Below are 461373 nucleotides of genomic sequence, written 5' to 3'. Positions count from 1 at the left end.
CGCTGCGCGTCGCCGTGATGGGGTGCGTCGTCAACGGCCCCGGCGAGGCGCGCGAGGCGGACCTGGGCGTGGCGTCCGGCAACGGCAAGGGACAGATCTTCGTGAAGGGCGAGGTCATCAAGACCGTTCCCGAGTCGGAGATCGTCGCGACCCTCATCGCCGAGGCGAACCGCCTGGCCGCCGAGCTCGGTCCCGACGCGCCCGTCGGCACGGCCCAGGTCGTCACGGCGTAGCCTCGCGGCATTCCCTAGCGCGGAGCGTGCAGAATAGGTAGAGCCGACCAAAGGTAGCCTTACCTAATTCGCGATCGCTGTCGGCGCGTCGCGGCGAGGAGTGCGATGACGACCGACGGCTTGCGGGTGCTGTGGTACCTGAACGGCACCGACGGCGAGGTGCCGTGGCAGCCCGAGCACCGGTTCCCGCCGTCGCTCGCCCACCTGCGCGGCGTGGCGGCGACGCTCGACCGGCTCGGCTACTACGGCGTGCTCAGCACCGCGCGCGAGACGATCGCGCTCGTCGGCGACACCGAGCGCCTGCGGTTCCTCATCCCGGAGTACCCGGGGGTGAAGCCGCCGGCGCTGCTCGCCGAGGAGGCGCAGGTCTTCGACCACTACTCGGGCGGCCGGCTCATCTACAACCAGGTCAACGGCGCCGACCCCGTGCTCGCGCGGTACGGCAGCTTCGCGCCCAAGAGCGAGCGGTACGCGATCTCCGCCGAGTACTGGAAGCTCGTGCGCGAGCTGTACCTCGACGCCGCCGACGCCGTCGACGGCGAGCACTTCCGGCTCGGCCCGCAGTACAAGCCGCCGATCTCGGGCCCGCGCCAGCGCGGCGGCGTGCCGATCTGGGGCACGGGCGCCTCGCCCGAGGGCATCGCGCACGCGATCGAGGTGCTCGACGTGTACCTGAGCTTCCTCGCGACGCCGGCGATCCTGTCGCGCACGTTCGGGGCGATGCGCGAGGCGGCTGCGGCCGCCGGACGCACGATCCCCGTGGGCGTGCTCGCGAGCGTCGTCGTGCGCGACACCGACGACGAGGCGTGGGCGCACTTCGAGTGGCAGCTCTCGCGCACCGATCCCGCGCGCATGGCGCAGCTGGCCGACCGCAACCTGCGCTCGTTCGGCTTCGGCCCGCTCGCCGACCTGGCGAGCGGCGACCCGCAGGTGCAGGCGCGCATCGACGCGCTGCGCGCGGGCCGCCTGCCTGGCCGCGCCGAGCTGGAGTTCGCCCCGGGCATGGCGGCGGGCCTGACCACGTGGACGTCGGGCGAGCCGCCGTTCGACATCGCGGGCAAGGGCTCGGGCAACTACCTCGTCGGCAGCCCCGAGACCGTCGCGTCGCTCATCGCGTCGCTGTCGGACGAGCTCGACATCGACACGTGGATCCTCTCGGGCTGGCCGCTCGCCCACGAGGCGGAGCGGTTCGCGCGCGACGTCATGCCGCTCCTGCCCGTGCGCCCGTACGAGCCGCCGCGGCTGCGGGCCTGAGCCGCCGTCACACCGCGAAGGCGAGCTCGCCGCGGTCGATGCCGGCGCTCGTGAGCGTGAGCTCGACCTCGTCGCCGGGCTCCGCTCCCGGGGGCAGGGGAGCGGATGCCGTGACCGCCGGCTCCGCGATCTGGATGCGGCCGCGCTCCGCCCCGCGCCGCTCGATGACCGTCGCGGCGATGCGCGTGCCGACGAGCGGCGCGAGCAGGGCCGCCTCGACGCGGTCGATCGTGCCCGCCGACAGCCGTGCGGCGCGCTGCTCGGAGGCGCGCATGAGGTCGGGCAGCTCGGCGAGGCTCTCGCGGGCCCACGCCGGGGCCTCGCGTCCAGCGCTGAGCTCCAGGCAGATTGCGAGCGCCCAGCGGTCGACGAGGCGACGCAGGGGCGCCGTCGCGTGCGCGTACGGCGCGCCGATCGCCGCCTGCACCGTCTGCTCGGGCGTCTCGCCGTCGAACGTGACGTAGCCCGCGCCGCGGAACAGGCTCGCCGCGGCCTGCAGCACGGGCAGGCTGCCCGGGTCGTCGCGGGGAAGGGTGCGCAGGTAGTCGCCGTAGCGGCCCGTCGTCCAGGGGCGGCCGAGCGCGCGGGTCTGATGGCGGAAGGTCTGGAACGCGTCGTCGCTCGGCTGCGGCATCGTGCGCAGCACGCCCACGCGCGCGTCGAGCATCAGCCCGGCCGCGGCCATGCCCGTCATGAGCGACAGCTGCGCGTTCCACTCCTCGACCGCGAGCGGATGCCGGCGTTCGATGCGGTAGTGGCCGTTCTCGTCGCGCACGACCTCCTCGTCGGGCAGGTTGAGGCTCGCGCCGCCGCGCGCGGCCTCGCGCTGCAGCCGCAGGAGGCCGATCTCGGGCAGCAGGGCGACGGGGTCGTCGTCGCCCACGGCACCGGCGTCGAGTGCGTGCTGCGTCGAGACGTAGTCGAGCTGCGCGCGGGAGCGGATGAGCGCGCGGCGCAGGCGCACGTCGGCGACCGCGCCGTCGCGGTCGAGCGCGAACGTCCACACGAGGGCGCTGCGGTCGTCGCCCGGCAGCAGCGACGCGCGGTCCTCGCTCAGCACCGGCGGATGCAGGGGCACCCGGCCGTCGGCCGCGTAGAGCGTCTGCCCGCGCTCCCGCGCCGCCCGGTCGACGGCGCCGCCCGGGCGCACGAACCCGGGCACGTCGGCGATCGCGTAGTGCACCGTGTAGCCGCGGGCGTGCCGCGCGAGGTGGAACGCCTGGTCGAGGTCGCGCGAGCCCGCGGGGTCGAGCGTGACGAACGCGACGTCGCGCAGGTCGGCGTCGGCGGGCGGCCGGGTCGCGTCCTCGGCCTCGGCGAGCGCCTCGGCCGGGAACGCGACGGGTGCGTCGAGGCTGTCGCGCAACGCGGCGAGCGACGCCGTGAGGGCGTTCTGCGCCGCCGTCGCGGCCAGGTGTGTGCGGCGCTGGGGCATGTGCCCCAGCCTGGCACAGTCGCGCCTACTCCCAGAGGCGGTGGTACGCGTTGATCGCGGGCTGGCCGCCGAGGTGCGCGTACAGCACGGTCGCGTCGCGGGGGATGTCGCCCGACCGCACGAGGTCGATGAGGCCCGCGAGCGACTTGCCCTCGTAGACGGGGTCGGTGATCATCGCCTCCAGCTGCGCGCCGAGCGCCATGGCCTCCATCGTCGACGCCACGGGGATGCCGTAGAGGTCGCCCGCCCACCCCTCCAGCACCTGGATCTCGTCGTCGCGCACGTCGCGGCCGAGCTCGATCAGCGCGGCCGTGCTCCGCGCGATGCGCGCGACCTGGTCGCGGGTCTTGTCGAGCGTCGCCGATGCGTCGATGCCGAGCACGCGGCGCCGGACCCCGGTCAGCTCCTCCAGCGCGGCGAACCCGGCGATCATCCCCGCGTGCGTCGAGCCGGTCACGGTGCACACGACGATCGTGTCGAAGAAGACGCCCAGCTGCCGCTCCTGCTCGGCGACCTCGAACGCCCAGTTCGCGAAGCCGAGGCCGCCCAGGCGGTGCTCCGAGGCGCCCGCCGGGATGGGGTACGGCGTGCCACCGGCATCCTCGACCTCCTGCAGGGCCTGCTTCCACGAGTCGCGGATGCCGATGTCGAAGCCCGCGTCGTCGAGCCGCGAGTCGGCGCCCATCATGCGCGAGAGCAGGATGTTGCCGACGCGGTCGTTCGTCGGGTCGTCCCAGGGCACCCACTTCTCCTGCACGAGACGCGCCTTGAGCCCGAGGTGCGCGGCGACGGCGGCCACCTGCCGGGTGTGGTTCGACTGGTATCCGCCGATCGAGACGAGCGTGTCGGCGCCCGAGGCGAGGATGTCGGGAACGATGTACTCCAGCTTGCGCACCTTGTTGCCGCCGAAGGCGAGGCCGCTCGACACGTCCTCGCGCTTGGCCCAGACCTGCGCGCCGCCCAGGTGCTGGGTGAGCCGCGCGAGGTGCTGCAGCGGGCTCGGCCCGAACGTGAGCGGGTGGCGGGGAAAGTCCTGGAGCTTCATGGGGGAACGCTACTGCCCGGACGCGGGATGCGCACGGGCGGCCGCGGAATAAGCACGGGATACGGCGGGCGGGCGCGGCGGCGGGTGCGTCACGCTCGGGGAGACGTCGAATCCGACGCGGTCCCATCGCCACAGGAGAACCACCCATGGAGCTGACCCCCGAGTCGAAGGCCATCGTCGCCGCCACCGCCGGCGTCGTCGCCGCGCACGCCGAGCAGATCACGCGCGTGTTCTACCCCGACATGTTCGCCGCGCACCCCGAGCTGCTGAACGTGTTCAACGCCGCCAACCAGGCGATCGGCGAGCAGCCCAAGGCGCTCGCCGCGTCGGTCGTCGCCTTCGCGGTGTCGCTCATCGATCCCGACGCCCCCGACTTCGGGCCCGTCATGCGGCGCATCGCGCACAAGCACGTGTCGCTCGGCATCCGGGCGCGCGAGTACACGATCGTCGGCCGTCACCTCATGAAGGCCGTCGGCACGGTGCTCGGCGACGCGGTCACCCCCGAGGTCGCGGCCGCGTGGGACGAGGTGTACTGGCTGTTCGGCACGACGCTCATCGCCGAGGAGGCGCGGCTCTACGCGCTGGGCGGCACCGACCCCGAGGCGCCGTGGCGTCCCTACCGCGTCGTCGAGCGCTTCGAGGAGTCGGACGAGGTGTTCTCGCTGCTGCTCGCCCCCGTCTCGGGGGAGGTGCCCGCGCACCGCACGGGGCAGTACGTCGCGATCGCCGTCGACCTGCCGGACGGACGCCGGCAGCCGCGGCAGTACACGATCTCGTCGGGCCCGCGCGGCGACTCGCTGCGGGTGACGATCAAGCGCGTGCGCGGCGTCGACGGCGCCCCCGACGGCCAGGTGTCGGGCTGGCTGCACGAGAACGCGACGCCCGGCACGATCCTCGACCTGTCGCAGCCGGCCGGCGACGTCGTGCTCGACGACTCCGACGCGCCGCTCGTGCTCGTCTCGGCGGGCATCGGCATCACGCCGGTCGCCGCGATCATGGAGGACCTGTCGCGCCGCCAGCCCGACCGCACGGTGCGGCTCTTCCACGCCGACAAGTCGCACGGTCACCACGCGCTGTACGCGGGCCTGCGCCGCCAGGTGCTCGCGATGGGCGACGCCCGCGCGCAGAACTGGTACGAGGAGGCCGCCGAGACGGCGCCGACGCTGCATCCCGCCCGGAGCGGCTTCATGGACCTGTCCGACGTAGAGGTGCCGTCGGAGGCGACGGTGTTCATGTGCGGCCCGCTGCCGTTCATGCAGATCGCCCGCCGCACGCTCATCGACCGCGGCATCCCCGGCGACAGCATCCACTACGAGGTCTTCGGCCCCGACCTCTGGGCCCAGAACCCCGTCTGACCGTCGATGGCGGCGAGAGCCCCGCGGCGCTCGCACGAGCCCTCCCCCGCCGCCACCCACGCCGCCTCCGCCGCCGAGATGGTGGGTTTCTCGCCGAGAAACCCACCATCTCGGCGTGGGCGTGCGGTGCGAGGCGGGAACCGATCGGGGGATGCCGGACACTACAGGGTGTGAGCGAAGACCGGGAGCTGTGGGCGCGCGTGCGCGGGGGAGACGAGGCGGCGCTCGCCGAGGTGTTCGACCTGCACGCGCCGCGCGTCTTCCGGCACGCGTGCCGGCTGCTCACGTCGCGCGAGGATGCGAAGGACGCCGTCGCCATCGCCTTCTTCGAGCTGTGGCGCAAGCGAGCGACGGTGCGGCTCGTCGACGGATCGCCGCTGCCCTGGCTGCTCAACACGGTCGCGAACGCGGCCCGCAACCTGGAGCGCTCGGCGCGCCGCTACCGCGCCCTGCTCGCGCGCGTGCCCGCGACGGAGCACCACGACGCCCCGGCCGCCCCCGACGAGAGCGGCGCGCTCGCCGCCCTGCGCCGCCTGCCGGAGCGCGAGCAGAACGTGCTCGTGCTCTCGGTGCTCGAGGGCTACCCGGAGCGGGCGGTGGCGACGACGCTCGGCATCCCGGTCGGCACGGTGAAGTCGCGGCTCGCGCGGGCGAAGAAGAGGCTGCGCGACGATCTGGGCGATGGAGGGAACGCGGTGGAGGGGGCATGACCATGCACGACGACAGGCTCTCGGAACGCGAGCACGCCGAGCTGCGCGATCTCGTGCTCGCCGGGGCGCAGCGCACCACGGCGGCCCGCCCGCGGCGGGGCGCGATCGCGGCATCCGTCGCCCTCGTGCTCGTGGGCGGCCTCGTCGGCGGGGGCGTCGTCGCGATGACGCACCTCGCCGAGCGTCCCGTCGACCGCTCGGCGGGCCGGACGAGCGCGCTGCCGTTCGGCGGCGACTGCGCGCACGCGGTGACCGACGCGGAGCTCGTCGCGATCGACGACCGCATCCCGCTCGTGCTCGATGAGCCCCGCGCCGGCGCGGCCGACGTGCTCGGCGGCATCGAGTGCCGCTGGTCGTGGGAGGGGGAGATGTCGATTCCGCCGGGTTCCGACGTGGCACGGACGACCGTGTGGATCGATGCGTACCCGGAGGAGGTCTGGCCGGAGGACGAGCACCGGGTCGACGGGCCGCAGCTCTGCGTCGAGTTCCAGATGTATCCGAGCCTCACGTCGTGCGCGACGACGGGCACCATCGGCGGCATGCGGCTCGTGGTCGGCATCTCTGGCGACCCCCGTCACACGAGCCAGGATGCCGCCGATGCGCTCTACGCCCGCGTCGCCGAACGCCTGGCCGCGTCGCCCGGCGAGGGGCGGCTCGTGCCGGGCGCGGACTGGTGGGTGCTGCCGGAGTGCACGGGGCTGGTGGAGGGTGTCATCGCGGACCATGCGGGCGGCGACGAGCAGCCGGCACTGGCGCCGGTCGCGCTCGCCCTGCCCGACGGGATGACGAACGATCTGCAGCACGCCGCGGGGGCCGCGCGCACGTGCGGGATGGAGTTCACGGCATCCGAACGCGGCGTCGGCACACCCCACGGCATCACGATCGACATCATCCCCGGCGGTGCGATCGCGTTCGAATCGGCGCGTGAGCGCCCCGGCGCGTGGCCCGTCGAGGTGTCCGGCGCCGCGGCCGCGGTGCTGGTCGACGTTCCGTCCTCCCACGGCGGCGGGGCGCCGCAGACACCTGTGCTGATGGCCACCGACGGCGTCAACATGCTCGTGCTCACGCCGACTGCATCGCTCGGTGACCCGGTGCTGCTCGCCGCGCTCGCCGCATCCGTCCTCGGCTTGCTGTGACCGGAGGCATCCGTCGACGCGTGCCCCGCGCCGACGACACGCCGACCTCGCCCGCAGGCGCACGTTCGGGCGTCCGCGAAAGAGCAGGCGCCTGCGGGCGGGGCACGGGGAGCGGTCGGGTGCAGGGGCGCCGGCCGGATGCGTGGGGTGAGAGCATTCTCATCCGATGATCGGGCTGCGGTCGGCGCGCGGGCAGGTATTGTCGGTCGGGCTGATTGATATGCTTCTTGACCTGGGTTTTTTATGCTTCCGATCTTGAGGTGCGGGCCTGGTTCTCATGGTGATGGGTGCGTGGCATGACGGGGTGTCGCGCGAGAGAATGCCATATGTGAGTGGCATTCCTCCACGCTTCCGGGTAGCGTCCCGGGCAGGTGCACGGGGGGTGCGCCGGCCGGGGGGATTGTGATGCGACGACGTTCGACGCGGGTGCGGGGATTCGGCGGAAGACTCGCCGCGGTGTGGGCGGCGGTGCTGGTCGCGGCGCTTGTCGCCGGGGGAATGGGGCCGGTGCCGGCGGCGTCGGCGGCACCGGGTCCGGCCGGTCAGTCCGCGGCGTCTGCCGCGATGCCTGTGCCCGGTCTCGTGCCGGGCGTGGTCGCGGGTGCGGGGACGCTGCCCGCCGATCGCGGTGCTGCGTGGCCGGTGGGGGATGGCGCGGCGCCGGCGGGGCGGCACGTCGCGTGGATCGACGGGCTCGGGGCGGTGCTGCGTGCTGTGCTGGACTGCGTCAGGACGCTCCTCGGGATGGGCGGGCACGCCGGTGGCGGTGGCGGCGGTTCGGGGGGACCGACTCCTCCGGCCGTTCCCGGGGACGGCGAACCCGACTTCTCGAAGGACCGCGACGGAGACGGGCTGCCGGATGTCGTCGAGGAGCGCTTCGGGTCGCATCCGTCCCTGACCGACACCGACCGTGACGGACTGACGGATGCCGAGGAGCTGCGGGCCGGCACCGATCCGACGAGGCGCGATACCGATGGCAACGGCATCCTCGACCCCGACGACGATCCCGACCGCGACGGGGTGCCGACCCGTCAGGAGCTGATCGACGGGACGCAGGCCTTCAACGCCGACACGGACGGCGACGGGCTGAGCGACGGCGACGAGAGATCGCTCGGGACCGATCCGCTGCGCGCCGACACCGATGGCGACGGGGTGCCCGACGGCGACGAGGTGCGGGTGGGCAGCGACCCGTTGGTCGCCGATGCCGACGGGCTGTTGACGGTCGAGGTTGTGCGCGAGGGCGTGCCGGCGTCGCTCCTCGCACACGGGCCGCCCGCGGCTCTGGCCGCGACGACGGTGGAGGTCGCGCCCGCTGCGGCGTTCGGCGACATTCCGGGTCTGGTCGGCACGCCCGTCGTCGTGGATGCCGGGGAGGGGCTCACGAGCGCGACCCTCACCCTCACGTTCGACGCGGCATCCGTCCCGGCCGGGGCAGACCTCGCCGTGCTGCACTTCGACGAAGAGGAAGGCCGCTACGACCGTCCCGCCGACCAGGCGATCGATGTGGCGGCGGGTATTGCGACCGTCACGACCACGGAGTTCTCACCGTTCATCGTCGTCGACCTGAACCAGTTCGACGCGATCTGGAGAGACGAGATCGTCGTGCCTCGCGATGCCGACGGCACAGCGACGCAGCTGATCGATGCCGTGCTCAGCATCGACGGCTCGGGGTCGATGGACTGGAACGATCCAGACGACCTCCGCTTCGATGCTGCCGCGTCGTTCGTCGATGCTCTCCTGCCTGATGATCGGGCCGCTGTCGTCGGGTTTGACAGTGGGTGGAAAGTGGCGCAGTCGTTGACGACCGATCACGCGGCCGTCAAGGCCGCGATCTCGTCCACGTACACCGATGGCGGGACCTCGATCTCGGCGGCGGTGCAGGGACCGCTCGAAGAGCTGGACGCGAACGGTGACCCTGCGCATGCGCGCATCGTGGTGCTGCTCACCGACGGCGATGGCTCCTACGACCCGTCGCTGACGGCGCGTGCGGCCGACAGCGACACGACGATCTACACGGTCGGACTGGGCAGCAGCGTCAACGAGCGGCTGCTGGAGGAGATCGCCACACAGACCGGCGGCAAGTACTTCTTCGTCGCGAACGCTGACGGGCTGAAGGACGCCTACGAGCGGATCGGCGGCGACCTCGGCACGCCCGATACCGACGGCGACGGCATCTCCGACGAAGCCGAAATCAACGGATGGCGCACCCAGCGCGGCAACGTCTACGTGACCGACCCCCACAACCCCGACACCGACGGCGACGGGCTCACCGACGGCGAGGAGGCCGGCGCGCTGATCTCCACAGCCACGGGGTATGTGGGCGTCTCCAATCCCCTGGTGGTCGATACCGACGGTGACGGACTTGATGATCTGACCGAGGTGGTCGAGGGCACCTCGCCGCTCGACTCCGACACCGATGGCGACGGACTCGACGACTTCGACGAGCTCGAGTTCGGCTCCGACCCGGCCGCGCGGAATCCGGACGGCGACTCCCGCAACGACGCCGAGGAACGGGACGAGGACTCCGACCCTTACGTGTACGACCTGACCGGCGAGGAGGCCGCCGCCGCGTTCACGGGTGGACTCGTGTTCGGTGACTGGGAATGGGGAGCCGAGCACATCGGGCAGCTCAACCTCACCCAGCGCGAGTCGTTTCCCTACCTGCTCGGCGCTATCACGAGCGGTCTCGCCGTCTACGGCGACGTCCGCGACGTCATCTCGAACCTCTTCACCGGCGATGTCATCGCCGCGGTCGCGAGCCTGATCGGCATCATCCCCGCCGTCGGCGACGCCGGCCGCATCACCGCGAAGACCGTCCAGTTCGCATCGAAGAGTCCGCAGGCCGCGCAGGCCGCGCTGGCCGTCGCGATCACCCTCGCCAAGAACCCCGACGAGCAGGTCGCCGCGATCCGCCGCGTGATCGCGACCGACCCCGCCGTCTTCCGACTGCCGCAGGATGTCGCGGTACGAGGGAGCACACCACGCGATCCGCTGGAACTGGACCGTCCCATCAGCCGATCCGCCGCACAAAACGCTGCCAAAGACCAGATCATTGAGGAACTACGCGCGGCGCGGTACACGGAAATTCGAGTCGACCAAAGGCAAGTCAATGGGGAAAAGGAGATCGTGGGAATAAACCGTCCTGATATTCAGGCGACAGCACTTAATGGCAAGAGGGTGTATATCGAGCTGGATACGAACACGTCAACGCGCGGGCCGGGCCATGCGAGGCGGCTGCTTGCGAACGATCCCGACGCGGACGTCTACCTCTTGCAAGAACCATATATCCTCACGCTGATACAATAGGAAGAACTATGGATACGTTGGCGGGTTCTATTCCGGGTATGCCTCCACAGTTCGGCAGGCGGATCGGATTCATCAAGGCGCCTCTGACCGAGGTCGCGGAGCGTGTGGTGGCGTGGCACGAGGCACTCGGTCTTGGGCCGATGCGGGTTGATGTCGAAGGTGGGCTCGTCGAGAGCGCCACGATGCTGCTGCCGCTCGGGTCCGCCCCGGTGATACGGGATCTCCTGGTCGGCACTCGTGGCGGTGAGTGGACGGCGTGTTTCGATGCCAATCCGTCCGGGGGGGACCCGGGTGGTGTGTTGTCGGTGGTTGGGGACCGGCATGGTGCGGCGACGCTCAGGGTCAGTGCGCTTCCGTTCCAGGGTGATCCGGGTGCGATCGAGGACTGGCCGGGTGGCTACCTTCTGTCGTATTCCTGGCCGGGCCGGGAAGGGCCTCCCCGGAGTATTGCGGTGATCGAGGGGGAGTACAGCTCGTCCCGGTATCACTACGAGGCCTGGGGGCCGGTGCAGTCGTGGGAAGAGCCCGAGCACTACACGGCCCGCCGGAAGCGCGACCGCCTGACGCCCGCGCTGATCGAGAAGTACTGCCGGGCGCTGGGTATCGACGTGTTCGATCTCGACTTCTATTGCGGGCCGTCGGTGTTCATCGAGCGCACACGGTTCTCCTCGGATTGGAAGACGCGGAGACTGCAACTGTGAAGGTCAGCTCCTCCGCGAGGAGGCGGCAGGCGGCATCCTCTGCTCGGCAAGGTGAAGGCGGGGGAACGTTTGTCGGCCGCATTCCGGGTATGCCATCTGAGTTTGGTGCGAGGTTTGGATTCTTCCGGGCGCGAATCGCGGATGTGGCGGAGCATCTCTTCAGCTGGCGGGGGGACCTGAGTCTCCATCTGGGGAGGGAGGTGGCGTTCGATCTGTCGAGGACGGATGTGCCCGGAGGGCTGGTTGATGCGGCTCCCGGTTTGCTTCCGCTCGGGCCGCCGCCGACGTGTCGTGACCTCCTCGTCGCGACGCGCAGCGGTGAGTGGACCGCCTATTTCAACGCTGCGATATTGGGCGGGTATCCTGATGGCCCTGTGAGGGTTATCGGCGAGAGGATGGGTGTTGCTGCCCTGACGGTGAGTGCAGTGCCGTTCGGGGATCCGGGGGCGGCGACGCTCGGTGGCTATTCGTTCTCGTATAGTCCCGACGGGTCGCGAACGAGCTCTCGTAGCGTTACGCTCGTCGTGGGCGATGGCTCACCGGGTCGTTATACTTTTGAGCAGTATGGTCCGGTGCAGTCGTGGGAGGAGCCCGACCGATACGAGTCCCGCCTCAAGCGGGATCGTCTGACTCCGGAGATGCTGGAACGGTACTGCAAGAGGTTGAATATCGACGTCTTCGACCTCGATTTCTATTCGGGGCCATCTATCCTGATCGACCGCGTGATCCTCGATTCGCCGCGGAAATGAGCACGCTCACGAGTCGTATTCCGGGTATGCCGCCTGTTTTTGGTGGGCAGGTCGGATTCATCAAGGCGCCTCTGACCGAGGTCGCGGAGCGCGTGGTGGCGTGGCACGAGGGGCTCGGGCTTGGGCCGATGCGGGTTGATGTTGACGGTGGACTCGTCGAGAGCGCCACGATGCTGCTGCCGCTCGGGTCCGCCCCGGTGATACGCAGTCTTCTGGTGGGCACACGGGGTGGCGAGTGGACGGCGTGCTTCGATGCCAATCCGTCCGGGGGAGACCCGGGTGGTGTGTTGTCGGTGGTCGGGGACCGGCACGGTGCGGCGACGCTCATGGTCACCGCCGTTCCCTTCCAGGGCGACTCGGGTGCGATCGGGCGCAGGCCGGGTGGCTACCTTCTGTCGTATTCCTGGCCGGGCCGGGAAGGGCCTCCCCGGAGTATTGCGGTGATCGAGGGGGAGTACAGCTCGTCCCGGTATCACTACGAGGCCTGGGGGCCGGTGCAGTCGTGGGAGGAGCCCGAGCACTACACGGCCCGCCGGAAGCGCGACCGTCTGACGCCGGCGCTGATCGAGAAGTACTGTCGTGCGCTGGGTATCGACGTGTTCGATCTCGACTTCTATTGCGGGCCGTCGGTGTTCATCGAGCGCACACGGTTCTCCTCGGACGGGAAGACGCGGAGACTGCAGCTCTGAGCAGCGGGAATGCACCCGCTGGTGACGTCGTCACCGCGAATGGTGGGCGCTCGTCGTCGCCATGGCGTCGCGGTAGCGGCATCCAGCGCCCACGATCTTGGAACGAAGCCCCCAACCTCGGCGCGAAGCCCCCCGCACGCTCGGCGGGGAGCGCACGAGGCCGCGGCATCCTGCGCGGCTAAGCTTGACACTCGTGGTCACCCGTCTCTCGCACTATTTCCTGCGCACGCTGCGCGAAGACCCCGCCGACGCCGAGGTCGCCTCGCACAAGCTGCTCGTCCGCGCCGGCTACATCCGGCGCCAGGCGCCGGGCATCTTCGCGTGGCTGCCGATCGGCCTGCGGGTCAAGGCGCGCATCGAGCAGATCATCCGCGACGAGATGACCGCCGCGGGCGCCTACGAGGTGCACTTCCCCGCGCTGCTGCCGCGCGAGCCCTACGAGGCGACCGGCCGCTGGGAGGAGTACGGCGACGGCATCTTCCGCCTCAAGGACCGCAAGGACGCCGACTACCTGCTCGCGCCGACGCACGAGGAGGTCTTCACGCTGCTCGTGAAGGACCTGTACTCGTCGTACAAGGACCTGCCGCTGACGATCTACCAGATCCAGGACAAGTACCGCGACGAGGCGCGGCCCCGCGCGGGCCTGCTGCGCGGCCGCGAGTTCACGATGAAGGACGCGTACTCGTTCGACCACACCGACGCGGGCCTGGACTCCAGCTATCAGGCGCAGCGCGACGCCTACGAGCGCATCTTCCAGCGCCTGGGGCTCGAGTACGTCATCGTGCAGGCGGATGCCGGCGCGATGGGCGGCTCGCGCAGCGAGGAGTTCCTGCACCCGACGCCCATCGGCGAGGACACGTTCGTGCGCTCGGCGGGCGGCTACACCGCCAACGTCGAGGCGTTCACGACCGTCGCGCCCGAGGCGCGTCCGTTCGACGGCCTGCCCGCGCCCGTGATCTTCGACTCGCCCGACACCCCGACGATCGAGACGCTCGTCGCGCACAGCAACGCCGTGCTGGACGGGGAGTACGCCGCCGCGGACACCCTCAAGAACGTCGTGCTCGCGCTCACGCACCTCGATGGCACGCGCGAGCTCGTGATCGTCGGCATCCCCGGCGACCGCGACGTCGACGACAAGCGCGCCGAGGTCGCCTTCGCGCCCGCGGCGGTGGAGGCCGCGACGCCCGAGGACTTCGAGCGGCACCCCCTGCTCGTCAAGGGCTACATCGGCCCCTGGTCGGAGCAGGGCGCGATCCTCGGCGAGGAGTCGGCGACCGGCATCCGCTACCTGCTCGACCCGCGGGTCGTCGACGGCACGTCGTGGATCACCGGCGCGAACATCGACCAGAAGCACGTGCACTCGCTCGTCGCGGGGCGCGACTTCGCGGCCGACGGCTTCGTCGAGGTCGCGAACGTGCGCGAGGGCGACCCCGCTCCCGACGGCTCGGGCCCCGTGACGCTCGCGCGCGGCACCGAGATCGGCCACGTGTTCCAGCTCGGCCGCAAGTACGCCGAGGCGCTGGGCCTGAAGGTGCTCGACGAGAACGGCAAGCTCGTGACCGTCACGATGGGCTCCTACGGCATCGGCGTCACGCGCATCCTCGCCCTCATCGCCGAGCTGAACCACGACGACAAGGGCCTGCTGTGGCCCGCGTCGGTCGCGCCGTTCGACGTGCACGTCGTCGCGACGGGCAAGGATGCCGTGGCCTTCGACCTCGCGGCATCCGTCGCCGCCGGTCTCGAGGCCGCGGGCCTCGACGTGCTCTACGACGACCGCGCCAAGGTGTCGCCCGGCGTGAAGTTCGCGGATGCCGAGATCATCGGCATCCCGCGGATCCTCATCGTCGGCCGCGGCGCCGCCGACGGCCAGGTCGAGCTGTGGGACCGCCGCTCGGGCGACCGCGAGGTCGTGCCGGTCGACGACGCGCTCGCGCGCCTGACCGCGCGCTGAGCATGGGACCCGTTCGTTCCCGAGGAGATCTCGCGTTCCCGAGGACGGATGCCGCGGCATCCGTCCTCGGGAACGACGGCGCCCTCGGGAACGAACAGGCGTGACCACCGACGCTGCCCCAGACCCGACCCGCCCGGCCTGAACCAGCCCGCTGGTGGCATGTGTCCTTCGGGGTCCTCAGGCGATCACGCTGGTCTCGTTCGTCCTCTGGCCGACGGGATACGTGTCGAGCGAGGCGAACACCGCCGTGCTCATCACGTTGATCGTGTTCGGTGCCTTCATGACGTTCAACATCGGCGGCAACGACGTGGCCGACTCGCTCGGCATCAGTGTCGGCGCCGGCACGCTCACGATGAAGCAGGCCCTCGTGATCGCCGCCATCATCGACATGCTGAAGACGGGCGAGATCGGCGAGAGCGCCAGCGCGCCGCCCGCGGCCATGGTCGCGCTCGTCGTCGGCATGCGGCCCATCGCACTGGCCTGGATCATCACGCTCCCCGTCGCCGCGATCATCGGCGCCGTCGGCTACGTGGTGCTCAGCGCGGTGTTCTGACGCGGCGCCGAGGGCCTGCGGCATGCGTCATCCGTCCGTCGGGCGAATAGGGTGGATGCCGTCCGCAGGCCCTCAGCGTCAAGGAGCAGCGATGCCGTTCAGCACCGTCGGCGTTTCCACCCACCACTCCCGCGTCGAGAGCTGGGAGTGCGACTTCAACGGGCACTGGAACACCCGTTTCTACGTGCGCGCGTTCCAGTGCGCCTCCGAGCTCGTCGCCGCCGGCGAGGGCGTGCCGCAGCGTCAGTGGCATCTGCGCTTCCACGGCGAGCTGCGATCCGGGGCGGCGGTCGAGGTCCGCTCGGCACGTGTCGCCGGAGGCGAGCACGACGGCGAGATCGTGCATCTGCTGCTCACCGAGGGACGGCTGTCGGCGACGGCGCTCGAGCGAGGGAGCGACGGCCGCGGCGTACGCCTTCCGAGCGCGGATGCCGATGTCGTCGCGCCGGCGTTCCCGCGCAGCCTCGTCGCGCCGCCGCCGCTGCCGTGGACGCGCGCCGCCGCCGACCTGGTCGCCCACGTCGGCACCGTACGCCCCGCGCACACCGACCACACGGGCGCCCTGCTCTTCGAAGAGGTCATTCGTGCGATCGCCCACGCCGTGCATCACCAGGTCGTGTCGTGGGGCTACACAGTGGAGTTCTCGGAGCGCACAGGTGTCGGACGCATGCTCGCCGAGATGCGGCTCACCTGGCTGGGGCCGTGCCGTGCCGGCGACGCGCTCCGGGTCGCCTCGCGGCTCACCGATGTCGCCGAGAAGTCGTTTCAGACCGCGCACTGCGTGCAACGTGCCGATGGCACGCCCGTCGTGCTCGCGGAGCAGCGTGTGCTCGCGGTCGACCTGCATGCGCGACGGGCGACGAGCGTGCCCGGCTTCGTGCAGATGCCGTAGTCGGCGGCGGCCGGCACCGGCGCGGAGGTCAGGGGCGTTCGTACACGTCGGGGACGCCGTCGCCGTCGGCGTCCACGGCGTCGGCCTCCGCGATCCTCCGGTACCGCCGGTTGCGGGCCACGAGGATGAACGACGCGAGCACGGCGGCGAGCACCGACGCCGCGAGGATCGCCACCTTCGCGTGGTCGTGATGCGCGTCGGCGGCGTCGAAGCTGAGCTCGGTGACCAGCAGCGACACGGTGAACCCGATGCCCGCGAGCAGTCCGACCCCGGCGATGTCGATCCACTTCAGCTCCGGGTCGAGGTCGACGCCGCGGGCCCTCGTCGTGAGCCAGGTCGTGAGCAGGATGCCGATCGGCTTGCCGAGGACGAGCGCCGCGATGATGCCGATCGTCACGGGGTCGGAGAAGGCTGAGCGCAGGCCCTCGATGCCGCCGAGCGCGACGCCGGCCGAGAAGAAGGCGAAGATCGGCACGGCGACGCCCGTGGAGATGGGGCGGAAGCGGTGCTCGAACTCGATCGCCAGCCCGGGTGTGCCGTCGGGGATCTGCCGGCCTCGCCGGTGCTTGACGGGGATCGTGAACGCGAGGAGCACGCCCGCGATGGTGGCGTGGATGCCGGATGCGTGGACGAACGCCCACGCGACGATGCCGATCGGCAGCAGGATGAGCCACGCGGCGGCGGGCTTGAGGCGGAAGAACTGCCGGTAGCGCTGGGCGATCCCGCCGTAGACCGCGATCGTCAGGAGCCCGAGGAGGAGAGGGAGGACCTGGATCTCCGCGGTGTAGAAGATCGCGATGATGCCGATGGCGATGAGGTCGTCGACGACGGCGAGCGTGAGCAGGAAGATCCGCAGCGGGCTCGGCAGGTGCGAGCCGATGAGCGCCAGCACGGCGACGGCGAAGGCGATGTCGGTCGCCGTCGGGATCGCCCAGCCGCGCAGCAGCGCAGGGTCCTGCCAGACGATCGCGACGTAGATGAGAGCGGGCACGGCGACACCGCCCGCGGCGGCGAGCACGGGGATGACCGCCGTGCTGAACCGGCGGAGGTCGCCGGCGACGAACTCGCGCTTGAGCTCGAGTCCCACGAGGAAGAAGAAGATCGCGAGCAGGCCGTCGGCCGCCCACGTGCCCAGCGACAGGTTCAGATGCCAGGGCTCGTAGCCGATGCGGAAGTCGCGGAGCGTGAAGTATGCGTCGGCCCAGGGCGAGTTCGCCCAGACGATGCCGATGACGGCCGCGACCACGAGCATCGCGCCGCCGACCGACTCCTTGCGGAGCAGCTCGCCGATGCGCAGCGTCTCGGCGTAGCTGCCGCGCCGGGGAAAGCGGGGCCGCTCGGAAGGGGTGCGGGCAGGGTCGGGCGCTGTCATTGCATTCTCCAGGGGTCGACGAAGTCCGATGCCGACCAGACTTCCCGGCGCGCCTCGTCCACTCTACAAGGCGTCGGGGGACGAACGGCCGACCGCTGCGATCCGGTCAGCCGTGCTGTCCGTGCAGGTGGTCGCGGTGCTTCTCGGCCTGACGGCGCTTCGTCGACAGATCGATCGGACCGGTGACGGTCAGCTCGTCCTCCCACACCTCGATGCCCTTCACGTCGGGCAGTCGATCGCGGGTGAAGACGGGGTCCCGCCCCTCGCGGCGCTGCTGCGTGTAGTCCTTCAGGAGCCGGAAAGCGATCCCCGACAGGAGCGCGATGGCGATGAGGTTGATGAGGGCCATGAAGCCCATCGCCCCGTCGGCGAAGTTCCACACGACGTCGGCCGAGACGAGCGCGCCGAGGAACACGGCGACGATCGCGACGATGCGATAGCCGAGCAGCACGCCGTGCTTCGGCGTGATGAACTCGATGTTCGACTCGCCGTAGTAGTAGTTGCCGAGGATCGAGCTGAAGGCGAGCAGGAAGATGATGACGCTCAGCAGGATGTTCGCCCAGTCGCCGAGCGCGCCGACGACCGCGCCCTGGGTCAGGCTGATGCCGCGCTGCGCGTTCGCGAGGTCGGGCACCGAGACGAGCACGATGAACGCCGTGATCGAGCACACGAGGAACGTGTCGAAGTAGACGCCGAGCGTCTGCACGAGCCCCTGCTTCACCGGGTGGGTCACGGCCGCGCTGGCTCCCGCGTTCGGGGCCGAGCCGAGGCCGGCCTCGTTCGAGAACATGCCGCGCTTGACGCCGGTCAGGATCAGGTAGCCGAGCGTCGCCCCGACGACCTCGTTCGGTCCGAAGGCCTGGGTGAAGATCGCGGCGAACACGGCGGGCAGGCGGTCGATGTGGATGACGACGATCACGAGCCCGAGCAGCAGGTAGGTCAGCGCCATCAGCGGAACGAGCGTCTGGGTGACCGACGCGATGCGGCGCACGCCGCCGAAGACGACGAGCGCCATGAGCACGGCGAGGGCGACGCCGATGAGCCAGGGCAGCCAGCTCATCGCGTCGTCTCCGAAGCTGCCCGCGATCGTCGCCTGGATCGTGTTGGCCTGCAGCGAGCTGAACGCGATGGGGAAGCAGACGATGAGCACGATCGCGAACAGGATGCCCATCCAGCGCGCGCCGAGACCGCGCTGCATGTAGTACGCGGGGCCGCCTCGGAACCCGTCGGCATCCCTGGTCTTGTACAGCTGGGCGAGCGACGACTCGATGAACGAGGAGGCGCCGCCGATGAACGCCATGAGCCACATCCAGAACACCGCGCCGGGACCGCCGATCGCGATCGCGGTGCCGACGCCGGCGATGTTCCCCACGCCGACGCGCGACGCCGCCGAGATCGTGAAGGCCTGGAAGGCGGAGACCGACTGCGGCTCGCCCGACTCCGTGCGCGGTGTCTTGTCGGTGAGGGTGCGGAACATCTCGGGGATGAGCCGGAACTGCACGACCCCCGAGCGGATCGTGAAGTACAGGCCCAGCGCCACCACGACGGGCAGTACGGCCCATGTCCACAGGTTGTCGCCCCATGTCGCGATCCAGTCGCTGATAGCTTCCATCGGCCCAGTATGCTCGGCGGCACCCGCGCGCCGCCAGAGGGTGTTCCCCGGTTGTTCACGGCTGCGTGGCAGGGTGGAGGCATGGTCGCCAGTGCTGCTTCGATCCCCTCCGACGTCACCGACGAGATCCGGTCGCTCATCGCCGAGGCCGGCATCGGGGCGAACGCCGACCTCGTCGCCCGCATCCTCGCGACGGGCGTGGGGCTCGGCCTCGACGACACGCAGCGTCTCGACCTGAAGATCACCTCGGCGGCGCTCACCGAGATGCGCGCGGCGTTCCGGCTGTTCGCGCCGTACCGCGGCATCCCCAAGGTGACGGTGTTCGGCTCGGCGCGCACGAGGCCCGACGACGAGCTGTACCGCGCCGCGGCCGCCGTCGCGGCCGCGCTCGCCGATCGCGGCTGGATGGTCGTCACGGGCGCGGGGCCGGGCATCATGCAGGCGGCGGCCGAGGGCGCCGGCCCGGAGCGCTCGCTCGGCGTCTCGATCCGGCTGCCGTTCGAGGAGAAGCCGAACGCCGTCGTCGCCGGAGCCGATCGCGTCGTGGCGATGAAGTACTTCTTCACCCGCAAGCTCATGCTCGTGAAGGAGTCGCACGGCTTCGTGTGCGTGCCCGGCGGGTTCGGCACGCTCGACGAGATGTTCGAGCTGCTCACGCTGCAGCAGACGGGCAAGGCCGAGCCCGTGCCGATCGTGCTGCTCGACGCCCCCGGCGGCACGTTCTGGACGGCTCTGAAGCGCTTCGTCGACGAGCAGCTCGTGACCTCCGGCGTCGTCTCGCCGCACGACTTCGACCGCGTGCTCGTCACCGACTCCGTGACCGCCGCGGCCGACCACATCGCCGCCTTCTGGAGCAACTACCACTCGCTGCGCTGGGTGGGCGACCGGCTCGTGCTGCGGGTGCGCAACGATCCGACCGACGCGGAGATCGAAGGGCTGAACGTCGAGTTCGCCGGTCTCCTCGCCGGTGACAGGATCGAGCGCTCCGGCCCGCTGCGCGCCGAGACCGAGGACGACGATCACCTCGATCTTCCGCGACTCGTGCTGCGGCTGGATCAGCGCCGGGTCGGCGACCTGTACCGGCTCGTCCGTGCGATCAACGGCCTCGCATCGGTGCCGGGCGCCGCGAGAGCAGGCTGAATCGCGCACGCCTCGGCTCTCGGACAGGGGATGGTCGAGTGCTCGCGGCGAATCCGCGGGCGTATCGAAACCGTTCCCACGGTCTGTTAGACGGGTTTCGATACGCCGCCTGCGGCGGCTACTCAACCAGCGGGAGTGTGGGTCGGGCGTGTGGGTGCGTCCCGTCCCGCTGGTCGAGTGCTCGCGGCGGAGCCGCGAGTGTATCGAGACCCTTCTCACGGTGCGTTACACGGGTTTCGATACGCCGCCTGCGGCGGCTACTCAACCAGCGGGGGTGGGTGCGGGGTGAGGTAGGCGGGCCGGGGCGTCCCGTCCCGCTGGTCGAGTGCTCGCGGCGGAGCCGCGAGTGTATCGAGACCCCTCCCGCGGACCGTTACACGGGTTTCGATACGCCGCCTGCGGCGGCTACTCAACCAGCGGGGGTGGGCGCGGGGTGAGGTAGGCGGGCCGGGGCGTCCCGTCCCGCTGGTCGAGTGCTCGCGGCGGAGCCGCGAGTGTATCGAGACCCCTCCCGCGGACCGTCACGTGGGTTTCGATACGCCGCCTGCGGCGGCTACTCAACCAGCGGGGTGAGGTGTGCGGGGCGGGGGGAGGGAGGTCGGGGCGCCGGTTGCCGGGGGTGTCGGCGACGTCGTCAGCGTGAGTGTCCGAGCGGAGCGCGTCCAGCTCGCCGCGACGGACGTCATCTCGCGGAACGGAACCCCATCCTTAGGCATCATCAATGATGATGTTATTGTGAAGCGCGGCGAGCCGTGTATGTCCGTGCCGTGCCGCGCCGCGGGAGGCGACGCGCCGATACTGAAGGGTTGTCGAACACATGACCAGCATCTCTGCCGATCTCTCTTCCGATGCCGCTGTCTTCTCTCGGTCGCCGACGGCGGAGGAGCGTCGGCGCGCTCGGGCGATCATGCAGTCCGCCACCGTCATCGACACCTGCGGCGCCGTGCGGCCGACCGGTCCCGGAGGCGCGCTCGACGACTCGATCGCCGAGCTGAAGGCCTCGGGGGTGAACGCTGTGGGCATGACGCTCGCCGCCGAGGAGGACGGCCTGCAGGCCGCGATGAACATGATCCTCAAATGGAACGGGCTCATCCGCGAGTATTCGAGGGATCTGGTGCACGTGCAGACCGCAGACGAGATCCGTCAGGCCAAGGAGGACGGGCGCATCGCGATCTACTACCTGCTGCAGAACGGGCGGCCCTTCGAGGACGACCCGGGCAACGTCGAGCTCTTCCGGCAGATGGGGGTGACCTCGAGCCAGATCACATACAACAAGAAGAACTTCCTCGGCGATGGCTGCCTCGAGCCCAGGGACGGCGGACTGAGCCTGCTCGGGCGTGAGGTCATCGCGGAGATGAATCGCGTCGGCATGCTCGTGGATCTCTCTCACGCGAGTCGACTGACCCAGCAGGACGCAGCGCTCGCGTCGACGGCACCGGTGTACCTCTCGCACTGCAACGTCAACGCGTTGTGTCCGATCCCCCGCAACGTCACCGACGAGACGTTGCGGGTCGTCGGCGAGCGGGGCGGCCTGTGCGGCGTGTATCCGTTGGACCTCACGCCGGACGGCGAGGCGACCGTGGCCGACGTCGGCGCGCATCTCGCGTACCTCATCGACATGCTCGGGCCTGAGCGGGTCACTGTCGCGAGCGACTTCCCGAAAGGGCGCCCGCTCATCTACGAGCAGGCCTATCTCGACGAGGCGGGCTACCTGCACATCCAGCACGACGGGACCCACAAGGTTCGACGCATGAAGTGGGACAAGCCCGGCTGCGTGCCGCATTTCCCTTGGTACAAGTACGCGGAGGGGATCGGAAGCTACCGCGAGCTCGTCAACGTGGCGTGTGAGCTGATCGTGCGGGGAGTGCCCGACGATGTCGTCGCCGGTGTGCTGGGTGAGAACTTCTTGAGGTTCTACGGCGAGCAGGTCGGTTGATCTGCTGAGTACGGCGGAGGGGGGCACGCGCTTGCGCGTGCCCCCCTCCGCCGTACTCAGCGAGGCCGTCCGGACAGTGGTGTCCCGGGTCCGGGGGTGACGCTCGGCCGCTCGTTTCTGGCGTGTAAAAGCTTGATTTCGCCTATAGCATCATCGTCGATGATGAGGTTAGAGTCGACGCATCAGAACGATCCTCGATCTCAACCGCCTTCGTCGGCGGCAAGCCGTTCGGCGAGGGCAGCATGCAGAGCAGCTGGAAACGAAAGTGAGACAAGACCCGTGGTTGAACTCGTCACGTCCGTGAAGGACTACTACCTCTCGCGTGTCCCGACTCCTGAGGAGGAGGAGCGCGCGCGCTTTCTGCAGGAGGACGCGATCATCCTCGACACCTGCGGTTCGGTCCGCCCGAACAACGCGGCGATCATCGACGAGTCGATCCGCGTGCTGAAGGACAACCACGTCAACGCCATCGCGCTGACCCTCGTCGCCGAGGAGGACGACACCCGCGGCGCCATGAACATGATCCTGAAGTGGAACAAGCTCATCAACCGCTACTCTCACGACCTCGTGAAGGTGCAGAGCGCCGACGAGATCCGCCAGGCGAAGGAGGACGGTCGCATCGGCATCTGGTACCAGTTCCAGAACGGGCGGCCCTTCGACGACGACGAGGGCAACGTCGAGCTCTTCCGCGACATGGGCGTGACGCAGAGCCAGCTCACCTACAACACCCGCACCCTCCTGGGGGACGGGGGCGCCGAGCCCGAGAACGGCGGCCTGAGCAACCTCGGCCGGCGGGTGATCGAGGAGATGAACCGGGTGGGCATCCTCATCGATCTCGCGCACTCGGGCGAGCGCACCCGCTTGCAGACGATCGACCACTCCACGAAGCCGGTGCTGATGTCGCACTGTGCGACCTACGGCGTGCACGGCTCGAAGGGCAACATCACCGACGAGATGATGGCGCGCGCCCGGGAGAAGGGCGGGGTCATCTGCATCCCGCCGCTGAGCCTGAGCGCCTCCGCGCATCCCACCGTGTCCGACATGGGGGAGCACATCGAATACGCGCTCGAGAAGATGGGGCCGACCGGCGTCGGGTTCGCGACCGACTTCCCCAAGGGCAGGCCGCTCATCTACGAGGCCGCTCATCTCGACGAGGACGGGTACCTCCACATCCAGCACGACGGGACCACGAAGGCCCGCGTCTCGAAGTGGGAGGGGCCCGGCCACCTCATGCAGTACCCCTGGTACCAGTACGCGGAAGGTATCACCTCATACACCGAGTTCCCCAACCTCGTTCGCGAGCTCGTCGTGCGCGGGCTGGACGACGACACGATCCGCGCGGTGCTCGGTGGGAACGTCCTGTCACTCTACGAGAAGGTTGTGGGTTAACCATGATGCGGTCCATGTTCAGAAAGAAGGCCCTGCTCGCCGTCTCGGCGCTCGGCCTCGCGGCGCTCCTCACCTCGTGTGCGGGCCCGAGCGGTGTCAGCGGAGCCACCGATGCTCCCGGCGCCGAGTCATCGGGGGCGTCGACGGCGCCGGGCGTGCTCACGGTCGATCAGATCGTCATGATGCCCAACGTCGACCCGTACGCGCTCACCTCGACCGATCAGTGGCAGAACGTGTACGCGATGTACGACCCCATCACGCTCACGAACGACCAGGGCGAGCTCGAGAACGTGCTCGCCGAGGAGTGGACCAACGAGGACCCCCTCAATTGGGTCCTCACCTTGCGGGACGGCATGCAGTGGACCGACGACTCGCCCATCCTCGCCGAGGACGTGCAGTTCAGCATCGATCGCATGAAGGATCCCGAGACGAAGTCGATCTGGGGTCCGGCATACACGTACATCGAGTCGACCACCGTGATCGACGAGCACTCGATCCGCATCACGACCACGACGCCGGTCGCCGAGCTTCCCCGCGACTTCGGGCGCATGGTGCTCATGCCCAAGAAGGCCTTCGAGTCGCTGGGTCTCGACGCCTTCCTGAAGGCGCCCGTGACCTCCGGCCCCTTCATGTTCGAGAGCATGGTGCCCGGTTCGACCCTCACGCTCGTGAAGAACCCGAACTACCATCGCGGCGAGGTGAAGCTCGACAAGCTGATCTTCCGCGAGGTGCCGAACGCGTCGACCCGCGTCGCCGACGTGCTCTCGGGCGAGGCGGACATCGCGATGTCGGTCGCCCCCTCGGACATCGGCCGGATCGACGCCAGCGGCGATGCCTCCATCATCTCCTCGGAGTCGATCGAGCGCATCAAGCTCGAGTTCATGATGGCGTCCGATCCTCGCCTGCAGGATCAGAGGGTCCGTGAGGCGGTCATCCGCTCGATCGACCCGGCGGCGCTGAACGACGCGCTGTTCGACGGCCTCGCGGGGCTCCCCACCGGCTGGATGAACGAGTTCACCGAGGGCTTCTGCCCGGTGGACGTGCCCGCCTACGATCCGGAGAAGGCCAAGGAGCTGCTCGCAGAGGCCGGCTACCCGGACGGCTTCGACATCGATCTGAACGGATCGTCGCCGAGCTACTCGATCGCGGACCAGGTCGAGCCTGCGATCGCCGACATGATGGCGGAATCCGGATTCAACGTGAATCTGATTCGCAACGAGAAGGCCACCGACGCCAATCTCTACGCCAACGGCGGGCTGATGGGCATGCGCTTCTGGGGCATCGCCAACACCTCCGGCGGAGCCGGTCAGATGCTCCGCAACAGCGACATCAACCGTGCCAGCAAGGAGATGGTCGATCCCGGGCTGCAGACGCTGATCGAGGCGCAGCAGGCCGAGTTCGACGTCGACAAGCGCAACGCCATCGTGTGTCAGATCAACGAGCACGTGGTCGGGAACAGTCTCGAGATGTCGGTGCTGAGCCTTCCCAACATCGCAGCGGTCGGCAACGACGTCTCCGGCTTCAGCCCGAGCCCGTACCTGCTGCAGCGCTACGACCAGGTCGAGAAGCACTGACCCGGGTCAGAGAAGAAATCACACAAGAAAGGAGGGTGGCCGGCGATGATGAAGTACGTTCTGCGTCGTCTGAGCTATGGACTGCTGACCCTGTTCCTCATCGCGCTGGTCACCTTCCTGCTCATCTTCTCGGCGGGGGACCCGGCGCTGATGCTCCTGCCGCCGGGCGAGAACTCCCCGGAGATGGTCGCCCAGGTCCGGGAGACCTTCGGCCTCGACCAACCGCTGTACGTCCAGTTCGGCAAGTTCCTCGTCGCCGCGGTGCAGGGTGACTTCGGCTACTCGGTCCGATACGGCACGCCCGCCCTCGCCCTCGTGCTCTCGAGGCTCCCGGCGACGTTCATCCTTGCGGCCGGCGCGCTGACGGTCGCCTGCATCGTGGCCATACCGCTCGGCATGATCGCGGCGAGGCGCCACAACACCGGGATCGATCGGGCCCTCGCCGTCGTCTCGGGCGTCGGCCTCGCGATTCCGACCTTCTGGCTCGGCACGATGCTCATCTTCGTCTTCTCGACCAAGCTGAACTGGCTGCCGTCCTCCGGCTTCCAGAGCTGGTGGGCGGTGATCCTGCCGATCCTCACCCTCGCGGCCCTTCCCACGGCGGTCATCTTCCGCTTCACACGCTCCGCCATGATCGAGACCGGCAGCAAGGACTACCTGATCATGGCGACCGCCAAGGGCATCTCCGCCCGTCGCGTGCTGTGGGCGCATCAGTTCAAGAACTGCCTCGTCACGATCATCACCGCGATCGCGCTCCAGTTCGGGGTGCTCATCGGCGGCGCGGTCGTCGCCGAGTCGGTGTTCGCGTGGCCCGGGCTGGGCCAGCTCGCCGTCACCTCGGTGCTGGCGCGCGACATCCCGGTCGTGATGGCCACCGTCATGATCGGCGTCGCGCTCTACCTCCTCATGAATATGTTCGTAGACGTGCTCTACGCCATCGTGGATCCGGCGGTGCGCTTTGACAACTGAGATCGTCGCCATCGGGCTCGGAAAGCGTGCGGGCCGCGTTCGCCGGAGCAGGGCGGGCTTCAACTATGAGCTGCTCTTCGGCGTGACCATCATCCTGCTCGTCGTCGCGGCCGCGTTGCTCGGTCCGCTGCTCTCACAGGACCCGCTCAAGAACGACCTCGTCGGACGCCTGCAGGCGCCTGGCGCCCCGGGCCATCTGCTCGGCACCGATGAGCTGGGGCGCGATGTGCTGGCCCGGCTCGTGCTCGCGGCGCGAGTGACCCTCTCGGTCGCGATACCGGCGGCGCTCCTCGCCGCGGTCCTCGGCGTGGTGCTCGGCCTGCTCGCCGGCTTCAGGGGCGGCGTCACCGACCAGGTCGTCATGCGCCTCGTCGACGCGCAGCTCGCCTACCCGCTGATCCTGCTCGCGATCGTGGTGATCGCGGTGTTCGGCAGTTCCTGGGCCATCCTGCTGGTGGTCTTCACCGCCGCCACCTGGGCCTCGTTCGCGAGGATCGTCAGGGCGAACGCCACACAGGCGAGGCAGGCGGAGTATGTGCTCTCGGCGAGGGTGACCGGTGCCGGACAGAGTCGCATCATGTTCCGGCACATCCTGCCGAACCTGATCGGCAATGTCGTGACCCAGTTCAACATCGCGATCTCCGAGATCATCCTGCTCGAGTCGGGGCTCAGCTATCTGGGCCTCGGCGTCCAGCCTCCGACGCCCACCTGGGGGAACATGGTGCTCGGCGGTCAGTCGTACATCGACACCGCCTGGTGGATCATCGTGCTGCCCGGGCTCTGCATCGTGATGACCGTGCTGGGCTTCCAGTGGCTCGGCCAGGGCATCGTCCGCGAGAAGAGGAAGAGATGAGCATGGCGGCGGAGACGCGACGCGGGTCCGAGGACGTGGTGCTCGCGGTCAACGGGCTGTCCGTGAGATATCACGTCGGCGGGACGAGCGCGACGATCCTCGAGGGGATCGATCTCGAGCTGGGCCCCCGGGAGATGATCGGGGTGGTCGGCGAATCGGGCAGCGGCAAGAGCACGCTCGCGAAGGCGCTTCTGCGGCTGCAGCCACGGAACGAGGTCGACGTCAGCGGAGAGGTGACGCTCAACGGCCAGGACGTCTTGTCGGCGTCGCCGCGGCAGTTGCGCAGGATCCGAGGCGGCAGCGTGGGCATGGTGCTGCAGGACGCCATGGTGAGCCTGAACCCCTCGCTCACGATCGGCTTCCAGCTGGTGGAGGGGATTCGCGCGCATCGCGACGTGTCGCGGGCCGAGGCGCGCAAGATCGCGATCGAGCTGCTCGAGCTCGTGGCGCTGCCGGATCCCGCGAAGCATCTGAGACAGTATCCGAGGCAGCTCTCGGGCGGCATGCGCCAGCGCGTCGCCATCGCGATCGGCATCTGCGCCGAGCCCTCGGTGCTCATCGCGGACGAGCCGACGAGCGCGCTCGACGTGACGGTTCAGCGCCAGATCATGGTGCTGCTCCGCTCCCTGCAGCAGCGCCTCGGCATGTCGGTGATCTTCATCACGCACGACCTGGATCTCGCCAGCGAGTTCTGCGACCGCATCATGGTCCTCTATTCGGGAAGGGTGGTCGAGACCGGGACCGCCGAGGAGATCTTCACCAACCCGCAGATGCCCTACACGGCAGGCCTCCTCGCATGCACCCCGAGGATGGACGCCCCGAAAAGCGACGACGCTCATCTTCCCTCGCTGCGGGGGAGCATCCACGACAGCTGGGCCGCGAGCACGAGCTGCCGGTTCGCTCCGAGATGCGACTTCGCGCGCGACGTGTGCTGGGCGGGCGAGCCGGATCTGACGCCGCGGCATGGGCCGGCCCATGCCGCGCGTTGCGCGGGCACCGAGGAAGGGGGGTGGATCGATGGCTCGGTCCAGTGGGCACAGGCCCATGCTTGAGGTGAAGGACGTCTCTCTCGCCTACTCGACGGGGAAGCTCTTCACCCGCAGGAAGGAGAGGGTCCTCGCCGTCGACAACGTCAGCCTGCACGTGATGCCCGGCGAGGCGTTGGGAATAGTGGGCGAGTCGGGCAGCGGCAAGAGCTCGCTAGCGAAGATCGTCATGGGCCTTGAGACGCCCAGCGCCGGGTCCGTGGACTTCCTGGGAACCGATCTGCTGAAGGTGAAGGGAGCCGAGCGGCGGCGGCTCGGGGCACGGCTCCAGATGGTGTTCCAGGATCCGTACTCGAGCCTGAACCCGAAGATGACGCTGAAGCAGCTCGTCACCGAGCCGCTCGTCGTGCACGGGCTCGCGCGAAGAGACGAGCTCGAGCAGCGATGCAGAGATCTTCTCGAGAAGGTGAGCCTCGACCCCGAATGGGGCGACCGCTACCCCGGGGCGCTCTCCGGCGGCCAGCGGCAGCGCGTGGCGATCGCCCGCGCACTGGCCTCCTCGCCCGATCTCATCGTCTGCGACGAACCGGTGTCCGCCCTTGACGCCTCCATCCGCGCGCAGGTGCTCAACGTGCTCGTCGACATGCAGCGCGACCACGGTGTCGGAACACTGTTCATCGCGCACGACCTGGCGATCGTGCGGCACGTGTGCGATCGGGTCGCGGTGATGCATCGCGGCCGGGTGGTGGAGGTGCTGGACGCCGCGGACATCCCGGAGCGCGTGCAGCACCCCTACACGAAGGCACTGCTGGAGGCGAACCCGTCGCCGCTTCGGAAGAAGGACACGGAGGACGCAGGCCCCTAGATGCTCCTCAGTAGTGTGAGACGCAGCAGGCAAGAACGTGTTGTCGACACATGGAGGTTGCGACGATGACGACCGATCCCGGGCAGGACGAACCGGATTTCGAGGTGGAGATAGTCCCCGATGAGACGCTCAGATATTACCTCTCGATGCTCTCCGAGCGTGAGGCGATGGAGCTCGCGGCGCTCGACGCGCTCGCGAGGGAGCAACGTCCCGTGGGCTCGGCAAGGCTCGCCAAGACCTGGGCGTCCTACGGAATCGTTCGCGGGCAGGCCACGGCCGGAAGGTTCCTCGACCACCTGGAGACGCAGGGCTACTCGAGGGGGGCCGGCGTGAAGGTCGGGAGGATCATCACGCGCGCAGGCCTCGATCGCAGGAACGCGCAGATCCGTTTCCTCAATCGGAGGCGGCTGAGCCGCGAGATCATCCGTGCCGCGGACGCGTCCGTGGTCACCGAGCTCATCGATCTGCTGCATGCCCGGCGCGGGCTCGAGACCGAAGCGGCGAGACTCGCCGTCGAACGTGCCGGCGACGAGGAGATCCAAGGCCTCCTGGACGCCGCCCACGAGCACCTCCGCCATGTCGAGGACGGCGGCCCGGTCGCCGAGGGAACCTCTCATGGCTTCCATCTCTCGATCGTGGAGCTCTCGCACAACGAGGTGATCCTCTCCACGCTCCGACTGCTCATCGAGGGCGTCGATCCGAAGCTGCAGGCCACGCTCCAAGTGGCCACGGAGCGGATGAAGGCGACGGTCACCCAGGCGCGAGAACACCTGGAGATCCTCCACGCGATGCTCGATCGCGACGCCGAGCGTGCCGCCGCGCTGGTGCATCACCATTTCACCGAGCTCATCGCGCTCAGCGCCTCCCTCACCTCCGACGAGACGGCCGACCCGCCCGCCGCGCCGCCGAGGGCCTCGAACGAAAGAATCTGAGATCGCACATGCCCAGCAACGAGATCCGCATCGGAACGGCTCCGAACCTCGCCTACGCCCCCCAGTACGTCGCCGCGTCGCGCGGATACTTCCGGGATGCCGGCCTGGACGTGAGCATCGTCGACGCCCCGCCCGGCTCCGGCGAGGTCGTCGGGGACGTGATCGACGGGAAGATCACCCTCGTGCTCGGCAGTGTGCTCTTCGCCCACCGCATGGCGATGCTCACCGGGGGCAATGCTCGCATCGTCGCGGCGGCGAACACCAACAGCCGTCATGTTCTCATGGCGCGCAGGGGAGAGTTCGACACCGGGCTGAGCTGGGCCGCGCTCGGCGGCAGAGTCGTGAACATCGCACCGACCTTCGTGCCCACCTCGTGGTTCGCCTTCCGGGAGGGACTCCGGCGTCACGGGCTGACACTGGAGGACGTCCCCACGCTGGTCGGCTTTCAGGCCCAGCACGTCGTCGAGGAGTTCCTCCAGGGAGCGGGCGATCTGCTCTTCATCGGCGGCGAGGAGGGCCAGCACCCGCACCTGCACAGGGTCGCCACGATGGCGGAGGGCTTCGGGCCGACCCCGTGGAGCGTGTACTGCTCGTCATCCGAGTGGGCAGAGGCTCATGGGGCCGAACTGCAGGCCTTCCGCGCGGCGCTCACCCGCGGCATGGACTTCGTGTTCGAGCGCGATCTCGACGAGGTCGTCGCGCAGCTGAGACCTGACTTCCCCCATCTCGACGATCAGAGGATCGGGGACACGGTCGTCGGATACCGCGAGATCCCCTTCTGGGCACGCGACGCCGAGGTCGATCTGACCGCCCTCCGCGAGTGGCAGGACGCTCTCATCCGCTGGGGCATGCTCGCCGGCGGCACCGACCTCGTGAGCCTTGCGACGGGACACGGGGCAGCCGGGAGTCAGCGGTCGGATCCGTCTGGTGAGGAGAGGAAGAGATGAGGAAGCTCAGCGCAGTGGTACCGGCGATCATCGGCGGCGAGCGAGTGCTCACCGGAGCCGCGTTCGACGTGATCGATCCCTCGAGCGGCACGGTCGTGGGCCAGGTGGCGCTCTGCGGTCCGCCCGAGGTCGACCGTGCGGTCGCGGCGGCTCGAACCGCCTTCCGCACCACCTGGAGGCATGTCAGCGCCGCCGGCCGAGCACGCCACCTCCGGGCGATCGCGGCGATCTTCCAGCAGCACGCCGATGAGCTCGCTGAGCTCGAGACGCTCGACACCGGCAAGCCGCTCTCCCAGTCGCGGATCGACGTGGGGTTCGCGATCCGGTACTTCGAGTACTACGCGAACATGGTCGAGGCCGTCTTCGGCGACGTCATCCCGGTGGGCACCGACCGCCTCACGCTCGCGATCCGCGAGCCCCACGGCGTGACCGGGCACATCGTGCCCTGGAACTATCCGCTCGGCCTCAGCACCCGCACGATCGCCCCGTCGATCGCGGCGGGGAACTGCTGCGTGCTCAAACCCGCCGAGGACGCCTCGCTCACGCCCTCTCGCATCAGTGAGCTGGCGCTGGAGGCGGGCCTGCCCGCCGGCGTGCTCAACTGCGTCACCGGGCCGGGCGGTGTGACCGGACAGGCGCTCGTCGAGCACCATGACGTCGACTACATCTCGTTCACCGGTTCGGTGCCGGTGGGTCATCGCATCGCGGCGGCGGCGGCGCACACCCTGACCCCGGTCGCGCTGGAGCTCGGCGGCAAGTCGCCGAACATCGTGTTCGCCGACGCCGACCTCGACGAGGCCGCTCCGGTCCTCGCCCGATCGATCATCCAGAACGCCGGGCAGACGTGTTCGGCGGGGTCGAGACTGCTCGTGGCGGACGAGGTGCACGACGAGCTGCAAGGCCGCCTGGTCGAGATCTTCCGGGCGACGCGCATCGGGCCGGGCGAGGAGGATCCGGATCTCGGGCCGGTGATCTCGGCGAAGCAGCTGGGCAGCGTCACGGACATGATCGAGCGGGGCAAGCAGGAGGCCACCCTGCTCACCGGCGGCGGCCGCGCGGCAGAGCCCCGGCTGGCCGGCGGCTACTTCGTGGAGCCCACCCTCTTCGGCGACGTCGCGCCGGAGGCATCCATCTTCCAGCAGGAGATCTTCGGCCCCGTGCTCACCCTCACCCGCTTCCGCGACATCGACGAGGCGATCGAGCTGGCGAACGGCACCGAGTACGGCCTCGTGTCCGGCGTGTGGACGGGCAGCATCTCCACGGCCCATCGCATGATCCAGGAGCTGGACAGCGGACAGGTCATGGTGAACACCTTCTCGAACGGGGTCGAGCTCCCGTTCTCGGGACGGCGCAAGTCGGGCTACGGAGTGGAGAAGGGGTACGACGGGCTCCTCGCCTTCACGAAGGTGAAGGGCGCCGTGATCGCCTGGTCCCGGTCATGAGCGCCGACGAGTTCGACCTCGTGATCCGCAAGGGCAGAATCGTGCTGCCCGATCGCGTGATCGCCGGCGACGTCGGCGTCACCGGGGGACGCATCGCCGCGATCGGACCGGAGCTCGCCGGCAACGGACGAGCCGAGGTCGACGCGAGCGGGCTCGTCGTGATGGCGGGCATGATCGACACGCACGTGCACCTCCGAGACCCCGGACACCCGCAGCGGGAGAACTTCGCGACGGGCACGGCCGCGGCCGCGAAGGGCGGCATCACCACCGTGCTGGAGATGCCGTCCGGCATACCGGCGGTGGCCGACGCCGAGAGCTGGCGCCACAAGCTCGCGCTCGTCGCGCCGAAGGCGCACGTCGACTTCGGGCTCTACGGAGGCGCCGGGGCGAGCAATCTGGATCGGATCGCCGAGCAGGCGGCCGTGGGGGCGATCGCCTTCAAGTCCTTCATGATCCCGCCGGGCCCGCTCTCCGACCCGGGGATCGAGTCGCGGAGCCTGGCCGACGACGTGAGCTTCCTGCGTGCGATGCGGGAGATCCGCGCCGCCGAACGGGTGGCCGTCGTGCACGCCGAGAACGGCGGGCTGTGCGCCCACTTCGCCGCCGAGCAGCGGGCGAGAGGCCGGAACGACCTTCAGGCGCATGCCGACTCGCGCCCCCCGATCACGGAGGTGGAGGCCGTGTCGCGGGCCATCGTGCTCGGCGCCGAGGCCGCTGTGCGGCTCTCCTTCGCGCACGTGAGCACCCGGGGCGCCGTGGAGCAGATCCGGCGCGCGAAGGCGAGCGGCCTCACCGTCACGGCAGAGGCCTGTCCGCACCACCTGCTGCTGGGCACGTCGGAGCGACCGGCTCTCGGGCCTTTCGGCAAGATCAACCCTCCGCTGCGCGATCGGGAGCATCGGGAAGCGCTCTGGGCGGGCCTGCTCGACGGCACGATCGATTTCATCGGCACCGACCACGCCCCCTATACGGCGGCCGACAAGGAGCCCGGCTGGGCGAGCATCTGGGATGCTCCCGCGGGCGGGCACGGCCTGGAGACGGCGCTCGCCGTGCTTCTCACGCAGGTCGCAGGAGGCCGGCTCACTCTGCCCCAGCTCACGCGGATCGTCTCGCTCAACGCGGCGAAGGTCTTCGGGCTGCACCCCAGGAAGGGCGAGCTGCGTCCCGGTGCGGATGCCGACCTCATCCTGGTCGACACCGAGCGAGCCGCCGAGTTCTCGGCCGAGTCCTCGGTGTCGGTGAGCCGGGACGGCGCCCGGCTCTGGGAGGGCTATCCCACCATCGGCGCGGTCCTGGCCACCTATGTGCGCGGTGAGCTCGTGATGAGGGACGGCGACATCGTGGGTCCGCGGGGCTTCGGCCGCCTGGTGACCGCTGAGCGGTCGGCGAGACCGGCGTGAGAGTCGGCATCGTCGGTGCCGGGAGCATCGGCCTCTCGACGGCGGCCGACCTCCTCGGACGCGGGCACACGATCACCGGGCTGGTGGACCGGGACCCGGATCGGGTGGCTTCGCTCGAGCGTTCGGGCGTCATCCGGCTCGACGGGCGGCTCGGCTCGGGAGAGATCGGTCTTCCGCCGATGGGCGACGATCCCGGGATGCTGGAGGGCTCGGCCCTCGTGATCGTGGCCACGACCGCGGACCGGCATGCGGAGGCGGCGGCGTCGCTCGCCTCCGCCATCGGCGACGGGGCGCCGGTGCTGCTGACGACCGGCTTCGTCGCGGGAGCCCGCTGCTTCGCCGCAGCGATGCGCGCGCGTGATGCGTCGCTGCATCCTCGTGTGCTCGAGCTCAACACCAGCCCGTACCTCTCCTACGCCGACGCGCGGGGGAGGACGCATGTCGCGATACGGAAGACCTGGTTCCAGCTCTCCGCGGCCGATCGCGGCGCCCTGGAAGGCACCGCTCCGCTTGTCGAGGAGCTCTATCCGCAGGCGGAGCGCACATGTCATGGCGTGGCGGCATCCCTGAACAACCCGAACCCCGTGGCCAACGCATCGTCGTTCCTGCTCAACGCCGGCTTCGCACTGCGGGAGATCGCGGGAGAGGTCGAAGGCAGAGGCGCGTTCAGCCTTGCGGACTTCGGCTCGGCCGCGCTGGACCGACTGCGGGACGGCCTCGACGAGGAGCGGATCGCGGTGATGCGCGCGCTCGGATCTGCCGGCGAGGCGATCACCCGCGCCGAGTTCCCCCGCCGCGCCTACGGCGAAGGCTCGCGGCATCCGCGGGTGCCCCGTGTCGGGCCGACCTTCCAGCCCCGTTTCTTCCGCGAAGACATACCGTGCGGGCTCGCGCCGGTCGAGGCCCTCGGCGAGAGCCGAGGCGTCGCGACGCCGGTGACGAGCGCGTTCATCACGCTCGCAGAGGCCGTCACGGGCGAGCCGTTGCGCAGCACCGGAGAGGCGAGGGCCCGTGCGGCCGAGGCGCTCGCGGCGCTCGACGAGGAGGAGCGATGATCGGCTCGGACAGCCCGCTGCGCGGGCAGGGCGTGCTCGTGACCGGTGCGGCCAGCGGCATCGGCCACGGCCTCGCCCGGCACTTCTCGGCCCTGGGCTGCCGGGTCCTCATGGTCGACCTCGACGGAGAGCGGCTCGAGGAGCGGGCGGCCGGGATCGAGGGAGCGATCCCGGTCCTCGCCGACGCGAGAAGCGAGGCCGACATGGAACGGGCGTTCGGCGCGTCGCCCGTGCCGGTGAGCATCGCCATCGCCAACGCGGGCGTCTCGCGGCCCCGCACGCTCGCCGTCGACCTGCCCGTCGACGAGTGGGACCGCATCGTCGACCACAATCTGAAGAGCGCGTTCGTGACGATGCGTGCGGCTGTGCGGCATCAGCAGCGCCACCGGATCGGTGGCCGCATCATCGCGACCGCCTCCGTCGCGAGCGTCGTCGCGGAGCCGGGCTACGCCGCCTATGCCGCTGCCAAGTGGGGCGTCGTCGGCCTGGTGAAGTCGATCGCGATGGAGGTGGCGGCGCAGGGAATACGGGTGAACGCGATCTGCCCCGGAGACGTCAGCACTCGCTTCCTGGACGAGACCGCGCCCCCCGGAGCCGGCAGCGGCCCGATCGGACGACCGGCGAGCATCCGGGAGCTCCTGCCCTGGTACGAGCTCCTCGCCGGTCCGGGAGGCGAGTACCTCGTCGGGGAGGCGATCGTGATCGACGGCGGGCTCTCGCTCACAGCGCTTTCGTAGGCGGCGGGTCGGTTCGCAGGCGGCGGGTCAGAGGGACGTGGCGGCGACGGATGCGGCGATGAGGCCGAGCACCGCGGCGACGCGGCGACCGGCGCGTTCGGCGTCCGTCCCGCCCTGCGTCCGTGCAGACCGGTCGGGTACCCTAGACGGATGCCGCGGGCTGTTCGCCGCGCGGTGAGAGCTGAATAGGGAGGCACCTGTGGATATCGATCTGGGACTGCTGCGGACGGTCGAACGCGAGAAGGAGATCCCCTTCGAAGAGCTCGTCGCGATCATCGAGCAGGCCATCCTCACCGCGTACGCGCGGCACACCTCTCCGACCGGGGCGCTGCCCGAGGGCGCGCGCGCCGAGCTCGACCGCAAGAGCGGCCACGTCGCGATCTTCGTGCCGCTGCGCGACGACGAGGGCGCGATCATCGGCGAGGAGGAGTCGACGCCCGAGGACTTCGGCCGCATCGCCGCGTTCGCGGCGAAGCAGGTCATCAGCCAGCGTCTGCGCGACATCGCCGACGAGGCGGTGCTCGGCGAGTTCCGCGGCAAGGAGGGCGACATCGTCGCCGGCGTCGTCCAGCAGGGCCCGAACCCCCGCATGGTGCACGTCGACCTCGGCACCGTCGAGGCGATCCTTCCTCCCGAGGAGCAGGTGCCGGGCGAGGAGTACGCGCACGGCTCGCGCATCCGCGTCTACGTGACGTCGGTCGCCAAGGGCACGAAGGGTCCGGCGATCACGGTGTCGCGCACGCATCCCGGCCTCGTGCGCAAGCTGTTCGCGCTGGAGGTCCCCGAGATCGCCTCCGGGCTCGTCGAGATCGTGTCGCTCGCGCGCGAGGCGGGCCATCGCACCAAGATCGCCGTGAAGACCGACGATCCCTCGATCAACGCGAAGGGCGCCTGCATCGGCGAGCTCGGCCGCCGTGTGCGCGCCGTGACGGAGGAGCTCGGCGGCGAGAAGATCGACATCGTCGACTTCGACCCCGAGCTGGCCAAGTTCGTCGCCAACGCCCTGTCGCCCGCGAAGGTGACCTCGAGCTTCGTCCTCGACGCGAACAGCAAGGCCGTGCGCGCGCTCGTGCCCGACTACCAGCTGTCGCTCGCGATCGGCAAGGAAGGCCAGAACGCGCGCCTCGCCGCGAAGCTCACGGGGGCGAAGATCGACATCCAGCCCGACAGCATCCTCGAGTCGTGACCGATCGCGGCCGCGCCGGCCGCGCCGTCCCCCGGGAGGGCCTGCGCATGCGCGGCGGCGATGACGGGCCGGCATGCCGCCGTTTCCGTGCGGCGAGAACAGAGCGCGACCCGAGGGGGTAGAATGGATCCGGTTCGAACGTGCGTGGGGTGCCGCGCGCGTGCCTCCCGGTCCTCGCTTCTGAGGGTCGTGGTCAGAGACGGCGTGCTCATCCCCGATGAGAAGGCGGTTCTGCCCGGGCGGGGCGCGTGGGTGCACGACACGCCCGAATGCATCGACAACGCCCTCAGGCGCCGTGCGTTCGTCCGAGCCTTGCGTGTGTCGGGCCCGCTCGATACGCAGACCATCCAACACATCCACCAGCGAAACGGCTGAACGGCTATGGACACAAAGTGAACGGCTCGAAATGAGACCCGTCCGCGACTAACGGTCTGCCCTGTGTGGGGGAGACCTCAGACAGGAGAATTGTGGCAAAACCACGCGTACACGAGATCGCTTCGGAGCTCGGCGTCGACAGCAAGGTCGCGCTCGCGAAGCTGAAGGAGCTCGGCGAGTTCGTCAAGAGCCCCTCATCGACCATCGAGCCCCCGGTGGCGCGCAAGCTGCGCGCCGCGCTGGCGGCCGACGGCGCCGGAGCGTCCGGCGGGGCGCCCGCCGCGTCGGCGGCCCGGCCCGGTCCCGCGCGCCCGGGCGGCGCGACCCCGGGTCCGCGCCCCGGCCCCAAGCCGGCCGCTCCCGCGCCCGCTCCGAAGGCTCCCGCCGCGCCCAAGGCGCCGGCCGCCCCCGCCGCCGCGGCTCCTGCCGCTCCGGCTCCGGCCGCCCCCGCGGCTCCCTCGGCGGCACCCGCCCCGGCCGCTCCCGCGGCGCCGTCGGCGTCCCCGAAGCCCGGCGCGCCCAAGCCCGGCGCCCCGACCCCCGGCAACGCCCGCCCCGGCGGCCCGCGTCCCGGCAACAACCCGTTCGCGTCGCAGCAGGGCATGGGCCAGCGGCCCGCGGGCCCGCGCCCGGGCAACAACCCGTTCGCGTCGCAGCAGGGCATGGGCCAGCGGCCCAACCCCGGCAACATCCCGCGCCCGCAGGCCCCGCGTCCCGGCTCGCCGCGTCCCGGCGCGCCCCGTCCCGGCGGTGCCGGCCGTCCCGGTCAGCCGGGTCGTCCCGGCGCGCCGTTCCAGCAGCGTCCCGGCGGCCCCGGTCGTCCCGGCGGCGCCGGTGGCGGCGGCGGGTTCCAGCGTCCCGGCGGGGCGCCCGGCACGGGCGGCGGCGGCTTCGCCGGTCGTCCCGGCGGTGGCGGCGGCCGCGGTCGTGGCCCCGGCGGCGGCACCGCGGGCGCCTTCGGCAAGGGCGGCGGCAAGAGCCGTCAGCGCAAGTCGCGCCGGACGAAGCGTCAAGAGTTCGAGATGCGGGATGCGCCGGTCGTCGGCGGCGTCAACGTCCAGAAGGGCAACGGCGAGGTCATCCGCCTGCGTCGCGGCGCGTCGATCGCCGACTTCGCCGACAAGCTCGAGGCGCTCAACGGCTACACCGTGCAGCCCGGCACGCTCGTGACCATCCTGTTCAACCTGGGCGAGATGGCCACCGCGACCGAGTCGCTCGACGAGGCCACCTTCGAGGTGCTCGGCGCCGAGCTCGGCTACAAGATCGACATGGTCTCGCCCGAGGACGAGGACAAGGAGCTCCTCGAGGGCTTCGGCCTCGACCTCGACAAGGAGGCGGAGGACGAGAACGAGGACGACCTCGAGATCCGTCCCCCGGTCGTCACCGTCATGGGTCACGTCGACCACGGCAAGACGCGCCTGCTCGACGCGATCCGTCAGACCAACGTGGTCGCGGGCGAAGCGGGCGGCATCACGCAGCACATCGGTGCGTACCAGGTGTGGACGGAGCACGACGGCATCGAGCGTGCCATCACCTTCATCGACACCCCGGGTCACGAGGCGTTCACCGCCATGCGTGCCCGTGGTGCGCAGGTGACCGACATCGCGATCCTCGTGGTCGCGGCCGACGACGGCATCATGCCGCAGACGGTGGAGGCCCTCAACCACGCCCAGGCGGCGAACGTGCCGATCGTGGTCGCGGTGAACAAGGTCGACAAGCCTGAGGCCAACCCGGCCAAGGTGCGCCAGCAGCTCACCGAGTACGGCCTCGTGGCCGAGGAGTACGGCGGCGACGTCATGTTCGTCGACGTCTCCGCGCGTCAGGGCACCGGCATCCAGGATCTGCTCGACGCCGTGCTGCTCACGGCCGACGCCGGTCTCGACCTCACGGCCAACCCGAACAAGGCGGCCCGTGGTGTCGCGATCGAGGCGAAGCTCGACAAGGGCCGCGGCTCGGTCGCCACGGTGCTCATCCAGTCGGGAACGCTGCGCGTCGGCGACGCGATCGTCGCCGGCACGGCCTACGGCCGCGTGCGCGCGATGGTCGACGAGAACGGCGACGCGGTCGAGGAGGCCGCCCCGTCGCGTCCCGTGCAGGTGCAGGGCCTCAACTCGGTCCCGCGCGCCGGCGACATGTTCATCGTGACCGACGAGGACCGCACGGCCCGCCAGATCGCGGAGAAGCGCGAGGCCGCCGAGCGCAACGCCCAGCTGGCGAAGGCCCGCAAGCGCATCTCGCTCGAGGACTTCACCCGCGCTCTCGAAGAGGGCAAGGTCGAGTCGCTCAACCTCATCATCAAGGGCGACGTCTCGGGTGCCGTGGAGGCGCTGGAGGAGTCGCTGCTCAAGATCGAGGTCGACGACTCGGTGCAGCTGCGCATCATCCACCGCGGCGTCGGCGCGATCACCGAGAGCGACGTCAACCTGGCCACGATCGACAACGCGATCGTGATCGGCTTCAACGTGCGCCCCGACACGAAGGCGCGCGAGCGCGCCGCGCGCGAGGGCGTCGACATCCGGTTCTACTCGGTCATCTACAACGCGATCGACGATGTCGAGCAGTCGCTGCAGGGCATGCTCAAGCCGGAGTACGAAGAGGTCCAGTCGGGTGTCGCCGAGATCCGCGAGGTGTTCCGCTCCTCGAAGTTCGGCAACATCGCCGGTGTCATCGTGCGCTCGGGCACGATCACGCGCAACGCCAAGGCGCGCGTGATCCGCGACGGCGTCGTGATCGCCGACGGCCTGGCCATCGAGTCGCTGCGCCGCTTCAAGGACGACGTCACCGAGGTGCGCACCGACTTCGAGTGCGGTATCGGTCTGGGCAAGTACAACGACATCCAGATCGGCGACGAGATCGAGACGACCGAGATGGTGGAGAAGCCGCGCGGCTGATCCGTCGGCTCCGGTTCAGGATGCCTTTCCCTCAGCAGAGCGGGGACCCCCGAGACCCCGATGCTTCGGGAAAGGCATCCTGAACCTCCGCAGCACATACATCCCGACGGGAGAATGAGGGAGAACATGGCTGGTGAACGACAGGCACGCCTGGCCGACCGCATCCGCGTGCTCATCGCGGAGCGTCTCGAGAAGGGGCTACGCGACCCGCGGCTCGGTTTCGTGACGATCACCGATGTGCGCGTCACGGGCGACCTGCAGCACGCCTCGGTGTTCTACACCGTGCTCGGCAGCGACGAGGAGCGGGCATCGACGGCGCAGGCGCTGAAGGCCGCGACCGGCATGCTGCGCAGCGAGGTCGGCAAGGGACTCGGCGTGCGGCTCACGCCGTCGCTCGAGTTCATCCCCGACGGCATCCCCGAGAACGCCGGGCACATCGAGGAGCTGCTGCGCGAGGCGCGCGAGCGCGACCAGGCCGTCGCCGGGCTCGCGGCCGCGGCGCAGCACGCCGGCGACCCCGACCCCTACGTCAAGCCGCGCGACGACGAGGACTGATCCCGCGCCGTCACGGCCGCAGGAGAAATCACGGGGACAGGACGTTTCCACACGGATCTTCCTGTCCCCGTGATATCTCCTGTCCTCGTGATTTCTCCTGCCCGGAGCACGTGGATGCCGGGGAGCCTCCGTCTAGGGTCGGGGTATGGCATCCTCGCACGCACCGATCGTGACCCTGACGATGAACCCGGCGCTCGACGTGAGCACGTCGACGCCGTCGGTGATCCCCGAGCGCAAGCTGCGGTGCGGCGCGACGCGCCTCGACCCGGGCGGCGGCGGGGTCAACGTGAGCCGCGCGATCCGCAACCTCGGCGGCCGCTCGCTCGCGATCTATCCGCTCGGCGGCCCGACCGGCCAGGCCTATCGGCAGCTGCTGGAGGCCGAGGCGGTCGTGGGTCGCGTCGTCACCATCGCGGGCTCGACCCGCGAGAGCTTCACGGTCGATGAGACCGGCTCGGGCGAGCAGTTCCGGTTCGTGCTGCAGGGGCCCACGCTGCGTGAGCCCGAGTGGCGCGCCTGTCTGTCGGCGGTCGGCGACCTGCTGCCCGACGACGGCTACCTCGTGCTCAGCGGCAGCCTGCCCCTCGGCGTGCCCGACGACTTCTACGGGCGGCTCGCGGTCGTGTGCCGCGAGAACGGCGTGCGCTGCGTCGTCGACACCTCGGGGCCCGCGCTCGCCGCGGCGCTGGATGCCGGGGTGCACCTCATCAAGCCGAGCCTGCGCGAGCTGGCCGACCTCGTCGGCGCCGACGCCCTCGACGCCGCGGATCGCGTCGCGGCGGCGCGCACGATCGTCGAACGCGGCCAGGCCGAGGTGGTCGCGCTGACCCTCGGCGGCGACGGGGCGACCCTCGTGACCGCCGACGAGGTGGTCGACCTGCCGACGCCGCACGTCGACGTGAAGAGCGCGGTCGGCGCGGGCGACTCGTTCCTCGCCGCGCTCGTGCTGCGCCGCGCCCAGGGCGCCGACTGGCGCTCCGCCTTCCGCACGGCGGTCGCCGCGGGCAGCGCCACCGCGATGCTGCCCGCCACCGAGCTGTGCCACGCCGACGACGTCGCCCGCCTGGAGGCGCAACTGCCGGCGGAATGACGCACGACGGCGGACGACGACCGAGGAGGGTGGTAGGAAATCATCCCACCCACTGAAGTGGCGGGGATTTGTTGCACCGTGTTTGAATATTCTCGCGCTGCAGTGGAGCAGTCGGCTGAGGTACGACAAAGGGCACATAGGATCCAGTTTGAGTATGACGCAGCACGGCGGGAAGGCGCCTCACCTCGTGGAGCTGGGCAGCTTTCTCCGCTCGCGTCGGGGTTCGCTCACGCTGGAGATCGCCCGCGTGACTCCACGCATGCAGCAGCGAAGGGTCTCCGGCCTGCGTCGCGAAGAAGTGGCGCGCCTGGCCAACATCAGCGTCGACTATTACATTCGCATCGAGCAGGGCAGACTGCTGCCGACGGCTTCCGTCATCGAGGACATCGGTTCTGCGCTCTCGCTCGAACCCGACGAGGTCGCGTACCTGAAGAGCCTGGCCAACTACGCGAGGAATCCGTCTCCGCCGACGCCGGAGCCGTCGTGTGCGGACGAGGCCGAATATCCGAACGCGTATCTGCGCAATGTGCTGGACCAGCTCACGAACACGCCGGCGCTGATCCTCGGCCCGCGCACCGACATCCTCGCGTGGAATGCGATGGCGAGCGCGCTCTGGCTCGACCTCGACCGGCTCCTCCCGCGTGAACGCAACTACATCCGTCTCGCCTTTCTCGGCCCGGGCAGAAGGCTCTTCACCGACGAGGACTGGGAGGAGACGGCGCGGTCGTGCGTTGCCTACCTGCGCCGCACGGCCGCGGTGAATCCCGGCGACCCTCTGCTCGCGGCGCTGGTCGACGAGCTCATGGATGCCGACGAGCGCTTCGCGCAGCTCTGGGACTCCCGCGTCGTCGACCGGCAGGACTCGGGCAGGAAGACCGTGCTCCATCCCAAGGTCGGCCGCATGGAGCTCGAATGGAACTTCTTCCGCTACACCGGCGCGCCCGAGCAGCGACTGCTGCTGTACAGCGCGGTGCGGGGGTCGGAATCGGCGTGGCGGCTGTCGCAGCTGCTCGATTGAGGGCGAGGGCGAGGGCGAGGGCGTTCGCCGCGCCGCGTATCGCAGCCGCCGGTGCTGCGCCGTGGAGAGCAGTGAGCCCGGGGCTCCCGGTCAAGCGGATCGCTCGACCGGGGAGCCCCGGGAACCCGGGGCCTACAGGCCCGTGGCGACGCAGCGGGTGCGGATCGAGCCGATTCCGGCGTAATCGAGGGTGATCTGGCCGCCCTGGCCCGCGATGGCGACGCCGTCGGCGCCCACCACGGTCGCCGTCATGACGCCCACGGGGCTGCCGTCGGTGACCCCCCAGGTGACTCCCGGGCGCACGAGGCCGAAGCGGTAGCTGCTGCCGCTGGGGATGCTGAGGGTGAGGGTGTTGGTGCGGGTCGCCGTCTTGCGGTTGCCTCCGGCGTCGGTGATCACGGCGTCGCTCCAGCCGGTCTGGCCCGTGAGCGAGCCGCCGGCGAACGCGTCGCTGCCCCACACCCCGGACTGCGACGAGAGCCGGTTCACGGCGTCGCGGGCGTTCTGCTCGGCGGTCCTCTCCAGGGGCCAGATGCCGCTCGGACCGGCTGTCGCAGACGAGACGAGCGTGACCTGCACGTCGGTGGTCGCACCGGAGGTGTTGCCGATGTTCCAGCCGTCGACGACGGCGCCGACGGGGATCCAGCCGGCGTTGATGAACACGAGGTCACAGCCGGTCTCGGCGAAGAAGTGCGCGGGATCGGGGCCGGTGCCGGTGGTCGCGGCGGCGAGCGGCGTCGTCACGGCGACGGCGATCACGGGCAGCGACCAGGCGGCTCCCTTCACGATGGTGCGTCGTTCGAGGCCGCTCGAGGCGGCTTTTCTGATGTCGAGGTCGGTCATGGATCTCCTTGGCTTGATGGGTGACGGAAATGCACGCATTTCCCCGTCCTCATGGTTCGACAATGCGGACGGAGTGAAAAGGGAAAGGTCTTCTCCTGGGCAGCCCGGGGCTGGGAGCGAGTCATACCGGGCACGAACGAGCCTGGGAAGGAATCTGCCTATGAAGGAGGCGGTCTACGAGAAAGCGCGCCCCCTTTCCGGAGTTGCGCACCCCGTCGAAAGTCCCGTAGAGGTAGGAGATGCGGACAGCGGGCGTGCGCGACGACCGAGACGCCCCGCGGCCCGCATCGCGCGCCGCGACGGCGCATTCGACGGACGGAGCAATGGATGGCGACCATGGGGGCAACCGTGCTGAGCGTCGCATTCTCGCTCATGCTGGTCGCGAGCGGGCTGGGGAAGCTCCGGTCGCCGCGGCTGGGGGCCGCGGCGTTCGACGCGCTGCGGCTGCCGGTTCGGGCGCCGGCGCTCGCGGCCGCGGTGCTCATCGTCGTCGAGCTGCTGATGGCGCTCGGTCTGCTGCTCGCCGGCGGCATCGTGCTCGCCGCGGTCGCCGCATCCGTCCTCGCGCTGATGCTCGCGTTCCTCGCGGTCGTCTGGCGGGCGTACGCGAAGGGCTCGACCGACGTCTGCGGCTGCTTCGGCGAGGAATCGGGTGGGAGGGTCGGTCGCCGGCTCCTGGTGCGCGACGTGCTGCTGACGGCGGTCGCCGCGGCGCTGCTCGCGCTGACCTGGCAGGAGCCGCGGCCGAGCGCGGTGCTGGTGCTCATCGGGGCGCGGGGACCCGAGAGCGCGATCGGGGTCTGGGCGAGCCTGCTGGTGATCGCCGTCGTCATCGCCGTCAGCGCCCCGCATGCGCCCTCGGGCACGTCGCCGGCGGCATCCTCGCGGCCGGGCTCGCCGGGCGCACCGGGCTCGCCGATCCTCGGGGCTCCGGCGGGATCCGGCCCGATCTCGGTGATCGATCCCGACACGCTGCGCGTGATCGACCTCCGGGTGCGCGCCCGGTCGAAGGCCCAGCTGGTGCTCTTCGTGATCCCGGGGTGCGGGGCCTGCCGTGTCGCGATCGAGCGGCTCGACGCGGCGCGCGCCGGGCTCGAGCCGGTCGTCGACGTGGTGCTCGTGCCGGGCACCCGGCCGGGGCACTCGGTGCGGGAGGCTCTGGCCGACGAGTGCGCGGGCTTCACGCGGCTCGTCGATCTCGGCAGCTTCGCGGCCGACCGCGCGGGGGTGACCGACGAGCGGCCGGCGGCCGTCCTGATCGCGACCGACGGGCAGGTCGTCGATCCGGTCGCGGTGGGCACCGAGGAGATCGACGGCCTCGTGGAGGTGCTCGTCGCGATCGCCGAGGCGGCCGCCGGCGACCGGGATGACGCGGAGGGCGTCCTTCCCGTCGTCGGGGGCCACGAAGCTCGGAGCATGTGACGAGGTCCGGGGCATCTGGCTCGGATCGTCCGCGCTTCGCGCGATTCTCCGAGGCTCGTGAGGTCGTGCGCTCTACTCCCGCGGCAGCCGCAGCATCCCGTCGACGGCCTCGACGAGGCCGTCGACGACGAGCGAGTCGATCGCGCGGTCGCGCTGCAGCGGGTCGGGCCAGTCGGGCACGACCCGCTCCGCGGGCACGGCGTGCGTCGCGGCGTCGCGCAGCACCTTCAGCACGGCGCCGCGGGCCTGCCGGTCGCTGCCCTCGTAGCGGGCCTGCTTGCGCCGCGCGTCGCCCGTGTCGGGGTAGCCGGCCGCGCGCCAGGCGCACACGTGCGCGAGCGGGCACGCCTCGCAGCGCGGGGCGCGTGCCGTGCACACGATCGCGCCGAGCTCCATCGCCGCGGCGTTCACGACCGCCGCACCGGCGGCATCCTCCGGCAGGATCGCGGTCATCGCCGCGAGGTCGCGCTTCGACGGGGGACCGGGCTGCGCCTTCCCGTCGATCGCACGGGCCAGCACGCGGCGCGTGTTCGTGTCGACCACGGGATGCCGGTCGCCGTACGCGAACACCGCCACCGCCCGCGCGGTGTAGTCGCCGATGCCGGTGAGCGCGAGCAGCGCGTCGACGTCGCGGGGCACGACGCCGCCGTGCCGGTCGCGGATCTGCACGGCCGCGCGGTGCAGCCACAGCGCGCGGCGCGGGTAGCCCAGGTTCGCCCACTGTCGCACGGCGTCGGCGGGCGCCGCCCCGGCGAGCGCCGCGGGCGTGGGCCAGCGGCCCAGCCACGCCTCGAGGTGCGGGATCACGCGGTTCACGGGCGTCTGCTGCAGCATGAACTCGCTCACCAGCACGCCCCATGCGCCGTACCCCGGCGCGCGCCACGGCAGGTCGCGCGCATTGTCGCGATACCAGGCGACGAGCGGGGCGGCGAGGTCGGGCACCGCAACAGCCTATGGCGCCCCGCTCCGTCCCGCCCTTCCCTCCCTCGCGAGGGTGCTACTAGTTCTCGCGAGGGTGCTACTAGTTCTCGCGAGGGTGCTTATTGTTCTCGCGAGAGGAAGTGGCACCGTCGCCGGGACAAGTGGCACCCTCGCGGGAGGAAGTGGCACCGTCGCGAGAGGAAGTGGCACCCTCGCGAGGACAAGTGGCACCGTCGCGGGTGCGGGGCGGGCGCGGCATCCCGTGCCGCATAGGGTGGAGAGATGAGCTCCAGCGCCGGCATCGCGCCCAACGGCATCGTGCTCGTCGACAAGCCCGGCGGCGTGACGAGCCACGACATCGTCGCGCGCGCCCGTCGCGCGCTCGCGACCCGCAAGATCGGGCACGCCGGCACCCTCGACCCCATGGCGACGGGGCTGCTGGTGCTCGGCGTCGGGCCCGCGACGCGCCTGCTCACCTATCTCGTGGGCCTCGACAAGACGTACGAGGCGACGATCCGGCTGGGCGTCGCGACCGACTCCGACGACGCCGACGGCGCCGAGACGGCGAGGACGGATGCCGCGCTCGTGACCGACGCGCAGATCGCCGCGGGCGTCGCGGCGCTCACGGGGGAGATCGACCAGGTGCCGAGCACCGTCTCCGCGATCAAGGTAGGCGGCCGCCGCGCCTACGACCTCGCCCGCGCGGGGGAGCAGGTCGCGCTCGCGGCGCGCCGGGTGACGGTCTCGCGGTTCGAGGTCACCGGCATCCGTCGCGAGGGGCCGGCGATCGACGTCGACGTCGTCGTCGACTGCTCGAGCGGCACGTACATCCGCGCGCTCGCGCGCGACCTCGGCGCCGGCCTCGGCGTCGGCGGCCATCTCACCGCGCTGCGCCGCACGCGCATCGGCCCGTTCCCGGTCGGCGACGCGCTCGCGGCGCTCGAGCCGCCCGTGCCGCTGCGGACGCCCGCCGAGGTCGCGACCGCCGTGCTCGGCGCGTTCGAGGTGACGGCCGACGAGGCGCGCGACCTGCGGCACGGCAAGCGGCTCGTCGGCGCCGCCGCGCGCCTGACCGGGCCCACGCCCGCGGCGATCGACCCCGAGGGACGGCTCATCGGCATCGTCGAGCGCCGCGGCGCCGACGTGAAGAGCACCATGAACATGGCGGAGGAGCCGTCGTGATCCCGTGGCTCATGATCGTGCAGGTCGCCGTCGCGTGCGCCGCGGGCCTGCTCTGCCTCGTGCTCGGCCTGGCCGGCCGCCGGCCGAGCGACCTCAGCGCGGGCAGCATGGCGGCGCTGCTGCTCGTGCTGCTCGCCCAGGTGGTCGTCGCGATCGTCGCGCCCTTCACCGGCAACACGCCCACGGGCAGTGCGCTGGAGTTCTGGGTCTACCTGGTCTCCGCCGTGCTGATCCCGCCGGCCGCCGTCGCGTGGGCGCTCGTCGACCGCACGCGGTGGAGCACCGTCGTGATGGGCGTCGCGGGCTTCGCCGTCGCGATCATGGTGTGGCGCATGTGGGTGATCTGGACGATCCAGCTAGCCTGAGCGACATGAGCCAGAGCCCGACGACCCCCGTGAGCCCGCCGACGACGGATGCCGGGAGAGCCCGCACGATCGCCGTGCTGCGCCGCGTGATCGTGACGGTCATCGTCGTGTCGTTCGCGCTCGCGGCGCTGGGCGGCATCGCGGTGCTGCTGGGCGCCGAGCTGGGCTCGGCCGCGGGCCAGGTGCTCGCCACGACGGCCGTCGTCGGCGCCTTCAGCGTCGCCGTGCTGTGCTGCGCCGCGCTGATCGGCCGGCGCGTGCAGCTCGTCGGCGTGATCGGCGTGCTCGTGTCGGTGCTCGCCGCCGTGCTCGTGATCGTGCTGATCTGGGGCGAGCCGCGCAGCGACGGCTTCTTCCAGTGGATGCTCACGCTCATCTCCGCCAGCTCCGCGTTCGCGCTGGGATCGCTGCTGCTCCTGCTCGCCGACCGCCGCCGGCCCGCCGTGCGGCTGGGCCTCATCGTGACGCTGGCGCTCTTCGTGCTCGTGCTCGCCCTCGTCGTGAACCTCATCTGGAACGCCCCCGACATCGACGGCGACCTCTACCCGCGCCTGCTCGGCATCGTGTCGATCCTCGCGGCGCTGGGCGGTGTCGTGGTGCCCGTCATGTCGCTGCTCATGCCCGACGCCCGCCCCGCGGGCGAGGCGCGCGTCACGCCCGGGCTCGCCGCGCGCCTCGAGGCGGAGGCCGCGCGCCGCGGCGTGACCGTCGAGCAGCTCGTCGCACCGCTCCTCTCCGGATCCGCGGACCCCGGCATCCCCGCCGCCGGCCCGGAGGGCGCCGGTCCCGTCGCGCCGCCGGCCCCGGGGACGGACGGCCGTGTCTAGCCGCCTATCATGGACGAGTCATGGAATCGTCTGCGTCGCGCACGAGCGGTCTCGGCCGGGTGCTGGTCGCGGTCTATGCCGTGATGGCGCTCGCGGCCACCGGCCGCTCGCTCGTGCAGATCATCGAGGACTTCGAGGCGGCGCCCCTGGCCTACACGCTGTCGGCGCTCGCGGCGGCCGTGTACATCCTCGCCACGGTCGCGCTCGTGCGCTCTGAGAGCCCCGTCTGGTACGTCGTCGCCTGGATCGCCGTGAGCTTCGAGCTCGTCGGCGTGCTCGTCGTGGGCGTGCTGAGCCTCACGCATCCCGAGCTGTTCTCGAACGACGCGACGGTGTGGTCGGGCTTCGGCTACGGCTACTTCTGGGTCCCGCTCGTGCTGCCGTTCTTCGGCCTCTGGTGGCTCGTCGCGTCGCGTCGCGAGGAGGCGCCCGTCGCGGAACAACCGAAGGAGAGGTCGGCGTGGTGATCGTCTTCCGCAGCCCCGACGAGGTGCCGCCGGGGTTCGGCCCGAGCGTCGTCGCGATCGGCAAGTTCGACGGCGTGCACTTCGGGCACGTCGCCGTGATCGGCCGGGCGCGCGCCGTCGCCGCGTCGTCGGGCGTGCAGGTCGTCGCGGTCACCTTCGACCGCAACCCGCTCGCGCTGCTGCGTCCCGAGGACTGCCCCGCGCCCCTCGCGAGCCTCGAGCAGAAGATCCGGCTGCTCGGCGAGGCGGGCGTCGACGCCGTGCTCGTGCTGCGCTTCGACGAGGCGCTCGCGGCCCTCAGCCCCCGCGATTTCGTCACGCACGTGCTCGCCGGATCGCTCGACGCGGTGCACGTCGTCGTCGGCGACGACTTCCGCTTCGGCAACCGCGGCGCCGGCACCCCCGACACGCTCCGGGAGCTCGGCGCCGAGTTCGGGTTCGACGTCGAGGTGGTCGGCGACGTGGAGGGCACGGGCCGCCGCGTCTCGTCGACGTGGGTGCGCGAGCTGCTCTCGGCCGGCGACGTCGAGGGCGCGGCGCGGCTGCTGGGCCGCCCGCACGTCGTCGAGGGCACGATCGTGCACGGGCTCAAGCGCGGCCGCGAGCTGGGCTTCCCCACCGCCAACCTGTCGCCCGACGCGGCGGGGTTCGTCCCCGCCGACGGCGTGTACGCCGGATGGCTCGTCGACGCGGGGCCGGGCACCACGGCATCCGCCCGCGCCGTCACCACCTACCCGGCGGCGATCTCGGTCGGCACCAACCCGACGTTCGACGACGTCGAGGCGCGGCAGGTGGAGGCGTACGTGCTCGACGAGACCGGGCTCGACCTCTACGGGCACCGCGTGCAGGTGCTGTTCTCGCATCGCATCCGCGGAATGACCGCGTTCGACGGCATCGACGCGCTCGTCGCGCAGATGACGGATGACGTCGCACGCGTGCGAAACGCCCTCGACGGCTGACGAGTTCTCCGTCGGCGCGGTAGAATGGCCAGACGGTCGATGTGACGCCGCAGCTCGCAGAAGCGAGTACCCGCAGCCGCAGACCCGTTTCCACACGAATCCCGCCGCACGGGAAGCGATCCGCCGATGTCCGTCTCGGCGCCTTCAGCACCGGCGGTGCATACGCTCAGGAGGAGCATGCCGATCACGGCATCCACATCCGCTCGACGCCGCAAGACCTCGGCGGCGCGCCGCGACGACGACGCGCCGCTCATCCCGATCCTCGCCCGCAAGGTGCGTGAGGTCGAGGCCAAGGCGCAGCGCGGCAAGCTCGGGCCCACGAACCGCGTCAAGTTCCAGGTCATCGCGTTCCTCGTGCGCGAGGAGCGCGCCCGCGTGAAGGGCGACGAGTCGGTCTCGGCCGCCGCGCGCGCCGAGCTGCTCAAGCGCCTCGACGGCGTCGCGACGATCCTCGCGAAGACCGCGGCCCGCGACACGTCGCTCATCCAGCTGCTTGAGGTCGACCAGGCCACCTCGCCCGTCGCCAAGCGCATGCGTCGCGACTGGCTGCTGGAGTCGGGCGCCGAGCTGCCCGAGGACGAGCTCATCATCACCGACACGCCGCCCGTGCAGGCGCCCGTCGTGCCGCCGGCCCTCGCCGAGCGGCAGGTGACGCCGCCGCAGATCGAGGCGCGCCGCGAGGCGAACCCGTTCCTCGCCCCCGACCTCACGCTGCGGGTCCCCCTGCCGACCCTGCGGCACCGCCTCGACGGCTGGGAGCTCATGGGCCCCCTCTACAAGGCCTTCGAGACGGGCGCCGGGGGCGGCTCCGCGTCGATGGAGCTGCCGCCCGTGCCCGAGTTCGACCGCTTCTCGCCCCGGGGGCGCGAGGTCATGGCGCACCAGATGCGCTTCCTCGAGGCGGTGCGCGCGGGTCACCGCTCGTTCCTGCTCGCCGACGAGCCCGGCCTCGGCAAGACCGCGCAGTCGGTGCTCGCGGCATCCGTCGCGGGCGCGTACCCGCTGCTGGCGGTCGTGCCCAACGTCGTCAAGATGAACTGGGCGCGCGAGGTGGAGCGGTGGACGCCGCAGCGCCGCGCGACCGTCATCCACGGCGACGGCACGGCCGTCGACGCGTTCGCCGACGTCTTCATCGTCAACTACGAGGTGCTCGACCGGCACCTCTCCTGGCTCGGCTCGCTGGGCCTGGCCGGCATGGTCGTCGACGAGGCGCACTTCATCAAGAACCTCACGTCGCAGCGCTCGCAGAACGTGCTCGCGCTCGCCGCGCGCATCCGCGAGCAGCGCCGCGACCCGCTCCTGCTCGCGCTCACCGGCACGCCGCTCATCAACGACGTCGAGGACTTCGACGCGATCTGGCGCTTCCTCGGCTGGACGAACGGCGAGCGCCCCGGCCCCGAGCTCATGGACAAGCTCGACGCCATCGGGCTCACCCCCGCCGACAAGGCCTTCTACCCCGAGGCGCGCGACGCGGTCATCTCGATGGGCATCGTGCGCCGCAAGAAGAAGGACGTCGCGAAGGACCTGCCCGACAAGCTCATCGCCGACCTGCCCGTCGAGCTCGACGACGAGTTCGGCCGCTCGATCCGCCAGGCCGAGCGCGAGCTGGGCGAGCGGCTCGCCGCGAAGTACCGCCGCATCATCGAGGCGCGCGGCGACCGGGTCGTGTACGGCGAGGCCGACGCCGACATCGTGCGGCTCGTCGCCCAGGGCGAGCTGGAGGAGGCCAAGGCGGCCGGCACGGGCACCGACAACGTCTTCACGATGGTGCGCCGCATCGGCCAGGCCAAGGCGCAGCTGGCCGCCGACTACGCGGTGCAGCTGCAGCGCTCGGTCGGCAAGGTCGTCTTCTTCGCGAAGCATATCGACGTGATGGATGCCGCCGAGGCGCACTTCGCGGCCGCGGGGCTGCGCACGGTGTCCATCCGCGGCGACCAGACCACCCCCGCCCGCCAGCAGGCGATCGACGCGTTCAACGGCGACCCCGGCGTCGCGATCGCGGTGTGCTCGCTCACGGCGGCCGGCGTGGGCCTCAACCTGCAGGCCGCGTCGAACGTCGTGCTCGCCGAGCTGTCGTGGACGGCGGCGGAGCAGACCCAGGCGATCGACCGCGTGCACCGCATCGGCCAGGACGAGCCGGTGACGGCGTGGCGCATCATCGCGGCGCACACGATCGACACCAAGATCGCCGAGCTCATCGACTCCAAGCAGTCGCTCGCGCAGCGCGCGCTCGACGGCATCGCGGTCGACGCGTCGTCGAGCGAGTCGGTGCAGATGTCGGCGCTCATGCACCTGCTGCGCGTCGCTCTCGGCGCCGCCTGAGACGCCCGCGGCCCTCGCCGCGGAGGCCCCCGTTCCCGCACTGGAACGGGGGCCTCCGCGGCGCTAGTGTCGATGCGTGGCGCAGGCACGGCCGCATCCATCGATGAGCCCAGAAGGAACATCCCCATGAAGATCGGCATTCTCACCAGCGGTGGCGACTGTCCCGGCCTGAACGCCGTGATCCGCGGCGCGGTGCTCAAGGGAACCACCACGTACGACATCGAGTTCGTCGGCATCCGCGACGGCTGGCGCGGCGTCGTCGACGGCGACTTCTTCCCGCTCTCGCGGCACGAGGTGAAGGGCCTGGCCAAGACCGGCGGCACGATCCTCGGCACGAGCCGCACCAACCCCTACGAGGGGCCCCGCGGCGGCGCCGAGAACATCTCCAAGACGCTGTTCGGCCACCGCATCGACGGCATCATCGCGATCGGCGGCGAGGGCACGCTCGCGGCCGCCGACCGGCTGCACAAGGACGGCATCCCCGTGCTCGGCGTGCCGAAGACGATCGACAACGACCTGCGCGCCACCGACTACTCGTTCGGCTTCGACACGGCCGTCAACATCGCGACCGACGCGATGGACCGGCTGCGCACGACGGGCGACTCGCACCAGCGCTGCATGGTCGCCGAGGTCATGGGCCGGCACGTCGGCTGGATCGCGCTGCACTCGGGCATCGCGGCGGGTGCCCACGTGATCTGCATCCCCGAGAAGCCGATGTCGATCGAGGAGGTCTGCCAGCAAGTGTCGAAGGCCCACGACCGCGGCCGTGCGCCCCTCGTCGTCGTCTCGGAGGGCTTCACCCTCACGGGCCAGGCCGAGGCGTACAGCGACAAGGGCCTCGACGCCTTCAACCGCCCGCGGCTCGGCGGCATCGGCGAGGTGCTCGCGCCCGAGATCGAGCGCATCACGGGCATCGAGACCCGCGCGACCGTGCTCGGCCACATCCAGCGCGGCGGCTCGCCCTCGGCCTTCGACCGCGTGCTCGCCACGCGCCTCGGCCTGCACGCCGCCGACGCGGTGCACGACGGCGCGTGGGGCCAGATGGTCTCGCTCAAGGGCACCGACATCGTGCGCGTGCCCTTCGCCGACGCCCTCGGCGAGCTCAACACCGTCCCCCTCTACCGCTACGACGAGGCCGCCGCGCTGTTCGGCTGAGGGCGGCGCTCTGCGCGGCCGGGCGATCTGCGCCGGTACAGGAGAAATCACCGGTGCAGGACGATTCCACTGGAATCCTCCTGCACCGGTGATTTCTCCTGTGTTCGTGAGGTGGATGCGCGGCGCCGAACGCCGCCGAACCGGATGCCGGATGCCGGCGACGCGGCGTCGGCGGACGGCGTCCGCCGTGCTCAGTCCTCGGCGAGGCCGAGCACGTCGAGGAGCCAGGCGAGGTCGAAGGCGCGCTGGCGCCAGGCGTTGTAGCGGCCGCTCACGCCGCCGTGCCCGGCGACCATCTCGCACTTGAGCAGCGCGTCGGCGCCCACCTCGCGCAGACGTGCGACCCACTTCGCGGGCTCGACGTACAGCACGCGCGTGTCGTTCAGCGAGGTCGTCGCGAGCACTCGCGGGTACCGCACGCCCTCGCGCACGTTCTCGTACGGCGTGTACGACTTCATGTACTCGTACACCTCGGCGTCGTGCAGTGGGTCGCCCCACTCGTCCCACTCGATGACCGTGAGCGGCAGCGACGGGTCGAGGATCGTCGTGAGCGCATCGACGAAGGGCACGTCGGCGAGCACGCCGGCGAACAGCTCGGGCGCGAGGTTCGCGACGGCGCCCATGAGCAGGCCGCCCGCCGAGCCGCCCTCGGCGACCAGGGCCGAGGGCGTCGTGTATCCGGCATCCACCAGGTGGCGTGCGCACGCGACGAAGTCGGTGAACGTGTTGCGCTTGCGGTCGAGCTTGCCGTCCTCGTACCACTGCCGTCCCAGCTCGCCGCCGCCGCGGATGTGCGCGACGGCGAACACGACGCCGCGGTCGAGCATCGACAGCCGCGCGACCGAGAAGCCGGGCTCGATCGAGTGCTCGTACGAGCCGTAGCCGTACAGGTGCAGCGGCCGGGGCCCGGTGCCCGGCTCGCCGAACGAGCGCTTCCACACCAGCGAGACCGGCACGCGGGTGCCGTCGTCGGCGACCGCCCACACCCGCTCCTGGCCGTAGTCGGCGGGGTCGTATCCGCCGAGCACCGCCTGGCGCTTGCGCAGCAGCAGCTCGCCCGTCTCGACGACGTGGTCGTAGACGGTGCCGGGCGTGACGAACGAGTTGTAGCCCAGGCGGATCATGCGCGGCGCCCACTCCGGGTTGCCGCCCCCGCCCACGGCGTAGAGCGGCTCGTCGAACTCGAGCTCGCGCAGGCCGCCGCTCGCGTAGTCGAGCACGGCCATGCGCGCGAGCCCCTCGCGGCGGTAGGCGACGACGCCGAAGTCGCGGAACGTCGACGCGTCGAGCAGCCGGCGACCCGGCTCGTGCGCCATCACGACCGTGCGCTCGCCCGACGGGTCGGATGCCGGCACCCGCACGAGCTCGAAGTCGAGCGCCCCGTCGTTGTGCACGATGTAGAGCACGTCCTCGCCATCGACCACGGCGTGCGCCGCCGAGTACTCGACGCCCTCGCGGCGCGGCCACACGACGCGCGGCTCGGCGCGCAGGTCGGATGCCGGCACGAGGAACTCCTCGGTCGTGATCGATGAGGACGACTCGATGACGAGGTAGCGGTCACTGCGGGTGAACCCCGCGCCCACCCAGAACCGCTCGTCGGGCTCGTGGAACAGCTGCGCGTCGGCCGACGCGTCGGTGCCGACCTCGTGCAGCCAGACGGTGTCGGGGCGCCACGCGTCGTCGACCGTCGTGTAGACCACGAACCGGCCGTCGGGGGAGAAGCTCGCGCCGCCCGAGGTGTTCTCGATGACGTCGGGCAGCTCCGCACCCGTCCCGAGGTCGCGGATGCGCAGCGTGTAGCGCTCGTCGCCGGCCAGGTCGACGCCGTAGAGCAGCCGCGACCCGTCGGTCGACACGTCGAACGTGCCGAGCGAGAAGAACTCGCTGCCGCCCGACTCGACGTTGCCGTCGAAGATGATCTGCTCGCCCTCGACCTCCGTGCCGGGCGTCAGCTCGGGCGGCGTCCAGTCGTCGTCATCGGCGAGCGGGGCACGGCACTGGATGCCGTACTGCTTGCCCTCGATCGTGCGCCCGTAGTACCACCAGGCGCCGCGCCGGGTCGGCACCGACAGGTCGGTCTCGAGGGTGCGCGCCTTGATCTCGCCGAAGATGCGGTCGCGCAGCGTCGCCAGGTGTGCCGTGCGCGCGTCGGTGTAGGCGTTCTCGGCCTCGAGGTGCGCGATGACCTCGGGATCGTCCTTCGCGCGCAGCCACTCGTAGCGATCGACGACCTCGTCTCCGTGGTGCGTGCGAACGTGCGTGCGAACAGGGACGACAGGAGGCTCGGCCGGAGAGGTCACCGAACAACGGTAACCGAGGGATCACCGGATTCCGCGTTCCGTCGGGGCCCCCGCATGTGCGAAGATCTGAATGCCCGGTTGCCGGGACATGAACACACGGTGAACTGTTCGTTCGCGCCGCCGATCCTCATCGGCATCCATCTTGTTCACATCCCGACCGAAAGCGAACCGTGGAAGCGGCTGTTCTCATCGTGGTGCTGGTGATCGCACTGGCCCTCTTCTTCGACTTCACCAACGGGTTTCACGACACCGCGAACGCGATGGCCACGCCGATCGCGACGGGAGCGCTCAAGCCCAAGGTCGCCGTCGCGCTCGCGGCCGTGCTGAACCTCGTGGGCGCGTTCCTGTCGACCGAGGTCTCCAAGACGATCTCGCACGGCATCATCCGCGAGGACGGCATCGATCCGCTGTCGTTCCTGCCGATCATCTTCGCGGGTCTCATCGGCGCGATCACGTGGAACATGCTCACGTGGCTGCTCGGCCTGCCGTCGAGCTCCTCGCACGCGCTGTTCGGCGGTCTCATCGGCGCCACGCTGGTGGGCGCGAGCGTCACCGCGATCGACTTCGGCGTCGTGCTCAGCAAGGTCGTGCTGCCGGCCCTGCTCGCGCCGCTCACGGCGGGCATCATCGCCTTTCTCGTCACGCGCCTCGCCTACGGGCTCACCCGCCGCTACGACAACAAGCCCGACGGGCGCGACGGCTTCCGCTGGGGGCAGATCTTCACGTCGTCGCTCGTCGCGCTCGCGCACGGAACCAACGACGCGCAGAAGACGATGGGCGTCATCACCCTCGCCCTCATCATGATCGGCTGGCAGGATGCCGCGCACGCCGACCCCCAGGCCTGGGTGATCTTCGCGTGCGCGTTCACGATCGCGCTCGGCACCTACATGGGCGGCTGGCGCATCATCCGCACCCTCGGCAAGGGCCTCACCGACGTCAAGCCGGCGCAGGGCTTCTCGGCCGAGGCGTCCACGGCATCCACGATCCTCGCCTCGAGCGCGCTCGGCTTCGCGCTGTCGACCACGCAGGTCGCCTCGGGCTCGGTCATCGGCTCCGGCCTCGGCCGGCGCGGGTCGAAGGTGCGCTGGGGGACCGTCGGGCGCATCATGATCGGCTGGCTGCTCACGCTGCCCGCGTCCGGCGCCGTCGGCGCGGCCGCGGCGCTGCTCGTCGTGTGGCTCGGCACCTGGGGCGTGGTGGTGGACGCCGTCATCGCGGTCGCGATCATCATCGGGCTGTTCCTGCGGTCGCGGCGCAGCGAGGTGCACGCCGGCAACGCGATGAGCGAGGTCGCCGACTCGGGCCGCGCCGTCAAGGTCAAGCGCAATCCGCCGCCCACCCGCCGTCAGCGCGCGCTGCTGCGCGAGCAGGAGGCGCAGGAGGCCGCCGAGCGCCGCGCGGCCGAGCGCACCGAGAAGGGGGCGAACCGGTGAGCGTCACGATCGACTGGCTCGCCTTCGCCGAGGTGTTCGTCGCGGCCCTGCTCGCCGCGCTGCTCGTCGTCGGCTTCTACGCGATCGGCCTGCGCCTGCTGGTGCGCGCGGGCCGCGTGCCGGTGGTCGTGCCCGCGGCGTTCACCGACGCGATCACGGTCATCAGCCCGAAGGAGGCCAAGCGCGCCGCCAAGGCCGCCGAGAAGGCGGCCCGGAAGAGCCCGCTCACCGAGGGGCAGAAGCGCCTCGCGTTCGCGGGCGCCGTCGCCTCGTTCGGCATGAGCGGCGTCGCCGTGCTCGCGGGCCTCGTGCTCATCGTCATCGGGCTCTGAACCGCGGCGGGGCCGCCCCGCGGCGGTTCCGCCTCTCGGCCGTTACGCCCTCCGTCGCCTCGCTCCCCGGCTCGTTCCGCCGACGAGCGGTTCACAACTCAGGAGATCCGCGCGCCTGAGGCTGCGCAGGCGGGCGGGGCGGCCGTTCTTCCTGAATCGTGCACACCGTCCTTCGCCATATGGGCGATCCGTGCGCCGTCCGCGGAGTCCCTAAGCTGTGGCTATGCTGCCGCAGTTCGGTATCCATCCGCCCGCGCGCCGGGTCATCGTGCACGTCAGCGACACGCATCTGCTCGCGGGCGATGCGCGCCTCGGCGGGCGCTACGACGTCGCCGCGGGCCTGGCCGCGACGCTCGCCGCGGTGGAGCGCACGGGCGTGCGCCCCGACGCCCTCGTGTTCACGGGCGACCTCACCGACCTCGGCGAGCCCGAGGCCTACGCCGCGCTGCGCGCCGCCGTGGACCCCGTCGCCGAGCGCCTCGGCACCCCCGTCGTGTGGGTCGCCGGCAACCACGACGAGCGGCCCGCCCTGCGCCGCGACCTGCTCGGCCTCGACGCGACCGAGGAGCCCGTCACCTCGGTGCACGACCTCGGCGGCCTGCGGTTCGTCGCGCTCGACTCGAGCGTGCCGGGCTGGCATCACGGCGAGATCGACGCCGGCCAGCTCGACTGGCTGCGGGAGGTGCTCGCCGAGCCCGCCCCGCTCGGCACGCTGCTCGCGCTGCACCATCCGCCGCTGCCGTGCCACATCCCGTTCTTCGACATCCTCGAGCTGCGCGGCCAGCCCGCGCTCGCCGACGTGATCCGGGGCAGCGACGTGCGCGGCATCCTCGCGGGCCACCTGCACTACTCCACGAGCGGCACGTTCGCGGGGGTGCCCGTGAGCGTCGCGGCCGCGACCTGCTACACGATGAACCTGCAGCGCCCCGCCGACGAGGTGGGCGGGATGGATGCCGGACAGTCCTTCCACCTGGTGCACGTCTACGACGACGTCGTCACGCACGCCGTGGTGCCGGTCGTCGAGGCCGAGACCGCGACGACCTTCACGCCCGAGTGGACCCGGCGGATGGCGGCGCTCACGCCCGAGCAGCGGCTGGAGGCGTTCTCGCGCAAGCGCTGACGCGCCCCTGGCGCGTCGGCGACGCGCGCGGCCGGTCTCGATGCGCCCGGGGGTGTCGTGGGAGACTGATCGCAGATCATCGCCGCCGCCGCGGCCGGACCCTCACGGGAGAACTCATGAGCGACCCCCAGAACGCGAACCCCACGCCGCCGCCCTACGAGGGCGCGACGCCGCCGCCCCCGGCCTACGGCTCGGCGCCGCAGTACCCCGTCGCGCCGCCGGCCGCCGACCCGTACGGGCAGGGCGCCTATCCCGCGGGCCCCGCGAACCCCGGCAAGACGCTCGGCATCGTGGCGTTCATCCTGTCGTTCTTCCTCCAGCTGATCGCCGTCATCCTCGGCATCGTCGCGCTCGTGCAGAGCCGGAAGGCCGGTCAGAAGAACGGCTTCGCCGTCGCGGCGATCATCATCAGCATCGTCCTCATGGTGATCGGCATCATCATCGGCATCGTCGTGCTCACGCAGTTCATGGGCCTGGCGAATCAGATCGTCACCAACTGCGGTCCCGGCGGCTCGGGATTCGTCGAGATGTGGGGCCAGCAGGTCCCCTGCGACGAGTACGACTCGGGCTACTGAGCGCCCGACGCGCACGGCAGAATCGACGATGCCGGCCCCTCGGGGCCGGCATCGTCGATTCCGCCGGGCTCAGTCGATGATGCGGCAGTGCGTCGTGAGCTCGCCGATGCCGTCGATGCCGACGGTCACGGTCGAGCGGTCGCGCAGGAAGATCTGCGGGTCGCGGGAGTATCCCGCGCCACCGGGGCTTCCGGTCGAGATGAGCGTGCCCGGCAGCAGTGTCGCCGACTGCGACAGGTGCGAGACGAGCGTCGCGACGGAGCGGATCATCTGCCCCGTCGTGGCGTCCTGCACCGTCTGCCCGTCGACGACCGCCCAGATGTGCAGGTCCTGCGGGTCGGGGATCTCGTCGGCGGTCACGACGAACGGGCCCGTCGGGGTGAAGCCGTCGAACGACTTGCAGCGCGACCACTGCGCCTCCGCGAACTGGATGTCGCGCGCCGTGATGTCGTTGACGACCGTGTAGCCCCACACGTGGTCGAGGGCGTCCTCGGGGGAGACGTCGCGCGCGGGCGCGCCGATGATCACGCCGAGCTCGGCCTCGTAGTCCACCGCGTCGCTGAGCGCACGCGGCCACCGCGTCGTCGCCTCGTGCGCCGCGAGCGAGTTCGGCCACAGCACGAACACGGTCGGTGCCTTGTCGGCCTTCAGGCCCAGCTCGCTCGAGTGCGCCGCGTAGTTGAGGCCGATCGCGAGGACGATCGGGGGAGCGGCGACGGCGGGCGCGAAGACGCACTCCGCGAGCGCGACGCGCACGGACGCCGTGCCCACGGCATCCCGCACGGCGGCGAGCGCCGCGTCGCCGCCCTCGACGAGCTGCTGCAGCGAGGTGGGCGCGTCTCGGAAGAGCGGGCCGACCGCGATGGCGTCCTCGCCGTCGACGACGACCAGCTGCGGTCGATCGTGGCCGGGCAGCGTCACGTGGGCAAAGCGCATTCCTCCAGGCTAGTAGGCCCGCCGCAGACTATATTGAACACGTTCCTCGGCGTCGCGGAACGCCGCGCTCTAGGCTGGACCCCTATGGAATACGCCTCCCCCCTCGCCCAGCCGGCACCGGCCGCGACGGCGCCCATCACGACCGCGCCCGTGGCTCCGCCTCCCGGCGTCGCGGCCGCGCCCGCCGCCCCGCGCCGCGGCCGCTCGGCCCCCATCTGGCTGTTCGCCGTGCTGATCGTCGTCGCCGTGCTGCTCATCGGCTACTTCCTCACCTTCCTCGGGCCGATCGCGTCGGGCGTCGGCATGGTGCTCGCCCTCCTTCCGCTGGCGGGCGTGCTCGTGGCCGTGCACATCGTCGACCGCTGGGAGCCCGAGCCGATGGGCCTCGTCGTCTTCGCCGTCGCCTGGGGAGCGATCGCGGCCGTCGCGCTGTCGCTGCTGGTCGACCTCGCGCTGATGATCGTGCTGCCCCCGAGCGGCGCGTTCGCGCGCGAGGCGTTCTCGACGGTCGTGCAGGCGCCGGTCGTCGAGGAGATCGCCAAGGGGCTCGGCGTGCTGCTCATCCTCGTCTTCGCGCGCCGCTCGTTCGACGGCCCCGTCGACGGCGTCGTCTACGGGGCGCTCGTGGGCGCCGGGTTCGCGTTCACCGAGAACATCCTCTACTTCGGCTCGACGCTCATCGAGGGCGGGGTCGTCGGCGCGACGGCGACGTTCTTCGTGCGCGGGCTGCTCTCTCCGTTCGCGCACGTCATGTTCACGGCCGTGACGGGGTACATGGTCGGCCGCGCCGTGCGGTCGGGGGCGACGCCGGGCCAGGCGATCGGCCCGTGGTTCGTGGGCCTCGCGGGCGCGATCGTGCTGCACGCGCTGTGGAACGGCTCGGCGATGTTCGGCGACTTCTTCGCCCTGTACATCACGCTGCAGATGCCGCTGTTCGCCCTGTTCATCTTCGGCATCATCCTGCTGCGCCGTGAGGAGGCGCGGCTCACGCGGCACCGGCTGGGCGAGTACGCGCAGGCGGGCTGGTTCACGACCGCCGAGGTGAACCTGCTCGCGACGCCCGCCGGCCGCCGCCGCGCGATCGCCTGGGCACGCACCCTGCCCGGCGACCGCTCGGGCCGTATGAAGCTGTTCATCCGCGAGGCGACGGCGCTCGCCGCGACGCGCCAGCGCGCCGCCACGGGCCGCGACCCTCGCGCGCTCCTCGAGGAGCGCGAGCACCTCACCCGCACCGTCGCCGCCCGCGCGGCCCTCTTCGCCCCGTCCTGACCCCGCCGAGTCAACCTCCGCCCGCCCAGTCAATACGCCGCTTGCGGCGATCGGGGGTTGATCCGGCGCGGGGGTATTGACTCGGCGGGGGATGCCGGGAAGAATGTGGACAGACCAGTTCAGCGCCCGGGAGACTCGCAGGCATCGCCGCAGCACCGGGCGCTGAACCATTTCCCCGGCGTTTTCCCGGCGCCGGCGCGCATGCTTGGATGGACGGTATGAGCGACAACCGCACCAAGCCCGAGATCGACGCCCCCACGGGGCCCGCACCCACCGAGCTCGTCATCCGCGACATCGTCGAAGGCACCGGCGCCGAGGCCGCGCCCGGCGACACCGTCACGGTCCACTACGTCGGCGTCGAGCACGACTCCGGCGAGGAGTTCGACTCGTCGTGGGGTCGCGGCGAGACCATCCAGTTCCCGCTGCGCGGCCTCATCCAGGGCTGGCAGGACGGCATCCCGGGCATGAAGGAGGGCGGTCGCCGCGAGCTCGTCATCCCTCCGCACCTCGCCTACGGCCCGGCCGGCGGCCACTTCCTCGGCGGCAAGACCCTCATCTTCGTGATCGACCTCGTCAAGGTCGGCTGACAGCCGCACACCCCTTCCGGGGGCGGGTGCCTGACGGCATCCGCCCCTTTTTCGGGCGCGACCTTTATATTCACAGGAATAGATTGCGGCGGGCGTCGTTGTCCTCAACGGACCCCGACACGAAAGGCAGATCCATGACCGAGACCCTCACCATCCCCGGCTACCGACCCGGCACCTGGGTGCTCGACCCCGCGCACAGCGAGGTCGGCTTCAGCGTGCGCCACATGATGATCTCGAAGGTGCGCGGCGTCTTCGCCGTCAAGAGCGCGACGATCGAGGCGCCCGAGAACCCGCTCGAGGCGAAGGTCACGGCATCCGTCGACGTCGCCTCGGTCGACACGAAGGATGCCGGACGCGACGAGCACCTGCGCTCCGCCGACTTCTTCGACGCCGAGAACCACCCCACGCTCGACTTCGCGTCGACGGGCGTGCGTCACGAGGGCGGCGACTTCCTCGTCGACGGCGACCTGACGATCCGCGGCATCACCAAGCCGGTGACGTTCACCGTGGAGTTCGGCGGCTTCGGCACCGACCCGTGGGGCAACCTCAAGGCGGGCGCGACCGCGACGGCCGTGGTCAACCGCGAGGACTTCGGCCTCACCTGGAACGCCGCGCTGGAGGCCGGCGGCGTGCTCGTCGGCAAGGACGTCACGATCACGCTCGACCTGCAGGGCGCGCTGCAGGCCTGAGACGCACCGACCCGGGCCGCCGGTCTAGGGCTCGGGGTGCTCGGCGTCGTACGCGCGGAAGCGCGGGTTCAGGCGCACGAGCACCCCGACCAGGCCCACGATGACGAACCCGCCGAGCAGCGGCGGGAACCACAGCGTCGTCACGGTCGCGAGCGCGCCCGCGTAGAGCGCCCCGACGCGCGGGCCGCCCGCGACGACGACCATGAAGACGCCCTGCAGGCGCCCGCGCATCGTGTCGGGCACCGCCGCCTGCATCATGGTCGAGCGGTAGATGGCGCTCACGTTGTCGGCCGCGCCGGTCGCGGCGAGGAACACCGCGGCCACCGCGATGAGCACCAGGTCGGGATGATGCTCGTCGACGACCTCGGGCGAGAACCAGCCGAGCTGCGCGGCCACGAGCACCAGGCCGAACAGCGCGGTCGCGACGCCGAACGCCTGGATCGCGCGCTCGATGCCGACGCCATGCCGCCGCACGCGGCCGATCGGCCCCGAAAACAGGCTCGACAGGAACGCGCCGGCCGCGATGGATGCCGTCAGCACGCCCACCGTGATCGCGCCGCCGCCGAGCAGCACGGCGCCGATCGCGGGGAAGAGGGCGATCGGGTGCCCGAAGGTCATCGCGATGATGTCGAGCACGTACTGCATGCGGATGTTCGGCGCGCGGCGCAGGAAGGCGATGCCGTCGCGCAGCGACTCGAGCCCGGGCCGCACGATCTCGCCCTCGGGACGGATGGTCGGCAGCGTCCACAGGCCGAGGAAGAGCGAGAGCATGAGCACCACGTCGATCGTGTACGTCCACGCGTAGCCCGTGTAGGCGACGAGCACGCCCGCGAGCGCCGGGCCCGCCATCACCATGATGCCCACCGTGATGCCCTGCAGCGCCGCCGCGGCGGGCAGCAGGTCGCGGGGGATGAGGCGCGGCGTGATCGCCGACTTCGTCGCGCCCACGATCGAGTTCGCCGCCGAGTTCACGACGCTCAACGCGTAGAGCCACCACACCGTCTCGCCGCCCGTCCAGGCCAGGACCGCGAGCAGCAGCGTCGACGCGAACGTGATGGATGCCGCGATGAGCGCGACCACGCGGCGGTCGAACGCGTCGGCGAGCATGCCGCCGTACAGGCCGGCGATGATCATCGGCACGAGACCGGCGACGGCGATCATCGAGACGGCGAACGTGTCGCCGGTGAGGTCGAAGACGTGCAGCATGACGGCGACGAGCGTGAGCTGGCCGCCGAGGCCCGCGAGCGTCGAGCCGATCCACAGCCGCGTGAACGCGGGGCTCACGCGGAACGGGCGCAGGTCGATCAGGTGGTCGCGGCGCAGGCGCAGGCGAGGGGCGCGACGCTCGCGCGGGGACTCGCTCACTCGGCGACCTCGATGCGCTTGTGCCGCGAGGCGTGGCCGCGCAGGATGGCGACGTCGCGCGGCGCGACGCCGAAGTGCGCGGCGAGCGCCTTCACGACGCCGTCGTTGGCGGCGCCGTCGACGGCGCGCTCACGGACGTGGACGACGAGCCCGTCGGCATCCTCTTCCACGAGCGGACCCTTGCGGCTGCCTGGCTTGACGCGAACGGAGAACTGCACCCGTCGAGGCTATCGGCTGGTAGGCTGTACAGGTTGCCGTTGGATCGGCCGCGGACAAAGAGAGCTCGCACATCGGGTGACGGGCACCGCGCAACAAGCAGAGAGGGGATCACCTATGGCACTGGAGTCTGAGGTCAAGAAGGCGATCATCGAAGAGTACGCGACGCACCCCGGTGACACCGGATCCCCCGAGGTGCAGGTTGCGATGCTGACGCAGCGCATCAAGGACCTGACCGAGCACCTCAAGGAGCACAAGCACGACCACCACTCGCGTCGTGGGCTGTTCCTGCTCGTCGGTCAGCGCCGCCGTCTGCTCGGCTACCTCCAGGACATCGACATCGAGCGCTACCGCTCGCTGATCGAGCGTCTCGGACTGCGCCGCTAAGCGCGACCAGCGTTCAATCGCTCAAAACATTCTTGAGAGGGCCGCCCACGGTGTGGGCGGCCCTCTGCTGTTGTCGCGACTGGTGTGGGCAGCGGTCCGCGATATGGGTTTCGATACGCCGGCTTCGCCGGCTACTCAACCAGCGGGGGCGTCAACCAGCGGGGGCGGCGCCGGCTGCTCAACCAGCGGGGCGTCAACCAGCGGGGGTGGGGCCGACATCGGCGCTGTGTCCCGCTGGTGGGGCGGCTGTCGCGGAGCGGCAGCGTATCGAGACCCTCCCGGATGCCGGGGGCTATACGCGGGCGGCGAGGAGGTCGGCGTGCCAGCGCTCGGCGACGTCGGGGTGGGCGCGCAGGCGCGACTTGAGGGCGTTCTCGCCGTAGAGGCCGTGGATCGGGTTCGACGGGTCCTGCGTGACGCCGCGGGCCTGGGCGGCCAGCTCGGCGGGCAGCTCGATGAGCGGCAGCCGGGCGTCGAGCGCCGGGTTGAAGAAGAAGGGCACAGAGATGCGCTCGTCGGGGAACCGCGGCGAGATCACGCGGTGGTTCGTCGCGATGAGGTATCCGCCGGTCGCGTACTCGAGCATCTCGCCGATGTTGACGACGAACGCGCCGGGCACCGGGGGAGCGTCGACCCACGCGCCGTCGCGCTCGACCTGCAGGCCGCCCTTGCCGGGCTCGACCCAGAGCAGCGTGAGCACGCCCGAGTCCTTGTGCGCGCCCACGCCCTGGGAGGGCTCCTCCTTGCCGGGGTAGCGCACGATCTTCAGGAGAGTTGAAGGTTCGCCGAAGTGGTCGTCGAAGTACGACTCGGGCGCGCCGAGCGACAGCGCCCACGCGCGCAGCAGCGTGCGCGCGACGCCCTTCAGATGGTCCTGCCACTCCTCGACGACCGCGCGCAGCCCGGGCTGCGCCGCGGGCCACAGGTTCGGCCCGATGAGGCGCGCGAAGTCGGGCGCGCCGGGGTCGGTCACCGCCTCGCGCTCGGGGCCGATGTCGATCTGCTCGCGCCAGTCGACCTTGCCCTGCGTGCGCTCGCCGCCGACGCGCGTGTAGCCGCGGAAATGCGGGCTCGTCACGTTCTCGATCGACAGCTTCTCCTCCTCGGGCAGCGCGAAGAACGTGTGCGCGGCCTCGAGCAGCCGTCCCTCGAGCTCCGGCGTCACGCCCGTGCCGGTGAGGTAGAAGAACCCCACGTCGTGCGTCGCGGCCCGCAGCTCGTCGCGGAATCTCGCCGCGGCGTCCTCGCCCTGGTCGAGAAGGGACAGATCGAGAACGGGCAGGTTCAGTTCGGGCATGACCCGAGGATAGAGACGGCGTCCCGCGGGCCGCACGAGTGTTGCTCTTCGTTACCCTGACCGCATGCGCCTCACCGTCTCGCTCCGCCTGATCCTGCCGTCGCTGTGGCTGGGCCTCGTCATCGCCCTCTCGTTCATCGAGGCGCCGCTGAAGTTCCAGGCGCCCGGCATCACCGTCCCGCTCGGCCTCGGCATCGGTCGCCTCATGTTCTTCGCCCTCGCGATCGGCGGATGGGTGCTGCTGATCGCCCTCACGATCACGGCGCTGCGCCCGCCGCGCCCGGCGCGCGCCGACGTCGTCGTGCTCGCCGGGCTCTGGGTCGTGCTCGCCGTGCAGACGTTCGTCATCCGCCCGCCGCTCAACGCCCGCAGCGACATCGTGATCGCGGGCGGCGACCCGGGCGACTCGCCCCTGCACTACCTGTACATCGCGTCGGACGTGCTGATCGTCGCGCTGCTGGTCGTCTGGCTCGTGCGGGCCGTGCGCGCACTGCCCGTCCGCTAGCACGGATCGCGCGCCCTCGGCGCGCTGCGGCGAACGGGGCGTCACGCGGAGTCATCAAAATCGGGCAGGTCGATGAAGTCGGGTAGTTTGCTCGACATTGCACGCACACGAGTCGATGCAATCAACGACCCACAGCAGAGGTGACACAGCATGCGCACACGTACGATCGCCGCGGTGCTGCTCGCGGGAGCACTGGCCCTGACGGCCTGCTCCTCGGGCAGCGCACCGAGCGGCACCCCCGGCAGCACCGGCGAGACCACGACGGCGACCGAGAAGCCCGCCGAGACGATCAACATCGTCGGCTTCGCCGTTCCCGAGGCGGCGAACAAGGCCATCGCCGCCGCGTTCGCCGAGACCGAGGCCGGCGCGAACGTGACGTTCAAGACGTCGTACGGCGCATCCGGCGACCAGAGCCGCGCGGTCGTCGCGGGCCTCAAGGCCGACTACGTGCACCTCTCGGTCGCGACCGACGTCGACCGGCTCGTGGATGCCGGCCTCGTCGACGCCGCGTGGGACGACGGGCCGAACAAGGGCATCGTGTCGACGTCGATCGTCGTGCTCGGCGTGCGCGAGGGCAACCCGCTGAACATCCAGGGCTGGGACGACATCGTGAAGCCCGGCGTCGAGATCGTCACGCCGAACCCCGCGTCCTCCGGCGCCGCGCGCTGGAACGCGCTCGCGGCCTGGGGCCACGTCACCGAGAACGGCGGCACGGAGGAGGAGGCGACGCAGTTCCTCGACGCGCTCTTCGCCAACGTCGTCTCGCTGACCAACAGCGGACGCGACGCCACGCAGGCCTTCCTCGGCGGCACGGGCGACGTGCTGCTGGCCTACGAGAACGAGGCCATCCTCGCCGCGCAGAACGGCCAGGGCTTCGAGTACGTCATCCCCGAGACGAGCCTGCTCATCGAGAACCCCGGCGCCATCCTCGAGGAGGCCACCCCGGCCGCCTCCGACTGGCTCGACTTCGTGCTCAGCCCCGACGGGCAGAAGCAGTTCGCGCTCAAGGGCTTCCGCCCCGTCAACACCGAGGAGCCCGGCGCCGTCGACCTCGACGCGTACGGCCTGAAGGCGGAGGACATCGAGGGCGCGGCCGACGGCTCCGACCCCTTCCCCGCCGTGACGCACCTGCTGACGCTCGAGGCGAACTTCGGCGGACCCGGCTGGGGCGCCATCAAGGACAAGTTCTTCGGCGACGGCAAGGACGGCAACCCGCTCGGCATCGTCACCGACGCGATCGCCAAGTCGGGCAAGGCGACCCAGTGAGGTCTGCGAGCCCCGTGGAGCCGGCGAGTGAGTGACACCCTCGTCGGACAGGAGCGGCCGGGAGTCTCCCGGCCGCTCCTGTCCGGAAGCACCTTGACGCGCGTCTCGGGCCTCGGCCTCGGGGTCACGATGCTCTGGTTCAGCCTGCTCGTGCTCATCCCGCTCGCCGCGATCATCGTGACGGCGGTCGAGGGCGGCTGGGCGAACTTCTGGCTCGCGATCACGAACGAGCAGACGGCGCACGCGATCCGGCTGACGGTGACCGCGGCGCTCGTCGTCACGCTCATCAACGTCGTCATCGGCACCGCCATCGCGTGGGTGCTCGTGCGCGACCGCTTCTTCGGCAAGGGCGTGCTCGAGATCATCATCGACATCCCCTTCGCGCTGCCGACGATCGTCGCGGGGCTCGTGCTGCTCTCGCTGTACGGCAAGGACAGCCCCCTCGGCATCCACATCGCGAACACGCAGTGGTCGGTGTTCCTCGCCTTCCTGTTCGTCACGCTGCCGTTCGTCGTCCGCGCCGTGCAGCCCGTGCTCGAAGAGCTCGACATCGAGGTGGAGGAGGCCGCCGCCTCGCTCGGCGCGAGCCGGTTCACGACGTTCCGGCGCGTGATCCTGCCCGCCCTCGCCCCCGCGATCGCCGCGGGCGCGGCGCTCTCGTTCGCGCGCGCCGTCGGCGAGTACGGCTCGCTCGTGCTGCTGTCGGGCAACCTGCCCTTCACCTCGGAGGTCGCCTCGGTGCGCATCCTCGGTGCCATCGAGAACGACAACCCCGGCGCCGCCGCCTCGATCGCGACGCTCCTGCTCGTCGTGTCGCTGCTCGTGATCGTGACGCTCGACATCATCCAGAGAAGGGTGGCGCGTCGTGGCTGACCCCTCTCGGCGCTTCGCGCGCACCGCGCGCCGCGGACCCGCCGCCTACGTGCTGCGCGTCGTCGTGGCGGCCTATCTGCTGCTGCTCGTGGCATGGCCCGTGTCGCTCGTCGTGACGCACACCTTCGCGAACGGCACCGAGGCGCTGACGACCCTGCTCTCCGACCCCGACGTCGTGCATGCGCTGCAGCTCACCGCGATCGCGGCGGTCGTCGCGACGGCGATCAACGCCGTGTTCGGCGTCGTCGTCGCCCTCCTGCTCGTGCGCACGGAGTTCCCCGGCAAGCGGGCGCTGAGCGCGCTGCTCGATCTGCCGCTCGCGGTGTCGCCGATCGTCGTCGGCCTCGCGCTGGTGCTCGTCTACGGCGGCCGCACCGGCTGGTTCGGCCCGTGGCTGGAGAGCGTGGGGGTGCAGGTGATCTTCTCGACGCCCGGCATCATCCTCGCGACCGCGTTCGTCTCGCTGCCCCTCGTCATCCGCGAGGTCGTGCCGGTGCTCACCGAGATCGGCACCGAGCAGGAGCAGGCCGCCGCATCGCTCGGCGCGAGCGGATGGCAGGTGTTCTGGCGCATCACGCTGCCGAGCATCCGATGGGCCATCGTCTACGGCGTCGTGCTCACCCTCGCCCGATCCCTCGGCGAGTTCGGCGCGGTCAAGGTCGTCTCGGGCAACGTGCTCGGCGAGACCCGCACCGCGACGCTCGCGGTCGAGGAGATGTACCTCAACTTCAATCAGCAGGGCGCCTACGCCATCGCCTTCCTCCTGGCGAGCGTCTCGGTCGTCTGCATCATCGTCGTCTCCCTGCTGCGCTCGCGCGCAGAGAAAGGCACCTCATGAGCATCGACGTGACCGGCGTCGGCAAGCGCTTCGGCGATTTCGTCGCGCTGGAGAACATCGACCTCTCGATCCCCACGGGACAGCTCACGGCGCTGCTCGGCCCCTCGGGCGGCGGCAAGACGACGCTCCTGCGCATCATCGCGGGGCTCGAGTCGGCCGACACGGGCCGCGTCGTGATCGAGGGCACCGACACGACCAGCCTGCCCGTGCAGAAGCGCAACGTCGGGTTCGTGTTCCAGCACTACGCGGCGTTCACCCACCTGACCGTCGCCGACAACGTCGCGTTCGGGCTGGAGATCCGCAAGCGCCCCAAGCGCGAGATCCAGGCGAAGGTCGCCGAGCTGCTCGACCTCGTGCACCTGTCGCAGTTCGCGCACCGGCTGCCGTCGCAGCTGTCGGGCGGCCAGCGCCAGCGCATGGCGCTCGCGCGCGCCCTCGCGATCGAGCCCTCCGTGCTGCTGCTCGACGAGCCGTTCGGCGCGCTCGACGCCAAGGTGCGCAAGGAGCTGCGCGACTGGCTGCGGCGCCTGCACGACGAGATGCACGTGACCACCGTGTTCGTCACGCACGATCAGGAGGAGGCGCTGGAGGTCGCCGACACGATCGTCGTCATCAACCACGGGCGCATCGAGCAGGTCGGCAGCCCCGACGACGTCTACGACCACCCGGCGAACGAGTTCGTGATGTCGTTCCTCGGCGACGTGACGACCCTGGGCGGCGAGCTCGTGCGCCCGCACGACATCGCGATCTCGACGACCCCCGTCTCGCCGGATGCCGTGGAGGGTCGCCTCTCGCGCGTGCAGCGCGTCGGCTTCCAGACCCGCGCGACGGTGCTCACCGACCTGGGCGAGGCGGTGGTCGTCGAGCTGACGCGGCACCAGGCGCTGCGGCTGGGGCTGGAGGAGGGGCGCACCGTCTGGCTCACGGTGTGACCGGCGGCGGGCCGTCGCCGGCCGGCCCGGGCCCGCGGCTCACTGCCCGTCGCCAGGGGGCCGCGGACGGGCGGCCGCGCCGCCCGAGGTCCACGCCTCGTCGCGCGCCGTGCGCGCCGTGACCTCCTCGGGCAGGCCGTGCGCGGCGAGGTGGGCGATCGAGACGTTCTCGAGCACCTCGCGCAGCGCGTCACGGGCCGCGACCCACACGTGCTGCAGGGCGTCGGCGCGCTCGTTGTACGTCACGGCCTCCGGGCGCACGCCGTAGACCGACACGAGCGGCCCGTCGACGGCGCGGATGACGTCGGCGACGCTGATCGCCGTGGCATCCTTCGCGAGGCGCCAGCCGCCCGCCGTGCCCCGCTGCGACAGCACGATGTCGGCCTTGCGCAGGTCGGCGAGGATCGCCTGCAGGAAGGTCGTGGGGATCTCCTGCGCGCGGCCCAGCTCGTCGGCGCTCACGGGCCGATCGTCGTCGCGGGCCGCGATCTCCACCAGTGCGCGCAGCGCGTAGTCGGACTTCGCGGACACTCTCACACACCCATGTTCCCAGAAGGTCCCGATAAACACGGCCCGCGCGTGATTCGCACGCGCCGCGGAGAGGAGTATTCTCAGAGCCGATAAGGCTCGCCTAACCTATGCGGGCCTCCGTATCGCTCGGAGAATCGTCCCCACGTGCTTGCAAGCTTTCTCATCGGTCTGCGCGAAGGCCTCGAGGCCGCGCTCGTCGTCGGCATCCTCGTCGCCTACCTCACGAGGATCGGCCGGCGCGACGTGCTGCCCCGGCTCTGGCTCGGCATCGCCCTCGCCGCGGCGCTCGCGCTGAGCATCGGCGCGTTCTTCACGTTCGGCGCGTACGCGCTCACCTTCGAGGCGCAGGAGATCATCGGCGGGCTGCTCTCGCTCGCCGCCGTCGCGATGGTGACGTGGATGGTGTTCTGGATGCAGAAGACCGCGCGCGACCTCAAGCGCACGCTGGAGGGCGGGCTCGACCGCGCCCTCGCCACGGGCGGGCTGTGGGGCATCGTCGTGATCGGCTTCGTCTCCGTCGCCCGCGAGGGCGTGGAGACCACGCTGCTGCTCTGGTCGATGGTGCAGTCGTTCGGCGACGGGTCGGGCGCCCTCGCGGGGGCGCTGCTCGGCATCGGCGTGGCGATCGTGCTGGGCTGGCTGCTGCACCGCGGCATGGTGCGCATCGACCTGCGCCGCTTCTTCCTGTGGACCGGCGCCGTGCTCATCGTGGTCGCCGCGGGCGTGCTCGCCTACGCGATCCACGACCTGCAGGAGGCGGGCGTGCTCCCCGGGCCCTTCGGCGCCGGCGCGCCCCTCGACCCGGCCACCGGCGCCGTCGCCATCGGCTGGGCGGGCTTGCCGTTCGGCTGGGCCTTCGACCTGTCGCACGTCGTGCAGCCCGGCGGCGTGCTGCACACCGTGCTGCAGGCGACCATCGGCTTCATGCCCGAGATGACCTGGCTGCAGGTCATCGCGTGGGCCCTCTACCTCGCGATCGTCGGCACGGCCTACCTCCGTCGTCAGCGCCGTCCCGTCGCGCGTCACACCGAGACCCCCGCGTCTCCCGTCCCCACACAGCAAGGATCAGCATGAACGCACTCCGCACGATCGGCGGCGTCTCCGCCGTCGCCCTCACCGCTCTCGCCCTCACCGGCTGCGTCGCCCGCGGCGACGCGAGCGACAGCCTCACGGTCGACTCGTCGGCATCCGATTGCACCGTCTCGGCGGCCCAGGCCACCAGCGGCACGCTCACCTTCGAGGTGAGCAACTCGGGCACCGACGTCACCGAGTTCTACCTGCTCGCCGACGACGGGCTGCGCATCGTCGGCGAGGTCGAGAACATCGCCCCCGGCGCGAGCCGCACGCTCACGGTCGTCGCCCAGCCCGGCGACTACTTCACGCTGTGCAAGCCCGGCATGATCGGCGCGGGCGTCGGCCGGGCCGCCTTCTCGGTCTCGGGCGACGCGGTCGCGCTCACGGGCGAGGACGCCGAGCAGAAGCAGCAGGCCGTCGACCTCTACGCCGCGTTCGTGAAGGACCAGGTCGGCCAGCTGCTGCCCGCGGTCGAGGAGTTCGTCGCCGCCTACCAGGCCGGCGACGACGACACCGCGCGCGAGCTGTTCCCGCAGGTGCGCGCCTTCTACGAGCGCATCGAGCCCATCGCCGAGGCGCTCGGCGACCTCGACCCGAAGATCGACTACCGCGAGGTCGACGCCGTCGCCGAGGGGCTCGACTGGACCGGCTTCCACCGCATCGAGAAGGACCTGTGGGAGCCCGCGAAGGATGCCGTCAACTCCGACGGCGCGCCCGCGTGGCAGGACTGGGCGCCCTCGACGCCCGAGCAGCGCGCCGACTTCGGCGACCTGCTGCTCGCCGACGTGCAGGAGCTCTACGACTACGTGCACTCCGACGACTTCCTCGACGCGCTGAACGAGCAGGGCGTCGCGGGCCTGTCGAACGGCGCGATCGCGCTGCTCGACGAGGTCGCCACCGGCAAGATCACCGGTGAGGAGGACTGGTGGTCGGGCACCGACCTGTGGGACTTCGCCGCCAACGTCGAGGGCTCGAAGATGGCGTTCTCCCTCGTCGAGGACTTCGTGCGCGCCAAGGGCGACGACGGCGCGGCGCTCGCCGACGACATCGTCGCCGGCTACGCGGCGCTCGAGGAGGCGCTGGCGCAGCACGGCTCGCTGGCCGACGGCTTCGTGAACTACGCGGAGCTGACCGACGCCGACAAGCGCGAGCTGTCCGACCTCATCAACGCGCTCGCCGAGCCGCTGTCGCAGCTCACCTCGACCGTCCTGTCCTGACGGGCGCACCGAGATGACCGACGACACGCCCGTCACCACCCGGCTCGCCGATCCCGCGCGCGTCGACCCCGGAACGCCCGCCGGCCTCAGCCGGCGCGGCCTCCTCGGGCTCGCCGCGGGGATCGGCGCGGCGGGCCTGGCCCTCGGGGCGGGGGCCGGGTCGGTGGCGGGCGTGGCCGTCGGGCGAGCGCGGGCGGACACGGCATCCGCCGTGCATCCGTACTTCGGCGCGCACCAGGCGGGCGTCACGACCGAGGTGCAGGACCACCTGCACTTCGCGTCGTTCGACATGATGCCCCGCACGAGCCGCGACGACCTCGTCGAGCTGCTGCAGGACTGGACCTACGCCGCCTCGCGCATCACGCAGGGCCTCGACGTGAGCGCGTCGGGCGCCGTCGGGGGATCGCCCGAGGCACCGCCCGACGACACGGGCGAGGCGCAGGGGCTGCACGCGAGCGCGCTGACCGTCACGATCGGGTTCGGCCCGACGCTCTTCCGCTCGGCCGAGGGGGAGGACCGCTACGGCATCGCCGGCCGGCAGCCGCCGCTGCTGCAGAAGCTCCCGCCGTTCCTCGGCGAAGACCTCGACCCGGGCCACACGGGCGGCGACCTCTGCATCCAGGCGTGCGCCGACGATCCGCAGGTCGCCGTGCACGCCATCCGCAACCTCAGCCGCATCGCGTTCGGGCGGGCGCGGCTGCGCTGGTCGCAGCTCGGCTTCGGCCGCACGTCGCGCACGACCGACGACCAGGCGACGCCGCGCAACCTGTTCGGCTACAAGGACGGCACGGCGAACATCCTCGCCAGCGACCGGGCCGCGCTCGACGCGCACGTCTGGGTCGCGCCGGACGACGAGCCCGCGTGGCTCGCGGGCGGCACCTACCTCGTCGCGCGCAAGATCGCGATGCTCGTCGAGACGTGGGACCGCGTGCGCCTCGCCGAGCAGGACACCATCATCGGCCGGGACAAGGCCGAGGGGGCGCCGCTCTCGGGCGGCACGGAGTTCACCGACCCCGACTTCGCGGCGGCGGGCGCCGGGGGCGCGCCGCTGATCGACCCCGCGAGCCACGTGCGGCTCGCGCATCCCGACTTCAACGACGGCGTGCGCATCCTGCGCCGCGGCTACAACTACGTCGACGGCAACAACGCGCTCGGCCGGCTCGACGCGGGGCTGTTCTTCCTCGCCTTCCAGCGCTCGCCCGAGCAGTTCATCCGGGTGCAGAAGGCGCTGTCGACCGACCTCATGAACGAGTACATCCGGCACGTCGGCTCCGGCATCTGGGCGATCCCGCCGGGCGTGCAGCCCGGCTCCTTCGTCGGCGACACCCTCTTCGCCTGACTCGCGTCTCACGCCCCGCTGGTCGAGTGGCCCGCGCAGCGGTCCGTGGGAGGGATCTCGATACGCTCGCGGCTTCGCCGCGAGCACTCGATCAGCGGGGGTGTGCAGCGGGGTTTCTCCTCGGCCGGGGGTGTGGGGGGCGGGTGTGTCCCTCCCCGCTGGTTGAGTAGCCCGCGGAGCGGGCGTATCGAAACCCGTGTAGCGGTCCGTGGGTTGGATCTCGATACGCTCGCGGCTTCGCCGCGAGCACTCGATCAGCGGGAGTGTGCAGCGAGGGCGTGCGGCGGGGCGGGGCTACGGGCAGCCGCAGGAGGCGCGGCGCACGAGGGCCGGGGCGAAGACCTCGTGGCGGATGCCGGGGCGCCCGGCATCCGGGTCCGCGGGGGCGAGGATGGCGTCGACGGCGGCGCGGGCCATGTCGGCGATCGGCGCGGCGACGGTGGACAGCGGGGGCCAGCTGTAGGCGGCGTCCTCCGAGCCGTCGAAGGAGACGAGGGCGACATCGTCGGGCACGCGCACGCCGGCCTCGTGCAGCGCGCGCAGCAGACCGATCGCCTGCCGGTCGGAGCTGACGAACAGGGCGGACGGCAGTCCGGTCGCGAGCAGCCGCCGGCCGGCGTCGTAGCCGCCGCGCATCGTGAAGATGTCGCGCTCCAGCGGGCCCTCGGCGAGTCCGCGGCGGGCGAGCTCCTGGCGCCACCCGGTCTCGCGCGGGTCGAGCACGTGGCCGGTGTTGCTGCCGATCACCAGGCCGATGCGCTCGTGCCCGTGCTCGGCGAGATGCTCGACGGCGAGCCGGGCGCCCTCCCACAGGTCGATGCGCACGGATGCCACGCCCGCGACCTCGACGGAGTGATTGAGCAGCACGGTGGGGATGTCGGCGTCGACGAGCGGCCGCACGTCGGGCTCGACGATCGTGCTGCACAGGAAGACGCCGTCCACGCCGCGGTCGACGAAGCGCTCGACGTGCCGGCGCTCCGTCTCCAGCAGGCCGTCGGCGTTCGCGGTCAGCAGCGTGTAGCCGCGCTCGGCCGCGACCGTCTCGACGGCGTGCGCGAGCATCGCGAAGTAGGGGTTGCGCGCGTCGGGGACGACCATTCCCAGCATCTCGTTCGATCCCAGGCGCAGGGCGCGGGCCGCGGAGTTGGGGCGGTAGCCGAGCAGCGCGATCGCCTCGCGCACGCGCCGCTCGGTCTCGGGGGAGACGTTCTTCGTGCCGTTGACGACGTAGCTCACGACGGCCGTGCTCACGCCCGCGAGCCGCGCGACGTCGCTGCGCTTCGCGGCCGGTTTCGCGGGAGGCTTCGCTGCGCCGTGAGGGGTGGCCACGGCAGTCATCCTAGGCGAGCCGCTCATCTGCGCGGCGCGAGGGGCGGCGCATCGCCGAGATCGCCCGCGGCCGCCACGGCACCGGGATCAGGCCCGTCGCCGAGATCGGGGATCGGCAGGCGCTCGCCGCCGCGCAGCGCGGACTGGTGGGCGACGATGCCCGGCAGCGTGTAGCGCGCCGCCGTCCACGCGTCCACGGGCGGGCGCGTGCCGGTCGCCACCGCGCGCGCGAAGTCGTCGACGAGGAAGTGGTGGCTGCCCTCGTGCCCGTTCGGCAGCGACCACAGCTCGGCGGGCAGGCGGCGCGCGTCGTGCACGGGGGCGAGCCCCGAGACGAACGCGTCGCGCAGCGCGGGGTCGATGCCCGCCAGCGACGGGTCGTCGAGGCTCATGCTGGGCCGCGTCTCGAGCAGCTCCGAGACGTCGGTCCACCCCGTCTTGTCCTGCCAGACGGCCGTCTGGACGAGCTGCTCGAAGCTGCCTTCGGTGCCGAAGAACCGGAACCGGCTCTCGCGCAGGTGCGACGGGTAGCCGACCCGGCGGAACTCGTTGATCCTCATCGACCCGCCGCCGGACAGCTCGAACAGCGCCGTCGCGTTCGAGAAGTCGTTGTCGAACATGCTCACGTCGCGGTCGAACACGCCGTCGCCGCGGTCGTCGCGCACGCCGATGCAGCTCACGCTCACGGCGTGCCCGCCGATCGCGCCGAGCACGCCGCCGACCGAGTGCGTCGGGTAGAGCATGGGCGGGTAGCTGGCTGTGCGCCGCCACTCGGGCCCGCCGCTGTACTCGTAGGCGGCGTAGAAGCCGAGATCCATGTCGTGCACGTAGTCGCCCTCGGCGTAGAAGACGCGGCCGAAGGCCCCCTCGGCGGCGCGTCGGCGCGCGTAGACCGTCGCGGGGTTGTAGTGGCTCGTCTCGCCCATCATGTACGTGAGCCCGGTCTCGCGCACGGCGTCGACGATCGCGGCGATCTCGTCGGCCGAGATCGCCATCGGCACGGCCGAATAGACGTGCTTGCCCGCGCGCAGCGCCTGCACCACGAGCGGGCCGTGCGTCCACCGCTGGGTGAAGACGGCGACGGCATCCACGTCGCTCGCGAGCATCTCCTCGAACGAGGGGCACGTGCCGGCGAGTCCCTCCTGCTCGGCGAGGGCGGTGGCCCGCTCGGGGAGCAGATCGGTGACCCGCACCGACGACACGAGCGGATGCGCGCGGAAGAGCCTCGCGAAGTGGCCGGAGAACTGGCCGGCGCCCACGACGCCGAGGGAGAACGGTGCGGGTGATGTCACGACAGCCATTCTGTCACTCGTGAGTTACACGTGTCGATAGCGAGAATCTGGGATGAAAACTTAGAAGCATCTCCTCTTGCCGAAGGATGGTTACTCGTGTAACTATTCTCGCATGCGACTCGATGCCGAAGACATCCGCACCGCCGGCGCCCCCTCGACGGCGCCTTCCGTGCTGCACGTGCGACGGGGCGGCACCAGCGTGGTCGTCGACGTGCCCGCGGGGCGTGCGCCGTCGATCCTGCACTGGGGGCCCGATCTCGGCGACGCGGATGCCGAGGCGCTCCGCTCGCTCGCGATCGCGGCGCTGCCGCAGCGGGTGTCGGGCGGGCTCGACGAGACGGCGCGCCTCTCGCTCGCCGCGACGCCCGCCGACGGCTGGCTCGGCACCCCGACGATCGAGGGCGGCCGCGACGGCCGGGCGCTGAGCCTGCGCTTCGACCCCGTCGGCATCGAGACGACGCCGGCGTCGATCGTCGTCGACCTCGCCGATCGGCAGGCCGGACTCGCCCTGCGCGCCGAGCTCGCCGTCGGCGCGAGCGGACTCGTGCGCCAGCGGCTCACGCTCACCAACACGGTCTCCGCGCCCTTCACCGTGACGGCCCTGCAGCCCTCGCTCCCCGTGCCGTGGGAGGCCACCGAGATCCTCGACACGACGGGGCGGCACCTGCGCGAGCGCTCCCCGCAGCGACGCGAGCTGACCTTCGGCACGCACCTCCGCGAGAGCCGGCGCGGCCGGCCCGGCGCCGACTCGACCCTGCTGCTCGCCGCGGGCCGGCCCGGGTTCGGGTTCGAGAGCGGCCTCGTGCACGGCGTCCACGTCGCCTGGAGCGGCAATCAGCGCCTGCTCGCCGAGCGCACGACGACGGGCGAGTCCTTCCTCGCCGGCGGCGAGCTGCTGGCCTTCGGCGAGATCGTGCTCGGGCCGGGCGAGACGTACGCGTCGCCGTGGCTGCTCGGCTCGTGGGGCGACGGGCTCGACGAGCTCGCAGGGCGCTTCCACGCGGAGTGGCGGGCGCGCCCGCAGCATCCCCGTCGTCCGCGCCCCATCACGCTCAACACCTGGGAGGCGGTCTACTTCGACCACTCCCTGCCCAAGCTGCTCGCCCTCGCCGAGGCGGCGAGCGACATCGGCGTTGAGCGCTTCGTGCTCGACGACGGCTGGTTCCTCGGCCGCCGCGACGACACCGCGGGCCTCGGCGACTGGGAGGTCGACCGCGACCTGTGGCCCGAGGGCCTGCATCCGCTCGCCGATCGCGTCACGGCGCTCGGCATGGAGTTCGGCCTGTGGGTCGAGCCCGAGATGATCAACCCCGACAGCGAGCTCGCGCGCGCCCACCCCGAATGGATCCTGCGCGGCCGCGACGAGCTGCCGCCGTCGGCGCGGCAGCAGCAGGTGCTCGACCTCTCCCGCGACGACGCGTACGCCCACATCGCCCGGCAGCTGCACGCCCTGCTCGACGAGTATCCGATCGCGTACCTGAAGTGGGACCACAATCGCGACCTGGTGGATGCCGGTTCCGGCGCCGGCGGCTCCTCGCGGGTGCACGCGCACACGGCCGCCGTCTACCGGCTCATCGACGAGCTCACGCGCACGCACCCCGGCCTCGAGATCGAGAGCTGCGCATCGGGCGGCGCGCGCGTCGACCTCGGCATCCTCGATCGCACCGACCGCATCTGGGCCAGCGACAGCCTCGACCCGAACGAGCGGCTCGGCAACCAGCGCTACACCGCGCTCGTCGTGCCGCCCGAGATGATCGGCATGCACCTCACGACGCCCCGCGTGCACTCCTCGGGCCGCACCGTGTCGCTCGCGCTCAGCGGCGCCGTCGCCCTGTTCGGGCACTTCGGCATCGAGTGGGACGTCACGACGCTGACCTCCGACGAGCGCGCCGACATCGCCGCGTGGGTGGCGCTCGCCCGCCGCGTGCGCCCGCTCGTCGCGACGGGGCGGCTCGTGAACGTCGACGTCGCCGATCCGGGACTCGACGTGCGCGGCGTCGTCGCCGTCGACCGGGAGCACGCGTTCTTCACCGTGACGCAGACGCAGACGCTCGCGGCCTCGCCGAGCGGCCGCATCCGCCTGGTCGGCCTCGATCCCGACGTGCGGTACCGCGTGCGCATCGTCACCCCCGGCGGCATCGTGCAGCACCCGGCGCAGTCGGCGCTGCGCTGGGCGCACCACGACACCGTGCTCACGGGCCGGCAGCTCGCCGTCGCCGGCATCCGGCCCCCCGTCCAGGACCCGCAGCAGGCCGTCGTCATCGAGCTCACGGCATAGCGCCCGCCGGAACGGGGCCCGGACGGCGGGCTCCGGGGCGGGCATCCCACGACCACCACAGCGCAAGGAGGCGCACGAATGAGAACAGGTCATCGACGAAGGGTCCGCGTGGCGGGGACCGTCGCCATCGCCGTGGCCCTCGCGCTGGGCGGGTGCGCGAGCAGCCCCGGCACGAGCGTCACGACGCTCAACTTCTTCCAGTTCAAGGGCGAGGCGCGCGAGGACTTCGACGCCATCATCGCCGACTTCGAGGCCGAGAACCCCGACATCAAGGTCGTGCAGAACCAGGTTCCCGACGCCGACACCGTCATCCGCACGCTCCTCGTCAAGGACAAGGCGCCGGACGTCATCACGCTCAACGGCAACGGCAACTTCGGGCGGCTCGCGCAGGCCGGGGTGTTCTACGACTTCTCCGACGAGCCGGTGCTGCAGACCATCAACCCGGCCGTGCAGCAGATCCTCGCCGATCTCGGCAACCGCGAGGGCGAGGTGAACAGCCTCGGCTACTTCAACAACGCCAACGGCATCATCTACAACGTCGACATCTTCGAGGAGCAGGGCATCGAGGTGCCCGAGACCTGGGACGAGCTGATCGCCGTGTGCGAGCAGCTGCAGGCGGCCGGCATCCAGCCCTTCTACGCCACGCTCGCCGACTCGTGGACCGCCGTTCCCGCCTTCAACGGCCTCGGCGCCTACCCGTCGCAGGGCGGCTTCTTCGACGAGATGCGCGCCGCGGGGGAGAACGTCGGGCCGAGCTCGCCGGTGTCGTTCGAGAAGGACTTCCTGGAGGCGCTGGAGCGGCAGCAGCAGCTCTTCTCCTACGCGCAGGAGGGCTACCGCGGACGCACCTACGACGACGGCAACGCCGCGTTCGCGCGCGGCGAGGCCGCGATGATGATGCAGGGCATCTGGGCCGTCAACGGCATCAAGCAGGTCGATCCCGACATCCGCGCCGCGATCTTCCCCTACCCGACCGATCGCGAGGAGGACCGGCTCATCGTGTCGGGCGTCGACGCGGTCATCACGATGGGGCGCGACACCCCGCACCGCGAAGAGGCGATCCGGTTCATCGAGTACCTGTTCCGGCCCGACGTCATCGAGCGCATCTCCGCATCGCAGAACATGATCCCGTCGGTCATCGACGCCGAGCTCAGCGACGACCTGTCGATCCAGTCGGTCAAGCCGTTCTTCGACGACGGCCGCATCACCGGCTTCCTCGACCACCAGATCCCGCCGGGCATCCCGCTCGCCGAGTACGTGCAGGAGGCCGTCTTCACCGGCAACGCGGGCGCCACGCTCGCCACCCTCGACAGCGAGTGGCGCAAGGTCGCCGCCCGCACGATCCCCGTGACGGGAGACGGACGATGAGCACCCTCACCGAAGCCGTGCGGTCCACCGCCGGCGGCCCGCGGACGCGCGCGAAGCGCGTGCGCACGACCTCCTCGCGGGCGCTCCCCGCGTTCTACTGGATGATCTGGCCGTGCGTCATCGCCTTCGCGGCGTTCCACACCCTGCCGATGCTCGTGGGCGTGTTCTTCAGCTTCACGAACTACGCGGGCTACGGCGACTGGAACATGGTCGGCGTCTCCAACTACGTCAACCTGTTCAAGGACGACCGCGTCTGGAGCGCCTACGGCTTCTCGTTCCTGTTCGCGATCGTCGCGACGGTGCTGACCAACGCGTTCTCGCTCGCGATCGCGCTGGGCCTCAACGCGAAGATCAAGGCGCGCAACTTCTTCCGCGGCGTCTACTTCGTGCCGTACGTCGTCGCGATCCTCGTCATCGGCTACGTCTTCCAGTTCATCTTCACGAGCTCGCTGCCGCGCCTGCTCCCCGGCATCCCGCTGTTCGCCGACAACATCCTCTCCAACCCCGACTGGGCGTGGCTGGCGATCGTGACCCTCGCGGTCTGGCAGGCGTGCGCGTTCTCGATCATCATCTACCTCTCGGGGCTGCAGACGATCCCCGCCGAGGTGTACGAGGCGGCATCCATCGACGGGGCGTCGCCGTGGCGACAGTTCCGGTCCATCACCTTCCCGCTCATCGGGGCGTTCTTCACGATCAACGTCGTGCTGAGCCTCAAGGGCTTCCTACAGGTGTTCGATCCCATCGTGGCGCTGACGAACGGCGGCCCGGGCACCTCGACCGAGTCGATCACGATGCTGATCTTCAAGGGCGGGTACGCGGGCGGCGAGTTCGCGTACCAGACGGCCAACGCGGTGATCTTCTTCATCGTCATCACGGTCGTCTCCCTCCTGCAGTTCAAGGTCCTCCAGAGCAGAGAGGCGGACGCCTGATGGCCACCGCAGCGATCACCACAGCCCCCGCCCCGGGCGCCCGCCGCGCCCGGAAGGCCTCGCTCGACGGCGACACCCGTCGCACCAACTGGTGGGCGACGGCGCTCATCGCGGTCTGCGCGCTCACCGTGCTGGTGCCGATGTACCTCGCGGTCGTCGTCGCCCTCAAGTCGCCCGACCAGCTCGTCGGCGCGTCGGGCTTCGAGATCCCGAACCCCATCCGCTGGGAGAACTTCCCCGAGGCGTGGGAGCGCACCCGCTTCGCGCAGGCGCTGCTGAACACGGCGCTGATCACCGTCGGGTCGGTGGTCTTCACCCTGCTCACGAGCTCGGTCGCCGCGTACGCGCTGGCGCGCAACATGCACCGGCCGTTCTTCAAGGGCGTGTTCTACTACCTGCTCGCGGCGCTGTTCATCCCGTTCCCCATCATCATGCTGCCGCTCGTGAAGCAGACGGCCATGCTGGGGCTCGACAACCAGGGCGGCGCGATCATCCTGTACACGATCTACGGGCTGTCGCTCAACGTGTTCATCTACTCCGCCTACATCCGCTCGATCCCGATCGAGCTCGAGGAGGCGGCGCGCATGGACGGCTCGTCGACGTGGGGCGTGTTCTGGCGGATCATCTTCCCGCTGCTCACCCCGATGAACGCGACGGTCGGCATCCTCACGTGCGTGTGGGCGTGGAACGACTTCATCCTGCCGCTCGTGCTGCTCACCGATCCCGGCTCGCGCACGCTGCCGCTCGCGCAGTACGTGCTGCAGGGCCAGTACAACACCGACTACACGGTCGCGTTCGCGTCGTACCTCATGGCGATGGCGCCGCTGCTGATCGTGTACGTGTTCTCGCAGCGCTGGGTCATCTCCGGCGTGATGCGCGGCTCGATCAAGTAGCCGGTCCGCGCCGACCGAAAGCGGATGCCGGGGCCTCGGGCGGCCCCGGCATCCGCTTCGGCGTCCGTCGCACGCCCCTCGGAATCGTGGGCGCCTGTTGTCGGATGCCGGGGTGCGAGGCGGCGACGAGCGCCCACCATCTGCTGCTCGCGGCCCGGGTGCTGCCTGGCTACGGTGGACGGGTGAGCGACACATCGACCTGGCCGGGGATGCAGTTCGGCGTCTTCACCGTCAGCGACATCACCGAGGACCCCACCACGGGGCGCACGCCCAGCGAGGCCGAGCGCATCCGCGCGGTGCTCACCATCGCCCAGCACGCGGAGGACGTCGGGCTCGACGTCTTCGCGCTCGGGGAGCACCACAACCCGCCGTTCTTCTCGTCGTCGCCGACGACGACGCTCGCGTACATCGCGGGGCGGACCGAGCGCATCGTGCTGTCGACCGCCACGACGCTCATCACGACGAACGACCCCGTCAAGATCGCGGAAGACTACGCGATGCTGCAGCACGTGGCCGGCGGTCGCGTGGATCTCATGCTCGGCCGCGGCAACACGGCCGAGGTGTACCCGTGGTTCGGCAAGGATCTGCGCACGGGCCTTCCGCTCGCGCTGGAGAACTAGGCGCTGCTGCACCGCCTGTGGCGGGAGGAGGACGTGTACTGGCAGGGCCGGTTCCGCACGCCGCTGCAGGGCTTCACGTCGACGCCGCGTCCGCTCGACGGCATCCCGCCGTTCGTGTGGCACGGGTCGATCCGCTCGCCGGAGGTCGCGGAGCAGGCCGCCGCCTACGGCGACGGGTTCTTCGCCAACAACATCTTCTGGCCCGCCCAGCACTTCCAGCGGCTCATCGGCTTGTACCGCGAGCGCTGGCAGCACCACGGGCACGGCGCTCCCGAGACCGCGATCGTCGGGCTCGGCGGGCAGGCGTTCATGGCGCGCAACTCGCAGGATGCCGTGCGCGCGTTCCGCCCCTATTTCGACAAGGCGCCCGTGTACGGCAACGGTCCCGCGCTGGAGGACTTCTGCGAGCTCACGCCGCTCACGGTCGGCTCGCCGCAGCAGGTCATCGACCGCTACGCCGGCATGCGTGACCTGTTCGGCGACTACCAGCGGCAGCTGTTCCTCATCGACCACGCCGGCCTGCCGCTGAAGACCGTGCTGGAGCAGCTCGACCTCCTCGGCGGCGAGGTCGTGCCCGCGCTGCGCCACGAGCTCGCCGCCGACCGCCCGGCAGCCGTCCCCGACGCCCCGACCCACGCCGCCCGCGTCGACGCCGCGCGTGCCGGCATGCCGCCGCGCTAGTTCGTCCGTCCGTCCGTTCGTCCGTCCACTCGTCCGTCGGTCCGTCCGCGAGGGTGCCACTTGTCTCGCCGAGGGTGCCACCTATCTCGCCGAGGGTGCCACTTGTCTTGCCGAGGGTGCCACCTATCTTGCCGAGGGTGCCTTCGTCGCGGGCGTGAAAGCACTCTCGCGCGAACAAACGGCACCCTCGCGGGGACAAGTGGCACCCTCGCGGGGACAACTGGCACCGTCGCGAGAATACCTGGCACCCTCGCGGGCTGGGGGTCAGGCGCTGGCGCGCGGGACGAGGCGGGCGGGGATGACGGTGCGGGTGGGGGCGGCGCCGTCGAGGGCGCCGATCAGGGCGGTCACCGCGGCGTCGCCGAGGGCGTCGAAGTCCTGCCGCACGGTCGTCAGGGGAGGGCGGTAGTCGGCGGCATCCGCGACGTCGTCGAAGCCGGCGACCGCGACGTCCTCGGGAACGCGGCGGCCGGCGTCGGCGAGGGCGCGGACGAGGCCGAGTGCCATCTGGTCGTTCGCCGCGAACACGGCCGTGACGTCGTCGCGGGTCGCGAGGCGCGTGCCGGCGGCGTGTCCGGATGCCGCGGTCCAGTCGCCGCGCTCGAGCGGGGGCGCCGGCGCGCCGGCCTGCGACAGCGCATCGCGCCATCCCCGCTCGCGCTCCGCCGCGGCGAACGACGACGCGGGACCCGCGACGTGCCACGCCGTGTGGTGACCGCGCGACAGCAGGTGGCGCGTCGCCGCCGCGGCGCCGCCCGCGTGGTCGGACTGCACGGTGGGGAACGGCACGCTGCCGGGGCAGTCGACCGCGACGAGCGCGAACGCGCCGTCCGGTGCCGCGCCCGCCGCGAGGGCGGTCGCCTCGTTCACCACGACCGCGCCGTCCGCGCCCTGCGCGCGCAGCCGCGCGAAGGCGTCGGCGACGCCCGCGCGGTCGGTCACCGACACGACCATGAGCGCGTAGCCCCGGGCGGCGGCCGCCGTCGAGACGGCCTCGAGCATGCGCGAGTTGCCGACCGTCGCGAGGGTCGCGACGACGACGCCGATCGTGTGCGACCGGCCGGTGCGCAGGGCACGCGCGGCGCGGTGCGGCAGATAGCCCAGCTCGGACATGGCGTGCTCGACGCGTTCGCGCGTGGCGGGGTCGACGCGAGGGCTGTCGTTGACGACCCGGCTCACCGTCTGCGCCGAGACGCCCGCGACGCGGGCGACGTCGGCCATCGATACGCGCCGCTGCATGTGTGTCTCCGGTCGTGAGGGCTGCTCCCGCGAGTGCGGGCTGAAACTGCATGTTGACGATAACACACGACATCCACTAGCGTGTTAACGTGAACATCACCGAGATTCCCGGAACCTCGCTCGACGCCGGCGTCGTCAGGCGCTCGACCCGCCTGGCCGACGGGCGCGAGCTGATCTACTACGACGACCCCGGCACCGCGCTCGGGCCGGAGCGCGCCGTCGACGCGCGCGCCCTCGACCCCCGTCCCGTGACCGCGACGATGCGGCAGGACGTGCTCACGGGCGACTGGATCTCGGTCGCCGCGGCACGGCAGAACCGCGCGTTCCTGCCGCCCGCCGAGCTCGACCCGCTCGCGCCGCAGACCCCCGGCAACCCCTCGGAGATCCCGTCGCGCTACGACGTCGCGGTCTTCGAGAACAGGTCGCCGTCGTTCGGTCCCGCGCTCGCCGAGGCGACCGGCGACGCGCCCGCGGCATCCGACCCTCCGCGCGGCCTCGACGACCTCGCGGCGCTCGGCCTCGGCCGCGCGCGCTCCAGCGTGGGCCGCTGCGAGGTCGTGTGCTTCTCGCCCGCGCACGAGGGCTCGTTCGGCACGCAGTCGGTGACCCGCGCCCGCACCGTCATCGAGGCGTGGGCCGACCGCACGGCGGCGCTGTCGGCGCTCCCCGGGGTGCAGCAGGTCTTCCCGTTCGAGAACCGCGGCGAGGCGATCGGCGTCACGCTGCACCACCCGCACGGGCAGATCTACGCCTACCCCTACGTCACTCCGCGCACGTCGCTGCTGCTGGCATCCCTCGATCGCACGGCGCCCGACCTCTTCCAGCGCATCCTGGAGTTCGAGCAGGCCGGCCCCCGCGTCGTGCTGCGCGGCGAGCACTGGACCGCGTTCGTGCCGTTCGCGGCGCGCTGGCCGCTCGAGGTCCACCTCATGCCGCACCGGCACGTGCCCGACCTCGCCGCCCTCTCGGGGCCCGAGCGCGACGAGCTCGCGACGCTCTACCTGCGGCTGCTGCGCGGCGTGGATGCCGTCTACGACACGCCCACGCCGTACATCGCGGCGTGGCACCAGGCACCGGTGCACGTCGGCCGCGACACCGTGCGCCTGCACCTGCAGCTCACCAGCCCCCGCCGTGCCGCCGACAAGCTCAAGTTCCTCGCGGGGTCCGAGGCCGCGATGGGCGCGTGGATCGGCGACGTCCCGCCCGAGACCAGCGCCGAGCGCCTGCGCGCCGCGGTCGAGGGGGTGGCCCTGTGAGCGCCGCGCACGGTGCGGCCGCACAGGGTGGTGCGGCGCACGGCGCGGCCGCGCTCTTCCGCGAGCTGACCGGTGCCGAGCCTGCGGGGCTGTGGTCGGCGCCGGGGCGCGTCAACCTCATCGGCGAGCACACCGACTACAACGACGGCTTCGTGCTGCCGTTCGCCATCCAGCATCGCACCCACGTCGCGCTCGGACACCGCGCCGACCGGCGGCTGCGGGTCGTGTCGACCTTCGCGCCGGATGCCGTCGAGATCGCGTTCGACGACCTCGGCGCGCTCTTCCCCGAGCGCCGCGACGACGTCGAGGAGTGGGCGCGCTATCCGCTCGGGGTCGCGTGGGCGCTGCTCCGCGCGACGGGCGCCGCACCGTTCGCCGGCGTCGACCTCGTCTTCGACGCCGACGTGCCCGTCGGTGCCGGCCTGTCGTCGTCGGCGGCGATCGAGGGCGCGACGGCGAGCGCGCTGAACGACGTGTGGGGCCTCGACCTCGACGGCGTCGCGCTCGCGCGGGCCGGCCGCCGGGCCGAGAACGACGCGGTGGGCGCGCCGACCGGGATCATGGACCAGATGGCGTGCATGCTCGGCCGCGAGGACGCCGCGATCTTCCTCGACTGCCGCACGCTGGAGGCGCAGGTCGTCGACCTCGGCTTCGCCGAGGCGGGTCTGGAGCTGCTCGTCATGGACACCCGCGTGAAGCACGCGCACTCCACGGGCGGCTACGGCGGGCGCCGCGTGGCGTGCGAGCGGGGCGCGGCGCTCACGGGCGTGTCGGCGCTGCGCGATCTCGGCGTCGCCGACCTCGACCGCGCACGCGGGCTGATGGACGACGTGACCTTCCGCCGCGTGCGGCACGTCGTGACCGAGAACCAGCGCGTGCTCGACACCGTGCGGATGCTGCACGACGAGGGTCCGCGCGCGATCGGCGGCCTGCTGCGCGCGTCGCACGCCTCGATGCGCGACGACTTCGAGATCTCGGTGCCCGAGCTCGACCTCGCCGTCGCGACGGCGGACCGCGCGGGCGCGATCGGCGCGCGCATGACGGGAGGCGGCTTCGGCGGCGCCGCGATCGCGCTCGTCGACCGCGAGCTCGTGCCGGCGGTGACGGCCGAGGTCGAGCGCGCCTTCGCCGCGGCCGGCCACGTCGCCCCGCTGTGCTTCACGGTGCGGCCGTCCCGGGGCGCGGCTCGGGACTGACGGGGCGCGGGGCCGCGGCCAGGGATGGATGAGGCGCGGGTCCGGCGGGGCGCCGAGGGCAGCAGCGCGGGCCTCGCGGGGCGCGGGGGCCGCGGCTCGGGACGGCGGCATCCGCGGGCCCGGACGCTAGGCGCGCGCCTCGCGCACGAGGGCGGCGAAGACGGCGAACGGCGCGGCCGCGAGCGCGGGCGGCGTGTCCTTCGCCTCGGGGTGCCACTGCACCGCGAGGACCGGCGCGGTCGGATGCTCGACGGCCTCGATCACGCCGTCGGCGGCGGTCGCCGTGACGACGAGCCCGTCGCCGACACGGCGCACGGCCTGATGGTGGCCGGATGCCACCTCGATGGCGGACGCGCCCGCGTGCGCGACGAGCCGCGAGCCCGCCGCGAGATCGACCGGATGCCACGCCCACCGCAGCCCGTCGTCGTCGGCCTTGAGCGGCGTGTGCCGCACGTCGGTGTGGGGGAGGTGCTCGACGAGCGACCCGCCGCACGCGACGTTGAGCACCTGCAGCCCGCGGCACACGCCGAGCACGGGGATGCCGCGGCGCATCGCCTCGTCGACGATCGCGAGGTCGAGCGCGTCCTGTGCCGGATTGACGTCGTAGCACGGCGCCGACGTGTCGCCGCCGTAGCGGGCGGGGTCGACGTCGCCGCCGCCCGGCAGCACGAGCCCGTCGAAGCCGTCGAGCGAGGGGTCGTGCACGACGACGACCTCGAGTCCCTGGGCGCGCACGAGCGCGGCGACGTCGTGGAAGATGGCGTTCGCGAGGCCCACGCGGGCGTCGGCGCCGTCGGCGGCGGAGAGGCGGGCGGGCATGGCGATGCGCGGTGCGGTCACCCCACCATTCTGCGCCGGTTCCGCTCCACGGCCGCTCCCGCCGCCCCGGCCCGCCTCGACCGCCGGCCTCCGGCCTCGGCATCCCGGCCCCGGGCCTTCGCCGATCGCGGCATGGAGCCCGCGCCGCCCGGCGGCGCACGCTCGGCGGCGCTAGGCTCGGCGGCGCTAGGCCCAGCGGCGCACGCGGCGCGCGAGCACCGCGTCGATCCCGATCCCGATGCCGACGGCGAGGACGACCGACACGGCGACGGCGACGGCGGGGCCGCCGGGAACCACCGCCGCGACGATCGCGCCGATGAGCGCCTGGTACGCGGCCCATCCGAGCGCGGCGACGCTCGCGATCGCGAGGAACCGCGGGGCCGGCACGCGCGTCGCGCCGGCCGTCAGGTTCACGGCGAGCCGGGCGAACGGGATGAACCGCGCCGTGAACAGCACGAGCGCGGCGCGCTGCTGCAGGCGGGCGCGCGCCCATGCGAACGCCGCGCGCACGCGGGGATGCCGCATCCATCGCCAGCGCTCCAGCCCGATGCGACGCCCGACGAGGTAGCACGCGAGGTCCCCTGTGGCCGCCGCGACCGCGGCGACGGCGATGACCGCCGCGAGCGCCGGCTCGCCGTGCGCGACGGCGAGCGCGCCGAACGCCGTGACCGCCGCCTCGCCCGGAATGACGACGAGCAGCGCGTCGCCGAGCACGAGCGCGAACAGCAGCGGCAGCGCCCAGGGGCTCTGCGAGACGGCGGCCAGCAGTTCGTCGATCACGCGGTCATCGTCCCCGGCGCCGGTGAACGGAGACCGAACGGGGCATGGTCGGTGACGGGACGTTGAGCATCGGGTGAACACTCGCGCGCGGGGCAGGGTTTCGGCGGTCGGGTCCCGGCCGTGGCTGCACCCTGGAGACGTGAGAGTCGCACTCCTCGCCGAATCGTTCCTGCCGCACATGAACGGTGTGACGGGCTCGGTCCTCCACGTCCTCCGGCAGCTGTCGGCGCAGGGCCACGAGACGCTCGTGATCGCACCGCGCGCCGGGGAGATCACCGCCGACCTGCACGGCGCCCGCGCCGAGCTGCTGCGCTCGGTGCCGCTGCCCTCCTACCCGGAGGTGCGGGTCGTCTTCGCGCGCGCCGCGCGGCTCACGGCGATCCTGCGCGACTTCGCCCCCGACGTCGTGCACCTCGCGTCGCCGTTCGTGCTGGGCTGGCAGGGGCTCGCGGCCGCCGACGCGCTGCACGTGCCCGCCGTCGCCGTCTATCAGACCGACGTCGTCGCCTACGCCGAGAAGTACGGGATGCCGCAGGCGTCCGCCCTCGTCGGCCGTCACATCGGGAGGCTGCACCGCCGCGCCACCCTCACGCTCGCGCCCTCGTCGGCGTCGGTGCGCCAGCTCGAGGGCCTGGGCGTCGACCGGCTGCGCACGTGGGGGCGCGGAGTGGATGCCGAGCGCTTCTCGCCTCAGCGGCGCAGCGACGCCTGGCGGGCACGCGTCGCGCCGGGGCGCACGATCATCGGCTACGTGGGTCGCCTCGCGCCGGAGAAGCAGGTCGACGATCTCGCGGCGCTGGCCGACATCCCCGGTTCGACGCTCGTGATCGTCGGCGACGGCCCGGCCCGGCCGCTCCTGGAGCGCGCGCTGCCGAACGCCGTGTTCACGGGGCACCTCGGCGGCGGCGACCTCGCGGAGGCGCTCGCGAGCTTCGACGTGTTCGTGCACCCGGGGGAGAGCGAGACGTTCGGGCAGACGATCCAGGAGGCCCTCGCGAGCGGTGTGCCCGTCGTCGCCACGGGCACCGGGGGACCGGTGGACCTCGTGCGGTCGAGCATCGACGGCTGGCTCTACCGGCCCGGCGACCTGCGCGATCTGCGGGCGCGCGTCTCCGATCTCGCGGGCGACGACGGCAAGCGCCGCGCGTTCGCGCTCGCGGCCCGCGAGAGCGTGCGCGAGCGCACCTGGGATGCGCTGTGCCGGCGCCTGGTCGAGCACTACGAGGAGGCGCGCACGCTGCGCCCCATCGACGATGCGCTGCTGCGCCGCGGTGCGACGCGACCCGAGATCCTCGCGCGGCCCGCGATCCCGCCGCGACGGTGGTCGCGCTTCGTCGCCCTCGGCGACTCGCTCACCGAGGGGCTGTGCGACTCGTCGCGCATGCGCGCGGGGGAGTACCGCGGCTGGGCCGACCGGCTCGCCCAGCTCCTCGCGCACGAGCGGCCGGACGGCGGGGCGTTCCGCTACGCGAACCTCGCGGTGCGCAGCCGGCGGGTGCGCGACCTCGTGACGGAGCAGCTTCCGCGCGCCCTCGAGCTGCGGCCCGACCTGGTCTCGGTGCTGATCGGCTCGAACGACCTCGTGGGCCCGTGGGTGTCTCCGCAGCGTCTCGCGGGCGAGCTGGAGCGGGCCGTGCGGGCGCTGCGCGACAGCGGCGCCGACGTGCTGCTCGTCACGCCGTTCCTGCCGCACCGCCGCGCCGCGCTGCCGGTCGCGCGCCGTTTCGCGGCGTTCGCGTCGGAGCTGCGCCGCATCGCGTCCGAGACGGGGGCGATCCTGCTCGACCTCGAGGCGCAGCCCGCGATCGGCGACCTCGACCTGTGGGCGGACGACAAGGTGCACCTGCGCTCGCGCGGTCACCGCTTCCTCGCGTACCGCGCGGCGGAGGCGCTGGGCGTGCCCCACGCCGAGGCCCTCGGCGGACTGGATGCCGCCCTGCACGCCGACGACGATCCCGTGTTCGAGGGGACCTGGCTCGTGCGCGACGTGCTCCCGTGGGTGTGGCGCCGTCTGCGCGGCCGCACCGCGGGCGACGGCATGGTCGCCAAGCACGACGACTACGTGCTCGTCGGCGGCCGCGGCGACGTGCGCGCCGAGGCGTCGCGCTGACGTGCCCCCGCATCGCCGCTGAGGGAGGCTGAGGTCCGCCAGGCGGTGCGTCGGCGAGCGTCCGAGAGCACTATTGAGATCTTTGCCGCCCAGATGTGTTCCCGATCTGCATCGTCTATGAGATCCTTCTCATTTGTGTAATGTATGTGGCATTTATGTACTACCTTGAATGGCGGCACGAAGAGCGTGCTGAAAGAACAGAGGTCTGAGGGGGGTCTCAGCAATGATGAATTCATTCACGGCACGAACGCCGAGGGCAACGTCGATGGCTGTCACCGGTCTGCTATGCGTGGCCGCGTTCGCCGTGGTTCCGACGGACGCATGGGCGAGCGAGCACACGGCTCCGTCTGCGGCCGGCGTCGCTGACGCACTCGCTGCCGTCGATGAGATCGACGGGTCACTGCTGCTGACGCCGACCGACGATGCCGGAGTAGGAAGCGTCGAGGTCGGTCAGGGAACCGTCGCCGTGCCGACATCGCCGGACGACGACATCACGATGAGCGCACGCGGGCAGGACGTGCTGTCGGTTCGGCTTCCGATGGCGGATGATGCCGCGAACGCCGTGGTGATGGAAGACGGCACCGTGATCTACCCCGGCGAGGAGTTCTCGGGCTCGGTCATCGTCAGCGACATCGGAGTGCAGATGCTCACGACGATCGCGGGGCCGGAATCACCCGTTGCGTACTCCTACGAGTTGTCGCTCGAGCCGGGGCAGACACTCAGGATCGTCGAGGATGGAGCCGTGGTCGTCAACGGCGACGGCTCGATCGTCGCCGCTGTTGCGCAGCCCTGGGCACGAGATGCCGATGGTGAGGAGGTCGCCACCCACTATGAAGTGGACGGATCCACGCTGATCCAGATCGTTGATCACGCATCCGCTGAGGGCGTGGCGTATCCTGTCGTGGCCGACCCGATCTGGTTGGCGCCGTGGGTGGTCCGCTGCCTCGTCGGTATCGGCATCAACGGCCCGACGATCACGCGCATCGCGAGTTCTGGAAGTCCGGGAGCCGTGCTGGCCGCATTCGGATACGGTGCCTTTCGGTGCCTTATTGGGAGGTAGGTTGTTCGGCCGGAAATCGCTCGATGCGCTCAATGCGCAACGGCAGCAGATCGATGCGAGAATCGAAGCCCATCCGCTTTCCGCAGAGGAAGTGAGACAGGCGCACGCCATCATTGAAGCAAGAGGAGACAAGGACAACGCGGCAATCGAGTGCGAGCTTTCCGCGAACGGCCTGCCAAGCCTTGAAGAGCTGGGGAGAATTCAGGTCGAGAGTACGGCGAGCTGGTGGCGCCTTCATCGTGAACGGGCGAAGATCGCGAAGAGAATCGAGAAGCTGACAAGTCGTTGACGGCGTCGCTGCACGCTTCCGCGGTCCAGTGGTTGCTGGACCGCGGAAGCGTGCAGCGAGTCTCTCCGATCCGTCCGCCATCACCTCCGGGCCGCCGTGATGAGTGACCTGAGCAGGTCGTCGGGCCGGTGGAGGAGCTCCCGGCTCGCGGGATCGGTCACCAAGCGATCGACGAGACGTTGCGTCACCACGACGCCGCGCTCCCAGTACCCGCCGGCGTGGTGCCGGCTCAGCGGCAGCCGTGCGCTCGAGCCCTCCGACGTGATGCTCACCGTCCCATCGTCCGGGCCGATGTCAGGGCTCTCCATGATGAGTGCGACGGCGATCGCCGTGATCAGCCCCGCCACGACGCCGGAGAAGCGGAATCTGCTCGTCGGGACTTCGATCAGGATGACGTCCAGCTCGTCCCAGGCATATTGACCCACGACAGTCGTGTGTTCTCGGTAGACGAGCGTCTCCGTCGTCAGCAGAAGATGCCGGCGCCCCGGGTCGCCGATGACGAGGCCGTCGTCGGCGCGGTGCAGGACGCCGAGGCGGCGACCCGTCATGCCCTCGGGAGCCCGCGCCGAGAGCGCGTAGGCGCGCTGCGGGCGACGTCACCGTGGAGGGGGCGTGTGATCGGCAGGCGCTCGGCGGAACGTGTGAGCCCGACATCGAGGTGCAGCGCCATGGCAGCATCCTCACACAGCGCGAGCAGACCGCGAAAAGCGGCCACCCGTGCACGCGTCGGCAGGGCGGGTCGTCAGGAGCGACCCGGGGGCGCCGGACGCGGCGAGAAGACGATGACGGCGGCGACCAGCGCGAGGGCGGCGTAGAGGATCGAGGCGGGGGCGAGGCCCGCCGTGCGGGCGAGCTGGCCGGCGACGAAGCTGGGCACGATGGCGCCGCCGTAGGCGATCAGGTTGACGGCGGCGACCATTCCGGCGCGCTCCTCGAGCGACGTGCTGTCCAGCAGCAGCCGCATGGAGCCGGTGAAGGCCGCGCCCTGCGAGAGGCCCGCGAGGATGCCGCAGGCGATCACGAGCGGCGTGCTGCCGGAGAAGAGCCCGACCACGATTCCGCAGGCGGCCGCGGCGAACAGCACGATGCCGAGACGCTGCGATCGGCGCGGCGGAAGCAGCCCCGACAGCGGCGCCGCGATGCCGTAGGCGCCCTGGTGGGAGAGGAACACGACGGCGGCGACGAGCACGCTGCTCGTGCCGAGGCTGTGCACTGCGATCGTCGGGCTGAACGCCTGATAGAAGCCGCCCAGCGCCCAGGTCGCGATGCCGACGGCGAGCGCCCCCGGCAGGAGGCCGCGCGCCGAGCGCGGCAGCGCGACCACCGGTCTCAGCGCACCGAGCCACCCCGGCCTCCGGGGAACGGACTCCCGGGCGAGGGCGAGCAGCACGAGCGCGCAGGTCAGCAGGACGATCGCCCCGACGAACGGGACGACCTCGGGCGCGAGGCCGAACTCCGCGGCGAAGCCGGCGGCGAGCGCGCCGGTCGAGTTGCCGAGCGCCGGTGCGCCCGTCGCGGTCGCCGCCGCGAGCCAGCGCGGGTACGGCGGTGCGGAGTCGATCGCGAACGTGGCGACGGCCGAGGTCGCGATGCCGCACGCGATGCCGTGCAGGGCGCGCGCGGCGAGCAGCACGCCGAGGCTGTCGACGTTGATCATCACGACGCAGCTCAGCAGGGCGACCGCGGCGCCGAGCATGCTGACCGGCTTGCGTCCGAGATAGTCGGAGACGCGGCCGAAGCACACCAGCGTGATCATGATCGTGATGAAGTACGCGATGGTGGCCAGGGCGAGGTCGCTGGTCTCGAGCGAGAGCCGTTCGCGATAGCGCTCGAGCAGCGGAGCGGGCAGGCTGGCGGCCACGAAGACGCTCACCGACGTGAACGCGGCGGCGATGTACGTCAGGTGCATGCGGGGCGGCTCTGCCATCATGAAGGGGGTTCTCCGCCACGCCCGCGGGGTGCGGTCTCGCGCCGATGCGCTGGATCGGGCTCTGGCGCCGACGATATCTGATACTTGATTCGAGGTGCAACTGCCGGGGGTCGGCCCCGGCTGGCGCCCGCTCTCGCGACGGCTTCACAGGCGCCGCTGGTAGGATCGGTGAGGTTGCCGTCTGGCATCCGCTCACCTCAATACTGAGCTCACGGAGCTGACCGGCAGGAAGCTGGTCCCCTGTGGTGGGTTCCCATCCGTCGCCGGATGGTGATCTTCGACTGGTGGCCAGCGCAGGCGGTCTTCACGCACGCGTCATGGCGACGCGTGCGTACGCCCATATCTGCCGTTCTGCTTCTTCGTACGATCTCGTGCGCGAGACGCGCGTGCGAGTCTAAACAAAGAAGGAGAGACCTCTTGGAAGGTCCTGAAATCACCGCCGCCGAAGCCGTCCTCGACAACGGACGCTTCGGCACCCGCACCGTCCGGTTCGAGACCGGACGCCTCGCCCAGCAGGCGCAGGGCGCCGTGGCCGCCTACCTCGACGAGGAGACGATGCTCCTCTCGGCCACCAGCGCCTCGAAGAACCCTCGCGAGGGCTTCGACTTCTTCCCGCTGACCGTCGACGTCGAGGAGCGCTCCTACGCTGCCGGCAAGATCCCCGGCTCGTTCTTCCGCCGCGAGGGCCGCCCCTCGACCGAGGCGATCCTCGTGTGCCGCCTCATCGACCGCCCGCTGCGCCCGTCGTTCGTCGACGGCCTGCGCAACGAGGTGCAGATCGTCATCACCGTGCTGTCGATCGCCCCGGGCGAGTTCTACGACGCGCTCGCGATCAACGCGGCATCCGCGTCGACGCAGATCTCGGGTCTGCCGTTCTCGGGCCCCATCGCCGGTGTGCGCCTCGCGCTCATCCCCGGCCAGGGCGAGCACGCCGACCAGTGGGTCGCGTTCCCGAACACCACGGTGCTCGAGGATGCCGTGTTCGACCTCGTCGTCGCCGGCCGCGTGCTCGACGACGGCGACGTCGCGATCATGATGGTCGAGGCCGAGGCCACCGAGCACAGCTGGAACCTCATCAAGGGCGGCGCCACGAAGCCGAGCGAAGAGGTCGTCGCGCAGGGCCTCGAGGCCGCGAAGCCCTTCATCAAGCAGCTCGTCGCGGCGCAGAACGTGCTCGCGAACGCGGCGGCCAAGGAGATCCAGCCCTACCCCGTCTTCCTGCCCTACACCCAGGAGACCTACGACTTCGTCGCCGGCCGCGCCTACGACGAGCTCGTCGGCGTCTACCGGATCGCCGACAAGATCGAGCGCCAGAACGCCGACGACGCCGTCAAGGACCGCGTCAAGGGCGAGCTGGCGGCCGCCGTCGAGGCGGGCGAGCTGCCCGAGTCGGCGCTCGGCGAGTTCTCGGCCGCCTACAAGTCGGTCACGAAGCTCATCGTGCGCGGCCGCATCCTCACCGAGGGCGTGCGCATCGACGGTCGCGGCCTGGCCGACATCCGCGCGCTCGACGCCGAGGTGCAGGTCATCCCGCGCGTGCACGGCTCCGCGATCTTCCAGCGCGGCGAGACGCAGATCCTGGGCGTCACGACGCTGAACATGCTCAAGATGGAGCAGCAGATCGACTCGCTGTCGCCCGTGACGAGCAAGCGCTACCTGCACCACTACAACTTCCCGCCCTACTCGACGGGTGAGACGGGTCGCGTGGGCAGCCCCAAGCGCCGCGAGATCGGCCACGGCTTCCTCGCCGAGCGCGCTCTCGTGCCCGTGCTGCCGGGCCGTGAGGAGTTCCCCTACGCGATCCGCCAGGTGTCCGAGGCGCTCGGCTCGAACGGATCGACCTCGATGGGCTCGGTGTGCGCCTCGACGCTGTCGCTGCTCAACGCGGGCGTGCCGCTGCGCGCCCCCGTCGCGGGCATCGCGATGGGCCTCGTCTCCGACCAGGTCGACGGCCAGACCCGCTATGCGGCGCTCACCGACATCCTCGGCGCCGAGGACGCCCTCGGCGACATGGACTTCAAGGTCGCCGGCACGAGCGAGTTCGTCACCGCCATCCAGCTCGACACGAAGCTCGACGGCATCCCCTCGTCGGTGCTGTCGGCGGCGCTCACGCAGGCGCGCGACGCGCGTCTGCGCATCCTCGAGGTGCTGAACGCGGCGATCGACACGCCCGACGAGATGGCGCCGACCGCGCCGCGCGTGATCAGCGTGCAGATCCCGGTCGACAAGATCGGCGAGCTGATCGGCCCCAAGGGCAAGACGATCAACGCGATCCAGGATGCCACGGGCGCCGACATCTCGATCGAGGAGGACGGCACCGTCTACATCGGCGCGACCGACGGCCCCTCGGCCGAGGCGGCCCGCGCACAGGTCAACGCGATCGCCAACCCGACCAACCCCGAGGTCGGCGAGCAGTTCCTCGGCACGGTCGTGAAGATCGCCACGTTCGGCGCGTTCATCTCGCTGCTGCCGGGCAAGGACGGCCTGCTGCACGTCAGCGAGGTGCGCAAGCTCGCCGGCGGCAAGCGCGTCGAGAACGTCGACGACGTGCTCTCGGTCGGTCAGAAGATCCTCGTCAAGATCACCAAGATCGACGACCGCGGCAAGCTGTCGCTCGAGCCCGTGCTCGACGACGCGCCCGCCGAGGACGCTGCCGAAGAGGCCGTCGTCGTCGAGGTCTGATCCTCGCGCAGCCCGATGCCCGTCCCCTCACCGGGGGCGGGCATCGGCGTTCTCCGCCCGCGGCGACCCGCTCGCGCCCGTCGCCCAGATCACCTGTTCCGGGAACAGAATGCATCCGCCGCGAGCGTGCGCGGTTCAAGGCTCTCGGTGCTGCGAAGCGTGTCTCGCAGCGGCTCGGCGTCGTGGTAGGTTGAGAATCAACAGCGCCCATTTGCATGCAATGCAAAGGAATGGCGTATCGCTATCAGTTCCGGGGGGAAGCTGAAGATGAGATCACGACAGTTTGGTCTAGGAATACTTGCGCTCGCTCTCGTGTTCGGAGCCTCGGCGACCTCTGCTGGTGCCGTGTCGATTTCTGAGCAAGATCGTAGTGTTCCCGCTGCGGTTGCAGCGATATATTCATACAAGGCGGAATAAGCGGCGACACGGCATTAGTCTCTTTCTACAGCAATGTCGTGCCGTATCAGATCGTCGTCGACCCGCTGACCGGTATCAGCCCGGGGCCGGGTGCGCAAGGTCGTATCACCGGACTGATGCCGACGTCTGCCCAGACCAAGGGCACGCTTGTTGGAAAAATGGGGAAGCGTACGGGAAAGACCGAAGGAAAGATCACAGGGACGTACAGCTGGTACGGAGTGACGGGGATCGTTGCGGACTTTTTCGCTGACAAGGGTGACTCCGGCGGTCCGGTCTGGCGATGGGACGGCAATGGGCTCCGTGCTGTTGGCGTCCAAGTCGGGGTGCTTCATCACCAGCTCACGCAGAAATATATCGGAGCAGTATATATCCCTATTGAGACGCTCCTCGCGCAGTGGGGAAATGCCTCATTGCCCGTCTTCTCGTCGCCGACGGCACGGATGGTGCGCGACGACGCCCGAATCGGTCCTACGTCAGAGCAAATGATCCTGATCCCGTCGGGGCCGCCATCCGATGTCCCGGACGGGCTCGAGGATGTCTGTGCTGATATTCCGTGTGAGTTTGTCGAGGGATAGTTGAGGAAGCCATCAAGATGGGGAGTCTCATGGGTAAGCGAGCAGTGGCCATTGTGTGGCTGGTGGCGCTCCTTCTGGTGAGCGGGGGCTCTGCTGTTGCGATCGCTGCAGGTGAGGAGGTCGTGCCGCGGGCCGATCGCCCCTCTCCGCAGATGACTCTTGTTCCTGCGGATCCGTCCCATCACATATCACCTGATCTCACGGATGTCTGTGCAGACATCCCGTGTGTGATGATCGAGACGAGATAGTGTGAAGCATCCCTGCGGAGTCTGTCGATCTCTCAGGGAATCAGCGAACAGGCGCAGGGCCTCGGGCGGAGCCTGATGGGCGGAACATCTGATCTGCGCGGAGGCTGCCGTGCAAGGGCCCTCCATGTCGCGCGGAGCGTCCGCGCCGCGCGGGAGCGTCCGTGGCCGCGGTCCGGCGGGCGGCCGAGCTGCGACCTCGCGGCCTCGGCGTTCGCGCGGGGACGCCGACCCCGCGCGCCAGGTATATCAAAGCGTTATAGAAAGTTCCCTCGCCGCGGGGTGGCCGCCACGCCGCGCGATGGCGCCTGTTCTACCCTGGGGTGAAGACGGCGCCTGCGTCGTGGCCTCGCGGTCGCGGCCGAACAAGGGGGATGCACACATGATCGGGGCGGATGCGATCACGCCGCAGCCGCCCGTGCCCGGCACGAGGCCCCTCGCCTCGCACGCGCCCCGCACGATCGCGCTCGCCTCCGGTCCTGTTCCGCTTCCGGACGCGCCCCCGCGCCGCCCGCTCGGCGAGACGGGCCTGCAGGTGTTCCCGCTCGCGATCGGCGCGGGCGAGTTCGGGTGGCACGTCGCCCCGCTCGCCGCCTCCGCGATCCTCGACGTGTACCGCGCGCACGGCGGCAACTTCGTGCACATGTCCGACGGCGACGCCTCGGGCCGCAGCGAGCACATCGTGGGCCAGTGGATGCGGTCGCGCGGCGTGCGCGACGAGACCGTCGTCGCGGTGCGCATCGGCGCCGACAACGAGCACCCCGGACTCGGGCCCGTGAACCTCGTGCGCTCGGTCGAGGCGTCGCTCAGCCGGCTGCAGACCGACCGCATCGACCTGCTCTACCTGAACGCCACGACCGACGGCGCGACGCCGCTCGAAGACACCCTGGCCACGGCCGAGTGGCTCGTCGAGTCCGGCAAGGTGCGCGCCGTCGGCTCGTTCTGCCACACCGCCGCGCAGCTCGTCGAGGCGCGCATCCTCTCCTCCGCCGGGTATCCGCGGCTCGCGGTGCTCGACGTGCCGTTCAACGTGCTGCACCGCACCGAGCTCGACGGCGACCGCCGGCTCGTGGCGACCGCGCAGTCGATCGCGATCACGCCGTCGCGGGCCCTCGCGCACGGCTTCCTCGCGGGCGTCCACCGCGGCCGGGCTCCGATCGGGCGCTCGGTGCGCGGCACGCAGCTCGCGGCATCCATGAACCGTCGCGGGCACCGCGCGCTGCGCGTGCTCGACCGCGTCGCACGCGAGCTGTCGATCCCCACCGCCGCCGCGGCGATCGCCTGGCTGCTCGCCGAGCAGCTCGTCGCGGCGCCCATCGTGAACGCCCGCGAGGCCGCCCACGTCGAAGAGCTCGTGCAGGGCGCGGGCGCGCACCTCACGCTGCAGCATCGCGCCGACATCACACGCGCCGGTCAGTGACGGAGCTGACATAGGCTGGAGACCGAGCGCATCGGCGACGAGCGAAACGGGTGATGGCATGACGCACTATCTCTATCTGGTGCGCCACGGCGAGCATCTCGACGCGGAGCACGGACTCGAGGACGGGCCGCTGTCTCCACGAGGCCGGCGGCAGGCGGAGCTCATCGCCGACCGTCTCTCGGGCGTGCCCCTCGATGCCGTGTGGCACTCGCCGCTGGAGCGCGCGAGCGAGACCGGGCGCGCGCTGGCGCAGCGCCTGCCCTCGCTGCGGCCCGAGCCGCATCCGCTGCTGTTCGACTGCATCCCCACGGGGAAGACCCCCGACATGCCGTCGGTGTACGAGCCGTTCTTCGGCGGCATCACCGACGCCGAGATCGAGGCCGGGGCGGCGCAGATGGCCGACGCCGCGACGGAGTTCCTGGCGATCAAGCGCGGCACGCACGAGCTGCTCATCACGCACAACTTCGTGATCGCCTGGCTCGTGCGCGAGGTGCTGGAGGCGCCCGCCTGGCGCTGGCTGACGATCAGTCAGGCGCACTGCGGGCTCACGGTGCTCGCGCAGCGCCCCGGCCGGCCGTGGACGGTCGTGATGCACAACGACCTCTCGCACCTGCCGGTCGAGCTGCGCACGGGCCTGCCCGAGCCCCTGCCGGTGTAGCGGACGCCCCACGGCTGCGGCTCGCCGGGCCGCCGGGGTCGGAGGCTGGTCCTAGGCTGGAGTCATGACACGTGTGGCTCTCGTGGGGGGAAACGGCAAGCTCGGCAGCATCATCCGCGAGGTGATCGACGAGACCGACGACTTCGCGGTCGTGCGGGTGCTCGGATCGGGCAGCGACCTCTCCGAGATCGACGGCGTCGACCTGGTCGTCGACGCGTCGGTCCCCGCCGTCTCGGTCGAGGTCGTGCGGACCGCGACCGAGCGCAGCATCAACGTGCTCGTGGGCACGTCGGGCTGGTCGAACGAGCGCATCGCCGCCGTGCGCCCGCTCGTGGATGCCGCGGGCACGGGCGCCGTCTTCATCCCCAACTTCTCGGTGGGATCCGTCGTCGGCTCGGCGCTCGCCGCGGCCGCTGCGACCCTCTTCGACTCGATCGAGATCATCGAGGCGCACCGCGACACGAAGATCGACTCGCCCAGCGGCACGGCCGTGCGCACGGCCGAGCTGATCGCCGCGGCGCGGGGGAACGCGGTCGACGCGCCGCACGTCGACCAGCGTGCCCGCGGTCAGCAGGTCGCCAGCGTGCCGATCCACTCGCTGCGCCGCCCCGGCGTGATCGCGCGCCAGGAGGTCGTGCTGTCCGGCCCGGGGGAGTCGCTGGCGATCGTGCACGACACGGTGGAGCCCGCGCGCGCGTACGCCCCCGGCATCCGCATCGCGCTGCGCGCCGCACGCGACGCCCGCGGCGTCGTGGTCGGTCTCGACCGGCTCATCGACCTCGGCATCCGCACCCCGGACGCGGCCCCCGACGCCCAGCCGGTCGACGAGGGCGCCGCGTCGGGCCAGGTGGCCCGGTCGACCGGCGCGGCGTCGCCCGCATGAGCGCGCGCATCGGCGTCGCCGTCATGGCGGCGGTGCTCGCGCTGTACATCGTCCTCGTCGCACAGCGCGGCTGGATGCTCGTGACCTCGGGAGAGCCCATCGGCATCGCGATGGGAACGGTGCTGTTCCTGCTGCCCGTGCTCGCCGCGTGGGGGCTGTGGCGTGAGATCTCGTTCGGCCGTCGCGCCGCGGCGCTGGGCCGCCGGCTGGAGGCGGAGGACGCCCTGCCGGCCGAGGAGCTCGACGTGCGCCCGAGCGGCCGCCCCGACCGCGCGCAGGCCGACGCGCTCTTCCCGGCGTACCGTGCGGAGGTCGAGAGGAACCCCGGCGACTGGCGGGCGTGGTACCGCGTGGGGCTCGCCTACGACGGCGCGGGCGACCGCAAGCGTGCGCGTGCCGCGATCCGCAAGGCGATCGCGCTGGAGTCCGGCCGGGCGTGAGGCGGGCTCCCGCCGTCGTGTGACGGCGCCGCCGTCATCCTGTGTGACATGTTCATCCGCGCCACGTAGGGTGGCATGCGGTCTGCGCCGATCAGCGCGGGCCGTACACGAAAAGGACGAGACATACATAAATGGATGCGCTGAAGACACCACTCACACAGGGAATGAACCGCCGCACCGTGCTCAAGGCGTCGGCATGGTCGGTGCCGGTCGTGGCCGTCGCGACCATGGCCCCGGCGGCGGCCGCGACGAACGGCTTCGATCTGCGCCTGCTCGGCTTCGCCGGCGAGACGCTCGCGAAGTTCAACGACGACAAGACGCGCTACGTGGAGCAGTCGTACACGACGGGCACCGCTCTCGCGACCGTCGGCACGGCCGCCGCGCCCGCCGGCACGGTCGTCACCGTGTCGTTCGACAACCGCCTCATCGGTGCCGTGACGCTCCACGTCGAGGACGTCGAGGTGAACGCCGCGACGACGTCGCCGTCGGGCACGACCACGACCCAGACGTTCGTGCTGACGCAGGCCGTCCCGGTCGCGGTCGACGAGCTCAGCGGACTCCGCGTGCGCTTCGGGCCGCAGTTCGTCGACGACTGGGACGCCCTTCCCTTCTACGAGGACATCGCGCCCTACACGGTGTCGGTCAGCCCCGCGAGCGGCGCCGACCCCGACACGAGCAACAACGGCTGGTCGGCGGCCGCGGTCTACGGCGACGCCTTCGACGGGGCCGTCTCGGCCACGTGGGGCGAGACGGTCATCGACGTCGAGGGCAACCCGACCGTCGCCCGCCACCCCGAGACGGCGACGCTCGTCTCCCGCGGTCCCGGGGCGATCCCCGCCGGCGCCCGGCTCTACTTCGGGCTCCCCGAGGACGGCGTCACGGCGTTCTCCGTGTCATCGGTCACCGTGGACGGCGACGCCGTCACCGACCTCTTCGGAGCGCTGCAGCCCGAGCTCTACGGCGGCTACCACGTCGAGACCACGCGGGAGGTCGCGGCCGGCTCGACCGTCGTGCTGACGCTGTCGACGACGTTCGCGGCCTCGGCGACCACGTATCCGGGCACGCCCTCGGTCTCGCTCACCACCGGCCCGGGCGAGACGGACACGACGAACAACAACGTCAGCCCGGCGTGACCGCCGCGCCGTGCCCGCCCGGTCAGTCCCCGGCGGGCACGGCGGCGGCCACGGCCTCCTCGACGGTCGCGTGGCGGAACGCGAAGCCGGTATCGAGCAGCACGCGCGGCAGAACGTGCATGTCGCTCAGCAGCAGGCTGTCGGCCATGTCGGCGCCGAGCGCGAGCCGCAGCGCCCAGGCCGGCGCGGGCACGACGAAGGGGCGGTTCATGCGCATCGCGAGCGCGAAGCCGAGGTCGTTGGCGGTCGCCCGCACGGGTCCGGTGAGGTTCACGGGCCCCGCGACGTCGGCATCCATCACGTGACGGATCGCGCGCACCTCGTCGTCGAGCGAGATCCACGGCCACGCCTGCGTGCCGCGGCCGATGCGGCCGCCGAGGCCGAGGCGGGTGAGCGTCAGCAGGGGCTTCAGCACCCCGTCGGCGTGCACGACCGGCGCCGTGCGCAGCAGCGCGACGCGCGCCTTCGGCCCCGCGTGCGCAGCCGCGGCCTCCCACTCGCCGCAGACGTCGGAGAGGAACGACTCGCCGCGCGGCGCCGCCTCGTCCTGGGGGATGCCGGGGGCCGACGCGTAGAAGCCGACCGCCGACCCGGAGACGAAGGCGGGGGCGTCGTCGCCCAGTGCGCGCACGGCGGCGGCGACAGCCTGGGTCGGCTGCACGCGGGACCAGAGGATCTCGTGGCGGTAGCGCTTGGTCCACGGCACCCGGCCGAGCGTCGCGCCGTTCAGGCACACGACGGCGCGTGCCCCCTCGAGCACGGCGGGGTCGAGCCGGGTCGTCGTCGGATCCCACGAGACCTCGTCGGGCGCCGTCGCGGCGCGCCGCACGAGGCGGGTCACCGCGACGCCGTCGGCGGCGAGCGACCGGACCAGCTCCGACCCGATCAGGCCGGACGCGCCCGCGACGACGACGCGCCCGGCGTCAGGCAAGTGTCGCCTCGAGGGTGATCTCGACGCCCGCGAGCGCGGCCGACACGGGGCATCCCGCCTTCGCCTCCGCGGCGAGGCGCGCGAAGTCGTCGGCCGAGATTCCGGGCACGACGGCGTGCACGTTGAGGTGCGAGCCCGTGATGCCGGTGCCGGGGATGAAGGTGACCGACGCCGAGGTCTCGATGCTCGTCGGCGGGGTGCCGTTCTGCGTGAGCGCGTGCGACAGCGCCATGCTGAAGCACGACGAGTGCGCCGCCGCGATGAGCTCCTCGGGGGTCGTCACCGACGTCGAGCCCTCGCTGCGCGCCTTCCAGTTCACGTCGAACGGGCCGAGCCGTGAGCTCTGCAGCGACACGGCGCCCGTCCCCTCGGCGAGATCGCCCTTCCAGATCGTGCGTGCTTCGCTCGTGACGCTCATGATGCTCTCCTCGCAGCGGGGGTCGTGCATCGAGCCTAGACGCGCGCGGCGACGGAGGGAACGGGGCCGTGCGCGTGCGTCCGCCGTCAGCTCGCGGGGCGCACGCGCTGCAGCAGCAGGTAGATCTGGCAGCCGAGGCAGAAGCCGAAGGCCGCGTTGAGGAACGCGGCCACGAACGCCGCGGCCACGGCGATCACGAGGGCGTACGGCACACCCGCGAGGTGCAGCACGAGGCCGATCGCGACGACGACGAGGCCGACGCCCTGGGCGAACCGCGGCGGGCGCGGGTCCTCGAGCTCGGCGGGCGGTGCGAGCCGCGGGCGGACGAGCGACCGGAACAGCAGGTTCCACGGGTGCGTGCGCGGCGACAGGATGCCCCACAGGAAGAGCAGCGCGACGATGGCCGCCAGGAGGAACGCGGGGTCGGTCAGCCGCTGCGCCACGGTCGTCCCGGGCACGAAGACCTCGCCCGCGATCGGCTGGGAGGCGAACCACCCGAACGAGGCCGTCTCGCGCGGCAGCAGGGCCACCACGAGAGTGACGAGCAGGAGCAACGACGTGAGCGCGGCGCCGAAGCGGGGGCCGCGGGGGTCGATGCCGGCGGGGGAGGTCATGGCGCTTCCTTTCGCGATGACGTCACGGGGCTCGTGGTGACGTCAGAGGGCGGCGACCGCCGCCGCGAGCTCGTCGGGCCGGGGCGGTCCGCCGAAGCGGGCACGGACGCGGCGGTCGGGACCGACGACGAAGGTCGTCGGCGTCTGCAGCACGCGATAGCGCGCTGCGAGGTCGGGTCGGTCGGTCAGGTCGATCTCGACGTGCGCGACCCCGTCGGAGGCATCGGCCACGGCCGTCAGCTGGCGTCGCACCTGGGGACACCGCGCGCACTGCACGCTGCTGAACTGCACGAGCGTGCCGCGCGCACCCGCGCCGCCCGGCAGGTCTGCCGAGTCGAGGAGCAGCTCGCCGGCATCCCTCGCCCGGCCCGTGCGTGCGCGCAGCACGAGCCCGAGCGCCGTCGTCAGGACGACGAGGCCGAGGGCGACCGCGAGGGCCAGCGGCAAGGACATGACAGGAGGATAAGCAGTGCGGCGGTGTCCCGGGGCCGATGTGTCGAAGAGAGTCGAAGAGAGTCGAAGGCCGAGGGTCGATGGACCCGCGGCGGGAGCCCGCTATGACGGCGGCAGGTCGCGCGTCATCGCCACGGCGTGCGTGCGGCTGTCGGCGCCGAGCTTGGCGAGCACGTTCGAGACGTGCGTCTTGACGGTCGGCACGGAGAGGAACAGCAGCGCCGCGATCTGTGCGTTCGACAGTCCCTCGCCCATCGCCCGGAGCACCTCCCGTTCGCGGTCCGTGAGGTCGTTCAGCCCGGCCGGGGGCGCGGACGCCGCGGACCCGGGGTGTCGCACGGCGCGCAGTGCACGGCGGGTCACCCGCGGGTCGAGCACGCCCTCGCCCGCGGCCACCCGGCGCACCGCGTCGGCGAGCCCGGCGGCATCCACCGTCTTGAGCAGGAAGCCGACGGCGCCCGCACGCAGGGCGCCGAGCACGAGCTCGTCCTCGTCGAAGCTGGTGAGCGCGATGACCTCTGCGCCGCCGGACTCGACGATGCGGCGTGTCGCCTCGACGCCGTCGGTCCCCGGCATGCGCAGGTCCATGAGCACGACGTCGGGGCGCAGGTCGCCGGCCGCCGCGATCGCCGCGGCGCCGTCGGCGGACTCGCCGACGACCTCGATGCCGTGCGATTCCAGCATCAGCCGCAGACCCTCGCGGATCATCGCGTGGTCGTCGGCGAGCAGCACGCGCACGCGCGTCACAGGGCTGCCCTCGTCATAGGGCTGCCCTCGTCATGAGGCTGCCCTGGTCATGAGGCCGCCCTGGGCACGACGGCGTTCACGAGCCAGCCGTCCTCGGCGGCGCCGGCTTCGAGCGAGCCGCCGAGGGCGGCGACGCGCTCGTGCAGCAGGTGCAGGCCCCATCCGCTGCCGGACAGGCCCGCCTGTCGACGCCCGCCCGTCGACAGGATGCGCACGCCGATGCCGCCGGGCTCCTCGGAGAGCCCGACACGCACGGCGGAGCCCGGTGCGTGACGCGACGCGTTGGCCAGCGCCTCCTGCACGATGCGTCGCACGGCCTGGTCGGCGGCGCCGGCGGCGGGAGCCGTCAGCCGGTCGTCGAGCACGACGTCGAGTCCCCAGGCGCGGGCCTGCGCGGCGAGCGCCGGCACATCGGGACGCGCGGGAGCCGCCGTGTCGTGGTCGGAGCGCAGCACGGCGACCATCTCGCGCAGCGTCTCGTGAGCGTGCAGGCTCGTGTCGCGGATCGCGCGCAGCGCGTGCCGCTCGGGCGAGTCGGCCCCCGGCGCCGCGAGGGTCGCCTCGCTGCGGATCGCGACCGCCGCGACATGCCCCGCGACCACGTCGTGCAGTTCGCGCGCCATCTGCTCGCGTTCCTCGCGCACCGCCTCCGCGCGGTTCTGCTCCGCGAGCCGTGCGGCGTTCTCCGCCGCGGCGCGATGCAGCTCGGCGAGCTCCTGCGACTGATCCATCAGCATGCGCGACTGCGCGACCGAGGTGCCGAACCAGTACGCCATGCCGAGGATGCCCCCGGTCTGCACCGCCACCATGATCATCGCGCGCGGATCGCCCGTGCGGGCCAGCGCGAACAGGGTGAGCGCGGCGACCGCGAGCACCAGGGCGCCCAGCAGACGTCGTCGTGCGGTCGGCGAGACGGTGACCGCCGCGGCGTAGAGCGCGTCCACGAGCACGAAGAGGGGGATCAGGCCGCCCACGGTGAGCAGGTCGGCGATCGTGAGGACCGTCGCCGCGCCGAGTGCCGCGCCGGGCGCGCGATGCTTCCACAGCGCGAGGGACGCGGCGGGCAGCGCCGTCACGAGGGTCCACCAGGGCGACACGGGCGGCAGCAGCTGCGCGAACCCGAACAGCCCGGTCAGTCCGGCGCGCGCGGCGATCACCGCCAGCACCGAGAACGCGAGTGCGTCGATGACCGGACGCGGCAGGCCGAGCCAGCGTCTCGCCGCAGTCTCGGCGGGCAGGGCGAGCAGTGCGGTCATGGCATCCATGCAAGCAGAAGCGTCGCACGCCCGACTCCGACCAAAGGATGAGACACGGACGGGCCCTTCTCCCGATGCGCGCGCGGAGCGGGCGCGCGAGCGTGGAGGGCATGGACCTCCTCACCGGCATCCCCCTTCCGCTCGCCCTCGTCGTGCTCGCCCTCGGCGACGGGCTCAGCGTCGGCACCTTTCTCATCCCGCTGTTCCTGCTGCTCGCTCCCGGGCGTGTGCGCGTACGACGCATCGGGCTGTACCTGGCGACGATCTGCCTGTTCTACCTCGGCGTCGGCGTGCTGCTCATGCTCGGCATCGTGAACCTCATCGGCGCGGCGGTGGCGTTCGTCGAATCGACGGCGGGGCGCCTCACGATCCTCGTCGCGGGTCTCGCGATGCTGGTCGGCGGCATCGCGGTCGGCATGCGCGAGTCGAGGCGGCGAAAGGAGGCGAGGGCCCGCGGAGAGACGGCCGTGCGCACCGGGGGACGCGTGCTGCGCTGGCGTGACCGGGCGCTCGACGACGAGGCATCGGCATGGTCCGTCGTGGGCGTCGCGCTCGCCGCGGGCGTCGTCGAGCTCGCCGGCATGCTGCCCTACCTGATCGGCATGGGCCTCATCGCCGGCGAACCGGTCGCGCTCGGCGCCAAGTACGCTCTGCTCGCGGGGTACGTGGTCGTCATGATCGTGCCCGCCCTGGCGGCGCTCGCCGTGCGGCTGCTGCTCGCCCGCGCGGCGGAGCCTGCGCTGCACCGCGTGGCCGGATGGATGCAGGGGGCGGGCGGCGCGAGCTCGGCGTGGCTGATCGCGATCGTCGGCGCGCTGCTCGCACGCGGCGCGGCGAGCGGCCTCGGCCTGCTCCCGATGGCGTGAGCCGGCGCGGGCCGCGGACGCGCCGCGCGGGCTATCGTGGTCGCATGACCGTGCCGACGCCCTATGAAGACCTGCTGCGCGACGTGCTGGCGAACGGCACGCACAAGGACGACCGCACGGGCACGGGGACGACGAGCGTGTTCGGCCGCCAGATCCGCTTCGATCTGTCGCAGGGCTTCCCGCTCGTCACTACCAAGCGCGTGCACATGAAGTCGATCGTGTACGAGCTGCTGTGGTTCCTGCGCGGCGACGGCAACGTGCGCTGGCTGCAGGAGCACGGCGTGACGATCTGGGACGAATGGGCGGACGCCGACGGCGACCTCGGCCCGGTCTACGGCGTGCAGTGGCGGTCGTGGCCGACGCCCTCGGGCGAGCAGATCGACCAGATCGCCGACGTCGTCGACCAGATCCGCCGCAATCCCGACTCGCGGCGGCTGCTCGTGTCGGCGTGGAACCCCGCCGACATCCCGCGCATGGCGCTCGCGCCGTGCCACGCGCTGTTCCAGTTCTACGTCGCCGACGGGCGGCTGTCGTGCCAGCTCTACCAGCGCAGCGCCGACATGTTCCTCGGCGTGCCGTTCAACATCGCCTCCTACGCGCTGCTCACCCTCATGATCGCGCAGCAGACCGGCCTCGAGCCGGGCGACTTCGTGTGGACCGGCGGAGACTGCCACGTCTACGACAACCACCTCGAGCAGGTGCGCGAACAGCTCTCCCGCGACCCATATCCGTATCCGACGCTGCGGTTCGCGCGCACGCCCGAGAGCATCTTCGACTACGCCTACGACGACATCGTTGTCGAGGGCTACCAGCATCACCCCGCGATCCGGGCCGCCGTCGCGGTATGACGCGCGTCGGCCTCATCTGGGCGCAGGCCCGTGGCGGCGTCATCGGCGCCGGCGGCGGCATGCCGTGGCACGTGCCCGAGGACCTCGCGCACTTCCGCGAGACGACGATGGGCGCGCCGGTCGTGATGGGCCGTCGCACGTGGGAGTCGTTCCCCCCGCGGTTCCGGCCGCTGCCCGGGCGTCGCAACATCGTCGTGACGCGCAGCGAGGAATGGGCGGATGCCGGCGCCGAGCGCGCCGGTTCGCTCGACGAGGCGCTCGCCCTCGCCGAGGGCGCGGAGACGGCGTGGGTCATCGGCGGCGGGCAGCTCTACCGCGCGGCGATCGGCCGCGCCGACGTGCTGGAGGTCACCGAGCTCGACCTCGAGGTCGACGGCGACACGACCGCGCCCGCCGTCGACGGCTGGCCCGCGCCGCGGATCGGCGCGTGGCAGACCTCGCGCACCGGCATCCGGTACCGCTTCGCGACGTACGCGCGCGCTGTCGAACCGTATCGTGCGAACCGATAGCCTTGAGGTCATGACGCATTCCGGCAATCCCTTCGGCCAGGTTCTCGTCGCTCTCGTCACACCCATGACCGCCGATGGCGAGGTCGACTGGCCCGCCACCGAGTCGCACATCGACGCGGTCATCGCGGCCGGCGCCGACGGCATCGTCGTGACGGGGACGACGGGCGAGACCAGCACGCTCACCGACCCGGAGAAGATCCGCCTCGTCGAGGTCGGCAAGAGCGTCGCCGACGGACGCGCCAAGATCATCACGGGCGGCGGCTCGAACGAGACCGCGCACGCCATCCAGCTCTACAAGGCGAGCGAGCGCGCCGGCGCCGACGGCATCATGGTCGTCACGCCGTACTACAACAAGCCCACGCAGGCCGGCATCCTCACGCACTTCCGCCTCGTCGCCGACGCGACCGACCTGCCGGTGATCCTGTACGACATCCCCGGGCGCACGGGCGTGCCCATCACCTACGAGACGATCCTGCGTCTCGCGAAGCACCCCAACATCCTCGCCGTGAAGGACGCCAAGGGCGACTTCAGCGAGGTCAGCCGCGTGCTCAACCAGACCGACCTGCTGTACTTCTCGGGCGACGACGCGAACGCGCTGCCGCACATGTCGATCGGCGCGTCGGGTCTCATCGGCGTGACCGCGAACATCGCCGCGGCGCCCTATCGCGTGATCGTGGATGCCGTGAACCGCGGCGATCTCGCCGCCGCGACCGCCGCGCACAAGAAGCTCGAGCCGCTCGTGCGGGCGGTCATGACCCATGTGCCGGGCACCGTCGCGGCCAAGTACATCCTGCACGGCCTGGGGCGCATCTCCAGCCCGCGCGTGCGTCTGCCGCTCGTCGGCCCGGAGGAATGGGAGGCTGCGATGATCGAGGACGAGCTGTCGCTCGTGAAGGACATCGAGGGCGTCGACCTGTCGCGCTTCCGTCCCGATCGCAACGCCGCCGCGGGCGGCGCGCTGCCCAAGGTCCCGGGGACGACGCGTTGATGACCGAGGTGATCGAGCCCCCCGCCCTCCAGCCCGGCACGCTGCGGGTCACGCCGCTCGGCGGCCTCGGCGAGGTCGGCCGCAACATGACGGTCTTCGAGTTCGACGGCAAGCTGCTCATCGTCGACTGCGGCGTGCTGTTCCCCGAAGAGCACCAGCCGGGCGTCGACCTGATCCTGCCCGACTTCGAGCCCATCAAGGGACGGCTCGACGACATCGTCGGCGTCGTGCTCACCCACGGGCACGAAGACCACATCGGCGCCGTCCCGTACCTGCTGCGCGCGAAGGGCGACATCCCGCTGATCGGCTCGCAGCTCACGCTCGCGCTCGTCGAGGCGAAGCTCAAGGAGCACCGCATCCGCCCGTTCTCGCTCACGGTCGCCGAGGGCCAGCGCGAGCAGGTCGGCCCGTTCGACCTGGAGTTCATCGCGGTCAACCACTCCATCCCCGACGCGCTCGCCGTCGCGATCCGCACCCCGGCGGGCCTCGCGCTCGCCACGGGCGACTTCAAGATGGACCAGCTGCCGCTCGACGGCCGCATCACCGACCTGCGCGCGTTCGCGCGGCTCGGCGAGGAGGGCGTCGACCTGTTCCTCGTCGACTCCACGAACGCCGACGTGCCCGGGTTCACGCCGCTGGAGCGCGCGATCGGCCCCGTGCTCGACCAGGTGATCGGCAAGGCGCCGCGTCGCGTGATCGTCGCGAGCTTCTCGAGCCACGTGCACCGCGTGCAGCAGGTGATCGACGCGGCCGTCGAGCACGGCCGCCGCGTCGCCTTCCTCGGCCGCAGCATGGTGCGCAACATGACGATCGCGCAGGACCTCGGCTACCTCAAGGTGCCCGACGGCGTGCTGATCGACTACAAGAAGGCGAAGGACCTTCCCGACGACCGTATCGTCTACATGTCGACGGGCTCGCAGGGCGAGCCGATGGCGGTGCTCAGCCGCATGGCCAACCTCGACCACGCGATCGAGCCCGGTCCGGGCGACACCGTGATCCTGGCGTCCAGCCTCATCCCCGGCAACGAGAACGCGGTGTACCGCGTCATCGACGGCCTCACGAAGCTCGGCGCGAACGTCGTGCACAAGGCGAACGCCAAGGTGCACGTGTCGGGCCACGCCGCCGCGGGGGAGCTGCTGTACTGCTACAACATCCTGCGGCCCCGCAACGTGCTGCCGGTGCACGGCGAGTACCGCCACCTCATCGCGAACGCGAAGCTCGCGCAGGACACCGGCATCGCGCCCGAGCGCACGATCGTCGGCGAGAACGGCACGGTCGTCGACCTCAGGGACGGCGTCGCGCGCGTCGTCGGCCAGCTCGACCTCGGCTTCGTCTACGTCGACGGGTCGAGCGTGGGCGAGATCACGGATGCCGATCTCAAGGACCGCCGCATCCTCGGCGAGGAGGGCTTCATCTCGGTGATCGTCGTGGTCGACGCCGCGACCGGCCGCATCATCACGGGCCCCGAGATCCATGCCCGCGGCTTCGCCGAGGACGACGCCGTGTTCGACGCCGTCAAGCCCAGGATCGCCGCCGCGCTCACCGAGGCCGCGCAGAACGGCGTGCGCGACAACCACGCGCTCTCGCAGGTCGTGCGCCGCACGATCGGGCGCTGGGTGAACCAGTCGCTGCGCCGCCGTCCCATGATCGTGCCGCTCGTCATCGAGGCGTAACACGCCGCGTCTACACTCTGGACATGTCGATGTCGTTCTCGCTGCGACCGGCGGCCCAGGCCGACGGGACGTTCCTCGCCGACATGGTCGTCGAGGCGGCGAACTGGCGGCAGGGCGGGGCCAAGCCGCGTCATGAGGTGATCGCGGGCTCCGACTACCGTCGCTACGTCGCGGGCTGGAAGCGCCCCGGCGACGGCGGCTTCGTCGCCGTCGACCACGGGAGCGTGCCGATCGGCGCGGCCTGGTACCGCGTGCTCGCGCGCGACGAGGCCGGGTTCGGGTTCGTCGGCGTCGGTGTGCCCGAGCTCATCATCGGCGTGCGGCCGATCTGGCGCGCCCACGGCGTGGGCCGGGCGCTGCTGCAGGCGCTGTGCCGCGACGCCCGCGAGCACGGTCACGGCCGCATCAGCCTCTCGGTCGAGCGCGACAACTTCGCCCGCACGCTGTACCGCAGCGAGGGGTTCGCGATCGTGCGGCGCGACATCGGGCGCGACACCATGGTCAAGGTCCTGCGCTGAATCGTCTCCGCCGGGGCTCGGGGCTCGGGCTCGGTTTCCGGGCTGGGGTTCCGGGCTGGGGTTGCGGGCTCCGGCTTCGGGTTCCGGCGGCTTCCGGCCGCTTCCGGGCGCTTCCGGCCACAGGAGATATCACCGGCACAGGACGATTCCCGCGCGAACGTCCTGTGCCGGTGATATCTCCTGTTCTGGGGAAGGCGGATGCTGGGGAGGGCGGATGCCGGAGAAGGTGGATGCCGGGGAGCGCGGATGCCGGGGAGCGCGGATGCCGGGGAGCGCGGATGCCGGGGAGCGCGGATGCCGGGGAGCGCGGATGCCGGGGAGACGGTCGCAGCCGCGCGGCGGCGGGGCGGCGTGGGGAGTGGAACCGCGTCGTTCCGGGCAAATGTCGGGGGCGGGACGTACCGTGGAGTAATGGCCAGGAGCACGAGTCCGACCGCGAGCCCTCGCGCATCCGCGAAGGGGCAGCCGTCCGCGCGCGCGAAGAAGCCCGAGCCGGCGCCCAAACGCTACGTGGACGACGTCGACAGGGACCCGATCATCGTGCGCATGTGGCTCGGCGTCGCGCATGCCGTGGGCGGCATGTTCCGCGCCTTCGGCGCTGAGACGCTGGAGAAGTACCAGCGTCGCGACGGATTCCCGCTGCTGATCGTGCTCATGGCGGCCGTCGGCGCCGTCATCGAGTGGTTCCTCATCGGCACCGAGATCGGGACGCTCGTCAGCGCCTACTCGGTGGGCGCGCTCGTCGGCCGCACCGCGTTCATCCTGCCCGTGCTGCTGCTCATGCTCGCGGGCTGGCTGTTCCGGCATCCGCCCTCTGTGCACGACAACGGGCGCATCGGCGTCGGCTTCGGCCTGTTCGTGCTCTCGATCGCGGGCTTCTGCCACGTCTTCGGCGGGCGCCCCCACCCCAAGGACGGCATGCTCGGGCTCAGCGAGGCGGGCGGAGTCGCGGGCTGGGCGCTCGGCGAGCCGCTGTCGTTCCTCACCGAGATCGGCGCCGCGATCGTGCTCGGCCTGCTCGCGCTGCTGAGCGTGCTGATCCTCACCAAGACCCCGCCGCACCGCATCGGCACGCGCCTCGGCGACCTGTACGCGTGGCTGTTCGGAGCCGAGCGCGGGGAGCTCGCCGAGCGCGCCGAGAAGCGGGGCAAGCGCGCCGACGGCGCCGAGCCCGCGGGCGACGACCCCGACGCCACCGAGAACCTGCCGTGGTGGCGGCGCAACAAGACCGGCCGTGAGGAGGACCCTTCGACGGGCTCCGGAGAGCACGGCGACGGCGCCCTCGGCACGCACGACATGACGGCGCTGCTCGACTCGTCGCCCGACGGCAGCTTCGAGAAGGCCGTCGCGATGCCCGCCCCGGTGCCGCGGCCCGCCCCTGCGCCCGCGATGGCCGACGAGACCGAGGTCATCGACCGATCGATCGTCGAGGACGCCAGGCGCGCCGCGCGCGGCGCGGACGTCGGTCTGCGCGAGGACACCGACGAGATCCCCGACGACGGCATGCTGCCCGGGCTCTCGGGGCTCGGCAGCGACCTCGACGGGCAGCCGCCCGCCGCCCCCTACCACCTGCCGTCGGTGACGCACCTCGGCGCGGGCGCGCCGCACAAGGAGCGGTCCGAGGCCAACGACCAGATGGTGCAGGCCATCCGCGGCGTCTTCGAGCAGTTCGGCATCGACGCCCGCGTCACCGGGTTCTCCCGCGGACCGACCGTGACCCAGTACGAGATCGAGCTCGGGCCCGGCGTCAAGGTCGAGCGCATCACGGCGCTCACCAACAACATCGCATACGCCGTGGCCTCCAACGAGGTGCGCATCCTCGCCCCCATCCCGGGCAAGAGCGCGATCGGCGTCGAGATCCCGAACACCGATCGCGAGATCGTGACGCTCGGCGACGTGCTGCGCTCCGACACGGCGCAGCGCTCGACGCACCCCATGACGATCGGCGTCGGCAAGGACGTCGGCGGCGGGTTCGTCGTGGCCAACCTCGCCAAGATGCCGCACCTGCTCGTGGCCGGCTCCACCGGCTCGGGCAAGTCGAGCTTCGTGAACTCGATGATCACGAGCCTGCTCATGCGCGCCAAGCCGAGCGAGGTGCGCATGGTGCTCGTCGACCCCAAGCGGGTCGAGCTCACGTCGTACGCGGGCGTCCCGCACCTCATCACGCCCATCATCACGAACCCGAAGAAAGCGGCGGAGGCGCTGCAGTGGGTCGTGAAGGAGATGGACATGCGCTACGACGACCTCGCGTCGTTCGGCTTCCGTCACATCGACGACTTCAACCGCGCCGTCGTCTCGGGGCAGCTGCAGCTCCCGCCCGGCAGCGAGCGCGTGCTCAAGCCCTACCCGTACCTGCTCGTGGTCGTCGACGAGCTCGCCGACCTCATGATGGTCGCCCCGCGCGACGTCGAGGACTCGATCGTGCGCATCACCCAGCTCGCGCGCGCGAGCGGCATCCACCTCGTGCTCGCGACGCAGCGTCCGTCGGTCGACGTCGTGACGGGGCTCATCAAGGCCAACGTGCCGTCGCGTCTCGCCTTCGCGGTCACGAGCGTCACCGACTCGCGCGTCATCCTCGACCAGCCGGGGGCCGACCGGCTCATCGGCCAGGGCGACGGGCTGTTCCTGCCGATGGGGGCGTCCAAGCCCATCCGCGTGCAGGGCGCGTGGGTCACCGAGTCCGAGATCGAGAAGGTCGTCGCGCACGTCAAGGCGCAGGCGCAGCCGGAGTACCGCTCCGACGTGCAGGCCGTCGTGGAGAAGAAGGAGGTCGATGCCGACATCGGCGACGACCTCGAGCTGCTGCTCGCGGCCGCCGAGCAGATCATCACGACGCAGTTCGGCTCGACCTCGATGCTGCAGCGCAAGCTGCGCGTCGGCTTCGCGAAGGCCGGCCGGCTCATGGACCTGCTGGAGTCGCGCGAGATCGTCGGGCCGTCGGAGGGATCGAAGGCGCGCGACGTGCTCGTGACCCCCGACGACCTCCCGGCGGTGCTGGCCCGCCTGCGCGGCGACGAGCCGCCGGCCGCGGCCGCTGCCGACCCCTACGGACCCGACGCGGTCACCGAACAGTTCGAGGGCTACGAGGTGGTCGACGGAGACGAGGGCTCCGAAGACGCCTGGGGCCTCACCGGACGCGACTAGGCTCGCATCGTGGCCATCCCGCGGCAGCTCCCCAACGCGATCACGATCGTGCGCATCCTCTGCGCCCCGGTGTTCCTCTGGATGCTGCTCGCGGACGCCGGCGCCGACGGCGCCCTGCGCTGGTGGGCGGCCGTGCTGTTCATCGTCGCGATCGCGACCGACGGCATCGACGGCCACCTGGCGCGCAGGCACGACATCGTCACCGACCTCGGCAAGCTGCTCGATCCGATCGCCGACAAGGCGCTCACCGGATGCGCGTTCGTCGGCCTGTCGATCCTCGGCGAGCTGCCCTGGTGGATCACGATCGTCGTCCTCGTGCGCGAGGTCGGCATCACCGTCTACCGCCTCGCCGTTGCGAGCGACCACGTTCTCGCAGCCGCGTGGATGGGCAAGCTCAAGACCGTCGCGCAGGCCGTCGCGCTCTCGCTCGCCCTGCTGCCGCTGTGGACGCTCGTGGGGGAGTGGATCCACGTCGTGAACGCCGTCGCCATGACGATCGCGGTCGCGCTCACCGTCGCGAGCGGCATCGACTTCGTGGTCAGCGAGGTGCGCGGGGCGCGCAAGGCGCGGACGGGCCGATGACGCCCTTCGAGCCGCTGCCCGACCTGCCCGACGACCTCGAGAGCACGCTCATCTCCGACGCGTCGCGCGCCCGCCCCGACCGCCTGATCGAGCGGCTCGCGCAGCTGGGGTGGACGCTCGGCGTCGCCGAGTCGCTCACCGGCGGACTGGTCATCGCGGGGCTCGTCGCGGTGCCCGGCGCGTCCGCCGTCGTGCGCGGCGGCATCGTCGCCTACGCGACCGACCTGAAGTCGAGCCTGCTGGGCGTGGATGCCACGCTGCTCGCGGCCCACGGTCCCGTGCACCCGCGCGTGGCCAGCCAGATGGCTGAGGGCGTGCGGCGCGCGGTGGGCGCCGGCGGCGTTCCCGCCGACGTCGGCATCGCCACAACAGGCATCGCCGGGCCGCTCTCGCCCGACGGTCAGCCGGTGGGCACGGTGCACCTGGCGGTCGCCACCCCGCTGGGCAATCGCGTCGAGTCGCTGCTGCTGACGGGCGATCGCGAGACGATCCGCGCCGACGCGACCGCGCGGGCGCTGCGGCTGGCCCTTGACGCGTTGTGAGGGAGACGCGCTGTGAGGGATGTGACACGGATGGGAATAGCGATCGTGACAGGTACGTTACGAACTGTCGATTCCCATCCTTTCCACAGTCCCTGTGGCTAGGGTGAAGAACAGATGATGTACCGTTGTCCACCGGACAATCAGAGCGTGAGAGGGGGCCGAGTGATGATCCTGCTGCGTCAAGAGGTCGGCGACGTGCTTCGTGATCTGCGCCTGCAGAAGGGCCGGACCCTCCGTCAGGTCGCTGGACGTGCGAGCGTCGCGCTGGGATACCTGAGCGAGGTCGAGCGCGGCCAGAAGGAGGCGTCCAGCGAGATCCTGGCCGCTGTGGCCGAGGCGCTCGACGTTCCCATCTCGTCCATCATGCGCGAGGTGAGCGACAGGCTGTCGGTGCTGGAGGGGCTGCACACCATCCCCGACGTCGTCCCCGACGACCTGGCGGGCCTCGACGCCGACATGCCCGAGCTCTCGCTGCACTGACACGTGCGGCTGAGTGAGTTCGCGCGCGCCGTCGAGACCGAGTTCGGCGCGCGCGGTGCCGTTCTCGTGAGCGATCTGGCACTGAGCGAGATCGGCAACCGCACGGCGGCCGAGGCATTGGATGCCGGCGTGCCCGCCCGAGAGGTGTGGCTCGCACTGTGCGTCGAGACCGATGTGCCGCCGTCGCGCCGCCACGGCGCCGGCCTGCGCGAGCCTCGTCGCTGATCTCCGCCGGCCTTCTCTCGCCCCCTTCCGGCGTGTTGCTTCGTAGAAGTGTTCGAGAGGCGTAGCCTTCTACACACGCGGTGTTCTCGAGAAGTTGTCCACGGATCCGGGTGATCTCCGAAGCGATGTCGGAGGTCGTCCGTAACGTGATCAGCGTCGAACACGACACCGCACGCCTTGTCGCCTTCTCCCCGGAATCCCCTGCGGGACGCCGGAGAGACCGCGACAGCCTATAGGCGGCAGAGATCCCCGGGCTCATCCCGGCGAAGTGCAGAAGGAGCACGCCATGCCATCACCCGCAGACCGCGAGAAGGCCCTCGACTCGGCTCTCGCGCAGATCGACAAGCAGTTCGGCAAGGGCTCGGTCATGCGACTGGGCAGCGACGAGCGCGCTCCCGTCGAGGTCATCCCCACGGGCTCCATCGCCCTCGACGTCGCGCTCGGCATCGGCGGGCTTCCCCGCGGTCGCATCGTGGAGATCTACGGCCCGGAGTCGTCGGGAAAGACGACGCTGACGCTGCACGCGATCGCCAACGTGCAGCGCGCGGGCGGCATCGCCGCGTTCATCGACGCGGAGCACGCGCTCGATCCCGACTACGCCCAGAAGCTCGGCGTCGACATCGACCAGCTGCTCGTCTCGCAGCCCGACACCGGCGAGCAGGCGCTCGAGATCGCCGACATGCTCATCCGCTCGGGCGCGATCGACCTCGTCGTCATCGACTCCGTCGCAGCCCTCGTCCCCGAGGCCGAGATCAAGGGCGAGATGGGCGACTCGCACGTGGGCCTGCAGGCGCGGCTCATGTCGCAGGCGCTGCGCAAGCTCACGGGTGGTCTCAACTCCACCAAGACCACGGCGATCTTCATCAACCAGCTGCGCGAGAAGATCGGCGTCTTCTTCGGCTCGCCCGAGACCACCGCGGGCGGAAAGGCACTGAAGTTCTACGCCTCGGTGCGCCTCGACATCCGTCGCATCGAGACGCTGAAGGACGGCACGGAGGCCGTGGGCAACCGCACGCGCGTCAAGGTCGTCAAGAACAAGATGGCGCCGCCGTTCAAGCAGGCCGAGTTCGACATCCTGTACGGCATCGGCATCTCGCGCGAAGGCTCGCTGATCGACTTCGGCGTCGAGCACGAGATCGTCAAGAAGTCGGGCTCGTGGTACACCTACGACGGCGAGCAGCTCGGCCAGGGCAAGGAGAACGCGCGCAGCTTCCTGATCACCAATGACGACGTCGCCGCCGACATCGAGCAGAGGATCAAGCATAAGCTCGGCATCGGCGTGCCGAAGCTCGTCGAGGCGCCCGTCTCCGACGAGATCGCCGCCCGCGTCTCCGCCTAGCGCCTCGTGGACACCGGCACGGACGGGGGTCGCGCTGAGCGCGTGGCCCCCGTCATCCCCCTCTTCGGAGCCTCTCGCCCGCCACAGGACGCGCGCGAGGCCGACGCGCGGACGCGCGAAGCCGACGCCGAGGCGGGCGACGCGAGTCCGCGCGACGAGCCCGCCTGGCACGCCAGCTGGATCGATGACGTGGCACCCGCCGACGTTCCCGAAGACCGCGCCGAGCTCGTCGACGAGGCGGAGCAGCTGCTGTTGAAGAAGCTGCGCACGCGATCGCTGTCGGTCCGCGAGGCCCGCGCGGCACTGACCCAGGCGGGGCTCGACGCGGCCGAGGCGGATGCGCTCGTCGAGCGCTTCCTCGGCAACGGCTACCTCGACGACGCCGCGCTCGCCGAGCAGCTCATGCACAAGGCCGTCGCGCGCAAGGCGCAGGGCGGCCAGGCCATCGCCCAGTCGCTCGCCCAGCGCGGCATCCCGCGCGACGTGATCGACGCGGCGCTCGCCGAGCTGCCCGACGACGAGTCGGATCGTGCGCTGGAGTTCGCGCGCACCAAGGCGCGCGGCATGACCGGCCTCGACCGCGACGTCGCCCTCCGCCGCCTCGCGGGACAGCTCGCGCGCCGCGGCTTCGGCTCGTCCGCCCTCTCCGCCGCCCGCCAGGCCCTCGACGAGCAGGTCCCCGCCCGTCGGCCGGTGCGCTTCGAATGACAGCCGCCATCAACGCCTCCCTCGCAGGGCGGGAGCGTCAAGTGCGACAGGTGACACCTGACTTCAGCCGGATGGCGGATGCCGCGGCGTCGACCGGGTTGCACGTGGCGAGCCCGGCATAGGAGCGTTCCTCCTCGCCGCGCGGGACTCTCGGCCTCCCCGCCGCACACGGCGTGCGGGACGGGGCGGCGCTTGCCGAGCTGCCGACGGCGAGAAGGTCCGGCGCCCGCGTCGTGGTGGGCGCTCGGCGATCTCCCAGAAACCTTGTCTTGCAAGACTTGCATAACAAGACAACACTGGAGACGTGGACGAGGCGAGCGAGCGCATGGCGACGAACATCCGCAAGGGTGTTCTCGAGTTCTGCGTGCTCGCGCTGCTCTCGGGCCGCGACATGTACGGGCTCGAGCTGGCCGAGACGCTCGTCGAACGCGGCCTCACGGCGAGCGAGGGCAGCCTCTACCCCCTGCTCGCACGGATGCGGGAGAGCGGCGCCGTCGAGACGCGCTGGGAGCCCGGTGACGGCACCCGCGCCCGCCGCTACTACGCGATCACGTCCGCCGGGCGCGCGCAGCTCGCCACGTTCCGCGCGGTGTGGCAGACCCTGTCTCCGCGCGTGGCCGAGCTGCTCGACGACGCGCACCGCGACGATCCGGCAACGTCCCCGGCATCGAAGGAGCACCGATGATGAGCGACACCGCGACCCCCGACGTCGAGCGCTATCTGCATACGCTCGAGCGGGCGCTGTCAGACCTTCCCGCCCGCACGCGCGGCGCGATCGTCGACGACGTCCGCGCGCACATCTCCGACGCCCTCGACGCGGGCCGCACGAGCGCCGATGTGCTGACGGCCCTGGGCGCGCCCGACGAGGTGGCCCGAGCGGCGCGGGCCGAGCTGCAGCCCGTCGTCGCCCCCGGCGGGTCGCATCCGACCGCACCCGAGCGCGCACTGCGCCTTCTCATGATCGCCGCCCTCGTCGTCGCCGTCGCGACCGCGGTGTACGTGAGCTTTCTGCTGCCCGCGTTCGTCACGGTGACGGACACGTCGCCGAGTGTCGGCACGGTCTTCGGGTCGTACGGAGCGGGCGCCGCCCTGCTCACCCTGGTCCCTGCCGTCGCCACGGCGCTCGTGCTGTGGGCGCCGCGCCGTCTGCGCCGCCCGTTCCTGGTCGTGCTCGCGATCGTCATGACGGTCGTGTCGCTGATCTCGGGCTTCACCATCGGCGGCTTCTTCCTTCCGCACACCCTGCTGCTGTGGGCGGCGGTGATCGTGCCGCCGGTGCTCGAGCGCGGGCTCACGGCGCGAGGGTCGCTCGCCTGGCGCATCGCGGGGGCCGTCGTTCTCGCGTCGCCGGCTCTGCTGGCCGTGAGCGCGCTCGCATCGGGTGCCGTCGTCTTCACTCCGGGCGCTCTGATCGCACCCCTCGTCGCGATCGCGTGCGCCGTGCTGCTGTTCTGGAAGCGGCGGTGGGCGTCGCTCGCGGTCGCCGCCGTCGGCGCGTCGCTGATGCTCGTGGCGGCCGTCGACGGGCGCCTGCTCGTGCTGCTCTTCTGGCTCGTCGGTGGCGTCTATCCCACGGTGGGCCTCACCGCGTTCGTCGCACACCACCTGAAGCGGGTGGGATCGTGACGCGCTTCCGCGGGATCGCCATGCTCGGGCTGGCCGGCGCCCTCGCGCTCGCGGCGTGCGCCTCGTCCCCGACGACCACTTACACGGATGCCGCGGGCGCCGAGGTCACGGTCGACTGGAAGAGCTATCCGGCCCACGCCGGCATGCCCGCTGAGACGGCGCTCCTCATGCCGGCGGCCGGTCAGGTCGAGGAGCGCGAGAGCCAGCTGATCGCCGAGATCGGCACGACGCTGGCCGACGAGCTCGGCCTGCCGGCGCCTGAGCCGCGCGGCGACGGCGGCTGGTACCCGCAGTCCGGCAACGGCTACGGCGGATCGAGCATGCTGACGACCTACAACGGGCCCGAGTGGACCATCGACGCGGCGATCGACCCCGACGACTGGCCGCGCGTGCTCGGCGCGGTCGAGCGGGTGCTGCGCCCGCACGGGCTCGCGCCGCGCGACGGCATCGCGTTCGAGACGTCCTGGCAGCACGGCAGGGACTTCGGTCGTGACCTCGAGTGGATGTACGTCTCGGTGGGCGACGCACGCCTCGATGAGGAGGCCCTGGCCGAGGCGGAGCGCCACGGCTGGCTCGTCTCGGGCGTCACGCTCTCCTACGGCGTCACCACGATCGACGAGGCCGACGTCCCCGCGTTCGAGCGCGCGGCCGCGCCGTTCGCGGGTCTCGACCTGCCCCGCGACACGCACTCCGACTGAGCGCTGGTGTGGTGGTTCAACCGCGGCATTGTGCGGGTCCGCCACGCGTGGACTCGCACTTTGCCGCGGTCGAGATCTCGGGGTACGGATGTTGCGTCGCGCGGCGAGAGGCCGTTCGCGGCGAGGGCTACTCCGCGAGCAGGGTGAATACGTCCTCGACGAGGCCGAACAGCTCCGACTGCGTGGTGAGCGGGATCGCCGTGTCGTCGGACGACAGCACGACCAGGGTCAGCACCGCGCCGTCGGCGCGCACGGCCCGCCACGATCCCGTGAGCACGCCGATGTTCGAGCCGCCCTTGAAGGCGATCTCGGGCCAGGCGGCCGCGTCGATGCGCACGCCGGGGTTCATCGTGAGCGCGCCCGTGACGGCGGCATCCGCCTCGCCGCGGGCGTGCAGTGCCTCGTGCGCCGCCGCGATGTCGTCGGCGTTCGCGAACCACTCGAGGTCGTGCTGCCAGCGCACGGTGTCGTCGACGTCCTCGATGCCGACCTCGAACGGCCGGCCGTCGAGCTCGGCGAGCAGCGCGCGGCGGGCCGCCTCGTCGCCCGACTCCCAGCGGGCGATGAGATCGTCGTGGCCGCCCCACTGCAGCGCGAACAGCTCCCGAGTGGTCAGGAACGGGCGCAGCAGGGCCGGGTCGTGATGTCCCATGCCGGCGACCGCCGCCTCGACCGCCTCGCGCCCGACGAGGCCGATGAGCAGATCGGTCGCGGTGTTGTCGCTGATCGAGATCATCTTCTCGGCGGCCTCGCGCACGGTCACCTCGGTGCCGGCCGGGGCGTCCTGCAGCTCGCCCGACGGCAGGCTGCGCACGTCGTCGGTCACCGTGACGGTGTCGTCCCAGCTCACCGTGCCGGCCGCGACGGCGTCGGCCACCGCGCCCAGCACGTACAGCTTGAAGATCGAGCCGAGCGGCGATGCGGCATCCGGCTCGGTGGAGAGCACCGTCTCGTCGTCGAGGGTCACGAGCACCCGCGTGTCGCCCGGCAGCGCCGCCCAGCGCTCGCCGACCTCGTCGATCGAGGTCGCGGCCTCCCGCGGGGGCATCGCGGGGCCGAGGAGGAGACCCGTGATGAGGTTCTCGCCGTCGACGACGACCGACAGGTCGAACGGGGCGCCCAGCGAGCCCTCCACCCTCGTGACGGCCTCCCGCTCCGTGCCCTCGTAGGCCGTCGCGACGAGCGGTCGCGCGGGCCGGATCTGCGTGTTGATGAGCTCGGCGACCTCCTCGGCGCTCACCTGCGACGTGAAGTCCTCGTGCAGGCGCGACGCCCAGTCGGCCGGGTCGGTGTCGTCCTCGGCGTTCATCTCGCCGAGGATCCACTGCGTCGCCTCGCCGACCGGGGTCGCCGGGATCTCGACCGGAGCGGCGGGCTCGGTCGCCGACGGGCTCGTCGCCGGGGGATCGTTGCGCGCGTCGGAGCATCCGGCGAGCAGCAGGGCGAGCGCGGCGACCGCCGCGACCAGGGTTCGTCTCATCGTGCGGTCACATCGCTTTCGTGTCGTTTCCCCCGAGGCTACGGGGCGGCGTCTGCGCCCGCCTCCGTCGCGCGACGGATCTTGCGCGTCCTGCCCGCGTCCATCCGCGGATCGTAGAATGAGAGATCATGTCTGCACCCTCTGCGACCCCGACGCTCATCGCGCCCTCGCCCGCCGCCCTCGGCACCGACGGGCTCGCCCGCACCTACGAGGTGCGCACGTTCGGCTGCCAGATGAACGTGCATGACTCCGAGCGCCTCTCCGGGTCGTTGGAGAGCGCCGGGTACGTGCGCGCCGACGCGGGCGCCGAGGCCGACGTCATCGTCATCAACACGTGCGCCGTGCGCGACAACGCCGCCGGCAAGCTCTACGGCACGCTCGGCCACCTCAAGTCTCGCAAGGACCGGCATCCCGGCATGCAGATCGCCGTCGGCGGATGCCTGGCCCAGATGGACAAGGACGCCGTGCAGCAGAAGGCGCCGTGGGTCGACGTCGTCTTCGGCACGCACAACATGGGCTCCCTCCCGTCGCTGCTCGAGCGCGCCCGTCACAACGGCGAGGCCGAGCTGGAGATCCTGGAGTCGCTCGAGATCTTCCCCTCGACCCTGCCGACCAAGCGCGACAGCGTGCACAGCGGCTGGGTCTCGATCTCGGTCGGCTGCAACAACACGTGCACCTTCTGCATCGTGCCGTCGCTGCGCGGCAAGGAGAAGGACCGCCGCCCCGGCGACATCCTGAACGAGATCCGGCTGCTCGTCGACGACGGGGCGATCGAGGTCACCCTGCTCGGGCAGAACGTCAACTCGTACGGCGTCGAGTTCGGCGACCGCCAGGCCTTCGGCAAGCTGCTGCGCGCGGCGGGCGAGATCCCCGGGCTGGAGCGCATCCGCTTCACGTCCCCGCACCCGGCCGCCTTCACCGACGACGTCATCGACGCGATGGCCGAGACGCCCGCCGTCATGCCGCAGCTGCACATGCCGCTGCAGTCGGGCAGCGACCGCATCCTCCGCACGATGCGACGTTCGTACCGCAGCGAGCGCTTCCTCGGCATCCTCGATCGCGTGCGGGAGAAGATCCCGCAGGCCGCGATCTCGACCGACATCATCGTCGGGTTCCCCGGCGAGACCGACGCCGACTTCGAGGACACGATGCGCGTCGTCGAGCAGGCGCGGTTCGCGTCGGCGTTCACGTTCCAGTACTCGATCCGCGAGGGCACGCCGGCGGCCACGATGGACGATCAGATCCCGAAGGCCGTCGTGCAGGAGCGCTACGAGCGGCTGGTCGCCCTGCAGGAGCGCATCTCGCTCGAGGAGAACCGGCGTCAGGTCGGCCGGTCGGTCGAGGTGCTGGTCTCCACCGGCGAGGGCAAGAAGGATGCCGCGACGCACCGGCTCACCGGCCGCGCCGAGGACAACCGGCTCGTGCACTTCGAGGTGCCCGCCGGCTCGGCGACCCCGCGGCCCGGCGACGTCGTGTCGGTCGTCGTGACGCACGCCGCGCCGTTCCACCTGCTGGCCGACGCGCCCGACGGCGCGCCGCTGCGCATCCGCCGCACCCGCGCGGGCGACGCGTGGGACCGTTCGCAGGCCGAGTCGTGCGGCGTGCCGGCGCCGGCCGACGACGGCGCCCCGCGCCCCGTCTCGCTGGGCCTGCCGACCCTCCGTGCCGGTCGCTGACCCGCGGGCGTCTTCCGCGATGGCTGCTGTCGCCTGCCCGGGCGCCGGAGGACGCCGCCGCCCGAGCAGGAATGCGACGCCGTCATGAGCGCCCTGGCGAGTGAGACGGGCCGCCTGTGGGCGGTCGTCGGCGCGACGGGCACCGGCAAGACCGCGCTGTCGCTGCGTCTCGCGGAGGAGCTGGCCGCCGCCGGGCGGCCCGCCGAGATCGTGAACGCCGACGCGATGCAGCTGTACCGCGGCATGGACATCGGCACCGCGAAGCTGCGCGAGAGCGAGCGTCGCGGCATCCCGCACCATCTCTTCGACGTGCTCGACGTCACCGACGAGGCCGCCGTCGCCTGGTATCAGCGGGCGGCGCGGCAGGCGATCACGGACATCCACGGGCGGGGGAGGGATGCCGTCCTCGTCGGCGGCTCGGGACTCTACGTGTCGAGCGTCGTGTTCGACTTCCGGTTCCCGCCGCACGACGACGCGCTGCGCGCCCGGCTGGAGGCCGAGCTCGCCGAGCACGGACCCGGCGCCCTGTTCGCGCGGCTGCGCGAGATCGACCCGGCGACGGCCGAACGCGTCGACCCGCGCAACGGACGCCGCATCGTGCGGGCGCTCGAGGTGCTCGCCCAGGGCGAGCAGACGCACGGCGCGGCGCTGCCCGACGCGCCGGTGCTCTGGCACGAGCCGACCCGCCTCATCGGGGTGCACGTGGACCGTGCCGAGCTGGTCGAGAGGCTCGATCGCCGTGTCGAGCACATGTGGGTGAGCGGGATGCTCGACGAGGTCGCGGCGCTGCGCGACCGGGGCCTGGAGCGCGGGGTCACGGCGAGCCGCGCGATCGGCTACGCACAGGCGCTCGCGCAGCTGCGCGGCGAGCTGGGCGCGGCGGATGCCGTCGCCCAGACGCAGGCGCTCACCCGTCGCTACGCGCGCCGTCAGGTGTCGTGGTTCAGGCGCTACCCGGGGCTGGAACCGGTCGAGCCGGATGCCGACGCGGCGCGGCTGATCGGCGCGGCATGACGACGCCCGGCCGGTGACCCTGGCGACCGCGGCAGGTCTGGCTCGTCGTGTCCGCCGCACAGGGCCAGGGCACAGGCAGGCCCGTGCGCGGCCCCGTAGAATCGGGGGATGCCGCAGACGATCGCATTCACCAAGGGCCACGGCACGGGCAACGACTTCGTGATCGTCTCCGACCCCGACGGCGAGCTCGATCTGAGCGCCGACCAGGTCGCCGCGCTCTGCGATCGCCGGTTCGGCATCGGCGGCGACGGCTTTCTGCGCGTCGTGCGCGCCGCGGCGATCAACGCGGGCCGCAACACCCCCGACGCGGAATGGTTCATGGACTACCGCAACGGCGACGGATCGGTCGCCGAGATGTGCGGCAACGGCATCCGCGTGTTCGCCCGCTACCTCGCCCAGGCGGGGCTCGCCGACTTCGACGGCGCGGGGGTCGCGATCGGCACGCGCTCGGGCACGAAGCACGTGACCCGCACCGAGGACGGCTTCGAGGTCGATCTGGGCGTGTGGCGCACCACGACCGACGAGGTGCTCGTGCGGGCGCGCGGCCTGTCGGTCGCCCGCCCCGGCCAGCCGATCGACGTGGGCAACCCGCACATCGTCGTCGCGCTCGCCGACGAGGCCGAGCTCGAGTCGCTCGACCTGTCGTACCAGCCGCTGCTGAACCCCGAGCCGCCGCACGGCGCGAACGTCGAGTTCGTCGTGCCGGCCGACCCGCTCGTGCACCACGGGGTCGGCGCGATCCGCATGCGCGTGTTCGAGCGCGGCGTCGGCGAGACGCTGTCGTGCGGCACGGGCGTGACGGCCGCCGCGCTGGCCGTGCGCAACTGGGCCGGCGAGGCCGCGCCCGACCGCTGGCGGGTCGACGTGCCCGGCGGCACGCTGGGCGTGCGCATCGAGCGCCGCGACGACGGCGAGCACGCCCTGCTGTCGGGGCCGGCATTGCTCGTGTTCTCGGGCGAGATCGTCCTGGCCTGAGCCGTCCGGCGCGCCCCGTTCGTCAGTGACGCCGGGCGCGCGACGTCGCCGCGCCCAGCAGGCCGACGACGACGGCCAGCACCGAGGCCCCGACGCCGACCCAGAACGCGCCCGGTGCGCCGGTGTGCTGCGCGACCGGTCCCGCGATCGCCGTGCCCGCCGCGACGCCCAGCACGATGCCGCTGCCGACGAACGTCATGAGGCCGCCGGCGCCGCCCGACTCGGCGAGCGATCCGGCGACGCTGAAGATGGTGAGCAGCACGGGACCCTGGAACGTGCCCGCCAGCAGCGCGGCCAGGACGATGCCGACGACGTCCGACGCGTTCAGCATGAGCACCGAGCCGACCGTCATGCCCACGGCCGAGAGGCACCAGCGCTGCCACGGACCGATCCGCTCGGGCACGCGCACCATCGCCATCGTGGCCGCCGCCGACCCGACCGCCATGACGGCGTACAGCAGGGCGCCCGCGTCGGGGATGCCGATGTCGCCCGCGAAGGCGGTGAGCGCCGTCTGGCTCGCGCCGAAGAACAGGCCCATCGACAGCATGCCCGTGAAGCAGAACCCGATCAGCGCGGCGCGCCCCGGCGCACGCAGCGCGGGACGGCCCGCCGTCGACGCGCGCCGTCCGCGGGGGACGAGGCGGTGCGTGGGATGCACGGCGAAGGCCGTCGCGAACACCGCGATGAGCGCCCCGCTCAGCAGCAGCGCCGCGTGCGGCGAGAACGCCGTGGCGGTGAGGCCCACGAGCGCGGGGCCGACGATGAACGCGACCTCGTCCGCGACGCCCTCGAAGGCGAAGGCCGCGGGAAGGTCGTCGGCGCCGGCCATCGCGAGCCAGCGGGCGCGCGACAGCGGGCCGACCTGCGGAAGCGTGAACCCCGCGGCGGCGGCGAGCGCGATCGCCGTCGTGTCGGCGGCCGTGCCGACGACGACGCCGAAGACGATCATGGATGCCACGTGCAGGGCCGCGGCTGTCAGCAGCACCGTGCGCTGCCCGTGGCGGTCGGCGAGCCAGCCGGAGAGCGGGGCGCCGACCGCCTCGCCGATCGCGGCGGCCGCGGCGGCGAGGCCGCCGATCGCGAGCGAGCCGGTCGCCGACGTGGCGAGCGTGAGGATCGCGAGCGGCACCATCGCGAGCGGCTGGCGGCCGAGCACGCTCGTGACGAGGTAGCTCACCCCGGCGATCCGCGGCAGGGCCCGGTAGCCGGTGGACGCGGTGCGGACGGTCGAGGTGTTCATGGGCGCTCCAATACCGGCACGTCCCCCGCCGCGACGTGCCCCTGGCCCAGAAGTCACCAGAAGGCTATCAGCAGCGCGGCGGGCGCCGGTCAGGGCAGCCGGATGGTGTCGGTGCGCGGCGTGCCGTGACGCCGCACCCGCAGCACGCGGAAGCCGCGCGACGTCGCGGCGCGCGTCACCGAGTATCCGCTGTCGAAGGTCGCCGCGAGCCACCGCTGCAACGAGTCCGATCCGAGGTTGCGGGCGACGACGAGCCAGGCGTCGCTGCGCTCGTCGAGGCGCGCGACCCATTTCTCGAGCATGTCGTGCAGCTCGTTCTTGCCGACCCGGATCGGCGGGTTCGACCAGATCGTGCGAAAGGAGACGTCGTCGGGAACATTCCCGGGGAGCACGGCGTTGACATTGTCGAGCCCGAGATCCGCCGCGTTGCGTCGCACGAGGTCGAGGGCCCGCTCGTTGACGTCGACGGCCCACACGGTCGCGTGCGGCGAGGCCAGGGCGAGCGAGAGCGCGATCGGGCCCCATCCGCATCCGAGGTCGAGCAGGTGGCCCCCGGGAGGGGGAGCGGGGGTGTTGCCGAGCAGCACGGCCGTGCCGGCGTCGACGTGATCGGGACTGAACACGCCGCCCGCCGTCGTCACCTCGACCTCGCGGCCGGCCAGGACCGCGCGGATGCGTCGAAGCTTCTCGGGGCCGGCCGGGGACGCGCTGAAATAGTGCTCGCTCCCCACGACTGCGAGAGTACCCGATGCGCACACCTCAGCGGGAGGGTTAGACTGCAAGGCTCACGACGAAAGGAATCCATGACGGATACGACACCCGACACCGCCACCGACACGACCGAGATCGATCCGGTCGACCGCGTGCTCTCTCGCGCGGAGACACGGGCGGGCATGCGGGTCTTCGGCGCCGCGCAGGCGCTGCAGGACGAGTCGACGGTCGCCTACGACGACACCGACGGAGACCAGTGGGATCGTGAGGAGCGCGCGGCGCTGCGTCGCGTGCCGGGACTGTCGACCGAGCTCGACGACGTCACCGAGGTCGAGTACCGGCAGCTGCGGCTGGAGAACGTCGTGCTGGCGGGCGTGTATCCGCAGGGTTCGCAGGAGGACGCCGAGAACTCGCTGCGCGAGCTCGCGGCGCTCGCCGAGACCGCGGGCGCGGTCGTGCTCGACGGCGTGCTGCAGCGCCGGCCGCACCCCGACCCGGCCACCTACATCGGCCGGGGGAAGGCGCAGGAGCTCGCCGACATGGTCGCGGCCCTGGGCGCCGACACGGTCATCGCCGACACCGAGCTGGCGCCGAGCCAGCGACGCGCGCTGGAGGACGTCGTCAAGGTCAAGGTCATCGACCGCACGACCGTCATCCTCGACATCTTCAGCCAGCACGCGAAGAGCCGCGAGGGCAAGGCCCAGGTCGAGCTGGCGCAGCTGGAGTACCTGCTGCCGCGTCTGCGCGGCTGGGGCGACTCGATGAGCCGCCAGGCCGGCGGCCAGGTCGGCGCGGGCGGCGCGGGCATGGGCTCGCGCGGTCCGGGTGAGACGAAGATCGAGCTCGACCGCCGGCGCATCCGCACGCGCATGGCCCAGCTGCGCCGGCAGCTGCGCGACTTCGCGCCCGCGCGCGAGGCCAAGCGCGCCGAGCGCAAGCGCAACACGATCCCCGCCGTCGCGATCGCCGGCTACACCAACGCCGGCAAGTCGAGCCTGCTGAACCGGCTGACCCGTGCGGGCGTGCTCGTCGAGAACGCCCTGTTCGCGACGCTCGACACCTCGGTGCGCCGCACCGAGACGTCGGACGGCCGCGTGTACACGCTCACCGACACGGTCGGCTTCGTGCGCAACCTGCCGCACCAGCTCGTCGAGGCGTTCCGCTCGACGCTCGAGGAGGTCGGCGAGGCCGACGTGATCGTGCACGTGGTCGACGGGTCGCATCCCGACCCCGCCGCGCAGCTCGCGACGGTGCGCGACGTGATCGGCGACGTGGGGGCGCGCGACGTGCCCGAGATCGTCGTGTTCAACAAGGCCGACCTGCTCGACGACGACGCGCGGCTCGTGCTGCGCGGCCTCGCGCCGCACGCGCTGTTCGTGTCGTCGCGCACGGGCGAGGGCGTGGACGAGCTGCGCGAGACGATCGAGCGCACGCTGCCCCTGCCCGCCGTCGAGGTCCGCGCGGTCGTGCCCTACGACCGCGGCGAGCTCGTCTCGGCGGTGCACGAGCACGGCATCATCCTGTCGCAGGAGCACGGCGCCGACGGCACGGCGCTGCACGCGCACGTGCCCGCGGTGCTCGCGGGCCGGCTGGCCCCGTTCGTCGTGGGCTGAGGCGGTCGTCGCGCGTCGTGCGTGACCGGCGGAGACGACCGCGGCGCGGGCCGCGTCACATTCGTTCACAGTCGGTCACGCGCGCACACGAAGTACGCATCGGGGCCCGCGGCTGATTACCGTCCAGAGCATGCCTCTCTCGACCGCCGCCGCCTCCGCCGACCACCCGGCCCGCCGCTTCGCCTCCACCCTGTCGCCCGACGACTTCAAGGCCGTCTTCCGGGGGCACCCGGGCGGCGTCGCGGTGATCACGGCCGACGCGGGCGACGGCCCGGTCGCGCTGACCGCCACCTCGGTGTCGTCGGTGAGCGCGGAGCCGCCGCTGCTGATCTTCTCGATCTCGAGCCTGTCGTCGGCCGCCGGCGTGCTGGCCCGCGCCGAGACGGTCGTCGTGCACCTGCTCGACGCGAACGACATCGACGTCGCGCAGCTGGGCGCGACGAGCGGCATCGACCGGTTCGCCGACGCCGAGCGCTGGTCGCGGCTCGTCACCGGCGAGCCCGTGTACCACGGCGTGCGCGCGTGGGTGCGGTGCGCCGTCGTCGAGCGGATGGCGGCGGGATCGTCGACCGTCATCGCCGCGCACGCCCTGCAGGCGCAGCTGGAGCGCGACGTCGTGCCGGGGGACCACGGCGACGCGCTCGTTTACCACAACCGCACGTGGCACCGCCTGGGCGAGCACTCGCGCCTCGGCTGAGGCGGTCGGGCGCGTCCCGCCCGGTGCGCCGTGCAGGACCGAATCCGGATCCCGGGCGTGTCGCGCGCGGCTCGGCCCGTCGGGCGCAGAACGTCCTGCACGGCGCACCGTGCGGTGCACCGGCTCTCAGCCGGCGAGGGCAGAGGCGATCATCCGTCGGGGCAGTCGCACGGTGACGGTCGTGCCGGCCGTGTCGCCGGCCTGCGACACGATGTCGATCGTGCCGCCGCTGTCGGTGATCGCCTGGCGCACGAGGCGCAGGCCGAAGTGCCCGTCGGGCGCCGGGGCGGCGGGGTCGAACCCCCGGCCGTCGTCGGCGACGCTGCAGACGACCTCGTCGCCGTCGCCGTCCACGGCGATCGTCACGGATGCCGGTGCCGCGTGCTCGACGGCGTTTCGCACGAGCTCGCGCGCGACGCGGTAGATGAGCGTCTCGACCTCGGCATCCGCCGACGTGGACGAGCCGATCTGCACGTCGATGCGGGTGCGCGAGGTCTCCAGATCGGCGGCCAGGTCGTACAGCGCGACGACGAGCGACCCCTCGAACTGCGGCGGCGCGAGCCGGGAGAGCAGCGAGCGCAGCTCGGCGAGGTCGGCGTCGAGCAGCCCGCTCACCTGCGTCAGCAGGGCGGCCCGGTCGGCGTCGGGAGCGTGGGCGGTGCTGCCGATGCGCTCGAGCAGGAGGCCTGCGCTCGCCAGATCCTGGATGACGCCGTCGTGCAGCAGCGCCGCGAGCCGCTGCCGCTCGTGGTCCGACGCCGCGAGCGCGGTGTGCAGCAGGGCGCGGCGCTCGGCGTCGCGCTCGTCGAGCCGGCGGGCGAGCCGCAGGGCGAGGGGGAGTGTCGCGGCGCCGAGCAGGATCGGGCCGATGATGACGGGCGGAAGCGTGACGGCGAGCATGTCGCGCAGCATGTCCGGCTGCACCGAGGGCATGTAGAGCTCGAGCCGCATGGTCGAGCCCGCGGCATCCGTGAACCCGATGAACGCCTCGACGAGGCCGCCGTGCGCGATCTCGAAGCGGTGCTCCCAGTCGTCGGGCACGTCGAGCACGACGACCTCGCCCGCGTCGAGCCGCGCCGCGAGCTCCGCGTCGAACGGACGCCGTTCCCCCTCCACGCGGGCCTCGTCGGAGAACAGCACGACGGCCTCGTCGCCCTCGACCTTCCAGATCTTCACGCGCTCGATGACGTCGGCGTCGAAGAAGGCCTGCAGCTCGCCGAGCGCCTGCGTCCGCATCTCGGGGCCCGGGCTGCTGACGTCGATCGCGGCGAGCGGCGCCGCCACGGCGTGCGCCACCGTGTCGGCGACGCGCGCGGCGCTCTCCCGCGCGGCGTCGACGGCCAGCGCGGCCGAGAGCGCCGACGACACCGCGGCCACGCCGATCGCCACGAGCAACGTCGACAGCGCGTGGATGGCGAGGGCACGGCGCACCGACAGGCGTCGTGCCGCGCGGATCACCGGGGCTCCAGGAGCACGATCCCCGCGCGCGCCGCCAGGACAACGGCCTCGAGCTGCGTCTTGGCGCCGAGCCCCGCGAGCAGGCCCTTGACGTGGTCGCGCACCGTGTGCAGGGACAGGCCGAGCAGCGTGGCGATCGCCTGCGCGTCCTGGCCGTCGGCGAGCAGCGAGAGCACCTCGCGCTCGCGCGGCGTGAGCGTCTCGCCGGCCGACGGCGCGACGGGAGCGACGCCGCGGGCTCTGACCGCCTTCAGCACGTCGGCGAGGCGGCCGTTCTTCGGCAGCACGGCGTGGGCCCCGGCGGCGGAGGCGCGTCGCGCCACGTCGGAGCGCGGATGCGCGGTCAGCACGACGAGCCGTGCGTCCGGGGCCGCCTCCCGCAGCACCGCGACGACCTCGGCGCCCGTGCCGTCGGGGAGCGACAGGTCGACGATCGCGGCCTCGTAGGGCACGGCCGCGGCGATGCGGGTCGCCTCACGCAGGCTGTGCGCGACGCCCGCGCAGTGCAGGTCGTCCTGCGCGTCGATGCCCATCTTCATCAGATCGACGAACGTGCGATGGTCGTCGACGATCAGGACAGGGGTGGACACCCCCCAATTTTAGGGAGAAGCGGCTCATCACGCCAAGCCTAGGCTTGCCTAAGCCGGCCGGCATCCCTATTCACAGCAACATGAAGGACTGAATCCCGATCATGCGAAAACTGCGTCCCCGCGTCGCTCTGTTCTCTGCTCTGGCCGCGTCGGCACTCGTTCTGACCGCCTGCGGCTCGGGCGGTTCCGGCACTCCCGAGACGGCCCCCGCCACCGACACGACGACCGAGACGGAGGTCTCGGGCGAGCGCTCGCTGATCGTCTACTCCGGGCGTTCCGAGAGCCTCGTCGGCCCCATCATCGAGCAGTTCGAGGAGGCGTCGGGCATCACCGTCAAGGTGCGCTACGCGAACAGCATCGAGATGGCCGCGCAGCTGCTGGAGGAGGGCGAGCGCACGCCCGCGCAGGTGTTCCTCTCGCAGGAGGCCGGCGCGCTCGGCGCGCTGCGCGACGCCGACCTCCTCGTCGCACTGCCCGACGACGTCACGGGCGCCGTCGACGCGCACTACAACTCGTCGGACGACTCGTGGGTCGCCCTCACGGGCCGTGCGCGCGTCGTCATCTACGACTCCGAGAAGCTGAGCGCCGACCAGGCCCCGGCCGACGTGCACGAGCTCACGAAGCCCGAGTGGAGCGGCCGCGTCGGATTCGCCCCCACCAACGCCTCGTTCCAGTCGTTCGTGACGGCCATGCGCGTCATCGAGGGCGAGGAGGCGGCCGAGGAGTGGCTGCGCGGGCTCATCGCCAACAACGCGCAGACCTTCCCGGGCAACAACCCGATCCTCGAGGCCGTCAACACGGGCGCCCTCGACGTCGGCCTGCTCAACCACTACTACTGGGTCGGCGCGGCCGCCGAGGCCGGCGGACCCGACGCGATGCGCGCGCAGCTGCAGTTCGGCGCGCCCGGCACGGTCAGCGCCCTCGTCAACGTGACCGGCGCCGGCATCCTGACCGGCTCCGAGGACTCGGAGGAGGCGCTGGAGTTCGTGCGCTTCCTGCTGTCGGAGCAGGCGCAGACCTACTTCGTCGAGGAGACCGGCGAGTACTCGCTGCTGCCCGGCGCGCCGTCGCCCGCGAACGTGCCGACGCTCGACGAGCTGGATGGACCCGAGATCGACTACTCGAAGCTCGCGGACCTGGAGGGCACCGTCGAGCTGCTGCAGAAGGTCGGACTCATCTAGCCGATGCAGCGCTCGCACACGAGGAGGCCGCCGAGAGGGCGGCCTCCTCTGCTCCTGTGGGTGGCCGGCGCGATCGGCGCGCTGTCGGCCGCCCTGCCCGTCGCGTACCTCGTGGTGCGCCTCGTCGAGTCCGACCGCGACGACGTCTGGGGCGCGCTGCTGCGCACGCGCACCCTGTCGCTCGCGCTCACCTCGCTCGGGCTCTCGATCACCGTCGCCGTGCTGTGCCTGCTGATCGGCGTGCCGCTGGCGTGGGCGCTCGCGCGCGTGCGGCTGCCCCTGCCCGCGGTCTGGCCCGTGCTCGCGGCCCTGCCGCTCGCGATCCCCTCCTACGTCTCGGCCTTCGCGTGGGTGTCGACCTGGCCCGGCACGAACGGCTTCTGGCCGCTCGCGGCCGTGATGACCCTCGCGTGCGTGCCGTACGTGACGCTGCCCGTCGTGGCGGCGCTGCGCTTCGCCGACCAGCGCGGGTTCGACGTCGCTCGCACGCTCGGGCGGGGCCCGCTCGCCGCGTTCCGCGCCGCGACCCTGCCGCAGATCGCCCCGGCGGCGCTCGCGGGGGCCCTGCTCGCCGCGCTCTACACGCTGTCGGACTTCGGCTCGCCGTCGCTGCTGCGCGTGCAGACGCTCACCTGGGGCGTGCACGCGGCCTACGAGGGCGGGCTCAACCGCACCCTTGCGGCGGCGACGGCCGCCGTGCTGGTCGTCCTCGCGCTGCTGCTGGTCGTCGCCGAGCGCGCGGTGCGGCGGCGTGCGCGGCGCGGCGCGGTGCGGGAGAGCCGGGGCGCCCCCGCGGCCCTCACGCGGTCGCGCGCCGCGCGCTGGACCGCCGTCGCCGGCATGCTCGCCGTCGCGGCCGCCGGCCTCGGCATCCCCGCCTTCGCGCTCACGCGGCGCGCGCTCGAGTCGCGCGCCGCCGACGTCGACTGGCAGCGTCTGGGGGAGAGCGCGGCGACGACGCTCGCGCTGAGCCTGGGCGGCGCGCTCCTCGCCGTCGCCCTCGGCCTGCCGATCGCGCTGCTCGCCGCACGCTCGCGTTCGCGGGCCGCGGCCGTGCTCGAGTCGGTCGCGTACCTGGCCAACGGCGTGCCCGGCATCGTCGTCGGCCTCTCGCTCGTCTTCTTCACGCTCGCCGTCGTGCCGGGCCTCTACCAGTCGGCGCTCGCCCTGTGCTTCGCCTACGCGGTGATCTTCCTGCCGAAGGCCGTCGGATCGGCGCGGTCGGCGATCGAGCAGGTGCCGCCGTCGCTCGAGGACGTCTCGCGCAGCCTGGGGCGCGGCCCCGCCCGCACGTGGGCGACGGTCACGGCGCGGCTCTCGGCGCCCGGCATCGCGGTGGGCGGCCTGCTCGTCGCGGTCACCGCGATGAAGGAGCTCCCCGCCACCCTCATGCTGCTGCCGATCGGAGCGAACACGCTCGCGACCGAGCTGTGGCGGCACACGTCGATCACGGCCTACGGCGCCGCCGCCCCCTACGCGATCGCGCTCGTGCTGATCGCGAGCATCCCTGCCTACCTCCTGTCCCGAGCGGAGAACGATGGAACTCGACATTGAGCACCTGACCGCCTGGCACGCGTCGGCGTCGCAGCTCGCGCCCGTGCTGCACGACGTGGGATTCCACGTCGCCTCGGGCGAGCTCGCGGCCGTGCTCGGACCCAGCGGCAGCGGAAAGACGACGCTCCTGCGCGCGATCGCGGGCCTGCACCGCACGATGCAGGGAACCGTCGCGCTGGGCGGCCAGCGGGTCGACCCGCTGCCGCCCGAGCGGCGAAGGATCGGCCTCGTCCCGCAGGACAGCGCCCTCTTCCCGCACCTCACGGTCGTCGAGAACATCTCCTTCGGTCTCTCGCGCGCGGCGCGGCGCGGCGGACGGGCCGACGACATGCTCGACCTGCTGGGGCTGACGCCGCTCGCGGATCGCCTGCCGCACCAGCTGTCGGGCGGTCAGGCGCAGCGTGTCGCCGTCGCGCGGGCCCTCGCCCCCGCACCGCGGCTCGTGCTGCTCGACGAGCCGTTCTCCGCGCTCGACGCCGCGCTGCGCGCCGAGGTGCGCGCGGGCGTGCGCGCGGCGCTCGCCGAGACCGGCACGACCGCGCTGCTCGTGACCCACGATCAGAGCGAGGCGCTGTCGCTCGCGACGATGCTGATCGTGCTGGCCGACGGGCGCGTGCGGCAGGCGGGGCCGCCGAGGTCGATCTACGCGCGGCCCGCCGATGCCTGGACGGGCGGCTTCCTCGGCGACGCGAACCTGTTCGACGCGGTCTCCCGCGGGGGCTCGGCGCGCACGCCCCTGGGCTCGCTGCGGCACGACGGCCCGGCCGACGCCGAGGTCACGGTGCTCGTGCGTCCGGAGCAGGTGCGGCTCGGAACGGATGCCGGTGTCGCCGCCACGGTGCGCACCGTGCACTACTTCGGGCACGACAGCACCCTCGAGGCGGAGATCGACGGCGGCGGGACCGTGCTCGTGCGCGTGCCGGCGAGCGAGCTGCCCGCGATCGGCGAGCGCACGCTGCTGCGCGTCGACGACAGCGTGCGTGGATTCCCCCGGACGGCCGCATCATGAGCCTCCCCGCCGAGGCCGCGGCGGCGGCCGATGCGACGGGCGGCGGAGCGACCGCGGCCTTCAAGGTCTACGCGCGGCTCATCATGGAGTGCGAGGAAGAGGGCATCGTGCCGCTGCGCGCCCGCATCGCCGACAGCCTGGGGCTCTCGCTGCCCTCGGTGACCGGCACGGCGAAGCGCATGCGCGAGGCGGGGCTCATCGACTTCGGCGCCCAGCGCGGCGTCGAGCTGCGCCCGGCGGGGCGGCGGCTCGCGATCGAGATGCTGCGCAAGCACCGGGTGGCGGAGTGCTTCCTGGCCCAGACCCTCGGGCTCGACTGGGCCGTCGCGCACGCCGAGGCGGACAAGTGGGATCGGGCGATGAGCGACGCGGCCGAGCTGCGCCTGCGCGCCCTGCTCGGAGACCCCGCGGTCTCACCGTACGGCAATCCCATTCCCCGCGTCGGGGAGACGGAATGGCCCCTGCCCGCCATGCGCGAGGCGACGAGCCTGCTGCACGCCGCGCTCGCCGGGTCCCTCACGAGGCACTGCCGCGTGCTCTGGCTGTCGGAGCAGCTGCAGGGCAACGCGCACGTCCTGACGCAGCTGCGACGACAGGGCCTGCTGCCCGGATCGACGCTGTCGTTCGAGCTGCACGGCTCCTCGGTGCTCATCGACGAGCCGCAGCGTCAGCGCACGATCGAGCTGCCGCACGGCGTGGCCGCGGGCCTGTTCGTCGACGTGATCCACTGAGCGTCGGCCCGGTTCATCGTGAATCCGCCGGTGTCGTCCGTGATCGCCGGTCTCGCCGAGGCCGAGTGCCGGATGCGATTCTTCTTCTCACGTTCACTTCCTCGAATCGGTGTGCGAGATCTGGTTCCGCTCGTCCCGACGGGTCTTGTCGACGATGAGGTTCATCCGGGCGCCTCGGAAGTCGGCGTCGGCGGTGAGGACCACGGTGAACGGCTTTCCGTCGACCTGCACGACGAATCTCGCGAAGCACGAGCGGTCCGTCGCTTCGCCGCGGCAATGGTCAGGTGCGGAGTCGGAGCGTTCGGGATCGAGGTCGGACATCGCCGAGACGAAGGACTCCTGAACGCTCTGCGCGGGAATGGTCCACGTGCGGTGAACGCTCGGGTCGGGAACGCCGCCCATGTTGATCCAGAGGTCTGGCTGGAGCCTGTCGAGCTCGAGCACCCAGCCGGGTCCCGGCCTCACGCGATCGGCGACGGCCACGACGCCGCCGTCGCCCCCGGGCAAGGTCGAGCCCGCGACGAAGAGCACGATCAGCGACAGCGGCACGCCGATCGCCGCGCCCGTCGCCCAGACGACGGGCCTCCGTGTCCTTCTGTGCGTCATCGCGTCCGCTCCGTGCGTTCGCCGACGTCGCCCCAGACGAGGAGGGCCCGGACGCTCTCCCCTCGATCCGTGGCACCTCCTCGCCCGTCGTGCGGGTCAGGCGGCGACATCGATCACGCCCGACCCGGTCTGTGCGCCGTGGCGAACGTCGGCCCGGGTACCGCGGCCGCGGTCTCGAGGACCGCGGCCGCGGCGGTGGCGCCCTCGGCGATGGCTCTGGGTCGCGGCGTGCGATGCACCCTAGGAGTGGTGCATCGCACGCGCGGCCCCGTTGCGAGGGGCGCCGTCGCGCGCTCCAAGGGCACGCGCGATATGAGCGGAACCAGGCACGCCGACGTCATCGGTCGGGGCCGACGACGTCCCGTGGCATCCACGGGAGTGCTGGTGTCCGCAGGTACACCGGCTTGGGGACCGGTGAGCGACGCAGCTGACGCGAGGCGTGCTGTGAGGTCCTCAGCGCGCTGCGAGATCGCGGAACGTCCTACGAACCGCTAGGCGATGACCGGGTCGAGCGCCACCTCTTCGGTGCTGCCTTGTCGACGTCGACCGCTGTGCCCTGTCTGCGACGTGGTGTCCACGATTGCTCCCCCCTGGCAGGCGACCAGTGTGCGTCACCTGCATATGGCCATATTAGCGAGGCTTTCGAGGGAATGTCAAAACCGGGCCTCCGATGGCGATGAGACTCCTCTCACCCGTTCGGGGCCGGCGCCGTCCCGGGTCAGCTCAGCGCGATCGGTGGGACGCCGGGCGTCTCGAAGCCGAACACCTGGCCGAGGAAGGCGAGCTCCGACTCGAGCGCGTGGACGATCGTCTCGGCACGGCGGAAGCCGTGGCCCTCGCCCGCATAGAGCACGTAGGCGTGCGGGACGCCGCGGGCCGCGAGCGCGTCACGGATCGCCTCGGCCTGCGAGGGCGGCACGACGGCATCCTCGTCTCCCTGCAGCAGGAGCAGGGGCGCGCGGAAGCGCTCGGGCCGGCTCAGCGGCGAGCGCTCGACGTACACGGGCTCCGCCTCGGGGAGCGGGCCGATGAGCCCGTCGAGGTAGCGCGCCTCGAAGTCGTGCGTGTCGGCCGCGAGGGCACGCGCGTCGCCGACGCCGTAGCGCGAGATCCCGGCGCCGAACACGTCGGTGCCGGCGAGCGCCGCGAGCACCGTCCAGCCGCCTGCCGAGCCGCCCTCGATCGCGATGCGCGCCGCGTCGGCGCGGCCCTCGGCGACGAGACCGCGCACGGCCGCCGCGACGTCGTCGACGTCGACGACGCCCCACTGGCCGCGCAGGCGCTCGCGGTAGGCGCGCCCGTAGCCGGTGGAGCCGCCGTAGTTGACGTCGAGCACGCCGATGCCGCGGCTCGTGAAGAACGCGGTCTTGCTGTCGGCGACGCCGCCGACGTGCGCCGTCGGCCCGCCGTGCACGAACACGACGTAGGGCGGCAGCTCGCCCTCGGGCCCGGCGGCCTCGGGGCTCGTCGGCGCGAAGTCGAACGCGTGCACGTCGCCGTGCGGGCCGGCGTAGGTCACGGCCCGGCCGATCGGCATCCAGCCGGCATCGGTGCCGCTCGCCGCGCCGACGATCTGCGCCGACGATCCGTCGGCGTCGACGAGCCAGATCCCGCCGCCGGCCGGTCCCGCGCCCGAGACCAGCACGCGCGCCCCGTCGGTCGCCTCGACGAGCACGCGCGCGCTGACCGGCACCGCCACGGGGGTGACGGCGCCGTCGGGCGCGATGCGCACGACCTCGTCGGACCCGTGCGTGCGGGCCGCGACGACGCCGCCGTCGCCGAGAGCGGCGAACCACCGCGCCCCGAGCACCCACAGCGGCCCGCCCGTGTCGGCGTCGGCCGGGGCGACGGGCTCGGCCGCGGAGCCGTCGCGCCGGCGCCACAGGTTCCAGCGGCCGGTCGGGTCGTCGCAGAACAGCAGCTCGTCGTCGGCGACCCACGTCGGCTGCAGCGCCGACGTGGTGCCCGACGACACGGCCTCCCACGCGTCGACCGCACCGTCGACGATGCGGCCGACGCGCAGCTCGGTGCGATCCCACGGCATGTCGGGGTGGTCCCACGCGACCCAGGCGAGGCGGTCGCCGCGCGGCGAGAGCGCGGGCTGGGCGACGAAGTCGGAGCCGGATGCCAGCACCGTCACGCCACCCGCCTCCGAGATCGCGACGATCGCGCGCTCCGGCACGGGAGCGTCGCCGTGCCGCTCGCGCACCGCGAGCAGCGTGCCGGCCTGATACACGAGCCCGCCGTGGCGATCGCGCTCGTCGGGCGGGGTGAGGGCGACCGGCTCGCCTCCCGGCGCGAGCATCCAGACGCGCTGATCGCTTCTCTCCACGAAGAACAGGCGGCCGTCGGGGCTCGCCGCCCACGATCCGCCGCCGTACTCGTGCACGCTCGAGCGGGCGTTCCACGGCGCGGGCAGCACGACCTCGTCGGTGCCCTCGGCCGTGCGCCGCAGCACGGCCGTGCGGCCGCCCTCGGCGGGGATCGACTGCCCCCACCACACCTCCGCGCCCACGAAGGCGGCGCCCTCCAGACGCGGCGACGCGGCGCTCGCCCATTCCGCCGTCAGCGGCGAGGGCCAGGAACCGTAGGGGAGCGTTGCGACCATGCCCCCACGCTACGCGAGGGTGCCGGTTATCCCCGCGAGGGTGCCAGTTGTCCCCACGAGGGTGCCAGTTGTCCCCACGAGGGTGCTTTCGAGCGGCACCCCAAAGCACCCTCGTGAGAACAATGGGCACCCTCGCGAGAACAATGAGCACCCTCGTGAGAACAAGTGGCACCCTCGCGGGAGAGCGAAGCGGCGGGCGAAACATCGCGTCACACTGGTGCCGGTCCGCTCGCGCGATGTTCTACAGTGGTCGCATCGACGCCCGCACTGCGGGCAGCCCGGCATCCACCGGGCAGGAGCGACAGCCGAGCCCGGCACCCGCCCGCGATGACGCCCGACGGGTGCCATCGCCTGCGGCTGCCCTGTGGCCGCGTCAGCACCTGACCGGAGTTCATCATGTCGTCCATCGCACATCGCACCGTGCCGGTGTCGTTCGAGATCTACCCGCCGCGCACGCCCGAGGGCCTGCCCGCGCTGCACGAGACCATCCGGCGGCTCGCGGCGGTCGGCCCCGACTTCATCTCCGTCACCTTCGGCGCGGGCGGGTCGACCCGCGACCGCTCGCTCGAGGTGCTCACGCACATCCTGCGCACGACGTCGGTGCCGCCGCTCGCGCACCTGACGTGCGTCGGCAGCACCTACGTCGACGCCGCCGCGATCATCCGCGAGTTCCTCGACGCCGGCATCACCCGCTTCCTCGCGCTGCGCGGCGACCCGCCCGCGGGCGTGCGCGAGGAGGACGTGTTCCTCGGCGACCTGGAGAGCGCCGCGCAGCTCGCGCAGCTGATCGGCCGCGTGCAGGCCGAGCGCGCCCCCTACACCGAGGCGCCGGTGCCGGGCGCCCCTGACGCCGTCCGCCTCGCCGCGCGCGAGCGCGTGCAGGTCGCGGTCGCGGCGTTCCCGAACGGGCACCCCCGTGCCGTCTCCGAGCACGACGACATCGACGCGCTCCTCGCCAAGCAGGCCGCGGGCGCGACCCTCGCGATCACGCAGCTGTTCTTCCACGCCGACGACTACCTCGGATTCGTCGAGCGCGCCCGCGCCGCCGGCGTCACGATGCCGATCCTCCCGGGCATCATGCCCATCGTCTCGCCCACGCGCCTGCGCCGCGTGCTCGAGCTCACGGGCGAGCCCGTGCCGGCCGGCCTCGCGCGCGCGCTCGACGCCGAGCCGACCGCCGACGGCCAGCGCGAGGTCGGCCTCGCACACGCGTCGGCGCTCGTGCGGGCCGTGCGCGACGGCGGGGCGCCCGGCATCCACCTCTACGCCTTCAACAACCACAGAAACGTCCTCGCCGTGCTGCGCGAGGCAGGAATCGTCGCCACCGACGCCCGCGAGAACACCGACACCCGTGAAAAGGAGATCATCCGATGACCGCCACCTTCCCGTCCGGCACCATCCTCGGCTACCCGCGCATCGGCCGCCGCCGCGAGCTCAAGCGCGCCGTCGAGGCGCACTGGGCCGGCAAGACCGACGCGCAGGAGCTCGAGCGCACGGCCGCAGACCTGCGTCGCGTCACGCGCGAGCGCCTCGCGGAGCTGGGCCTCGGCCGCGGCGACTCGTCGATCCCCGAGTCGTTCTCCTTCTACGACCAGGTGCTCGACGCCGCCGTCACGGTGGGCGCCCTGCCCGAGCGCTTCGCCGGCCTGCGCGCCGCCGACGGCTCCATCCCGCTGTCGGCGTACTTCACCGCCGCGCGCGGCGAGGGCGAGCGCGCGCCGCTCGAGATGACCAAGTGGTTCGACACGAACTACCACTACCTCGTGCCCGAGATCGGCCCCGAGACCGTGTTCTCGCTGTCGAGCGACCGCTTCGCCGCACAGGTCGCCGAGGCGAAGGCCGACGGCTTCACGGTGCGCCCCGTCGTCGTCGGACCCGTGACGCTGCTCGCCCTCGCGAAGGCGTCGGACGCCGCGCCCGAGGGCTTCGCGCCGCTCTCGCGCCTCGACGACCTGCTGCCCGTCTACGTCGAGCTGCTCGCCGCGCTGCGCGCCGCGGGCGCCGAATGGGTGCAGCTCGACGAGCACGCGCTCGTCAGCGAGAGCCTCGGCCTGTCGGCCGACGAGCTGGCGGATGCCGCACAGCGCGCCTACGCCGTGCTCGGCGCCGCGCAGGACCGTCCCGCGATCCTCGTGGCCGCCGGCTACGCGCAGCTCTCGCCGCAGGCGTGGCGGACGCTCGCCGCGGCGCCCGTCGAGGCCGTCGCGATCGACCTGCACCGCGGCGGCGTGCCCGCGGCCGTCGACGGGCTGTCGTCGAAGACGGTCGTCGGCGGCGTGGTCGACGGCCGCAACATCTGGCGCGGCGACCCCGCGGGCGGCTTCGACCGCCTGCAGGCGCTGGGCGCGCTCGGCGCGGCGGCCGTCTCGGCGGGCACCTCGACCTCGCTGCAGCACGTTCCGCACGACGTCGCCGACGAGAGCGCCCTCGACGCGCGCCTCGTCTCGTGGCTCGCGTTCGCCGACCAGAAGGTGGGCCAGGTCGTCACGCTCGCCCGCGGCCTCAGCGAGGGCCGCGACGCGATCGCCGCCGAGCTGCAGGCCGCGACCGACGCGCTCGCCGACCGGCAGGCCGCCCCCGGCGTGCGCGACGGCGCCGTGCGCGCACGCGCCGCGGCGCTCACCCCCGCCGACATCGAGCGCGGCGACGACGCCGAGCGCGCCGCGGCGCAGGAGAGCCTGGGCCTGCCGGCGCTGCCGACGACGACGATCGGCTCGTTCCCGCAGACGGGCGACATCCGTCGTGCCCGTGCGCGCCACGGCAAGGGCGAGATCACGGATGCCGAGTACGAGGGCTTCCTGCGCGACGAGATCAAGCGCGTCATCGACCTGCAGCTCGACCTCGGCATCGACGTGCTCGTGCACGGCGAGGCCGAGCGCAACGACATGGTGCAGTACTTCGCCGAGCTGCTCGACGGCTTCGCGGTCACCGAGAACGGCTGGGTGCAGTCGTACGGCTCGCGCGCCACGCGCCCGTCGATCCTGTGGGGCGACGTCTCGCGCCCGGCGCCGATGACGGTCGCGTGGTCGCAGTACGCGCAGTCGCTCACCGACAAGCCCGTCAAGGGTATGCTCACGGGGCCCGTGACGATCCTCGCGTGGTCGTTCGTGCGCGACGACCAGCCGCTCGGCGAGACCGCCGACCAGGTGGCGCTCGCCCTGCGCGACGAGATCGGCGACCTGGAGCAGGCCGGCATCCGCATCATCCAGGTCGACGAGCCGGCGCTGCGCGAGCTGCTGCCGCTCAAGCAGGCCGACCAGCCCGCCTACCTCGACTGGTCGGTGCGCTCGTTCCGCCTCGCGACGGCCGGCGCCGCGCCCGCGACGCAGGTGCACACCCACCTGTGCTACTCGGAGTTCGGCGTCGTGCTCGACGCGATCGCGGCGCTCGACGCCGACGTCACCTCGATCGAGGCGGCCCGCAGCCGCGGCGAGGTCATCGCCGAGATCGCCGAGTCGGGCTTCGCGCACGGCGTCGGCCCGGGCGTGTACGACATCCACTCGCCGCGCGTGCCGTCGGTCGACGAGGTCGCCGAGCTGCTGCAGCGCGCCGCCGACGCCCTGCCGCTGCGCCAGGTATGGGTCAACCCCGACTGCGGACTGAAGACGCGCGGCTACGACGAGACGGTCGCGTCGCTGCGCAACCTCGTCGCGGCGACGCAGCGCGTGCGCGAGAGCGTCGGCGCGTAGTCGCGGGGCGCGCACGGAAGACCGCGAAGGCGGATGCCGAGGGGCTGATCCCTCGGCATCCGCCTTCTGCGCTCCCCGGCTTCTGCGCCGCATCGGCCGGGCAGGACCGGCCGGGCCGGATCAGACGGCGCGCAGCACCGCCACGACCTTGCCGAGCACCGTCGCCTCGTCGCCGAGGATGGGCTCGAACGCCGAGTTGCGCGGCAGCAGCCATGTGTGGCCGTCGCGCTGCCGGAACGTCTTGACCGTCGCCTCGCCGTCGAGCATCGCGGCGACGATGTCGCCGTTCTCGGCGGAGGACTGGCTGCGCACCACGACCCAGTCGCCGTCGCAGATGGCGGCGTCGATCATCGACTCGCCGCTCACCTTGAGCATGAACAGGTCGCCCTTCCCGACCAGGCGGCGGGGGAGCGGGAAGACCTCCTCGACCTGCTGATCGGCGGTGATCGGCACGCCCGCGGCGATGCGGCCGACGAGGGGCACGAGCGCGGCGTCGCCGACGGAGGGGCCGTCGTCGGCGGGGTTGTCGCTGATGCCGGGCAGGTCGATGAGCACCTCCATGGCGCGCGTCTTGCCCGGATCGCGGCGCAGATAGCCGCTGAGCTCGAGCTGGCCGAGCTGGTGCGTCACGCTCGACAGCGACTTGAGACCGACGGCGTCGCCGATCTCGCGCATGCTCGGCGGGTAGCCGTGCTGGGCGATCGAGCGCTGAATGACCTCCAGGATCGCGATCTGCTTCTCGCTCAGGCTCTTGCGCCGGCGGGTCTGCGGCTTCTCGCTCATTCGTGCTCCTCGTGTGTCCTGCGCGGTGTGTGGTGCGTGTCGTGCATGTCGTGGCGGGCGTCTCGTCCCACTCGTCTTCTGACGATCGTCTTCGAATGTCGGAGGTCGGTGATGGGGTGTCCCTGTCGAAACGGTATCCGCTTCGAGGGGCGGAAGGCGAGAGGCCCGCGCGTGTCGCCTTCGATCCGTCTCCGATGCGAACCCGCTTGACAGACCCGGAACATCGTAGATACATTCGGAAAAGACGTTCGCATCCGATTCTCCCGGCCGAGAACCGGATGCGAACGTCTCAACCTCAGAGGAGCACCATCATGAGCACGATCGACATCGCCGGTCCTCGTCCCGTCGTCGTCCGCACGCGCCTGCGCCTCACGACCCGCGGCCGCCGCGTCCTCGTCGCGCTCGCCTCGGCGCCCGTCGTCGTCGCGGTGAGCATCGCGATGCTCTCCGGGGGCGGCGCGGTGGCGTCGTCCGAGCGCCCGGCGGATCCCGCCTCGTTCGAGACGGTCACGGTGCAGCCCGGCGACACGCTGTGGTCGCTCGCGGGAGAGATCGCCCCCGACGCCGACCCGCGCGACGTGATCGACGCGATCATGAGGCTCAACGCGCTGAGCTCGGCGCGGCTCGACGTCGGTCAGTCGATCGCGCTGCCGCTGGAGTACACGCCGGGTCGCTGACGAGCGCTCTAGCATGGATCGCGTGAGTGCCCGCTTAGAAGACCTCCCCATTCGCGACGACCTGCGTGGTCTGACCCCCTACGGCGCCCCGCAGGCACCGCTCCCGGTGGCCCTCAACGTCAACGAGAACACGCACCCCGTGCCGGCCGCGGTCGCCGACGACATCCTCGACGCCGTGGGCCAGGCCCTCGCCGAGATCAACCGCTACCCCGACCGCGAGTTCACGGCACTGCGCGAGGGCTTCGCCGACTATCTGGGACACGGGCTGACGCGCGAGCAGATCTGGGCGGCGAACGGCTCGAACGAGGTGCTGCAGCACCTGCTGCAGGCGTTCGCGGGGCCGGGGCGCACCGCTCTCGGCTTCGGGCCCACGTACTCGATGTATCCGCTGCTCGCGCGCGCCACGGGGGCCGGGTTCGTCGCGGGCACGCGCGCGTCCGACTACTCGCTCTCGGCCGACGACGCGGCCGCCCAGGTCGAGCGCGCCGCGCCCGACGTCGTGTTCCTCTGCTCCCCGAACAACCCGACCGGCACGCCGCTGCGCCTCGACGTCATCGAGGCCGTCTACGAGGCCGCGCGCGGGATCGTGATCGTCGACGAGGCCTACCAGGAGTTCGCACCGCGCGACGAGCGGTCGGCGCTCACCCTGCTGCCCGGGCGCGAGCGCCTCGTCGTCTCGCGCACCATGAGCAAGGCCTTCGCGTTCGCGGGCGCCCGCGTCGGCTACCTCGCGGCCGACCCCGCGCTCATCGACGCACTGCGCCTCGTGCGCCTGCCGTACCACCTGAGCGCCCTCACGCAGGCGGCGGCGACGGCGGCGCTGCGGCACGCACCCACGATGCTCGCGATGGTCGACGACATCGTCGAGCAGCGCGACCGCATCTCGGCGACCGTCTCGGCGCTCGGCTACACGCCGTACGAGAGCTGGACGAACTTCGTGCTGTTCTCCGGCCTCGACGACCCGAAGGCGGCCTGGCAGGCGCTCTACGACCGCGGCATCCTCGTGCGCGACGTCGGCATCGCGCACAGCCTCCGCGTCACGGCCGGCACGGAGGAGGAGACGAGCGCCTTCCTCGACGCGCTCGCGTCGCTGTAGCGGACCCCTCGCGTCGCCGCGGGCCGCGATCGGCCGTCGGGCCGCCCCGGTAGACTCGGCTCATGAGTACTGCCGCCCCGCGCACGGCGACGCTGCGTCGCTCGACGAGCGAGTCGACGGTCGAGATCGAGCTGAACCTGGACGGCACCGGCCGCAGCAGCATCGAGACGACCGTGCCGTTCTACGACCACCTGCTCACGGCCTTCGCGAAGCACTCGCTCACCGACCTCACGGTGCGCGCATCCGGCGACACCCACATCGACGTGCACCACACGGTCGAGGACACGGCGATCGTTCTCGGCCAGGCGATCCGCCAGGCCCTCGGCGACAAGTCGGGCATCTCGCGCTACGGCGACGCGCTCGTTCCGCTCGACGAGGCGCTCGCGCAGGCCGTCGTCGACATCAGCGGACGGCCGTACCTCGTGCACACGGGCGAGCCGGCCGGGTTCGAGCTCCACCTCATCGGCGGGCACTTCACGGGCTCGATGGTGCGTCACACGTTCGAGGCGCTGGCCTTCAACGCGGGCCTCACCATGCACGTCACGCTCGTGGGCGGCCGCGACCCGCACCACATCGCCGAGGCCGAGTACAAGGCCGTCGCCCGCGCCTTCCGCCAGGCGAAGGCCCTCGACCCGCTCGTGCACGGCATCCCGTCGACGAAGGGCGCCCTGTGAGCGACGCTCCGCTCGTCGCCGTGCTCGACTACGGCTCGGGCAACGTGCACTCCGCGGTCAAGGCGCTCGCCGAGGCGGGCGCCGACGCGCGCCTGACCTCCGACCGCGGCCTGCTGCAGGACGCCGCGGGGCTCGTCGTGCCCGGCGTCGGCGCCTTCCAGGCCGTCATGGACCAGCTGCGCGCCTCGCGCGGGCACGAGATCATCGAGCGCCGGCTCGCCGGCGGCATGCCCGTGCTCGGCATCTGCGTCGGCATGCAGGTGCTGTTCGAGCACGGCGTCGAGCGGGGCAACGACACCGAGGGCCTCGGCCAGTGGCCCGGGGTGGTGACCGAGCTCGACGCCCCGGTGCTCCCGCACATCGGCTGGAACACGGTGCGCGCGGGCGAGGACAGCGTGCTGTTCCGCGGCATCGAGGACGAGCGGTTCTACTTCGTGCACTCGTACGGCGCGCAGTCGTGGACGCTCGACGTCATGCATCCGTTCACGCCGCCCGTGCTGACGTGGTGCGACTACGGCGCGCCGTTCCTCGCCGCCGTCGAGAACGGTCCGCTCTCGGCGACGCAGTTCCACCCCGAGAAGTCTGGTGCGGCCGGCATCCGCCTGCTCTCCAACTGGATTTCGTCCCTGCCCACGGGCCGATAGGCTCTCTGGGGCGCGAAACGCGCGAACCACCGACCCGGCTGGAGCCATGAACGACTTCGCTTCGATTCCCGAACTGACCCTCCTCCCCGCCGTCGACGTCGCCGACGGCAAGGCCGTGCGGCTGACGCAGGGCGAGGCGGGCACCGAGACCAGCTACGGCGACCCGGTCGACGCAGCGCTCGCCTGGGCGCGCGACGGCGCGCAGTGGATCCACCTCGTCGACCTCGACGCCGCCTTCGGCCGCGGCAGCAACGCCGCCGTGCTGCGCAAGGCGATCAAGCAGCTCAAGGGCGTGCAGGTGGAGCTCTCGGGCGGCATCCGCGACGACGCGACGCTCGAGGCGGCGCTGGAGAGCGGGGCGGCGCGCATCAACCTCGGCACGGCCGCGCTGGAGAACCCGGAGTGGGCCGCCGACGTGATCGGCCGCTACGGCGACGCGATCGCGGTCGGGCTCGACGTGCGCGGCACGACGCTCGCCGCGCGGGGCTGGACGCGCGAGGGCGGCGACCTGTGGGAGGTGCTCGAGCGCCTCGAGGACGCCGGATGCAGCCGCTACGTCGTGACCGACGTCACGAAGGACGGCATGCTCAACGGCCCGAACATCGACCTGCTGCGCGAGATCACGACCCGCACCCCGAAGCCGGTGATCGCATCGGGCGGCATCTCGAGCCTCGACGACATCGCCGCGCTGCGCGAGCTCGTCCCCCTCGGCGTCGAAGGCGCGATCGTCGGCAAGGCGCTGTACGCCGGCGCCTTCACGCTCCCCGAGGCGCTGGACGTCGCCGGACACTGATGTCGTCGCACGCCGAGCACTCGCACGCCGAGCACGCCTGCGCCCCCGGCGGGTCCGCCGACTCGGCCGGCGTGCCGTGGGAGGGTCGCGCGTTCGAGCAGAACCCGTGGGCCGGCGACGACGGGTCCGCCGACCCGGCGCTGCTCGCCGCGCTCACCGCGTTCCACGCGGGGGAGGGCGACGCCGCGGCCGTCGTCGACGCGTACCGCTCGGCGCGGCTGCTGATCCCGCTCGTCGCCGAGAAGGGCGACGAGGGCGTGGGGCCGACGGGCCTGCGCGTCGACAAGACGCAGGAGCTGTCCATCGTGACGGTCGCCTCTCCCGACGGCCGGCGCGTGCTGCCGGTGTTCACCTCGGTCGACGCGATGACGCGCTGGGACGCCCAGGCGCGCCCCGTGCCCGCCGACGGCGTGCGCACGGCCCTCGCGGCCGTGCAGGACGACACGGAGCTGATCGTCGTCGACCCGGCATCCGACACCGAGTTCGTGCTGCGGCGCCCCGCCGTCTGGGCGATCGGCCGCGGCGAGCTCTGGGAGGCGCCGCACGCCTCGCCCGAGGTCTACGCGGGCCTGCACGAGAGCATCGGCGGCGAGCTCGCCGTGCTCGACCTGACGCTCGAGCCGGGCGACCCCCGCGCCCGGCTGCGCGGCCCCGAGCTGATCGTGCGGCTGCACCTCATCGACGGCCTCGACAGCCACGAGCTGGATGCCGTGCTGAAGCGCCTCGCCGCGCGCTGGGCCGCCGACGACCGCGTCGCGGTGCTCGTCGACTCCCTGACGGTCAAGCTCGTCCGCGCCTCCGCCGCCTGAACGCCACGACGGCCGCGGCTCCCTGCCCGGGCGCCGTCGGCTCTCACCGCTCCGACAGGAGAATGGCGCCGTCGCGGGTCTCGGCCGCGGCGACGAGGCAGCGGACGAAGGCGCGCGTCGCGGGGCTGCCGGCGCGCTCGCGACGCACCGCCGCGTGGATGCGGCGCACGGCCCACGGCTCCGGGATCCCGCGGACCGCGATCGCCGGATCGTCGGCGCGGTCCACGAGCTGGCGCGACACGATCGTGATGCCGAGGCCGGCGCGGACCATGCCGAGGGCGACCTCGCCCGTGCGCACGACCTGCCGGGGCCCGACGGTCGCGCCGCGGCGCCGCGCCAGCTCGTCGACGGCGAGGTCGGTCGTGCGGGTCAGCACCAGGTCGTGCGCGATCAGGTCGTCGAAGCGCACGGCCGACCGTGCGGCCAGGGGATGGGCCGTGGGCAGCACGGCCACGAGGGGCTCGCGCCGCAGGTCTTCCAGGGTGAGGTCGTCGGCGTCCAGGTCGCCGATCGTCGCGAACACGCCGACGTCGACGGCGCCGGCGACGATCCGCTGACGCACCTCGGAGTTGTCCAGCTCCTGCAGCGTCAGCCGCACCGACGGCCACCGCGCGACGAACGCGCTGATCGCGGGGGCGAGCAGGTCGACGATCGCCGAATGCGCCGAGGCGACGATCAGCTCGCCCTCCATGCGCGCCGCCAGCTGCGCGAACGAGGCGTGCAGCGAGTCGAGCCCGCTCAGCACCTCCCGGGCGTAGGCCTCGAGCAGCTCGCCCGCCTCGGTCGGATGCACGCCCTCGCGCGTGCGCACGAGCAGCGGCGTCCCGACGAGCTCCTCGAGCATCTGCAGCCGTCTCGTCGCCGTCGACGCGGCGATGTGCTCGCGACGCGCGGCGCCGGTCACCTGGCCCTCCTCGACGGCGGAGAGGAACAGTCGCAGCGAGAACAGGTCGAGCTGCCGGACGATGTTGGTGAGGCTCACGGCGTTCGCCACGCTGTCATCGACCGTACCCGCTTCCGTCCCGCCCCCGCGACGTCGCGGGCTGCCCCGAGCCTAGTCCCGCATCGCCCCGCATCCCGCGCGAGGATTCGACGGCGTCGAACCCGCCCCCGCTCTTTCTCAATTGACCGCCCTCTCCGCCCGCGGCTACCGTCGGCATGACCGCGCCGGACGACCACGGAGGAGAAGCGACATGCACGACGACCGGGCCATCGGGCCGCTCGCAGGGGTGCGCGTGCTCGACCTCACCTCGAACGTGATGGGTCCTTACGCGTCGCTGCTGCTCGCGGACATGGGCGCCGACGTCTGGAAGGTCGAGCCTGCGACGGGGGACACGATGCGTGCGGTCGGGCCGAGCCGCCACCCGGGCATGGCGTCCACGTTCCTGCATCTGAACCGCAACAAGCGCTCGATCGTGGCAGACCTCAAGCATCCCGCGGCGAAGAAGGCCCTCGAGCGCATGATCGAGGATGCCGACGTGCTGCTCTACAGCATGCGACCGCAGGCGATGACCGGGCTCGGCCTCGGCTACGCCGCCGTGCGCGCCCTCAACCCGTCGATCGTCTACTGCGGTGCGGTGGGATTCGGGCAGGCGGGCCCGTACGCGGAGCGTCCCGCCTACGACGACCTCATCCAGGCGGCCGTGGGCGTGCCGGCGCTGCAGAGCCGCAGGAGCGGACCGCCCGAGAACGTCGCTCTCGTCGTCGCCGACCGCACCGTCGGCATCGCGACGGCGATGTCGGTCGTGGCCGCGCTCTACCGCCGTGCGATCACAGGGTCGGGCCAGGAGGTGCAGGTGCCGATGCTGGAGACGTTCGCCCAGTTCGTCCTGGGCGATCACCTGTGGGGCCACACCTTCGATCCGCCGCTCGGCGACTGGGGGTACGCGCGGACGATGAACGCGAAGCGCCGCCCCTATCGCACGTCGGACGGCCGGCACATCGCCGTCAACCTGTACCTCGACAAGCACTGGCGCGCCTTCTTCGCGGCATCCGGACGTCCGGAGCTCGCCGACGACCCGCGGTTCGCCGACGTGCACGCCCGTGCCGAGCACCTCGACCTGCTGCTGGACGATCTGGCCGCGACGTTCGAGACGCGCACGGCCGACGAGTGGATGCGCCTGCTCACCGAGGCCGACCTGCCCGTGGCGCTCATGAACACCCCCGCGACGGTCGTCGACGACCCGCACCTGCGGGCGACCGGCTTCCTGCGCATCGACGAGCACCCGTCCGAGGGTCGCGTCGTCTCGGTCGGCATCCCGCAGTCGTGGAGCGAGACGCCCGCCGAGATCCGTCGTCCCGCGCCGCGGCTCGGCGAGAACACCGTCGAGCTGCTGGCCGAGGCGGGCTTCGACACCGACGAGATCGATGCGCTGCTCGCCTCCGAGGCATTCTGGGACGAGACGAACGCACAGGACGAAGAGGACAGGGAGAGGGTCGATGACTGATCTGCGGGGAAAGGTCGCCGTCGTCACCGGCGGCGCGGGCGGCATCGGACGCGGGGTCGCGGTGCGGCTCGCCGAACGCGGGGCGACGGTCGTGGTCGGCGGGCGCAGCGCCGAGCGCGCGCAGGGCGTGCTCGACGAGATCGCCGCCCTCGGCGCCACGGGCGCGTTCATCGCGGGCGACGTGCGCTCCCTCCACGACATGCGCGCCCTGGCGGCGGGGACCGCGGACCGCTTCGGCGGCATCGACATCGTCGTCGCGAACGCGGGCGGCAACGACGACGAGGCGCGCGATCCGCGCGTGCGCGGGCCGTTCGGCGAGATCGACCTGGAACGCGCGACCGCGTTCGTCGGCCAGGCGATCGCCGCCAAGCTCTTCGTCGTGCAGGCGGCCCTGCCCCACCTGCGCGCGGGCGACGGCGGCTCGGTCGTGTTCGTGACGTCGGAGGGCGGGCGCGTGCCGACGCCGGGCCAGACGGCCATCGCGACCTTCTCCGGCGGCCTCATCCAGGTCGGCAAGCTGCTGTCGAAGGAGCTCGCCCGCGATCGGGTGCGCGTGAACACGGTGTGCGTGACGGTGGTCGCCGGCACCCCGTCGTGGGAGGCCGCGTTCGAGAAGGAGGACGCCGTGTCGCTGGCCCACCGGCGCCAGTACGAGAAGATCCTCGAGCGCGCCCCGCTGGGCGTCGCGACGCCGCCCGACATCGCGGCGGTCGTCGCGTTCCTGGCATCCGACGACGCCGCGTTCCTGACCGGCGCGGTGCTCAGCCCGACCGGCGGGCTGACGCTGCACTGACGGCGGAGGGCGCCTACGCCAGCCGCCCGCCGCGGGCGCCGAGGGTGAGCGACGCGCGGCCCCGGCGGGCCATGCGCCGGTCGAGGGCGCGCGCGCCGAACGAGATCGCCATGTTCACGAGGATGTACACGACGGTCACGACGATGTACGTCTGCACGAGGTCGCCCGTGTTGGCGATGAGCACGCGGCCGCTCTGCAGCAGCTCGGGGTAGGAGACGACGTACCCGAAGGCGGTGTCCTTCACGACGATCGTGAGCTGGGCGACGAGGGCGGGCACGACGATGCGCAGGGCCTGCGGAAAGACGACGAGCCGGAAGGCCTGGCCGCTCGAGAGCCCGATCGCGGCACCGGCCTCGCTCTGTCCCCGGGGCACGGCGAGCACGCCCGCGCGGAACACCTCGGCGATCGTCGCGGCGGCGCACAGCGTGACCGGGATGACGAGCTTGTAGAACGTGTCGAGGTTGATGCCGTAAATCGGCAGCGCGAACATGAACACGTAGATGAGCAGCAGCACGGGGATCGCGCGCAGCAGCTCGATCACGGCGGTGCTCGGCCAGCGCAGCAGGCGGGACGACGACAGCCGGCCCAGCGCGAGCAGCAGGCCCAGCGGCAGCGCCGCGAGGCCCGCGACGGCCGCGGCGGTGAGCGTGTTCAGCAGCGCCTGCCCGAGATAGCGCAGGGTCGCCGGCTGCACGAACGTGAGCCACTTCGACGGGGCGAGGGCGCCCGACGCGTAGAAGCGGTAGTACGCGAGGGCGAGCAGGGCGACGATCACGGCGACGCTGATCCAGGTGAGGATCCGGATGCGGCGGGCGGCCTTGGGGCCGGCGACGTCGAAGATGGCGTGACCGATCATCGCAGCACCCGCATCCGCTTCTCGATGGCCGCGCCGATGCCGGCGGCGCCGAGCGACATCGTGGCGTAGATGACGGCCGCGACGGCGAACGTCAGCAGGCCCAGCGCCTCCTTGGTGTTGATGAGCGAGGAGGTGTAGGTCAGGTCGCGGATGCCGACGACGGCCGCGAGCGACGACGAGAGCAGGATGCCGATGAACAGTGTCGTGAGCGGCCCGATCACGGTGCGCACGGCCTGGGGGATGAGCACGTGGGCGACGATGCCGCCGAAGCCGAGGCCGATCGACCGTGCCGCCTCGACCTGGTCGGGGCCGACGGCGTTGATGCCGGTGCGCAGCGTCTCGCACGCGAAGGCGGTGCCGACGGCGGTCGTGGCGAGGATGACGCCGGGCAGGAACCCGGGGTTGATGCCGATCTCGGGGAGGCCGTAGACGACCAGCACGACGAGGGCGACGAGGGGGACGTTGCGGAAGATCTCCACGAAGACCGTCGCGGCGATGCGCAGGGGCGCGATCGGGCTGATGCGGAACGTGGCCAGCATCGCGCCGAACACGAGCGCGCCGGCGAACGCGACGGCCGTGATCTGCACGGTGATCCACAGGCCCGACAGCAGGTCGGGCAGATACGTCGTCAGCAGGACGTCCACGGGGCCTCCTCTCCCGGTGCTCGTCTCAGACTGGCACAGACGGGCGAGGCCCGGTCATCCCGCGAGGAGATGGCCGGGCCTCGCCGGTCACGCCGATCGAGGGATCAGAGTCCCGTCTCGCCGGGGGTCGGCGGCGTCGGCACGGTGTCGAGGCCCGTGCGGTCGCCGATCGTGAGCTGCCACAGCTTCGCCCACGTGCCGTCCTCGATGATCTTGTCGAGGAACTCGTTGATGAAGTCCACCGCGTCGCTGTCCTTGTTGACGCCGATGCCGTACAGGTCCTTCGGGCCGAAGGGCTCGCCGACGATCTTGACGGTGCTGTCCTTCACGACCGCGTTCAGCAGCAGCGACTGGTCGATGACGTACGCGTCGGCGTTGCCCTGCTGCACGGCCGCGAGCGCCTGCGCGTGGTCGGGCAGCGCGACGATCTCGGCGCCGGGCGCCTCGGTCTCCAGCAGCGTCTGGCCGGTCGAGTTGGCCTGCGTCGCGACCTTCTTGCCGTCGAGGTCGGCGAGGCTCGTGATGTCGGTGTTGTCGGCCTTCACGAGGATGCCGGCCTGCGAGCCGTAGTAGGGGCCCGCGAACGCGATGACCTCCGCGCGCTTGGGCGTGATCGAGTAGGTCGCGATGACCGCGTCGACCGTGTTCGACTGCAGCAGCGTCTCGCGCGTGTCGACCGTGACCTGCTGAAGGTCCACCTTGGTCTCGGTCTCGCCGAGGATGTAGTGGCTCAGCAGCTGCGAGATGCCGGCGTCGAAGCCCTTCGCGACGCCCGTGGTGGGGTCGAGCAGCGAGAACAGCTCGCTCGTCTCGGTGCCGCCCAGCTTGAGCACGCCGGCCTCGCGCACCGCGCTCGCCCAGGCGTTGGCCTCGATCGTGGCGTCGTCGGCGACGGGACCGCCCGCGACGATCTCCTCCTGCGTGAGCGTGACGTTCGTGTCGTCGCCGGTCTCGGCGGGAGTGGTGCCCTCGGGCGCAGAGGCCTCGGGGGAGCAGGCCGCAAGGGCCAGAGCGGCGGTCGCGGCGAGCGCCACGGCGCCCGTCAGGCGGCGGCGGCGTGTGATGGTACGCATGTCTTTCGCTTTCGTCGAATCGTTTCTCGATGAATCGTCGTTCGCGGGGCGGACCCCTGCAGAGCGGACCTGTCGAGTATCGCCCGCGCGGCGCGCGGACGGGCCGGGATGACGTCGAGAACGGCCGATCCGGCGCGATCTGTGACCGGATCGATATCGGCCGCGTGACATGCCGTCACATTCCGCGGCGCGGCGTCAGGTGACGGGACCGGTCCACTTCTCGCCCGGTCCCTTGCCGATCGGGTCGGGCACGACGGACGCCTCGCGGAACGCCAGCTGCACCGAGCGCAGCCCGTCGCGCAGCGAGCGCGCGTGCATGTCGCTGATCTCCGGGGCGCCGGCCGTGATGAGGCCCGCGAGGGCGTTGATGAGCTTGCGCGCCTCGTCGAGGTCGGTCTGCGCGGCGGGGTCGTCGGCGAGCCCGACCTTGACCGCGGCGGCGCTCAGCAGGTGCACGGCCGTCGTCGTGATGACCTCGACGGCGGGCACGTCGGCGATGTCGCGCGTCGCCGCCTGGGCGGCGCGCTCCTGCTCCTCCCAGCGCGCGTGGCGCTCGGCGTCCGGCTCGATGCGCCGGTCGTCGGGGGCGTTCTGAGGGGCGTCGTCGGCTGGAATCGTGCTCACGGTTCGCTCTCTGCTAGAATTGTCGGGCACCGGAGCGTTCTGCTCCGGATCGAAAGAGGATCACATCCCACCCGCGCTTGCCGCTCCAGGCTACCGGGTCACGCACTCCGCCCCGCTCCGCGGGGCAGCCCCTCGGGCCGGTCGGGTGCAACACGAGTGCCGACGCGTGCGTCGTGCGGGGTGGATGTCGTGACTCTTCCGCCCGGGATGCCCCCCGCATCCCGGTGGCCACCACCGCTACGCAAGAGGAGTTCCGCACATCAGCGATCCCCGCACCAATGAGCGCATCCGCGTCCCCGAGGTTCGCCTCGTCGGGCCGAACGGAGAGCAGGTCGGCGTCGTCCGCATCGAGGTCGCCCAGCGCCTGGCTCAGGAGGCCGATCTCGACCTGGTCGAGGTGGCCCCCAACTCGAAGCCTCCCGTCGTCAAGATCATGGACTACGGGAAGTTCAAGTACGAGGCCGCTCAGAAGGCCAAGGAAGCACGCCGCAATCAGGCCAACACGATCCTCAAAGAGGTGCGTTTCCGCCTGAAGATCGAGGCTCACGACTACCAGACCAAGCTCAAGCGCGCCGAGGGCTTCCTCAAGGCGGGCGACAAGGTCAAGGCGATGATCCTGTTCCGCGGTCGCGAGCAGTCGCGTCCCGAGCAGGGCGTGCGTCTGCTGCGCAAGTTCGCAGAGGACGTCGCCGAGTTCGGCACCGTGGAGTCCAACCCCACGATCGACGGCCGCAACATGACCATGGTGATCGCTCCGCACAAGAACAAGTCCGAGGCGAAGGCCGAGCAGAACGCCGTGCGAGCGGCGAACAAGCAGGCCGCACGCGAGTCGCGCTCGGGCGTCGAATCGGCCGAGCCGGCCGATGCCGCCGAGCCCTCGGCGTAGCCCCCCGAACTCCCCGCTGCTGCGGGAAGCACAACGAAGGAAGAGATATGCCCAAGCAGAAGACCCACTCGGGCGCCAAGAAGCGCTTCAAGGTGACCGGCAGCGGCAAGCTCATGAAGCAGCAGGCCAACATGCGCCACAACTTCGAGGGCAAGCCCAGCCGCCGTACCCGTCGCCTGTCGCAGGAGCAGGTTCTCGCTCCCGGCGACGCGAAGGTCGCCAAGAAGCTCCTCGGCCGCTGAGCGGCCCGCGCACGAATCAGGAAGTAAGAAGAAATGGCTAGAGTCAAGCGGGCCGTCAACGCCCACAAGAAGCGTCGCGTCATCCTCGAGCGCGCCTCGGGTTACCGTGGCCAGCGTTCGCGCCTGTACCGCAAGGCGAAGGAGCAGGTCACCCACTCGCTCGTCTACGCGTACCGCGACCGTCGCAAGCGCAAGGGCGACTTCCGTCGCCTGTGGATCCAGCGCATCAACGCTGCGAGCCGTCAGAACGGCCTCACGTACAACCGCTTCATCCAGGGCCTCGGCCTCGCGGGCGTGCAGGTCGACCGTCGCATGCTCGCGGAGCTCGCCGTGAACGAGCCGAAGACGTTCGCGACGCTCGTCGAGACCGCGAAGAAGGCCCTGCCAGCCGACGTCAACGCCGCCAAGGCCTCCTGACGCCGCACACCCCGGCATCCGCCCCAGGGGCGCCCCTCCACCCGGAGCGGCGCCCCTTCGCCGTCCCCGCCCCGTGTTTCCCCGACCCTCCCGCCCCTCGATCCCGGGCTTCCACTTCCCGCGAAAGTGCATCCGGCGGACGAGCATGCGATCCATGCCCGCACTCTCGTCCGCCAGTTGCACTCTCGTCCGGCAATTGGATTCTCGTCCGCGGATGCATTCTCGGTCGGCGGTGGCGTTCTGGGGCGAGGGAGGGGGCGTGGGGGTGGGGATGGGGGGAGGGGGCGGGAATAGACTGGGGGCGTGCTCGAGAACCCGCGTTCCCCCCGCGTGCGTGCCGTCGCCAAGCTGACCAAGCGGAGTGCCCGCAGTGAGACCGGGCTGTTCCTGCTCGAGGGGCCGCAGGCCGCTCGGGAGGCGCTCGCGTACCGCCCCGAGTCGATCGTCGAGCTCTACGCCACGCCGACCGCGCTGGAGAAGCACGGCGACATCCGTGCGGCGGCGGGCGACGCCGGCATCCAGCCCGTCTACGCGTCGGAGGCCGTGCTCGACGCGATGGCCGACACCGTGACGCCGCAGGGCATCGTGGCCGTCGCGCGCCAGACGCCGACCGCCGTGAAGGACGTCTTCGCCGCCGGGCCGACCCTCATCGCGATCTGCGAGGAGGTGCGCGATCCCGGCAACCTCGGCACCATCATCCGAGCGGCGGATGCCGCGGGCGCCGACGCCGTCGTGCTCACGGGCCGCACGGTCGACCTGTACAACCCCAAGGTCGTGCGCGCCACGACGGGCTCGATCTTCCACCTGCCGGTCGCCGTCGGCGCCGAGCTCTCCGACGTCATCGCCCGTGCGCACGCGGCGGGGCTGCGCGTCGTCGCCGCCGACGTCGGGGGAGACGACTTCCTCGCCTCGCGGCGCACGCTGCGGGAGCCGACGGCATGGCTGTTCGGCAACGAGGCGCGCGGCCTCGACGAGGCCGCGCTCGCCCAGGTGGACCTCTCGCTGCGGCTGCCGATCTTCGGCCGCGCCGAGTCGCTCAACCTCGCGACGGCGGCGAGCGTGTGCCTGTATGAGACTGCGTTCGCCCAGCGCGAGACGGCGTCTACGGCCGTCTGAGCGTGTGTGACGTCCTGTTACAAGTCGGTAAAGACCGCACAGGGTCTTGCCAGGTCGGGGGGCCCTCGGCCTAGGCTGACGGGATGACGACCCCTGAACCGGTGGCGGCGCCCCAGACGTCGAACATCAGCGTGAAGCGCGGTGACCCGCTCGTGGTCATCACGAACGTGCAGAAGCACTACGGCGACTTCCATGCCCTCAAGGACATCGACCTGACCGTCCACCGCGGCGAGGTCGTCGTCGTGATCGGCCCGTCGGGCTCGGGCAAGTCGACGCTGTGCCGCACGATCAACCGGCTCGAGACCATCACGAGCGGCACGATCACGATCGACGGCAAGAAGCTGCCCGAGGAGGGCAAGGCCCTCGCGGCGCTGCGCGCCGACGTCGGCATGGTGTTCCAGTCGTTCAACCTGTTCTCGCACCTGACGATCCTCGACAACGTCACGCTCGGCCCCATCAAGGTCAAGAAGATGAAGAAGGCGGATGCCGAGAAGCTCGCCAAGGAGCTGCTCGACCGCGTCGGCGTCGGGCACCAGGCCGCGAAGCTGCCGGCGCAGCTGTCGGGCGGCCAGCAGCAGCGCGTCGCGATCGCGCGGGCCCTCGCGATGAAGCCGAAGGTCATGCTCTTCGACGAGCCGACGAGCGCGCTCGACCCCGAGATGATCAACGAGGTGCTCGACGTCATGGTCGGTCTCGCCCAGGAGGGCATGACGATGATCGTCGTCACGCACGAGATGGGCTTCGCGCGCAAGGCCGCCGACCGGGTCGTGTTCATGGCCGACGGGCAGATCGTCGAGCAGGCGAGTCCCGACGAGTTCTTCACGAACCCGCGGAGCGACCGCGCCAAGGACTTCCTGTCGAAGCTCATCACGCACTGACACCAGCGTCCGCGCCCTGCACCGGCGCGGTCACCACAACGGATCACGAATCCAGGAGGAATCACATGCGCAAGACACGCATCGCCGGCGCCTTCGCCGGCCTCGCGATCACCGCTCTCGCCCTCACGGCGTGCAACAGCGGCTCGCCCACCGACCCCGGCACCGGAGACGGCGACGGCGACTCGACCGCCTCCGAGGCGCCCAGCACCGCGCTCTGGGAGGTCGCCGACGGCTTCACCCTCGAGGGCAGCCCCACCTTCGAGCGCATGAGCGAGCGCGGCGGCGTGATCGTGGGCGTCAAGAACGACCAGCCGGGCCTCGGCTACCAGGACGCGGCCACGAACGAGCGCACGGGCTTCGACATCGACATCGCGCGCTGGATCGCCGCCTCGCTGGGCTTCTCGGAGGAGCAGATCGAGTACAAGACGATCCCGTCGGCCAACCGCGAGCAGGAGATCGTCAACCAGAACATCGACTACTACGTCGGCACCTACTCGATCACCGACAAGCGCAAGGAGCAGATCGACTTCGCCGGCCCGTACTTCATCACGGGCCAGGGCCTGCTCGTGGCCGCGGACAACACCGACATCAACGGTCCCGACGACCTCGCGGGCAAGATCGTCTGCTCGGTCACCGGCTCGACGCCGCTGCAGCGCATCCGCGACGAGTACAGCCCCGGCGACACCGTCGAGTACGACACGTACTCGCAGTGCATCGACGCGGTGCTCGCGGGCTCGGTCGACGCGATCACGACCGACGAGGCGATCCTCGCCGGCTACGTGGCCCAGCGTCCCGACGAGCTGAAGATCGCGGGCGAGCCGTTCAGCGAGGAGCGCTACGGCGTGGGACTGGAGAAGGGCGACACCGCTCTGAAGGACCACATCAACGCGCTGTTCACCGACGGCGGCGACATCTGGTCGGCCCTGTTCGACCAGCACCTCGCTCCCGCGAACATCGCGGGCACGCAGCCCGCGGTCGACTGACCGACACGCGCTGGGGCGGCCGCGCCGCGAGCCGCCCCAGCGCACCGACCGTACTGACCGCATCGAGAGGACACCGCGCGTGGACGTCATCACGAACAACCTCGACCTCTGGGGCGAGTTCCTGCTCGGCACGCTCATCCTCTTCTTCGCGGGCGGACTGCTCGCGCTCGTGCTCGGCACGATCGTCGGCGCGATGCGGGTCTCGCCCGTGCCCGTCGCGCGGGCCGTGGGCACGATCTACGTCAACACGATCCGCAACACGCCGCTGACGCTCGTCTTCTTCGCGTTCGCGTTCGCGCTGCCGCCCATCCTCGGGCTGCGGCTGACGGCGCAGGTGTCGCTGACGCTCGCGGTCTGCGCCCTCGGCATCTACACGGCGACCTATGTCGCCGAGACCATCCGGTCGGGCATCAACACGGTGCCGGTGGGCCAGGCCGAGGCCGCCCGCGCGATCGGCCTCACGTTCGGCCAGGTCATGTCGCTCGTCGTCATGCCCCAGGCGTTCCGCTCCGTCATCCCGCCCATGATGAGCGTGTTCATCGCGCTCCTGAAGAACACGACCGTCGCGGCGGGCTTCTCGGTCGTCAACCTCGGCTCTATCCGCAGCTATCTCAGCGAGCGCGGCGAGAACCAGTTCGTCGTGATCCTGTGGGTCATGGTGATCTTCGTCGCCCTCGTGCTGCTCCTGTCCTGGCTCCAGCGATCGCTGGAGAACCGATGGAAGGTGGCGCGATGACCTCCGTCCTCTACGATGTGCCCGGACCCCGCGCCATCGCCCGCAACCGCGTCCTCGGCGTCGTCACGGTCGTCGCGGTGCTCGCCGTGCTCGCGTTCCTCGTCTGGCGGCTCATCGACACCGGCCAGTTCTCCGCCGCGAAGTGGCAGGCGTTCACCTACACGAACGTCTGGATCGAGATCGGACTCGCGACGCTGCGCACGCTCGCCGCGTTCGCCCTCGCCGCGATCGGAGCCCTCGTGCTCGGCTTCGTGCTCGCGATCGGGCGCCTGTCGGACCACGCGTGGATCCGCGTGCCGGTCGGGGCGATCGTCGAGGTCCTCCGCGCCGTGCCCGTGCTGATCTTCATGTTCCTGCTCTACTACGGCCTGCCCGTGATGGGCGTGAAGATGGAGCCCTACTGGGCCGTGGTCATCGCCCTGGTCGCCTACAACGGGTCCGTGCTCGCAGAGGTCATCCGCGCCGGCGTCGAGTCGCTGCCGCGGGGCCAGTACGAGGCGGGCTACGCGATCGGCCTGCGCAAGACGGGCGTCATGCGGCTGGTGCTGCTGCCGCAGGCCGTGCGGGCGATGATGCCCGTCATCATCGCCCAGCTCGTCGTCACGCTGAAGGACACGGCGCTCGGCTTCATCATCACCTATCCCGAGCTGCTGTTCTACGCGCGCTACCTCGGCTCGCAGTCGACGTACGGCTCGCCGATCGTCCCGATGACGATCGTCGTCGGCGCGATCTACATCTCGCTCTGCCTCATCCTCTCGTTCGTGGCCAACCTCGTCGAGAAGCGCCTGCGCCGATCGGCGAAGACGCCGCGCGTCGTCGGCATGCACCACCCGGTCACCGACGCGACGGACACCGAGCTCATCGCCGCGCAGGCCGATACGGCGCCGGGAGCCGACGGCAAGTAGGCGGGCACGGGCGCGTCGGCGCCCGCCGGTAGACTCGTCTCTCGTGTCTGACGAACCAGAGATCACCCCGGAAGCAGTGGATGCCGCTGTCGCGGCCGCGCTCGCGGCCATCGCCGGCGCGGCCACGACGGCCGAGCTGAAGGCGGCCCGCTCCGCGCACGCCGGCGAGGGCTCCGCCCTCGCGCAGCTCAACGCGCAGCTGCGGCACGTGCCGAACGAGCGCAAGGCGGAGTTCGGCAAGCTCGTGGGTCAGGCGCGCGGCCGCGTGACGCAGGCGCTCGCGGCGCGCGAGGCGGAGCTGGCCGAGGCCGAGACCGCGGCGCGGCTGGAGGCCGAGCGCGTCGACGTCACGGCGCTGCCGCAGCGCGCGCGCGTCGGCGCGCGGCATCCGCTCACCCTGCTGCAGGACCACGTCGGCGACATCTTCGTGGGCATGGGCTGGGAGGTCGCGGAGGGGCCGGAGCTCGAGCACGAGTGGTACAACTTCGACGCCCTCAACCTCGACGCCGATCACCCGGCGCGGCAGATGCAGGACACCTTCTACGTCGACCCGGTCGCGCGGCACCTGCTGCTGCGCACGCAGACGAGCCCGGTGCAGATGCGCACGATGCTCACGCGCGAGCTGCCGATCTACGTCGTCTCGCCCGGCCGCGTCTTCCGCACCGACGAGTTCGACGCGACGCACCTGCCGGTGTTCAGCCAGTTCGAGGGGCTCGTCGTCGACAGGGGCATCACGATGGCGCACCTGCGCGGCACGCTCGACCACGTCGCGCGCCAGCTGTTCGGCGCCGAGGCGAAGACGCGCATGCGCGCCAACTACTTCCCGTTCACCGAGCCGTCGGCCGAGTTCGACCTGTGGCATCCCACGTTCAAGGGCGGCGCCCGCTGGATCGAATGGGGCGGCTGCGGCATGATCAACCCCAACGTGCTGCGCGCGGCGGGGATCGACCCCGACGAGCACTCGGGCTTCGCGTTCGGGATGGGCTTCGAGCGGACCCTCATGTTCCGCTCCGACGTGAAGGACATGCGTGACATGGCCGAGGGCGATGTCCGCTTCAGCGAGCAGTACGGAATGGTGATCTGATGCGCGTCCCGCTCTCCTGGCTGCGCGAGTACGTCGACGTGGCGCCGGATGCCACGCCCGAGGACGTGCTCGCCTCTCTCGTCTCGGTGGGCTTCGAGGAGGAGGACGTGCACTCGTTCGGCCTCACCGGGCCGATCGTCGTCGGCCGCGTCGTCGAGTTCGTCGAGGAGCCGCAGTCCAACGGCAAGACCATCCGCTGGTGCCAGGTCGACGTCGGCTCCGAGCAGGGCGGCGTGCGCGGCATCGTCTGCGGCGCACGCAACTTCTTCGAGGGCGACAAGGTCGTGGTGACGCTGCCGGGCGCCGTGCTGCCGGGACCGTTCCCGATCGCGGCGCGCAAGACCTATGGGCACGTCTCCGACGGCATGATCGCGTCGGCCAAGGAGCTGGGCCTCGGCGACGAGCACAGCGGCATCCTGCGCCTCGCCGAGCTCGGCCTCGACCCCGAGGCGGGCACCGACGCCATCGCGCTGCTCGGCCTCGACGACGTCGCCGTCGAGATCAACGTGACGCCCGACCGCGGCTACGCGCTGTCGTTGCGCGGCGTCGCGCGCGAGTACGCGCACGCGACGGGCGCGGCGTTCCGCGACCCGGGCGACCGCGCGTTCGACGACCTCGGCCAGCCCGCCGGCGGGTTCGAGGTCGCCGTCGTCGACGACGCCCCCATCCGCGGCAACGTCGGCGCGACGGAGTTCGTCGCGCGCATCGTGCGAGGGGTCGACCCGGGCCGGCCCACGCCGCCGTGGATGGTCGCGCGGCTCACCCTCGCCGGCATCCGGTCGCTCGGCATCCTCATCGACATCACCAACTACGTCATGCTCGAGCTCGGCCAGCCCACGCACGGCTACGACCTCGACCTGCTGCAGGGCGGCATCACGGTGCGCCGCGCACGCGAGGGGGAGCGCCTCACGACGCTCGACGGCAAGGATCGGGCGCTCTCGACGGAGGACCTGCTCATCACCGACGAGTCCGGTCCCATCGGCCTCGCCGGCGTCATGGGCGGCGGCACGACCGAGATGAGCGACGCGACGCGCAACGTGCTCATCGAGGGCGCGCACTTCGACCCCGTCACGATCGCGCGCTCGGCGCGGCGTCACCGGCTGCCCAGCGAGGCGTCGAAGCGGTTCGAGCGCGGCGTCGACCCGCTCATGCCGTTCGTCGCGGCCCGCCGCGTGGCCGATCTCATGGTCGAGCTGGCGGGCGGCACCCTCGACACCGAGATCGGCGGCGCGCTGTTCGGCGAGGTGTTCGTCGGCGAGATCACCCTGCCGCACGGCTTCGTCGGCGGCCTGATCGGCGTCGACTACACGGATGCCGAGATCGTCGGCGCGCTGGAGACCATCGGCTGCGAGGTCGACGAGGCCGACGGCGGCTGGACCGTCGTCCCGCCCACGTGGCGCTCCGACCTGACCGACAAGTGGACGCTCGCCGAGGAGGTCGCCCGCATCACGGGCTACGACCGCATCCCCTCGCAGCTGCCGGTACCCCCGTCAGGCAGCGGCTTCACGCCCGCGCAGCAGGGCCGTCGCCGCGTCGCGAACGCGCTCGCCGCGGCGGGTCTCGTCGAGACGCTCTCGTTCGGCTTCACGACCGAGGCGCAGAACGACTTGCACGGATCGCCGTCGGGGGAGCGCCTGCCGCAGGTCCTGCTCGCCAACCCGCTCGACGGGCAGTCGCCGTTCCTGCGCCGCACGCTCGTGCCGGGACTGCTGCAGGTCGCGCACCGCAACCTGTCGCGCGGCCTCACCGACCTCGCGCTGTTCGAGATCGGCACGGTGTACCTGCCGGAGCCGGGCGTGACCTACGGCACCGACGACGTGCCCGCGCCGGCCGTGCGCCCCGACGCCGCGACCCTCGCACGGCTCGACGCCGCGATCCCGCCGCAGCCCCGCTTCGTCGCGGTGCTGCTCACGGGCAACCGCGTCGCGAAGCAGCCGGGCCAGGCCGCCGAGCCGTTCGACCTCGCCGACGGCCTCGACGCCGTGCGCACGATCGCCGCCGCGGCGGGCGTGCCGCTCGACGTCGCGCAGACCCGGCGCGCGGCGCTGCACCCCGGCCGCGCCGGCGTGCTGACGGTCGGCGACGTCGAGGTCGGCTACGCCGGAGAGCTGCTCCCCGCCGTCGCCGAGGAGGCCGACCTGCCCGGGCGCGTCGTCGTCGCGGAGCTCGATCTCGACCTGCTGCTGTCGCTCGCGGGCGAGCGGGTCGTCGCGGCATCCCTGTCGGGGTACCCCGCCGCGACGCAGGACGTCTCGCTCGTCGTCCCGGTCGCCGTGCCCGCCGCCGCGGTGCGCGCGGCGGTCGTCGACGGCGCAGGCGAGCTGCTCGAGTCGCTGCGCCTCGTCGACGACTACCGCGGGACGGGCGTGCCGGACGACGCGAAGAGCCTCACGTTCGCGCTGCGCTTCCGGGCGCCCGACCGCACGCTCACGGCGGCCGAGGCCACCGAGGCGAAGCTCGCGGGCGTCGCGGTCGCGGCCGAGCGCTTCGGCGCGACGCTGCGGGAGTAGCGCGGGCGTGACGAGGCGCTCCGCGGGGTCGGGCAGACTGGAGCGGTGATCACCGACGCGGCGCGCGAGTTCCTGTCCGAGTACCACCTGGCGACCCTGGCGACGCTCGGTCGCGACGGCCGCATCCACGCGGTGCCCGTCGGCATCACCTACGACGACGGGATCGTGCGCGTGATCGGCTCGCGCGGCTCGCAGAAGTTCGTCAACGCGCAGCGGTCGGGCCGCGCGAGCGTGAACACGGTCGACGGCGGCCGCTGGATCAGCTTCGAGGGCGTCGCGGAGGTCGTCGAGGATGCCGGCGAGGTGGCGCGCGCGGTCGAGCTGTACGCGGCGCGCTACCGGCAGCCGCGGCCGAATCCCGAGCGGGTCGTGCTGCGGATCCGGGTCGAGCGCGTGCTCGGATCTCCGCAGTTCCGCCCCTGACCGCCCCCGTCGCGGTAGCGTGACCGGGTATGGGAGAGATGCTGACGCTGCAGGCCTCCGGCGACCCGTTCGACGTCTACGTCGCCCGTCCGGAGGGCGAGCCGATCGGCGGTCTCGTCCTCGTCCATGAGATCTGGGGGCTCGTCGATCACATCCGCGACGTCGCCGACAGATTCGCGCGCGTCGGCTGGACCGTCGCGGCGCCCGACGTCCTCAGCCGAGGCGGCATGTCTCCGCAGACGGGGGCCGAGCTGTTCGCGCTGCGGAACAGCGACGACCCCGAGCGGCAGGCGGCGGCGCAGCCGCGCCTCCGCGAGCTGCTGACCGAGGCGTCCTCTCCCGCCTATGCGGCCTGGGCCGTGTCGGCGCTGCGCGCGACGGTCGACTGGCTGGAGGAGCAGCCGTCGGCCGTCGGCAGGATCGCCGCGACGGGGTTCTGCTTCGGCGGCACCTACACGTTCCTGCTCGCGGCGTCCGACGAGCGCATCCGCGCCGCGGCGCCGTTCTACGGCAGCGCGCCGCCGGCCGAGCGGATGCCCGGCATCCGCTGCCCCGTGCTCGCGCTCTACGGCCGGCACGACCCGGCGCTGATCGACGCCCTGCCGGCCGTCGAGGACGCGATGGCGGCGGCCGGGGTCGACTTCCGCCCCGTCGTCTACCCGGAGTTGGCGCACGCCTTCTTCAACGACGCCGGCGCCCGGTACAACCCCGCTGACGCCCACGATGCGTGGCAGCGCGTCACGGGCTTCCTCCGCGCCCACGTCTGAGCGCCCGCTCAGCGGAAGCGGCGGCCCTGATCGCGACGGTACAGCCAGACCGCGAGGGCGCCGAGCACGATCGTCCACGCGACGATCCCGAGCGCGGCCCACAGCGGCACGCCCGTGCCGGTCGCGGCGCCGACCACGATCTCGCGGGCCTGGCGCACGGGCAGGACCTTCGACGCGGCATCGAGCCAGTCGGGGAACATGATCGGCGGCAGGAAGAGCCCGCCGCCGAAGGCGAGCAGGAACATCGCGACCTGCGTGATCGCGATCGCCGCCTTCGGTCCCGCCGTCGTGCCGATGATCACGCCGATGAGCAGCGACGGCACGGCCGTCACGATCACGAGGCCGATGCCGGCGAGCACGTTCGCCCATCCCGGCCGCGCCTCGGTGAACAGACCGCCGACGACGAGCAGCGGGATCATCGCGACGACCGCGATCGCGAGCGTCGCCAGCACGAGTCCCGCGATGCGGGCGCCCGGCGCGCCCGGCAGCGTGCGCAGGTACGGCGCCCACGGCTTGGAGCGCTGATCGGCGAGGTCGAGGCCGATGGAGAAGAGCCCCGCCGACATGAAGGCGAACACGACCATCGAGGCGATCGCGCCGGTCGCGAACTCCGAGTTCGAGGTCACCATGCGCTGCGGCAGCACGAACAGGCAGAACGCCAGCGTGGGGAACACGACGGTGCCGATGACGGCGATCGGCACGCGCGCCGTCTCGAGCAGCGCGTACTTGGTGTGGACGAGCGTCAGGCCGAGCGAGGACATCACGCGGCTCCCTTCGTGAGGGTGAGGAAGGCTTCTTCGAGGGTCGCGCCCCGCACGGCGAGGTCGGCGAACGGCAGGCGCTGCGCGACGAGGGCGCGCACGAACGCGTCGGAGTCGGCGAGCACGACGGTGAGCGCGTCGCCGTCGGCCGTCACGGACGCGGCGGGGTCGATCGCCGTCACCTGCTCGGCCGTGACGCCGCGCAGGGTCACGCGGCGCCGCGCGACGCTCGACACGATCGACCCGAGGGTGTCGTCGGCGCGCACCGTGCCGCCGTCGATCACGACGACGCGCTGCGCGAGCTGCTCGATCTCCTCGAGGTGGTGGCTCGTGACGACGACGGCGCAGCCGGCGGCGTGGCGGGCGCGCACGGCATCCCACAGCGCTCGCCGCGCGTCGACGTCGAGACCCGTCGTGGGCTCGTCGAGCAGCACGAGCCGCGGATCGCCGACGAAGGCGAGCGCGACGGCGACCCGCCGCTGCTGACCGCCCGAGAGCGCGCCGCACTGCTTGCCGAGCAGGGCGCCGAGGTCGAACTCCTCGACGATGCGCGCCGCCGGGGCCGGGGAGGGATAGTGCGCGCCGACGTAGTCGACGACCTCGCGCACCTTCAGCGCCTCGGGCAGCGCCGTCGCCTGCGGTGTCGATCCCAGGCGCACGCGCGACGCGGCGTCGCGCGGGTCCCCGCCGAAGAGCTGCACCGTGCCCGAGGTCGGCGCCCGCAGCCCCTCGACGAGGGAGAGGAACGTCGTCTTCCCGGCGCCGTTCGGGCCGAGCAGGCCGACGCACTCGCCGGCATGGATGTCGAGGGTCACGTCGCTGAGCGCGACGGTGTCGCCGAAGCGCTTGGTCAGCGCGCGGGCGTGCACGAGGGCGGTCATGGCTTTCCTCCGAGAAGGTCGAGGAGCTGGGTGCGGTACGCGCGGAACGCGGACCGGCCCACGGGGGTCAGGGTGATGTAGGTCACGGGCCGGCGTCCCGCGAAGGTCTTCACGAGCGTCACGTAGCCGGCCGCCTCGAGCTTGGCGAGGTGCGTCGTGAGGTTGCCGGCCGTCATGCCGAGCTGCTTCTGCAGCACGGGGAACGTGATCTCGTCGCCGTCGGCGAGCGTCTCGTGCAGCGCCGTCATGAGCCGCAGCCGGGCCGGCGCGTGGATGGCGGGGTCGAGCTCGCTCATCGCGCGCTCTCATAGGGCAGCACGCCGCGGGCCAGCAGCACGGCGGAGATCAGCATGGCGCCCCCGCCCACGGTCGCGTAGATCAGGTAGTGCGTCGGCGCGCCGACGAAGCTCGCGGTCACCGCCGTCGCGATCATGACGCAGCCGAGGGCGAACTGCGCGGGGGAGCGCCACAGGGCCCCGCCCGCGAGGTAGAGCGCGCCCGTCAGCAGGGCGAACATGGCGGGGGCGAGGATGCCGATCGTCGTCGGCGGGAGGCCCGCGCGCTGGACGGCGCCGATGATGAACGCGGCGCCCGACATCGAGATGGTCCACGACCAGCCGTACATCGCGCCCGCGAGCTTCGACGGCCCGCGCACGCCGATGCCGCTGCGCACGCCCGCGACGATCGACACGACGATCGCGACGGCCATCGCGACGCCGAAGACGATCCACGCGAGCTGCTGCGGCACGCGCGGCCACGGGCTGCCCCCGGTCGTCTCGGCGCTCCACAGGAAGCCGAAGCCCACGGCCCAGGCCAGGGCCCACACGACGAGCATGACGGCGTAGGTGCGCTGCGACCAGCGCTGCGTGCGCCGTTCCTGGTCGCGCAGCAGCCGCAGCATGGCGGCCGGGTCGTCCGGGGTCTCCTCGTGGTCGGATGCGGTTCTCATGCAAATAAGTTTGCAACGCAAAGTTGTTTGAGTCAATAGCCGTCGTCGTCGAGGCCCGTGGTGGCGACGTCCCGCTATCGAGCGCCCCAGTTCCATGCGGGCACGTCCATGAAGCCCTGCCCGGCGACCTCGGTGCCCGCGTCGCCGCGCCGCAGCTCGACGCGCGCGGGATCGGGGAGCGCCTCCACGAGCGCGGTGGCGTGCGACACGACGAGCACCTGCGTGCGCTCGGACGCCGCGACGATCAGTCCCGCGAGCGGTGCGAGCAGGCTCGCGTGCAGGCTCGCCTCGGGTTCGTTCAGCACCAGCAGCGGCGCCGGCCGGGCGGGCAGCAGGGCGGCGCACAGCAGCAGGTAGCGCAGCGTGCCGTCGGAGAGCTCCGCGGTCTCGAGCGGGCGGAGCAGCCCCGGCTGGCGCAGCGTCAGGCGGAACAGGCCGTCCGCGGCGCGCACCTCGACGCGGCAGCCGGGGAACGCGCGGTCGACCGCGCGGTCCAGCGCCGCGCCGTGCCCGGCGTCGGCGATCGTCGCCCAGGTCGCGGCGAGGTCGGCGCCGTCGTGCGCGAGCGTCGGCGAGCGCGTGCCGACCTGCGCACGCCGCGCCGCGGCATCCCGGTCGACGCGGAAGTGGTCGTAGAACCGCCAGCCGCCCATCACGCGCCGCAGCGCGAGCAGCTCGGGCGCCGTGTCGCCGTCGGCGAGATCGGTCACGATGCTCTCGTACGGGGCCAGCTGCTGCTCGAGCGTGATCCACGCCCGGTCTCGCACGCGGGTGATCTGCCGCTTGCGGTCGATGAGCAGCGTCGCGGGCTTCGCCACCGGCCCCGTGAACACCTGCTCGCGCTTGATCTCGGGATCGCGTGCGAAGGGGCTCGCCTGGTCGGCCTGCGGAATGCCGAGGTCGATGAGGTAGCCGAGCTCCTCCGACGCGTAGCCGAGCTGCACGGCGACGGGCCTCTTGCGCACCGTGCCCTGCGTGCCTCCCTGCTCGGGGCCCGCCCACAGCACCGACGGCAGCCCGCCCTCCCGCGCCAGGGCGCCGACGATCTCCCCGCGCGCCGCGGACGCGAGCAGCCGCAGCGCCCGGTAGAGGTTCGACTTGCCCGACCCATTGGGCCCCGTGACGACCGTGAGCGCCCCGAGCGGCACGACGACGTCGCGCAGCGAGCGGTACCCCGAGACGGCGAGCGTGGTGAGCATGCGCCCATCCTCGCACCGGGCCCCGACATGCCCGGCCACCCGTGCTCCGACCGCGGCGAAGCGCGGGTGCGAGCACGTGGCATCCGCACTTCGCCGCGGTCGAACGAGTTGGTGGGGGTGAGGTTCTGGGGCGATCGCCGAGATGGTGCGGAGGCGGGCGCGGGGATGCAGCCTGCCGGCGCTCGCCGCGCGATTTGCGCCGTACGCCGCCGAGCCGATATCGTCGCGGCATGCTCTCGGCCCACACCACGACCGCTGTCGCGGTGCTGCGTGTGCGTCGACGTCTGGGCGGCCGCCGACTCTAGGCGACCCCGCGCACTCCCCGTCGCTCACGGGTCGAGTCGTGGGCGTCGCCGTCGCAAGCCCACGTCCACCAGACAATAAGGTTGAACCCATGACCTATTCGGTCGCCGTCTCCGGCGCTTCCGGCTATGCGGGCGGCGAGATCCTGCGCCTGCTCGCCGCACATCCCGACATCGAGATCCGCACCGTCACGGCGCATTCCAACGCGGGGCAGCCCCTCTCCCTGCACCAGCCCCACCTGCGCTCGCTCGCGCACCTCACCCTGCAGGACACGACGCCCGAGGCGCTCGCGGGCCATGACGTCGTCTTCCTCGCGCTGCCGCACGGGCAGTCGGGGCAGTACACCGACGCGCTCGGCGACGTGCCGCTCGTCATCGACGCCGGCGCCGATCACCGCCTCACCTCGAAGGACGCGTGGGACGCCTTCTACGGCGGCCACTTCCACGAGCCGTGGGCCTACGGCGTGCCCGAGCTGCTCGTGCAGGGGCGCAAGCAGCGCGAGAGCCTCGTCGGCGCGACGCGCATCGCGGCGCCGGGCTGCAACGCCTCGACCGTGAGCCTCAGCCTCGCGCCGGGCGTCGCCGCCGGCGTGATCGACCCGGGCGACATCGTGACGGTGCTCGCGGTGGGCCCCTCGGGCGCGGGCAAGAGCCTCAAGACCAGCTTCCTGGCGAGCGAGATCCTCGGCAGCGCGAACCCGTACGCCGTCGGCGGCACGCACCGGCACATCCCCGAGATCCAGCAGGCCCTGGCCGGGGCGGGGCCCGATGCACCGGCGCTGCGCGCCGGCACTGGACCAGCGGCTCAGGAGATCCGCGTCTCGTTCACGCCCGTGCTCGTGCCGATGGCCCGCGGCATCCTCGCCACGTCGACCGCGCCGATCACGCCGGGCACGACCGACGCGCAGATCCGGGATGCCTGGGAGCAGGCGTACGGCGACGAGACCTTCGTGCAGCTGCTCCCCGCGGGGCAGTTCCCCCGCACGGCCGACGTCGTCGGCGCGAACACCGCCCTGATGGGGCTCGCGATCGACAGGGCCGCGAACCGCGTCGTCGTCGTCACCGCGGTCGACAACCTCGCCAAGGGCACGGCCGGTGCCGCCGTGCAGTCCATGAACCTCGCGCTCGGCCTCCCCGAGGACCGTGCCCTCACCGTGAACGGAGTCGCGCCGTGAGCGTCACCGCAGCCCAGGGCTTCGAGGCGGCCGGCGTCGCCGTGGCCCTCAAGTCCACCGGCAAGCCCGATGTCGCTGTCGTCGTCAACCGCGGCCCGCTCAAGGTCGGCGCGGCCGTGTTCACGAGCAACCGGGCGAAGGCGAATCCCATCCTGTGGTCGCAGCAGGCCGTCGCCGACGGCATCGTCGAGGCGGTCGTGCTCAACTCGGGCGGCGCCAACTGCTTCACCGGCCCGTTCGGCTTCCAGACGACGCACCAGACCGCCGAGAAGGCCGCCGAGCTGCTCGGCGTGAGCGCCGGCGACGTGCTGGTGTGCTCGACGGGACTCATCGGCACGGGCGACGAGGTGTTCCGGGCCAAGGTGCTCGACGGCACCGCGCAGGCCATCGCCGCGCTGAGCGCCGACGGCGGCGCCGCGGCGAGCGAGGCCATCATGACGACCGACACGGTGCCCAAGCGCGCCGTCGTCACGCGCGACGGCTGGACCGTGGGCGGCATGGCGAAGGGCGCGGGCATGCTCGCGCCGGGACTGGCCACGATGCTCGTGGTCATCACGACCGACGCGGTGCTCACGTCGGAGGAGGCCGACGCGCAGCTGCGCGCCGCGACGCGCCGCACGTTCGACCGGCTCGACTCCGACGGCTGCATGTCGACCAACGACCAGGTCACGCTCCTGGTGAGCGGCGCGAGCGGCATCCGCCCCGACGCCGAGGCCTTCGCCGCGGCGCTCGCCGAGGTGAGCCAGAGCCTCGCCGTGCAGCTGCAGGCCGACGCCGAGGGCGCCAGCCACGACATCGCGATCCGCGTCGTGAACGCGGCGAGCGAGGAGGACGCCGTGACCGTGGGCCGCTCGGTCGCCCGCAACAACCTCTTCAAGGCGGCGATCTTCGGCAACGACCCCAACTGGGGCCGGGTGCTCGCCGCGATCGGCACGACCGACGCCGCCTTCGACCCGTACGACGTCGACGTCTCGTTCAACGGCGTGCGCGTGTGCACGGCCGGCGGCCCCGACCGCCCGCGCGAGGAGGTCGACCTCACGCCGCGCGCGACCGACATCCTCATCGACCTGCGCGTCGGCGACGCCGCCGCGACCATCCTCACCAACGACCTGACGCACGACTACGTGCACGAGAACAGCGCGTACTCCTCATGAACGAGATGGCCTCATGACCGATCTGCAGCAGACCACTCCCGAACAGGCGGCGGCGAAGGCCGCGGTGCTCATCGAGTCGCTCCCGTGGCTCAAGCGCTACCGCGACCAGATCGTCGTCGTCAAGTACGGCGGCAACGCGATGGTGTCCGAGGAGCTGCAGGACGCGTTCGCCGCCGACATCGCCTACCTGCGCTACGTGGGCGTCAAGCCCGTCGTCGTGCACGGCGGCGGGCCGCAGATCTCCAGGATGCTCGACCGCCTCGACATCGACAGCGAGTTCAAGGGCGGCTACCGGGTGACCTCGACCGAGGCGATCGACGTCGTGCGCATGGTGCTCACGGGACAGATCAACCCGCAGCTGGTCGCCAAGATCAACACCCACGGCAGCTTCGCGACGGGCCTGTCGGGGGAGGACGCCGGGCTGTTCCGCGGTCGCCGCCGCGGCGTCGTCATCGACGGCACCGAGCACGATCTCGGCCACGTGGGCGACGTCGTCGAGGTCGACCCGCAGCCGGTGCTCGACCAGCTCGCCGCCGACCGCGTGCCCGTCGTGTCGTCGATCGCCCCCGACGAGGCGCAGCCCGGTCACTCGCTCAACGTCAACGCGGATGCCGCGGCGGCGGCCCTCGCGGTCGCGCTCGGCGCGACGAAGCTCGTCGTGCTCACCGATGTGCCCGGCCTCTACGCCGACTGGCCGAACCGCGACTCGCTCGTGTCGCACCTCACGGCCCCCGAGCTGCGCGACATGCTGCCCCGCCTCGAGTCGGGCATGATCCCCAAGATGCAGGCGTGCCTCGACGCCGTCGACGGGGGCGTGCCGACGGCGGCGATCATCGACGGGCGCCAGCCGCACTCGGTGCTCGTCGAGCTCTTCACAGAACACGGAATCGGAACGGAAGTGGTGGCGAAGTGACGGACGACTCGACCTGGCAGGATGCCGCGGCGCACGACCTGGTGCGCAACGCGGGCGACCGCGCGGCCCTGTTCGTGCGCGGAGAAGGCGCGCACCTGTGGGACGACCGGGGCACGCGCTACCTCGACTTCCTCGCGGGCATCGCGGTCGTCGCGCTCGGGCACTCGCATCCCGTGTACGTCGAGGCGGTCGCCACGCAGGCCGCGACGCTCACGCACGTCTCGAACTACTACGCGACGCCGCCGCAGCTGCGCCTCGCGGCGCTGCTCAAGCGGCTCGCGGGCACGGGCGACGAGGGACGCGTGTACTTCGGCAACTCGGGCGCCGAGGCCAACGAGGCGGCGTTCAAGCTCGCCCGGCTGCACGGCGGCGCGGACCGGCCGCGCATCCTCTCGCTGCACAACTCGTTCCACGGTCGCACGATGGGCACGCTCGCGATCACCGGCAAGCCCGCGATGCGCGCGCCGTTCGAGCCCATGACGCCGGGCGTCGAGTTCATCGACTCGACGGTCGAGGCGCTCGAGGCGGCCGTCGACGACCGGGTCGCGGCGCTGTTCGTCGAGCCCATCAAGGGCGAGGCGGGCGTGCTCGAGCTGCCCGAGGGCTACCTCGCCGCGGCGCGCGAGATCACACGCCGGCACGGCGCGCTGCTGATCGTCGACGAGATCCAGACCGGCGCGGGGCGCACCGGTGCCTGGTTCGCCTTCCAGCACGAGGGCATCGTGCCCGACGCCATCACGGTCGCCAAAGGCATCGGCAACGGCTTCCCGATCGGCGCGCTCATCACCTTCGGCGCGGCGAGCGAGCTGTTCTACCCCGGCACGCACGGGTCGACCTTCGGCGGCAACGCGCTCGCGACCGCCGTCGCCGCCGCCGTGCTCACCGAGATCGAGCGGGCCGGGCTCGTGGATGCCGCGGTCCAGCGCGGCGCACAGGTGCGCACCCTGATCGAGTCGATCGACTCGGGGCTGATCGAGAGCACGCGGGGCCGGGGCCTCCTGATCGGCGTGGCGCTGCGGCAGCCCGTCGCCGCGCAGGTCGTCGCGGCGGCGCTCGCCGAAGGCCTCGTCATCAACGCCGCGAACGACAGCACGATCCGGCTCGCGCCGCCGCTCACGATCGGCGACGTCGAGATCGACGAGTTCCGCGAGCTGTTCACGCGCGCCCTGCGCGCCGTCGAACAGACGCTCACGACCACGGAGGTGCCCGCATGACCCGCCACCTGCTGCGCGACGACGACCTGAGCCCCGCCGAGCAGGCCGAGATCCTCGACCTCGCGCTCGAGCTCAAGGCCGATCGCTGGAAGGAGAAGCCCCTCGCGGGCCCGCAGACGGTCGCCGTCATCTTCGACAAGTCGTCCACGCGCACGCGCGTGTCGTTCGCGGTCGGCATCGCCGACCTCGGCGGCTCCCCGCTCATCATCTCGACGGCGAGCAGCCAGCTCGGCGGCAAGGAGACCCCCTCCGACACCGCGCGCGTGCTCGAGCGCCAGGTCGCCGCGATCGTGTGGCGCACCTACGCGCAGGCCGGGCTCGAGGAGATGGCGCGGGGCACCACCGTGCCGGTCGTCAACGCGCTGAGCGACGACTTCCACCCGTGCCAGCTGCTCGCCGACCTGCTCACGATCCGCGAGCACAAGGGCGACCCGAAGGGGCTGACGCTCTCGTTCTTCGGCGACGGGCGGTCGAACATGGGGCACTCGTACGTGCTGGCCGGCGTCACGGCGGGCATGCACGTGCGCGTCGCGTCGCCGCCCGAGTACGCGCCGCGCGAGGACGTCGTCGCCGACGCCCAGCGCATCGCCGCCCGGACCGGCGGGTCGGTGGCGCTCGTGACCGACCCGGCCGAGGCGGCCGCCGGCGCCGACGTCGTCGTCACCGACACGTGGGTGTCGATGGGCAAGGAGGAGGAGAAGACGCTCCGCATCCGCGACCTCGGCGGCTACAAGGTGACGCGGCAGACCATGTCGCTCGCGCACCCCGAGGCGATCTTCATCCACTGCCTGCCCGCCGACCGCGGGTACGAGGTGGATGCCGACGTCATCGACGGTCCGCAGAGCGTCGTGTGGGACGAGGCCGAGAACCGGCTGCACGCCCAGAAGGCGCTGCTCGTGTGGCTGCTGCGTCAGCAGTGAGCTGATGACCGGCCGCGGGCTCCGGGAGCGCGGCGCCGCGCGGTGGCTCGCCGGGCGGTGGGAGCGGCTGAACGGGCCCGCCCGGCTGGGCGGCGTCGACCTCGCCCGCGGCCTCGCGGTGATCGGCATGCTCGCGGCTCACCTGCTCGCCGACGCCGAGGCGTCGCCCCTGCAGCTCGTGCCGGGGGAGTCGTTCGCCGACGGGCGGTCGTCGATCCTGTTCGCGACGCTCGCGGGCGTGTCGATCGGCCTCGTCACGGGCGGTGCGGCACCGTTCGGCCGGGACGCCCTGGGCCGTGCCCGCCGCCGGCTGTCCGCGCGCGCCGTGCTGCTGATGGCGATCGGGCTGCTGCTCATCGCGACGGGCGTGCCCGTGTACGTCATCCTGCCCGCCTACGCGATCCTGTTCCTCCTCGCGCTGCCCTTCGCGGGAATCGGCGCCCGCGGGCTGTTCGCCGTCGCGGCGGCGATCGGCCTCGTGATGCCTTTCGTCCAGCCGCTGCTCGACGGCCTTCCCGTGTGGGACGAGCCGTACGGCCCCGATCTCGCGCTGGTGCTGGGGTGGCACTACCCGTTCCCGGTGTGGCTCGCCTTCGTGCTCGCCGGCATGGGGGTCGCCCGGATCGACCTGCGCCGCGCGTCCACGGCCTGGCGGCTCGTGGCCGTCGGCGGTGCGCTCGCGCTCGCCGGATACGGCCTGCACCGGCTGAGCGGCGCGGGCGACGGAACGGACGACGGCGTCGTCGTCTGGACGGCCCGCGCGCACTCCAGTGGGCTGCTCGAGGTGATCGGCTCGGGCGGCTTCGCGCTCGCGGCGATCGGCGCATGCGTGCTCGCGTGCCGCGGTCCGGTCGCCCTCGTCGTGCTGCCGCTGCGGGCCGTCGGCGCGATGCCGCTCACGGCGTACGTCGCGCAGCTCGTCGTGTGGGCGCTGTGGTCGCAGGAGGCGCTGGGCACGACGGGCGATCTCGCCGGCTTCCGCGCGCTCGATCCGTTCTGGCCGATCACCCTCGGCATCCTGCTCGGCTGCACGGCGTGGGCGCTGCTCGTCGGCCGCGGGCCGCTCGAGGCGCTGACGGCGTCGGTCGCCCGCATCGCCGCCCCGCCCCACCCCTGACGCCGGCGCGGACCTCCTCGAGCCGGGTTCCCCTGGCATCCCTCGTCCGCGGTTTCGTCCGGCCCATGGTGTCACGATGCGGTCCGAGAGCGACATCCCGGGCCCGATGAAATGTCCGCGTTGTGTTCGTCCGGCTCGGCGAAACCTGTCATGGATGCCATCCTGCTCGGATGAGCGCGTCGCGGACGCGCTGCACGGCGGGGGCGCCTGACTCTCGCAGGTGTCGTGCGGTCAGCCGGATCGTCTCCCAGCCCGCGGCGGTGCACGCGGCGTGCTTCTCGATATCGCGGTCCCATTGCGCGCGGTCGGTGCGGTGATGGTCGCCCTCGTACTCTATGAGCAGGCGCCACGCCGGATAGGCGAGCTCGGTGAATCCGATGGCCTGCCCATCGCCGTCGAAGACGTCGAAGTCGAGGTCGGGCTCGGGCAATCCGGCCCGCGCGCAGGCCAGGCGCACACGGGTCTCGCCCACCGACGCGCTCCCCACACGGATCTGCGGCAAAGCCGCGCGCAACCGCCCGATCCCTTCCCTCCGGCCCGCGTCGAGGCACCGAGCGAGCTGCGTCAGCGAGGCGAGAGCATCGCTGGGCGCCCCGCGCTGCATCCCCTTCTTGCGCGGAATGCGCACGATCGCGTCGCCCGCTTCGATGAGCTCGTCCACGCTCAGAAGCGGCGCGAGCAGCGCCCAGGTCGTGGCGGGGCTCGTCACCCTCAGGCCCGCGTGCGGGACGATGCCGGTGAGCGCGGGCAGCAGCGCATGACCACGGACGCCCGCAGACTTCGGTGCGCGCCGGGGCGTCGGAACCGAGACGTCGATACCGCGAGGCGTCTCGCCGTGCAGCACTGTCCGAAGCAGCCGGATCGGGAGCGGCAGGTTCCACAGCACCGCAGCCGTGACATGGCTGAAGAACCCGTCGCTCGGAGCGATCGTCGCGAAGGCGCGGGCATGCCGCTCGATCTCGGTGCGCAGGGCGCGCGCCTGGGCGGCGATGTCGCCGTCGTCATCCGGCGGAGGAGACGTCGATCGCATGCGCACGCCCCGAAACGGCGCCGGCAACGAGGGATGCCGGAGCCTTCGGCGCGAGACACCGGCATCCCGTGCCGTTCGTGACGAGAACACATCGTCGAGATCGTCGGGCAGAGGCGCGGGCGGACGTGGCATGGGCACAGTGTGCGGGAACGCCTCATCCCGCGGACGGCGCGGGAGCCGATATGTGGACAACCGCGGCAAACGCCTCGCTGGGGACGAAGCGTCGCGGCGCCCCCCGCGCGGTCATCCGGCCCGAAGCGCCGCAATCGAGGGCGATGGCGGCATGACCGGCCGGATGAGTGCGCCGGTCGGATCTCATCCGGCCGCAGGCGTCGCGACCGTGGGCCATGGCGGCATGGATGATTTCGGGGCGGATGCCGCGGGTAGGCTGAGCGGGTGAGTGAGAGCAATGGCCAGGGCACGATGCACGGCACCAGCGAGGGTGGGCACGGCACCAACGAGGGCGCACTCTGGGGCGCGCGATTCGCCACGGGCCCCTCGCCCGAGCTACAGGAGCTGAGCCGCTCGACGCACTTCGACTGGGCGCTCGCGCTCTACGACATCGCCGGCTCGCACGCGCACGCGAAGGCGCTCGCCGCGGCCGGGTATCTCACCGGCGACGAGGAGACGCGCATGCACGCGGGCCTCGACGCGCTCGCCGCCGCGGTGCAGGACGGCACCCTCGTCGCGCAGCCCGGCGACGAGGACGTGCACGGCGCCCTCGAGGCCGCCCTCATCGCCGAGGTCGGGCTCGAGCTGGGCGGCAAGCTGCGCGCCGGCCGCAGCCGCAACGACCAGATCGCGACGCTCGTGCGCCTGTACCTCCTCGACCACGCGCGCGTGGTCGCCCGCGGCGTCCTGGGCGTCGTCGACGCCATCGTGGCGCAGGCGGGGGCGCATCCGGATGCCATCATGCCCGGCCGCACGCATCTGCAGCACGCGCAGCCGATCCTGCTCGCGCATCACCTGCAGGCGCACGCCTGGCCGCTCGTGCGCGACCTGGAGCGGCTGCGCGACTGGTCGGCGCGCGCCCGCGTCTCGCCGTACGGCGGGGGAGCGCTCGCGGGTGCGACCCTCGGCCTCGACCCGCAGCTCATCGCCGACGAGCTCGGGCTCGCGTCGCCCGCCGAGAACTCGCTCGACGGCACCTCGTCGCGCGACGTCGTCGCCGAGTTCGCGTTCGTCGCCGCGATGATCGGCATCGACCTGTCGCGCTTCGCCGAGGACATCATCATCTGGAACACGCGCGAGTTCGGGTTCGTGACGCTCGACGACGGGTACTCGACCGGATCGAGCATCATGCCGCAGAAGAAGAACCCCGACATCGCCGAGCTCGCGCGCGGCAAGGCCGGACGCCTCATCGGCAACCTGTCGGGACTCCTGGCCACGCTCAAGGCGCTGCCCCTCGCCTACAACCGCGACCTGCAGGAGGACAAGGAGCCGGTGTTCGACTCCGCGGCGACCCTCGCGGTCGTGCTGCCGGCGTTCGCGGGCATGGTCGCGACGATGCGCTTCGACACCGCGCGCATGGCGTCCCTCGCCCCCGAGGGCTTCTCGCTGGCGACCGACGTCGCCGAGTGGCTGGTCAAGAAGGGCGTGCCGTTCCGCGACGCGCACGAGATCTCCGGGTCGCTCGTGCGCGCGTGCGAGGAGCGCGGCATCGGGCTCGAGGACGCCGACGACGCGCTGCTGCAGCAGGTCTCGGCCCACCTCGTGCCGGCCGTGCGCGAGGTGCTGTCGATCGAGGGCTCGGTCGCGAGCCGCACCGGCGCGGGCGGAACCGCCCCGGTGCGCGTCGCCGAGCAGCGCGAGGCGCTCGTCGCCCGCGCTCAGGCGGCCGCGCACGCCCTCGGCCTGTAGGCGCGGCTGCGGTCGGCGCGGTCGGGGGGACGGCTCAGTCGATGTGCCGGAGGAGCGCGGTCGTGTCGGTCACGCGCTCGGCCTCGCGGTCGGCGAGCGCCCGGAGCGCGGGGCGCGCGACCTCGTCGGCGCCGTCGGCGAGCCGGTCGAGCAGGGCGTGGGCGACGTGCGCGTCCTGCAGCTCGCCGAGGGCGTCCTGCAGGGCCCGGCCGCGTTCGACGGCCACGTCGCCGTCGGCGTCCAGCACGGGCAGCGCGAGCTCGACCGCGTAGCGGTGCCGCTTGCCGGCCTTGCGCGCGTCGTGCAGCAGCTCGGCGGCGCCCGGGTCGCCCGCGCGGCTCGCCGCGAGGGCGCGGTCGAGGCGCTTCCGCAGGGTGTGGCCGACCGCGTCGACGGCGCTGCGCGCCTCGCGGGCGGGCAGGCCGGCATCCTTTCGCACGGGCGGGTCGTCGCGCCAGCGCTCCAGCCGGTCGCGCAGCCGCGCGTGCTCTGCGGATGCCAGCTCGTGGCGCGTGTCCTGCCACGCCGTGCGCAGCCGGTCGTCGATCTCGTCGCGGATGACGCGTCGGGCGGCGTCGGCCGACGCCGGAGAGCCGCCGAGCTCGGCGAGATCGGCGAGGAGGCGGGCGTCGAGCACCTCCAGGTCGCGCAGCGCGCCCAGCACGAGGCCCCATCGGCGCACCGCGGCCTCCAGCCTCGCCGCGGGCTTGCGGCGGTGGACGCCCGCGAAGGTGCGCAGCGTCGCGCGGAGCCGGCGGATCGCGACCCGTGTGGGGTGCACCGCGTCGAGGTCGCCGCGCCGCAGCCGCTCGTCGGCATCCAGGATCGTCGCGATCTGCCGGTCGGCGTACGCGGCGACGAGCGCGCCGAGCGTCTCGGATTCACCCATGACCACGACCATAGGGCCTCTGCCGGCATCCGTTAGCCTGGAACGCGTGTCTGAAACCGTCGTGAACGCCCCCGATCCCGTGCGTGCGCTGGCGCCCGCCAACGACCCGACGTTCGACAACGTCTGGGACGAGATCGTGTGGCGCGGCCTGGTGCACGTGTCGACCGATCAGGACGCGCTGCGCGCCCTGCTGGCGGGGGAGCCGATCACGTACTACTGCGGGTTCGACCCGACGGCGCCCAGCCTGCACCTCGGCAATCTCGTGCAGCTGCTCACGATGCGCCGGCTGCAGCTCGCGGGGCACCGGCCGCTCGGGCTCGTCGGCGGGTCGACGGGACTGATCGGGGATCCGCGCCCGACGGCCGAGCGCACGCTCAACACCCCGGAGACGGTCGCCGAATGGGTCGGCCGGCTGCGGACCCAGGTCGAGCGCTTCCTCGGCTTCGAGGGCGACAGCGCGGCCCGCATCGTCAACAACCTCGACTGGACCGCGCCGCTCTCGGCGATCGACTTCCTGCGCGACATCGGCAAGCACTACCGTGTCGGCACGATGCTCAAGAAGGACGCCGTCGCGGCGCGCCTGAACTCCGACGCGGGCATCAGCTACACCGAGTTCAGCTACCAGATCCTGCAGGGCATGGACTACCTGGAGCTCTACCGGCAGTACGGATGCGTGCTGCAGACCGGCGGCAGCGACCAGTGGGGCAACCTGACGAGCGGCACGGACCTGATCCATCGCGTCGAGGGCGTGTCGGTGCACGCCATCGGCACGCCGCTGATCACCAACAGCGACGGGACCAAGTTCGGCAAGAGCGAGGGCAACGCCGTCTGGCTCGACGCCGAGATGTGCAGCCCGTACCGCATGTACCAGTTCTGGCTCAACACCGACGACGCCGACGTGGTCGACCGGCTCAAGGTGTTCACGTTCCTCACGCGCGCCGAGATCGAGGAGTACGCGCGCCTCGTCGCCGACGAGCCCTTCCGCCGAGCGGCGCAGCGCCGCCTGGCGCTCGAGGTGACCACGACCGTGCACGGTCTTGCGGCGACGCAGGCCGTGATCGCGGCCTCCGAGGCGCTCTTCGGCAGGGGCGATCTGGCGACGCTGGATGCCGCGACGCTGCGCAGCGCCCTCGAGGAGCTGCCGAACGCCGCGGTCGCCGGCGGCACGCCGGTCGCGCAGGCGCTCGTCGACACGGGACTGTGCACGAGCCTCTCCGAGGCCCGCCGCGCGATCGCGCAGGGCGGGGTCTCGCTCGACGGCGAGAAGGTGGCCGACGAGAACGCCCTGGTCACGGGCGGGCTGCCGGGCGGCGTCTCGGTACTGCGCCGGGGCAAGAAGACCCTCGCCGGACTGTTCGTGGGGTGACGTGCGGCGCGGGGAGGACGGCGCGACACGCCCGGGATGCAGGCCTGATTTGTCGAGTGCCCCGGATCCGCGTAATGTTCTTGTTGTTCGCCCCAAAGGGTTGAGCGAGAGCCGGAAGGCCTCACTCCCCTCAAGCAGCGAGCCGAACCCCTTCCTGTGTTCTCTTGCAGAACAGGCCCGCGTGGTCTAGGATGGGAAACCTGCCACGGAGACCGCGGTCACCGGCTGACGCAAGGATCTGAAGATCCGAGCGTGCCGGTTCGACAGACGGATCGCGGCAGAACGAATCTGATTGCCCTGTGGGCGAGGTCGAGAGGCCGAGCAGCAGGAGTGTCCGATCTTTGAGAACTCAACAGCGTGCACTTGTCAAATGCCAAATTTTACCTCGTCCGGTCTTTTTGATCGGGTTGAGATTCCTTTGGATCAAAGTCCAATCCTTTCGGGGGTTGGCGTATGGATATGTCAGTGATGGCATCCTTTTTGGTCAGTTCGAACTCGCTGGCATGGCTTTTTTCCGGTCATGTTTGGCTTTTTTCTTTTACGGAGAGTTTGATCCTGGCTCAGGATGAACGCTGGCGGCGTGCTTAACACATGCAAGTCGAACGGTGAAGCTGGAGCTTGCTCTGGTGGATCAGTGGCGAACGGGTGAGTAACACGTGAGCAATCTGCCCCTGACTCTGGGATAAGCGCTGGAAACGGTGTCTAATACTGGATATGAGCTATGACCGCATGGTTGTGGTTGGAAAGATTTTTCGGTTGGGGATGGGCTCGCGGCCTATCAGCTTGTTGGTGAGGTAATGGCTCACCAAGGCGTCGACGGGTAGCCGGCCTGAGAGGGTGACCGGCCACACTGGGACTGAGACACGGCCCAGACTCCTACGGGAGGCAGCAGTGGGGAATATTGCACAATGGGCGGAAGCCTGATGCAGCAACGCCGCGTGAGGGATGACGGCCTTCGGGTTGTAAACCTCTTTTAGCAGGGAAGAAGCGTGAGTGACGGTACCTGCAGAAAAAGCACCGGCTAACTACGTGCCAGCAGCCGCGGTAATACGTAGGGTGCAAGCGTTATCCGGAATTATTGGGCGTAAAGAGCTCGTAGGCGGTTTGTCGCGTCTGCTGTGAAATCCCGAGGCTCAACCTCGGGCCTGCAGTGGGTACGGGCAGACTAGAGTGCGGTAGGGGAGATTGGAATTCCTGGTGTAGCGGTGGAATGCGCAGATATCAGGAGGAACACCGATGGCGAAGGCAGATCTCTGGGCCGTAACTGACGCTGAGGAGCGAAAGGGTGGGGAGCAAACAGGCTTAGATACCCTGGTAGTCCACCCCGTAAACGTTGGGAACTAGTTGTGGGGTCCATTCCACGGATTCCGTGACGCAGCTAACGCATTAAGTTCCCCGCCTGGGGAGTACGGCCGCAAGGCTAAAACTCAAAGGAATTGACGGGGACCCGCACAAGCGGCGGAGCATGCGGATTAATTCGATGCAACGCGAAGAACCTTACCAAGGCTTGACATATAGAGGAAACGGCTAGAGATAGTCGCCCCGCAAGGTCTCTATACAGGTGGTGCATGGTTGTCGTCAGCTCGTGTCGTGAGATGTTGGGTTAAGTCCCGCAACGAGCGCAACCCTCGTTCTATGTTGCCAGCACGTTATGGTGGGAACTCATGGGATACTGCCGGGGTCAACTCGGAGGAAGGTGGGGATGACGTCAAATCATCATGCCCCTTATGTCTTGGGCTTCACGCATGCTACAATGGCCGGTACAAAGGGCTGCAATACCGTGAGGTGGAGCGAATCCCAAAAAGCCGGTCCCAGTTCGGATTGAGGTCTGCAACTCGACCTCATGAAGTCGGAGTCGCTAGTAATCGCAGATCAGCAACGCTGCGGTGAATACGTTCCCGGGTCTTGTACACACCGCCCGTCAAGTCATGAAAGTCGGTAACACCTGAAGCCGGTGGCCTAACCCTTGTGGAGGGAGCCGTCGAAGGTGGGATCGGTAATTAGGACTAAGTCGTAACAAGGTAGCCGTACCGGAAGGTGCGGCTGGATCACCTCCTTTCTAAGGAGCATCTGAGCCTCTTCGGGGGTTCCAGAACTCAGTACCATGCCGAATGTGTGTGGCTGGGGCTCATGGGTGGAACATTTGACATGCCATTGCTGATGCGTGGTGCTGCTAGTACGTCTTCTCTTCGGGGGGGGATTGGAAGGTGGTGTCGCGGGTTGGTGGTGGCTGCACGCTGTTGGGTCCTGAGGGACCGGGCGCTTGCCTTCCTTTGTGGGGGGTGGGGGTTCGTTGCTTCTGGGCCTTCTTCTGTTGCCGGCTGGTTTGCTGGTGGGGGAGGGGGTACCGCCCGTACTTTGAGAACTACACAGTGGACGCGAGCATCTTTGAATGCCTGGATTTTTTCCGGGTGTTCTTTTGATGATCTTAAAGATCATTAGTCAATTTTGTTTTGAGATTGACGATTCGAACTCATGTTTCAAGTCTTTAAGAGCAAACGGTGGATGCCTTGGCATCTGGAGCCGAAGAAGGACGTAGCAATCTGCGATAAGCCTCGGGGAGTGGATAAGCACACTGTGATCCGAGGGTGTCCGAATGGGGAAACCCCGCTGGGCGGCGTGCCGACCTAGTGACTCTCGTCTGAATATATAGGGCGGGTAGAGGGAACGTGGGGAAGTGAAACATCTCAGTACCCACAGGAAGAGAAAACAACCGTGATTCCGTGAGTAGTGGCGAGCGAAAGCGGATGAGGCTAAACCGAGTGCGTGTGATATCCGGCAGGAGTTGCGTGTTCGGGGTTGTGGGACTTTCCATACAGTTCTGCCGAGCTGTGAGCGTTACAAGAAGGTATAGACGAACCGCATTGAAAGGCGGGTCAGAGAGGGTGTGAACCCCGTAGTCGAAATGCTTCTCTTGGCGTGGTGAAGTATCCCAAGTAGCACGGGGCCCGAGAAATCCCGTGTGAATCTGTCAGGACCACCTGATAAGCCTAAATACTCCCAGATGACCGATAGCGGACAAGTACCGTGAGGGAAAGGTGAAAAGTACCCCGGGAGGGGAGTGAAATAGTACCTGAAACCGTTTGCTTACAAACCGTTGGAGCACCCTTGGTAGGTGTGACAGCGTGCCTTTTGAAGAATGAGCCTGCGAGTTAGCGATACGTGGCGAGGTTAACCCGTGTGGGGTAGCCGTAGCGAAAGCGAGTCTGAATAGGGCGAGTGAGTCGCGTGTCCTAGACCCGAAGCGAAGTGATCTATCCATGGCCAGGCTGAAGCGACGGTAAGACGTCGTGGAGGGCCGAACCCACTTAGGTTGAAAACTGAGGGGATGAGCTGTGGATAGGGGTGAAAGGCCAATCAAACTTCGTGATAGCTGGTTCTCTCCGAAATGCATTTAGGTGCAGCGTTGCGTGTTTCTTGCCGGAGGTAGAGCTACTGGATGGCCGATGGGCCCTACCAGGTTACTGACGTCAGCCAAACTCCGAATGCCGGTAAGTGAGAGCGCAGCAGTGAGACTGTGGGGGATAAGCTTCATAGTCGAGAGGGAAACAACCCAGACCACCAACTAAGGTCCCTAAGCGCGTGCTAAGTGGGAAAGGATGTGGAGTTGCTGTGACAACCAGGAGGTTGGCTTAGAAGCAGCCACCCTTGAAAGAGTGCGTAATAGCTCACTGGTCAAGTGATTCCGCGCCGACAATGTAGCGGGGCTCAAGCACGTCACCGAAGTTGTGGCATTGACATTTTTGGTAGGCCTTCGTGGTCCAGCCGTGTTGATGGGTAGGAGAGCGTCGTGTGGCCGGTGAAGCGGCGGGGTGACCCAGCCGTGGAGGCTACACGAGTGAGAATGCAGGCATGAGTAGCGAAAGACGTGTGAGAAACACGTCCTCCGAAAGACCAAGGGTTCCAGGGTCAAGCTAATCTTCCCTGGGTAAGTCGGGACCTAAGGCGAGGCCGACAGGCGTAGTCGATGGACAACGGGTTGATATTCCCGTACCGGCGAAGAACCGCCCAAGCTAATCCAGTGGTGCTAAACGCCCGAGCCTGAGCATCGTACCCTTCGGGGTGCACCGTTCAGGGGAGCGCGTGACCCCATGCTGGTGCGGTTAGCGTGTTAACAGGTGTGACGCAGGAAGGTAGCCCATCCCGGGCGATGGTTGTTCCCGGGGCAAGTGCGTAGGCCGGGTCATAGGCAAATCCGTGACCCTTACAGGCTGAGACACGATGCGGATGAAAAGTGGGTGATCCTCTGCTGCCAAGAAAAGCATCGACGCGAGGTTCTAGCCGCCCGTACCCCAAACCGACTCAGGTGGTCAGGTAGAGAATACCGAGGAGATCGAGAGAATCGTGGTTAAGGAACTCGGCAAAATGCCCCCGTAACTTCGGGAGAAGGGGGGCCATCCGCTTATACCAGCTTGCCTGGAAAAGGGTGTGGTGGCCGCAGAGACTAGTGGGTAGCGACTGTTTACTAAAAACACAGGTCCGTGCGAAGACGCAAGTCGATGTATACGGACTGACGCCTGCCCGGTGCTGGAAGGTTAAGAGGACCGGTTAGCCGTAAGGCGAAGCTGAGAATTTAAGCCCCAGTAAACGGCGGTGGTAACTATAACCATCCTAAGGTAGCGAAATTCCTTGTCGGGTAAGTTCCGACCTGCACGAATGGCGTAACGACTTCCCAACTGTCTCAACCGCGAACTCGGCGAAATTGCATTACGAGTAAAGATGCTCGTTACGCGCAGCAGGACGGAAAGACCCCGTGACCTTTACTACAGCTTGGTATTGGTGTTCGGTGTGGCTTGTGTAGGATAGGTGGGAGACTGTGAAGCATTCACGCTAGTGGGTGTGGAGTCGTTGTTGAAATACCACTCTGGTCACTCTGGATATCTAACTTCGGACCGTGATCCGGTTCAGGGACAGTGCCTGGTGGGTAGTTTAACTGGGGCGGTTGCCTCCCAAAGAGTAACGGAGGCGCCCAAAGGTTCCCTCAACCTGGTTGGCAATCAGGTGGCGAGTGTAAGTGCACAAGGGAGCTTGACTGTGAGACTGACAGGTCGAGCAGGGACGAAAGTCGGGACTAGTGATCCGGCAGTGGCTTGTGGAAGCGCTGTCGCTCAACGGATAAAAGGTACCTCGGGGATAACAGGCTGATCTTGCCCAAGAGTCCATATCGACGGCATGGTTTGGCACCTCGATGTCGGCTCGTCGCATCCTGGGGCTGGAGTAGGTCCCAAGGGTTGGGCTGTTCGCCCATTAAAGCGGTACGCGAGCTGGGTTTAGAACGTCGTGAGACAGTTCGGTCCCTATCCGCTGCGCGCGTAGGAAGTTTGAGAGGATCTGACCCTAGTACGAGAGGACCGGGTTGGACGAACCTCTGGTGTGCCAGTTGTTCCGCCAGGAGCACCGCTGGTTAGCTACGTTCGGGATGGATAACCGCTGAAAGCATCTAAGCGGGAAGCCGGCCTCAAGATGAGACTTCCATCCCCGTTTGGGGGAGAGGCTCCCAGCTAGACTACTGGGTTGATAGGCCGGGTGTGGAAGCACGGTAACGTGTGCAGCTGACCGGTACTAATAAGCCGATGACTTGATAACATTTTTTCGAATCTGTGATGGTTCGCGTCCACTGAGTGGTTCTCGATGTACGGTCGAGAACCCGCCCGCACCCTTCCTTGGGGTGTGTGCTTGGTTTTTGTGACACATCTATAGTGTTTCGGCGGCCATAGCGAGAGGGAAACGCCCGGTCCCATTCCGAACCCGGAAGCTAAGCCTCTCAGCGCCGATGGTACTGCAGGGGGGACCCTGTGGGAGAGTAGGACACCGCCGGACTTCTTTTACACGAAATGGCCACCCACTGACGGGTGGCCATTTCGCATTTCAGGGGTTCTTGCTGGATCGAAGGGATGCCGTGATGGCTGATCAAGACCGCCCGCGTGACGACCATAGTCCGCGCGAGAACAGATCCCCGCGGGGCGACAGAGATCGCCCGCGCGACGGCGCACGCGGCTCCCGCGACGGAGAGCGTCGCCCATACGAGAAGCGTGACGGTGAGCGCCGTCCCTATGAGAAGCGTGACGGCGAGCGCCGCCCGTACGAGAAGCGTGACGGCGACGCTCGGCGCCCGTCGCGTCCGCCGCAGGGGTCGGAGCGTCGCGGACCCGCGGCCCCCGAGATCCCCGAGGACGTCACGCCGCGCGACCTGGCCCCGCCGGCGCGCAACGAGCTGAAGACGCTCAGCAAGGAGAACGCCGACGAGGTCGCACGTCACCTCGCCATGGCCGCACGGCTCATCGCCGACGACCCGGCGCTCGCGCACGAGCACGCCCTCGCGGCATCGCGACGCGCCGGCCGCATCGCGGTCGTGCGCGAGACCGTGGCGATCACGGCCTACGCGATCGGCGACTTCGCGCTCGCTCTGCGCGAGCTGCGGACCTACCGCCGCATCTCCGGGCGCGACGACCAGATCGCCCTGATGGTCGACAGCGAGCGCGGAGTCGGACGCCCCGACCGCGCGCTCGAGGTCGGTCGTGCCGTCGATCGCGCGACCCTGCCCACCGAGGTGCGCGTGCACCTCGCCATCGCGATGTCGGGCGCCCGGCTCGACCTCGGCGAGAGCGAACGCGCGCTGCTCGAGCTCGACATCCCCGAGCTCGACCCCGATCGCGCCTACCCCTGGAGCCCCGCGCTGTTCTCTGCGCGTGCCGCCGTCCTCGAGGACCTCGGCCGCGACGCCGAGGCGGAGGAGTGGTACGCGCGCGCGGACATCGCCGCACGCGCCCTCGACGCCGTGGACGCCGATCGGGAGCTCATCGAGATCGACGAGATCGAGGAAGAGGACGTCGCGGACGAGACCGCGGAGGCGGGCGACGGCGAAGGAGCCGAGTGATGGCGCTGTTCCGACGCAGCCGGCCCGCACCGCTCGACGGGGTGGACGCCGTGCTCGCCGACCTCGACGGCGTCGTGTACGCGGGCGACGGCGCGCTGCCGTACGCGATCGAGAGCCTGCTGCGCGCGGGCGAGACCCGCCGGCTCGGCTACATCACGAACAACGCGTCGCGTCGCGACGCCGTGGTCGCCGAGCACCTGCGCGCGCTCGGACTGGCCGACACGGCCCCGAGCGACGTCATCACGAGCCCGCAGGCGGCGATGCGACTGCTGCGCGATCGGGTCCCCGCGGGCGCGACGCTGCTGATCGTCGGCGGCGACGGCCTCGTCTTCGAGGCGGAGAAGGCCGGCTACCGGATCACCCGCTCGGCCGAGGACGCGCCCGCCGCCGTCGTGCAGGGCTTCGCCCCCGAGGTCGGCTGGGCGCAGCTCGCCGAGGCCGCCTATGCCCTCGCCCTGCCCGAGGACGAGGGCGGCATCCCGTGGATCGCGACCAACACCGACTGGACGATCCCGCAGTCGCGCGGCGTCGCTCCGGGCAACGGCACGCTCGTGTCCGCCGTGCACACCGCCGTCGGGCGGCTCGCCACGGTCGCGGGCAAGCCCGAGCGGCCGATCTTCGACGAGGCCGTCGCCCGGTTCGGCGCGCGCACGCCGCTGTTCATCGGCGACCGGCTCGACACCGACATCGCGGGGGCCCAGGCCGCCGGCATCCCTTCGGCGCTCGTGCTCACCGGGATCGACCGGCCCAAGCACGTGCTCGCGGCCCCCTCGCACTCGCGCCCCGCCTTCATCCTCGGCGACCTGCGCGAGCTGCACGAGCCCTACCCCGAGACGGTCGTCGACGGCGACGTGACGAAGGTCGGCGGCGCGGCCGTGCGCATCGACGGGCCCGACGTCCACATCCTGAAGGAGGGCGACCGCCCGATCGACCTGGTGCGCGCGGGCGCCGCGGCGATCTGGGCGACCGGACGCCAGATCTTCGGGTTCCGCGTGCCGGAGCGCCTCTACGCCGATCCGTTCCATAGACGCTGAGCCCGCCGCGACGCGTATCGTGGAGGACATGTCAACCCGCGATGAGAGACACGAGGACCTGCTGTCTGCTCTCGAGGTGATCGAGCAGCAGCCGCTCGACGAGCGTGCGCCCGCCTACGCCGCGCTGCACGACGAGCTCTCCCGGCGGCTGGCGGAGAGCCCGCGCGACGCGACCTCATGACCGCGCGCCTCGACGTCGCGCTCGCCGCGCAGGGCCTCGCGCGATCGCGCACGCACGCCCGGCAGCTGATCGCCGACGGCCTCGTGACGGTCGACGGGCGCGGCATCGTCAAGCCGTCGACGCCCGTCGCCGTCGACGCCGTGCTCGCCGTGGCCTCCGCCGACCACTACGTGAGCCGTGCCGCGCACAAGCTCGTCGCCGCCCTCGACGCGTTCGGGATCCCCGTGACCGGACGGCTCGCGCTCGACCTGGGCGCGTCGACGGGCGGCTTCACCCAGGTGCTCCGCGAGCGCGGCGCCGAGCCCGTGATCGCCCTCGACGTGGGGCACGGGCAGCTCGCCCCGCAGATCGCCGCGGACACGGGCGTGATCGTCGTCGAGGGCAGCAACGTGCGCGACCTCACGCCCGCGAGCCTCGCGGCGCAGTCCGGCATCCCGCGGCGCCCCTCGATCGTGACCGCCGACCTGTCGTTCATCTCGGTGACGTTCGCCTTCGCGCCCGTCGTCGACGTCGCGGCCGACGACGCCGACGTCGTGGTGCTCATCAAGCCGCAGTTCGAGGTCGGCCGCACGGGCGTGCGCGAGGGCGTCGTGACCGATCCCGGCCTGCGGGCGGATGCCGTGGCCTCGGCGCTGTGGTCGGCGTGGGACGCCGGGCTCGGCGTGCACGGGTTCCTCGCCTCGCCGATCGTCGGCACCCACGGCAACGCCGAGTTCCTCGCGCACCTGCGCCGGCGGATCGGCGACAGCGGCAATCCGTCAGAATGGGGAGACACCGTGAACCGACTGGCGGGAGAACGATGACCGGCGCCGCACGCAACATCCTGGTCGTCGCGCACGCGCACCGCACCGAGACGGTCGACGCGGCGCGCCGCGTGATCGCGGTGCTGCACGAGGCGGGCGCCACGCCCGTCGTGCCCACCGACGACCCGGCGCTCCTGGAGGCCCTCGGCGAGGTCCCCGCCGTCGCGCTGGGCGAGACGATCGCCCCCGCCGACATCGAGCTGACGATCGTGCTCGGCGGCGACGGCACCATCCTGCGGGCCGCGGAGCTCGTGCGCGGCGCAGCCGTGCCCATCCTCGGCATCAACATGGGCCACGTGGGCTTTCTCGCCGAGATCGAGGCCGACGTGCTCGACGACGCGATCCGCCGCGTGATCGCCCGCGACTACGAGGTCGAGGAGCGGATGACCCTGCGCGTGCGGGTGAAGGACGACGCGGGCGAGGTGCTCTACGAGACCTGGGCGCTCAACGAGGCCACGGTCGAGAAGGCGGAGCGCGAGCGCATGCTCGAGGTGATCGTCGCGATCGACGGGCGACCGCTGTCGACCTTCGGCTGCGACGGCATGGTCGTCGCGACGCCGACCGGTTCGACCGCCTACGGGTTCTCGGCGGGCGGACCCGTCATCTGGCCGACGGTCGAGGCGATCGAGGTCGTGCCGCTCTCGGCGCACGCGCTGTTCGCGCGGCCGCTCGTGGTCGCGCCCGAGGCCCCCGTCGTCGTCGAGGTGCTGGGACGCACCGGCGGGCGGGCGATCCTCTGGTGCGACGGGCGCCGATCGCACGACGTGCCGCCGGGCGGACGCGTCGTCGTGCGGCGCTCCGCGGAGCCCGTGCGCCTCGCGCGGCTGCACCCGTCGCCGTTCAGCGAGCGCCTCGTGCGCAAGTTCCGGCTGCCGGTCGCCGGCTGGCGCGGCCCGGTCGCGGAGGACGCCGAGTGATCGAGGAGATCCGGCTGCGTGACCTCGGCGTCATCGCGCAGGCCACGCTGCCGATCGGCCCCGGCTTCACCGCCGTCACGGGCGAGACCGGCGCGGGCAAGACCATGGTCGTCACGGGGCTCGGGCTGCTGCTCGGGCAGCGCGCCGACTCGGGCGCCGTGCGCGCGGGCGCGGCGCAGGCCGCCGTCGAGGGCGTGTGGATCGTGCCGGATGCCGGTGCCGTCGCCGAGCGCGTCGGCGACGCGGGCGGCGACCTCGAGCCCCTCGGCGACGGCCGGGCGGAGCTGTACCTCGGACGCACGCTGTCGGCCGAGGGACGCAGCCGGGCGACCGTCGGCGGACGCACCGCTCCCGTCGGCGTGCTCTCCGACCTCGCCGACGACCTCGTCGTCGTGCACGGCCAGTCGGAGCAGCTGCGCCTGCGCTCGCAGGCCGCGCAGCGCGACGCGCTCGACCGGTTCGGCGGCACCGAACTGCTGGACGCGGCCGAGCGGTACCGCGCGGCGTTCGCGCGCGCTCGGCGCATCGCCGAGGAGCTGGAGACGCTGACCGCCGAACGCGAGAGCCGGCGCAGCGAGGCCGACGACCTGCGCGCCGCGCTCGCCGACATCGAGCGCGTGGACCCGCAGCCGGGGGAGGACGTCGAGCTCGCCCGGCGCGCCGAGAGGCTCGCGGGCGTCGAGGAGCTGCGCCTCGCGGCGGCGACCGCGCACGCGGCGCTGTCGAGCGACGACGACCAGCCCGACGCGCAGGCCCTGCTCGGCCATGCGCGCCGGGCCCTGGAACGCGCGGCGGGCAGCGACGCCGCTCTCGCCGCGCACGCCCGCGCGCTCGAGGACCTCGGCTACCGCGTGTCGGACCTGGCCGCGGAGCTGAGCGGCTACCTCGCCGACCTCGACGAGCTGGGACCGCACGAGCTCGCGGCCGTCGAGGAGCGCCGCGCGGCGCTGAACGGCCTCGTCCGCGCGCACGGGTCGCTGGACGCGGCCCTGCAGCTGCGCGACAGCGGCGCGCAGCGCCTCGCCGACCTCGACGACGACGCCGACCGCGTCGACCGGCTCACCGCGGAGCGCCGCGCGGCCGACGAGGAGCTGGACGCGCACGCCGCCGCGCTCACCGCGGCGCGGCGCGGCGCGGCCGCACGCCTCGGCGAGGCGGTGACCGTCGAGCTGCGCGAGCTGGCGCTGCCCGATGCGCGGGTCGAGGTCACGGTCGAGCCGGGCGCCGAGAGCGCGCACGGGCGCGACGAGATCACGATCCTGCTCGCGCCGCACCCCGGCGCGGCGCCCCGCCCGGTCGCGCGCGGCGCCTCCGGGGGAGAGCTGAGCCGCGTCATGCTCGCGATCGAGGTCGTGCTGGCGGGCGCCGACCCCGTGCCGACCTTCGTCTTCGACGAGGTGGACGCCGGCATCGGGGGAGCGGCGGCGATCGAGGTCGGCCGCCGGCTCAAGCGCCTCGCCTCCGCCAGCCAGGTCATCGCCGTGACGCACCTCGCCCAGGTCGCCGCGTTCGCGAACAACCACCTGAACGTCGTGAAGTCGAGCGACGGCTCCGTGACGGCGTCCAGCGTGCAGCGCCTCGAGGGCCCCCAGCGCGAGGCCGAGATGGCGCGGCTGCTGTCGGGCATGCCCGACAGCGACGTCGCGCTCGAGCACGCGCGCGAGCTGCTCGCCCTGGGTGCAGGAGGCTGAGAGCGGATGCCTGCGAGGCCGCGCGCCCTCAGCGTGCCCGGGGCGGGGCGATCGAGTCGCGCACGACGACCGGCATGCCGACGCGGTGCGGGCCGAGCGGCCGGTCGCCGAGCAGCATCTCGACGCCGTGGCGCGCCATCTCCTCGTAGGGGAGCCGTGCCGTCGTCAGGCCCGGGCGCATGTACCCGGTGAGCACCTCGTCGTCGAACGAGGCGACGGAGACGTCGTCGGGGATGCGCAGGCCGAGGCTCGCGAGCGCCTGATAGACGCCGAACGCCACGCTGTCGTTGCTCGCGAGGATCGCCGTGACGTCGGGATGCGCGGTCATCGTGCGCACCGTGGTCTCGTAGCCGAGCGTCGGGAACCACTCGTCGATGCGCGTGATGATCGGCCGCACGCCGGCGGCCGCGAACGCGTCGCCCATGCCCGCGAAGCGCGCCTCGATCGTGACCGAGATCGCGGGGTCGGAGACGTCGGCCGTCAGGGCGCCGACGACGGCGATGCGCCGGTGCCCGGCATCGGTGAGGAGCCGCGCCATCGCGTGCCCGGCCTCGCGCTCGTCGGGCAGCACGCTGGCGTGGCCCGCGCCGGACTCGCCGTTGACGATGACGATGGGGAGGTTCGCGGGCGCGGGCGGCAGCTCGACGCGGCGTGCGCGCATGAGGCCGACGATCATCCCGTCGACGCGCCGGTCGAGCATGAGCTGGAAGGACGACGCCAGCCGGTCGTGGTCGCCGTTCGCCTCCGCGATGAGCACGGAGTGGTCGCGTGCCGCGCCCGCCTCGAGCGCGCCGCTGATCATGCCGGAGGCGAAGCGCGTGATCGTCACCTCGTCGGACACGAAGCCGAGCGTGCGCGTGCGGCCCCAGCGCAGGCTCTGCGCCGCGGGGTTGGGCCGGTAGCCGAGCTCCTCGGCCGCCGCGCGCACCCGCTCGGCCGCCTCGGGCGAGAGCCGCGAGCCGGGACGGTCGTTGAGGATGAGGCTCACCGCGGACTTGGACATGCCCGACAGCGCCGCGACGTCGGCGAGCGTCGGCCGTCGGCCCGACGAAGGGGACATGTCGACCTCCCTCGACTCGCCCTGAACCTCCGATGCTAGCCAGCCCGCCCGCATCCCGCGAAAGTCCTTGACAGCGTTCTCCCAGGATTGCTACCGTGTCGGGAGCTAAATGCTTTTAGCACCCTCGTCTCAACACAGACGACAACCTGCGACAACGGTGTGGACAGGAGACAACGTGGCAGAGCTATCTCGCCGGGCGATGCTCGGACTGATCGGGCTGGGGGTCGTGGGCACGGCGATATCGTGGCCGCGGCTCACGGGTGGAGACATCCCCGGCCGCGGCGACGACGCGCTGACCGTCGCCCTCTTCGGCACGGCGCAGGACGCCGCCGCACGCCAGGAGCTCGTCGCGGGCTTCCAGCGTCTGCACCCCGGCATCCCCGTGCGCATCGTCGCGATCCAGGGACAGGACTGGAGCAGCTACTTCGCCAAGATCCTCACGATGGTCGCGGCGGGCACGCCGCCGGACGTCGTCACGGTCGCGACCGAGGGCACGCAGCTGTTCGCCTCGCGCATGGCGTACCCCATCGACGAGTACGTGCAGCGCGACGCCGCCGAGATGCAGGACTACTTCGACGACGTGCACCCCTCGCTCGTCGAGGCGTTCCTGTACAAGGGCAATCTGTTCCAGCTGCCCGACAACTTCAACGCCGCGAACGTCTACTACAACACCTCGGCGCTGGAGCGCGCCGGCCTCGAGCGCCCGAGCGACAACTGGACGCTCGACGACTTCTTCGACGTCGCGCGCAAGATGAAGAGCTCGGCCTCGGGCAACTTCCTGCCGTACTTCTGGAACAACCGCCTCTGGGGCGGCGTCGTGCCCTGGCTGTACGTCAACGACACGAGCTTCCTCACCGAGGAGAAGGCGTCGGGCGGCGACTGGCTGTGGAAGCAGTTCTACCCGAACGAGACCCCGCGCGGCGGCGGCTACCTGTGGGAGAACGCCGACGCGCTCAACGACCGCACGATCGAGAGCTTCTCGGCGCTGCAGCAGATGGTCGGCGAAGGGCTCGCGGCCAATCCCGCACAGGGCGGCGGCAACGAGCTGGTCGCCCTGTTCGCCCGCGGATCGGTGGGCATGACGCCCGCCGGCGGGTTCTGGGTGCAGGGCCTGAAGGACGCCGGCTTCGCGAACGAGGACTACGACGTGACGTTCTTCCCCAAGATGCGCAGCCAGCGGCACCAGTTCGGCGCCGGCGGCTACGCCATCATGCAGACGTCGCAGCGCAAGGACGAGGCGTGGGAGTGGCTCAAGTACTGCGTGTCGGTCGAGGGCATGAGCATCGCGCACCAGAAGCCCGACTCGTCGCTGCCCCGCCGCACGCTCAACGACCAGCTCTACGGCGCCGGCGTCGGCCCCAAGAACTGGCAGGTGTTCTACGACACGCTCGACAAGTTCCCCACGACCGGGCCCATGCCCGCCCCGCCCCAGCAGGCGGCCGTCGAGTCGGCGCTCATCAAGAACGTCGTCTCGACCATCACGAACGGACCCGACGGGGTCAGGCGCGGCCTGGAGACCATGCAGCGCGATCTCGAGCTCGCACTGAGGGGGCGCTGATGTCCACCACCACCGTTGCTCCCACGACGCGAGCACTGAAGAACCCGAACGGCGCCGGCGACGTCGGCGGCAACAAGGGCAACCGGCTGCTCATCTGGGTCTTCCTCGCGCCCACCGTGATCGGCCTCGGCCTGTTCGCGTTCCTGCCGATCATCGGCTCGGTCGTGCTGGCCTTCTTCCGCTGGGACATCATCACGGCCCCCGAGTTCGCCGGCGTCGACAACTTCGTCGAGCTCGCGACCAACCCGACCGTGCGGGTCTCGTTCCTCAACACGATCGGCTTCGTCGTCGTCGCGGTGATCGTGCAGCTCGTCGTCGCGCTGGGTCTCGCGATCCTCGTGCAGTCGAAGATGCCGAACTGGCTGCGCACGTTCTTCCGGTCGGCGCTGTTCTTCCCGCTCATCCTGTCGGCCGCGTCGGTCTCCCTCGTGATGGCCTACCTGTTCAACCAGGAGTTCGGCCTCGTCAACGAGTTCCTCGCCTTCATCGGCGTCGGCAAGGTCGGCTGGCTGACGACGGGCTTCGGCGCGAAGATCGTCGTGCTGCTCGTGTACGTGTGGCAGAACTTCGGCTTCACGTTCCTGCTGTTCATCGGCGGCATCGCGGCCATCCCCAAGGAGGTGTACGAGGCCTCGTCGCTCGACGGCGCGACCGGCTGGACGCAGTTCCGCCAGATCACGCTGCCGCTCGTGAGCCCGACGATGCTCGTGGCATCCGTCATGGCGATCATCAGCGCCCTGCAGATCTTCGACCAGCCCTACGTGCTCACGCGCGGCGGTCCCGGCGACGAGACCCGCACGGCGGTCATGGTGATCTACGAATCCGCGTTCCAGCAGCTCGACTTCGGCGGCGCATCCGCCATCGGCGTCGTGCTGACCCTTCTGATCATGCTGGTCACGGGTCTCCAGTTCCAGCTCAGCAAGCGTTTCGTCTTCTACGGGTGAGGTCGGCCGATGTCCATCGAAGCAGTTGAAACCCGCTCGCCGCTGCGCGGGCTCGCCAGCGTCGGCAAGTACGCCGTCCTCGCCGTCGCCACCTTCCTCACGCTCGGTCCCGTCGTCTGGACGCTCATCACGGCGCTGACGCCGTCGGACGTCGAGACGCACACGACGACGTTCGGCCTCGCGGCCTTCGCCGACGTGTTCGACAAGATCCCCGTGTGGCTGTACACGTGGAACAGCGCGCTCGTGACGCTGCTCGTCGCGATCGGGCAGATGCTGAGCGCGGCCATGGCCGGCTACGTCTTCGCACGGTTCGAGTTCCGCAGCAAGAAGCTGCTGTTCGCGCTCATCCTCGCCACGATGATGGTGCCGATGCAGGTCACGATCGTGCCCGTGTTCATGCTCATCCGCGGCATGGGACTGGCCGACACGCTGCTCGCGCTCATCATCCCGGCGCTGCCCACGGCGTTCGGCACGTTCCTCATGCGGCAGTACTTCATGGGCCTGCCCACGGAGTTCGCCGAGGCCGCGCAGATCGACGGCGCGGGCCCGTGGAAGGTGTTCTTCAGCATCTACCTGCCGCTGGCCACGCCGGGCCTCGCGATCGTCGGCATCCTCGCGTTCAACTACCATTGGAACGAGTTCTTCCGGCCGCTGATCATGACCATCAGCGATCAGAACTTCACTCTTCCACTGGGTCTCGTGACGCTCCAGGGCAACCTGGGAACGGGGAGTGTCTCCACGGTGCTCGCGGGCGTCGTGATCTCGATGATCCCCGCCCTGCTGGTGTTCATCTTCGGGCAGAAGCCTCTGCGCGAGGGCCTGACCGCCGGCGCCGGCAAGTGATCGCCACCGGCACGGAGACCCCGGGCACGTGGACGTAGAGCGGGCATACGCAGCGGAAAGGACGGCATGCACTTCGCCTCGCGGCGCAACTGGCTGAACGACCCCAACGGGCTCGTCTTCCACCGGGGGCGCTACCACCTCTTCTTCCAGTACAACCCCTACGGGATCGACCACGGGCACATGAGCTGGGGCCACGCCTCCAGCACCGACCTCGTGAACTGGCAGGAGCACCCGGTCGCCCTCCTCGAGAACGACCGCGCGCAGATCTACTCGGGCTCGGCGGTCATCGACGAGACCGGCAGCGCGGGGTTCGGCACCGGCCCGGACCCCGCGCTCGTGGCGATCTACACGGCGCACGATCACGCGGTGCGGCACGAGGCGCAGGCGATCGCGTACAGCCTCGACGACGGCGAGACCTGGGCGGAGTACGAGGGCAACCCCGTCGTCGACCGGTCGTCCGCCGACTTCCGCGACCCGAAGGTCATCCGCTACGCCGGTGCCGCGGGCGAACACTGGGTCATGGTGGCGGTCGAGGCGATGGACCGCGAGGTCGTCCTCTACCGCTCCGACGACCTGCGGTCGTGGGAGTACCTGTCGTCGTACGGGCCGCGCGGCGCGGTCGGCGGGGTGTGGGAGTGCCCCGACCTGTTCCCGCTCGCGGTCGACGGCGATCCCGCCGACACGCGCTGGGTGCTCGTCATCAGCCTGAGCCCCGGCGGCGTCGCGGGCGGCTCGGGCACGCAGTACGTGGTCGGCCGGTTCGACGGCGTGACCTTCGTCCCCGACGAGCCGGCCCCCGAGGAGCTCGAGGCCGGCCCCCACGACCGCGACGAGCTCGAGCGCTTCGACTGGCTCGACTACGGGCGCGACTGCTACGCCGGCGTGACCTTCGCCGGCCTGCCCGACGAGGAGCGCACCCTCATCGCGTGGATGAGCAACTGGGACTACGCCAAGAACATGCCCTATGACGAGGAGGCGCCGCAGCGCGGCCGCATGACGCTCGCGCGCCGGCTCTCGCTCGTGACGCGCGACGGGCGGCCGCAGCTGGCGCAGGAGGCGATCGGCCCGCGCGTCGCGCCGGTCGCGACGGTGTCGGCGCTCCGGTTCGGAGAGCAGGCCGCGGCGCTCGACGTCGAGATCCCCGAGGCGTGCCGCATCGACGTGCGCGCGCGGCTCGACGGCGCGCACGGGCTCGCGCTGACCCTCGGGTCGGATGCCGGGAACGCGGTCACGCTGTTCTACGACGCGCACGACAGCCGCGTGCGGCTCGACCGGCGCACGGCGGTGCCCGAGCACTGGCCCGCCGACTTCCGCAGCGTCGAGTCGATGCCGGTGCGCGGGGGAGACCTCGTCGAGTGGACGCTGTGGGTCGACCGTGGGTCGCTCGAGCTGTTCGCCGACGGCGGGACCCGCGCGTTCACCAACCTGACGGGCGTGCAGGCCGGCCCGCACGCGTGGGTGCACGCGCTCGGCGGCGCGGCGCACCTCGAGGAGTTCATCGTGTCAGCCCCGCTCTCGGAGCCGGGCTGATAGCATGAAAGCCCGTGACGGACACTTCTCGCGCGGGCCACTCCAACGACACCACCAAGCACATCTTCGTGACTGGTGGTGTCGTCTCGTCTCTCGGCAAGGGCCTCACCGCCGCGAGCCTCGGCAACCTGCTCACGGCGCGGGGGCTCCGCGTCGTGATGCAGAAGCTCGACCCGTACCTCAACGTCGACCCGGGGACGATGAACCCGTTCCAGCACGGCGAGGTCTTCATCACCGACGACGGCGCCGAGACCGACCTCGACATCGGGCACTACGAGCGCTTCCTCGACATCGAGCTGTCGGCAGCGGCGAACGTCACGACCGGCCAGGTGTACTCGCAGGTCATCGCGCGCGAGCGCCGCGGCGAGTACCTCGGCGACACCGTGCAGGTCATCCCGCACATCACCGACGAGATCAAGCGCCGCATGCGACTGCAGGCCGACGAGACGCCGAGGCCCGACGTCATCATCACCGAGATCGGCGGCACCGTCGGCGACATCGAGTCGCAGCCGTTCATCGAGTCGGCGCGCCAGATCCGCCACGAGCTGGGCCGCGGCAACGTGTTCTTCGTGCACGTCTCGCTCGTGCCGTTCATGGGCGCGTCGGGCGAGCAGAAGACCAAGCCGACGCAGCACTCCGTCGCCGCGCTGCGCTCGATCGGCATCCAGCCCGACGCGCTCGTGCTGCGCAGCGACCGGCCCGTCACCGACGCGAACAAGCGCAAGATCGCGCTGATGTGCGACGTCGACGAGGATGCCGTGGTCAACGCCATCGACGTCCCCTCGATCTACGACATTCCCAGCATGCTCAACGAGCAGGGACTCGACGCGTACATCGTGCAGGCACTCGGCCTGACCTCGGCGTCCGAGGTGGACTGGACGCGGTGGAACCGCGTGCTGCAGGCCGTGCACAACCCCAAGCACGAGGTGACGATCGGCCTCGTCGGCAAGTACATCGACCTGCCCGACGCCTACCTCTCGGTCACCGAGGCGCTCAAGGCCGGCGGGTTCGCGCAGGAGACCAAGGTGCAGGTCACGTGGATCCCCTCCGACACGTGCGAGACGCCCGAGGGCGCCGAGAAGGCCCTCGCGGGCCTCGACGGCATCATCGTGCCGGGCGGCTTCGGCATCCGCGGCATCGAGGGCAAGCTCGGCGCGCTGCGCTTCGCGCGCGAGCAGGGCATCCCCGCGCTCGGCATCTGCCTGGGACTGCAGTGCATGGTCATCGAGTACGCGCGCAACGTCGCGGGCATCGAGGGCGCGTCGTCGAGCGAGTTCGACCCCGAGACGCCGCACCCCGTCATCGCGACGATGGCCGAGCAGGTCGACATCATCGACCACGGCGACCTGGGCGGCACGATGCGGCTCGGGCTGTACGAGGCCGAGCTCGCCGAGGGGTCGCTCGCCGCCGAGCTGTACGGCTCGACGCGCGCGTCGGAGCGGCACCGTCACCGCTACGAGGTCAACAACGCCTACCGCGACCGCATCGCCGCGGCCGGCCTGCGCTTCTCGGGGCTGTCGCCCGCGCACGGCCTGGTCGAGTACGTCGAGCTGCCGCGCGACGTGCACCCGTTCTACATCGCGACGCAGGCGCACCCCGAGCTGCGCTCGCGACCGACCGAGGCCAACCCGCTGTTCCGCGGGCTCATCGCGGCGGCGCTCGACCGCCACCGCGCCAGCGAGCTGTTCGACGTGGACAATGACTGAGATCCGCGATGAGAGCGTCGACGTCGAGATCGTCGACTCCGCGCTCGTCTACGAGGGCCGCGTGTGGGACGTGCGCAGCGACACGTTCCGCTACGGCGACGACGAGATCGTGCGCCAGTACGTCGACCACCCCGGCGCGGCCGCCGTCGTCGCGATCGACGACCGGCAGCGCGTCGCGGTGATCCAGCAGTACCGGCATCCGATCCGCATGCGCGACTGGGAGATCCCCGCCGGGCTGCTCGACGTCGAGGGGGAGCCGCCCCTGGAGACGGCGCGGCGCGAGCTCGCCGAGGAGATCGACCTCGTCGCGGGCACGATCGAGCCGCTCCTCAGCATCTTCACGACGCCCGGCGGCAACGACGAGGTCGTGCACATCTTCCTCGCCCGCGACCTGTCGCCCGCGCCCGAGACGCATGCGCGCGAGCACGAGGAGGCCGACATCCGCCTCGAATGGCTGCCGCTGGCCGTCGTCGTCGACGCCGTGCTCGCCGGCCGCATGCGCAACGGCATCCTCGTGGCGGGCGTGCTCGCCGCGGCGGAGCGGCTGCGGCGCTGACGTGCGGCTCGATCGCGCCGTGGACGGCTATCTGCGGCACATCTCGATCGAGCGGGGCCTGTCGGAGCACACGGTCGCGGCGTACCGGCGCGACCTCGCCGGCTACGTCGAGTGGCTCGCCGAGCGCGGGATCGACGACACCGATGACGTGACGGCGGAGCGGGTGGCCGAGTTCGTCGCGACGCGGGCGGCCGCGCAGCCGCCGCCCGCCGCGACGTCGCTCGCCCGGCTGCAGTCGTCGGTGCGCGGCCTGCACCGCTTCCTCGTGCGCGAGGAGGCGGCGACCGACGACCCGACCGCACGCCTGCGCCCCCCGAAGACGCCGCAGCGGCTGCCGAAGGCGCTCACGATCGACCAGGTGACGTCGCTGCTGGACGCCGCGGGCCCCGAGCCCGGCGCCGTCGCCGAGACCGACGTCGTCGGCCTGCGCGATCGCGCCCTGCTCGAGCTGCTCTACGCGACCGGCGCGCGCGTGTCGGAGGTCGTGCAGCTCGACGTCGACGACCTCGCGCACGGCGACGTGCTGCGCGTGCGCGGCAAGGGCTCGAAGGAGCGCATCGTGCCCGTCGGGTCGTTCGCGCGCGCCGCCGTCGACGCCTATCTCGCGCGCGCCCGGCCCGAGCTCTCGCGGCGCGGCCGAGCGACGCCGCGGCTCTTCCTCGGCGCGCGCGGCGCGCCGCTGTCGCGGCAGAGCGCGTGGCTCGTGATCCGCGCGGCCGCCGAGCGCGCGGGGCTGACCGCGCACGTGTCGCCGCACACCCTGCGGCACTCGTTCGCGACGCACCTGCTGCAGGGCGGCGCCGACGTGCGCGTCGTGCAGGAGCTGCTGGGGCACGCCTCGGTCGCCACGACGCAGATCTACACGCACGTCACCGCCGACGCGCTACGCGACGTCTACCTCACCGCCCACCCGCGCGCCCGCTGAGGGGCAACCCCGGCGGACGGTCAGGGAGAACCCGGGGATCGGCGATGTCATCCTTTTGGGGGACGCGGGTCAGGAAAGGGCAGCCTTAGGGTGGAAGGACACAGCCCCGAGGAGTCTCTCATGCGCCGCCCCGTCCCCCTCATCGCCGTCGCAGCCGCGTCGCTGCTCGTCCTCACCGCCTGTTCCGGCGACAGCAAGGCCCCCTCGACCGACGACTGGCAGAACTCTCCGCTCAACCAGTACCTCTCGTCGGCGTGGGGCGGCGACCTCTCCGAGGAGGAGCAGCAGCGCAAGTTCACCGAGGAGCAGAACAAGATCCAGGAGCTCGTCGCCGCCTGCATGACCGAGGAGGGCTTCGAGTACACGCCGTTCGACCAGAGCGCGTCCATCTCGTTCGGCAGCAGCGAGGAGTGGAACCCCGAGTCGAAGGAGTGGGTGGCGCAGTGGGGGTACGGCGCCGTCAACTGGCCCGGCAAGACCGAGATGAACGAGCCCGTCGACGAGAGCGAGATGCCCGTCGACCCCAACCAGGAGTACGTGGAGTCGCTCTCGGAGTCGGAGCAGACGGCCTACTGGGAGGCGCTGCACGGCAAGGGCCCCACCGAGGACGAGCTGAACGAGGACGGCTCGTACGAGTGGAACTGGGAGACCGCCGGCTGCTACGGCGCCGCGCAGCACGAGGTCTACGGCGAGCAGAACGTGTGGGAGGACGAGCAGTTCGCCGACCTCAACGAGGCCATGAGCCAGATGTGGAGCGACATCGAGAACGATCCGCGCATCGTCGAGCTCGATGCGGAGTGGGCCGCGTGCATGGCCGATGCCGGCCACAGCGGGTTCACGAAGCAGTTCGACGCGCAGCAGTCCATCTACGACGAGATGAACAAGTTCTGGGAGGAGGGCGGCCCGCAGTGGGACGACTCCCTCACCGAGGAGGAGAACGCGAAGATCTTCGAGGACTTCAACAAGGAGATCGAGAAGCAGATGGAGCCGCTCGCCGAGAAGGAGGTCGAGCTCGCCCTCGCCGACCTGGAGTGCCGCGAGAAGACCGACTACCGCGGCGAGCAGATGAAGATCCAGTTCGCCATCGAGGAGCAGTTCATCGCCGACCACAAGACGGAGCTCGAGGCGTTCAAGGCTGCCGCGGAGCAGCGCGGCTGACGTGCGCAGGAAGGGCGAGGACGCGGTCGAGCCGGAGGCCACGAGCACCGGGAGCGCGGGCGAGGACACGTCGTGGGACGAGCTCGTCGACGCCGGGGAGGACGCCGGCGACGACGAGGGCGCCGCGGATGCCGGCGACCTGTCCCGCGTCTCCGGGTGGCGCCGCATCTTCCGCGGCAACCGCACGCTGTGGATCGTCGCCCTCGTCGCGATCGTGGCGCTCGTCGCCGGCCTGCTCATCGGGACGTTCGTCATCTCCGGCGCCGACCGGAACCAGGACGTGCCCGATGCCGGCCTCGTGACGGTGCCCGTCGAGTACGGCGAGCTCACCAACGACGTCACGATCCGCGCCGACGTCGGCTACGCCGACGCGGTCGACGTCACGCTCGACACGTCGTCGGTGGGCGGCGCGGCGATCGTCACGGGGCAGGTGCCCGAGATCGGGGCCGAGCTGGGCGCCCTGTCCGTCGCGCTGGAGGTCACGGGACGCCCCGTCATCGTGCTGCCCGGAGAGCTGCCCGCCTACCGCACGCTGCGGTTCGGCGTCTCGGGACCCGACGTCGCGCAGCTCAAGCAGGCGCTGCTCGCCGTCGGCATCGACCCCGGCGACGCCGCCTCCGACGTCTTCGACCAGTCCACCGCCGACGCCATCGGGCGGCTCTACGCCTCGGTCGGCTATCCGGCGCCGCCGTCGCCCGAGGGCGCGGAGGACGCGTATCGCGCGGCGCAGGACGGCGTGCGATCCGCGGAGGACGGCCTCGCCTCGGCCCGCCAGCAGCTGGACCGGGCGGGATCGGGGCCCGACCCCGTGCAGGTGCTGGAGGCCGACAACCGCATCGCGAGCCTGCAGCGCCAGATCGCCCGCGCGCGTGCGGAGGCGCCCGACACGGTCCCCGACCTCGAGGGCGACCTCGCGGTCGCGCAGCTGCAGCGCGAGCAGCTCTTCGCCGGCGTCGACACGAGCGCCGAGCAGGCGATGGTCGACTCCGCGCACCAGCAGGTGACGGCCGCCTACGAGAACCTCGAGCGCGCCCGGCAGGAGGTGCAGCCCTACCTGCCGTCGAGCGAGGTGCTCTACCTCACCGAGCTGCCGCGGCGCGTCGACGACGTGCGGGTGACGCGCGGGAGCACGCTGTCGGGCGCGGCGATGACCGTGTCGGGTGCCGCCGTGCGCCTCACCGGCGGGGCCGCCGAGGCCGACGCGCGGCTGCTCGCGGTCGGCACCGAGGGCGTGTTCGAGCTCGCCGACGGCACGGAGCACATCGCGACGATCACCGAGGTGACGCCCGGCAAGGACTCGTCGGCCCGCTGGCAGATCCTCATGGAGCCGCAGCCGCTCGCCCCCGAGCAGATCGGACAGCTGCAGGGCTCGAACGTGCGCGTGCGCATCTCGGTGGGCGCCACCGAGGGCGACGTGCTGTCCGTGCCGCTCGCGGCGCTGTCGGCCGGGCCCGGCGGCGAGTCTCGCGTCGAGGTCGTCGAGGGCGATCCCCGCGACGGAGCCGCGGCGAAGACGCGCCTCGTCGTCGTGGAGCCCGGTCTCGCGGCGCGCGGCGTCGTCGAGGTCACGCCGGTCGACGGCGAGCTGGCGGAAGGCGATCTCGTGGTGGTCGGGCGGTGACGGCGTCCCTGGTCGAGCTGCGCGACCTGACCCGCTCCTTTCCGGGGCCCCCGGAGGTGCAGGCGCTCAAGGCCGCGAACCTCACGATCGCGGCGGGCGACTACCTGTGCATCGTCGGCCCGAGCGGATCGGGCAAGTCGACGCTGCTCAACATCCTCGGGCTGCTCGACCGGCCGAGCGTGGGGGAGTACCGGCTCGACGGCGAGCTCACGTCGGAGCTCTCCGAGGACGAGCGGGCGGCCGTGCGCGCGCGGTTCATCGGCTTCGTCTTCCAGTCGTTCCACCTGATGGCGCGGCGCACCGTGCTCGACAACGTGCTCATGCCCATGCTCTACAGCGGCGTGCCGCGTCGGGAGCGCGAGCCCCGGGCCCGCGACGCGCTGCAGCGCGTGGGGCTCGGGCACCGCATCGACTTCCTCCCGGGCTCGCTGTCAGGCGGCGAGCGGCAGCGCGTCGCGGTCGCGCGCGCCGTCGTGTCGGGCCCGCAGCTGCTGCTCGCCGACGAGCCCACCGGCAACCTCGACCAGCGCACGTCGGGCGAGGTGATGGACCTCTTCGAGGAGCTCAACGCCGACGGGCTCACGCTCGCGATCATCACGCACGACACCGCGGTCGCGCAGCGCGCGCACCGCCGCATCCAGATCAACGACGGCCGCCTGAGCGAGCTGACATGAGGTGGTGGCCCCCGCGCCGTCGCACGAAGACTGCCGATGACGCGCAGCAGCCGGAGACGGGCGCCGCCGCGCTCGTGAAGCCCGTGCCGCGCGCCGACCGGTTCACGTTCCAGGACCTCGTCGCGGAGGCCACGGCCGACATCGGCTCGCGTCCCTCGCGGCTCGTCATGACGACGCTCGGCACCGTGCTCGGCATCGGCTCCCTCGTCGCCACGATCGGCTTCGCGCAGACGGCGGCGGGGCAGATCGCGAGCCAGTTCAACGCCGCCGCCGCGACGCAGGTCGTCGTGACGCCGCAGGAGGCGCAGGGCCGCGGGGGGCAGAGCGCCGCCGTGGGCCGGCTGCCGTGGGACGCGCCCGAGCGCATGATGCGTCTCGCCGGCGTCGAGGACGCCACGCTCATGGCCGACGTGCCGCTCGGCGGCGAGTCGATCACCGCCGTGCCCGTCAACGACCCGTCGCAGCCTGCGCAGGCCTCGCCCGCGCTCGTCGCCGCGTCGGCGGGCCTGCTCGACACGGTCACCGCCGAGGTGCAGACGGGGCGCTTCTTCGACGAGGGGCACGACGAGCGCGGCGACCGCGTGGCCGTGCTCGGCGCGCGCGCCGCCGAACGGCTCGGCATCAACCGCGTCGACAGCCAGCCGTCGATCTTCATCGCCGGCATCGCCTACGCCGTCATCGGCATCGTCGACGGGTTCGAGAACCGCGCAGACCTGCGGGACGCCGTGATCATCCCCGTCGGCGCGGGGCGGCTCGACTTCGGGCTGGGCGCCCCCGCCGAGCTGCGGGCGCGCATCGTCGTGGGCGCGGGGCCGCAGGTCGCCGACCAGGCCCTGCTCGCCCTGGCCCCCGGCGAGCCCGACTCGCTCAGGGCGCGCGCGCCCGCGGCATCCAGCGATCTGAGCCAGAACGTGCAGGCCGACGTCAACGTCGTCTTCCTCGTGCTCGGCGGCATCGCCCTGCTCGCGGGCGGGCTCGGCATCGCCAACGTCACGCTGCTGTCGGTCATGGAGCGCATCGGCGAGATCGGGCTGCGGCGCGCGCTCGGCGCGACCCGACGTCAGATCGCCGCCCAGTTCATGGTCGAGTCGATCGTCATCGGCCTGCTCGGCGGGCTCATCGGCGCCTCGCTCGGCGTGCTCGCCGTGATCGTCGTCGCCGCCGTGCAGCAGTGGACGCCCGTGCTCAATCCCGTGATCGCGATCGGCGGCGCGCTGCTCGGAGCCGTCGTGGGCTGGGCCGCGGGCTGGTACCCGGCGCGGCGCGCGGCACGGATCGAGCCCGTCACGGCCCTGCGTGGCGGAACCTGATCGCCGGACGCGCTGACTAGAATCGATCCAGCACGAGGAGGCGATCTGTGGCGCAGTCAGCGGCAAAGTCCAAGGCAGAGCCGGCCCGCACGGAGGACGGCACGCCGATCGGACCCACCGGGCGCCCGTATCAGGGCTTCGCGGTTCCGCCGAGGCTCGAGAGCACGGGCCCGGCGCGCATCATCGCGCTGTGCAACCAGAAGGGCGGGGTGGGCAAGACCACCACGACCATCAACCTCGCCGCGGCGCTCGCCGGATACGGCCGCCGCGTGCTCGCCGTCGACTTCGACCCGCAGGGGGCGCTGTCGGCCGGGCTCGGCATCTCGACGCACGACCTGCCCACGGTCTACGACCTGCTGCTCGACACGAAGCGCGACCCGCACGAGGTCATCGTGTCCTCACCGGTGCCCGGTCTCGACATCCTGCCGGCGAACATCGACCTGTCGGCCGCCGAGGTGCACCTCGTCAACGAGGTCGCGCGCGAGACGATCCTCGCCCGGGTGCTGCGCAAGGTGTCGAACGAGTACGACGTCATCTTCATCGACTGCCAGCCGTCGCTCGGCCTGCTCACCGTCAACGCGCTCACCGCGAGCCACGGCGTGCTGATCCCGCTGGAGTGCGAGTTCTTCGCGCTGCGCGGCGTCGCCCTGCTGATCGAGACGATCGACAAGGTGCGCGACCGGCTCAACCCCGTGATCGAGCTCGACGGCGTGCTCGCGACGATGTACGACCCGCGCACGCTGCACTCCCGCGAGGTGCTCGAGCGCGTCGTTGAGGCGTTCGGCGACGACGTGCTGGAGACCGTGATCGGCCGCACCGTGAAGTTCCCGGACGCGTCGGTCGCCGGCGTGCCGATCACCCAGTTCGCGCCGGAGCACCCGGCCGCCCAGGCCTACCTGCGACTGGCGCGGGAGCTCGTGGCTCGTGGTGCCGTCGCCTGACGAGATCGATGCCGCCGCGGGCGAGACCGACGGCTTCCGCGTCTCGCTCGGCGTGTTCGACGGGCCGTTCGACCTGCTCCTGAGCCTGCTCGCGAAGCATGAGCTGGACATCACCGAGATCTCGCTCAGCCGTGTGACCGACGAGTTCATCGCCTACCTGCGCGGGCTGGAGGCGCACGAGGAGCTAGAGCAGGCCTCGGAGTTCCTCGTCGTCGCGGCGACGCTGCTCGACATGAAGATCGCGGGGCTGCTGCCGCAGGGCGAGCTCGTCGACTCGGAGGCCGTCGCGCTGCTGGAGGCGCGCGACCTGCTCTTCGCGCGGCTGCTGCAGTACCGCGCGTTCAAGGAGGTCTCCGCGTGGTTCGCCCGGTGCCTCGAGCGCGAGCAGCACCGCCACGCGCGCGCCGCGCCCCTCGAGGAGAAGTACCGGCGGGCCGTGCCGGAGCTGATCTGGACCCTGTCGCCCGACGACTTCGCCGCGATCGCGATGCTCGCCTTCGCGTCCAAGGAGGTTCCGCACGTCGGGCTCGACCACCTGCACGCGCCGCTCGTGTCGATCCGCGAGCAGGCGGCGGTCGTCGTGACGCTGCTGCGCGGCGCGGGAGCGCTCACCTTCCGCGACCTGGTCGCCGGCGCGGCGCAGCCGGGCGTCGTCGTGGCCCGCTTCCTGGCGGTGCTCGAGCTGTACCGCCTCGCGGCCTGCTCGTTCGAGCAGCTCGAGCCCTTGGGCGAACTCACCGTACGCTGGACAGCCGAGCGCTGGTCCGAAGAGAACCTCGCGACCCTGGGAGCAGACTATGACCGATGAAGCGCCGCTCGACGCGGCATCCGTCGCCCGTCGGCTCGAGGCGATCCTGCTGATCGCCGACGAGCCGCACAGCCTCGTCGCCCTCGCGGCCGCCGTCGCCGCGCCCGTGCCGATCGTGCGCGCGGCGATCGCCGACCTCGTCGCCGACTACGACGGAGAGCACGGCGGGCCGCGCCGCGGCTTCGAGCTGCGCGAGGTGGGCGGCGGCTGGCGGCTCTACGTGCGCGAGGACCACGACGACCTGGTCTCGGGCTTCGTCAACGCGCAGGCGCCGTCGCGGCTGTCGCAGGCCGCGCTGGAGACGCTCGCCGTCATCGCCTACAAGCAGCCCGTCACCCGCAGCCAGGTCGCGCAGATCCGTGCCGTGAACGTGGACTCCGTCGTGCGCACGCTGCTCGCGCGCGGCCTCGTCACCGAGCTGTTCTCCGACCCGGAGACCGGCGCGATCAACTACGGCACGACCGACGCGCTGCTCGTGCACCTCGGCATCAACTCCCTCGACGAGCTGCCGCACATCTCGCCGCTGCTCGACGACGGATCGGCCGGATTCGACTCGGAGCTGGTGCGATGAGCGAGGAGACCGAGGGCGTGCGCCTGCAGAAGGCGCTCGCGAACGCGGGCGTGGCCTCCCGCCGCGTGTGCGAGCAGTACATCGTCGAGGGCCGCGTGCGGGTCAACGGCGCCGTCGTGACCGAGCTGGGCACGCGCATCGACCCGGACGCCGACCGCGTCGACGTCGACGGCACGGCGGTGCAGCTCGATGCGACGAAGCGCTACGTCATGCTCAACAAGCCGACCGGCGTCGTCTCGTCGATGCGCGACGAGCGGGGCCGTCCCGACCTCCGCCGGTTCACGCGGGAATGGCCCGAGCGGCTCTACAACGTGGGCCGGCTGGATGCCGAGACGAGCGGCCTGCTCGTGCTCACCAACGACGGCGAGCTCGCCCACGTGCTCGCGCACCCCTCGTTCGGGGTCACGAAGGTGTACATCGCGAAGGTCGAGGGGCGCGTGACGCCCGCGACGATCTCGCGCCTGACCAAGGGCATCGACCTCGACGACGGGCCGATCGCGGCCGACAAGGCGCGGCTGCTCGACGTCTCGGGCTCGTCGAGCCTCGTCGAGCTGACGCTGCACTCCGGCCGCAACCGCATCGTGCGGCGCATGTTGGCCGCCGTCGGGCATCCGGTCGACGAGCTCGTGCGCCGCCAGTTCGGGCCGCTGCACCTGGGAACGCTCGCGGCCGGACGGGCGAGGGAGTTGACTACAGTGGAACGCGGCGCGCTGCTGACCCTCGCGCGCCGTGACGCGTCGGCATCCGACGCCCCCTCCCCACCCGAACCGGAGCCGAAGTGACCGACGTGACCCGCGCCCGTGCCGCCCGTACGAGCGGCACCGTGCGCATCGTCGGCGCGGGCCTGCTCGGGTCGAGCATCGGCCACGCGCTGCGCGCCCTCGGCGTCGACGTCGTGCTCGCCGACTCCTCGCCCGCGCAGCTGCGGCTCGCGATCGACTACGGTGCGGGCCGTGCGGCGTCGGACGACGACCGGCCGTCGCTCGTGGTCGTGGCCGTGCCGCCGGACGTGATCGCCGACGTCGTGGAGCGCGAGCTCCGCGCGTACCCGGATGCCGTCGTCACCGACGTCGCGAGCGTGAAGCTCGACCCGTTCCGCGAGCTGCGGTCGCGCGGCGTCGACCTCACCCGCTACATCGGCTCGCACCCCATGGCGGGGCGCGAGCGCGGGGGGGCGATCGCGGCGCGCGCCGACCTGTTCATCGGACGTCCGTGGGTCGTGTGCCGTGACGAGGAGACGCCCGCCGCCGACCTCGCCCTCGTCGAAGGGCTCGCGCTCGACCTGGGCGCCGTGCTGATCGAGATGACCCCCGAGGAGCACGACCGGTCGGTCGCGCTGGTGTCGCACGTGCCGCAGCTCGTCGCGTCGCTGCTCGCCGGCCGGTTCGTCGCCGCACCCGGCGACGCCCTGCGCCTCGCGGGGCAGGGCGTGCGCGACACGACCCGCATCGCCGCGTCGTCGCCCGAGCTGTGGGTGCAGATCCTCGGCGCCAACGCCGAGCCCGTCGTCGAGGTGCTCGATGCGCTCGCCGACGACCTGCGCGACGTCGCGGAGGCCCTGCGCGCGCCGGACGCGCCCGGTGCGCGCCGCGCCGTCGCCGACACGATCCGCCGCGGCAACGACGGCGTCGAGCGACTGCCGGGCAAGCACGGGCAGAACCGCCGGTTCGAGCAGATCGTCGTCATGGTCGACGACACGCCGGGGCAGCTCGGCCGCCTGTTCGGCGAGCTCGGCGCGCTGCAGGTCAACGTCGAGGACTTCCGCCTGGAGCACTCGCCCGGGGCGCAGTTCGGTCTCGCCGAGATCAGCGTGGTCCCCGGCGTCGTCCATCACACCGTCGAGGGCCTCGAGGCCCGCGGCTGGAAGATTGCGAGCACCACGAATGACTGATCCGATCGTCGTCGCGATCGACGGGCCCGCGGGCAGCGGCAAGTCGAGCGTGTCGAAGCAGGCCGCCCGCCGGCTCGGCTACGGCTACCTCGACACGGGGGCCGCCTACCGCGCCCTCGCCTGGCATGCGCTCCAGCACAGCGCCGACACCTCCGACGCCGTCGCGGTCGTCGAGGTGCTGGGCGACTTCGACTATGCGATCTCGCTCGACCCCGACGACTTCTGGGTGCGGGTGGGGGCCGCCGACGTGACCGATGCGATCCGCGAGCCGCGCGTGTCCGACGCCGTGAGCGGCGTCGCGCGCGTCCCGATCGTGCGCGAGACCGTCAACCGCCTGTTCCGCGATCTCATCGCCGGATCGGGACGGCCGGGCGTCGTCGTGGAGGGACGCGACATCACGACGGTCGTCGCCCCCGACGCCCCCGTGCGCATCCTGCTCACGGCCTCGCCGGAGGTGCGGGCCGCGCGGCGCAGCGCGGAGCTCGCGAACGAGGACGCCGCGGCCGTCGCCGACGCGCTGCACCGGCGCGACGCGTCCGATGCGCAGGTCGTCGACTTCCTCACCGCCGCGGAGGGCGTCGTCGTCGTCGACTCGACGGCGTTGGATTTCGAAGCCACCGTGGACGCCGTCATCGGCGTCGTCGACGCGGCGTTGGCTGTGCAGGAGACAGGAGAGCGCTGATGGCCGGCGAAGAGGAGTACGAGGGCGGTCCCGACCACCTCGAGGAGAAGCTGGCGGGCCTCGACGAGGAGCTCGCCGAGCAGCGCGCGGCCGCGCTGCGCGCGACGCTCGACGAGTACGAGCTCGACGACGACGATGCCGATCTGCTCGGCGGGGTGGACGAGGGGCTCGACGGCATCACGGTCGGCCCCGCGCTGCCCGTCGTCGCGATCGTCGGCCGGCCGAACGTCGGCAAGTCGGCGCTCGTGAACCGCATCCTGGGCCGCCGCGAGGCGGTCGTCGAGGACACGCCGGGCGTGACGCGCGACCGCGTGACGTATCGCGCCGAGTGGATGGATCGTCCGTTCACCGTCGTCGACACGGGCGGGTGGGAGCCCGACGCGAAGGGCATCGACCGTTCGGTCGCGGCGCAGGCCGAGATCGCGATCGACCTGTCGGACGTCGTGCTGTTCGTCGTCGACGCGATGGTCGGCGCGACGTCGACCGACGAGGCGGTCGTGCGCCTGCTGCGCAAGACCGACAAGCCGGTGTTCCTGGTCGCGAACAAGGTCGACGACGCGCGGCACGAGCCGGAGGCCGCCGCGCTGTGGAACCTGGGGCTCGGCGAGCCGCACCCCGTGTCGGCCATCCACGGCCGCGGGGTCGCCGATCTGCTCGACGAGATCATCAAGGTGCTGCCCGCGGAGTCGGCCGTCGCGAAGAACGAGATCGGCGGGCCGCGCCGCGTCGCGATCCTCGGCCGGCCCAACGTCGGCAAGTCGTCGCTGCTGAACAAGGCGGCGGGCGAGGAGCGCGTCGTCGTCAACGAGCTGGCCGGCACGACCCGCGACCCGGTCGACGAGCTCGTCGAGCTGGGCGGCAGGATGTGGCGACTGGTCGACACCGCCGGCATCCGTCGTCGCGTGCACCTGCAGCAGGGCGCCGACTTCTACGCGTCGCTGCGCACGTCGGCGGCGCTGGAGAAGGCGGAGGTCGCGGTCGTGCTGCTCGACGTGTCGCAGCCGATCAGCGAGCAGGACGTGCGCATCATCGACCTCGTGCTCGAGTCGGGTCGCGCGCTGGTGCTCGCGTTCAACAAGTGGGACCGCCTGAACGACGACGACATGGAGAACATCGATCGTCGTCGCTACCTGGAGCGTGAGATCGAGCAGGATCTCGCGCACGTCGCGTGGGCGCCGCGCGTGAACCTGTCGGCGCGCACGGGCCGTCATCTCGACAAGCTCGTGCCCGCGCTGGAGACCGCGCTCGCATCGTGGGACCAGCGCATCCCCACCGGCAAGTTCAACGCCTTCCTCGCCGAGCTCGTCGCCGAGCACCCGCACCCCGTGCGCGGCGGCAAGCAGCCGCGCATCCTGTTCGGCACGCAGGCGTCGACGCGGCCGCCGACGTTCGTGCTGTTCACGACGGGCTTCCTCGACCCGGGCTACCGCCGGTTCATCCAGCGCCGCCTGCGGGAGCTGTTCGGCTTCGAGGGCACGCCGATCGTGACCAACATGCGAGTGCGCGAGCGCCGCCAGCGCTCATGACGGCGTACTTCGAGCGTCTCGATGCGACGCGCTTCCGCGCGACGCAGGCCGTGCAGGGGGCGTGGAACACGAGCGAGCAGCACATCGCTCCGGCGTTCGGGCTGATCGCGCACGTCATCGAAGGCGATCACGTGACGCGGCACACGGCGCCGATGCAGCTGTCCCGCATCTCGTATGACATCCTCGGCGTGCTGCCGATCGACGAGGTCGCGGTCGAGGTGCGCGTGCTGCGGCCCGGGCGCACGATCGAGCTCGTCGAGGCCGTGCTCAGCCACGACGGCCGTCCCGCCGTGATCGCGCGGGCGTGGTGGATGCAGCGGGGCGACACCGCCGCGCTGGCCGGCTCGTCGCTGCCGGCGATGCCGCCGCTCGACGCGGTCGAGCCCTGGCTGATCGGCACGGAGTGGCGGGGCGAGTTCGTCACCACGATGGAGATCCGGCGGGAGCTCATCGAGCCGGGGCGTGCGCGCTGCTGGGTGCGGCCGCGCAACGTGCTGCTCGAGGGCGAGGCCGTGAGCCCCACGGCGCGCCTGCTGGGCATGGCCGACCTCGCCAACGGCCTGTCGCTGCGGGCGCTGCCGACGGTCGCGGCGTATCCGAACGTCGACCTGACGGCGCACCTGCTGCGCGTGCCGGTCGGCGAGTGGATCGGGTACGACACGACGGCCAGCTTCTCGGCCACGGGAACCGGCATCACGCACACGGTGCTGCACGACGAGCAGGGACCGATCGCGACGTCCGTGCAGTCGCTGACGGTGCGTCCGTTCGCCTGACGGGGCCCGTTCGGGCCGGAAGGGTGACGCGCCGTTTCCGCCGTGCGGCCGAGGGAGTCGACGGTGTGCAAGGCTGGAACGGTGACGATCGAACAGCCCGCGCCCGGTGAACCGCGTCGGCCGCACGGGCCGCGGGACCCGGGCGACGCGTGGGTCGTCGCCGACGACGGCACGCGCTACTGGGGGCGCTTCGGCGCCGCGGGACTGCTCGCGCTCGACCCGCAGCGCGGCGTGCTGCTGCAGCACCGCGTGGCGTGGAGTCATTTCGGCGACACGTGGGCTCTGCCGGGCGGTGCGCGGCACCTGGGCGAGTCGGCCCGCGACGGGGCGCTGCGCGAGTCGGCGGAGGAGGCCGGCGTGCCCGTGGACGCCGTCGTCCCGCGGCTCATCAGCGTCTTCGACGCCGAGGTGTGGACGTACTCGACCGTGGTCGCGGATGTCGTGCGGGCGTTCGAGCCGGTGATCTCCGACCCCGAGAGCCGTGCCCTGGAGTGGGTGCCGGTGGATGCCGTGGACGGCTACCCGCTGCATCCCGGCTTCGCGGCGTCGTGGCGCGCGCTGCGCGCGGTGCTGGCGGTGCGGCCGGCGATCGTCGTGGACGCCGCGAACGTCGTGGGCTCCGTGCCCGACGGGTGGTGGCGCGACCGTGCCGGCGCCGCGGGACGGCTGCTCGCATCGCTCGCGGCGTTCGCCGAGCAGGGGACCGATGCGCGTGTGCTCGGCCTGCCCGCGACGACCTGGTTCCCGCGGATCCACGTCGTCGTCGAGGGCGAGGCGCGCGGCGTCGACGACGTGTCGGGCATCGACGTGGTGCGAGCGCCGGGCCACGGCGACGACGCGATCGTCGCGACCGCGCAGGCGCTTGCCGCCGAGGGCAGTGCCGTCACGGTCGTGACGAGCGATCGGGGGCTCTCGGAGCGCGCCGAGCACGCGGGCTCGACGGTGCGATCGGTGTCGTGGCTGCGCGACCAGCTGACGTGAGGCGGCGGCGCGGCGTGGCCGCCATCGTCGTCGCGGTGCTGGTCGGGGTGGGCCTGTTCGTGCACTTCGCGCTGCCGGACACGCACGCGAGCGACGTCGCCGCCGACGCCCTGTACGCCGCGGCGGTGTACGCGGCGCTCGTCGTGCTGGTGCCGCGCTGGCCGCGCATGGTCGTCGCGGCGATCGCCGCGGGCTGGTGCGTCGCCGTCGAGCTGTTCCAGCTGACGGGGATCCCCGAGCAATGGGGCGTCGTGTTCACGCCCGCGATGCTCGTCTTCGGCACCGTCTTCGAGCCTCGCGATCTCGTCGTCTACATCGTGACGATCGCCGTCGCCGTGCTCGCCGACGTGCTCGTCTCTCGCCGCCGTCCGCCGCGGGTGGAGGCTGCGCGCTGAGCGTCGGGCCGGCGGTTCAGGTGGCGAGTGCATATCGGTGTCTGCCGGCGAGGCGCGGGGTCCGGGCCGGGTCGATCCAGGCGGGAGGGATCATCCAGACCTTCGCCTTCGTGCCGGGTCCGTCGATGCGGATGTCCCACCCGTCGTCGTGGAGCCGATGGTGGCATCCGGCGCAGAGCAGGACGCCGTTGCTCAGATCGGTGCGTCCGCCATGCGACCACCAGGTCAGGTGGTGGACGTGGCACCGTCCGGGCGGGGCGCCGCATCCCACGCATCCGCCGTCCCTCTCGGTGATCGCGTGCTTCTGCGCTCGCGTGAACAGCCGCGTGGCGCGGCCGAGATCGAGGATCTCGGACTCTCCGCCGAGCACGGCGGGGATGATCTGCAGGTCCGCGGCCAGGCGCCGCACGGCCCCGGCGTCGATCGGCTGGTCGGTGCCGTCGATGGTGGCGGCGCCGGTGCCGGTCTGGAGCTGTTCGAGCGTCATCCGCACCACGACCGAGACGGTCGGCCGGGTCGGGGTCTGCTCGCATCCGAGCGCGTGATCGCACAGCTCGATGAGCGCGTCGGCGCGCAGCTGCCGCATGGACCGCTGATCGGCCTCGGCCTCCGCGGCGTTCCCGGTCGCGCGGTCGTCGCACGTGCCGCCGGCAGGTTCCCCGGCCGCCGCGTCAGCGGCGCGTTCCCGGTTGCGGTTGCTGTTCAGCGTCGCGGTCACGATGCCCTCCACCGCCGCCCGCACGGGAGCGCCCGAGACGACGTCGCTGGTGAAGACGAGCCTGAGGACTCCATCGCGTTCCGTCACCGACAGGGACCGATCGGCGCGAGCGGCATCGAGTCGCGGCTCCAGGCCGTCAGGGTCGAGGAGCGCCTCCGCGTGTGCGAGGAGCTTGCCCAGCTCGTCCGGCCGGAGCTCTGCCGCGGCGATCGCGAGGTGCTGCTCCATCTGCCGCAGTGCGTCGGCGCCCGCTCTGGGGGCGACGCGGTCGAGCATCGTCACGATCGCCGCCGCCGCGGTCACTCCGAGCAGGCCCGCCCGCACGGCGTCGGCGAGGTGCGGATGCCTCTCCGGCAGCGCCTCACCGCTCAGTGCCGTGCGCGGCGCCGTCGCCTCGCCGACCTGAGTGAACCTGCGTGCCTCGCCGACCGCGATGCCCCAGGCGGTGCCGATCAGCTGCTCCGCGCTGCGGAACCCTTGACGCCGCGCCAGCGACTCCTTGCCCAGCACGGGACGCGACTGACGGGCGATCTCGCCCGCGACGGGGACGAGCGCGGCATCCACGTGACGTCGCAACGCTCCGAAGGCCGCGTTCACCGCGACCAGCTCGCCGGGTGTCAAAGCCTCCACCGGACGGCCTCCGCCCGCAGCCCGGAGCACGTCGAGTGCTTCGGCGATTCCTGCGAGCGCATCGGGGTTCATGTCTCTCAGTGTGGCAGATATGTTCGAGTAATGCAACCCGAACGTGAGATTAAATCGTACAAAAGTACGATTACGAAGGAAGGCGAGTCTGGACGAGGCGACGCCCACCGCGTGCCCCGACGTTCCGTGGGACGTGGCCGGGTGGTCTCGTCTATGCGTCCGTCGCCGGTCGGGTCGGCTGGACGACACGTCACGGCGCCGTGTGGATGCTGTCACTCTCTCCCGCGGAGCCGGTCGATCTCGCGCCGCTCGCGCTTGGTGGGACGTCCGGCGCCGCGGTCGCGGACGGCCACGAGCGCCGTCGGCTCGCGCGGTGGAGTGCGGTCCTCCGCGGCGACCGCGGCCAGCGGCGCGCCGATGCGCTTGGAGATCAGCTGCCGCACGACGAGGATGCGGTCGAAGCCCGCGATGCGCACGCGCAGTTCGTCGCCGATGCGGAGCGCCTGCGCGGCCTTGGTGCGCTCGCCGTTGACCCGCACGTGTCCCGCGCGGCACGCGGTGGTCGCGGCGGAGCGCGTCTTGTAGACGCGCACGGCCCACAGCCAGGAGTCGACGCGCACGGAGGGGTTCACGGCATCCATTCTCGTCGCCGCATCACGCGCACCGCGCCGAACACGAGCAGGCCTTGGCCGATCGTGTAGGTGACCATGACCCAGACGCCTGCGAGCGGCGCCGACATCTCGGGCGGCAGGAACAGCCGCATGGCGAGGATCGTGTCGGAGGCGAGGAAGAACGCGCCGCCGACCGCGGTGACCGCGCCGCCGCGGGTGGAGAGGGCGGCGGTGCCGCCGAGCACGAGACCGTAGACGGCGACCGCGACGCCGAGCGCGCCGAGATGGGGCCAGAGGAAGAGCAGGGTGACGACCCACCAGGCGGCGTAGACGATCGTCCATGGCGGTATGCGGTGTACGCGGATGTGGCGGGCGAACAGCCACATGTAGAGCAGGTGCGCGATGCCGAAGCACGCGAGCATCATGGGCAGCTCGTCGTCGAAGAACGGGAAGAAGAACGACGCTCCATCGCCGAGCCACGAGAAGAACAGGGCCCCGACGAGGAGGCAGGTCGGCACGACGCGTCGGGTGCCGCGCAGCGCCCACATCGCGGCGAAGGCGAGCGCGGGCATGAGCAGGAGCTTCGTGGGATACACGAGCGGCTCCGCGCCCACGGCCATGGCGCCCACGTGCACCGCCGAGACGGCCGCGTAGAGCCAGAACGGCCAGGCGTCGACGCGGTCTGTTCTCGTCATCCGAGCCTCAGTGCGACGACGGGGCGCGCCGGCTTGTCGCGTGCGACCTCCTCGAAGCCCGCGTCGAGGAACGTCGAGAGCGCACCGTGGAACAGGCTGTTGCTCGACACCTTGGTGGCGGTCGCGTCGAGCGGATAGCCCTCGACGACGTGCGCACCGCTCGCGCGGGCGTGCGCGACCGCGGCGTCGAGCAGTCGCCGCCCGAGGCCCTGCCCGCGATGCTCGCGTCGCACGACGAAGCAGGTGATGGCCCATACGCCGGGGTCGTCGAAGGGGGAGGGGGAGCACTGATATGCCCGCGTGCGCGCGATGCGCGGCTGCTCGGTGCGGGGCGCGACCTTCACCCAGCCCGCCGCCTCGCCGTCGACGTAGGCGACGAGGCCCGACGGGTGCGCACCGTCGGCGGTCTGCTCGCGCAGCAGCTCGCGCTTCTCGTCGCGCGACGTGCCCCGGAACCGCGTGCTCGTGACCATCCACCACTGGCACCAGCACGAGGCACCGTCGCCGCCGCCCGTCATCGCGTGCTCGACGTCTTCGAAGCGCTCGACGGATGCCGGAAGGATCTCGATCTGTGACATGGCGCGACTGTACGCCGACCCTCCGACATCGGCAACGACACGCGTTCGTCCGCCGGTTCGCGACGCGCGCGCAGACCGGGTAAGATGATCGAGTTGCCCGCGTGCGGGCGGCGAGAACGGGATGTGGCGCAGCTTGGTAGCGCACTTGACTGGGGGTCAAGTGGGTTAGTGGGCTGTTTCGGTCTGAAAAGTGAACAACGGGATGTGGCGCAGCTTGGTAGCGCACCTGACTGGGGGTCAGGGGGTCGCAGGTTCAAATCCTGTCATCCCGACAGAAAAGCCCTGGTGAGATGGTAAATCTCACCAGGGCTTCGTCGTCTCGCTGGAGGGGTTTATGTAGACCTCTGCTCGCTCCGTGACGGTCGTCCAGCGGCCGGCCCGAGAACGCCGTCTACGACGAGCCGGGACCAAACCGGGACCAGAGGGCATGATCCCGTCCCCTTCTTCAGCTGATCGAGGGCGCACGGGAGTCCCGCACCGGATGTTGAACACCCGTGGAACCTTGGCTGCTGAGGAAGGCGTTGGCCTGTGCGGCGGCGTCCGCCAGGTGCCGGGTGTCGGGGTGCAGATACCCTCGCGTGGTTTCCAAAGACTTGTGCCCGAGGATCCCCTGCAGCACATGCAGAGGGATGCCCGCATCGGCGAGCCAGGTTGCTCCGGTGTGCCGCAGGCCGTGCCGAGTGAGGTTCGGCAAACCGAGTTCCGTGACCACCGCATCCCACTTCGTGGCGTCGCGAACGGTAGCGGTCGTGAGGACGCCTCCGCGCGGCCCGGTGAGGAGTCGCTCATCCGGCGCGCGACCAGCGGTAAGACGTCGGAGGACAGGCTCGAGGGGCTGCAGGATCGGGACGTGTCGAATCTCGCGCCCTTTGGTCTGCTTCGTGACCAGCCCACCGGAGCCGGGGAAAGTCTGGCGCCGGATCGTCACGATCCGCTGATCCCAGTCCACGTCGCCGACCTGTAGCCCTGCAACTTCGGATCCTCGGGAAGCAAGGAGAGCGCAGAGCATGACGAAGTCTGAGTAGCTTTGGTGAACCTTGCCGCAGGCATTCGCCAAGGTAGTGAGCGTCGCAAGATCTTTGAGGGCATGTACTCGCGGTGACGTGTCGTTCTCGACGACGGTGAGGGCGGTCTTGCCTAGGTGCGTGGGTCAGATCCTTCCGTTAACGCGCCGGGGTGAATCCGGTGGATAGCGCGGGGTGCTGGGAGAATCGATTCATGACGGTGACTGCCAGCCTGGAGGGTCTGTTCGAGGTCGAGCCGGGTGAGGCGCGGGCGCCGGGCTCGGCTGCACCGGCGGGTGCGGGCAAGACGTTCCGTGGGTATGACCAGGGGCAGTGTTTCCTGCTCCCGCCGAGTCTGGATGACTGGCTGGACGAGGATGATGAGGCCCGGTTCATCTCCGAGGTCGTCGAAGAGCTCTTGGATCTGACGCCGGTCTACGCGTCGTACGCGTCCGCCTCGGGTGCGCCTCCGTATGACCCGCGGATGATGTTGAAGCTGCTGCTGTTCGCGTACGCGACGGGCGTGACCTCGTCTCGTGAGTTGGAGCGGCGCTGCAAGCGCGATATCGCCTTCCGGTGGCTGTCGGGCAACCAGGCGCCCGACTACCGGTCGCTGGCCCGGTTTCGTCGGCGTCACCTGGATGCCCTGCCGGGGTTGTTCCTGCAGGTGCTGCGGGTCTGCGCGGAGGCGGGGCTGGTGCGGTTGGGGCGTGTCGCGCTGGATGGCACGAAGCTGGCCGCGAACGCGTCGCGGCATAAGGCGATGAGCTACGACCGGATCGTGCCGAAGATCGATCAGCTCCAAGCCGAGGTCGCTGCGCTGCTCGCCGAGGCGGAGGCGGTCGATGAGGCCGAGGATCAGCAGTTCGGCCAGGACCGGCGCGGGGACGAGGTCGCCCCGGAGCTGGCCCGCCGTGAGGGGCGCCTGGCAAAACTACGTGCCGCGAAGGACGCGATCGAGGCCGACGCCGCCGAGAAGGCGGCAGCCGTAGCGCGGAAGAAGGCCGACGCCGCCGGTCAGCCCCCTGAACAGGCCGACGCGGCCGTCGCGACTGCAGTGGACACGGCGGCGCCGAAGCCGAAAGCGCAACGCAATTTCACCGATCCTGAGGCGCGGATGATGAAGACGGTCCGCGGCTTCGATTACGCGTTCAACGCGCAGGCCGTTGTCGATGAGGGCCACCAGATCGTGCTGAGCGCCGAGGTCACCCAGCAGGCCACCGATATCCAGCAGTTCGTCCCGATGGCCGAGCAGACCCTACGGAACCTCGACGCGGCAGGAATCGAGCGTTCCCCAGAGGTCGTCCTCGCTGACGCGGGCTACTGCTCGGAAGCCAACCTCGAAGCCGCCGACGATCTGGACGCACAGGTGTTGATCGCGACGGGACGGCAACGTCACGGCGAGAGCTTCCCTACCGCCGGCGCCCCGGACCCGGCCCCAGAGGACGCGAGCCGGCGGGAGCGGATGGCGCACGCGCTGCGCACCGAGCAGGGCCGCACCGACTACGCGCGCCGCAAAGCCATCGTTGAACCCGCGTTCGGGCAGATGAAGACCCGGCAAAACGCCGGACAGCTCCGGCTACGCGGACTCGCCGGCGCCCAAGGCGAATGGCTACTCCACACGATCTGCCACAACCTCCGCAAGCTCCGCGTCGCTACAGCCGCCGGGCTGGCGCCCGCATAGGCCTCCCCAGGGGTCCCGGGGCGTCACAGCACGCACCGACAGTCGCCACGAGCCCCTCGCCGTGCGATCCCGCACGCTCTCACACCGCAACGGCCCGCCCGTTCCCGTTCGCGACCGTCAGCGCGCGATGCCAGAGTCAACGCCGCGCGCCACGCCACCCGATTCTGACCCGCGCACCTAGGCTGCGACGCGAACGCTGGCGGGCGGGGTTGCTCTGGATGACATCGTCGCGGACTGCTTCATCGAGCACGCGCACGAGCGGTGCGATTGTGTTCTTGATCGTCGACGCGGAGCAGCGCGTTTCCCAGTCATCGATCGTGCGATCGATCATGCCTGCCGTAATCTGCGAGATCGGGAGATGGCCCAGGGACGGCAGGACGCGCAAGCGAAGGCCGACTTTGTATCCGTCCACGGTGGAGGTGGGATCCAAGCCCCGCATCCAACGGTCGCCGATAAAGGTGACGTACTCCGACAGCGAGATACGCCGGTCGATTCCGGTCTCTGCCGAGGCCTGCAAGCCTCGGAAGAACTCCTCGGCCGCTTCTTCGTCCGGAACGACGAGTGCACGAACCATCCGCTTCTTCGTCTCGGGGTCTGTCCATCTCGCCCGAGCGCGGATGCCTGATCGTCGGTACTCCAGGTCGGTGGCGACCTTCACCCCGATCGGTGGAATGGGCGGCAGGCCGTTATCAGGGCCGCTCATGGCTCAGCGACTCCAACCAGGCTTCGACTGCGTCGAGCCGATACCGGGTGATGCCTCCCAACTTGAGGAACGGCGGCCCCTTCTCATCTGCCCGCCACCGCGACAGCGTTGACTCCGATACCTTGAGGAGCACGGCCACCTCGTGACTATCGAGGAGCGGCGAGGTCAGGGCTGGCTCGTCGCTCATGGCTGCTCCCGCCACTCGAGGTTCGTGATCTCTCGGATCGTGGCGTTCTGCTCCGCCCGACGTGCAAGTACTTGCTCTTCCACGAACGCGAGGAAGTCCTCGGTGCGGTTCGTGACCGTGCGCTCGGTCGTGTCGGGAGCCTCCCAGTCTTCGGCTTCACCGCCGGGCCACTCGGTGATGCGGGTGGCGCGGTCGCGGTCGAGGCGGGTGCCGGAGATCGTGACCCAGTCGCGGAGGCGCTCGCGCGCGATCGCGAAGTCGTGGTGCCAGGCGAGGGCCTGGTTGCCTTTGGCCTGCGGGTCGAAGCAGAACAGCCAGTGCTGCCTGAGCGCCGACAGCTCCCACAGGAGTTCGGGGTGCCGGTGCCACATCGGCGGCACGACCTGGGCGGGCAGCCCGTAGGTGTGGCGGAGCCAGTCGACCCAGGCGTTCAGCTCGAGGAGCTCATGCTCGACATCGCCGGGCGGCAGCGTGCGCCAGTTGATCGGCCTGGGGACAGCGCCGAGAGTCTTCGCGATGTCGTTCGCGTACGCCTGCCTCGCGACCTCTCGGGCTGTCGCCGCGACATCCGGCGGCAGCCCCTCGTCGGCACCATCAGCCGGGGCGTCGCCCCCAGCAGGCGGGGCGTCGCCCCCGGCAGGCGGGGTGGGGTCGGTATTCATCAGAGGTACTCCAAACGCGTGAACGAGAAAGAAGGGCAGCGCGTGGCGCTGCAATGAGGGGCGGGTGCGGCAGCCGGCCGAGTCGCGGGGCGGGCTGCCGCACCCGGGTCAGCGGGCGACCGCTTCCCGCTGCACGGCCGGGGTCGTGGCGGCCTGGGGCGTGTCGGGGTCGAGCTGCGCTTCGCGTTCGGCGAGCGCCTGCTGCATCTCCCGGGCGGGGGTGTCGTGCTGCGGGCTGTCGCGGTCGGGGCGGCGACGATCGACGGTGTAGTTCGTGGTGTTGTTGTCGTGCCCGATCCGGGACGCGACGTACTGCTCGCGCTCCTGGCCCTCACTGTTGGTGTACTCGCGCTTCTCGGCCACGGCGATGAAGTTGTCGCCCTTGCGGAACTTCTCGTACGCGCGTTCGGCGGACTTGCGGTACATCACCAGATCACCGAAGTCGGGCTCGAGCTCGGTGAACGAGCCGTCCTCCTCGCGTCGGGACTGCGGCTCACCGATCCGGGCATAGAACCGCGCATCGCCTTTGCTCGTGAACGTCAGCTCCGGGTCGGAAGCGATGAACCCCCACAGCGGCTTCTTCTGCCGCTGCTGCTCCTCGGCTTGATCCTGCGGTTCGTCGGCCATCAGCTTCACTCCTTGCCTCGCGCCCCGCAGCCGTGGTGCGGGGTCACCAGGCAGGTACGACCCCCACCAGAGACTTACGCCTCCTCGTCACCGTCAGCACCGTCCGTGGCCTCCGGGCTGGGGGTGGAACCGTGCTGGAGGGTCTGCTCGATCTCGGCGCGGTCGGTGCGGAGCTGTTTCGCACCGGGGCGGGCCGTCCAGGGGCGCAGCCGGGTGATGATCGGGCGTGCGGTGCGGAGCATCACGACCCCGGTGCCGAACGGCAGGGTTCGCAGGATGTCGGGCGGGAGGATCGGCACCCTGCGGATGGATCGCTGGTTGGAGTGCGCGCCGTAGGCGTCGGTCGTGATCGCGTCGGTGGTCTCGTCCCGTTCCCCGATCAACGTGGAGAGGTCTTGCAGGTCGCGGGAGTTGGAGGCGCCGCCGAGGATGATCTTCACGATCGCCGCATCCCAGATCGCCGACGCCTGGTTCTCACCCCACTTCTCCCGCGCCTGCGCGAGCGACTGCAGCACCGGCACCGGAGTGATCCCGGTACCCCCGCCTTCGGCCATCAGCGTCGGCAGCGACGGCAAGGGGCTCAAGTTTCCGATCTCGTCCAGCATGAGCAGCAGGGGCGGGTCGAGGCGCGCCCCGGGTGAGCGGGCCGCGATCTTCCTCGCAGTCTCGACGAGGTCTTCGATGAACGCGGCCACGAGCGCCGCCGACGCCCCCGCCCCCGCCCCGGTCGCAAGCAAGTAGAGGGTGCCGTTGCCGGTGAGGAACTCTTCGGGGTCGAACTCCTCCCCACCCGCCGGGGTGACCGCGTCCAGTACGCGCGGGTCGGCGAGCGCGGCGAACGCGAGGGACACGCCCTGCCAAATCGAGTCGCGGGTGCGGGGGTCGGCTTGCACCATCGCGTCCAGCGAGTCGGCCCACCCGTCGGCCGCTGCGGGGTGGGAGGAGAGGATCCTGACCGCGTCGGCGGCGAGCGTGGGGTTCAGCGCCCACTGGTACAGGGTGCGCGCGTCCCGGCCGTCGAGGGCGGCGGCGTGGAGGAGGCACTGGATCGCGGCGGTCGTTTTCCCTTCCCAGAAGCCCGCGTCCTGCACGCCGCCGAACCCGGTCGCTGTGGCGAGGCCTTTCGCGCGGATCATCGCCGTGAGCGGATCCTGACAGCCGCGCACCGGCGACCACCGCATCCCCGCCGGAAGCCCCGGCGCGAGCTGTTGCGGATCGAACACCGCGACCTTCCCTTTCCGGGCACGGGCCTGCATCGTCGCGGTGAGATTGTCCGGCCGCGTCGACGTCGTGATCACCGCGCCCGGGGCGTCGAGGATCGCGTTCACGGCAACGAAGAACCCTTTACCCGCACGCGGCGGCCCGATGAGGAGGATCGAGTCCTCCACGGTCGCCCACACCTGCCCGCCCTTGCCGTGCCCGAGGAAATACCCGACCTGCTCCGGCGTCACCGTCCCGTTCAGTGACGGGCGCAGCGTCGACGCCTTCCGCAGCAGCGCTTTCCGGGAGGCGACCTTCACGACCTCGGCCGCGGTCGCCGTTCCCGCGAGCCGGTGCGGATCTACCGTCGACCTTGCGCGGAGGATCGCCCGCACCACGAGCAGGATCGCCCCGGCCAGGGTGAGGAGGAAGGCGGCGACGACCGCCCAGTACAGGATCGGGTTCAGCCCGTCCGCGCCGAGCGCCGCACCCGGGTCGAGCGGGGTGGCGAGCACGCCGAGTCCGGAGGTGAACCCGCCCGACGGCTCGGGGAGGCCGGTGAGGAACGCGGCCACGGTGCCTGCGAGGCGGAGCAGCCCGGTGAACGCGGCGGCAGCGACGAGGGCGCCGAGTGCGAGATTGATGAAGACGTCGTTGGCAGGCCTCGCCTGCACCGGCCCAGACATACGGCACCTGCCTCCCGACCCCAGGGGTTGAACGGTGGGTGGGGTCAGGAGGCAGGTGCGGCGGCAGACAGCGGGGTCTGGTCGAAGCGGGTTGCTGGGTTAGTCGATGCGTTGCACGGAGGCGGTGCCGGAGATCCGGCCGAACAGCAGCACCTCCCCGGCAGGCTTCGGCGCCTCGCCCCGATCCAGGAGCGCCCGCACACCTCCGGTGTGGTCGGCGGAGGCGTGCCGCAGGATCACCGCGACCGCGACATCCTCCCCGGCGATGAACCCGTCCGCAGTGAACTCCACCAAGCTCGACAGTGGCATCCCCTGCGACGGACTCTCGGGTGGGGCGAACGGGGAAGGCGGTGCGGGCGGGGTGAGGACATCGGCCTGGATGCTGCCATCGAGCTCTCGCACCTCCACCCGCGTCGGGGACGCGAGCCTGGCGACGAGCTCGGTGACGGTCTGCGCGATCGCGTCCCGGCGGATCGGGGTCGCGGCGAGCTTGTCGCCGTTGACCGTCACGATCAGCGTGTCCGCGCTCACCGCCTCGAGCAGAATCTGCGGCAACACCGCAGGCACCACCACTGTCCGTGGCGTGTCGGCTGGGGTGGTCGGCTGGGGCTGCGTACGGCGGCGACGTGGAAGGCTCATGCCATGAAGGTGCGACCCGCGCCCGGCCGTCCCGGCTCTGGCCGCTCGGTCACTTCGACGATGAGGGTCGCTTCGCGTTCGGCGAGCTCGGAGATCGCGCCGGCCCAGCCTTCCGCGATCACGATCAGGCGCTCGTAGCCGGCCGACGCGATCTCGCCCTCGGCGAACGTCACCCACGGATACCGGCCGCGAGGCTCGGCAAGGCAGGCTTCGGACTCCCACGTCCAGGAGGTGGGGACGCGCTCATCATCAGACCAGTCGGTGCCGGTGTACTGCTCGGTGATCGCCAGCCGGGGCGAGGAGCCGGCCATCGGGGTGAACACGTAGTGCCCGGCCCCGAACGTGACCGGATCCGCATCCGCCAAGAACACGTGCTTCCCGAACCTGCGGCCAATCTCCCGCAGCCCGTCATCGAGAGCCATCATGTTCCGCACCAGCTCCTCCCGAGAGAGACTCATGACGCCCCTCCCGCCTCGCTGGGATTGGCGTGTTTCCGCGGATTTTTGGCTGTCTCTATAGCCGCATCTTCTTGACCGAGGTTCATGTCTCTCAGGTGCGCTCCGCCCGCCCGCTGTAACGGACTTACCGCTTGTCGAGAATCCTGACGGGCTGTGGACGGGCACCCCGACCACGATCCGGCTGGACGATCTCGACGTCATCTGCCATGTCCTCGGTTGCGAGCCGACTGATCTTCTCGTGCCCGAGCCCGAGAAGGTCCGAGCCCGCAAGCCCGGCGCCCGTCGGCGGGTAGAAGCGAGTGGGAGCACGAATATGGTCGCGCCCCGGTTCGGCCCGAAGAACGATCGGCCGGCGCCACCGCTATGAGTCCGGCACGCGGCCCGAACGGACCCTTGAGTCCGCCGCTGCCCTGGACTGCGTGCGGGGTGAAGCCGGCCGCGTGGCTCACGCCCCGAATCGACTTCTGCTACGACTGCATCCCCGGCGGCCCGTTCGCACCGCCGGCGTGCAGCAAGTGCGGATCGGCCGAGTATTACAGCCAAGGGCTCTGCGCCCACTGTCACCCCGGCAGCCCCGGCTTCATCGGCTCCTGCCGCGACTGCCTCGCCTGGGGCGTCTACCGGCAACGCAACTGGCGGTGCTGGAAGTGCCGCTGGTGGTTCACGCACTACCCGCAGGGCGAGTGTGTCTCCTGCCACCGCGAGGTCACCATCGGTGAGCAGGGCTACTGCCGCCTCTGCCTGGAAACCGCCCGCTACCACCAGACGCCCGGCGAACCGCTCGACCTCGACGCGGCCCGCAAGTACGGCCAGCAGCTCTTCCTCGCCTCGATGAACGACTCCCGCCGGCCCGCAGAACTCCGCCTGCCGATGGCGATGAGCATCCGCGAAGCGCTCAAAGTCATCAACACGCCGCCGCCGGTTCCCGCCAGCTACCAGCCGGTGCTGTTTCCTATCGACCCCGACCCCGAACGCCTCCGTCAGCGCTCCAATGAGATCAGGCTGCGCGACATCACCAGCCGCACCGACCACTTCCTCTACGCCCGCGCCCGCGAGTACGCATGGAGCAAGCGACAGACCAACCAGGTCAGGCGCACCCTGAAGGTCCTGCAGTTGGTGTTCCCCGGCGCGAATCTGCGCTTTCGCGCCTCTGACATCCTCGCGATGCGCAGCTACGACGGCGGAAGCAACATGCGCTCCACCATCGAAGTCCTCGAAGACGCGGGGCTGCTCATCGACGATCGGGGGCCCTCGTTCACCACGCTCTTCGAACGCAAGACTCACGCCCTTCCTGAGCCGATGCGATCCCAGCTCGAGCTCTGGCGCGACATCATGGTCGACGGTTCCAAGACCCCGCCGCGCCGTCAGCCCCGCGACACGATGACCGTCAAAGGCCAGATGTACGGCATCCTCCCCGCGATCACTCGCTGGGTCGACGACGGGCGCACCAGCCTCGCAGGGATCAGCACCGAAGACATCCTCGCCGCCCTCCCTGACGACCCCTCGCGCCGTCACATCATGATGCTCGGTTTCCGCAGTCTGTTCACGATCCTGCGCGGCCGCAAGCAGGTCTTCACCGACCCGACGAATGCGATCCCGCTGCGCGGCCCGCGGCGCAACACACCGCTGCCGATGGAGCCCACGGCGATCCGGGACGCCCTGGTCGACCCCGACCCCGCAGTGGCGTTGGCCGTCTCTCTCGTCGCCTTCCACGCCCTGACCACGCAGCAGGTCCAGCACATCCAACTCACCGACATCATCGACGGACGTCTGCGAATGCCCGACGTCCGCTTCATCCCGCTCGCGAAACCTGTCCGCGTCCGCCTGAGCGCGTGGCTCGGCCACCGTGCCCAGCGCTGGCCGGAAACGAAGAACCCCTACCTGCTCGTCACCGTCCAGACCGCGCCCCGTCTCTCGCCGCCCGGCCGGAACTTCCCCTGGAAGAAGGCCGGAGTGACAGCCCAGGCCCTGCGCACCGACCGGATTCTCTATGAAGTCGAGCAGGCCGGCGGCGACGTCAGGCGCATCTGCGACCTCTTCGGCATCGGCATCGAGACCGCGCTGCGCTACTCCCACACCGCCACGGGACCGCAGAACATCACGGCCGACAGTGCGTAGCCGCCTCGGAAGATGAACCTTCGGCAAACACCACCCAGATGCGCCTCGCCGACTTGCCGCGTGCTTCGAGAAGCGTCAATATAGATACATGTCGAATCAAGAGGTCGAGTTGGTCATCGTCGGGTCCGGTCCCGCCGGGTACACCGCGGCGGTCTACGCTGCTCGTGCGGGGCTTGCCCCGGTCGTGATCGCCGGCTCGGTGACCGCGGGCGGGGCGTTGATGACGACGACCGAGGTGGAGAACTTCCCCGGCTTCGTCGATGGTGTGCAGGGTCCGGAGTTGATGGAGTCGATGCGGGCGCAGGCTGAACGGTTCGGCGCTCGGATCGTCTACGACGACGCGACCCGCCTCGACCTCGAGGGCGACGTGAAGATCATCGAGACCGGTGCCGGGGCCACGTATCGGGCGCGGGCGGTGGTCCTGGCGATGGGCTCCGCGTACCGCAAGCTCGACCTCCCCGAGGAGGACCGCTTGTCCGGGCACGGAGTGTCCTGGTGCGCGACGTGCGACGGGTTCTTCTTCCGCGACCAGGAGATCGCCGTGGTCGGCGGCGGAGACTCCGCGATGGAGGAGGCCCTGTTTCTCACCCGGTTCGCGTCGAAAGTGACCGTCGTGCACCGCCGGGACGAGTTCCGGGCGTCGAAGATCATGGCGCAGCGCGTGCTGGACGACCCGAAGATCGAGGTCGCCTGGAACAGCGAGGTCGCCGCGATCCTCGGCGACGAGCAGGTCACCGGGCTCACGCTGCGCGATAGCGTCACTGGGACCGAGCGGAGACTCGACGCGACGGGGGTGTTCGTCGCGGTCGGGCACGACCCGCGCTCCGAGCTCGTGACCGGCCAGGTCGACACCGACGCGGACGGGTACGTGCGGGTCGCGCACCCGTCGACGCGGACGAACCTGGCCGGGGTGTTCGCGGCCGGGGATCTCGTCGATCACACGTACCGGCAGGCGATCACCGCCGCGGGCACCGGCTGCGCGGCCGCGCAGGACGCCCAGCACTACCTGTCGAACCTTGCTCCCGCCACCGTTTCCGCACCTGTTCTGGAGGTTTCCGCATGAGCACCGTCACCCCCGTCACCGACGCCACGTTCCGGGCTGAAGTGCTCGAGTCCGAGCTGCCCGTCGTGGTCGACATCTGGGCGGCCTGGTGCGGGCCGTGTAAGGCGGTCGCCCCGATCCTGGACCAGCTCGCCGGTGAGTACGCGGGCCGGGTGAAGATCGTGAAGGTCGATGCCGATCAGAACCCCGAGACCGTGACCGCGGCCGGCGTGACCTCGATCCCGACCCTCGGGTTCTACCGGAACGGGGAACGGGCGGACGTGTTGATCGGCGCGCAGCCGAAGCCCGTCTACGCGACGAAGATCGAGGAGCTGCTCGCATGACCGACACCGTGACCCGCACCGCACCGAAACGGCTCTCCACACTCGACAAGTGGCTGCCGCTGTGGATCGGCCTCGCCATGGTCGCCGGTCTCCTCCTCGGCCGGTTCGTGCCTGTGCTCTCCGACGTGCTGTCCGCGATGGAGGTCGGTGGGATCTCGGTCCCGATCGGGCTGGGCCTGCTGGTGATGATGTATCCGGTGCTCGCGAAGGTCCGCTACGACAAGGTCGCCGCCGTCACCGGCGACAAGAAGCTCCTGGTCTCTTCGCTCGTGATGAACTGGCTCGTGGGGCCGGCGGTGATGTTCGCCCTGGCCTGGATCTTCCTGCCGGATCTGCCCGAGTACCGCACCGGGCTGATCATCGTCGGGCTCGCCCGCTGCATCGCGATGGTCGTGATCTGGAACGATCTGGCCTGCGGTGACCGGGAAGCGACCGCGGTGCTGGTGGCGATCAACTCGGTGTTCCAGGTCGTCGCGTTCTCCCTGCTGGGCTGGTTCTATCTCACCGTCCTGCCGGGCTGGCTGGGGTTGGACACGCAAGGGCTGGAGATCTCGGTCTGGCAGATCGCGCTGAATGTGATCGTCTTCCTCGGCGTCCCCCTCGCCGCGGGGTTCGCGTCGCGGTGGATCGGCGAGAAGCGGAAGGGGCGCGACTGGTACGAGGAGACGTTCCTTCCGAGGGTCGGGCCGTGGGCGCTGTACGGGCTGCTGTTCACGATCGTGCTGCTGTTCGCCCTCCAGGGCGAACAGGTCACCTCCCGGCCGATGGACGTCGCCCGGATCGCACTTCCCTTGCTGGTGTACTTCGGGCTGATGTGGTTCGCGGGGCTGCTGCTCGGCAAGAGGATCGGCCTGAGCTACGCGCGATCGACGACGCTCGCGTTCACCGCGGCCGGGAACAACTTCGAACTGGCCATCGCGGTCGCCATCGGCACCTTCGGCGCGGCCTCCGGGCAGGCCTTGGCGGGGGTCGTCGGCCCGCTCATCGAGGTGCCCGTGTTGGTGGGGCTGGTCTACGTCTCGCTCTGGGCGGCGAAAGCCTGGTTCCGCACCGACCCCTACACCACCGAATCCATGATCGAATCGAGGACGTCATGACCGACGCTGCTGTCCTTCCCGACGCCGAGGCGTGCGCGCCCTCCGCGATGCACGCGATCGGCGCCGACGCAGCTGCGACTGTGGCCGGGGCGCTCAAGGCGCTGGCGGATCCGCTGCGGCTGCGGATGCTGTCCGCGATCGCGACCGACCCGCGCGGCGAGTCCTGCGTGTGCGATCTCGCGGAGCTCGCCGACGTGTCCCAGCCGACCGTCTCCCACCATCTGAAGGTGTTGAAGGAGACCGGGATGCTGCGGTCCGAGCGGCGCAGTACGTGGGTCTGGTACCGGATCGCGCCGGGCAAGCAGCGCGCCGTCGCGGCCCTCCTCGACGCGTTCGCACCAGCGGCAGTCGCCGACGAGCCGGAGGACGCTCAGGCGCGAGTTGAAGCGTTGCGGCAGATGGACGCCCGCGTGACCCGGCTCGCCGAGGAACTGGCCGACGAGCTGACCGGGCTGCATCGTGATGTCGTGATCGCGATCGTGCGCGAGTCCTACGCGGGCCTGGTGCGGTCGGCGAAGCTGACGCAGCACATGATCCCGCTGACCGAGCGCTTCGCCCGCCAGCGCCTCGCCGACCTCACCCGGGATCGGTCTTCGGGGGTGCCGCAGGTGCTGTTCGTGTGCGTGCAGAACGCGGGCCGTTCCCAGCTCGCCGCCGCCATCGTCAACCAGCTCGCCGACGGCCGAGTGATCGCCCGTTCCGCAGGCTCGACCCCGGCGTCGGACCTGCACCCGCACGTGCGCTCCCTGCTCGTCGAGATCGAAGGCGAGCAGGAGGCTCGGGATGCGTTCCCGAAGCCGCTGACCGACGACGCCGTCCGCGCCGCGGACGTTGTGGTGACGATGGGCTGCGGCGACGTGTGCCCGATCATCCCGGGTGTCCGCTACGAGGATTGGGCCGTCGGCGACCCCGCCCTCGCCTCCCCGCAAGGGGTCGACGCGATCCGACACGACATCGAGTCCCGCGTCCGCGCCCTCCTCGCGACCCTCACCGACTGAAAGAAGCCAAAGATCATGACCGTTCAGCAGCCCTCTGTCCTGTTCGTCTGCGTCCACAACGCCGGCCGCTCCCAGATGGCCGCCGGCTATCTCCGCCACCTCGCCGCAGGCCGCATCGAGGTCCGCTCGGCCGGGTCCATGCCCGCCGAGCAGATCAACCCCGTGGCCGTCGAAGCCATGCGCGAGGAAGGGATTGACATCACCGCCGAGCAGCCGAAGGTGCTCACCACCGAGGCGGTGCAGGCCTCCGACGTGGTGATCACGATGGGCTGAGGCGACGCCTGCCCGTTCTTCCCGGGCAAGCGGTACGAGGACTGGAAGCTCGACGACCCCGCCGGACAGGGCATCGAGGCGGTGCGCCCGATCCGCGACGAGATCAAAGGTCGCGTCGAAACGCTGCTGGCGGAACTGCTCGTCTGAGGGACTGCGAGGGACTGCGAGCACGGGAGGGGCAGCGGCCAATGGCCCTGCCTCTCCGCTGTGTTTCCGGGTTTCCTGGTCCCTGCGGCGAACACCGATGTGCCGTGAGGCGTGCGCCATCGATCGCGCTACAGCCCGTTCTTGCTCTACCGGGACGCGCCTCGCAGCGCTGCTTCGATCTGCTCCTGCGTAGGCGCTCCGGCGAACCCGTTCCTCGTCGCATAGACGCGGCACGCGAGCGAGCGGACCGGTGCTGTCGGGAACAGGTCGACGCCGTCGACGAGGATCGTGGGCGAGCCTCCGAACCGGGTGCTTACCGCCTCGGCCTCGGTCCGGATCGTGACCAGCTCGACAGGCACGGCCCTGAATCCAAGAGCGTCCAGTGCTGCGCGCGCGTTGGCTTCGGCCACGTCCGTGTTCGGGCAACCGACAATGTGCAGCAGCTCGACCTTCATGCGGCATCCTCGAATCGCGCGTCGTTCGACGCCCGGTCCGGGCCTGGCGGGAGAAGGTTCAGGCAGACCAGGCCGACACCGGCGACGACGAAGACATCGGCGACGTTCCCGACGAACAGGTCGCCGTAGGCGAGGAAGTCCGTGACCTGCCCCCGTCCGAAGGAGGGCGGGTTCAGGAGCCGGTCGACGAGGTTGCCGACCGCGCCGCCGAGGACCAGGCCCAACGCGGCACCCCACCGCGCGCCACGCAGCCGCACAGCGAACACAACTACCGCGATGGCGGCGAGGAGGCCGACGAGGGTGAAGATCCAGGTGGACCCGGAGCCGAGCGAGAACGCGGCTCCGGGGTTGTAGACCAGGGACAGGCCGAACAGGTCGCCGACCAGCGGAACCCGCTCGCCAGAAGTCAACTGCGCCACAGCGAGGGCCTTCGACCCCTGATCGAGGGCCACGGCGAGCACGGCGACCGCGAGGGCGACGCCGAGTGCCCTCCGACCTTTCGGGGAGGGCGGACTCGTCCCCTCGGCGACGACGGTGCCCTGCGCGGTCACGCGATCGACTTCCTGGTGCGCGCGGCGCGCAGCCCGTTGAGGATCACGATCACCTCGGCGATCTCGTGCACGAGCACCACGGCCGCGAGGCCTAGGACGCCGAACAGGGCCAGCGGCAGCAGGACGGTGATGATCAGCAGCGACAGAATGATGTTCTGGTTGATGATGTGCCGTCCCCGGCGGGCGTGGTCGAACGCGCGCGGGAGCAGGCGCAGGTCGTGGCCGGTGAAGCCGACGTCGGCGGACTCGATCGCGGCGTCGGAGCCGGTCGCGCCCATCGCGATGCCGATGTCCGCCGCGGCGAGGGCGGGGGCGTCGTTGATGCCGTCGCCGATCATCGCGACCGACCCCTGCTTCTCGCCGAGCTTGGCGATCGCTGAGGCCTTGTCCTCGGGACGCAGCTCGGCGCGGACGTCCTCGATCCCGGCCTGCATTGCCAGAGCCCGGGCGGTGCGGGCGTTGTCGCCGGTGAGCATGGTCATCCCGACGCCCTGGGCGGCGAGGGTGCGGACCACCTCGGGGACCTCGGGTCGCAGCTCGTCGCGGACGCCGATCGCCGCGACCGGGACGTCGTCGCGGTGCACGATCACGACGGTCATGCCCTGCTCCTCCAGGCCCGCGACCTGGTCCTTGAGCGTCCCGGCGTCCAGCCATCGGGGGCTGCCGACGGTGACCCGGGCCCCGTCGAGGGTGCCCTCGATGCCGTGCCCGGCCTGCTCGGTCACGTCCAGGGCGGCGGGGGCTCCGGGCGAGGCGGCGGTGATCGCGGCGGCCAGCGGGTGGGTGCTGTGCTGCTCCAGGGATGCCGCCCAGGCCAGGGCTTGCGCCTCGGTCACGCTGTCCGTGGTGAGGACGGCGGTGACGGCGGGCTCGTTGCGGGTGAGGGTGCCGGTCTTGTCGACGGCGACGTGGCGGATCACGCCGAACCGTTCGAACACGGCACCGGATTTGATGATCACGCCGAACTTGCTCGCCGAGCCGATCGCGGCGACGACGGTCAGCGGGACGGAGATCGCCAGCGCGCACGGCGACGCGGCGACGAGCACCACGAGGGCGCGGGTGATCCACAGCTCCGGGTCGCCCAGCAGCGAGCCGATGATCGCGACGAGAGCGGCGAGGATCAGCACGCCGGGCACGAGCGGCCGGGCGATGCGGTCGGCCAGGCGGGCACGGTCCCCCTTCTCGGCCTGCGCCTGCTCGACCAGCTCCACGATCGTGGTCAGCGAGTTGTCGGTGCCCGCCGCGGTCGTCTCGACCTCCAGGGCACCGGCGGTGTTGATCGCCCCGGCCGACACCGCGTCGCCGGGCTCGACCTCCACCGGGATCGACTCCCCGGTGATCGCCGAGGTGTCCAGGCTCGACCGGCCCGTGCGGACGATCCCGTCGGTCGCGATCCGCTCACCGGGACGCACGAGCATCAGCTGACCAACGGCCAGATCCTTCGCGGCGACCTCCACGGACGCGCCATCCCGCCGGATGGTCGCGGTCTCCGGGACCAGCTTGAGCAGCGCCCGCAGCCCGCCGCGGGCGCGGTCCATGGCCTTGTCCTCCAGCGCTTCGGCGATCGAGTACAAGAACGCCAGCGCCGCGGCCTCCTCGACGTAGCCGAGGATGACCGCGCCCACTGCGCTGATCGTCATCAGCAGCCCGATGCCGAGCTTGCCCTTGAACAGCTTGCGGATCGCGCCGGGCGTGAACGTCGACGCGCCCAGCAGCAGGCCGATCCAGAACGCCACCAGCGCCGGGACCTCCGCACCCGTCCATTCCAGGACCAGGCCCGTGCCGAAGGCGACGCCGGAGAGCACCGGGACCATGATCCCGCGGTCACGCCACCACGGACGCTCCCGCTCTTCCTCGGCCTCCTCGCCGACCCGGGTCTCCGGCTCGTCGCAGCCGCACGCCGCGCTCACGCGCCCGCTCCCGTCCCGCAGCAACCCGGCACCGTGCACTCGTCGTCCACGCACGGCGCGTGCTCGTCCACCGCCAGCGTCACGTCCACCAGCGCCGTGAGCGCCGCCGCGAGGTGCGGGTCGGCGATCTCGTAGCGCGTCTGCCGCCCCTCCGGCTCGGCGACCACGATCCCGCAGTCGCGCAGGCAGGTCAGGTGGTTCGACACGTTCGAGCGCGTCAGCTCCAGCTCGCGCGAGAGCACGGCCGGGTAGCTCGGCCCGTCCAGCAGGGTCATCAGGATCCGGGAGCGCGTCGGGTCCGCCATGGCCCGGCCGAGCCGGTTCATGACGTCGAGGCGCGAAGCAATAGTCAGCATGCACTGAACTATACAGCAATCACTGAACCATTGTCGATGATGGTGAACCTCGCACCCGCGACCCAGCAGCGGCACTCCCGCACCCGGAACCCTCACGACACCCGCACCGGAGGGCGCGGTACAGTCGCAGAGGAAGCAGTTCCTCGAACATCCACCCGCACCCACACTAATACAACGGCACGGGCGGAAGTTCCCGCCAAAACCGTCAATATTCACCGGAACATCTAGGTTTTTGTCTCTATTCCCGCGTCTTCGTGAGTTGCTTCCATGTGATTCAGGTGCGTCCTGCCCGCTGTATCAACGAAGCCACGCCGGATCAAGATTCCTGACAAACCATCACGATTCCTGACGATTCGGGCGTATTCTTGATGCATGGTCAGGATTGCTGAAGTAGCGGGCTGATGAGCCTCGCTGTCGTTCGGAGTATCGGGACCGCTCGCGGGTGGCGGTCCGAGGAAGATGCTGCGGACTTTGAGCAGGAGATCATGGTCAAGCCCCGGGACGTGGTGTAGCGGACGGTGATCCTTCTGTTGTTGATTTCGGTTAGGCGCTGAGCTCGAGGACGGTGTCGGTGTTCACCTCCTCTCCGGTGTCGGCGACGAGGGTGAGGCGGGACTTGGCAAGGATCTCGAGGCCGAGGTAGCGGCGGCCCTCGACCCATTCGTCAGTCTGCTCGGCGAGGACCGCGCCGACGAGGCGGATGATCGCGTCGCGATTGGGGAAGATGCCCACGGAATCGGTGCGGCGGCGGATCTCCCGGTTGAGGCGCTCGTTCGGATTGTTCGACCAAATCTGCTGCCAGAGCCCGTCGGGGAACCCGGTGAACGCGAGGATGTCCGCCCTCGCGGCGTCGAGGTGCTCGAACGCGTCGGGGAGTTTCCCGTCGACGTAGTCCAGCAGCCGGTCGAACTGGGCGTGCACGGCGTCCTTGTCGGGCTGGTCGTAGACGGAGTGCAGCATCGCTTTCACCGCCGGCCACATGGCCTTCGGTGTCACGCTCATCAGGTTCGCCGCGTAGTGGGTTCTGCATCTCTGCCAGACAGCTCCGGGCAGGTTCGCCGAGATCGCTTCCACCAGCCCGGCGTGCGCGTCGGAGGTGACCAGGCGGACCCCGCCGAGGCCGCGGGCGACGAGGTCGGCGAAGAACGAGTTCCAGGCCGCCCCGGTCTCGCTGGTCGCCACGCGCAGGCCGAGGACTTCGCGATGCCCGTCCCCATTCACGCCGGTCGCGATGAGCACGACCGCGTTGATCACGCGGCCGCCTTCGCGGACCTTCATGGTGAGCGCGTCGGCGGCGACGAACGTGAACGGGCCTGCATCATCGAGCGGGCGGTGACGGAACTGGTCGACGTGCTCGTCGAGGTCCGCCGCCATCCGCGAGACCTGCGACTTCGACAGCGAGTGGATCCCGAGAGTCTTCACGAGCTTGTCCATCCGTCGGGTGGAGACGCCGGCGAGGTAGCAGTCCGCGACCACGGTGATCAGCGCCGTCTCGGCCCGCTTACGGCGCTCCAGCAACCACTCCGGGAAGTAGGTTCCGGTGCGCAGCTTCGGGATCTGAACGTCGATCGTGCCGACACGAGTGTCCAGGTCGCGGTGCCGGTAGCCGTTGCGTTGGGCGGTGCGGTCGGGGCTGGGCTTGCCCCATTCGGCGCCGACAACAGCGTCCGCGTCGGCGGACAGCAGCGCGTTGATCATCGTCTGCAGCAACTGCCGCATCAGATCGGGAGATCCGTCGGCAAGGGCTTCACCGAGCAGGCGGGCAGGGTCGACAATATGAGGTGCGGTCATCGTGATGATGCCTTTCGAGTGGGATGTGAGAGTTTCCTCGAAGGATCACACGGTGACCGCGCCCACGTCCAAGACAGGACCGGCAGCCACCGCGCGCTACACCACGTTAAGGGGCACTACTGAGATCATCGACCAGTACGCGCTCGCGATGGCCGCAGCTGGGCTCAGCGACGCTTACATCTCGCACTCACGAACAGCGATCTTCGAGCTCCGTTCGCACGTGAATATCCCGCTGTGGCAGGTCAAGCCCGCCGACGCGGACGCGTTTCTTGCCGGGCTTCGCCGAGCGGGTCTTGCGGCTTCGACGCGTGCGGGCAAAGCGGGCGTGATCGCCCAGTTCTTCGACTTTGCGATCAGTCGGTATCAGGCCGACATCAACGCGCTTACCGGGTGGGTGATCGAGCAGCCCATCGATGAGTACAACCGGCAATCGGGTTCGTCGCTCGGCAAAGTCCGCGTCCCGCCCTCGGACGCGGAGGTCGACCGACTCTTCGGCGGCTGGGCGGCTTCGTTGCAGGATGAGCGGCGATTTCTCCCGGCGGCGCGGAACTACTTCGCGGCGTCGTTGTGGCGGCGAGTCGGGCTGCGGATCACGGAGAGCACGAAACTCGATCTTCGCGACTGGCGGCCCGATCTCGGCACGCTCGGGAAACTGCATGTCCGATTTGGGAAAGGCTCGCGCGGGCGCGGCTCGAAGCAGCGCCTGGTTCCCGCGATCAACGGTGCCGACAAGCTCATGGATTGGTGGCTCGGCGACGTGCGGCACAGGTTCGGCCCGGATTGGGATGACCCGGATGCGCCGCTGATCCCGTCGGAACGGTTCGATCATGAGCTCGGCCGCACGGGGAGGGCCAGCGACGATGTGCTCCGGCGCGGGCTGGTGCGTGCGACCGAGCGGTTTCTGCCTGCGTGGTCGGGTGATCTGACTCCGCACGTGCTGCGGCACTATTGCGCGTCGTCGCTGTATCTGGCGGGTATGGACTTGAAAGCCCTCCAAGAACTGCTCGGGCATCAGTGGCTGTCGACGACGACGCAGTACATCCACGTCTCGAGCCAGCACATCGAGGATGCGTGGGCGCACGCGAACAAGAGCGTTGAGGAACGATTCGAAGGGATGGCGTGACTGATGAAGTGGAACCTGAGAGTCCAGGCCGCTGAGCGCGGCATCTGGAAGTCTGCGGAGTTGCGGCGCATGCTCGCCGCCGCTGGGTTGGAGATGAGCCAGGGCAAGATGTCGGGGCTGTGGACGGGCACTCCGACGACGATCCGCCTCGATGATCTCGACGTGATCTGCCACGTCCTGGACTGCCAGCCGACAGACCTCCTCGTGCCCGAACCGGAAAAGGTCAGCGCGCGCACGCGACGGCTCGAGCAGCACAGCGAGGCCAACGGTTCGACACCGCGAGTGACGCCACGGTTGGGCGCGAAGGATGACCGGCCCGCCCCGCCGCTATGAGTCCGGCACGCGGTCCGAACGGGCCGCTGAGCCCGCCGCTGCCCTGCACGGGGTGCGGCGTGAAACCGGCCGCGTGGCTCCAGCCTCGCGTCGACTACTGCTACGACTGCATCCCCGGCGGCCCCTTCGCTCCGCCGCTATGCCGCAGATGCGGATCGAGCGAGTACTACAGCCAAGGATTGTGCGCGCATTGCCATCCGGGAAGTCCCGGCCTCATAGGGTCCTGTCGTGATTGCCTGGCCTGGGGCGTCTACCGGAATCGCAACTGGCGGTGCCCGAAGTGCCGCTGGTGGTTCAAGCACTACCCGCAAGGCGAATGCGTCTCGTGCCATCGCGACGTCACCATCGGTGAGCAGGGCTACTGCCGCCTCTGCCTGGAGACCGCCCGGATGCTGCAAGTACTCGGCGAACCGCTCGACCTCGACGCACCGCGAAAGTTCGGGGCGCAACTGTTCTTCGCCGTGATGAACGATCCCCGCAGGCCTGCCGAGAAGCACCGGCCGATGGCGATGAGCCTGCGCGAAGCGATCCGGCTCGTCGCCGCGCCGCCGCCGGTCGCCGAGAGCACCCAGCCGGTGCTGTTCGATCTGGATCCCGACCCGGAACGGGTGCGGCAGCGCTCGAACGAGATCCGGCGGCGCGACATCACCTCCCGCACCGATCACTTCCTGTACGCCCGCGCCGCCGAGTATGCGTGGAGCAAACGGCAGACGAACCAGGTGCGGCGCACGTTGAAGATTCTCCAGCTCGTGTTCCCCGGCGCGAATCTGCACTTCCGTGCTTCCGACATTCTCGCGATGCGCCGCTACGACGATGACGGCAACATCCGCTCCACGATCGAAGTCCTGGGCGACGCCGACCTCCTCATCGACGACCGAGTGCCGACGTTCGAGCAGCTCTTCGACCGTAAGACCAGGCATCTGCCCGAGCCGATGCGCTCCCAGCTCGAACTCTGGCGCGACATCATGGCCGACGGATCGAAGACCACGCCGCGCCGTCAACCCCGCGACACGATGACCGTGAAAGGGCAGATGTACGGCATCCTCCCCGCGATCACCCGCTGGGTCGAGGAAGGCCGCACCAGCCTGACCGGGATCAGCACTGAAGACATCCTCGACGCGCTCCCGGATGATCCGAGCCGCCAGCACACGATGATGCTCGGCTTCCGCACCCTGTTCACGATCCTGCGCGGCCGCAAGATCGTCTTCGCCGACCCGACGAAACCGATTCCGCTGCGCGGCCCCAAACGCACGATCCCGCTCCCGATGGAGAAGTCCGCGATCCGTGACGCGCTCACCAGCCCTGACCCCGCAATCGCTCTGGCCGTCGCCCTCGTCGCTTTCCACGCCCTCACCACACAACAGGTGCAGCACGTCCAGCTCACCGATATCATCGACGGCAGACTCCGCATGCCCGACGGCCGTACGATCCCGCTCGCCGAACCCGTGCGGGTGCGCCTGGCCGCCTGGCTCGACCATCGCGCCACGCGTTGGCCCGAGACGAAGAACCCGTACCTGCTCGTCACGATCCAGACCGCGCCGCGCCTGTCGCCACCGGGCCGGAACTTCCCCTGGAAGAAGGCCGGAGTCACCGCTCAGGCGCTGCGCACTGACCGCATCCTCTACGAGGTCGAACAGACCGGCGGCGATGTGCGACGCATCTGCGACCTGTTCGGCATCGGCATCGACACCGCCCTCCGCTATGCGCATCCCGCCCGAGTCGACCGTCCTGTAGATGACGGCGGCGACTCCGCCGGGTGAACACTCGGCGAACAACCTCCCGAACGCACCTACCCGACTTGCCGCTTGGTTCGATGAATGTCAATATAGAGACATGTCGATGCAACAGGTGGTGATCGTCGGGTCTGGTCCGGCGGGGTATACGGCCGCGGTCTACGCGGCCAGGGCGGGACTTTCTCCCGTCGTGGTCGCTGGCTCGGTGACCGCCGGCGGTTCGCTCATGACGACCACCGAGGTCGAGAACTTCCCGGGCTTCACCGACGGGGTGCAGGGCCCGGACCTGATGGACGCGATGCGTGCGCAGGCCGAGCGCTTCGGGGCGCGTATCGTCTACGACGACGCGACCCGGCTCGACCTCGCAGGCGAGGTCAAGACGATCGAGACCGGCTCGGGCGAAACGTTCGAGGCGCGTAGCGTGATCCTCACCACCGGTTCCGCTTACCGCAAGCTCGGCCTCGCCGAGGAAGCTCGGCTCTCCGGTCACGGCCTGTCATGGTGCGCGACCTGCGACGGCTTCTTCTTCCGCGAGAAGGAGATCGCCGTCGTCGGCGGCGGGGACTCCGCGATGGAAGAGGCACTGTTCCTCACGCGCTTCGCGTCGAAGGTCACGATCGTGCACCGGCGTGATGACTTCCGGGCGTCGAAGATCATGGCCGAGCGGGTGCGCGCCGATCCGAAGATCGAGGTCGCCTGGAACAGTGAAGTCGCCGAGCTCGTCGGTGAGAACGCCGTCGAAGCGCTCCGCCTGCGCGACACCGTCACCGGTGACGAGCGTGCCCTTCCGATCTCTGGCGTGTTCGTTGCGATCGGGCACGACCCGCGCTCGGAGCTGCTGACCGGGCAGGTCGATCTCGACGACGACGGCTACGTGCTCGTCGACCATCCGTCGACCGCGACGAACCTGCCTGGCGTGTTCGCCGCGGGTGATCTCGTCGACCGCCGTTACCGGCAGGCGATCACGGCATCGGGCACGGGCTGTGCCGCGGCCCTTGACGCGCAGCATTTCCTCGCCGGCCTGCCTGCCGACGAGACCGAGACCGAACTTCTGGAGGTGTCCGCATGAGCGCGACCATCACCGTCACCGATGCCACGTTCGAGGCCGAGGTGCTGCAGTCCGACATCCCCGTCGTGGTCGACATCTGGGCGACCTGGTGCGGGCCGTGCAAGGCGATCGCACCGATCCTCGACGATCTCGCCGGCGAGTACGACGGCCGCGTGAAGATCGTGAAGCTCGACGCGGATGCCAACCCGCAGACCGCGATGGCTGCTGATGTCACGTCGATCCCGACTCTCGGGTTCTACCGGGGCGGTGAGCGCGTCGACGTGCTCATCGGCGCACACCCGAAGCCGATCATCGCGGGCAAGATTGACGAGCTGATCGTATGAGCACCGCAACCCAGACCCGCGCGATGCCGGCGAAGCTGTCCACCCTTGACCGGTGGCTGCCGCTGTGGATCGGGCTCGCCATGGTCGCGGGCCTCCTCCTCGGCCGCTTCATCCCCGCACTGTCCGACCTGCTCGCGCATATGGAGGTCGGTGGTATCTCGGTGCCGATCGGTCTCGGACTGCTGGTGATGATGTATCCGGTGCTGGCGAAGGTCCGCTACGACAAGGTCGCCGCTGTCACGGGAGACAAAAAGCTCCTCGTCTCATCGCTGATCCTGAACTGGATCGCAGGGCCTGCCGTGATGTTCGCCCTCGCGTGGCTCTTCCTGCCCGATCTGCCCGAGTACCGCACCGGTCTCATCATCGTGGGGCTCGCGCGTTGCATCGCGATGGTGGTGATCTGGAACGACCTCGCTTGCGGCGACCGTGAAGCGACCGCGGTGCTGGTGTTCATCAACTCCGTGTTCCAGGTCGTCGCGTTCTCGCTGCTCGGCTGGTTCTACCTCACCGTGCTGCCGGGCTGGCTCGGCCTCGACTCCCAAGGCCTGGATGTCTCGATCGGGCAGATCGCGATCAACGTGCTCGTATTCCTTGGCGTCCCGCTCGCGGCTGGGTTCCTCACTCGCTTCTTCGGTGAGAAGGCGAAGGGCCGCGACTGGTACGAGGCGAAGTTCATCCCCTTTATCGGCCCGTTCGCGCTCTACGGCCTCCTGTTCACGATCGTGCTGCTATTCGCGCTGCAGGGTGAGGCGATCACGTCGCAGCCGTGGGACGTCGCCCGGATCGCGCTGCCGCTGTTGGCGTACTTCGCGATCATGTGGTTCGCAGGCCTCCTGCTCGGGAAGGGCATCGGCCTCAACTACGCCCGCTCGACGACCCTCGCGTTCACGGCGGCAGGCAACAACTTCGAGCTCGCCATCGCCGTCGCGATCGGCACCTTCGGCGCGACCAGCGGCCAGGCCCTCGCAGGCGTCGTCGGCCCGCTCATCGAGGTGCCCGTGCTCGTGGGTCTGGTCTATGTCTCGCTCTGGGCCGCCCGCACGTGGTTCCACACCGACCCGTATGCGGTTCCCGCCGTCACCAAATCGAGGGCATCATGACCACCACCGAGCTCTGCACACCGACCCCGACGCACGTCATCGGCGAAGACGCCGCCGATGCTGTCGCTTCAACGCTCAAGGCGCTGGCCGATCCGTTCCGGCTGCGGATGCTGTCGGCGATCGCGACGGACCCGCGCGGCGAGGCCTGCGTGTGCGACCTCGCCGAGCTCGCCGACGTCTCCCAGCCCACCGTCTCGCATCACTTGAAGAAGCTCAAGGACACCGGGCTGCTGGCCTCCGAGCGGCGCGGCACCTGGGTGTACTACAGCATCCTGCCGGCGCGGAAGCAGGCCGTGACCGCGCTGCTGGACGCGTTCGCGCCCGCCGCGATCGCCGACGCGCAGGCCGAGCAGGAAGACCGCGCGACGGCACTGGCCGCCCTCGACGCGAAGGTCGAGCACCTCGCCGCCGAGCTCGCCGACGAGATGACGCACCTGAACCGCAACCTCGTCGTCACGATCGTGCGCGAGTCGTTCGCGGGTCTCGTCCGCTCGGCGAAGCTCACCCAGCATATGATCCCGCTCACCGAACGTTTCGCCCGTCAGCGTCTCGCCGACCTCACACGGGATCGCGAAACGGGGATGCCGCAGGTGCTGTTCGTGTGCGTCGCAAACGCGGGCCGTTCTCAGCTCGCCGCCGCCCTCGTCAATCAGCTCTCCGGCGGTGCGGTTGTTGCCCGGTCGGCCGGGTCGACGCCAGCGGCCGAGGTGCACCCGCACGTGCGCTCGATCCTCGCCGACATCGAAGGCGAGCAGGACGCCGCGGCCGCGTTCCCGAAGCCGCTCACCGACGACGCCGTCCGCGCCGCGGACGTCGTGGTCACGATGGGCTGCGGGGACGTGTGCCCGATCATCCCCGGCGTCCGCTACGAAGATTGGGCTGTCGGTGACCCCGCCCTCGCCTCCGAAGACGGCGTTGCGGCGATCGCCGCTGACATCGAGGCCCGCGTCCGTGGCCTGCTCGCCGAGCTGTGCGTTCCCGTCGACGGTGACGGCGCATGACAAGCGAGACGCGACGTGCGCCGGTGCGCGGGTCGGCGTGGGAAGTGTTCCGGGTGTTCCTGCGCCTCGGGGTGACCTCGTTCGGCGGGCCGATCGCGCACCTGGGCTACTTCCGCACCGAGATCGTGGAACGCCGACGCTGGATGGACGACCGCGCCTACGCCGACCTGGTCGCGCTGTGCCAGTTCCTTCCCGGCCCGGCCTCGAGCCAGGTCGGGTTCGGCATCGGCCTGCACCGCGCCGGATACCGGGGCGCGCTGGCCGCATTCATCGCCTTCACGCTCCCGTCCGCGGCCCTCATGCTCGCCTTCGCCTCCGGCGCCGCCCTGTTCACCGGCACCATCGGGGAAGGCATCCTCGCCGGGCTGAAGATCGTGGCGGTCGCGATCGTCGCGCAGGCCGTCCTCGGCATGGCGAAGACACTCACCCCGGACCGGCAGCGCGCCGCGATCGCAGCCGTCGCAGCCCTCGCCGCGCTGCTGCTGGCCGGATCGCTCGGCCAAATCATGGCGATCGTCCTCGGCGGGATCGCCGGATACTTCGTCTGCCGCGCACCCGCCGCGAACACGGCGACAGCGGTGCGGTTCCCGGTGACCCGGGCCGCGGGGATCGCCGCGCTCACCCTGTTCGTCGCAATCCTGGCCGGGATGCCGATCCTCGCCGCCGTCACCGGCAACGACAGCGTCGCCCTGTTCGATGCGTTCGCGCGGGCCGGAGCGCTCGTATTCGGCGGCGGGCACGTCGTGCTCCCGCTCCTGCAATCCGGCGTCGTCGATCCCGGCTGGGTCACGAACGCGGACTTCCTCGCCGGATACGGTGCAGCCCAGGCCGTGCCTGGCCCGCTGTTCACCCTCGCCGCTTTCCTCGGCGGCGCCGCTGACGTCGGCCCGGGCGGGGCGGCGGGGGCGGGCATCGCGCTGGCCGGGATCTTCCTGCCCGGCTTCCTCCTCCTCATCGGCGTGCTGCCGTTCTGGAACCGCCTGCAGCACCACGAGCGGGTTCAGGCCATCATGCGGGGCGCGAACGCGGCCGTCGTCGGCATCCTCGCCGCCGCCCTCTACACACCCGTGTTCACCACCGCGATCCTCACCCCGCCCGCCTTCGCACTCGCGCTGGTCTGCTTCGTGCTGCTCGTCGCGTGGAAGCTCCCGCCCTGGATCGTCGTGATCATCGGAGCCGCAGGCGGCATCCTCGCCACCACCCTCACCTGACCGACCCGATCGGAAACGAGAACCCTCATGTCTACTCCCACCGTCCTGTTCGTCTGCGTCCACAACGCCGGCCGTTCCCAGATGGCCGCAGGCTACCTCCGCCACCTCGCGGGCGACCGCATCGAGGTCCGTTCGGCAGGCTCGATCCCCGCGGACCAAATCAATCCCGTCGCCGTCGAGGCGATGCTCGAAGAGGGTATCGACATCCGCGGCGAGGCCCCGAAGATCCTCACCACCGACGCCGTGCAAGACTCCGATGTCGTCATCACGATGGGCTGCGGCGACGCCTGCCCGTTCTTCCCCGGCAAGCGCTACGAGGATTGGAAGCTCGATGACCCCGCGGGCCAGGGCATCGACGCTGTCCGTCCGATCCGCGACGACATCAAACGCCGCATCCAGGAACTCATCGCCTCCCTCGAGCCCGCGAGCACCGAGGCGGCCAGCGCATGAGCGCGTCGGTGCTGTTCGTCTGCAAGAAGAACGGCGGCAAATCGCAGATGGCCGCCGCGCTCATGCGGCAGCACGCCGGCGACGCCATCACCGTCTATTCGGCCGGTACTGCGCCGGGCGATACGCTTAGTGCCCTCGCCGAGGAAGCGATCGTCGAGGTCGGTGCGTCGATGGAGGGCGAGTATCCGAAGCCCATCGATCCCGAGATCCTCCGCAGCGTGGATCGGGTCATCGTGCTCGGCGACGAGGCGAAGGTCGCCCCGGTCGACGGCATGGCCGGAACGATCGAGACCTGGACCTTCGAAGACCAGGCTGCATCCGACGTCGGCGGCGGCGACCGCACGCGGGCGATCCGGGATCAGATCGCCGAACGCGTCCTGCGCCTCGCCAGCGAGCTCAGCGCCGCGATGTCGTAACTCTGAACGGGAGGGCAGGAGTAGTCGCTGGCCCTCCCGTCCAGCGCGGCGGACGGCCGATGAGCCTTGCATGAGCCGAGCACGCAGTCGGGTCAGTGTGAGGGCAGGTTCCCGCTCAATCGTGCGTGGAAGGTTCCGCTCGCCTCGTTCAAGCCGATGATCTCGACCTCGATGTCGTGTTCGCGGTACTTCTGCTCGATTCCATCGAGCGCTGCGACGGTCGAGGCGTCCCACACGTGCGACTTCGACATGTCGATCACGACACGCTTCGGGTCGTCGGCGTACTCGAACTGGGTGGTCAGGTCGTTCGAGGACGCGAAGAACAGCTCGCCATCGACCTCATAGTGCGCCGTGTCTTCGTTAGCGCTGAAGGTGCGGGTGACGGTGGTGAAGTGGGCGACGCGGCGCACGAACAGGATCGCGGCGACGAACACGCCGATGATGACCCCGACGGAGAGGTTGTGGGTGATGAGCACCGGGATGACGGTGACGAGCATCACGATCGTCTCGCTCTTGGGCATCCGCTTCAGCGTGGAGGGTGCGATGGAGTGCCAGTCGAAGGTGAGGAACGCGACCATGAACATGATCGCCACCAGTGCCCCGATGGGGATCAGGTTCATTATCGGGCCGAGGAACCACACCAGGATCAGGAGGAACACGCCGGCGGCGAACGTGGAGACGCGGGTGCGGGCGCCGGAGGCGCGCACGTTGATCATGGTCTGCCCGATCATCGCGCAGCCACCCATGCCACCGAAGAGGCCAGAGAGGATGTTCGCGCCGCCTTGCCCCATCGCCTCGCGGGTCTTGTTCGAGTGCGTGTCGGTGATGTCGTCCACGAGCTTCGCGGTCATCAGTGACTCCATGAGCCCCACCGCGGCCATGCCGAGGGCATACGGGGCAATGATTTGCAGTGTCTCGAAGGTGAGCGGTACATCGGGGAAGAACGGCATCGGCGGGCCGCCGGGCAGTTCGCCGAGACCGCCGACGGTCTTCACATCGAGGTTCAGCAGCCACACCGCGAGGGTCATCACGATCACGACCACCAGAGGCGCGGGCACAGCCTTCGTGAGCTTCGGGAAGAGCCATAGGATCAGGATGCTGACGATGATCATCGGGTACATCAGCCAGGACGCGCCGGTGAAATGCTCCAATTGGGCGACAGCGATGAGGATCGCGAGGGCGTTGACGAACCCGACCATCACGCTGCGCGGGATGAACCGCATGAGCTTGCCGACACCGAGCAGGCCGAGAACGATCTGGAAGATGCCGCCGAGGATCACGGTCGCGATGAGGTAGTCGAGGCCGTACTCGTCGGCGACCGGCCGGATGACGAGCGCGATCGCTGCGGTCGCCGCGGTAATCATCGCGGGCCGCCCACCGAGGAACGCGATCGAGATTGCCATCACGATCGAGGAGAACAAGCCCACCTCGGCCGGCACGCCTGCGGCGATCGCGAACGCGATGGCCTCCGGGATGAGCGCGAGGCCGACCACCATACCCGCGAGGACTTCCTTCGTCAACAGCTTCGGCGAACGGAACACATCCATCACGGTCGGCCGAGGCCAGTAGCGTTCCTTGTCGCGTGCGGGCGCGCTCATTCTGCCTCCCAGAGAGGTGCGGGAAAATAGGGTGACGGCGGTCGAGGTCGGAGCCCGCCAACCCCAACTCTACCGTTACGTGAGGGTTGGGTGCCAAATCGAGGCAGAGGAGTACCCGATGGCAGGAACGATCCATATCGGCGAGGTCGCTGAGCGCACCAGCCTGTCGCTGCGCACCCTCCGCCACTACGACGAGATCGGGCTCGTCTCCCCGAGCGACCGCACCAGTGGCGGGTTCCGCCTCTACACCGACGCCGACGTCGAGCGGCTCCTCCTGATCCGCCGGATGAAGCCGCTCGGGTTCTCCCTCGACCAGATGGGCGAAGTCCTCGCCGCTGCTGACGCACTGGCGGATGATCCGTCAGACAGCGCCGCGCGCGCAGCGCTGGATACGTTCGTGACCGACGCAGAGGAGCGTCGCGAGAAACTCGCGAAACAACTGGACGCCGCCGACGAACTCATCGCGCGCCTCCGCGACGTATAAGCCTGCGGCAGATGCACGCCCGGCCCAAGTGTTCACCGGTGGGGTTGCATGTTCGCGGAACATGCAACCCCACACCTCAGAAACCATGGCCTGAACCCGCTTCTTCCGGCGATTTAGTCTTCAGGAATCGTGAACTTGCGGGTTTTTATCTCTACTGCTACGGGTTCGTTGTCGTGTCTCACGTCGGATAGGTGCGCTCCGCTGCCCCGTTGTTGGGTTCGTCGGATGCCGCATGTCGAGTGACGATGCTTCGGGATTCCTGAAGGAATCAGTGTAATCTCGAACCATGATCGGGATTTCCGAAGTGGCACGCTCATGGCGCTGACGCCGTTGCGGGCTGTGTCGGGAGCGCCGGGCGCAGCGTTGAGGTCTCCGCAGGCGTTGGAGGACTTCGAGCAGGAGTTGGTTGACCAGTACGCGTTGGCGATGGCTGCGGCGGGTATCTCGGATGGGTTCATCACGAGTTCGCGGGCGACGGTGTTCGAGTTCGCGCGCTCGTTGTCGGGGCCGATCTGGACGGCGGGGTACGCGGACGGAGACCGGTTCCTCGCGGAGCAGCGCCGTTTGGGCCGGGCGCAGACGACGAGGGCGGGTAAGGCGGGCGTGATTGCCCAGTTCTACGAGTTCCTCGTCACCCGCTACCTCGGCGACATTCGCACTGCGACGGGCGCGATCGTGGAGCAGCCGATCGATGAGTGGAACCGGCCCTCGGGGGTGTCGCTGGGCAAGGTGCGGGTGCCGCCGTCCGATGTTGAGGTGACCGGGTTCTTCGAGCGGTGGCGGGCATCGGTCGCGGACGCGCGGAAGTATTTGCCAGCGGCGCGGGACTACTTCGCCGCGTCGCTGTGGCGCAGGCTTGGGCTGCGTATCAGCGAGTCGGTCATGCTGGACATCCGTGATTGGCGGCCCGACCTCGGGCTGACCGGGAAGTTGCACGTTCGGTTCGGGAAGGGCTCACGCGGTCGCGGCTACAAGCCGCGTCTGATCCCGGCGATCAATGGCGCGGACGCGCTGATTGATTGGTGGCTGGCGGAGGTGCGTCCCCAGTTCGGCGAGGATTGGAAGGACCCGGATGCGCCGCTGCTGCCGAGCGAGCGGATCGATCGGGAGCGGGAGCGGCCACTGCGGGTCGGACCGAACGCGTTGCGTAGGGCGCTGGCCGAGCAGACGACCTTGTGGTTGCCGTCTTGGGAGGGGCGGATGACCCCGCACGTCCTGCGGCACTACTGCGCCTCGTCGCTCTATGGCGCGGGGATGGACTTGAAGGCGTTGCAGGAGCTTCTCGGTCACAACTGGCTCTCGACCACGAGCGGGTACATCCACGTCCGCAGCGAGCACATCGAGAACGCCTGGCAGCAGGCGAACGCCCGCACTGAACGACGTCTGGGAGGAGAGGGCTGAGATGCTCTGGAACCTGCGATTGAAGGCCGCCGAGCGCGGCATCTGGAAGTCCGCCGAACTGCGGCGGATGCTCGCCGACGCCGGGCTGGAGTTGAGCCTGGGCAAGATGTCGGCTCTGTGGACGGGCACACCGACCACGGTCCGGCTGGATGACCTCGACGTGATCTGCCATGTCCTGGCCTGCCAGCCCAGCGACCTGCTCGTTCCCGAGCCGGACAAGGTCGCCGCCCGCAAACCCGCGCGGGAGAAGATCGCCGGCGCGTCCGACGTGGCACCCATCGTGCGGCCAAGGCCCGGCAACCCACGTTCGATGCCGCCGCTGTGAGCACGACGCCGGGGGCGAACTCGCGGTTCCGGCCCCCGCGAACGTGTTTCTCGTGCGGGGTGAACAAGGCGGCGTGGACCTGGCCGCGCGTGGAGTACTGCTACGACTGCATGCCCGGCGGTCCGTTCCCTGCGCCGCCGTGCGAGAGGTGCGGCTCGAGCGCGTACTTCAGCCAGGGCCTTTGCGACCGCTGCCATCCCGGTGGCCCCGACCACCTCGGCGCTTGCCGGGGCTGTCTGGCCTGGGGCGTGTATCGGCAGCGGAGCTGGCTGTGCTCCTCGTGCATCTGGTGGCGGACCCACTACCCGCGGGGTGTCTGCGCCTACTGTCACCGCGAGAGCCGGATCGCCGACCAGGGCGCCTGCCGGCTCTGCGTCGAGCAGGCCCGGATGCTGCAAGAGCCTGGCCGAGCCCTCGACCTCGCCGGGGCGAACAAGCACGGCCAGCAACTGTTCTTCGCCAACATGGCCTTCCAACGCCGCCGCACACCGCGAGCCGCGCTCACCCCAGACGCACGCCCCAAGGGATGGAAGACACCCGGCGGCTGGAACAGGCCAGGCCCCGCCCCGACCACGCTGATCGTCTCCGAGTGGGTCCAGCCCACACTCATCGACGTCGACCCTGATCCGGAGCTGGTGCTCCAGCGGACACTGATCGAGAACAGCGAGCTGACCCGGTACTGCGCCGGCATCGTCCGAGAGCACGCCGAACGATTCGGCTGGTCCAAACGGCAACGCAACGACGTCGTCCGCTCCCTGCGACTGCTGCAGACCCTCCGTGACAGCCCAACCGCGAAGATCCGAGCCTCCGATGCCCTGCAACTCCCGCGATGGGGCGGCAGCATCGTCTCCACCATCGACGTGCTCGACGCCGCCGGCCTGCTCGTCGAGGACCGGCCCCGACCGATCGAGTCCTACTTCACCAGCAAGACCACCGGCCTACCGGCCGTGATGCGCGAGCAGCTCGACGTCTGGTTCCAGATCATGCGGCACGGCTCCACCACCCCGCCACGGCGCTATCCGCGCCACGATCAGACCATCCGCACCCAGCTCCTCGGGATCGCACCCATCCTGCACACCTGGGCCGGCGCCGGGATCACCTCCCTGGCACAGATCAACACGCGAATGGTCAACGACGCCCTACCCGACGACCTCACCCAGCGGCACTGGGCCGACCGCGGACTGCGCTCGGTCTTCCTCATCCTCAAGGCCCGCAAGCTCGTCTTCGCCGACCCGATGCGGCAACTGCCGATCGTGAACACCCGCGCCACGATCCCGCTCCCGCTGGACCCCGCCGCCGTCCGGACCGCGTTGAACCATCCCGACCCGGCCACCGCGCTCGGCATCGCCCTCGTCGCATTCCACGCGCTCACCAACGCGCAGACCCGCGCTATCCAGCTCACCGACATTATTGACGGGCGCCTCACGCTTCCCGACGGGCGCGTGATCCCGTTGGCTGGCCCCGTCCGAGTCCGCCTGAGTGCCTGGCTCGACCAGCGCACGGCCAGATGGCCGCGCACCATCAACCCGCACCTGTTCGTCACGCAGCACACCGCAGGTCGCATGAACGCGCCTGGCCACACCTTCCCATGGAAGAAGGCCGGCCTGAACCCGCAGTCGCTGCGCACCGACCGCATCCTCGCCGAGATCCACGCCACCGGCGGCGACGTCCGACGCCTCTGCGACCTGTTCGGCATCGGAATCGAGAGCGCGTCCCGCTACGCCGCGACCCTTGGCCACCCCACGTTCCGCGAGGAGTTACCCGACCCGCGTCCCCGCCTCGACTAGCGGTTCCGCTGTCGGCGCCCTATCTCGTGGCCGTCCTCGTGCGTGCGGCCCGGAGCCCGTTGAGGATGACGATGACCTCGGCGATCTCGTGCACGAGGACGACGGCGGCGAGCCCGAGAACGCCGACCAGGGCCAGCGGCAGCAGCACGATGATGATCAGCAGCGACAGGATGATGTTCTGGTTGATGATGCGTCGTCCCCGGCGGGCGTGGTCGAACGCGCGTGGGATGAGGCGCAGGTCGTGGCCGGTGAAGGCGATGTCGGCGGACTCGATCGCCGCGTCCGAGCCCGTCGCGCCCATCGCGATGCCGATGTCCGCCGCGGCGAGGGCCGGGGCGTCGTTGATGCCATCCCCGATCATCGCCGCGGGGGCCGTGCGGGACAGTTCGCCGATCGCGGCGGCCTTGTCCTCCGGCCGGAGCTCGGCGCGCACGTCGCTGATACCGGCTTGCAAGGCGAGGGCAGCGGCGGTGCGGGCGTTGTCGCCGGTGAGCATCGTCACTCCGATGCCCTCACCGGTCAGGGTGCGGATCACCTCGGGCACCTCGGGCCGCAGCTCGTCGCGCACCCCGATCGCGCCGACCGGCTGCTCGTGTCGATGCACGATCACCACGGTCATGCCCTGTTCCTCCAGCTCGGCGACCCGATCCGCGAGGACCCCGGCGGACAGCCATCGGGGACTACCCACGGTCACGCTCACGCCGTCGATGACACCGGCGATGCCGTGTCCGGCCTGCTCGCTCACCTCAGCCGCGGCAGGGGCCTCGGGCGCCTTCGCGGTGATCGCGGCGGCGAGCGGGTGACTGCTGTGCTGCTCCAATCCGGCGGCCCAGCCGAGCACTTCGCTCTCGGTGGCGTCCTCAGCGGTGAGGACGGCGGTGACAGTGGGCTGGTTGCGGGTGAGGGTGCCGGTCTTGTCGAGAGCGACGTGACGGATGCCGCCGAAGCGCTCGAAGATCGCGCCGGACTTGATGATCACCCCGAACTTGCTGGCCGAACCGATCGCCGCGACCACGGTGATCGGCACCGAGATCGCCAACGCGCACGGCGACGCGGCCACCAGCACCACCAGCGCGCGGGTGATCCACAGCTCCGGGTCGCCGAACAGCGACCCGATCAGCGCGACCAGGACGGCGAGGATCAGCACCCCGGGCACCAGCGGGCGGGCGATCCGGTCGGCCAGTCGGGCACGGTCGCCCTTCTCGGCCTGCGCCTGCTCGACCAGCTCCACGATCGTGGTCAGCGAGTTGTCCGTCCCGGCCGCAGTCGCCTCGACCTCCAGCGCCCCGGCGGTGTTGATCGCCCCGGCGGACACCGCATCTCCTGGGGCGACCTCGACTGGGATCGATTCGCCGGTGATCGCGGAGGTGTCCAGGCTGGAGCGCCCTGAGACCACGACCCCATCGGTCGCGATCCGCTCACCGGGACGGACCAGCAGCACCTGCCCGACCGTGAGGTCCTTCGCCGCGACCTCGACCGAGGCCCCATCGCGGCGAACAGTCGCCGTGTCGGGGACGAGCTTCAGCAGCGCCCGCAACCCACCGCGGGCGCGGTCCATCGCCTTGTCCTCCAACGCCTCGGCGATCGAGTAGAGGAACGCCAGCGCTGCGGCCTCCTCGACATAGCCGAGGATCACCGCCCCGATCGCGCTGATCGTCATCAACAGGCTGATCCCGAGTTTGCCATTGGCCAGCTTCCGGATCGCGCCGGGTGTGAACGCCGACGCGCCCGCCAGCAGGCCGATCCAGAACAGCACCAGCGCGGGAATCTCCGCCCCGGACCACTCGCAGATCAGCCCCGCGAGGAACGCGATCCCGGAGAACAGCGGCAGCAGGATCTCGCGATCCTTCCACCACGGCCCATCATGACCGTCGTCATCCTCGATCTCGATCTCGTCGACCTGCGACCTCGTCACCGCGCTCACGCGCCTGCTCCCGGCTCGCAGCAGCCCGCGACCGAGCAGGCCGGGTCGATGCACGGCGCGTTCTCATCGACCGCCAACGTCACATCAACCAGCGCGTTCAGCGCAGCGGCAAGATGCGGGTCCGCGATCTCATACCGCGTCTGGCGGCCTTCCGGCTCGGCTACCACGATCCCGCAATCCCGCAGACACGTCAGATGGTTCGACACGTTCGAGCGCGTCAGCTCCAGACTCTGCGACAGCACCGCCGGATAGCTCGGCCCCTCCAGCAGCGTCATCAGAATCCGCGACCGCGTCGGATCGGCCATCGCCCGACCCAACCGGTTCATCACATCGAGACGGGAAGTAATAGTCAGCATGCACTGACTATACAGCGGACGCTGAACGAATTGAAGCGGGCTCCGGCGCCACCTCACAGGGAACCGCTGCACGCGCGGCCGCCGTGAACCCCGGCGTCCTGCGAGGAGTCACCAGTTCCGCGAACCCGAACCCTCGACTAGCCTGAAACCAGCCGTGAGCACTCAGGTTCCCGAGATTTCCGAACGAGAAGCCCGGAACTCGTTACTTTCCTAGAGCATCCGGGCGCGGGTGTCGAAGAGTGCCAGCTCGTCGGGGTGGAGCTGGTGTTGCACTACATAGCTGGATTCCTTGATCCGCCACAGCCCCTGCCCGGTGCCCAGCGACGGGAGCAGCTTCTGCTCGGTGCCGGTGAGGCCCAGCGTTTTCGCGGTCACCCCGATCTGGTCGGACTCCTGCCGGTAGATGATCCTGGACTCCGCATTCGCCAGCAGCGAGTTCGCCAGCGACCGCATCGCCGACCCCTGATCGCCGACATTGTCGAGATCGGTGAGCTTGTGGAAGATCAGCAGGTTCGCGATCCCGTAGTGCCTCGCGAGCCGCCAGTGCGCATCCATCCGCTTCAGCAACGCCGGGTGCGACATCAGCCGCCACGCTTCGTCATACACCGTCCACCGCTGCCCGCCGTTCGGATCCAGCAGCGCGGATTCCATCCACGCACTGGAGCAGGTCATCAGCACCGAGATCAGTGTCGAGTTCTCTACCACCCGCGAGAGATCCAGGGTGATCATCGGCAGCGTCGGATCGAACGTCTGTCGACGGCGCTTGAGAACTGATCGATAGCGGCGCTCGAAAAGTGGACACTCAACGATTGGAGAGTGATCACTTTGGAAGACTGGGCGCTGATCAGGAGGCTGGCTTCGGACGGGGTTCCGAAAGCGCAGATCGCGGCGCGGTTGGGGATCTCGCGGACGACCGTGATCAAGGCGGTGAACTCCGACGGGCCGCCGAAGTATGAGCGGTCGCCGCGGCCGACGTCGTTCACGCCGTTCGAGGTGCGGGTGCGGGCGTTGCTCGCCGAGCATCCGCGGATGCCGGCGACGGTGCTCGCGGAGCGGGTTGGTTGGGAGGGCTCGATCCGCTGGTTCCGGGACAATGTCGTGAGACTGCGACCTGAGCATCACCCGGTCGACCCGGCGGATCGGCTCTCGTGGGCGGCGGGCGATGCGGCTCAATGTGATCTCTGGTTCCCGCCGCGGAAGATCCCGCTCGAGGACGGCACGACGGCGCTGTTGCCGGTGTTGGTGATCGTCGCGGCGCATTCGCGGTTCGTGACTGCGCGGATGATCCCGACCAGGAAGACGGAGGATCTGCTGCTCGGGCACTGGGATCTCATCCAACGGCTCGGCGCGGTCCCGCGGCGGCTGATCTGGGACAACGAGTCCGGCATCGGGCAGCGCGGCCGCCTCGCGCAAGGTGTTGCGGCGTTCGCGGGGACCCTCGCGACGAAGGTCGTGCAGCTGAGGCCCTACGACCCGGAATCGAAAGGGATCGTGGAGCGCCGCAACGGCTGGCTCGAGACCTCGTTCATGCCCGGCCGCACGTTCACTTCCCCGGCGGACTTCAACGCCCAGCTGGAGGGCTGGCTGGAGAGAGCGAACGCGAGGGTGGTGCGGACGATCAAGGCACGCCCGGTCGATCTGATCGGCCACGACCGTTCACGGATGCTCCCGTTGCCGCCGATCCCGCTGCAACTGGGCTGGCGAGAACGAGTCCGCCTCGGGCGGGACTACTACGTCCGCCTCGACGCGAGCGACTACTCCGTCGATCCCGCCGCGATAGGCCGGTTTGTCGACGTAATCGCCGATCTCGACCGTGTTCGGGTGCGCCTGGAGGACAGGCTGGTCGCTGACCACGCGCGGGTCTGGGCGCGCGGCTCCACGATCACCGATCCCGCACATCTGGAGGCCGCGAAACGGCTGCGGCAACAGTTCCAGACCCCACGTCCTGATCCCGTTGATGACCTGGCGCGTGATCTCGCGGACTACGACCGGGCGTTCGGGATCGAAGGAGTCGCCTGATGGCTACCTCGAAGACCAGCGAGTCGGTGAAGCAGATCACCTACCTCGCCGGCGCACTCAAGGCACCCCGGATCACGGAGGCCGCAGCCCGGATGGCGGACCAAGCACGCGACGCCGGGTGGTCGTTCGAGGACTACCTCGCCGCCGTCCTCGAACGCGAAGTGAGCGCTCGCAACGCTTCCGGCGCGGAGCTGCGGATCAAAGCGGCCGGGTTCCCGAGCCGGAAGACGCTCGAGGACTTCGACTGGGACGCGCAACCAGCCACTCGGCAGCAGATCGCGGCGCTCGCTTCGGGAGGGTTCCTCCTCGAAGCGCAGAACGTGGTCCTGCTCGGCCCTCCCGGAACCGGGAAGACCCACCTCGCGACCGCGCTCGGAATCGTCGCCGCCCGCCACGGGCACCGAGTGCTGTTCGCGACCGCGACCGACTGGGTCACCCGCCTCACCGACGCCCACCGGCAAGGCAACCTCCCGAAAGAGCTCGCCCGGCTGCGGCGTTACGGGCTGATCATCGTCGACGAAGTCGGCTACCTCCCGTTCGAACAAGACGCAGCGAACCTGTTCTTCCAACTCGTCTCCAGCCGCTACGAGCACGCGTCACTGATCCTGACCTCGAACCTGCCGTTCTCCAGCTGGGGAGGGGTCTTCGGCGACCAGGCCGTTGCCGCCGCGATGATCGACCGCATCGTTCACCACGCCGACGTCCTCACCCTCAAAGGCGCCAGCTACCGACTCCGCGGCCGCGGCATCGACAGCCTCCCCAGCATCCGCACCACCACCGACGAAACACCTAGCTAGACTGCCCGCAACCGTTCACTTTTCGAGCGCCGAAAGCGTCCAGAGTTCGAGCGCCGCCGACAACGTCACCGTCGACGGCCCATCGAACAGGCCGGCCAGATCCCCGGAGACGAGGCGCCGGAGTGCGTGCCCGACCATCCGCCCGTCCTCCGCCAGCCGGTCATCCCCTCCCGGGTCAGGGGTGAGGATGTGGTCGACGACCATCGGGAGGATCGGCACCGACGCGTGAGACACGACCGCCTGCAACGCGATATCGATCACCGTGTGCTCCAACGGCGACAGCGACCGTTCGAGCACGGTCTCGGCGAGCGCCCCGATCAGATCCCGCCTGCGGGAGGCGACCATCGCCGCCCACTCGCTATCGGTCACCCCGCCCGGCCGGTACCCCTCATCCAAGGGGTTGAGCCGGTTGCGGAGGCCGTGACCGAGGACGATCGCTTTCCCACCGACGGCTTCGGCGACCGCGGTGTGTTCGCCTTTCGGATCACCCGGGACGTAGACGCGCCGCCCGAACGGGATCGACCTCGTGTAGAGCGATTTCGCGAGCGATGATTTGCCGCTGCCGACGATTCCCGCCAGCACTAGGTTCGGGGCGGTGATGATGCCCCGCTGGTAGAGCACCCACGGGTCGTACACGAACGAGCCGCCCGAGTACATGTCCTGCCCGATGAACACGCCGCGCGAGCCGAGCCCGCCCTCCGCGAGAAACGGGTACGCGCCCCGCAGCGCCGCTGACGTGTCCTGATGCGCAGGCACCCGGAACCCGCGATACGACCGCAACGCCGCAGCCCCCGCCTCACCGCCCTTGGGGAGGTAGTTCGTCGAGCGGGCCTCGGCCCGCTCCGCCGCGAGCTTCTCTTTCACGGCCCGGCGCTGCTCGGCGTGGTCGCGGGCGACGACCTGCCGGGCCGCGCGTTCACGAGCCTTGCGCTGTCTACGCCCGGCACCGTCTTCGACGAGCACGGTGGAGTACAGCTTCTTCGAACCGGGAGGCTTCGGAGTCATGAGCGCCTGCTTTCGTCAAAGGTCATCGACGAACAGGTACGGAACCACCGGGATGCCGTCCACCGCGCTGGGAGAATAGGGTCGTGGCTTCTCTCGACTTCTACAGCGATCGCAACGGTTCAGCTCCGCCGCGAGATCAGGACGAGCTTCCCGACGCGACCCGGCGGGGGCTGCTCAACCTCGTACAGAGCAAGATCGATGCGGACTGGTTCGCGCAGCGCTTCCCGGAGCAGTGTCTGGACGGGAACGGTGTCTGCGGCACCAACGTCGAGGCGCTCACGGTCGATCTGCAGGCCCTGATCCCCGAGCTTGGCTACCCGTTGCTCACCAGCAATGGCTCAGCGGACGAGGCCATTTTCGATCTGCTTGAGTATGCGGCTCAGCGGCTCAGTCTTCCCGAGCAGGACGGTTGGCATTCGTTCTATCGGCATTACGAGCTGAAGTTCGATCAGAAGAGAGGGCGTCGCAGCTTCCGGGAGGAAGTCAACCAGATGCTCTCGCGCGGCCGAGCGACCTTCGAGATGGACGACGCGCTGCAGATCCAGCGCTTTGGCACCCCGGAGGTGCGCGGAGTGCTCGCCGACCTGAACCCGAATACCCGCGACGCGGCACTCGACAAGCTCATCGTCGATTCGCGTGCCCTGTTCATGTCCTACCGGGAAGGCGACCGCAAGCTCGGCCTTGAGAAGCTCTGGGACGCTTTCGAGCGCCTCAAGACGATCGAATTTCCCGGTAACAAGAAGGCCAGCGCCCAGCAGCTCCTGGCGCACATCAACGATGAGCCGTTCCGCGAGCTCCTCGAAGCCGAAATGCGCGCCCTGACTAACATCGGCAACGGCTTCAACCTCCGCCATCACGAGACGGATAAGCATCAGGTACCGACAGAGGCCTACGACTATCTGTACTCGCGCATGGGCGGCCTGATGATCACGCTGCTCCGTGAGAGCGGCCGCCTCGCCTGATCAGATCCCGCGGCACAGCGGCAGTGCGGCGGCAACGAACGCTTGGGCTTGTTGGCCGACGAGGCGGCGGGTTTCGCAGGAGGCTTGGATTGCGGCTTGCTCGATCGCGGAGACGGCGGCTTCGAGCTCGTCGGCGGTGGTCGCGGACACGGCGATGAGGCCGGTGTATCTGAGTACGCCGTGCCCGCTGGTGAGGTCGGATTCCTGCTGGAGCACGTCCTGGTATTCGGCGGTCTGTTGGGCGTCTTCGATCTGCCCGACTTTCTGCCGTTGGGCGGCGTCGCTGATGTACTCGGTCTTCTTCTTCCGGATGTCGCGGGCGGCCTGGTCGGAGCGCACCGGGTCGCACAGCAGCGTGAACGCGCGCCGGATCCCGCTGGACAGCAGCACCGGGGCGAGGAATCCCGGGTAGACGAGGGAGCGCGGCCACTCGCTGATCCACAACACCACGTGGTGGGCGCTGTCGGAGCGGAGCCGATCCCAGGTCTCCTCGACCGCGACCGGGCCGGCGGCGGCGAGTTCCTGCCCGATATCGCCTGCCCGTTCCAGGGTCGCGGCGATCGCGGGATCGTAAGCGCTGCGGAGCATGATGGCGAGCTGGCCGGTGGTGTACCAGTCGGAGGGGTGGAGGTCGGCGGTGCGCAGCGCGGTGGTGAGGGTGGCCATCTCCTGCCGCAGCACGGCGGCGGCACCTCGGAGGCCGCCGCCCGCGGTGCGGATCGGGCGGGCGGCAGCGCGCATGTCGAGGGCGAGGGAGATGGTGGAGATGTGGCGTTCCCCGGCCGGGCCTGCCCGGTCGATGAGCTCCCGGTAGGTGCGGGCCACCCAGGAGTCGTCGTCGTGGCCCTGCTCCGCCCACCACTGGGCGAGCCCGGTGCCGGAATCGGGGACGGTGCGCTCGAGCACCTGCAGGCGGGCGATCCGCGTCGATCGGGACGCGGTGGAGAGCACGCGCCCCCAGGCGTGGACGCGGCGTTCCTGCTCGCCCGGGTCGAGCAGCACGAACGAGGGATGCGTCACCTCCAGCAGCACGGTGAGGGTCTGCCCGTGCGGGTCGTGCACCATCACCGCGTTTGTTTCCGGATCCTCGTATTGGCGTAGCGCGGCGGCGTCGCCGGGGAGCGCGAGCGTCCCCGCGGGGCGCGGCTTCACGATGCGCTTGCGGTACCGGGTCTGCCCGAGCACCTGTCGCAGCAGCCAGTGCAGGGTGATCGGCACCCACTCGACGAGCTTCCGACCCCCGACCGGGATCGCGGCCAGGCCCAGCGCGGTGCCCCAGATCGGGGCCGTGTAGAGCGCGGCGGGGCCGCCCGCGTAGAGGGACGCGACGAACACGGCGACCGCGACACTCACGGCGATCACTTGCGGGAGGGACAGGCCGAGGATGATGCCGCGCTTGGTGAGGCGGGAGAACTTCACCGGGGACAGCTCGAACTCGGATGCGGAAGCGGGTGCGGCCATGACGGGCTCCTGAACAACGGGATACATTGCGGACGCCAGTCAGGTACGCCCCCGACAAGAGCCGAGGGCGGTGGTGCGCAGGGCTCCTGCACGCCACCGCCCGCATCGACGGACACCTTCACCTCCCTTCCAGTTCGGAACTCCCGGTCTATGGCTTCGGCCCGGCCGGTGGCGGTTTCGGCGCGTCCGGGGGTTTCGGCGGGTCGTTCTTCGGCGGCGCCGCAGGCTTCGGCGCACTCGGCCGAGGCGGGGCCGACGCATTCGGGGGTGGGGGCGGGTTCTGTCCCTCGGCGGCGGATCCGGCGTGATTGTCGGCGGCGCGGCCGATCGCGTCGCCGAGTTTCGGGCCGGCCTCGGCCGCGCCCTTGGCGATCTTCGCCGCCGCGACTGCGGCGATCCCGAGCGGCCCCGCCGCAGCGCCCGCACCCGCGCCACCGGCCGCTGCACCACCGGCTGCACCACCGGCTGCGCCGCCGCTCCCGGCTGCCGCGCCACCGCCTCCGGCAGCCCCGGCACCACCAGTGGGCGGCGGTGGGGGTTTCGGCGGCCCACCCCCAGCACCGCCCGGAGGAGGCGGGTTCCCGCCACCGCTGGAGCCGCCTGTGTCGCCCTTGCCTTCGAGAACGCGCGGCGGGGTCTTCCCGTCGGGCTTGCCGGGCATGGGAATGGGCCGGTTCATCGCCTGCTTCGATTCCTGTTCGGCGCTCATCGCGTGGTACATGTCAAAGCCGACGAAGCTGATGAACTTGTACACCATGTACGGGGCGAACGCGGCGATAAACATCAGCACGATGCCCGCGATCGGATCCGCAATCGAACTGAGGTCGAGGTCGATCGGGGCGTTGACCTGATTGATCGCGACGAGGAACACGATCACGATCACGAGCTTCGAGAAGATCAACGCGAGCACGAACGACGCCCACTTCCCGAACCACCCCTTCGTCACATCCCACGACGAGCCCGACAGCGCGATCGGCGCCATCACGACCGCGACCAGGATCAAGGCTTTCCTGATGAGGAGACTGAACCAGACGATCGCCGCCGCACAGATCGCCAGGAAGCTGAGGAAGATCGTGATGATCGCCCCAGCCCCGGGCGCGGTGAGGTTGATCGCGGTGAGGCCTGCGACCAGGACGCCGATCTTCCCGCCCATCTCCTCCAGGGTGGTGCCGGTGGCGTGGATGATGCCGATGCACAGCTGGTCGACGACTTCGAGCAGGGTCGCGGTGATCGTGATGACGAGGAACGATCCGAGCACGCTTTTGGCGAGCCCGAGCGCGGCACGAGAGAGCGCGCCGGGGTCGCGGCGGATGAGGCCGGTGATCAGTTGCAGGCAGAAGAAGATCAGCATGAGGAAGATCGCGATCCCGAAGATCACGTTGTACACGCCGATGTAGTCGCCGCCGGTGATATCGACCAGAGTGGTCGCATCGAACAGCGCCCACACGCCCTGGAAGATCCAGGACGCGGCCTGCCCGATCGCTTGCGCGAGCCAGTCGAACGGGGCCGAAATCAGGGTCGCGGCGGTATCGCCGACGGTGTCGCAGACGTTCGAGATGATGGGGACATCGCAGATACTCACAACACCCCTCCCTCCAATAGGTCGAGGCGGTGGTCAGGAAACGGTCTGGCCCATGTTCCAGAAAAAGTTGATGAGCGTCACCGACGCGCCGGTGATGATCGCCGCACCGCACGAGATCAGCACCCCGACCTTGCCCCTGGACGACAAGTGCGGGTTCGAGCTGTTGGAGCCGAAGCCCCAGATCACGGCGGAGACGATCAGGGCGAGGACGGAGAGGATCAGGCCGATCGTCATCACCGCGCCGACGACGGTGCGCAGCGCGCTGATGCCGGGCAGGCCCGAGTCGTTCGGGTTGATGTCGATGTTCGCGGGCATGACCGCGGAAAGGGTGGTGAGAGTGTCGAGGACGGCAAGCATGACGGGCTCCTTCGCGGGCGAACGCCCCACCCCGGGACTGGGATGGGGTCACCTGGACAGGTGCGACCCCGGAGACGCGCGTTCAAAGGCCGTCGCCGAGGCGCAGCAGGAAGTTCATCCACGTCACCGCGGCCCCGGCGAACACCGCGGCGCCGAGCGCGACGAACACCCCGACTTTCCCTTTCTGCGCGGCCTGCGCGTTCCCCGTCGAGGACGACACCGCCCACACGATGCCGGAGATGATGAGCATCAGCACTGCGACGATCAGCACGAACGTGAGCAGCGCCCCGACGATCGACACCAGCGTGGATCTGCCGCCGACACCGCTGAGATCGGGGTAGACATTCTCCGCCCACACGACAACGAAACCGGGGACACGGGCGAAGGGGTTCATGCGGGGCTCCTGACAATGGCGGCGGCTCGGGCACCGATCAGGTGCGGTAGCCGGCCCCGCGGTCCGCATCCACCTTGTTCCGCTCAGGCCGCGCAGCCCGGGCCACCCCCAGTCGTCAGCGCATCGGCGCCCTCGACCTCGTGGCCGGCGAGCCACGGCTCGGCGTCGACGGCGGGCTGGGCGCCGCCGCCGGGGTGGACTTGGAAGTGCAGGTGGGGGCCGGTGGAGTGGCCGCTGCTGCCGACATCACCGATGTGCTGGCCCGCCGTGACTCGGTCGCCCGCGGCGACGTGGATGCCGTGTGCCCACATGTGGATGTACTTCGTGGCGACCTTCTCACCGCCGATGGTGTGCTCGATGGTGATCTGCCCGGAGAACCCGCCGAGCATGCCCGCATACGTGACCACGCCGTCGGCGAGTGCGACGATCGGGGTGCCGTCCGGGGTGGCCCAGTCGGTGCCGGAGTGGAAACTCGCAACTCCGGTGATCGGATCGACGCGCGGCCCGAACTGCGACGTGCGCGTATAGCTGCCCGTCGGCAGCGGGAACACCAGCCGCGTCGTCTCCGGAATCGTCTCATCCCCCGGCACCCCGCCCCCGCCTCCACCACTTGGGCGGGTGAGGGCGTCGAGGATGGTGCGCGCGACCGGCTCATAGTTCTGATACCGGTCGGGGTAGGCGGAGACTTCGACGGCCTGTGCGGCTTCGCCTTTGTCCATCTGCTGCCAGCCGGGGATATCGAGCAGCCCGCGCGGGGACGGGTAGTTCGGGCCGTCGGGGCCGCCGTAGAACGCGCGCGCCTGATACTTCGGATCCATGAGCTCGGCGACCGTGCCCCACCCGGACTGGGGGCGCATCTGGAACAAGCCGAGACTGTCATGATCCGACCCGTTCCCGTCGTTCGGGAAGTCCCCGGACTCGGGGTAGGTGCCGGTGTTCGCGAGCTGCCGGAGCGTGGACTCGGTGAGCGCGGCCATCAGCGCGATCAGGATCCCGTCCCGCCCGACCCCGGGGGTGTTCGCGCCGGTGGTGATGATGGTGCCCGCGTGGGTGAGCTGCTGCTTGTTCAGCGTGAAGGTCGTGCCGTCTTTCGTGGTCACCTCCAGCTCGTCCGGGATGGGGCCGAGGGTGAGGCCGGAGGCGAGGCAGTGGGCCTGGTGGAGGACGGCCGGGTTCATGAGCACCCCGACGCTGAGTAGCCCCAGCATCGGCGCGAGCAGCATCCCGAGGACAGCGAAGACGAGCACCTTCCGCATCACAACCACCGGCTCGTCAGCGGAGGGGGTTGTCGAGCTGGGACAGGCGCAGCAGCTGGCACCGGTCGAACACCGGCTCGCAGGCGACGAACACGGTGAACGCGACCGGATGCGCACTCGAGACGGCATCGCCGTACCAGACGCCCTGCCGATGCCGCACCCCGTCAACGGTGTAGGCGATCGTGCCGTCGGCGATCTCATCGCCTGCGGCGGCGACCGCTTCGTGCCACTGCTCGGGGACGAACACGTCCTCGATTTCGAGGTGCTGGCGGGTGCGGTACTCGGCCAGATCCCGCCATGTCTGCGCCGACGGGAAGTAGCCGTCGAGGTCGGCGATGAGGCCCGGGGTTTCGGTGCCGGTGGGGTCGGCGTCCTCGATCAGCACCGCCCGGTGATCTGCCGGGGTGAGGAGCGTGAACGTGTCCCACGCGAACAACGCCTCCGCGACCGCCCGCACGTACTTCTCCGGGTCGTCCGTGCGCGGCAGCGACGGCAGCTCCCGTGCCCCGGGCTCCTCGCCCGGCGTGCCGGGCGTCTCCGAGGCGCCCGGGTTCGACGGGTCGCCAGGGTCTTGCGGGGTGGGGCCGGTGATGAGGCCGTAGATGCCGATGCCGGTCAGGAGCAGCAGGATCAGGCCGGTGGCGATGAGGGTGATGATCAGGCGGCGACGGCTGCGCTGGCGCTGATCGGCGTGAGGTGACGACATAGGAACGGCCTTCCGATGAGGGGACAACGGTCAGCCGATAGGTGCGCCACCCACCAGAGACGCCCCGCCGCGCCGTCAGCGGGTGACCGACCGCGGGGCAGCCGGCCCGTCGCCGCTGGGCGGAGGCTCGGGGTCGAGGGCGGCTTCGCGCTCGCGGAGCGCCTCCGCCATCCCCGGGTCACGGTCAGGTGCCGGAGTAACCGGTTCTGGGTGCCAGGCGATGCGCCCGTTCTCGGTCTGGGCGCGCATGACGAGGGAGACGACTTGGTTGAGGGAGGCGCCTGCGAGCCGCAACCACCCGCTCGCCTTCTCCGCGTGCTCCTGCCCGGCCTGGCGGTTTCCGTCGTCGGTCGCCGCGTGGGCGCTGTGGCTGTGGTGCCAGGAGGCGAGCTGGTTCAGGGACTGCTGCACGCTCGTGAGCGCATAGTGCAGCGCGCCGAGCGTCTCGTAGGTGTCGGGCGGGCGGGTGATGTGCCGGGTCGCATGCGCCAGGCCGCGAGCGGCTTCGCCGAGCTCGTCCGCGTCCTGCTTCGGATCCTCAAACGTGGGCATCAGCCACCTCCACGTCGTTCCGGGTTTCTCGGGAGGTACGCGCGATATCGAGGAAGTGGCCGGCCTGGACGATGCTGGTCTCCACCAGCTCCCACTGCTCGCTGTCGGCGTAGGCGCCGAAGTCTTCGGGGCTGTAGCGTTCCCACCAGCCGTGCTCGCGGCGCAGCAGATCGACGAGCTTGCGGATCTGATGCTTCTGGCGCAGCAGCGGATCCGCATCCGACCACCCCTCCCGCACCGCCGCCGCAGCGTCTTTCCGCAGCGGGGTGAGACGGCCGATCGCGCGGGTCGCTTCTTTCAGCGCGTCTTTCGGATGCTCCTGCGCCCGCACGAGCTGGAGTTCAGCGGCTGCCGCCTCTCGGATGGCGTCGGGCTCATCGGGGTGCCCGGCCCACTGCTCCAGCAGCGTGACAGCCTGGAGGAGTTTCACGCGCAGGTAGCGGCCGTTCACTTTCCCATCCGTGTTGAGCTCGAGCAGCGCCTCGGCGGCGGCCTGCCGCACCTGCGGGTGCTCAGTGTCGGAGGCGGCGATCTGTTTGAGCTCGACGACCTGATCGAGCATCCCGTGCGAGTCCCGCCCGGTGACCGCTTTCGCCGCCCGCACCCGCGTCTTCGCCCCTTCACCGCGCACCGTCTGCGGTGGTGTCGAATCGACACCACCGCCATCCTCAGTAGGGGCCGCTGCCTCACTGTTGTCGGGGTGGGCGCCGAATTGGGTGGCTTCCTGCTTGCGGGCGTTCTCCTCGGCGTAGAGCTGTTTGAGTTCGCTGTAGAGCTCGGCCTGCTCGATCGGTTTCAGCGCTTTGCGGAGGGTCTCCTCGTCGCGGATCGCGAGCACGTGGGAGAGCTTGTCGGACACGCCGTGCACGATCCAGATCGGGGTGACCCGGTAGCCGAGGCGTTGCTGCGCGGCCAGCACCCGCCTGCCGGAGATCAGCGCGTACTGCTCGGTGACCGTGGGCGGGTGGATCACCCCGAACCGTTCGATCGACGCGCACAGCTCGTCCAGATCCTCCTCGACGTCGCGGCGGAAGCTGTAGCCGACACTGATCTCGTCGATCGCGTGCTCCAGGACGAGATGCCCGCGACTCACGACCCACCCCGGCTCTCCTGCATCCCGGACGCGGTGCGGGAGGCGGTGACGAGTGACTCGTCGCGCAGCAGATCGGCGACGTCGTCGCCGAGGAGGACGCGAGCGAACAGGCCGTACTGGCCGCTGCGGCGGCGTTTCCCGGTCTGGGAGCCGACGACCAGGCGCACGAGCGCCGCCCACGCTTCCGGGGTGTAGCCGAGGCGGACGGCGATGTGGAGTTCTTTGGACACGATCTCTACCGCGGAGCTGCGGGAGGAGAGCCCGGTGACGCGGTGCGCGATGTAGTCCACGGCCTGCTCGACCGGGCGGGCCGGCCAGTCGGTGAGCACGAGGAACACGCACGTCGCCCGGATCACCCGATCGACGGAATGATCCTCCCCGCCGCTGTGCTGCACGAGGCTCGGGGCGTGCGGGTGGACGTCGTAGAAGAACTCCTCGTAGTGCCCGGCACGCATCGGCTCCTCCGCGGGCCGCTTCGACGGGCGGCGGGCCTTGTCCTGGCTGGTCATGTTCCGGTCGGCGTGCACCTCGGCGGCGATGCCGAGCGCCACCGCCCGGGTGATCACCGCCCACGGATCATCCGCGGCGAGGGTCGTGGGGGTGCGCATCGCGAGGAACGCCTCATACGCGGCGTCGGCCGGGTCGCGATGCCAGGCTTTCGCGATCGGCGTGTACTTCTGGGTGGCGTAGAGCATGAGCTCGGCCGCGACCGGGCTCGTCGCCCACGCGTTGTGCTCGTTGAGCTCCGCCAGCAGCATGCGCAGCCCTTCACCGGTCGTGAAATCCGGGACACGCTCCGGCTGCTGGGCGGACTGGGGGTCTGGGTGGGGGTGCATAGCGACTCCTGAAAGAAACGAAGATCCGTCGACGAAAGACAGGTACGACCCCCAGCCGGTCGACGGAACACTCCGCACCCCGAACAGCAGCAGGGGCGTCGTACGGAAGGCCGCACGGAACCCTCAGCCCGCCCCGCGCGGGGACGGCCCGTGGGTGCCGTGCCCGGCGTCGTGCCGGACGGCTGCTGGTCGGAGTGGTTGTGGGGGTCTACGGGTGTTCCGGCACTCGGGTGGTGCCGGAAGACGAATGGGTCATCGGCTCACCCCCGTCCGCCCGGCCACGGGGGCAAGCTCCCGGCCCGGACTGGTCACCGCGGGTTCAAGCTCGTCCTGCCTGCGGGCGAGGCGCTCCTGCAACTGGGCGCGGCCTTCCCGGATGCCCTCCAGGGCGGCCTCGTGCAGCATCGCGTTCCACTTCGCACCCCGATCGACGACCGCGCCACCGGCCCTGGCGGCGAGATCCGTCGGGCGCACCCACTGCACCCCGCCACCGGCAGCCTCCGTTCGTGCATCCGGGTCGGCGAGGGTGGGATCTTTGTGCGTCGCCAACCGCGACACCGCCTCACCCTCGGTGCCCTCGGCAGCCTCTGCTGCGCGGCGTGCGGTGGCGGCCTCGTGGCGGCGGGCGGCGTCCTGCCGGAACGCTTCGGCGGTGCGGGTGGGGTCGGGAATCGTGGGGTCAGTCATGATCGGCTCCGTCCTGTCGCAACTCAGGTGCGTTCAGCCACCGGCCCACCGTCGTCGGATGCACCTGCTCCCGCGCCGCGATCTGCCGCAACGGCACACCCTTCCGGTGCAACTCCAGCGCCCGCGCCCGCGCCGCCTCCCGCCCCGACCGCGACCTACGCGCCACCACCGGTGCCGCATCCATCCGATCCGTTGAAACAGGTGCCAGCGGCGGATCGGGCGCTGCCACCGAGCTCGCCGCCGCATCCTCGGCACCAGAATCGTCGTCGGCTTCGGTGCCGGTGGCGGCGTCGTGAGCGTCGGCGGAGCGAGGGAGGTCGTAGACGCGCGGCGGATCGGCTGGGTCGGCCGGGGTGGTGGGTGCTGGGCGTGGGGTGGCGTTGCGGGTGAGCTCGACGGTGAGATGCGTCATCGCGAGCAGCACCAGCGGCGGGATCGACGCGACTACCGCCGCGATCAGCGCAGGCACCCGCGCATCCGCGGCGATCACCGCGTGGGTGACATTCGCCGCGACCGAGACTGCCGCCCCCGCCGTCAGCAGCAGCCAGGCGAAGCGGCGTGCGGTGCGGGCGGAGTTGCGCAGCGCGACGACGCTGATCGTGGCCTCCAGGATCACGCCGTCGACGATCAGCGGCCACACCCACGCCTGCCCGGCGGGGATCCCGGAAAGGATCGCGAGATCCTGCAGCGTCGTGAACGACAACCAGAACGCGCCCAGCGCGAGCAGGATCGTGCCCGCCACCGCGACCCCGATCACCAGCCGCGACACGCCAGCTTCAGGCGCAGCACCCCGGCGCTCAGTGGCGTCATACGTGGCCGGGGCGTCCATGACCGTTATCTCCTGAGCCCAGACGACGCAGACGCGGCGCCCGGGCTCGATGTGGGCGGGGTGGGGGTGAGCTGGGTGGTGCGGTGCGCGGAGCGGATCGTCGCTGTGATCTCCCGCGCATCCAACGCTGCGGCGATCCCGGCGGGCTCGAGCACCGCCTGCGTCTCTGCGAGGCTCAGGCCGGCCTCGGTGAGACGGCAGGCCGCCCAGAACAGGCCCGCGTTCCGGTTGCCTTCCGGCAGCCGCGACACCCACTCCGCCAGTCGCCCCGCATCCACCACTCCGCCCGGCGCCGCCGATGGCGTCCGGGGTTCCGGGGTCGGGGTGAGGAGGTCGCGGATCGCGTCCGCGTCGACCGGGCGCGGGTGACGGCCGCGCGCGATCACCTCGTAGCGGCGGAGGCCGTGCTCGGTGAGCACCGTGGAGGGCGGGGCGATGATGTAGCCGCCGCGCCCCCGGAAATCCAGATGCGCCTGCCCGCGTGACCACGACCGCAGCTCGCGCCCCTGGCCGCTCGGGTAGTACAGGTGCAGCCCGCCCGACGGGGAGCGCACCGCCTGCGCCCACCCGTCGACGAGGCCGGCCTGCCGCAGCGAGCGCAGCTCCGGGAACCCGGTGCCCAGCGCGTGCACATCGATATCGAGGACATCGACACCGGTTCCGGTGGCGATCCCGATGTTCGCCTCCGGGGTGCGCCGCCACCACCGCTCCACCTGCCGCAGGTCGGTGGTCGCGTCGTGGAAGCCGTGCTCGGTCAGTGGGCGCTTTTCTCCCGGCGCGCACGGGAACACCGGCAGCCCGGCCACCGCATACACTGCTGCGGCGCCGTGCAGCGTGGCGGGGGTGTACGCCGGGAGTGGCGAGGCGATAGGGTCGAGACGAGACACCGGCACACCCCTCCTCCTTGTAGCGTCGCGGCTTGCACGAGGTCTTCCAGAAGGTGCGGCAGTGATCCTGCCGGGGCTTGGGGAGAGTCCGCTCGCAAGCATTCTCTGAGAGCTCCACCATTACCCCGCCCCGGTACCTGGGTCGAGCGATCCCGGGCAGGATGCGCGGAATCGTCAAGAACCTGCGCCGTATCGTCAAACCCGCCAGGCCACCGCTCCCGCACAGCAGGCCGTTCGTGTGCTAGAGATCGCGGCCCGGCCCCCGGCTCGGAGGCGCAGCGCCGGGGTCGTTGTCGGAGGGCGGGTCGAGGTGGGTTTCGCGTTCGGCGAGGAGCTCGCTCAGCAGCACCCCGTGCTCGAGCCGCGTGGGTGATGACGCGTAGTTCTCGAACTCGCCGGGCAGCGCCCCGACGCGGCCCGTGGCCTGGATCGCGTCGTTGATCCGTGCGAGCACCGCGGCGGGGTCGTGGGTTTCGGTGTCGTGTTCGAGGATGCGGGCGATCTCGTTCATCGCCGCGCTGTCGTGCTCGGCCGGGGGAAACGCCGCGGAGGCGGTGACGCCGTCGCCGATCGGGACGCGGCCGACGACGAGCCGGAACTCGCCGTCCCCGTCGCGGCCGGTCGCGTCATACACGCCGGGCGGGAGCCATTCGTGCGCTTCCGACGCCTGCCCCACATACATCACGCCGCGTTCGGGGTCGTCCGGGTCGATGACCCGCACGTCCGGGTCGGTGGTGTAGAGCATCGATTCCAGGCGCTGTCGCCACGTGCGCTCCATCAACGGGGCGCCCGGGCCGGACTTCTCACGCTCCACGAGCGCGCGGAGCGTGTGGATCGCGATGAGATCCGACGGCACCCATTCGCGGTAGAACTTCTCCGGCAGGTACATCGTGCGCGGCCCGCCCTCGGCCAGCAGCCCGTCCAGGGCGTAGTCGCGGCGTCGCGCGACCGCGGTGAAATCCGCCCGCCACTGCGCGTGATCCGAGCGGTAGCGCATGTCCTCGTACTCGCCCTCGTAAGCGGGCGAGACGGTCACGAGGTAGTCGTCCCGTTGCGGTTCGTCCGGGAGGGGTTCGCGTTCGAGGAGATCGATGAGCCCGTCACGCACCCGCTCGGTCTCTTTCAGCCGGGTGAGGATGCGGGGCAGCCGGGACGCGCTGACGGCGAGCGAGAGACACTCATCCCGCCACACGGCATGGGCCTCTTCGAGCCCGTCCACGTCCTCGCCCCCGTTCGGGAGGAGATAGTCCTCCTGGCGGGGTTCGGGCGGGAACATCTCAGCCACCATCTCCGGCAGCCCCGTCCCCTCGAACGGCTCCCACCCCTTCGACGGCACGAACACCCAGTCCCGAGCCGGCCGCTGCTGCTCGCGGCCTGGGGCCGGGATCCAGGAGACGATGTGGGAGACGTCGTCGCCGAACCGTTCGCCGAACACGCGGTCGCCGTCGGTGCGGAGCTGGTCGGGCGGGCCGGCGAGGTCTTCGATCAGCACTTCGCTCACGAGGTACCGGGCCTCGTCCTGGTCGCGGGCGCGGACGTCGAACTCGATCGTCACCCGGTGTAAACCCAGCGGCTCCGGTGCCGGGTCGGGCGGGTTCGGGGTCGTCGCATCAGACATGAGGAGTCCTCCAATCGCGGTCAGCAAGGGGTTCAGGCGTCCGGGGTGAGGAAGCGGCGGGTACTTCCGGCGTAGGTGCGACCGGCTTGTGTTGTCGAGCGGATGCGGGGAACGTGCGCGGTACTGCCGAGAATCTGCGCCGCATCGTCATCTCCCCAGCTCCCGCCCCGCAGCAGGCGGCGACGCGGATGGCTCGGCGGGCTCGCCGGTGAGGGCCTGTTCCCGGGCGCGTAGCGCGTCCTCGAGATGCCGGGTTACGGCCGTATGGTTCGTGCCGTCGACGCCACCGGAGACGGGTACCCGGTGAAAGGAGTACGCCGGGTACGGGGTCGACTCGCGCAGCGCCTCCAACCAGTCATCGGCGTCCTCTGGCCACACCCAATCCTCAGGTGGCGGGAGCGTCTGCACGAACTCGGCGGCACCGGCGTAGAGATCGGCGTTGGTGAGCATGTCGTGGATGGTCAGCGCGACGCTGCGCGCCAACGTCACCGGGTTCCGATCAGCGATCACCGTCGGGTCGACCTCCGGATCGTCTGACCAGACGATCACCCCGAGCGACAGAAACGAGGCAGCGCCTGGGCGAGGCATCGGCTCGGTGGGTTCGGGACTCGTCATGATTCCTCCGCTCCTGCTGGCGCCGCCTCGGTGCGGCGGCTCTCTGTCTGCCAGGTACGGCACCGCCCGGCTCCTACTGGTCGAGGCGGGAGCGGATCAGTGGCAGGTAGTCGGCGTTCTTCTCCACCGCGATCACCTGGAACCCGGCAGCGGTGGCGGCCTCGATCGTGGTGCCCGAGCCCGCGAACGGCTCCAGCACGACCCCACCCACCGGGGTGATCAGCGTCACGAGCCACCGCATCAGCCCGAGCGGCTTCACCGTCGTATGCGACACCCCGAACGCGCGCGGCCGATCCGTAGCGGAGGGTTTCGGCTCGAACCGGAAGATCGGGAACTTCCGCGACAACGACTCGCCCTGCCAGCTCCCGGTCAGCACATCGAGCGCGTCCGCCTGCCCAGCATCCAGGGCGACGTTCGTCGGCCACCGGCCTTGTGCGAACCGGGCGCCGTCGATATTGATCCCACCGACCCCGTGCTCGAGAACGTTCACGACGAGGCTGCCCGCCGGGGGTTTGCGGGCGATGATGATCGGCTCGAATGCCGGACGCAGCGCCGTGCCCCACCCCTCCCAGCGTGCCGCGTCGTCGGTGACCGGGGTGCCTTTCGCGAGCACGCTGCGAGTCGCCCCGAGCACGCCGTCGTGGTCGCTGCGCTGCACGACACGGTCAGTGCGCTGCGCACCGTGGTGCTTGTCGATCGCGTGCGCGAGATCCATGCTCTTGGGCATCCCGGTCGTGTGCAGCCACGCGATCTGATCGCGGATCTCGAAGCCTGCATTCTCCAGCCCGCGCACCATGCGATGCCACGTGCGTGCACCCCCGAACGCTGCAACATGCGCGCCCGGCTTCAGCGCCTGCAACGCACCAGCCGCCCACGCTGTGCACCACGCCTCGAACACCTCCGGCGCACCCATCCTTGCAGTGTCGATGTGCGGCAGCGATTCCCGGAATCCCGCCGCGTCGTCCCACGCCTGCCCGTTGAAGCTCAACCCATACGGCGGATCCGATACCAGCGCGTCCACGCTCCCCGCGGGGAGGAGTTGGAGGAGCTCGACCGCGTCGCCGTGATACACCGTCGCCCGCGGCGCGGAAAGAACCGGGGGCGGAAGCGCGGCGCTGGGGTGCGGGCCGGCCGGGGTGGGGTCTGACATGACGGAAGCTCCCTGCTGTCTCGGGCCTGTCCGCCGCGGTGTGCGACGAACAGGAACACCCAGCAGGTACGAGCCGACCCGACCGCCCCCAACCCCCGTAGCCGCGCCCACGACCATCCCAAGAACCCCTGCACCGCCACGCGCCGCCGCCACCCCGAGCGAACTGCGCGCCCCTGAAATCCCGAGCTCCGATCTCCCACACACGATCGGCAATCAGCGAGAGAGCTCGAATGCGAGACCAGGGCTTTGCGATGGAACGCTGGAGGGAGTCACTGTGGTGACGCCGTACCTCAGTGAGAACGGCTGGTCGCACGTGTTGGCATAGGCACTCGGAGCGATACCAAATCGCTGCTTGAACGAGCGTGACGCGGTCGCCAGGTCCCGCCACCCCACGGCTTCCGCAGCATCACCAATTGACATGCGCGTAGTCGCAAGAAGTTCGGCCATGCGCTCGGAGCGAAGTTGTCTAAGGAAGGCCGCAGGAGACATCCCTAACTGAGCGCGGAACAACCTCGTCAACTGGGACGGCGATAACGCGACCGCTTGCGCGAGTTCTTTGACGCTCCACCGTCGCCGTAGATGGGTTCGGAGTAGCGCAACGGCCGCGGCTACCTCCCGGTCCGGCGCCTTGATGCTGCCCGAGACCGTACCCCGCGCCTGACCACTCAGTCTCCCTACCGCATCAAACACGTCCGACGCGATCGACAGCATGGTGAAATCGGTGACCTCGCCGTCTGGGAACTGGGACAGGCTCACCAGGCGCGGGGCTAGATCGCGCATCGCGGCGGATCCAAGGTGCAGCGTGTGAAGCGCAGGTTCACTCTTCAACGCGCGATGCAAGCAATGCACGAGCGGATGCCGTAGAGGCAGCCAGCGCAGCCTGAGTCCCGTTGAGTGGTGGACTTTCCGGTCTTGAGCGTCGTGTCATTGACGTGGGGGGCCACCGTGCGATGGTCAGTGAGAACGACCAAGTTACTCACGACAGGAGATCGCACGATGGCCCTCAATCAGTCTGCCCTGCTCGAGCTGCTCGCCGAGCTGAAACTCACCGACACCACCGACCGGATCCGTCAGATGACCGAACGGCTCTACCAAGAACTCATCGACGCTGAAGCCGCGTCGGTGATCGGTGCCGGACCCTACGAGCGCACCGTCGAGCGCACCGCTACCCGCAACGGGGCGAGGCTGCGCACCCTGTCGACCACTGCGGGAGATCTGGAGTTACGAATCCCGAAGCTACGGGCCGGCAGTTTCTTCCCGTCGCTGTTGGAGAGGCGCCGTCGGGTTGATCAGGCGCTGTTCGCCGTCGTGATGGAGGCCTACCTGCACGGCGTGTCCACCCGCAAAGTCGACGACCTGGTCAAAGCGCTCGGCGCCGACACCGGCATCTCGAAGTCCGAGGTGTCGCGCATCTGCGAAGGCCTTGACGCGACGGTTGCGGCATTCCGCGACCGCTCCCTGTCCCAGATCGCCTACCCCTACGTCTTCCTGGACGCCACCTACTGCAAGGTTCGCATCGACGGTCGGGTGGTGTCCCAAGCGGTTGTCGTCGCGATCGGGATAACCGCTGACGGGCACCGTCAGGTGCTCGGCTTCGACGTGGGCGACAGCGAAACCGAGGAGTTCTGGAAAGCATTCTTACGGTCCCTGAAAGCCCGAGGCCTTGGCGGGGTGAAGCTGGTGATCTCCGACGCACACGCTGGCTTGAAAGCAGCCGCCGCAGTGGTGTTGCAGGGAGCCAGTTGGCAGCGGTGTCGCGTGCACTTCATGCGCAACGTGCTCACCGCCTTACCCAAGGGTCGGCAGGAGATGGTCGCCTCGATCATCCGCACGATCTTCGCCCAACCCGACGCTGAGCACATTGATGCACAGTTCGATGAGGTTGCACGCATGATCGACCGCGTTCACCCCAAGGCGGCTGAGATGCTCCACGATGCCCGAGCCGACGTGCTGGCGTTCAAGCACTTCCCAGCCCGGCATTGGCGGCAGATCTGGTCGACGAACCCGCTGGAACGGCTGAACCGGGAGATCAAACGTCGCACCGACGTCGTCGGAGTGTTCCCGAACGCTGCCAGCCTGCTGCGCCTGACCGGCGCCGTTCTGATCGAGCAGCACGACGAATGGGAAGCCGGCGACCGCCGCTACTTCTCCGAAGCGTCTATGGCCGAACTCGCCGCCACCAACTCGGTCGAGGACGCGGTGATGCTGCCCGAGATCACGGCCGCCTAAACTGCAACCAGCTGATCATCGAGTGGAAACGAAAGACCACCACTCAGCGGGACGTGGCCCCAGCGCATCTGGTCAGCCAGATAATCCGGGTGGAAGTAGAAGGTCACGGTGCGGGCATGCCCTACCGGAAACCCGCTGCATTCCAAACCTGGAGGGATGGTGAGGATGGTGCCCGCTTCCAGAGCAACTTCCCCTGTGGACGATGCGACCCGGGCCCACCCAGAGAGAGTGAAGACCACCTTCACATTGGGTAGCGCCACAGGTCCCGAGGGAGCGTGCGCGGTCTGATCATTGATTCTTAGGGGCACTGCGCACGTTTCTGCCTTGCCAGGGATGGACCGGTGTCCTGCGTGTTCGAGAGGTGTAACTGCGTCTTTCATAGTGCTGCTGGCGCCCTCGCGACAGCCAGCGCTCAGCTTCGCGACGGGCCTGTTGAGTTGGTCACCTCCCTTGAGGAATACCGGGCGGGGGTATAGTGTTTGAAGACAGTACAGGTACCCCGTTGGGGTATCATTTACAGGAAGGATAGCTGATGGCTGAGAACGAGTACCAGGTGACGGGCATGACCTGCGGGCACTGCGAGATGTCGATCCGCGAGGAAGTCAGCGAGATCCCCGGTGTCGACAGCATCGAAGTCAGCGCGCAAACGGGCAGGCTCGTCGTGACCGGTGAGGGCAAGATCGACGATGCGCAGGTGCTTGCCGCGGTCGAGGAAGCCGGCTACTCGGCGGTGCGAGTCTGATGAACTCCGCTGCGCGACTCGCGCTCTACGGAGCGGGGCTGGTGGTGGCATTCGGCGGCGCGTTTGCGGCTGCCGCGGCCGTTGTCCCCGACAGTTTTGTTGCGTCCTGGGCGGAAGGAAGCGGTATGAACGCACATGGTGAAGAACACGGCGGCAGCGACGTTACGGCTGCCGGGCATGTGCCGAACGGACTCTCGATCGATGCGGCCGGCTTCGTGCTGTCGCCGGTCGAGGCTCCTGGCGCGGTTGATGCCGAGGGCGAGCTGAGCTTCCGGGTTCAGACGGTCTTGGGGGAGCCTGTGATCGAGTTCGCTGAGGCGCACGAGAAGGATCTCCACCTGATCGTGGTCCGCACGGACGGCTCCAAGTTCCGGCATGTCCACCCTTCGCTGGACAGGGCGACCGGGACGTGGTCGTTGCCGTGGAAGTGGGATGCGGCGGGCGCCTACCGAGTGTACGCCGACTTCACTCCCGCGACCGAGGGTGCGGAGAGCATCACTCTGACGCGCACTGTGGATGTCGCAGGCGATTTCACGCCCGTCACCGCGGAATTGCGGCGCGCGGTAGAGGTCGATGGCTTCTCCGTCAGCCTCGAAGGGAACCTCGTCGCCGGATCGTCGAGCGACCTGACAATCTCGGTCAACCGTGACGGCGAGCCCGTTACGGCGCTTGAGCCGTATCTCGGAGCGTTCGGTCACCTGGTCGCACTGCGCGAAGGGGATCTCGCCTACCTGCACGTCCATGCCGAAGGCGACGAGCCTCGCGCGGGCGGTACGGCCGGCCCCGAGATCGGGTTCGTGGCCGAAGCGCCCACGGCCGGCCGCTACCTGCTGTACTTCGACTTCCAGGTCGACGGGAAGGTGCACACGGCCGAGTTCGTCATCGACGCCGCCCACGGCGATACCCACGGTAGCGGTAGCGAGTCGCACTCGGATGAACCGGGCGGACACTGAGCCACCTGGTGGCGCGTCACGGCATGCACAGAGTTGAGAGAAGGAAGAGGATGAGCACATCAGCGCCCCCCGCGAATGGGCCGGCCATCGAGCTGGAGATCGGCGGGATGACCTGCGCCTCCTGCGCAAATCGGATCGAGAAGAAGCTCAACAAGCTCGACGGCGTCGAGGCCACGGTCAACTACGCCACCGAGAAGGCCAAGGTCACGATCCCCGACGGATACGATCCGGCGCTGCTGATCGCCGAGGTCGAGAAGACCGGCTACACGGCAGCCCTGCCCAAGCCCAAGAACACCAAGGTGAGCGCGTCGGAGACCGAAGCGGGCGATGAGGAAGACAGTGAGCTCACCTCGCTGCGGCACCGGCTGATCGGTTCAATCGTACTCACGGTACCCGTGATCGCGATGGCGATGATCCCCGCACTGCAGTTCACCTACTGGCAGTGGGCGTCGCTGGCCCTGGCTGCACCGGTCATCATCTGGGCAGCCTGGCCTTTCCACAAGGCCGCGTGGACGAACCTCAAGCACGGCACCGCGACGATGGACACGCTCATCTCAATGGGCACGTCGGTCGCACTGTTGTGGTCGCTCTACGCGCTCTTCTTCGGCACCGCGGGCACCCCCGGCATGACGCACCCCTTTGAGCTGACGATTGCGCCGTCGGACGGCGCGGCGAACATCTACCTCGAAGTCGGCGCAGGTGTGACGATGTTCATCCTCGCGGGCCGTTACTTCGAGAAGCGCTCCAAGCGCCAGGCCGGAGCCGCGCTGCGCGCACTGCTCGAGCTCGGTGCGAAGGAAGTATCCGTGCTGCGTAACGGTGCTGAGGTGAAGATCCCCACATCCGAGCTGCAGGTCGATGACGAATTCATCGTGCGCCCGGGTGAGAAGATCGCCACCGATGGAGTTGTCGTCTCTGGCACGTCGGCGGTGGACGCCTCCATGCTCACGGGCGAATCGGTGCCCGTCGAGGTCGGCGAGGGCGACGCCGTCACCGGCGCCACAGTGAACGCCGGGGGCCGCCTGGTTGTGCGTGCGACGCGTGTCGGCTCGGACACGCAGCTGGCGCAGATGGCCAAGCTCGTCGAGGATGCGCAGACCGGCAAGGCCGAGGTGCAGCGCCTGGCCGACCGCATCTCCGGCGTCTTCGTGCCGATCGTGATCGTGGTCGCGTTCGTCACCCTCGGCGCATGGCTGGGCGCAGGATTCCCCGTCGCCGCGGCGTTCACCGCCGCGGTCGCGGTGCTCGTGATCGCCTGCCCTTGCGCGCTGGGTCTCGCCACCCCCACGGCTCTGCTGGTCGGCACCGGCCGCGGGGCGCAGATGGGCATCCTCATCAAGGGCCCCGAGGTACTGGAGTCGACCCGCAAGGTCGACACGGTGGTGCTTGATAAGACAGGCACCGTCACCACCGGCAAGATGACCCTCGTCGACGTCATCACCGAGTCCGGCGTGGATCGTGCCGAACTACTGCGCTTCGCCGGTGCGTTGGAGGATGCTTCCGAGCACCCAATCGCGCAGGCGATCGCCAAGGGCGCCACGCAGGAGGTCGGTCAGCTGCCGGCCCCGGAGGACTTCGCGAACGTTGAGGGCAAGGGCGTGCAAGGCATCGTCGACGGTGCCGCTGTCGTAGTCGGCCGCGAGTCCCTGCTCGCCGATTGGTCGCAGCACCTCTCCACCGACATCGCACAGGCGAAGGCACGCGCCGAGAGGGAGGGCAAGACGGTCGTGGCGATCGGCTGGGATGGGCGCGCACGCGGCATCCTGATCGTCGCCGACACCGTCAAGCCCACCAGCGCCGAGGCGATCCGCGAGCTCAAGGAGATTGGATTGACCCCTGTGCTCCTCACCGGTGACAACGAAGCCGTGGCCCGCCAGATCGCGGCCGAGGTCGGCATCGATGAGGTCATCGCCGAGGTGCTCCCAAAGGACAAGGTCGAGGTCGTCACCCGGCTGCAGCAGGAGGGCAAGACCGTCGCGATGGTCGGCGACGGCGTCAACGACGCACCCGCGCTCGCCCAGGCCGACCTGGGGTTGGCGATGGGTACGGGCACAGACGTGGCAATCGAGGCATCCGACATCACGCTCGTACGCGGCGACTTGCGGGCCGCCGTCGACGCGATCCGGCTCTCGCGGAAGACTCTGTCAACGATCAAGACCAACCTGTTCTGGGCATTCGCCTACAACACCGCAGCGATCCCGGTTGCAGCGCTGGGCATGCTCAACCCCATGCTCGCAGGTGCGGCGATGGCGTTCTCCAGCGTCTTTGTCGTCGGCAACAGCCTCCGCCTGCGCGGGTTCAAGAGCGTCACCCAGCAGTGACGCTCTGAACCACCACCACCCACACCAGAACGAAAGGCAACGACTCACTATGACGAATGACACCCAGGCTACGTCCAGCTGCTGCAGCACCTCCGCCCCGAACCCGGCAGCGGCCGGCAACGGCCGCAACAACCTCCTCGGCGGCGCAGGCGACATGACCACCTGCCCGGTCATGGTCGGGACCCCCGTCAACAAGACAGCTGCCGAGGCAGCCGGTCTGTTCCGTGACTTCGAAGGCCAGCGCTACTACTTCTGCTGCGCCGGCTGTGGTCCCGCGTTCGACTCGGACCCCGCCAAGTACGCGGCGAACATGGCGTAAACCCACCAGCGTGCGGGGTGGCGCGGCCAGGTGAGGGCGCCACCCCGCCATCTGATCGGAGCGAAGCAAAATGACCGTCACGACCCCTGCCAGCGACATCTGTCCGACGAGCGAGCATGGCGAGAGCTCGGTGCACGGCTATATCAACGACAAGGCAAGGTACCGTAACCGTCTACGACGCCTCGAAGGACAAGTACGCGGCATCGACCGCATGGTCGACGAGGACCGCTACTGCATCGACATCCTCACCCAAATTTCAGCGATCACCAACGCTCTCGAAACCGTGGCCATCGGTCTACTGGGCGACCACCTGCGGCACTGCGTCCTCGACGCTGCCGTCGCAGGGGGAGAATCCGCCGACCAGAAGATCACCGAAGCCACCGAAGCCATCGCTCGCCTCGTGCGCTCGTAGACGCAGCACCTGTTTAGAACCGACACCCATTTCGCACACAGCCCAGGAGTTTCCGCCATGACCGCCACGCCGCACGTTCTCATCCTCGGCGCAGGAGCTGCCGGAGCCGCCGCCGCGCGCAGTCTCGCATCCCGCGACGACGTGCGGGTGACGCTAGTGGCTCAGACCGGTGAGACCCCGTACACACGGATGCTGATCAAGGGCATCGCGTTCGGCCCGACACCCCCGGAGGCCATCACACTCCCTCTGCCGGAGGTCGAGGTCGTCGCCGACACCGTGCTGGAAGTCAATACCTCAGCCAAGCAGGTGCAGCTGGCCTCTGGCACGCAGCTCGCCTACGACGCGCTCATTGTCGCAACCGGAAGCAAGCCTCGCCTCCTTACCACTGATGTCACCAGACGGGAGACCGCCAGCGATCTGCTCCGGATCAGCACGTTGCACTCTCTGGAGGACGCGCTGCACATCCGCGAGCTGCGGACAGGCCTCGGACGGCCCGCACGCGTGGCGATCTACGGCGGCGGAATCATCGCCGCTGAGACGGCAACTTCACTGCATGCCGATGGAGATGAGGTCATACTGATTGCCCGCAGCCAGATCCCGGGCACCGGAGCCTTCGGCTCCCCAGTAGCCGAACGCATTGCTGCTGACCACGCCGCAACGGTGCAGACCCGATTTGGTCGCACTATCCAGCACGTCGATGAGGCCGACTCAGGCGTCGCGATCACCCTTGATAAAGGTAACCCCGTCGTTGCCGATTTCCTCCTCGTCGCACTCGGGACGATCCCTTCCGGGCCGGCACCGTGGACGACCGGTGTTGACGTCGACGGCCATCTCCGCGCCGAACCTGCAGGCGTCTTTGCAGCCGGAGGTGTCGCGAGGCACTATGACGAAGCGCTGGGCGCGTGGCGCATCGACCACTGGGAGGATGCCGCCGCTCAGGGTGGACATGCCGCGCAGGTTGCCCTGCACCACCTCAGCATCGGAGACGATCCCGGCGCCTATACGCCGCGCAGCCCCTACATGGCGATGGTCCACGGGCGCATGATCTCGGCCGTCGGCTACATCGGCGGTGCCGACAGCCACCGTGAGGACGGCCACGAATTCGTGATCCGGCACGAGGTGGGCGGCACCGTAAGCGGAGTCACAGGTATCGACGCAGTGGCTACCGTCTACCAGTGGGGGCAGCGACTCCACGAGGTATCGGTCTGATATCTACCCGAAACTGGTATTACTCGCAGAATCAAGGAGCAGATCATGACTGACCCTCACGCGCAGCCGCAGCCGCAGCCGCAGCCGCAGCCGCAGCCGCAGCCGCAGCCGCAGCCGCAGCCGCAGCCGCAGACGCATCACGATCACTCCCGCGCTGACGCCAGTTCCCGGGTCCACTTGAGCCCTGAGCACGACGTCATGCAGATGGACTCAGTCGAGCACGCCGGCCCGCACCACAGGCATAACGGCCTAGAGCACCACCCCGGTCGTGACGCGCACACGACCGACAACCACGCCGGTGATGACGCGCATGGTGGGCATGGTGGGCATAGTGGGCATGGCGACCATGTCGGGCAGTTCCGCCGCCTGTTCTGGATCAACCTCCTGATCGCCGTCCCCGTGGTGGCGTGCTCTCCCATGTTCGCAATGCTGCTCGGCTACGAAGTGCCCGAGTGGGCAATGTGGATCGCGCCAGTGCTCGGCACTGTCATGTACGGCTGGGGTGGCTGGCCGTTCCTCACGGGGGCGTGGAGTGAACTGAGGTCCCGCAAGCCTGGGATGATGCTGCTGATCGCCCTGGCGATCACCGTAGCGTTCTTCGCATCCTGGGGAGCGACCCTGGGCCTCGTGCACCACGAGCTCGAGTTCTGGTGGGAACTCGCGCTGCTGGTCGTTATCATGCTGCTTGGCCATTGGATCGAGATGCGATCTCTCGCGCAGACCACATCCGCGCTTGATTCGCTGGCCGCGCTGCTGCCCGATGAAGCGGAGCGCGTGGACGGCGATCAGGTCTTCACCGTCGATCCAACTGACCTGCGCGTGGGCGACATCGTCATCGTCCGTCCCGGCGGGAGCGTTCCGGCGGATGGTCGCATCGTCGACGGTCGGGCGGCAATGGACGAATCCATGATCACAGGAGAATCGCGCACCGTGACGCGAGGCGTAGGTGAGGCGGTGATCGCCGGCACGGTCGCTACGGACTCCGGTGTGCGTGTGGAGATAACGGCCACCGGCGACGACACCGCTCTCGCCGGGATCAATCGTCTGGTCGCCGAGGCGCAGAACTCGTCCTCGCGCGCTCAGCGCGTCGCCGACCGCGCCGCCGCACTGCTGTTCTGGTTCGCGCTCGGCGCCGCAGTGGTAACCGCGATCGCATGGACGCTCACGGGCGACCCGGACTCCGCAGTGGTGCGCAGCATCACGGTGCTCGTGATCGCCTGCCCGCATGCGCTCGGCCTCGCGATCCCGCTCGTCGTGTCGATCGCAACCGAGCGCGCCGCGCGCGGCGGGGTGCTTATCAAGGATCGCCTGGCGCTGGAATCCATGCGCCAGGTCGACGCGGTACTCTTCGACAAGACCGGCACCCTCACCAAGGGGGAGCCCACGGTCACCGCGGTCGCGCCGGCAGGGGATCTCGACGCCGACCAGGTGCTTGCGCTTGCCGCCGCGGCCGAGGCCGATAGCGAGCATCCGCTCGCGAGAGCGATCGTCGCCTCGGCGAAAGATCGCGGCCTCACCCTCGAGTCCGCGAGCGGGTTCTCGTCGTCGCCGGCGGTCGGTGTCACTGCCACCGTCGGCGGACGCGTGGTCCGGGTCGGCGGACCGCGACTGCTCGAGGAGACCGGCCAGCCGGAAGTCGGCGATGCTGACGCATGGCGGGAAGAGGGCGCGATCATCCTGCACGTGATCCGCGACGGTCAGGTGGTCGGCGGGCTCCGACTCGCAGACGAGATCCGGCCGGAATCCCGCGACGCCGTCGACGCGCTGCACAGGCTCGGTGTCGAGGTCGTCATGATCACCGGCGATGCCGAAGCAGTGGCAGGTGAAGTCGGCCGCGAGCTTGGCATCGACCGCGTGATCGCCGGCGTGCGCCCCGAGGACAAGGCTGGCAAGGTCGCCGCTCTGCAGCACGAGGGCAAGAAGGTCGCGATGGTCGGCGACGGCGTCAACGACGCCCCTGCGCTCGCGCAGGCCGACGTCGGCATCGCGATCGGAGCTGGCACGGACGTGGCGATCGCCTCAGCCGGCGTCATCCTCGCTAGCTCCGATCCCCGCTCCGTGCTCTCCGTGATCGAGCTCTCCCGCGCTGCGTACCGCAAGATGAAGCAGAACCTCTGGTGGGCAGCCGGCTACAACCTCATCTCGGTGCCGCTAGCGGCCGGTATCCTGGCACCAGTCGGCTTCGTACTCCCGATGTCTGTCGGCGCGATCCTAATGTCGCTGTCGACCGTCGTGGTCGCGCTGAACGCGCAGTTGCTGCGCAGCATCGACCTCACACCCTCAGCCAGTACCCGTTCTGTTTTGGAACGCCAACAGTAAGGATTCCCATGACATCGGAGAATGACGTCGCCGCCGGTCATCACGGCTACATCGACGACAAGACTCAGTACTTGCAGCGCATGAAGCGCATCGAAGGGCAAGCACGCGGGATAGCGAAGATGATCGACGAGGAGAAGTACTGCATCGACATCCTCACCCAAGTGAGTGCGCTCACTCGCGCCCTCCAAGGCGTCGCCACCGGGCTGCTCGACGATCACCTCAAACACTGCGTGCTCGACGCCGCCAAGCTCAGTGACGATGCAGGCAAGGCGAAGATCCAGGAAGCCACTGACGCGATCAACCGCCTGGTGCGCTCCTGAGACGCAATCCTCCTCCTGGAGCCGTCGCTCGCAACGTTCCACCAGCCTCGACCCGATGAAGGAGAGCATCATGCCGCGATTCTCCCAACTCACCCCGGCCTCTGCTGTGGGGGCCTCCCGTGATCTCCTGGGCGAGCTCGTCGAGCGACATGGCACCGTCGGTGACATGGTGGCGACCATGGCTCACTCGCCCGCCGTGCTCGGCGGCTACCTGCAGTTGAGCAAGGCGATGCGCAGGGCGAAGCTCGACCGCAGAGTCAGCGAGCTCGTCTCGATCGCCGTGCAGACGCAACAGGGCTGCGGTATGTGCCTGCGTTCTCATATCGACGCCGCCCGCTCCCTGGGGCTTTCGGAGAACGAGATCTCCCGGGCGCAGCAAAGCACCTCGCACGATCCCTCCATCGCAGCCATGATCCAATTGGGCATACGGGTTTACCGGGAGCCCGCGTCCATCACCGACGCTCAGGTGGAGGAACTGCGCGGCTTCGGGTACAGCGACCGAGAGATCGCCGACGTCGTCGGCGTGGTGGCACTGAACGTCCTCACCGGAGCCTTCAACCTTGTCGCCGGACTCACCGCCGGCGACTGAACTCCTGGTGCCTTGGCCGAGAGGATAGGCAGCGGCCTGCAAAGCCGTTCACACGGGTTCGAATCCCGTAGGCACCTCCACTGGGCCCAAAGCCTCGGTCGGTACCTGCGCGTATCACAGTCGCTTGTCCGCACGGGGGTCGACTAATGAGGTAGTCGGCACGCATCAAGCATGCCGGATCGATAACACCGAGCGGGAACCCCACGTGGCACTTGGTTCGTGAACGGGACCGGCCGAGGGCAAAGGCAGTTGAGCAGTTGTAAAAATCGGCTCAATCCGCGACTGACAGCGATCGTTCAGGGCGCCGACCATCGCCGGCGCTCTGTTGGCGGGGGCTAGGTGGAGGCGCGAAGTCGCGCTCTCCGATGAGTGGTGGATTCGTCACGTGGCCGGATGGCGTCCGGGACTGCTGCCGTGCTCGGGTCGGTGCGTGGCCGGAGCCCCGCAATGATCAAGTGGAACGCGAACCAGAGCTCGAAGGCGAAGAGGGGTACGGCGCACGCGCCCGCGACCGCGCCGTTCAGGGGCACGAGCCCGAACAGCTGCGCCGCGTTGCTGCCCAGCACCAAGACGCCGCCCATCAGGCCCAGGACGGCGAGAGCACGGGGAACGAGGCCCGACTCCAGGAGCAACCGCCCCAGGACGATCGTGTTGACACTGATCACCAGACACTGGCCGACGAGGAACGCGGCGGTGTGCAGCGCCTCAAGCGATTCACCCGCCACCGTACCCGCGGCATCGGTCCATAGGAACGCGAGCATCGGGAGTGTTCCGGCCGCGATAACGGCAGCCTCGAGCGTGCGGAGAAACGCGAACGTGAATGCTCGCACCTCGCCGGCGGGGCGCAGCAGCGGGAGGAGCAGCAGGCCCGTGAGCAGGCAGCCGAGCGCGAGGATGAACTCGAGCGCCACCCCCAACGCCACGGACGAAGCTGCGTACGCGGCCACGGCAGTCACAGAGGTCACGTGCGTGACGAGGTAGACGATGCCTGCGCTGCGCGCGTAGACGCGATTCTGGTGCCTCATGGAAGGCCCCTCCTGGTCTACGGGGCATACCGGCAGTGGCCAGCTTAGGTATACGCTGTATATATGTCAAGCGTCAGGCCTCCTCTCGACCGCGACACCGTGCTAACTGCCGCCATCGCGCTGGCAGACGAGGTCGGCCTGGGCGGGCTGAGCATGCGGCGTCTGGGGCAAGCTCTCGGCGTGACCCCGATGGCGCTCTACAAGCACGTGGCGAATCGCGAGGAACTGATCGACGTGATGGTCGAGCGGATCGTCGCGGGGTTCGACGTCCCGATCCAGGATGACGACTGGCGGCGCGAGCTCCGAGCACGCATCCTCGCGGCGCGAGCAGCGACGGCGCGCCACGCGTGGGTGCGCACGGCGATTGAGACTCGGAGGATGGCGGGCGATGCTGTGCTCTCTCATATGGATGCGCTGATGGGCGCCATGTTTCGCGGGGGCCTCTCCGCGGACCTCGTGCACCACGCTATGCATGCGCTCAGCACGCGTATGTGGGGCTTCACTCGGGATGTCATGCCCACGCCCTCACTGCCCGCCGATGTCTCGAAGCGGGCAGCAGCCCTCGCGGCGTACGCCGAGGCGTACCCGGCCATCGTCCGCATGGCCTCCACAGGGTCACATGCGGGCGCAGACTGCGACGAGGAGGCCGAGTTCGTATTTGCGCTCGACATCCTTCTCGAAGGATTTGAACGGCTTCACCACGCAGGATGGCGCTCAGAATCCAACGCGTGACATGCAGCGGGTGGGCCGTTGACTGAGGCGGCGAGGGCAGCCGAGACTAGCCGTCGAATGCGAACCGTGGCGGACGGCTGCGAGCGCATGACCGCCGCGACCTCCCGGGCGCGACGCATCGCGTCAATCAAGTTGCCTCACTAACCTTGTTTGCCGCCCTAGCAACGTCGCTGCAAGCTGTCGCTCCGCGGCGTGTGCAGGCCGCGCCTGCATCGACGCCGCTCATGACGGAGAACTGAGCGCTGCAGACGTGCGGGGGACCGGTCGGACTCGGGTAATCCCCGGGAGTGAACCTCGCGCAGGTTCATGCAACTGAGCGCACCGGCATCGCCGTGTTGTTACCCTACCCCCCTAGGGTATATATTGAAGGCGTCATACGACCTTTTGCCCCCCAACTCGAATGGAGCCCAAATATGTCCTCGTCCCCTCCAACAAGCAGCGCCCGGTGGTGGGGCCTCTTCCTCATCGCGCTGGCCCAGTTCATGGTCATCATGGACGCCTCGATCATCGGAGTCGCCCTGCCCCGTATGCAAGTCGATCTCGGCTTCACCCCGCACGATCTCTCCTGGGTGTTCAACGCCTACGTGATCGCGCTCGGCGGACTCCTGCTCCTCGGCGGGCGCCTGTCCGATCTGTTCGGGCCGCGCAGGATGTTCGCGACCGGCTGGGTGATCCTCGCGATCGGGTCTCTCGTTGCAGGCCTCGCGGGTAACGTGCCGGTCGAGCTGCTCGGCCGGGTGCTCCAAGGGGCGGGGTCTGCGCTCATCGCGCCGGCCGCGCTCACGCTGTTGATGATGCTGTTCGGTGCAAACCCGAAGGAGCTCACGAAGGCGATGGCATTCTACGGGGCGGCCGCTCCTGCCGGCGGCACCGCCGGTGTCTTCCTCGGCGGTGTGATCACTGAGTTCGCCTCCTGGCCGTGGGTGTTCCTCATTAATGTGCCTATCGCGGTGCTCGTGCTGCTGGTCATGTGGAAGGCGCTGCCTGGCGGTAAGCTCGGCGCGCGCGGGTCGGTTGACGTAATCGGTGCGCTCACGGTAACTGTGGGCCTCGCGGCGCTGGTCTACGGAATCGTGCGCGCTGAAGTCGCCGGGTGGGCGTCGCCAGAGACGTGGATCGCGATCGGACTCGGCGTCACCCTCCTTGTGTTGTTCGTCATCATCCAGCGCGTCAAGCGCGAGCCTCTGATGCGGCTGTCGATCTTCCGTTCTCCCAACCTGGGCGCCGCAAACCTTGCGCAGGTGCTGCTCGGCGGGGCGTGGGTGCCCATGTGGTTCTTCTTGAACCTGTACCTGCAGCAGGTTCTCGGCTTCTCCGCGTTCCCCGCAGGAGCAGCTCTTCTTCCGATGACGATTTTGATCATGCTCGGCATGATCGTGCTCGCTCCTCGGATCATCGCGGCAGTCGGACCGAAGGTCCCCATCGTGCTCGGCCTCGTCATCCTCGCGGTGGGCCTCGGGTGGATGGCTTTCATTCGACCCGACGGCAATTACTGGGTCGACGCATTCGGACCCTCGCTCATCGTGGCCTTCGGGCAGGCACTTGCCTTCATCCCCTCGCTGCAAGTTGCCATCTCTGCAGCCCCGCCCGAGGAAGGCGGTCTCGCCTCGGGCATCGTGAATACCAGCTACCAGGTCGGGTCCGCGATCGGTCTCGCCGTCGTGTCTGCCGTCGCTGCAGGCTTCGGCGCGGGACAGCTCGGTGACACCGAAGCGCTCACTCAGGGGTACTCGGCGGCGTTCGTTGCGGCCGGGATCATTGCCCTCGCCGGTGCGATCCTCGTCCCGATGTTCTTCCGCACCAAGCGACCTACTCGCGCACTGCCAGTCTCGTAACGCTGCATCGCGTCACATCCAACTACTGAACGAAAGAAGAGCACCATGTCTGTACCGAGATTGCTGATCGCCTACGATGGCTCACCCAACGCGAAGTACGCCATCGAATCCGCCTCCTCTCTTTTCCCGGGCACGGAAGCCGTCGTGTTCTACGCACGGCAGCCCATGGAAGGATTCGCTGCGCACCTCCAGGGTCATCCGGCACTGGAGAAGCTCGACGCACTCGACAGGGCCGCACTCGACGCCTCCGAAAAGATCGCCGCCGAAGGGGCGGAACTGGCTCAGTCGAAGGGCCTCAAGGCCGAGTCGCTCGTATCCTCAACGGTTGCTACCGCCTCCGAAGCGATCCTCGATGCCGCCGATCGGCTGAACGTCGAGCTCATCGTGATCGGCTCTCGAGGGCTACGCGGTCTCAAGGCCACTGTGCTTGGGAGCACCTCAGCGAACGTGCTCCATCACGCCACGCTTCCGACTCTCGTAATTCCGTCGGATTCTGTGGCCCAGGCACGCTACGCACAACGGGCTGCAGCCCTTCCAAGCTGAGCTCGTCAGTGGTTGCCGGGCACGATACTCAACGGCAACCGATTCGATGCCACCGCCTCGGTCGGCCTTCCCTGTCGCTCGCGGCATGGAATGGCCGACCGAGGCATCGTTTTATGCGTGCGAAATAGCAGCATGGATGCTGTGCGATCAGGTCAGTTGCACCGCGGTGATACAGGTCGGGTCGTCTTCGTTCATCGTAGAGATGGTCGTGGTTCCCACCTGCCCTTCGTGTTCGACACTGAGAGTTGCTTTGATGTCGCGAGGCACCCAGATGCCGACGAACCCGTTGTCGTAGGTTTGCCGCACCTCGTCGAGGAACACGTCTCCGTCTTCGCCGGTGAGGGTAACCTGGACTTCGGTGTTGGCGAGTTCGCCGAGGCAGGTGGTCAGGCTGTGGAAGTAGCAGTCGTGGGTCTGTTCCCGGTAGGGGGCGACCGAGATGTACACCTCGTCTTCGGGCATCGGCAGACGTGTCTCGCGCTTCTGGTCGTCGGTGAGCACGAGCGCATCCGGCTGCACGGATGCGATCAGATCAGTGGGTCGGTCGGCGACGGGCATCGTGTCGAGCCGTTCGATGACCTGTGCGGCGTCCAGGCCGTCAAGGTCGTGGTCCGCCAGGAAGCCGGTGTCGACGGCCTGACTGTTGGTCGAGGGCGACGCGGGTTCGTGCGAGGGTGCAGTGGCGCATCCGGTGAGGACGAGGGCGGCGGCGAGCGTCGCGGCGGCGGCGACGATCAGTTTTCGCCGGTGAGGCGCGGCGGGGTGGGGCATGGTGCGATCCTTCAAGAGTGTCGGAAGGGTCGGTGCCGGGCGCTCTCGCCGCGGCACCGACCCTGACGGTCGATCAGAGGGTGGCCAGGAGGTCCTGCATCTGCTGGATCTCGGTGGTCTGCGCGTCGATGATGGTCTGCGCGAGCTCGATGGCGTCGGGGTTGCTGCCGTCATCGACCTGCGTCTGGGCCATCTCGACCGCTCCCTCGTGATGGACGATCATCTGCTCCAGGAACAGTCGCGAGGCCTCGGGTCCGTCGGCCGATTCGAGGGCGGCCATGTCGTCCTCAGTCATCATGCCGTCGCTGTGGTCCATCCCGTCCATCTGCTGCTCCTCGGGGTCGACGCCCCAGTCGTCCAGCCACCCCTGGAGCTGTTCGATCTCGGGCCCCTGGGCGGCCTTGATCGCTTCGGCCAGTTCGACCACCTCGGGGTTGACATCCTGCTTGGCGAGGACGATGTCGCTCATCTCGATGGCCTGCTCGTGGTGCACGATCATCATCGAGGCGAACATCACGTCCGCGTCGTTGGCGTCGGCTGCCTGCTCGGACGAGCCGTGGTCCATGCCCGGCATCGAGTCCTCGTCTTCGCTTCCGGCCGAGCATCCGGCCAGGACCAGCGCGGCGGTGAGGGCGAGTGCGGCGGTCGCCGCGGTGCGAAACTTCATGAGTGTTCTCCAATATCAACAGTCGCTTCAGTGGCGCGGCACCCGGGCGGGCACCGCGTGAATGAGAGAGGGGAACCGTCGGCGCTGGTGTGCGCCGGGTTCACCGCTCCATCACGTGCGACTGATACAGAGAACGTGCAGCGACGGCGCCCGAGGCAACAGCCGGTCGATGAAACGCGCCACGAGGGGCGGCCGGGGTGCGGTGTGCATCCATCCAGGCAGAAGCCGAGGCGGCACCAGGATGAGAAGGACGAGCAGTAATGCGAGCACGCATGCCATCGCCATGCCCAGATGGTCGCCACCCCCGCAGTCCGCACACGTACCACCGACATCACTGGCAGTGCCGCTGGACTCATGGGCGCCCGCCGTGGCGTGATGAGCGCCCACGGCGTCGCTGGCGGAGACCGAGATCGCCGCGGGCGCGTGGGCGGCCGCGGTGCCGTGCAGGTTCAGCGTGTGCATGGCCAGCAGGCCGAGGACAACCGCTGCCGCCAGCAGCCCTCCGAGCACGACGCGCCGGAGGCCCTGAAGGCCCTTCCTGGATCGCGTTGCCGCCGTCATCGCCATACACCGGAGTTTACCGGGCCCGGGTGTGCATCCGCCGACGGCGGGAGTGATCGGCACGGCCGAGGCCGACTGGCTCCGTATCCCGCCGAGCAGCTCCGTGCTCCGCCATGCGCAGACTGACGGGAATACCCCTAGGGGGTATATGGTTGATGGTGGAGAGTTTCCACGAAGGTCAGGAGAACCCCATGCGTTTGTTCGCGATCCGCGACTTCCGTCACTTGTTCAGCGCGCAGATCATCGCCCTGTTCGGGACGGGGTTGGCGACCGTCGCCCTCGGTCTGCTCGCTTACGAGCTCGCCGGCCCGAGCGCGGGGGCGGTGCTTGCGACGGCGCTGACGATCAAGATGGTCATGTACGTCGTGATCGCGCCTCTGGCGGCGGCCTATGCCGACCGGCTCCCGAGGCGGATGTTCCTGACCCTGCTCGACGTGGTGCGCGCAGCCGTGGTGCTCGCTCTGCCGTTCGTAAGCGAGATCTGGCAGATCTACGTTCTCATCGGGGTGCTGCAGGCGGCTTCTGCGGCATTCACGCCGACGTTCCAGGCGGTCATCCCCGACATCGTGACCGAGGAGTCCGACTACACGCGGGCGCTGTCCGCCTCCCAGGTGGCCTACACGATGGAGAGCCTGCTCAGTCCGGTGCTCGCGGCGGTCGCCCTGACGTTCATGACGTTCAACTGGCTGTTCGTCGGCACCTCGGTGGGCTTCGTGATCTCCGCCCTCCTGGTGCTCTCGACCCGCATCCCCAACGCGGCACCGAGTGGGCACGCGGGTGCGTGGAACCGGGTCACCTCAGGCGTGAAGGTCTTCTTCGCGACTCCTCGTCTGCGCGGCGTCATGGCGCTGAACGTGGTGGTCGCCGCAGCCGGATCGATCGTGGTGGTCAATACGGTCAACTACGTCCGCGATCAACTGGGCGGCACGCAGGCCGACGTCGCCTGGATGCTCGCAGCCTCCGGCGGTGGCACACTGCTGGTCGCCCTGTTCCTGCCACGCGTACTCGATCGGATCGCCGAGCGGGTCGTGATGATGACCGGCGCCGCGGTCCTGCTTGCCGGCGTGCTGGCGGCCGTCGCGATGACCGCCATCCAGGCGGCCTCCTGGATGATCACGGCACCGATCTGGGTAGTCATCGGCGGCGGAATGGCCTTGATCGTCACGCCCACCGGACGCGTCATCCGAGGTTCGGTCGCGAAGCGCGAGCTCCCGGCGGCCTTCGCGGCACAGTTCTCACTGTCTCACCTCGCCTGGCTCGTCACCTACCCGATCGCGGGATGGGTCGGCACAGCGTCCGGATTCACGCTCGCCTGGTCGATCCTCGCAGCGCTCGCCGTCGCTGGGGCCATCGCGGCGCCGATCCTGTGGCACCGCGAGAAGAAGACCGAGGCCATTGATGTTGCTAGCGACGCGGAACGGGAGACTGGTGACCACGTGCCTCGTGAGCTAGGTGAGGAGACAGAAGCCGTCGAGGGCACGCTTGCGGCCTCCCAGTGCGCCTGCGTGCGCCTGGCATGAACACAAAGATGGGGCGGGTGCATTGTTCCGTACGTCGCATGGTGAGCGCACCCCAAAACCGCGCTCAGAATCGTTCGGCAGTCGCGGTGGCGGATAGCGGGGTAGGTGCTGCACCGAGAATTGTCGTGTGGCGTGTGCGGCACGGAGACCGTTACCGAACACGATGACTTCGGTAATCTCGCGGACGAAGACGACGGCGGCACGCCCAGTATGCCGGTGATCTCAAACGGGAGCAGCGCGAGAATGATCGCGAACGAGAGGACGATGGGCAGGACTTTCAGATGATGGAGGTGCTGGACACGCCGCGTGGTTGAGCATGCGCGCACCTTCCGGATGAGGCGGCCGTTCCGCTGGCCCCGCTTCGGGAAGGAGCCGGTGATGTCCACATCAACTGAGCTTGCTGACATTGCGCGCGCGATTGCTGAACAGGCTGAGAGGCTTGATGGTGGACGGAGCGTCCTGCGTGAGCATCCCGAGCTGGTCGTCGACGTGCTGGATCCTCTCATTCGCATGCTGGACTCTGTGGCTCGGGTGGTCGATGCGGCCAGTACTGCGTTCCAGGAGCACGGCTCGACGGCTGTCACGATGGGTGGGAATCAGGCTCGTGGCTCTGCCCAGGCTCTGTGTGCCGGCGGGCTGCTCAGCCCCGCGTCAGCCCAGGTGCAGAGCCTGCGGAACACGCTGATGGACGCGGGGACTGAGTCGTCCCTGTTGGCGTGGCCCGAGCATGATCCGCTCGCCGCCGAAGAGCTCAGCAACTACCGGCGGTTCCTTGAGCAGCGTGAACGCCAGCTCGACCCGGATGCCGTGTCGCAGCCGACAGCCACCGATCCGCGATCGCACGGCCCGATCGACCGCTCCTAGCTTCCCAGCCAACCTGCTGGGCGGGTGCTCATGACATTGTCAATCAGGGTGATGACGGCCGGTGACGGGTACCGGTACCTGCTGAACTCTGTCGTGATCGGTGACGGTGACCGTGACGCTGCTTCGGCGTTGACGAGGTACTACCTCGAAGCAGGCACCCCGCCGGGTTCCTGGCTCGGGGCTGGCCTTCCCGGTCTCACCGGGAACATCACCTCGGGAACTGTGGTGAGCGAGGAGCAGCTGCGACGGCTCATGGGGTACGGGCAGGATCCCAACACGGGTGAGCAGCTGGGGCGCCCGTACCGGAAGTTCGCCACCGCCACCGAACGCGCAGAACGCCGTATCGCGCTGCTCCCTAACTCGTTGGCGCCGGGTGAGCGGGCGGTGCAGCGGGCACTGATCGAGGCGGAGGAGGCGCAGAAGCCGACGAACGCCCCGGTGGCGGGGTTCGATCTGACGTTCTCGGTGCCGAAGTCGGTCTCGACGCTGTGGGCCGTCGCCGACGGTGGCACGCAGGCACTGATCGCGCAGGCCCATCACGCGGCGATCGAGGACGTGATCGCGGTGCTCGAGCGGGATGTCGCGATGACGCGGGTCGGTGCAAAAGGGCCGCGCGGCGCGGTCGCGCAGGTCGAGGCTTGGGGTGTGATCGCGACCGCCTACGATCACTACGATTCGCGAGCGTCCGACCCGCAGCTCCACACCCACGTCGTCGTCGCGAACCGTGTCCAGGCCGTCCAGGACGGGAAGTGGCGCACCCTCGATTCCCGTGCCCTGCATGCCGCGGTGACCGGGCTCTCGGAGCACTACAACGCTGTCCTCTCCGACCACCTCACCCAGACCCTCGGCGTCGGCTGGGAGGCCCGCGACCGCGGCACGGGCCGGTCGACCGCGTGGGAGATCGCCGGAGTACCGCAGGAACTCATGGACGAGTTCTCCTCCCGCACCCGCGATATCGAGCGGGTCAAGGATCGCCTCGTCGCCGAATACGTGGACAAGCACGGCCGGCAGCCGTCGGGGAAGCTGCTGTGGCAGTTCCGGCAGCAGGCTACCCTCGAGACCCGACCCCCGAAACAGCACCACTCGCTGAGCGACCTCACCACCGGCTGGCGGGAACGCGCCACCCGCATGCTCGGTGAAGACGCCCCGACCTGGGCGACCGCACTCCTCGCTGAGGCTGCCGGGGAGCCGTTGCTACGGGCCGACGACCTCCCGCTCGACGTACTCGATCAGGTCGCCCAGGTCGTGGTGGAGCAGGTGGGCGATCGGTCGGCGACCTGGAAGCGGTGGAACCTGCACGCAGAAGCAGTACGGCAGACGATGGGGCTCCGCTTCGCCCACACCACCGACCGCGACCAGATCCTCCGCCGGATCGTCGACGCCGCCGAGCACGCCTCGCTCCGCCTCACCCCACCCGAGCTCGCCTCAAGCCCGCCCGTGTTCCGTCGCCTGGATGGGACGAGCGTGTTTCGTCCGAAGGGTGGGATCGTGTTCTCCTCGGAGCAGGTGCTCGCCGCCGAAGACCGCCTCCTCACCGCCTCCCACGCGAGGACGGCGCCAACCGTGCCGCTGGCATGGGTAGAGCACGCGGCGCGGGAGCGGAACCGGGACGGGCACACCCTGTCTTCGGATCAGGAGCAGGCGATCGCGAAGATCGGGGTCTCCGGCCGCGCCCTCGACGTGCTCGTCGGCCCCGCAGGTACGGGGAAGACGACGACGATGCGTGCGCTCCGGCGCGCATGGGAGCGCCGGTACGGGGCAGGATCGGTGATCGGCCTCGCCCCGTCGGCCGCTGCCGCGGACGTCCTCGCCGAGGACTTGGAGATCGGTACGGAGAACACCGCGAAGTGGTTGCACGAGCACCGCCACGGAACCTGGAACCTCACGGCCGGGCAGCTCGTGATCATCGACGAGGCATCGCTCGCGGGCACGTTCGCGCTCGACGCGATCACCACCCACGCCCAGAGCGTCGGGGCAAAAGCGCTGCTCGTAGGCGATTGGGCGCAACTGGCCGCGGTGGACGCGGGCGGGGCGTTCGGGATGCTCGTCCGCGACCGCGGCGACGCCCCCGAGCTGGTGGATGTGCGCCGCTTCCGCAACGACTGGGAGAAACACGCCTCCCTGCAGCTGCGGGTCGGAGATACCGACGTCATCGACACCTACATCGGGCACGGCCGGGTGGTGCCGGGTGGGTATGACGAGATCCTCGAAGCCGCCTACCAAGCCTGGCGGGCCGATCAAGAGGCCGGGAAGACGACGGTGCTGATCGCTGAAACCCTCGACACGGTCTCCGAGCTCAACACCCGCGCCCGCACCGACCGCATCCTCGCCGGCCATGTTGCGCTCGACGGGGTGCGCCTCCACGACGGCAACGAAGCCTCCCGCGGCGACCTGATCATCACCCGCCACAACGACCGCCGCCTGACCTTGGGGCGGGGGTGGGTGAAGAACGGCGACCGGTGGGAAGTCGCCCGCGCGAACGAGGACGGATCCTTGAGGGTGCGGCGGGCGAAGTCTCGGTGGCGCACCACGATCACGCTGCCCGCCGCCTACGTCGCCGAGCATGTCGAGCTCGGGTACGCCGTCACCGCGCACCGCGCCCAGGGCTCCACCGTCGACACCGCGCACGCGATCGTCCATTCTCCGGAAGTGACCCGCGAATCGCTGTACGTCGCGATGACACGGGGCCGCGAATCCAACACGGTGTATGTCGCGACCGATCAGCATCATCTCGAAGAGCACCAGCACCGTGAGGATCTGCAGCACACCGCCCGCAGCATCCTCTACGGCATCCTCCAGCACCCCGGCGCCGAGCTGTCCGCCCACGACACCATCACCGTCGAACGAGACATGTGGGGGTCGCTCGAGCAGCTCGCCGCCGAATACGACACCATCGCCCAGGCCGCCGGGCAGGCACGGTGGATCCGGCTCCTCGAAACCGGTGGCCTCACCTCAGAGACGATCGATGAGCTCGTCGAGACGGACGCGTTCGGGATCCTCACGACCGAGCTGCGCAGGCTCGAAGCCGACGGCCATCACATCGACGACCTGCTGCCGCGCATCATCCACGCCGGTGGCCTCGACGACGTGCAGGATCTCGGATCGCTGCTGCGCTACCGACTCCACCGCATCACCACCACCTACCCGCCCTCACCTCGCCGAGCGACCGGACGCATCGCCGGCCTCGTGCCCCGCGCCACCGGAATCACCGACCCCGACATGCGCCGCGCGCTCGACCAACGCGAGCGGCTCATGGAGCAGCGCCTCGACGCCCTCGTCCAGCAGCACCTCACCCAAACCCCCTCCTGGATGGCGGGGCTGGACGGGCTCACGCCGGAGACTCGGGCGGTGGTGGTGCGGGCGGTGGCCGCGTACCGGGATCGGTGGGGCACCACCGCGTCGAGCCCGCTCGGAACGATCCCGCTCGACGACGCGCAACGCATCGACTACGAACGCACCCGCGCCACCCTCACCCACGCCACCGAGACGATCGAGCCCGCGGCCCCGGGCGAGCAGCCCCGACGCGACGGCCGCACACTCGCATAGCCGACGCTTCCGGCGCCGCACTGCCGCGGGGACGTGGCTCTTCCGCCCGGCGTGGGACGAGCGTAGAGTGAGAAGTGGCAGGACAAACCACGCGCCGAGCCCATCCGCTGGATGGGCAGAGGCAGACCGCCCCACTGCGGGGCACTCACCACACAGGGCCAGCCGCACCGAAGCGCATACCGTCCGTGTGATTGTGAGGCCATCATGAACCTGATCCAGCGTCTCTGGAACGCCAGCATCCGCACCCGCAGCTTCCTGCGCCGCCGGATGCCGACGAACATCCTCCTCGACAAGATCCGCACCCGCGAAGGCCTCAAATGGGGCGTCCCCGCGATGCTCCTCGGCGGCGTCTACCTCTTCGCCGCCGCAATGTGCATCACGCTCATCGACCGCGGCTGGCACCCCGCGCTCTACCTGCTGTTCCTCCTGCTGGTCTGGAACGGGCTGAAGTTCCTCTTGATCGGCCCCGTCAGCGTGATCATGCTGATCCGCCTCCGCGCACACCAAGCCCGCGCCCGCAGACAGACCCTGCGCGCCGGGGTCACGCCCGGCCGCTGACCCCCGTCCGGTAGCGCACGACGCGCCCCGACGAGTTCAGGCAGGTCAAAGTCCGTGCCCGCGCTGCGTCGTGGGAGCAGAACGGGCCGGCGACCGGTCTGGGGCGTCGTCTGTGATCGTGGTCGACACGGAGGCGCCCGCCCGGCGGAGTAGGAGGTACACGTCGTCCATCGAGGTCACCGTTCCTGCGGCCCCGTCGCGCATCAGACGGTGGCACCCGACCGAGGCCGCTGACGTGACCGGCCCTGGCACCGCCCCGAGCGGTCGCCCCACCTCCGCGGCCTGCGCGGCATGGTGCAGCGACCCTGAGCGCGCCCCGGCCTCGACCACGACGACCGCTTCCGACAGGGCAGCGACGAGGCGGCCTTGCTGCTCGAACCGCCACTTCGTCGCGACCGCGTCAGGCGGCACTTCGCTCACCAGCGCCCCCGCTCGCACAATCTGCTCGAACAACCTGTTGTGGCCCGCCGGGTACAGGTGCTCCATGCCCGCAGGCAACACCGCGACCGTCGCCCCGCCCTGCAGCAGCGCCGCACGGTGCGCGGCGGCGGGAACACCGTAAGCGCCCGTCGATACCACTACGAACCCGTCTCGGGCGGCATCCGACGCGAGCTCTCCGGCCATATGCGCCCCGTACCCAGTTGCTGCGCGAGATCCGAGAATCCCCACGCCAGGCTGCGACAACCGGGACGAGTCCCCGAGCACCCACAGAGCGAACGGAGCCTCGTCGCCGAGCACGCTCATGCAGCCCGGCCACCCCGCATCCCCAGGCATCACGATCTCGACACCAAGCCGCTCCGAGGCATCGATCGCGGCCTGCGCATGCTCGACGCTCAACCGGGGAACGACCCAACTCCGCCACAAATCCTCACCGTACTGCGCCCCGGCCGGTGGTTCGAGGAGATGCTGAATCGTTGCGACCGCACCGATCGTGTTCACCAGCCTTGCCGTCGCCGTGTCGCCTGGCCCCGAGGTGCACGCGAGGATCACCCGCGCCAGACGCTCATCCGTGACCGCACCGATCGCATCCACTAGCACTCCCATCCCGCAACGAACACTGATACGCAGAACCGGTACGTACCCCGTCCGGCATCACGACCGGCTCCGTCAGCCTCCGCCTCCTGGCCTGGTTCACGCCTCCAGACACGACGCTCTCCGTACGTAACCGAGAAGAGCCACTGGTTACAACGGCCACCGTCAGCTGATGAACCGGGACCAAATCGGGACCAGAATCATGCAATCCATGCAACCCATGACATGAGATGACACGGTTTGAGGGGCAGAGATGCCCGGAAAATCAACGAATCGGGCCGAACGGGATACCTGGGGGTCAAGGGGTCGCAGGTTCAAATCCTGTCATCCCGACAGAAAAGCCCTGGTGAGACGGCAAATCTCACCAGGGCTTCGTCGTGTTTGGGTGTGGTTGCCCTCTGGTCCCCTGGTCGGACGAGACGCGGCAACCTTGAGCTCGGCGAGGATCGGGCGCAGGTGTTCGACGGCGCGAGTGCCGCCCCGGAACCCGTAGCTGGCGGACCCGGCAGCCTTGTCGCTCCACAGAGCCGTCGTGCGCCGCGATCACCCCCGACCAGCGTCTGGCGTGATCGTGGGCATAGAGTTCCCCATCGCCGCCGGCGAGGGTCCATCACGCATCGGTAGTCCGTGACTGGATGCGCTGCACGGTCAGGCTCCCGAGTCGTCGTTCGCCCGTCCCGGTACGGCCGACCGGGTGGCGAGCGGGAAGCGGGTCTGGGTGAGTCGTTCGGAGACCTCCCAGAGTCGTGCGGCGGTCTGGGGATCTGTCGCGTGAGCGGCCGGCTCGCCCGCCGTGGCCGGGCCGCGGACGCCGCCGAAGCGGCTCGGCCCGGCGAGACTGCCGGCGGGGACGTCGCCGACCGCGGCCAGCAGGGTGGGGAGGGCGCCGCCGTCGGGACCGTGGGCGAGCAGGGGTGTGCCGACCGCGGCCACGGTGTCGAGGAGGCGGTTGCCGCTCGTGATCCGGAATCCGGTGGACGCCCAGCCGGGGTGGGCGGAGGCGGCGATCACCGACGAGCCGGCAGCGGTCAGGCGGCGTTGCAGTTCGGCGGTGAACAGCAGGTTCGCCAGTTTGGACTGTCCGTAGGCGCCGAACGGCTTGTACGCCCGGTTCTCCCATTGCAGGTCATCGAAGTCGATATGCGCGGAGCGGTGCGCGGACGATGAGACGGTCACGACGCGGCGCGTGATCCGGTCGAGCAGCAGGTTGGTGAGCGCGAAGTGTCCGAGGTGGTTGGTCCCGAACTGGAGCTCGAAGCCGTCCGCGGTGTGGTGCAGCGAGTCGGTCATCGTGCCGGCGTTGTTGACGAGAACGTCCACCTGCTCGTCCAGAGCGGCGGCGAACTCTCGGATCGAGGCCAGCGAGGCGAGGTCCACCGGCCGGACCTCGATACGGCCCGTCATCGCTGCCGCCGCCGCTAGGCCCTTCTGCTGATCCCTGACGGCGAGGATGACCCGCGCTCCCTTGGCGGCGAGCGTGGCGGCTGCGGCGCGGCCGATGCCGCTGCCGGCGCCGGTGATGACGATGGTGCGGCCGGTCTGATCCGGCACCTGCGAAGGCGAGGCGAGTGTGTGCATACCCCTAATGTATCCAGTGGAAACAAACTAGTCAACGGATACATCATTGCTAGGATGTGGCCATGTCGCCTGCTCGCCCCTACCACCACGGCAACCTGCGTCAGGCCGTGCTGGATGCGGCGGCGGCAGTCGTTCGTGATCGAGGCGTCTCCGAGCTGTCGTTGCGCGAGGTGGCCGCCGACATCGGAGTCACTCATGCCGCACCGCGCCGGTACTTCCCGGGGCGGCAGGACCTTCTCGACGCCGTGGCCGTCGAAGGCTTCGCCCGGCTCGGCGCCCGGCTGCGGGAGGCCGTCGCAGCCTCGCAGGGCTATCAGGGGCAGGTTCGTTCGGTCGCTCGCGCCTACCTCGACTTCGCGACCTCCGAGGCGAACCTGGTCGAGCTGATGTTCGCCCACAAGCGCGGAGCGGGCGGGTCAGACGTGGGCGAGAGCGCTGCGGCAGCGTTCGAGTCGATGCTGCAGGTGTTCCGTCGTGGTCAGGAAGAGGGGGTCCTCCCGAACCGCGACCCCGAGCGGATCGGGCTGATCTTCCTCGCGACGCTCCAAGGCATCGCCGGCCTCGTCAACTGCGGCGTCGTCCCGGCCGGGCACCTCGACGACCTCATCGGTGACGTCGTCGCGCAGGTCCCGGGCGGGCCGGCATCCATGACGACGCGATAGGAACCTCGGCCCGACAGAAAAACCTCGCTGCGCGTGATCACCCGTGGCGAGAGCGGCTCGCCGGTGCTTCTCCTCAGCGGGGCGGGCAACGACAACGTCGATGCGGTGGCGGACTTCTTCGCCCAGGAGGGGGTGCCGCTCATCCCCGGAAGGGTGATCGGATGGCTGCTCATCAGCGATCCTCCGGAACAGAGCGCCGCCGACCTGTCCCGCGTGCTGGACGTGAGCCGCAGCTCCATCAGCTCCGCGACCAGGCCGCTGATGCCCAGCGGCCTCGACCTGCTCGGCGACGCGGCGCCCGCGCGGCGCACGCGACTCGAGAACGTCGCGGAGCTGTACCGATTCCTCGAGACCGAGCTCCCCGCGATGTGGGAGCGCTGGGAGCGGAGGCCGAACGCCGCCGGCGGGTCAGGCCGCTGACGAGCCCGGTGACCGGATCGTTCCGCTCTTCGGCAGGATGACGACTGGCCCGGAGGATCGGCCGGGCTCAGGATGGACGTATGACACCGACGACTGATGCGGCCCTGTTCGTGATCGACGCCCAGGAGTCCTTCCGGCAGCGGACGGACGACTGGGCGGCGACGGCCAATCCTCACGTGCTCGACAACATCGCCCGGCTGGTCGAGCACGCGCGCGCCACGGGCGACCTGATCGTGTGGGTGACCCACGCCGAGCCCGGAACGGGAGGCGTCTTCGATCCGGCCTCGGGGTTCGTCCGCGTCGTCGATGAGCTCGCGCCTCTCGACACCGACATCCGGGTGCAGAAGACATCGATCAACGCGTTCACCACGACGAACCTCCAGCAGCAGCTGGTGCTCCGCGGGATCCGTCGCATCGCGGTCTGCGGCATCCGCACGGAGCAGTGCTGCGAGACGACGGCGCGAGTGGCGAGCGATCTCGGGTTCGACGTGGAGTTCGTCACCGACGCGACGACGACGTCCGGGATCGGCGCGGGGGACGGGTTCGACGCGGTCTCCGGAGAGCAGCTGATGCGGCGTACCGAGAGCATCCTCGGAGGCCGTGGCTTCGCGACCATCGTGACCACGTCGCAGCGGGTGGGCGCCCCTGTCACGGAATGACCGTGGTCGCGTTCCTGCTCGCGCCCGGCGCGGCACGACGCGTCACCGCCTGCCGCGCAGGGCCGCCGCGACGGCGATGACGCCGAGCACGCCCAGCGCGGCGAGCCCCGCTCCCATCGCCGTGGAGCCGGCTGCACCGGGCCCGCCCACGGCGACCAGCACGCCGACGAGCGCCGACGACATGGCGTTCGCGATGAGCTCGGCCGTCCCCACTCCCGCCGCCGCCTTCGAGCCCTCCAAGGGATCGTCGGTGCTGCGCATCGCGGCAACGCTCAGATGCGGGAAGGCGAGGCCCACGCCGGCCCCCGCGAGGACGAGCCCGCCCACCCACACCCAGACGATCCCGCCCGCGTCCGCGCGCTGGGTCGCGGCGAAGACGGCGAGCCCGACGGTCATGAGCACGGGGCCCAGCAGCATGAGGCGCCGCCGGGCGCGTTCGTCGTCGACGCTTGCGCTGAAGAGCTGGACGAAGCTCCAGCCGACCGACACGGTCGCGCCGAACAGGCCGGCGAGAAGCGGGGGCATCCCCGCGAGCTCCTGCCCGAACTTCGGCAGGAAGATCTCCGCCATCGCGGCGGCGCTGAGGATGCCGAGCACGATGTAGAGCCAGGTGAGCGGATTCCCGCGCCGATAGGTGATGCGGGGGAGAACGGGGGACGACGCAGCACGGTCGATGGCGACGAATCCGGCGAGGAGCAGGGTGCCGGTCACCAGAGCGGCCGCGGTCGGCCAGCCGACGGGGACGACGGCGGCGACGCTGAACGCGGCCGCCGCGAGCACGAGCATCCCGAGCGAGGCCAGCGGGACCTTTCCGAAGTCGTCCGACTCGGCGCTGTGCCGGGGGAGACCGCGCAGCGACATGACGCCCAGCACGACGGCGACCGCGGTGAGGAGCCAGAACGCACCGCGCCAGAGGTGCAGCTGGGCGAAGACCCCGCCGATCGCGGGACCGACCAGCGTGCCGAACCCCCACATCGCCGACACGAGCCCGGTGGCGCGCGTCCACAGCCGCTCGGGGCGCGCGTCGCGGATCACGGCGTATCCCAGCCCCGCGAGCAGTCCGCCGCCGAGCCCCTGCAGCACCCGCGCTCCGAGAAGCACCTCCATCGACGGCGCGAGTGCCGCGCCGAGCGAGCCGGCCGCGAACAGCAGGAACGCGAGAAGGTACGTCCGCGCGGCGCCGCGCTTCGCGAGCGTGCGGGCGACCAGCATCGAGGTCAGCACCGAGGCCGCCATGAAGGAGGTCGTCACCCAGGCGAAGTACTGCTCCCCGCCGATGTCGGCGATCGTCGACGGCAGCAGGGCCGCGGTGACGAACGTGTTCATGGCGTAGACGGCGACGCCGCCCGCGAGCACGAGCGAGGCGGTGAGGTGCGCGCCGCTGAACAGCTCGCGCCAGCTCCCGGATGTCTCGTCGGGCTCGGCGCCGCCCGGTATCACTCCCGTGCTCGCGTTCTCATCAGTCATGTCGGCTACGCTAAAACCTCAACCAAAGTTGAGGTCAAATATGCGTGACGAGACGCCCGCGCCCACCGATCTGCTGACCGTCGGGGAGGTCTCCCGCCGCACGGGAGTGGCCGTTTCCGCGTTGCACTTCTATGAGCGTCAGGGGCTCATCGCATCGACGCGAACGACCGGAGGACAACGCCGGTACGCGCGGCACGTGATCCGGCGCGTCTCCGTCATCCAGGTCGCGAAGCGGATGGGGATCTCGCTGGCCGAGGTCGCCGAGGTCTTCGCCGACCTGCCTCAGGACCGGATGCCGGGGAAGACGGACTGGCGCCGCATCAGCGAGCGCTGGCGCGGGCGTCTCGAGGCGCGGCGCAAGGAGATCGAGCGGATGGAGCACGAGCTCGTGGAGTGCATCGGATGCGGATGCGTCTCGCTGCGCAGCTGTCGCGTGCTCAATCCCGACGACGAGCTCGGCTCGGCCGGGGCCGGTCCCCGTCTGCTGCCCGAGATCCGCGCGGAGGAGTGACCTTCGGTCCTCCTCCGTCGCCGGCGCCCGGGGAGCGGCGCCGACTCCGCACATCGGCGCCCCGAGACCGTGGGGCCTCGGGGCGCCGATGCCTCGGCCGGGCCGGTCAGTCCGACCCCGCCGATGCCGCCGAGGCCGGGGAGCCGGGGGATGCGGGGCTCGGCGGAGACGCGGGGGTCGGCGCCGAGACCGGGCTGGGCGCCGAGGCGGGCGACGGCGGCGTCACCGGGGATGGGGCGGATGCCGGCGTCGCGACGCTCGGCGCGGACGCCGGCGAGTCCGCCGTGGGCGCGGAGACCACCGTCGTGGGGGTCGGCGCGGAGACCAGGCTCACGGCCGGCGAGTCCCCGGTCGTGTCGATCCGGGCGGACGTCAGGCCCTTGCCGCTGTGATTGATCGCGCCGTCCTGGATGACGGTCCCGTCGGTCGTCCGCAGGTCCATGGCGTTGGCGGCGATGGTCGCGGTGCCCGCGAAGAGGCCCAGCCCGACGACGCCCGTCGCACCGTATGCGATCCACTTCCTGGTGTTCATGATCGTTCTCTCCTTCTCGTGTCTCCGCCCGGCTCGTCGTCCATGCTGTCGTCCCCGGATGAGCCGATTCGAAAGGGCCGATGAGAGATCTCTTAGACGCCGTCGCCCTCGCCGGCGGCGCTCGACGGGGCTCGCCCCTCGACCACGGCGCCGGCGGCGCGGAGCAGATCCTCCGCACCCGCGTGCGCGCCGCGATCGGCGGCGCCGAGCGCATGACCGAGCAGGTGCACCGCGCCCAGGGCCCGTGCGGCCGGATCGCCGCCCCACCGCTCGACGGCGGCATCCGCCAGCCGCCAGACGCGGTCACGCACGAGGTCCGGCGAGATCAGCGCGCTCGCCGTGGCGTGCGCGAGGAACGCCGCAGCGTCTTCCGCGGCGTCTCCGCGCCCGAGCGTGTCCACGTCGACGAGCCCGCGGACGCGGTGCTCCTCGTCCAGGAACAGCTGGCCGAAGTGGAGGTCGCCGTGCACGATCCGCTGCGGCCGGTCCCCGGCCGACATCAGCAGCCGGCGCGCACCGTCCGCCACGCGCTGCGCGCGCGGGGATCCGCTCAGACGCGACGCATACCAGTCGAGCCGACCCGCGACGCCGCGCGCGGCGTCGTGCACGTCCACCGCGTCGATGCGCGCACGCAGCGCGTCGACCTGCCGCAGCAGGTCGTCCGGATCCCAGGCGACGTCGGCGGCCGGGCGCCCCGCGGCATCCGCGATCAGCAGCACGCCCTCCGGCGACCAGGCCGGCACCTCCGGCACGGGAAGGCCCGCGCGCCGGCAGGCCTCGTGCGCGCGTGCGATCCGTGCGCTGCGACTCGGCCGCACGACCTTCACCCAGACCCGGCCCGCGTCGGTCGCGATGCGCAGCACCGCGCGCCGTCCCGGACGGTAGCCGACGATCTCGGGCTCGCCGGACGCCGCGAGCCCCGCCCGGGCCAGGAGCGAGGACGCGGCGTGCGCGAACGCGACGGCCGGCAGGGCCGGCAGATGCGGATCCGCGGGATGCAGCCACACCCGTGCCTCCGGCGTGGTCGATCCGTCCGAGGCCAGTCCGGTCTCGCGGACGACGGGCAGGCGGGACGTGTCCAGGTAGTACAGGAGCGGCTCGCCGTCCCGATCGTGGTCGACGACGTGGAACCCCGCGACCGTGCCCCGTCCGAGCGGCTCGCGCGAGAACGGGAGGATGCGCTCGGGCGGAACGCCCAGCGCCTCGCCCAGCACTCCGGCATCCTCCTCCGCCGGTCGTGCACCCGTTGCGCCCATGCGCACCATTCCACCAGCCGGCGGCGATCGCCGGCATGAGACCTCTCTTAGACTCCGGGCTCCCCGAGCGGCCCGCGATCATACTGAAGGAGTGGGCGAGGCGGTGCGTGAGACGGACGAGGGCCGCCCCACGACCGCGAGCGGCGTGGGGCGGAGGGCTCCGCGCATGCGCGGCTCGTTCTTCTCGGTGCGCGCACGCATCGTCGTGCTGATCACGCTGGTCACCGCGCTCGGCCTGGCCGCGGCGGGGATCTCGGTGTACATCGCCGAGCGTCACCGCATCTTCGACGAGGTCGACCACCGCCTGAGCGCGAACCTGGACTCGGCGAGCCACATCGTCGCGCAGGGCCTGCCGCCCGACGGCGCCGCCTGGCCCTCGTCCGAGGAGGCGCTGAAGGCCGTGATCCAGCGGATGAGCCCCGACGACAACACCGGCGCGATGGGCATCGCCGAGGGGCGCATCATCATGCTGCCGGGCATCGACCTGGACGTGGACCTCGGCGGAGAGCACGCGTTCGCGCGCCACGTGCAGGACGCCGTCTCCGACGGCCGCGCCCGGATCGGCACCTACGCGGAGCAGGACGCGCAGTGGCGGTACATCGCCGCGCCGATCACCATCGAGGGCTCGCCCGCACCGGCGACCGTGACCTTCGTCATGGTCTACGACCTCGCCGCGGAGCTCGCGGAGTTCGACCTGGCGTCCGGGATGTTCCTGATCTCGTCGATCGTGATCGTGCTCGTCGTGGCCGCGACCAGCACCGTGCTCGCGACCCGCCTGCTCCGTCCGCTCCGTCAGATGCGCGAGACCGCCGAACGCGTCTCGGCCCAATCGCTCAAGGAGCGTCTGCCGATCGTCGGCAACGACGACGTCGCCGGCCTCTCGGCGACGATGAACCAGATGCTCGACCGGCTCAACCACGCCCTGCGCTCGCAGCGTCAGCTGCTCAGCGACGTGGGCCACGAGCTGAAGACCCCGATCACGATCGTGCGCGGCCATCTGGAGGTGATGGACCCGGACGACGCGGAGGACGTGCGCCTGACCCGGGAGCTGACCCTCGACGAGCTGGACCGGATGGGCCGTCTCGTGCAGGATCTCGCGGATGCCGCCGCGCTGCTCGGTCCCAGCCCGGTCGTGCGCGCCGCGGTCGACCTCGACGTGCTGATGCCCCAGATCCTCCGGAAGGCCCAGGGGATCGACGGCGCCGACGTCTCGCTCGCCGCCGGCTCCGCGTCGGGCATCGCCCACCTCGACGCTCCCCGCATCACGCAGGCGGTGCTGCAACTGGTGCAGAACGCGGTCACGCACGGCGCGGGCGCGATCGAGGTCGGGGCCCGGACGGCGGGTCCGCGGCTGCAGCTCTGGGTGCGCGATCACGGCCCGGGGGTGGACGACGCGGTCAAGCAGGAGGTCTTCGACCGCTTCTTCCGCGGCCCCGGGGCCGAGTCCCGCTCGGGGAGCGGCCTCGGGCTGCACATCGTGCAGGTGATCGCCGGCGCCCACGGCGGCCTGGCGACCGTGCAGGACGCCGACGGCGGCGGCGCGCTCTTCGCGATCGACCTCCCCACCGCGATGGACGCCGCCATGGACGCCTCGGGGAATCCGCCCGACGGCGCCGCGCGCGCCGCCGAGACCGACCGGAACGAGAGGGTGGAGGCGTGACCGTGGCATCCATCCTCATCGCCGACGACGAGCCGCGGATCTCCGGGTTCATCGACAAGGGCCTGCGCGCCGCCGGGTTCGCCACCCGCGTGGCGGCCACCGGCCCCGATGCGCTGCGCCTGGCCCTGACCGACGAGTTCGATCTGATGGTGCTCGACATCAACCTGCCCGGTCTCGACGGCTTTCACGTGCTCGCCGAGCTCCGCGGGTCGGGCTCGCGCCTGCCGGTCATCATGCTCACCGCGCGCGTGGAGCTGCACGACACGATCGCCGGATTCGAGGGCGGTGCGGACGACTACCTGGGCAAGCCGTTCCGCTTCGACGAGCTGCTCGCCCGGATACGCGTGCGGATGCGCACCGAGGCCGCGCCCGCCGCCGCGCCGGAGCTCGTGCACGGCGATCTGCGCCTGGACATCCGCACCCGTCGCGCCCGGGTGGGCGACCACGACGTCGAGCTCTCCGCGCGGGAGTTCGCCCTCGCCGAGACGTTGATCCGCAACGCCGACCAGGTGCTCAGCCGCGAGCAGCTGCTCAGCCGGGTCTGGGGCTACGACTTCGATCCGGGCTCCAACGTCGTCGACGTGTACATCGGATACCTCCGCCAGAAGCTCGGCGCCGAGCGGATCGAGACGGTGCGCGGGGTCGGCTACCGACTGACGTCCTGATCCGCGTCCCGCTCGGACATCGGACCGGGCAGGAGCGAGGCGGCGACGGCGACGGCCAGGGCGAGCACCGCGATCAGGGCGTAGGCGATGCCGGCCGGATCGGCGGCGGCGGCCGTGAGGAACCCGACGATGGTGACCCCGGCCGAGGCGAAGAGCTGGACGACGATGAACAGCGCCGCCGTGCCCTGGCCGACCGAGCGCTTGGGAAGCACCCGGTAGACGCTCGCGAACGCGGGCGATGCGATCGCCCCGAAGCCGAGACCGGCGGCGCCGACCAGCAGGAGGACGGGGACGAGGCCCCAGGTCGCGTGGCCGAGCGCGACGAGCACGCTCGCCGCCGCGGTGACGATCGCTCCCGTGCGCACGAGCGTGCGAGGACCGAACGTGTCGCTCAGCCGGCCGGCCACGGTCATCGAGACCATGAGACCCGCGCCCAGCACGGCGACCGGCGCGGTGCGCCAGGCGGGATCGAGGCCGAGCGCGCGCTCCGCGAGGACGGGCAGCACCGTCAGCTGGGTGTACATGACGAGGCCGACGACGCTCATGACCCCGAGCGCCGCGGCGAACGAGGGGATCCGGAGCAGCCGGAGATCGAGGAGCGGCGAGGGGGAGCGCAGCGCGTGCACGACGTAGCCGGCCAGGAGCGCGAGACCGAGGGCGATGCCGGCGATCACGAGAGCCGCGTCGGCGCCCGCCCCCCAGCGGTTGATGCCGAGCAGGACGAGCACGAAGCCCGGCGGCAGCAGGGCGAGCCCTCGCAGGTCGATCGGAGCGCGCGCATCGCCGGCGTGCTCGCTCGCCGGCAGGAGACGCCAGGCGGCGATGCTCACGAGGCCCGCCAGCGGCACGTTGATCCAGAAGATCCACGACCACGCGCCATGGTTCATCAGGAATCCGCCGACGAGCGGTCCCAGCACGGGACCGACGTTGATGACGAGCGAGACGAAGCCCATGGTGCGTCCCATCCGCGAGGCGGGCGTGATCAGCCCGATCACCGCGATCGCGGCCGGCTCCAGCATCCCGCCGGAGAGCCCCTGGATGATGCGGAAGACGACCATGCTCGTCAGATCCGTCGCGAAGCCGCACAGCAGCGAACCGGCGGCGAACCCGACGAGCGCGAGCTGCAGGACCCGTGCGGAGCCGATCCGGGTCGTCAGCCAACCGATCAGCGGGACGGATGCCGAGGCCGCCACGAGATAGGCGGTGGTGACCCAGACGGTCCCGGAGAGCGGCGTGCCCAGGATCGGTCCCAGGGCCTCGAGCGAGGAGGTGACCGTCGTGCCGTTGAGCACCGCCATGAAGGCGGCGAGAGCCATCGCCGCGATCGCCCAGCGCGTACGTGAGTCGGGCCCGGCGGGCCGTGTGGTTACTGGCATGGCAAAGAAAGCTACTAAACCGTGTAGTTAAAAACAAGATCGAACGCGTAAGAACTGGTAATGTGTCCTCATGCTGGCACAGGCGATCGCGCGCACCGACAAGCGCCGGGCGATCCTCGATGCCGCGGGCCCGGTGTTCGGCGAGCACGGATACGAGCGTGCGAGCGTCGACGCGATCGCCGCGGCCGCCGGTGTCTCCAAGCCCACGGTGTACACGTACTTCGGCAACAAGGAGCGGCTGTTCCGCGAGACGATGTCCGACATCGCCCGCCAGGTGAACGAGGCGTCCTACGAGGCGGTCGTCGCGCTGGACACGCATCCGGAGAGGTGGCGTGACAGCCTGCGGACGCTGGCGCTCGCGCTCAGCCGCTGCGGGCGCGAGGGCTGTGCGGCATCCCTGTCCCGTCTCGTGCTGGCCGAGAGCAGGCGCGACCCGACGGTGTTCGAAGAGGTGCGCCGCGCCGGCGCCGAGCCGATCCGCGAGGCGCTCGCCGGCAGGCTCGCCATGCTCGGCAACGCCGGCCTGCTCGACGTCGACGACCCCGCGGCCGCGGCCCGGCACTTCATCGCGCTCACGCAGGCGCAGCTCCCGGAGCTCACCGTCGGGGGGACGGCCCCCGGTGACGAGCGGCTCATCGGCGAGTCGGTGGATGCCGGCTTCGAGGCCTTCCTGCGGGCGTACGCGGTCCGCTGACGGGGCGGCGGCATCCCCGTCCCTCTGCTTGGTGGACGCGGCGTCTCCGCGGGAACGAGACCGGTCGGCCCCGTCGCGCCGGTCATGCGGTAGTGTTGTTCCCGTAGGTATGTGAAGTTGTGTTTCTGCTGGAGACTCATCTCCAGGCCGGCTTCCCGGCCCGAGCATCTGCTCGGGCGGACATTCGCCTCTCTTGATTGGTTCTGTATCTCTTCTCCCTCCCTCCTCGTGACACCCCCGAACGCCGTCTGGCGTCAGGCCGCCGCCGACGTCCACGTCGCCACGGTGGCCGGCGAGTTCGCCGGCTTCATCGCCGCAGACGGCGACCGCTACGTGACGCACGACGCTCACGGGCATCCCATCGCGACCGCGGCATCGCTGGATGCCGCACGCGACGCGCTGCACGCGCCGGCGACCGCGTCCGCGAAGCGCGCGCCGCGCGGCGCCCCCCATACCCCGCGGCGGCGTCGTCGCGGATTCACGGATCACTCCCGTGGTCCTCAGCAAAGAAGGAATGACGTCATGGCCACTGGCACCGTCAAATGGTTCAACGCCGAAAAGGGCTTCGGGTTCATCGCTCCCGACGACGGCTCCGCCGACGTGTTCGCGCACTTCAGCGCGATCACCGGCAGCGGCTACCGCAGCCTCGAGGAGAACCAGAAGGTCGAGTTCGAGCCCGAGCGCGGCCAGAAGGGCATGCAGGCCGCCAACATCACGGTGATCTGACCCTCGCCTCGACGGGGCGGTCGTGTCGAGCGGTGCTCGTCGCGACCGCCCTTTCCGTTTGCCGGCCACGGCCGCCGTGGCATCGGGCCGCCGCGCTCGTCGTCAGAGGTGCTCCCCGACCCCGGCCAGGAAGGCCTTCGGATCGTCGGCCCACAGACGCGCGACCTCGACGGCGTGCTCGCCGCCCTTCGGGGGCAGCCCGGGCAGCGTGATCGAGGTGGGCCGCTCGAGGACGATCTCGATGTTCGTCTCGTGCAGGATGCCGACGACGAGCGCTCTCCGGTCGCCGCCGACGTCGACGACGTTCGGCGTCTTCGGCTCGTAGGTGTGCGTCGCGATCGCGACGGAGTGCACGTCGTCCCAGCCGATCCGAACGCTCAGGTCGAACCCGTTGCGGATCTCGATGCCCTCGGGGCCGACGGTGTGGGGGCGCATGTGGTACGAGCAGAGCGCGCCGATCATCCACATCAGTCCCCAGACGCCGATCACGAGGCAGACGATCCTGACGATCACCCACCGGTGCACGATCAGGTCGATCACGACGAGCTCGACGGCGGACAGGGCGATGAAGATCCACAGGATCGTGAGCACCGGCGCGTGGAACCGGAAGCCTCGCGCGCCGGCGGGCACGGCGGGACGGCGTGCGATCGCCCGTGCGATGCTCGTGTAGACGACCTTCTCCATGGCGGTGGCGCGCGCGACCAGCGCCCGCATCCGTGCGCCGCGCGTCGGCGCCTGCGGGGAGGCCTCGGTCGACGTCATGGCGCGGCTCCTCTCATCGCCGGGCACTCGTCGCGATCGCACGCCCCGGCTCTTTGCATTGCACATGCAATGTAAACGGCGGATGCCACCGTTGTCAATACGACTGCAATGTGAAAGGCTTCCGGCATGCCGAAGCGCGTCGATCACGAGGAGCGCCGCCGGCAGATCGCCGCCGCGCTGCTGCGCGTGGTCGCGCGCGACGGGCTCGAGGCGGTCAGCCTGCGCCACGTCGCGGCCGAGGCCGGTGTCACCGCCGGCATGGTGCAGCACTACTTCCCCTCGAAGGTCGCCATGACGGGGTTCGCGATGCGCGCGGCGAGCGCGCGGTACGAGGAGCGCATCGAGGAGCGGCTCGGGCGGCTCGGCGACGACCCCGCCCCGCGACAGGTCCTCGGAGTCTTGCTCGGCGCCCTGCTGCCCGCCGACGCGGCGGAGGAGGACGACGCCCGCGTCGCGCTCGCGTTCCAGGCCTTCGCGGCCACGCACCCCGAGGCGGCCGTCCATCTGGAGGAGGGCAACGCGCTCCTGCGCGAGCATCTGGCGGCGCTCCTTCGCGCGACCGGCTGTGCGGGCGACCCGCTCCCCGCCGCGACGGGGCTCCTGGCCGCCGCCGAGGGGCTCGGCGTGCACATGCTGAGCTCGCGCCTCCCCGCCGCGCAGGCGCGCGCGGCGCTCGAGCGCATGATCGACGCCGCGGCCGGTCCCGCCTGACCGCGGATCCCGGTGGCGCCTTCGCGCCCAGGGCGGGTGGCGCGAGGCGGGGGCACTACACTCGACAGCATGAGAATGATTCTCATGCTCGGAGGTGGGTGTGCGCGACGGTGACGAGTATGCGGCCGCGGCGTCGGCCTACGACCTCTTCGCCGCCGCGGGGCGGGAGGCGCGGCTGGCCGCGATCGACGAGCTCGTCCCTCGCCTCCGGCCCGAGGCCGGCCCCGTGCTCGACGTCGGCGCCGGCTCCGGCGTGCACGCGGCGCGGATCCTCGACCTGCTTCCCGGAGCGCGGGTGCTCGCCCTCGAGCCCAGCCGGGCGATGCGCTCCCTGGCGCTGTCGAGGATCGCGGCGCGGCCCGACTGGCATCCCCGTGTCACCGTGCGCCCCGAGGACTTCTTCTCCGCCTCTCTGCCCGCGCGGATCGGCGGGGCGCTCCTCCTCGGCGTGATCGGACACTTCGACGCGGGGGAGCGGGCCGCGGTGCTCGCCGAGCTCGCGGTGCGGCTCCCGGCCGGCGGAGCGGCGCTGCTCGATCTGCCGCGACCCGAGCGGCCGCGAAGGATCGAGCCGTCCGCGTTCACCGTCGCGACGATCGGGGAGCTGACGTACCGCGGCATCGCCGAGGCGTGGCCCGTGGACGCCGAGGTCATGCGCTGGCGCACGACCTATCTCTGCCTCGACGGCGAGCGCGTGCTCACCGAGGACACCGCGGAGTGCGACTACCGGCATCCGGCCCCCGCGGTCGTCGCCGCGGAGGCCGGAGAGGTAGGGCTGCGCCTCGCCCCGCTCGCCGACGGGACGCACTGGCTGGCAGGGCGCGCGTAGCGGAGGGGCGAGGCGCGGCGAGGGATCAGTGCTCGTCGTAGTGGTCGCCGTGTGCCGCGTGCTTGTGGCCGTCGTGGACATAGTCCACGTGGTCGCCGTGTGCGACGGCCTCGTGGCCGCACGCGGCGCCGTGCTCGTGCTCGGCCGTCGTGTGCTCGGCGGCGGTGTGCTCTGCGGTGGTCATGCTGTCTCCTTCTGTTGCCGTGAGGGGTGTTCCTCGTTCGCGACCCCGCCTGCGGCGGGCTCTCGGACGTGGGCCAGGGCGTCGGCGACGACGTGCGCGACGTGCAGGTCGTCGAGGCGGTACACGACCTCCTTGCCGGCGCGGCTCGCCGAGACGAGCCCCGCCTGGCGCAGCGTGCGCAGGTGCTGCGACACGAGCGGCTGCGACATGCCGGTCGCCTCCGTGAGTGCCCCCACCGTGCGCGGCTCGTCGCCGATCAGGCGCAGCAGCCAGAGCCGTGACTCGTTGCCGAGCACCTTGAACAGCTGCGCCGCCTCGACCAGCCCGGGCTCCGCGTCCATGTCTTCACCCCATCACATATATAAACAAATTGCAATATGACAATTCCAAGACGGGTCGGACGCACCCTCGCCGGATCAGCCCCGGCCGGGGTAGACGACCGACTTGAGGCTCGCCGGGTCGCTGTCGCTCTCGAGGGCCTCGGCGACCGCGTCGAGGCCGTACCGCCCGGTCACGAGCGTGTCGAGGTCGACGAGGCCGCGCGCGACGAGCTCGATCGCGAGCGGCCAGGTGTTCGCGTAGCGGAAGACGCCCGTGACGACGATCTCGAAGTTCTGGATGTGCGCGACCGGCAGGGGCATCGTCGGGCTGCCAAGACCGACGAGCACGGCGACGCCGGCGGGGCCGACGGCGCGGATGCCCGCGTCGACCGCCGTGGGCACGCCGCACGCGTCGACGAACGCGTCGACGGCGAGGCCCGCTCGCGCGATGTCGGTCTCGGCGGGATCGATCGCCGAGGTCGCGCCGTACGACAGGGCGCGCTCGCGGCGCTCCGCGACGAGGTCGCTGACGATGATCTCCGAGGCTCCGAACGCCCGTGCGGTCTGCGCGCAGATGATGCCGATGGGCCCCGCGCCCGCGATGAGCACGCGCGACCCGGGCGCGATGCCCGCCTTGCGCATGGTCGCGATCGCGACCGACAGCGGCTCGAGCAGGGCGCCCGCCTCGTCGGAGACGGCGTCAGGCAGGGCGTGGGCGAACTCCGCGAGGATCGTGACGAAGCCGGTGAAGGCGCCGTCGATCGGGGGAGTGGCGTAGAACTCCATCGCGGGGCACAGGTTGTACCGCCCGGCGAGGCACTGCGCGCAGCGGCGGCAGTGCCGCTGCGGCTCGATCGAGACGCGCTCGCCGATCCGGTCGGCCGCCACGCCCTCGCCGACGGCGCGGATGCGACCGCTCGCCTCGTGGCCCAGCACGAGGGGCGACTCGACGCGGAAGTCGCCGATGCCCCCGTGGCGGTAGTAGTGCACGTCGGAGCCGCACACGCCGACGGCGGCCACCTCGACGAGCACCTCTCCGGCCGCGGGCCGGGGAACAGGGCGGTCTTCGATCGCGAGGGTCCCGGCACCGTTCAGGATGCTGGTGCGCGAGGTGGCGGGGAGGGCGTCGTTCATCGTGCTGACTCGTTTCTCAGGAGGGGGCCGGGGGTCCGGACGGGCGGGTCACTCGCGGTCGAGGTCGACGAACAGCTCCAGCTGGTGCCGGAACAGGGCGGGGATGTCCACGGCCTCGGTGTTGAGCAGCCACTGCAGCTGGATGCCGTGGTAGACGGCGATCAGGAGCGTCGCCGCGTCGCGATAGGGCAGCGTGCTGCGGTACCGTCCCTCGCGGTCGTAGCGGGTGAAGATCTCGACGAGCGTCTCACGGTCGGCATCGCGTCGCTTCGCGATGTAGTCGTGCGCCGGATGGCTCGGCGCCGTCGCCTCGGCGGCGAGCCTCAGGTACATCTCGACGTGCCCGGGCTTCTTCGGCAGCTCCTCGGTGAGGTGCGCGACGCCGTGCAGGAAGTCGATGTTCCGCGGATCCTGGATGGTCCCGTAGGCCACCTGGTCGTTCTTCTCCAGCGCCGCGAGCAGGAGCGAGGCCTTGTTGGGGAAGTGGTGGAAGATGCTGGCCTCGCTGATGTCGGCCTTGGCCGCGATGTCGCGCAGTGAGCCCGCGTAGTAGCCGGCCTCGGCGAACACCTCCAGCGCGGCGTCGATGATCGACTCCCGCTTGGCCTTCGTCTTCGCGTAGGGGCCGCGTCGTCTCGTCGGTGCGGACTGCTCGGTCATCGTCACTCCCGGTTCTCCGCCATGCGGTCGGTGCGTTGCGTCGCTGCCCTTGATTATCGCGCTCGTCACGATGCTCCTCCTGATGAAAATGTATCAGGTGATCGAAGTTCGTGATACCCTCGTCGTGTCGAGCGGGCGACGAGGTCCGCCCCGACCCCTGCCAGAGGTCCCTCCGCGAGCGCCCGACGCGGATCGACAGCACTCTTTCCGTTAAGGAGAACGATGAAGTTTCGACGCACACTCGTCGCCGCGGCCGTCGCGGTGGCGCTCATCCTCACCGGCTGCTCCGGCGGTGGAGGCGACGGCGGCGGAGGCGGCTCCGCACCTGCCGCGGGCTCGGCGACCCTCACCCTCGCGCAGGAGGTCGAGCCGCAGTCGTTCGACCCTGCGTTCGCGTTCGAGGGCGACATGCCGCAGTACTACCAGCCCGTCTACGACTCGCTCATCCGGCGCCTGCCCGACGGCTCGTTCGCGCCGATGCTCGCCACGTCGTGGGAGCTCAGCGACGACAGGCTCACGCTCTCGCTCGAGCTGCGCGACGACGTGACCTTCACCGACGGCGCGGCCTTCGACGCGGAGGCCGCGAAGGCGAACCTCGAGCACTTCCGCGACGGCGGGGGCGCCCAGGCGTTCTGGCTCGCGCGCATGACGTCGGCGGAGGTCACCGGCGAGCACTCGATCGCCATCCGCCTGTCCGAGCCCGAGCCCGCGATGGAGATCTACCTCAGCGGCGCGGCCGGCTACATGGGCAGCCCTGCCGCGCTCGGCACCGACGCGATCAAGACCATGCCGGTCGGCAGCGGGCCCTACACGCTCGACGCGGCTGCGACGAGCGTCGGCGCGCAGTACACCTACGTCAAGAACGAGGACTACTGGGACCCGTCGCTGCAGCACTACGACAAGATCGTCATCAAGGTGATCGGTGACGTCACGGCACGCGTCAACGCGCTCATCAGCGGCCAGGTCGACGCCGCGCGCGTCGACCCGAAGTCGATGGCCCAGGTCGAGGGCGCCGGACTGGTGCCGCACCTGCAGGACCTCGACTACTTCGGCATCACGCTCGCCGACCGCGCCGGCAAGATGTCGCCGGACCTCGGCGACGTGCGCATCCGTCAGGCGATCAATCACGCGATCGACGCCGACACGGTTCTGGAGCAGATCTATCTGGGCGCCGGCACGCAGACGACGCAGATCTTCTCGTCGAGCTCGACGGCCTTCGACGCCGCGCTGGACGACCGGTATCCGTACGACCCCGAGAAGGCGAAGCAGCTGGTCGCGGAGAGCGGGATCGCGAACCCGACGTTCAGCCTCGCGCTGATCAGCAACGCCGATCCCGCGATGAAGGCCGTGCTCAAGGAGCAGCTCGCCGCCGTCGGCATCACGGTCGAGATCACCGAGCTCTCGCCGGCCGACGCGTGGGACATGCTCTCGGGCGAGTTCTCGTCCTTCGTCTACTCGCTCAACGCCCCGTCGACGTGGGTCGCGATCAACCAGTACCTGTCGCCGACGTCCGCGACCAACGTGTTCGGCTACGAGGACCCGAAGGTGAACGAGCTGGTCCGCGAGATCCAGTTCGGCGACGAGGCCACCGCGGCCGCCAGGGCGAAGGAGCTCAACGCCTACATCGTCGAGCAGGCCTGGTTCGCCCCGTGGTTCCGCGCCGCGATCCCGTACTACGCGAATGCCGAGGTCGACGTCGAGCTGCAGGTCGAGCAGGGCATGCCCTCGATCTGGAACTACCGGCCGGCGCAGTGATCGATGGCGGGGGCGGATCGGGCAGCCGATCCGCCCCCGCCTCCGGAGACCCGCGGAAGACCGTGCCGGAACTCCTCCGCCGGGCGTCCCCGACCAGCGTGCGCCGGTCGGGGACCGCCTGTGCGATCGGCGCTCAGACCGCGTAGCAGGTGCGGATGAAGCTGCGGTACGCGTCGAGCGTGCCGCTCTCGTGGTCTTCGCCGCGGATGACCTCGATCGTGGTCTCCAGGCCCGGCACCGGCTTCTCGCAGACCAGGTGATAGAAGCGCGCCGTCTCGATGCCCAGCAGGCGGTAGAGGCGGATCGGACCGAACATCTCGTTGTCGGCGACGGTGATGTGCAGGCGGCGCGCGCGCTCGCTCCCGCCGTTGCGCGCCGCGAACTCCTCGTAGGCCGCGAAGATCGTGCTCTCCTCGACGAGGATGCCGGGGCTGCCGGCGCCGAAGCGCGAGAACAGGGTGCTGCCGGCGGTCAGCGCGTGCAGCGCGAACAGCCCGCCGTACGAGAACCCGAACAGGCCGGCGTCCTCGCTGCGCACCTCGTAGCGTTCGGCGACGACGGGGTGCAGCTCGGTCTCGAGGAAGGCGAGGAAGTCGTCGGCGCGCGCGTCGGCCATGTAGGCGAAGAACCGCTCGAGCTTGTCGGCCGGCGCGGGCTCGCCGTCGCGTCCCAGGTGGTCGCGGAGGTAGTCGGCGAAGCCGTCGGGGAACGACTCGCCCGCGGGCACGAGATCGCGATTGCGGATGCCGATCGCCTCGTCGCCCTCGTCCATCGTGTAGCCGACGTTGACCTGCACGTAGGGCTGCACCGGCCGCACGGCCTCGTTCTTGGTGAGCGCGTCGTGCATCTTCTCGTAGCCTCCGCCGTGCCACTGCGCGTCGAGGGCGTAGACGACGGGCAGGGGGCCGGTGCCGTAGCCGGTGGAGGGGAGTGACACCGAGACGGCGAAGCGCGCGCCCACGATGTCGGACTCGATCTCGAAGTAGTCGATGCTCAGCTCCGCGACGCGCGTGGAGAAGCCGCCCTTGATCGGTTCGGTGATAGTTGCCATCTGTGCTCCTTGTCGCAGCCGAGCGGCGCGCGACGGTGCGCGAGCGGTCCGTCCGGGACTGCGTCGATGTCGTGATCCGCGAGGCGCGGAGTCGGCGGTTCCCGCCGCGTCGTCAGCCTAGCAACAAATTCAATCGAACGATCGAAATTTACGTCGAGGACTGGCGGCGAGTGGCGGGCCTTGCCTGCCCGGTGACATATATCTGATACTTATTTTGATCGGGGAGTGTCTCCCTCGCTCCAACGGAGGGGTGTGAATCGTGCTGACGAGATATGACAACGGTCAGCAGCCGTGGACGGTGCTCGCGGGGCCGGGCGCGCTCGAGGGGATGGCCGCGGAGCTTGATCGGCGCGGCATCCAGTCCGTTCTCCTCCTCACCGGACGCACGCTCGCCCGCAATGACCGGCTGATCGCGCGGGTGCGTGCGCTCCTCGCCGGGCGTCTCGCAGCCGTCTTCACGGAGTGCGAGCCGCATGTTCCCGTGTCGGTCGTGCTGCGCGTGCGGCAGCTCATGGAGGAGTGTCGCGCCGACGCCGTCGTCGCGCTGGGCGGCGGCAGCGTGATCGACACCGCGAAGTCCGCCGCGCTCGCACAGGCGGCTCAGGCCGATGAGCGCACGCTCGTGGAGATGGCGCGCACGGGGGATCTGCGACGATGCACGCCGTCTGCGATCGTCGCTCTGCCGACCGCTCTCGCCGGCAGCGAGTTCTCGAACATCGCGAGCTTCGTCACATCCGGCGATCGCATGAAACACCTGATCCGGAGTCCTTCCGTGGCGTGCGACATCGTCGTGCTCGATCCTCTGCTGGCGACGGAGACCCCCGATGCGCTGTGGGTGAGCACGGGCCTCAAGACGCTCGGTGACGCGTGTGAGCAGCTCGCCCATCCGGCTGTGCATCCGCTCGTGCGACCGATGCTGCAGGAGGGGCGGCGCATGCTCTCGGCGGGTCTCGCCGCCTGGCCCCGGCGTGACGATGAGGCCGTGCGGCACTGCCAGCTCGGTGTGTGGGCCAGCTATTTCGCTGCGTTCAGCGCCCCGGGCGGGCTGGGGGTCGGTGCTGTGCTGCGGCACTGGCTCGGCGGTCTGACGGGCGCGCCGCACGCGATGATCAGCACCGTGCTGCTCCCGCATGTCCTGCGGCGTGCGGCGCCCGCCGACACGGAACTGCTGTCGCTCGTCGAGGACGTGGGTGCGCGCGCGTGTCTTCCGTCCCGGCTGCGCGATATCGGCGTTCCCGTCGACATCGTCGATCTCCTGCCGCCCGCCGGGCTCGACGACGCGAGTCTCGCGGGCGATGCTCCGACCCGGGGCGAGCTCGTGTCGGTGCTCAGCGCGGCGTGGTGATCGTGTCGATGGCCGGACGGGTCGTCGGGGTATGAGAGGAACGAGGAAGTGCACATGACCGCAAGCCGAGTGCCTGACGAGGCCTACATCGAGAAGCTCCGAGTGCTCGACGTCCTGCACCTGTACTGCCGTGGCGTGGACCGGTGCCACGTCGAGCTCATCCGGGCGTGCTACCACCCGGACTCCTTCGACGACCACGGCTACTGGAAGGGGAACGGGCAGGATTTCGCTGCGTTCATCGCCGAACGCCTCCGTCGCGAGAACGCCGCCACGTCGCACAGGCTGAGCAACACGCTCATCGAGATCGACGGCGACCGTGCGACCGCGGAGAGCTACGTGCAGGCGACGCTCGTGCGCCCCGACCGGCGGATCGTCGACGTCGTCGGCGCCCGCTACCTCGATGTGCTCGTGCGAGGAGGCGAGCACGGCTGGCTCATCATGCGCCGTGTCGTCGCGCTCGACTGGCGCTATCAGGTGGAGGCCGGCGATGCGGGCGATGCGGTCGATTTCAGCGAGTTCGCGCTCGGCGCACGATTCCCGCTCGACCCGATCCACGCGGGGGTCTGGGGCGCCGACGACGCCGTGTGCGGGTGATGGGGCAGATCGCGATTGACGCGCCAGGGTTAATTAGGATACTTTTTTCCCGATCCCGCCTCGGCGGGCTCGGTTCGCACGGCGCAGAGGCGCGCCGGCCGAGAAGGCACGACAGTGCCAGATCCTGCGAGGAGCATTCAATGAAGAAGCCTGGGCTTGTGAGCGCCGCGGTGACGATGCTGGCCGCGTCGCTCGTGCTGGCCGGTTGCGGCGGCGGAGCGGACGCCGGCGGCGAGGGGGACGAGCCGATCCAGCTGACGTACGCCACATACTTCGGTGACAAGAGCTACACCCACCTCGCTGCGCAGTGGTGGATGGACGAAGTCACCGAGCGCACCGACGGACGCGTCACGTTCCGCGTCATGGGCGGCGGCGCGCTGCTCGGCGCCGCGGAGATGCTCGAGGGGGTGAGCACGGGGCGCGCCGACCTGGGGCAGTCGGGCGACGCGTACTTCCCCGGCGACCTGCCGCTCTCCGTCGCATCGGGCGCCGTGCCGTTCGTCACCGACAACCCCTTCGCCCACGCCGCCGCGCACCAGTGGCTCTACCAGCACGACGAGAACTTCAAAGCCGAGTACGACGCCCAGAACGTGGTCGTGCCGTTCTTCATCCCCACGACCCCCTCCGTGCTCGGAGTCAAGGGCGAGCTGGGCGGTCTCGACGATCTCAAGGGCAAGAACGTCCGCGCGTCGGGTGGCGCGATCGAGATGCTCAAGGTCGCAGGAGCGAACCCGATGGCCATGCCGGCGGGTGAGACCTATGAGAGCCTCGAGCGCGGTCTGCTCGACGGCTTCTTCGGGTTCCAGATGGACTCGGTCACCGACTTCGGCGTCTACGAGGTCACCGACAACATCTACTACGCCAGCACGGGCACGTTCGCGATCGTCGACCTCTTCTTCAACAAGGACGTCTGGGAGGGCCTGCCCGACGATGTCCGCGACATCATGACCGAGGTCGGCAACGAGGTCGTCGACGGCACGATGGAGCTGATGGAGGAGCTGGAGACCAAGACGTGCGACAAGCTCACCGACGCGGGCATGCAGCCGCAGCTGTTCCCCGAGGCCGAGGTGGACAGGTGGCGCGACCTGACGGGCACGACGCTCGCCGACGGCTGGAAGGCGGCCGCGGAGTCCGCCGGTACTGGCGTCGAGGACCTCGACGCGTGGTACGACGACTACGTCGCGCTCATCAAGCGCATGGAGACCGAGCACCCGCACACGACGGGCGCGATCACCTGCGCCGGGCGCTGACGCCCGCGTCAAGCGACACATCGACAACGATCGGATGGTTCTGACGTGAAACCCGCGACGTCGGCCGCCGAGAGTCCTGCTCTCGGCGGCCCGACGACCGGCGTCTCGTCCTTCGGCGGGATCGTCGGCGTCATCTTCAACGCCATACACTTCGTGAGCCGTGTCGCGGCTCGCGTGTCCGGCGGCATCACCGCCGCGCTCATGCTGCTGATCGTCGTCTCGGTCGTCAAACGGGCGACGACCGGCATCGCTCTGCCGCTCATGGTGCAGCTCGTCGAGATCGGTCTCGTGAGCCTCGTCGCGCTCGGCCTCGCCCACACGTGGCAGACGCGCTCTCACGTGGGCATCGACCTGTTCGTGAACATGCTGGGGCCGCGAATGCGAGCCCTGCTCAAGACGATCAGCAGCATCGTCGTGCTCGCCCTGTGCATCTACCTCATCAACTGGCTCGTGCCCGAGGTGTTCCGCTCGATCGGGCGGTCCGAGACGATCGGCATGGCCAGCGAGCGTGCGCTGTTCTGGCCCGCTCGCGCGGCGATCGCCTTCGGATTCGTGTGGCTCGCCCTCGAGGTGCTCATCTCGACCGTGACGAGCGCGCGCGAGCTCATCGACGCCCTGCGCCGCCCGCGTGGCGACTCGGCCGAGGAGGTGGCGGCTCATGGATAGCGGCACCGCGGTCCTCCTCTCGCTCATCGTCTTCTTCATCGCGCTCGCGATCCGCGTGCCGGTCGCCTTCTCGCTGCTGCTCGGCGGCGGTGTGGGGATCTTCCTCATCCAGGGCGAGCGCATCATGGGCGCGACGCTCAAGGCGGCGCCCGTCGAGGCCATCGCCTCGTACGGGCTCATCGTCGTGCCGCTGTTCATCCTGATGGGCGCCTTCGCAGCGAACGGCGCGCTCGCGAGGGACCTGTTCGTCGTCGCGAACCGCTTCATGCACCGCGTCCCGGGCGGACTGGGGCTGGCGGCGCTCGCCGCGAGCGCTGGTTTTGCGGCGATCACGGGATCGAGCACGGCGAACGTCGCGGCGATGGGAAAGATGGCCGTCGACGAGATGCGCAAGTACGGATACCCGCTCGTGCTCGCCGCCGGCATCATCGGCTCCGCCGGCACGCTCGGCGTTCTCATCCCCCCGAGCGTGATCCTCGTGCTCTACGCGCTGACGGCGGGGGAGTCGGTGGGCGGCATGCTGCTGGCCGGCGTCCTGCCCGGTCTCGTGTCGATCCTCGCCTACGGCGCCATCATCCTCTGGCAGGTGCGTCGCGTTCCCGCCGTCGTCGAGGAAGCGGCCGTGATCGGTGCCGATCTGCGCGAGCGCGTGGATGCTGCGGCTGCCGCGCGTGCGGCCGACGAGGCCTTGGCGGCCGAGGCGACCCCCGTCGCGACCAAGCCCGGGCGCGAGAAGCTCCCCTACGGGGCTGTCGTGCAGACCGGAGTGCTGTTCCTCATCGTCATGGGAGGGATCTTCGGCGGCATCTTCACCGCTACCGAGTCCGCGGCATTCGGCGCGCTCGCCGCCGGCCTCTTCATGGTCGTGTACGCGCTGCGCACGCGGTCGGGGCTGTGGAAGCTGCTGTTCTCTGCGCTGCAGGAGTCGGTGTCGATCACGAGCATGGTGTTCATGCTGCTCATCGGGTCGACGGTGTTCGCGAGCTTCCTGCTCGTCGCCGACGCGCCTGACGCCATCTTCGACTGGGTCACGCACCTGAGCCTCCCGCCGTGGCTCGTCGTCGTGTTCTTCCTGCTCGCGCTGATCCCGATGGGCATGTTCCTCGACGGCATCTCGATGCTGCTGATCTGGGTGCCGCTGTCGTATCCGGTCGTCACGGAGCTCGGATTCGACGGCATCTGGTACGGCATCCTCGTCGTCAAGATGATCGAGATCGGGCTGCTCACGCCGCCGGTCGGCATGAACGTGTTCGTCATCGCCGGTGCCGTGAGGGACCTGACCGTCGCGCAGGGCTTCCGCGGCGTGGCGCCATTCATCCTGGGCGACGTGCTGGCGGTCGCCGTGCTGTTCGCGTTTCCGCAGATCACTCTCGTCCTTCCGCAGCTCGCGGCGGGTGGGTAAGGAAGGAAGACCTCATGATCAACGACATCTCCCACGGTCCCGTGGCCCTCGTCACGGGAGCATCAGGCGGAATCGGCGGTGCGATCTGCCGCCGCCTGGTCGCCGACGGCTACCGTCTCGCCGTGACCGACATCGTCGCCGGGCCGCTGGACGCGATCGTCGAGGAGTTCGGCGCCGATCGCGCCGTCGCGTTCGTCGCCGACCTGCTCGACGAGGAGGCGGTGACCGGCCTGCCCGCTCGCGTGCACGAGGAGTTCGGACGACTCGACGTGCTGGTCAACAACGCCGGCGTGCGCAAGATCACGCCGTTCGACCAGCTGCCGAGCGCGGAGTGGCGCACGACGCTCGAGATCGATCTCGTCGCGCCTGCGCTGCTCGCCGCGAACGCCCTGCCGCTCATGCTCGCCCAGGGCGGCGGGCGCATCGTCAACATCGCGTCGTTCGCCGGTCTCTCCGCGGTGCGCGGACGCGCCGCGTACGGCGCCGCGAAGGCCGGACTGATCTCGCTCACGAAGGCGATCGCGCTCGAGTTCGGCGCCCAGGGCGTGCGCGTCAACGCGATCGCGCCGGGCATCATCGAGACGGCCATGACCAGCCACGTGTTCGCCTCGGCAGAGCTGCAGCGACATGTCGCGGAGGTCGTCCCCAACGGCCGGCCCGGCACACCCGACGACATCGCCGACGCGGTGAGCTTCCTCGCGAGCGACCGCTCCGACTACGTCAACGGCGTCGTGCTCCCGGTCGACGGCGGCTGGCTCGCCGGCCAGGGCGCCGCCCGCCTGTGAACGCAGAGAATCACGAGCCAGCGAAGGAGCTGCAGAGATGACCAGAGGAACCGCCATCGTGACGGGCGGCGCGGGCAACATCGGCCTCGCGATCGCCACCGCGCTCCGCGACGACGGATGGAGCGTGCGGATCGTCGACCGCGCACAGGCGCTCGACGGATTCACCGCGCCCGAGGGGCTGCACGCCGACGCGCTCGACGTGACCGACGCGGCGGCGTGCCGAGCGTACTTCGCCTCGCTGGAGGAGCTCTCGGTGCTCGTCAACTGCGCCGGCATCGCGCAGCTCGGCCTCGTGCGCGATCTCAGTGAAGACGACTGGGATGCCGTGCTCGACGTGAACCTGACGGCGCCCTTCCGCCTGACCCAGCTCGCGGTCGACCTGCTCGTGCGCAGCGGGCACGGCTCGATCGTGAACATCACCTCGATCGCCGGCCAGCGCGCGAGCTTCGGCCGCGTCGCCTACGGCGTCTCGAAGGCCGGGCTGCTGCAGCTGACCCGTCAGACGGCCGTCGAGTACGCCCCGCTCGGCGTGCGCTGCAACTCGGTCTCGCCCGGCCCCGTCAACAGCGAGCTTGCCCGCGCCAAGCTGACTGCCGAGGCCCTCGCCGAGTATCTCGACGACATCCCCGAGAAGCGCCTGGCGGAGCCGGAGGAGATCGCCCGCGCCGTGGTCTTCCTCGCCTCGCCCACATCGACGCACATCACCGGCCAGGACATCGCCGTCGACGGCGGGTTCCTCGCCGGCGGCGCCGGCATCAGGCAGGCACAGAGGCTGGGAGAGCGGCGATGACGAACGGCGAGGTCGCATCGGCGGCGTGGAACCCCGAGTTCTCTCCCACGATCGCGTCGGTGTTCCGCCGCGGATACGTGGAGTTCGCCGACCGCCCGGCCGTCTTCGAGCTCGACGGGTCGGTGACGACGTACGCCGAGCTGGGGCGTGCCGCGCGCCGGCTCGTCTCGGGGATCGACGCGGCCGGCATCCGCAAGGGCGATCGCGTCGTCGTGCTCACCAAGAACCGCTCCGAGTGCTTCACGATCGATCACGCCCTCGCGATCGGCGGGTTCGTCCGTGTCGCGCTGAGCTACCGCCTGCACGCCCGAGAGGTGACCGAGATCATCTCCGACTGCGGTGCGAGCCTCGTGATCATCGACGGTGAGCGCGCCCACGATCTGCTCCCCGAGCTCGCCGGCTTCGAGGGCGTGGTCGTGTGCCTCGACCGCGTCGAGGGCGTGCGGCACTTCAGCGAGCTCGTCGGCGACGTCGAGGCCGACGACGTCGACATCCGTCCGAGCGACCTCGTGTGGATGCCGTACACGTCGGGAACCAGCGGCCGCCCGAAGGGCGTGATGCACTCGCATCGCAGCCTTCTGGCGATCCTGCGCAACATCGCCGCCGAGCTGCCCGACGCGAGCGCCGACGACAGGCTCGTCCACGTCGCGCCCGTGACGCACCTGAGCGGATACGCCATGATGGTCTACTTCCTGAAGGGCGCGAGCCATCTCGCGCTCGGCGAGTTCTCGCCCGCCGAGTACCTCTCCGTCGTGGAGCGGACCGGCGCGACCGTGCTGCCCCTGGTCCCGACGATGATCAACATGCTGCTCCCCGTCGTCGACGAGCGGAAGCCCGACCTCTCGGCCGTGCGCACCGTGATCTACGGCGGGTCGGCGATCGCCCCGGATCGCCTCGCGCGGGCGATTGCCGCGTTCGGCCCCGTCTTCATCCAGTACTACGGCCTCACCGAGATGCCCTACAACGCGTCGCTGTCGATGAGCGATCACGTGTTCGACCCCGCGCTGCCCGCACCCCGCCGGCTCGCGTCGGCGGGGCACGTCAGCCCCTATGTCGACTACCGCCTCGTCGACGACGACGAGGAGCCCGTCGCCGTCGGCGACCCGGGAGAGCTCCAGGTGCGGGGCGACGCGGGCATGGTCGGCTACTGGAACCTGCCCGACGAGACCGCGAAGACGATCCTCCCCGGCGGCTGGATCTCGACGGGCGATGTCGGCCAGCTGATCGACGGCTTCCTCACGATCGTCGACCGCAAGAAGAACATGATCGTCTCGGGGGGCTTCAACGTCTATCCCACCGAGGTCGAGAACGTGATCTACACGATCGAGGCGGTGCACGAGGTCGCCGTCGTGGGCATCCCCAGCGCGCAGTGGGGCGAGACGATCCACGCGGTCGTCTCCCTCAAGCCCGGCCATGAGCTCACGCTCGAGGAGATCGACCGGGTGTGCCTCGGCGCCCTGGCGGCCTACAAGCGGCCCCGATCGGTCGAGTTCGTCGACGAGCTGCCGAAGACGGGCACCGGCAAGATCCTGCACCGCGAGATTCGCGAGCGCTATTGGCAGGGCCAGCAGCGGCGGGTCGGCGGCTGATCGTGGCCGACGGGACCCCCCTGGCCGTCGACTTCGACGCGACGATCCGCCGCGCCGTCGCCGACGCCAACGTGCCGACGCTGCTCATGGTGCTCGTGCAGCTGACCGGCGAGCTCTCGTGGCTCGCCGAGCCCTATGCGCCCACGCGCGGCAAGGGGCTGAGCGAGAACGACTCGGGAGGCCTGTCCGACGAGGTGCAGCGGGAGATCAAGGATGCCGCGGCCGAGGCGATCATCGCGTGGCGCGCCGGCCGCGCGCCGGCGATCCCCGAGCCCGACGAGGCCCTGCTCACCCGCATGCTCAGCGTCGCGATGGGGGAGCACGTGCCCGACGAGTACGGGCCGATGATCGCCGAGGACCTCGCGGCGTTCGCGGGGCTCGTCGAGCCCGAGGCCCGTCCCGCCGCGGCCCCGCCGGGGTTCTCGGCGATCGTCGTCGGCGCGGGCATCTCGGGCATGCTCGCGGCGCGCGAGCTGCGCCGGGCCGGCATCGCCGTCACGGTCTTCGAGGCGAGCGAGCGGCCGGGCGGCACGTGGTGGATCAACCGGTATCCGGGATGCGGCGTCGACGTGCCGAGCCATCTCTACTCGTTCGCCGATGCGCCCTACGACTGGCCCTACTACTACGCCACGCGGGACGAGCTGTTCGCCTACCTGGAGAAGGTCGCCGGCGACTGGGACATGAATGCCGTCACGCGCTACGGCACGCGCGTCCTCGCGGCGCGATGGAGCGACGAGACGCAGCGGTGGACGGTCGAGATCGAGCAGCACGGCGTGCGCGCGTCGGTCGAGGCGAACATCGTGATCAGCGGCGTCGGCGCGTTCGGCACGCCCAAGACGCCGTCCGTCCCGGGCATCGACAGCTTCGCCGGACCGACGACGCACACCGCCGAGTGGCCCGAGGGCTTCGACGTGCGCGGCAAGCGCGTCGGCGTCATCGGCAACGGCGCGAGCGCCATGCAGGTCGTGCCCGCGATCGCTCCCGAGGTCGCGTCGCTCACGCTGTTCCAGCGTTCGGCGCACTGGGTCGCCCCGTTCGAGAAGTTCCGCACGCCCGTGCCCGACTCGGTGCGGTTCCTGCTGGCCGAGGTGCCGCTCTACCGCAGCTGGTACCGTCAGCGGCTCTCCTGGGTGCTCAACGACACCCTCTATCCCGCGCTGCAGAAGGACCCCGGCTGGCCGCACCCCGAGCGGTCGCTCAATGCGCAGAACGACGGCCATCGCCGTTTCTTCACCCGGTACATCGAGTCGGAGCTGGAGGGGTTCCCGGAGCTCATCGAGAAGGTCACGCCGCCCTATCCGCCCTTCGGCAAGCGCATCCTGCTCGACAACGGCTGGTACCGCACGCTGCGGCGGGACAACGTCGAACTCGTGACCGATGCGATCAGCGAGGTGACCGGGGGCGGAGTCGTGCTCACGGACGGACGGCGGATCGAGCTCGACGCCCTCGTCTTCGCGACGGGCTTCGACGTCGCGCACTTCCTCGCATCGTTCGAGGTCGTCGGCCGCGGCGGCGTGACGCTGCGCGAGCAGTGGGGCGACGACGCGAGGTCGTACATCGGCACGGCCGCGCCCGGCTTCCCGAACCTCTTCACGCTCTACGGACCGAACACGCAGGCCGGGCACGGCGGCAGCCTGATCTTCTATCTCGAGAGCCAGATGCGCTACGTCCTGAGCCTCCTGGAGCAGATGTTCGCCGCCGGCGCGACCGTCGCCGAGGTGCGGGGCGACGTCACCGCCGACTACAACCGGCGGGTCGACGAGGCGCACGAGCGCATGATCTGGACCGCGAAGGGCTTCGACACCTACTACCGCAACTCCCGGGGCCGCGTCGTCGTCGCCAACCCGTGGCGCGTGATCGACTGGTGGAGGATGACCAACAGGGCGCGCGCCGGCGACTTCGTGCTGCGCGATGCCGCCGGACACGAGATGGAGGCAGGGACATGACCGAACGATTCCGCGGACGGATCGTGCTCGTCAACGCGGCGGCCGGGGTCGGCATCGGCTCGTCGGTCGTGCGCCGCTTCATGCAGGAGGGCGCCGCCGTCGCCGTCTCGGACCGCAACCCGAAGCGGCTGCGCGCCCTCGAGGACGAGCTGGTCTCGGCGCACGGCGCCGAACGCGTGCTCGCGATCGCCGGCGACGCCGGCGACGAGCAGGCCGTCACGGCGCTCGTCGACGCCGTCGCAGAGCGGTACGGCCGGCTCGACGTGCTCGTCAACAGCGTGGGGCTCAACATCCTCGCCGAGTGGCCGCACACGCCGCTCGACACCTGGCGGACCGTGCTCGACACGTCGCTCACGTCGCACTACCTGCACGCACGCGCCGCGTGGCCGCTGCTGCAGCGGTCCGACGCCGCGGCGATCGTGAACATCTCCTCGCTCGCGGCGCAGAATCCGGCCCCGTTCGGCGAGGTCGCCTATGCCGCTGCGAAGGGCGGCGTGCTGGGGCTCACCGCCGCGCTCGCCGCGGAGGGCGCGCGCGACCGCATCCGCGTGAACGCCGTCATGCCGGGGCTCATCTGGAACGAGAGGCTGACCGCGGGCGTCGCCGACGAGTACGTCGACGCCTACCGGTCGAAGCGGCTCTTCGACGCCGACGGCACGCCCGACGAGGTCGCCGACCTCATCGCCTTCCTCGCCTCGACCGACGCGCGGAACATCACGGGACAGGCCATCAAGGTCGGGGCGCAGTAGCAGGGGAGCCCGGCGCCCGCGAGGGCGCGGAGCGCCTACGCGGTGCGGTAGTAGAACCGCACGCCGCCGACCATGCGGCTGCTCACGAGGCCGCGGTCCTGCAGCAGCTCGAGGTGATACTCGGTCTCCATCACGGCGAGCGCCCGGCTGTAGGGCTCGAGGTCGCTGTGCGCGTGCTCGCGCCGTGTCCACTTCAGGTCGGAGGCGACCTTGAACGCCGTCTCGCCGTCGTCGACCTGGGCCAGCGTGGCGCGCAGCCGCTCGTCGTGGTGCGCGATCAGTGCGGCGATGCGCTCGCCGCTGCTCATGCCCACGGGGCCGTGCGCGGGCATGAGCGAGAGGTCGCCGAGCTCGGCCACCTTCGTGAGCGATGCGAGGAACGCGCGCAGGGCGAGCCGGTCGCGCACGGGCTCGAATCCCACCGAGGGGGTGATCGTGGGCAGCACGTGATCGCCCGAGAACAGCAGTCCGCGCTCCTCGTCGACGAACACGACGTGACCGCGCGTGTGGCCCGGGGTCAGCACCGCGCGCAGCCGCACGCCGCCGCGGTCGATGACGTCGCCGTCCGCGATCCAGGCCGACGGCGTCGCGTAGTGGCTGGCGTCGTCGGGCTGGGAGTCGAGCCACTCGTGCCACGCGTCGACGAGCACGTCGGCGCCGGCCTCGCGCAGCATCGCGTACTGCGCGGATCCGCCCTTCGGATCGGTGCCGAGCGCCGCGAGGTTCTCCGACTCGGGCGCCCCGAGCCGGAGCACGCAGCCGAGCTCGTCGCGCAGCACGGAGCCGAGCGTGTAGTGATCGCGATGCATGTGCGTCACGAGGATCTCGGCGATGTCGGCGACGGCGAACCCGATGTCGCCCAACGACTCCTCGAGCTGTCGGCGCCCCTCCGGCACGGCCCAGCCGCCGTCCACCATCAGGAGCCCGTCGGCCGTCTCCAGCACGTACACGTTGACGGCCGTGAGGGCGTCGAAGGGGAGCGGGAGGGCGATGCGGTGCACGCCCGGCAGCACGGTCTCGACGCCGGGCCGGGCCCACGCCATCTTCGAGGTGCGTTCGCTCGACACGGTGTCCGGCATCCTTGTCTCCTTGCTCTCGCGCGGCGGTATCAGATCGAATGCTGATACCAATTTGCCCACTCTACTCCGCGACGATCACGCGCGCCGATACTGGCTGACGAGCGGGCAGTCGAACGGGTCGCGCGCCGCGAGCCCGACGCGGTTGAGATAGTCGATCACGATCGCGTACGAGCGCCACAGGGAGGTCTCGGTGTACGGCACGTCGTTGCTCGCGCAGAACTCGCGGACGATCTCGCGGGTCTTGGCGAGGTGCAGGCGCGACATGCTGGGGAAGAGGTGGTGCTCGATCTGGTGGTTCAGGCCGCCCATGAGCCACGTCGCCCACCAGCCGCCGCGGATGTTGCGCGACGTGCGCACCTGCTTCGAGAAGAAGTCGAGCCTCGCGTCGGGGTCGATCACCGGCATGCCCTTGTGATTCGGCGCGAACGACGCCCCCATGTACACGCCGAACACGGCGTACATGACGCCGACGAACGCGATCGCCAGGCCGGGCGGGAGGAACCAGAAGAGCGGCACGAGGAGCAGCGCGAACCGGGCGGCGATCATGCCCAGCTCCGCCCATCGGCCCGTCACCCGCCGCGCCGTCACGAGATGACGGAGGCCGAGATAGGTGAGATTGAGCCCCTCGAGGGTGAGCAGCGGGAAGAACAGCCATCCCTGATGCCGGGTGATCAGCCGCCGCAGGCCGCGCGCGTCGGCCGCATCGACGTCGAGGAACGAGATCGTGTCGACCTCGATGTCGGGGTCCTTCCCGACCCTGTTGGGGTTGGCGTGGTGGCGGCTGTGCTTGGCGTCCCACCACGAGTAGCTGATGCCGACGAGCGAGGCGAGCACGCGCGCGAGCCGGTCGTTGGCGGGGCCCGAGGCCAGGATCTGGCGGTGCGCCGCCTCGTGCGCGAGAAAGGCGACCTGGGTGAAGAGGATGCCCAGCGCGCCCGCCATGAGCAGCTGCAGCCAGCTGTCGCCGAGCAGGACGACGCCCGTGACGACCCCCGCGAAGCCGAGTGCGAGCAGGGCGCCGACGAGCCCGTAGAACCACGGCGTGCGTCGCAGCAGGCCCGTCTCGCGCACCACCTGCGAGAGCTGGGTGTAGGCCCGTGCGATCGGCGGGAAGTCCTCGCGGCGCGCGTAGGTCTGGCGGACGGGGCCGAGTGCGGGAGGCGGTGTGGAAAGAGTGGCGGACATGCGTGGCGCCTTCTCGTCGGCCGATCGCCGCGGGCGATCGGTGCGGAGCCAAAGGCGGTCGCCGATCGCTGTGGATCACGCTACGCATGGCTCTATGCCTCTCGCGGCATACGAGGGTGAGATCGGTCGTGCCGGGTGGGTCGGGGGATCGCGATTCGCGTTCGCCGAAAATTCATGTACGATCGTACATGTACCATCGTTCACTTACGTGGAGGAGTCTCATGACCGCGCCCGCCGAGACCGAGACCGATCGTCGACAGCGCGGCGGCACGGCGCTCCGCGGTGTGTTCGCCGCCGTGGCGATCGTGCACGCGGTGCTCGTCTTCGCACAGCCCATCCTCGCCGGCATGAGCCTGGAGGGGCGCGACGGGGCCCTCGACCTGCACTACGCGAACGGCATGGCCATCATGACCGTCGCCGCGGTGCAGATCGTCGCGGCGCTGCTGTGGTGGAAGCCCGGCGGGGGACCCGCGCGCGCGATCGGCGTCTCCGCCGTGCTGCTCGTGCTCGAGGTCGTGCAGTTCCTCATCGGCAGCGCGGGCGGCTTCACGCTGCACCTCCCGCTCGGCATCGTGCTGCTGCTCGGGGCGGCCGCCGCCGCGTACCTGCCCTTCCGGCAGCGCGACGAGATCGCCGCGTGAGCCCGCGGGACCGGGCGCGCGGCCTCGGCCGCCGCGACCTGCTGCGCGCCACGGGCATCGCCGTCGCGTCGGCGGGCGTCGCCGCGCTCGAAGGCTGCAGCCTCCTCTCCCCGCGCACGGCGCTGCGCACCGTCGGCGAGGTGCCCTTCGCGACCCCGCTCCCGATCCCGCCGCTCGCCACGTCGACGTCGCACGAGGGCGCGCGCGTCTTCGAGCTCGTGGCACGGTCGGGCCGCTCGCGCATCGTGCCGCAGGGCGAGACCGACACGTGGGGTCTCAACGGCCCCCTGCTCGGTCCGACCCTGCGCGCGCGCCGTGGCGAGACCGTGCGCATCGACGTGCGCAACGAGCTCTCCGAGACGACGACGCTGCACTGGCACGGCATGCGGCTGCCCGCGGCGGCCGACGGAGGCCCGCACCAGCCCGTCGCACCGGGCGGCACGTGGTCGCCGACCTGGACGGTCGACCAGCCGGCCGCGACGCTCTGGTACCACCCGCACCCGCACGGCGAGACCGAACGGCACGTGTACCGGGGACTCGGCGGGATGTTCCTCATCGACGACGACGAGGAGGCGGCCCTCGACCTGCCGCGCACCTACGGCGTCGACGACATCCCGGTCATCGTGCAGGACAAGACGTTCGACGACCGGGGCGGTCTCGTGGAGACCGACCGCTCCGACATCGGCATGCTGGGCGACACCGTCCTCGTCAACGGCGCGGCCGGCCCCGTGCTCGAGGTCACGGCGCAGCGCACCCGCCTGCGCCTGCTCAACGCCTCGACCGCCCGCACCTACGCCTTCGGGCTGTCCGACGGGCGGCCCTTCGACCTGATCGCGTCCGACGGCGGACTGCTGGCAGAGCCGGCATCCCTCGCCCGCCTCCTGCTGACGCCGGGCGAGCGCGCCGAGATCGTCGTGACGATGGATGCCGGGGAGTCGGTCGCGCTGCGCTCCTTCGCCCACGACCTCGGGCTGCGGGAGCGCGACGCCGTGCTGGCGGGCGCGCACGACGAGCTCGACGTGCTGCTGCTGCGTGCCGCCGCGGCCCTGCGGCCCTCGGCGCCGGTGCCCCTCGCGCTCGCCGAGCCGCCGCGCATCGACCTCGCCGAGTCGGCCGGGACCCGCGCGTTCTCGCTCGGCAACAACCGCATCAACGGGCAGCGCATGGACATGAGCCGGATCGACGCCGAGGTCGTCGCCGGCACCGTCGAGACCTGGTTCGTCACCAACGCGCACAGCCAGCCGCACAACTTCCACATCCACGACGTGCAGTTCGTCGTCGCCGAGATCGACGGCGCGGCGCCGCCGCCCGAGCTCTCCGGATGGAAGGACACCGTGTACATCCCGCCCGGGTCGGCGGTGCGGCTGGGCATGCGGTTCGGGTCCCACACCGACCCGCACGTGCCGTACATGTTCCACTGCCACCTGCTGTGGCACGAAGACCAGGGGATGATGGGCCAGTTCCTCGTCGTCGAGGGCTGAGCGCCACAGGACCGCGTGCGTACACTGACCGGATATGACCAGAGCCAAGCGTGACCCCGAGGGCCGCCGCCGCGCCATCATCGACGCGGCGGCGGAGCTCGTCGTCGACCTCGGGCTCAACGGGGTCACGCACCGCAAGGTCGCCGAGCGGGCGGGCGTGCCGCTGGGGTCGACGACGCACTACTTCGCGTCGCTCGACGACCTGATCGTCGAAGCCCTCGAGACCCTGTACCGGCCCTTCGCCGACATGCTCGCCGTGCTCGAGCACGAGCTGCGGACGACCGACGACCGGCCGCGCGCCGTCGCACGCATGCTCTGCGAGCACCTGGGCGACCCCGCGCGCATCGGCGCCGAGACCGCGTTCTGCATCGCACACCTGCAGAACCCGCGGATGCGCTCGCTCACGCTCAACTGGTACGAGAGCCTTGTCGCGCTGCTCGGCGCGCACACCGACGCCGCCGCGGCGCGCGCGGTCGCGCTCTACGCGAACGGCGTCGTCGTGCAGACCATCTACGAGGACGCGTCGCCGGGCGAGGACGAGCTCGCCGCGGCGATCGCCCGCCTGATGGGCGACACCGCGGCGTAGACTGTCGGCGTGCATCCGTTCTTCCTGTGACAGCCGTGCCCGTCGCGCGCGCCCGGACGAGGGCGCTCCGCCGCGACGGCCACGCATCCTGACTCGACCCCGGCCGTGCCCGGCCCGACGCGAGTCGCTGTCACCCGACGCGCCGAACCCTGTGCAGGGGCCTCTGCGGCGCGTCCGTTCGAAGGACCCTCATGCACACCCCATCCCTCCCTCCCGCGCGCTCGCGCGCCCAGATCGCGCTCGCCGGCGTCAGCGTCACGCGCGGCGCCCGGCGCGTGCTGCACGGCGTCGACCTCATCGTCACCGCGACCTCCCGCATCGCCGTGGTCGGCGAGAACGGCCGCGGCAAGTCGACGCTGCTGCACGTGCTCGCGGGCCGGCTGGCCCCCGACGACGGCACCGTGACCCGCGTCGGGACGATCGACGTCGCCGAGCAGGAGCTCTCCGCGACGGATGCCGGCACGGTCGGCGACGCCGTCGCCACCGCCATCGCCGAGTCGCTCCGCGCGCTCGCCGAGCTCGACGCCGCGGGCGCCGCGCTCGCCGACGGCGGCGCCGACGCGCCCGAGCGCTATGCGACGGCGCTCGAACGCGCGGAAGCCCTCGACGCCTGGGACGCCGAGCGGCGCGTGCGCATCGCGCTCGAGGCGCTCGACGCGGAGCCCGACTGGTCGCGGCCGCTCGCGGAGCTCTCCGTCGGCCAGCGCTACCGCGTGCGCCTCGCGTGCCTCCTCGGCGGCGACGCCGACCTGCTGCTGCTCGACGAGCCGACCAACCACCTCGACCGGCGCGGGCTCGGCTTCCTCACCGAGCGATTGCGCTTCCGGCGGGGCGGCGTCGTGGTCGTCAGCCACGACCGCGCCCTGCTGACCGACGTGGCCGAGACGATCGTCGACCTCGACCCGACCCCCGACGGACGCCCCCGGGTCCACGGCGGCGGCTACGCGGGATACCTCGAGGGCCATCGCGCCGAACGCGAGCGCTGGGAGCAGGACCACGCGCAGCAGCAGACCGAGCGCGCGCGGCTGCGCGACGACCTGAGCGCCGCGCAGGGCCGCCTCGTGTCGGGGTGGCGGCCGGACAAAGGCACGGACAAGCATCAGCGCGCGACGCGGGCGCCCGGGCTCGTGCGCAGCGTGCACCGGCGGCAGGCGGCGCTCGACGCCCACGCCGTGACCATGCCGGTGCCGCCCCAGCGGCTGGTGCTTCCCGAGCTGCGCACCCGCGCGGGCGCGACGCTGCTGAGCGCCGACAACGTGACCGTCGCCGGCCGGCTCGCCGCACCGGTGTCGACGACGGTGCGCGGCGGGGCGAGGATCGCGGTGACCGGCCCCAACGGTGCGGGAAAGTCGACGCTGCTCGGCGTGCTCGCGGGAGAGATCCAGCCGACGACCGGGCGCGTGCACCGGCCGTCCGGCACCCGCGTCGCGCTGCTGCGCCAGGAGTCGACGCTGCCCGCGCAGCGACGCGCGGGCGAGCACTTCCGCGCGCAGGTCGGCCGGCTGATCGCGGCCGGGATCGTCGCGGAGGCGGACGCCGTGAGCCTGCCGGCGCTCGGGCTGCTGCGCCCGGCGGAGACCGACGCGCGGATCGGCGAGCTCTCCATGGGGCAGCGGCGCCGTCTCGACCTGGCGCTCGTCCTCGCGTCGCGACCGCACGTGCTGCTGCTCGACGAGCCGACGAACCACCTCTCCATCGCGCTCGTCGACGAGCTCACCGAGGCGCTGCGCGCCACCCCCGCGGCGGTCGTGCTCTCGACCCACGATCGCCAGCTGCTGCGCGACATCGCCGACTGGCCGCCCATCGCCCTCGGCGACGCCTGACCCCCCGCCCCTGACCCCCGCCCTCACCCCCGCTGGTTGAGTAGCCGCCGGAGGCGGCGTATCGAAACCCGTGTAACGGTCCGTTACATGGATCTCGATACACCCGCGGCTTCGCCGCGGGCACTCGATCAGCGGGGCGGGGCGCGGCAGGGGGCGGTGGGGCGGGGTGGGGGCGGTGCGGTGGGGCGGGCTACGGGGTACGGGGTACGGGGTACGGGGTGGGATCGTGTCAGCGTGTCCCGCTCCTGCGCCCGCATATCGCCGCACTCGCCCACCCATCCCCGCTGGTTGAGTAGCGCGCGGAGCGCGCGTATCGAAACCCGTGTATCGGTCCGTTACATGGATCTCGATACGCCCGCGGCTCCGCCGCGGGCACTCGATCAGCGGGGTGGGGGCGCGCGGCAGGGGCGCGAGGTAGGGCGGGACAGGCCGCGGCGTGGGGCGCGCGACGGTGGTGGACGCATCCCCGCATCCCCGCACTCTGCATCCCGCGCCCGCGTCGCTCTTGTTCGGCCCCGCCTCCCGCCTCCCGCTGGTTGAGTAGCGCGCGGAGCGCGCGTATCGAAACCGGTGTAACGGTCCGCTACGCGGATCTCGATACGCCCGCGGCTTCGCCGCGGGCACTCGATCAGCGGGGTGGGGGCGCGGCAGGGGGCGTGAGAGCGTGCAGCGCGCGCGTGTCGAAACCCGTCCCGCGGTCCGCGGTCCCGTCGACCGACGGGGTTGCCGGGGCGGGGGAACGGAGTAGCGTTCGTGTCATGGACAACGCGCGCGTCTACCGCTACGCCTTCTCGAGCATCTACCCGCTCTACGTGCAGAAGGTGGAGAAGAAGGGGCGCACGCGCGACGAGCTGGACACCGTCATCGGATGGCTGACCGGGTTCGATCGCGCCGAGATGCAGCGGCACATCGACGACGGCTCCACGCTCGAGGAGTTCTTCGCCGCGGCCGACCTCAACCCGGCATCCGAGCAGATCACGGGCGTGATCTGCGGCGTGCGGATCGAGCAGATCGAGGAGCCGCTGATGAAGAAGATCCGGTACCTGGACAAGGTGGTCGACGAGCTCGCGAAGGGCAGGGCCCTCGAGCGGATCATGCGCGCGTAGCCCGCCGCCGGGTCCCTGTGGACAACCGGCGCGGGCCGCGGACGCCCGCCGCTACGCTCCCGGGATGCTCCTGCCGCCCTTCGCCGTCCCCGTCGTCCTCGCTTATGCGGCGCTCGCCGTCGTCGGCGTCGTGCTCTCGGTGGTCGACGTGCGCACGCACCGGCTGCCGAACCGCATCGTGCTGCCGATGTATCCCGCGCTCGCCGTGCTCCTCACGCTCGCGTGCCTGCTCGGCGCCCCGTGGTCGTCGCTCGGCCGCGCGGCGGCCGGCGGCGCGCTCTCGTTCGCGTTCTTCTGGGTGCTGTGGCGGTGCGGCGGCGGCATCGGCGGGGGAGACGTGAAGCTCGCGGGCGTGCTCGGGGCGGCCGCGGCCTGGGTCGCCGCCGAGGCGCTGGCGATCGGCGTGCTGTCCGCGTTCGTGCTCGGCGGCGTGTTCAGCCTCGCGCTCCTGGCGCTCCGGCGCGCGCGTCGCGGCACGGCCGTGCCGTTCGGCCCGTTCCTCGTCGCGGGCATGTGGATCGGCATCGCGCTCGGCGCCCCGCGTTGAGCCGCGCCGGCATCCGTCGCGGTCTATCGTTGACCGATGGTCCCGCCCATCGACGTCGCACCCGGCGTGCGCGTGTTCACGAGCCGCACGATGCTCACGACGTCGACCGTGCTGCATCGCGGCGGCTCCGCGCTGCTCGTCGATCCCGCGTGGCACGCCGACGAGCTGTCCGCCATCGCCGACGACCTCGACGCGCGCGGGCTCCGCGTTGCCGGGGGCGTCGCGACGCACGCGCACCACGACCACCTGCTCTGGCATCCCCGGTTCGGCGACGCGCCCCGCTGGGCGTCGCCGCGCGCGGCGGCGGTCGCCCGCGGCACGCGCGACGAGCTGATCGCGCAGCTCGGCGACGATCTGCCGGCCGCGCTCGTCGCGCTGATGGGCCGGGTGGATGCCATGACCGCGGGCCCCCTGCGAGTCGTGCCCGGTCTCGACGTCGAGCTCGTCGCGCACGACGGCCACGCGCCCGGCCACCTGGCGCTCTGGCTGCCGGGGCAGCGGGTGCTGATCGCGGGCGACATGCTGAGCGACGTCGAGCTGCCGCTGCCGTTCGACCCCGACGACGTGCCTGCGTACCTGCACGCGCTCGACGTGCTGGCGCCCTACGCGCGCCGCGCGGAGATCGTGATCCCGGGGCACGGCCACGTCGGGGGCGACGCGCCGGCGAGGCTCGCCGCCGACCGCCGCTACCTCGACGACGTGCTGCGACGGGGCCGCTCCGGCGACCCGCGCATCGCGAACCCCGGCATGGCCGAGGAGTACGCGCGCCTGCTCGGTGTGGTCGGCCGCTCGCGCTGAGCCGCGGGGACGGTGTGCGCCGCCCCCGCGGCGTCCGGCCGGCTACAGCCGGTAGGAGCTGCGCACGAAGCTGCGGTAGGCGTCGATGAGGCCCGCCTCGTGGTCGTTGCCGGGGAGCATCTCGCTCGTCACGCGCAGGCCGGGGAGCGGCTCGGCCTTGACCAGGTTGAGGAAGCGCAGGCTGCCGATCGCCAGTCGGCGGTAGGCCTCGACGGGGCCCTCCATCTCGTGGATGTTGACCGAGATGTGCAGGTGCAGGTCGTGCGTCGGCGTCGCCTTCCCGAGGGCGTCCGCGTAGCGCGGGAAGACGACGCTGTCGTCGACGAGGATGCCGGGGCTGCCGGCGCCGATGCGGGAGAAGAACCCGTCGCCCTCGCCCAGCGCGTACAGGGCGAGCAGTCCGCCGAACGAGTAGCCGAAGAACCCGACGTCGTTCGTGTCGATGCGGAACTCCTCGGCGATGACGGGGTGCAGCTCCTTCTTGATGAACTCCAGCAGTCGGTCGCCGTGCCCGTCCGCGTAGCTGGCGAAGAACGTGTCCATCGCGCCGTCGAGCATCTCGCCCTCGGGGAGGCCGAAGTGGTCGCGCATGTACGGGTACATCGACGGGGCGATGGGCTCGCCCGGCGGCACGAGGTCGCGATTGCGGATGGAGAGCATCTGCGCGGCGTCCTCGGCGGTGTATCCGATGGCGACCTGCACGTAGGGGCGGCAGGGCACCACGGCCTCCTTCTCGAGCGTGAACGAGAAGGAGACGCCGCCGCTGAGCGGGCCCATGACGTTGCCGTCGGTCACGTACAGCACGGGAAGCGGCTCATCCGTCTGGTGGTAGGCGGCGGGAAGGCTCACCGAGATCGCGAACCTCCCTCCCACCTGCTCGGAGTCGATCTCGAAATAGGGGCCGGCGGCAAGGGGATTGAACATCCCGCCGTCGCGGAACTCGACCATGTGTCTCTCCTTTGAGCTGGTGCGGTCGCCCGTGCGAATTCCTATGAGCCGCACGGAATTGGTGTCAGAGTATCGAGTGGCATCGATCCGGGTCAAGGGGGTCTGCATCGCGCACACGCCGATGACAGGATGGGCAGCATGAAAGAGCTCATCGCGAAGGTCACGGCGTTCGCCCTGCGGCTCAAGATCGTGCGCGCCTTCCTGCGCTACAGCGAGCACCGCGGCGCCATGCTCGCCGACAGCGTCACCTACCGCACCCTGTTCAGCGTGTTCGCCGGCGTGCTGCTCGGCTTCTCGATCGCCGCGCTCTGGCTCGCCGGCAACCCCGAGGCGTGGACGGCGCTCACCGACGCCGTCGACAACGCCATCCCCGGACTGGTCGGCGAAGACGGCATCATCAAGACCGACACGATCGCCGCCCCCGCCGGCCTGTCGATCGCGGGCGTGATCTCGGCGGTCGGTCTCGTCGGCGCCGCGATCGGTGCGATCGGCTCGCTGCGCACCGCCATGCGGCTCGTCGCCGACCGCCCGTTCGACGACGTCCCGGGCTACTGGGTGATGCTGCGCAACCTCGCCCTCGCGATCGGCGTCGGCGCCGCGCTCGTCGCCTCCGCGGCCGTCACCGTCCTCGGCACCGCGGGGCTCGACCTCGTCGCGCAGGCGTTCGGCATGTCGGAGCGGCATCCGCTCATGTCGTTCGCGACGCGCGCGGTCGCGATCGTCGTGACGTTCGCGCTCGACGCGGTCGTCATCGCCGTGCTGTTCCGCGTGCTGTCGGGCGTGCGGGCGTCGGCGCGGGCGCTGTGGGCGGGCGCGCTGCTGGGCGCCCTCGGGCTCACGGTGCTGCAGCAGCTGTCGGGCCTGTTCGTGGGCGGCGCGGCCTCGAACCCGCTGCTCGCCTCCTTCGCATCGCTCATCGCCCTGCTGCTGTGGATCAACCTCTCCGTGCAGGTCATCCTCATCGCGACCGCCTACGTCGTCACGGGCGTCGAGGAGGACGCCGACCGCGTGCGGGCGCGCCACGGCGCCGAGACGTTCGCGCAGCGCCGCGTGCGCCGCGCCGAGGACGCCGTGCGCGTCGCGGCCGACGAGCTGCGCGCGGCCCGCTCGGCCGAGGAGGCCGAGCGCACGGGCGGCGCATAGCCGCCGCGACGCAAGATCGTGTTTCGACGGATGTAACACGGGACGAGTACCTTGATACGGTGACCGAAGAAACGACGCCTTCACGCTCCGCCGATCACCCGCTCGGCGCCACCCATCCGCTCGCGCTCGCGCCCGTCGCGGCGCCCGCCAGCACCGTCGACGGATTCGTCAGGGAGTTCCTCCGGAACCTCAACTTCGACCGGGGCGTCGCGCTCACGTCGTCGACGCCGAACGACCGCTACATGGCGCTCGCGTACACCGTGCGCGACTACCTCATGGCGCGGTGGCTCGAAGACCTGCGCCGCCAGCGTCACGCTCAGGCGAAGGGCGTGTGCTACCTGTCGGCGGAGTTCCTGCTCGGCCGGCAGCTCGACAACAACCTGCTCGCCACGGGCCTGACCGACATCGCCGCCGACGCGCTCGCGCAGTGCGGCGTCGACCTCGACGAGCTGCGCCAGCTGGAGGTCGAGCCGGGCCTCGGCAACGGCGGCCTCGGGCGTCTCGCGGCCTGCTTCATCGACTCGCTCGCGACGCTCGGCGTGCCGAACATCGGCTACGGCATCCGCTACGAGTACGGCATCTTCCGCCAGACCTTCGTCGACGGCCAGCAGGTGGAGCAGCCCGACGCGTGGCTCACCCTCGGCAACCCGTGGGAGTTCCCGCACCCCGAGTCGGCGCGCACCATCTCGTTCGGCGGGCACACCGAGACCTACGACGACGAGGGCGTCACGCGCACCCGCTGGGTGCCCGGCTGGACCGTGCGCGCCGTGCCTTACAACTACATGGTCCCCGGCTACCAGAACGGCCGCGTGAACACGCTGCGCCTGTGGAGCGCCCAGGCCACGAGCGCCTTCGACCTGCGCATCTTCAACTCCGGCGACTACGCGGAGGCGGTGCGCGCGCGCACCTTCGCCGAGAACATCTCGAAGGTGCTCTACCCCGAGGACTCCACGCCGCAGGGCAAGGAGCTGCGCCTGCAGCAGCAGTACTTCTTCGTGGCCGCCTCGATCAGCGACTTCCTCGACGGCGTGCTGCCAGACGACTTCGACCTCGCGAAGCTGCCCGACCGCGTGATCTTCCAGCTCAACGACACCCACCCCGTCATCGGCGTCCCCGAGCTGATGCGCGTGCTCGTCGACGAGAGGAAGATGGAGTGGGACGCCGCGTGGGAGATCACCCGGCAGTGCTTCGCCTACACGTGCCACACGCTGCTGCCCGAGGCGCTCGAGGTCTGGTCGGTCGACCTGCTCGGCCGCCTGCTGCCGCGTCACCTGGAGATCATCTACCGCATCAACGACGAGTTCCTCGCCGAGGTGCGCGAGCGGTTCGGCGACGACGAGATGCGCCTGCGCAACATGTCGATCATCGCCGAGTACCCCCAGCGCAGCGTGCGCATGGCCTATCTCGCGACCGTCGCCGGCGCCAAGGTCAACGGCGTCGCCGAGCTGCACTCGCAGCTGCTGCGCGACAAGGTGCTGCCCGACTTCAACGAGTTCTTCCCGGGCAAGTTCACCAACGTCACCAACGGCGTCACCCCGCGCCGCTTCGTGCGCCTCGCCAACCCCGACCTCTCGGCGCTCATCTCCGAGGCGCTCGGCGGCACGTGGCTCACCGACCTGGAGCGCCTGCGCGAGCTGGAGACGTTCGCGGAGGACCCGCAGTTCCGTCAGGCGTTCGCCGACGTCAAGGCCGCGAACAAGCGTCGGCTCAGCGAGCTGCTGCGCCACCGCGACGGCTTCGAGGTGAGCGACGGCCACATGCTCGACGTCATGGTCAAGCGCCTGCACGAGTACAAGCGGCAGATGCTCAAGCTGCTGCACATCGTGTCGCTGTACGAGGGCATCGTCTCGGGCCGCGTCGCCGCGTCGGAGGTCACGGCCCGCACGTTCATCTTCGGCGCGAAGGCGGCGCCCGGCTATCTCATGGCCAAGCGCATCATCCACCTCATCAACGCGGTCGGGTCGGTCGTCAACGCCGACCCGCGCGTCGAGGGCAGGCTGAAGGTGCTCTTCCCGCCGAACTACAACGTCACGCTCGCCGAGCGCGTCGTCCCCGCCGCCGACCTCTCCGAGCAGATCTCGCTCGCGGGCAAGGAGGCGTCGGGCACGGGCAACATGAAGTTCGCGCTCAACGGCGCGCTCACGATCGGCACCGACGACGGCGCGAACGTCGAGATCCGCGAGCTCGTCGGCGACGACAACTTCTTCCTGTTCGGCATGCGCGAGCCGCAGGTGCAGGAGCTGAGCGACCGCGGCTACCGTCCGAGCGAGTTCTACCAGGCCGACGAGAACCTGCGTCGAGCGATCGACCTCATCGCCTCGGGCGCGTTCTCGGGCGGCGACCGCAGCGTCTTCGAGCCGGTCGTCTCGAACCTGCTGTACGAAGACCGCTTCATGGTGCTCGCCGACTTCACCTCGTACCTCGAGGCGCAGACGAAGGTGGATGCCGCATACGCCGACCAGGAGGCCTGGACGCGCAAGGCGATCCTCAACGTCGCGCGCTGCGGGTTCTTCTCGTCCGACCGCTCGATGCGCGACTACATCGAGCGCATCTGGCACACGCCGCCGCTGCGCTGAGCGGCCGGCATCCAGCAGTTCAACCGCGGCAGAGTGCGGGTGGTCCTCAGCGGCACCCGCACTCTGCCGCGGTTGAGACTCGGGGTCAGCGTGCGTAGCGGTCGGCGAAGGCGCGCAGGATGTCACCCGTGTGGGTCACCGGCATCCTGCGCACGGCGTCGAGCGTGAGCTGCAGCTCGTCGGCCGCGAAGTAGCCGTGCGACGCGTACGCGTGGATGCGGGTCGTGATGCCCTCGACGTCGAGCTCGGGGTGGAACTGCGTCGCGTACACGTTCCGCCCCACGCGGAACATCTGCACGGGGCACGCCTCGCCCGACGCGAGCAGCGTCGCCGACGGCGGCAGCGTGCGGATGGCCTCCTTGTGGCCGACGAACGCGGCGAACGTGTCGGGCAGCGTCGCGAGCAGCGGGTCGTCGGCGCCCGCCGCGGTGCGCGTCACTTCGACGACGCTGATCGGCTCGCGGTAGGTGCCGTCGATCTCCGCGCCCTGGTGCGCGCCGAGCGTGCCGACGCCGTAGCAGGCGCCGAGGAAGGGGTAGTCGCGCGCGACGACCTCGTCGAGCAGCGTGCGGAACTCCGCCTCGACGCGGTGCTGCACGGGCGACTTCTTCCGATCGGGGTCCGACGCGTTGAACGGCCCGCCGCCCACGAAGATGCCGGAGTAGTCGTCGAGGTCGACGGGGCCCAGGGGAGCGGCCTCCATCCGCACGCGGACGAGCGTGCGCTCGTCGAGGCCCGAGTAGCGCAGGAAGAGCTCGTACTCCTCGTCGGCGGGCACGTCTTCGGCACGGGTCGCGAGGAGCAGGAACGGCTTCACCCGATCGATCCTAGGAGCTTCGGCGCGCATGCCCGCTCGTTCGCGGCGATCCGCGCGCGAGTAGACTGGAGCGAGGAGGCAACATGGCCATTGCACGACTGCTGGGGGGGCCGCTCGACGGCCAGATCGTTCCGCTCGGCGACACGTCTCTCGACCGCTACATAGCTCCGTACGGAGAGGGACAGATCGTCTACCACCGTGAGGGTGCGCTCACGCACACCGGCTCGCACGACGGTCCCACCGAGGCGACGTTCCGCTACGTCGGCTCGACGGAGGACATCGCGCCCGACGGCGACGGTCGCGAGGCGTGACGGTGGAGCCGTCGCGTTCGATCGAGATCGAGCGCACGTTCGACGTGGAGGCCGAGACGCCCCTGCCCGACCTGTGGACGCTCCCGGGCGTCGCGAGCGTGTCGCAGCCCGAGCTGCGCGAGCTCGACGCCCTGTACCTCGACGTCTACGACTACGCGCTCGGCCGCGCCGGCTACGCGCTGCGCCGCCGCACGGGCGGTCCCGACGAGGGCTGGCACCTGAAGGGGCCGCGGTCGGCCGACGGCTCGCGCGTCGAGCTGCACTGGCCGCTGGGGGAGTCGGAGGACATCCCCGAGGCCCTCGCGACCGTGGTCTCGGGCGTCGTCGCGGGTGAGCTCAGCCCCATCGCGCGCATCCGCAACACGCGCAACGCGTACCATCTGCGCGACGTCTCCGGCGGCGTGATCGCCGAGTTCGTCGACGACCGCGTGCGCGCCCGCGACGAGCGCCAGGGCGTCGACCGCGCGTGGCGCGAGTGGGAGTTCGAGCTGGGCGCCGCTGCGCCGGCCGATGCGGTCGGCCGCACCGAGCTGTTCGCCGCCGTCGAGGCCGCCGTGCGCCGCGTCGGCGGGGCGCCCGCGGCATCCCCGTCGAAGCTCGGCCGCGCGCTCGGGCTGTAGATCGCAGTAAAGAGATGTGGGGCGGATGCCACCCGGCATCCGCCCCGCTCTCTTGTGTCTCTGGGTCTCTGTTTCCGGGTCTCGATACGCCGCCTGCGGCGGCTACTCGACTCAGAAGTTGATCATGTGACCCGCGAGGCCGTGGAAGCCCTCCTGCAGGGCCTCGGAGAGCGTCGGGTGCGTGTGCACGTTGCGGGCGAGCTCGAGCGCCGTGAGGTCCCACTTCTGCGCGAGGGTCAGCTCGGGGAGCAGCTCCGACACGTCGGGGCCGATCATGTGCGCGCCGACGAGCTCGAGGTGCTCGGCGTCGGCGATGAGCTTGACGAAGCCGACCGGCTCGCCCAGGCCGTGCGCCTTGCCGTTGGCCATGAACGGGAACGTCGCGACCTTGTACTCGCGGCCCGTCTCCTTGTACTGCGCCTCGGTGTACCCGAACGAGGCCACCTGCGGGGAGCAGAACGTCGCGCGCGGCATCATCCGGTAGTCGCCCAGCTCCTGCGTCTCGGCGTCTCCGATCGTCTCGGCCGCGACGACCGCCTGCGCCTCCGCGACGTGCGCGAGCTGGAGCTTGGCGGTGACGTCGCCGATCGCGTAGATGCCGGGCACGTTGGTGCGCATGCGCTCGTCGATGTCGATGGCGCCGCGGTCGGTGAGCGCGACGCCGGTGTTCTCCAGGCCGTAGCCCGTCACGTTCGGGGCGAACCCGATCGACATGAGCACCTTGTCGGCGACGATCTCGCCCTGCGCGCCGCTCTTGTTGTCGGTGTACGTCACCGTCACGGCGTCGCCCGAGTCGACGACCGACTCCACCTTGGTCGAGACCAGCAGGTCGACCCCCAGGCTCTTGTACTGGCGCGCGATCTCCTTCGACACGTCGGCGTCCTCGTTGGGGAGCGCGCGGTCGAGGAACTCGATGATGGTGACCTTGACGCCGTAGTTGGTCAGCACGTAGGCGAACTCCATGCCGATGGCGCCGGCGCCGACGATGACGATCGAGCCGGGCAGGTCGCGCGTGAGGATCTGCTCCTCGAACGTCACGACGTTCTTGCTGAGCGTGACGCCCGGCAGCAGGCGCACGGTCGAGCCGGTCGCGATGATGACGTTGTCGAAGGTGACCTCTTCGGTGCTGCCGTCGCTCTTGGTCACCGTGATCGCCTTCGGTCCGGTGAACGACCCGCGCCCCTCGTACTCGGTGACCTTGTTCTTCTTCATCAGGTAGTGGATGCCCTTGACGCGGCCGTCGGCCACCTCGCGGCTGCGGTCGAAGGCCTTGCCGAAGTCGAGGGTGAACTCGCCCGAGATGCCGAAGAAGTCGGCCTTGTGGGTGAGAGTGTGCGCGATCTCGGCGTTCTTCAGGAGCGCCTTCGAGGGGATGCAGCCGACGTTGAGGCATACACCGCCCCAGTACTTCTCTTCGATGATCGCGGTGGACAGGCCGAGTTGTGCGGAGCGCACGGCCGCGACATAGCCGCCGGGGCCAGCGCCGAGGATGACGACGTCGTAGTGAGGCATGCCTCAAGCCTAGTGCGGAGAGACGAGGGTATTGCTTCCGCGGCGACAGGAATACGATGTCGCTCAGGCGGGGACGGGCCCCGTCGGCGAGAGGACGAGGTGTGCGATGGACGCCATGATGATGGACGCGATGACCCCCGAGATGATGTCGATGGAGGGCATGCCCGCCATGGACATGAAGATGATGCAGGCCTGCATGGACGCGTGCGCGGCGTGCGAGCAGGCGTGCACCGTGTGCGCGGGTCAGATGATGGACTGCTCGGTCGCCTGCATGAACTGCGCCGACATGTGCAACACCATGATGCGCAGCATGATGCGCATGTCGGGCATGACCCCCGCCGCGATGATGGCGATGCTCGACGCGTGCATGGCGATGTGTCAGATGTGCATGGACATGTGCATGATGCACGCCGACGACAGCCCCATGTGCAAGATGTGCGCCGACGCGTGCCGCGCGTGCATGGACGCCTGCATGGCCATGAAGCAGTCGATGATGGCCTGACGGGTCGCAGGCCCGGCCGCTCCCGCCTTCTAGCCCAGGGGAGCGGCGTTGAACAGCTCGCCGCCCACGTTCAGCACGTGGTAGCGCGGGTGATAGGCAACGGGAAGCCCCGCCTCGACGGCCTCGGCAGCGCCGGAGCCGTTCCACAGGACGATCGTCTCACCGTCGAGCGTGTGCACGTCGACGGTGCCGCGCTCGACGGAGACGGCGCCCGCGATCGCGTCGACCCACTCGGCCGGCGTGGCCGACACGAGACGCGCCTGGATGAGATGGACGGCGTGCCCGGGGGCGAACGAGGAGCAGGCGTGACCGTGGACGCACATGCACAGCGCGTCCTGACGCACCGAGGCGGGCGTGAGGCGGTTGCGCTGCGTGGACACGGTGAGGGCTCCTCTGGTTCGGGCTGGATCGTCGTCGTGCCAGGTTAGGCAGCGAGGTGCGCCGGGGCCTAGTCGGCCGACACACGACGCAATATTGCGACGATCGCGATACGGTGAACCTCCGCCCTTCGATGATCGTTCAGATCCGTTAGGGTGGGATGGAGGAGGAGATACGTGCACGAGAACGTCCGACGCGAGAGCGACATCCACCGCGATGCCGCCGACCGGCCGGCTGACGTGACCCAGACTTTCGGGCACGATTCCGACCTCTCCTTCGTCCCCTTCGGCGCCGACCTCACCGACATCGAGCGCGAGGCCATCGCCGCGCTCCCGTCGCGCGCCGCGCTGCTGCTGGTGCGCTCGGGGCCCACCGCGGGCGCACGCTATCTGCTCGACGCCGATGTCACGAGCGTCGGGCGGCACCCCGAGGCCGACATCTTCTTCGACGACGTCACCGTCTCGCGCCGTCACGCCGAGATCGTGCGCACGGGGGCCGTCTTCGAGCTCATCGACCAGCGCTCGCTCAACGGCAGCTACGTCAACGGCGAGCGCGTCGACCGCGCCGTCCTCGTCGACGGCGCCGAGCTGCGGATCGGCAAGTTCCGCCTGAACTTCTTCGCGTCTCCGGCCGACCGGGGGCAGGTGGCCGGGGCGTGAGCCCGGCGTCGGCCCCCCGCGGAAGGTCTTCGGCTGCGGGGCAACTCAGCATTGGCCAGGTGCTCGCCCGGCTGCTGCCGGACTTCCCCGGGCTCACGGCGAGCAAGCTGCGCTTCCTCGAGGTGCAGGGCATCGTCACGCCCGTGCGCACCGCGTCGGGCTACCGCAAGTTCTCGAACGACGACGTCGAGCGGCTGCGCAACGCGCTGACGATGCAGCGCGACTACGGCTTCCCGCTCGCGCGCATCCGCGAGTACCTCGACGAGGGGGAGACGGCCGGTGTGTCGGCCACGCCGGTGCCCGCGTCGATCCTGCCCCCGGCGCGCACCTATCGTCGCGGGGAGCTGCTGAAGACGGCGGGCGCGACGTCCGCGCTCCTCGACGACGCCGTGCGGGCGGGCCTGCTCGCCGCGGCGGATCGCTACGACGAGCACGCGCTCGTCGTGCTCCGCGGCCTCGTCGCCCTCGACGAGCACGGCATCGAGCCACGGCACCTGCGCGGCGTGCGCCAGGCGGCCGAACGCGACATCGCGCTCATCGAGAACGCGCTCGCCCCGCTGCTGCGGCGGAAGGACGCCGAGTCGCGGGCGCACGCGAACGAGGCCGCGCCCGAGCTCGCACGTCGCGTCGACGAGCTGCGCGCCGTCTTCACGCAGGCCGCGCTCGACCGGTTCACGTCGTGACCCGCGCGCGACACGCCGCATCGTGGGAGCGGATGTCGTTGCCCACGCCCGACGCGTCCTCTAGCGTGGAAGGACCCGAGGCACGCGCAGGAGGCGACGATGACGGTGCATGACGCACAGCGGTTCGAGAGCGAGCTGCTGTTCACCGACGGCCTCCCGCAGATGGACGACGAGGTCGGCTACCGCGGCGCCGTCGCCGCGCGTGCGGCCGGCATCACCTACCGGCAGCTCGACTACTGGGCCCGCACCGAGCTCGTCGAGCCGACGGTGCGCGGCGCCAGCGGCTCGGGCTCGCAGCGCCTCTACGGCTTCCGCGACATCCTCGTGCTCAAGCTCGTCAAGCGGCTGCTCGACACCGGCATCTCGCTGCAGCAGATCCGCACCGCCGTCGATCAGCTGCGCGCCGCGGGCATCCGCGACCTCGCGGGCACGACGCTCATGAGCGACGGCGCCTCGGTGTACCTGTGCACGTCGAACGACGAGGTCATCGACCTCGTCAGCCGCGGGCAGGGCGTGTTCGGCATCGCGGTGGGCAAGGTGCTGCGCGAGGTCGAGTCGACGCTGGTCGAGTTCGACCCGCAGGCGCCCGACCCCGTCGACGAGCTCGCCGTGCGCCGCGCGCGCCGCAGCGCCTGACGGTCACGCGAACGCTCCCGTCCGGACGGCACACCGGAGGCGCCGGCCAGCCGGTCAGGACGCCGCGCCGCCGTCGGCGACGCTGATGCGGCCCGTGCGCATGACACGGTCGAGCAGGGCGTCGAAGTTGCCCGCGAGCTCCTGCGCCGAGTCGCCCGGCCAGATGTGCAGGGGCTTGGCGGCTCCCTGCGCCTGCTGCAGCGAGGTGCGCTCGGGCAGCTGAGGGCTGAGCACGAGCGGGCCGAACATGTCGCGCAGCTCCTTGATGCGGAACTGGTGCTCGATCGACTGCGGCCGCACGCGGTTGACGACGATGCCGAGGGGCTGCAGGCGCGGCGAGAGGCCGCGGCGGATCTCCTCGATCGCGCGCAGCGCGCGGTCGGCCGCGGCGACGGAGAACAGGCCGGGCTCGGTCACGACCATGACGCGGTCGGATGCCGCCCACGCCGTGCGCGTGAGGGCGTTGAGCGACGGGGCGCAGTCGATGAGCACGAGGTCGTAGTCGGCCTCGATCGTCGCGAGGGCCTCCTCGAGCTTCCAGACGTCGCGCACGCTGGGATGCGGGCCGTCGAAGTTGATCGCCGACGGGCTGCCGATCATGACGTCGATCGTGCCCGGGTGCACCTTCGTCCAGCCGCTGGAGGTGATCGCCTGACGGACCACCTTCTCCTTGGGGTTGGCGAGGACGTCGGCGATGTTCAGCTTGCCGGCGATCTGGATGTCGAGGCCGGTCGAGACGTCGGACTGGGGGTCGAGGTCGACCACGAGCGTACGCACGCCGCGGGAGAAGGCCGCGGAGGCGAGACCGAGCGTGACGGTGGTCTTGCCGACACCGCCCTTCAAGGAGCTGACGGAGAGTACGTGCACAGTCCACCACGTTACCGTCCCTTAGGCTGTGAACACACTCATACGCGCGGTCGGCGCGGCCGAGTGGGTCCCGACCCCATGACCTCCGGTGCGTCGGACGTCCGCGACGCGGACGCACCATCCTGTAGATGAGGTGAGCATGTTCCGCAAGATCCTGGTTGCGAACCGCGGTGAGATCGCGATCCGTGCCTTCCGCGCCGCCTACGAGCTCGGCGCGCGAACGGTCGCCGTCTTCCCCTATGAGGATCGCTATTCGCTGCACCGGCTCAAGGCCGACGAGGCGTACCAGATCGGCGAGAAGGGGCACCCGGTGCGGGCCTACCTCGACGTGGACGAGATCATCCGCGTCGCGCTGGAGAGCGGCGCCGACGCCATCTACCCGGGCTACGGGTTCCTCTCCGAGAACCCCGACCTCGCCGCCCGCGCCGCCGAGAACGGCATCGTCTTCGTCGGCCCGCCCGCGCGCGTGCTGGAGATGGCGGGCAACAAGGTCACCGCGAAGGAGCACGCGATCGCCGCGGGCGTGCCGGTGCTGCGCTCGACCGAGGCGTCCGACGACGTCGACGCGCTCGTCGCACAGGCCGACGACATCGGCTTCCCGATCTTCGTGAAGGCGGTCGCCGGCGGCGGCGGCCGCGGCATGCGTCGCGTCGAGACGAAGGCGCAGCTCGCGCCCGCGCTCGCCGAGGCGATGCGCGAGGCGGGGAGCGCGTTCGGCGACGCGCGCGTCTTCCTGGAGCAGGCCGTGCAGCGCCCGCGTCACGTCGAGGTGCAGATCCTCGCCGACAAGACGGGGCACACGGTGCACCTGTTCGAGCGCGACTGCTCCGTGCAGCGCCGACACCAGAAGGTCATCGAGATCGCCCCGGCGCCGAACCTCGCCGACGACGTGCGCGCCGACCTGCACCGCTACGCGGTCGCCTTCGCCGAGTCGATCGGCTACGAGAACGCGGGAACGGTGGAGTTCCTGCTCGAGACCGCCGGCCCGCGCGCGGGCGAGGTCGTCTTCATCGAGATGAACCCGCGCATCCAGGTCGAGCACACCGTGACCGAGGAGGTCACCGACGTCGACCTCGTGCAGTCGCAGCTGCGCATCGCCGCGGGGCAGACGATCGACGAGCTCGGGCTGCAGCAGGAGAACATCCAGCTGCGCGGCGCCGCGCTGCAGTGCCGCATCACGACCGAGGACCCGGCGCAGGGCTTCCGCCCCGACACGGGCAAGATCACGACCTACCGGTCGCCGGGCGGCGCCGGCATCCGTCTCGACGGCGGCACGACCGCCGCCGGATCGCAGGTGAGCCCGCATTTCGACTCGATGCTGTCGAAGCTCACCTGCCGCGGCCGCGACTTCCCGTCGGCGGTGCGACGCTCGCGGCGCGCGCTCGCCGAGTTCCGCATCCGCGGCGTCTCCACGAACATCCCGTTCCTCAAGCGCGTGCTCGACGACCCGACGTTCGTCGCGGGCGACCTGTCCACCGCGTTCATCGACGAGCGCCCCGAGCTCGTGCGGCCGACGCTGTCGAAGGACCGTGGATCGAAGATCCTCGCGTGGCTCGCCGACGTCACCGTGAACCGGCCGAACGGCGAGAACCCGATCTCGATCGACCCGCGCCTGAAGCTGCCGGCCGTCGACCTGTCGGCGCCGGCGCCCGAGGGCACGCGCCAGCAGCTGCTGCGCCTGGGGCCGGAGGGCTTCGCGCGCGCCCTGCGCGAGCAGTCCGCGCTCGCGGTCACCGAGACGACCTTCCGCGACGCGCACCAGTCGCTGCTCGCGACGCGCGTGCGCACGAAGGACCTGGTGGGCGTGGCACCGCACGTCGCGCGTCTCACGCCGCAGCTGTGGTCGGTCGAGGCGTGGGGCGGTGCCACGTACGACGTCGCGCTGCGCTTCCTGGGCGAGGACCCGTGGGAGCGCCTCGACGCCCTGCGCACGGCCCTGCCGAACGTCGCGATCCAGATGCTGCTGCGCGGCCGCAACACGGTCGGCTACACGCCGTACCCCACCGAGGTCACCGACGCGTTCGTGAGCGAGGCCGCGCGCAGCGGCATCGACGTCTTCCGCATCTTCGACGCCCTCAACGACGTCAGCCAGATGCGCCCCGCGATCGACGCGGTGCTGCAGACCGGCACCTCGGTCGCCGAGGTCGCCGTCTGCTACACGGGCGACCTGCTCGACCCGAGCGAGAGCCTCTACACGCTCGACTACTACCTGCGGCTCGCGGAGCAGATCGTGGATGCCGGCGCGCACGTGCTCGCGATCAAGGACATGGCGGGCCTGCTCCGCCCGGGCGCCGTCGCGCGCCTGGTCACCGCGCTGCGCGAGCGGTTCGACCTGCCCGTGCACGTGCACACGCACGACACGGCCGGCGGCCAGCTCGCGACGCTGCTCGCCGCGAGCGCCGCCGGTGCGGACGCCGTCGACGCGGCCGCGGCGCCCATGTCGGGCACGACGAGCCAGCCGTCGCTGTCGGCCCTCGTGGCCGCGCTCGCGCACACCGAGCGCGACACGGGCCTCGATCTGCAGGCGGTGTCGGACCTGGAGCCCTACTGGGAGGCCGTGCGCCACCAGTACCGGCCGTTCGAGTCGGGTCTTCCCGGCCCCACCGGTCGCGTGTACCGCCACGAGATCCCGGGCGGCCAGCTGTCGAACCTGCGCCAGCAGGCGATCGCGCTGGGCCTCGCCGACGACTTCGAGCTCATCGAGGACATGTACGCGGCGGCCAACGAGATCCTGGGGCGGGTGCCCAAGGTCACGCCCTCCTCGAAGGTGGTCGGCGACCTGGCGCTCCACCTCGCCGCGGTCAAGGCCGATCCGGCGGACTTCGCCGAGAACCCGCAGAACTACGACATCCCCGACTCGGTCGTCGGCTTCATGGCGGGCGAGCTGGGCGACCTGCCCGGCGGATGGCCCGAGCCGTTCCGCAGCAAGGTGCTCGAGGGCCGCGAGGTGAAGGTCGGCGTCACGCCCGTGGGCGACGACGACCTGGCCGCGCTGCAGGGCGAGCCGGCGGCGCGCCGCGACGCGCTCAACCGCCTGCTCTTCCCGGCGCCCACGCGCACCTTCCGCGAGGCGCGCGACACCTACGGCGACCTCAGCGTGCTCGACACGGCCGACTACCTCTACGGCCTGACGCCGGGCCAGGAGCACGTCGTCGAGATCGAACGCGGCGTGCAGCTGTACGTCGGCCTCGAGGCGATCGGAACCGCCGACGAGAAGGGCATGCGCACCGTCATGGCCACCCTCAACGGCCAGCTGCGTCCGACCTTCGTGCGCGACCGGTCGATCACCGTCGAGGCGCGGCAGGCCGAGAAGGCCGACACGAGCAGGCCCGGTCAGGTCGCCGCGCCGTTCTCGGGCGTCGTGACGCTCAAGGCGGAGGTCGGAGACCGGGTGAGCGCGGGTCAGCCCGTCGCATCGATCGAGGCGATGAAGATGGAGGCGGCCATCACGTCGCCCGTCGACGGCGTCGTCGAGCGCCGCGTCATCGCGGGGACGGCGCCGGTCGAGGCCGGCGATCTTTTGCTGGTGGTGCGGCCGTCCGAGTAAGGTGGACGGCCGTGCCGCGCTCCCGCGGCGGATCTGGAGCGAGACCCCGTGACCCCTGACCGTATCGACACCCCTCGTGACGACGCCGACAACGGCGTGCTCGACGACGCGAGCAGCGCCGACCCCGCGGTCCTCGGCCTCGTGGCCGGCGCGACGGCGCGGCTCGACGTGCTGCTGCCGTCGCTGACGAACGTCGACGACCGCGGCGACGACGACGTCGTGGACGGCGAGGTCGTCATCGACGGCGAGGTCGTCGTCGACTGGCCCGACGACCCGCCCTCCGCGTGACCCGCGTCCTGCCCACCGCGACGAAAGCGATCCGATGACCGTCCGCCCCATCCGCCTCTTCGGCGACCCGGTGCTCCGCGCCGCCTGCGCGCCCATCGAGACGATCGACGACGGCATCCGCGCCCTCGTGCGCGACCTCGTCGACACGGTGGAGCTCCCCGGCCGCGCGGGCGTGGCCGCCCCGCAGATCGGCGTGGGACTGCGCGCGTTCAGCTACAACGTCGACGGCGTGATCGGGTACGTGCTCAACCCCGTGCTCGTCGAGGCGTCGGGCGAGCCGGCCCCCGTCGGCGAGGGATGCCTGTCGGTGCCGCACGTGTGGCACGAGGCGCTGCGGCATCCCTACGCGAAGGTCGTCGGCATCGACCTCGACGGCGACGAGGTCGTGCTGGAGGGCGAGGGGCTGATGGCGCAGGCGCTGCAGCACGAGACGGACCATCTCGACGGCATGCTGTTCCTCAGCCGCCTCGACCCTCAGACGCGTCGTACGGCGATGCGCGAGATCCGCGAGTCGGACTGGTTCTGAGCCCTACCCGAGCGACACGTTCGTCGTGTTGACCCCGACGTCGTAGAGGGCGTCGACGTCCGAGGCGAAGTCGCGCAGGATGTTGTCGCGCTTGATGCTCATCTTCGGCGTGAGGTGGCCCGAGGCCTCGGTCCACTCGGTCGGCAGGATCGTGAACTTGCGGATCGACTCGGCGCGCGACACGAGCTTGTTGGCCCGGTCGATCGCCGACTGCACGGCCTCGCGCACCGTGGGGTGGTTCGCGGCGTCGGTCAGCGACATGTCGGCGGGCAGGCCGTGGTTCGACAGCCAGGCGGGCAGCATCTCGGGGTCGAGCGTGACGAGCGCGCCGATGAACGGGCGCTGATCGCCCACCACGACGACCTGGCCGACGATGGGGTGCGAGCGGATCGGGTCCTCGAGCACGGCGGGCGCGACGTTCTTGCCGCCCGCGGTGACGATGATCTCCTTCTTGCGGCCCGTGATGGTGAGGAAGCCCTCGCCGTCGAAGCTGCCCAGGTCGCCGGTCTTGTACCAGCCGTCGTTGAACGACGCGGCCGTGCCCTCGGGGTTGTTCCAGTACTCGCGGAAGACGTTGATGCCGCGGATCTCGATCTCGCCGTCGTCGGCGATGCGGATGCCGACGCCCGGCAGCACGGGCCCGACCGTGCCGATCTTCGCCTTGGCGGGCGTGTTGACGGTCGCCGGCGCCGTCGTCTCGGTGAGGCCGTAGCCCTCCAGGATCGTGACGCCGAGGCTGTGGAAGAAGTGCCCGAGACGCGGGCCCAGGGGAGCGGAGCCCGAGACCGCGTACCGCACGTGGCCGCCCATCGCCGCGCGCAGCTTGCCGAAGACGAGGCGGTCGAAGAGCGCGAAGCGCAGGCGCAGGCCCAGCGGCACCTTCTTGCCCTCCTGCAGCAGCGTCGAGTGCTCGACGGCCGCGTGCGCCGCGGCGCGGAAGATCTTGCCCTTGCCCCCGGCCTCGGCCTTCTGCTCCGCCGAGTTGTAGACCTTCTCGAACACGCGGGGCACCGCGAGCAGGAAGGTGGGCTGGAACGAGCCGAGGGCGGGCAGCAGCTGGCTCGTGTCGGGCTGGTGGCCCGTCTTGACGCCCGCGTGCACGTCGAGGATCGAGATGAAGCGCGCGAAGACGTGCGCGGTCGTGATGAACAGCAGCGTCGACGCGCCCGGCGTCGACACGACCTCGTCGAGGGCCTTGGCCGAGTTGCGGGCGAGCTCGACGAAGTTCGAGTGCGTCAGCACGCAGCCCTTCGGCCGGCCCGTCGACCCGGACGTGTAGATGAGCGTCGCGATGTCGCTGCCGACGGCGAGGCTCCGGCGGCGCTCGATCTCGTCGTCGGCGATCTCGGCGCCGCGCTCGCGCAGCGCGTCGAGGTCGCCCTGCTGCATCGTCCACACGTCGCGCACGAGCGGCGTCTCGCCGCGCACCTCGGCGATCCGGGCCGCGTGCACGTCGGACTCGGCGACGATCGCGATGGCGCCGGAGTCCTGCAGGATCCAGGAGATCTGCGACGCCGAGCTGGTCTCGTAGACGGGCACCATGACGGCCCCCGCAAAGAACAGCGCGAAGTCGACGAGCGTCCACTCGTACGTCGTCCGCGCGATGAAGGCGACCTTGTCGCCGGGCTGGATGCCCGCCGCGACGAACCCCTTGGCGAGCGCGACGACCTCGCGCTGGAACGCCGCGGCCGTGATGTCGCGCCAGCCGTCGCCGTCGGGCACCGCGAACAGCGCGAGCGACGGAGTGGCCTTGACACGCTCGACGAGAAGGTCGCTGATGTTCGCTTCGGGGTCGGCGGGAACGATGGCGGGGACTTCAAACTGCGTGACGCTCATGATGGCGGCAACTCCTTCGGTACCGGTCGTCGGTGGGAACCGAGTCTATCCGCGACAGGAACCGGGTCCCGGATGCCGCGACGAGTATGTGATCTGCTTGTACGCCTGGCATAGGATTCTCGTGGCTGAGAGGGATGGACCTATCGATGTTCTACTGGTTGATGAAATTCATCGTCATCGGTCCCCTGATCAAGGCGATCTTCCGGCCCTGGATCGTGGGGCGCTCGAACGTGCCGGCGACGGGGGCGGCGATCCTCGCGAGCAACCACCTCTCGGTGAGCGACTCGATCTTCCTGCCGCTCATGATCGACCGGCCGATGTCGTTCCTCGCCAAGAGCGACTACTTCACCGGCAAGGGGATCAAGGGCTGGGCCACGCGCATGTTCATGAAGGCGACGGGCCAGATCCCCATCGACCGCGGCGGCGGCAAGGCCTCGGAGGCCTCGCTCAACACGGGCCTGCAGGTGCTCGGCCGCGGCGACCTGCTGGGCATCTATCCGGAGGGCACGCGCAGCCCCGACGGGCGTCTCTACCGCGGGCGCACGGGCCTCGCACGGATGGCGCTGGAGGCGCGCGTGCCGGTCATCCCCGTCGTCATGGTCGACACGGGCACGGTCATGCCCATCGGGCGCTCGGTCCCGCGTGTCGGACGCGTGGGGATGGTCATCGGCGAGCCGCTCGACTTCTCGCGCTTCCAGGGCATGGAGAGCGACCGCTACGTGCTGCGCTCGGTCACCGACGAGATCATGGTCGCGCTGCAGCGGCTGGGGGAGCAGGAGTACGTCGACGTGTACGCCTCGACCGTGAAGGACCGGGCCGCGGCCGCCGCGACCGGCGACTGAGCCCGTTCGGGCGCCACTAGAATGAGCGGATGCCCGTTTCTTCTCATGCCCTCGATTCGTGGCGCTCGCTTCCCATCAAGCAGCAGCCGACCTGGCCCGACGCGGCGGCCGTAGCCGCCGTCTCCGACGAGATCTCGACCCTCCCGCCGCTGGTCTTCGCCGGCGAGGTCGACATCCTCCGCGCCCGCCTCGCGCGCGCGGCCGGCGGCGGCGCCTTCCTGCTGCAGGGCGGCGACTGCGCCGAGACGTTCGACGGCGCCACGGCCGAGAAGATCCGCAACCGCATCAAGACGGTGCTGCAGATGGCGGTCGTGCTCACCTACGGGGCGTCGATGCCGGTCGTCAAGATGGGCCGCATGGCGGGCCAGTTCGCCAAGCCCCGCTCGAGCGACACCGAGACGCGCGGCGACGTCACGCTGCCCGCCTACCGCGGCGACATCGTCAACGGCTACGACTTCACCGAGGGATCGCGCCAGGCCGACCCGCAGCGGCTGCTGAAGGGCTACCACACGGCGGCCTCGACGCTGAACCTCATCCGCGCGTTCACGCAGGGCGGGTTCGCCGACCTGCGCGAGGTGCACAGCTGGAACCAGGGCTTCGCGAAGAACCCCGCCAACGCGCGCTACGAGCGTCTCGCGGGCGACATCGACAAGGCGATCCGCTTCATGGAGGCCGCCGGCGCCAACTTCGACGAGCTGCGCGGCGTGGAGTTCTACACGGGCCACGAGGGCCTGCTCATGGACTACGAGCACCCCATGACCCGCATCGACTCGCGCACCGGATCGCCGTACAACACGTCGGCGCACTTCCTGTGGATCGGCGAGCGCACGCGCGACCTCGACGGCGCGCACGTCGACTACTTCTCGAAGATCCGCAACCCCATCGGCGTCAAGCTCGGCCCCACGACGACGACCGAGACGGCGCTCGCGCTCATCGACAAGCTCGACCCCGAGCGCGAGCCGGGTCGCCTGACGTTCATCACGCGCATGGGCGCCGGCAAGATCCGCGATGCGCTGCCGCCGCTGCTGGAGGCCGTGAAGGACGCCGGTGCGACGCCCCTGTGGGTCACCGACCCCATGCACGGCAACGGCATCACGACGCCCACCGGCTACAAGACGCGGCGCTTCGACGACGTCGTCGACGAGGTGCGCGGCTTCTTCGAGGCGCACCGTGCGGTCGGCACGTTCCCCGGCGGCATCCACGTCGAGCTCACGGGCGACGACGTGACCGAGTGCCTGGGCGGCGCGGAGCACATCGACGAGGACACCCTCGCGACGCGCTACGAGTCGCTGTGCGACCCGCGCCTGAACCACAAGCAGAGCCTCGAGCTCGCCTTCCTCGTCGCCGAGGAGCTCGCCGCCCGCTGACCCTTCTCGTCCGCCCCCGCCGGTCGAGTGCCGTCGGCGGAGCCGACGGTGTGTCGAGACCCTTCCCGCGGTGCGTGAGGCGGGTTTCGATACGCCGCCTTCGGCGGCTACTCAACCAGCGGGGGTGTAGGCGGGTGCGTCTGGTCCCGCTGGTCGAGTGCCGTCGGCGGAGCCGACGGTGTATCGAGACCCTTCCCGCGGACCGTTACACGGGTTTCGATACGCCGCCTGCGGCGCCTACTCAACCAGCCGGGGGTGAGTGGAGCGCGGGTGTGGGTGTGGGTTGCGGGTGCGTCCATACCCGCTGGTCGAGTGCCGTCGGCGGAGCCGACGGTGTATCGAGACCCCTCCCACGGTCCGTTACACGGGTTTCGATACGCCGCCTCCGGCGGCTACTCAACCAGCGGGGGTGTAGGCGGGTGCGTCTGGTCCCGCTGGTCGAGTGCTCGCGGCGGAGCCGCGAGTGTATCGAGACCCTTGCCACGGATCGTTACATGGGTTTCGATACGCCGCCTGCGGCGGCTACTCAACCAGCGGGGGGGGGTAGGCGGGGTGTGTCAGCCGATGGCGCGGATGAGGATCGAGGTGCCGAGCGGCACCAGCTCGCCGGGGGCGGGGTTGGTGCTCGACACGCTGAACAGGCTCCAGACGATCTCGGGCACGGCCGTGCCCGGCTCGAAGCCGGCGTCGCGCAGGATCTGGATCGCGTCGGCGACGCTCTCGCCGAGCACGTCGGGCACGGCGAACAGCTCCGGTCCGAGCGACACGACGACCGTCACGGTGTCGCCGGGCCGGAAGAGCCCCCCGTCGGCGCGGTCGGCGACGCGGATGACGCGGCCCTTCTCGACGTCGTCGCTGTACTCCTCGGCGACCTCGGTCGACACGCCGACCTGCCCGAGGGCGTCGGCCGCCTCCTCGGCGGTCGAGCCCTCCACGGACGGGAGGGGGCCGAGGGAGGTCTCCAGCTCGGCCGTCGAGCCCTCCAGCGCGCTGCAGCCGTTGGTGCAGTTGTAGGAGTCGCCCTCGGCCGGCACGATCCAGGCGCCGATCACCGATCCGCGCTCGGTGTTGGAGAAGTACACGCTGTCCTCGCCGGGGATCGTGATGTGGATCTCCTCCAGCAGGGACACGACCCGGTCGCGCTGCGTGCCCCACAGCTCGGGGATCTGCCGGGTGGCCGGCCCGATCGAGGCGATGACGGTCACGGTCGCGTTCTTGTCGAGGCGCACGCCGATGTCGGGGTCGGTGCGGATGACGGTGCCCGGCGGCACGTCGAGGCTGTTCTCCTCGCCCGGCACCGCGACGAGCCCGCGCTCTGCGAGCTCCGCCGCCGCCTGCTCGGCCGTGAGGCCCGTGACGTCGGGGATCGCCACGAGCGACCCGGGGCCGGATCCGTACCACCAGCCCGCGCCGCCCGCGAGCAGCGCGAGCAGCAGCACGAGGGTGAACAGCCATCCGCCCTTCACGGCGCGACGCCGCATGCGCCCCCGCAGCCGCGTCGCGTGATCGGTCTCGGTCGTCACGACGGGCGCCGTGAAGGTGCCGGGCATGACCTTGGTGAGCTCGCCCGAGTCGCCGAGGTCGTCGCCCACGATGCCGCCGCCGATCGGCGTCGTGCGCACGACCTGGGGGTGCACGCCGAGCTGTGCCTCGATCTCCCGCAGCCGGTCGAGCATGACGCGGGCGTTCTCGGGGCGCTGGTCGGGCTCGCGCTCCGTGGCCCACAGCACGAGCTCGTCGAGCTGCTCGGGCACGCCGGGGTTCTTCGCGCTCGGCCGCGGCACCGAGTCGGTCGCGTGCTGGTAGGCGATCTGCATGGGCTGCTCGCCCTTGTAGGGCTGCTCGCCCGCGAGCATCTCGTAGAGCATGATGCCGAGCGCGTAGATGTCGCTGCGCGCGTCGGCGGTGCCGCGCGTGACGAGCTCGGGCGCGAGGTAGGCGATGGTGCCGAGCAGCATCTGTCCCGTGGCGGTGTTCGCGCTCGTCGCGCGGGCGAGGCCGAAGTCGCCGATCTTGATGCGGCCGTCCTCAGCGAGCAGCACGTTCTCGGGCTTGACATCGCGGTGCACGATGCCGGCGCGGTGCGCCGACGCGAGGCCGGAGAGCACGGCATCCATGATCGTGATCGTCTGCGGGACCGACAGGCGCTTCTGCTCGCGCAGCAGCTCGCGCAGCGTGATGCCGGGCAGGTACTCCATGACGAGGTACGCCATGTCGCCGTCCTGGCCCTGGTCGAAGACGTTGACGACGTGCGGGTCGGCGAGGCGGGCGGCGGCGCGCGCCTCCTGGATGAACCGGCTCTGGAAGACGGTGTCGTCGGCGAGGTGGCCGTGCATGACCTTGATCGCCACGCGCCGCTCCAGGCGCAGATCGGTCGCGACGTACACCGTTGCCATGCCGCCGCGCGCGATGCGGGCACGAACGCGATACCTGTTGTCGATCAGGCGACCGATCATGGGATCGGTCTGTTGGCTCGTGCTCACGCGAGAAGTCTACGGAGCCCCCGCTGAGAGCCGGGCAGCGGCTCACCCTTGAGCCGTGCTCGGGCGTGCGATAGTGGAGGAGTGACCGGTGAAAACTCCACCTCGACGCAATGGCTCACTCTTCCCGACCTGGTCGAGCGCCTCGGCGAGCCGCTGGGCCGCGTACGGCGGCTCATCGACGAGCACTATCTGATCGGCTCACGCCGCGGCGGCCCGTTCGCGGTGCCCGACGTCTTCCTCGTCGACGACGGCCCGCTGCCGTCGCTGCGCGGCACGATCATCGTGCTGCAGGATGCCGGGTTCACCGACGACGAGGCGATCGACTGGCTGCTCTCGCCGGAGGACTCGATCGGCGTCGCGCCCATCGAGGCGCTGCGCGCGGGACGCAAGAGCGAGGTGCGTCGCGTCGCCCGCACGCTCGCCTGACGACGGCGCCGCGAGGCGCCCGGCGCGGCTACGCCGAGCGCGTGACGGCGGCGTGCGCGAGGGCGCGCAAGGCCGCGACGGGGGCTGCGGCGAGGAGACCGCGTGACTCGGCGTCGGCGAGCGCGTGATCGGCCTCGCCGACGTAGTCGCCGATGAGCCGCTCGACGCGGTCGAGGGCACCGGACCCGACGATCGCGGCCTGCAGCGCCGCGATCCGCGCGTCGTCGAGCCGCGCGTCGCCGAGGGCGGCGTCGATCTCGGCGCGGCCGGTCTCCGGCAGCGCCTCGCGGGCGTAGGCGATCAGCAGCGTGCGCTTGCCCTCGCGCAGGTCGTCGCCCGCGGGCTTGCCGGTCACGGCCGGGTCGCCGAAGACGCCGAGCACGTCGTCGCGCAGCTGGAAGGCCATGCCGATGGGGTGCCCGAAGCCCGACAGCGCCCGCGACTGCTCGTCACGCGCCCCGGCCAGCGCGGCGCCGAGCAGCAGGGGCCGCTCGACGGAGTAGCGGGCCGACTTGAGCGATGCGACGCGCAGCGCGCGCTCGGCGTGGCGGTCGTCGGGCGCGCTGCGGTGCGCCGCCTCCTCGGCGACGTCGAGGAACTGGCCGATGGTGACCTCGCGCCGCATCCGGGCGTAGACGCGACGGGCCGCGACGTGGTGCGGCGAGGCCTCGAGCCCCGTCTCCAGCAGGTCGTCGCTCCACGCGACGAGCAGGTCGCCCAGCAGGATGCCGGCCGAGCGGCCGAAGCGCTCCGCGTGCCCCCGCCAGCCCTGGGCCCGGTGCCCGGCCTCGAAGTGCCGGTGCGACGACGGGCGTCCGCGGCGCGTGTCGGAGTTGTCGATGATGTCGTCGTGCACGAGCGCCGCGGCCTGGAAGACCTCCAGCGCCGCGGCCGCGCAGATCACGTCGTCGCCGGGCACGCGCGGCGCGTCGGCGTCGCCCGCGCCCGCCACGGCGGCCCAGCCGGTGAGGCAGAACCGGGCGCGCAGGCGCTTGCCGCCGTCGAGCGTGCGGGCGCCGGCCTCGACGAACGCGGCGGCCTCCGCGCCGAGGTCGGCGGCGTCGTCGGCCTGTTCGCGGGTGAACCTCTCCAATCGCTGGGAAACGGCGTCGATCGGTTCAACGGGAGGTGCCACGGGCCTAGCCTAGTTGTCAGCGGCGCGGCTAGAATCGACTCATCTATACCGTCCGTCAGGACTCGCATTTCGAAGGGGATCGCATGCCACTGTCAGAGCAGGAGCAGCGTCTGCTCGACGAGATGGAACGTCATCTCATGAGCAACGACGCTGACGTCGTGAGCGCCCCTCGTGAAGGGCAGGGACTGAGCTACCGCAACCTCGTGCTCGGTGCCGTTCTCGTGCTCGCCGGCGTCGCCGCGCTCATCGTCGGCGTCTCGCAGGGCCTCACGATCGTGGGCGTCGCCGCCTTCCTCGTGATGGTCGGCGGCGTCGTGCTCGCCCTCACGCCCGCCCGTGGCGGTGCGCAGCTCTCGTCGCCGCGGCGACACGGCGGCTCCGCGGGGCGCGCCGACGGCTCGTCGTTCATGGACCGCATGAACGACCGCTGGGATCGTCGCCAGCAGGGCGGCTGATGCCGCCGCCGTCTCGACGGCATCCCTCCACGAACACCGGCCCTCGGGCCGGTGTTTTTTTGTGCCCGCGCACGGGCCACGACACGCCGACACCCGCGCCCGGGAGCGGGAATGGAGGCGAAGGGGAGGGTTCATCCCAGAAATCGATAGTGAAGTGGAGGGTAGTGGAGTAAAGTGGGGTCACCGAACGGGCCGGGACGGGAGAAGGGGGTGATGCGGCGATGCTGCTGGGTACCTACACTCCGAAGCTCGATGACAAGGGCCGCGTCATCCTTCCCGCGAAGTTCCGCACCGACCTGGGCGACGGCGTCGTCATCACCCGCGGTCAGGAGCGCTGCCTGTACGTGTTCAGCACCAAGGAGTTCGAGCGCGTCTACGAGCGCATCCGCGAGGCGCCCCTGACCAACAAGCAGGCGCGCGACTTCCAGCGCATGTTCCTCGCCGGCGCCAGCGACGAGAAGCCCGACAGCCAGAGCCGCATCACCATCCCCGTCCACCTGCGCACCTACGCGAGCCTCGACCGCGAGCTCGTGGTCACGGGCGTCGGGGCGCACGCAGAGATCTGGGACGCCGAGGCGTGGAACGCCTATGCCTCCAGCAACGAGGACAGCTACGCAGACATGGAGCAGGAGGTGATCCCGGGCCTCTTCTGAGCACGGACGACCCCTGGCTGTGACTCCCAGCCGCACGCCCTGACGCACTTCCCCGGCGCCAGGTCGGAGCGGATGGGGATCAGGGCCCGGGGTCGCGGCCCCGACACCATGAGCCTGCGCGACATCCACACCCCCGTGCTGCTCGAGCGCTGCCTCGAGCTGCTGGCCCCCGCGCTCGAGCGTCCCGGCGCCGTCGTCGTCGACGCGACGGAGGGCATGGGCGGGCACTCCGAGGCGCTGCTCGAGCGCTTCCCCGGCGCCCGCCTGATCGGGCTCGACCGCGACACCGACGCGCTGCGCATCGCGGGCGAGCGCCTGAGCCGCTTCGGCGACCGCGTGACGCTCGTGCACACCATCTATGACGGCATCAAGGATGCCGTGGGGGCCGCGGGCGCCGTCTACGACGGCATCAAGGATGCCGTGAGCGCCGCCGGTGCGCCGTCGGCCGACGGCATCCTCTTCGACCTGGGCGTGTCGTCGCTGCAGCTGGACGAGGCCGGCCGCGGGTTCGCCTACGCGCAGGACGCGCCGCTCGACATGCGGATGGATCAGGGCGCGGGCATGACGGCGGCCGACGTCGTCGCGAGCTACGCCGAGGGCGACCTGCGCCGCATCTTCGAGCGCTACGGCGACGAGAGGCTCGCCGGCCGGTACGCGCGGGCGATCGTGCAGGCGCGCGCCGCCGCGCCGATCGAGAGGTCGGCGCAGCTCGTCGACGTGCTCGTCGCTGCGACACCCGCCGCCGTGCTGCGCGACCGCTCGGGCCACCCCGCGAAGCGCGTGTTCCAGGCGCTGCGCATCGAGGTGAACGACGAGCTGGGCGCCCTCGAGCGCGCACTGCCCGACGCCCTCGACCTGCTGCCCGTCGGCGGCCGCCTCGTCGTCATGTCCTACCAGTCGCTGGAGGACCGCCTCGTCAAGCGGCTGTTCGCGGCCGCCACCGCCTCGACGGCGCCCCCCGGGCTCCCCGTCGAGCTGCCCGAGCACCAGCCCCGCTTCCGGCTGCTGGTCAAGGGCGCCGAGCTCGCCTCCGAGAGCGAGCGTGCGCGCAACCCGCGCGCGACCCCCGTGCGCCTGCGCGCCATCGAACGAGTGAAGGAGGCGGCATGAGCATGCCGTTGCGGGTGGCCCGGGAGCCGCTCCGCCCCACAGTCGAGCGACCGCTGCGCCTTCTCGAACGGGCCGCGGCGGCACGCCGGCCGCGCATCGTGTACGGCATCGTCGCGGTCGCCGGGGTCGCCGCCATCGCGGCCACCCAGATGGGCATCTCGATCCTCACCACGCAGGGCTCCTACACGATCGCGGAGCTCACCCGCCAGCAGTCCGAGCTGTCGTGGCAGACCCAGATGCTGCAGGAGCAGGTCTCCGGGCTCTCGTCGCCCCAGTACCTCGCGGCGAGCGCGGCGGGGATGGGCATGGTGGTCGGCGACGCGCCGACCTACCTGCGCCTGAGCGACGCCGCCGTGACCGGCCCGGCGGCCCCCGCCGCCGCCACCTCGAGCATCAACGCGCTCTCCGGCGCGACCATCCCCAACGCGCTGCTCGCCGCCACGTCCGTCGGCGCGACATCGGCCGGCACCGTGGCCGCCGGCGACGTGGTCGCGCCGGCCGCGGCAGGACACCCGTTCGCGATCGACCTCTCCGCCGTGATCGATCGCGCGACCGCCCCGCCCGCGGCGCACACCGCTCCGCCGGCGTCCGCCGACCCCGCGACGCCCGACGCGCAGACCGGGGGAGCGACGCCGCTCACGATCGACGCCGTCGTGATCGAGGGCGGCATCCCCTCCACGCCGACCGCCTCCGAGGGCCTGCCGACCCCCGACACGCACTGAAGCCATGACGACACGAGCCACCCGCACTCCGCGCCGGCGCACCGTCGTCGCCCTCGCGATCGTGCTGATCGTGCTGGGCGCGTTCGTCGTGCGCCTCATCGACATCCAGGTCGTCAACGCGCGCGAGCACATGACCGACGCGCGCGAGATGGCCACGGGCCGCGCGATCGAGCTGCACGGCACGCGCGGCGACATCCTCGACGCGACGGGACGCGTGCTCGCGACGAGCACGATGCTCTACGACGTGCAGATCGACCCGCTGCTCGCCGCGAAGGGCATCCAGAAGCTCGATGCCGAGGGCCACGTCGTGGAGGACGCCGACGGCAACGACGTCATGGTGCCGTGGCCCGAGCTCGCGGCGCAGATCGCCGCGATCACGGGACAGAGCGCCGACGAGGTGCGCGCCGTCGTCGACGACGCGCTCGCCGCCGACCCGAGCTCGCGCTACGGCATGGTCGCGCGGTACGTGCCGACGAGCACCTATCGGGCGCTCGCCGCGCTCGAGCTGCCGTTCCTCGTCTTCCCGCCGCATCCCTCGCGCACCTACCCCGCGGGCGCCGTGGCGGGCAACCTGCTCGGCTTCGTCGGCAGCGACGGCCAGCCGCTGGAGGGGCTGGAGGAGCAGCAGAACGCGTGCCTCGCGGGCGCGGACGGCGACCTGAGCTATCAGCGCGGCGCCGACGGCGTCATCATCCCCGGCACCGAGGTCGAGACCCCCGCGGAGGACGGCGGCGCCCTGCAGCTCACGATCGACGCCGACCTGCAGTGGTACCTGCAGCAGCTCGCCGAGGAGGAGACCGCGCGGATGCGCGCCAAGTGGGGCGGCATCATGGTCGTCGAGGTCGCGACGGGCAAGATCCGGGCGCTCGCCGAGAGCGGCTCGGTCGACCCCAACGACGTCGACGCGACCGAGCCCGACAACCGGGCGTCGCGGCTGCTCCGCTACTCGTTCGAGCCGGGGTCGACCTACAAGGCGATCACCGCCGCGACCGTCATCGAGCAGGCCGGGCTCACGCCCACCTCCACCGTCTACACTCCCGACGTCATGTACTTCGACAACGGCGCGCGCATCAAGGACTCCGACCCGCATCCCGACATGAACCTGACGCTCAACGGCGCCCTCGTGATCTCGTCGAACGTCGCGATGGCGCAGTTCGGCGAGCTCGTCCCGCCCGAGGTGCGCCAGGAGTACCTCGAGCGCTTCGGCGTGGGCAGCCCCGACGGCCTGGACTGGGCCGGCGCCCCCCAGGTCGGCTTCGGCCTCGACGCCGCCGACTGGGACGCGCAGACCTACTACACGACGACGTTCGGCCAGGCGTTCACGGTCACGGTGCCGCAGGTCGCGAGCACCTATCAGATCATCGCCAACGACGGCAAGAAGATGCCGCTCTCGCTCGTCGAGTCGTGCGTGCGGCCCGACGGGACGGTCGAGGAGCCCGACCTGCCCGAGCCCGAGCAGGTCATCAAGGCCACGACGGCGCAGCAGGTCAGCGACATGCTGGAGAACGTGTACTCGGAGGCCTGGCTGGCCGACGACATCGCGATCCCCGGCTACCGCGTGGCGAGCAAGACCGGAACGGCCGAGGTCACCGACGGCAACGGCGGATACAAGCAGGGCATCTACTTCACGAGCCTCGTCGGTTACGCACCGGCCGACGATCCGCAGTACGTTGTGGTAACCGTCTTCGACGAGCCGATGACCGAGACCGGCTCGGGAGCGAACCGGTCGATGTTCAAGAAGGCGCTGACGCAGGTGCTCACGCACTACCGGATCATGCCTTCGAACTCCCCGGTGCCGCTCCTGCCGCAGACCAAGTAGACACACCACGACGGCGCGCCCGCGCGAGGAAACCCCACGATGATCCGCATGACACTGGCCGAGATCGCCCAGACGCTCGCCGGCACCCTCCGCACCGCGGGGGAGGACGCCCCCGACACGATCGTCTCGGGGACGGTCGACACCGACTCGCGCAACATCGGACCCGGCGACGTCTTCGTCGCCAAGCCGGGCGAGGTCACCGACGGTCACGAGTTCGTCGGCGCGGCCGTCGCGGCCGGCGCCGCGCTCGCGATCGTCGAGCGCCCGGTGGACGCCGACGTCAGCCAGATCGTCGTCCGCGACGCGGTCGACGCGCTCGCCGACCTGGCCCGGGAGGTGGTCGCGCGGGTGCGCGCGCACGGCGCGCTCTCGGTCGTCGGCATCACGGGCTCGAACGGCAAGACCACGACCAAGAACCTCCTGGCCCGCATCCTCTCCGACGAGGGCGAGACGGTGTGGCCGCACGCGTCGTTCAACAACGAGGTCGGCGCGCCGCTCACGATGCTGCGGCTCACGGATGCCACGCGCTACCTGGTCAGCGAGCTCGGCGCCTCGGCGCCCGGCGAGATCGCGCGGCTCGCGGCGCTGGAGACCCCCGACGTCGGCGTCGTGCTCATGGTCGGCCTCGCGCACGCGGGCGGATTCGGCGGCATCGAGGCGACCGTCAAGGCGAAGACCGAGCTCGTCGAGGCCATCCGCCCCGGCGGCGTGGCGGTGCTGAACGTCGACGACCCGCGCGTCGCGTCGATGGCGGCGGTCGCCGAGGCGCGCGGCGTGACCGTGCGGTGGTTCGGACGCGGCGCCGGCGCCGAGGTGCGCGCGGAGGACGTCGACGTGACCGCCGACGGCACGACGTGCACGATCGTCGCGGGCGACGAGCGGATCCCGCTGCGCCTGCGGGTGCTCGGCGAGCACCACGTCATGAACGCGCTCGCGGCGATGACCGCGGCGCGCGAGCTCGGCGTGCCGCTCGCCGCGTCGATCGCGCGGCTGGAGACCGTCGAGCTCGCCGAGCGCTGGCGCATGCAGCCCCTGGGCGGCGAGCGCGTGCGCATCATCAACGACGCGTACAACGCGAGCCCCGACTCGATGGCCGCCGCCCTGCGCACCCTCGCGCAGATCACCGAGCCCGGCCAGCGCAAGGTCGCGGTGCTCGGCGCGATGAGCGAGCTGGGCGACCAGGCGGGCGAGGAGCACGATCGCATCGGACTGCTCGCGGTGCGCCTGCGCATCGAGCGGATCGTCGTGGTCGGCCCCGAGGCGCGCCGCCTGTTCCTGTCCGCGATTGGCGAGGGCTCCTGGGACGGCGAGGCCGTGTTCTTCGCGACCGCCGACGAGGCCTACGACTACCTGACGGGTGAGCTGCGCGACGGCGATCGCGTGCTCGTGAAGTCGTCGAACGCGGCGGGTCTGCGGCACCTGGGCGATCGTCTGGGAGAATCGTTCTCGTGAGATCCCTGCTGGCTGCCGCGACGATCTCGCTCGCGTTCACGCTCTTTCTCACCCCGCTCTTCATCCGGGCCTTCCAGCGGCTCGGCTGGGGCCAGGTCATCCGCACGCCCGAGACCGACGGCCCGGCGCACGAGGCCAAGCGCGGAACGCCCACGATGGGCGGCGTCGTCTTCATCGCGGGATCCATCGTCGGCTATCTCGTCGGCACGTTCGCCGCGGGCGACCGGCCGACGCTGTCGGGGCTGCTCGTCATCTGGATGATGGTGGGCCTCGGCGCGATCGGCTTCATCGACGACTACATGAAGGTGCGCCGGCAGAACAGCCTCGGGCTGTCGGGGTGGCGCAAGATCGTCGGGCAGGTGCTCGTCGCCGTGCCGTTCGGCATCGTCGCCCTCAACTTCCCGAACAAGGTGGGGGAGACGCCCGCGTCGCCCTACATCTCGTTCTTCCGCGACATCCCGATGCTCTCGTTCCTGGCGCTCGGCGCCGTCGCGGGCTGGGCGCTCTACCTGCTGTGGGTCACCTTCCTGTCGGTGGCCTGGTCGAACTCGACCAACCTCACCGACGGCCTCGACGGCCTCGCGACGGGCGCCGGCATCTTCACGATCTCCGCGTACAGCCTCGTCACGTTCTGGCAGTTCCAGCAGCGGTGCACCTCGGAGGCGCTCGTCGCCGCGTACTACTCGGCGTGCTACGACACGCGCGATCCGCTCGACCTGACGATCATCGCGGCCTCCTTCGTCGGCGCGCTCGTCGGGTTCCTGTGGTGGAACGCGCCGAAGGCGCGCGTCTTCATGGGCGACGTCGGCTCGATGGCGATCGGCGGCGTCATCGTCGCCCTCGCGATCCTCTCGCGCACCGAGATCCTGTCGGTCATCATCGCGGGCGTCTTCATCATCGCCCCGGGATCGGTGATCCTGCAGCGCTACTACTTCAAGGCGACGGGCGGCAAGAGGCTGTTCCTGATGAGCCCCTTCCACCATCACCTCGAGCTGCGCGGCTGGCCCGAGATCACGATCGTCGTGCGCATGTGGATCGTCGCCGGGATGCTCGCCGTGCTCGGCGTCGCCCTGTTCTACGTGGCCTGGAACGCGGCGCTGTGAACGCCCGGCTCGACGCCCTGGACAGCTGGCACGCCGACTGGCGGGGCCTGCGCGTGGTCGTGCTCGGCCTCTCGGTGACGGGGTTCTCCGTCGCCGACACGCTCGCCGAGCTCGGCGCCGACGTGCTCGTGGCGTCCGAGGCCGCCGACGAGCAGTACGCGCGGCTGCTGCCCGTGCTCGGGGTGCGGCTGTGGACCGGCTCGCTCGACGCCGTGCCCGCCGAGGTCGTCGCACACGCGCCGGACGTCGTGATCGCCTCGCCCGGGTTCCCGCCGCACCACGCGGTCGTCGCGTGGGCGCGCGAGACGGGCGTGCCCGTGTGGGGCGACCTGGAGCTGGCGTGGCGCGTGCGCGACAAGGTGCTGCGGCAGGACGGCACGCCCGCCGAGTGGGTGCTCATCACGGGCACGAACGGAAAGACCACGACGACCCAGCTCACCGCGACGATGCTCCTCGCGGGCGGCCTGCGCGCCGCGCCGTGCGGCAACATCGGCGTGCCCGTGCTCGACGCGATCCGCGACCCCGCGGGCTTCGACGTGCTCGTCGTCGAGATCTCCAGCCACCAGCTCTGGTACCTCGGCCTGCAGGAGGGCCTCGACCGCGTGTCGCCGTGGGCGAGCGTGTGCCTCAACCTCGCCGACGACCACCTGCAGTGGCACGGGTCGTTCGCGGCCTACCGGGCGGCGAAGGCCGTCGTGTACGAGCGCACGCGCGTCGCCTGCGTCTACAACAAGGCCGACGTCGCGACCCGCGAGATGGTCGAGGGCGCCGACGTCGTGGAGGGATGCCGGGCGATCGGCTTCGACCTCGGCGTGCCCGGCCCCAGCGATCTGGGCGTCGTCGACGGCATCCTCGTCGATCGCGCGTTCCTCGAGGAGCGCCGCACGAGCGCCCTCGAGCTGACCACCGTGGCCGACCTCGCCGAGCGCGGGCTCGCCGCGCCGCACGTCGTCGCGAACATCCTCGCCGCGGCCGCCCTCGCGCGCTCGCTCGACGTGCCGCCGTCCGCGATCGCCGCGGCGCTGCGCACGTTCGAGCTCGACGCGCACCGCATCCAGGTGATCGCGCGGCACGACGGCGTCACGTGGGTGGACGACTCCAAGGCGACGAACCCGCACGCGGCGTCGTCGTCGCTCGCCGCCTTCCCGGGCGCCGTCTGGGTCGTCGGCGGGCTGCTCAAGGGCGTCGACATCACCGGGCTGGTCGCCGCGCGCGGCGCGGGCGTCAAGGCCGCGATCGTGATCGGCGCCGAGCGCGGCGAGATCACGACCGCGTTCGCGCGACACGCCCCGGCGGTTCCGGTCTTCGAGATCGACGACGCCCAGACTGAAGACGTCATGAGCGAGGTCGTCGAGCTCGCGATCGGCATCGCCCGGGACGGAGACGTCGTTCTCCTGGCCCCCGCGGCGGCGTCGTTCGATCAGTTCGCGTCGTACTCGGACCGGGGCAACCGATTCGCGGATGCCGTGCGGACACGAATCGGAAGGGGAGCAGGCCGCGATGACGACGACCGACCGCACCCCTCCCGCGACGGCGCCTGAGCCCGACCGGCCGGGATTCGTCGCCCGCATCTCGCTGGGCCGCCTGCAGGCGCCGATCGCGAACGAGTTCGTGCTGCTGCTGTCGTCGGCCCTCATCCTCACGGGCTTCGGGCTCGTCATGGTGCTCTCCGCGACGATGGCGAAGTCGACGGCCGCGGGATCCAGCCCCTTCGAGGTCGTGCTCAAGCAGGGCATCTTCGCACTCATCGGCATCCCGCTCATGCTGGTCGCGAGCCGGCTGCCCGTGACGTTCTGGAAGCGCGTGGCGTGGCCCGCGCTGATCGGGGCGACCCTCTTCCAGCTGCTCGTGTTCGTGCCGGGGCTCGGCATCGAGAACGACGGCAACCGCAACTGGATCTCGATCGGCGGGTTCCAGATGCAGCCGTCGGAGTTCCTCAAGCTCTCGCTCGCGCTGTGGATGGGGTTCGTGCTCTACCGCAAGCGCGCCCTCCTCACGTCGTGGAAGCACGTGTTCATCCCCGTCGTGCCCGTGGGCCTGCTCGTCATCGGGCTCGTCGCGGTCGGCAGCCAGGACATGGGCACGGGCATGGTGATCATGGCGATCATGCTCGGCTGTCTGTTCTTCTCGGGCGTGCGGCTGCGCATGTTCGTGCTGCCGTTGCTCATCGTGCTCGCCGGCGTGGCGGCGCTGGCGATCCTGCGGCCCGACCGCATGCGGCGCATCATGAGCTTCCTGGGCGGCGACTCCACCGACTGCTACTACCTCGCCGTCGGCGACTGCTATCAGGCGCTGCACGGCGTGTGGGGCCTCGCGAGCGGCGGCGTCTTCGGGCTGGGGCTCGGCAACTCCCGCGAGAAGTACTCGTGGCTGCCGGCCGCCGAGCACGACTACATCTTCGCGATCGTCGGCGAGGAGCTCGGGCTTATCGGCTGCGTCGTCGTGCTCGCCCTGTTCATGATCTTCGCGATCGGCGCGTTCCACATCATCCGCAAGACCGACGACCCGTTCGTGCGCATCGTCGCGGGCGGCATCGTCATCTGGATCGTGGGGCAGGCGCTCGTCAACATCGGCGTCGTGCTGCGCGTGCTCCCCGTGCTCGGCGTGCCGCTGCCGTTCATGTCGCAGGGCGGCACGTCGCTGCTGTCGGTGCTGCTCGCCACGGGTGTGCTGCTCGCGTTCGCGCGCACGCTGCCCGCCGCCGGCAAGCCCGCCGTCGCCACGCGCTGAGCAGCCCCGTCGAGACCGGGCCGGCCGCCGTGCCCGGCCTGTGTGATGCGGCAGTTTGCGCCAATGTGCGGACGCGGCTCGAGATGTGTATCTCATGTGGCCTAGCGTAAGTCTCGTCGCGCGACGTCGTGCTGCCCCGCGTGGCTCGATGCCGGGCGGCGGGCCACCGGACAAGAAAGCCTCGCATGCCCCTCTCCGACACGGCAGCGCCGGACCACGCCATCGAGGTGCGGAACCTCTCGAAAACCTTCGGCGACCGCGTCGCCGTGGAGGACCTGAGCTTCGTCGTGAGACGGGGGTCGATCGTCGGCCTGCTCGGTCCCAATGGTGCAGGCAAGTCGACGACGCTGCGCGCCCTCGTCGGCCTCCTCCGCCCGTCCGGCGGCGAGGCGCTGGTCGAGGGCGCGCCGTTCGCCGCGCTTCCGAGCCCCGCGACACGCGTGGGCGTGCACATGGACGGGTTCGGCTTCGAGGTGGGGATCACGGCGCGCCGTCACCTGGACATCGTCCGTCTCGCCGTGGGCGCGCACCGCGCGCGCGTCGACGAGGTGCTGGAGGAGGTCGAGCTCCTGGCGCACGCGCGCCGCCGGGTCAAGACGTTCTCGACCGGCATGGCCCAGCGGCTGGGGCTCGCCGCCGCGCTCGTGGGCTCGCCGCGCATCCTCGTCCTCGACGAACCGGCCAGCGGCCTCGATCCGGAGGGGATCCGGTGGCTGCGGCGCTATCTGCGCCGCTTCGCCGACGCCGGGGGGAGCGTGCTCATCTCCAGCCATCAGCTCGCGGAGATCGAGCAGATCGTCGACGAGGTCGTGATCGTCAACCGCACGGCACTGTTCACCGGACCCCTGGCCGACCTCGTCGGCGACAGCGCGCACACGCTCGAAGACCGCTACTTCGAGCTCGTCGAGGGGAGCCGGGCATGACCGCCGCGACCCGCGCGGAGGTGCTGCGGGCCTTCAGCGGCACGAGCGGACCGATGATGTGCGTGTTCGCGCTCATGGCGCCCTTCGTCGTGCTCTCCGGCGGCGACACGCTCGGCGTCCTCGGCGAGCTGGGCCCGGAGGCCGCGACGGTGCGGATGTTCCAGCCGCTCGCCTGGTCGTTCGTGCCCGCCGCGTTCGCGGGGGCGTACGCGGTGACCCGGGAGACCTACTACGCCTCGCTCGACCGCACGCTGACGGAGGTCGGCTACCCGCGGGCGTTCTGGGGGAAGGCCGCGGCGTCGGCGGTGGTCGGGATGATCCTCGCCGTCGGCCTCCCCGTGGCGTGGAGCGTGCTCACGGCGATCGTGCTGGCCGCCAACGGAGTGGTGTTCGCGTTCTCGGCATCCGTCGTCCGCATCCTCGTCGGAGCGTTCGGGGGTGCGGTGCTGGGAGCGCTGCTGGGCGTCGCCGTCGGCTGGATCGTCCGGAACTACTACGTCGCCGCCCTCGGCGTGCTGTTCGTCCCGATCGCGGTCGAGCTCGCCCTGCTGAGGACGGCGCCGGAGGTCGCGAGGCTCCTGCCCGGCCTGTCCCTGGCGGCCCTCGGCGTGCCGCACTATCGCGACGCGCTCCTGAGCACCCCCGTAGCGCTGCTGGTGTCGTCGGCGTGGGTCGCCGTGCTCCTCGTCGCGGGCTGGATGCTCGGGAGACGGCGGCTGAGGTGATCGCCCGAGCCCTGCGGGCGCGGGCCCGGGGATCCGTCGTCGACGTGGTGCTGCTCGGGTCGGTCCTCGGCGGGGTCGTGCTCTCCCTCTCCCTCGCCGCCGGCGTGCCTCCCGAGATGCACTCCGCGCCCGAAGAGCTCCGGTCATCGTTCCACGAGGGACTGGGGGCGGTCGTCGCGATGTACGCGGCGCTGGTGGCGACGATCTTCGGCGCCTTCCGCTACACCCTCGATCGTCGTCACGGGGTGGTCGCGCAACGGCTGATGGCGCTGCCACGACGCGCGGACCTGGTCGCGCGCGCCCTCTTCTCCGCCGCGGGCGGCGCCGTCGTCGCCGGAGCCGTCGCGCTGGGATGCTCCGCGGCGGTGTTCGCAGTGCTGGGGGAGGCCCGTGCCGACGTCCGCGACGTGATCGCGACCATGGTCGTCGGTGCCCTCGCCGCGCTCTGGGGCCTGGGCGCGGGGCTGATCGTCCAGCACCATCTGGCGGCCCTGCTCCTGGCGCCGCTCTCGCTCAGCGCGACCCTGCTGCTCGCGACGCTCTGGCCCGCCCTGGGCGCGTGGGCGCCGCTGGCCGCCGTGCTCGCCGCCGCGGGGTTCGATTCCGCCGCGATCGGCGTCGCCGACGACGCCCTCGCACCGATCGCCGCGGCCGGAGTGTTCGCCGTGTGGCTCGCCGCAATCCTCGCGGGCGGCGCCGCCTCGTTCCTGCGCCGCGACATCGCGGAGCCGCCGGTAGGCTCGATCCGGTGACGACGCATCTGCTCGCCGGCGGGGGAACCGCCGGTCACGTCAATCCGCTGCTCGCGGTCGCCGACGCCCTGCGCACCCGCGACACCGACGACGAGGTGCTCGTGCTCGGCACGCGCGAAGGCCTGGAGGCGCGGCTCGTGCCCGAGCGCGGGTACGAGCTGCTCGTCGTCGACAAGGTCCCGTTCCCGCGCCGGCCCAACGGCGCCGCGCTGCGCTTCCCGCTCGCGTGGCGGCGGGCGGTCGCGCAGGTGCGCGCGCACATCCGCGCGCACGACGTCGACGTCGTGACCGGGTTCGGCGGCTACGCCTCGGCTCCCGCCTACGTCGCCGCGCGGCGCGAGGGCATCCCGTTCGTCGTGCACGAGGCCAACGCGCGGCCCGGTCTCGCGAACGTGCTCGGCGCACGCCGGGCCGCGGGCGTCGGCATCGTCTTCGAGGGCACGCCGCTGAAGAACAGCCGCGTGGTCGGCATGCCGCTGCGCCGCGAGATCGTCGAGCTCGACCGCACCGCGCGCCGCGCCGAGGCGGCAGGGCTCTTCGGGCTCGACGCCGGCCGGCCCGTGCTGCTCGTCTTCGGCGGATCGCTCGGCGCCCGGCGCATCAACGAGGCCCTCGCGGGCTCGTGGTGCGACGTCGTCGCGGCGGGCTGGCAGGTGCTGCACGCGACGGGCGAGAAGAACCAGGCGCCGTCCGGCGACGCGGGCTACGTCGTGCTGCCGTACATCGATCGCATGGACCTCGCGTTCGCGCTCGCCGACGTCATCGTGTGCCGCGCCGGCTCTGCGACGGTGAGCGAGGTCAGCGCCCTCGGCATCCCCGCCGTCTACGTGCCCTACGCGGTCGGCAACGGCGAGCAGGCGCTCAACGCGCGCTCGGCCGTCGCGGCGGGCGCGGCCCGCATCATCGCGGACGCCGAGTTCACCGCCGACCGCGTGCGCTCCGAGGTCGTGCCGCTGCTCGGCGACGACGAGCAGCTCGCGCGCATGCGCGCCGCCGCGGCGTCCGTCGGCACCCGCACCGGCACCGAGAACGTCATCGCCCTCATCGACGAGGCCCTCGCCTCCCGCTGAGCCCGGCCGCGCGTCCGATGAGCCCGGCCGCGCGTCCGCTGAGCCCGGGCGCGCGTCCGAACTCCTCCGATCCGAGCGCCCCGGAGCGGGCCGTCCGCGGGATGACGCGGTTCGCCCGCGCGCGGGCCGCCGGATCGGAGGAGTTCGGACCGGAGGCCGAACCTCGTGGGCGCGCCAGCGCGCCGGAGCGGACTCCCAGCGCACGCGACCTAGACTTGTCGCGCCATGATTCGACCCGATCTCACGCTGCCGCTGCCCGATGACATCACCGCCGCCCACTTCATCGGGATCGGGGGATCGGGGATGTCCGGCCTCGCCGGCATGTTCCTCGACCGCGGCATCCGCGTGTCGGGCTCCGACCGCGCCGACAGCGCGGCGCTGCGCGCGCTCGAGGCCCGCGGCGCGACCGTGTTCGTCGGCCACGACGAGCGGAACCTGCCGGACGACGTCGACACCGTCGTGCACACGGGGGCGATCTGGCCCGAGAACCCCGAGTTCCTGCTCGCCAAGGCGCGCGGACTGCACGTGATCCACCGCTCGCAGGCGCTGCACTGGCTCATCGGCGGCCGGCGGCTCGTGAGCGTCGCGGGCGCCCACGGCAAGACGACCTCCACGGGCATGATCGTCACGGCGCTGACCGCGCTGGGCGAGGACCCCACGTTCGTCTCGGGCGGCGTCATCGCCGACCGTGGCGTGTCGAGCGGCACGGGGTCCGACGAGCTCTTCGTCATCGAGGCCGACGAGTCGGACGGCTCGTTCCTGCTCTACGACACCTCGATCGCGCTCATCACCAACGTGGATGCCGACCACCTCGACCACTGGGGGACGCACGACGCCTTCGACGCGGCGTTCGCGCGGTTCGCGAACGAGGCCCGCGAGGCCGTCGTCATCTCATCGGACGACCCCGGCGCCGTGCGCGTGACCGCCGCGATCTCGCACCCCCGGGTCGTGACGTTCGGCGAGGCCGAGCACGCCGACGTGCGCCTCACCGAGATCGTCGCCGACGGGCCCGTGTCGTTCACGCTCACCCACGCGGGCGAGTCGGCCTCCGGCCGCCTCTCGGTGCCCGGCGCCCACAACGCGATCAACGCGGCGGGCGCCGTGGCCGTGCTGCTCACGCTCGGTCACGGGCTGGAGCCGGCGCTGCGCGCCGTCGAGCGGTTCGGCGGCACCGTGCGCCGGTTCGAGCTGCACGGCGTCGAGCGCGAGGTGAGCGTCTACGACGACTATGCGCACCACCCCACCGAGGTCGCCGCGGCGCTCGCCGCCGCCCGCACCGTCGTCGGCGACGGCCGCATCATCGCGCTGCACCAGCCGCACACCTACTCGCGCACGCGCGACATGTTCCGCGAGTTCGCCGAGGTGCTCGAGTCGCACGCCGACCACACGGTCGTGCTCGACGTCTACGGCGCCCGCGAGGACCCCATCCCCGGCGTGACGGGCGAGCTCGTGAGCGGGGCGTTCGCCGACCCGGAGCGCGTGCACTTCGTCGCCGACTGGCAGCAGGCCGCCGACTACACGGCGTCGGTCGCGCGCGCGGGCGACTACGTCATCACGCTCGGCTGCGGCAATGTGTACCTGATCATCCCGCAGGTGCTGCAGGCCCTGGCGTCGACGCCGACGCCGACGCGGGAGTAGCGTCGTGCGTCGGCCCTCTCCGCTGCCGGCCTCGACGCCGATCCCCGCGCCGTCCGACGAGGCCGTGCCGCTCGAGGTCGCCCCCGTCGGGCCGCCGCGGCGCGACGAGCGGCGTCCGCGGGATGCCGTCGAGGAGCTGCCGCGGGGGACGGATGCCGCACCGCGCTCCGCCGGAGAGACGCCGGTCGTCGACCCCGACGAGCAGGTCACCGAGCCCCTCGACGTCGGCGCCGGAGGCGGCCGGCCCGAGCCGAGCCGGGCGGGATCGCAGGCGGAGCCGAACGATGCGGCGCTCGCCCCGGTGATCCCGCTGGCGCCCGATCACGACGCGGCGAAGCGCGGGAAGCCCGCGCGCGAGAAGGCGCGGGGCGAGGACGCTGCGCCGGACGACGACGAGCGTCCTCCGAGCGTCTGGGCGGCCGCGCGGGCACGGCGCCGGGCGCTGCGCGCCGAGGTGCGCCGCTTCACGGCGCGTCGTCGTCGGCGCCGCCGCATCTGGATCGCCGGGCTCGGCTCGCTCGTCGTGCTGCTGCTGGCGACCCTCGGCATCGTGCACAGCCCGCTGTTCGCCGTGGAGACGATCACGGTCGTCGGCGCCGAGCGCGTCGACGCGGCCGCGGTCGAGCAGTCGCTGGCGTCGCAGGCGGGCACGCCGCTCGCGCGCGTGGACACGGGCCAGGTCAAGGCCGCGCTCGCGACGTTCCCGATGATCGCGTCGTACGCGCTCGAGGCGCGTCCCCCGCACGAGCTCGTCGTGCGCATCGTCGAGCGGGCGCCCGTCGGATCGCTCGCGACCGAGGCGGGCCACGTGCTCGTGGACGCCGCCGGCGTCGTGCTGTCGACGACGCCGGAGCCCGTCGCGGGCTTCCCCGTGATCACGGTCGACGGCGGCACCGAGGCGCCCGCCTTCCGCGCCGTGGCCGACGTGTTCCTCGCGCTCCCGCCCGAGATCGCGGCCGGCGTGACCGAGATCGCCGCGACGACGCCCAACGACGTGTCGTTCACGCTCGGCGCGGGCGGGCCGACGGTCGTGTGGGGCAATGCCGACCGCTCGGCGGAGAAGGCCGAGGTGCTGGCCGCGATCCTCCGCGCCCGTCCCGCCGACACGGCGCAGCTGTACGACGTCTCGACGCCGGACGCGATCGTCGTGCGCTGACCGACCGCCTGCGGATGCCGGCGTGCGCGGCATCCGCAGAACCTTCTTCGCGACACGCCCGCGTCTTCGGGCGCGCACGCGTCGCCGCCCCGTACTTTCGAGGTCAGGAATTGCATACCGGGCATTTCTTTAAACCTCTACCTGAGGTTCAAGGTTGAGATCCCGCCGCTCGCGGCGGCACACAGGTTTCGGGCGCAAGCCCAGCACACAAGCGCAAGACACAAGGTTCGGGACGAAGACGGAGGCCGGCATGAGCCAGAACCAGAACTACCTCGCGGTGATCAAGGTCGTGGGCGTAGGCGGCGGCGGAGTGAACGCCGTCAATCGGATGATCGAGCTCGGCCTGCGCGGCGTGGAGTTCATCGCGGTCAACACCGACGCGCAGGCGCTGCTGATGAGCGACGCCGACGTCAAGCTCGACGTGGGCCGCGAGCTCACGCGCGGCCTGGGCGCCGGTGCCGACCCCGAGGTGGGCCGGCGCGCCGCCGAGGACCACGCCGAGGAGATCGAGGAGGCGCTCGCGGGCGCCGACATGGTCTTCGTCACGGCGGGCGAGGGCGGCGGCACCGGCACCGGCGGCGCCCCGGTCGTCGCGCGCATCGCGAAGTCGATCGGCGCGCTCACGATCGGCGTCGTCACGAAGCCGTTCTCGTTCGAGGGCCGTCGTCGCCAGCAGCAGGCCGAGCAGGGCGTGTCGAAGCTGAAGGAAGAGGTCGACACCCTCATCGTCGTGCCGAACGACCGGCTGCTGGAGATCAGCGACCGCGGCATCTCGATGATCGAGGCGTTCGCGACGGCCGACCAGGTGCTGCTCGCCGGCGTGCAGGGCATCACCGACCTCATCACGACCCCCGGACTCATCAACCTCGACTTCGCCGACGTCAAGTCGGTCATGCAGGGCGCCGGCTCGGCGCTCATGGGCATCGGGTCGGCGCGCGGCGCCGACCGCGCGATCAAGGCCGCCGAGCTGGCCGTCGAGTCGCCGCTGCTCGAGGCCTCGATCGAGGGCGCGCACGGCGTGCTGCTGTCGATCCAGGGCGGATCGAACCTCGGCATCTTCGAGATCAACGACGCCGCCCAGCTGGTGAAGGAGGCCGCGCACCCCGAGGCGAACATCATCTTCGGCACCGTCATCGACGACACGCTCGGCGACGAGGTGCGCGTCACGGTCATCGCAGCCGGCTTCGACGGCGGCGAGCCGCAGGCGCGCATCGAGCCGATCGCGGCCCAGCGCACCGAGCCGGTGATCCCCGTCGCGCCCTCGCTCGACGACATCCGTCCGGCGAGCGTCGCGCCCGCCGCGCCGGAGCCCGTGTCGGTGTCCGTCGCGGCCGAGCCCGTCGACACGTCGTTCGACGACGACCTCGACATCCCCGACTTCCTCAAGTAACGGTGCCCCTCCGCGAGCGGCTCGCCGACCTCGACGCGCGCATCGGCGACGCGGCGCGATCGGCGGGCCGTGACCCGTCGCAGATCACCCGCATCGTCGTCACGAAGTTCCACCCCGCCGCGATGATCCGCGAGCTGCACGCCCTCGGCGTGCGCGACGTCGCCGAGAGCCGGCAGCAGGAGCTCACGGCGAAGCGCGAGGAGCTTGCGGACCTGCCCGGGCTGCGCTGGCACATGGTGGGTCAGGTGCAGACGAAGAAGGCGCGTGCGGTGCGCGCGGCGTGCGACGTCGTGCACGCCGTCGACCGCGAGCGCCTCGCCGACGCGCTGCACGCCGCGGACCCGCACGGGCCGCTGCTCGACGTGCTGCTGCAGATCAACCTCACCGACGACCCGGCGCGCGGCGGCGTGCGGCCGGACGGCGTCGCGGCGCTCGCCGAGCACGTGCTCGCGGCGTGCCCGTCGCTGCGCGTGCGGGGCGTCATGGCGGTCGCGCCGCTCGGCGAGCCGCCGGCCGCGGCCTTCGCGCGCGTGGCGGAGGTCTCGCAGGCGCTGCGCCGCACCGTGCCGGATGCCGCCTGGATCTCGGCCGGGATGTCGGGCGACTTCGCCGAGGCGATCGCCGCCGGTGCGACACACCTGAGAATCGGGACGGCAATCACGGGGCCCCGCCCGGTCCGCGATTAGCCTCGGAACAGACGAGCAAACGGAGGATGCGATGTCGAACCCGCTGAAGAAGACCATGGTCTACCTGGGCCTGGCCGACGAGGAAGAAATGATCGAAGAGCCGGTGTTGTCCACCCGCAACGAGCCCGCGGAGCGTGCCGAGCGCACCGAGCGCGCGGCCGAGAAGACCGCGCCGATCACGCCGCTGCACCGCCCCGCGGTCGTGCGTCAGCCCGCCGCCGGCGCCCTCAGCGAGATCCTCACGGTGCACCCCAAGCAGTACCGCGACGCGCAGGTGATCGCCGAGAGCTTCCGCAGCGGCATCCCGGTCATCATCAACCTCTCGCAGATGAGCGACGCCGACGCGCGACGCCTCGTCGACTTCGCGAGCGGCCTCTCGATGGGCCTGTACGGCCGCATCGAGCGGGTGACGAGCAAGGTGTTCCTGCTCTCGCCCGAGAACATCGTGGTCTCCGGCGACGGCGCCATCGCGAACGCCGACGCCGAATCGGCCGCCTTCGTCCACTAGCCGTGGATGTCGTCCGGCTGATCGCGTCGATCATCAACGGCCTGCTGCTGCTGTACATCCTCGTGCTGCTGGGCCGGCTGATCCTCGAGTACATCCCGATGTTCAACCGGCAGTGGCGGCCGCGCGGTCTCGGGCTCGTCTTCGCCGAGGTCGTCTACACCGTGACCGATCCGCCGCTCAAGATGTTCCGCCGCGTCCTCCCTCCGCTGCGGCTCGGCCCGATCGCGCTCGATCTCGGCTTCCCTGCCACCATGCTCGCCTGCTTCATCCTCCAGGCGATCGTCCAGACGGTGGCGCGCGCCTAGCGCTCGCTGCCAAGTCCGGTTGATCTCCGGACTATGCTTGTCCCGTACGTCCGCCTAGGCGGAGCGGCCCGCTGAGGCCGCGTCGTGAGCCCCGAAAGAGGAAACATCATGGCTTTGACCCCTGATGACGTCGTCACCAAGCAGTTCCAGCACGTCCGGTTCAAGGAGGGTTTCGACCCGGACGAGGTCGATGACTTCCTCGACGAGATCGTTGTCGAGTGGCGCAAGACGATCGCCGAGAACGAGGAGCTGAAGGCCGAGGCCGACCGCCTGCGCGCCGAGATCGACGAGCTCAAGGCCCAGGCCGAGCAGGGCGTCGCCGCCGTGACCGGTCCCGTCTTCGAGCAGCCCGCTCCCGCGGAGGAGGAGACGCCCGTCGCGGTGTTCGCCCCCGAGCCCGCCGCCGCTCCCACGGCGGACAACCCCGCCACCACCTCGGCCGGCATCATCGAGCTCGCGCAGCGCCTGCACGACGAGTACGTCGCCGACGGCCAGGCGCAGCGCGACAAGCTCATCTCCGAGGCGCGCACGCAGGCGACCAGCATCGTCGACGAGGCCGTCGAGAAGGCGCGCGCGGAGCACGACCGCCTCGAGACCGACCGCGTCTCGCTCGAGGCGCGCATCAACGACCTGCGGCAGTTCGAGCGCGACTACCGCTCGCAGCTGCGCGCGACGCTCGAGGAGAAGCTGCGCGACCTCGACGTCGCGAACGCGTAGGCCTCGTCTTGACCGGTCGGACGACCCTTCGTCCCGCGGCGGCCGGCACTCTCATCGCGGTTCTCGCGGTGGTGGTGCTGGCCGCCGACCAGTTCACCAAGCACCTCGCCCTCACGCACCTGCCGTACCAGCAGGCGGTGCCGGTGTGGGGCGAGTTCCTGCAGTTCTACCTCACGCGCAACCCGGGCGCGGCGTTCTCGCTCGGCGAGGGCGTCACGTGGGTCTTCACGCTCGTGCTCGCGGCGGCGGCCGTGTTCATCGTCGTGCTCGCCGTGCGGGGCGTCGGCTCCCGGCTGTGGACGGTCGCGCTGGGGCTGCTGCTGGGCGGCATCCTCGGCAACCTGACCGATCGCCTGCTGCGCGAGCCGGGCTTTCTCGTCGGGCACGTCGTCGACTTCATCCACACGCCGTGGATGTGGCTGTGGTTCCCGTCGGCGATCTACAACGTGGCCGACATGTTCATCGTGACGATGATGATCGGCTGCGCCGTGCTCGTCGTCGTGGGCCTGCGGCTCGACGGCACGCGGGAGCGCTCCCGCGACGCGGGGCGCACGGAGCCCGCGGCGGACGTCGCGGGCGACGCCCCGGCCGACGCCGTGCACCGGGCCCCCGACGGCACGGCCGACGAGGCGCGCTGACATGGAGTCGCGTTCGCTGCCCGTTCCCGATGGGCTCGACGGCACGCGCGTCGACGCGGCGCTCGCGAAGATGCTCGGCTTCTCGCGCACGTTCGCGGCCGAGGTCGCCGAGGCCGGCGGGGTGCGGCTCGACGGTCGCGCGCTCGGCAAGTCGGACAAGCTGCACGCGGGGGGCTGGCTCGAGGTCGAGTGGGCCGAGAAGCGCGGACCGGAGATCGTGCCGATCGCGGTGCCCGACCTCGGCATCGTGCACGACGACGACCAGATCGTCGTGGTCGACAAGCCCGCGGGCGTCGCCGCGCACCCCTCCGTCGGCTGGGAGGGGCCCACGGTCGTCGGAGCGCTGGCCGCGGCGGGCTTCCGCATCGCGACGAGCGGCGCCGCCGAGCGCCAGGGCGTCGTGCACCGCCTCGACGTCGGCACCAGCGGCCTCATGGTCGTCGCCAAGACCGAGCGTGCGTACACGGCGCTGAAGCGCGCGTTCAAGGAGCGCGAGGTCGACAAGATCTACCACACGGTCGTGCAGGGCCATCCGGATCCGCTCGCCGGCACGATCGACGCGCCGATCGGGCGGCATCCGTCGCACTCGTGGAAGTTCGCCGTCACGCCCGACGGCAAGGACTCCGTCACGCACTACGAGACCCTCGAGGCCTTCCCCGCCGCGTCGCTGCTGGAGGTGCACCTGGAGACGGGACGCACGCATCAGATCCGCGTGCACATGGCGGCGCACCGCCATCCCTGCGCGGGGGACCCGCTCTACGGCGGCGATCCGACCCTGTCGGCACGGCTGGGCCTGACCCGCCAGTGGCTGCACGCGCACGAGCTGGCCTTCGCGCATCCCGCGACGGGGGAAGAGGTGCGCTTCACGTCGGACTATCCCGCCGATCTGCAGCACGCGCTCGATGTGCTGCGCGATCAGTGAGCGGCACGCGGCCGAGGCGGCATCCGACGTCGTAGCGACGCAGGAGAGATCGCCCGGGCACCGGATCATGGGCGCTCCGTGTCGTGACGTCCGCGCGGAAGCGACCACGAGTGACCACGATCGACGACTCCGGCGACATGGTGGGCGCGTGCGGTCGCTCCGGCCGGGCGGATGCCGCAACGGGCGCCCCGCGATCGCGGGCACGCGCGTCGGCGTGAACCGTCCGTCGGGCGGCAGGCAATATCAGGTATGACCACCGACAGCGCGATCATCCGGCGCTCGCTCGATGACCCGTCAGCCTTCGGGGCGCTGTTCGATCGGCACGCACGCGACATCGGTGTGTACGCCCGGCAGCGCGTGGGCGCCGAGGGCGCGCAGGACGTGCTGAGCGAGACGTTCCTCGTCGCGTTCCGGCGGCGTGCGTCGTTCGACCACGCGTGGGAGTCGGCGCGGCCGTGGCTGTTCGGCATCGCGACGCGGCTCGTCCGCGCGCATCGTGCCGACCAGGCGCGTCAGTGGCGTGCGATCGAGGCGGCCGCCGGCGTCGTCGACGCCGATTCCGACGGCGGGCTGGCCCGAGCCGACGAGCGGACGGATGCCGCGGTGCGCGCTCGCGCACTGGCGGGACGGATCGCGCATCTGGCGGCCCGCGACCGCGACACGCTGCTCCTGTACGCGTGGAGCGATCTCACGTACGAGGAGATCGCGGCCGCCCTGCGCGTTCCGGTGGGCACCGTGCGCTCGCGGCTCCATCGCGTGCGGCGGCTGCTGGCGGACGAACGAGAGGAGGGCGACGATGGATGACTGGAGCCGCGTGCGCGAGCTCGCACCGCGCACGACCGTCGGGGAGGGGGAGCTGCGCGCGGCGCGCAGCCGCCTCGATCGGGCGATGGCGCGCACGGCGCCCCGGCGGGCGCGGCGCGGCGTGGCGATCGCCGTCGCCGTGACGGCGGTCGCCGTCATCGTCGCGGTCGGGACGGTGATGGCGTGGCAGCGTCCGCAGCATCCGACCGTCGCCGCGACTCCGACGGAGCCCGTTTCCTACATGTGCAACGATGTGCCGGTCTCGAGCGAAGCGTTCACGTCGCCGCGCACGGTCGCCGACCTCGACGCGGACGATCGTGCGGCGATCGCGCGGGCGCAGGAGACCACGAACGACATCCCTGTCGCGCAGCTCGGCAGCCTCGACCGGTGGACCGTCGCATCGCGGACCACGGAGCAGCTTCTGCTGCTCGGCCCCGAGCCCTCCATCGATCCGACGCCATCGATGCTGCCCCCTCGTCACCAGGCACTCGTGCTCGAGTCCCAGGGCGACGGCGGCTGGCGATCCGCGGGCCTGTTCTCGTGCGCCGTCCGGCAAGACCTCGGCGATCTGGGGGCCCCGACGATCCGGCTCGATCCCGCCTACACGATCTCCGCCGACAGCACGGTGCTGCACCTGCTCGTGACCGAGATGGACTGTGCGTCGGGCCAGGACGCGACCGGCCGCATCGAGCTCGTCTCGCTCACCGAGACGCCGGCCACGGTCGACATCGTGCTCGGCGTGCGGCCCTTCCGGGAGGCCAACTGCCCGTCGAACCCCCCGACGCCGTTCTCCGTCGAGCTGTCGGCGCCGCTCGGCGATCGCGTCGTCCGCGACGCCGCGTACGCGACCCGGCCGGTGCTGGTCCCGGCATCCTGAGCCGCGTCGCCCCGCGCGAGAGCAGGAGAAATCATGGGGACAGGACGATATCCGCCGGATCGTCCTGTCCCCATGATTTCTCCTGTGCCGGTGAGGCGGAACAGGCGGCGGCGCTGCGCGGAGCGGCGTCAGCGCCCGCCGCGGAAGGCGGCGGGGTCGTCCTCGGCGATCGCGAGGGCGATCTTGCGCACGTGGGCCTGGTCGACCTCGCCCAGCTCGCCGAGCGCGAACCAGCCGACCTCGGTCAGCTCGCCGTCGGCGGGGTGCGGGTCGCCCGAGACCCAGTCGCAGCGGAACACGAGATCGAGGTAGTCGACCTGGTCGCCGTTCGCGTACGTCACGCGCGGCACCTGCGCGACGGATGCCAGCCGGGTCGCCCGCACGACGATGCCGGCCTCCTCCAGGCACTCGCGCACGGCCGCGTCGGCGGGCTCCTCGCCGGGGTCGACGATCCCCGACACCGGCTGCCACGAACCGTTGTCGGCGCGTCGGCCGAGCAGCAGCTTCTCGTCGCGGAACACGACGGCGGTGACGCCGACGAGGGGGAGCGGCGCGTTGCCGATGTGCGCGCGCAGCGCCAGGACGAACTCGGGTGTGGCCATGCCATCCACGATAGAGCCGCGTCGGGCACTGCTGGTCGACCCCACACCCCCGCTGGTCGAGTAGCAACCCCCGCTGGTTGAGTAGCGCGCGCAGCGCGCGTATCGAAACCCGTGTAGCGGTCCGTGGGATGGGTTTCGATACGCCGCCTGCGGCGGCTACTCAACCAGCGGGGGTTGCTACTCGACCAGCGGGGGTTGTTACTCAACCAGGGGGTGTCTGTTCAACCAGCGGGGGTGTGGAGGACCGAGGGCGGGGAGGGCGGGTCTCCGTGCCGGTGTCGGAGGGCCGACGTAGACTCGACGCGTGGCATCAGACTCCTTCGTTCACCTGCACGTGCACAGCGAATACTCGATGCTCGACGGCGCCGCGCGCATCGGCGCGATGGTCAAAGAGGCGGCGCGGCTCGAGATGCCCGCGATCGCCGTCACCGACCACGGCAACACGTTCGCCGCGTACGAGTTCTACAAGGCGGCGAACGACGCCGGCGTCAAGCCGATCGTCGGCATCGAGGCCTACGTCACGCCGGGCACGCACCGCTCCGACAAGGCGCGCGTGCGCTGGGGCGGCCCCGAGCAGAGCGACGACGACGTCTCGGGCGCGGGCGCCTACACGCACATGACCCTGCTGAGCGAGACCACGGAGGGCATGCACAACCTCTTCCGCCTCTCCAGCCTCGCGAGCCTCGAGGGCTACTACTTCAAGCCGCGCATGGACCGCGAGCTGCTGCAGAAGTACAGCAAGGGCCTCATCGCCACGACGGGCTGCCCGTCGGGCGAGGTGCAGACGCGCCTGCGCCTGGGACAGTACGACGCCGCCCGTGCCGCGGCCGCCGAGTTCCAGGACATCTTCGGCAAGGACAACTACTTCTGCGAGCTGATGGACCACGGCCTGTCGATCGAGCGCCGCGTCATCGACGACCTGCTGAAGCTGTCCAAGGAGCTCGGCATCCCGCTCGTGGCGACCAACGACTCGCACTACACGCACCAGCACGACGCGACGAGCCACGCCGCCCTGCTGTGCGTGCAGTCGGGCTCGACGCTCGACGACCCCAAGCGCTTCAAGTTCGACGGCGACGGCTACTACGTCAAGTCGCCCGCCGAGATGCGCCAGGTCTTCCGCGATCGCCCCGAGGCGTGCGACTCCACCCTGCTCATCGCCGAGCGGTGCAACGTGGAGTTCAACACCTCGGCCAACTACATGCCCCGCTACCCGGTCCCCGACGGCGAGACCGAGGAGAGCTGGTTCGTCAAGGAGGTCGAGCGCGGTCTGCACGAGCGCTACCCGCGCGGCATCCCCGACGACGTGCGCAGGCAGGCCGAGTACGAGACCGGCGTCATCGTGCAGATGGGGTTCCCAGGCTACTTCCTCGTCGTCGCCGACTTCATCAACTGGGCCAAGGACAACGGCATCCGCGTCGGCCCCGGTCGCGGCTCGGGCGCCGGCTCCATGGCGGCCTACGCGATGAAGATCACCGACCTCGACCCGCTGCAGCACGGCCTCATCTTCGAGCGGTTCCTCAACCCCGACCGCGTGTCGATGCCCGACTTCGACGTCGACTTCGACGACCGCCGCCGTGGCGAGGTCATCCAGTACGTCACCGACAAGTACGGCGACGACCGCGTCGCCCAGATCGTGACGTACGGCACGATCAAGGCGAAGCAGGCGCTGAAGGACGCCGGGCGCGTGCTGGGCTTTCCCTTCAGCATGGGCGAGAAGCTCACGAAGGCCATGCCGCCCGCCGTCATGGGCAAGGACGTGCCGCTCACCGAGATGTTCAACCCCGACCACGCGCGGTACAAGGAGGCCGTCGAGTTCCGCGCGCTGATCGAGTCGGACCCCGAGGCGAAGACCGTCTACGACACCGCCGTCGGCCTGGAGAACCTCAAGCGCCAGTGGGGCGTGCACGCCGCGGGCGTCATCATGTCGAGCGAACCGCTCATCGACATCATCCCGATCATGAAACGGGAGCAGGACGGGCAGATCGTCACCCAGTTCGACTATCCCGCGTGCGAGTCGCTCGGCCTGATCAAGATGGACTTCCTGGGGCTGCGCAACCTCACGATCATCAACGACGCGCTCGACAACATCGAGGCCAACCGCGGCGAGCCGCTCGTGCTCGAAGACCTCTCGCTCGACGACCAGGGCGCCTACGACTTGCTCACGCGCGGCGACTCGCTGGGCGTGTTCCAGCTCGACTCGGCGCCGCTGCGCAGCCTCATGCGGCTCATGCGGCCCGACAACTTCGAGGACATCTCGGCTCTCATCGCCCTGTACCGCCCCGGTCCCATGGGCGCCAACTCGCACATCAACTACGCGCTGCGCAAGACCGGCCAGCAAGAGGTCACCCCCATCCATCCCGAGCTGGCGGAACCGCTCGCCGACATCCTCGACACCACCTACGGCCTCATCATCTACCAGGAGCAGGTGATGGCGATCGCCCAGCGCGTCGCGGGCTTCACGCTCGGCCAGGCCGACATCATGCGCCGCGCGATGGGCAAGAAGAAGAAGTCCGAGCTCGACAAGCAGTACGAGGGCTTCGAGGGCGGCATGAAGGCAGGCGGCTTCGGCGAGGAGGCCATCAAGACGCTGTGGGACATCCTCGTCCCCTTCTCCGACTACGCCTTCAACAAGGCGCACTCCGCCGCCTACGGCCTCGTCTCGTACTGGACCGCCTACCTCAAGGCGCACTATCCCGCCGAGTACATGGCCGCGCTGCTCACGAGCGTCGGCGACGCGAAGGACAAGCTCGCCGTCTACCTCAACGAGTGCCGGCGCATGGGCATCAGAGTGCTGCCGCCCGACGTGAACGAGTCGATCACGTACTTCGCGGCCGTCGGCGAGGACATCCGCTTCGGCCTGGGCGCCGTGCGCAACGTCGGTGCGAACGTCGTCGACGCGATCGTCGCGGCGCGCGCCGACGCGCCGTTCGCATCGTTCCACGACTTCCTCTCGAAGGTCCCGGTCTCCGTCGCGAACAAGCGCACGATCGAGTCGCTCATCAAAGCGGGCGCGTTCGACTCGCTCGGCTCGACGCGGCGGGCGCTCATGGAGATCCACGAGGATGCCACGGAGCAGGCCGTGCTCGACAAGCGGCGCGAGGCGAACGGCGAGGTCGGCTTCGACTTCGACAGCCTGTGGGGCGACGACGAGCCGAACGAGGCGCAGAAGGTGCCCGAACGGCCGGAGTTCTCGAAGAAGGACAAGCTCGCGTTCGAGCGCGAGATGCTCGGGCTGTACGTCTCGGACCACCCCCTCGCGGGGCTGGAGATCCCGCTCGCGAAGCACGCCTCCATCTCCATCCACGATCTCCTCGCCTCGGAAGACCTGCAGGACGGCGATCAGGTGACCGTCGCGGGCCTCGTCACGAGCGTGCAGCACCGCGTCGCCAAGCAGAGCGGCAACCCCTACGGCATGATCACGGTCGAGGACTTCGACGGCGAGGTCACGGTCATGTTCATGGGCAAGACGTACACGGAGTTCCAGTCGCTGCTGCAGAACGACGCGATCCTCGTCGTGCGCGGGCGCATCTCCCGCCGCGACGACGGACTGAACCTGCACGGGCAGTCGGCCTTCGCCCCCGACCTGGGGACGATGGATGCCGCGGGGCCGCTCGTGCTCGTGCTGCCCGAGCACCGGGCGACCGAGTCGACCATCGGACAACTCGCCGAGACGCTCGAGCGCCATCGCGGCGACACCGAGGTGACGCTCAAGCTGCATCGGGGCGGCACGGCCAAGGTGTTCGAGGTGCCGATGCCGGTCTCCGTCACGGTCGACCTCTACGGTGAGCTGAAGGGACTGCTCGGCCCCCAGTGCCTGGGCTGAGCGAACGCGAAGGAAGACGCACATGACGCACGACAACAACGAGCTCCCCGCCGCGGCCGACCCCGCCGCGACGCCCGACCCCGCCGGGACGCTCGATTCCGCCGGAGCGCCCGACGCGACCGCGGCGTTCGAGACGGCCGGGACCCCGGACGCCGCCGGCGCGCCGGATCCGGCCGTCGAGCGCGACGCGGCCGCCCAGCCCGACCCCGCCGCCGTGTCCGACCCCGCTGCCGCGTCAGATCCCGCTGCCGCGTCAGATCCCGCTGCCGCGTCAGATCCCGCTGCCGCGTCAGATCCCGCCGCCGCGTCCGCCGCGGCTCCGGCGTCCGGCACGGCTGCCGGTCCCCCCGCCGGCGAACCCGGCGCCGTGCCCCCGCAGTACGGCGTGGGGCCGTTCTCGGTGCGCGAGGTCGTGCTGATCGGCATCTGGCTGCTGGCGTTCGTCGTCTCGTTCTTCCCCCTGTACGGGTTCGGCGCCGCGCCGTCGGTGTGGCTCGCGAGCGTCGAATGGGTGCTCGCGATCGGCGTGCCCACCGCCGCGACGGGGCTCATCGTGCTGCGCCGGCTCTCGCCGACCGGCATCCGCCGTGTCGGCTCGCTCGGCATCGATCAGTTCGCGTCGGTCGCGTTCTCGGTCGCGAGCCTCGTCTGGTTCTCGCTGCTGTGGGGCGGCATCGCCGCGGCCGTGACGTCGGGGATCTTCTTCTTCGGCTGGGTGCCGCTCGTCGAGACCCTGCTCATGCTCGGCGGCGTCGCGTTCACCGTCTTCGCGCCGCTCATCCCCGTGGCCCGGGAGGACTTCCGCCACCGCGACGAGGTCCCCGCCCATCCCGCGGCTCGCGGGGCTCGTCCCGTCACGCCGCGGCCGGCGCCCGTCGCGGCCGTCGCACCCGCCGGCGCCGTCGTCGCGACCGACGCGCTGTTCGCTCCCGGTGCGCAGGCCGCGGCATCCGAGACGTCGTCGCCGGCGCCCGCACCCCCGGCGGCCGCGCAGCCGTTCTGGGCGCTCGTGCCCGTCGAACGCGACGTCGTCGACGACGGCGGCGTGCCGCTGTTCCGCGTCGGCCCGACCGCGTGGGCGCTCGTGCTCGAAGACCGCGGCACCCACTTCGTCGTGCGCCACGACGACGGCCGCACCGGCTATCTGCACGACGTCTCGGGGGTCGTGCGCGGCTGACCACGGCCCGTCGCGCCGCACGGCCGCGGCGCTCGGCCCGGTACCCTGGAGGGATGCTCCGCACGATCGATCTGCGCGGCCGCGCGCTGTCCGTGACCGACCTCCTCGCCGCGGTGCCGCGCGCGCACGCCGCCCGCGACGAGGCCCTGCACACCGCGGCGCGCATCGTGGACGACGTCGCCGCGCGCGGCGAAGAGGCGCTGCGCGAGCAGGCCGCGCGGTTCGACGGCGTCGAGGGCCACGCCGTCCGCGTGCCGCAGGAGCACCTCGACGAGGCGCTCGCCGCCCTCGACCCCACGGTGCGGGCCGCCCTCGACGAGGCGATCCGCCGCGTGCGCGAGGCCTCGCGCGCGCAGGTGCCCGCCCCGATCGTCACCGAGCTCGACGCGGGCGCCCGCGTCGAGCAGCACTGGCGCCCCGTGCGCCGCGTCGGCGTCTACGTCCCCGGCGGCAAGGCCGTGTACCCGTCGAGCGTCGTCATGAACGTCGTGCCGGCCCAGGTGGCCGGCGTCACCCAGGTCGCGCTCGCCTCGCCGCCGCAGCGCGACCACGACGGTCGCGTGCACCCCGTCATCCTCGCCGCGGCCGCCCTGCTCGGCGTCACCGAGGTCTACGCGATGGGCGGAGCCGGCGCGATCGGCGCCTACGCCCACGGCGTCGCGGCCCTCGGCCTCGACCCCGTCGACGTCATCAGCGGCCCCGGCAACAACTTCGTCGCCCTCGCCAAGCGCGTCGTCGCGGGCAAGGTCGGCACCGACTCCGAGGCCGGCGCGACCGAGATCCTCATCGTCGCCGACGACACCGCCGATCCCGCGCTCGTCGCGGCCGACCTCATCAGCCAGGCCGAGCACGACGAGCAGGCGGCCGCCGTGCTCGTCACCGCGTCGGCGGTGCTCGCCGACGCCGTCGTCTCCGAGGTGGCGGCCCGCGCGCCGCGCACGCGGCACGCCGCGCGGATCGCGACGGCCCTCGCGGGGGAGCAGTCGGCGATCGTGCTCGTCGACGACCTCGCACAGGCGACGGCCTTCAGCAACGCGTACGCGCCCGAGCACCTCGAGCTGCACCTCGCCGACCCGCGGCCCGCCGACTTCGTGAACGCGGGCGCCGTCTTCGTCGGCTCCTACACGCCCGTGAGCCTCGGCGACTACCTCGCCGGGAGCAACCACGTGCTCCCGACGGGCGGGCAGGCGCGCTACGCGGCGGGACTGTCGGCATCCACGTTCCTGCGCCCGCAGCAGGTGATCGTCTACGATCGTGCCGCGCTCTCCGCCGTCGCCGACGGCATCGTCGCGCTCGCGCAGGCCGAGGCCCTGCCCGCACACGGCGAGGCCGTGACGGCCCGATTCGAGGGGTGACCCGATGCACTGCCCGTTCTGCCGCCACAACGACTCCCGTGTCGTCGACTCGCGCACCAGCGACGACGGGCTCAGCATCCGGCGGCGGCGGCAGTGCCCGCAGTGCGGCGGCCGGTTCTCCACGATCGAGACCGCGAGCCTCAACGTCATCAAGCGCTCCGGCGTCGTCGAGCCGTTCAGCCGTGAGAAGGTGATGTCGGGCGTGCGCAAGGCGTGCCAGGGGCGGCCCGTGACGGAGGCCGACCTCGCGGTGCTCGCGCAGGCGGTCGAGGAGTCGGTGCGGCAGACGGGATCGTCGCAGATCGACACGAACGACATCGGCCTCGCGATCCTCGGCCCGCTGCGCGAGCTCGACGAGATCGCCTACCTCCGCTTCGCCAGCGTGTACCAGGCGTTCGAGTCGCTCGACGACTTCGAGGCCGCCATCGCGCAGCTGCGCCGCGACCATTCCTGACGCGACCCCCTCCCGAGGAGAGCATGTACGACTTCATCTTCCGCACGTTCTTCGCTCCGATGGACGCCGAGCGTGCCCACCACCTGGTCATGCCGGTCATCCGCGCGTTCGGCTGCCGCCCGGTCTCGGCCGTGCTGCGCCGGTTCACGGCGCCCGACCCGTCGCTGCGCACCGAGGCGCTCGGGCTCGTGTTCGACTCGCCGTTCGGGGTGGCCGCGGGCTTCGACAAGAACGCCGTCGCGGTGAACGGACTGTACGCGCTCGGGTTCGGGCACGTCGAGGTCGGCACCGTCACCGCCGTGCCGCAGGACGGCAACCCGCGGCCGCGGCTGTTCCGGCTCATCCCCGACCGGGCGATCATCAACCGCATGGGCTTCAACAACCGCGGCGCCGCGGCGGCCGCGCACCGCCTCGACCGGCTGCGCCGTCGCGCGCGCCGCCCCGTCATCGGCGTCAACATCGGCAAGAGCCGCATCGTCGACGTCGAGCACGCGGTCTCCGACTACGTCACGAGCGCCAAGCTCGTCGCGCCGCTCGCCGACTACCTCGTCGTGAACGTCTCGTCGCCGAACACGCCCGGCCTGCGCGGCCTGCAGGCGGTCGAGACCCTGCGGCCGCTGCTCGAGGCGGTGCGCGGCGCCGCCGGCCGCACGCCGCTGCTCGTCAAGATCGCCCCCGACCTCGACGACGACGAGGTCACGGCGATCGCGCGGCTGGCCGTCGACGTCGGTCTCGCGGGCCTCATCGCGACGAACACGACGATCTCGCGAGACGGCCTGCGGACCGACGCCACGACCGTCGAGCGCATCGGCGCGGGCGGCCTCTCGGGCGCCCCGCTGAAGCAGCGGTCCCTCGAGGTGCTGCGTCTCGTGCGCCAGGCCGTTCCCGACGACTTCTGCGTCATCGCCGCGGGCGGCGTCGAGACCGGCGCCGACGTGCGCGCGCGGCTGGATGCCGGCGCGACCCTCGTCCAGGGCTACACGGCGTTCATCTACCGCGGTCCGCTGTGGGCGCGTCAGATCAACAGGGAGCTGCGCGGCGCGTAGCGGGCGGCTCCCGACCGGCCCGGGCGCTGGTCGGGAGGGTGCTGGTCAGGAGGGCCGCTGGCCGCGCTTGACCTGCGGCTTCGGCAGGCGCATGAACCGCATCTGCACGGTGCGCATCGCCCCGTACCAGCCGAGGCCCTTCTCCATGCGATCGCCCCACTTGGCCTTCGCGGCCTTCTTGATCGAGCGGCTCGTGATGATCATGCCGCCGATCGAGATCAGCACCCAGATCCACAGGCCGACGAAACCGTAGTAGGCGATGGCCTGGTTGGGGACGAGGCCCAGCACGATCGCGATGACCATGAGCGGCATGAGGACCTCGCCGGGATGCCAGCCGGCATCCACGTAGTCGCGCACGAACCGGCGCTGCGGCCCGCGGTCGCGCACCGGCAGGTACTTCTCCTCGCCGTTGGCCATGCCGATGCGCGCGCGATCGCGCGCGGCCGCCAGATCCTGCCGCGCCTGCTTCTTCGCCTCCTTCGTGTCGGGCACGAGCGGGCGCTTCCGTGCCGCCTCGCGCTCGGCACGCGTCGGCGTCGGCCGGTTCTTGCCGGGACCGGCAGGAGTGTCGGGCGCGGCATCGGGCGCGGATGCGGAAGGGGTCTTGGCCACGGGAGAATCACCTCGGGTCGACGGCAGCGGTTCTCCTAAGATTACCCGCATGACCTCTGACCTGTCCCGGCTCGACGACGTTCGCGACGCGGCCCACCTCGCGGTTCCCGCGGCCCTCGCCGATCTCGGCGGACTCGTGCGCATCCCCTCCGTCGCCTTTCCGGGCTTCGACCGTGCCGAGGTCGAGCGCTCGGCCGAGGCCGTGCGGGCGCTGCTGGACGGGCTCGGCCTGTTCGACCGCGTCGAGGTGAGGACCGCCGAGAACCCGGCGACGGGAGAGCAGGGGATGCCGGCGGTGCTCGCCACCCGCGCCGCGCGGGACGGCCGCCCGACGATCCTGCTCTACGCCCACCACGACGTGCAGCCCGCGGGCGACGAGACGCTGTGGCAGACCGCGCCCTGGGAGCCGACCGTGCGCGGCGGCCGCCTCTACGGCCGCGGCGCGGCCGACGACAAGGCCGGTGTCATGGCGCACGTCGGTGCGCTGCGCGCGCTCGCCGAGGTGTTCGGCGACGACCTCGCCCTCGGCGTCAACCTCTTCATCGAGGGGGAGGAGGAGGCCGGATCGGGCTCGTTCGCCAGGTTCCTCGGCGAGAACGCCGACGCGCTGCGCGCCGACGTCATCGTCGTCGCCGACTCGGGCAACTGGGATGCCGAGACACCCGGCCTCACGGTGTCGCTCCGCGGCAACGCGCGCTTCACGATGACGGTCACGACGCTCGACCACGCCTCGCACTCGGGGATGTTCGGCGGCGCCGTGCCCGACGCGATGATGGCGACGACGAAGCTGCTCGCGACGCTGTGGGACGACGACGGCGCGGTCGCCGTGGAGGGGCTGCGCGCGCGCGACGCCGACACGCCCGACTACTCGGAGGCGACGCTGCGCGACGAGGCGGGGCTGCCCGACGGCGTGTCGCCGATCGGTCGCGGCACGATCCTCGGCCGCATCTGGAACAAGCCCGCGATCACGGTCACGGGCATCGACGCGCCGAGCGTGCGCAACGCCTCCAACACGCTCACCCCCGAGGTCTCGGTCGTGATCAGCGCGCGCGTCGCGCCGGGCCAGCCCGCCGAGGACGCCTACGCGGCGATCGAGGCGCACCTTCGCGCGCACGCGCCGTTCGGCGCGCGGCTGCGCTTCCACGACGTCGATCTCGGCGACGCGTTCCTCGTCGACACGAGCGGCTGGGCCGTCGCCGAGGCGCGCACCGCGCTCGCCGACGGCTACGGCGTCGCGCCCGTCGACATCGGCGTGGGGGGATCGATCCCGTTCATCGCCGACCTCGTGCGCGAGTTCCCGGGCGCCCAGATCCTCGTGACCGGCGTCGAGGACCCGCACGCACGCGCGCACAGCCCCAACGAGTCGCTGCACCTCGACACCTTCCGCAACGCCCTCGTCTCGGAGGCGCTGCTGCTCGCGCGGCTCAACGCCCGTACCGTCTGACACGTCCCGGCGCGCAGCGCACAGGGAGAGCCCCGACGCCGCCCCGGGGGTCGAGGGTCGAGGCGTCGGGGCTCTCCGGCGTGCGGGCCGTGCGTGTCAGCGCGTGTGGTGCACGTCGGCGAGGCGGTAGACGGGCGTCGGGAGATCCTCGTACCGCGCCTTGAGCTGCAGCGCCAGATACAGGGAGTAGTGGCGCGACTGGTGCAGGTTGCCGCCGTGGAACCACAGACCCTCCTGCCGCGTCGGCTTCCACATGTTGCGCTGCTCGCCCTCCCACGGGCCGGGATCCTTCGGCGTGTCGGACCCGAGGCCCCACACCTTGCCGACCGCGTCGGCCACCTCGGGCGACACGATGTCGGCCACCCAGCCGTTCATCGACCCGTATCCGGTCGCATAGACGACGAGATCCGCGGGCAGCTCGGTGCCGTCCTCCAGCACGACGGCATCCTCGGTGAGGTGGTCGACCTGCCCGTGCGCGAGCCGGACCTCGCCGTCGGCGACGAGCTCGGCCGCACCCACGTCGATGTAGTAGCCGGAGCCGCGCCGCAGGTACTTCATGAACAGCCCGGATCCGTCCGCGCCCCAGTCGTGCCAGAACCCGGCCCTCTCCAGCCGGTCGTAGAAGTCCCTGTCGCGTTCGGCCATCCGCTGGTACAGCGGGATCTGGAACTCGTGCATGATGCGGTAGGGGAGCGACGCGAAGACGAGATCGGCCTTCTCCGTCGTCATGCCGGCCTCGAGCGCCCGCTCGGAGTACAGGTCGCCGAGCCCGATGTCCATGAGCGTCGCGCTCTTGACGATGTGGGTGGACGACCGCTGCACCATCGTGACGTCGGCGCCGGCCTCCCACAGCGCGCCGGAGATGTCGAACGCGCTGTTGTTCGAGCCGATCACGACGACGCGCTTGCCGCGGTACGCGTCGGGGCCCGGATGCGCGCTCGAGTGGTGCTGCTCGCCGCGGAAGACGTCCTGACCGGGGTACTGCGGCAGGTTCGGCTTGCCCGACATCCCGGTGGCGAAGACGAGCTGCCTCGGGTGCAGCACGAGCGGCTCGCCGTCGCGCGTCACCTCGACCGTCCACTCCTTCGCGTCGGCGTCGTACGACGCGCTGGCCGCCTCCGTGCGCGACCAGTACGGCACCTCCATGACGCGCGTGTAGAACTCCAGCCAGTCGGCGATCTTGTCCTTGGGCGCGAAGACGGGCCAGTTGTCCGGGAACTTCAGGTACGGCAGGTGGTCGTACCAGATGGGGTCGTGCAGCGCGAGCGACTTGTACCGGCCGCGCCACTGGTCGCCCGGCCGATCGTGCTTGTCGATGACCAGGGCGGGGACCCCCAGCTGGCGCAGCCGCGCACCGAGCGCGATGCCGCCCTGGCCGCCGCCGATCACCAGCACGTAGGGCTGCACGGTCGTGCCGAGCTCGGCCTGCTCGCGCTCGCGCCGCTCCGCCCACGTGACGCGGTCGGGGTTCGCGCCGTGCTCGGTGCCGAGCGGACGACGGTCGCCGCGGGGCTCCTCGTGCCCGGCGAGCTCGTACAGGGTCGTCAGCAGCGTCCACGCCCGCCACTGCCCGTCCTCCTCGCGCAGGCGCAGCAGTCCGCGCCCGCCGCCCTGCGCCGTGCGGAACACGAACCAGGCGGTCACGACGCCGTCGGCGAGGCCGGCCGGCTCGTCCAGGGCGAACCCGGCCGGGTCGACGCGGTCGAGGTTCTCGGCGAGCAGGTCGGCGACGCCGTCGGGATTCTCGACGGTGACGATGTTCCAGGTGAAAGAGACGAGATCGCGCCAGAACGACGCCTGCTGGAACAGCGACGCCGCGGCCGGCACGTCGCGTGCGCGCAGGGCGCCCTCGAAGCGACCGAGCCAGTCCGTGGCGATCTCGTCGGCGGTGCGCGCATCGCGCAGCCCGTCGGGGTGAAGAAGTGCGGTATCGGACATTGATGCCTCCTTGCGATCGTCCGTGAGCCCAGTAAAGGCGGGACCGCATCGCGCGGAAACGGTTGCAGCGTGTTGCAGCGGGCGTCTAGTGTTCACGCCAGGAGGTTCCGATGACGGCATCCTTCTCGGCCGCGCCGGCGGGCCGAGACCTCGATGAGCGCGTGCGCACGCTGCGCCGCGTGCACGACGCCGTGCTCGCGGGCTCGCGCCCGCCCGTGAGCCCGCGGCCGATCGTCGCCCGCTCGTGGCGGCGCGTGCTGGGCATGGGGCTCGCGTCGGACGGCGGCAATCTGCGGGATCCGCTCGGCATCGATCGCATCGAGCAGCTGCGGCGCACGTCGCCGCTGCGGCACGTGATCGACGACGTGCGGAGCGTGCTGACGGCGGCGGCGGACGCCTCGAACTACATCGTCGTGGTCACCGACCAGGACGGCACGGTGCTGTGGCGCGAGGGCTCCCCGCGCGTGCGGATGACGGCCGACCGGCTGGGGTTCGCGGAGGGCGCGACCTGGACCGAGGCGCGTGTGGGGACGAACGCGATCGGCACGGCGATCGCCGAGGCGGCTCCCGTCGAGCTGTTCGCCGGCGAGCACTTCGAACGGCAGCAGCATCCGTGGTACTGCAGCGCGGCGCCCATCCACGACCCGCGCACCGGCGAGCTGATCGGCGTCGTCGACGTGTCGGGGCCGGCGTTCACGCTCCATCCCGCGATCGGCGCCCTCGTCTCCTCGGCGACGAGGCTCGCGGAGGCGATGCTCTGGCAACGGCATCGGGAGTCGCTCGAAGGCCTGCGCCGGGCATCCGCGCACCTCGTGCGCACGGGCCCCGCGCTCATCGTCGACGACGCCGGATGGGTCGCGCACAGCGTCGGAACGACGCCGCGCGAGCGGATCGCCGCGCCCGCCGACGGGGTCGCGGTCGCGGTTCCGGGCGTCGGCATCTGCCTGCCCGAGCGCCTGTCGACCGGCTGGCTCGTGCGCCCCTCGGGATGGCGGGCGCGGCTGCACGCGACGCTGCGCGGCGACGTGCTCGAGGTCCACGCCGACGGCGACCCGTGGCACGTGCAGCTCACGCCGCGCCACGCCCAGGTCATGCGGCTGCTCGCGGCCGCCGGCCCGGAGGGGCTGTCGGCGTCGCGGCTCAGCCGCGAGGTCTTCGGCGACGCCGACCACGAGGTGTCGGTGCGGGCGGAGGTCTCCCGGCTGCGCCGCGTCGTCGGAGCGCTGGTCGCGACCCGGCCCTATCGCATCTCCGACGGGGTCGAGGTCACGGTCGAGCACTGAGCGCCGCACCGGTCCCGAGAGCCGCCGGTCGACGTAGAATCAAGGCATCCGGCCGCATGACGGCGGCCCGACGCGCAGAGGTGACCCCATGACCGACATCGCTATGACCCCCACCGAGACCACCGCCGAGCACGGCGTTTCGCTCACCGAGGCCGCGGCCGCCAAGGTCAAGAGCCTCCTCGAGCAGGAGGGCCGCGACGACCTGCGGCTCCGTGTCGCCGTGCAGCCGGGCGGATGCAGCGGGCTGATCTACCAGCTCTACTTCGACGAGCGCTATCTCGACGGCGACAAGACCGTCGACTTCGACGGCGTCGAGGTGATCGTCGACGAGATGTCGGTGCCCTACCTCGACGGCGCCGCCATCGATTTCAAGGACACCATCTCGGAGCAGGGCTTCACGATCGACAACCCGAACGCGGCGGGAAGCTGCGCCTGCGGCGACAGCTTCCACTGATCTCGTCCCCCTCTCCGCCTGCGTCAGGGGGAACATCCTGGGCGATTGGCCAGAATCGCATGAGAGGTTGCCCTAGACTGACAGGTGTTCGACCTTCATGACCCCGAAAGGTGCACCGTGCGCGTCAAACGCCGACTCCGCTGGGCCGTCATCCCGCTCGGGATCGCCGTCGCCGTCGCTCTCGCGGCGTGCACGCCGACCGAGCTGAACGGCTATCTCCCCGGCTTCACTGAAGACGGCGTCCAGGCGACGAACCAGACATCCCGCGTGTCGGGCCTCTGGGTGACCTCGTGGCTCGTGCTGCTCGTCGTCGGCGTCGTCACGTGGGGCCTCATGGCGTGGGCGGCCATCGCCTACCGGCGTCGCAAGGGCCAGACGGGCCTGCCGGTGCAGCTGCGCTACAACATGCCGATCGAGATCTTCTACACGATCGTGCCGCTCATCCTCATCGTCGGCTTCGCGGCCTTCACGGTGCGCGACCAGGCCGCGATCGACGAGGTCTACGAAGACCCCGACGTCTGCATCACGGCGATCGCCAAGCAGTGGGCGTGGGACTTCCAGTACAACGGCGACGACTGCGAGCAGCCCGACGACGCCGTCTGGACCATGGGCGTGCAGGCGCAGACCGACGAGCAGGGCAACATCATCAACGAGCTGCCCACCCTCGTGCTGCCGGTCGACCAGAAGGTCACCCTCAAGCTCGTGTCGCGCGACGTCATCCACTCGTTCTGGATCATCGACTTCCTGTTCAAGCGCGACATGTACATCGGCCACGACAACTACTGGTCGTTCACGCCGACGCGCGTGGGGGAGTACGACGGCAAGTGCGCCGAGCTCTGTGGCGAGTACCACTCGATGATGCTCTTCAAGGTCAAGGTCGTCGAGCAGGACGAGTACGACGACTACCTCGCGTCGCTGCGCAGCGCGGGTCAGACCGGCGACATCAACGACATCTACGACCGCCTCCAGAACGCGCCCGGAACGGGTGCCCCTGCTGACTCCGAGGGAGGCCACTGATGGTTACCCAGCTTGATAGTCCGGCTCGTCCGACGACGATCCCGCCGCGCCAGGCTGCGCTGCTGAGCTCGTCCCGGGTGGAGCAGAAGGGCAACATCATCGTCAAGTGGATCACCTCCACTGACCACAAGACGATCGGGTACATGTACCTGATCTCGTCCGTGCTGTTCTTCCTGCTCGGCGGCGTGATGGCGCTCATCATCCGTGCGGAGCTCTTCGAGCCCGGCATGCAGATCGTGCCGACGAAGGACCAGTACAACCAGCTCTTCACGATGCACGGCACGATCATGCTGCTGATGTTCGCGACGCCGCTCTTCGCCGGTTTCGCGAACGCGCTGCTGCCGCTGCAGATCGGCGCCCCCGACGTCGCGTTCCCGCGACTGAACGCGTTCGCCCTGTGGCTGTTCATGTTCGGCTCGATCATCGCCGTGGCCGGCTTCCTCACCCCGCAGGGCGCCGCCGCGTTCGGCTGGTTCGCCTATCAGCCGCTCGCCAACGCGAGCTTCTCGCCGGGCGTCGGCGGAAACCTCTGGATGCTCGGCCTGGGCATGAGCGGTTTCGGCACGATCATGGGTGGCGTCAACTTCCTGACCACCATCATCACGATGCGCGCTCCGGGCATGACGATGTGGCGCATGCCGATCTTCGCCTGGAACACCCTCGTCACCAGCGTGCTCGTCATCATGGTGTTCCCCGTGCTCGCGGCGGCCATGTTCGCCGCGGCCGCCGACCGCCTCTTCGGCGCCCACATCTACGACCCCGCCAACGGCGGCGTCCTGCTGTGGCAGCACCTGTTCTGGTTCTTCGGGCACCCCGAGGTGTACATCATCGCCCTGCCGTTCTTCGGCATCGTCTCCGAGATCGTGCCGGTGTTCAGCCGCAAGCCGATCTTCGGGTACAAGACGCTCGTCTACGCGACGATCGCGATCGCGGCCCTCTCGGTCGCGGTGTGGGCGCACCACATGTACGTCACCGGCGCGGTCCTGCTGCCGTTCTTCGCGGTGATGACGATGCTCATCGCGGTACCAACGGGCGTGAAGATCTTCAACTGGATCGGAACGATGTGGCGAGGGTCGGTGACCTTCGAGACGCCCATGGTGTGGGTGCTCGGCTTCCTCGTGTCGTTCGTCTTCGGCGGTCTGACCGGCGTCATCCTCGCGTCGCCGCCGCTGACGTTCCACACGTCGGACTCGTACTTCGTCGTCGCCCACTTCCACTACGTCGTGTTCGGCACGGTCGTGTTCGCGATGTTCGCCGGCTTCTACTTCTGGTGGCCGAAGTGGACGGGCCGCATGCTCAACGAGCGACTCGGCATGGTGCACTTCTGGATGCTGTTCGTCGGCTTCCACATGACGTTCCTCATCCAGCACTGGCTGGGCGTCGACGGCATGGTCCGCCGCTACGCCGACTACTCGGCCGCAGACGGCTGGACGTGGCAGAACCAGGTGTCGACGATCGGTGCGATCATCCTCGGCCTCTCGATGGTGCCGTTCTTCCTGAACGTGTGGATCACGGCGCGCAAGGCCCCCAAGGTGACCGTCAACGACCCGTGGGGCTACGGCGCATCGCTCGAGTGGGCGACGAGCTGCCCGCCGCCGCGTCACAACTTCACCTCGATCCCGCGGATCCGCAGCGAGCGCCCCGCGTTCGATCTCAACCATCCCGAGGCTGCCGAGTCGTTCGGAGCCGACGAGCCGGTCGAAGGAAAGGTCAAGTAAGTGAGGACCAACGTCAACTTCTGGTGGGTTCTCGGCGGCTTCTTCGGGCTCGTCGCGGTCATCTACGTCGTCTGGAACATCGCCGCGCATCCCGCGCTCCCGTGGTACAACGCCATCGAATGGGCGGGCACCGTCGCGTTGGTCTTCACGGTGTTCATGGCGGTGATGATCGGCTTCTACGTCGCTCGCGTGCACCGCGCGCAGGGCGGCGAGCTGCCCGAGGACATCCTCACCGCCGACATCGACGACGGAGACCCCGAGATCGGTGACTTCAGCCCGTGGTCGTGGTGGCCGCTCGTGTTGGCGGTCGCCGCCTCGCTGGCCATCCTCGGCCTTGCGGTGAGCGTCTTCCTGCTCCCGATCGGCATCGCGCTCTTCCTGGTCGCGATCGTCGGCTGGGTGTTCGAGTACTACCGCGGCTACTTCGCGCACTGACGCGTTCTCCCCGTTCGTGGCGATGTCCACGGCGCAGCCCCTGGGGCTGCGCCGTGGACATCGCCTTTTCCGTCCCCGCGCGGCCGATGGCGGCGGCTTCCGGCCCGGGCGGCGGAGCGATCGTGCGCCGCAGCAGGAGAAAGGGGCGCCGTTCCACGCAGCGCTGCCGCCTCCGACGCTAGGCTCGTGCCGTGGATGCCGAGACTCTCCCCTCGCTGGACGGGCGCCGCTTCGCGGCGCTCACCGACACGGTGGGCGGTGACGTCGGCGCCGACACGGTGTTCGACTACCAGGAGGCCGACGGCGTCGTCTGGGCGGCGTACAGCGGGGGAGCGGTGCTCCGCGGCTTCCTCGTCGGCACCCGCGAGGCCGACACGGTCTGCTTCCGCTACACCCAGATCAACCGCGACCGCGAGACCTCGTCGGGCCGCTGCGTGTCGCAGCTGAGTCGTTCGGAGGACGGCCGCCTGCGGCTGCACGAGACCTGGTCGTGGGAGTCGAAGAGCGGAAGCGGCACGAGCCTCGTCGTCGAGCTCTGAGGGCCCGCTGAGGGCCCGCTGAGGCTTCCATCGCGTGCGGAGCAGCAAGCGGGCGCATCGTGGCTCAACCGCGGCAAAGTGCGGGTGGCGACCGCGCGGCGCCGCACTTTGCCGCGGTTGAATGGGAGGCGATGCGGCTCGACCGCGGCAAATGGTGGGTGCACGCTGTCGTGACCCGCACTTTGCCGCGGTTGAAGCCCAAGCACAAAGTGAGAGGGCGGTGAGACCTCGTCGGTCTCACCGCCCTCTCAGTGGGGGAGCGGGGGTCAGTGACCCTTGCCCTCCTCGATCTCGGCGTGCTCGTCGTGACCCAGCGCGTGCGCGTGGTGCGAGCGGGCCTCGTCGATCTCGGCCTGCGTGACGGGCTGCAGGCGGTCCTCGAAGAACCAGCGCGACAGCGACGAGCGCACGTTCTCGTGCCACGGGATGCGGCCCTTGTCGTTGGGGCGCACCACGAGCGGCTCGTTGGTCTCGTAGTCGACCAGCTTGACGAGCTCGTACTCGTCGACGGGCTGGTGCACCTCGATGAACTCGCCGCCGGGGAGGCGCACGATGCGACCCGACTCGTAGCCGTGCAGCGCGATCTCGCGGTCCTTCTTCAGCAGCGCGATGCAGATGCGCTTCGTGACGAAGTAGGCGATGATCGGGCCGAAGATGAGCAGCAGCTGCAGGGCGTGGATGACGCCCTCCATCGTGAGGCGGAAGTGGGTCGCCATGAGATCCGACGACGCCGCCGCCCACATGACCGCGTAGAACACGACGCCGGCGGCACCGATGGCCGTGCGGGTCGGAGCCTGGCGCGGGCGCTGGGCGATGTGGTGCTCGCGCTTGTCGCCGGTGATCCACGCCTCGATGAAGGGGTAGACGGCGACGAGCACCAGGAAGACCAGCAGCACGACCATCGGGATGATCACGTACCACGTCCACGTGCGGTCGAGGAAGTACGACTCCCAGCCCGGCGGGATGAGGCGCAGCATGCCGTCGGCGAAGCCGATGTACCAGTCGGGCTGCGTGCCGGCCGACACGGGCGACGGGTCGTACGGGCCGTAGTTCCAGATCGGGTTGATCGTGAACAGCGAGGCGATGAGCACGATGACGCCGAAGACGACGAAGAAGAAGCCGCCCATCTTCGACATGTACACGGGCATCATCGGGTAGCCGACGACGTTGCTGTTGGTGCGGCCGGGGCCGGCGAACTGCGTGTGCTTGTTGATGATCATCAGCATCATGTGCAGTGCGAGCAGCGCGATGAGGATGAGCGGCAGCAGCAGGATGTGCAGCGTGTACAGGCGTCCGACGATGTCGGAGCCGGGGAACTCGCCGCCGAACAGCAGGAACGAGGTCCAGGTGCCGATGAGCGGCAGGCCCTTGATCATGCCGTCGATGATGCGGAGGCCGTTGCCCGAGAGCAGGTCGTCGGGCAGCGAGTAGCCGGTGAAGCCCTCGGCCATCGCGAGCACGAAGAGCACGAAGCCGATGACCCAGTTCAGCTCGCGCGGCTTGCGGAACGCGCCGGTGAAGAAGACGCGCAGCATGTGCACGCCGATGCCGGCGACGAACGTGAGCGCCGCCCAGTGGTGGATCTGGCGGACCAGCAGGCCGCCGCGCAGGTCGAACGAGATGTGCAGCGTCGAGTCGAGGGCCGCCGACATCGCGACGCCGCGCAGGGGGGCGTAGGCGCCGTGGTAGTGCGTCTCGACCATGGAGGCGTCGAAGAAGAACGTCAGGAACGTTCCCGAGAGGAAGACGACGACGAAGCTCCACAGGGCGATCTCGCCCAGCATGAACGACCAGTGGTCGGGGAAGATCTTGCGGCCGAGCTCCTTGACGAAGCCCGAGATGCTCGTGCGCTCGTCGATGTAGTTCGCCGTGCCGGCGAGGAACTTGCCGCCCAGCGGCTTCTCGTCCCGCTTCGTCTCAGTGACAGTCGAGGTGCTCAATGACGCTCCCAGAAGCTCGGGCCGACGGGTTCTTCGAAGTCACTGCGGGCGATGAGGTAGCCCTCGTCGTCCACGGTGATGGGCAGCTGCGGCAGCGGACGGGCGGCCGGGCCGAAGATGACCTTGGCGCCGTCGGAGACGTCGAACTGCGACTGGTGGCAGGGGCACAGCAGGTGGTGCGTCTGCTGCTCGTACAGGGCGACGGGGCAGCCGACGTGCGTGCAGACCTTCGAGTACGCGACGATGCCGTTGTACGACCAGTCCTTGCGCTCGTCGATCTCGTGCAGCTGCTCGGGGAGCAGGCGCACGAGCAGCACGATGGCCTTGGCCTTCTCCTCGAGGTAGCCCTCGTGGTGGCTGAGCTCAGCGAGCGACTCGGGGATGACGTGCACGGCGGAGCCGAGGGTCAGGTCGGCGGCGCGGATGGGCAGGCCGCTGGGGTCGTGGGCGAGGCGCTCGCCCTCCTTCCACAGCGTCTGGTTCAGCAGCGCGACGGGGTCGCCCGCGATGGGGTTGCTCTCCGTGCTGTGCGGGGCCAGGCCGCGGAAGAGCACGATCGCGGGGGCGACGGATGCCACGAGGGCCGCGATCAGCGAGCCGCGGATGGCGGTGCGGCGGCCGAAGCCCGACTCCTCGTTCGCGGCGCGGAACACCTCGACCGCGGCCTCGCGCGTCGTGTCGCGGCCGCGCGTCGCGTGCCGGTCCTCGATGAACTCCTTGTCCGACATGATCGCCTTGGACCAGTGGATGGCGCCGATGCCGATCGCCAGCAGCGCCAGGGCGATCCCGAGGCCGATGAAGAGGTTGTTGTTGCGGATGTCGGCCATCCGCCCGCTCTCGATCGGGAACAGCATGTATGCCGCGACCGCGAAGATGCTGCCTGCAAGGGAGATGTAGAACAGCGTGTAGACCGTGCGGACGGCGCGCGTCATGGCGGCCGGGTCTGTGTCGGTGATCCGCTCCCGGTGGGGGGGAAGACCGGGGTTCTTCACGGGGTCGGTCACCGCGACAGCGAGCCCCGACGAAGGCTTCCATGAAGCCCTCTCGTGCTCGAGCGGGTCTTCCTCGTGTGCCATGGTGCTCCTCGACTGAAGTTGCGTTGTGTCAGTGTTCGATCAGTTGGACTTCGCCGTGATCCACACGGTGATGCCGATAAGTGACCCGATGCCGAAGATCCAGATGAAGAGACCTTCCGAGACGGGGCCCAGGGATCCGAGCGAGAAGCCGCCGGGCGACGGGTTCTCCTGCATCCACTGGAGCGCCGAGATCAGGTTGTGCTTCTCCTCGGTCGTCAGCGTCATGTCGTTGAAGACCGGCATGTTCTGCGGACCGGTGACCATGGCGGCGTAGATGTGCAGCGCGCTGGTCTCGGTGAGGGCGGGAGCCCACTTGCCCTCGGTGAGCGCGCCACCGGCGCCGGCCACGTTGTGGCACATGGCGCAGTTGATGCGGAACAGCTCGGCGCCTTCGGCCACGTCGCCCTGCCCGTCGAGGATCTCGGCGGAGGGGAAGGTGGGGCCGGGCGAGACCGACTGCACCCACGCGGCGATCGCCTCGATCTGCTCCTGCGTGAACTGCACGGGCTTCATGGGCGCCTGCGGGCCCTGCATCTGCAGGGGCATGCGGCCCGTCGCCATCTGGAACTCGACCGCGAGCTCGCCGACGCCGTACAGCGCGGGGCCGTCGGGCGTGCCCTCGAGGTTGAGGCCGTGGCAGGTCGCGCAGTTGGCCTGGAACAGCTTCTTGCCGTCGTCGACCGTGAGGTGCGCGGCCGTCGGGCTCGCCGTCTCGGTGGCGGCGACCGCGGCGGACGCTCCGGCGTAGAGGCCTCCCGTGACGAGGAGGCCGGCGCCGATGAGGGCTGCCGTGGCCCATTTGCTGCGACGCCCGCCGGGACGGCGTGGGTTCTTGGATGCCATGTCGGGGTTCAACTCCGCTCTCAGCTGAAGAAGGGCAGGACGTAGATGACGAAGAACAGGACGATCCACACGACGTCGACGAAGTGCCAGTAGTACGACACGACGATCGCGGAGGTCATCTCCTTGCGTCCGAAGTTCTTGACGGCGTAGGCGCGGCCGATCACCAGCAGGAACGCGACGAGACCGCCCGTGACGTGGAGGGCGTGGAAGCCGGTCGTGAGGTAGAAGGCCGACGCGTACGAGTCGGTGTTGAAGGCGACGCCCTCGGCGACGAGCGTCGCGTACTCCCACACCTGGCCCGAGACGAACACGGCGCCCATGAGGAAGCTGAGGAAGAACCACTCGACCATGCCCCACTGCCGGATCTGCCAGAACGACCCGGTGCGGTACGGCTGGAAGCGCTCGGCGGCGAAGACACCGGCCTGCGCGGTGAACGACGACAGCACCAGGATGAGGGTGTTGACCGATGCGAACGGCACGTTGAGCAGCTCGAAGCGGTCGGCGAACAGCTCGGGCGAGGAGTTGCGCAGCGTGAAGTAGATGGCGAAGAGGCCCGCGAAGAACATGACCTCGCTGCCGAGCCACACGATGGTGCCAACGGCCACAGGGTCAGGCCGCTTCACAGAGCGCATGGCCTGGGGATACGTCGTCGGAGTCGTCACAGAACCTATTATGGCGGATTCGGCGCGTGGTTTTCGCAACACTGAAGGTGGGTCCTCCTCCACGGCTCGTCGGAGCCGCCCGAAAACGCGCTGAGAGTTCGCCACGAGGCTGCCGATAGGATCGATGCTCATGGCGGATCTGTACTCGTGGCCGGGTGTTCTCGACGCAATCCTCGATCGGCGCGACCTCAGCGTGTCGGAGGCCACATGGGCGATGCGCCAGGTGATGGAGGGTGCCGCGACGCCGGCGCAGCTGGCCGGATTCCTCGTCGGCCTGCGGGCGAAGGGCGAGACGGTCGACGAGGTCGTCGGCTTCCGCGACGCGATCCTGGAGGCCGCGGCGCCGCTGGAGGTCTCGCCCGACGCGCTCGACATCGTCGGCACGGGCGGCGACCGCTTCGGCACGGTGAACGTGTCGACCATGGCGTCCATCGTCGTGGCGGCCACGGGCGTCCCCGTCGTCAAGCACGGCAACCGGGCGGCCAGCTCGGCCTCGGGCTCGTCCGACGTGCTGTCGGCGCTCGGCGTCGATCTCACCGTCTCGCCTGAGCGTGTCGCGCAGATCCTCGACGAGGCGGGCATCACCTTCGTCTTCGCCGCCGCGTTCCACCCCGGGTTCCGGCACGCGGGTCCCGTGCGCGCCGAGCTCGGCGTGCCGACCGTGTTCAACATCCTGGGCCCGCTGTGCAATCCGGCGCGCCCCGAGGCGAGCGCCGTGGGCGTCGCCGCCGCCGATCGCATCCCGCTCATCACGGGCGTGTTCCGCACCCGCGGCGCCACCGCGCTCGTGTTCCGCGGCGACGACGGCCTCGACGAGCTCACGACGACGGGGCACAGCCGCATCTGGGAGGTCAGCCGCGGCGACGTGCACGAGCACGACCTCGACCCGCGCGACCTCGGCATCCCGTTCGCGAGCATCGATCAGCTGCGTGGCGCGGACGCCGCCCACAACGCGGGCGTCGTGCATCGCGTGCTGCAGGGCGAGACGGGGCCCGTGCGCGACATCGTGCTGCTGAACGCGGCGGCCGGCATCGTGTCGTTCGAGCTGTCGCGCGATGCGGGGCAGGTGCAGCGCCCGATCCTGGAGCGGCTCGCGGCGGCTCGCGACCGGGCCGCCGCGGCGATCGACGCCGGGGCCGCGGCCCGCACGCTCGACGCGTGGGTCGCCGCCTCGAAGACGCAGGGCTGAGAAGACGCGGGCTGAGAAGACGCAACGCTGACCGCGCCGCCGGATCGGGCCGGCGTCCGCTCTCAGGTCTCAGGCGCGCGCGGGTCTCAGGCGCGCGCGGCGAGGGCCGCGGCGGCGCGCGCGGCGCGGTCTCCGAGGCTCCAGCGCGCGGCGAGGGCCGCGACGGCGGCGTCGTCGGGCGCGGAGATGCGGCTCGGCTCCGGCGAGACGTCGAGGTCGCGCACGACCTCGACGACGCGCGGCGCGACGGCCAGGTAGTCGGCCGCGGCGAGGATCTTGGCGCGCACGCCCGCCGACATGCCGGCGCCCGCCTCGGCGGCGCGCAGGATGCCGGCCAGGTTTTCGTGCGTCGTCAGCAGTGTGGCCGCCGTCTTCTCCCCGACACCGGCCACACCGGGAAGACCGTCGGAGGCGTCGCCGCGCAGCACGGCGAAGTCGGCATACTGCGCGGGCCCGATGCCGTAGCGCTCGGCGATCGTGCCGGCGGTGACGTCGTCGAGGTTGCTCATGCCGCGTCCCGTGTAGATCACGCGCACGCCGCGCGCGTCGTCGACGAGCTGGAACAGGTCGCGATCGCCCGTGACGACGTCGGTCGGCAGGTCCGACACCGTCGCGAGCGTGCCGATGACGTCGTCGGCCTCGTGCTCGGCGCACCCCGCGATGCGGATGCCGAGGACGCCGAGCGCCTCGCGGATCACCGGCACCTGCACCTCGAGCCGGTCGGGCACCTCCTCGGCGTCGGGGCCGGCGTCGTGCGGCTCGACGACGCGGTGCGCCTTGTACGAGGGGATGAGGTCGACGCGCCACTGCGGGCGCCAGTCGTCGTCCCAGCAGGCGATCAGGTGCGTCGGCTCGTAGGCCGCGACGAGCTTGGCGATCATGTCGAGCAGCCCGCGCACGGCGTTCACGGGCCGGCCGTCGGGGGACTCGAAGCGGTCGGGCACGCCGTAGAACGCACGGAAGTAGAGGCTTGCGGTGTCGAGCAGCATGAGCCGGCCAGTCATGGCCTCATCCTGGCACGCGCCCGCCGTCCTGGTGCCCGCCCGCCGTCCCCGCGGGTGAGTCAGGCCTCAGTGCAGGCGTGCCGGACGAGGGCGTGCGCTTCTCGCGAGGGTGCTGGTTGTTCTCGCGAGGGTGCTGTTCTCACGAGGGTGCTTTCGAAAGCACCCTCGGCGGGACAACTGGCACCCTCGCGGAGGTAACTGGCACCCTCGCGGAGGTAACTGGCACCCTCGCGGAGGTAACTGGCACCGTGGGGATGAGCGGGGGGGGACCTCGGTCAGGGTGGGGGGCAGCCGGGTCCGTGGGGGTCTTCGATGCAGGTGTGTTGGACGAGGGCGGTGCGTTTCTCCAGGACGGTGATGTCGGTGGTGGGGCTGGTGAGGGGGAGGATGCCGGGGATGGGGTGCCATCCGGTGCCGGTGTCGATTTCGGCGGTGTAGATGACGGTCACGGTCGCGGGGTAGGTGCCGCGGGTGTCGTAGATGTGGGTGGTGTCGGTGGGGGTGAACTGCGAAACCCCGAGGGTCTCCCAGGAGACGCCGCCGGTCGTGGTTGTGCTGGTGGTGCCGTCGCCGTGGTCGAAGTGGTAGTGGGTGGGGGTGAAGCGGACGGTGACGGGGTGGCCGAGCAGGTCGCCGGTGGTGGTGTGGGTGTCGGCGTGGGTGTAGAGGTTGGTGGGTGCGCCGGTGATCCCGAATCCGAAGGGCTCTCCGATCAGGTCGGGTGGGGTGGGGGTGAAGGAGGCCAGGTCGGTGATCGTGACACCCGAGACGGCGGGGACGGCCTCGGTGGGGGTGGTGCAGTCATTGGTGCAGGTGTCGGGTGGGGGTGTGGGGTTGGTGAGGGGCCAGGGGCGGGCGTCGTGACGCTCCGGCGGCGGACCGGCCGGGATGACCGGGGTCACCCAATCTGTCTCGATTGACGGAGCCTCGTACGTGCCCCCGCCGGCATCGCCCCCACCGGTATCGCCGGCGCCGGAGTTGCCGTCGTTTCCGTCGGTGCCCGGGACCTCGTACGAGGCCTCCATCTCTACCGACGAACCCGTGTTCGTGACCTCGCACTGGCCAGAGATCCTGTCGGCGTACGCGCAGAAAGTGGATGCCGACACACTCAGGGCTGCTCCCGCGATCATCGCCGTCAGCATGTCGCCTCCTTGGCAACCGAATTGGTGATGAATAATGTGCCTGCTCGGTCGGTGAGAGTGACCTCAAGCGGCAGCCGATCTGGGCGGTCGATGGGGGTGATGTCGACGTCACTCGCGTCAAGAACGCGCGTAGCGCTTGCGTCGATGCAGGCGGTGATCACGACGTCAGGAAAGTCCACCTCGGCAAGGGTGACCTCGGCGAGCGTGCTTGCGCCACTGAGCCGGATCCCCTCCGACTTCATCCTTTGCTCACTTCGGATGCTGGACTCGAGTGCGTGACCTGACAGGAACGAGAGTGGGTCCGCGGTCGAATCCGGGTCCTCTTGTTTCTCGTTCACGGCATCCACATACGCCCGATACGTCGCCTCCGCGGCTGCGAACGCCTCGTCGTCGTTCTCGAACGCAGCGGGCTCCGCGGCCGGCGCGCACCCCGTTCCGAGCGAGGCGGCGAGGACGGCGGCGGCGAGGAGGGCGAGAGGACGGCGGTGCATGGGCGATACGGTAGCCATCAGCATCCGTCGACGCGGAAAGTTGTCCACAGCCCGTCGTGAACGGCTGGGGTGGCACATGTCAGGGGAGCACATGTCATTCGGGAACGTCGCGCCCGGACCCGCGCGCAGGCCGCATGCCGATGCGCCGTGCCCGTGCGGCGGCGGGCGGTACGGCGCGTGCTGCGGCCCGCTGCTGGACGGCCGCGCGGCCGCTGATCCCGAGGAGGTCATGCGCTCGCGGTTCACGGCGTTCGCGCTCGGCGACGCGGCGCACCTGCGGCGCACGTGGCATCCGTCGACGCGGCCGTCCGATCTCGTGCTCGATCCCGCCGTCGCGTGGGAGCGCCTGGAGGTCGTCCACGCCGACGGCGACACGGTGACCTTCCGTGCGCACTGGCGCGATGCGGGCACGGGGGAGCGGGGCGTCCTCGCCGAGGTGAGCAGGTTCGTGCTGCGCGGCTCGCGCTGGGTCTATCTCGACGGTGCCGTCGCCTGATAGCATGAATCGTCACTCGTGTGATGCTTCTGGCGTGCGTGTGCGCGTACCAGCGTGCGTGCGGGCCGCGAGCAGCCGGTGACAGCAATCCAACCACCGTCTCGCACCACGGCATCCGCTCGCCCACGCAGCGGCCGGATCCCGGCGGCGCGAGCCCGAACATCCCCACCTACAAGGACAACCCACTACATGACTAACGCAACGACCGCCCCGGCCACCAAGCAGGTCGCCATCAACGACATCGGATCTGCTGAGGACTTCCTGGCCGCGGTCGAGAAGACCCTGAAGTTCTTCAACGACGGCGACCTCATCGAGGGCACCGTGGTGAAGATCGACCGCGACGAGGTCCTGCTCGACGTCGGTTACAAGACCGAGGGCGTCATCCCCTCGCGCGAGCTCTCCATCAAGCACGACGTCGACCCGAACGAGGTCGTCCAGGTCGGCGACGAGGTCGAAGCCCTCGTCCTCCAGAAGGAGGACAAGGAAGGCCGCCTCATCCTCTCCAAGAAGCGCGCGCAGTACGAGCGCGCCTGGGGCGACGTCGAGAAGATCAAGGAGAACGACGGCGTCGTGACCGGTCAGGTCATCGAGGTCGTCAAGGGCGGTCTCATCGTCGACATCGGTCTGCGCGGCTTCCTGCCCGCCTCGCTCATCGAGCTGCGCCGCGTGCGCGACCTCACGCCGTACCTCGGCCAGGAGCTCGAGGCGAAGATCCTCGAGCTCGACAAGAACCGCAACAACGTCGTGCTCAGCCGCCGCGCGCTGCTGGAGCAGACGCAGTCGGAGTCGCGCTCGAACTTCCTCAACAACCTGCACAAGGGTCAGGTCCGCAAGGGCGTCGTCTCGTCGATCGTCAACTTCGGCGCGTTCGTCGACCTCGGCGGCGTGGACGGCCTCGTGCACGTCTCCGAGCTGTCGTGGAAGCACATCGAGCACGCCAGCGAGGTCGTCGAGGTGGGCCAGGAGGTCACCGTCGAGATCCTCGAGGTCGACCTCGACCGCGAGCGCGTGTCGCTCTCGCTGAAGGCGACCCAGGAAGACCCGTGGCAGGTGTTCGCCCGCACCCACGCGATCGGCCAGGTCGCGCCGGGCAAGGTCACCAAGCTCGTCCCGTTCGGCGCGTTCGTCCGCGTCGCCGACGGCATCGAGGGCCTCGTGCACATCTCGGAGCTGTCGGGCAAGCACGTCGAGCTCGCCGAGCAGGTCGTCTCGGTCGGCGAAGAGGTCTTCGTGAAGATCATCGACATCGACCTGGAGCGTCGCCGCATCTCGCTGTCGCTCAAGCAGGCGAACGACTCGGTGGACCCCTACGGCACCGAGTTCGACCCGGCCCTCTACGGCATGGTCACGGAGTACGACGAGAACGGGGAGTACAAGTACCCCGAGGGCTTCGACCCCGAGACCAACCAGTGGAAGGAAGGCTTCGACGCCGAGCGCGAGAAGTGGGAGCAGGAGTACGCCGCTGCCCAGGCTCGCTGGGAGGCCCACAAGGCCCAGGTCGCCAAGGTCCTCGAGGCCGAGGCCGCCGCTCCCGCCGACCTCGGCGGGTCGACCTTCTCGTCCGACTCGCAGGGTCTCGGCGGCACGCTCGCCGACGACGAGGCGCTCGCCGCTCTGCGCGAGAAGCTGTCGGGCCGCTGATCGGCTGAACCCCCATCGCGACCGGCGTCGCGATGATCCGAGCTCCCCGGGTGGGACGGAGGCCTCCGTCCCACCCGGGGAGCTCTGTCTTTCCCCTCTTCATGACTTCTTCTATGCTCATGATTACGAATGTTCGTCACGGCGCGCGGGCGTGCGGTGACGAGGGATCACAGAGGGGTGATGCACAGATGGCCGAGCGTTTCGCGGGCAAGACCGCCGTCGTGACGGGAGCGGGATCGGGCATCGGTCGCGCGATCGCCGTCGCCCTGGTGCAGGAGGGCGCGCGCGTCGTCGCGAACGACATCGACGAGGATGCCGTCGTCGCCCTCGCCGACGAGCTCGGCGTCGAGAACGTCGTGCCGCTGAGCGGCGACACGTCGGACCCCGCCACCGGCGCGGCGCTCGTCGACGCCGCGCTCGGGCTCGACGGTCGCGTCGACGTGGTCGTCAACAACGCCGGCGTCCACCGGATCGTCCCCGCCGAGAGGTTTCCCATCGAGCTGTGGGCGCGCACGATCGACGTGAACCTCAGCGGGTACTTCTACGTGGCGCAGGCCGCCGCCGCGCCGATGATCCGTCAGCGCGGGGGCGCGATCCTCAACGTGGCGTCGACCACCGGGGCCGCCGCGGCGCTGCACAGCGCCGCGTACGTCGCGTCGAAGCACGGCGTCGTGGGACTGACGAAGGCGCTCGCGGTCGACTGGGCGCCGTACGGCATCCGCGTGAACGCGATCGGTCCGGGCCTGACCCGCACGACCATCGTGGACGAGTACGAGGCGAACGCGCCGGAGCTGTTCGCCCAGCGCAAGGCGCGCATCCCGCTCGGACGCGAGGCGACCGCGAGCGAGCAGGCGGCGACCGCGCTGTTCCTGCTGTCGGACGAGTCCAGCCACACGACGGGCCAGCTGCTCGTGGTCGACGGCGGCGGGCACGCCCTCTACTCCGGCTATCAGGCGCTCCCGCTCGCCGATCCCGTCTGAGGCGGGCCGCGCGCCGCGACGGTGTAGAACAATCGGAGGCGGAGCATCCGCCCCGAGAGGCGCACCGATGGAGGAGACCCCGATGACCGCGGACGACGACGGCGAGATGCGCCGCGCGCCGGACGGGTGCGCGCGATGAGGTTCCTGCCGTTCGGAACGGACGCCGTGCTGATCGAGGCCGGCGACCTGGGCGCGGCGATGGCCGTGCGCGCCGCGCTCGTCGCGGCGGGCGTTCCCGGCGTCACCGAGGTCACGTCGGCGGCGCAGACGGTGCTCGTGCGCCTGCGTCCGGAGCTCGCCGACCTCGACCGGCTGCGCGCCGTCGCCGCGCAGGGGGCGCGGGCCGCGCACGCCGGGGTCGCCGCGCTCGGCGAGACGATCGAGATCCCCGTGCGCTACGACGGCCGCGATCTCGCGGAGGTCGCCGCCCTCGTCTCGCTCGACGTCGACGAGGTCGTGCGGCGGCACAGCGCAGCGACGTACCGCGTCGCCTTCACGGGCTTCGCCCCGGGGTTCGCGTATCTGACGGGCGGGGATGCCGTGCTCGCCGTGCCCCGGCGGGCGACGCCGCGCACGCAGGTGCCCGCGGGCGCCGTCGCGGTCGCGGGACCGTACTCCGCGGTGTACCCGCGGGCCGGCGCGGGCGGCTGGCAGCTCATCGGGCGCACGTCGACGCCCCTGTGGTCGACGGGCGCGACGCCCCCGGCCCTGCTGCGCCCCGGTCACGGCGTGCGCTTCGTCGCGGTCGACGAGCTCCCCGCCGTCGCCGCGCCCGCGCCGGGTGAGGACCGGGGCCCGGCCGCGGCCGCGGCGCGGGTGCTGCGGGCCGCGACGCCCGCGCTCGTGCAGGACCTGGGACGCTCCGGGGCCGCCGACAGCGGCGTGCCGCCCGGTGGCGCGATGGATCGCGAGGCGTTCCGCCGGGCGAACAGGCTCGTCGGCAACCCACCGGACGCCGCGGCGATCGAGGTGGCCGGCGGCGGGTTCGCGCTGCGCGCCGAGCGCGCGCTCGTCGTCGCCGTCACGGGTGCCGCGGGGCCCCTGACCCGCACCGACGTCGGCGGGCGCCCGTGCGACGTCCCCGCCGACGAGGCCGTCGCGCTGGATCCCGGAGAGACGCTCGCCCTCGGCGCGCCCACGCGGGGCGTGTACCGGTACGTCGCCCTGCGCGGCGGCGTCGACGCCCGCGCGGAGCTCGGGTCGCGCGCGACCGACGTGCTCTCGGGCCTCGGCCCGGACCCGCTCCGGGCCGGCGACGCGCTGTCGCTGCGGGGACGTGCCGTCGCGGCGACAGCGGCATCCGCGGCGGGACGCGCGCTCCCCTCGGCCGATGACGTGCTCACGGTGCGCGTCGTGCGGGGTCCGCGCGACGACTGGTTCGGCGACGACGGGTGGCGTGCGCTGGTCGGGCAGGAGTGGACCGTGACGACGCAGTCGAACCGCGTGGGCATCCGCCTGCGCGGCGCACAGGCCATCGGGCGATGCCGCCCCGGCGAGCTGCCCAGCGAGGGCATGGTGCGCGGCGCGATCCAGGTGCCGCCCGACGGCGCGCCCGTCGTGTTCGCCGCGGACCACCCCGTGACGGGCGGCTACCCCGTGATCGCGACGGTCACGGCCGACGACATGGATCTGCTCGCCCAGGCGCCCGCGGGGGCCCGGGTGCGGCTGCGCGCCGTCGCGCCCGCCCGGGCGCACACCGACACCGAGGGAGACGCACGATGACGGACACGCGATCGCGGCGCCTGCGCAAGGTGCTCATCGCCAACCGCGGCGAGATCGCCGTGCGCATCGCGCAGGCGGCCGCGGAGCACGGCCTGACCTCGGTCGCCGTCTACGCGGATGCCGACGCCGACGCGCTGCACGTCGCGGTGGCCGACGAGGCGTGGGCGCTGCCGGGCGACACGGTCGCGGAGACGTACCTGTCGATCCCGGCCCTGCTCGACGTCGCGCGGCGCAGCGGTGCGGACGCCGTGCATCCCGGCTACGGCTTCCTCTCCGAGAGCGCCGCGTTCGCCCGCGCCGTCGTCGCGGCCGGTCTCACCTGGATCGGGCCGGCGCCCGAGACGATCGAGGCGCTCGGCGACAAGGTGACCGCGCGCGGCATCGCCGCGCGCGTCGGGGCGCCGCTCGTGGCGGGCACCGACGGCCCCGTGCGCTCGGCGGAGGACGCCGTCGCGTTCGCCCGCGAGCACGGGGTGCCGATCGTCATCAAGGCGGCGCACGGCGGCGGCGGCCGCGGCATGCGCATCGTGCACCGCATCGAGGACGTCGCGGAGCAGTACGCGTCGGCGGTGCGCGAGGCCACGCTGGCGTTCGGGCGCGGCGAGTGCTTCGCGGAGCAGTACCTGGAGCGTCCGCGCCACGTCGAGGTGCAGGTGCTGGGCGACGGCCGCGGGCGCGTCGTGGTCGTCGGCACGCGTGACTGCTCGACCCAGCGGCGTCACCAGAAGCTCGTCGAGGAGGCGCCGGCGCCGGCGCTGACGCCGCAGCAGGACCAGCGCATCCGGCAGGGCGCGCACGACATCTGCGCGGCCGTGTCGTACGCGGGGGCGGGCACCGTCGAGTTCCTGGTCGGCGCGTCGGGCGCGGTGTCGTTCCTCGAGGTCAACACGCGCCTGCAGGTCGAGCACCCCGTGACCGAGGTCACGACGGGCGTCGACCTCGTGATCGAGCAGTTCCGCATCGCCGAGGGGCGCGGGCCGTCGATCGACGCGCCCCCGGCGCCCCGCGGCCACGCGCTCGAGTTCCGGATCAACGCCGAGGACCCCGGGCGCGGCTTCCTGCCGTCGCCCGGGCGCATCGACGTCTTCGACGCGCCCGGCGGTCCCGGCATCCGCATCGATGCGGGCGTGCGGGCCGGATCGCCGGTGCCCGCGGCGTTCGACTCGCTCGTGGCGAAGCTCGTCGTGTGGGCGCCGACGCGCGCCGCGGCGATCGAGCGGGCCCGCGTCGCGCTCGCCCGGTTCCGCATCGACGGCGTGCCCACGCTGCTGCCGTTCCACCGGCGGCTCGTCGACGAGCCGCGCTTCCGCGACGCCGACGGCGGCGGCATGCACACGCGCTGGGTCGAGGAGGAGTGCGCCTGGCTCGACGGGCTCGCGGCGCCCCGCTCCGACGCGCCCGGCGCGGCCATCGCCTCGAGCTGGATCGAGATCGACGGCCGCCGGCACGCGCTGCGCCTGCCGGCCGCGCTGCTGGCCGGTGCGCGGGTCGTCGCCGGGGAGGAGACGACCGCGGCCTCGCCGGAGGAACGCGCCGAGGCCAGGGCCGAGGCGAGAGCAGTGGTGAGGGCAGTGGTAAGGGCAGAGGGCGGCGGCACGCTGCGCACGTGGGCGGTCGACGACGGCGCCGAGGTGTCCGACGGCGAGCCGGTCGCGGTCGTCGAGGCCATGAAGATGGAGACGACGATCCCCGCGTCGGCGTCCGGCGTGCTGCGGCGGCGCGTCGAGCCGGGGGCGCAGCTGCGGGCCGGCGAGGTCATCGCCGACATCGTGCCGCGCTGATGCGATGACCCGTCGCCGCGTGGCATCCTCGTAGCCATGCCACTCATCGCGCTCACCGGCGGCATCGCGTCGGGCAAGTCCACCATCGCCGCGCGTCTCGCCGACCACGGCGCCGTGATCGTCGACGCCGACGCGATCGTGCGCGAGGTGCAGGCGCCCGGCTCGCCCGTGCTCGCCGAGATCGCGCGCGCCTTCGGGGACGACGTCATCCTCGAGGGCGGAGCGCTCGACCGGGCCGCGCTCGGGGCCCGCGTGTTCGGCGACGCCGACGCGCTGCGCACCCTCAACGCGATCGTGCACCCCGCCGTGGGCGAGGAGGTCGACCGGCGCATCGCGGCGGCGGTCGCCGCCGATCCCGACGGCGTGGTCGTCTACGACGTGCCGCTGCTCGTCGAGGGACGCGGGGGCGGCACGTGGGACCTCGTCGTCGTCGCGCACGCGCCCGTCGACGTGCGGCGGCAGCGTCTCGTCGAGCTGCGCGGGTTCACGCCCGACGAGGCCGCCGCGCGCGTCGCGTCGCAGGCCACCGACGACGAGCGTCTCGCGATCGCGGACGTCGTGATCGAGACCGGCGGCAGCCTCGACGACACGATCGCGGCCGTCGACCGCCTATGGGAGCGCGTCAGGCCGCCGGCTCGCTGACCGCGCGGGCGCGTCGCCGCGCGCGGCGCAGCATCGTCACGGCGATCCACACCAGGGCGACGATCAGCAGCCCGGCGAGGATCGGCACGAACACGGCGAGGAGGATGAGGGTGAACGCCGACACGTCCTCGACGGTCGACAGCAGCGGCGCGGCGAGCCCGAAGGTCGCGACGTTGGCGACCGGCCGCAGGGCCGCCTTCAGCAGGTGCATGCCGAGCGCGATCGCGATGCCGACGGCGATCGGGATCCACGCGCCGTCGGCGAGGATGCTCGCCGGATCGTCGAGCGACAGCGTGCCCGAGCTGGAACCGGCGCCGAACGCGATGCCGCCCGAGGCCGGGCGGATGACGGTCTGGAGCGCGTCGTTGACGGAGTCGATCGCGGGCACCTTGTCGGCGACGATCTCGACGACGAGCAGGATGCCGGTGATCCAGAGCGCGACGTCGCTCGACAGCCACGCCCACGTCGCGGGCAGTTGGATGACGTCGGTGAACCGGTCGGCCAGGCCGACGAGGAACAGCGGCATCCACGCGTTGAGCCCGGCGGCGGCCGCCAGGCCCGATCCCACGAGAAACTCCATCACGCCTTCACTCTAGGACGCCGCGCCGTCCGGCCGGCCCTCTGGGCCTCTTTCGGGGAATCCGCCGCCCCCGCCGCCGGGGAATCCGCCCGCTCCGCCGGGGCCCATCCCCGTGGTGAGCCCGGTCCCGGCCGTCGCCGCGGTCGTCGTGCCGTCGACGACGACGTCATAGGAGTCGCCGGCGACCAGGCCCGCGTCGCTGACCAGCAGCGCGTCGAACGAGGCGGCGGACGTGAACGAGGCGACGAGAGCGCCCGCCGCGTCCAGGATCTCGACGGTCGAGCCCGCCGAGCCGGACGCGGAGGCCGAGACCCACGTCTGCGCCCCGCCCGGGACTTTCAGCGTGCTGCCGCCGACGAGCACGACGCCGCCGTCGATCGTGACGGCGCCGTTGGCGTCGACCGCGCCCTCGCCGCCCCCGGTCGGGCCGTAGACGGCGATCTCGCCGCCCGAGATCGTGATGGACCCGTTCGAGTCCAGGGCGTCGCCGCGGGCGACGACGGTCACCGTGCCGCCGGAGATCACGAGGCTCTCGCCCGTGTCCGCCTCGCCGGCCATGCCGCCCTGCCCTCCCGAGGCCGTGTTGCCCGCGGCGTTGATGCCGTCGTTGCTCGCGGTGACCGAGACCGTGCCGCCCGAGATCGCGACGTCCACCCCCTCGAGGCCCTCCACGGCCTCGGCGATCGTGACGTCGCCGCCGCGGATCTCGAGCCGCTGCTCCGCGTGCACGCCGTCGTCGCCCGACGAGATCGTGAGCGTGCCGCCGCCGATGCCCACGGAGCCGTCGGAGTGCAGCCCGTCGTCGGCCGCGTCGATCGCGATGTCGCCGCCCTCGACGACGACCGTGACGCCGGCGGCCACGCCCTGCGGCACGTCGTCGGCGGCGGTGGCCGCCGTGCCCGCGACGATCGAGACCGTGCCGTCGGTGACCACGACGTCGGTGGCGGCGGAGACGCCGTCGTCGCCGCTGGTGAGATCGATCGTGCCGCCCGCGAGCCAGACGTAGCCCTTCGTGTCGTCGCCGTCCTGGTCGCTCTTGAGCGCGTCGCCTCCGGCGGTCACGGTAAGCGTGCCTCCGGAGACGACGAGCGCGTCCTTGCCGCGCAGCCCGTCGTCGGCCGCGTCGACGGTGATCCCACCGGAGAGGACGACGAGATCGTCGGTGCTCGTGATGCCGTCGTTGCCGTTGCCGGTCACGGTGAGCGATCCCGTGCCGGTGATCGTGAGATCGGCGTCGGCGTGGATCGCGGCGTTGGTGTCGGCGCCGTCCGGATAGGACGCGGCGTCCGACACCGTGTTGTCGCCCGTCAGGGCGATCACGACGTCGTCGGCGGTGCTGACGGTGATCGCCGGCCCGTCGGATGCCGCGATGTCGGCGCCGTCGAGGATCAGCACGACCCGCGCGTCGTCCGGCGCGGCGACGACGACCCGGCCCTCCAGCGAGCCCGAGAGGCGGAAGACCCCGGCATCCGTGATCGTCACGGTGGATCCGGAGACGCGGACCCCGTCGGAGCTCGACGTCGCCGTCGCGCCGTCGAGCGCGATGTCGACCGCGTCGGACGCCGACCAGTCTCCGTCGTAGACGACGGTGGCGTCGGCGTTCGCGGCCAGCACGGCGGCCGCGTTCAGCCCGGCCCCGGGCACGGCCTCGTTCGTCGCGCCGGGGGCGGTGGTCGTCGCGGCGTCGATCCACGCCGCGGGCTCCGAGGCGGCGGAGGAGCAGCCGGCGAGCACGAGCGCCGTGACGGCGAGCGGAGCGGCGGCGAGGGTCAGGCGGCGGTGGGACATGGTGTCTCCTCGGGGTCGGGACGGGTGACGGCGGTGCGGGGATCGGCCGGGGCGGCGCGATGCGGCATCGGCGAGCGATGCGACGGCGCGAACGGGCCGTCGAGCAGCCGTGCCCAGCGGTTGCGGGGCAGCCGGTCGTCGAGGGCCGCGAGGCCGGTCGCGTACTTGCTGACGGTCGCCGGGCGATGGCCGGAGCGCCAGAGCAGGCGATCGACGGCGGACGCCGACGACGGCGACTTCGTCTCGACGATCGCGATGTCGCGGAGCGCGAAGCCCGCGCCGTCGGGCCCGACCCAGGCGAGATCGGTGTCGATCGTCGCACGGGCGGCGCCGTCGGAGCACAGCAGGGTCGCACGACGGTAGCGGGTCGTCAGCGTCGCACGCAGATCGTCGGCGCGCCCGGGGGCGACGCCGATCGTCGCGAGAGCCGCGGCGACCTCGGTCCGCGCCTGCGGCGTGAGCTCGGCGCGGCGCGCGGTGTCGTAGGGGTCGCGGTCCTTGACCGTCGTGCCGCGGGCGCCCCGCGTCTTGATCTCCAGGAACGAGCCGCCCGTGTCGAGATAGCTGCGGGTGCGCAGCTTGAACCGTCGCCGCCGCGGGCGCGCCGCCATCCGGAAGCTCAGCAGGTCGGGGGTGTCGAAGTACACCGACTCGTAGGCGAAGTCGCGGGCGCCGTCGATCTCCAGGACGCGGGTGCCCGGGTCGAGCGCGGCCAGGACGGCGTCGACGCCGCCGCGGGGGACGACGTACTTGCGATCCACGCGCGCCAGGAGCGCGGCCTCGGCGACGAGCTCCTCGAGGCCGATCGCGTCGAACCGCGTCAGGTCGGTCATCGGACCGCCTCCGCGTCGTCGAGGGCGACGCGCACCGCGCGCGCCGGCGCGACGCGGTAGCGCACGTCGACGAGCGTCGTGTCGTCGACGAGGTCGAGCTCCTGCAGCGAGATCGAGGCGATCTCGGCGCCGAGCCGGGCGGCCAGCTCCGCGCGGAGCTCGTCCTCGTCCGCGATCGCGCGATCGATCCGCACGAGCTGATGGCGGGCCCGTGCGAGGAGGAACGGATGGTCGGCGGCCCACATGACGAGCAGGATGAGCACGATCAGCCCTGTGACCGGCCATGGGTCGGTCTGCGGCAGGCCGGCGACGAGCCCGATCGCGAGCGCCGCGAAGTAGTACGCGACCTCGCGCTGGGAGATCTCCGACGAGCGCAGGCGGATGATCGACAGCACCCCGAAGATGCCGAGGCCCAGGCCCATCGCCACCTCGGCGCTGCCGAGCACGGAGGCCACGACGAGCACGCCGACGTTCACGCCGAGGAAGGCGACGACGAGGTCGCGGCGGTGGTGACGCCGGTAGTACAGGCCGAGGCTCAGCAGGAGCGCCGCCGCGAGGTCGACGCCGACGAGGACGAGGGAGGGGAGGGTCATGGAGTTCTCCTGATGTTCATGTGCTGGTCACCATTCGAGGCGCCGTTCCTTGGTCGTTCCTAAGCCGCATCCCGGTCCGGGGTATGAGTTCGGGCGCGCGGGGAGGGCGGCGCGGTCCGGGCGCGGCGGCGTGCGATCGACGGCGCGGCGACGGTCCTCGCGACGATTCAGGGGATGCCCAGCCGGGGACATCGAGGCGAGATCGGGGTGTCATCGCGCGTTCACGCGTCGCGGCTAGCCTGCCAGTGCGGCCCGGCGGCATCCGGCGGACCGGGCGTCATCCGGGGGGAGAACGAGGAATGGATCGGCGACGTACGTGGCAGTCTCCTGAGAACGAGTCCGACGAGCCCGAGTGGGACGACTTCGCCACCGGCGACTTCGAGTCGGGCGAGGACGACAGCCTCTGAGAACGTGTTCTGAGCACGTGTTCTGAGCACGGCCTCGGGGCATCGTGCCGGCCGCGGGCGGTGCGGACGGCCCGCACCGCCCGCGTGTCGGAGGTGCGATCTACGCTGGAGGCATGCAGACCACGCGCTCCGTCCGGCCGTTCGAGGTCATCAGCGAGTACCGGCCCAGCGGCGACCAGCCGCAGGCGATCGCGCAGCTCGCCGCGCGCATCAACGCCGGCGAGACCGACGTCGTGCTGCTCGGCGCGACCGGAACGGGCAAGTCGGCGACGACGGCCTGGCTCGTCGAGGCGGTGCAGCGGCCGACGCTCGTGCTCGCGCACAACAAGACCCTCGCGGCGCAGCTCGCGAACGAGTTCCGCGAGCTCATGCCGAACAACGCCGTCGAGTACTTCGTCAGCTACTACGACTACTACCAGCCCGAGGCCTACGTTCCGCAGACCGACACCTTCATCGAGAAGGACTCGTCGATCAACGCCGAGGTCGAGCGCCTCCGGCACTCCACGACCAACTCGCTGCTGTCGCGGCGCGACGTCATCGTGGTCTCCACGGTCTCGTGCATCTACGGCCTCGGCGCGCCGGAGGAGTACCTGCGGGCGATGGTCGCCCTGCAGGTGGGGGAGCGGTACGACCGCGACGCCCTCATCCGCAAGTTCATCGCCATGCAGTACAACCGCAACGACGTCGACTTCTCGCGCGGCAACTTCCGCGTGCGCGGCGACACGATCGAGATCATCCCGGTGTACGAGGAGTTCGCGGTGCGCATCGAGCTGTTCGGCGACGAGATCGAGGCGCTGTACATGCTGCATCCGCTCACGGGCGACGTCGTGCAGAGGCTCGACAGCGTGCCGATCTTCCCGGCGTCGCACTACGTGGCGGGCACCGACACGGTGCAGCGCGCGATCGGCACGATCGAGACGGAGCTGGCAGAGCGGCTCGCGGAGCTGGAGGGGCAGGGAAAGCTGCTCGAGGCCCAGCGGCTGCGCATGCGCACGACGTTCGACCTCGAGATGCTGCAGCAGCTCGGGTTCTGCTCCGGCATCGAGAACTACTCGCGTCACCTCGACGGGCGCTCGGCCGGCGAGCCGCCGCACACGCTGCTCGACTTCTTCCCCGACGACTTCCTCATGGTGATCGACGAGTCGCACGTGACGGTGCCGCAGATCGGCGCGATGTACGAGGGCGACGCCTCGCGCAAGCGCACCCTCGTCGACCACGGCTTCCGGCTGCCGAGCGCGCTCGACAACCGGCCGCTGCGCTTCGACGAGTTCAAGGCGCGCATCGGGCAGACCGTCTACCTGTCCGCGACGCCGGGGCGCTACGAGATGGGCATCGCCGACGGCGTCGTGGAGCAGATCATCCGCCCCACGGGCCTCGTCGACCCGCAGATCGTCGTGAAGCCGTCGAAGGGGCAGATCGACGACCTGCTCGAGGAGATCCGCGTGCGCGTCGAGCGTGACGAGCGCGTGCTCGTCACGACGCTCACCAAGAAGATGGCCGAGGAGCTCACCGACTTCCTCGGCGAGCACGGCGTGCGGGTGCGCTACCTGCACTCCGACGTCGACACGCTGCGCCGCGTCGAGCTGCTCACCGAGCTGCGGCAGGGCGTGTTCGACGTGCTCGTGGGCATCAATCTGCTGCGCGAGGGCCTCGACCTGCCCGAGGTGTCGCTCGTCGCGATCCTGGATGCCGACAAGGAGGGCTTCCTGCGCTCGGGCACGTCGCTCATCCAGACGATCGGGCGCGCCGCGCGCAATGTCTCGGGCGAGGTGCACATGTACGCCGACACGATGACCGACTCGATGAAGGCCGCGATCGAGGAGACCGAGCGCCGCCGCGAGAAGCAGCTCGCGTACAACGCCGAGCACGGCATCGACCCCCAGCCGCTGCGCAAGAAGATCGCCGACATCACCGACGCGCTCACGCGCGAGGCCGACGACACCGACCGCATGCTGCGGGGCAAGGGGAAGGGCGCGTCGAAGACGAAGTCGGGCAAGGGCAAGAGCCCGACGCCGCAGCTGCGCCAGGGCATCGCCGCCGAGGGGGCGACGCAGCTGGAGGCGACGATCGAAGACCTCACGGCCCAGATGCTCGCCGCCGCCGGCGAGCTGAAGTTCGAGCTCGCCGCGCGCCTGCGCGACGAGGTGCAGGACCTCAAGAAGGAGCTGCGCGCGATGGAGCGTGCGGGGCACGCCTAGCGCGCAGTCGCACGGCGAGGACGACACGGGCGTGAGCGAGCGGAGGATGCGGGCGTGAGGGCGAGGAGGACGCGGACATGAACGAGAGGCGGGCCGAGCTGGCCGACCGGATCCGGGCGATGCTGTCGGGCGAGCGTGTGGAGCAGAAGCGGATGTTCGGCAGCCTCGCGTTCATGGTCGACGAGCGCCTGCTCGTCGCGGCGTGGGGCGACGGCGACCTGCTCGTGCGCGTGGACCCCGAGCGCAGCCCCGAGCTGCAGCTCCTGCCGGGCGCCCGGCAGGCCGAGATGGGCGCCGCCCGCCGGTCGATGGGCCCCAGCTGGCTGAGCGTCGACGCCGACGCGATCGCCGACGACGACCGGCTGCTGTTCTGGATCGACGTCGCCCGCGAACACCACGCCTCCCGCTGACCCCCCGCGCTCGGCGGTCGCCCACCTCGCCCCGCTGGTTGAGTAGCCGCCGCAGGCGGCGTATCGAAACCCATGTAACGGTCCGCGGGAAGGGTCTCGATACACTCGCGGCTCCGCCGCGAGCACTCGACCAGCGGGACGGTGTCGGCGGCGCTCGAACTCTGGACGCTTTCGGCGCTCGAAAAGTGAACGGTTGCGGGCAGTCTAGCTAGGTGTTTCGTCGGTGGTGGTGCGGATGCTGGGGAGGCTGTCGATGCCGCGGCCGCGGAGTCGGTAGCTGGCGCCTTTGAGGGTGAGGACGTCGGCGTGGTGAACGATGCGGTCGATCATCGCGGCGGCAACGGCCTGGTCGCCGAAGACCCCTCCCCAGCTGGAGAACGGCAGGTTCGAGGTCAGGATCAGTGACGCGTGCTCGTAGCGGCTGGAGACGAGTTGGAAGAACAGGTTCGCTGCGTCTTGTTCGAACGGGAGGTAGCCGACTTCGTCGACGATGATCAGCCCGTAACGCCGCAGCCGGGCGAGCTCTTTCGGGAGGTTGCCTTGCCGGTGGGCGTCGGTGAGGCGGGTGACCCAGTCGGTCGCGGTCGCGAACAGCACTCGGTGCCCGTGGCGGGCGGCGACGATTCCGAGCGCGGTCGCGAGGTGGGTCTTCCCGGTTCCGGGAGGGCCGAGCAGGACCACGTTCTGCGCTTCGAGGAGGAACCCTCCCGAAGCGAGCGCCGCGATCTGCTGCCGAGTGGCTGGTTGCGCGTCCCAGTCGAAGTCCTCGAGCGTCTTCCGGCTCGGGAACCCGGCCGCTTTGATCCGCAGCTCCGCGCCGGAAGCGTTGCGAGCGCTCACTTCGCGTTCGAGGACGGCGGCGAGGTAGTCCTCGAACGACCACCCGGCGTCGCGTGCTTGGTCCGCCATCCGGGCTGCGGCCTCCGTGATCCGGGGTGCCTTGAGTGCGCCGGCGAGGTAGGTGATCTGCTTCACCGACTCGCTGGTCTTCGAGGTAGCCATCAGGCGACTCCTTCGATCCCGAACGCCCGGTCGTAGTCCGCGAGATCACGCGCCAGGTCATCAACGGGATCAGGACGTGGGGTCTGGAACTGTTGCCGCAGCCGTTTCGCGGCCTCCAGATGTGCGGGATCGGTGATCGTGGAGCCGCGCGCCCAGACCCGCGCGTGGTCAGCGACCAGCCTGTCCTCCAGGCGCACCCGAACACGGTCGAGATCGGCGATTACGTCGACAAACCGGCCTATCGCGGCGGGATCGACGGAGTAGTCGCTCGCGTCGAGGCGGACGTAGTAGTCCCGCCCGAGGCGGACTCGTTCTCGCCAGCCCAGTTGCAGCGGGATCGGCGGCAACGGGAGCATCCGTGAACGGTCGTGGCCGATCAGATCGACCGGGCGTGCCTTGATCGTCCGCACCACCCTCGCGTTCGCTCTCTCCAGCCAGCCCTCCAGCTGGGCGTTGAAGTCCGCCGGGGAAGTGAACGTGCGGCCGGGCATGAACGAGGTCTCGAGCCAGCCGTTGCGGCGCTCCACGATCCCTTTCGATTCCGGGTCGTAGGGCCTCAGCTGCACGACCTTCGTCGCGAGGGTCCCCGCGAACGCCGCAACACCTTGCGCGAGGCGGCCGCGCTGCCCGATGCCGGACTCGTTGTCCCAGATCAGCCGCCGCGGGACCGCGCCGAGCCGTTGGATGAGATCCCAGTGCCCGAGCAGCAGATCCTCCGTCTTCCTGGTCGGGATCATCCGCGCAGTCACGAACCGCGAATGCGCCGCGACGATCACCAACACCGGCAACAGCGCCGTCGTGCCGTCCTCGAGCGGGATCTTCCGCGGCGGGAACCAGAGATCACATTGAGCCGCATCGCCCGCCGCCCACGAGAGCCGATCCGCCGGGTCGACCGGGTGATGCTCAGGTCGCAGTCTCACGACATTGTCCCGGAACCAGCGGATCGAGCCCTCCCAACCAACCCGCTCCGCGAGCACCGTCGCCGGCATCCGCGGATGCTCGGCGAGCAACGCCCGCACCCGCACCTCGAACGGCGTGAACGACGTCGGCCGCGGCGACCGCTCATACTTCGGCGGCCCGTCGGAGTTCACCGCCTTGATCACGGTCGTCCGCGAGATCCCCAACCGCGCCGCGATCTGCGCTTTCGGAACCCCGTCCGAAGCCAGCCTCCTGATCAGCGCCCAGTCTTCCAAAGTGATCACTCTCCAATCGTTGAGTGTCCACTTTTCGAGCGCCGCTATCGATCAGTTCTCAAGCGCCGTCGACAGACGGGACGCCTCGGCCCGCCTACCTCACCCCGCACCCACCCCCGCTGGTTGAGTAGCCGCCGCAGGCGGCGTATCGAAACCCGTGCAACGGTCCGCGGGAAGGGTCTCGATACACTCGCGGCTCCGCCGCGAGCACTCGACCAGCGGGAGAGAACACCACCAGCGGGAGAGAACACGACCAGCGGAGAGAGAACACCACCAGCGGGAGAGAACACCACCAGCGGGGAGAGAACGCGACCGAGGGCACGCCCATGCCCCGTCCTCACCCCGCTGGTTGAGTAGCCGCCGAAGGCGGCGTATCGAAACCCTCTCCGTCGACGCGATACCCCCTCACCCCGCACACACCCATGCCTTCCACCGCGGAACCCGACCAACGGTCATTGTTCATATCTACGAAAATTCATGCTATACTTATTCCGAGAGATTCGAAACACGCGGTGGGTGGGGCTTCGGCCCCGCTGGGGATAGACAGCCTGCACGACGGCAACGAGGGAAGAGAACGAGTCTCGCTCCTTTCCCTGTCCACGTGTCCCCACGGGAGTTTCCGTGTCTCATCCTCAACCGCTCGACGGTCCCCGCAGCACCGCGGCCGCCGCCGGGAGCACTGTGCACCGGCCACCCCGCGAGCTGTGCCGTGCCGACGAGGTCGTGGACGCGTTCGTCGCGGCGGCGCGTGAGCGGAGCGCGCTGGATGCCCGGGAGATCCGCATCCTCGCCCGCGCGGCCGAGCTCATCGGCGGTGATGGCCCGCGATCCGAGGTCACCCGAGATCTAGCCCGCCGATCGCTCATCGCCGAGCTGGCGGCCGCGACCCGGATGAGCGAGTGGACGGTCACGCGGCTGCTCAACCAGGCCGTCGACGTCTGTGCCCGGTTCCGCGTGGCGGTTGACGCCGTGGAACGGGGCGAGATCTCCCGCATCCACCTGCTGACGATCTATGAGGCCGGTGCCGACATCGAGGACGATGCGCGTGTCGCCGAGTACGTGACCCACGCGCTGGGCAAGGCGCGTGTCCTCACGCCGGGCAGGCTGCGCCCGATCGTGACCGGGCTCGCGGAACGCTACCGCGACCGTTCCCTGGCCGAGCGCGCCGCCCGCGCGGCGGAACGACGCCGTGCCGGCGTGCGCGATCTCTCCGACGGGCTCGCGGAGCTGTTCGCGATCCTGCCCGCGACCCTCGCGCACGCGATCGACGACCGGCTCACCCAGCAGGCCCGTGCGATCAGAGACGAGCGTGATCGTGGGCGGAGGACGCATCAGGACGCGCTCGATGGCGTGACCCTGGCGGATGCTGGCGTGCCGGATACCGGTGTGACGGATACAGGCGTGGCGGATGCCGGCGTGGCCGATGCCGACGTGGCGGAGCGCGATGGCGACCGTGCGCGGGACGGCGGTGGCGATGACGTGCGCGAGACCGATGGCGACGAAGGGAACCGCGGAAACGACGGGAGCGACGGGGACGACCGGAACGACGGGCGCGACGGGGACGACGGAAGCGATGGGAACGCCGGGCGCGATGGGGACGACGACGACCGGCCCTCGGCGGACACTCGCACCCTCGATCAGCTCCGCGCCGATGTCCTCACCGACCTGCTGCTCACCGGAACGCCGGACACCTGCCTCGGCGGTGACGGGCTCGGGCACATCCGCGCGAACGTGACGATCACGATTCCCGTGCTGTCGATGGCGGGCGACTCGACGGAGCCCTGCATCCTCGCGGGCCACGGGCCCATCGACCCCGTGACCGCCGCCCGGCTGGCCGGCGCGGCATCGGGGTGGGACAGGGTGATGACCTCGCCGCTCGACGGAGCCGTCCTCGCGACGGATCGCTATCGTCCACCGGAGGCGCTGCGGAGGTTCCTCCGCGCGCGGGACGAGCACTGCCGCTTCCCCGGGTGCCGCAGAAACGCCGTCCGCTGCGATGTGGACCACACGATCGACGCCGCGAGAGGCGGCCCCACGACACCCGGCAACACGGCGCACCTGTGCCGCCGGCATCACACCGTGAAGCATCACACCGCCTGGTCGGTGCGGCAGGAGGCGCCGGGCGTGCTGGTGTGGACCAGTCCGTCCGGGCGCCGGCACACCGATCGACCCGAGCCGACCGTGAGATTCGTGCCGGAGCACGCGCTTCCGCCCCCGCCACCCCGAACGCGACGGTGGTACGCCGACCTCCCGTCGGCGACCGATGCCCCCTTCTGAGCGCGAGTGAGCGCGAGCGAACCTTCGGAGCGTGCGCGAACCTTCGGAACGCGAGCGAGCCTTCGGAACGCGAGCGAACGCGAGCAAGGCCGAGTGCCGGGAAGCTGATCGTGAGGAACGGAGATGGTGACGGAGGATAGGGTGCCGTCATGACGAAACGCACGGCGGTCATCGCGGGTGCGTCGGGCTTTCTCGGTCGCGCCCTGCACGCGGCCCTCGGCGACGACGGCTTCCGCGTGCGCACGGTCGGGCGCCGCGGCGACGCCACGTGGGCCGATCCCGACGCGATCGCCGCGGAGATCGACGGCTCCGACGTGCTGATCAACCTGGCGGGCAAGAACGTCAACTGCCGCTACACCGATGCTGCGCGCGACGAGATCCTGCGATCCCGTGTCGAGACGACGCGCGCGCTGCGCGCGGCGGTCGAGCGGGCGGCGCGTCCGCCCGCGGTGTGGCTCAACGCCTCGACGGCCACGATCTACCGGCACGAGATGCGCGCGCCGAACACCGAGGCGACGGGCGTGATCGGCACGGGCTTCTCCGTCGACGTCGCCCGGGCCTGGGAGGCGGAGCTCTTCGCCGGCGACCCGCCCCCGACCCGTCGTGTCGCGCTGCGCATGGCCGTCGTGCTGGGCGACGGCCCCGCGACGAACCTCCTCCTCCGTCTCGCGCGCACCGGTCTGGGCGGCACGCAGTACGACTGCTGGGCGCCGCCGCATCGTCGCTACCGCGGAATCGGCGCCGAGCCGACGGACGACCCTGCGCACTGGCATCGCACCCGCGGACGCCAGCGGTTCAGCTGGATCCACGTCGACGACGTCATCGGCGGCGTGCGATTCCTGATCGATCGCGACGACCTCGCGGGGCCCGTCAACCTCGCCGCACCGAACCCGAGCGACAACCGCACGCTCATGCGCACGCTGCGGCGCGTCGTGGGCGCCCCGATCGGGCTGCCGTCCAACCGGCTCATGCTGGAGCCCGCGATGTGGGTGCTGCGCACCGAGCCCGAGCTCGTGCTCAAGAGCCGCTGGGTGCTGCCCGGCGTCCTCGACGCGTCGGGCTATCGCTTCGCGTTCCCGGAGCTCGAGCCCGCGCTGCGGTCGATCGCGACGCGCTAGCCCGGCAGAAGCCAGGCGCCGAGCACCGCGGCGCCCAGCACGACGGCCCACGCGGGCGCCTTCCAGGCCGACAGCGCCACGAACGCCGCGATCGCGACGCACATCGCGCCGATCGACGTGATGCCCTCCGTGAACACGGGCGAGTACAGGGCGGCGGCGAGGATGCCGACGACGCCCGCGTTCGCGCCCGCCAGCGCGCCCCGTGCGACGGCGGAGCCGCGCAGCCGCTCCCAGAACGGCAGCACGCCCACGACGAGCAGGGCGCCCGGCAGGAAGATCGCGACGAGCGCGATCGCCGCGCCGCCCAGGCCCGACGGAGCGGACGTCGACGCCGCCCCCAGGAACCCCGCGAACGTGAACAGCGGGCCGGGGACCGCCTGCGCGAGGCCGTAGCCCGCGAGGAACGCGTCGGCGCCGATCGTGCCGGCCTGCACAGTCTCGGCCTCCAGCAGCGGCAGCACGACGTGCCCGCCGCCGAAGACGAGGGCGCCGGCGCGATAGTACAGGTCGAAGGCCGACACCGTCGGGTCCGCCAGCACCGCCGCCGCCACGGGGAGCCCCGCGAGCAGCACGCCGAAGGCGACGAGGCACGCGACCGCCACGGCACGCGGCATCCGCACGGCGAAGGACTCGTCGACGCTCGGCGCCGGGGTCGTCCCCCGCAGCAGGACCAGCCCCGCGACGGCCGCCGCGCCGATCGCGCCGACCTGGCCCAGGGCCCCGGGAACCGTGAGCGCCACGATCGCCCCGGCCCCCGCGATGGTGGCGCGCGGCGCGTCCGGCGCGAGCGTGCGCGCCATGCCCAGCACGGCGAGCGCCACGACCGCGACCGCCGCGGCCTTGAGACCCGCGATCCATCCGGTGCCGTCGAGGCCGTCGATCGCCGCCAGTCCGTAGGCGCACGCGACGAGCACGATCGCCGAGGGCAGCGTGAAGGCCGCCCATGCGGCGAGCAGGCCACCCGCGCCCGCGCGCTGCAGGCCGATCGCCATGCCCACCTGGCTCGACGCCGGACCCGGCAGGAACTGGCACAGGGCGACCAGGTCCGCGTACGCCCGGTCGGTCAGCCAGCGCCGCCGCACGACGAACGCCTCACGGAAGTACCCGAGGTGCGCCACGGGGCCGCCGAACGACGTGAGGCCGAGCACCAGGAACGCGCGGAACACCTCGCCCACGCTCCCCGGATGCCGTGCTCCCGGGAGCCGGTCGTCTCGCCCCTCGGCCATGACGTCCCAGTCTGACCGGGCCGGCGTCGCCGGCTCAAGTCCGCGCGGGTCTGTTCACCGAGACGTCATCTGCGCCGTCCGTGTCCGTGCGGTGCTCACGGGCGACGCTCACGGGCAGTGCATGAGCGGCTTCGGACCCGAGCGGTCGAAGGTGTGCTCCGACATGGGGCGGCGGCACAGCGGGCACGCGCGCTCGGCGCGCGAGGGCTCGGGCTCGGTCTCGTACGGCCCCACCGACGCCGGGCCCGCGAACCGGATCAGCTTCGCGTTGAGGTACGCGTACCACCCGCCCGCCTCCCTCACCCGCGCGCTCAGGCTCTTGCGCGGGTTCGCGGGCGTGCCGTCGGGATCGTTTCGCGTCATGATCATTAGTGTACTAACGAAAGCGTAGGATGGATGCCATGGACCCGCGCGACGAGCTGCTGAGGCTCGAGAACCAGCTGTGCTTCGCGATCGTCACGGCCGCGCGCAACGTCGTCTCGATCTACCGGCCCATCCTCGAGCCGCTCGGCCTCACCCACCCGCAGTACCTCGTCATGCTCGCCCTCTGGGAGAGCGCGCCCCGCTCGCTCGGCGAGCTCGCCGAGGAGCTCGCGATGGAGCCCGCGACTCTCTCGCCGCTCGTGAAGCGGCTGGAGGCCCAGGGCCGCGTCACGCGCACCCGCCGCGCCGCCGACGAGCGCGTGCTGGAGATCGGCCTCACCGACGACGGGCGCGCGCTCCGCACACAGGCTCTGAGCGTGCCCGAGCAGGTCATGGCGCACGTGGGGATGGACGCCGCGCAGCTCGCCGCGGTGCGCGACGGGCTCGCTCCGTTCGCGGGCCGTCGTTCGCCCTGACCGAACCGCGAGGCCCGTGTCGGACCCCCAACCTAGACTTGTCGCGTGCCGATCGTCCCTGTTGCCTCAGCCTCGAAACTCAGCGTCCGCGGAGCCCGCGTCCACAACCTCAAGAACGTGGATCTCGACATCCCGCGCGATGCGCTCGTGGTGTTCACGGGTCTCTCCGGGTCGGGCAAGTCGAGCCTCGCGTTCGACACGATCTTCGCCGAGGGCCAGCGCCGCTACGTCGAGTCGCTGAGCGCGTACGCGCGTCAGTTCCTGGGCCAGGTCGACCGTCCCGACGTCGACTTCATCGAGGGACTGTCGCCCGCGGTCAGCATCGACCAGAAGTCGACCAACCGCAACCCGCGCTCGACCGTCGGCACGATCACCGAGATCCACGACTACATGCGCCTGCTGTGGGCGCGCATCGGCGTGCCGCACTGCCCCGAGTGCGGCGAGCGCATCCAGCGGCAGACCGTGCAGCAGATCGCCGACCAGCTCGCGGAGCTGCCCGAGCGCACGCGCTACCAGATCGTCGCGCCGGTCGTCACGCAGAAGAAGGGCGAGTTCGTCGACCTCTTCAAGGAGCTGAGCGCGAAGGGATACGCGCGTGCCGTCGTCGACGGCGAGCTCGTGCAGCTCGCCGAGCCGCCGGCGCTGAAGAAGAGCTACAAGCACGACATCGCCGTCGTCGTCGACCGCCTCGTCGCGGCCCCCGACCTGCTCGGCCGCATCACCGACTCCGTCGAGACGGCGCTGGGTCTGGCCGGCGGCATCGTGCAGGTCAACTTCGTCGACGAGGAGGGCGACGCGGCGTGGCAGAGCTTCAGCGAGAAGCTCGCCTGCCCCAATGGGCACCCGCTGCAGCTGACCGAGATCGAGCCGCGCACCTTCTCGTTCAACGCGCCGTTCGGCGCGTGTCCCGCGTGCTCGGGCCTCGGCACGCGCATGTCGGTCGACGTCGACCTCATGCTCGGCGACGAGGAGCTCTCGATCGCCGAGGGCGTGATCCTGCCGTGGACGACGCAGGGCAAGGGTCTGTACCAGTACTACGAGCGGCTGCTGCAGGGCCTCGCCGACGACCTCGCCTTCGACCTCGACACCCCCTGGCGCGACCTGCGCGTCGACGTGCAGCAGGCCGTGCTGCACGGCGAGAACTACAAGGTCACCGTGAAGTGGCGCAACAAGTACGGCCGCGAGATGCGCTACTCGTCGGGGTTCGAGGGCGTCGTCCCCTACATCGAGCGCCAGTACCTGCAGGCCGAGTCCGACACCCAGCGCCAGCGCTGGGCCGAATACCTGCGCGAGGTGCCGTGCCCCGTCTGCGACGGCGCCCGCCTCAAGCCCGAGGTGCTCGCGGTGCTCGTGCACGGGCACTCGATCGCCGAGGCGTCGAACCTCAGCCTCGCCGAGGCGCACGCGTTCTTCGCCGACCTGCAGCTGACCGACCGCGAGGCGAAGATCGCCGCGCAGGTGCTGCGCGAGATCCGGCTGCGCCTCGACTTCCTCATCCAGGTCGGCCTCACCTACCTCAACCTGTCGCGCTCGGCCGGCTCGCTCTCGGGCGGTGAGGCGCAGCGCATCCGCCTCGCGACGCAGATCGGCTCCGGCCTCACGGGCGTGCTCTACGTGCTCGACGAGCCGTCGATCGGCCTGCATCAGCGCGACAACCGCCGCCTCATCGAGACGCTGCTGCGCCTGAAGAGCCTCGGCAACACCCTCATCGTCGTCGAGCACGACGAGGAGACCGTGCAGGCGGCCGACTGGATCGTCGACATCGGCCCGCGCGCGGGCGTCGACGGGGGAGAGGTCGTGCACTCCGGGCCGCTCGGCGCGCTCCTCGACGACGAGCGGTCGATCACGGGCGCCTACCTGTCCGGCCGGCGCAGCATCGCGACGCCGGCGAAGCGCCGCAAGATCGACCGGAAGCGGCAGATCAGCGTCGTCGGCGCGCGCGAGAACAACCTCAAGAACGTCTCCGTCGACTTCCCGCTCGGCGTGCTCACCGCCGTCACGGGCGTGTCGGGCTCCGGCAAGTCGTCGCTCGTCAACGACATCCTCTACGAGGTGCTCGCCGCGCGCCTCAACGGCGCCCGCACCGTCCCCGGCAAGCACACGCGCGTCACGGGACTGGAGCACCTCGACAAGGTCGTGCACGTCGACCAGGCGCCGATCGGCCGCACGCCGCGGTCGAACCCCGCCACCTACACGGGCGTGTTCGACCGCATCCGCACCCTGTTCAGCGAGACGCCCGAGGCCAAGGCGCGCGGCTACCAGCCGGGCCGCTTCAGCTTCAACGTCAAGGGCGGCCGCTGCGAGGCCTGCTCGGGCGACGGCACGATCAAGATCGAGATGAACTTCCTGCCCGACGTCTACGTCGACTGCGAGGTCTGCCACGGCAAGCGCTACAACCGCGACACGCTGAGCGTGCACTACAAGGGCAAGAACATCGCCGAGGTGCTGGAGATGCCGATCGCCGAGGCGGCGGAGTTCTTCGAGCCGATCCAGGCGATCCACCGCTATCTCAAGACGCTCGTCGACGTGGGCCTCGGCTACGTGCGCCTGGGCCAGTCGGCCACGACGCTCTCGGGCGGCGAGGCGCAGCGCGTCAAGCTCGCGACCGAGCTGCAGCGCCGGTCGAACGGGCGCAGCATCTACGTGCTCGACGAGCCGACGACGGGCCTGCACTTCGAAGACGTCAGCCGCCTGCTCGAGGTGCTGAACGGCCTCGTCGACAAGGGCAACTCCGTCATCGTCATCGAGCACAACCTCGACGTCATCAAGTCGGCCGACTGGGTCATCGACCTCGGGCCCGAGGGCGGCTCGGGCGGCGGCGAGATCATCGCGACCGGCACGCCCGAGCAGGTCGCGAAGGCCGAGGGGAGCCACACGGGCGCGTTCCTCGCCGAGATCCTGCCGGCCGCCGCCTCGACGCGATCGTCGCGCAGGGCGAGCTGAGATGGCATCCCCCCTGCCCTACAAGCCGAAGCCGGGGGAGATCCCGACCTCTCCCGGCGTCTACCGCTTCCGCGACGCGCAGGGGCGCGTGCTCTACGTCGGCAAGGCCAAGAACCTGCGCGCCCGGCTCTCGAACTACTTCGCCCCGCTGCACACGCTGCACGAGCGCACGCGCCGCATGGTCACGACGGCCGCCTCGGTCGAATGGACCGTCGTCCCGACCGACGTCGACGCGCTGCAGCTGGAGTACACCTGGATCCAGGAGTACTCGCCGCCCTTCAACGTGCGCTACAAGGACGACAAGTCCTACCCCTACATGGCGGTGACGCTCGCCGACGAGGCGCCGCGCGTCATCGTGACGCGCAACCGGCGCATCAAGGGCGCGAAGTACTTCGGCCCGTACCCCAAGGTCTGGGCCGTGCACGACACGATCGACCTGATGATCAAGGTCTTCCCGATCCGCACGTGCAGCGACTCCTCGTACAAGAAGGCGATGGCCAGCGGCCGGCCCTGCTTCCCCGGCCAGATCGGCCGCTGCGGCGGGCCGTGCTCGATGCGCGTCACGATCGAGGAGCACCGGGCGATCGTCGACGACTTCGTCGCCTTCATGTCCGGCAGCGACCAGCGCTTCACCCGCGAGCTCACGGCCCGCATGCACGAGGCGGCCGCCGTCTTCGACTACGAGAGCGCCGCGATGTACCGCGACAAGCTGCAGTCGATCGAGGCCGTGCTCAGCAAGAGCGCGCTCGTGCTGAGCGAAGACACGGATGCCGATCTCTTCGGCATCGCCGAGGACGAGCTGTCGGCGGCCGTGCAGCACTTCATCGTGCGCGGCGGCCGGGTGCGCGGCGTGCGCGCCAGCACGATCGACAAGGAGCTCGACATCTCGGGCGCCGAGCTCGTCGACCAGGTGCTGCAGCGCGCCTACGGCGACGCGACCGACATCCCGCGGCAGGTGCTCGTGCCCCAGCTGCCCGAGGACGCCGCCGAGATCGAGCAGTGGCTCGCGGCGCACCGCGGATCCCGCGTGACCGTGCAGGTCGCCCAGCGCGGCGCCAAGGCCGAGCTCATGCGCACCGCGACCGTCAACGCGCAGCAGGCGCTGCTGCTGCACAAGACCCGCCGCACGAGCGACTACACGGCGCGCACCAAGGCCCTCACCGACCTGCAGGAGGCCCTCGGCCTCGACGAGGCGCCCCTGCGCATCGAGGGGTTCGACGTGTCGCACCTCGGCGGCACCAACGTCGTCGCCTCGATGGTCGTGTTCGAGGACGGGCTGGCCCGCAAGGACCAGTACCGCTCGTTCGGCATCACCGAGACCACCGACGACACCGACTCGCTCTACCAGGTGCTGACCCGCCGTCTCGCCCGGCTCGACGACGAGGAGAGCCCGGTCGCCGTCGCCGAAGAGGAGACCGAGGGCTCGGCCCGCCGGCGCCCGCGGTTCGCGTACCGCCCGCAGCTGCTCGTCGTCGACGGCGGCAAGCCGCAGGTCGAGGCCGCCGCCCGCGCCCTGCACGACGCGGGGCACGACGAGATCGCGCTGTGCGGCATCGCCAAGCGGCTCGAGGAGGTATGGCTCCCCGGCGAGGACTTCCCCGTGATCCTGCCCCGCACGTCCGAGGCGCTCTACCTCCTGCAGCGCCTGCGCGACGAGGCGCACCGGTTCGCCATCACGCATCAGCGCCGTCGCCGCAAGCGCGACATCACGACCGTGCTGAGCGAGGTCCCCGGCCTCGGCCAGGCGCGGATCACGGCGCTGCTGCGCCACTTCGGGTCGGTCGCGAAGCTGCGCGCCGCGACGCCCGAGCAGCTCGAGGAGCTGCCGGGCATCGGGCCGGCGCTCGCCGCCGCGGTGCACGCGCATCTGGCCGACCCCCGGGCGCCCGGCACTGACTAGGCTGATTCCCGGGAGAGGGAGACACACCGTGGACGTTCAGTCGCTGCGAACCGAGGTGCTCATCGTGACCGGCATGTCGGGGGCGGGACGCACGACCGCGGCGAACGCGCTGGAAGACCTCGACTGGTACGTCGTCGACAACCTGCCGGCCCAGATGCTCGGCCCCCTGCTCGAGCTGAGCGAGCTCGCCGGCGACGCGATCCCGCGGCTCGCCGCCGTCGTCGACGTGCGCGGACGCGACATCGCCTCGCTGCCCGACGTCGCGCGCTCGCTGCGTGACGCGCGCTCGCTGCGCGTGCTGTTCCTCGACGCCTCCGACGACGTGCTCGTGCGCCGCTACGAGGCCGTGCGGCGGCCGCACCCGCTGCAGGGCGAGGGCACGCTGCTCGACGGCATCCGGCTGGAGCGCGAGCGGCTCGCGTCCATCCGTGAGGCGGCCGACATCATCGTCGACACGAGCGCGCTCAACGTGCACCAGCTGTCGACGCACGTCGTCGACCTCTTCTCCGACGACGGCGACGCGCGGCACGCGATGACCGTGATGAGCTTCGGCTTCAAGTACGGCCTGCCGACGGATGCCGACCTCGTCGCCGACATGCGCTTCCTCCCCAACCCGTTCTGGAAGCCCGAGCTGAAGGCTCTCACGGGCGAGGACGAGGCCGTCCGCGAGTTCGTGCTCTCGCAGCCCGGCGCGCAGGAGTTCATCGACGCCTACGCGGCCGCGCTCGCCCCCGTGCTGGAGGGCTACCAGCGCGAGAACAAGCGGCACTCCGTCGTCGCCGTCGGCTGCACGGGCGGCAAGCACCGCTCGGTCGTCACGACGATCGAGCTCGCCCGCCGGCTCTCCGAGGTGCCGGGCGTCGCCGTGCGCATCAAACATCGGGACCTCGGTCGGGAGTAGGGTGGGAGGTCGTTCTCATTCGTCTCAGCCGTAAGGATCTCTGTGTCATTGACCGATTCCGTCAAGGACGAACTGGCCGCCGTTCGTGACCCCCGCCCCACCGCACGGGTCGCCGAGCTGACGGCGCTGCTGCGCTTCGCGGGCGGCCTGCACTCGATCGCGGGCCGCGTCGCGATCGAGGCCGAGCTGGAGAGCGACGTGCTGGCGCGGCGGACGGCGCGCGATCTCATGGAGATCTACGGCGTGCGGCCCGAGCTGCACCGCGTGCAGGCGTCGAGCGGCCGCAACGGCGGGCGGTTCGCCGTGCGCGTCATCGAGGGCGGCGAGACGCTCGCCCGCCAGACGGGCCTGCTCGACCAGCGCCGGCGCCCCGTGCGCGGCCTGCCGAACCGCCTCACGACGGGCGCCCGCCCCGACCTCGCCGCGATCTGGCGCGGCGCGTTCCTCGCCGCGGGCTCCCTCTCCGAGCCCGGGCGGTCGGCCGCCCTGGAGATCGCCTGCCCGTCGGCCGAGGCGGCGATGGCGCTCGTCGGCGCCGGAGCCCGCATCGGCATCTCCGCCAAGGCGCGCGAGGTGCGCGGCCTGCCCCGCGTCGTCGTCCGCGAGGGCGACGCGATCCGGATGGCGCTCGCCGAGATGGGCGCGCAGCGGACGGCCGCCGAGTGGGAGCAGCTGCGGCAGCGCCGCGAGGTGCGCGCCGGCGTCAACCGGCTCGTCAACTTCGACGACGCGAACCTGCGGCGCTCCGCGCAGGCGGCCGTCGCCGCGTGCGCGCGCGTCGAGCGCGCGCTGGAGATCCTCGGCGACACCGTGCCCGACCATCTCCGGCAGGCGGGGGAGCTGCGGCTCGCGCACCGCGACGCGAGCCTCGACGAGCTCGGACACCACGCCGACCCCCCGCTCACGAAGGACGCCGTCGCCGGTCGCATCCGCCGGCTCCTCGCGATGGCCGACAAGAAGGCCGCGACCGACGGCGTGCCCGACACCGAGTCGGCCGTGCCCGCCAACGTCGAGGATTGACCAGTATGACAGTGCGCGGCCCACGCGTCGCAGGCGCTCAATAGGATGGTGTCGTCCCCCTAGGCCGCGTCGGCGCGGCTCTGATCGGAAGAAGAGAGACCATGGCCAAGTACACCCTCCCGGACCTCGCATACGACTACTCGGCGCTCGCTCCGCACATCAGCGCGACCATCATGGAGCTGCACCACTCGAAGCACCACCAGGCCTACGTCACGGGCGCCAACACGGCGCTCGACCAGCTCGCCGAGGCACGCGAGAAGGGCGACTTCGCGAACATCAACAAGCTGGAGAAGGACCTCGCGTTCAACCTCGGCGGTCACACCAACCACTCCATCTTCTGGACCAACCTGTCGCCGAACGGCGGCGACAAGCCCACGGGCGATCTCGAGTCGGCCATCGACGACCACTTCGGCTCGTTCGACAAGTTCCAGGCGCACTTCACGGCCGCCGCGCTGGGCGTGCAGGGCTCCGGCTGGGCCGGCCTGTTCTGGGACTCGATCGGCGAGAACCTCATCATCCAGCAGTTCTTCGACCAGCAGTCGCAGTTCGCCGCCGGCACCGTGCCGCTGCTGCTGCTCGACGTGTGGGAGCACGCCTACTACCTCGACTACAAGAACGTGCGCGCCGACTACGTGAAGGCGTTCTGGAACATCGCCGACTGGGCAGGCGTCGCCGAGCGCTTTTCGACGGCACGCGACAAGACGGCCGGACTGCTCGCGTAGTAGGGTCGAACCACGGTGAGGATGCCGCCCTCCTTCGGCACGGCCGAGGATGACGGCATCCTCATTCTGTCCATGAAGATCGTCCCGGAGTGCTGACCTGCACCTCCCGGCGCGACCAAGAAACGGGAGACATCGTGTCTGTCAAGATCGGCATCAACGGCTTCGGCCGCATCGGACGCAACTACCTCCGCGCAGCCCTCGAGCAAGGCGCGGACCTCGACATCGTGGCGGTGAACGACCTCACCGACAACAAGGCCCTCGCCCACCTGCTCAAGTACGACTCGATCCTCGGGCGCCTCGGCCAGGAGGTCACCTACTCCGAGGACTCCATCACGGTCGGCGACAAGACCATCAAGGTCTTCGAGGAGCGCGACCCCGCCAACCTCCCCTGGGGCGAGCTGGGCGTCGACATCGTGATCGAGTCGACCGGTCGCTTCACCAACGCCGCCGACGCCAAGAAGCACCTCGACGCGGGCGCGAAGAAGGTCATCATCTCGGCCCCGGCCAAGGGCGAGGACGCGACGTTCGTGCTCGGCGTGAACGAGGGCGACTACGACCCCGCCGCGCACAACATCATCTCCAACGCGTCGTGCACCACGAACTGCCTCGCGCCGCTCGCGAAGGTGCTGAACGACGAGTTCGGCATCGTCCGCGGTCTCATGACCACGGTGCACGCCTACACCGCCGACCAGAACCTGCAGGACGGCCCGCACGAGGACCTGCGTCGCGCCCGCGCCGCAGCCATCAACATCGTGCCGACCAAGACCGGCGCCGCCCAGGCCGTCGCACTGGTCATCCCCGAGCTGAAGGGCAAGTTCGACGGCTACGCCCTGCGCGTCCCGATCCCCACCGGCTCGGCGACCGACCTCACCTTCGAGGCCGAGAAGCCCGTCACGGTCGAGTCGGTCAACGCGGCCGTCAAGGCCGCCGCGGAGGGCCCGCTCAAGGGCATCCTCGCCTACACCGAGGACCCGATCGTCTCGTCGGACATCGTGACCGACGCGCACTCGTCGATCTTCGACGCCGGCCTCACGAAGGTCATCGGCAACCAGGTCAAGGTCGTGTCGTGGTACGACAACGAGTGGGGCTACTCGAACCGCCTCGTCAACCTCACCGAGCTCGTCGCCAGCAAGCTCTGAGGTAGACACATGGCTCTGCGTACCCTCGATTCGCTGGGTCCGCTCGCCGGCAAGCGTGTCATCGTCCGTGTCGACTTCAACGTCCCCCTCAAGGACGGCGTCATCACGGACGATGGCCGCGTGCGGGCCGCGCTCCCCACGCTGAACCATCTCATCAACCAGGGCGCGCGGGTCATCGCGTGCTCGCACCTGGGCCGCCCCGACGGCGAGCCCAACCCGAAGTACAGCCTCGAGCCCGTCGCGCAGCGGCTCTCCGAGCTGCTCGGCAAGCCCGTCGCGTTCGCGAGCGACACGGTCGGCGCGTCGGCCGAGGCGGCGGTCGCCGCCCTCGGCGACGGCGAGATCGCCGTCATCGAGAACCTGCGGTTCAACCCGGGCGAGACGGCGAAGGACGAGGGCGAGCGCCGCGCGTTCGCCGAGCAGCTCGCCGCCCTCGGCGACGCGCTCGTCTCCGACGGGTTCGGCGTCGTGCACCGCAAGCAGGCGTCGGTCTACGACCTCGCCGAGCTGCTGCCGTCGGCCGCGGGCCTGCTCATCGAGAAGGAGGTCGACGTCCTCGACCGCCTCACCGAGCGTCCCGAGCGTCCCTACGCCGTCGTCCTCGGCGGCTCGAAGGTCAGCGACAAGCTGGGCGTCATCGAGCACCTGCTCCCGCGCGTGGACAAGATCCTCGTCGGCGGCGGCATGCTGTTCACCTTCCTCGCCGCGCAGGGCCACCCCGTGGGCAAGAGCCTGCTGGAGACCGACCAGCTCGACACCGTCAAGGGCTACATCCGGACGGCGGCCGAGAAGGGCATCGAGCTGATCCTTCCCGTCGACGCCGTCATGGCCTCCGGCTTCGCGGCCGACGCCGACCACGTGGTCGCCGCCGCGGACGCGCTGGAGGACACGCCCTTCGGCGCGGACGGCATGGGCCTCGACATCGGACCGCAGACGGCGGAGCTGTTCGCCGCCGCGATCCGCTCGTCGAAGACCGTGTTCTGGAACGGCCCCATGGGCGTGTTCGAGATGGCCGCGTTCGCCGAGGGCACCCGTGCCGTCGCGCAGGCGCTCACCGAGGTCGACGGCCTGTCGGTCGTGGGCGGCGGCGACTCCGCCGCGGCCGTGCGTCAGCTCGGCTTCGCCGACGACCGGTTCGGCCACATCTCCACCGGCGGTGGAGCCAGCCTCGAGTTCCTCGAGGGCAAGAAGCTTCCCGGCCTGGAGGTGCTCGGATGGCAGTGAGCAGGACCCCGCTGATCGCGGGCAACTGGAAGATGAACCTCGACCACCTGCAGGCGGTCGCCCTCGTGCAGAAGCTGCACTGGACGCTGAAGGACGCCGATCACGAGACCGGCTCGGTCGAGGTCGCCCTCTTCCCGCCGTTCACCGACATCCGGTCCGTGCAGACGCTCATCGACGCCGACAAGATCCCCTTCGCGTTCGGCGCGCAGGACCTGTCGGCGCACGACTCCGGCGCCTACACGGGGGAGGTCTCGGGGGCGTTCCTGAGCAAGCTCCAGTGCCGGTACGTCATCATCGGCCACTCCGAGCGTCGCGAGTACCACGCCGAGGGCGACGACCTCGTCGCCGCGAAGGTGCAGGCCGCGCTGCGGCACGGGCTCGTGCCGGTGATCTGCGTCGGCGAGACCCTCGAGCAGCTCGAGGAGTTCGGCGCGTCGGCCGTGCCGGTCAGCCAGCTGAAGGCGGCCCTCGCGGACGTGCCGGCCGACGCCGACATCGTCGTGGCCTACGAGCCGGTCTGGGCGATCGGCACCGGCAAGGTCGCGACGTCGGCGCAGGCGCAGGAGGTCTGCGCGGCGCTGCGCGCGGTCATCGCCGAGTCGCTCGGCGACGAGGCAGCGGCGCGCACGCGCGTGCTCTACGGCGGCTCGGTGAAGTCGAGCAGCATCGCGGGCCTCATGCGCGAGCCCGACATCGACGGCGCGCTCGTCGGCGGCGCGAGCCTGCTGGCCGACGAGTTCGCGGCCATCATCCGCTACCAGAAGCACGTCGGCGTCTGACACGCGGCGTGGTGCGGGTGCGCGGAAGAGCGCACCCGCACCACGCCGGTATACTGATCCCTTGTGCGATCCGCACGATCGCCGCGAAAGGCCTCAAAACTGTGCAGCTTCAGATCCTCGAGTACATCCTGCAGATTCTGCTGGGCATCACCAGCCTTCTGCTGACCCTGCTGATCCTGCTCCACAAGGGGCGCGGCGGCGGCCTCTCCGACATGTTCGGCGGCGGCATGAGCTCGTCGCTCGGCGCCTCGGGCCTCGCGGAGCGCAACCTGAACCGGTTCACCGTGATCCTCGCGCTCGTGTGGTTCCTCACCATCGTCGCGCTCGGCCTGATCACGAAGTTCCAGGGCATCTGATGGCGACGGGAGGCAACGCGATCCGGGGCACCCGCGTCGGCGCGGGCCCGATGGGCGAGCAGGATCACGGCCACCACGCCGACCGCATCGCCGTGTCGTACTGGGACGCGCTCGGCAACGAGACGGTGCGCTACTTCGCCGCGGGGATCAGCGAGGAGGAGATCCCCGAGACGATCGACTCGCCGCACTCCGGCCTGCCCGCCGGCCGCGACAGGGAGAACCCGCCCGCGCTGACCAAGACCGAGCCGTACAAGACGCACCTGGCCTACGTCAAGGAGCGCCGCACCGAGGAAGAGGCCGAGGCCCTGCTCGACGACGCGCTCAAGCAGCTGCGCGAGCGCCGCGGTCAGACGGACTGATCAGTCCTCGTCCTGTTCGATCAGGTCGGCCGGGACGTCGCGCGCGGCCGCGCGATCGATGAAGAACACCGTGTCGAGCTGGCCCTTGGCGCCCGCGGCGGGCACGGTCTCGTAGCTGGCGCCCGCGAGGGCGAGACCCAGCGCCGACGCCTTGTCGGCGCCGCCGACGACCATCCACACCCGCTGCGCCGCGTTGATCACGGGGCGCGTGAGGCTCACCCGCTCCGGCGGCGGCTTGGGGGAGTTGCGCACGGGCACCGTCGAGCGGTCGCGCACCTGGATCTCGCCCCGGTCGGGGAAGAGCGACGCCACGTGCCCGTCGGGGCCCACGCCGAGGAAGCACACGTCGAACGAGGGCCACGCCTGCGCCTCGCCTCCGAAGCGCGCGAGCTCCACGGCGTACGCGTCCGCGGCCTGTTCGAGCGTGACGCCCTCGTCGGACGCCGCGATCGCGTGCACGTGGGAGCCGGGCACGTCGATGTGGCGCAGGAAGGCGGCGCGTGCCGCCTGCTCGTTGCGCTCGGTGCTGTCCCACGCGACGAAGCGCTCGTCGCCCCACCAGAAGTGCACGCGCGACCAGTCGATCGTGAGCCGGTCGGGGTGCATGCCGATCGCCTCCAGCACGCGGGTTCCCGTCGTGCCGCCCGTGAGCGCGACGTGGGCCGTCTCCCCGCTCGCGATCGTCGATCCGATGACGTTCAGAAAGCGCTGCGCGACGGTCAGGGCCAACTGGGTCGCGTCGGCGCTGACGACGACGCGCTTCTCGCTGCGGTTCACGGCTTCTTCGCTCCTCAGAGGCTCGTCGGCGGGTCCAGCTCGTGCCAGCCTACGGTGATCACTCGACCATAGAGCGCGTCGGCGTCGAGACGGCGCAGCTCCTCGGCGAGGCACTCGCGCAGCGTGCGGCGTGCGAGCACGATGTCGTGCGACGGCTGCCCCGGCTGCGTGAGCGTGGCATCCAGGTCGTTCGACCGTTCCAGCACGATGTCGCCGCTCGGGCGCGTGAGGCGCACGAGGCGCATGCCGTGGTCCCACTCCTCGGCCGACGCGTACACGAGCTCGACCGGCACGCGCAGCTTCAGGCGCAGCCACGCCGCGAGCAGCGCCGTCGAGGGCGAGCTCCCGGCGCCGACGACCTGCACGGAGGTGACGGGCTCGTAGGGCGGCTGGTCGAGCACGGCGGCGAGCTGCTCGCGCCAGTGCGTGAGCCGGGTCCACGCGAGGTCGGTGTCGCCGGGGGCGTAGGTCTCGCCGAGCTGCGTGAGGCGCAGCGACGTGTACGGCGGCGTCGCGGCATCGGTGATGCGGCGCTGCGCGATCCGGCCGATCGGCGAGGCCGACGGCTCGGCGGGCGGATCGTGCGGCCACCATGCGACGACGGGGGCGTCGGGAAGCAGCAGGCCGGTGATGAGGCCGGCCTCGTCGGAGGCTGCGCCGCCGCCGGCGCTGAGCACGACCACCTCGCTCGCCCCGGCGTCGCCGCCGACCCGGATCTGCGCGTCCACGCGCGCGTCGGCGTCGGCGTCGGCCATCACCACGATGACGCGCATGGGATGCTCGCGCGACGCGTCGTTGGCGGCCTCGATCGCCTCTTCGGCGTGACCGGGCCGCGTCACGATCACGAGCGTGAGCACGCGGCCCAGGGCGACCGCGCCGCCCTCCTCGCGCAGGCGCACGAGGGCGCGCGCGACCTGCGAGACCGTCGTGTCGGGAAGATCGATGATCACGGTCGCCTCCAGACCCGGCCGTCGCGGGCGAGCAGCTCGTCGGCCGACGGCGGGCCCCACGAGCCGGGGGAGTACTGCTCCAGCGGCGTGTCGAGCGAGGCCCAGTACTGCTCGACCGGATCGAGGATGCGCCACGACAGCTCGACCTCCTCGTGCCGCGGGAACAGGGGCTCGTCGCCCAGGAGCACGTCGAGGATGAGCCGTTCGTACGCCTCGGGGCTCGACTCGGTGAACGCGTGTCCGTAGCCGAAGTCCATCGTCACGTCGCGCACCTCGGTGGCCGAGCCCGGGACCTTGGAGCCGAACCGCATCGTCACGCCCTCGTCGGGCTGGATGCGGATCACGAGCGCGTTCTGGCCCTGCTCGGGCGTGTGATGGCGCTGGAAGAGGTGCTGCGGCGTGCGCTTGAAGACGACGGCGACCTCCGTCACGCGCCGCCCCAGCCGCTTGCCGGTGCGCAGGTAGAACGGCACGCCGTCCCAGCGCCGCGTCGCGATCTCGAGCTTGATGGCGGCGTACGTCTCGGTCGTCGAGCGCGGGTCCATCCCGTCCTCGTCGAGGAACGCGGTCACCTGCTCCCCGCCCTGCCAGCCCGCCGCGTACTGACCGCGCGCGGTCGCCGTCGACAGGTCGTCGGGCACGCGCACGGCGGCGAGCACCTTCTCCTTCTCGGCGCGCAGGTACTTCGCGTCGAGCGAGATCGGCTCCTCCATCGCGGTGAGGGCGAGCAGCTGCAGCAGGTGGTTCTGGATGACGTCGCGCGCCGCGCCGATGCCGTCGTAGTATCCGGCGCGCCCGGCGACGCCGATGTCCTCGGCCATCGTGATCTGCACGTGGTCGACGTAGTTCGCGTTCCAGATCGGCTCGAACATCTCGTTCGCGAAGCGCAGCGCGAGGATGTTCTGCACCGTCTCCTTGCCGAGGTAGTGGTCGATGCGGAAGATCGAGTCGGACGGGAACGCGACCTCGAGCGCCTGGTTCAGCTCGCGCGCCGTCTGCAGGTCGCTGCCGAACGGCTTCTCGATCACGACGCGGCGCCAGCTGTCGGCGTCGCGGTCGTCGACGAGCCCCGAGTCCTTGAGCTGCCGTGCGACGACGGGGAAGTCCTTCGGCGGGATCGACAGGTAGAACGCGTGGTTGCCCATCGTGCCGCGCTCCGCGTCGAGCCGCTCGACCGTCTCGCGCAGCCGTCGGAACGACGCGGCGTCGTCGAACTGCCCGGAGACGAAGCGGATGCCCTGCAGAAGCTGCTTCCACGTCTCCTCGCGGAAGGGCGTGCGGGCGTGCTGCCGCACCGCGTCGTAGACGACCTCGGCGAAGTCCTGGTCGGCCCAGTCGCGGCGCGCGAAGCCGACGAGCGCGAAGCCCGGCGGCAGCAGTCCGCGGTTGGCCAGGTCGTACACGGCCGGCATGAGCTTCTTGCGCGACAGATCGCCCGTGACGCCGAAGATCACGAGCGCGCTGGGGCCCGCGATGCGGTTGAGACGCCGGTCGTCGTCGTCGCGCAGCGGGTTGACGCCGCGCGCGATGGGAGCGCCGGTCACGAGCGGATCCCGCTCGAACGCCGGCCGTCCGTCACCGGCGGGCCTCGTCGAGTGCGGTGGCCACGGTGTTCTGGAGGTCGTGCCAGGAGGCGATGAACTTGTCGACGCCCTCGTCTTCAAGGACCTGGGTCACGTCGGCGAAGTCGACGCCCGCACGGGTGAGGGCATCGAACACGCCGTGCGCGGCAGCGTACCCGCCCGTGATCGTGTCGCCGGTGACCACGGCGTGATCGAACGTGGCCTGCAGGGTCTTCTCGGGCATCGTGTTCACGGTGCCGGGAGCGACCAGCTCGGTCACGTACAGCGTGTCCGGCAGCGCAGGATCCTTCACCCCGGTGGAGGCCCACAGCGGGCGCTGCACGTTCGCGCCAACGGCGACCAGGTCGCGGGCGCGCTTCCCGGCGAACTTCTGCTCGTACAGCTCATACGCGAGGCGGGCGTTGGCGATGCCGGCCTTGCCCTTCAGCGCGAGCGCCTCGGGTGTGCCGATCGCGGCCAGGCGCTTGTCGACCTCGGTGTCCACCCGGGAGACGAAGAACGAGGCGACCGAGTGGATGCTCGCGAGGTCAAAGTCGCCGCTGTGGGCACGCTCCAGTCCGGCGAGGTACGCGTCGATGACCTCGGCGTAACGCTCCAGCGAGAAGATCAGCGTCACGTTCACGCTGATACCGGCCGCGATCACCTCGGTGATCGCGGGCAGGCCCGCCTTGGTGGCCGGGATCTTGATCAGCGTGTTCGGACGATCCACCGCCTTCCACAACCGCTTCGCCTCCGTCACCGTCGCGGCCGTGTCGTGCGCCAGGTCGGGAGACACCTCGATCGACACCCGCCCGTCCACACCGCGCGTGGCATCGTAGACGGGGCGGAAGACATCGGCCGCGTCACGCACGTCCGCGGTCGTCAGCGCGAAGATCGCCGCATCCGCGTCCGCGCCCTCCGCGGCCAACCGGGACAGCGCCTCCCGGTACGAGTCGTCCGACGCGTTCCCGATCGCGCCCTGGAAGATCGTCGGGTTCGTGGTCACACCCGTGACATCACGCGTGGCGACCAGATCGGCCAGATTCCCGGACGAGATCCGGGAACGCGACAGATCATCGAGCCAGATACTCACACCGGCAACGGACAAAGCCTGAGTAGGGGAGGTCATGCGTTTCTTCCTTCGGAGCGTGGAGTCCAGCAGGGGGTCAGCCGTCCGCGAGCGTCGCCCGGGCGGCGTCGACGACCGCCTCGGCGGTGACGCCGAACTCGCGGAACAGGGTCTTGTAGTCGGCGGAGGCGCCGAAGTGGTCGATGCCGACGGTGCGCCCGCGGTCGCCCACGACGCTCTTCCACAGCGGGGTCGTGCCGGCCTCGACCGACACGCGGGCGGTCACCGCGGACGGCAGCACGCTCTCGCGGTACGCCTCGTCCTGCTCGGCGAACCACTCCAGTGACGGAGCCGAGACGACGCGGGCCCTCACGCCCTCGGCGGCGAGGGTCTCGCGCGCCTGCACGGCGAGCTGCACCTCGGAGCCGGTCGCGACCAGGATCACGTCGGGGTGCGCGCCGTCCTCGAGCCCGGGGGCGTCGATGAGCACGTACGCGCCCTTGGCGACGCCCTCGGTCGTCGCGAAGCCGTCCTCGCCGCGCGGGAAGACGGGCACGTTCTGCCGGGTGAGGGCGATGCCCGTGGGCCCGCCGTGGCGGCGGAGGATCTCCAGCCACGCGGCCGCGGTCTCGTTCGCGTCGGCCGGACGGACGACGGTGAAGTTCGGGATGAGGCGCAGCGAGGCGAGCTGCTCGATCGGCTGGTGCGTCGGGCCGTCCTCGCCGAGCGCGACCGAGTCGTGCGTCCACACGAACACGCTCGGCACGTTCATCAGCGCCGCCAGGCGCACCGCGGGGCGCATGTAGTCGCTGAAGATGAGGAACGTGCCGCCGAAGGCGCGCGTCGGGCCGTGCAGCACGATGCCGTTGACGATCGCGCCCATCGCGTGCTCGCGGATGCCGAAGTGCAGCACGCGCCCGTACGGGTCGCCCGACCACTCGTGGGTCGACCACTCCGCGGGGACGAAGCTCTTCGCGCCCTTGATCGTGGTCAGGTTCGACTCGGCCAGGTCGGCCGATCCGCCCCACAGCTCGGGGAGCTCGGCGGCCAGGGCGTTGATGACCTGGCCCGACGCCGCCCGGGTGGCGACGTCCTTGCCGGTCTCGAACACGGGCAGCGCGTCCTCGATCCCCTCGGGCAGCGCGTGCGCCTCGAGGCGGTCCAGCAGGGCCTTGCGCTCCGGGTGCGCGGCGGCCCACGCATCGAACGAGGCCTGCCAGGCGGCGCGCGCCTCGGCGGCACGGCCGGCCAGGCCGCGGGTGTGCGCGATGACGTCGTCCGCGACCTCGAAGGCCTGCTCCGGGTCGAAGCCGAGCGCGGTCTTCGTGGCGGCCAGCTCGTCGGCGCCCAGGGCGGAGCCGTGGATCTTGCCCGTGTTCTGCTTGCCGGGGGCGGGCCATCCGATGATCGTCCTCAGGATGATCAGCGACGGGCGGCCGGTCTCGGCCCGGGCTTGCTCGATCGCCGCGTACAGCTCCTGCACGTCCTCGACGTATGCGCCGGTCCTCTTCCAGTCGACCTCGAGCACCTGCCAGCCGTACGCCTCGTAGCGGGCCCGCACATCCTCCGTGAACGCGATCGTCGTGTCGTCCTCGATCGAGATCTGGTTCGAGTCGTAGATCGCGATCAGGTTGCCCAGCCGCTGGTGGCCCGCCAGCGAGCCCGCCTCGCTGGTCACGCCCTCCTGCAGGTCGCCGTCGCCGGCGATCACGTACACGAAGTGGTCGAACGGCGAGGTGCCGGCCGGGGCCTCCGGGTCGAACAGGCCGCGCTCGTAGCGCGCCGCGTACGCGAACCCGACCGCGGAGGCCAGACCCTGGCCCAGCGGACCCGTCGTGATCTCCACGCCCTTGGTGTGGCCGTACTCCGGGTGCCCGGGCGTCTTCGAGCCCCACGTGCGCAGCGCCTTCAGGTCGTCGAGCTCGAGGCCGAACCCGCCCAGGTACAGCTGCACGTACTGCGTCAGCGACGAGTGGCCCGCCGACAGGATGAACCGGTCGCGTCCCAGCCAGTCGGTGTCGGCCGGGTCGTGGCGCAGCACGCGCTGGTACAGCAGATACGCGACCGGTGCCAGGCTCATCGCGGTGCCGGGGTGGCCGTTGCCGACCCTCTCCACGGCATCCGCCGCCAGCACGCGCGCCGTGTCCACGGCACGTCGATCGATCTCATCCCACTGCAGTTCCGACACGTCGGTCGCCTTTCATTCGAGCGCCGCGGGCGACTCGCCCCCCGTTCCGGGAAGCTGGATCTGGACGGGAGGCCGGGTCTGGAGGTGAAGGGGTGTCGGCCACGGGCGCCCGAACAGCATATCGAAGGGGCGCGGAACGGAGGGGCGGGGAACCGGGCCATGGCCTAGACTTGGCGGGACCCCGGAGGTGGCCAGTTCACATGACGAGTACGCGCGCGCCCGAAACGGACTCGGCGACCACGCGTCGCCGCATCGGCAGGACGATCCGCGCCTATGTCGCGCTGACCAAGCCCCGGGTGCTCGAGCTGCTGCTCGTCACGACCGTGCCGGTCATGATCCTCGCGCAGCAGGGCATGCCCGACCTGTGGCTCGTGCTCGCGACCGTCATCGGGGGATCGCTGAGCGCGGGCTCCGCCGCGTCGTTCAACATGTACCTCGACCGCGACATCGACGCGCACATGGCGCGCACCGACAACCGGCCGATCGTCACGGGCGAGGTCTCGCCGCGCGCCGCGCTCGTCTTCTCGTGGGTGCTGGCCGTGGCGTCCACCGTCTGGCTCGCCGTCACGACGAACTGGCTCGCCGCGGCGCTGAGCGCGTTCGCGATCTTCTTCTACGTCGTCGTCTACACGATGATCCTCAAGCGCCGGACCGAGCAGAACATCGTGTGGGGCGGCATCGCCGGCTGCTTCCCGGTGCTCATCGGCTGGTCGGCCGTCACGGGATCGCTCACCTGGGCGCCGTGGATCCTCTTCCTCGTCGTCTTCCTCTGGACGCCCCCGCACTACTGGCCGCTGTCGATGAAGTACAAGGACGACTACGAGGACGTCGACGTGCCGATGCTCGGCGCGACGCGCGACAGCACGCAGGTCGGCCTGCAGGTCATCCTCTACGCCTGGGCGACGCTCGCCGCGTCGCTGCTGCTCATCCCCGTGGCGCCCATGGGACTCGTCTACACGGTCTCGGCGCTCGTCTTCGGCGGCTGGTTCGTCGTCGAGTCGCACATCCTCTACAACCGCTCGGTGCGCGGCGAGCAGATCAAGCCCATGCGCGTCTTCCACGCGTCGATCACCTACCTCACGCTGCTGTTCGTGGCGATCGCGATCGACCCGCTGCTCCCGTTCTGACCGTCTGAGCAGGCCAGTGCGGCCGGCCCCTCGTGTGAGGGACCGGCCGCAACGTGTTGCTGGCGGGAGTGCGCTACATCGCGTTCGGCAGCCAGAGCACGATCTCGGGCCACAGGATGAAGACCACGGCCACGATCGCCATCGCGATCGCGTACGGCGCGGCACCCCGGAACACCTCCACCGTGTCTCGTCGCGCCGAACGCGCGACGACGAAGATGTTGAGGCCGAGGGGCGGCGTGATGAGGCCGATCTCGCCCATGAGCACGATGAACACGCCGAACCACACCGCGTCATAGCCCAGCAGCACGACGAGCGGCAGCACGATGGGCACCGTGAGCGCGATGATCGCGAGCTGGTCCATGAAGAAACCGAGCACGATGTAGAGCACCAGCAGGATCAGCATGATGACGAGCGGCGGCACGTCGAGCCCGCCGACCCACGCGACGAGCTCCGCCGTGCTGCCGGTCTTGGCGAACGCGTAGCCGAAGACGTGCGCGGCGATCACGATCGCGAAGATCATGCCGGTCGACTTCACCGTGTCGAGGAGCGAATGCCAGATGCCGTAGAGCGTGGCCTTGCCGCGCAGCGCCGCGTAGACGAACGCCGCGAGGGCGCCGACGGCGGCCGACTCCGTCGGCGTCGCGATGCCGAGAAAGATGAGGCCGATCACGACGATGAAGATCGCGAAGATCGGCAGCGCGTTCGCGAGACTCTTGAGCTTGCTCGACCAGTCGGTGGCCTCGCCCGAGGGCAGGGTCACGCGGCGCAGGATCGCCGGCAGGTACATCGTGAACAGCAGCGCCGCCGCGATGATGATGCCCGGCACGAGGCCCGCGATGATCATGTCGCCGACGTTGGCCTCGGCTGTGATGGCATAGAAGACCAGGATGACGCTCGGCGGGATCATTCCGGCGAGCGTGCCGACCGATGCCACGATGCCCGACGCGGTCTCGGGACGGTACCCCTCGCGGATCATCTGCTTGGTCGTTGTCTGGGCGAGGGTCGCGGCCGCCGCTGTCGACGAGCCCGAGACCGACGAGAAGCCGACGCCGGCCGCGATCGACGCGACGCCGGTGCCGCCCGGCAGGCGCCCGAACCACGTGCGGGCGGTCGTGAAGAGGGCATCCATCATTCCGGAGAGCAGCATGAAGTGCGCCATCAGGATGAACAGCGGGATCGCCGTCAGCGACAGGCTCTGCACGGAGCCGAGGGGGATCACCTCCATGACGCCGACGACGCCCTCGGCGGAGAACTGGGCGATGAGGCCCACCAGGCCGGCGACGAGGATCGCGAAGGCGACCGGCACGCGCAGCATGATGAGGACGACGAGAACGGCCAGGAGCATCAGCGCGAGCATCAGCGGATTCCCTTCTTGCGGCCACCGGGAATCTGCGTCACGGCGGTCGTCGGTGGCGCGTCGGTGTCGAACGCGTCGTCGGTGAGCACGGGGACCGCGGCGATCGCCTCGTCGACGTCATCGCCGGGCTCGTAGTTCGTGCGCGGCGCGTCCCAGGGAGAGAAGACCTCGCGGACCAGGTCGATGCCGACCACGACGATTCCCAGTCCCATCGAGATCGGCACGATGATCTGCATGATCCACCCGGGGATGAGCAGTTCCGACGATCCCGGCACGGGGCCCATCGAGATGGCGATCGCGTACGCCGTGCCCGAGATGCCGGCCCAGAACAGGGAGCCGAGCCCGATGAGCACGGCCACGTAGCTGAGCACGAGCAGCGGCTTCTTCGCGCGTTCCGGCATCCTGTTGAACAGGCTGACCACGGCGATGTGCGCGCCGCCGCGATAGGCGGCGACGATCCCGAAGAACGCCGTCGCGGTCAGAAGGTACATCTCGATGAAGGCGACCGACCAGCCGATGGGCGCGTCGAAGACGGCGCGCGCCACGATGCCCACGATCACGAGGATCGTGGTGAGCACGATCGCGATGCTCGCGATGACGGCGCACACGGCCGAGATCGCGTTCTGGATGCGGTCGAGCCGAGGGTGCGTTGCGGTGATATAGCCGAAGGGCGTGCGTTCGACGCCGGTCTCGGCGTGAGCGGTCGGGGCGGTGGCGTTCATCGGTCTCCTCCTGTCAGACGCTGCTCGACATCGGCGAGAGCGTCGCCGGCGGGGATGCCGACGCTCTCCAGGTCGCTCACCCAGCTCTCACGGATGTTCTCCAGCGCTCCGCTCCACTGGGCGCGATTGCTGTCGTCGACGGGAGTGAAGACCACGCCCGCGTCTTCGAGCGTGCCGGTCGCGCCGGCGTTCGCTTCGGCGAGCGTCTCGCACGTGCCGTCGTGTGCGAGCGCGGACGCCTCGACCAGCACCGCCTGCTGCGCCTCGTCGAGCTCTTCCCACGCCTCGTGGTTGATCGTGAGGTAGAAGCTCGTCGCCCCCAGGTTGGCACCCGCCGTGCTGTAGCCGATCTCATCGACGAGTCCGTACGCGTTGATGACGTACGGGGAGGTCGTGAGGCCCGCGACGGTGCCGCGCGCGACGGCCTCGTAGATGTCGCCGGAGGGCAGCTGCACGGGTGCGGCGCCGAGACCGTAGATGACGCGGTCGCTGATGCCGCCCGCGCTGCGGATGAGCAGGCCGTGCAGATCGTCGGGCGTCGTGATCTGCTGCGTCGAGGTGATCACCTCGAGATCGGCGATGAGTCCTCCCCACAGCACCTGGATGTTGCGCGCGTGCAGTTCGTTCTCATAGACGAAGCCACCCGGCCGCATCGTGCCGGCGATGATGTCGCTCGCCTCGCACGTGTCCTCCGCGAGACCCGGCAGGTCGCCGATGCCCGTGAGCGGCACCTCGTTGGCCAGATACGACGGCACGAGGTAGCCGATGTCGACGGCGCGCGTGCGCACGAGGTTCAGCATGTCGGCCTGGCTGCCGAGCTGGCCGGCGCCGTAGTAGTCGAGCTCGAGCCCGACGGCGGGCCCGTGCTCTCGGATGTACTCGAGGAAGACCTGCGATCCGCCCTTGCCCACGGGGTGCTTCGCGGAGAAGCCGTCGGCCATGACGAGCGTGACGGTTCCGTCCTTCTCGCCGGCCGCCGTGCATCCTGACGCGATCAGCGCCAAGCCCACCGCGAGCGCCGCAACGGGCGCTCCTCGCCGAATACGGGTGTGTGTCCTCAACCTCGGCCTCCGATCGTCGTCGATCTCGCTCGCACGTTCGCGCGGTCGTGCCCACCCTATTGCACTTTACGTACAAACTATATTTCGTTCAGAAGAAATCGGGCACTGCGAAGCGAGGGGCGACGCGTCGTACGGTGCGGTCGAGGGCGCGCGGAGTCCTCCGGATCGCGGCCGAGAGACCGCCGGGGAGACGGCCGGCGGCTCAGCCCGCGACGCGCCTCTTCAGGCGCAGCACGACGACCGTGTAGACGGACGCCGAGATCGCGGCCAGCACCATGTGGACGCCGACGAGCAGCGGCGGCAGTCCCTCGCGCGCCTGCCACACGCCCACGAAGACCTGTACGGCGATCACGACGGCGAGGGCGACGAGCCAGGCGCGCGGCGGCAGCCGCAGCGCGAACGCCGCGATCGTGAGCACGAGGACCAGCCCCGCGAGGATGTAGCCGGGCCACGAGTGCACGTGCGCGAGCAGGGAGGCGTCGAAGCCGTCGCGCACGACGGTCGCATCGCCCGAGTGCGGGCCGGATCCGGTCGTGAGCACGCCGAACACGATCGTGACGGCGAGGGCGAGCCCCGTGACGTGGCTGAGGACGGCGAACCACGCGGGGACGGCCCGCTCGCGGGCGCCGGCCCCGTCGTGGCAGCGGACGACCACGACCGTGCAGACGCACACGAGCACGAGCGACGCGATGTAGTGGAAGCCGACGATGTACGGGTTGAGCCCCGTCAGCACCGTGATGCCGCCCACGACGGCCTGGGCGACGATGCCGCCCATGATGATCCACGCGAGCACGAACAGGTCGCGGCGGCTCTCCCGCAGCCGCCACACGAGGACGAGCAGCACGAGCGCGAGGATCCCGAGGATCGGGCTCATCATGCGGTTGCCGAACTCGATGAGCGAGTGGATGCCGTCGTCGACGAGCGCGGCGGTCGGCACGAGGGACTCGGGCGTGCACATCGGCCACGTGGGGCAGCCGAGGCCCGATCCGGTGAGCCGCACGGCGCCGCCGGTGCCGATGATGACGACGTTGCCGATGAGGTTCAGCCACGCGAGCAGCCGGATGCGCCCGTCGACCCGCTCGGGCAGCCAGGCGGCGGAGCGTCCGCGCGGTCGGTCGATGGTCCGTGCGTCGCTCATGCGCGTCGCCCCCCTCGTAACACGCGCCCGGGTGGGGCGCACGGCCATGCCCGGGTCGGGCGTTGCCTGTAGACTTGGATGCTGGACGAGGGCCGCCGCAGGGCACCGTCGTCCAGCCCAGTCTAGGCGCGATGCACGTGCCGTGAATGTGGCCCGGCAAGCGGCATCCTCTCTCGTCCACTCCCGAGAGCAAGGGAATGCCGGGACGGATGACACCGTTCGGGTCCATAAGGAGGAAGCTCATGTCCGATGTGCTGATCGACCGCCCGGAGCTCGAAGGCCTCGGCGTGTACGAGTTCGGCTGGCACGACCCCGACGCCGCCGGCGCGAGCGCCAAGCGCGGTCTGAGCGAGGCCGTCGTGCGAGACATCTCGGCGCTCAAGAGCGAGCCCGAGTGGATGCTGAAGACGCGCCTGAAAGGTCTGCAGCTGTTCGGGCGCAAGCCCATGCCGACGTGGGGCGCCGACCTCAGCGACATCGACTTCGACAACATCAAGTACTTCGTGCGCTCCACCGAGAAGCAGGCGCAGTCGTGGGAGGACCTCCCCGAGGACATCCGCAACACGTATGAGCGCCTGGGCATCCCCGAGGCCGAGCGCCAGCGTCTCGTCGCGGGCGTCGCGGCGCAGTACGAGTCGGAGGTCGTGTACCACCAGATCCGCGAGGACCTGGAGGCGCAGGGCGTCATCTTCCTCGACACCGACACGGCGCTGCGCGAGCACCCCGAGTTCTTCGAGGAGTACTTCGGTACCGTCATCCCCGCGGGCGACAACAAGTTCGCGGCGCTCAACACGGCCGTCTGGTCGGGCGGCTCGTTCGTCTACGTGCCGAAGGGCGTGCACGTCGAGATCCCGCTGCAGGCCTACTTCCGCATCAACACCGAGAACATGGGCCAGTTCGAGCGCACGCTCATCATCGCCGACGAGGACTCGTACGTGCACTACATCGAGGGCTGCACGGCCCCGATCTACAAGAGCGACTCGCTGCACTCGGCCGTCGTCGAGATCATCGTGAAGAAGAACGCGCGCGTGCGCTACACGACGATCCAGAACTGGTCGAACAACGTCTACAACCTCGTCACCAAGCGCGCCGTCGCGCACGAGGGCGCGACGATGGAGTGGGTCGACGGCAACATCGGCTCCAAGGTGACGATGAAGTACCCGTCGATCTTCCTCGTGGGCGAGCACGCCAAGGGCGAGACGCTGTCGGTCGCCTTCGCGGGCCCCGGCCAGCACCAGGACGCGGGCGCGAAGATGATCCACCAGGCGCCCTACACGCAGTCGTCGATCGTCTCCAAGTCGATCGCGCGCGGCGGCGGTCGCGCCGGTTACCGTGGCGAGGTGCGGGTGGATGCAGGCGCGCATCACTCGGCCAACACGGTGCGCTGCGACGCGCTGCTCGTCGACACCATCTCGCGCAGCGACACGTATCCGGCGATCGACATCCGCGTCGACGACGTGCAGCTCGGCCACGAGGCGACCGTCTCGAAGGTGAGCGAGGAGCAGCTGTTCTACCTGCAGTCGCGCGGCATGCCCGAGGACGAGGCGATGGCGATGATCGTGCGCGGCTTCATTGAGCCGATCGCCCGCGAGCTGCCCATGGAGTACGCCCTCGAGCTCAACAAGCTCATCGAGATGGGCATGGAAGGATCCGTCGGCTGATGACGACCGCCACGACAGCCCCCGCGCGCGAGGGGCACATCGACCCTGCCGCCGCGTTCGTCCCGGTGCAGACGCGCTCCGAGCGCCCCACCTCGTACGACCCCGCCGACTTCGGCCAGCCGACGGGCCGCGAGGTCAACTGGAAGCACACGCCCGTCGCGCGGCTGAAGGCCCTGCTGGCCGACGAGCCCACGGCCGAGGGTGCCGTCGCGTACGGCACCGACGGCGTGCCCGAGGGCGTGATCGTCGCATCGATGGGTCACGACGCGGCCGTGCGCGGCGAGCACTTCCGCCCCGAGGACCTGCCGAGCGCGCTCGCCTGGAAGCACGCCGCGAACGCGCTGCACGTGCGCATCCCCGCCGACGCCGAGCTCGACGCGCCCGTGCGCGTCGACGTCACGGGCACGGGCGGGCTCGCCCACGCCCACGTGATCGTCGAGGCGCTGCCGCACGCGCGCGCGACCGTGCTGCTCTACCACTCGGGAACGGCGCAGTACGCGCAGAACGTCGAGATCATCGTGCGCGACGGCGCGGCGCTGAACCTCGTGACGGTGCAGCGCTGGGACGACGACGCCGTGCACGTGTCGGCGCACCAGGCGCGCGTCGACCGCGACGCGTCGCTCACCCACGTCGTCGTGAGCCTCGGCGGCGGCGTCGTGCGGGTGAACCCGTCGGTCGAGCTGGCCGGCCCCGGCGCCGACGGCAAGCTCTACGGGCTGTCGTTCGCCGACGGCGGCCAGCACCTGGAGAGCCAGGTCTACCTGCACCACAAGGGGCCGCACACCGTCGGCGACGTGCTGTACAAGGGCGCCCTGCAGGGCGCCGAGGCGCACAGCGTGTGGATCGGCGACGTGCTGATCGGCCCGGACGCCACGGGCACCGACTCCTACGAGGCGAACCGCAACCTCGTGCTGACCGAGGGCGCCCGCGCCGACTCGATCCCGAACCTGGAGATCGAGACCGGCGACATCGTGGGCGCGGGGCACGCGAGCGCGACCGGCCGCTTCGACGACGAGCAGCTCTTCTACCTGCAGGCGCGCGGCATCCCCGAGGACGAGGCGCGCCGCCTGGTCGTGCTGGGCTTCCTCGGCGAGATCGCGCAGAAGACCGGCATCCCCGCCCTCGAGGAGGAGCTCACGGCCGCGATCGAGGAAGAGCTCGCCAGCGGAGCCGATGCATGACCGTCCAGCGGGTTCTGAGCCTCAGCGACCTCACGACCGACACCGCGGTGCGGATCGAGGTCGACGGCGTCGCCATCGCCGTCGTGCTCGACGGCAACGGTGAGGTGCACGCGATCGGCGATCGCTGCACGCACGGCGACGTGTCGCTCTCCGACGGCTTCGTCGAGGGCGACGCGCTGGAGTGCTGGGCCCACGGCTCGGCCTTCTCGCTGCGGACCGGACACCCGCGCAATCTCCCGGCGTTCGAGCCGGTGCCCGTCTACGAAGTCACGATCGACGGCGACGACGTGCTGATCGACCCCTCCGTCACCAAAGACGTGACCCAAGAAGTGAACGAAGGAATCTGACATGGCTGTTCTCGAGATCCGCGACCTGCACGTGACGGTCGAAACGGAGGCGGGCGAGACCCCG

Annotated in this window: 436 protein-coding genes, 2 tRNA genes, 3 rRNA genes and 4 pseudogenes (2 of these 445 running past the window's edge); 307 read left to right on the top strand and 138 right to left on the bottom strand. The window is 70.7% G+C overall.

The features are described 5' to 3' along the window. On the top strand, positions 1-233 hold the 3' end of the coding sequence (ispG, locus tag AOA12_RS14815; RefSeq protein ID WP_054684374.1) for a flavodoxin-dependent (E)-4-hydroxy-3-methylbut-2-enyl-diphosphate synthase. Its footprint begins 898 nt before the window's first position; 233 of the gene's 1131 nt are visible here — the last part of the coding sequence; its start codon lies beyond the left edge, outside the window; its stop codon occupies positions 231-233. Positions 234-338: 105 nt separating this feature from the next. After that, positions 339-1487 carry an LLM class flavin-dependent oxidoreductase gene (locus AOA12_RS14810; protein WP_054684372.1) on the top strand — a complete coding sequence of 383 codons (1149 nt, stop codon included), beginning with the start codon at positions 339-341 and terminating at the stop codon, positions 1485-1487. Positions 1488-1494: 7 nt separating this feature from the next. Here AOA12_RS14810 and AOA12_RS14805 read toward each other — a convergent pair whose 3' ends face one another. After that, positions 1495-2922: an RNB domain-containing ribonuclease gene (locus AOA12_RS14805; protein WP_054684369.1), complete on the bottom strand. Its 1428-nt coding sequence runs from the start codon at positions 2920-2922 to the stop codon at positions 1495-1497. A gap of 25 nt (positions 2923-2947) precedes the next feature. Continuing rightward, the gene (locus AOA12_RS14800) at positions 2948-3967 is read right to left on the bottom strand and encodes a 1-aminocyclopropane-1-carboxylate deaminase (RefSeq protein ID WP_054684367.1); all 1020 of its coding nucleotides are present in this window, start codon (positions 3965-3967) and stop codon (positions 2948-2950) included. 146 nt (positions 3968-4113) lie between these two features. Here AOA12_RS14800 and AOA12_RS14795 point away from each other — a divergent pair, with 146 nt between their 5' ends. The 10 genes from AOA12_RS14795 (at position 4114) to AOA12_RS14750 (ending at position 16009) form a co-directional block, all read left to right on the top strand. Further along, positions 4114-5322: a globin domain-containing protein gene (locus tag AOA12_RS14795; RefSeq protein WP_054684364.1), complete on the top strand. Its 1209-nt coding sequence runs from the start codon at positions 4114-4116 to the stop codon at positions 5320-5322. A gap of 170 nt (positions 5323-5492) precedes the next feature. Further along, positions 5493-6032, top strand: a complete 540-nt coding sequence (locus AOA12_RS23650) for an RNA polymerase sigma factor (protein ID WP_054684361.1) — start codon at positions 5493-5495, stop codon at positions 6030-6032. Continuing rightward, positions 6029-7168, top strand: a complete 1140-nt coding sequence (locus tag AOA12_RS14785) for a hypothetical protein (RefSeq protein WP_054684358.1) — start codon at positions 6029-6031, stop codon at positions 7166-7168. Before AOA12_RS23650 ends, AOA12_RS14785 begins: the two co-directional genes overlap by 4 nt. Positions 7169-7732: 564 nt before the next feature. After that, positions 7733-10474, top strand: a complete 2742-nt coding sequence (locus AOA12_RS14780; protein ID WP_156366517.1) for a VWA domain-containing protein — start codon at positions 7733-7735, stop codon at positions 10472-10474. An 8-nt stretch (positions 10475-10482) separates the two neighbouring features. Next, complete coding sequence (locus AOA12_RS14775; RefSeq protein WP_156366516.1) at positions 10483-11175, top strand: hypothetical protein; 693 nt, start codon at positions 10483-10485, stop codon at positions 11173-11175. Further along, the gene (locus AOA12_RS14770; protein ID WP_156366515.1) at positions 11172-11924 is read left to right on the top strand and encodes a hypothetical protein; all 753 of its coding nucleotides are present in this window, start codon (positions 11172-11174) and stop codon (positions 11922-11924) included. The genes AOA12_RS14775 and AOA12_RS14770 overlap by 4 nt, the downstream gene beginning before the upstream one ends. Further along, positions 11921-12613 (top strand): hypothetical protein, encoded by a 693-nt coding sequence (locus tag AOA12_RS14765; RefSeq protein WP_156366514.1) that lies wholly within the window; start codon positions 11921-11923, stop codon positions 12611-12613. The genes AOA12_RS14770 and AOA12_RS14765 overlap by 4 nt, the downstream gene beginning before the upstream one ends. 193 nt (positions 12614-12806) lie before the next feature. Further along, the gene (locus tag AOA12_RS14760) at positions 12807-14564 is read left to right on the top strand and encodes a proline--tRNA ligase (protein ID WP_054684343.1); all 1758 of its coding nucleotides are present in this window, start codon (positions 12807-12809) and stop codon (positions 14562-14564) included. A 280-nt stretch (positions 14565-14844) separates the two neighbouring features. Next, positions 14845-15117 carry a hypothetical protein gene (locus AOA12_RS14755; protein WP_054684340.1) on the top strand — a complete coding sequence of 91 codons (273 nt, stop codon included), beginning with the start codon at positions 14845-14847 and terminating at the stop codon, positions 15115-15117. A gap of 91 nt (positions 15118-15208) precedes the next feature. Further along, positions 15209-16009, top strand: a complete 801-nt coding sequence (locus AOA12_RS14750; RefSeq protein WP_054684337.1) for a thioesterase family protein — start codon at positions 15209-15211, stop codon at positions 16007-16009. A gap of 28 nt (positions 16010-16037) precedes the next feature. On the opposite strand, the gene nhaA is transcribed toward AOA12_RS14750, so the two are convergent. Both nhaA and AOA12_RS14740 read right to left on the bottom strand, forming a co-directional pair. Beyond that, a complete protein-coding gene (nhaA, locus tag AOA12_RS14745) occupies positions 16038-17381 on the bottom strand; it encodes a Na+/H+ antiporter NhaA (RefSeq protein WP_054684334.1) in 1344 nt (447 codons plus the stop codon). Between the two features lie 106 nt (positions 17382-17487). Next, positions 17488-18993 (bottom strand): alanine/glycine:cation symporter family protein, encoded by a 1506-nt coding sequence (locus AOA12_RS14740; protein WP_054684331.1) that lies wholly within the window; start codon positions 18991-18993, stop codon positions 17488-17490. Positions 18994-19074: 81 nt separating this feature from the next. Here AOA12_RS14740 and AOA12_RS14735 point away from each other — a divergent pair, with 81 nt between their 5' ends. The 20 genes from AOA12_RS14735 to AOA12_RS14640 all read left to right on the top strand — a co-directional run bounded on the left by AOA12_RS14735 (position 19075) and on the right by AOA12_RS14640 (position 42333). Beyond that, entirely contained in the window at positions 19075-20133 is a 1059-nt protein-coding gene (locus AOA12_RS14735; protein WP_054684326.1) for a TIGR00730 family Rossman fold protein, read from the top strand. Positions 20134-21040: 907 nt separating this feature from the next. Continuing rightward, on the top strand, positions 21041-22069 hold the full coding sequence (locus AOA12_RS14730; RefSeq protein WP_054684324.1) for a membrane dipeptidase: 1029 nt from the start codon (positions 21041-21043) through the stop codon (positions 22067-22069). Between the two features lie 279 nt (positions 22070-22348). Further along, positions 22349-23458, top strand: a complete 1110-nt coding sequence (locus tag AOA12_RS14725; protein ID WP_054684318.1) for a membrane dipeptidase — start codon at positions 22349-22351, stop codon at positions 23456-23458. A gap of 14 nt (positions 23459-23472) precedes the next feature. Beyond that, the gene (locus AOA12_RS14720; RefSeq protein ID WP_197280940.1) at positions 23473-25032 is read left to right on the top strand and encodes an ABC transporter substrate-binding protein; all 1560 of its coding nucleotides are present in this window, start codon (positions 23473-23475) and stop codon (positions 25030-25032) included. A 45-nt stretch (positions 25033-25077) separates the two neighbouring features. Next, a complete protein-coding gene (locus AOA12_RS14715; protein WP_054684305.1) occupies positions 25078-26001 on the top strand; it encodes an ABC transporter permease in 924 nt (307 codons plus the stop codon). After that, the gene (locus tag AOA12_RS14710; RefSeq protein WP_054684302.1) at positions 25991-26854 is read left to right on the top strand and encodes an ABC transporter permease; all 864 of its coding nucleotides are present in this window, start codon (positions 25991-25993) and stop codon (positions 26852-26854) included. Before AOA12_RS14715 ends, AOA12_RS14710 begins: the two co-directional genes overlap by 11 nt. Before the next feature lie 2 nt (positions 26855-26856). Beyond that, positions 26857-27906: an ABC transporter ATP-binding protein gene (locus AOA12_RS14705; protein ID WP_054684299.1), complete on the top strand. Its 1050-nt coding sequence runs from the start codon at positions 26857-26859 to the stop codon at positions 27904-27906. After that, complete coding sequence (locus AOA12_RS14700) at positions 27899-28705, top strand: ATP-binding cassette domain-containing protein (protein ID WP_197280939.1); 807 nt, start codon at positions 27899-27901, stop codon at positions 28703-28705. The genes AOA12_RS14705 and AOA12_RS14700 overlap by 8 nt, the downstream gene beginning before the upstream one ends. 65 nt (positions 28706-28770) lie before the next feature. Then, positions 28771-29637: a FadR/GntR family transcriptional regulator gene (locus AOA12_RS14695; protein WP_054684289.1), complete on the top strand. Its 867-nt coding sequence runs from the start codon at positions 28771-28773 to the stop codon at positions 29635-29637. 8 nt (positions 29638-29645) lie between these two features. Next, the gene (locus tag AOA12_RS14690; protein ID WP_054684287.1) at positions 29646-30584 is read left to right on the top strand and encodes an ABC transporter substrate-binding protein; all 939 of its coding nucleotides are present in this window, start codon (positions 29646-29648) and stop codon (positions 30582-30584) included. Then, the gene (locus AOA12_RS14685; RefSeq protein ID WP_054684284.1) at positions 30581-32026 is read left to right on the top strand and encodes an aldehyde dehydrogenase family protein; all 1446 of its coding nucleotides are present in this window, start codon (positions 30581-30583) and stop codon (positions 32024-32026) included. Before AOA12_RS14690 ends, AOA12_RS14685 begins: the two co-directional genes overlap by 4 nt. Beyond that, entirely contained in the window at positions 32023-33426 is a 1404-nt protein-coding gene (gene allB, locus AOA12_RS14680; RefSeq protein WP_054684281.1) for an allantoinase AllB, read from the top strand. Before AOA12_RS14685 ends, allB begins: the two co-directional genes overlap by 4 nt. After that, positions 33423-34481 carry an NAD/NADP octopine/nopaline dehydrogenase family protein gene (locus tag AOA12_RS14675; protein WP_054684277.1) on the top strand — a complete coding sequence of 353 codons (1059 nt, stop codon included), beginning with the start codon at positions 33423-33425 and terminating at the stop codon, positions 34479-34481. The genes allB and AOA12_RS14675 overlap by 4 nt, the downstream gene beginning before the upstream one ends. Beyond that, positions 34478-35218, top strand: coding sequence for an SDR family NAD(P)-dependent oxidoreductase (locus AOA12_RS23645; RefSeq protein ID WP_054684272.1), 741 nt, complete (start codon positions 34478-34480; stop codon positions 35216-35218). The genes AOA12_RS14675 and AOA12_RS23645 overlap by 4 nt, the downstream gene beginning before the upstream one ends. A 199-nt stretch (positions 35219-35417) precedes the next feature. Beyond that, a complete protein-coding gene (gene nusA / locus AOA12_RS14665; protein ID WP_054684269.1) occupies positions 35418-36404 on the top strand; it encodes a transcription termination factor NusA in 987 nt (328 codons plus the stop codon). Positions 36405-36464: 60 nt separating this feature from the next. Further along, positions 36465-36779 (top strand): YlxR family protein, encoded by a 315-nt coding sequence (locus AOA12_RS14660; protein ID WP_156366512.1) that lies wholly within the window; start codon positions 36465-36467, stop codon positions 36777-36779. A gap of 92 nt (positions 36780-36871) precedes the next feature. Then, the gene (infB, locus tag AOA12_RS14655; RefSeq protein WP_054684256.1) at positions 36872-39670 is read left to right on the top strand and encodes a translation initiation factor IF-2; all 2799 of its coding nucleotides are present in this window, start codon (positions 36872-36874) and stop codon (positions 39668-39670) included. A 126-nt stretch (positions 39671-39796) separates the two neighbouring features. Continuing rightward, the gene (gene rbfA / locus AOA12_RS14650; protein WP_054684254.1) at positions 39797-40225 is read left to right on the top strand and encodes a 30S ribosome-binding factor RbfA; all 429 of its coding nucleotides are present in this window, start codon (positions 39797-39799) and stop codon (positions 40223-40225) included. 145 nt (positions 40226-40370) lie between these two features. Beyond that, entirely contained in the window at positions 40371-41315 is a 945-nt protein-coding gene (locus tag AOA12_RS14645; protein WP_054684251.1) for a 1-phosphofructokinase family hexose kinase, read from the top strand. An 82-nt stretch (positions 41316-41397) separates the two neighbouring features. Then, positions 41398-42333 (top strand): helix-turn-helix domain-containing protein, encoded by a 936-nt coding sequence (locus tag AOA12_RS14640; protein WP_197280938.1) that lies wholly within the window; start codon positions 41398-41400, stop codon positions 42331-42333. Positions 42334-42465: 132 nt separating this feature from the next. Here the strand turns inward: AOA12_RS14640 and AOA12_RS14635 are convergent, their stop codons facing one another. Continuing rightward, complete coding sequence (locus tag AOA12_RS14635; RefSeq protein ID WP_054684244.1) at positions 42466-43176, bottom strand: hypothetical protein; 711 nt, start codon at positions 43174-43176, stop codon at positions 42466-42468. A gap of 327 nt (positions 43177-43503) precedes the next feature. Between AOA12_RS14635 and AOA12_RS14630 the strand changes: the two genes are divergently transcribed. After that, a complete protein-coding gene (locus AOA12_RS14630; RefSeq protein ID WP_197280937.1) occupies positions 43504-44598 on the top strand; it encodes a MauE/DoxX family redox-associated membrane protein in 1095 nt (364 codons plus the stop codon). A 72-nt stretch (positions 44599-44670) separates the two neighbouring features. Here AOA12_RS14630 and AOA12_RS14625 read toward each other — a convergent pair whose 3' ends face one another. Continuing rightward, positions 44671-45540: an adenine glycosylase gene (locus AOA12_RS14625; RefSeq protein WP_054684238.1), complete on the bottom strand. Its 870-nt coding sequence runs from the start codon at positions 45538-45540 to the stop codon at positions 44671-44673. A 261-nt stretch (positions 45541-45801) separates the two neighbouring features. Between AOA12_RS14625 and truB the strand changes: the two genes are divergently transcribed. The 7 genes from truB (at position 45802) to AOA12_RS14590 (ending at position 52796) form a co-directional block, all read left to right on the top strand. Beyond that, positions 45802-46701 carry a tRNA pseudouridine(55) synthase TruB gene (gene truB / locus AOA12_RS14620; protein WP_054684235.1) on the top strand — a complete coding sequence of 300 codons (900 nt, stop codon included), beginning with the start codon at positions 45802-45804 and terminating at the stop codon, positions 46699-46701. Further along, on the top strand, positions 46698-47066 hold the full coding sequence (locus AOA12_RS14615) for a hypothetical protein (RefSeq protein WP_054684231.1): 369 nt from the start codon (positions 46698-46700) through the stop codon (positions 47064-47066). The genes truB and AOA12_RS14615 overlap by 4 nt, the downstream gene beginning before the upstream one ends. Positions 47067-47071: 5 nt before the next feature. After that, a complete protein-coding gene (locus AOA12_RS14610) occupies positions 47072-47893 on the top strand; it encodes a hypothetical protein (RefSeq protein ID WP_054684229.1) in 822 nt (273 codons plus the stop codon). A gap of 20 nt (positions 47894-47913) precedes the next feature. Beyond that, a complete protein-coding gene (locus AOA12_RS14605; protein ID WP_054684226.1) occupies positions 47914-48360 on the top strand; it encodes a hypothetical protein in 447 nt (148 codons plus the stop codon). Continuing rightward, positions 48357-49319, top strand: a complete 963-nt coding sequence (locus AOA12_RS14600; RefSeq protein WP_054687091.1) for a bifunctional riboflavin kinase/FAD synthetase — start codon at positions 48357-48359, stop codon at positions 49317-49319. The genes AOA12_RS14605 and AOA12_RS14600 overlap by 4 nt, the downstream gene beginning before the upstream one ends. A gap of 177 nt (positions 49320-49496) precedes the next feature. Next, positions 49497-51641, top strand: coding sequence for a DEAD/DEAH box helicase (locus tag AOA12_RS14595; protein ID WP_054684222.1), 2145 nt, complete (start codon positions 49497-49499; stop codon positions 51639-51641). 126 nt (positions 51642-51767) lie between these two features. Continuing rightward, positions 51768-52796: a 6-phosphofructokinase gene (locus AOA12_RS14590; RefSeq protein ID WP_054684219.1), complete on the top strand. Its 1029-nt coding sequence runs from the start codon at positions 51768-51770 to the stop codon at positions 52794-52796. Positions 52797-52987: 191 nt separating this feature from the next. Here the strand turns inward: AOA12_RS14590 and AOA12_RS14585 are convergent, their stop codons facing one another. Beyond that, positions 52988-55096, bottom strand: a complete 2109-nt coding sequence (locus AOA12_RS14585) for a S9 family peptidase (protein WP_054684217.1) — start codon at positions 55094-55096, stop codon at positions 52988-52990. A 170-nt stretch (positions 55097-55266) separates the two neighbouring features. On the opposite strand from AOA12_RS14585, the gene AOA12_RS14580 reads away from it, so the two are divergent. From AOA12_RS14580 to AOA12_RS14565, 4 genes are all read left to right on the top strand, one after another. Further along, positions 55267-56529, top strand: a complete 1263-nt coding sequence (locus AOA12_RS14580) for an inorganic phosphate transporter (RefSeq protein ID WP_054684214.1) — start codon at positions 55267-55269, stop codon at positions 56527-56529. Next, positions 56526-56861, top strand: coding sequence for a hypothetical protein (locus tag AOA12_RS14575; RefSeq protein ID WP_054684212.1), 336 nt, complete (start codon positions 56526-56528; stop codon positions 56859-56861). Before AOA12_RS14580 ends, AOA12_RS14575 begins: the two co-directional genes overlap by 4 nt. Before the next feature lie 223 nt (positions 56862-57084). Then, entirely contained in the window at positions 57085-57981 is an 897-nt protein-coding gene (locus AOA12_RS14570) for a phosphodiesterase (protein WP_054684207.1), read from the top strand. A 116-nt stretch (positions 57982-58097) separates the two neighbouring features. Beyond that, complete coding sequence (locus AOA12_RS14565; protein WP_054684203.1) at positions 58098-58556, top strand: DUF4190 domain-containing protein; 459 nt, start codon at positions 58098-58100, stop codon at positions 58554-58556. A 69-nt stretch (positions 58557-58625) separates the two neighbouring features. On the opposite strand, the gene AOA12_RS14560 is transcribed toward AOA12_RS14565, so the two are convergent. Then, entirely contained in the window at positions 58626-59492 is an 867-nt protein-coding gene (locus tag AOA12_RS14560) for a fumarylacetoacetate hydrolase family protein (RefSeq protein WP_054684200.1), read from the bottom strand. Positions 59493-59576: 84 nt separating this feature from the next. On the opposite strand from AOA12_RS14560, the gene AOA12_RS14555 reads away from it, so the two are divergent. The 3 genes from AOA12_RS14555 (at position 59577) to AOA12_RS14545 (ending at position 62037) form a co-directional block, all read left to right on the top strand. Continuing rightward, complete coding sequence (locus tag AOA12_RS14555; protein WP_054684196.1) at positions 59577-60761, top strand: PrsW family intramembrane metalloprotease; 1185 nt, start codon at positions 59577-59579, stop codon at positions 60759-60761. 218 nt (positions 60762-60979) lie between these two features. After that, positions 60980-61348 carry an FKBP-type peptidyl-prolyl cis-trans isomerase gene (locus tag AOA12_RS14550; RefSeq protein ID WP_054684193.1) on the top strand — a complete coding sequence of 123 codons (369 nt, stop codon included), beginning with the start codon at positions 60980-60982 and terminating at the stop codon, positions 61346-61348. A gap of 134 nt (positions 61349-61482) precedes the next feature. Further along, a complete protein-coding gene (locus tag AOA12_RS14545) occupies positions 61483-62037 on the top strand; it encodes a YceI family protein (protein WP_054684190.1) in 555 nt (184 codons plus the stop codon). Between the two features lie 24 nt (positions 62038-62061). Here AOA12_RS14545 and AOA12_RS14540 read toward each other — a convergent pair whose 3' ends face one another. Both AOA12_RS14540 and AOA12_RS14535 read right to left on the bottom strand, forming a co-directional pair. Then, positions 62062-63402: an MFS transporter gene (locus AOA12_RS14540; RefSeq protein ID WP_231637099.1), complete on the bottom strand. Its 1341-nt coding sequence runs from the start codon at positions 63400-63402 to the stop codon at positions 62062-62064. Continuing rightward, on the bottom strand, positions 63399-63620 hold the full coding sequence (locus AOA12_RS14535) for a DUF167 domain-containing protein (protein ID WP_054684187.1): 222 nt from the start codon (positions 63618-63620) through the stop codon (positions 63399-63401). Before AOA12_RS14535 ends, AOA12_RS14540 begins: the two co-directional genes overlap by 4 nt. 115 nt (positions 63621-63735) lie before the next feature. On the opposite strand from AOA12_RS14535, the gene rpsO reads away from it, so the two are divergent. Then, entirely contained in the window at positions 63736-64005 is a 270-nt protein-coding gene (gene rpsO / locus AOA12_RS14530; RefSeq protein ID WP_054684185.1) for a 30S ribosomal protein S15, read from the top strand. Positions 64006-64297: 292 nt separating this feature from the next. Here the strand turns inward: rpsO and AOA12_RS14525 are convergent, their stop codons facing one another. Then, the gene (locus tag AOA12_RS14525) at positions 64298-65302 is read right to left on the bottom strand and encodes an isopenicillin N synthase family dioxygenase (protein WP_054687088.1); all 1005 of its coding nucleotides are present in this window, start codon (positions 65300-65302) and stop codon (positions 64298-64300) included. A gap of 64 nt (positions 65303-65366) precedes the next feature. Between AOA12_RS14525 and AOA12_RS14520 the strand changes: the two genes are divergently transcribed. The 5 genes from AOA12_RS14520 (at position 65367) to AOA12_RS14500 (ending at position 69716) form a co-directional block, all read left to right on the top strand. Then, a complete protein-coding gene (locus tag AOA12_RS14520; protein ID WP_054684184.1) occupies positions 65367-65807 on the top strand; it encodes a hypothetical protein in 441 nt (146 codons plus the stop codon). Positions 65808-65957: 150 nt separating this feature from the next. Further along, on the top strand, positions 65958-67073 hold the full coding sequence (locus AOA12_RS14515; RefSeq protein ID WP_054684181.1) for a sulfate ABC transporter substrate-binding protein: 1116 nt from the start codon (positions 65958-65960) through the stop codon (positions 67071-67073). A gap of 27 nt (positions 67074-67100) precedes the next feature. Beyond that, a complete protein-coding gene (gene cysT, locus AOA12_RS14510) occupies positions 67101-67946 on the top strand; it encodes a sulfate ABC transporter permease subunit CysT (RefSeq protein WP_231637098.1) in 846 nt (281 codons plus the stop codon). Then, a complete protein-coding gene (locus AOA12_RS14505) occupies positions 67939-68784 on the top strand; it encodes a sulfate ABC transporter permease (RefSeq protein ID WP_054684179.1) in 846 nt (281 codons plus the stop codon). The genes cysT and AOA12_RS14505 overlap by 8 nt, the downstream gene beginning before the upstream one ends. Beyond that, on the top strand, positions 68781-69716 hold the full coding sequence (locus AOA12_RS14500) for a sulfate/molybdate ABC transporter ATP-binding protein (protein ID WP_054684176.1): 936 nt from the start codon (positions 68781-68783) through the stop codon (positions 69714-69716). The genes AOA12_RS14505 and AOA12_RS14500 overlap by 4 nt, the downstream gene beginning before the upstream one ends. 39 nt (positions 69717-69755) lie before the next feature. On the opposite strand, the gene AOA12_RS14495 is transcribed toward AOA12_RS14500, so the two are convergent. Further along, positions 69756-70253: an RrF2 family transcriptional regulator gene (locus tag AOA12_RS14495; RefSeq protein WP_054684171.1), complete on the bottom strand. Its 498-nt coding sequence runs from the start codon at positions 70251-70253 to the stop codon at positions 69756-69758. A 138-nt stretch (positions 70254-70391) separates the two neighbouring features. Here AOA12_RS14495 and efeU point away from each other — a divergent pair, with 138 nt between their 5' ends. Genes efeU through efeB form a run of 3 tightly spaced genes read left to right on the top strand, consistent with a single transcriptional unit; the run spans position 70392 to position 73877 of the window. Then, positions 70392-71321 carry an iron uptake transporter permease EfeU gene (gene efeU / locus AOA12_RS14490; RefSeq protein WP_054684168.1) on the top strand — a complete coding sequence of 310 codons (930 nt, stop codon included), beginning with the start codon at positions 70392-70394 and terminating at the stop codon, positions 71319-71321. Further along, entirely contained in the window at positions 71318-72538 is a 1221-nt protein-coding gene (gene efeO, locus AOA12_RS14485; protein WP_054684165.1) for an iron uptake system protein EfeO, read from the top strand. The genes efeU and efeO overlap by 4 nt, the downstream gene beginning before the upstream one ends. Positions 72539-72551: 13 nt before the next feature. After that, entirely contained in the window at positions 72552-73877 is a 1326-nt protein-coding gene (gene efeB, locus AOA12_RS14480) for an iron uptake transporter deferrochelatase/peroxidase subunit (RefSeq protein WP_054684162.1), read from the top strand. Positions 73878-74171: 294 nt separating this feature from the next. Here the strand turns inward: efeB and AOA12_RS14475 are convergent, their stop codons facing one another. Both AOA12_RS14475 and AOA12_RS14470 read right to left on the bottom strand, forming a co-directional pair. Then, entirely contained in the window at positions 74172-75215 is a 1044-nt protein-coding gene (locus AOA12_RS14475; protein WP_054684159.1) for a LacI family DNA-binding transcriptional regulator, read from the bottom strand. Positions 75216-75229: 14 nt separating this feature from the next. Further along, a complete protein-coding gene (locus AOA12_RS14470) occupies positions 75230-76498 on the bottom strand; it encodes a Gfo/Idh/MocA family protein (protein WP_231637096.1) in 1269 nt (422 codons plus the stop codon). Between the two features lie 112 nt (positions 76499-76610). Here AOA12_RS14470 and AOA12_RS14465 point away from each other — a divergent pair, with 112 nt between their 5' ends. The 5 genes and pseudogenes from AOA12_RS14465 (at position 76611) to AOA12_RS14445 (ending at position 83267) form a co-directional block, all read left to right on the top strand. Beyond that, positions 76611-78776, top strand: coding sequence for an alpha-galactosidase (locus tag AOA12_RS14465; protein ID WP_054684153.1), 2166 nt, complete (start codon positions 76611-76613; stop codon positions 78774-78776). Positions 78777-78884: 108 nt separating this feature from the next. After that, a complete protein-coding gene (locus tag AOA12_RS14460) occupies positions 78885-80144 on the top strand; it encodes an ABC transporter substrate-binding protein (protein WP_231637095.1) in 1260 nt (419 codons plus the stop codon). Then, positions 80141-81073, top strand: coding sequence for a carbohydrate ABC transporter permease (locus AOA12_RS14455; RefSeq protein WP_054684147.1), 933 nt, complete (start codon positions 80141-80143; stop codon positions 81071-81073). Before AOA12_RS14460 ends, AOA12_RS14455 begins: the two co-directional genes overlap by 4 nt. Next, positions 81073-81966, top strand: a complete 894-nt coding sequence (locus AOA12_RS14450) for a carbohydrate ABC transporter permease (protein WP_054684144.1) — start codon at positions 81073-81075, stop codon at positions 81964-81966. The genes AOA12_RS14455 and AOA12_RS14450 overlap by 1 nt, the downstream gene beginning before the upstream one ends. A gap of 209 nt (positions 81967-82175) precedes the next feature. After that, a pseudogene (locus AOA12_RS14445) lies at positions 82176-83267 on the top strand (LLM class flavin-dependent oxidoreductase). Positions 83268-83531: 264 nt separating this feature from the next. Here the strand turns inward: AOA12_RS14445 and AOA12_RS14440 are convergent. After that, on the bottom strand, positions 83532-84488 hold the full coding sequence (locus tag AOA12_RS14440; protein WP_054687084.1) for a LacI family DNA-binding transcriptional regulator: 957 nt from the start codon (positions 84486-84488) through the stop codon (positions 83532-83534). A gap of 113 nt (positions 84489-84601) precedes the next feature. Between AOA12_RS14440 and galT the strand changes: the two genes are divergently transcribed. After that, the gene (galT, locus tag AOA12_RS14435) at positions 84602-85762 is read left to right on the top strand and encodes a galactose-1-phosphate uridylyltransferase (RefSeq protein ID WP_442922290.1); all 1161 of its coding nucleotides are present in this window, start codon (positions 84602-84604) and stop codon (positions 85760-85762) included. Then, complete coding sequence (gene galK, locus AOA12_RS14430; protein WP_054684140.1) at positions 85759-86958, top strand: galactokinase; 1200 nt, start codon at positions 85759-85761, stop codon at positions 86956-86958. Before galT ends, galK begins: the two co-directional genes overlap by 4 nt. A 126-nt stretch (positions 86959-87084) precedes the next feature. Here galK and AOA12_RS14425 read toward each other — a convergent pair whose 3' ends face one another. Both AOA12_RS14425 and AOA12_RS14420 read right to left on the bottom strand, forming a co-directional pair. Beyond that, entirely contained in the window at positions 87085-87798 is a 714-nt protein-coding gene (locus AOA12_RS14425) for a gamma-glutamyl-gamma-aminobutyrate hydrolase family protein (protein WP_054684136.1), read from the bottom strand. Between the two features lie 165 nt (positions 87799-87963). Further along, on the bottom strand, positions 87964-88557 hold the full coding sequence (locus AOA12_RS14420) for a DedA family protein (RefSeq protein ID WP_054684132.1): 594 nt from the start codon (positions 88555-88557) through the stop codon (positions 87964-87966). 139 nt (positions 88558-88696) lie between these two features. Between AOA12_RS14420 and AOA12_RS14415 the strand changes: the two genes are divergently transcribed. The 3 genes from AOA12_RS14415 (at position 88697) to AOA12_RS22700 (ending at position 92016) form a co-directional block, all read left to right on the top strand. Beyond that, on the top strand, positions 88697-90667 hold the full coding sequence (locus tag AOA12_RS14415) for a GDSL-type esterase/lipase family protein (protein WP_054684129.1): 1971 nt from the start codon (positions 88697-88699) through the stop codon (positions 90665-90667). A gap of 265 nt (positions 90668-90932) precedes the next feature. Further along, on the top strand, positions 90933-91727 hold the full coding sequence (locus AOA12_RS14410) for a hypothetical protein (RefSeq protein WP_156366511.1): 795 nt from the start codon (positions 90933-90935) through the stop codon (positions 91725-91727). 1 nt (position 91728) lies between these two features. Then, positions 91729-92016 carry a hypothetical protein gene (locus AOA12_RS22700; RefSeq protein ID WP_231637093.1) on the top strand — a complete coding sequence of 96 codons (288 nt, stop codon included), beginning with the start codon at positions 91729-91731 and terminating at the stop codon, positions 92014-92016. Between the two features lie 80 nt (positions 92017-92096). On the opposite strand, the gene AOA12_RS14405 is transcribed toward AOA12_RS22700, so the two are convergent. Together AOA12_RS14405 and AOA12_RS14400 are read right to left on the bottom strand one after the other, a co-directional pair. Further along, the gene (locus AOA12_RS14405; RefSeq protein ID WP_054684123.1) at positions 92097-92564 is read right to left on the bottom strand and encodes a hypothetical protein; all 468 of its coding nucleotides are present in this window, start codon (positions 92562-92564) and stop codon (positions 92097-92099) included. Between the two features lie 194 nt (positions 92565-92758). Continuing rightward, positions 92759-93925: an MFS transporter gene (locus AOA12_RS14400; protein ID WP_054684118.1), complete on the bottom strand. Its 1167-nt coding sequence runs from the start codon at positions 93923-93925 to the stop codon at positions 92759-92761. 438 nt (positions 93926-94363) lie between these two features. Between AOA12_RS14400 and AOA12_RS14395 the strand changes: the two genes are divergently transcribed. From AOA12_RS14395 to AOA12_RS14370, 7 genes are all read left to right on the top strand, one after another. Continuing rightward, positions 94364-96628 carry a polyribonucleotide nucleotidyltransferase gene (locus tag AOA12_RS14395; protein WP_054684106.1) on the top strand — a complete coding sequence of 755 codons (2265 nt, stop codon included), beginning with the start codon at positions 94364-94366 and terminating at the stop codon, positions 96626-96628. Positions 96629-97083: 455 nt separating this feature from the next. After that, positions 97084-97620 carry a hypothetical protein gene (locus AOA12_RS23195; protein ID WP_156366510.1) on the top strand — a complete coding sequence of 179 codons (537 nt, stop codon included), beginning with the start codon at positions 97084-97086 and terminating at the stop codon, positions 97618-97620. 627 nt (positions 97621-98247) lie between these two features. Further along, positions 98248-99285, top strand: coding sequence for an aldo/keto reductase (locus AOA12_RS14390; RefSeq protein WP_082406275.1), 1038 nt, complete (start codon positions 98248-98250; stop codon positions 99283-99285). Positions 99286-99343: 58 nt separating this feature from the next. Then, positions 99344-99943 (top strand): histidine phosphatase family protein, encoded by a 600-nt coding sequence (locus AOA12_RS14385; RefSeq protein WP_054684103.1) that lies wholly within the window; start codon positions 99344-99346, stop codon positions 99941-99943. Positions 99944-100007: 64 nt separating this feature from the next. Further along, positions 100008-100826, top strand: coding sequence for a 4-hydroxy-tetrahydrodipicolinate reductase (gene dapB, locus AOA12_RS14380; RefSeq protein WP_054684098.1), 819 nt, complete (start codon positions 100008-100010; stop codon positions 100824-100826). After that, positions 100823-101266: a hypothetical protein gene (locus AOA12_RS14375; RefSeq protein ID WP_054684096.1), complete on the top strand. Its 444-nt coding sequence runs from the start codon at positions 100823-100825 to the stop codon at positions 101264-101266. The genes dapB and AOA12_RS14375 overlap by 4 nt, the downstream gene beginning before the upstream one ends. 164 nt (positions 101267-101430) lie before the next feature. Next, positions 101431-102399 (top strand): hypothetical protein, encoded by a 969-nt coding sequence (locus AOA12_RS14370; protein WP_054684092.1) that lies wholly within the window; start codon positions 101431-101433, stop codon positions 102397-102399. Positions 102400-102421: 22 nt separating this feature from the next. Here AOA12_RS14370 and AOA12_RS14365 read toward each other — a convergent pair whose 3' ends face one another. The 6 genes from AOA12_RS14365 to AOA12_RS14340 all read right to left on the bottom strand — a co-directional run bounded on the left by AOA12_RS14365 (position 102422) and on the right by AOA12_RS14340 (position 106818). Then, complete coding sequence (locus tag AOA12_RS14365) at positions 102422-103330, bottom strand: TIGR01777 family oxidoreductase (RefSeq protein ID WP_054684089.1); 909 nt, start codon at positions 103328-103330, stop codon at positions 102422-102424. Further along, on the bottom strand, positions 103323-103748 hold the full coding sequence (locus tag AOA12_RS14360) for an OsmC family peroxiredoxin (protein WP_054684086.1): 426 nt from the start codon (positions 103746-103748) through the stop codon (positions 103323-103325). Before AOA12_RS14360 ends, AOA12_RS14365 begins: the two co-directional genes overlap by 8 nt. A gap of 86 nt (positions 103749-103834) precedes the next feature. Then, a complete protein-coding gene (locus tag AOA12_RS14355) occupies positions 103835-104362 on the bottom strand; it encodes a DUF4395 domain-containing protein (RefSeq protein ID WP_054684083.1) in 528 nt (175 codons plus the stop codon). A 42-nt stretch (positions 104363-104404) separates the two neighbouring features. After that, on the bottom strand, positions 104405-104815 hold the full coding sequence (locus tag AOA12_RS14350) for a TlpA family protein disulfide reductase (RefSeq protein ID WP_054684067.1): 411 nt from the start codon (positions 104813-104815) through the stop codon (positions 104405-104407). A 102-nt stretch (positions 104816-104917) separates the two neighbouring features. After that, a complete protein-coding gene (locus tag AOA12_RS14345) occupies positions 104918-105553 on the bottom strand; it encodes a response regulator (RefSeq protein WP_442922289.1) in 636 nt (211 codons plus the stop codon). A gap of 56 nt (positions 105554-105609) precedes the next feature. After that, positions 105610-106818, bottom strand: coding sequence for a sensor histidine kinase (locus AOA12_RS14340; protein WP_054684063.1), 1209 nt, complete (start codon positions 106816-106818; stop codon positions 105610-105612). 110 nt (positions 106819-106928) lie between these two features. Here AOA12_RS14340 and AOA12_RS14335 point away from each other — a divergent pair, with 110 nt between their 5' ends. The 16 genes from AOA12_RS14335 to AOA12_RS14260 all read left to right on the top strand — a co-directional run bounded on the left by AOA12_RS14335 (position 106929) and on the right by AOA12_RS14260 (position 121564). After that, complete coding sequence (locus tag AOA12_RS14335; protein ID WP_054687079.1) at positions 106929-107684, top strand: GAP family protein; 756 nt, start codon at positions 106929-106931, stop codon at positions 107682-107684. Between the two features lie 44 nt (positions 107685-107728). Then, positions 107729-108532: a thymidylate synthase gene (locus tag AOA12_RS14330; RefSeq protein WP_054684059.1), complete on the top strand. Its 804-nt coding sequence runs from the start codon at positions 107729-107731 to the stop codon at positions 108530-108532. Beyond that, the gene (locus AOA12_RS14325; protein WP_054684057.1) at positions 108529-109041 is read left to right on the top strand and encodes a dihydrofolate reductase; all 513 of its coding nucleotides are present in this window, start codon (positions 108529-108531) and stop codon (positions 109039-109041) included. Before AOA12_RS14330 ends, AOA12_RS14325 begins: the two co-directional genes overlap by 4 nt. A 10-nt stretch (positions 109042-109051) precedes the next feature. Next, complete coding sequence (gene dapA / locus AOA12_RS14320; protein ID WP_054684050.1) at positions 109052-110029, top strand: 4-hydroxy-tetrahydrodipicolinate synthase; 978 nt, start codon at positions 109052-109054, stop codon at positions 110027-110029. Then, complete coding sequence (locus AOA12_RS14315) at positions 110029-111702, top strand: ribonuclease J (RefSeq protein ID WP_054684047.1); 1674 nt, start codon at positions 110029-110031, stop codon at positions 111700-111702. Before dapA ends, AOA12_RS14315 begins: the two co-directional genes overlap by 1 nt. A gap of 23 nt (positions 111703-111725) precedes the next feature. Then, positions 111726-112220, top strand: coding sequence for a GNAT family N-acetyltransferase (locus tag AOA12_RS14310; protein WP_054684044.1), 495 nt, complete (start codon positions 111726-111728; stop codon positions 112218-112220). 411 nt (positions 112221-112631) lie between these two features. Beyond that, a complete protein-coding gene (locus AOA12_RS14305) occupies positions 112632-115364 on the top strand; it encodes a DNA translocase FtsK (RefSeq protein WP_054684042.1) in 2733 nt (910 codons plus the stop codon). Between the two features lie 9 nt (positions 115365-115373). Next, positions 115374-115946 (top strand): CDP-diacylglycerol--glycerol-3-phosphate 3-phosphatidyltransferase, encoded by a 573-nt coding sequence (gene pgsA / locus AOA12_RS14300; protein ID WP_054684040.1) that lies wholly within the window; start codon positions 115374-115376, stop codon positions 115944-115946. Beyond that, a complete protein-coding gene (locus tag AOA12_RS14295) occupies positions 115943-116488 on the top strand; it encodes a CinA family protein (protein ID WP_054684037.1) in 546 nt (181 codons plus the stop codon). The genes pgsA and AOA12_RS14295 overlap by 4 nt, the downstream gene beginning before the upstream one ends. Positions 116489-116653: 165 nt before the next feature. Continuing rightward, complete coding sequence (locus AOA12_RS14290; RefSeq protein WP_054684035.1) at positions 116654-116968, top strand: helix-turn-helix domain-containing protein; 315 nt, start codon at positions 116654-116656, stop codon at positions 116966-116968. Between the two features lie 3 nt (positions 116969-116971). Next, positions 116972-117193 carry a DUF3046 domain-containing protein gene (locus AOA12_RS14285; protein ID WP_054684032.1) on the top strand — a complete coding sequence of 74 codons (222 nt, stop codon included), beginning with the start codon at positions 116972-116974 and terminating at the stop codon, positions 117191-117193. Positions 117194-117479: 286 nt separating this feature from the next. Further along, positions 117480-118532 carry a recombinase RecA gene (gene recA / locus AOA12_RS14280; RefSeq protein WP_054684029.1) on the top strand — a complete coding sequence of 351 codons (1053 nt, stop codon included), beginning with the start codon at positions 117480-117482 and terminating at the stop codon, positions 118530-118532. A 42-nt stretch (positions 118533-118574) separates the two neighbouring features. Next, on the top strand, positions 118575-119240 hold the full coding sequence (locus AOA12_RS14275) for a regulatory protein RecX (RefSeq protein WP_231637092.1): 666 nt from the start codon (positions 118575-118577) through the stop codon (positions 119238-119240). A gap of 304 nt (positions 119241-119544) precedes the next feature. Continuing rightward, a complete protein-coding gene (locus tag AOA12_RS14270) occupies positions 119545-119925 on the top strand; it encodes a PadR family transcriptional regulator (RefSeq protein ID WP_054684020.1) in 381 nt (126 codons plus the stop codon). Beyond that, complete coding sequence (locus tag AOA12_RS14265) at positions 119922-120866, top strand: DUF1700 domain-containing protein (RefSeq protein WP_054684018.1); 945 nt, start codon at positions 119922-119924, stop codon at positions 120864-120866. Before AOA12_RS14270 ends, AOA12_RS14265 begins: the two co-directional genes overlap by 4 nt. Then, a complete protein-coding gene (locus tag AOA12_RS14260; RefSeq protein WP_054684010.1) occupies positions 120863-121564 on the top strand; it encodes a hypothetical protein in 702 nt (233 codons plus the stop codon). Before AOA12_RS14265 ends, AOA12_RS14260 begins: the two co-directional genes overlap by 4 nt. Positions 121565-121691: 127 nt before the next feature. Here the strand turns inward: AOA12_RS14260 and AOA12_RS14255 are convergent, their stop codons facing one another. After that, positions 121692-123044: a Cpe/LpqF family protein gene (locus AOA12_RS14255; protein ID WP_054684007.1), complete on the bottom strand. Its 1353-nt coding sequence runs from the start codon at positions 123042-123044 to the stop codon at positions 121692-121694. A 128-nt stretch (positions 123045-123172) separates the two neighbouring features. On the opposite strand from AOA12_RS14255, the gene miaB reads away from it, so the two are divergent. From miaB to dapF, 3 genes are all read left to right on the top strand, one after another. Next, positions 123173-124720, top strand: a complete 1548-nt coding sequence (gene miaB / locus AOA12_RS14250; protein ID WP_054684006.1) for a tRNA (N6-isopentenyl adenosine(37)-C2)-methylthiotransferase MiaB — start codon at positions 123173-123175, stop codon at positions 124718-124720. A gap of 84 nt (positions 124721-124804) precedes the next feature. Beyond that, on the top strand, positions 124805-125734 hold the full coding sequence (gene miaA, locus AOA12_RS14245; protein ID WP_082406273.1) for a tRNA (adenosine(37)-N6)-dimethylallyltransferase MiaA: 930 nt from the start codon (positions 124805-124807) through the stop codon (positions 125732-125734). 108 nt (positions 125735-125842) lie between these two features. After that, the gene (gene dapF / locus AOA12_RS14240; protein WP_054684003.1) at positions 125843-126709 is read left to right on the top strand and encodes a diaminopimelate epimerase; all 867 of its coding nucleotides are present in this window, start codon (positions 125843-125845) and stop codon (positions 126707-126709) included. Positions 126710-126731: 22 nt separating this feature from the next. Here the strand turns inward: dapF and AOA12_RS14235 are convergent, their stop codons facing one another. After that, positions 126732-127949 carry an MFS transporter gene (locus AOA12_RS14235; protein ID WP_054684001.1) on the bottom strand — a complete coding sequence of 406 codons (1218 nt, stop codon included), beginning with the start codon at positions 127947-127949 and terminating at the stop codon, positions 126732-126734. Between the two features lie 89 nt (positions 127950-128038). Beyond that, the gene (locus AOA12_RS14230) at positions 128039-128680 is read right to left on the bottom strand and encodes a class I SAM-dependent methyltransferase (protein WP_054683998.1); all 642 of its coding nucleotides are present in this window, start codon (positions 128678-128680) and stop codon (positions 128039-128041) included. Between the two features lie 72 nt (positions 128681-128752). On the opposite strand from AOA12_RS14230, the gene hflX reads away from it, so the two are divergent. Both hflX and AOA12_RS14220 read left to right on the top strand, forming a co-directional pair. Then, a complete protein-coding gene (hflX, locus tag AOA12_RS14225; RefSeq protein ID WP_054683993.1) occupies positions 128753-130273 on the top strand; it encodes a GTPase HflX in 1521 nt (506 codons plus the stop codon). A 130-nt stretch (positions 130274-130403) separates the two neighbouring features. Further along, entirely contained in the window at positions 130404-130970 is a 567-nt protein-coding gene (locus AOA12_RS14220) for a flavin reductase family protein (protein WP_054683991.1), read from the top strand. Between the two features lie 126 nt (positions 130971-131096). Here AOA12_RS14220 and AOA12_RS14215 read toward each other — a convergent pair whose 3' ends face one another. Both AOA12_RS14215 and AOA12_RS14210 read right to left on the bottom strand, forming a co-directional pair. Further along, on the bottom strand, positions 131097-132428 hold the full coding sequence (locus AOA12_RS14215; RefSeq protein WP_054683983.1) for a sensor histidine kinase: 1332 nt from the start codon (positions 132426-132428) through the stop codon (positions 131097-131099). Then, positions 132425-133018, bottom strand: a complete 594-nt coding sequence (locus tag AOA12_RS14210) for a response regulator transcription factor (protein ID WP_054683980.1) — start codon at positions 133016-133018, stop codon at positions 132425-132427. The genes AOA12_RS14215 and AOA12_RS14210 overlap by 4 nt, the downstream gene beginning before the upstream one ends. Positions 133019-133119: 101 nt before the next feature. Between AOA12_RS14210 and AOA12_RS14205 the strand changes: the two genes are divergently transcribed. From AOA12_RS14205 to AOA12_RS14190, 4 genes are read left to right on the top strand one after another with little or no spacing between them, the layout of a single operon-like run. Beyond that, positions 133120-134199 (top strand): iron ABC transporter substrate-binding protein, encoded by a 1080-nt coding sequence (locus tag AOA12_RS14205; protein WP_054683978.1) that lies wholly within the window; start codon positions 133120-133122, stop codon positions 134197-134199. A 60-nt stretch (positions 134200-134259) separates the two neighbouring features. After that, on the top strand, positions 134260-135753 hold the full coding sequence (locus AOA12_RS14200) for an ABC transporter permease (protein ID WP_197280936.1): 1494 nt from the start codon (positions 134260-134262) through the stop codon (positions 135751-135753). Then, positions 135737-136762: an ABC transporter ATP-binding protein gene (locus tag AOA12_RS14195; RefSeq protein ID WP_054683971.1), complete on the top strand. Its 1026-nt coding sequence runs from the start codon at positions 135737-135739 to the stop codon at positions 136760-136762. Before AOA12_RS14200 ends, AOA12_RS14195 begins: the two co-directional genes overlap by 17 nt. Further along, positions 136759-137493, top strand: a complete 735-nt coding sequence (locus AOA12_RS14190) for a metal-dependent transcriptional regulator (protein ID WP_054683968.1) — start codon at positions 136759-136761, stop codon at positions 137491-137493. Before AOA12_RS14195 ends, AOA12_RS14190 begins: the two co-directional genes overlap by 4 nt. 93 nt (positions 137494-137586) lie before the next feature. On the opposite strand, the gene AOA12_RS14185 is transcribed toward AOA12_RS14190, so the two are convergent. Both AOA12_RS14185 and AOA12_RS14180 read right to left on the bottom strand, forming a co-directional pair. Then, entirely contained in the window at positions 137587-138099 is a 513-nt protein-coding gene (locus AOA12_RS14185; RefSeq protein WP_054683965.1) for a hypothetical protein, read from the bottom strand. Positions 138100-138817: 718 nt separating this feature from the next. Then, complete coding sequence (locus AOA12_RS14180) at positions 138818-140707, bottom strand: prolyl oligopeptidase family serine peptidase (protein WP_054683962.1); 1890 nt, start codon at positions 140705-140707, stop codon at positions 138818-138820. Between the two features lie 396 nt (positions 140708-141103). Here AOA12_RS14180 and AOA12_RS14175 point away from each other — a divergent pair, with 396 nt between their 5' ends. Together AOA12_RS14175 and metE are read left to right on the top strand one after the other, a co-directional pair. Continuing rightward, on the top strand, positions 141104-142081 hold the full coding sequence (locus AOA12_RS14175; RefSeq protein ID WP_054683951.1) for a methylenetetrahydrofolate reductase: 978 nt from the start codon (positions 141104-141106) through the stop codon (positions 142079-142081). Further along, positions 142078-144396, top strand: a complete 2319-nt coding sequence (gene metE / locus AOA12_RS14170; RefSeq protein ID WP_054683947.1) for a 5-methyltetrahydropteroyltriglutamate--homocysteine S-methyltransferase — start codon at positions 142078-142080, stop codon at positions 144394-144396. The genes AOA12_RS14175 and metE overlap by 4 nt, the downstream gene beginning before the upstream one ends. A 120-nt stretch (positions 144397-144516) precedes the next feature. Here the strand turns inward: metE and lexA are convergent, their stop codons facing one another. Beyond that, positions 144517-145179 carry a transcriptional repressor LexA gene (lexA, locus tag AOA12_RS14165; protein WP_054683941.1) on the bottom strand — a complete coding sequence of 221 codons (663 nt, stop codon included), beginning with the start codon at positions 145177-145179 and terminating at the stop codon, positions 144517-144519. Positions 145180-145490: 311 nt separating this feature from the next. Between lexA and AOA12_RS14160 the strand changes: the two genes are divergently transcribed. From AOA12_RS14160 to AOA12_RS14135, 6 genes are all read left to right on the top strand, one after another. After that, positions 145491-145856 (top strand): LysM peptidoglycan-binding domain-containing protein, encoded by a 366-nt coding sequence (locus AOA12_RS14160; protein WP_054683938.1) that lies wholly within the window; start codon positions 145491-145493, stop codon positions 145854-145856. A gap of 13 nt (positions 145857-145869) precedes the next feature. Further along, positions 145870-146952, top strand: a complete 1083-nt coding sequence (locus tag AOA12_RS14155) for a histidinol-phosphate transaminase (RefSeq protein ID WP_197280935.1) — start codon at positions 145870-145872, stop codon at positions 146950-146952. A 62-nt stretch (positions 146953-147014) separates the two neighbouring features. Continuing rightward, positions 147015-147626 (top strand): imidazoleglycerol-phosphate dehydratase HisB, encoded by a 612-nt coding sequence (gene hisB / locus AOA12_RS14150; protein WP_054683936.1) that lies wholly within the window; start codon positions 147015-147017, stop codon positions 147624-147626. Continuing rightward, complete coding sequence (gene hisH / locus AOA12_RS14145; RefSeq protein ID WP_054683933.1) at positions 147623-148270, top strand: imidazole glycerol phosphate synthase subunit HisH; 648 nt, start codon at positions 147623-147625, stop codon at positions 148268-148270. Before hisB ends, hisH begins: the two co-directional genes overlap by 4 nt. 46 nt (positions 148271-148316) lie before the next feature. Further along, positions 148317-149063 carry a bifunctional 1-(5-phosphoribosyl)-5-((5-phosphoribosylamino)methylideneamino)imidazole-4-carboxamide isomerase/phosphoribosylanthranilate isomerase PriA gene (priA, locus tag AOA12_RS14140; RefSeq protein ID WP_054683925.1) on the top strand — a complete coding sequence of 249 codons (747 nt, stop codon included), beginning with the start codon at positions 148317-148319 and terminating at the stop codon, positions 149061-149063. Next, complete coding sequence (locus AOA12_RS14135; protein ID WP_054683922.1) at positions 149063-149872, top strand: SseB family protein; 810 nt, start codon at positions 149063-149065, stop codon at positions 149870-149872. The genes priA and AOA12_RS14135 overlap by 1 nt, the downstream gene beginning before the upstream one ends. A gap of 43 nt (positions 149873-149915) precedes the next feature. On the opposite strand, the gene AOA12_RS14130 is transcribed toward AOA12_RS14135, so the two are convergent. Next, complete coding sequence (locus AOA12_RS14130) at positions 149916-150854, bottom strand: LysR family transcriptional regulator (RefSeq protein ID WP_197280934.1); 939 nt, start codon at positions 150852-150854, stop codon at positions 149916-149918. A 211-nt stretch (positions 150855-151065) separates the two neighbouring features. Between AOA12_RS14130 and AOA12_RS14125 the strand changes: the two genes are divergently transcribed. Both AOA12_RS14125 and AOA12_RS14120 read left to right on the top strand, forming a co-directional pair. Continuing rightward, entirely contained in the window at positions 151066-152319 is a 1254-nt protein-coding gene (locus AOA12_RS14125) for a CaiB/BaiF CoA transferase family protein (RefSeq protein WP_054683912.1), read from the top strand. Beyond that, the gene (locus AOA12_RS14120; RefSeq protein ID WP_054683909.1) at positions 152312-153112 is read left to right on the top strand and encodes an SDR family NAD(P)-dependent oxidoreductase; all 801 of its coding nucleotides are present in this window, start codon (positions 152312-152314) and stop codon (positions 153110-153112) included. The genes AOA12_RS14125 and AOA12_RS14120 overlap by 8 nt, the downstream gene beginning before the upstream one ends. A gap of 13 nt (positions 153113-153125) precedes the next feature. Here the strand turns inward: AOA12_RS14120 and AOA12_RS14115 are convergent, their stop codons facing one another. The 4 genes from AOA12_RS14115 to AOA12_RS14100 all read right to left on the bottom strand — a co-directional run bounded on the left by AOA12_RS14115 (position 153126) and on the right by AOA12_RS14100 (position 156255). After that, complete coding sequence (locus tag AOA12_RS14115; RefSeq protein WP_054683906.1) at positions 153126-153968, bottom strand: amino acid ABC transporter permease; 843 nt, start codon at positions 153966-153968, stop codon at positions 153126-153128. Continuing rightward, positions 153965-154612 carry an amino acid ABC transporter permease gene (locus AOA12_RS14110; RefSeq protein ID WP_054683903.1) on the bottom strand — a complete coding sequence of 216 codons (648 nt, stop codon included), beginning with the start codon at positions 154610-154612 and terminating at the stop codon, positions 153965-153967. The genes AOA12_RS14115 and AOA12_RS14110 overlap by 4 nt, the downstream gene beginning before the upstream one ends. Positions 154613-154716: 104 nt before the next feature. Continuing rightward, positions 154717-155685, bottom strand: coding sequence for a glutamate ABC transporter substrate-binding protein (locus tag AOA12_RS14105; RefSeq protein ID WP_054683900.1), 969 nt, complete (start codon positions 155683-155685; stop codon positions 154717-154719). Positions 155686-155880: 195 nt separating this feature from the next. Continuing rightward, positions 155881-156255, bottom strand: coding sequence for a DUF1844 domain-containing protein (locus tag AOA12_RS14100; protein ID WP_054687073.1), 375 nt, complete (start codon positions 156253-156255; stop codon positions 155881-155883). Between the two features lie 313 nt (positions 156256-156568). Here AOA12_RS14100 and infC point away from each other — a divergent pair, with 313 nt between their 5' ends. From infC to AOA12_RS14040, 12 genes are all read left to right on the top strand, one after another. Beyond that, positions 156569-157195 carry a translation initiation factor IF-3 gene (gene infC / locus AOA12_RS14095; protein ID WP_082406271.1) on the top strand — a complete coding sequence of 209 codons (627 nt, stop codon included), beginning with the start codon at positions 156569-156571 and terminating at the stop codon, positions 157193-157195. 47 nt (positions 157196-157242) lie between these two features. Further along, complete coding sequence (rpmI, locus tag AOA12_RS14090; RefSeq protein ID WP_054683895.1) at positions 157243-157437, top strand: 50S ribosomal protein L35; 195 nt, start codon at positions 157243-157245, stop codon at positions 157435-157437. A gap of 33 nt (positions 157438-157470) precedes the next feature. Further along, positions 157471-157854: a 50S ribosomal protein L20 gene (gene rplT, locus AOA12_RS14085; protein ID WP_054683893.1), complete on the top strand. Its 384-nt coding sequence runs from the start codon at positions 157471-157473 to the stop codon at positions 157852-157854. Between the two features lie 303 nt (positions 157855-158157). After that, complete coding sequence (locus AOA12_RS14080; RefSeq protein WP_054683891.1) at positions 158158-158970, top strand: TrmH family RNA methyltransferase; 813 nt, start codon at positions 158158-158160, stop codon at positions 158968-158970. Positions 158971-159053: 83 nt separating this feature from the next. Next, a complete protein-coding gene (locus AOA12_RS14075) occupies positions 159054-159848 on the top strand; it encodes an amino acid ABC transporter ATP-binding protein (RefSeq protein ID WP_054683888.1) in 795 nt (264 codons plus the stop codon). 65 nt (positions 159849-159913) lie between these two features. Further along, the gene (locus AOA12_RS14070; protein ID WP_054683885.1) at positions 159914-160831 is read left to right on the top strand and encodes a glutamate ABC transporter substrate-binding protein; all 918 of its coding nucleotides are present in this window, start codon (positions 159914-159916) and stop codon (positions 160829-160831) included. A gap of 79 nt (positions 160832-160910) precedes the next feature. Next, a complete protein-coding gene (locus tag AOA12_RS14065; RefSeq protein WP_054683882.1) occupies positions 160911-161567 on the top strand; it encodes an amino acid ABC transporter permease in 657 nt (218 codons plus the stop codon). Then, positions 161564-162472 (top strand): amino acid ABC transporter permease, encoded by a 909-nt coding sequence (locus AOA12_RS14060; RefSeq protein ID WP_054683879.1) that lies wholly within the window; start codon positions 161564-161566, stop codon positions 162470-162472. Before AOA12_RS14065 ends, AOA12_RS14060 begins: the two co-directional genes overlap by 4 nt. A gap of 43 nt (positions 162473-162515) precedes the next feature. Beyond that, the gene (gene pheS, locus AOA12_RS14055; protein ID WP_054683877.1) at positions 162516-163556 is read left to right on the top strand and encodes a phenylalanine--tRNA ligase subunit alpha; all 1041 of its coding nucleotides are present in this window, start codon (positions 162516-162518) and stop codon (positions 163554-163556) included. Continuing rightward, positions 163556-166066, top strand: a complete 2511-nt coding sequence (gene pheT, locus AOA12_RS14050; RefSeq protein ID WP_054683870.1) for a phenylalanine--tRNA ligase subunit beta — start codon at positions 163556-163558, stop codon at positions 166064-166066. Before pheS ends, pheT begins: the two co-directional genes overlap by 1 nt. Before the next feature lie 45 nt (positions 166067-166111). Next, positions 166112-166489, top strand: a complete 378-nt coding sequence (locus AOA12_RS14045; protein WP_054683867.1) for a PPOX class F420-dependent oxidoreductase — start codon at positions 166112-166114, stop codon at positions 166487-166489. A gap of 29 nt (positions 166490-166518) precedes the next feature. Next, positions 166519-167256 (top strand): dienelactone hydrolase family protein, encoded by a 738-nt coding sequence (locus AOA12_RS14040; protein ID WP_082406270.1) that lies wholly within the window; start codon positions 166519-166521, stop codon positions 167254-167256. An 8-nt stretch (positions 167257-167264) separates the two neighbouring features. On the opposite strand, the gene AOA12_RS14035 is transcribed toward AOA12_RS14040, so the two are convergent. The 5 genes from AOA12_RS14035 to AOA12_RS14015 all read right to left on the bottom strand — a co-directional run bounded on the left by AOA12_RS14035 (position 167265) and on the right by AOA12_RS14015 (position 171046). Further along, complete coding sequence (locus AOA12_RS14035) at positions 167265-168017, bottom strand: ABC transporter permease (RefSeq protein WP_054683862.1); 753 nt, start codon at positions 168015-168017, stop codon at positions 167265-167267. Next, positions 168017-168898 carry an ABC transporter ATP-binding protein gene (locus AOA12_RS14030; RefSeq protein ID WP_054683854.1) on the bottom strand — a complete coding sequence of 294 codons (882 nt, stop codon included), beginning with the start codon at positions 168896-168898 and terminating at the stop codon, positions 168017-168019. The genes AOA12_RS14035 and AOA12_RS14030 overlap by 1 nt, the downstream gene beginning before the upstream one ends. Further along, entirely contained in the window at positions 168895-169194 is a 300-nt protein-coding gene (locus AOA12_RS14025; protein ID WP_054683852.1) for a transcriptional regulator, read from the bottom strand. The genes AOA12_RS14030 and AOA12_RS14025 overlap by 4 nt, the downstream gene beginning before the upstream one ends. Further along, a complete protein-coding gene (locus AOA12_RS14020) occupies positions 169191-169847 on the bottom strand; it encodes a hypothetical protein (RefSeq protein WP_156366509.1) in 657 nt (218 codons plus the stop codon). The genes AOA12_RS14025 and AOA12_RS14020 overlap by 4 nt, the downstream gene beginning before the upstream one ends. Before the next feature lie 74 nt (positions 169848-169921). Then, a complete protein-coding gene (locus AOA12_RS14015; RefSeq protein ID WP_054683847.1) occupies positions 169922-171046 on the bottom strand; it encodes an AAA family ATPase in 1125 nt (374 codons plus the stop codon). A 394-nt stretch (positions 171047-171440) separates the two neighbouring features. Here AOA12_RS14015 and argC point away from each other — a divergent pair, with 394 nt between their 5' ends. The 6 genes from argC to AOA12_RS13985 are packed head-to-tail and all read left to right on the top strand — an operon-like array spanning position 171441 to position 177841. Beyond that, on the top strand, positions 171441-172523 hold the full coding sequence (argC, locus tag AOA12_RS14010) for an N-acetyl-gamma-glutamyl-phosphate reductase (RefSeq protein WP_054683845.1): 1083 nt from the start codon (positions 171441-171443) through the stop codon (positions 172521-172523). Continuing rightward, positions 172520-173677 (top strand): bifunctional glutamate N-acetyltransferase/amino-acid acetyltransferase ArgJ, encoded by a 1158-nt coding sequence (argJ, locus tag AOA12_RS14005; RefSeq protein ID WP_054683842.1) that lies wholly within the window; start codon positions 172520-172522, stop codon positions 173675-173677. The genes argC and argJ overlap by 4 nt, the downstream gene beginning before the upstream one ends. 13 nt (positions 173678-173690) lie before the next feature. Then, positions 173691-174590: an acetylglutamate kinase gene (gene argB, locus AOA12_RS14000; RefSeq protein ID WP_054683839.1), complete on the top strand. Its 900-nt coding sequence runs from the start codon at positions 173691-173693 to the stop codon at positions 174588-174590. Continuing rightward, entirely contained in the window at positions 174587-175804 is a 1218-nt protein-coding gene (locus tag AOA12_RS13995) for an acetylornithine transaminase (protein WP_054683837.1), read from the top strand. Before argB ends, AOA12_RS13995 begins: the two co-directional genes overlap by 4 nt. Continuing rightward, positions 175801-176724, top strand: coding sequence for an ornithine carbamoyltransferase (argF, locus tag AOA12_RS13990; protein WP_054683835.1), 924 nt, complete (start codon positions 175801-175803; stop codon positions 176722-176724). The genes AOA12_RS13995 and argF overlap by 4 nt, the downstream gene beginning before the upstream one ends. 4 nt (positions 176725-176728) lie before the next feature. After that, positions 176729-177841 carry a heparan-alpha-glucosaminide N-acetyltransferase domain-containing protein gene (locus tag AOA12_RS13985; protein WP_082406269.1) on the top strand — a complete coding sequence of 371 codons (1113 nt, stop codon included), beginning with the start codon at positions 176729-176731 and terminating at the stop codon, positions 177839-177841. Between the two features lie 148 nt (positions 177842-177989). Here the strand turns inward: AOA12_RS13985 and AOA12_RS13980 are convergent, their stop codons facing one another. Next, complete coding sequence (locus tag AOA12_RS13980; RefSeq protein WP_156366508.1) at positions 177990-178871, bottom strand: hypothetical protein; 882 nt, start codon at positions 178869-178871, stop codon at positions 177990-177992. A 423-nt stretch (positions 178872-179294) separates the two neighbouring features. Between AOA12_RS13980 and argH the strand changes: the two genes are divergently transcribed. Then, positions 179295-180731, top strand: coding sequence for an argininosuccinate lyase (argH, locus tag AOA12_RS13975; RefSeq protein ID WP_054683828.1), 1437 nt, complete (start codon positions 179295-179297; stop codon positions 180729-180731). A 34-nt stretch (positions 180732-180765) separates the two neighbouring features. Here argH and AOA12_RS13970 read toward each other — a convergent pair whose 3' ends face one another. Continuing rightward, the gene (locus tag AOA12_RS13970; protein WP_197280933.1) at positions 180766-181620 is read right to left on the bottom strand and encodes a CHAD domain-containing protein; all 855 of its coding nucleotides are present in this window, start codon (positions 181618-181620) and stop codon (positions 180766-180768) included. Positions 181621-181666: 46 nt separating this feature from the next. Between AOA12_RS13970 and tyrS the strand changes: the two genes are divergently transcribed. The 10 genes from tyrS (at position 181667) to recN (ending at position 194489) form a co-directional block, all read left to right on the top strand. After that, positions 181667-182986, top strand: a complete 1320-nt coding sequence (tyrS, locus tag AOA12_RS13965; RefSeq protein WP_054683821.1) for a tyrosine--tRNA ligase — start codon at positions 181667-181669, stop codon at positions 182984-182986. 537 nt (positions 182987-183523) lie between these two features. Next, positions 183524-185045: ribosomal RNA gene (locus AOA12_RS13960) — 16S ribosomal RNA — on the top strand. 419 nt (positions 185046-185464) lie between these two features. Beyond that, a 23S ribosomal RNA gene (locus AOA12_RS13955) occupies positions 185465-188572 on the top strand. A gap of 117 nt (positions 188573-188689) precedes the next feature. Continuing rightward, positions 188690-188806: ribosomal RNA gene (gene rrf / locus AOA12_RS13950) — 5S ribosomal RNA — on the top strand. The 16S, 23S and 5S rRNA genes sit together here, the layout of an rRNA operon. Positions 188807-188888: 82 nt before the next feature. Then, positions 188889-189863, top strand: coding sequence for a hypothetical protein (locus AOA12_RS23875; protein WP_231637091.1), 975 nt, complete (start codon positions 188889-188891; stop codon positions 189861-189863). After that, the gene (locus AOA12_RS13940; RefSeq protein ID WP_054683818.1) at positions 189863-190897 is read left to right on the top strand and encodes an HAD-IIA family hydrolase; all 1035 of its coding nucleotides are present in this window, start codon (positions 189863-189865) and stop codon (positions 190895-190897) included. The genes AOA12_RS23875 and AOA12_RS13940 overlap by 1 nt, the downstream gene beginning before the upstream one ends. Before the next feature lie 28 nt (positions 190898-190925). After that, entirely contained in the window at positions 190926-191078 is a 153-nt protein-coding gene (locus AOA12_RS23640) for a hypothetical protein (protein WP_197280931.1), read from the top strand. Then, entirely contained in the window at positions 191075-191881 is an 807-nt protein-coding gene (locus AOA12_RS13935; RefSeq protein WP_054683816.1) for a TlyA family RNA methyltransferase, read from the top strand. The genes AOA12_RS23640 and AOA12_RS13935 overlap by 4 nt, the downstream gene beginning before the upstream one ends. Continuing rightward, positions 191878-192798, top strand: coding sequence for an NAD kinase (locus tag AOA12_RS13930; protein WP_054683814.1), 921 nt, complete (start codon positions 191878-191880; stop codon positions 192796-192798). Before AOA12_RS13935 ends, AOA12_RS13930 begins: the two co-directional genes overlap by 4 nt. Beyond that, entirely contained in the window at positions 192795-194489 is a 1695-nt protein-coding gene (recN, locus tag AOA12_RS13925; RefSeq protein WP_054683811.1) for a DNA repair protein RecN, read from the top strand. The genes AOA12_RS13930 and recN overlap by 4 nt, the downstream gene beginning before the upstream one ends. Positions 194490-194517: 28 nt before the next feature. Here the strand turns inward: recN and AOA12_RS13920 are convergent, their stop codons facing one another. Next, positions 194518-195549, bottom strand: a complete 1032-nt coding sequence (locus AOA12_RS13920) for a LacI family DNA-binding transcriptional regulator (RefSeq protein WP_054683808.1) — start codon at positions 195547-195549, stop codon at positions 194518-194520. Positions 195550-195724: 175 nt separating this feature from the next. Here AOA12_RS13920 and AOA12_RS13915 point away from each other — a divergent pair, with 175 nt between their 5' ends. From AOA12_RS13915 to AOA12_RS13815, 21 genes are all read left to right on the top strand, one after another. Then, positions 195725-197107 (top strand): ABC transporter substrate-binding protein, encoded by a 1383-nt coding sequence (locus AOA12_RS13915; protein WP_231637090.1) that lies wholly within the window; start codon positions 195725-195727, stop codon positions 197105-197107. Further along, the gene (locus AOA12_RS13910; protein WP_082406268.1) at positions 197107-198051 is read left to right on the top strand and encodes a carbohydrate ABC transporter permease; all 945 of its coding nucleotides are present in this window, start codon (positions 197107-197109) and stop codon (positions 198049-198051) included. Before AOA12_RS13915 ends, AOA12_RS13910 begins: the two co-directional genes overlap by 1 nt. 9 nt (positions 198052-198060) lie before the next feature. Then, complete coding sequence (locus tag AOA12_RS13905) at positions 198061-198894, top strand: carbohydrate ABC transporter permease (RefSeq protein WP_054683799.1); 834 nt, start codon at positions 198061-198063, stop codon at positions 198892-198894. A 66-nt stretch (positions 198895-198960) separates the two neighbouring features. Further along, positions 198961-200424, top strand: a complete 1464-nt coding sequence (locus AOA12_RS13900; protein ID WP_054683797.1) for a glycoside hydrolase family 32 protein — start codon at positions 198961-198963, stop codon at positions 200422-200424. Between the two features lie 14 nt (positions 200425-200438). Continuing rightward, entirely contained in the window at positions 200439-202130 is a 1692-nt protein-coding gene (locus AOA12_RS13895; protein WP_054683794.1) for a CTP synthase, read from the top strand. Further along, positions 202123-202686 carry an NUDIX domain-containing protein gene (locus tag AOA12_RS13890; protein ID WP_054683790.1) on the top strand — a complete coding sequence of 188 codons (564 nt, stop codon included), beginning with the start codon at positions 202123-202125 and terminating at the stop codon, positions 202684-202686. Before AOA12_RS13895 ends, AOA12_RS13890 begins: the two co-directional genes overlap by 8 nt. Before the next feature lies 1 nt (position 202687). Beyond that, entirely contained in the window at positions 202688-203611 is a 924-nt protein-coding gene (gene xerD, locus AOA12_RS13885; RefSeq protein ID WP_054683787.1) for a site-specific tyrosine recombinase XerD, read from the top strand. Between the two features lie 120 nt (positions 203612-203731). Further along, positions 203732-204769, top strand: coding sequence for a hypothetical protein (locus tag AOA12_RS13880; protein WP_054683785.1), 1038 nt, complete (start codon positions 203732-203734; stop codon positions 204767-204769). Between the two features lies 1 nt (position 204770). Next, positions 204771-206390, top strand: a complete 1620-nt coding sequence (locus tag AOA12_RS13875) for a hypothetical protein (RefSeq protein ID WP_054683782.1) — start codon at positions 204771-204773, stop codon at positions 206388-206390. Continuing rightward, the gene (locus tag AOA12_RS13870) at positions 206387-207064 is read left to right on the top strand and encodes an ABC transporter ATP-binding protein (protein ID WP_054683779.1); all 678 of its coding nucleotides are present in this window, start codon (positions 206387-206389) and stop codon (positions 207062-207064) included. Before AOA12_RS13875 ends, AOA12_RS13870 begins: the two co-directional genes overlap by 4 nt. After that, a complete protein-coding gene (locus AOA12_RS13865; protein ID WP_082406267.1) occupies positions 207061-208374 on the top strand; it encodes an ABC transporter permease in 1314 nt (437 codons plus the stop codon). Before AOA12_RS13870 ends, AOA12_RS13865 begins: the two co-directional genes overlap by 4 nt. Before the next feature lie 47 nt (positions 208375-208421). Then, positions 208422-209315 carry a ParA family protein gene (locus AOA12_RS13860; RefSeq protein WP_054683777.1) on the top strand — a complete coding sequence of 298 codons (894 nt, stop codon included), beginning with the start codon at positions 208422-208424 and terminating at the stop codon, positions 209313-209315. Next, the gene (locus AOA12_RS13855; RefSeq protein ID WP_054683774.1) at positions 209299-210123 is read left to right on the top strand and encodes a segregation and condensation protein A; all 825 of its coding nucleotides are present in this window, start codon (positions 209299-209301) and stop codon (positions 210121-210123) included. Before AOA12_RS13860 ends, AOA12_RS13855 begins: the two co-directional genes overlap by 17 nt. Further along, positions 210113-210694 carry an SMC-Scp complex subunit ScpB gene (gene scpB, locus AOA12_RS13850; RefSeq protein WP_054683770.1) on the top strand — a complete coding sequence of 194 codons (582 nt, stop codon included), beginning with the start codon at positions 210113-210115 and terminating at the stop codon, positions 210692-210694. The genes AOA12_RS13855 and scpB overlap by 11 nt, the downstream gene beginning before the upstream one ends. Continuing rightward, positions 210691-211476, top strand: a complete 786-nt coding sequence (locus AOA12_RS13845; protein ID WP_054683767.1) for a pseudouridine synthase — start codon at positions 210691-210693, stop codon at positions 211474-211476. Before scpB ends, AOA12_RS13845 begins: the two co-directional genes overlap by 4 nt. After that, entirely contained in the window at positions 211473-212585 is a 1113-nt protein-coding gene (locus AOA12_RS13840; RefSeq protein WP_054683764.1) for a prephenate dehydrogenase, read from the top strand. Before AOA12_RS13845 ends, AOA12_RS13840 begins: the two co-directional genes overlap by 4 nt. Beyond that, entirely contained in the window at positions 212578-213267 is a 690-nt protein-coding gene (cmk, locus tag AOA12_RS13835; protein WP_054683762.1) for a (d)CMP kinase, read from the top strand. The genes AOA12_RS13840 and cmk overlap by 8 nt, the downstream gene beginning before the upstream one ends. Beyond that, positions 213267-214793: a ribosome biogenesis GTPase Der gene (gene der / locus AOA12_RS13830; RefSeq protein WP_054683757.1), complete on the top strand. Its 1527-nt coding sequence runs from the start codon at positions 213267-213269 to the stop codon at positions 214791-214793. Before cmk ends, der begins: the two co-directional genes overlap by 1 nt. After that, positions 214790-215566: a thioesterase family protein gene (locus tag AOA12_RS13825; protein WP_054683754.1), complete on the top strand. Its 777-nt coding sequence runs from the start codon at positions 214790-214792 to the stop codon at positions 215564-215566. The genes der and AOA12_RS13825 overlap by 4 nt, the downstream gene beginning before the upstream one ends. An 81-nt stretch (positions 215567-215647) precedes the next feature. Then, positions 215648-216547 carry an NUDIX domain-containing protein gene (locus AOA12_RS13820; protein WP_054683751.1) on the top strand — a complete coding sequence of 300 codons (900 nt, stop codon included), beginning with the start codon at positions 215648-215650 and terminating at the stop codon, positions 216545-216547. A gap of 14 nt (positions 216548-216561) precedes the next feature. Further along, positions 216562-216942, top strand: coding sequence for a DUF2809 domain-containing protein (locus AOA12_RS13815; protein ID WP_156366507.1), 381 nt, complete (start codon positions 216562-216564; stop codon positions 216940-216942). A 16-nt stretch (positions 216943-216958) separates the two neighbouring features. Here AOA12_RS13815 and AOA12_RS13810 read toward each other — a convergent pair whose 3' ends face one another. The 4 genes from AOA12_RS13810 to AOA12_RS13795 all read right to left on the bottom strand — a co-directional run bounded on the left by AOA12_RS13810 (position 216959) and on the right by AOA12_RS13795 (position 220186). Further along, a complete protein-coding gene (locus tag AOA12_RS13810) occupies positions 216959-218362 on the bottom strand; it encodes an HNH endonuclease (protein WP_054683748.1) in 1404 nt (467 codons plus the stop codon). A gap of 212 nt (positions 218363-218574) precedes the next feature. Further along, the gene (locus AOA12_RS13805; protein ID WP_054683746.1) at positions 218575-218943 is read right to left on the bottom strand and encodes an RNA-binding S4 domain-containing protein; all 369 of its coding nucleotides are present in this window, start codon (positions 218941-218943) and stop codon (positions 218575-218577) included. Beyond that, complete coding sequence (locus AOA12_RS13800) at positions 218931-219608, bottom strand: lysoplasmalogenase (protein ID WP_054683743.1); 678 nt, start codon at positions 219606-219608, stop codon at positions 218931-218933. Before AOA12_RS13800 ends, AOA12_RS13805 begins: the two co-directional genes overlap by 13 nt. After that, a complete protein-coding gene (locus tag AOA12_RS13795) occupies positions 219605-220186 on the bottom strand; it encodes a GNAT family N-acetyltransferase (protein WP_054683740.1) in 582 nt (193 codons plus the stop codon). Before AOA12_RS13795 ends, AOA12_RS13800 begins: the two co-directional genes overlap by 4 nt. Before the next feature lie 198 nt (positions 220187-220384). On the opposite strand from AOA12_RS13795, the gene AOA12_RS13790 reads away from it, so the two are divergent. Further along, a tRNA-Pro gene (locus AOA12_RS13790) sits at positions 220385-220458 on the top strand. Positions 220459-220631: 173 nt separating this feature from the next. Here the strand turns inward: AOA12_RS13790 and AOA12_RS13785 are convergent. Next, on the bottom strand, positions 220632-221243 hold the full coding sequence (locus AOA12_RS13785; protein ID WP_257720142.1) for a tyrosine-type recombinase/integrase: 612 nt from the start codon (positions 221241-221243) through the stop codon (positions 220632-220634). 119 nt (positions 221244-221362) lie between these two features. Here AOA12_RS13785 and AOA12_RS13780 point away from each other — a divergent pair, with 119 nt between their 5' ends. Then, positions 221363-222874 carry an IS1182 family transposase gene (locus AOA12_RS13780; RefSeq protein WP_442922247.1) on the top strand — a complete coding sequence of 504 codons (1512 nt, stop codon included), beginning with the start codon at positions 221363-221365 and terminating at the stop codon, positions 222872-222874. Positions 222875-223010: 136 nt separating this feature from the next. Here AOA12_RS13780 and AOA12_RS13775 read toward each other — a convergent pair whose 3' ends face one another. From AOA12_RS13775 to AOA12_RS13745, 7 genes are all read right to left on the bottom strand, one after another. Further along, positions 223011-223577, bottom strand: a complete 567-nt coding sequence (locus AOA12_RS13775) for a hypothetical protein (protein ID WP_231637087.1) — start codon at positions 223575-223577, stop codon at positions 223011-223013. Then, a complete protein-coding gene (locus tag AOA12_RS13770) occupies positions 223564-223764 on the bottom strand; it encodes a helix-turn-helix transcriptional regulator (protein WP_054683737.1) in 201 nt (66 codons plus the stop codon). The genes AOA12_RS13775 and AOA12_RS13770 overlap by 14 nt, the downstream gene beginning before the upstream one ends. Beyond that, positions 223761-224426, bottom strand: coding sequence for a hypothetical protein (locus tag AOA12_RS13765; protein WP_082406265.1), 666 nt, complete (start codon positions 224424-224426; stop codon positions 223761-223763). The genes AOA12_RS13770 and AOA12_RS13765 overlap by 4 nt, the downstream gene beginning before the upstream one ends. Before the next feature lie 108 nt (positions 224427-224534). Continuing rightward, entirely contained in the window at positions 224535-225053 is a 519-nt protein-coding gene (locus AOA12_RS13760; RefSeq protein WP_082406264.1) for a single-stranded DNA-binding protein, read from the bottom strand. 74 nt (positions 225054-225127) lie between these two features. Beyond that, positions 225128-226939 carry a TraM recognition domain-containing protein gene (locus AOA12_RS13755; protein ID WP_082406263.1) on the bottom strand — a complete coding sequence of 604 codons (1812 nt, stop codon included), beginning with the start codon at positions 226937-226939 and terminating at the stop codon, positions 225128-225130. 99 nt (positions 226940-227038) lie between these two features. After that, entirely contained in the window at positions 227039-227578 is a 540-nt protein-coding gene (locus tag AOA12_RS13750) for a hypothetical protein (RefSeq protein ID WP_156366505.1), read from the bottom strand. After that, positions 227575-228036 (bottom strand): hypothetical protein, encoded by a 462-nt coding sequence (locus AOA12_RS13745; protein WP_054683731.1) that lies wholly within the window; start codon positions 228034-228036, stop codon positions 227575-227577. The genes AOA12_RS13750 and AOA12_RS13745 overlap by 4 nt, the downstream gene beginning before the upstream one ends. A 151-nt stretch (positions 228037-228187) precedes the next feature. On the opposite strand from AOA12_RS13745, the gene AOA12_RS24040 reads away from it, so the two are divergent. The 7 genes and pseudogenes from AOA12_RS24040 (at position 228188) to AOA12_RS13715 (ending at position 234055) form a co-directional block, all read left to right on the top strand. Continuing rightward, positions 228188-228403, top strand: coding sequence for a helix-turn-helix domain-containing protein (locus AOA12_RS24040; RefSeq protein ID WP_082406262.1), 216 nt, complete (start codon positions 228188-228190; stop codon positions 228401-228403). A 59-nt stretch (positions 228404-228462) separates the two neighbouring features. After that, positions 228463-230154 carry a hypothetical protein gene (locus tag AOA12_RS13740; RefSeq protein ID WP_054683726.1) on the top strand — a complete coding sequence of 564 codons (1692 nt, stop codon included), beginning with the start codon at positions 228463-228465 and terminating at the stop codon, positions 230152-230154. 88 nt (positions 230155-230242) lie between these two features. Continuing rightward, a complete protein-coding gene (gene trxB, locus AOA12_RS13735) occupies positions 230243-231217 on the top strand; it encodes a thioredoxin-disulfide reductase (RefSeq protein WP_054683723.1) in 975 nt (324 codons plus the stop codon). Then, positions 231214-231540 carry a thioredoxin gene (gene trxA, locus AOA12_RS13730; RefSeq protein WP_054683720.1) on the top strand — a complete coding sequence of 109 codons (327 nt, stop codon included), beginning with the start codon at positions 231214-231216 and terminating at the stop codon, positions 231538-231540. The genes trxB (AOA12_RS13735) and trxA (AOA12_RS13730) overlap by 4 nt, the downstream gene beginning before the upstream one ends. After that, positions 231537-232637 carry an ACR3 family arsenite efflux transporter gene (gene arsB, locus AOA12_RS13725; protein WP_054683717.1) on the top strand — a complete coding sequence of 367 codons (1101 nt, stop codon included), beginning with the start codon at positions 231537-231539 and terminating at the stop codon, positions 232635-232637. Before trxA (AOA12_RS13730) ends, arsB (AOA12_RS13725) begins: the two co-directional genes overlap by 4 nt. Continuing rightward, entirely contained in the window at positions 232634-233635 is a 1002-nt protein-coding gene (locus AOA12_RS13720; protein ID WP_054683714.1) for a metalloregulator ArsR/SmtB family transcription factor, read from the top strand. Before arsB (AOA12_RS13725) ends, AOA12_RS13720 begins: the two co-directional genes overlap by 4 nt. A gap of 15 nt (positions 233636-233650) precedes the next feature. Further along, positions 233651-234055 (top strand): annotated as a pseudogene (locus AOA12_RS13715) (arsenate reductase ArsC). 146 nt (positions 234056-234201) lie between these two features. Here the strand turns inward: AOA12_RS13715 and AOA12_RS13710 are convergent. From AOA12_RS13710 to AOA12_RS13690, 5 genes are all read right to left on the bottom strand, one after another. Continuing rightward, entirely contained in the window at positions 234202-234510 is a 309-nt protein-coding gene (locus AOA12_RS13710; RefSeq protein ID WP_010157044.1) for a hypothetical protein, read from the bottom strand. Continuing rightward, positions 234507-235061, bottom strand: coding sequence for a signal peptidase II (gene lspA / locus AOA12_RS13705; protein ID WP_054683711.1), 555 nt, complete (start codon positions 235059-235061; stop codon positions 234507-234509). Before lspA (AOA12_RS13705) ends, AOA12_RS13710 begins: the two co-directional genes overlap by 4 nt. Then, on the bottom strand, positions 235058-236971 hold the full coding sequence (locus AOA12_RS13700) for a heavy metal translocating P-type ATPase (RefSeq protein ID WP_197280930.1): 1914 nt from the start codon (positions 236969-236971) through the stop codon (positions 235058-235060). Before AOA12_RS13700 ends, lspA (AOA12_RS13705) begins: the two co-directional genes overlap by 4 nt. Next, entirely contained in the window at positions 236968-237327 is a 360-nt protein-coding gene (gene cmtR / locus AOA12_RS13695) for a Cd(II)/Pb(II)-sensing metalloregulatory transcriptional regulator CmtR (protein ID WP_054683705.1), read from the bottom strand. Before cmtR (AOA12_RS13695) ends, AOA12_RS13700 begins: the two co-directional genes overlap by 4 nt. A 543-nt stretch (positions 237328-237870) precedes the next feature. Then, the gene (locus AOA12_RS13690; protein WP_054678492.1) at positions 237871-239118 is read right to left on the bottom strand and encodes an IS256 family transposase; all 1248 of its coding nucleotides are present in this window, start codon (positions 239116-239118) and stop codon (positions 237871-237873) included. A gap of 52 nt (positions 239119-239170) precedes the next feature. On the opposite strand from AOA12_RS13690, the gene AOA12_RS13685 reads away from it, so the two are divergent. From AOA12_RS13685 to AOA12_RS13640, 10 genes are all read left to right on the top strand, one after another. Further along, positions 239171-240241 carry a tyrosine-type recombinase/integrase gene (locus tag AOA12_RS13685; RefSeq protein WP_231637086.1) on the top strand — a complete coding sequence of 357 codons (1071 nt, stop codon included), beginning with the start codon at positions 239171-239173 and terminating at the stop codon, positions 240239-240241. 3 nt (positions 240242-240244) lie between these two features. Continuing rightward, positions 240245-240574 carry a helix-turn-helix domain-containing protein gene (locus AOA12_RS13680; RefSeq protein ID WP_054683702.1) on the top strand — a complete coding sequence of 110 codons (330 nt, stop codon included), beginning with the start codon at positions 240245-240247 and terminating at the stop codon, positions 240572-240574. Positions 240575-240633: 59 nt separating this feature from the next. Further along, entirely contained in the window at positions 240634-242334 is a 1701-nt protein-coding gene (locus tag AOA12_RS13675; protein WP_156366504.1) for a hypothetical protein, read from the top strand. Between the two features lie 73 nt (positions 242335-242407). Further along, positions 242408-243376 (top strand): thioredoxin-disulfide reductase, encoded by a 969-nt coding sequence (gene trxB / locus AOA12_RS13670; RefSeq protein WP_054683697.1) that lies wholly within the window; start codon positions 242408-242410, stop codon positions 243374-243376. Next, on the top strand, positions 243373-243699 hold the full coding sequence (trxA, locus tag AOA12_RS13665) for a thioredoxin (RefSeq protein WP_054683694.1): 327 nt from the start codon (positions 243373-243375) through the stop codon (positions 243697-243699). The genes trxB (AOA12_RS13670) and trxA (AOA12_RS13665) overlap by 4 nt, the downstream gene beginning before the upstream one ends. Beyond that, a complete protein-coding gene (gene arsB / locus AOA12_RS13660; RefSeq protein WP_082406260.1) occupies positions 243696-244799 on the top strand; it encodes an ACR3 family arsenite efflux transporter in 1104 nt (367 codons plus the stop codon). The genes trxA (AOA12_RS13665) and arsB (AOA12_RS13660) overlap by 4 nt, the downstream gene beginning before the upstream one ends. Beyond that, on the top strand, positions 244796-245800 hold the full coding sequence (locus tag AOA12_RS13655) for a metalloregulator ArsR/SmtB family transcription factor (RefSeq protein WP_054683691.1): 1005 nt from the start codon (positions 244796-244798) through the stop codon (positions 245798-245800). Before arsB (AOA12_RS13660) ends, AOA12_RS13655 begins: the two co-directional genes overlap by 4 nt. Further along, positions 245797-247011 (top strand): chromate efflux transporter, encoded by a 1215-nt coding sequence (chrA, locus tag AOA12_RS13650; protein WP_054683686.1) that lies wholly within the window; start codon positions 245797-245799, stop codon positions 247009-247011. Before AOA12_RS13655 ends, chrA (AOA12_RS13650) begins: the two co-directional genes overlap by 4 nt. A 27-nt stretch (positions 247012-247038) precedes the next feature. Continuing rightward, positions 247039-247461, top strand: a complete 423-nt coding sequence (locus AOA12_RS13645) for an arsenate reductase ArsC (protein ID WP_054683684.1) — start codon at positions 247039-247041, stop codon at positions 247459-247461. Continuing rightward, positions 247458-247877 (top strand): arsenate-mycothiol transferase ArsC, encoded by a 420-nt coding sequence (locus AOA12_RS13640; protein ID WP_026937615.1) that lies wholly within the window; start codon positions 247458-247460, stop codon positions 247875-247877. Before AOA12_RS13645 ends, AOA12_RS13640 begins: the two co-directional genes overlap by 4 nt. A gap of 92 nt (positions 247878-247969) precedes the next feature. Here the strand turns inward: AOA12_RS13640 and AOA12_RS13635 are convergent, their stop codons facing one another. Next, positions 247970-249475 carry a SulP family inorganic anion transporter gene (locus AOA12_RS13635; RefSeq protein ID WP_026937616.1) on the bottom strand — a complete coding sequence of 502 codons (1506 nt, stop codon included), beginning with the start codon at positions 249473-249475 and terminating at the stop codon, positions 247970-247972. Positions 249476-249593: 118 nt separating this feature from the next. On the opposite strand from AOA12_RS13635, the gene AOA12_RS13630 reads away from it, so the two are divergent. The 4 genes from AOA12_RS13630 to AOA12_RS13615 all read left to right on the top strand — a co-directional run bounded on the left by AOA12_RS13630 (position 249594) and on the right by AOA12_RS13615 (position 253472). Next, positions 249594-249959 carry a helix-turn-helix domain-containing protein gene (locus tag AOA12_RS13630; protein WP_054687050.1) on the top strand — a complete coding sequence of 122 codons (366 nt, stop codon included), beginning with the start codon at positions 249594-249596 and terminating at the stop codon, positions 249957-249959. 315 nt (positions 249960-250274) lie between these two features. Continuing rightward, complete coding sequence (locus AOA12_RS13625) at positions 250275-251360, top strand: tyrosine-type recombinase/integrase (protein WP_054683048.1); 1086 nt, start codon at positions 250275-250277, stop codon at positions 251358-251360. A 1-nt stretch (position 251361) separates the two neighbouring features. Further along, positions 251362-251685 carry a helix-turn-helix domain-containing protein gene (locus AOA12_RS13620; protein WP_054683046.1) on the top strand — a complete coding sequence of 108 codons (324 nt, stop codon included), beginning with the start codon at positions 251362-251364 and terminating at the stop codon, positions 251683-251685. A 389-nt stretch (positions 251686-252074) separates the two neighbouring features. Further along, on the top strand, positions 252075-253472 hold the full coding sequence (locus tag AOA12_RS13615) for a hypothetical protein (protein ID WP_082406207.1): 1398 nt from the start codon (positions 252075-252077) through the stop codon (positions 253470-253472). 19 nt (positions 253473-253491) lie between these two features. Here AOA12_RS13615 and AOA12_RS13610 read toward each other — a convergent pair whose 3' ends face one another. From AOA12_RS13610 to AOA12_RS13600, 3 genes and pseudogenes are all read right to left on the bottom strand, one after another. Beyond that, on the bottom strand, positions 253492-255387 hold the full coding sequence (locus tag AOA12_RS13610) for a heavy metal translocating P-type ATPase (RefSeq protein WP_442922287.1): 1896 nt from the start codon (positions 255385-255387) through the stop codon (positions 253492-253494). A gap of 5 nt (positions 255388-255392) precedes the next feature. Next, positions 255393-255752 (bottom strand): Cd(II)/Pb(II)-sensing metalloregulatory transcriptional regulator CmtR, encoded by a 360-nt coding sequence (gene cmtR, locus AOA12_RS13605; protein WP_054687008.1) that lies wholly within the window; start codon positions 255750-255752, stop codon positions 255393-255395. A 210-nt stretch (positions 255753-255962) separates the two neighbouring features. Continuing rightward, a pseudogene (locus tag AOA12_RS13600) lies at positions 255963-256499 on the bottom strand (ATP-binding protein); the annotation flags it as partial. A 69-nt stretch (positions 256500-256568) separates the two neighbouring features. On the opposite strand from AOA12_RS13600, the gene istA (AOA12_RS13595) reads away from it, so the two are divergent. Further along, positions 256569-257771, top strand: a complete 1203-nt coding sequence (gene istA, locus AOA12_RS13595; protein ID WP_082405821.1) for an IS21 family transposase — start codon at positions 256569-256571, stop codon at positions 257769-257771. After that, positions 257771-258568, top strand: coding sequence for an IS21-like element helper ATPase IstB (gene istB / locus AOA12_RS13590; protein ID WP_054678490.1), 798 nt, complete (start codon positions 257771-257773; stop codon positions 258566-258568). The genes istA (AOA12_RS13595) and istB (AOA12_RS13590) overlap by 1 nt, the downstream gene beginning before the upstream one ends. 33 nt (positions 258569-258601) lie before the next feature. Here istB (AOA12_RS13590) and AOA12_RS13585 read toward each other — a convergent pair. Then, positions 258602-259573 (bottom strand): annotated as a pseudogene (locus tag AOA12_RS13585) (ATP-binding protein); the annotation flags it as partial. An 83-nt stretch (positions 259574-259656) separates the two neighbouring features. Here AOA12_RS13585 and AOA12_RS13580 point away from each other — a divergent pair. Next, complete coding sequence (locus AOA12_RS13580; protein WP_054683681.1) at positions 259657-260535, top strand: hypothetical protein; 879 nt, start codon at positions 259657-259659, stop codon at positions 260533-260535. On the opposite strand, the gene AOA12_RS13575 is transcribed toward AOA12_RS13580, so the two are convergent. From AOA12_RS13575 to AOA12_RS24190, 16 genes are all read right to left on the bottom strand, one after another. After that, entirely contained in the window at positions 260536-261996 is a 1461-nt protein-coding gene (locus AOA12_RS13575; RefSeq protein ID WP_054683678.1) for an SCO6880 family protein, read from the bottom strand. Between the two features lie 148 nt (positions 261997-262144). Then, on the bottom strand, positions 262145-263578 hold the full coding sequence (locus AOA12_RS23190; RefSeq protein ID WP_054683676.1) for a conjugal transfer protein TrbL: 1434 nt from the start codon (positions 263576-263578) through the stop codon (positions 262145-262147). 33 nt (positions 263579-263611) lie between these two features. Beyond that, positions 263612-263935, bottom strand: coding sequence for a DUF6112 family protein (locus AOA12_RS13565; RefSeq protein WP_054683673.1), 324 nt, complete (start codon positions 263933-263935; stop codon positions 263612-263614). 82 nt (positions 263936-264017) lie between these two features. Next, the gene (locus AOA12_RS13560; protein ID WP_054683670.1) at positions 264018-264329 is read right to left on the bottom strand and encodes a DUF6112 family protein; all 312 of its coding nucleotides are present in this window, start codon (positions 264327-264329) and stop codon (positions 264018-264020) included. A gap of 83 nt (positions 264330-264412) precedes the next feature. Continuing rightward, on the bottom strand, positions 264413-265585 hold the full coding sequence (locus AOA12_RS13555; protein ID WP_082406518.1) for a M23 family metallopeptidase: 1173 nt from the start codon (positions 265583-265585) through the stop codon (positions 264413-264415). A 16-nt stretch (positions 265586-265601) separates the two neighbouring features. Next, positions 265602-266291: a hypothetical protein gene (locus tag AOA12_RS13550; protein WP_054683665.1), complete on the bottom strand. Its 690-nt coding sequence runs from the start codon at positions 266289-266291 to the stop codon at positions 265602-265604. Between the two features lie 75 nt (positions 266292-266366). Next, positions 266367-266843: a hypothetical protein gene (locus AOA12_RS13545; protein ID WP_054683662.1), complete on the bottom strand. Its 477-nt coding sequence runs from the start codon at positions 266841-266843 to the stop codon at positions 266367-266369. Beyond that, a complete protein-coding gene (locus AOA12_RS13540) occupies positions 266830-267936 on the bottom strand; it encodes a ParB/RepB/Spo0J family partition protein (RefSeq protein ID WP_054683659.1) in 1107 nt (368 codons plus the stop codon). The genes AOA12_RS13545 and AOA12_RS13540 overlap by 14 nt, the downstream gene beginning before the upstream one ends. Then, positions 267933-268772 carry a hypothetical protein gene (locus AOA12_RS23635; protein WP_197280929.1) on the bottom strand — a complete coding sequence of 280 codons (840 nt, stop codon included), beginning with the start codon at positions 268770-268772 and terminating at the stop codon, positions 267933-267935. The genes AOA12_RS13540 and AOA12_RS23635 overlap by 4 nt, the downstream gene beginning before the upstream one ends. A 252-nt stretch (positions 268773-269024) precedes the next feature. Next, positions 269025-269459: a hypothetical protein gene (locus tag AOA12_RS13530; protein WP_054683654.1), complete on the bottom strand. Its 435-nt coding sequence runs from the start codon at positions 269457-269459 to the stop codon at positions 269025-269027. Next, entirely contained in the window at positions 269452-270288 is an 837-nt protein-coding gene (locus tag AOA12_RS13525) for a DUF2637 domain-containing protein (protein WP_082406258.1), read from the bottom strand. The genes AOA12_RS13530 and AOA12_RS13525 overlap by 8 nt, the downstream gene beginning before the upstream one ends. A 5-nt stretch (positions 270289-270293) precedes the next feature. Continuing rightward, positions 270294-271181, bottom strand: a complete 888-nt coding sequence (locus AOA12_RS13520; protein WP_197280928.1) for a bifunctional DNA primase/polymerase — start codon at positions 271179-271181, stop codon at positions 270294-270296. Between the two features lie 235 nt (positions 271182-271416). Then, positions 271417-272793 carry a hypothetical protein gene (locus tag AOA12_RS13515; RefSeq protein WP_156366502.1) on the bottom strand — a complete coding sequence of 459 codons (1377 nt, stop codon included), beginning with the start codon at positions 272791-272793 and terminating at the stop codon, positions 271417-271419. Positions 272794-272940: 147 nt separating this feature from the next. Next, positions 272941-273408: a hypothetical protein gene (locus AOA12_RS13510; RefSeq protein ID WP_054683649.1), complete on the bottom strand. Its 468-nt coding sequence runs from the start codon at positions 273406-273408 to the stop codon at positions 272941-272943. Between the two features lie 73 nt (positions 273409-273481). Beyond that, positions 273482-274558 carry a DNA-methyltransferase gene (locus tag AOA12_RS13505; protein WP_082406256.1) on the bottom strand — a complete coding sequence of 359 codons (1077 nt, stop codon included), beginning with the start codon at positions 274556-274558 and terminating at the stop codon, positions 273482-273484. A gap of 213 nt (positions 274559-274771) precedes the next feature. Continuing rightward, positions 274772-275269: a helix-turn-helix domain-containing protein gene (locus AOA12_RS24190; protein WP_442922288.1), complete on the bottom strand. Its 498-nt coding sequence runs from the start codon at positions 275267-275269 to the stop codon at positions 274772-274774. Positions 275270-275554: 285 nt separating this feature from the next. Between AOA12_RS24190 and AOA12_RS13495 the strand changes: the two genes are divergently transcribed. Beyond that, entirely contained in the window at positions 275555-276787 is a 1233-nt protein-coding gene (locus AOA12_RS13495; protein WP_054678500.1) for an IS256 family transposase, read from the top strand. On the opposite strand, the gene AOA12_RS24185 is transcribed toward AOA12_RS13495, so the two are convergent. Further along, entirely contained in the window at positions 276784-277167 is a 384-nt protein-coding gene (locus AOA12_RS24185) for an AraC family ligand binding domain-containing protein (protein WP_156366501.1), read from the bottom strand. The two genes, AOA12_RS13495 and AOA12_RS24185, sit on opposite strands and share 4 nt — an antisense overlap. 152 nt (positions 277168-277319) lie before the next feature. Between AOA12_RS24185 and AOA12_RS13490 the strand changes: the two genes are divergently transcribed. From AOA12_RS13490 to AOA12_RS13445, 10 genes are all read left to right on the top strand, one after another. Then, positions 277320-277529 carry a heavy-metal-associated domain-containing protein gene (locus tag AOA12_RS13490; protein ID WP_054683641.1) on the top strand — a complete coding sequence of 70 codons (210 nt, stop codon included), beginning with the start codon at positions 277320-277322 and terminating at the stop codon, positions 277527-277529. Continuing rightward, positions 277529-278482, top strand: a complete 954-nt coding sequence (locus AOA12_RS13485) for a hypothetical protein (RefSeq protein ID WP_054683638.1) — start codon at positions 277529-277531, stop codon at positions 278480-278482. Before AOA12_RS13490 ends, AOA12_RS13485 begins: the two co-directional genes overlap by 1 nt. Positions 278483-278532: 50 nt before the next feature. Then, positions 278533-280803: a heavy metal translocating P-type ATPase gene (locus AOA12_RS13480; protein WP_054683635.1), complete on the top strand. Its 2271-nt coding sequence runs from the start codon at positions 278533-278535 to the stop codon at positions 280801-280803. 49 nt (positions 280804-280852) lie between these two features. Further along, the gene (locus AOA12_RS13475) at positions 280853-281122 is read left to right on the top strand and encodes a YHS domain-containing protein (protein WP_054683632.1); all 270 of its coding nucleotides are present in this window, start codon (positions 280853-280855) and stop codon (positions 281120-281122) included. Positions 281123-281192: 70 nt separating this feature from the next. After that, positions 281193-281534 (top strand): metal-sensitive transcriptional regulator, encoded by a 342-nt coding sequence (locus AOA12_RS13470; RefSeq protein ID WP_054683626.1) that lies wholly within the window; start codon positions 281193-281195, stop codon positions 281532-281534. Between the two features lie 57 nt (positions 281535-281591). Next, positions 281592-282743: an FAD-dependent oxidoreductase gene (locus AOA12_RS13465; protein ID WP_054683624.1), complete on the top strand. Its 1152-nt coding sequence runs from the start codon at positions 281592-281594 to the stop codon at positions 282741-282743. Positions 282744-282788: 45 nt separating this feature from the next. Then, positions 282789-285062 (top strand): heavy metal translocating P-type ATPase, encoded by a 2274-nt coding sequence (locus AOA12_RS13460; protein WP_231637085.1) that lies wholly within the window; start codon positions 282789-282791, stop codon positions 285060-285062. Positions 285063-285070: 8 nt separating this feature from the next. Beyond that, entirely contained in the window at positions 285071-285382 is a 312-nt protein-coding gene (locus AOA12_RS13455) for a metal-sensitive transcriptional regulator (RefSeq protein WP_054683621.1), read from the top strand. A gap of 55 nt (positions 285383-285437) precedes the next feature. Further along, positions 285438-285971, top strand: coding sequence for a carboxymuconolactone decarboxylase family protein (locus AOA12_RS13450; RefSeq protein WP_231637084.1), 534 nt, complete (start codon positions 285438-285440; stop codon positions 285969-285971). Positions 285972-285977: 6 nt separating this feature from the next. Next, a tRNA-Cys gene (locus AOA12_RS13445) sits at positions 285978-286051 on the top strand. 255 nt (positions 286052-286306) lie between these two features. On the opposite strand, the gene AOA12_RS13440 is transcribed toward AOA12_RS13445, so the two are convergent. After that, the gene (locus AOA12_RS13440; protein ID WP_082406255.1) at positions 286307-286996 is read right to left on the bottom strand and encodes a DUF4386 domain-containing protein; all 690 of its coding nucleotides are present in this window, start codon (positions 286994-286996) and stop codon (positions 286307-286309) included. Positions 286997-287059: 63 nt separating this feature from the next. Here AOA12_RS13440 and AOA12_RS13435 point away from each other — a divergent pair, with 63 nt between their 5' ends. The 3 genes from AOA12_RS13435 (at position 287060) to AOA12_RS13425 (ending at position 290106) form a co-directional block, all read left to right on the top strand. Beyond that, the gene (locus AOA12_RS13435) at positions 287060-287728 is read left to right on the top strand and encodes a TetR/AcrR family transcriptional regulator C-terminal domain-containing protein (protein ID WP_054683618.1); all 669 of its coding nucleotides are present in this window, start codon (positions 287060-287062) and stop codon (positions 287726-287728) included. A gap of 413 nt (positions 287729-288141) precedes the next feature. Then, the gene (locus AOA12_RS13430; protein ID WP_054683615.1) at positions 288142-289563 is read left to right on the top strand and encodes an MFS transporter; all 1422 of its coding nucleotides are present in this window, start codon (positions 288142-288144) and stop codon (positions 289561-289563) included. 45 nt (positions 289564-289608) lie between these two features. Continuing rightward, positions 289609-290106: a universal stress protein gene (locus tag AOA12_RS13425; RefSeq protein WP_054683612.1), complete on the top strand. Its 498-nt coding sequence runs from the start codon at positions 289609-289611 to the stop codon at positions 290104-290106. Between the two features lie 147 nt (positions 290107-290253). On the opposite strand, the gene AOA12_RS13420 is transcribed toward AOA12_RS13425, so the two are convergent. The 3 genes from AOA12_RS13420 to AOA12_RS23625 form a co-directional block, all read right to left on the bottom strand. Then, positions 290254-290877: a CueP family metal-binding protein gene (locus AOA12_RS13420; RefSeq protein WP_054683608.1), complete on the bottom strand. Its 624-nt coding sequence runs from the start codon at positions 290875-290877 to the stop codon at positions 290254-290256. Positions 290878-290950: 73 nt separating this feature from the next. Then, a complete protein-coding gene (locus tag AOA12_RS13415) occupies positions 290951-291544 on the bottom strand; it encodes a DUF305 domain-containing protein (protein WP_054683601.1) in 594 nt (197 codons plus the stop codon). Positions 291545-291655: 111 nt separating this feature from the next. Beyond that, positions 291656-292111, bottom strand: coding sequence for a DUF6153 family protein (locus AOA12_RS23625; RefSeq protein WP_054683599.1), 456 nt, complete (start codon positions 292109-292111; stop codon positions 291656-291658). Positions 292112-292296: 185 nt separating this feature from the next. Here AOA12_RS23625 and AOA12_RS13405 point away from each other — a divergent pair, with 185 nt between their 5' ends. From AOA12_RS13405 to AOA12_RS13390, 4 genes are all read left to right on the top strand, one after another. Beyond that, the gene (locus AOA12_RS13405) at positions 292297-293625 is read left to right on the top strand and encodes an MFS transporter (protein WP_054683596.1); all 1329 of its coding nucleotides are present in this window, start codon (positions 292297-292299) and stop codon (positions 293623-293625) included. A gap of 378 nt (positions 293626-294003) precedes the next feature. Next, positions 294004-294489 carry a hypothetical protein gene (locus AOA12_RS13400; protein WP_156366500.1) on the top strand — a complete coding sequence of 162 codons (486 nt, stop codon included), beginning with the start codon at positions 294004-294006 and terminating at the stop codon, positions 294487-294489. 30 nt (positions 294490-294519) lie between these two features. Next, a complete protein-coding gene (gene mobF / locus AOA12_RS13395; RefSeq protein ID WP_054687037.1) occupies positions 294520-298035 on the top strand; it encodes a MobF family relaxase in 3516 nt (1171 codons plus the stop codon). A gap of 204 nt (positions 298036-298239) precedes the next feature. Then, complete coding sequence (locus AOA12_RS13390) at positions 298240-298593, top strand: hypothetical protein (RefSeq protein ID WP_054683590.1); 354 nt, start codon at positions 298240-298242, stop codon at positions 298591-298593. A gap of 45 nt (positions 298594-298638) precedes the next feature. Here AOA12_RS13390 and dprA read toward each other — a convergent pair whose 3' ends face one another. Together dprA and AOA12_RS13380 are read right to left on the bottom strand one after the other, a co-directional pair. Then, on the bottom strand, positions 298639-299625 hold the full coding sequence (dprA, locus tag AOA12_RS13385; RefSeq protein WP_054683587.1) for a DNA-processing protein DprA: 987 nt from the start codon (positions 299623-299625) through the stop codon (positions 298639-298641). 648 nt (positions 299626-300273) lie between these two features. Further along, positions 300274-301176, bottom strand: a complete 903-nt coding sequence (locus AOA12_RS13380; RefSeq protein ID WP_231637083.1) for an oxidoreductase — start codon at positions 301174-301176, stop codon at positions 300274-300276. Between the two features lie 89 nt (positions 301177-301265). On the opposite strand from AOA12_RS13380, the gene AOA12_RS13375 reads away from it, so the two are divergent. The 3 genes from AOA12_RS13375 (at position 301266) to AOA12_RS13365 (ending at position 302944) form a co-directional block, all read left to right on the top strand. Beyond that, entirely contained in the window at positions 301266-301865 is a 600-nt protein-coding gene (locus AOA12_RS13375) for a TetR/AcrR family transcriptional regulator (RefSeq protein ID WP_054683581.1), read from the top strand. A gap of 33 nt (positions 301866-301898) precedes the next feature. Beyond that, positions 301899-302285, top strand: coding sequence for a GbsR/MarR family transcriptional regulator (locus AOA12_RS13370; protein ID WP_197280925.1), 387 nt, complete (start codon positions 301899-301901; stop codon positions 302283-302285). Positions 302286-302365: 80 nt separating this feature from the next. After that, entirely contained in the window at positions 302366-302944 is a 579-nt protein-coding gene (locus AOA12_RS13365) for an isochorismatase family protein (protein WP_197280924.1), read from the top strand. Between the two features lie 42 nt (positions 302945-302986). Here AOA12_RS13365 and AOA12_RS13360 read toward each other — a convergent pair whose 3' ends face one another. After that, on the bottom strand, positions 302987-304411 hold the full coding sequence (locus tag AOA12_RS13360) for an MFS transporter (protein ID WP_054683578.1): 1425 nt from the start codon (positions 304409-304411) through the stop codon (positions 302987-302989). 40 nt (positions 304412-304451) lie between these two features. On the opposite strand from AOA12_RS13360, the gene soxR reads away from it, so the two are divergent. Then, positions 304452-304922, top strand: coding sequence for a redox-sensitive transcriptional activator SoxR (gene soxR, locus AOA12_RS13355; protein ID WP_054683573.1), 471 nt, complete (start codon positions 304452-304454; stop codon positions 304920-304922). Positions 304923-305028: 106 nt separating this feature from the next. On the opposite strand, the gene AOA12_RS13350 is transcribed toward soxR, so the two are convergent. Together AOA12_RS13350 and AOA12_RS13345 are read right to left on the bottom strand one after the other, a co-directional pair. After that, positions 305029-305454: a hypothetical protein gene (locus AOA12_RS13350; RefSeq protein ID WP_054683570.1), complete on the bottom strand. Its 426-nt coding sequence runs from the start codon at positions 305452-305454 to the stop codon at positions 305029-305031. Between the two features lie 92 nt (positions 305455-305546). Continuing rightward, positions 305547-306710: a phosphotransferase gene (locus AOA12_RS13345; RefSeq protein ID WP_197280922.1), complete on the bottom strand. Its 1164-nt coding sequence runs from the start codon at positions 306708-306710 to the stop codon at positions 305547-305549. A gap of 103 nt (positions 306711-306813) precedes the next feature. On the opposite strand from AOA12_RS13345, the gene AOA12_RS13340 reads away from it, so the two are divergent. After that, positions 306814-308370, top strand: coding sequence for a sensor histidine kinase (locus AOA12_RS13340; protein WP_054683566.1), 1557 nt, complete (start codon positions 306814-306816; stop codon positions 308368-308370). Between the two features lie 2 nt (positions 308371-308372). Further along, a complete protein-coding gene (locus AOA12_RS13335; protein WP_054687033.1) occupies positions 308373-309035 on the top strand; it encodes a response regulator transcription factor in 663 nt (220 codons plus the stop codon). Here the strand turns inward: AOA12_RS13335 and AOA12_RS13330 are convergent. Beyond that, positions 309017-310411, bottom strand: a complete 1395-nt coding sequence (locus tag AOA12_RS13330) for a DHA2 family efflux MFS transporter permease subunit (RefSeq protein WP_082406252.1) — start codon at positions 310409-310411, stop codon at positions 309017-309019. The genes AOA12_RS13335 and AOA12_RS13330 overlap by 19 nt on opposite strands. 70 nt (positions 310412-310481) lie before the next feature. On the opposite strand from AOA12_RS13330, the gene AOA12_RS13325 reads away from it, so the two are divergent. Together AOA12_RS13325 and AOA12_RS13320 are read left to right on the top strand one after the other, a co-directional pair. Next, complete coding sequence (locus AOA12_RS13325; protein WP_054683560.1) at positions 310482-311105, top strand: TetR/AcrR family transcriptional regulator; 624 nt, start codon at positions 310482-310484, stop codon at positions 311103-311105. Positions 311106-311627: 522 nt separating this feature from the next. Then, on the top strand, positions 311628-311831 hold the full coding sequence (locus tag AOA12_RS13320; protein ID WP_054687031.1) for a cold-shock protein: 204 nt from the start codon (positions 311628-311630) through the stop codon (positions 311829-311831). A 102-nt stretch (positions 311832-311933) separates the two neighbouring features. On the opposite strand, the gene AOA12_RS13315 is transcribed toward AOA12_RS13320, so the two are convergent. Next, positions 311934-312593 (bottom strand): hypothetical protein, encoded by a 660-nt coding sequence (locus tag AOA12_RS13315; protein ID WP_054683558.1) that lies wholly within the window; start codon positions 312591-312593, stop codon positions 311934-311936. A gap of 126 nt (positions 312594-312719) precedes the next feature. Here AOA12_RS13315 and AOA12_RS13310 point away from each other — a divergent pair, with 126 nt between their 5' ends. Both AOA12_RS13310 and AOA12_RS13305 read left to right on the top strand, forming a co-directional pair. Next, the gene (locus AOA12_RS13310; RefSeq protein ID WP_054683556.1) at positions 312720-313304 is read left to right on the top strand and encodes a TetR/AcrR family transcriptional regulator; all 585 of its coding nucleotides are present in this window, start codon (positions 312720-312722) and stop codon (positions 313302-313304) included. Positions 313305-313404: 100 nt separating this feature from the next. After that, a complete protein-coding gene (locus tag AOA12_RS13305; RefSeq protein ID WP_197280921.1) occupies positions 313405-314133 on the top strand; it encodes an SAM-dependent methyltransferase in 729 nt (242 codons plus the stop codon). Between the two features lie 25 nt (positions 314134-314158). Here AOA12_RS13305 and AOA12_RS13300 read toward each other — a convergent pair whose 3' ends face one another. The 4 genes from AOA12_RS13300 to AOA12_RS13285 all read right to left on the bottom strand — a co-directional run bounded on the left by AOA12_RS13300 (position 314159) and on the right by AOA12_RS13285 (position 316431). Beyond that, positions 314159-314317, bottom strand: a complete 159-nt coding sequence (locus tag AOA12_RS13300) for a hypothetical protein (protein WP_054683553.1) — start codon at positions 314315-314317, stop codon at positions 314159-314161. Then, positions 314314-314658, bottom strand: coding sequence for an ArsR/SmtB family transcription factor (locus AOA12_RS13295; RefSeq protein WP_054683551.1), 345 nt, complete (start codon positions 314656-314658; stop codon positions 314314-314316). Before AOA12_RS13295 ends, AOA12_RS13300 begins: the two co-directional genes overlap by 4 nt. Before the next feature lie 75 nt (positions 314659-314733). Further along, on the bottom strand, positions 314734-315771 hold the full coding sequence (locus AOA12_RS13290; protein ID WP_054683550.1) for an NAD(P)-dependent alcohol dehydrogenase: 1038 nt from the start codon (positions 315769-315771) through the stop codon (positions 314734-314736). A 48-nt stretch (positions 315772-315819) separates the two neighbouring features. Continuing rightward, positions 315820-316431, bottom strand: a complete 612-nt coding sequence (locus AOA12_RS13285) for a TetR/AcrR family transcriptional regulator (RefSeq protein ID WP_156366499.1) — start codon at positions 316429-316431, stop codon at positions 315820-315822. A 222-nt stretch (positions 316432-316653) separates the two neighbouring features. Here AOA12_RS13285 and AOA12_RS13280 point away from each other — a divergent pair, with 222 nt between their 5' ends. Beyond that, a complete protein-coding gene (locus tag AOA12_RS13280) occupies positions 316654-318186 on the top strand; it encodes an ABC transporter substrate-binding protein (protein ID WP_054683546.1) in 1533 nt (510 codons plus the stop codon). A 133-nt stretch (positions 318187-318319) separates the two neighbouring features. Here AOA12_RS13280 and AOA12_RS13275 read toward each other — a convergent pair whose 3' ends face one another. Further along, positions 318320-319237 (bottom strand): alpha/beta hydrolase, encoded by a 918-nt coding sequence (locus AOA12_RS13275; protein ID WP_054683543.1) that lies wholly within the window; start codon positions 319235-319237, stop codon positions 318320-318322. A 259-nt stretch (positions 319238-319496) separates the two neighbouring features. Between AOA12_RS13275 and AOA12_RS13270 the strand changes: the two genes are divergently transcribed. The 10 genes from AOA12_RS13270 (at position 319497) to AOA12_RS13225 (ending at position 330353) form a co-directional block, all read left to right on the top strand. Beyond that, on the top strand, positions 319497-320582 hold the full coding sequence (locus AOA12_RS13270) for an iron-containing alcohol dehydrogenase (protein WP_054683542.1): 1086 nt from the start codon (positions 319497-319499) through the stop codon (positions 320580-320582). A gap of 54 nt (positions 320583-320636) precedes the next feature. After that, the gene (locus AOA12_RS13265) at positions 320637-321176 is read left to right on the top strand and encodes a nuclear transport factor 2 family protein (RefSeq protein ID WP_082406251.1); all 540 of its coding nucleotides are present in this window, start codon (positions 320637-320639) and stop codon (positions 321174-321176) included. A gap of 140 nt (positions 321177-321316) precedes the next feature. Next, positions 321317-322426: a TRAP transporter substrate-binding protein DctP gene (gene dctP / locus AOA12_RS13260; protein WP_197280920.1), complete on the top strand. Its 1110-nt coding sequence runs from the start codon at positions 321317-321319 to the stop codon at positions 322424-322426. Positions 322427-322471: 45 nt separating this feature from the next. Beyond that, a complete protein-coding gene (locus tag AOA12_RS13255) occupies positions 322472-323092 on the top strand; it encodes a TRAP transporter small permease subunit (RefSeq protein ID WP_054683531.1) in 621 nt (206 codons plus the stop codon). Further along, positions 323085-324494, top strand: a complete 1410-nt coding sequence (locus AOA12_RS13250; RefSeq protein WP_054683528.1) for a TRAP transporter large permease — start codon at positions 323085-323087, stop codon at positions 324492-324494. The genes AOA12_RS13255 and AOA12_RS13250 overlap by 8 nt, the downstream gene beginning before the upstream one ends. Positions 324495-324508: 14 nt before the next feature. After that, entirely contained in the window at positions 324509-325279 is a 771-nt protein-coding gene (locus AOA12_RS13245; protein ID WP_054683524.1) for an SDR family NAD(P)-dependent oxidoreductase, read from the top strand. A gap of 37 nt (positions 325280-325316) precedes the next feature. Continuing rightward, complete coding sequence (locus AOA12_RS13240; protein WP_054683521.1) at positions 325317-326069, top strand: SDR family NAD(P)-dependent oxidoreductase; 753 nt, start codon at positions 325317-325319, stop codon at positions 326067-326069. Beyond that, a complete protein-coding gene (locus AOA12_RS13235; RefSeq protein WP_054683516.1) occupies positions 326066-327658 on the top strand; it encodes a class I adenylate-forming enzyme family protein in 1593 nt (530 codons plus the stop codon). Before AOA12_RS13240 ends, AOA12_RS13235 begins: the two co-directional genes overlap by 4 nt. Before the next feature lie 2 nt (positions 327659-327660). Then, the gene (locus AOA12_RS13230; RefSeq protein ID WP_197280919.1) at positions 327661-329604 is read left to right on the top strand and encodes a flavin-containing monooxygenase; all 1944 of its coding nucleotides are present in this window, start codon (positions 327661-327663) and stop codon (positions 329602-329604) included. Further along, complete coding sequence (locus AOA12_RS13225) at positions 329601-330353, top strand: SDR family NAD(P)-dependent oxidoreductase (RefSeq protein ID WP_054683513.1); 753 nt, start codon at positions 329601-329603, stop codon at positions 330351-330353. Before AOA12_RS13230 ends, AOA12_RS13225 begins: the two co-directional genes overlap by 4 nt. Before the next feature lie 35 nt (positions 330354-330388). Here the strand turns inward: AOA12_RS13225 and AOA12_RS13220 are convergent, their stop codons facing one another. Both AOA12_RS13220 and AOA12_RS13215 read right to left on the bottom strand, forming a co-directional pair. Next, complete coding sequence (locus tag AOA12_RS13220) at positions 330389-331432, bottom strand: MBL fold metallo-hydrolase (protein WP_054683510.1); 1044 nt, start codon at positions 331430-331432, stop codon at positions 330389-330391. 75 nt (positions 331433-331507) lie between these two features. Then, positions 331508-332617, bottom strand: a complete 1110-nt coding sequence (locus AOA12_RS13215; RefSeq protein ID WP_082406249.1) for a fatty acid desaturase family protein — start codon at positions 332615-332617, stop codon at positions 331508-331510. A gap of 221 nt (positions 332618-332838) precedes the next feature. On the opposite strand from AOA12_RS13215, the gene AOA12_RS23870 reads away from it, so the two are divergent. From AOA12_RS23870 to AOA12_RS13180, 7 genes are all read left to right on the top strand, one after another. Then, the gene (locus AOA12_RS23870) at positions 332839-333258 is read left to right on the top strand and encodes a hypothetical protein (protein ID WP_054683504.1); all 420 of its coding nucleotides are present in this window, start codon (positions 332839-332841) and stop codon (positions 333256-333258) included. Then, on the top strand, positions 333255-334739 hold the full coding sequence (locus AOA12_RS13205; protein WP_231637082.1) for a multicopper oxidase family protein: 1485 nt from the start codon (positions 333255-333257) through the stop codon (positions 334737-334739). Before AOA12_RS23870 ends, AOA12_RS13205 begins: the two co-directional genes overlap by 4 nt. Positions 334740-334773: 34 nt before the next feature. Beyond that, positions 334774-335325, top strand: a complete 552-nt coding sequence (locus AOA12_RS13200; protein WP_054683502.1) for a TetR/AcrR family transcriptional regulator — start codon at positions 334774-334776, stop codon at positions 335323-335325. 191 nt (positions 335326-335516) lie between these two features. Then, a complete protein-coding gene (locus tag AOA12_RS13195; protein WP_054683499.1) occupies positions 335517-337148 on the top strand; it encodes an ABC-F family ATP-binding cassette domain-containing protein in 1632 nt (543 codons plus the stop codon). Positions 337149-337906: 758 nt separating this feature from the next. Then, the gene (locus AOA12_RS13190; protein WP_054683495.1) at positions 337907-338254 is read left to right on the top strand and encodes a DUF2200 domain-containing protein; all 348 of its coding nucleotides are present in this window, start codon (positions 337907-337909) and stop codon (positions 338252-338254) included. Between the two features lie 64 nt (positions 338255-338318). Further along, positions 338319-338801: a prepilin peptidase gene (locus AOA12_RS13185; RefSeq protein WP_054683492.1), complete on the top strand. Its 483-nt coding sequence runs from the start codon at positions 338319-338321 to the stop codon at positions 338799-338801. 36 nt (positions 338802-338837) lie between these two features. After that, positions 338838-339599: an MBL fold metallo-hydrolase gene (locus AOA12_RS13180; protein ID WP_054683487.1), complete on the top strand. Its 762-nt coding sequence runs from the start codon at positions 338838-338840 to the stop codon at positions 339597-339599. A gap of 42 nt (positions 339600-339641) precedes the next feature. Here the strand turns inward: AOA12_RS13180 and AOA12_RS13175 are convergent, their stop codons facing one another. Further along, positions 339642-340547 carry an alpha/beta hydrolase gene (locus tag AOA12_RS13175; RefSeq protein ID WP_054683484.1) on the bottom strand — a complete coding sequence of 302 codons (906 nt, stop codon included), beginning with the start codon at positions 340545-340547 and terminating at the stop codon, positions 339642-339644. A gap of 138 nt (positions 340548-340685) precedes the next feature. Between AOA12_RS13175 and AOA12_RS13170 the strand changes: the two genes are divergently transcribed. Beyond that, entirely contained in the window at positions 340686-341690 is a 1005-nt protein-coding gene (locus tag AOA12_RS13170; protein WP_082406246.1) for a YihY/virulence factor BrkB family protein, read from the top strand. A 59-nt stretch (positions 341691-341749) separates the two neighbouring features. After that, positions 341750-344266, top strand: a complete 2517-nt coding sequence (locus AOA12_RS13165; protein WP_054683478.1) for a glycogen/starch/alpha-glucan phosphorylase — start codon at positions 341750-341752, stop codon at positions 344264-344266. Positions 344267-344351: 85 nt separating this feature from the next. Here the strand turns inward: AOA12_RS13165 and AOA12_RS13160 are convergent, their stop codons facing one another. Continuing rightward, the gene (locus AOA12_RS13160; RefSeq protein ID WP_054683475.1) at positions 344352-345083 is read right to left on the bottom strand and encodes a glutamine amidotransferase; all 732 of its coding nucleotides are present in this window, start codon (positions 345081-345083) and stop codon (positions 344352-344354) included. Positions 345084-345166: 83 nt separating this feature from the next. Between AOA12_RS13160 and AOA12_RS13155 the strand changes: the two genes are divergently transcribed. Together AOA12_RS13155 and AOA12_RS13150 are read left to right on the top strand one after the other, a co-directional pair. Then, the gene (locus AOA12_RS13155; RefSeq protein ID WP_054683471.1) at positions 345167-345394 is read left to right on the top strand and encodes a hypothetical protein; all 228 of its coding nucleotides are present in this window, start codon (positions 345167-345169) and stop codon (positions 345392-345394) included. Next, positions 345391-346014 carry a CYTH domain-containing protein gene (locus AOA12_RS13150; RefSeq protein ID WP_054683468.1) on the top strand — a complete coding sequence of 208 codons (624 nt, stop codon included), beginning with the start codon at positions 345391-345393 and terminating at the stop codon, positions 346012-346014. The genes AOA12_RS13155 and AOA12_RS13150 overlap by 4 nt, the downstream gene beginning before the upstream one ends. A 111-nt stretch (positions 346015-346125) precedes the next feature. On the opposite strand, the gene lpdA is transcribed toward AOA12_RS13150, so the two are convergent. Then, positions 346126-347526: a dihydrolipoyl dehydrogenase gene (gene lpdA, locus AOA12_RS13145; RefSeq protein WP_054683466.1), complete on the bottom strand. Its 1401-nt coding sequence runs from the start codon at positions 347524-347526 to the stop codon at positions 346126-346128. A 106-nt stretch (positions 347527-347632) separates the two neighbouring features. Between lpdA and AOA12_RS13140 the strand changes: the two genes are divergently transcribed. Beyond that, positions 347633-348028, top strand: a complete 396-nt coding sequence (locus tag AOA12_RS13140) for a hypothetical protein (protein ID WP_054683464.1) — start codon at positions 347633-347635, stop codon at positions 348026-348028. A gap of 29 nt (positions 348029-348057) precedes the next feature. On the opposite strand, the gene AOA12_RS13135 is transcribed toward AOA12_RS13140, so the two are convergent. Beyond that, positions 348058-348408 carry a hypothetical protein gene (locus AOA12_RS13135; RefSeq protein WP_054683461.1) on the bottom strand — a complete coding sequence of 117 codons (351 nt, stop codon included), beginning with the start codon at positions 348406-348408 and terminating at the stop codon, positions 348058-348060. Between the two features lie 174 nt (positions 348409-348582). Here AOA12_RS13135 and AOA12_RS13130 point away from each other — a divergent pair, with 174 nt between their 5' ends. From AOA12_RS13130 to AOA12_RS13120, 3 genes are all read left to right on the top strand, one after another. Then, the gene (locus AOA12_RS13130; protein ID WP_054683458.1) at positions 348583-349065 is read left to right on the top strand and encodes an FHA domain-containing protein; all 483 of its coding nucleotides are present in this window, start codon (positions 348583-348585) and stop codon (positions 349063-349065) included. Then, positions 349062-349748 carry a transcriptional regulator FtsR gene (ftsR, locus tag AOA12_RS13125; protein ID WP_054683453.1) on the top strand — a complete coding sequence of 229 codons (687 nt, stop codon included), beginning with the start codon at positions 349062-349064 and terminating at the stop codon, positions 349746-349748. The genes AOA12_RS13130 and ftsR overlap by 4 nt, the downstream gene beginning before the upstream one ends. A 99-nt stretch (positions 349749-349847) precedes the next feature. Further along, positions 349848-350384 carry a MerR family transcriptional regulator gene (locus AOA12_RS13120; protein ID WP_054683452.1) on the top strand — a complete coding sequence of 179 codons (537 nt, stop codon included), beginning with the start codon at positions 349848-349850 and terminating at the stop codon, positions 350382-350384. Between the two features lie 54 nt (positions 350385-350438). On the opposite strand, the gene AOA12_RS13115 is transcribed toward AOA12_RS13120, so the two are convergent. Next, complete coding sequence (locus AOA12_RS13115) at positions 350439-351251, bottom strand: ParA family protein (protein ID WP_054683451.1); 813 nt, start codon at positions 351249-351251, stop codon at positions 350439-350441. 139 nt (positions 351252-351390) lie between these two features. On the opposite strand from AOA12_RS13115, the gene AOA12_RS13110 reads away from it, so the two are divergent. Genes AOA12_RS13110 through def form a run of 3 tightly spaced genes read left to right on the top strand, consistent with a single transcriptional unit; the run spans position 351391 to position 355612 of the window. Further along, on the top strand, positions 351391-354798 hold the full coding sequence (locus tag AOA12_RS13110; protein ID WP_054683445.1) for a pyruvate carboxylase: 3408 nt from the start codon (positions 351391-351393) through the stop codon (positions 354796-354798). Positions 354799-354846: 48 nt separating this feature from the next. After that, entirely contained in the window at positions 354847-355086 is a 240-nt protein-coding gene (locus AOA12_RS13105; protein WP_054683442.1) for a hypothetical protein, read from the top strand. 34 nt (positions 355087-355120) lie between these two features. Then, entirely contained in the window at positions 355121-355612 is a 492-nt protein-coding gene (gene def / locus AOA12_RS13100; protein ID WP_054683439.1) for a peptide deformylase, read from the top strand. 3 nt (positions 355613-355615) lie between these two features. Here the strand turns inward: def and AOA12_RS13095 are convergent, their stop codons facing one another. Then, positions 355616-357448, bottom strand: a complete 1833-nt coding sequence (locus tag AOA12_RS13095) for an AMP-dependent synthetase/ligase (protein WP_054683436.1) — start codon at positions 357446-357448, stop codon at positions 355616-355618. A gap of 146 nt (positions 357449-357594) precedes the next feature. On the opposite strand from AOA12_RS13095, the gene AOA12_RS13090 reads away from it, so the two are divergent. Further along, positions 357595-358290 carry a lysophospholipid acyltransferase family protein gene (locus AOA12_RS13090; protein WP_054683434.1) on the top strand — a complete coding sequence of 232 codons (696 nt, stop codon included), beginning with the start codon at positions 357595-357597 and terminating at the stop codon, positions 358288-358290. Positions 358291-358319: 29 nt separating this feature from the next. Then, complete coding sequence (locus AOA12_RS13085; RefSeq protein WP_054683433.1) at positions 358320-359657, top strand: class II 3-deoxy-7-phosphoheptulonate synthase; 1338 nt, start codon at positions 358320-358322, stop codon at positions 359655-359657. Between the two features lie 557 nt (positions 359658-360214). Here AOA12_RS13085 and pknB read toward each other — a convergent pair. Further along, positions 360215-362140, bottom strand: coding sequence for a Stk1 family PASTA domain-containing Ser/Thr kinase (pknB, locus tag AOA12_RS13080; protein WP_054683431.1), 1926 nt, complete (start codon positions 362138-362140; stop codon positions 360215-360217). A gap of 81 nt (positions 362141-362221) precedes the next feature. On the opposite strand from pknB, the gene AOA12_RS13075 reads away from it, so the two are divergent. Continuing rightward, a complete protein-coding gene (locus AOA12_RS13075; RefSeq protein ID WP_054683429.1) occupies positions 362222-362566 on the top strand; it encodes an Rv2175c family DNA-binding protein in 345 nt (114 codons plus the stop codon). 28 nt (positions 362567-362594) lie between these two features. On the opposite strand, the gene AOA12_RS13070 is transcribed toward AOA12_RS13075, so the two are convergent. Continuing rightward, entirely contained in the window at positions 362595-363701 is a 1107-nt protein-coding gene (locus AOA12_RS13070) for a polyprenyl synthetase family protein (protein WP_054683424.1), read from the bottom strand. An 83-nt stretch (positions 363702-363784) separates the two neighbouring features. Between AOA12_RS13070 and AOA12_RS13065 the strand changes: the two genes are divergently transcribed. From AOA12_RS13065 to AOA12_RS12950, 24 genes are all read left to right on the top strand, one after another. Then, a complete protein-coding gene (locus AOA12_RS13065; RefSeq protein ID WP_054683421.1) occupies positions 363785-364156 on the top strand; it encodes a DUF3040 domain-containing protein in 372 nt (123 codons plus the stop codon). A 221-nt stretch (positions 364157-364377) separates the two neighbouring features. Next, positions 364378-364809, top strand: coding sequence for a division/cell wall cluster transcriptional repressor MraZ (gene mraZ, locus AOA12_RS13060; protein ID WP_054683418.1), 432 nt, complete (start codon positions 364378-364380; stop codon positions 364807-364809). A 108-nt stretch (positions 364810-364917) separates the two neighbouring features. After that, positions 364918-365919 (top strand): 16S rRNA (cytosine(1402)-N(4))-methyltransferase RsmH, encoded by a 1002-nt coding sequence (gene rsmH, locus AOA12_RS13055; protein ID WP_197280918.1) that lies wholly within the window; start codon positions 364918-364920, stop codon positions 365917-365919. Then, positions 365916-366641 carry a hypothetical protein gene (locus tag AOA12_RS13050; protein ID WP_054683412.1) on the top strand — a complete coding sequence of 242 codons (726 nt, stop codon included), beginning with the start codon at positions 365916-365918 and terminating at the stop codon, positions 366639-366641. The genes rsmH and AOA12_RS13050 overlap by 4 nt, the downstream gene beginning before the upstream one ends. Positions 366642-366645: 4 nt before the next feature. Beyond that, entirely contained in the window at positions 366646-368460 is a 1815-nt protein-coding gene (locus AOA12_RS13045) for a peptidoglycan D,D-transpeptidase FtsI family protein (RefSeq protein ID WP_054683408.1), read from the top strand. Positions 368461-368499: 39 nt separating this feature from the next. Then, positions 368500-369912 (top strand): UDP-N-acetylmuramoyl-tripeptide--D-alanyl-D-alanine ligase, encoded by a 1413-nt coding sequence (locus AOA12_RS13040; RefSeq protein ID WP_054683404.1) that lies wholly within the window; start codon positions 368500-368502, stop codon positions 369910-369912. Next, positions 369909-371015 carry a phospho-N-acetylmuramoyl-pentapeptide-transferase gene (gene mraY / locus AOA12_RS13035; RefSeq protein WP_054683401.1) on the top strand — a complete coding sequence of 369 codons (1107 nt, stop codon included), beginning with the start codon at positions 369909-369911 and terminating at the stop codon, positions 371013-371015. The genes AOA12_RS13040 and mraY overlap by 4 nt, the downstream gene beginning before the upstream one ends. After that, on the top strand, positions 371012-372556 hold the full coding sequence (gene murD / locus AOA12_RS13030) for a UDP-N-acetylmuramoyl-L-alanine--D-glutamate ligase (RefSeq protein ID WP_054683398.1): 1545 nt from the start codon (positions 371012-371014) through the stop codon (positions 372554-372556). Before mraY ends, murD begins: the two co-directional genes overlap by 4 nt. Beyond that, on the top strand, positions 372516-373745 hold the full coding sequence (gene ftsW, locus AOA12_RS13025; RefSeq protein ID WP_054683395.1) for a putative lipid II flippase FtsW: 1230 nt from the start codon (positions 372516-372518) through the stop codon (positions 373743-373745). Before murD ends, ftsW begins: the two co-directional genes overlap by 41 nt. 185 nt (positions 373746-373930) lie before the next feature. Further along, the gene (locus tag AOA12_RS13020; protein WP_054683393.1) at positions 373931-374668 is read left to right on the top strand and encodes an ABC transporter ATP-binding protein; all 738 of its coding nucleotides are present in this window, start codon (positions 373931-373933) and stop codon (positions 374666-374668) included. Continuing rightward, positions 374665-375393 (top strand): hypothetical protein, encoded by a 729-nt coding sequence (locus AOA12_RS13015; protein ID WP_054683391.1) that lies wholly within the window; start codon positions 374665-374667, stop codon positions 375391-375393. The genes AOA12_RS13020 and AOA12_RS13015 overlap by 4 nt, the downstream gene beginning before the upstream one ends. Then, positions 375390-376145 carry a hypothetical protein gene (locus AOA12_RS13010; RefSeq protein ID WP_054683390.1) on the top strand — a complete coding sequence of 252 codons (756 nt, stop codon included), beginning with the start codon at positions 375390-375392 and terminating at the stop codon, positions 376143-376145. The genes AOA12_RS13015 and AOA12_RS13010 overlap by 4 nt, the downstream gene beginning before the upstream one ends. Further along, entirely contained in the window at positions 376142-377215 is a 1074-nt protein-coding gene (locus tag AOA12_RS13005) for a UDP-N-acetylglucosamine--N-acetylmuramyl-(pentapeptide) pyrophosphoryl-undecaprenol N-acetylglucosamine transferase (protein WP_054683388.1), read from the top strand. Before AOA12_RS13010 ends, AOA12_RS13005 begins: the two co-directional genes overlap by 4 nt. 225 nt (positions 377216-377440) lie before the next feature. Continuing rightward, on the top strand, positions 377441-378853 hold the full coding sequence (gene murC / locus AOA12_RS13000; RefSeq protein WP_054683385.1) for a UDP-N-acetylmuramate--L-alanine ligase: 1413 nt from the start codon (positions 377441-377443) through the stop codon (positions 378851-378853). Positions 378854-378857: 4 nt separating this feature from the next. Beyond that, positions 378858-380009, top strand: coding sequence for an FtsQ-type POTRA domain-containing protein (locus AOA12_RS12995; protein WP_054683383.1), 1152 nt, complete (start codon positions 378858-378860; stop codon positions 380007-380009). Positions 380010-380259: 250 nt separating this feature from the next. Further along, positions 380260-381399, top strand: coding sequence for a cell division protein FtsZ (gene ftsZ / locus AOA12_RS12990; protein ID WP_054683380.1), 1140 nt, complete (start codon positions 380260-380262; stop codon positions 381397-381399). Positions 381400-381401: 2 nt separating this feature from the next. Further along, positions 381402-382085, top strand: coding sequence for a YggS family pyridoxal phosphate-dependent enzyme (locus AOA12_RS12985; protein WP_054683378.1), 684 nt, complete (start codon positions 381402-381404; stop codon positions 382083-382085). 31 nt (positions 382086-382116) lie between these two features. Further along, on the top strand, positions 382117-382593 hold the full coding sequence (locus tag AOA12_RS12980; protein WP_054683376.1) for a cell division protein SepF: 477 nt from the start codon (positions 382117-382119) through the stop codon (positions 382591-382593). 2 nt (positions 382594-382595) lie between these two features. After that, entirely contained in the window at positions 382596-382898 is a 303-nt protein-coding gene (locus AOA12_RS12975) for a YggT family protein (RefSeq protein WP_054683374.1), read from the top strand. A gap of 108 nt (positions 382899-383006) precedes the next feature. Further along, positions 383007-383615 carry a DivIVA domain-containing protein gene (locus AOA12_RS12970; protein ID WP_054683372.1) on the top strand — a complete coding sequence of 203 codons (609 nt, stop codon included), beginning with the start codon at positions 383007-383009 and terminating at the stop codon, positions 383613-383615. An 8-nt stretch (positions 383616-383623) separates the two neighbouring features. Next, complete coding sequence (gene lspA, locus AOA12_RS12965; RefSeq protein ID WP_054683370.1) at positions 383624-384253, top strand: signal peptidase II; 630 nt, start codon at positions 383624-383626, stop codon at positions 384251-384253. Between the two features lies 1 nt (position 384254). Then, a complete protein-coding gene (locus tag AOA12_RS12960; protein WP_054683368.1) occupies positions 384255-385175 on the top strand; it encodes an RluA family pseudouridine synthase in 921 nt (306 codons plus the stop codon). 249 nt (positions 385176-385424) lie between these two features. Beyond that, positions 385425-385979, top strand: a complete 555-nt coding sequence (locus AOA12_RS12955; RefSeq protein WP_054683367.1) for an RNA polymerase sigma factor — start codon at positions 385425-385427, stop codon at positions 385977-385979. Beyond that, on the top strand, positions 385972-386856 hold the full coding sequence (locus AOA12_RS12950; protein ID WP_054683366.1) for a hypothetical protein: 885 nt from the start codon (positions 385972-385974) through the stop codon (positions 386854-386856). The genes AOA12_RS12955 and AOA12_RS12950 overlap by 8 nt, the downstream gene beginning before the upstream one ends. Before the next feature lie 128 nt (positions 386857-386984). Here the strand turns inward: AOA12_RS12950 and AOA12_RS12945 are convergent, their stop codons facing one another. Beyond that, positions 386985-387458, bottom strand: a complete 474-nt coding sequence (locus tag AOA12_RS12945; protein WP_054683365.1) for an NUDIX hydrolase — start codon at positions 387456-387458, stop codon at positions 386985-386987. A gap of 304 nt (positions 387459-387762) precedes the next feature. Between AOA12_RS12945 and dnaE the strand changes: the two genes are divergently transcribed. The 5 genes from dnaE to AOA12_RS12920 are packed head-to-tail and all read left to right on the top strand — an operon-like array spanning position 387763 to position 395313. Beyond that, the gene (gene dnaE / locus AOA12_RS12940; RefSeq protein ID WP_082406243.1) at positions 387763-391281 is read left to right on the top strand and encodes a DNA polymerase III subunit alpha; all 3519 of its coding nucleotides are present in this window, start codon (positions 387763-387765) and stop codon (positions 391279-391281) included. Between the two features lie 22 nt (positions 391282-391303). Further along, the gene (locus AOA12_RS12935; protein ID WP_054683363.1) at positions 391304-392458 is read left to right on the top strand and encodes a hypothetical protein; all 1155 of its coding nucleotides are present in this window, start codon (positions 391304-391306) and stop codon (positions 392456-392458) included. A 53-nt stretch (positions 392459-392511) separates the two neighbouring features. After that, positions 392512-393813, top strand: a complete 1302-nt coding sequence (gene hisD, locus AOA12_RS12930) for a histidinol dehydrogenase (RefSeq protein WP_054683362.1) — start codon at positions 392512-392514, stop codon at positions 393811-393813. A gap of 4 nt (positions 393814-393817) precedes the next feature. After that, positions 393818-394267: a transcriptional regulator NrdR gene (nrdR, locus tag AOA12_RS12925; RefSeq protein ID WP_054683360.1), complete on the top strand. Its 450-nt coding sequence runs from the start codon at positions 393818-393820 to the stop codon at positions 394265-394267. A 23-nt stretch (positions 394268-394290) separates the two neighbouring features. Further along, the gene (locus AOA12_RS12920; protein ID WP_054683357.1) at positions 394291-395313 is read left to right on the top strand and encodes a quinone-dependent dihydroorotate dehydrogenase; all 1023 of its coding nucleotides are present in this window, start codon (positions 394291-394293) and stop codon (positions 395311-395313) included. Positions 395314-395358: 45 nt separating this feature from the next. Here AOA12_RS12920 and AOA12_RS12915 read toward each other — a convergent pair whose 3' ends face one another. Beyond that, entirely contained in the window at positions 395359-395925 is a 567-nt protein-coding gene (locus AOA12_RS12915) for a DUF3043 domain-containing protein (protein WP_054683355.1), read from the bottom strand. Positions 395926-395974: 49 nt separating this feature from the next. Between AOA12_RS12915 and AOA12_RS12910 the strand changes: the two genes are divergently transcribed. Further along, a complete protein-coding gene (locus tag AOA12_RS12910; RefSeq protein WP_054683354.1) occupies positions 395975-397369 on the top strand; it encodes a dipeptidase in 1395 nt (464 codons plus the stop codon). A 96-nt stretch (positions 397370-397465) separates the two neighbouring features. Here the strand turns inward: AOA12_RS12910 and AOA12_RS12905 are convergent, their stop codons facing one another. Further along, a complete protein-coding gene (locus AOA12_RS12905; protein ID WP_054683351.1) occupies positions 397466-399307 on the bottom strand; it encodes a flavin-containing monooxygenase in 1842 nt (613 codons plus the stop codon). Positions 399308-399417: 110 nt separating this feature from the next. On the opposite strand from AOA12_RS12905, the gene AOA12_RS12900 reads away from it, so the two are divergent. From AOA12_RS12900 to AOA12_RS12875, 6 genes are all read left to right on the top strand, one after another. After that, on the top strand, positions 399418-400590 hold the full coding sequence (locus AOA12_RS12900; RefSeq protein WP_054683349.1) for a helix-turn-helix domain-containing protein: 1173 nt from the start codon (positions 399418-399420) through the stop codon (positions 400588-400590). A gap of 88 nt (positions 400591-400678) precedes the next feature. Beyond that, entirely contained in the window at positions 400679-401044 is a 366-nt protein-coding gene (erpA, locus tag AOA12_RS12895) for an iron-sulfur cluster insertion protein ErpA (protein ID WP_054683347.1), read from the top strand. A 117-nt stretch (positions 401045-401161) separates the two neighbouring features. Then, positions 401162-402061 carry an aa3-type cytochrome oxidase subunit II gene (ctaC, locus tag AOA12_RS12890; protein WP_054683345.1) on the top strand — a complete coding sequence of 300 codons (900 nt, stop codon included), beginning with the start codon at positions 401162-401164 and terminating at the stop codon, positions 402059-402061. Beyond that, positions 402061-403779 carry an aa3-type cytochrome oxidase subunit I gene (gene ctaD / locus AOA12_RS12885; RefSeq protein WP_054683343.1) on the top strand — a complete coding sequence of 573 codons (1719 nt, stop codon included), beginning with the start codon at positions 402061-402063 and terminating at the stop codon, positions 403777-403779. The genes ctaC and ctaD overlap by 1 nt, the downstream gene beginning before the upstream one ends. After that, complete coding sequence (locus AOA12_RS12880) at positions 403780-404214, top strand: cytochrome c oxidase subunit 4 (protein WP_054683341.1); 435 nt, start codon at positions 403780-403782, stop codon at positions 404212-404214. Positions 404215-404405: 191 nt separating this feature from the next. Continuing rightward, positions 404406-404753, top strand: a complete 348-nt coding sequence (locus tag AOA12_RS12875) for a hypothetical protein (RefSeq protein WP_054683339.1) — start codon at positions 404406-404408, stop codon at positions 404751-404753. A 266-nt stretch (positions 404754-405019) separates the two neighbouring features. On the opposite strand, the gene qcrB is transcribed toward AOA12_RS12875, so the two are convergent. From qcrB to ctaE, 4 genes are read right to left on the bottom strand one after another with little or no spacing between them, the layout of a single operon-like run. Next, entirely contained in the window at positions 405020-406693 is a 1674-nt protein-coding gene (gene qcrB / locus AOA12_RS12870) for a cytochrome bc1 complex cytochrome b subunit (RefSeq protein ID WP_054683337.1), read from the bottom strand. Further along, a complete protein-coding gene (gene qcrA, locus AOA12_RS12865) occupies positions 406690-407769 on the bottom strand; it encodes a cytochrome bc1 complex Rieske iron-sulfur subunit (protein WP_054683336.1) in 1080 nt (359 codons plus the stop codon). The genes qcrB and qcrA overlap by 4 nt, the downstream gene beginning before the upstream one ends. A gap of 39 nt (positions 407770-407808) precedes the next feature. Beyond that, positions 407809-408612, bottom strand: coding sequence for a cytochrome bc1 complex diheme cytochrome c subunit (gene qcrC / locus AOA12_RS12860; protein WP_054683334.1), 804 nt, complete (start codon positions 408610-408612; stop codon positions 407809-407811). A gap of 20 nt (positions 408613-408632) precedes the next feature. Continuing rightward, on the bottom strand, positions 408633-409244 hold the full coding sequence (gene ctaE / locus AOA12_RS12855; protein WP_054683331.1) for an aa3-type cytochrome oxidase subunit III: 612 nt from the start codon (positions 409242-409244) through the stop codon (positions 408633-408635). A 160-nt stretch (positions 409245-409404) separates the two neighbouring features. Here ctaE and trpD point away from each other — a divergent pair, with 160 nt between their 5' ends. Beyond that, positions 409405-410463 carry an anthranilate phosphoribosyltransferase gene (gene trpD / locus AOA12_RS12850; RefSeq protein WP_054687026.1) on the top strand — a complete coding sequence of 353 codons (1059 nt, stop codon included), beginning with the start codon at positions 409405-409407 and terminating at the stop codon, positions 410461-410463. A gap of 86 nt (positions 410464-410549) precedes the next feature. Here the strand turns inward: trpD and AOA12_RS12845 are convergent, their stop codons facing one another. The 3 genes from AOA12_RS12845 to AOA12_RS12835 form a co-directional block, all read right to left on the bottom strand. Further along, on the bottom strand, positions 410550-411467 hold the full coding sequence (locus tag AOA12_RS12845; protein WP_054683329.1) for a 5'-3' exonuclease: 918 nt from the start codon (positions 411465-411467) through the stop codon (positions 410550-410552). Positions 411468-411742: 275 nt separating this feature from the next. Beyond that, positions 411743-412609 carry a hypothetical protein gene (locus AOA12_RS12840; protein WP_054683327.1) on the bottom strand — a complete coding sequence of 289 codons (867 nt, stop codon included), beginning with the start codon at positions 412607-412609 and terminating at the stop codon, positions 411743-411745. Further along, positions 412603-413100, bottom strand: coding sequence for a hypothetical protein (locus AOA12_RS12835; RefSeq protein ID WP_156366495.1), 498 nt, complete (start codon positions 413098-413100; stop codon positions 412603-412605). The genes AOA12_RS12840 and AOA12_RS12835 overlap by 7 nt, the downstream gene beginning before the upstream one ends. A 91-nt stretch (positions 413101-413191) precedes the next feature. On the opposite strand from AOA12_RS12835, the gene AOA12_RS12830 reads away from it, so the two are divergent. The 6 genes from AOA12_RS12830 to coaE all read left to right on the top strand — a co-directional run bounded on the left by AOA12_RS12830 (position 413192) and on the right by coaE (position 420362). Beyond that, the gene (locus tag AOA12_RS12830) at positions 413192-413596 is read left to right on the top strand and encodes a YchJ family protein (RefSeq protein WP_054683323.1); all 405 of its coding nucleotides are present in this window, start codon (positions 413192-413194) and stop codon (positions 413594-413596) included. 189 nt (positions 413597-413785) lie between these two features. Continuing rightward, positions 413786-415237 (top strand): 30S ribosomal protein S1, encoded by a 1452-nt coding sequence (gene rpsA / locus AOA12_RS12825; protein ID WP_054683320.1) that lies wholly within the window; start codon positions 413786-413788, stop codon positions 415235-415237. 188 nt (positions 415238-415425) lie between these two features. Next, positions 415426-416217 (top strand): SDR family NAD(P)-dependent oxidoreductase, encoded by a 792-nt coding sequence (locus tag AOA12_RS12820; protein WP_054683319.1) that lies wholly within the window; start codon positions 415426-415428, stop codon positions 416215-416217. Positions 416218-416352: 135 nt separating this feature from the next. Then, positions 416353-417939: an urea amidolyase family protein gene (locus AOA12_RS12815; RefSeq protein WP_054683316.1), complete on the top strand. Its 1587-nt coding sequence runs from the start codon at positions 416353-416355 to the stop codon at positions 417937-417939. Beyond that, positions 417936-419720 (top strand): acetyl/propionyl/methylcrotonyl-CoA carboxylase subunit alpha, encoded by a 1785-nt coding sequence (locus AOA12_RS12810; protein ID WP_054683314.1) that lies wholly within the window; start codon positions 417936-417938, stop codon positions 419718-419720. The genes AOA12_RS12815 and AOA12_RS12810 overlap by 4 nt, the downstream gene beginning before the upstream one ends. A gap of 36 nt (positions 419721-419756) precedes the next feature. After that, entirely contained in the window at positions 419757-420362 is a 606-nt protein-coding gene (gene coaE / locus AOA12_RS12805; protein WP_054683312.1) for a dephospho-CoA kinase, read from the top strand. On the opposite strand, the gene AOA12_RS12800 is transcribed toward coaE, so the two are convergent. From AOA12_RS12800 to AOA12_RS12785, 4 genes are read right to left on the bottom strand one after another with little or no spacing between them, the layout of a single operon-like run. After that, a complete protein-coding gene (locus AOA12_RS12800) occupies positions 420343-420942 on the bottom strand; it encodes a DUF4126 domain-containing protein (RefSeq protein WP_054683310.1) in 600 nt (199 codons plus the stop codon). The genes coaE and AOA12_RS12800 overlap by 20 nt on opposite strands. A 12-nt stretch (positions 420943-420954) precedes the next feature. Then, the gene (locus tag AOA12_RS12795; RefSeq protein ID WP_054683308.1) at positions 420955-422730 is read right to left on the bottom strand and encodes a carbohydrate-binding domain-containing protein; all 1776 of its coding nucleotides are present in this window, start codon (positions 422728-422730) and stop codon (positions 420955-420957) included. Next, on the bottom strand, positions 422712-423563 hold the full coding sequence (locus AOA12_RS12790) for a polyphosphate polymerase domain-containing protein (protein WP_082406237.1): 852 nt from the start codon (positions 423561-423563) through the stop codon (positions 422712-422714). Before AOA12_RS12790 ends, AOA12_RS12795 begins: the two co-directional genes overlap by 19 nt. Further along, positions 423560-424156, bottom strand: a complete 597-nt coding sequence (locus AOA12_RS12785; RefSeq protein WP_054683306.1) for a DUF4956 domain-containing protein — start codon at positions 424154-424156, stop codon at positions 423560-423562. Before AOA12_RS12785 ends, AOA12_RS12790 begins: the two co-directional genes overlap by 4 nt. 520 nt (positions 424157-424676) lie before the next feature. Between AOA12_RS12785 and uvrB the strand changes: the two genes are divergently transcribed. Together uvrB and AOA12_RS12775 are read left to right on the top strand one after the other, a co-directional pair. Continuing rightward, positions 424677-426761, top strand: coding sequence for an excinuclease ABC subunit UvrB (gene uvrB, locus AOA12_RS12780; RefSeq protein ID WP_054683304.1), 2085 nt, complete (start codon positions 424677-424679; stop codon positions 426759-426761). 77 nt (positions 426762-426838) lie between these two features. Next, positions 426839-427171, top strand: a complete 333-nt coding sequence (locus AOA12_RS12775) for a TfoX/Sxy family protein (protein WP_054683302.1) — start codon at positions 426839-426841, stop codon at positions 427169-427171. Between the two features lie 204 nt (positions 427172-427375). On the opposite strand, the gene istB (AOA12_RS12770) is transcribed toward AOA12_RS12775, so the two are convergent. Beyond that, positions 427376-428173, bottom strand: coding sequence for an IS21-like element helper ATPase IstB (gene istB, locus AOA12_RS12770; protein ID WP_054678490.1), 798 nt, complete (start codon positions 428171-428173; stop codon positions 427376-427378). Beyond that, positions 428173-429375: an IS21 family transposase gene (gene istA, locus AOA12_RS12765; RefSeq protein WP_082405821.1), complete on the bottom strand. Its 1203-nt coding sequence runs from the start codon at positions 429373-429375 to the stop codon at positions 428173-428175. Before istA (AOA12_RS12765) ends, istB (AOA12_RS12770) begins: the two co-directional genes overlap by 1 nt. 612 nt (positions 429376-429987) lie before the next feature. Here istA (AOA12_RS12765) and AOA12_RS12760 point away from each other — a divergent pair. Together AOA12_RS12760 and AOA12_RS12755 are read left to right on the top strand one after the other, a co-directional pair. Next, positions 429988-431643, top strand: coding sequence for an HNH endonuclease (locus tag AOA12_RS12760; RefSeq protein ID WP_082406235.1), 1656 nt, complete (start codon positions 429988-429990; stop codon positions 431641-431643). 149 nt (positions 431644-431792) lie between these two features. Continuing rightward, positions 431793-432761 (top strand): epimerase, encoded by a 969-nt coding sequence (locus AOA12_RS12755; protein WP_054683298.1) that lies wholly within the window; start codon positions 431793-431795, stop codon positions 432759-432761. On the opposite strand, the gene chrA (AOA12_RS12750) is transcribed toward AOA12_RS12755, so the two are convergent. Together chrA (AOA12_RS12750) and AOA12_RS12745 are read right to left on the bottom strand one after the other, a co-directional pair. Beyond that, complete coding sequence (chrA, locus tag AOA12_RS12750) at positions 432758-433987, bottom strand: chromate efflux transporter (RefSeq protein WP_054683295.1); 1230 nt, start codon at positions 433985-433987, stop codon at positions 432758-432760. The genes AOA12_RS12755 and chrA (AOA12_RS12750) overlap by 4 nt on opposite strands. A 108-nt stretch (positions 433988-434095) precedes the next feature. Continuing rightward, on the bottom strand, positions 434096-434356 hold the full coding sequence (locus tag AOA12_RS12745; protein WP_082406233.1) for a hypothetical protein: 261 nt from the start codon (positions 434354-434356) through the stop codon (positions 434096-434098). A gap of 32 nt (positions 434357-434388) precedes the next feature. Between AOA12_RS12745 and AOA12_RS12740 the strand changes: the two genes are divergently transcribed. The 11 genes from AOA12_RS12740 to AOA12_RS12690 all read left to right on the top strand — a co-directional run bounded on the left by AOA12_RS12740 (position 434389) and on the right by AOA12_RS12690 (position 446169). Beyond that, positions 434389-434826 carry a MarR family winged helix-turn-helix transcriptional regulator gene (locus tag AOA12_RS12740; protein WP_054683291.1) on the top strand — a complete coding sequence of 146 codons (438 nt, stop codon included), beginning with the start codon at positions 434389-434391 and terminating at the stop codon, positions 434824-434826. A gap of 45 nt (positions 434827-434871) precedes the next feature. After that, positions 434872-437769 carry an excinuclease ABC subunit UvrA gene (gene uvrA / locus AOA12_RS12735; protein WP_082406232.1) on the top strand — a complete coding sequence of 966 codons (2898 nt, stop codon included), beginning with the start codon at positions 434872-434874 and terminating at the stop codon, positions 437767-437769. 1 nt (position 437770) lies between these two features. Then, positions 437771-439669 carry an excinuclease ABC subunit UvrC gene (gene uvrC, locus AOA12_RS12730; protein WP_054683289.1) on the top strand — a complete coding sequence of 633 codons (1899 nt, stop codon included), beginning with the start codon at positions 437771-437773 and terminating at the stop codon, positions 439667-439669. Positions 439670-439697: 28 nt separating this feature from the next. Next, on the top strand, positions 439698-440570 hold the full coding sequence (gene rapZ, locus AOA12_RS12725; RefSeq protein WP_054683286.1) for an RNase adapter RapZ: 873 nt from the start codon (positions 439698-439700) through the stop codon (positions 440568-440570). A 42-nt stretch (positions 440571-440612) separates the two neighbouring features. Next, complete coding sequence (whiA, locus tag AOA12_RS12720) at positions 440613-441590, top strand: DNA-binding protein WhiA (protein ID WP_054683284.1); 978 nt, start codon at positions 440613-440615, stop codon at positions 441588-441590. Positions 441591-441691: 101 nt separating this feature from the next. Continuing rightward, a complete protein-coding gene (locus AOA12_RS12715; protein WP_054683282.1) occupies positions 441692-442312 on the top strand; it encodes a superoxide dismutase in 621 nt (206 codons plus the stop codon). 134 nt (positions 442313-442446) lie between these two features. Then, positions 442447-443451 carry a type I glyceraldehyde-3-phosphate dehydrogenase gene (gene gap / locus AOA12_RS12710; protein WP_054683280.1) on the top strand — a complete coding sequence of 335 codons (1005 nt, stop codon included), beginning with the start codon at positions 442447-442449 and terminating at the stop codon, positions 443449-443451. A gap of 9 nt (positions 443452-443460) precedes the next feature. Continuing rightward, complete coding sequence (locus AOA12_RS12705; protein WP_054683277.1) at positions 443461-444675, top strand: phosphoglycerate kinase; 1215 nt, start codon at positions 443461-443463, stop codon at positions 444673-444675. Further along, a complete protein-coding gene (tpiA, locus tag AOA12_RS12700) occupies positions 444666-445454 on the top strand; it encodes a triose-phosphate isomerase (RefSeq protein ID WP_054683275.1) in 789 nt (262 codons plus the stop codon). Before AOA12_RS12705 ends, tpiA begins: the two co-directional genes overlap by 10 nt. Positions 445455-445555: 101 nt before the next feature. Then, complete coding sequence (gene secG / locus AOA12_RS12695) at positions 445556-445810, top strand: preprotein translocase subunit SecG (RefSeq protein ID WP_054683273.1); 255 nt, start codon at positions 445556-445558, stop codon at positions 445808-445810. After that, positions 445810-446169, top strand: a complete 360-nt coding sequence (locus AOA12_RS12690; protein WP_054683271.1) for an RNA polymerase-binding protein RbpA — start codon at positions 445810-445812, stop codon at positions 446167-446169. The genes secG and AOA12_RS12690 overlap by 1 nt, the downstream gene beginning before the upstream one ends. On the opposite strand, the gene pgl is transcribed toward AOA12_RS12690, so the two are convergent. From pgl to tkt, 5 genes are read right to left on the bottom strand one after another with little or no spacing between them, the layout of a single operon-like run. Beyond that, positions 446170-446946, bottom strand: coding sequence for a 6-phosphogluconolactonase (pgl, locus tag AOA12_RS12685; protein WP_054683268.1), 777 nt, complete (start codon positions 446944-446946; stop codon positions 446170-446172). A gap of 14 nt (positions 446947-446960) precedes the next feature. Next, positions 446961-447896 (bottom strand): glucose-6-phosphate dehydrogenase assembly protein OpcA, encoded by a 936-nt coding sequence (locus AOA12_RS12680; protein WP_054683266.1) that lies wholly within the window; start codon positions 447894-447896, stop codon positions 446961-446963. Further along, positions 447893-449440, bottom strand: a complete 1548-nt coding sequence (gene zwf / locus AOA12_RS12675; protein ID WP_054683264.1) for a glucose-6-phosphate dehydrogenase — start codon at positions 449438-449440, stop codon at positions 447893-447895. The genes AOA12_RS12680 and zwf overlap by 4 nt, the downstream gene beginning before the upstream one ends. A 31-nt stretch (positions 449441-449471) precedes the next feature. Beyond that, on the bottom strand, positions 449472-450587 hold the full coding sequence (gene tal / locus AOA12_RS12670) for a transaldolase (protein WP_054683262.1): 1116 nt from the start codon (positions 450585-450587) through the stop codon (positions 449472-449474). A gap of 37 nt (positions 450588-450624) precedes the next feature. Next, the gene (tkt, locus tag AOA12_RS12665) at positions 450625-452715 is read right to left on the bottom strand and encodes a transketolase (RefSeq protein ID WP_054683260.1); all 2091 of its coding nucleotides are present in this window, start codon (positions 452713-452715) and stop codon (positions 450625-450627) included. Positions 452716-452915: 200 nt separating this feature from the next. On the opposite strand from tkt, the gene AOA12_RS12660 reads away from it, so the two are divergent. Then, complete coding sequence (locus AOA12_RS12660; RefSeq protein WP_054683258.1) at positions 452916-453842, top strand: heme o synthase; 927 nt, start codon at positions 452916-452918, stop codon at positions 453840-453842. 73 nt (positions 453843-453915) lie between these two features. On the opposite strand, the gene AOA12_RS12655 is transcribed toward AOA12_RS12660, so the two are convergent. The 4 genes from AOA12_RS12655 to AOA12_RS12640 all read right to left on the bottom strand — a co-directional run bounded on the left by AOA12_RS12655 (position 453916) and on the right by AOA12_RS12640 (position 458120). Next, the gene (locus tag AOA12_RS12655; protein WP_231637081.1) at positions 453916-455187 is read right to left on the bottom strand and encodes a TRAP transporter large permease; all 1272 of its coding nucleotides are present in this window, start codon (positions 455185-455187) and stop codon (positions 453916-453918) included. Positions 455188-455198: 11 nt separating this feature from the next. Continuing rightward, positions 455199-455921, bottom strand: a complete 723-nt coding sequence (locus AOA12_RS12650; RefSeq protein WP_082406230.1) for a TRAP transporter small permease — start codon at positions 455919-455921, stop codon at positions 455199-455201. Next, positions 455918-456931 carry a TRAP transporter substrate-binding protein DctP gene (gene dctP, locus AOA12_RS12645; RefSeq protein WP_156366494.1) on the bottom strand — a complete coding sequence of 338 codons (1014 nt, stop codon included), beginning with the start codon at positions 456929-456931 and terminating at the stop codon, positions 455918-455920. Before dctP (AOA12_RS12645) ends, AOA12_RS12650 begins: the two co-directional genes overlap by 4 nt. Positions 456932-457184: 253 nt before the next feature. Next, positions 457185-458120: a COX15/CtaA family protein gene (locus tag AOA12_RS12640; RefSeq protein WP_054683252.1), complete on the bottom strand. Its 936-nt coding sequence runs from the start codon at positions 458118-458120 to the stop codon at positions 457185-457187. Between the two features lie 242 nt (positions 458121-458362). Between AOA12_RS12640 and sufB the strand changes: the two genes are divergently transcribed. The 4 genes in view from sufB to sufC are tightly spaced (at most 1 nt apart) and all read left to right on the top strand, a layout consistent with a single transcriptional unit that may run on beyond the window. Next, positions 458363-459781, top strand: a complete 1419-nt coding sequence (gene sufB, locus AOA12_RS12635) for a Fe-S cluster assembly protein SufB (protein ID WP_054683249.1) — start codon at positions 458363-458365, stop codon at positions 459779-459781. Further along, positions 459781-460962: a Fe-S cluster assembly protein SufD gene (gene sufD, locus AOA12_RS12630; protein ID WP_054683247.1), complete on the top strand. Its 1182-nt coding sequence runs from the start codon at positions 459781-459783 to the stop codon at positions 460960-460962. The genes sufB and sufD overlap by 1 nt, the downstream gene beginning before the upstream one ends. Continuing rightward, the gene (locus AOA12_RS12625; protein ID WP_054683245.1) at positions 460959-461309 is read left to right on the top strand and encodes a non-heme iron oxygenase ferredoxin subunit; all 351 of its coding nucleotides are present in this window, start codon (positions 460959-460961) and stop codon (positions 461307-461309) included. Before sufD ends, AOA12_RS12625 begins: the two co-directional genes overlap by 4 nt. 1 nt (position 461310) lies before the next feature. Further along, a protein-coding gene (gene sufC / locus AOA12_RS12620) for a Fe-S cluster assembly ATPase SufC (protein ID WP_054683243.1) crosses the window boundary here: on the top strand, positions 461311-461373 show its start. It continues 702 nt past the right edge of the window; only the first 63 of its 765 coding nucleotides appear in the window; its start codon is at positions 461311-461313; the stop codon falls past the right edge of the window.

This window comes from Microbacterium sp. No. 7 (genome assembly GCF_001314225.1).
Classification (GTDB): Bacteria; Actinomycetota; Actinomycetes; order Actinomycetales; family Microbacteriaceae; genus Microbacterium.
This window is presented reverse-complemented; position numbering and strand designations above follow the sequence as displayed.

Coding starts and splice junctions, on each gene's coding strand:
- AOA12_RS14810 (WP_054684372.1), top strand. CDS start 339: ATGACGACCGACGGCTTGCGGGTGCTGTGGTACCTGAACGGCACCGAC.
- AOA12_RS14805 (WP_054684369.1), bottom strand. CDS start 2,922: ATGCCCCAGCGCCGCACACACCTGGCCGCGACGGCGGCGCAGAACGCC.
- AOA12_RS14800 (WP_054684367.1), bottom strand. CDS start 3,967: ATGAAGCTCCAGGACTTTCCCCGCCACCCGCTCACGTTCGGGCCGAGC.
- AOA12_RS14795 (WP_054684364.1), top strand. CDS start 4,114: ATGGAGCTGACCCCCGAGTCGAAGGCCATCGTCGCCGCCACCGCCGGC.
- AOA12_RS14785 (WP_054684358.1), top strand. CDS start 6,029: ATGACCATGCACGACGACAGGCTCTCGGAACGCGAGCACGCCGAGCTG.
- AOA12_RS14780 (WP_156366517.1), top strand. CDS start 7,733: ATGCCTGTGCCCGGTCTCGTGCCGGGCGTGGTCGCGGGTGCGGGGACG.
- AOA12_RS14775 (WP_156366516.1), top strand. CDS start 10,483: ATGGATACGTTGGCGGGTTCTATTCCGGGTATGCCTCCACAGTTCGGC.
- AOA12_RS14765 (WP_156366514.1), top strand. CDS start 11,921: ATGAGCACGCTCACGAGTCGTATTCCGGGTATGCCGCCTGTTTTTGGT.
- AOA12_RS14755 (WP_054684340.1), top strand. CDS start 14,845: ATGACGTTCAACATCGGCGGCAACGACGTGGCCGACTCGCTCGGCATC.
- AOA12_RS14750 (WP_054684337.1), top strand. CDS start 15,209: ATGCCGTTCAGCACCGTCGGCGTTTCCACCCACCACTCCCGCGTCGAG.
- nhaA (WP_054684334.1), bottom strand. CDS start 17,381: ATGACAGCGCCCGACCCTGCCCGCACCCCTTCCGAGCGGCCCCGCTTT.
- AOA12_RS14740 (WP_054684331.1), bottom strand. CDS start 18,993: ATGGAAGCTATCAGCGACTGGATCGCGACATGGGGCGACAACCTGTGG.
- AOA12_RS14735 (WP_054684326.1), top strand. CDS start 19,075: ATGGTCGCCAGTGCTGCTTCGATCCCCTCCGACGTCACCGACGAGATC.
- AOA12_RS14730 (WP_054684324.1), top strand. CDS start 21,041: ATGCAGTCCGCCACCGTCATCGACACCTGCGGCGCCGTGCGGCCGACC.
- AOA12_RS14720 (WP_197280940.1), top strand. CDS start 23,473: ATGTTCAGAAAGAAGGCCCTGCTCGCCGTCTCGGCGCTCGGCCTCGCG.
- AOA12_RS14715 (WP_054684305.1), top strand. CDS start 25,078: ATGATGAAGTACGTTCTGCGTCGTCTGAGCTATGGACTGCTGACCCTG.
- AOA12_RS14705 (WP_054684299.1), top strand. CDS start 26,857: ATGGCGGCGGAGACGCGACGCGGGTCCGAGGACGTGGTGCTCGCGGTC.
- AOA12_RS14700 (WP_197280939.1), top strand. CDS start 27,899: ATGCTTGAGGTGAAGGACGTCTCTCTCGCCTACTCGACGGGGAAGCTC.
- AOA12_RS14695 (WP_054684289.1), top strand. CDS start 28,771: ATGACGACCGATCCCGGGCAGGACGAACCGGATTTCGAGGTGGAGATA.
- AOA12_RS14690 (WP_054684287.1), top strand. CDS start 29,646: ATGCCCAGCAACGAGATCCGCATCGGAACGGCTCCGAACCTCGCCTAC.
- AOA12_RS14685 (WP_054684284.1), top strand. CDS start 30,581: ATGAGGAAGCTCAGCGCAGTGGTACCGGCGATCATCGGCGGCGAGCGA.
- allB (WP_054684281.1), top strand. CDS start 32,023: ATGAGCGCCGACGAGTTCGACCTCGTGATCCGCAAGGGCAGAATCGTG.
- AOA12_RS23645 (WP_054684272.1), top strand. CDS start 34,478: ATGATCGGCTCGGACAGCCCGCTGCGCGGGCAGGGCGTGCTCGTGACC.
- AOA12_RS14660 (WP_156366512.1), top strand. CDS start 36,465: ATGACGGGCCGGCATGCCGCCGTTTCCGTGCGGCGAGAACAGAGCGCG.
- rbfA (WP_054684254.1), top strand. CDS start 39,797: ATGGCTGGTGAACGACAGGCACGCCTGGCCGACCGCATCCGCGTGCTC.
- AOA12_RS14645 (WP_054684251.1), top strand. CDS start 40,371: ATGGCATCCTCGCACGCACCGATCGTGACCCTGACGATGAACCCGGCG.
- AOA12_RS14635 (WP_054684244.1), bottom strand. CDS start 43,176: ATGACCGACCTCGACATCAGAAAAGCCGCCTCGAGCGGCCTCGAACGA.
- AOA12_RS14630 (WP_197280937.1), top strand. CDS start 43,504: ATGGCGACCATGGGGGCAACCGTGCTGAGCGTCGCATTCTCGCTCATG.
- truB (WP_054684235.1), top strand. CDS start 45,802: ATGAGCTCCAGCGCCGGCATCGCGCCCAACGGCATCGTGCTCGTCGAC.
- AOA12_RS14610 (WP_054684229.1), top strand. CDS start 47,072: ATGAGCCAGAGCCCGACGACCCCCGTGAGCCCGCCGACGACGGATGCC.
- AOA12_RS14605 (WP_054684226.1), top strand. CDS start 47,914: ATGGAATCGTCTGCGTCGCGCACGAGCGGTCTCGGCCGGGTGCTGGTC.
- AOA12_RS14595 (WP_054684222.1), top strand. CDS start 49,497: ATGCCGATCACGGCATCCACATCCGCTCGACGCCGCAAGACCTCGGCG.
- AOA12_RS14590 (WP_054684219.1), top strand. CDS start 51,768: ATGAAGATCGGCATTCTCACCAGCGGTGGCGACTGTCCCGGCCTGAAC.
- AOA12_RS14570 (WP_054684207.1), top strand. CDS start 57,085: ATGCTGCCGCAGTTCGGTATCCATCCGCCCGCGCGCCGGGTCATCGTG.
- AOA12_RS14565 (WP_054684203.1), top strand. CDS start 58,098: ATGAGCGACCCCCAGAACGCGAACCCCACGCCGCCGCCCTACGAGGGC.
- AOA12_RS14560 (WP_054684200.1), bottom strand. CDS start 59,492: ATGCGCTTTGCCCACGTGACGCTGCCCGGCCACGATCGACCGCAGCTG.
- AOA12_RS14555 (WP_054684196.1), top strand. CDS start 59,577: ATGGAATACGCCTCCCCCCTCGCCCAGCCGGCACCGGCCGCGACGGCG.
- AOA12_RS14550 (WP_054684193.1), top strand. CDS start 60,980: ATGAGCGACAACCGCACCAAGCCCGAGATCGACGCCCCCACGGGGCCC.
- AOA12_RS14545 (WP_054684190.1), top strand. CDS start 61,483: ATGACCGAGACCCTCACCATCCCCGGCTACCGACCCGGCACCTGGGTG.
- rpsO (WP_054684185.1), top strand. CDS start 63,736: ATGGCACTGGAGTCTGAGGTCAAGAAGGCGATCATCGAAGAGTACGCG.
- AOA12_RS14525 (WP_054687088.1), bottom strand. CDS start 65,302: ATGCCCGAACTGAACCTGCCCGTTCTCGATCTGTCCCTTCTCGACCAG.
- AOA12_RS14520 (WP_054684184.1), top strand. CDS start 65,367: ATGCGCCTCACCGTCTCGCTCCGCCTGATCCTGCCGTCGCTGTGGCTG.
- AOA12_RS14515 (WP_054684181.1), top strand. CDS start 65,958: ATGCGCACACGTACGATCGCCGCGGTGCTGCTCGCGGGAGCACTGGCC.
- AOA12_RS14500 (WP_054684176.1), top strand. CDS start 68,781: ATGAGCATCGACGTGACCGGCGTCGGCAAGCGCTTCGGCGATTTCGTC.
- efeO (WP_054684165.1), top strand. CDS start 71,318: ATGAACGCACTCCGCACGATCGGCGGCGTCTCCGCCGTCGCCCTCACC.
- efeB (WP_054684162.1), top strand. CDS start 72,552: ATGACCGACGACACGCCCGTCACCACCCGGCTCGCCGATCCCGCGCGC.
- AOA12_RS14475 (WP_054684159.1), bottom strand. CDS start 75,215: ATGACTGCCGTGGCCACCCCTCACGGCGCAGCGAAGCCTCCCGCGAAA.
- AOA12_RS14465 (WP_054684153.1), top strand. CDS start 76,611: ATGCGACTCGATGCCGAAGACATCCGCACCGCCGGCGCCCCCTCGACG.
- AOA12_RS14455 (WP_054684147.1), top strand. CDS start 80,141: ATGAGCACCCTCACCGAAGCCGTGCGGTCCACCGCCGGCGGCCCGCGG.
- AOA12_RS14450 (WP_054684144.1), top strand. CDS start 81,073: ATGGCCACCGCAGCGATCACCACAGCCCCCGCCCCGGGCGCCCGCCGC.
- AOA12_RS14440 (WP_054687084.1), bottom strand. CDS start 84,488: ATGGCCGACGTCGCCCGCGTCGCGGGCGTCTCGGCGCAGACGGTGAGC.
- AOA12_RS14410 (WP_156366511.1), top strand. CDS start 90,933: ATGGCTGTCACCGGTCTGCTATGCGTGGCCGCGTTCGCCGTGGTTCCG.
- AOA12_RS14405 (WP_054684123.1), bottom strand. CDS start 92,564: ATGACGGGTCGCCGCCTCGGCGTCCTGCACCGCGCCGACGACGGCCTC.
- AOA12_RS14400 (WP_054684118.1), bottom strand. CDS start 93,925: ATGCACCTGACGTACATCGCCGCCGCGTTCACGTCGGTGAGCGTCTTC.
- AOA12_RS14390 (WP_082406275.1), top strand. CDS start 98,248: ATGATCGGGGCGGATGCGATCACGCCGCAGCCGCCCGTGCCCGGCACG.
- AOA12_RS14385 (WP_054684103.1), top strand. CDS start 99,344: ATGACGCACTATCTCTATCTGGTGCGCCACGGCGAGCATCTCGACGCG.
- dapB (WP_054684098.1), top strand. CDS start 100,008: ATGACACGTGTGGCTCTCGTGGGGGGAAACGGCAAGCTCGGCAGCATC.
- AOA12_RS14375 (WP_054684096.1), top strand. CDS start 100,823: ATGAGCGCGCGCATCGGCGTCGCCGTCATGGCGGCGGTGCTCGCGCTG.
- AOA12_RS14370 (WP_054684092.1), top strand. CDS start 101,431: ATGAACCGCCGCACCGTGCTCAAGGCGTCGGCATGGTCGGTGCCGGTC.
- AOA12_RS14360 (WP_054684086.1), bottom strand. CDS start 103,748: ATGAGCGTCACGAGCGAAGCACGCACGATCTGGAAGGGCGATCTCGCC.
- AOA12_RS14355 (WP_054684083.1), bottom strand. CDS start 104,362: ATGACCTCCCCCGCCGGCATCGACCCCCGCGGCCCCCGCTTCGGCGCC.
- AOA12_RS14350 (WP_054684067.1), bottom strand. CDS start 104,815: ATGTCCTTGCCGCTGGCCCTCGCGGTCGCCCTCGGCCTCGTCGTCCTG.
- AOA12_RS14340 (WP_054684063.1), bottom strand. CDS start 106,818: ATGACCGCACTGCTCGCCCTGCCCGCCGAGACTGCGGCGAGACGCTGG.
- AOA12_RS14335 (WP_054687079.1), top strand. CDS start 106,929: ATGGACCTCCTCACCGGCATCCCCCTTCCGCTCGCCCTCGTCGTGCTC.
- AOA12_RS14330 (WP_054684059.1), top strand. CDS start 107,729: ATGACCGTGCCGACGCCCTATGAAGACCTGCTGCGCGACGTGCTGGCG.
- AOA12_RS14325 (WP_054684057.1), top strand. CDS start 108,529: ATGACGCGCGTCGGCCTCATCTGGGCGCAGGCCCGTGGCGGCGTCATC.
- dapA (WP_054684050.1), top strand. CDS start 109,052: ATGACGCATTCCGGCAATCCCTTCGGCCAGGTTCTCGTCGCTCTCGTC.
- AOA12_RS14315 (WP_054684047.1), top strand. CDS start 110,029: ATGACCGAGGTGATCGAGCCCCCCGCCCTCCAGCCCGGCACGCTGCGG.
- AOA12_RS14310 (WP_054684044.1), top strand. CDS start 111,726: ATGTCGATGTCGTTCTCGCTGCGACCGGCGGCCCAGGCCGACGGGACG.
- AOA12_RS14305 (WP_054684042.1), top strand. CDS start 112,632: ATGGCCAGGAGCACGAGTCCGACCGCGAGCCCTCGCGCATCCGCGAAG.
- AOA12_RS14295 (WP_054684037.1), top strand. CDS start 115,943: ATGACGCCCTTCGAGCCGCTGCCCGACCTGCCCGACGACCTCGAGAGC.
- AOA12_RS14290 (WP_054684035.1), top strand. CDS start 116,654: ATGATCCTGCTGCGTCAAGAGGTCGGCGACGTGCTTCGTGATCTGCGC.
- recA (WP_054684029.1), top strand. CDS start 117,480: ATGCCATCACCCGCAGACCGCGAGAAGGCCCTCGACTCGGCTCTCGCG.
- AOA12_RS14265 (WP_054684018.1), top strand. CDS start 119,922: ATGATGAGCGACACCGCGACCCCCGACGTCGAGCGCTATCTGCATACG.
- AOA12_RS14255 (WP_054684007.1), bottom strand. CDS start 123,044: ATGAGACGAACCCTGGTCGCGGCGGTCGCCGCGCTCGCCCTGCTGCTC.
- miaB (WP_054684006.1), top strand. CDS start 123,173: ATGTCTGCACCCTCTGCGACCCCGACGCTCATCGCGCCCTCGCCCGCC.
- miaA (WP_082406273.1), top strand. CDS start 124,805: ATGAGCGCCCTGGCGAGTGAGACGGGCCGCCTGTGGGCGGTCGTCGGC.
- dapF (WP_054684003.1), top strand. CDS start 125,843: ATGCCGCAGACGATCGCATTCACCAAGGGCCACGGCACGGGCAACGAC.
- AOA12_RS14235 (WP_054684001.1), bottom strand. CDS start 127,949: ATGAACACCTCGACCGTCCGCACCGCGTCCACCGGCTACCGGGCCCTG.
- hflX (WP_054683993.1), top strand. CDS start 128,753: ATGACGGATACGACACCCGACACCGCCACCGACACGACCGAGATCGAT.
- AOA12_RS14220 (WP_054683991.1), top strand. CDS start 130,404: ATGCCTCTCTCGACCGCCGCCGCCTCCGCCGACCACCCGGCCCGCCGC.
- AOA12_RS14205 (WP_054683978.1), top strand. CDS start 133,120: ATGCGAAAACTGCGTCCCCGCGTCGCTCTGTTCTCTGCTCTGGCCGCG.
- AOA12_RS14195 (WP_054683971.1), top strand. CDS start 135,737: ATGGAACTCGACATTGAGCACCTGACCGCCTGGCACGCGTCGGCGTCG.
- AOA12_RS14190 (WP_054683968.1), top strand. CDS start 136,759: ATGAGCCTCCCCGCCGAGGCCGCGGCGGCGGCCGATGCGACGGGCGGC.
- AOA12_RS14185 (WP_054683965.1), bottom strand. CDS start 138,099: ATGACGCACAGAAGGACACGGAGGCCCGTCGTCTGGGCGACGGGCGCG.
- AOA12_RS14180 (WP_054683962.1), bottom strand. CDS start 140,707: ATGGTCGCAACGCTCCCCTACGGTTCCTGGCCCTCGCCGCTGACGGCG.
- AOA12_RS14175 (WP_054683951.1), top strand. CDS start 141,104: ATGTCGTCCATCGCACATCGCACCGTGCCGGTGTCGTTCGAGATCTAC.
- metE (WP_054683947.1), top strand. CDS start 142,078: ATGACCGCCACCTTCCCGTCCGGCACCATCCTCGGCTACCCGCGCATC.
- lexA (WP_054683941.1), bottom strand. CDS start 145,179: ATGAGCGAGAAGCCGCAGACCCGCCGGCGCAAGAGCCTGAGCGAGAAG.
- AOA12_RS14160 (WP_054683938.1), top strand. CDS start 145,491: ATGAGCACGATCGACATCGCCGGTCCTCGTCCCGTCGTCGTCCGCACG.
- AOA12_RS14155 (WP_197280935.1), top strand. CDS start 145,870: ATGGATCGCGTGAGTGCCCGCTTAGAAGACCTCCCCATTCGCGACGAC.
- hisB (WP_054683936.1), top strand. CDS start 147,015: ATGAGTACTGCCGCCCCGCGCACGGCGACGCTGCGTCGCTCGACGAGC.
- priA (WP_054683925.1), top strand. CDS start 148,317: ATGAACGACTTCGCTTCGATTCCCGAACTGACCCTCCTCCCCGCCGTC.
- AOA12_RS14135 (WP_054683922.1), top strand. CDS start 149,063: ATGTCGTCGCACGCCGAGCACTCGCACGCCGAGCACGCCTGCGCCCCC.
- AOA12_RS14125 (WP_054683912.1), top strand. CDS start 151,066: ATGCACGACGACCGGGCCATCGGGCCGCTCGCAGGGGTGCGCGTGCTC.
- AOA12_RS14120 (WP_054683909.1), top strand. CDS start 152,312: ATGACTGATCTGCGGGGAAAGGTCGCCGTCGTCACCGGCGGCGCGGGC.
- AOA12_RS14115 (WP_054683906.1), bottom strand. CDS start 153,968: ATGATCGGTCACGCCATCTTCGACGTCGCCGGCCCCAAGGCCGCCCGC.
- AOA12_RS14105 (WP_054683900.1), bottom strand. CDS start 155,685: ATGCGTACCATCACACGCCGCCGCCGCCTGACGGGCGCCGTGGCGCTC.
- rpmI (WP_054683895.1), top strand. CDS start 157,243: ATGCCCAAGCAGAAGACCCACTCGGGCGCCAAGAAGCGCTTCAAGGTG.
- rplT (WP_054683893.1), top strand. CDS start 157,471: ATGGCTAGAGTCAAGCGGGCCGTCAACGCCCACAAGAAGCGTCGCGTC.
- AOA12_RS14075 (WP_054683888.1), top strand. CDS start 159,054: ATGACGACCCCTGAACCGGTGGCGGCGCCCCAGACGTCGAACATCAGC.
- AOA12_RS14070 (WP_054683885.1), top strand. CDS start 159,914: ATGCGCAAGACACGCATCGCCGGCGCCTTCGCCGGCCTCGCGATCACC.
- AOA12_RS14060 (WP_054683879.1), top strand. CDS start 161,564: ATGACCTCCGTCCTCTACGATGTGCCCGGACCCCGCGCCATCGCCCGC.
- pheT (WP_054683870.1), top strand. CDS start 163,556: ATGCGCGTCCCGCTCTCCTGGCTGCGCGAGTACGTCGACGTGGCGCCG.
- AOA12_RS14040 (WP_082406270.1), top strand. CDS start 166,519: ATGGGAGAGATGCTGACGCTGCAGGCCTCCGGCGACCCGTTCGACGTC.
- AOA12_RS14035 (WP_054683862.1), bottom strand. CDS start 168,017: ATGTCCTCGCTCGGCCTGACGCTCGTCCACACCAAGTACGCGCTGCTC.
- AOA12_RS14030 (WP_054683854.1), bottom strand. CDS start 168,898: ATGACCGCCCTCGTGCACGCCCGCGCGCTGACCAAGCGCTTCGGCGAC.
- AOA12_RS14025 (WP_054683852.1), bottom strand. CDS start 169,194: ATGAGCGAGCTCGACCCCGCCATCCACGCGCCGGCCCGGCTGCGGCTC.
- AOA12_RS14020 (WP_156366509.1), bottom strand. CDS start 169,847: ATGAGAACCGCATCCGACCACGAGGAGACCCCGGACGACCCGGCCGCC.
- AOA12_RS14015 (WP_054683847.1), bottom strand. CDS start 171,046: ATGCTCACCACGCTCGCCGTCTCGGGGTACCGCTCGCTGCGCGACGTC.
- argC (WP_054683845.1), top strand. CDS start 171,441: ATGACCTATTCGGTCGCCGTCTCCGGCGCTTCCGGCTATGCGGGCGGC.
- argB (WP_054683839.1), top strand. CDS start 173,691: ATGACCGATCTGCAGCAGACCACTCCCGAACAGGCGGCGGCGAAGGCC.
- argF (WP_054683835.1), top strand. CDS start 175,801: ATGACCCGCCACCTGCTGCGCGACGACGACCTGAGCCCCGCCGAGCAG.
- AOA12_RS13985 (WP_082406269.1), top strand. CDS start 176,729: ATGACCGGCCGCGGGCTCCGGGAGCGCGGCGCCGCGCGGTGGCTCGCC.
- AOA12_RS13980 (WP_156366508.1), bottom strand. CDS start 178,871: ATGCGATCGACGTCTCCTCCGCCGGATGACGACGGCGACATCGCCGCC.
- argH (WP_054683828.1), top strand. CDS start 179,295: ATGCACGGCACCAGCGAGGGTGGGCACGGCACCAACGAGGGCGCACTC.
- AOA12_RS13970 (WP_197280933.1), bottom strand. CDS start 181,620: ATGGGTGAATCCGAGACGCTCGGCGCGCTCGTCGCCGCGTACGCCGAC.
- AOA12_RS23875 (WP_231637091.1), top strand. CDS start 188,889: ATGGCTGATCAAGACCGCCCGCGTGACGACCATAGTCCGCGCGAGAAC.
- AOA12_RS13940 (WP_054683818.1), top strand. CDS start 189,863: ATGGCGCTGTTCCGACGCAGCCGGCCCGCACCGCTCGACGGGGTGGAC.
- AOA12_RS23640 (WP_197280931.1), top strand. CDS start 190,926: ATGTCAACCCGCGATGAGAGACACGAGGACCTGCTGTCTGCTCTCGAG.
- AOA12_RS13935 (WP_054683816.1), top strand. CDS start 191,075: ATGACCGCGCGCCTCGACGTCGCGCTCGCCGCGCAGGGCCTCGCGCGA.
- AOA12_RS13930 (WP_054683814.1), top strand. CDS start 191,878: ATGACCGGCGCCGCACGCAACATCCTGGTCGTCGCGCACGCGCACCGC.
- AOA12_RS13920 (WP_054683808.1), bottom strand. CDS start 195,549: ATGTCCCCTTCGTCGGGCCGACGGCCGACGCTCGCCGACGTCGCGGCG.
- AOA12_RS13910 (WP_082406268.1), top strand. CDS start 197,107: ATGTCCACCACCACCGTTGCTCCCACGACGCGAGCACTGAAGAACCCG.
- AOA12_RS13905 (WP_054683799.1), top strand. CDS start 198,061: ATGTCCATCGAAGCAGTTGAAACCCGCTCGCCGCTGCGCGGGCTCGCC.
- AOA12_RS13900 (WP_054683797.1), top strand. CDS start 198,961: ATGCACTTCGCCTCGCGGCGCAACTGGCTGAACGACCCCAACGGGCTC.
- AOA12_RS13890 (WP_054683790.1), top strand. CDS start 202,123: ATGACTGAGATCCGCGATGAGAGCGTCGACGTCGAGATCGTCGACTCC.
- AOA12_RS13880 (WP_054683785.1), top strand. CDS start 203,732: ATGCGCCGCCCCGTCCCCCTCATCGCCGTCGCAGCCGCGTCGCTGCTC.
- AOA12_RS13865 (WP_082406267.1), top strand. CDS start 207,061: ATGAGGTGGTGGCCCCCGCGCCGTCGCACGAAGACTGCCGATGACGCG.
- scpB (WP_054683770.1), top strand. CDS start 210,113: ATGACCGATGAAGCGCCGCTCGACGCGGCATCCGTCGCCCGTCGGCTC.
- AOA12_RS13845 (WP_054683767.1), top strand. CDS start 210,691: ATGAGCGAGGAGACCGAGGGCGTGCGCCTGCAGAAGGCGCTCGCGAAC.
- cmk (WP_054683762.1), top strand. CDS start 212,578: ATGACTGATCCGATCGTCGTCGCGATCGACGGGCCCGCGGGCAGCGGC.
- der (WP_054683757.1), top strand. CDS start 213,267: ATGGCCGGCGAAGAGGAGTACGAGGGCGGTCCCGACCACCTCGAGGAG.
- AOA12_RS13825 (WP_054683754.1), top strand. CDS start 214,790: ATGACGGCGTACTTCGAGCGTCTCGATGCGACGCGCTTCCGCGCGACG.
- AOA12_RS13810 (WP_054683748.1), bottom strand. CDS start 218,362: ATGAACCCCGATGCGCTCGCAGGAATCGCCGAAGCACTCGACGTGCTC.
- AOA12_RS13805 (WP_054683746.1), bottom strand. CDS start 218,943: ATGGATGCCGTGAACCCCTCCGTGCGCGTCGACTCCTGGCTGTGGGCC.
- AOA12_RS13800 (WP_054683743.1), bottom strand. CDS start 219,608: ATGACGAGAACAGACCGCGTCGACGCCTGGCCGTTCTGGCTCTACGCG.
- AOA12_RS13795 (WP_054683740.1), bottom strand. CDS start 220,186: ATGTCACAGATCGAGATCCTTCCGGCATCCGTCGAGCGCTTCGAAGAC.
- AOA12_RS13775 (WP_231637087.1), bottom strand. CDS start 223,577: ATGAGCGGCCCTGATAACGGCCTGCCGCCCATTCCACCGATCGGGGTG.
- AOA12_RS13770 (WP_054683737.1), bottom strand. CDS start 223,764: ATGAGCGACGAGCCAGCCCTGACCTCGCCGCTCCTCGATAGTCACGAG.
- AOA12_RS13765 (WP_082406265.1), bottom strand. CDS start 224,426: ATGAATACCGACCCCACCCCGCCTGCCGGGGGCGACGCCCCGCCTGCT.
- AOA12_RS13760 (WP_082406264.1), bottom strand. CDS start 225,053: ATGGCCGACGAACCGCAGGATCAAGCCGAGGAGCAGCAGCGGCAGAAG.
- AOA12_RS13755 (WP_082406263.1), bottom strand. CDS start 226,939: ATGTCTGGGCCGGTGCAGGCGAGGCCTGCCAACGACGTCTTCATCAAT.
- AOA12_RS13750 (WP_156366505.1), bottom strand. CDS start 227,578: ATGAGCCTTCCACGTCGCCGCCGTACGCAGCCCCAGCCGACCACCCCA.
- AOA12_RS13745 (WP_054683731.1), bottom strand. CDS start 228,036: ATGAGTCTCTCTCGGGAGGAGCTGGTGCGGAACATGATGGCTCTCGAT.
- trxB (WP_054683723.1), top strand. CDS start 230,243: ATGTCGAATCAAGAGGTCGAGTTGGTCATCGTCGGGTCCGGTCCCGCC.
- trxA (WP_054683720.1), top strand. CDS start 231,214: ATGAGCACCGTCACCCCCGTCACCGACGCCACGTTCCGGGCTGAAGTG.
- arsB (WP_054683717.1), top strand. CDS start 231,537: ATGACCGACACCGTGACCCGCACCGCACCGAAACGGCTCTCCACACTC.
- AOA12_RS13720 (WP_054683714.1), top strand. CDS start 232,634: ATGACCGACGCTGCTGTCCTTCCCGACGCCGAGGCGTGCGCGCCCTCC.
- AOA12_RS13710 (WP_010157044.1), bottom strand. CDS start 234,510: ATGAAGGTCGAGCTGCTGCACATTGTCGGTTGCCCGAACACGGACGTG.
- cmtR (WP_054683705.1), bottom strand. CDS start 237,327: ATGCTGACTATTGCTTCGCGCCTCGACGTCATGAACCGGCTCGGCCGG.
- AOA12_RS13690 (WP_054678492.1), bottom strand. CDS start 239,118: ATGACCGCACCTCATATTGTCGACCCTGCCCGCCTGCTCGGTGAAGCC.
- AOA12_RS13680 (WP_054683702.1), top strand. CDS start 240,245: ATGAAGTGGAACCTGAGAGTCCAGGCCGCTGAGCGCGGCATCTGGAAG.
- trxB (WP_054683697.1), top strand. CDS start 242,408: ATGTCGATGCAACAGGTGGTGATCGTCGGGTCTGGTCCGGCGGGGTAT.
- trxA (WP_054683694.1), top strand. CDS start 243,373: ATGAGCGCGACCATCACCGTCACCGATGCCACGTTCGAGGCCGAGGTG.
- arsB (WP_082406260.1), top strand. CDS start 243,696: ATGAGCACCGCAACCCAGACCCGCGCGATGCCGGCGAAGCTGTCCACC.
- AOA12_RS13655 (WP_054683691.1), top strand. CDS start 244,796: ATGACCACCACCGAGCTCTGCACACCGACCCCGACGCACGTCATCGGC.
- chrA (WP_054683686.1), top strand. CDS start 245,797: ATGACAAGCGAGACGCGACGTGCGCCGGTGCGCGGGTCGGCGTGGGAA.
- AOA12_RS13645 (WP_054683684.1), top strand. CDS start 247,039: ATGTCTACTCCCACCGTCCTGTTCGTCTGCGTCCACAACGCCGGCCGT.
- AOA12_RS13640 (WP_026937615.1), top strand. CDS start 247,458: ATGAGCGCGTCGGTGCTGTTCGTCTGCAAGAAGAACGGCGGCAAATCG.
- AOA12_RS13635 (WP_026937616.1), bottom strand. CDS start 249,475: ATGAGCGCGCCCGCACGCGACAAGGAACGCTACTGGCCTCGGCCGACC.
- AOA12_RS13630 (WP_054687050.1), top strand. CDS start 249,594: ATGGCAGGAACGATCCATATCGGCGAGGTCGCTGAGCGCACCAGCCTG.
- AOA12_RS13625 (WP_054683048.1), top strand. CDS start 250,275: ATGGCGCTGACGCCGTTGCGGGCTGTGTCGGGAGCGCCGGGCGCAGCG.
- AOA12_RS13620 (WP_054683046.1), top strand. CDS start 251,362: ATGCTCTGGAACCTGCGATTGAAGGCCGCCGAGCGCGGCATCTGGAAG.
- AOA12_RS13615 (WP_082406207.1), top strand. CDS start 252,075: ATGCTGCAAGAGCCTGGCCGAGCCCTCGACCTCGCCGGGGCGAACAAG.
- cmtR (WP_054687008.1), bottom strand. CDS start 255,752: ATGCTGACTATTACTTCCCGTCTCGATGTGATGAACCGGTTGGGTCGG.
- istB (WP_054678490.1), top strand. CDS start 257,771: ATGGCTACCTCGAAGACCAGCGAGTCGGTGAAGCAGATCACCTACCTC.
- AOA12_RS13575 (WP_054683678.1), bottom strand. CDS start 261,996: ATGGCCGCACCCGCTTCCGCATCCGAGTTCGAGCTGTCCCCGGTGAAG.
- AOA12_RS13565 (WP_054683673.1), bottom strand. CDS start 263,935: ATGCTTGCCGTCCTCGACACTCTCACCACCCTTTCCGCGGTCATGCCC.
- AOA12_RS13560 (WP_054683670.1), bottom strand. CDS start 264,329: ATGAACCCCTTCGCCCGTGTCCCCGGTTTCGTTGTCGTGTGGGCGGAG.
- AOA12_RS13555 (WP_082406518.1), bottom strand. CDS start 265,585: ATGCGGAAGGTGCTCGTCTTCGCTGTCCTCGGGATGCTGCTCGCGCCG.
- AOA12_RS13550 (WP_054683665.1), bottom strand. CDS start 266,291: ATGTCGTCACCTCACGCCGATCAGCGCCAGCGCAGCCGTCGCCGCCTG.
- AOA12_RS13545 (WP_054683662.1), bottom strand. CDS start 266,843: ATGCCCACGTTTGAGGATCCGAAGCAGGACGCGGACGAGCTCGGCGAA.
- AOA12_RS23635 (WP_197280929.1), bottom strand. CDS start 268,772: ATGCACCCCCACCCAGACCCCCAGTCCGCCCAGCAGCCGGAGCGTGTC.
- AOA12_RS13530 (WP_054683654.1), bottom strand. CDS start 269,459: ATGACTGACCCCACGATTCCCGACCCCACCCGCACCGCCGAAGCGTTC.
- AOA12_RS13525 (WP_082406258.1), bottom strand. CDS start 270,288: ATGGACGCCCCGGCCACGTATGACGCCACTGAGCGCCGGGGTGCTGCG.
- AOA12_RS13515 (WP_156366502.1), bottom strand. CDS start 272,793: ATGTCTGATGCGACGACCCCGAACCCGCCCGACCCGGCACCGGAGCCG.
- AOA12_RS13510 (WP_054683649.1), bottom strand. CDS start 273,408: ATGACGAGTCCCGAACCCACCGAGCCGATGCCTCGCCCAGGCGCTGCC.
- AOA12_RS13505 (WP_082406256.1), bottom strand. CDS start 274,558: ATGTCAGACCCCACCCCGGCCGGCCCGCACCCCAGCGCCGCGCTTCCG.
- AOA12_RS24190 (WP_442922288.1), bottom strand. CDS start 275,269: ATGCTGTCGATCGCGTCGGACGTGTTTGATGCGGTAGGGAGACTGAGT.
- AOA12_RS13495 (WP_054678500.1), top strand. CDS start 275,555: ATGGCCCTCAATCAGTCTGCCCTGCTCGAGCTGCTCGCCGAGCTGAAA.
- AOA12_RS24185 (WP_156366501.1), bottom strand. CDS start 277,167: ATGAAAGACGCAGTTACACCTCTCGAACACGCAGGACACCGGTCCATC.
- AOA12_RS13490 (WP_054683641.1), top strand. CDS start 277,320: ATGGCTGAGAACGAGTACCAGGTGACGGGCATGACCTGCGGGCACTGC.
- AOA12_RS13485 (WP_054683638.1), top strand. CDS start 277,529: ATGAACTCCGCTGCGCGACTCGCGCTCTACGGAGCGGGGCTGGTGGTG.
- AOA12_RS13480 (WP_054683635.1), top strand. CDS start 278,533: ATGAGCACATCAGCGCCCCCCGCGAATGGGCCGGCCATCGAGCTGGAG.
- AOA12_RS13475 (WP_054683632.1), top strand. CDS start 280,853: ATGACGAATGACACCCAGGCTACGTCCAGCTGCTGCAGCACCTCCGCC.
- AOA12_RS13470 (WP_054683626.1), top strand. CDS start 281,193: ATGACCGTCACGACCCCTGCCAGCGACATCTGTCCGACGAGCGAGCAT.
- AOA12_RS13465 (WP_054683624.1), top strand. CDS start 281,592: ATGACCGCCACGCCGCACGTTCTCATCCTCGGCGCAGGAGCTGCCGGA.
- AOA12_RS13460 (WP_231637085.1), top strand. CDS start 282,789: ATGACTGACCCTCACGCGCAGCCGCAGCCGCAGCCGCAGCCGCAGCCG.
- AOA12_RS13455 (WP_054683621.1), top strand. CDS start 285,071: ATGACATCGGAGAATGACGTCGCCGCCGGTCATCACGGCTACATCGAC.
- AOA12_RS13450 (WP_231637084.1), top strand. CDS start 285,438: ATGAAGGAGAGCATCATGCCGCGATTCTCCCAACTCACCCCGGCCTCT.
- AOA12_RS13440 (WP_082406255.1), bottom strand. CDS start 286,996: ATGAGGCACCAGAATCGCGTCTACGCGCGCAGCGCAGGCATCGTCTAC.
- AOA12_RS13435 (WP_054683618.1), top strand. CDS start 287,060: ATGTCAAGCGTCAGGCCTCCTCTCGACCGCGACACCGTGCTAACTGCC.
- AOA12_RS13430 (WP_054683615.1), top strand. CDS start 288,142: ATGTCCTCGTCCCCTCCAACAAGCAGCGCCCGGTGGTGGGGCCTCTTC.
- AOA12_RS13425 (WP_054683612.1), top strand. CDS start 289,609: ATGTCTGTACCGAGATTGCTGATCGCCTACGATGGCTCACCCAACGCG.
- AOA12_RS13420 (WP_054683608.1), bottom strand. CDS start 290,877: ATGCCCCACCCCGCCGCGCCTCACCGGCGAAAACTGATCGTCGCCGCC.
- AOA12_RS13415 (WP_054683601.1), bottom strand. CDS start 291,544: ATGAAGTTTCGCACCGCGGCGACCGCCGCACTCGCCCTCACCGCCGCG.
- AOA12_RS23625 (WP_054683599.1), bottom strand. CDS start 292,111: ATGGCGATGACGGCGGCAACGCGATCCAGGAAGGGCCTTCAGGGCCTC.
- AOA12_RS13405 (WP_054683596.1), top strand. CDS start 292,297: ATGCGTTTGTTCGCGATCCGCGACTTCCGTCACTTGTTCAGCGCGCAG.
- AOA12_RS13400 (WP_156366500.1), top strand. CDS start 294,004: ATGTCCACATCAACTGAGCTTGCTGACATTGCGCGCGCGATTGCTGAA.
- mobF (WP_054687037.1), top strand. CDS start 294,520: ATGACATTGTCAATCAGGGTGATGACGGCCGGTGACGGGTACCGGTAC.
- AOA12_RS13390 (WP_054683590.1), top strand. CDS start 298,240: ATGAACCTGATCCAGCGTCTCTGGAACGCCAGCATCCGCACCCGCAGC.
- AOA12_RS13375 (WP_054683581.1), top strand. CDS start 301,266: ATGTCGCCTGCTCGCCCCTACCACCACGGCAACCTGCGTCAGGCCGTG.
- AOA12_RS13365 (WP_197280924.1), top strand. CDS start 302,366: ATGACACCGACGACTGATGCGGCCCTGTTCGTGATCGACGCCCAGGAG.
- AOA12_RS13360 (WP_054683578.1), bottom strand. CDS start 304,411: ATGACTGATGAGAACGCGAGCACGGGAGTGATACCGGGCGGCGCCGAG.
- soxR (WP_054683573.1), top strand. CDS start 304,452: ATGCGTGACGAGACGCCCGCGCCCACCGATCTGCTGACCGTCGGGGAG.
- AOA12_RS13350 (WP_054683570.1), bottom strand. CDS start 305,454: ATGAACACCAGGAAGTGGATCGCATACGGTGCGACGGGCGTCGTCGGG.
- AOA12_RS13345 (WP_197280922.1), bottom strand. CDS start 306,710: ATGGGCGCAACGGGTGCACGACCGGCGGAGGAGGATGCCGGAGTGCTG.
- AOA12_RS13330 (WP_082406252.1), bottom strand. CDS start 310,411: ATGCCAGTAACCACACGGCCCGCCGGGCCCGACTCACGTACGCGCTGG.
- AOA12_RS13325 (WP_054683560.1), top strand. CDS start 310,482: ATGCTGGCACAGGCGATCGCGCGCACCGACAAGCGCCGGGCGATCCTC.
- AOA12_RS13320 (WP_054687031.1), top strand. CDS start 311,628: ATGGCCACTGGCACCGTCAAATGGTTCAACGCCGAAAAGGGCTTCGGG.
- AOA12_RS13315 (WP_054683558.1), bottom strand. CDS start 312,593: ATGACGTCGACCGAGGCCTCCCCGCAGGCGCCGACGCGCGGCGCACGG.
- AOA12_RS13310 (WP_054683556.1), top strand. CDS start 312,720: ATGCCGAAGCGCGTCGATCACGAGGAGCGCCGCCGGCAGATCGCCGCC.
- AOA12_RS13300 (WP_054683553.1), bottom strand. CDS start 314,317: ATGACCACCGCAGAGCACACCGCCGCCGAGCACACGACGGCCGAGCAC.
- AOA12_RS13295 (WP_054683551.1), bottom strand. CDS start 314,658: ATGGACGCGGAGCCCGGGCTGGTCGAGGCGGCGCAGCTGTTCAAGGTG.
- AOA12_RS13290 (WP_054683550.1), bottom strand. CDS start 315,771: ATGAACGACGCCCTCCCCGCCACCTCGCGCACCAGCATCCTGAACGGT.
- AOA12_RS13285 (WP_156366499.1), bottom strand. CDS start 316,431: ATGACCGAGCAGTCCGCACCGACGAGACGACGCGGCCCCTACGCGAAG.
- AOA12_RS13280 (WP_054683546.1), top strand. CDS start 316,654: ATGAAGTTTCGACGCACACTCGTCGCCGCGGCCGTCGCGGTGGCGCTC.
- AOA12_RS13275 (WP_054683543.1), bottom strand. CDS start 319,237: ATGGCAACTATCACCGAACCGATCAAGGGCGGCTTCTCCACGCGCGTC.
- AOA12_RS13265 (WP_082406251.1), top strand. CDS start 320,637: ATGACCGCAAGCCGAGTGCCTGACGAGGCCTACATCGAGAAGCTCCGA.
- dctP (WP_197280920.1), top strand. CDS start 321,317: ATGAAGAAGCCTGGGCTTGTGAGCGCCGCGGTGACGATGCTGGCCGCG.
- AOA12_RS13250 (WP_054683528.1), top strand. CDS start 323,085: ATGGATAGCGGCACCGCGGTCCTCCTCTCGCTCATCGTCTTCTTCATC.
- AOA12_RS13245 (WP_054683524.1), top strand. CDS start 324,509: ATGATCAACGACATCTCCCACGGTCCCGTGGCCCTCGTCACGGGAGCA.
- AOA12_RS13240 (WP_054683521.1), top strand. CDS start 325,317: ATGACCAGAGGAACCGCCATCGTGACGGGCGGCGCGGGCAACATCGGC.
- AOA12_RS13235 (WP_054683516.1), top strand. CDS start 326,066: ATGACGAACGGCGAGGTCGCATCGGCGGCGTGGAACCCCGAGTTCTCT.
- AOA12_RS13225 (WP_054683513.1), top strand. CDS start 329,601: ATGACCGAACGATTCCGCGGACGGATCGTGCTCGTCAACGCGGCGGCC.
- AOA12_RS13220 (WP_054683510.1), bottom strand. CDS start 331,432: ATGCCGGACACCGTGTCGAGCGAACGCACCTCGAAGATGGCGTGGGCC.
- AOA12_RS13215 (WP_082406249.1), bottom strand. CDS start 332,617: ATGTCCGCCACTCTTTCCACACCGCCTCCCGCACTCGGCCCCGTCCGC.
- AOA12_RS23870 (WP_054683504.1), top strand. CDS start 332,839: ATGACCGCGCCCGCCGAGACCGAGACCGATCGTCGACAGCGCGGCGGC.
- AOA12_RS13200 (WP_054683502.1), top strand. CDS start 334,774: ATGACCAGAGCCAAGCGTGACCCCGAGGGCCGCCGCCGCGCCATCATC.
- AOA12_RS13195 (WP_054683499.1), top strand. CDS start 335,517: ATGCACACCCCATCCCTCCCTCCCGCGCGCTCGCGCGCCCAGATCGCG.
- AOA12_RS13190 (WP_054683495.1), top strand. CDS start 337,907: ATGGACAACGCGCGCGTCTACCGCTACGCCTTCTCGAGCATCTACCCG.
- AOA12_RS13185 (WP_054683492.1), top strand. CDS start 338,319: ATGCTCCTGCCGCCCTTCGCCGTCCCCGTCGTCCTCGCTTATGCGGCG.
- AOA12_RS13180 (WP_054683487.1), top strand. CDS start 338,838: ATGGTCCCGCCCATCGACGTCGCACCCGGCGTGCGCGTGTTCACGAGC.
- AOA12_RS13175 (WP_054683484.1), bottom strand. CDS start 340,547: ATGGTCGAGTTCCGCGACGGCGGGATGTTCAATCCCCTTGCCGCCGGC.
- AOA12_RS13170 (WP_082406246.1), top strand. CDS start 340,686: ATGAAAGAGCTCATCGCGAAGGTCACGGCGTTCGCCCTGCGGCTCAAG.
- AOA12_RS13155 (WP_054683471.1), top strand. CDS start 345,167: ATGGCCATTGCACGACTGCTGGGGGGGCCGCTCGACGGCCAGATCGTT.
- lpdA (WP_054683466.1), bottom strand. CDS start 347,526: ATGCCTCACTACGACGTCGTCATCCTCGGCGCTGGCCCCGGCGGCTAT.
- AOA12_RS13140 (WP_054683464.1), top strand. CDS start 347,633: ATGGACGCCATGATGATGGACGCGATGACCCCCGAGATGATGTCGATG.
- AOA12_RS13120 (WP_054683452.1), top strand. CDS start 349,848: ATGACGGTGCATGACGCACAGCGGTTCGAGAGCGAGCTGCTGTTCACC.
- AOA12_RS13110 (WP_054683445.1), top strand. CDS start 351,391: ATGTTCCGCAAGATCCTGGTTGCGAACCGCGGTGAGATCGCGATCCGT.
- def (WP_054683439.1), top strand. CDS start 355,121: ATGACCGTCCGCCCCATCCGCCTCTTCGGCGACCCGGTGCTCCGCGCC.
- AOA12_RS13095 (WP_054683436.1), bottom strand. CDS start 357,448: ATGAGCGTCACGCAGTTTGAAGTCCCCGCCATCGTTCCCGCCGACCCC.
- AOA12_RS13090 (WP_054683434.1), top strand. CDS start 357,595: ATGTTCTACTGGTTGATGAAATTCATCGTCATCGGTCCCCTGATCAAG.
- AOA12_RS13085 (WP_054683433.1), top strand. CDS start 358,320: ATGCCCGTTTCTTCTCATGCCCTCGATTCGTGGCGCTCGCTTCCCATC.
- AOA12_RS13065 (WP_054683421.1), top strand. CDS start 363,785: ATGCCACTGTCAGAGCAGGAGCAGCGTCTGCTCGACGAGATGGAACGT.
- mraZ (WP_054683418.1), top strand. CDS start 364,378: ATGCTGCTGGGTACCTACACTCCGAAGCTCGATGACAAGGGCCGCGTC.
- rsmH (WP_197280918.1), top strand. CDS start 364,918: ATGAGCCTGCGCGACATCCACACCCCCGTGCTGCTCGAGCGCTGCCTC.
- AOA12_RS13050 (WP_054683412.1), top strand. CDS start 365,916: ATGAGCATGCCGTTGCGGGTGGCCCGGGAGCCGCTCCGCCCCACAGTC.
- AOA12_RS13045 (WP_054683408.1), top strand. CDS start 366,646: ATGACGACACGAGCCACCCGCACTCCGCGCCGGCGCACCGTCGTCGCC.
- AOA12_RS13040 (WP_054683404.1), top strand. CDS start 368,500: ATGATCCGCATGACACTGGCCGAGATCGCCCAGACGCTCGCCGGCACC.
- ftsW (WP_054683395.1), top strand. CDS start 372,516: ATGACGACGACCGACCGCACCCCTCCCGCGACGGCGCCTGAGCCCGAC.
- AOA12_RS13020 (WP_054683393.1), top strand. CDS start 373,931: ATGCCCCTCTCCGACACGGCAGCGCCGGACCACGCCATCGAGGTGCGG.
- AOA12_RS13015 (WP_054683391.1), top strand. CDS start 374,665: ATGACCGCCGCGACCCGCGCGGAGGTGCTGCGGGCCTTCAGCGGCACG.
- murC (WP_054683385.1), top strand. CDS start 377,441: ATGATTCGACCCGATCTCACGCTGCCGCTGCCCGATGACATCACCGCC.
- ftsZ (WP_054683380.1), top strand. CDS start 380,260: ATGAGCCAGAACCAGAACTACCTCGCGGTGATCAAGGTCGTGGGCGTA.
- AOA12_RS12980 (WP_054683376.1), top strand. CDS start 382,117: ATGTCGAACCCGCTGAAGAAGACCATGGTCTACCTGGGCCTGGCCGAC.
- AOA12_RS12970 (WP_054683372.1), top strand. CDS start 383,007: ATGGCTTTGACCCCTGATGACGTCGTCACCAAGCAGTTCCAGCACGTC.
- AOA12_RS12960 (WP_054683368.1), top strand. CDS start 384,255: ATGGAGTCGCGTTCGCTGCCCGTTCCCGATGGGCTCGACGGCACGCGC.
- AOA12_RS12955 (WP_054683367.1), top strand. CDS start 385,425: ATGACCACCGACAGCGCGATCATCCGGCGCTCGCTCGATGACCCGTCA.
- AOA12_RS12950 (WP_054683366.1), top strand. CDS start 385,972: ATGGATGACTGGAGCCGCGTGCGCGAGCTCGCACCGCGCACGACCGTC.
- AOA12_RS12945 (WP_054683365.1), bottom strand. CDS start 387,458: ATGGCCACACCCGAGTTCGTCCTGGCGCTGCGCGCGCACATCGGCAAC.
- AOA12_RS12935 (WP_054683363.1), top strand. CDS start 391,304: ATGACGCACGACAACAACGAGCTCCCCGCCGCGGCCGACCCCGCCGCG.
- hisD (WP_054683362.1), top strand. CDS start 392,512: ATGCTCCGCACGATCGATCTGCGCGGCCGCGCGCTGTCCGTGACCGAC.
- nrdR (WP_054683360.1), top strand. CDS start 393,818: ATGCACTGCCCGTTCTGCCGCCACAACGACTCCCGTGTCGTCGACTCG.
- AOA12_RS12920 (WP_054683357.1), top strand. CDS start 394,291: ATGTACGACTTCATCTTCCGCACGTTCTTCGCTCCGATGGACGCCGAG.
- AOA12_RS12910 (WP_054683354.1), top strand. CDS start 395,975: ATGACCTCTGACCTGTCCCGGCTCGACGACGTTCGCGACGCGGCCCAC.
- AOA12_RS12905 (WP_054683351.1), bottom strand. CDS start 399,307: ATGTCCGATACCGCACTTCTTCACCCCGACGGGCTGCGCGATGCGCGC.
- AOA12_RS12900 (WP_054683349.1), top strand. CDS start 399,418: ATGACGGCATCCTTCTCGGCCGCGCCGGCGGGCCGAGACCTCGATGAG.
- erpA (WP_054683347.1), top strand. CDS start 400,679: ATGACCGACATCGCTATGACCCCCACCGAGACCACCGCCGAGCACGGC.
- ctaD (WP_054683343.1), top strand. CDS start 402,061: ATGGTTACCCAGCTTGATAGTCCGGCTCGTCCGACGACGATCCCGCCG.
- qcrA (WP_054683336.1), bottom strand. CDS start 407,769: ATGGCACACGAGGAAGACCCGCTCGAGCACGAGAGGGCTTCATGGAAG.
- qcrC (WP_054683334.1), bottom strand. CDS start 408,612: ATGGCATCCAAGAACCCACGCCGTCCCGGCGGGCGTCGCAGCAAATGG.
- ctaE (WP_054683331.1), bottom strand. CDS start 409,244: ATGCGCTCTGTGAAGCGGCCTGACCCTGTGGCCGTTGGCACCATCGTG.
- trpD (WP_054687026.1), top strand. CDS start 409,405: ATGGCGGATCTGTACTCGTGGCCGGGTGTTCTCGACGCAATCCTCGAT.
- AOA12_RS12845 (WP_054683329.1), bottom strand. CDS start 411,467: ATGACTGGCCGGCTCATGCTGCTCGACACCGCAAGCCTCTACTTCCGT.
- AOA12_RS12840 (WP_054683327.1), bottom strand. CDS start 412,609: ATGCTGACGGCGATGATCGCGGGAGCAGCCCTGAGTGTGTCGGCATCC.
- AOA12_RS12835 (WP_156366495.1), bottom strand. CDS start 413,100: ATGCACCGCCGTCCTCTCGCCCTCCTCGCCGCCGCCGTCCTCGCCGCC.
- AOA12_RS12830 (WP_054683323.1), top strand. CDS start 413,192: ATGTCATTCGGGAACGTCGCGCCCGGACCCGCGCGCAGGCCGCATGCC.
- rpsA (WP_054683320.1), top strand. CDS start 413,786: ATGACTAACGCAACGACCGCCCCGGCCACCAAGCAGGTCGCCATCAAC.
- AOA12_RS12820 (WP_054683319.1), top strand. CDS start 415,426: ATGGCCGAGCGTTTCGCGGGCAAGACCGCCGTCGTGACGGGAGCGGGA.
- AOA12_RS12815 (WP_054683316.1), top strand. CDS start 416,353: ATGAGGTTCCTGCCGTTCGGAACGGACGCCGTGCTGATCGAGGCCGGC.
- AOA12_RS12810 (WP_054683314.1), top strand. CDS start 417,936: ATGACGGACACGCGATCGCGGCGCCTGCGCAAGGTGCTCATCGCCAAC.
- coaE (WP_054683312.1), top strand. CDS start 419,757: ATGCCACTCATCGCGCTCACCGGCGGCATCGCGTCGGGCAAGTCCACC.
- AOA12_RS12800 (WP_054683310.1), bottom strand. CDS start 420,942: ATGGAGTTTCTCGTGGGATCGGGCCTGGCGGCCGCCGCCGGGCTCAAC.
- AOA12_RS12795 (WP_054683308.1), bottom strand. CDS start 422,730: ATGTCCCACCGCCGCCTGACCCTCGCCGCCGCTCCGCTCGCCGTCACG.
- AOA12_RS12790 (WP_082406237.1), bottom strand. CDS start 423,563: ATGACCGACCTGACGCGGTTCGACGCGATCGGCCTCGAGGAGCTCGTC.
- AOA12_RS12785 (WP_054683306.1), bottom strand. CDS start 424,156: ATGACCCTCCCCTCCCTCGTCCTCGTCGGCGTCGACCTCGCGGCGGCG.
- uvrB (WP_054683304.1), top strand. CDS start 424,677: ATGCAGACCACGCGCTCCGTCCGGCCGTTCGAGGTCATCAGCGAGTAC.
- AOA12_RS12775 (WP_054683302.1), top strand. CDS start 426,839: ATGAACGAGAGGCGGGCCGAGCTGGCCGACCGGATCCGGGCGATGCTG.
- istB (WP_054678490.1), bottom strand. CDS start 428,173: ATGGCTACCTCGAAGACCAGCGAGTCGGTGAAGCAGATCACCTACCTC.
- AOA12_RS12755 (WP_054683298.1), top strand. CDS start 431,793: ATGACGAAACGCACGGCGGTCATCGCGGGTGCGTCGGGCTTTCTCGGT.
- chrA (WP_054683295.1), bottom strand. CDS start 433,987: ATGGCCGAGGGGCGAGACGACCGGCTCCCGGGAGCACGGCATCCGGGG.
- AOA12_RS12745 (WP_082406233.1), bottom strand. CDS start 434,356: ATGATCATGACGCGAAACGATCCCGACGGCACGCCCGCGAACCCGCGC.
- AOA12_RS12740 (WP_054683291.1), top strand. CDS start 434,389: ATGGACCCGCGCGACGAGCTGCTGAGGCTCGAGAACCAGCTGTGCTTC.
- uvrC (WP_054683289.1), top strand. CDS start 437,771: ATGGCATCCCCCCTGCCCTACAAGCCGAAGCCGGGGGAGATCCCGACC.
- AOA12_RS12715 (WP_054683282.1), top strand. CDS start 441,692: ATGGCCAAGTACACCCTCCCGGACCTCGCATACGACTACTCGGCGCTC.
- AOA12_RS12705 (WP_054683277.1), top strand. CDS start 443,461: ATGGCTCTGCGTACCCTCGATTCGCTGGGTCCGCTCGCCGGCAAGCGT.
- tpiA (WP_054683275.1), top strand. CDS start 444,666: ATGGCAGTGAGCAGGACCCCGCTGATCGCGGGCAACTGGAAGATGAAC.
- AOA12_RS12690 (WP_054683271.1), top strand. CDS start 445,810: ATGGCGACGGGAGGCAACGCGATCCGGGGCACCCGCGTCGGCGCGGGC.
- tal (WP_054683262.1), bottom strand. CDS start 450,587: ATGACCTCCCCTACTCAGGCTTTGTCCGTTGCCGGTGTGAGTATCTGG.
- AOA12_RS12660 (WP_054683258.1), top strand. CDS start 452,916: ATGACGAGTACGCGCGCGCCCGAAACGGACTCGGCGACCACGCGTCGC.
- AOA12_RS12655 (WP_231637081.1), bottom strand. CDS start 455,187: ATGCTCCTGGCCGTTCTCGTCGTCCTCATCATGCTGCGCGTGCCGGTC.
- AOA12_RS12650 (WP_082406230.1), bottom strand. CDS start 455,921: ATGAACGCCACCGCCCCGACCGCTCACGCCGAGACCGGCGTCGAACGC.
- AOA12_RS12640 (WP_054683252.1), bottom strand. CDS start 458,120: ATGAGCGACGCACGGACCATCGACCGACCGCGCGGACGCTCCGCCGCC.
- sufB (WP_054683249.1), top strand. CDS start 458,363: ATGTCCGATGTGCTGATCGACCGCCCGGAGCTCGAAGGCCTCGGCGTG.
- sufD (WP_054683247.1), top strand. CDS start 459,781: ATGACGACCGCCACGACAGCCCCCGCGCGCGAGGGGCACATCGACCCT.
- AOA12_RS12625 (WP_054683245.1), top strand. CDS start 460,959: ATGACCGTCCAGCGGGTTCTGAGCCTCAGCGACCTCACGACCGACACC.